Genomic DNA, 461373 nt, shown 5'->3' with positions numbered 1-461373 from the left:
GGGCCGGTCACGGAAACACCGTTTCGGAGGAAAAACAGCGACTGCCCGGACGGGATTCCCGGCGCGGTTTTGGAAGGGGATTTGTCGGTGAGCGCGTCCATATCGGCGGCCGAAATGCCCGCCGCCTTGACCTCTTCCAGATACGAAACCGTCTCGCTGGGCAGTGGCCGCCCACGCTGCAAATGCTGTTCGTAGCGCTCCGGCCCGGCGTTATAGGCTGCAAACAGGCCTGGAAATCCGAAGCGGTCATACATGGCGCGCAGATAGGCAGTGCCTGCCAGAATGTTGTCGCGAGGGTCGTGCGGGGCGGCTCCCAGGCCAAGCTCTGCGCGCAACTCCTCGTAGGTGCCTGGCATCACCTGCATGAGGCCAATGGCGCCGGCGCTCGACGTGACCGGCCGCCCATTGAGCGTCGTCTGCCCCCGGCTTTCGGCATGCATGACGGCATAAATCCAGGTCTGTGGAATGCTGAAACGCCGGCTTGCTTCGGCTACGAAGGGCTGCCATCTTGCAAGCTGCGGACTATGGGAGATGACGACCGGCTTCGTGTTGGTCGCGGCGGAACAGGCGCATGGTGCGAGAGACACCATGCCCAGCATCAGGAGGGTCACTCGGTCCATAGCGGCACGAGCCTCCCGATGATATTTTTGGTCGGCACCGGCCCGAAATAGCGGCTGTCGAACGAGCGATTTTTATCGCTGCCGAGTAGGAAAACCTCGGCATCGGCGAGCTTTCGGCAGGCATTCCACCAAGGCAGCGGACGGTGCTGCGTGTCGGTTGCAAGCCGGCGCGCGACAATCTCGCCGCCGATGATGATGGCGTCGCCGAAGGCGCAGACATGCTCGCCAGGCAGCGCGGCAAGGTGCTTGACCAGCGGCACGTTGCTGGGCAGATAGAAGCGTTCGGCGGCCAGATCGACGACCGGTTTTGGCGGGCGGACGAGTACGAGATCACCAAGAGCCGGCGATCCGGACGCGACGCGATAGAGGCCGACCGGCGCACTCGCCGAGGCGTTCCAGACCAGCCAGGGCGATGGTTTGCCGAAGGCGGCGAAGCCGATCAGGGCAAGGCCCATCGTGGCCACGGCGATCGTCTTGCGCGCCCGAATGCGCCGCAGATGGCTGCCGATCAGATGGATGGTGGGACGCCGGCTCATGAGCGGCCTCCCTCGCCGGCCGAGCCGGAATCGTGCCCGCCGTCCTCGGGCCCGGTCTCCTGCGCGTGCCCCTTCGACCAATCGTCGAGTTCGTCGATGTGATAGCGGACATAGCGGCCGTGCTTGCGGAATTGCGGGCCGCCGCCTTTGAGGCGCATCTTCTCCAGCGTGCGCTGGGACAGCCCGATATAGAAGGCCGCCTGCGCGGTATTGAGAAACGGACTGCCCTTCTTGGCGCGGGCTGCGCGTTCGTTTTCGTCGTCCATGATGATCCTCGTTTCGCTACGGACAAGCGAAGGCGAGGATCGGCGAGCGAGATCGTTTTGGGGACGGGCGAAGAGTGGGGGGCGAGTTTTCGCCGCCCCCTTCCCCTCACGGGTCCTGAGAGAGGCCCCGCGCCGGTGGCGGCGCGGGGCTTTCCGGATCGGCCGGTCAGTCGACCGGGTTCCAGATGATGGCGTAAGTGTCGTCGTCATCCTGGCCGGCGGCGCGGCCGAGATTGGCGTAGAGCTTGCGGGGGCCAAACTCGGGGGCGGCAATCGACAGGCTCACATAGTCCTTGCCGGAGGTCTCGCCGGTGCGGATCCAGCCCGCACCCACTTCGATCCCTTGCGTCAGCACCCGGAAGTCGGGATGGGTGTCGGCGCTCTTTGCCTGATTGGGCACGATATCGATGTCGGCGCGGACGCTGAGCGTCTTGAGCTGGCCCTTGTAGCCGCCGTTTTCCTGTTTGGTGACGTATCCGATCGCGGTCATTTCCAGTCTCCTCTTGGTGCTCGCAGGGGACCATTCCCCTGCGATGGCGGACCGTGATGGGCGCGTCCGGACCGCCGGAACCGGGACGGCCGCAGCGATAGCGGAGGACCCGCGCGGGCAGCTTTTTTGAAGCGAAGCGGCGCGAGGAAGCCGCCGCAGGCGGCGGGGAAAAAAGCTGCCGGCGAGGGTTTCGGGCGGGCCGGATCCGCCCATAGGTCGACAGCCAGCCGCAGGGGAATGGTCCCTGAGACACAATGGAGACAGGTGGCGCGATCGGTGACACAAGAAGCCGGCGGCAATGCAGAGCGCCGGCTGCGCGGGCTCTGTCGGCAACCGGATCGGACAATTGGCCCCATGCGCCTTTGGCGCCTCAGCAAGCAACCCGGCGCGGTGCGGGGCTGCCGAAATGGGGCGAACTGGCGTCGGAATTTCTCGCGCGCGGCACTGGCTCGACAAGACGCCCAATCGGCAGCCGGCGTGGCCCGTAGCGGCGCGCGCGACCTGAGCGGCGGTAATCGAGAGAACCGCCGCTCGGGCCCTGATCGACTATTCGCGCACGAACAGCGGCTGCACCTGTGTCCACTGATCGGCGGTGCGGAAGCCGCCGCGGCTGGTGTAGCTTTGGGCCGGGAATTTCATCCAGCGCGGCAGCCAGGTCTCGACCCTGGGGCGGCCATTCTCGCCCGCCAGGAAGTCGCGGATGATGTTCTTTTGCGTCTTGACCTTCTCGGCGACATTGCCGTCCGCGACCAGCTTGCCGCCGACGTCGGCCAGCATCGAATTGGCGATTTCCTTGTCGCGCAAGAGGTCGAAGAAGGCATCGTCCGGTTGCCACCATATGCCCATGTCGACGTTCAGGTGGTTGCCGAGCGCCTCGATGACGGCGCTGCCGGCTGCAAGCGTCTCGGCCATGACAAGGGTGAGAACGCGCATGACATCGTCGTCGCAGAGCGCCAAGAGGCGCGCGAACACGCCGGCGATAGCAACGGCGTCGCCATTGCCGCCGGCGACCAAGCTATCCTCATCCGGTGATCCGAGCAGGGCCAATACCTCGCGCCGCTTTTTGCCGAATGCGGCTTCAGCCTTGCAGCCGGCAAGGCTGGCAGTCACCGTCTCGTTGGCTGCGCGCTGCGGCTCGGGCCGCACCTGCCACAGGCCCGAACCGGTGATGGCGTGCGCCACCACGAGGCGCAGCGCCACGGCGGGATGGTCGAGCATGGCCGCGCGCACGGCGGCATGGCGATGCAGATCGATATAGTTCTGCATCGGGCCGGTGACTTCGGGGCGCGGCAGCTTGGCGGCTGTTTCTTCTTGCTCGCCGCCCTCGCGGGCGCGGCGGGCTTCCTTGCGTGACAGCCAGCCCTCGTGACACTCGACCTCGCCGCGATGCGAGACAGTGATGACGATCTTGCCGCCCTTCTTCTTCGGGGTCTTCTCGTGGTCCCATGCGTGGAAATACTGGCCCGGTTCCAGCAGCACAACCTCGCTCCAGCCCTCGTTGAGATAGGTGTCGCGTTTGGTGGCAATCGCTTCGTTCTGCTTTTGCCAGAACAGGTCGGCATCGGCGAAATAGCTGTCCTCGCCGAACAAGTCCGAGGTGATCAGGCCGGGATACTCCTCGATGGCAAACAGCGCCACCTTGGTGGAAATCGACTGGCCGCCGAACAGCCATTGCTTCAATTGATAGCCACGCGGCGCGTATTGATCGGGATCGGCACAGAGTGCCAGCCAGTCCTTCTGCTGCGCCTTGGAAGCCATGGTGAGATGGCGCACCGTCTCGGTATCGATCTCCTCGCGCCGATAGGCTTCGCGGATTTTGGGCAAGAGGTCGCCAAGCGCCAGAATGCGTTTGACCTTGAGATCAGTGATGCCGAAGGTCACAGCGATGTCGGGAACGGTGCGGCCTTGCCTGACAAGCCGCGAAAACGTCTCCCATTGCGATACTTCGTCAGGATCGAGGCGGGCGAGGTTTTCGATCAGCGAAGCTTCCAGCGCATCGGCGTCGTCACCGTCCTCCATGATGGCGCAGGGCAAGGGATCGCCTTCGCCGCGCTCGTCGGCAAGCGATTTCGCGGCGAAATAGCGCCGCCTGCCGGCGACGATCTCGAAGGTTTCCGGCTGGCCGTTCGGCCGCACAAGGAGTGGCACCAGCACGCCGCGCGCACGCACGGAGGGCAGGATGTCGGATATGTCGGGCGCGCGTTTTCCATGGCGCATGTTGAGCGCGGAAATGTTGAGCTGATCCAAGGGAATGTGGGCAAGCTGCATGGTTACTCTCCTTTTGCTTTGGTTAAGGTTGTCCCCGCCGCAGAGGCCGAAGGCCGGCACGGCGGGACGGTTTTTGCGCCTATCGGCGCTGCTGTTCCGCCGTGTCGGGCGGAAGCTCGGAATGGGGCTTTGATAGGGCGTCTGCTGCTTGCCGCAGCAGTCGCTCGGCCTCGCTGCCGTGGCCGCAAATGCGGGCGGCTTCGGCATAGACGGAGAGCGGAAAGCGCGCTTGGAAATGCAGGTCGCGCTCTATGCCGAGGCCAAGCGGACCTTTTACGGATGCAAGCTCGGCCAGACTGACGCTGCCAAGTTCGGGGAAGCCGAAGCCGAGATCGCAAAGACCGAACAGAGTGTCGCCATCGGCGTCGAGTTCGCTCAGAAGCCAGGTCGCGGCACCTGTCGGATTAAACAGTTTCACAACGGGAAAATGGTCGATGTCGGCGCCGGCGGCGCCATGGGCGAGCAGTCGTGCGCGCTGTGGATTGGTGATCAGGATCATGGAAAGACTCCTTGTCAGAACGGGTCGCGTTGATTTCTTGCGTCCGGCGGGAGAAAGGCTCCCTGGACCTTCCTCTGATCCGCCTCACCATTAAGAGGCCGACTTCGAGCAGCTTTGCGCCGCGCGCGGACACATCGGCGCGTCCATCAGGAGGGTTTGCCCGCGTGGTGATGGGCTGGACGCCAGGAATGAGCATCTGCTCCTTTGCGGCGTCGGCTCGGTCGCGGCCAGTTGAGGATCGCGCATCGTCATGCCGCAATCCCTTCTTGCGCCTCGCCTTCGGCATCGGCCTGAAGGCCAAGCAGGAAATCGGCGGCCTTCGAGGCGAGGCTGGCGGCACGGAAGATGGCGCGGTTGTCCTCGCGCAGCACCTTCAGCCATGAGCCGATGTAATCGGCGTGACGCACGATCGGCTCGATACCGAGATTGCCGCAGACGAAGGCGGCAGCGATTTCGGCGACCAATTCTTCACGCGCGTAGGCCTTGGAGCCGAACGAGCCGGAGAGGTCGCGAGCAAGTCGCGTCGGGTGGCCGGTCCAGTGGCCAAGCTCGTGAAAGCAGGTTCGGTAATAGTCGATCTGCTGATGGAACGCCGGCTGCGGCGGCACCTGAATGTGGTCGCTGCCCGGCATGTAGAAAGCGCGATCGCCGCCGACCCTGAAATCCGCACCGCTGGCGCGAATGAGCGTCTCGGCCTGCGGCACGATCTCGCTCTGAGGCAGAGGCTCGGCGGCGGCATGGAGCTCTTCCGGAAGATTATCGCACTGCGCGACATTGAAGACCGTGAAGCGCTTCAAAAAAGGCACCGCCAGTGGTGCATCGCCCTCGTGGCGAGCGCGCTCCTTCTCGTCCTTGGGGACAAAGCGGTCGGCATGCACGATGGTCGTGCCGCGCTCGCCCTTCCTGACGTTGCCGCCATGGGCAAGCGCCTGCCGGAAGGTCATCCAGTTCTGGCTGGGATAGCTGCGCTCGATGACGGCGCCCCACAGGATGAGGATATTGATGCCGGAATAGGTGCGCCCCGTGGACGCATTCCTCGGCAGGCCAAGGCCTGCTTTTGCGCTGCCCCATGGCTTGACCCATGGCACGGTACCGCGCTCCAGTTCGGCAATGATGCGGTCGGTGATCTCCTGATAGAGGCTGGCGCCCGGGCGCCTGCCCTTGCCTGCGCCAGCCTCTGTGCTGGTGGTACGCTTGCTGTTTGCACGCATGTGTTATCCTCCGCTCACCAATCGCCGCGCCTTTCCCCGGAAGCGGGGTGGGCGGCGAGTCGCGACCGGAAAGGCCCGCCGTGGTACGCGGACCGCATCCGAAGGACCGGAACGAAGAGGAGGACCCTGAGCGGCACGCGAAGGGTTGCGGGCTGCCGCGGCGGGCCTAGAAGGGAGTGCCGCCCACCCCGCGCCCACCGGGAAAGGCCAACCGACAAACCGCGCCGCCCGCAAGGGCGGCGACCGTCTCAGCCCGAAGGGCTGCCCACGCCAAGGGGCGAAGCCGAATGGCCGAGACCGCCTGAGCTTGCCGAAGAAAAGCGGGCTCGGTTCACGAGCACCTGATGCGCGTCGTCAGGCGCGCGGGCGCCCGCTAGGACCGGAGGCTGGACAGAATCTCGCACGGATCAGCGTCAAGGGCCGCAGTTATGTCGAGAAACTCGATGACGTCGAGACGCCGCTCTGCGCCCTCGTACTTGGCCACGAAGGATTGGGGACGACCAAGCTTGTCAGCCAGCTGCTTCTGGGTCAGGCCTTTGGTCTTGCGCAGCAAAACCAGCGCGGGCCAGGAACCGCTGGTGGCGGGGCGATCGAAGGGATTTGGGCATGGAGGCGAACCGGTCGGGTAAAGACCGGATCAGCGACTAATCCCGGTTTCGGATTATCCCATTTTGGGATATACTGCGTGCGCTCACAGGCGAGATCCGCAGGCATGAATGGACCAATGGGAACAGATGAGACGCGAAGCTCAACTTTGAGCGATGAAGTCCCCTGGTCGGAGAACCTCACGAGCTACGACAGGGAGCATTTCAAGATCTACCTGCGGATCCTGGATGCCTGCGCCGACAATGCCAGTGAAAAGGAGATGGCCGAGCGCATTCTCGGCATAGACCCGTCCATTGACCCGGTCCGCGCCCGCAAAGCTCTTCGCAGCCATATCGACCGTGCGAACTGGATGATGACGACCGGCTACAAGGAACTGTTCGCCGGCTGATGCACAGCGCCCACTGCCAGGTGTTTCGAGCAGGCAAGTCTCTGTAGCCAAATTCGGCAGCGCACGGCCGCGACAGCCGGCGCTGCGGGAGCGGTCACAACTGGTTCGCGTGCTGTTTGACTGCCATTTCCAGTGCTTGCATCAAAGGCACAGCCTTGGAGAAGAGGAAGCCTTGAGCGGTTCGGCAGCCAAGCTTGTGCAGGGTTTGCCGATCCGCCTCTGTTTCGACGCCCTCGGCCATGACCTCGATCCCGAGCATGTCACCGAGTTCGATGACCGATTTGACAAGCAGTCGGTCCTCTCTGGACTTGGCCAAGCCGCGAATGAAGCCCTGGTCTATTTTCACCTTGCGTATCCGGCGATCCTTGAGAGATGCCAAGGTAGAAAAGCCGGTGCCGAAGTCGTCGAGCGCGATGGAAATACCGGCATGCGAAAGCCGTCCGAGCTTTTCATCCACTCTGTCCGGGTCCACCGGCGATTCTTCGGTAATCTCGATTTCGAACATCGTTGCAGGCAGGCCTCTTGCCGCCAGACCATCCAGAACCATGTCGTCGATATCGCCGGCTTCCAGTTCGCGCGGGGAAACATTCATCGCCACACGAATGTTACGACGGTCAGCTTTCACCAAGCCGTCGATAAAAGCACAACAGTCGGCGAATACGGTTTGCGTCAGCAGCTGAAGCATTCCGGTTTCGCGTGCGGCTGTGATGATTTCGGGTGGAGAGATGGCACCATGTGTCGGATGGGACCATCTCAGCAAGGCTTCAAAACCGACCACGGCCTCGGTGTCGAGTTTCACGATCGGCTGGAACCAAGGTTGCAATCTTCCCGTCTTTATCGCCGAATGAAGGTCCCGTTCGATGGACTGGCGGCGTTGGAGTTCCCGGTCGAGTTCGGCATCGAACAGGCAAAATTCGTTCCTGCCATGGCGCTTGGCCGTATAAAGGGCGATATCGGCCCGCAACAGCATTTCAGTCAGGCTCGACGTCTGCGCCAAGTATATCCCTATCGATGCCCCGACGCGCACGGACGCGACCCCGATATAGGGGCGAGCAATTTTGGCTATGATATTGGAGGCGAGATCACTGGCAGAAAGCGAAGCTCTCGTTGAGGGAAAAACCAGCACGAATTCATCGCCGCCGATACGAGCGAGCGTTGAGCCTTCCGGTGCTTCCTGCTCTATGCGGCGGGCGATCATGACAAGCAGTTCATCACCGGTCCTGTGACCGTAGGTGTCGTTGACCGATTTAAAGCCGTCCAGATCAATCAGCATTGCCACGAAGGGGCCATCCGCGGTCTTGAACCGACCGATGGCGTGTTCAAGGCCCCGCCTGTTGAGAAGGGCGGTCAAATGGTCCTCCCTGGAGTTGCGCTCCATTTCCGACGCAAGTCGCTCTGCCTCATGTCTCAGGCGGCTTGCTTCGCGGAAGCGCGCCTGCCCAACAAACGAAGCTCGGACCAAGCCGCCCATGAAGAGCAGAACGGTGAAAGCCAGAATGTAGCGTTCAAAATTGCCTTTCGCCAAAAGGCACGCCACCGTGATGAGGAGTGGAGGTGTGATGAAGCTGGTCGCCGCAGCGGCATACGAACTGCCATATGTAACCGCACCAGCTGAAATGCCCGCCAGTATGACCAGATGCATCGGTGCTTGTGGTGATGTGTATCCAACAGTCAGCACGGCCGGGAAGGACCAGGCAAACCCTGCCAGAAGGGCAAGGACGCCAAACATGCGAAGGCGCGGCAAAACGCCAAGCAAATCCTGATGGCGCCCCGTTTCCTTTAGCTGAAAACGCGCGAGTGCAAGCCGGGCGGCATTTAGCGCATTGACGACCAGGAACCAGCTTGCAGCGGCAAAGCCGCCGCCAGAAAGGGCCTGCACCCCGCAAATCAGGCCTGACAGGATCGCGCTTATCGGCATCGACACGAAGAGCCCGGCCCTCAGGTCAGCAAGCTGATCCTGACGGATTTTGGCCTCCAGCGATTCTTCTTTCTTTAGGGGTGCCATGAATGGACCAGTTTGCTTCCGTCATTGTTCGCGAGGACCAAACCTATGCAAGCCCACTGAAGGACGGGTTAACTACCCAGTGAGGGTACCCAGTGCGCTCACCATGCTTCGGGTCACACCTTTGGCTTAGCATTGCCGAATCATCAAGGTTTCGCCCGCGCGCGTGCCTTGATCCGAATCATGCCATGATCGGCAACGTCACCAGGAAGCAGCCTTGCCCGCGACGCCGCGAGCCAGCAAGACAAAGAAGCCGTGCCGAGACAGCGCTCCAGAGCGGTAGCGCTCTGTGCGATTCACCGCCTGAGCATGGCCGAAATGCCATGGCGGACAAAGGGAAGATGTTGGGCAAAGCGGAGCCCAGCATGTCTTGCAAGCCGTGCCGCCGGGTGCTCGCTTGAGTAAAGACCGACAAGCATGTTGGTGGCATGATAGAGCGGCGCCGCCGACAGCCGCAGCCGGTTTTCGTATCTGCCGAGCATGTCGGGATCGGCAATGTCGCGGCGGGCGCGACATGCTGTCAGTATTTTATGAGCGAGTTGCTTCTGGCCGCTGAGGCCGATGTTGAAGCCATGCGCGGTCACCGGGTGCATGCCGATGGCAGCGTCTCCTATCAGTGCCGCACTCGGTGCCGAGAACTTGTGCGCCCAAGTCGTGACCAGCGGATAGGCATGGCGGGTGCTTGCCAGGGTCATCTGCCCGAGGCGTCCTCGACACCGGTTCATCAATTCCATGAGGAACAATTCGTCATCGAGAACAGACAGTCTATCGGCCTCGATTGAGCGCAAAGTCAGAAGCAGCGACGACACGCCTTCCATGAGCGGCAACATCGCTATGGTCTGATGGTGGTCGAACCATTCGACCGCGATCTGGTGATGGAAGCGCTCGTGCCTCACTCGGCAAATCAGCATGGAGTGGCCAAGCGGATGGATGTTGGCGCCAATGCCGAGCAGGTCGCGCATCGCGGACAAACGCGAATCCGCTGCGACGAGCAGCCGAGCGGCCAATTGCCTGCCATCAGAAAGCGCTATGACCGCCTCGTCGTCGCTGGTTGTTGCATTGACGACCGAGTTGCCGCACAGCAGCCGGGTATGATCCTGGAAGTAGACAATTTTGAACAGGGCATCGCGGATCCGACAATTTGGGACCAGAAATCCGAGTGGTTCCCCAGATCCGCTGGGAGTATCGAAGCACAGGGCGAAAGGGCTCGATCCGTTGAGCACGCGCGCGCCATGAAGCGGTGATTTGTCCGATGCGGGGATGGCATCCCAGGCGCCGAGCTCGCGAAGGATTCTCACTGATGCGTGGGTCAGCGCGATCTCGCGACCGTCGAAAGCCGGATTCGCCAGGCTGTCGAGCGATTGCCGTTCAACCACTGCCACCTTGAGTCGGCTCCGGGCGAGCGATGCTGCGAAGGCAAGTCCGACCGGCCCAGCTCCGACGACAATGATGTCGAATGTGTCGACAGAGCCGGCCATCAGCGTGCCGCCATAGCGTCTATCTGCGATACGAAGCGCTCTTGAAGCATCGCAATCACCCACGGTTTGCACATCTCCCCAGCGTCGATAGACATGCGTTCTCCGTTGGAAGCCTGGTCAATGAAACCACGCCGACGAAGAGATAACGCTGATCTGGATCAACCAGGCTCGATAACCCGGCAACGGCGGGTTCACGGTCGAGTGGTCGATTGCCGCGAAAACGTTGGATGTCTAGGCATTCTGAATGGTCGGCTTCCCAATCGCGTGCCCCTCCTGGCCAAAGGTTCGGCAACGTATTGTGGCTGATCCGTTCTTCGCACGCGCGCCGATATCGTCACAACGCGGGCGATCGCCAGCTAAAGATTCGGTCGATGACGACCAGCATCCGCACAGTCGTTGACGCCGCCAACCCGTTCAGCCTCGCGGCTCTTCCCGATCGATAAGGATCCGCTGGGCGGAGCCGTCGAGATCTTCGTATTGGCCGCTCTTCAAGATCCACAGGAAGCCCCGGTCCAAGCCCCACCAAAACAGGGAGCGGCCATCGCATTCCCTCAGGACGGGCGTCTTCGCTGCCGACAGCGTGCTCGCCAACCATGACGGGCGCTATCGCCGAAGCAACTCGCCGACGGCCTCATGTCAAACGATGTGGGAAGGGAGCAGAACCAAAGGGACTCTGCTTGGCGTCCCCGCTTTTTTCGCAGCTTCGAAACCGTCACCGAACGGGTCCGTACTGAGGAGGAGGCCGTCCTTGACTTGCCCGACGCCGGCAACCTTCTCAGCCGCAACGATCGCTGCCTTCCGCTGACGCTCGTCGACAATCGCCCCCTTCAGTTCGACAAGGCCGTCGCTGACCCTCACATCGATCAAGTCACCACCGCTCCAGGTTTGTGACTGCAGTTCGGCAAGTATCGCGTTGCGGATCAGGTCGTCATCGGGTGGCGTGGTGCCCTGTTTCGGCATGGCGCGGATCAGGACAAGCAGCAAATCGGTTCGCGTGATGATGCCGACGACCCTTTCCCGATCGACAATCGGAACATTGTTGATGCGATGTTGCATCATCAAGTCGACAATATCTGCAATCGAGGCGCCAGGAGGCGCCGAGATGACGGGTGTGGTCATCACCTGATGGATGATCCGTCCGTTCGAGCGCGCATAGTCTTCGGCGACTGTGCCCGGGCCAAGATCAAACTCCAGCCAGCGCGGACGCACACGCTGGGTCCCAAGTTCCTCTCGGCGCAAGAAGTCGCTTTTGCTTACAATGCCAATCAGGGTGCCGTCGCTGTCTGCTACCGGCAGGCAGCTGACCTTGTTTGAAAGCATGAGCTCGACCGCTTGCTCGATCGTCGCGTTCGCATCCGTCGTGATGACTGGCTTTGTCATTATGGATTCGGCTTGCATCCTCACCCTCCTGATCTTTCGTCGGACGACGATAGGACATCCCGACCCCGCGGCGCGTTGATCTGAGTCACTTGGAACGAGGAGGATTCTCCGCGCCGTCGTCGCTGTCGATGAGAATGCGCTCCGCCGCGCCATCGAGATCCTCGTACTGGCCGCTTCTCAACGCCCACAGGAAGCCGGACAGGCCGAGTGCACCAAGGAATAGCGCTACCGGGATAAGGTAGACGAGCGTCGTCATGAGGATTCGGTCAAGGTGCCGGCCCGCGCGCGCCTGTCTCGCCGCGCAATTGCGGACGACGCACCCGTTGCGAAGCCTTGCAGACGCATCGCATTTCCAATCACAAGCAATGACGAGGCAGACATCGCGACCGCCGCGATCAGAGGCGTAACATGACCCAGAATGGCGATCGGCACGGCCACAGCATTGTAAACGATAGCAATTGTTATGTTCTGTCGGATCAGGCTTCCCGCCTTGCGCGACACGTCCAGCGCCAGCGGGATCGCCAAGAGGCTTTCGCGCAGAAAAACGAAGTCGGCTGCATTGCGGCCAATGTCGGCGGCGGTGGCGGGTGCGATCGAGACATGCGCGGCGCTCAGCGCCGGCGTGTCGTTGAGCCCGTCGCCAACCATCAGAACCTTGTGCCCGTCTCTCGCCAGGCTCTCGATGCGTTCAACCTTGCCGGACGGCAGCAGGCAGGGAACGAAGTCATCGACACCAAGCATGTCGGCAACCTCGGCGCAGGCTTTCGCGGTATCGCCCGACAGCATTTCCACGCACATACCAGCGTTGCGCAGTTGATCGATCGCTGCCCTGGTGTCGAGGCGTAGCGCATCCTCGAAAACGAAGGATGCGACAATCATGCCGTTTTTCGTCAGGACTGTTCCGCCGTAGCCATGTTTGCCTTCGCCGCCGGTTCGAGCCTTCCAGCCAGCCCATCCGCGTCTACCCAGCCGCCAGATGCTACCGGCGGCTGTGGCTTCGATCCCGAAACCCGGGTGCTCGGTCACCGCGTCGAATTTGTGCTGGCTGCTGCTGACGGAAAAGCTGGCAATGGCCTTTGAATATGGATGACACGAATGCGCGGCCAAGTCGGCCGCGATTGCCAGCATGGCGGGATCGATCGACGACGTGTTGACGAGCCGTGGCTTCCCAAGCGTGAGCGTCCCGGTCTTGTCGAACACGGCTGTATCGATCGTCGCCAGGCGCTCCATGGCCGAGCCGTCCTTCACCATGATGCCGTTTTCGAACAGGCGCCGCGCGGCCACCACCTGAACGATTGGAACGGCGAGGCCAAGCGCGCACGGGCATGTGATGATGAGAACAGCGATTGCGATCGTCATCGCCCGGTGCCAGTCGCCAGTCACCGCCATCCAGCCCAGGAAGGTTGCCAAGGCGGTGAGATGAACCACGGGCGCGTAGAGTGCCGACACGCGGTCGGCGATACGGCGATACCGGGCGCGACCACCTTCGGCGCCCTCCATCAACCGAACCATTTCCGCCAGGAACGAATCCTTGGCGGCCGCTGTCGCCTCAATCGTCAGCGGACCGGTGAGGTTGAGGACCCCGGCCTGCACGGTGTCTTCCGGCGCCACGCTACTGGGCGTGCTCTCGCCGGAGACCAGGGAGCAGTCGACGTCCGATGTCCCGCGCGCGATCTTGCCATCGACGGGGATCCTTTCGCCGGCGGCGATCAGCAACAGCATGCCCGGTTCGATCTCGCCCACCGGCAGATAGTCCCGAGCGCCATCGCCGCGCAGCACCATGGCACCGCGTGCGGCCAATTGTGACAGGCTCTTCACAGCGGTGCGGGCGCGTTCCCGCATCACGTGATCGAGCGTGCGACCGATCAGGAGAAAGAACAGCAGGGATACCGATGCGTCGAAATAGGCGTGGTCGCCATGGGTGATCGTCTCATAGAGGCTCATGGCGTAGGCCAGCGACACGCCGACGGCTATCGGCACGTCCATGTTCATGTGGCCGTGGCGCAGCGCATTCCACGCCGACTTGAAGAAGATCCCGCCGGCGAAGGCCAGCGCAGGAATGGCGATCAGAGCCGAGACCCAGTGGAACAGGTCGCGGGTGGCGCCCTCGGCGCCGGACCAGACCGACACCGAGAGCAGCATGATGTTGCCCGCAGCAAAGCCGGCAACAGCGACGGCGCGGATAAGCTCCGAAAGCATCTTGTCCTTTGCATCAATCTCGGCTTCGAACAAATGCGCCTGATAGCCGAGCCGGCCGAGCACAGCGACCAAAGGTGGAGCCTCGTCGCCGCGCCAGCGGACTGAGACCCGCTTGGTTGACAGGTTCACGCGAGCTGCCTCGACGTGACCGAGTTTTCCCAAGGCCGTCTCGATCGTCTGGATGCAGGCGCCGCAATGAACGGTCGGCACCGAAAGGTCGGTCTGATGAAGGTCGTCGCCAAGCGATCGGCTGGCCAGCCTGACCTCCTGGCTGGACCGCAGAACTGAAGTGGCGCTGACAAGATCCAGCGCGACTTCCGCGCCCGGTGCACAGCAGCTCATTTTAGCGCTCCATTGGAAATCATGACCCTGCGCACGTCGCGATAAGGTCTTGCCAGGCCGGCATCGGCGTCTATTTCGATGATCCAGACACCATCCCTTGGCACGTGTTGTGCTGCAAACTCCTGGCCAGAGACCAGGGCGAGCGTGACGGACTCATCCTCTTTCTCGTAAGCCGGATGGCGAAACAGCACCTTCACGCCATGCAGGGAAACCGGTTTGCCCGCGGCGTCGATGATGCAATAGCGGACTTCGCCCCATGCGATGGTCAACTGGCCGGTCCAGCCAAGCGCTGCCTGCGCACGGCCTTCCTCGGCCTTCTTGTTGAATTGTTGGCTCGCCACATAGGTATTTTCGACGACAAGGCCGGTCCAGCTTGTGTTGGCAAGCGTCGCCATCGTCAGATTGACCGCGATGACCACGCCGAAAAAGGCAAGGATCGTGGCCAACATGTGCCTGCCGGTGAACTCGCGGGGGTTTCGCGTGGTGGCGTTCATCTGGCGATCTCCGGCGAGTTGAAGGTGGCGGTGTATTCGTTGGACTCGAAGCTGACCTTGTCTTCGACCCGGAATGTGAAGGTCTGCGCCTGGCCATGAATCTGGTCGGCGGGCAGGCGCACGAAAACCTTCAACATCTTCAGCCGGTCGGGTTCGACCTGGACTGCAAAGGAGCGATCGGCGGGGAGATCGACGCCAACGATGCTCATCTCCGCGCCTGGCAAACCCCCGAGGGTGACGATAATCGTTCTCGGTTCGGGGATCATGTTCAAGAGCTTGACCGTATAGCCATTGCGGATCGAGCCGTCCGAGAGCGTCACGAATTGCGGGTTGCGGTCGTGCAGGACATTGATTTCGAGCCGGTCGCGCGTCAGCAGCGAAAAGAGCAGGCCCAGCCCGATCAGAGACCACATGGCCATGTAGACATAGGTTCGTGGCCGAAAGATCTTGCTGATATGGAAATGCGCCACCCTGTCCGAAAACAGGCCGTCATCCGTCCTGACCAGTGATGGATTGACCGAGCTGGCGCCGCCGGCGGTGGCCAGGATCATGTTGGCGTTGTAGTCGGAGAGCGTCGCGTAGGAGATCAGTCCTCGCGCTTTGCCGAGCTTGTCCATGACGCCGTCACAGGCATCGATGCAGAGCGCGCAGGTGATGCATTCGAGTTGCTGACCGTCGCGTATGTCGATCCCCATCGGACAGACGGCGACACAGGCATTGCAGTCGACGCAATCGCCGACGGGATGCCCTGCGGCAAGAACCTTCTTGGCGTGAGGCGTGCGCGGTTCGCCGCGCCAATCATTGTAGGTGACGGTGAGCGAGCTCTCGTCGAGCATGGCTGCCTGGATGCGCGGCCATGGGCACATATAGGTGCAGACCTGTTCGCGCATCAGCCCGCCAAACGTGTAGGTCGTCGCCGTCAGAACCGCGACGGTGATGTAGGCGACAGGCGCTGCCGTGCCGGTGAAGAGTTCGCCGAGCAGGGTCGGCGCATCGGCGAAATAGAAGATCCATGCGCCACCAGTCGCTGCGGCTATGACCAGCCAGATGACGTGTTTCGATGCCCGCAGCACGAGCTTGCGGGTGGTCCATGGACCGGCATCGAGCCGCATGCGCGCGTTGCGGTCGCCCTCGATCGCGCGCTCGACGACCAGGAACAGATCGACCCATACGGTCTGTGGGCATGTGTAGCCACACCATGCACGGCCGACCGTTGACGTGATCAGGAAAAGACCGACGCCGGCCATGACCAGAAGACCGGCGACATAGTAGAATTCCTGCGGCCATATCTCGACGAAGAAGAAGTAGAAGCGCCGGTTGGCGACATCGAGCAGCACGGCCTGGTCGGGGGCAAACGGACCCCGATCCCAGCGCAGCCACGGCGTCAGATAGTAGATGCCCAGCGTGATCGCCATCACGATCCATTTGAATCGGCGAAAGCTGCCCGAGGCCCGCTTCGGGAAGATCTTCCTGCGCGCGGCATACATTGGCTGGCGCACTTTGGCGGAGTTGACCGTCGTGGGTTCGATCCGTTCTATTTGCGTGTTATCGAGCACGAGAAGCTCCAGTCACCAGCGACGATTTCGCCGGAGCCGACTCATCGGCACTGGATGATGCCGAGGCCCGGCTTGCGCCGGGCCTCGTCGCTTGGCGGGAGGGGGAGGACGAGAATAGGCTTCTTTCCTATTCTCCGCCGCCAAGCGAATGGATGTAGACCGTCAGTTCCTTGACCTTGATCTCGCCGAGGCGCGCGCCCCAAGCCGGCATCACGCCGTGTTTCGGTGCGGTTACCTGGGCGGCGATGGCCGCTTCGCCTGACCCGTAGAGCCAGATGGCGTCGGTCAGATCTGGAGCGCCGAGTTCCTTGTTGCCTTTTGCATTGTCGCCATGACAGGCCACGCAGTTTTCGGCAAAGACCTTTGCGCCCGGCGCGACCAATGCTTGATTGACGACGGCCCCCGACAGACTGGCGACGTAGGCGCTGACCTGTTTGATCTGGTCGGCGGTGATGATGTCGGCAAAGGCGGGCATTTCCGACAGGCGCGTATTCGGATCGGAGGCGAAGCGAATGCCATGGGTGATCGTCTGCTGAATCTGGTCCGCCTTGCCGCCCCACAGCCAGTCGTCGTCGTTGAGGTTGGGGAAGCCCTTGGAGCCCTGGGCGCCGGAACCATGGCACTGCACGCAATTGAGCTTGAACGCGGCACCGCCGGCGGCGACGGCGAATTCGCGCAGCGTGTCGTCCGCCGCGATCTCCGAAACACTTTTGGACTCTATTGCGGCGACATATTTACCCTTAGCCGCTTCAGCCCCGAACAACTCGTTCCCGACATCGTTGCGGCTAGAATAGCCGAGCACACCCTTGGTTGCCGTGTGCAGTAGAGGCCATGCCGGATAGGCGATCGTGTAGCCGATCGCCCAGACTATGGTGATGTAGAATGTGCAGATCCACCAGCGCGGAAGCGGGTTGTTGAGCTCCCGGATGCCGTCCCACTCATGACCGGTGGTTGAGATGCCGGAAACCTCGTCAATGTGATCGCTGCTCATGATCAGTCCTCCTTCAGAGGAATTTGAGCTGCTTCGCCGGCTTGCCTGCGGCTGCCGGGACGAACTGCAAAGGCAACGGATCCGATGAAGAAAAGAGCCATGGCAAGTAGGCCCCAGCTGTCGGCAAACTCCCGCATGAAATTGTACGTCATCGCCATTGTCCTCAGCGGTAGCCGGCGGTCTCATCGTAGTTCTTGAAATCGACCAGCGTGCCCAGCATCTGGAGATAAGAAACCAGCGCGTCCATTTCGGTGACTTGCTGCGGGTTGCCGTCGAAGTCGCCGATCTTGGCCTTGGGGTAGCGGGCCTCGAGGCCGGACGTGTCGGCGTTGTGATCAGCCTGCGTCATCAGATCGGCGTTAGCATGCGCGATCATGTCATCGGTGTAAGGGGCACCGACACGCCGGTTTGCGACCAGATGCGTCGAGAAGTCCTTCACCGCGATCGGCTTGTCCTTCAGGAAGGCATAGCTCGGCATGATCGATTCCGGCACCACGGACCGTGGATCTGTCAGGTGATCCACGTGCCACAGGTTGGAATAGCGGTCGCCAACGCGGGCGAGATCCGGTCCGGTGCGCTTCGATCCCCACTGGAACGGGTGGTCGTACATCGACTCGGCCGCCAGGCTGTAGTGGCCGTAGCGCTCGACCTCGTCACGGAACGGCCTGATCATCTGGCTGTGGCAGAGGTAGCAGCCCTCGCGGACGTAGATGTTGCGCCCGACCAGTTCGAGCGGCGAGTAAGGCCGCATGCCTTCCACCTTCTCGATCGTGTTATCGAGATAGAAGAGCGGCGCGATCTCGACGATGCCGCCGATTGTCACGACCAGCAGCGACCCGAGGAGGAGAAGTGTAGCGTTCTTCTCAATGACCGCGTGTCTGTTCATCAACCTCATTTTCTGTCTCATCATCGCGCAAGCTGGAGGGCGGGGGTGGAGCGCGGCATCGGATCCTGCTCGCGCCGGTAGCCGAGGATGGTCATGGCGATGTTCCAGGCCATGATCAGGGTGCCGGAGAGGTACATGGCCCCACCGATGGCGCGCATGATGTAATAAGGATGCATGGCGGCCACGGTTTCGGCGAAGGAGTAGACCAGGAAGCCCTGCTCGTCGTATTCGCGCCACATCAGGCCCTGCATGATGCCGGACACCCACATCACCGCGGCGTAGACAACGATGCCAAGCGTCGCCAGCCAGAAGTGCCAGGTCACGAGGCGCAGCGAGTAGAGCCGTTCACGGTTCCACAGCTTCGGCACCATGAAGTAGATTGCGCCAAACGAGATCATGCCAACCCAGCCGAGTGCGCCCGAATGGACGTGCCCGATGGTCCAGTCGGTATAGTGCGACAGAGAATTGACCGTCTTGATTGACATCACCGGGCCCTCGAAGGTCGACATGCCGTAGAAGGCGATGGCCATCACCATCATGCGGATGATCGGGTCAGTGCGCAGCTTGTCCCACGCGCCCGACAGCGTCATCAGGCCATTGATCATGCCGCCCCATGACGGCATCCACAGCATGATCGAGAACACCATGCCGAGTGTCTGCGCCCAGTCAGGCAAAGCGGTGTAGTGCAGGTGATGGGGCCCGGCCCAGATGTAGAGGAAGATGATTGCCCAGAAATGGACGATCGACAGGCGGTAGGAATAGACCGGCCGGTTGGCCTGCTTGGGCACGAAATAATACATCATGCCCAGGAAGCCGGCGGTCAGGAAGAACCCGACGGCATTGTGGCCGTACCACCACTGCGTCAGGGCGTCCTGGACGCCGGAAAATGCGGAATAGCTCTTGGATCCGAGGAAGGAGGCCGGCATCGAGAGGTTGTTGATCACATGCAGCATCGCGATGGTGACGATGAAGGAGAGATAGAACCAGTTGGCGACGTAGATGTGCGGTTCCTTGCGCTTCAAGATCGTGCCCAGGAAAAGGATCAGGTAGGCGACCCAGACGATGGTCAGCCAGATGTCGACATACCATTCGGGTTCCGCATATTCGCGGCTCTCGGTGATGCCGAGCAGATAACCGGTCGCGGCCATGACAATGAAGAGCTGGTAGCCCCAGAACACGAACCAGGCGAGATCGCCACCGAACAGCCGAGCGCGGCATGTGCGTTGGACGACATAGAGAGACGTGCAAAGCAACGCGTTGCCGCCGAAGGCAAAGACGACGCCCGAGGTGTGCAGAGGCCGCAAGCGGCCGAAGTTGAACCAGGGCTGTATGTTGAGATCGGGATAGGCAAGCTGCAGCGCGATTACCACGCCGACAAGCATGCCGATGACACCCCAGAACATGGTGGCGATGGCGCCATAGCGGATTGGACCATCCATGTAGGCGGACGGGTCGATCGGAGCGGCAGGCTTGAACTCAGTGTTACGCAGTAGGATCGCAGTGAAGCCAGCCAAGGCGAAGAACAAGACCCACATGTGCTGGCGAAAGGGTTCATCCACCCCAGCGCCAGCCGCCACCAAAGCCGCGAATGCGAACAGGCTTAGAAGCACGATTTCTTTGCCGAATTTCATCGCAAGCCCCGATTTCCAATTCCGGCGGATGCCAAACCGCGGTGCCTTATTGCGCAGCCGTCGCCTGCTCGCCCTGATCCATGTCAGAGCCGCACCATTTTGCTCGAGCAGCATCGAGTTCGGTGCGATCAGACTGTGGCGATCGAATGTGGAAGTGCAGCACCGGCCGCCGGTTTATGGACAGGCCCGGCGTCCCCGGTCGGGGCCCGGGTACGGAGGCGATCGCGGGCGGGTGGGGAAGCGCACCTTCTGTGACGCTGGAAAGCAGGCCGATGCCTTACCGAACGTCGATCGTTTCAATGCCTTGGAACAGCCAGCGCCAGCGTTGCGCTCCCTTCGTGACATTCATGGTTTGGGGAGACGGCGATTTTCCCCTGCGTATGAGGCGTATTGACTTCGGCCAAGTGTGGATGCTTCGCCGACGAGCCGAAACGCAACTGGCGCATACGATCGGATGGAGAACGGGCTGTCGCTACGCGATTTCTTCTGAGCCCAACGCGAGCATGCCCTGCCCCGAATGAAGTAAGTGGCGTGGGCCATGCAGCTTCTGCGTCATTCAAACGGCTGTAGCGCCTCGGCCGCCGCAGCGCCGTTCCAGCCGGCTCATGCTGTCCACGGTGACGCGGCGGTTGTTCTCGATCCGAATCACGCCGTCCATTCTCAGGCTGGTCAGCTGACGGCTCACGGTCTCGTTTGTGATTCCAAGGAAATCAGAGATGTCGGCACGCGTCATCGGCAGCTCGAAGCACGCCGACCTAGCCGCGGGGTCAACATTGGAGTCGATGTTCCGGGCAATCATGAGGAGAAAGCTCGCCACCTTCTCTGGTGCGGTCTTGCGCCCCAGAGTCACCATCCATTCGCGGGCCTCGTCAAGTTCGTTCAGCGCCTGCTTGAGCAGCCGATGCACAAATTCGGGTGACTGCTTCATCATCCGTTCGATGGCCGCTCTGGGAAACGAGCATAGCGAGACAGCTGTTGCCGCTTCGGCATTGATCGCACTTTTCATCTTGAAGGGCCGACCCAGAAAATCCGGGGCGAACTGCAGGCCGACAATCTGTTGGCGTCCATCTGACAGGCTCTTCGTGAGCTTCACCACGCCTGAAAGCACGTTCGAATAACAGTCGACCGCCTCGGCGTCGCCGATCAGTTCGACCCCCGGCTCGATATTGTGCCGCGACGACGTCTTGGCGAGGTAAGCCAAATGGTCTGGCTCTAGCGCGCCACAGACACCGCGGCGCCGTGCCTCGCAAGACAGGCAAAGAACGGGGATGCCTGAACTGTGAATATCCTGCCGTAATGTCATTCGATCGCTCTACCGGTCCGTGCGGGCAGGATAGCATCCACGGTAGAAAAATCCTTGCGGCAGTTTGTCCGTGCTGAAGGTTGATCGAAATCAGGGCTTAGGCTCATCCAAGCATCCACAGTTCGGGCGACGCAAACACGGTGGACCACGACATGCGACAAAAGCTAGTTGCCAGATTTGGCGAGAACGTCCCGCGCTATACGAGCTACCCGACCGCGCCCCATTTCCATCCAGGCGTTGATGCTGCCGTTTGTCGTGGCTGGCTGCAAGCGCTCGGCGGTGGTGACGAGATCTCGCTCTATCTGCACATCCCTTACTGCGACAAGCTTTGCTGGTTCTGTGCCTGCCATACCAAGCAGACACGCCATTACGAACCGGTGACCACATATCTGCGCTCACTGCATGCCGAGATCGCCACCGTCGCCAGTCTTGTCGCAGGCAAGGGTCGCGTCCGTGCCGTCCATTTCGGTGGCGGTTCGCCGACCATGCTCAAACCCGAAGATATGGCGGCGCTGGGAACCGCCCTGCGCAACAGCTTCGGCTTTCTTCCCGGCGCCACGATCAGCGTTGAAATCGAACCCAACGATATGGATGAAGCCCGCCTCGATGCGCTTGCCGAAATCGGCATGACTCGTGCGAGCCTCGGCGTCCAGGACTTCGATCCGAAGGTTCAGAAGGCAATCAACCGCGAGCAGAGCTTTTTGCAGACCAAAGCGGTAGTTGACGGTGTTCGTTCGCGCGGCGTCGAATCCGTCAATCTAGACCTGCTCTACGGCCTGCCGCACCAGACGAGGGAGAGCGTCTCCTCCACCTTGGCGCAGGCGCTGACCTTGGAACCCGACAGGATAGCGCTTTTTGGCTACGCCCATGTGCCGTGGTTCAAGAAACATCAGACGATGATAGACGAGGCATGGCTGCCCGGTCCGGCGGAGCGCTTTGCCCAATCGCAACTGGCGGCGCGGGCGATCGTGGACCAGGGGTACGAAGCAATCGGCCTCGACCATTTCGCCAAACCCGGCGATGCCCTGGCCCTTGCCGCCCGCGCCGGAACACTGCACCGCAACTTTCAGGGTTACACCGACGATTGCTGCGAAACCTTGATTGGGTTAGGCCCATCGTCCATCAGCCAGTTTCGGCAGGGCTATGCGCAGAACATGCCTTCGACCAGCGAATATCGATGCACGGTTGATGACGGCGGGCTGGCCGCTGTTCGGGGTATCGCACTTTCCAAGGACGACCGCGTTCGCGGCTGGATCATCGAGCGTTTGATGTGCGACTTCGCCTTCTCGGCCATCGATCTGGTGGAACGCTTCGGCGAGGCCGGCCAGAGGCTCCTCCTTCAGTCAAGTTCCATGGCCCTCCACGATCCGGTTCGATTGCTTGAACTTGATGGCGACAGATTCGTTGTGCCGGCTGAAAGTCGCCCTTTCGTCCGAAGCATCGCGGCCAGGTTCGACAAATATTTCGAAGCTGGAACGGCCAGGCACTCGGCGGCAGTCTGAGCACTCAGTCGAACGGTCATGCCTCTCAGTCGATCATGGACCGCGGTACGTTTGTTGATCGGCGACCGTCGTATCGAAACAAGATTCGGAGCGGACCAGACGCGTCTTGGCGCAGCGACGATATCGTCCGCTCGAGCCCTGCCTGTCGGATCATGGTTGTCGGCGACAGCTCCCTTCGACCTGAACCACCCGTTCACCCGAATTCTGCCGGCGCAGTTCCAGTGGAAAGGGCCTGGGCTAGACGGCTCTCTTGTTACCCCAGAGCACAACGTGCAGCTGCGGTAGCACGCGGGCCTCGAACCATCTGTCGCGGGTCACGCTGTCAACCAGCCACTCCATGCGCTTCAATATTCCGTCAAGGTCGACAGGCGCGTCATCATTTGTGGGGTGTGGCGGCGTGTGATTGCCGGGCTGCAGATAGATCGGAAGTTGCGGAAATTGCGCAGCGGCGTCTTTCGCGTAGGTGTAGTCCCTTTCGTCGAAAACAATGAGCTTGAGCACGACTTGGGGCTTGCCTTGTGCCGCCTGGAGGCACGCCTCGACAGCGGCCCAATCTGTCGTCATTTGGCTTGACGGCGGCTTTGGGCTGAGGATCAGCACGTCAAGCTGCGCAAACCAGTCCCTGGCAAGCGACCCTTGGGTTTCCAGCGCAAAACGGTAACCGTCACCATGGCCCCGGTCGATGAGCGCGCCGAGCGGCTGGATGGCCGGATTGCCGCCTGATAGCGACACCATCAGCGGGCGGCCACCGGAAAGGGCAAGCACATTTTTCCACACCGCGCCAACGGACATCATCTCCCATTCATGGCGGAATTGATTGTCCACAGCATGGAGGCTGTCGCACCAGGAACAGCGATAGTCACACCCGCCGGTTCTGACGAAGATCGTCGGCAAACCTATGAGCACGCCCTCGCCCTGGATCGTCGGCCCGAAAATCTCGCTAACGCGGATTGCGGGATGAGTATTCGTCATGGCCGGTATTCCGCCCAGGTTTTCGGCGTTTCGCTCACCCGCACGGCCGCGGTTTCGCTCAGGCGTGCCTTGCACCATTCGTAGAAATGTCTGGCCAGATATTCTGCCGTGACTTGCTCGTGTCCCAGCACGTCGTTGAGATGTCGGTGGTCGAAGCTCTCGTCGATGTAGCGTTTGAATGGCGCCAAGTCGTGGTAGTCGCGCACGAAGCCGTGATCGTCCAGTCCATCCGCTGAAAGCTCCACTTCGACGATGTAGTTATGTCCGTGCAGGCGCGCGCATTGGTGATCGGGTGGCAATGAGGTGAGCTGATGCGAGGCTGAGAAGTGGAATTCCTTGGTGATGCGGAACATTACGCGGTGGTCCTTCGCAGCGCTCCGAGCCAGAAGTCGGAGTCCTCATACTCCGTTGGGTCCGGGTGCCCAGCGATGTGAAACGCCTCACGCCGCTCGACGCAGGTCCCGCACCTCCCGCAATGACGCTCGGCGCCCTTGTAACAGGACCAGGTCTGCGCAACGGCGTACCGTATGTGGCTCCATCCGTAACAATGTCCGCCTTCGCCAGGTTCACATAGGGTGCATAAAGGCGAATCTGCGCGTAGCCGTCGAGCGCGTGGTCCTGCATCATCTGGAAAGCGTCGATGAAGGCCGGACGGCAATCGGGATAGACAACGTGATCCCCACCATGCACGGCCGTCGCCACTGCGTCAGCGTCTTGCGCTGCGGCGAGGCCGAAGGCAATGGCCAACATGATGGCGTTCCGGTTGGGCACCACGGTTATCTTCATCGTGTCTTCGGCATAGTGCCCGTCGGGCACGTCCACATTGTCGGTCAGCGCGGAGCCGGAAAGGCCGCCGCCGATCTCGTGGATATCGATGATTCGCTGCGGGACACTCAGGCGCTCCGCGCAAAGGGTGGCGAAGCCCAATTCCTTCCTATGCCGTTGGCCGTAATCGAACGATAGCAGGCCGGTAAGCTGGTGCTCCGCTGCCACCTTGTGGGCAAGAGTAACGGAATCCAATCCGCCGGAGCAGACGACGAGAGTCTTCATCGTTGGGTCCTTGTTTTAACCGGGTAGGCTGCGACCGGAGATTTCTCTGCGCTCCAGTACTTCAGGAAAACCATTTTGTGAAGTGAACGGAGACCAGTTCGTGCGCTTGCGTGCGATGCGCAAAAAGCCTTCGCAGTGAGCTGCAAGGACACGGACGAGACGTCACCCTTGAGCGGAATGCTCAGAGTCGAACGCTTCTCGGGGACAAAGTTCTCGACGAGCAGAGCCTGGCGGTCCCGAGCGCCGAGCGACGCCGGTGCAACGGTTTCGGGGTACAAAGCCGAGATGGGCTTGCCGCAAACAGCTCACTAATCAGGGATGTTCAGCGATGCCGAAATCCAGATATCGGGATGGATTATGAGGTCAATTGTCGCGACAGCTTGGCTGGCCTGCTCCTTGCGTTTCGTAGAAGCAGCGCATTCCACTTCAGGAGCATTTTGATGAGCACGCCCTCAATGGATGACCGGCGAACCCTGAATAACCGGTCGTGAGCCGACATCTGTGAACAAGCGGTGTGGTCGATTGCAATCACCCATGTCTTGCGCACAGGTACCTCATGGCAGTGGATGAACTGAACTTGATGGTTTTACAGATGGCAGTCGAAAGCGTCCGCTCGCTCTCGTTGAGCTTCGCTGAAAAAGCCGCCGAGATAGCCACCAGGAGCCGCGGCAGCCTGCTTTTCGACGTTCGGATCGACGGTGACGCGCAGGTCCAGCGGGTCGCAGCCATCCGATATCACGGCGGCCAATTCGGCGTGCTGGCGTTAGACGGACACGGCCTAGTTACCCACTATTGCATCGTTAACGGTATGTTCTCACATTACATTGCGGCCTTGGAGAGCTGGCACAGGATGCCCCTGTCGATGCAGGCCAAGATGGATGCCAACGGCAATGCCCGTCTTTTCGTAGCGGCGTTGCGGGATGCCGGACATATGCTGGGCACCTAGCATATGGCCAGAGTGCATCTCTGAATTTGCATGTGCATCACTGCGATGGCGCCGGCATGATCGTGATGCTCGAAAAGGGCTGCGGCGGCCGTGGCAAAGCGGTCGCCGCGATGATGGTGTCAACGGCGTTGCATCGATGCGAGCGTTTAGACAGAGGTCTCCTCCTGGCATCGCGCGCATGCAAGGAGCTACGCAAGCGCAAATGTATCAAGTATTTTGAAGCGACGACCCCTCATGCATATGGAGCTGCGATGCACGGGCGGCATAAGCCTCGTTGCCATCTAGCCGCCTTGATGCACGGCGATGAGCTTTCGGCGGCCTGCATCGGCGATCTGGCCGCCCTGTGCATTTTGACAAGCCTCGTCGGGTGCCGGCGATGATCCGTCGTGATGGCAGGCGGGGGTTTACAGGTTGCGGTCGGCGGGTTCGTTTCGGGCGCCTGCGCCCATCGTTATGTCGCGAGTTGGGGGATGCGATCGAGGACGATGCGCAGGATGCGCTGGTCGGGGCACGATGTCGGCAGGTGCAGGCGGATTTGCGATTTCATCTCGACCACCCGCGCAGCGATTTTGATGAGGCGCAATCGCAGCGTGTCGAATTGGGCGACGGCAAAGCTCGAGCGCCTCGGCATCGCGGCCAGCAAGCCCCACATCAACCAGTAAGCACCGGCATGCAGGAATAGCCGGAACTGGTTGGCCGTCGCTCTGGTGCAGGATGTGCGGTCGGCGGCAAGATGCGTCTTCCACGATGTGGTTCTCGGCCGCGCCGCGCCGGCAGTAGACACCCTCGTAGAGCGCCTTGGCCTTCCCACCGGCAAGGTTGGTGACGACGAAGCGGATATCGCCACCGTGGGCGCCGACCTCGACCCGCGCGATGATGCGCTCGATGCGGCTCCAACTAGCGGCGCCGTCAACGAACTCCTTGAACCTGCGGACCTTGCCTGTCTTGGCCGACGCTTCGAAGCGCGCCGTCGTGCTGGCATCCAGATCCGCGACATGCTTGCGCAGGGTCGTGGTGGGCGCGAGGCCAAAGATGAAGTCGACGTCGTTGGCGCGGCACCAGTCGATGACCTGCGGGTTGCAATAATGGCTATCGCCGCTGAGCAGGATTCGAATGTTCGGCCAGTTGATCCGGATCGCCCGCACCAGACGGCGCAGGTGGGGGCGGATCTCAGCCCCACTCGGCCGCTTGGCCGGTCGCGATCGCGCTGACGAACCGTCCCGCACCATCGAACACGACGATCGGCTGGAAGCCGTACTCGTCATGGTGGGCATTGAACAGGCGAAGCTGTTGGCCTCCGTGCACAGCGTCGAAGGTGTCGAGAGCGCGGCGCAGCCGGTTGGCGTCGTTGCCGTCCTCGTAGCCGGCGGCGATCATCTTCATGCGAAAGCCGATCATGTCCGCCAGGCTGTGGACGACCTGGTCCGGGCAGCGCGGATCGTCGATGCAACGCGCCAGACGCTCGGCCATCCGCAACCGCTTTTCCACCTCGGCCAAGGCCAGAACGCCGCTGTTGGACGACAGCATGCCGCCGTCGAAACGGGCGACGACGGACTTGCCGCCGACTGATGACAAACCGCTCAGCGGCAGCGCAAGATCGTTCATGGTGGGTGTGGTCTCGGGAAATGGTTCGGATCGGCTTAAGCAACCAAATCCTACGTCATTTCAACGGGCTTGCGCCACATCCACCAACCCCCATGAATTTGGCTAGGTTGATGCGGCGTGCCGCCGCCGTGAGGCTGCGCTCGCTCAGCAGCGCGTCGAGAACGACGAGAAGATTCAGATCGAGCCCTTTGAAACGCATGTCTTAGCTATCCATAGCGTGGATGAATTTGATTGAAACAAAGGATTTTACCAATTTTCCGGAATGTCGCATGGACCTGGCAGGATCTCAAGTGCGCCGATCACTGCCCCTATCGCGTGGCGAGTCCCTTGAGAAGAGCCCGAAAGAGGAAATCTGTCGCGTGCGGTGGAGATTGTACTGGAAATGAGAGGCAGCGCTCCGATCATGTCGAACTCTCCGACGAATGGCGGACCGGTACAATAGTTGATCGCAACTGGTCCGGAGCTATGAAACATCTCGATTACATATGAGGTGCCGAGTGAATACGCTGACAGCACCCACCGTCGCAGCGTTTAGCTGACGTTTGACGACGGTTCCTATCCATTTACACGCAGATTCTTGATGTGCTGGCGCAAAAGCGGGAGGCCGGCGACTTTTCTTCGTCATCGGGCTGACGCCGCAGAAGCCGGAACTCGTCCGGTTCCTATGGGCATTGGGCTTGGTCGGCGCACAGGGCTCCATGAGGGGCAATTTTGGCAACGCGACGCGATTCGGGTTTTGAACGACGCCGAAAACGCAAGCTGGAAAGGAACAAGATGGCAGATCAACTCGCCAACGAAATAATCGCCATGATCAAGAAGCGCGCCGCGTCGGAGGGCGGCATAGCGCCTGCCACAGGCGTCGAGATAACGGCTGCCACGAGACTGACTTCGCTCGGTATCGATTCACTGGGATTGGCGGACGTTCTCTGGGACCTGGAGCAGGCCTACGGCATCGAGATCGAGATGAATACGGCCGAGGCATGGTCGGATCTCCAGAATGTTGGGGACATGGTGGAAGCCGTGCGCAGCTTGCTCGCTACGGGGGTGTGAATGGACAGGCGCGTCGTGATTACTGGGATTGGCGGGATTTGCGGGCTTGGGACCAACACCGCCGCCATTTGGACAGAGATGCGAGAAGGCCGCTCCGCCATCGGCCCAATCGTCAACTCCGAGCTCCATGAATTGAGGGTCAGGATTGGTGCCGAGATCAAAGCGCTGCCGGAGCATGACATCGACCGCAAGCAACTCATCTCCATGGACCGCTTCAGCCTGCTCGCTGTTCTTGCGGCGCGCGAAGCCATGCGTCAGGCCGGACTTTCCTCCAAAGAGGGAAATAGCTATCGCTTCGGTGCGACGGTGGGCGTTGGCGGCTGCGGGTGGGATGCGATCGAGCAAACCTACCGCGCCATCCTGCTGGGCGGTAAGCGTGCCGCTCTCTTGACTGTACCCAAGGCGATGCCGGGTGCCGCTGCCGGCCAGGTCAGCATGAGTCTCGGCCTGCGCGGGCCGGTCTTCGGCGTCACGTCCGCCTGTTCCTCGGCAAACCATGCGATTGCCTGCGCGGTGGACCAGATCAGGCACGGCCGGGCCGACGTGATGCTTGCCGGCGGCAGCGAAGCGCCGCTCGTATGGGGTGTGCTGAAGGCATGGGAAGCGATCCGCGTGCTTTCGCCCGATGCTTGCCGGCCATTCTCGGCCGATCGCCAGGGCCTATCGCTTGGTGAAGGCGCCGGCATGGCGGTGCTGGAAAGCTACGAGCATGCCCTGGCTCGGGGCGCCACCATCCTTGCCGAAATTGCCGGTGCCGGCCTTTCCGCCGATGCGTCCGACATCGTCGCGCCGACTGTCGAGGGGCCGGAGGCAGCAATGCGGGCCTGCCTTGCCGATGCCAGGCTGGACGCCGAGGATGTCGACTATCTCAACGCGCACGGCACCGGCACAAAGGCCAACGACCAGATCGAGACGGCGGCGATCAAGCGCGTCTTCGGTCAGCACGCCTTCTCAATGTCCATTTCTTCTACCAAGTCCATGCACGCGCATTGCCTCGGCGCGTCCGGCGCGCTCGAGTTGATCGCCTGCGTGATGGCTATCCGCGAGAGCGTCGTGCCGCCGACTGCCAATTATCGTGAGCTGGACCCCGATTGCGATCTCGACGTCACGCCCAATGTGGCACGCGAGCGCAAGGTGCGCGTGGCACTGAGCAACTCCTTCGCCTTTGGCGGCACGAACGCGGTTCTGGCGTTCAGGCAGGTGTAGAGGCCATGAGAGATGCCTCCGGCAACATTATCTCTCGCATCCAGATGCTTGCCAGATAACTATTGTGAAGGGCGGGTCATTGACCGCCTCGGCGAATGCGGGAAGTGGCAGCGGAAGCTCGACGATCCGGGGGTATCGTCTTTGCGAAATTCTTAACTGTTGAAGCGGCTTGGACGTACCGCCGCCCCGTAAAAGGTAAGCGAGGCCCTGCGGGCTCGGCTTGAGGGTCTGAAGCTGTACACGATAATGTCTGGAAGCCGCAGGGTCGGCTCTGCGCCCGTTATAGCCGCCTGAGTGCTGCCGGCCCGGCCGCGCCGCGGGCGCCGTCAACGAGCTCCTTGAACCTGCGGACCTTGCCTGTCTTGGCCGACGCTTCCAAGCGTGCCGTCGTGCTGGCATCCAGATCCGCGACATGCTTGCGCAGGGTCGTGGTGGGCGCGAGGCCAAAGATGAAGTCGACGTCGTTGGCGCGGCACCAGTCGATGACCTGCGGGTTGCAATAATGGCTATCGCCGCGGAGCAGGATTCGAATGTTCGGCCAGTTGATCCGGATCGCCCGCACCAGACGGCGCAGGTGGGGGCGGATCTCAGCCCCACTCGGCCGCTTGGCCGGTCGCAGGATCGCGCTGACGAACCGTCCCGCACCATCGAACACGACGATCGGCTGGAAGCCGTACTCGTCATGGTGGGCATTGAACAGGCGAAGCTGTTGGCCTCCGTGCACAGCGTCGAAGGTGTCGTCAATGTCGGGTACGATCCGCTTCGGCACCTGCCGGAACGAGGCGCAATAGAGATCGACCATCGCCCGTCCCATCGACCAACTCCCGCACGCCGGGTAGGTTCTCCAGCCGGCACAGCGTCGATTGCGACGCCAGATCCCGACCCGACGGCAGCGCATCCTGGGCCATCTTGAAGACCGGATCGCGGCGCAGCCGGTTGGCGTCGTTGCCGTCCTCGTAGCCCGCAGCGATCATCTTCATGCGAAAGCCGATCATGTCCGCCAGGCTGTGGACGACCTGGTCCGGGCAGCGCGGATCGTCGATGCAACGCGCCAGACGCTCGGCCACCCGCAACCGCTTTTCCACCTCGGCCAAGGCCAGAACGCCGCTGTTGGACGACAGCATGCCGCCGTCGAAACGGGCGACGACGGACTTGCCGCCGACTGATGACAAACCGCTCAGCGGCAGCGCAACATCGTTCATGGTGGGTGTGGTCTCCGGGAAATTTCGGATCGGCTTAAGCAACCAAATCCTACGTCATTTCAAGGCTTGCGCCACATCCACCAACCCCCATGAATTTTTCAGGCTAGCAGAGAGGGTGCTTGCGGTGCACTCACTGAACGAGATCGCAAATGGACGCGCGTAACCACCAGAACTGGCGACACCCATGGTGGTCCGCTGGACCCGCAGGAGGAACCACAAGGTGTGAGCGGGCAGAGCGCAAGCGAGTGCCTACTTCGATCTTTCTAGAAGCGCGCCGGCAGCCTGGGCGGGGGGCTTGGGGGTCAGACTGCCGGCGCACGCCACTCACGAAGAGCGGCCCCTTTTCGTGGTTCGAACGCCCATAGTCAACCCGGAAACGTCAGGATGCCCGCCATGTTAATTTCAGAGCGGCGCGACTCGCCATGTTGGACGATTCAGCCCGTAGGCCGAGTTGATGCTCAAGCCAGCATCGCCTTGCCGAACTAGGAAGAGTTCGCCGTTAGTCCTTCGTCGCGAGCCGATGCCGTCGTGCACGTTTCGTAGCACTCCGGGCGGCTATATCGCTTTGTTGTTCGGCGAGCTGCGCCAGAAGGCATCGCATCAAATCGAATCAAGCGTCGACATCAGCCGCAAGCTTCACATCACAACAGCTAGTCCACCCATTGCAGATCATCCGACTGTTCAGGCGGCGTCCGAAATGTCCAACTCCGACTCAAGAATTCCCACAGGTATGGAAAGCGATTTCGCTATCCGATCCCGATAGCCCTTGCTGTACCTCAGACCTCGCTCGATGTTTTGGATTTCCTCAGCGGCCAGCCCGCACGCGACCGCCAGGTCGTCGATCGAATATCCAAGGTGCTCGCGATAAGCGCGGACGATGTGGGTTCCCTGGGACATAGCCGTCAAGACTGGTTCGGGAATGCGCGAATCCTTCATAAACATCTCCAAGAACTGGGAGCTCCCTCGGAGATTCCTCCCCGAGGCGCACACCTAGCAAATAAAAAAATGGTCGTCCATTCGGCCGAACCGGCCTCATGCATGGGATGGGCCGCTGAATTGGCCGGGCCGGAATATGGCGGCTCACCTCCTTCTGATCAAGTATCAAGGCTGCCCGTGCTGAGAGCCTGGTCGGCGTAGCGCATGCGACCTGCGATCCTTCGTGGACCATTCTCGCCGATGGCTTTCTTGAACAGCAACTCGAATTTTCGGCAGGACACTGCTTCCTTCGGCCAATCTCCACCGGCGAGGCAGCGAAAGACCCGCTCGTAACCGCTACCGAGTTTCGCAATTGCAGCAAACAATGGTCATCTGGTTTCATCCGGGCTTCGGATCCAGACAAGGGGTACCGCTTTCCTGGAGGCGCATCGCCACCTGTACAGGTTCACAATCATTCGACCGTGACCGATTTTGCGAGATTGCGCGGCTGGTCTACATCCGTCCCCATGAAGAGCGCCGTGTGGTAGGCTAGAAGCTGTATCGGGAGCGAGAAGATCATTGGCGCGATAATCTCGTCGACAACCGGCAGCACGAGCGTGTGCATGGTTTCGAGTTTCGATACGGCTGCCCCTTTTTCATCGGTGATGAGGATAATCCGCCCTCCACGGGCAGCCACTTCCTGCATGTTGGAAACGGTCTTGTCGAAAAGACGGTCATGGGGCGCGATGACGATCACTGGCATGTTCTCGTCTATCAAGGCGATCGGCCCGTGCTTCAATTCACCCGCTGCATAGCCTCGGCATGGATGTAGGAAATCTCCTTGAGCTTCAGCGCACCTTCCATCGCTAGCGGGAAACTGGTGCCACGGCCGAGATACAGGACGTCACGACACTTTGACAGTTCGCGCGACAAGAACTCGATTTCCGGCTGGATGCACTCGAGTACGTGGCCCATCACGCGCGGCAATTCGGCGAGGCTCCTGACGAGCGCCTGCAGCTCGTCTTCGGGGACGGTCCCGCGGGCTCTGGCCGCGCCGATGGCGAGTGCTGCTAGAACGGCAAGCTGGCAGGTAAAAGCCTTGGTAGAGGCGACGCCGATCTCCGGTCCGGCAAGGATCGGGAAAACCGTATCGGCCTCCCGAGCGATGGTCGATTCGCAGGCATTGACGATAGCGCCAATTTTCAGCCCACGCTCCTTGCAGTACCTCAATGACGCAAGCGTATCGGCGGTTTCGCCGGACTGCGAGATGAAAAGAGCCGCCGACTGCGGCGGCAACGGGATCTCGCGGTAACGGAATTCGGACGCAACGTCGATTTCAACCGTCAGGCGCGCATAGCGCTCGAACCAGTATTTTCCGATCAGTCCGGCGAAATAGGCGGTCCCGCAGGCAGAGATCGCCAAGCTCGGGACCTTGGCGAAATCAATGCCAGGAACCATGTCGCGACTGTCTATGATGTTAATGTAATGACGGAGAGCATGGGCGATGACCTCGGGCTGCTCGTAAATCTCCTTCTCCATGAAGTGGCGATGGTTGCCCTTGTTGGCCAGATCGGCCGCGGCCGTGGAGATATGGCGCGGACGCTCGACGGGACGGCCGTCGATATCGAAGATATGGGCGCCCGAATTGCCGACGACGGCCCAGTCGCCGTCGATGAGATAGGTAATTTCATTGGTGAAAGGAGCAAGGGCGATCGCGTCGGAGCCCAGGAACATCTCGCCGTCGCCGTGACCGATCGCGAGCGGTGGTCCGTTGCGCGCCGCCGTGATGGTCGTCGGTTCATCTTCGAAGAGGATGGCAAGCGCATAGGCGCCCTTGACGCGTTTCAGCATGGCACGCGTGGCCTCTTGCGGCCTCATGCCCTCTCGGCGGTATCTTGCCAAGAGATGCCCAACGACCTCTGTGTCGGTGTCGGTCTGGAACTCGGCGCCATCCGCCGCCAATTCGTCCTTCAGCTCGGTGAAATTCTCGATGATGCCGTTATGGACTACGGCGACACCGTCGCTAAAGTGCGGGTGCGCATTGCGTTCGGTCGAGGCCCCGTGGGTTGCCCAACGCGTGTGGCCGATGCCGACGTTGCCGCTCAGCGGCTCTTCCTTCAGTCGCGTCTCGAGATTGACGAGCTTGCCCTCGGCGCGCCGGCGGTGCAAGGCACCCTCGATGATCGTCGCAACGCCGGCGGAATCATAGCCGCGATATTCCAAACCCTTCAACGCGCCGATCAACCGATCCGACACCGGCTGTTGCCCAACGATGCCAACAATCCCGCACATGTTCGTCTCCGCATCTTTGCGGGCAGCACCAGCCCACGCGAGACGGATACCCGTCCGGCCGCTTTAAGTGGCGGCCTTGTAGTAGTAATCCATAATATTGGTAAAATTGATTGTTGTGATAACTACCATCCACCCGATGGATAGGTCGGCCGCTGTGGGGCCACGACCCAAACTTCTATTCGCGCCTGACGCTCTTATGAGGATCGCAAACTCACACCCGCGGCAGGATCACGGCCTCAGAAAGGCCGGGAGGCCTTGGACAGTGGACGGACGACGGGCCTGCGGGTAGGAGCATTGTGCCGCCGACTTGGGCATCGGCGATGGTCTGTCTTGGCGACAGCCTGAGTTCGCTTCAGGACCGTCGTCGTCTCGCGCGGCTGCCGGTGTCAGTTGACGATAACAAAATGTCCGCCGGGGGCGAGCGCCTCGCGCACGGCACGTGCCAGCCGCGGTCGGTCCGGGACGCCGTCGAAGGCGTTGGCCGTGAAGACGAAGTCGACGGGGCGTGACACCACCAGAGTAGCGAGTTCATAGCGCATAGCCGGCGACGAATTCGCAATTGGTCGCGCCGGCGCCGGTCAGCCGGCGCTGCGCGGCCTCCAGCTGGTCGGCGTAGTGCGACGACATGGCGGGCGATTGTGGCGATCGGCACAGCCGCCCCGCAACAGAGGTCGACCACCTCCAAGCCCGGCTTCAGCCCGGTTGTCGCAAGCGCCATCTTCGCTGCGGTCGCGCTTGTCATGCTGCTCTTTCCTAGCCTTTGCAAGAACACGAACCTCGGCTTCGGTCGGAATGGCAACGTGGCGAAGGGCGACCCGATCTGCGTCAAGCTCATCGCCACGGAAGAGGCGAATGATAGGCAGCCCCACTACCGCCTGATCACCACCGGCGGCCGCCGATGTTCCCAGCATTCGCGTTCCAAGGTCGGCATGTCGTGCTCCTCGCTGGCATAGCCGAGGCAGAAATAGCCGATCAGCGTCCATTCGGGCGGCGTGTCGAGAATTTCGGCCATCTCGGTCGCATCGAGGATCGACACCCAGCCCATGCCGATGCCCTCCGCCCGCGCCGCCACCCACAGTGTGTGCACTGCCATGACGGCCGAATAGTCGATGGTCGCCGCCATGGTCATGCGACCGAGCCCATGGCCTTGTCGGGTCGTGTGGTCGGCGAAGACCGCGAATTGACAGGGCGCCTCGTCGAGCCCGGCAAGCTTCAGCCGGGCATAGAGTGCGGCGCGCTCTCCCGAAAAGCGCGTGAGCGCCTCGGCATTGCAGCGCTCGAAGCAGTCTCTCACGGCAGTGCGCCGCTTGAGGCTCTCGACCACTACGAAGCGCCAGGGCTGGCTGAGGCCAACGGAGGGCGCAATGCTGGCGAGCTCGAGCAGGCGTTCCAGCGTACCCTCTGGCAGAGCCGTTGGCTCGAAGCGCCGCACATCCCTGCGCCAGCGCAGCAGCGTGATCAGCCCGGAGCGAAAATCGTCGGTGAAATCTGGAGGTGACGGCATGGCGGTCTCGTTAGGTATGGATTGGGCACTAGGGAGTACAGTGTGGACAGCCTCTGCCTATTGCCAAGCTGGCTTGTTGCGTCCGACAATCGCGTCATGCGACCCCAACCGCAAACGATAGAAAAATCTTTCCTGGTGGGCGGCGCTATTACGATGCAATCGACCAAGCCAGTTCGATCAGCTCGCAGGGCGGTGAATCGTGTACCAGGCCGTTGCTAAATGCGCCATTGACACTCAGGCGCACCCGTATCGCTCACCAAGCCTCGGAACGAGGAGAACGTCGGCCTGGAACGCGGAGACGGCGACAGGCGTCTCAGCTTGCATATACTCGTTCCTACAGCACCGCCTGCAACTCAGTTTGCTTCCGACCACGACCGGCCTCGACGTCCCCGAAGATTCCCAGGTCATTCGGCAGATACCATCGTCTGACGTCATAGCGCCGCAGCGGACAGCACCAGCTGCCCAATTTCATTTGGGGCATCGCTGAGCTTCCAGTCGCCACCGCAATTTCGTCTTCCAGCAGCGTCAGGCATGACCCAAATTGGAGCTCATCCCTCTCACGGTCAATTCGCGCTTGAATTACATGTTCTACTTTCGTTCACTGTTCGGACGACACATTAGAAAGAGCTGGAATGGAGTCTATCATCAGCCCTACGACAGCCGCCAAAGGCGGCCGCTGTTCAAGCCCGCCGAAAAGTTTGGATGCCGTTCACAAGGGGAAAGCATTGGTGGGACCATGCCGGAACCATCTACCTCTTTGTTCTTCTCGGAGAAACATCGCCCGGGCCAGTGGTTCTCGGAGAGTAAAAATAACTGACGCGCATCAGGGCTCGCGCATGTGGAACGCGATGAGCATCCCCAGTTACTGGCACATTCTACAATCAGCTACCAACTGACAAACGTATGGCAGGAGACGGATGAGACGTGGACGGTGTTCGACCGTCGTACCGCAGAGTCGCCACAAGTCGCATTTACGAGGTCCTAATATTTGATGCAAATGGCTGGGAACGTTGCTCACCCTCAACCCGGAGATGACCGTTACCATCAACAGCGGATGGGCTGGTGCCGTCATGAAGTTGGAGGGCGACTTGCCTCCTCTAGCCGTTTTCGCAACCTATTCCGTCGCCGTCTCGGTCAAGATCATAGATATCGGTGCCTACGACAGAGACCGGCCCGTGTACGTATGCGGGACCATTGCCCTTTCCGGAGGAACAGTCGACATCGCTGGCGATTGGAACACAGGCGCCTGTGTAGTTAGGGTCGCAGGATTCTTGGCCATGAGCGCTGCTGATGAATAACGCCAGAACCAGAGCGACCGCGCCTAGACGACCAAACCCCATCAAATACCCGCCAGCTAACACCCAAGAAATCTTAGCGGGCATTTTAGCTCCATGCAATATTAGCGCTGGCTTGGGCGCCTATATATCACCACCAAGCTCCAAAGAGATGAGTTATTGCCCGACTGCAATGATCAAGATCGCGTTGAGGGTCGCGCGCTGGCGGGCTACTTGATTTCGGTTTGGCAGATGCGTGGCCAAAGACCGACGCGTGCTGCCAGGGATATGCATCTGCGGCGGGGTTTGACTTTTGGTATTGCTAGGCAGGAAGGTCGCTTGCTGTACAGAGGAGCTTATTGCCGAGGTTGAGAATCCTAGTACCGATCGATGGTGGTGCATCCCACAGCAGTCTGATTTGCGACAGCCGTCGTCGAGCCGGAGTGCGCATCGCCCTCTTCGGTGAGGCCTCCGTAAGCGTCTGCGACGACCGACAGAGTCGACAAGCACGCGCTTCGTTCAGCGCCCCGAGGTGATCATGGCTGAAAAGCGGTCCTACAAGGGCGGGCGATGTTAGCCTTCAAGGCCGACAAGAGGCAAACGCTATGGGATCGTGTGCAGGGCGAGGTCGGCGTCCCGGTCCCGAAGGAGCATAAGAAGGACAAGGCGGAATGGCTGAAGCCGGGACCGGTCGGCCGGGTCACGAGGAGAAGGGCGACGAGAAGCTGCGCCTCGCAAGGCTACTGGAGGCTAACCAAAGAGCGCGGCCAGTCTTGGGTATATTGTACGATTGTTACCCAAGCGGCGGCCGCATGGACTCTCATCATCGTGGAACTACATTGCCACAATGGCACAGCTCTTTGAATCCGCCCCAATGAGCGCTTCATTTCAGATGATCGTCGACCACTACGAGACAGCGGTTTCACTCCAGGAGCGCATTGTAACTCGCGCTCGACAAGTCGGCTTGGCGACCAAAAGCGATGACGAATTTCTGGAGCATTTGAATGCGGCGTTAGAGCGGGTGCGCCAAACCCTGGCTGGCGCCGATCAACGCAGTTAAAATGGGACATCCGCGGTCCGCAGGCGTACAGTGTGCCATCGACGGCAACTCTAAGGGCGTCCGTCGGCTGTGAGCGATCAACATGCTTCCGCCCCAATAGGGAGAGGGAGCTATGACAGATTCCAGTTCACAAACTCACACTGCCGCGCAATGCGACACAGGCCAAAATTCCATCTATCGCAATTCGCTGCTGCTTCGAATGTGCTCGGCAGATTTGGCCTTGCTGCAACCTCATTTGGAAAGCGTCTCCCTTGGACTGAAGACGCATCTCGAAGTGGCGGGGTCTCCAATCAGAACCGTGTACTTCTTCGAGAGCGGTCTCGGGTCAGTGGTGGGCGAACTGCGGCCTGGTATTGAAGCTGAGATCGGAATCATAGGTTGTGAGGGTATGACCGGCTCAGCGCTTATCATGGGCGATGACCGGTCAACGCACGATTGTTACGTCCAATTAGAAGCCCGAGCCTTTGTTATCGACGCGGGCCTCTTCACCAAGGCGCTTTTGACAAGCCCAACCCTGCGAAGTTTTCTGCTCCGCTACGTTCACTACTTTCACCTCCAGGCAAGCTTCACCGCGCTCAGCAATGCCCGGATGAACATCGTCGATAGGCTCTCAAGATGGCTGGTGATGTGTGATGATCGCGTCGAGGGGAACAGCTTTGCGATTACGCACGAGTTCTTATCAGTTATGCTCGGTGTCAGGCGGCCCGGCGTCACCATAGCGCTGCAAACCTTGGAGGGCCAAGGTCTGATACGCTCAAGGCGAGGAGAGGTAGTCATTCTTGATCGCGCGCGTCTAATTGCGCTGGCAGATGGGTCATATGGCAGGGCTGAAGCCGAATACGCTCGGCTAGTCGGCAAACTGCATTGATCGCAGGCGCCGCGGCGTCCGTAGCGCCGCGACGGTGATCGCCAACGAATGTGCTCGAACAGGAGATGGTCGATTTCCTGCATTGGAGTCATGTCCGGGTAAGCCGCCTAGACAGAGACTTCACCGCCGACGTTGCCGAGCATCGGGATCCAAGACGAAGCTGTCATGCCGGCACCGCTGCATGCGCCACGCGAGGAACAAACCGCCCCTCGCAGTCGTTCAGGATTGCGAAGCACGATACGGCTGTGCACCACCTTCCGGTGACTCCAAAGGAGACCCGAGATGACTCGGTCCGTAGAGGAGGTTTTCGAAGAGCATCTGAGGCTTCGCGCGGCAGGCGATCTCGAGGAAGCTGGAGCAATGGCGAGACTCATTGCGCCAGCCGCATAGCCTTATCTTGCCTCACAACGGGAAGGCTGTTTCGGGACTTTTCGAAATCAGCGGATCACAGGCTCGCCATGGAAGCGGCGGCGCGATGGAGGAGAAACGCCGAAGCCAACTTCCATCATCAGCCGTGGCCTGTGCGACGGCACGGTGCCCATATGGAACCCGAACGGATCCTCGACGAAACCGAAACCGGCCTTGCCGGTCAGCGTGACCGGACTCTGCTTGCCGTAGACGTCCAGAATCTCTTGCGCTGGATGGCCGACGACAAGCGTAAATTGGTGCTTGAGGGCGCGGCGATCATGGCTGCCGCGAACATAGATATGCGGGCCGGTCCCCTCGTCGACGGGCACTAGATAGAAAAAGAACTTCAGCATCCGCCAGTCGTCCAGGTCGAAATGGTATTTGCCGAGCGAAGCCAGGTTCTTGTCGGCGTCCGACGCCTGGCCGGTCGGGAAGCTCCACCAGACGCGCGTCGTGATCAGCGTCGCCTGGCCGCCGAGATAGTGCGCGGCGATATCCATGAGCAGCGGATCGTTTTGGATGGCAACGGCCGACTTACAGCCCAGAATGCGCTCGAAATAATGGCCGCTGAGCAACGGACGGCCAAATCGCGCCTCAGCCTCCGCATGCTCCGCCGGCATGAATTCGAGTCGGCGATCGAAATTGCCGAAACAAGGTGTGCACCTTGCGAATGCGGCTACATCTTCAGCCACCATTGCAGGCAGGACAAGGCCGGGAAAAAGCCCATCCATCCGCAGCGCGTCGACAACGTCGTGGCAATTGACACCGGCAAACATCGTGTCCTGGGCTCTTTGCGGCCTTCGGACCGGCTTTGCACCACGCCAGTGCATTCTCCGTGCCGGCATGGTGCGCGCCAACATGAACATGGGCAGCCACGCCGGATTTTCGCGAATATCCGACAGGTAGGTCGGAATGCGTACGGCTATGCGACGCAGCATGCTGCCGTTTCGCGCGATTGTCTCAAGGCTTGCAGCGCCGGCTTTGTCGGAGTTCATAACGGTCATCGGGGTCCTCAGGTCATGAATGCACTTATCGACGAAGTTGGGTCCCGGTGTTTCGCCGAAACCCGATTCGCCGCGGAAGAACTAGGCGCTTGCCACGTTTTGTGCAACGCACCATTGCAGTGAGAAATGGAGGTTGCGCGTTCGGATAAGACAATCGCAACCACCCCAATTACCTCAGGAACTGTCTGTAGCCGCCGCCCATCAGGAAGCGGCCACGTTGGATGGCGCGGCGTACCTGATCGCGAAGATGGCCGCCTGGATGACGCCAATCTTCTTCGACACGGCGTCTCCCGAACAAGGCAATGGCGACCTCCTGATGAGATGCTCCCGCGAGCGAGCCATCCAAAGCCTGCAGTACAATACGCAGACGCGCTCCGCGGTGTTCCGGCGGAAAGCAAGCAGCTGACACGCGGCGGCAATCATTGACGTCGTTCAGGAACTGAAGGGCAGCGACATGGAACTTGAGGTGCTGCGGCTGAAGGATTGCGTCGACATATAGCCGCAACGGGCGGAGGACGGACGCACCGGAAACGGCGATCTGCAGACTCCGGCAGTTCTCCCTCAGCAGCACGTGCTGCATGCCCGCAGCTGTCAGCAGGATGTCCTTGCAGCATGAGAGCGATGAAAGGTGAAGCGGTTCAAAATCGTGGTCGAGCCCCAGCGGCTCCGCGGCCGCTCGTAGAATACAGGCGCAATCGCGCGGATCCCAAAAGACCCTCGCCGATGTAGCGTCCGACTGTGGCGCGTCCGCGAAAAAGGAGGCTCCATTGTCTTAGGAAAGCCGATTCTGTCGTCAACTCGATTATCTTCATGTCGGCCTGGGCTCCGACAAAGCAGGCGGAGGGTGCCATTTTGGCGTGGTCGCGCTGGAATTGTGGATTGCGCCGAAGAAACTCCCAGGCCCAGCCAGTCCGTGGCAATCGTCTGGCGTAGTGGTAAGCGTCCTGGCAACGCCAGTCCGGCCAGCATACAACGCCGACCGTCGCTTCCTTGGGCAAACCAGCATCCTTCATGGCACAGGTGTCCACAATGGCGCTATGCTGACGGGCCTAGAACCGGTTGCCACAGTACCGGTCCGCTCAGACGTCCCCTGCTGCGGATTCGCAAAAGGCTCGCGTGGGAAATCTCGAGAAGCCCAGCCACCGCCTCCGTTTTGCCGACGCACTTGGGTTCTCCGATGCGCGACAATGGCCACGTAGCAAGGCGGAGGATCCGCTCCATGCGCGTGTCCGTCACCGTTACGATCCGGGTCAGATCCTTGGCCAAGCCGAACTCGATCATGCCCGCGAAGAGCTCGTAGGTCGCCTGGGCCAGCCCGCCCGCTGCCTTGGGCGCCGACGGAGGAAGATCGAGCGCGAAACGACTGCTCTCCCATATGTCGGTGGTCGAGGGCACGACGTCAGCACCCAGCAGCACCGGGAAGGTGTCGCGCAACATTGTGGGTCCGGTGCTGGGCAGAAGACGCACGCAACCGCGAATTCGCCAGTCGGATCCTTTGAGGAGCAGATAGACAGGCTTGAGAGCATCAAACGGATCGGATTCCATCTGGTCTTCGGTATCAACTTCCCAATCGAGCCTTTCCTTGAAGACCCGAAACCTGAGCCCATGCATCTCTTTGAGTTCGCCTGCAAACTCGTTGTAAAAGTCTGGTGCTATCAGTTGCATCATGGTCGCCTCCATGTGGGATGTGTTCCCGCCATCGAAGGGCAAAGCTGACATCGATGCAGCCTGTAGAGGTTTACAGGTATCGTGGCTGAGAATCAGGATCTCGTCAGGCCGGAGGCAGCCATTCGTGCAACGGCTTGGTTGATCGTTCGAACGCCAAACTTTGCCTTGGCGTTTTCCAGATGAAAGGTCACGGTGCGCTTTGAGACGCCGAGAAGCTGGCTAGTATCCCAAGCCGACTTGCCGCGCGCCGCCCATTTCAGGCACTCGAACTCCCGCGGGGTGAGCGTTACACCATCCACCACGCGATGATCGGCGAGCCTGCGCCGGACATGGATATGAAAGTTGATGGCCACCAGCTGCAATGCTTTTTCGTAACGTGCCAGTGACCGCAACAGAGGCGGACGGGACTCGTCGGAAGCAAAGGTCAGGGCAGCAAACCGGCCGAGATGATCATGCATGGACATCGTCAGGCCGCCGCAGATGCCAAACTCAGCCGCACTCTCTAGAATTTGTTGCTGCGAATTCGGCAGACAGTGCCGAGCGCGATCCACACCCCAATCGAATGTATCCCAGCCTTGCAGCCCGCGCAGGATGACCGGATCGAGACTGTGGTACCGCTGTTGCAGATAACGTGACGTCCAGGATGAAGGATAGTTTGAAATCAATTGGGGGGCGTCGCCGGAGGCTGACGGGTAGGTGAAATAGGCGAATAGCGGGAAGTCGAAGCCGGCTGCAGCGGAGGCCATTGCCTCACAGAGATCGGCAGCATCAACACTTGCAGACAGTTGCTCGACGAAGTTCTCAAACACGCGATGCATGTGTCCTGTGCGTAACCTCCGTAACGCTCAATGCCAGGCAGAGACCTTGTTTTAGATGATCCCGGACGAATACGGCGCGTGCCGAGAACGTGGCTAATCTGTTGAACCAATCCGAAATAGTCTGACGTTGTCTATGAGCCGTGTGCCGCCGAGCCAGGCGGCGGCAAGCAACCGTGCCGGTCGATCGAGGCTTGTTATCGGCTGCAGATCTGCCTCATCGCGGAGTTCCAGGTATTCGACCTCGCGATAGCCTGCAGTCAGAATTGCTGCGCGAGATTCTGCAAGCGTTGGCATGATGGGTGAGCCGCGCTCAAGCCGCTCAGCCGTCTTGAGCAGGACCGATGATAGCTTGGGAGCAACAGCGCGTTCCGCTGGCGAGAGCCGCACATTGCGCGATGATAGCGCAAGACCGTCGGCTTCACGGACTGTCGGACAGGCAACAATGGTGATTGGAATATCGAGATCCCGGGCCATGCGCCTGACCAGGTGAATTTGCTGAAAGTCCTTTTCGCCAAAGAAGCCGAAGTCAGCGCTGGTCTGCAGGAAGAGCTTGGCGACGACGGTCGCCACGCCGTCGAAATGCCCCGGCCGGAATGTACCGCACAGGCCTTCGCTGACACCGCAAACCGAAACGGTGGTGGCGAAGCCCGCCGGATACATCTCCTCTGCATCTGGCGCATAAAGCAGGTGCGCGCCAACCGGTGCCAGTTTGGCGGCATCCTCGTTCTCGGTGCGGGGATACGCGGCAAGATCGGCCTGGCTGTTGAATTGCTTCGGGTTGACGAAGAGCGTCACTATCACACGGTCTGCCTTCTCGAGTGCAGCGCGCACCAGGCTGAGATGGCCCTCATGCAGGACGCCCATCGTTGGCACCAGGGCTATCCTCACACCTTCGCAGCGCCATGCGGCGACGCTTTCGCGAAGCTGGTCAACGCTCCTGACGATCGGCACGCTCACGCTGCTTCTCCGCTCTTGGTGGCGTCCGTGTCGGCGGGCTTGGGCGCATCGGCAAACACGTGCTCTGCGGCGGGAAACTGGCGCTCCTTCACCTCGCGCGCATAGGAAGCGATCGCAGCCGCAGCCGCCTCCCGGAGTTCAGCATAACGCTTGACGAACTTGGGCCGGAAGTCGCCGAAGAGGCCCAGCATGTCGTCGACGACGAGAATCTGGCCGTCACAGGCTGCCGAGGCACCGATGCCAATGGTCGGGGTCGCCACCTCCTTGGTGATCCGGCGGGCGAGCGCCTCAGGAACCTTCTCCAGGACGACCGCAAAGGCGCCCGCTTCGCCCACCGCAATTGCGTCGCGCCTGATGCGCTCGGCATCCCCGCCCCTGCCCTGTACGCGGTAGCCACCGATGGTGTTGATGGCCTGCGGCGTCAATCCGACATGGGCCATGACGGGCACGCCGCGTGCGGCGAGGAAGCCGATCGTCTCTGCCATCGCTTCGCCGCCTTCGAGCTTGACGGCCGTGCAGCCGGTCTCGGCCATGACGCGCGCGGCATTGCGGAAAGCCTGCTCTGGGCTTTCCTCGTAGGAACCGAACGGCAGGTCGACCACCATCAGCGCCTGCTTGATGCCACGGCGCACCGCCTGGCCGTGCGTGATCATCATCTCCAGCGTGACACCGAGCGTCGAGGGCAGGCCGTGGAGAACCATGCCGACGCTGTCGCCGACGAGCACCACATCACAATGGGGATCGACAAGCCGGGCGACTGGGGTGGTGTAGGCGGTAAGGCAGACGAGCGGCGTCCCACCTTTGCGCGAACGAATATCCGGCGGTGTGATCGCCCTGGTGTCACCATAAGCGCTCATGGGACCCTCCTTCCCCTACGTTACCAGCTGCGGCTGTCGCCTTTGGCACATTTTTGTGCAGGTGCGAAGAGCAAAAAAATGGCCATGCAGCTGCGGGGTGTTGACGTGCCAATTGGCACGCTTACATTAAATCGATTAAGGTGCCCCCGAGCTGGCCAAATAATGGACGATCAGGCAATAGGACTCAGGAAACACAGAGCCGCCGGCAAGGCCGACAACGTCAAAGTGGACTTGATCGCCTTTGTGGTCGCCGTAAACGGCAGTCAACCCTGTGTCCTCACCATCGGCCAGGCGGACACCTTGCCCTCCGGTCCCTTTGCGCTTGAGCACCGATCGCTGCAATCCGGCTTGAGGGGTGGGTCGAGCAGCAAACCGGCCATCGGCTGGGGTACATTGAGCAACTCTACACGTTCGCGGATCGGGATCGCATCGGCGCCGAGCGCCAGCAGCGCGTCATCTCCATCAGCTATCTCGCATTGACGCGCAAGGAACAGGCAGCGGGCTCGCCCAAGTGCGGATGGCAGAGTTGGTATGAATATTTTCCATGGGAGGACCACCGCTCCGGCACGCCTGCGGTCGTGCTGGACGTTCTGCGGCCGCGCCTGATCGAATGGGCAAACGGCGTTGGCGATTCGGCCACGCGACGTGAACGCTGGCAGCGGGCGACGATAGCCTTTGGCTTCGACGACCGCCTTTGGAACGAGGAACTCACGCTTCAACGCTATGAGTTAGTCTACGAAGCAGGCCTGGTCCAAGAGGCCGTAAGAGGGCGGGACGCAGGACCCCCGCCGCTGGTGCCCAGCAAGTCCATGGTCGCCGATCATCGCCGCATCGTGGCGACCGGCATTGCGCGGCTGCGCTCCAAGATCAAATACCGCCCAGTCGTCTTTGAGCTGATGCCGCCGGTCTTCACGCTTTTGCAGCTGCAGCGAACCGTGGAGGCGCTCGCCGGCAGGCTCATCCACAAGCCGAACTTTCGCCGACTGATCGAACAGCAGGAGCTGGTCGAGGAGACCGGAGAGGCCACCACTGAGACCGGCGGCCGGCCAGCGAAGCTTTTCCGTTTCCGCCACGCCGTTCTCGACGATAGGCTCATCGCCGGGACAAAATTGCCGCTGGCGCGGGGTTGACATCCCTTATACTCACAGCAAGTATATGCTGGTTATTTTCAGTTAGAGTATAAGCGGGAGGGGGTCTATGGGCGCCATGCTGCCTACGGCCGCGTTGCTCTACGAGCGCGTCCGACGAGTGATCCCGCCGATCGAATGGCCGGCTTTCGCCGAGGATATCGAGGCGATCCTTGCGCTGAAGCGCGAGCGCAACGCGATCATCCTGGCGCACAACTATCAGACGCCAGAGATCTTCCACTGCGTGGCCGACATCGTCGGCGACAGCTTGGCACTAGCCCGCACGGCTGCGACGGTCGAGGCGCAAGTCATCGTGCTGGCCGGCGTCCATTTCATGGCCGAAACGGCCAAGCTCCTTAATCCGGGCAAGACCGTGCTCATTCCGGATCTCAGCGCCGGTTGCTCGTTGGCGGACTCAATCACGGCAGAAGACGTGCGCTTGATGCGCCAGCGTTATCCCGGCGTTCCGATCATCACTTATGTAAATACGTCCGCCGAAGTGAAGGCCGAGTCGGATATCTGCTGTACATCCGGCAACGCCAAGGCGGTCGTCGAATCCCTTGGGGTTCCCCGGGTGATCATGTTGCCGGACGAATATCTGGCCCAGAATATCGCCGCCCAGACAGATGTGCAGATCATCGCCTGGAAAGGGCGTTGCGAGGTGCATGAGCGCTTTACACCGGCCGACATCCGCGAGTTGCGCGAAGGCCATCCCGGCGTGGTCGTGCTCGCCCATCCCGAATGCCCGCCCGACGTCGTGGCTGAAGCAGATTTTTCCGGCTCGACGGCTGCCATGTCCGACTATGTCGAAAGGCAAAGGCCGCCACGTGTCGTGCTGATGACGGAATGCTCAATGAGCGACAACGTCGCGTTAGCGCACCCAGAGGTCGAGTTCATCCGGCCCTGCAATTTGTGCCCGCATATGAAGCGGATCACGCTTGCCAACATCCGCACGGCGCTCGAGCAGAACCACCATGTCGTAGCCGTCGAACCCGGGATCGCCGGGCGCGCGCGGCTAGCGGTCGAACGGATGCTGGCAGTTTGAGCGCCGACCTCCGCAGCTTCTTCGGGCGGCCCATCATCATCGGCGGCGGCATCGCCGGACTGATGACCGCGCTTCAACTGTCGCCGGAGCCGGTGCTTCTTCTGTCAAGGTCGCTGCTGGGAGCTGACAACTCGAGCACCTGGGCCCAGGGGGCCTGGCTGCAAGTTTCGGCGAAGACGACGATCCGGCAATGCACCTGGCCGATACGGTTGCCGCCGGGGATGGTCTCTGCGACAGAGCCGTGGCGAGCCGCATCCTCCAAGCCGCGCCCAAGGCCATAGAGGGGCTTGCGGGCTTTGGGGTTCGCTTTGACCGCACGCCGGAAGGATCACTGTGCCTCGGATTGGAGGCCGCACACAGCCGACGTCGCATCGTTCATGCGCATGGGGACGGCACCGGGCGTGAGATCATGCGTGCGCTGATCGCGGCTGTGCGTTCCACTCCGTCGATAGTTGTCGTGGAGGGCGTGGAAGCGCGCCGGCTCGCCGTGCGAGAGAATGCGATCCGAGGCGTCTGGGCGAGCTGTTCGATCGCACCTTTCTTCTTCGGCTCACGGCGGGTCGTCCTCGCCACCGGTGGCATCGGGGGACTGTTTCTCGACACCACGAACCCTTGGGGCAGTTGCGGACAAGGCCTTGCGCTTGCGGCCCGCGCTGGAGCTGTCCTAGCCGACCTCGAATTCATCCAGTTCCACCCGACCGCCCTTGACGGCCCAGAACGCCCTATGGCGCTGGTCAGCGAGGCTGTGCGAGGCGAAGGTGCTGCCCTGATCGATGAAACCGGCCAGGCTTTTCTCCAGAGCGTGCCAGGGGCGGAACTTGCGCCTCGCGATGTCTTGGCCCGCGCCGTGTGGAACCATCTTGCGGACGGCCACCATGTTTTTCTCGATGCCCGACAACGGCCAGGCCCAGCATTCGCTCGACATTTCCCGACAATCGCATCAGCCTGCCTTGGAGCGGGCATCAATCCCGCGCGCGATCTCATCCCCATTCGTCCGGCCCAACACTACCACATGGGTGGCGTTGCCGTGGACTGCTCGGGCAGGACCTCCGTCAAGGGGCTGTGGGCCTGCGGCGAAGTCGCTTCGACAGGACTGCATGGCGCCAACAGGCTCGCCAGCAATTCCTTGACCGAGGCAATCGTGTGCGCCCGCTGGGTCGCTGAAAGCGTCGCCGGAACGCCTGCGCGCAGAACAAGGCCTGCGTTTGCGAACGTTTACCCACCGCCCGCTCCGATAGCCGTGCGCGTTTTTCTGTCGCGCGCACTCGGCATCGTCCGGGATGGTCAAGGGTTGAAAGCAGCCGCGCGTGCCTTATTGCCGCTCGCCGAAAGCAAGGATGCGGTCTCGGATCCGGCGGCTGTCGGGCTAATGATTGCTGTTGCCGCCTTGTTGCGCGAAGAAAGCCGCGGCGCTCATTACCGGACAGATTTTCCTCATCATGCGACTGCCGCCCGACGGTCCGAAATCACGCTCGAAGCCGCCTTGGCGGCTGCGCGGGAACTCGGACACTCGCCAAGCTCCGAAGGTGCAAAGCGATGATGCTCTCACCGCTCCCCACGGTCCTGCTTGAGCCGCTTGTCCGGGCATCTCTTCTTGAAGACCTTGGCAGAGCCGGCGACTTGACCACGGACGCCATCGTCCCGAAGGAATACCAAGCGGGAACCGTGTTGGTGGCGCGACAGTCCGGAGTTGTCGCCGGCATCGATCTGGCGATGCTCGCTTTCGGCATGATTGATCCTGGTGTCGAAATCTCCGTGGAGCGGGCAGACGGCTGCAATGTCGTGGATGGAGAGGTCATTGCATCAGTGGTTGGCCCGGCCCGAGCCATTCTCACAGCGGAAAGGACGGCACTCAATTTTTTGTGCCATCTGAGCGGCATCGCCACAGCAACGGCATCGATCGTCGCTGCGGTTCGTGGATATGGCGCGAAGATCGTCTGCACCCGCAAGACAACGCCCGGATTGCGGGCAGTCGAAAAGTATGCCGTGCGCGCAGGTGGCGGGTCCAATCACCGCTTCGGCCTGGACGATGCAATTTTGATCAAGGACAACCACATCGCCATCGCAGGCGGCGTCCGGCCAGCGCTCGAGCGAGCACGAAGAGCGGCCGGTCATCTCGTCAAGATCGAAGTCGAAGTCGATACTCTGGCCCAGCTGGAGGAGGTACTTGGCTTCGCTCCCGATGCGGTTCTGCTCGACAACATGTCCCTCCCCGATCTTCGCCGCGCCGTCGCAATGGTCGGTGGCCGCGCTATCACCGAGGCTTCTGGCGGGATCACGTCGCATACAGCGCGAGCGGTTGCCGCGACCGGCGTTGATCTGATTTCGGTCGGCCGACTCATCCACAGCGCGCCGATCCTGGATATCGGCCTCGACCATCGGGGCTCATGATTGTCAGAGTAACGAACAGGATTGGGTCAACTGTCCTTTCCGATCATCATAGTCAGATAGCAAAGACCCGCAAGACAGACCGGAGGAACAGCATGGAGATGCAAACGGCAAGTTCAACGCAGACATCGCCGCACGCTCAATCGCCTGACCCGCCTGACGCTGGAGCGTGGACCCTGGAAAAGGCTCAGGCACTTTACCATGCCCCCTTCAACAATCTCCTCTTCCTGGCGCAGACCGTGCACCGCCAGAATTTCGATCCAAACAAGGTCCAGCTCAGCCGGCTGCTCAGCATCAAGACCGGAGGATGCCCGGAGGATTGTGGCTATTGCAGCCAGTCGGCGCGTCACGAAACCGGGTTGGAGGCGTCCAAGCTGATGGATGTCAGGCGCGTCATCGCCGAAGCGACCAAGGCGCGTGATGCCGGCGCCACCCGTTATTGCATGGGCGCGGCCTGGCGAAACCCCAAGGCGCGCGACATGGATGCGGTGGTGGCGATGGTCGAAGGCGTCAAGGCGCTGGGCCTGGAGACCTGCATGACACTCGGCATGCTCGATCTTGAGCAAGCCGCTCGACTGAAGCAGGCGGGTCTCGACTACTACAACCACAACATCGATACGTCAGAACGCTACTATAGCGAGATCATCGGTACGCGGAGCTTTGCCGAGCGGCTCGAGACGCTCGAGCACGTTCGCAAATCCGGCATCAAGGTCTGCTGTGGAGGCATTGTCGGCATGGGCGAGGAGCCGGTGGACCGGATCGACATGCTGGTGACGCTGGCCAATCTCCCGGAACATCCGCAAAGCGTTCCGATCAACATGCTGATCCCGATCGCCGGTACGCCGCTTGCAGACGCCAAGCCCATTGAGCCGATCGAATTCGTGCGCGTGATCGCGCTGGCGCGCATCATGATGCCGAAATCGCATGTCCGTCTGTCCGCCGGCCGCACCGCGATGACCGACGAGATGCAGGCGCTGTGCTTTTTTGCCGGCGCCAACTCAATCTTCGTCGGCGACACGCTGCTGACGGCGGACAATCCAGGTGAGGACAAGGATACCCTGCTGTTCCGGCGCCTTGGCATCGATCCGATGGAACTCGAGGCGCAATGAACGGGGCGCCGCTTGCCCGTTATGATGCGACCTTGCAGGGCCTAGCGCGCAAGGACCGGCTGCGGACGCTTTCGCCCCGCGCCGGGCTGGACTTTTCGTCGAACGACTATCTCGGGCTGGCCGCGTCCAGAAGACTTGGCGATGCGGTTGTGGCGGCGATTGTGCGGGGCACGCCGGTTGGCGCCACCGGGTCGCGGCTGTTGCGCGGCAATGCACCGGAACACGAGCAGCTCGAGGCAGACGCGGCGGCATTCTTTGGAGCCGACCGCGCGCTGTTCTTCGGCAGCGGCTACATCGCCAACTTCGCTCTGCTGAGCGCCCTGCCGCAGAAGGGCGATCTTTTGGTTCTCGATGAGCTCGCCCATGCCAGCATGCATGAGGGTGCGCAGGCCGGGCGCGCACAGTTCGTGCTGGCCGCGCACAACGACGCCACCGCTGTCGAGGATGCGATTACACGTTGGCGCATCGCAGGCGGCATGGGATGCGTCTGGATCGCGGTGGAAAGCCTTTACAGCATGGATGGCGACTGCGCGCCTTTGGAGAGCCTGGTCGCGCTTGCCGATCGGCACGGCGCATTCATCGTCATTGATGAGGCGCATGCCACCGGCGTCTGGGGACCGGACGGCCGGGGGCTTGCCGCCGCTTTCGAGGGCCGCGACAACATCATAGCGCTCCACACCTGCGGCAAGGCGCTCGGCGCATCTGGTGGGCTCGTGACCGGGCCGAGGGCACTGTGCGAATATCTGATCAACCGTTGCCGGCCATTCATCTACGCGACCGCGCCATCGCCACTGATGGCGGTCGTGGCGCGCGAGGCACTCGCAATGCTCGCCGACGAGCCTATGCGGCGTGTTCAGCTGCATGAACGCGTCGCCAGCGCCGGCCGGTTGGTCAATCGCTGGGGTGTGACACCAAGTGGCTCTCAGATCCAGCCCTTAGTAATCGGCGATGTCAGGCGCACCATGGCAGTGGCGGCGCGCCTGCAGGCCCGCGGCTTCGACATACACGGCGTTCGTCCTCCGACCGTGCCCGAGGGCACGTCGCGGCTGCGCATCTCACTGACGCTCAATATTGGCGAAGCCGACATTTCCGCCATGGTCGAGGCGCTGGTCGAGGTGTTGGCCCAAACATCACCGGAGGCGATATGACCCAACGCATCGTCATCACCGGAACGGATACCGGAGTTGGCAAGACCGTGTTTGCGGCTGGGCTCGCCGGTTTGCTGGACGGCTTTTACTGGAAACCGGTGCAATCGGGCCTCGACGGCGAGACCGACAGCGAGGTTGTCGCGCGGCTTGCCGGCTTGCCCTCAGAGCGCGTGCTGCCGGAAGCCTACCGCTTGCGGAGCCCGCTGTCGCCGCATCGTTCGGCCGAGATCGACGGCGTGGCGATCAAGGCTGCCGATCTTGCTTTTCCCGTCCTACCGACGCCGCTCGTCATCGAAGGCTCCGGCGGCCTAATGGTGCCGCTCAACCGGCGCACAAGGTTAATCGACATCTTCGCTGAATGGCGGCTCCCCGTTATTCTGTGCGCCCGCACCACACTCGGCACCATCAACCACACCTTGCTATCGGTCGAGGCGCTCCGCGCCCGCTCCATCCCGTTGGCGGGCATCGCTTTCATCGGCGATGAGATGGCCGATACGCAACGGACCATCGTGGAATTCAGCGGTGCCCCGCAGCTCGGCAGGCTGCCGCACCTCGATGTGCTGACGGGCAAAACACTGAGGGACGCAATGGTTGCCGGCTTCGCCTTCGCCTCGATTACTGGAGGTGACTGATGTCGCAGTCTCATGTGTGGCATCCCTTCACCCAGCACGCACTCGAGCCTGCGATCCCAGAAATCGTCCTGACTGAGGGCGCCTATCTCCACAGGGCCGACGGCGCCCGCATCCTGGACGCCATCTCCTCCTGGTGGGTCGTCACACATGGCCACCGCCATCCCCGCATCATGAAGGCAATCGAGACAACCGCGTCGAGCCTCGACCAGATTATCTTTGCGGGCTTCACGCACGAGCCGGCAGAGCGCTTGGCCAAGGCGCTTGTCGGCCTCGCTCCCGCTGGACTCGACTGGGTGTTCTATTCCGACAGTGGCTCGACCTCAGTCGAAGTCGCGCTGAAGATGGCGCTCGGTTATTTCCGCAACATCGGCGCGCCGCGCTCGCGCATCGTCGTCATGGAGCACAGCTATCATGGTGACACGATTGGAACGATGAGCGTCGGTGCGCGTGGCGTGTTCAACGCCGCCTATGAACCCTTGCTGTTCGAGGTCGACATCATCCCCTTTCCGGCCGCGGGGCACGAGCAGGAGACGCTGGATCGTTTCGAGGCTGTGACCCGCGATCGACGAGCCGCAGCCTTGATCGTCGAGCCGCTGGTGCTGGGCGCCGGCGGCATGCTGATGTATCCAGGATCGGTTCTGGCCGAATTGAAGAAGATCACTGAGGCCTCCGGCTCGCTGCTGATCGCCGACGAGGTGATGACCGGCTGGGGACGCACCGGAACCATGTTCGCCTGCGAGCAGGCATCGATTTCTCCAGATATCCTGTGCACCTCCAAAGGCTTGACCGGCGGCACCATCCCGCTGGCCGTAACGCTTGTCACCGATGCCATCTTCCGGGCGCACTATTCCGAGGACCGGAAGAAGACGTTTTTCCATTCGAGCTCCTACACCGCCAATCCGATTGCCTGTGCGGCAGCACTCGCCGATGTCGAGATCTGGCGCGACGAGCCAGTGGCCGGGCGGATCACGGCCTTGAGCGTGATGCAGGCCGTCGGGCTGCAACGCTTTCGGGACAATCCATATTTTGCCGACTGTCGAGCCACGGGAACGATCGCGGCGCTCGACCTGCGAACCGGTTCAGCAGGTTATCTCGCCGAGATTGGTCCGAAGCTGCGCGCTTTCTTCCTCGAGCGCGGCCTACTTGTGCGCCCGCTCGGCAATGTCCTCTACCTTCTGCCACCCTATTGCATCGCAGACGACGAGCTCGAACGAGTCTATGACGCCATCGAGGAGGCCGGGGAACGCTTCGGGTCAAGGCCATGAGCAAGTCGTCGCGCATTCTCGGACTTGGCCATCACGTGCCTGGGCGCAAGGTGGCCAATGCCGAGATCGAGAGCAATCTCGGCCTCGAGCCGGGCTGGATCGAAAGGCGTACCGGAATCCGTTCGCGCTTCTGGGCAACGGACGAAGACACGCTGTCGGGTCTTGCCACCCGGGCTGGCGACATGGCGCTGGTGAACGCCGGTATTGCGCGCCACGACATCGGTCTGCTGTTGCTTGCCACCTCGACGCCCGACCATCTTCTGCCGCCAAGCGCGCCGCTGGTCGCACACAAGCTTGGCCTTGGCCGCGCAGGCGCGGTCGATCTGACCGGCGCCTGCGCCGGCTTCATCTATGCGCTCATGTTTGCGGACGGGTTCACCCGCCTGCATGGCAAACCAGCGCTGGTCATCGCCGCCAACATCCTCAGCCGCCGCATCAATCCAGCCGAGCGCGCGAGCTCAGTCTTGTTCGCCGATGCCGCCGGCGCCCTGGTGATCGGTCAGTGCGATGATGCTGATCGGGGCATTCTCGGTGCCTCGGTGGCTTCGGACGGCTCGCGCTACGGGCTGATCCAGATTCCCGCAGAGGAAGCAACACGCCGTTCCATGGCGACCTCGACCTCGGGCAGACCCGGATGACGATGACCGACGGGCCCGAAGTGTTCGCAAAAGCCGTCGAGATGATGACCGATTGCTCGACAGCCGCGCTAGCCACTGCGGGAGTGCGGCCACACAATGTCGGCCGGTTTGTGCCGCATCAGGCCAATACTCGGATTTTCGGCGCGGTCGGAAGAAACCTCGGCATTGCTGACCAAGCAATTGTCAAGACGATTGCCGAATACGGCAACTCTTCGGCCGCGACGGTCCCGCTGTCGCTCTCGCTCGCCAACCAGATGAAGCCATTCCAGCCAGGAGAGAAAATCCTTCTGGCGGCGGCCGGTGCGGGTCTCAGCGGCGGCGCTCTCGTGGTTGGAATCTAGTCGGCCGGCTCACGCGCGCAGGACTGGTCATGAATGGCAATAGGTGCAACAGAACCAATGCCAAAATGGCCTTCTGAAGCTCGACATGACCAAGCTGACGCAGCACGACCCGTGCGAGCCTCTGGATGAGTTCAAATGCAACACCCGTTGCACCAACCGTACCATCTGAATAAAACTCAATTACAAAGGGTGAGCCGCCCCATATATGTCGGATACCCGACATTGTTCACATAAAAGGCTCGATGCTTACACCCTCTTTTCTGGCTGCTCTTTGCTGTCTTCTCTTTTCTCTTTGCTCTTTGCTCTTCCGTCTTGACTAGCAGGAGCCTGCGGCTTATCTCATTGCCGCGTTAGCACTCGCTTCGGCTGAGTGCTAGGCATGCTCCAGCAACGGAGCACCGTTCAACATCCGCACCAAGGAAATCCAAAAATGGCAAAGTCGAATTTCCGGCCGCTGCATGACCGCGTGGTCGTACGCCGGGTCGAATCCGAATCCAAGACCGCCGGCGGGATCATCATCCCGGATACGGCAAAGGAAAAGCCGCAGGAAGGGGAGATCATCGCCGTCGGTTCAGGTGCGCGCGACGAAGCCGGCAAGCTGGTCCCGCTGGACGTCAAGGCCGGCGACCGCATCCTGTTCGGCAAGTGGTCGGGCACCGAAGTCAAGCTCAATGGCGAAGACCTTCTGATCATGAAGGAATCCGACATTATGGGCATCATCGGCTGATTATCGGCCTTACCGTCAACTGAATTTCGGGCTTGATCGCAAGCCCCTGCCAGGAGCTAAAAAATGGCTGCCAAAGACGTAAAATTCTCCCGCGATGCCCGTGAGCGCATGCTTCACGGCATCAACATCCTCGCCGACGCAGTGAAGGTCACGCTCGGCCCCAAGGGCCGCAACGTCGTCATCGACAAGTCGTTCGGCGCACCGCGCATCACCAAGGACGGCGTCACCGTCGCCAAGGAAATCGAACTTTCCGACAAGTTCGAAAACATGGGCGCGCAGATGATCCGCGAAGTTGCTTCGAAGACCAACGACATCGCCGGTGATGGCACCACGACCGCGACCGTCCTGGCGCAGTCGATCGTCCAGGAAGGTAACAAGGCGGTTGCCGCCGGCATGAACCCGATGGACCTGAAGCGCGGCATCGACCTGGCCGTGACCGAAGTCGTCGCGGCTCTCGGCAACGCTGCCAAGAAGATCAAGACCTCCGAGGAAGTTGCCCAGGTCGGCACGATCGCCGGCAATGGCGACGAGTCGGTCGGCAAGATGATCGCCGAAGCGATGCAGAAGGTCGGCAATGAAGGCGTCATCACGGTTGAAGAAGCCAAGACCGCCGAGACCGAGCTGGAAGTCGTCGAAGGCATGCAGTTCGACCGCGGCTATCTCTCGCCCTACTTCGTCACCAACGCCGACAAGATGGTTGCCGAGCTCGAGGACGTCTACATCCTCCTGCACGAGAAGAAGCTGTCCAACCTCCAGGCCATGCTGCCGGTTCTCGAAGCCGTCGTGCAGACCTCCAAGCCGCTGCTCATCATCTCGGAAGACGTCGAAGGCGAGGCTCTGGCCACGCTGGTCGTCAACAAGCTGCGCGGCGGCCTGAAGATCGCCGCCGTCAAGGCGCCGGGCTTCGGTGATCGCCGCAAGGCCATGCTGGAAGACATCGCCATCCTCACCGGTGGCCAGGTCATCTCGGAAGACCTCGGCATCAAGCTCGAGAATGTCGGCCTCAACATGCTCGGCCGCGCCAAGAAGGTGTCGATCTCCAAGGAGAACACCACCATCGTCGACGGCGCCGGCAAGAAGGACGAGATCCAGGGCCGCGTTGCCCAGATCAAGCAGCAGATCGAAGAGACCACGTCGGACTACGACAAGGAGAAGCTGCAGGAACGTCTGGCGAAGCTCGCCGGCGGCGTTGCGGTGATCCGTGTCGGCGGCGCGACGGAAGTCGAAGTCAAGGAAAAGAAGGACCGCGTCGATGACGCCCTCAACGCGACCCGCGCGGCCGTGGAAGAAGGCATCGTTGCAGGCGGCGGCGTCGCACTGCTGCGCGCTTCGGCCAACATCAAGGTCACCGGCGTCAATGCCGACCAGGCTGCCGGCATCAACATCGTTCGTCGTGCACTGCAGGCTCCGGCCCGTCAGATCGCTTCGAACGCAGGTGCTGAAGCTTCGATCGTCGCCGGCAAGATCCTCGACAACAAGGGCGCGACCTACGGCTACAACGCCCAGACCGGCGAGTATGGCGACATGATCGCCATGGGCATCGTCGACCCGGTCAAGGTCGTTCGTACCGCTCTCCAGGACGCGGCTTCGGTCGCCGGCCTGCTCGTCACCACCGAAGCCATGATCGCGGAGGCTCCGAAGAAGGAGTCGGCCGGCGGCGGCATGCCTGGTGGTATGCCCGGCGGCGGCATGGGCGGGATGGGCGGTATGGATTTTTAATCCAGCCCCTATCAACTTACAGCGGACAGGGCGGCAGCAATGCCGCCCTGTCCTTGTGTGCCGAGCATGATCGACAGCTTGGAGGTGCAGTCCCGAGGATCTCGTTCGAGCCTTGCGCACCAAAACCTGGTGTGCTGAATTTTGGCCGCACCGGTCCTGACGTACTGTACGAGGAGCGTGTTGACCGCGCCATTGCGGGCACATCGCGGCTGAATTGTCGCTGCTGCAGCGCTCCGTCTGTCGGCCTGTTCGATTTCTTCGTCCCTATGGACGTCGAATGGTACAAGGGGGGCAGATGCCACTCTCATCATTATCAATGGAAACCTGCTGTGTTGCGTCCATAGGTCTAATGCCGTCGCAGAGTTCCCCCGCGATGTCATAGCGGTTGTGCCAACTCATTTCGTTCGGACTTCCCGTCAAGCGCAAGCGACAGGTCCAGATTGTGGTGGCCACATCTATTCCCAGGCTTGCCGATATAGCGCTTGTGCCGCGTCATGCCGTCCTTCAATATCCAAGACAATCTCCTTCGCATTCAATGATCGCAAAGGGCGCTGCTGATCAGCTGGGGGGCGCTGTTACCTGAATGTCCGCCTCCCGCTTGCGGCAACGCTTGCGTCCCGCCTTGATGAGTCTCCTCTCGGGGCGAGCATCTGGGCATCGACCTGCTGGTTCGGGTTTCGGAGGTATGATTCATGTTTCACGACAAGCGGTACTCTACTGCGGAGATCCGACTACATCCCATGCCGAGCAGCCTGCGTCGGCTGGTGCTCCGCCTCAGCAAGCGGATGGCGTGGATGGCCGCTAAGCCTGCGGCTATCAACCGTGAGCGCACGGCTGCGCTATCCGATTGCGTTGCAGCAGGGTACGCGTTGTCATCCGGGCTCGCGAGAATGGGCGGCATCAATAGCCGCCACTTGCATCGATTGTCAGTCCCGTGTCGCCGGTCACGATTAGCGTCGATGCACGCCGGGTACCAAGGCCTACGCCGACGAGCGGGCAAGGCTCTCCGATCATGGTGACGTGCAAGGTGCGGCTCGTGCTGTTATCGAAGGCTCAAGGGCGTCTTTGACGATCCCGCGGCGCGCTTGATCTCGGCAAGCCTGGACTGGCAGGACTTCGCCAAGATGGCGGAGAGCGCTCTGACAAGATCATCGACAAGATTGAGAACGACCTTCTACACGCCATCACTGCAAGTCAACTCGGCAGGCGGCGGCGGATCTTCGGGTCGTCGCTGGGGGTTAACTGGCGGCGGTGGCGGTGGATCCCCGGTGGTGGCGCTGTGGCACGGCGGGTTCTCGCAAATCATGGGCATCCCCGGCTGCGAACGGCGCGAACAACCATCCTGGCCGCTGGGCGATCGTTGCCGAAAAGAGGCCAGAGCTTCTGCACCTGCCGCGGGGCCGCAGGTACAGGCGAGGTGGCGGTTGGTCATCTGGCTACAACGAAACCGCAAAACCACCATCATTAGCCCGCGGCGCAGCAAGGGTTTGTGAGGAAATCAAACGCCCGCTGATGGAACACGACAAACAAGCTGTGCCGGGGACCGTTGCGGCTCTGAGGCAGGCGAAGGTCAGGGATTGGCGTGACCCAGCGAGACTGCCAAGACCATCGGCGCATTTTTGCGAGCCGCATGAAAATGAGCTCGGCACAATTAGGCGCTCTCGCGGCGGCTGCCACCCAAAGCGGCGGCCGCAGCAGCAACCATCGCAAGATCAGCGTCAGGTAGAACGGCTTTTGTGTGGGTGATCACGCTAGGCGAGCCATGATGAGTCCAGCTATACCGGGCGGGACTCTCCCTTTGATCTTCTCAAATCCAAAAGCGCCCGGCGACTTGAGGATCTTCACTTCAATGATGAATGAAGCGAAATGCCCCCCAAGAGGAACCGGAGCCGAATGCTGTCATTGAAAATGGCACACACAAACACGGTCTTTGATATTGCGAGGCTATTTGGCGAATTGGGCATTGCCGTAGTTGTTTGACAGAATATTCTCAGCTACACGACTCGGATGAGCGGAACCCAACATACAGCTGTGCCGGCGCTTTCGGACCTTGATGAACGCTACGGCGCATGTCGAGTGCCAAAGGAGGTCCGCGACTGGGAAATTGACGTGAAGCCGAAATCCCTGGTTCGATTGACCGAGGATGTTGGCGCCAAATTGCGCAGCTACCGCATTTTGGCCCAAGATGGGTTGTTCTGGAACGTTTCCCAGTGCTCATCGTTGATTTGGGCCATGAACGGTATCGGTGAAGTCTTTTTGGCGTTCGAAGAACTGGTGTTCGACCTCGGTGTCGGTTCGGGGGCGTCAAAGTTGAAGTACGGCTATCCGCGGCGGCGAGGCTTCCCCAGCCATCCCGCCGACGAGAAGAAACTTGGACACCCCACGCTCGTCGGCGAAGGCAGCGCCAGGATTGCTGGCGAGCTGTTTCTTGACGTGGAGGCAGAAAAGCTGCATTGGTTCGTCAATTGCGGCTCCGGTCGATATTGCAGAGATATCCAACCGAGCGCCGAACAAGGCCGAGCCATACATCAATTGTTCATCGAATTCATCGATGATGAAGTTCGTTTCGATGATCCTTTTCAATGATCTGGCTGAGATGAATCGGGGAGAAAAATGGCTCTGAATATCGCTACTGCAGACTACCTCGACCTGATGTATTTGTTTGGCTCTTTCAAGCCGTCTGAACGCGAGACGCTTTTGGATTCGGCTACGCGCGACGCTCCAGCTTTTGTTAAAGCTCTTGAGCTGTTTCTACAAAAGTGGGCAGACGCTTCGTGGCTGGAAGAATACAATGTCGAGCGAGTTGGCGAGTGGGTCTCGGATAAGTGTCCGCCGTCCGTCAGAAAGGCAGCGCGCGAACTAGCATTGGTAAAACTATGCGGTGCCCCGAGCGAAAACCACACCAATACATATCAGGTCTTTCTTGGCGGGATAGAAAGTCGCCCTTTGAAAACCCCCTTAGTTGTACCGCTCCATGCTTAGCTTCTAAGTCGGCATTCATAGGCCCGATGGCTCAGGTCATCGGCCTTTTTGCCGTTTCAGGCGTCCTATTCCGCGGCCGGTGACTTAGCTATTCATGCCGTGTGACCTTGCCGTCGCACGCCACCATGCTGGGCAGTTTTCTCTTGCTCGTTGGCGGGCTCGCCGTCCCCGCCTTGTAAGGAGGCCGGAGCAAAAATGGCCCAAACGGCGCCAATGGACGTTAATGCAGGCAAGTTATTGATGAAAGTGTCTCTCCACCGAGAGATGAGACCAAAACAAGGATCGTGCGGGCCGGGCTGGCTTGGATCCTCTGGCGGATCGTGCCGGACGAGCTTGTCGTGCAGATGTAGCTGGTCGAGCTCGCTTCGCTAGTTTGCCGGGCCACCCTGCGCGCCTTCGGTAAAGAAGGCGACGTGCCCACGACGATTGTAGATAACACCGTCTTGAACCCAGCCAAGCCAACGAGCGCTGTAACTCCAAAGGTGTTCTTCATCAATCCAAGCGACCGGCAATCCAGAGTATAGGTATATGCCGTCGCTGACGACCACGGCGGATGTCCGGGGTCGATCAACGTCTCGCTTGCGCTTCTTTTACACAATCTGCTTCCAAGGAACGCGCGACCACGGCGCTCCCGCCTGATCGGATTTAAATAGGTCACGCCAGAAGCTACTGCCATGACTCGCCGATCCTTACCCTGGTCCGGCTAATGCATTTCGGCTTTGGCTACCCAAAGCGGTGACGGTAGGTTCGTACGTCATCTTACCCGTCCTCCTTCCGGTCCTTTCGGCCGAGCTTCGACTGGCACTCAAGCGGCGCCGCAACTCCACCGAAGCTTCCTCCAACTGTCGGTGACCGGCAGGGTGTCGATCGCGTCGATCTGCGGCGCCTGCGGCACATTGGGACCAACTGGTTTTCCTGATTTCTGTCCTATGGTTGCGCCCATTCGGGTTGTCGTTGCATGGCTCGCGGGGCAACCCGGTCGAGAAAAGCATCGAAGGCGGCAGCGACAGCGCGTATCGCAAAGCGATGCTCCCGCCGTACGCGGACAAAACCGTTTTCGAGGTCCACTATTCCGTCCTTGGCCAGCATCGCCAAACGCTCATCTGAACCGCGAAGACGGATCGGATCAGATCCGTGGGCGACACAGATTGCCGGCACGTCAGCCTCGAAATCGCACATTAATCGCTCGATGATTGCGGCTCGCACGCGGTCGTCGTCTGTGAGGCGATGGCCCTTCGATGTCGCCAGTCGGCCAGCTGCGATGTGCCGGATGTAGAAATCCCGTGTAACTTCGTTTTGCACGTATCCCTGGCCGATGCGGCCGATAGCCGACGCGCCGAAACCGATCAGGGTTCTGCAGGTATCGGCAGAGTAGCCCAACGAGTTACGTCGCAGGCGACCTGTTTCCTGTGCCAGCGCGAGCTCGTCGTGCGGCAAGGCGAAATGGTCGAGCCCAATCTCTCGGTAGCCGGCGGCAACCAGCGTCACGGCGACAGCCGCATGCTGTTCAGCGCGGGCAGCGCTGTGGGGAAGAAATTCCGCCTCGATGAAGCGCTGGTTCTTTATTTGGGATGGGATATGCGAGTAGCCGAACAAGGCAAGCCGGTCGGGGCGCATGGCGACCGCCGCCCTCACTGTTTCGACGCACGACTCCACCGTTTGACGCGGCAGGCCGTAGATGAGGTCGAAGTTGATCCGGTTTACTCCATGGCAGCGCAGCATTTCCACGGCAGCCGACGTCTGGGCCTCGCTCTGGATTCGGTTGATCGCTTTTTGAACAATGGGATCGAAGCTCTGTACGCCCAAGCTCGCGCGGTTCACGCCGGCCGCTCCCAAGCCTTCCGCCATCTCGGGCGTGAGCGTGCGTGGATCGATCTCGATGGCGACCGTAGCTGTTTTCGAGATGGCGAAGCGGCGTCGCAGGAACTCCATCAAAGCGAGGAACTCGGCGGGTCCGATGAGAGACGGCGTTCCGCCGCCGAAATGTATGTCGCTCACGGGCAGCCTCTGCGGCACTCGCTCCGAAACCAGACGGATCTCGTCACGCAGCGCCGCCAAATAGTTGAGGATGGGCGCATCATGGCGGGTGATGGTGGTGGGGAAGCCGCAATACCAGCACGCTGATCGGCAGAACGGAACGTGCACATAGAGTGACACCGGATCATCAGCCTGCAAGTTCCCGAGCCATTCCTGATAAGCCTCGGCCCCGACCCCCGCAGAGAACTCCGACACAGTGGGATAGATGGTGTACCAAGGCAGCCGGGCCTCTCGATATTTCGTGGTCTGCAAGGGCACAATCCCATACTGATAACAACTAACCCTACCCACCGCGCCCTCCTGGGTCCTTGCGCTATGTCAGTCCGTTCCGTTTGGGCTCGAATCTAGATCTTTTTAGCAATGGGCGCCGTTCAGTCTTAGGCTGGACAGCGATGGTCTGAGCACCTGGTCACCGACTGATGATGGTGATCCGTCAGACCCTCACACGCCCCTTTTGTTCGACTATCCCATCCCTTCCCTTCACCTGCGCCTCGGAAATTCTGCTGAGCGCAGCTGCCGCGATGGGCGAGACATACGGGCTTGGGACCAGATTTTGCTCGCCAGATAGTGCCGGCCCCTTAGTGAACTCTGCCATGTCGATGAGCTCGTTGTTTGAATTGCTGGCAAGATGCATTAGCTGTGGCGCGCCGCTTTAGGACGAGAACCTGCTCGACGCGACAGTCCGGTCCGCCGCAATGCCAAGGCAGGCGCCCTACTAGCTTTGGTGCAAGGCTGCAGCGCGTAGTTGTCGACCATCAGCTCGCCGACATGACGGCATCGTGGCGAGCGGTGCCGCCGCATGATGCCTCAACGTCGGGCTCACCACAAACAATGCTGTCCCCATTGAACGAAACTGTCGCAAAGCGAACAGTCGAACTGTAGCCGAAACGCTTGAAGTTCGTGCTTGGGTGGATCCGCAAGGCAAAAACAAGGAAGTGCGAACCAAGGTCCGCCCGCACAATTGAGCTTCAAGCCGCAGCTGGTCGTTAGGCTGGCACGTCATTTGCGGTCGAATGCAAGGACCCTTTGTGACGCCTACCTCTACCAGCTGAGTTGACTGTGATGATTGTACAAAATTTTGCATACGTAATTATGTTTTCGGCAGCTAAAACCAAATATTTGACAACAATGACCAGAGTACATTTTAGATCTTCCTTCAGGCTAGCTGACGGCGCAGCAAAACTGCGCGCGTTTCAAAGTTGCTCACCAAATCACTCGCGTCTATCACCTTATTATTAAAGCGGAGATCAACAATGACCATTAGGAGCCTCCTCCTCGGCTCAACTGCGGCACTGGTTGCCGTTTCCAACGCTGGCGCCGTCACCACCGCCGCCGAGCCTGACCCGACTGAGTACGTCAAGATCTGCGACGTCTACGGCTCGGGCTACGTCTACATTTCAGGCACCGAGACCTGCCTGCGAATCGGCGGCTCTGTCCGTTACAACGTCGGATTGTTTGACCACTCAAGAACCTCGGATGTGAGGACTGGTGAGCATCAGAGCGCGTGGCAAAACAACACACGCTTCACATTAAAAACCTGGACCGGCCAGGAGACCGAACGCGGGACGTTGAAGACCTACACCGAAACCCGCGTGAACTTCGGCAGCCACCAGACATCGGTTTCGGACAGTTCTCGGTCCTATGCCTTGAACGGAGGCAGCAGCCTGACTGTCGCCTGGATTCAGCTTGGTGGCCTGCGAGTTGGTAAGGACCGGTCGGCTTTCGACATGTTTATTGGCTGCGCGGGTGATGTACTGAACCAGACGCCGGCTCCGTACGGCGCTTTCGATACCAATGTGGTTCAGTACTACTTGGACGCAGGGAACGGCTTTTCGGCCGTGGTTTCGCTGGAACAAGGCTCGGACGTGGTCGGCACAATCGACAGCTACGCTCCCCACATGGTAGGCGGCTTGAAATACGCACATGGCTGGGGAGCGATCACCGGCGTTGCAGCTCATGATAGCAACTACGAATCGGTGGCCGCCAAGGTCCGTGTCGACATCAATGTCACCAACGAACTGTTGCTATCCGGAATGTTCGGCTACGGTTCCCATGGCCAGCTCAACTACGGCTCGACGAATTCGGTAGACGCTCATGGTCGCGGTTTCTATAAACCTTGGGGCGGGAACTGGGCTTTCTGGGCTGGCGCCGCTTACGAGCTCACCGAGTCAGCTTCGTTCAACCTTCAGCTCTCGGGTGATCAGCTCAAGAACTATGGTGTCGCTGCGAACGTCGCCTATGCGTTCCTTCCAGATTTCACAGTTACGGCTGAACTCGACTATGATCGCTACGGAGGCTCCGCCGTCGGAAAGGTGAAAGCTTCCGAAGTGAACTGGCCCAATGCCAACAAGAAGAGCAGTGTCGGCGGTATCCTGCGTTTCGAACGCTCATTCTAATGCGATGAAGCGTTGAGCTCCGAGGTCCAGTTGATGCACGGACATTCCCCATACATTCCGTTGATTGTGGATGCACGGCTCGGACGGCCGTCGTACGCGGCGACCGTCATGGAGCTCGGGTTTGACGCCGTGCTCCTGAACACGGCGGTCCCGAGGGCGGCCGATCCGGTCGGCGTGGCGCGTGCGTTCGGCAAAGCGGTCGATGTCGGCCGTGAGGCTTTCAGCTCGGGAATGCTCGAACCGCGCTACCCACCGACGATCGGCAGGGCCGTCTTCTCATGAAGTCGTGGACGTGCGGGCTGGATTGACCGGCTGGTGCCGCTCGGCGTCAGTCTGGTGCAGCTCCGGATAAAGGATATGGACGAGAAAGGACTGCAGACGGAAATCCGCCGCGCGAACGACGCCTGCGCGGTCCATGGTTGCCAAGTGAGCGTCAACGACATTGGCGCACGGCAATCGAGGAAGGCTGCGACTTCGTCCATCTTGGTCAAAGGGATTTGGCTGCCGCCGATGCTGACGATGAAATACGTCGGATTGAAGCTCGGCCTGTCGATCCACGATCGCACCGAACTGGAAACGGCGCCAGTGGCCGAGCCGGAGTAAGTGGCGCTCGGCCCAGGCTATCCAACTAGCCTCAAGAAGATGAATGGGCGTCGCAAGGACTCGAGCGCATCAGCGAGTGGAAGCACCAGGTCGCGCCGATCCCATTGGTCTCCATCGGCGGCATCAACCTGACCGTCTCGAAGGCGTTTTCGAGGCTGGCGCGGAAAGCGCAGCCGTGGTCACCGACTTTGCGCTGAACGACGCCCCAGAAGCGCGCACGCGAGAATGGATCGAAAGACAGAGCAGTGGCGCTGAGGCGAGAACCGCATGTGCTCGTTGCTGTCGGGTCAGACTCCAGCGGTGGGGCTGGAATTGCCCGCGAGATCGAGACGATCGCTTCCAGTGGCGTGCGCACCTGCCTTGCTGTCAGCGCGCTGACGGTGCAAACCCATGAACACGCCTGGAAATCCAAGTTACGCAACCCCGTCCGGTGGCGGATCAGATGCGCGCTACGCTTCAGCCTAACAGAGTGGCCGCCACCAAGATCGGCATGCTCGCAACGGCTGAGATCCGATCGTCGCTGTGGTTGCCGCTGTGCTGCGCGATATCCGCGCATACCGACAATCCAGATCCGGTGCTGGCTTCCACGTCAGGCCGAGCGGTTCTTGAAGCAAGCGCCATCCCGCATCATGAAGTAGCATCTGATGCCGCTTTGCCGAGTCGACACCCAATGTCATTGACCTGGGCTTCTTGCCGGCTCAGTGCTACTGGTGAATGAGGCCGGCGCGGTTCAACAAGGACCACAAGCCATCCCGTCTGCTGGACTCCTCCAAATTCGAAACACGGATGGTTCCTATCCAGACAATTGATTTTATCAATCTGCGACAATACCGCATAGCGGCGCCGGCGGAATGTTCACCGGTAGCAAGACGAGCTGCTTTCGGTGGCCTGTAGGACGCGCACCGCGACCGAGGTACAAGCCAGCCCGTCTGCGGCCATGTTCGGATCGGCTGCATCGTGCGCCGAATGAGATTGCCGGCGGAACGTTCTATTTGTGCAGCCGTGACGGCAGTCATCTCACCGGCGCCATCCTGCCGATGGATGGCCGGCAGTCGGTGCAGCATGGGCTGACACTGTTCGGAATGAAGCCGCTCGCGCTTCGGACGGTTGAAATGGAGGACATTAGCTTGGAACCGATCAGTCTCGACGAGCTTCTGGCCAGCGTCGGCAAGGAAGTCGGCGTGTCGCCGTGGCGGGTGGTCTCGCAGCGGATGATCGACCAGTTCGCCGAGGCCACCGATGACCACCAGTTCATCCACTGCGATCCGGAGCGCGCCAAGCGCGAGACGCCGTTCGGCGGCACCATCGCACATGGCTTCCTGTCGCTTTCGCTTTTGTCGGCGATGACTTTCGAGACCATGCGGCCGCTCGAAAACTGCAAGATGGGTGTCAACTATGGCTTCGAATCGCTGCGCTTCCTGACGCCGGTGAAAACCGGATCTCGCATCCGCACCCGTTTCGTACTGGCCGACGTCAAGGTCAGGCCGTCGGGCTGGGTGCAGACGGCGCTGGGCGTGACGATTGAGATCGAGGGCTCGAAAAAGCCGGCGCTGACCGCGCGCTGGTTGACGCTGACGCTGATCAAACGCCAGCCGGAGGCGGCCTGAATTGCTCAACGAGCGTCAGCAGAGACGATCTTCACGTGCCGGGGCGATGTAGGCGACCAGTGCGCCCCGATCGGCAACGCGGGGCCACGGGGGTCGGCTAAATAGAGTGGCAGGAATGCCTAATCGGGGCTCCGTCTCGGAAGAGGGGTCGATGTATCGGAAGCGCTGCGGCTTTCGACGCTGCATTCCTTCTTCACGAAGGTTCATGGAGAATTCCCAACCACGGGGTCGAAAGATCGGCTTGTGATTGGAGTGGGCAGATCCTCCCGGACTGAAACTGCCAATAGGGTGTTATCGAGTCAACCGGGTCGAACTTGAGGTCGCGGGTGTCGCTGATCGGCTGCTCGTCGAGCTCGAGAGCTGCCAGCTAACGGCAGAACACGGCTATGGCAAGAGCTCCGCAGTTGATGTGGACGCCCAGAGCTGGGAGTACAGACCGACAAGTTCCCGGCGGGCGAACTTGCCATTGGTAGCGCGCCAGACCAGCCGCGAGAAAGCCTCGATGAGAAGGCCCCCCGAGCCGCACGCGGGATCGACTACAGCGGCGTTTGGCGAGAGGCCTTCGAAGGCGAGATCGAGTGTAAGATGGACGAGCTCGACACGCGAATCGCAGTCCCTGCGATCGCGCCTTGTCCGCGGCGCTCGTGCGTGCGAACTGTTAGTAGGTTGAGCTGACTAGATGAACCGGGATGCTATTCAGCGGAACTGTAAAAGACGTCCCTGGCCGAACTAAGCAAGATCAATCCAGCCATCGCTAAAGGTAGGCGAACGAGACGTTCGGACTCCGTGCCGCTGAAATCCTCAAATTGAATCGGCCGGACCGTTGGAGCTATCATCACCCGCTTGGCTTCCAGAGCTACGGAGCGGGTTGATTACCTGAACGTCCTCGAAGTCCTTTTCATTGTCGGTCACTACGACACACTCGTTGACTTCGGCTACAGCGGCAATGATTGTGTCTAGGGCGCTCCGCGAACGGCCTCTGGCTTTGCCGTTGGCTATCAGCCGCGCCCACACGAGGCCAGCTTTCTCGTCGAACGACAGCACGCGGCCAGCGAACAGCGCTTGCGGGCCTTCGGAGCCCTCGAACCAAGTTTCAAGGCTGCTGCGCTTTTTCCCCTTCGGCTTCTCTAGGATGCCTCGGCGAATTTCGGCGACAGTAAGCGAAGCAATGAAGAGGTCTTCGTCCTTCTGCGCGCCCATCCAGGCCAGCAACGAGCCCGAAGGCTCCGGCTTTATGACATTGCTGATGATATTGGTATCAAGAAGGTAGCGCGTCACAGGTCGATCTTGCGCCCCTCTTCGCGCGGCCGGCTGAGGTCGAGATTGGAGCCAACCAGAGGCGAGCGACGCAACGCGGCGAGAATGCTGCCCGCTTTCGGTGGCTCACCCGCCACGGCTTGCTGTATGGTCCGACGAAGCTGTCGGGCATCCGGCCCGCTCTCCGTTAATTTTCGGGCAAGAGTTCGCAGTAGATCGCGGTCTGCGTCGAAGGCCAGGATCTCGAACCGCGCGATGCCGCGCTCAGCCAGGCGAGACCGATAATTCTCGATGGCTCTCTTCTGTGCAGTGTTGCCCATCGCGTGCCTCCGTTCTCTATCCGGATATATAGCCATGGCTTCTTCGGAGCACAAGGTGCCCCGTCATCGGTCGAGTACTGGCTCCTGCGCGACGCGCGTTATTGATCACAGAGAATTTCCATCTTGTCGAAGCACTGTGACAGGCATCATTGTCGCGAAACGGAGTATTTGACGTCAGGACAGGAACGCGGTCATAGCGCGATGGAAAGTGCAACAGCCAAAAAGCTTCGTGTGGTCGCCGTGCGCGGCCCGCGAATCGGCTGTGCCTGGTCGCCGAAGCCCGGCCGACGCTTCGTCAATCTGGTCCGGCTGCTGGCGCGACAGGCCGCACCGGATTTCGTTCAAGCCGAAACGGATAGCCAAACGCGAGATCGCGTCCCGGAGTAAGGGGCCGCCTCATGAAGGTCGCGCTTGGCGCTCGCTACTCAACTGATATCCCGAGACGCCTCGATCGAGGATCAGTTGCCGCTCTGCTGCTTGCGTGCTGAAAAGCAAGGCTGGACAGTCGAGCGCGATCTGCGGCGCGTCGCTGTTGCGTCCCGGCCTTCAGGAGCTGATCAGCGATGCGATGCAGGGCAAATTCCTGATCGTGCTCGCATAGGCGATGGATCGCCTGACCATGACCGCTGCAAACCAGGAGCAGGCCAGGCTGGGCAAACGTTGCAACAGATCCTTCAAGGAAATTCACAGACTCTTAGCAACTCCGGCTCGGTATGAATGGTAGGCTTATTGCAACGTCTGAGGTCAGTGGTTCCAAACCGTGGCCCCGCTTATCTTCGACTCGCCGAACTGATTGCAATTTCGGCTAAAGGCAAAAGAGCGCGCTTTGTTGTTCGACAGGGCGATATCGGCAGTCGCCACAGCCACCGAGATTTGTCCGGTCGTTGGACAACCTTCAAAAGCTGCGACTTCTGTGGAGAACGCGAATGAGAAATTCGGTAGGAGTTGGTCCTGACCCATGATGACACTGGTCAGTCGCCTACGCATGGCAGCGCATTCTGAGCGCCTTCGAATCCTGGGCCTTTGTGCGCATGCGGACCTAACTGTCTGCGAGCTAGCCGAGATTCTGGGTCTATGCCGAGAGCGGGTTGCGCGACACGTCCGGCTGCTCGCCAGAGCCGACTTCCTTTGCTGTAACGAACAGCGTCCGTGGCGCTCGTACCATCTCAAAGCAGGATCCAAGGACGGCGGGCTGGTTCAATTATTGGTCGATCTCCTGCCCCATCGCGACGGCTTTCATAAACAGGACCTGCAGCGGCTCGAAGCGGTACGAGACACGCGGCCGAAGGGGACCGCGTGCTTGATCGTGAAATAGGTCAATCCAATTGGAGCGCGACGCTACCATGGACAACTCCGCCAACGGCACGATCGCACAGCCCGACACCCACGGGCGGTCTTCCTTGGCCGCGGTTGATTGCCGCGTTCACGAGCTGCTTCTGAGACAGGAGCGGCAGGAGCGGACGACCCTCAAGCTCATCGCCTCAGAGAACTTTGCGTCCTCGGCCGTGCTGGAAGCGAACGGCTCGATTTTCACGAACAAGTACGCCGAGGGGTACCCCGGTGCGCGCTACTACGCTGGAAACGAGATCGTTGATGAGCTTGAGAAGCTAGCCATTGAGCGCCTGAAAACGCTATTTGGCAGCGAGCATGCCAACGTCCAGCCTTATTCCGGCTCGCCGGCCAACCAGGCTGTCTATCGTGCGCTTTTGAGTCCCGGTGACAAAGTCATGGGCTTGCCCCTTCCGGAAGGGGGCCATCTGACTCATGGTTGGGCCATCAACTTTTCCGGAACTGACTATCAACGCGTCCCCTATGGACTGGATGAAAAGACACAGCAGATTGACTATGACCGCTTGCGCGAGACAGCCAAGCGGGAACGGCCGCGTCTCATTTGGGTCGGCGGAACTGCTTACCCGCGTGTCTTTGACTACGCGGCAATGGCAGAAATCGCCCTGGAAGCGAACTCCTATCTCGTAGCCGACATTGCGCACATCAGCGGCCTGATTGCCGCGGGAGCGCACCCGAATCCCGTGGGCGATTGCGACGTGGTCAGCAGCACGTCCCATAAGTCGATCCGCGGTCCCCGCGGTGGCTTCATTTTGTCAAGGAACGAAGATCGCTATCAGGCCCTGTATCATACAAAGAGCAAATACAATCTCGCCAGACGAATAGACCGGGCGGTCTTCCCTCACCTGCAAGGCGGGCCTCACATGAATGCCATCGCTGCGCTAGCGGTTGCCTTGCACGAAGCCGCGAACCCGTCCTTTCGAAGCTACGGCCAACAGACGGTTACGAATGCCAAGGCTCTGGCAGTTGCACTGCTTGAGCGAGGTTATGACCTGGTTACCGGGGGGACGGACAATCACATGCTGATCCTTGATCTTCGCAATCGGCCACTTTCGGGCAAGGCCTATGCCGAGCGACTAGCAAAGGCAGGAATCATCACAAACTTTAACATGGTTCCTGGCGACCCGCGGGATCCGGCGGTCACAAGCGGGATTCGCCTGGGGGCGCCAGCAGTGACGTCAATGGGCATGCGCGATGTGGAAATGGAGCAAATTGCTGGCTTCATTGACTCCGTCCTCCAGCGGCCAGACGACGACGATCTCCATGCCTGTGTGCGAAGAGACGTTGCCGACTTGTGCGCTGCGTTCAAGGTCCCGGGCATCTCCGACAAGTAAGGTGGGCCAAGCAAAATGCCCATACCACATCCAACATCCGAAGCGAGGTATTCATGCCTAGGCAGTTCGTGTTCTCTTCCGAATCGGTTGGCGCGGGGCACCCGGATAAGTTGGCTGACAACATCTCCGATGCCATCCTCGATGCCATCCTCCGCACAGATCCCAAGGCGCGCGTCGCCTGTGAAGCGTTGGTAAAATCAGGGATAGTCGTTCTGGCTGGCGAGATTACCAGCGATGCCCAGGTGGATTATAGCCAAATTGCGCGTGATACGATTCTCGACATTGGGTACGACGACGAGGCCGTCGGCTTTGACGGCCGGCGTTGCTCCGTCGTTCATGCCCTCACCGAGCAGTCGCCCGACATCAGCCAAGGCGTTGACGAGGGAAGAGGGCAAGACCTCCAGCAGGGAGCGGGAGATCAGGGTCTCATGTTCGGCTACGCATGCCGAGAAACCGATACCCTGATGCCTTTGCCGATCCAGCTCGCTCATCGCTTGACGAAACGGCAGGCGTATGTCCGGAAGGCACAACAGCTTGGCTGGTTGCGTCCTGACATGAAATCCCAAGTTTCTGTGCGCTATGAGGGGTTGCGCCCGGTCGCCCTGGATACCATCGTCGTGTCAACGCAACATGACGAGCAGGTCTCGCAAGAGACTGTCCGCGAGGGCGTCATTGAGGAAATCATAAAGCCTGTCCTGCCGACCAACCTGGAGACGGAAGGCATCAGAATTCTGGTCAACCCGACGGGGCGATTCGTAGTCGGCGGGCCGCGCGGCGACTGCGGTCTCACTGGACGCAAGATCATCGTCGACTCCTATGGCGGGATGGGTCGTCATGGCGGCGGCGCCTTCTCGGGCAAGGACCCGTCCAAGGTTGACCGCTCAGCTGCCTATGCGGCCCGCTATGTCGCAAAGAACATCGTCGCTAGCGGACTCGCAGACGTGTGCGAGGTGCAGCTTGCTTACGCAATCGGCGTGGCCAGTCCGGTTTCCGTCATGGTCAACACGTTCGGGACAGCCAGGGTTGAGGAGAGCAGGATCGAGCGCCTCATTCCAGAGTTGTTCGATCTCAGACCGAAAGGCATTATCAAGATGCTTGATCTCTTACGCCCTATATACCGCAATACAGCGACCTATGGCCATTTCGGCCGTGAAGAGCCTGATTTCACCTGGGAGAAGACAGACAGGGCGGACGAATTGCGTCGCGAGGCAGGACTCGCCGCCCCGTGAGAGCCGCCGGCGAACGGATTGGCAAGCGGAAAGCCCATTTCCACCGGGCAGACCCGCGCCTGGCAGGCGTGGCGAGAAGCCGGCTCGGATTTTTTGGCGGAGACATTGATGCCGGATTATGACGTGCTTTGCATCGGCAATGCCATTGTCGACATCATCGCCCAGTGCGACGAGGCATTCCTCGAGATCAACGGCATCATCAAGGGCGCGATGAACCTGATCGACACGCGCCGCGCCGAACTGCTCTACAGCCGCATGGGCCCGGCGATCGAGGCCTCCGGCGGCAGTGCCGGCAACACGGCGGCCGGCGTAGCCAGCTTCGGCGGACGCGCCGCCTTCTTCGGCAAGGTCTCCAACGATGCGCTGGGCGAAATCTATGCGCACGATATCCATGCACAGGGTGTCGCCTTCGACACCAGGCCGCTCAAGGGCGAGCCGCCGACGGCGCGCTCTATGATCTTCGTCACGCCCGACGGCGAGCGCTCGATGAACACCTATCTCGGCGCCTGCGTCGAGCTTGGCCCTGAGGATGTCGAGGCCGACAAGGCATCCGGCGCCAAGGTTACCTATTTCGAGGGCTATTTGTGGGATCCGCCGCGCGCCAAGGAGGCGATCCGGCAGACGGCGAAGCTCGCACACGAGGCCGGACGCGAAGTGTCGATGACGTTGTCGGATTCGTTCTGCGTCGACCGCTACCGGGACGAGTTCCTCGAGCTGATGCGCTCGGGCACTGTCGACATCGTCTTTGCCAACAGCCACGAGATCAAGTCGCTCTACCAGACAAAATCCTTCGACGAGGCGCTGGCTCAGATCCGCAAGGACTGCAAGATTGCCGCCGTCACCCGTTCCGAAAAAGGCTCGGTGATCGTGCGCGGCGACGAGACCGTGGTCATCGAGGCGACCGCCATCAAGGAGTTGGTCGACACCACCGGCGCCGGCGACCTCTACGCCGCCGGTTTCCTGCATGGCTACACGCAGGGCCGCAACCTCAAGACCTGCGGCCACCTTGGCTCGCTGGCGGCCGGCCTGGTGATCCAGCAGATCGGCCCAAGGCCAAGGCAGAATTTGCGCCGCGAGGCGGAAGGGGCTGGGTTGCTGTAGATGCGCCGGCAACTAACCAGCCGCCCTACTGACGCGATGACCGCAGTGGCGGAACTGTGTCAAAGCTCGCTGATAGCGACAGCCATTCGCTTCGGAGAACTGACCCATGCTGCTGCCGTGAAGCTCGCTGGAGGAGCGGTGCAAGGCGTGCTTGCCATGACGGCATTCACCGTCATCCAGATCGTCACCAGCATTTTCCAGAAGCTCAGCTTGGGGAAGGCCAGTAAGGTTCCTGAGGTAACGGAGAACTCGCGGCGTCCGTCGGACTTGACTTGCGATCACGTCCCACGATGCCGAATGCGGGCAGCAGACTGAATATTTCACAATGCTAGACAAAGGCGTAAAAGCGCGATCACATAACCACATAAACATTTCGTTATGCCTCATTGACAAAAGAGCGCACTGCTGTGATTGTCTGCGTGTCGTGGTTCTCGCGTGCGGCGCTGCCGCAGCGGAGCTAAGAGGGAAGCCGGTGCGATGCCGGCGCTGCCCCCGCAACTGTTAGCGGCGAGCCAACCCCAATCACGTCACTGAGGCGAATACCCTCAGGAAGACGGGTAGAGGCTATGACCCCGCGAGCCAGGAGACCTGCCACGCGAATTACGTCCACGGGCGGGGTGTCTCGGTGGCCGCTGCAACCCGGCGTTGATGCCGGCCTGCTAGCGCCTTCCTTGTCACCGACGCCCCAATCATCGGGGTATGACATGACTGTCTCTCAGCAAATTCCTGTAGCAACGCTCGGCGTGCCGCGCTTCGGTCGTCGGCGAGAACTGAAATTCGCGCTTGAAAGCTACTGGTCCGGAACATCGTCCGCTGGCGACCTTCTCACGACGTCGAAGGCGCTCCGTGCCGCTAGCTGGGAAGAGCAGCGCGATCGCGGCGTGTCGAAAATCCCGTCGAACGACTTCTCGCTTTACGACCATGTGCTCGACACCGCAGCCATGGTCGGGGCCGTTCCATCCCGTTACGGCTGGAATAGCGGCGAGGTCCCACTTGACATCTACTTCGCAATGGCGCGCGGCAACCAGGGTCAGACGGAGGATTGTGGACACGCTGGTTACCAGGAGGAGGCTCATGGACCTGGTGTAACCGCGATGGAAATGACCAAGTGGTTTGACACCAACTACCACTACATTGTGCCGGAACTCGATGATGATCAGACGTTCGCCCTCTCGTCATCGAAGCCGGTCGATTACTTCCTCGAGGCTAAAGCTCTCGGCATTCACACACGCCCAGTCATCCTTGGACCCATCACCTTCCTCAAGCTGGCGAAATCGCCTGCCGAGGGGTTCGGTCCCATCGCGCTCCTACCGCGGCTGCTGCCGGTTTACGAGCAGCTTCTGGAGAGGCTGAAGCTGTCGGGAGCCGACTGGGTGCAGATCGATGAGCCAGCGCTTGTCCTCGATCTGAACCCGAACGAACGAGCTGCGTTCGAATTCGCCTATGGCCAGCTGTCGAAAGCCGCGCCCGAGCTGAAGATCATGCTGGCTACGTATTTCGGGTCGCTGGGAGACAATCTCGAAACCGCGATTTCTCTGCCCCTGGCCGGCCTGCATATTGATCTCGTGCGCGCTCCCGAGCAGCTGGAAACGGTGGCTCGGCTCGCTCCGAAGGATCTGGTGCTCTCGCTTGGCTTGATCGATGGCCGCAACGTCTGGCGTGCGAACCTGCCCGCCATTCTCGACCGCATCAAACCGATCGTCGCCGGCTGGCCCTTGGACCGCGTCGAGATCGCGCCTTCTTGCTCGATGCTGCATCTGCCGATTGATCTGCGCATGGAGACGGAACTCGACGCGGACATCAGGTCGTGGCTCGCCTTCGCGGCCCAGAAGACCGACGAGCTGGTCTTGCTGGCCCGGGCCCTGTCCCAAGGCAGGGATGCGGTGGCAGGCGCGTTGAAAGCGTCTGCCGAGGCTGCCGCCACGCGCGTGACATCCACGAGGATCCATGACCCGCTTGTTCAGGGGCGGATCGCTAGCATTGAGGACAGCGCGAAGCGACGAGAGAGCGCTTTTGGCGAGCGCTCCAGAGTCCAGGCCGGCTCACTCGGGCTGCCGCCGTTCCCGACGACGACCATCGGGTCCTTCCCGCAGACGCCGCAGGTACGCAAGGCGCGGGCCGCTCATGCGAAGGGCCAGCTGAGCTATGTCGACTATGAGACGTTCCTGAAGAAGGAGATCGAGGCTGCAATTCGCTGGCAGGAAGAGATCGGGCTGGACGTGCTGGTGCATGGTGAGTTCGAGCGAAACGACATGGTACAGCATTTCGGCGAGCAGTTGTCCGGCTTCTCGCTCACCCAGCATGCCTGGGTACAAAGCTATGGGTCGCGCTACGTGCGTCCCCCCATCATTTTCGGCGACGTATCGAGGCGCAATCCGATGACAGTGCGCTGGTGGCAATTCGCCCAGTCGCTTACGGAAAAGCCCGTGAAGGGAATGCTCACAGGCCCAGTCACCATTCTCAACTGGTCTTTTGTTCGCGACGACGTACCCCGCTCCGAAGCCTGCCGCCAGATCGCGCTCGCCATCCGCGACGAAGTGACGGATCTCGAAAGATCCGGCGCAAGGATGGTCCAGATCGATGAGGCCGCGTTTCGCGAAGGATTGCCACTGCGCCAATCTGACTGGAAAGTCTATCTCGACTGGGCTGTCGAATGTTTCCGGATCGCTTCAACGGGTGTAAAGGACGCGACTCAAATTCATACCCACATGTGCTATTCGGAGTTCAACGAGATCATTCACGCGATCGCTGGAATGGATGCGGATGTCATTTCGATTGAGACGTCGCGCTCGAAGATGGAACTGTTGGACGCCTTCACGAGCTCCAAATATCCGAACGAAATCGGTCCTGGCGTCTATGATATTCACTCACCACGCGTCCCGGAAGTCGGCGAGATTTCGGACCTAATCATGCTTGCCCGCGAGCGACTGTCCGACGGCCAACTGTGGGTAAACCCGGACTGTGGCCTCAAAACACGCAAATGGGAGGAGGTCCGCCCTGCCCTCATGAACATGGTCGCTGCAGCGCGCGCGCTCCGGCAGAAAGTGGCCTGAGGCTTCTCCTTCCTCACCGTGTGGTGAGCTACCGGCTGGCTCCTGTCGGCCGTGAACATGCCAAACCGGCACACTCTTGGAAATGAGCCACTCGGCGCAAATGTGCAATTTCCCTACGGCACGTGTCTTAATCCCGCAGAAATATAAATGTGGCACTACGCTATAATATCGGTTCCTTGGGGACATACAGGCCCCGCGCCTCGAACAAATCGGACACGCGTCGTTTCTCAAAGTAGACTGCTTGGCGCGTTCGCTCAGGCAGCGACAATATATGGTGCTGCGTCTGTCCGCCCCCAGTTGATCGCGCAGACTACGGGCGAGGTGGCAGGGTTCGGGTATCGCTAGCGTCCCGCCAATTCGGAGATGGACGTCGCAATTCGTGTCGCCAAGTAAAAATCGCCAATCATTTTCGATTGCGACGTCCGCAGCCAGTTGGCCCTTGTTTTCCTGAGATCTGCGTTGCAGGCCGGGGCGTTGTCGCCGTTTCTGAGGGTAAGATGGGATAGGCGACGTCGGGTGCCTCTCCGGTCAGCGAGTTGAGGAAGGCAACAAGCAGGTCAACTTCTTCGTCCGCCAGTACTACGCCGAGCTGGGTGGTCCCCATAATGGCGACGGCCTGTTTCAGATCCCAAACCTTGCCCGAATGAAAGTATGGCGCGGTGAGTGCAACGTTGCGCAGCGGCGCCACGCGGAAGACATAGGAATCGTCGGCTGCATTGGTGACCTCAAATCGGCCCTTGTCTTTGTCCGGCAGGACTTCGGCGCTGGGCCGTTCCACGAGGCCGAATGGGTAATAGGCTTGCCCACCAACGTTGATGCCGGCATGGCAGGACGAGCAGCCTTTGTCCATGAAAAGCACCAGGCCCTGTTTCTGTTCGGAAGTCATGGCAACCTCATCACCATTCAGGAAGCTGTCGAACGGGGCAGGTGTGACCAGTGTCGCCTGGAAGGCTTCGATCGCCTTGGCGAAGTTGTCGAAGGTGACCCGATCGGCTTGAGCCGGAAAGGCTGCATCGAACCACTCGACATATTGCGGCATGGACTTGAGAGTGGCGATGAGTTGGCCCGGTGTATTGGCCATTTCGATCCCGGCTTGGACCGGTCCCTTCGCCTGAGCCTTCAGGTCTTCGGCACGACCATCCCAGAACTGGGCGATGTTGAAGACAGCGTTCAGTACAGTCGGCGCGTTGCGCTGTCCCTTCTGCCAACCATGGCCAATCGAGGTTTCGTGATTGTCGTCGCCGCCGGTGGCCAGGTTGTGGCATGAATTGCACGACAAGACGCCTGACGCCGAGACGCGTGGATCGAAGAACAGTGCCTTGCCGAGAGCGATCTTTTCCGGGGTGATCGGGTTCTTGGCGACTGTCGGCGTGGTGGATGGCAAAGCCGTGAAGGTGGCCAATGCCGTATCTCTGAGGTCGGTGGGGATCGAATCCGCAGCAAAGGCGGTGGGTGCCAGCAAGGTGACAGCCATCGTACTGAATAGAATTTTCATAAATGGTCTTCCTGCGTCGTGCACGCAGCCACTATGCGATCTGCGGCTCATGAACGCCCTGAGCTAGATCAGTTGAGGGAGAGGATCGGGGTCTGGCACCTGTTTTCGCAGCTGAGCTGGGACCCTCTTGGAAGTGATCGCTCTTCTCGATTGGCTTCAGGGAGAAGGAGTATCCCTGCTCGGCAACCAGTTGTATGCCACCAAAGCACGCCCTGAGGGCGGCTTCGTAGATTCGGTCACTGCGATCTTCCAGCCAAGGTTCAGAAAGTCACAGCATGCGCAAGACTGGCAGCGAAAAGTGAGCTTCTGAAACGTCAGGGTTCATTCGTTCCTCCTGACCTGCTGATTGCGTAATCGGCCTTGTCGACACCCGCCGACTGCACATTGTGATGTCACCAGCGATGGCGGTTTCAATACCTAAGCAGCGACGGTCTATACGACAGTATGGATGTCGTATCGGAATAGCCGTTCTGCCTTTATCGATCGTCACACCGGCATATAGCTCCGCTTCTACGAACATCCCATCACGCGAGGACGGCGCGGCGCTTGAGCAGGTCCACCCGCTGTAACTGCCTCACACCTTGATTCACAGATCCTAGGCGATGACCATGTTGCCGTCATCATTTGACGGGCGCGGGGAGCCACCGCAAACTGTGCGGTTGCCAATGCGTAATGAAGTGAATTGGAATGATCTTCGGTTTGCGAAACACGCACTTCCGACGCAGCTTGCGTTGACAGAGGCGCTTTTAGGCGCAATAGCACTTCCGCTGGCCTATTTTGTGGAGTTCAACTGTGGTTCGGCCAAGGGCGCGGGGCGCCGGACCGGCCCCTTGTAAACCTAATCAAAGAGAGAGAGACCCTGCATGGAAGAAATCTTACCGCGCATCGCCACTGGTGCCGGCATCGGCCCGGCTCTCGCAGAGAAGGCCGTTGGGTTAATGCTGGGGTTCCTGCGGAGCCACGCGGCCGACGGTCCCGGCGCGCGCATGATCGAGGCCATTCCGGGAGCTTTGGAATTAGTAGCGAAGTATCATGGCGACGACCCAGAGGGTGGCGGCCTTATGGGGCTCGGGCAGCAATTGATGGGTGAGGGTCTCAGCATGGCAAAGATCGCCGCCCTTGCCAACGAGACGATCGCCTGCGCCAAGGAACATGCCGGCGACGAACTCGTGGACGAGGTCCTCAATTCCGTTCCTGGCCTTCCCCAGTTCGTCTGATCAGCGGCAGCCGGGGCGCATGACCTTGTGCGCCCGTGCCGGCCCGTCTGCGCAGCAGGCATTCTCCGCCGACCGTTCCGCACCGATCTCGCCAGACCACCAACCGCCGGGCACGCGAAGCGAGCGTTGGATTAATTCATTCGTCTGTTGCAAAATCAACTTCAGGCGATTCGATGTGTATAATTTCTGGCGGTAAGGGTTTATCCTGAACGCTTTCGATGAAGCCCGCGAGATAAGCAAACGTATTGTATTTCTCGAGAACTAGCCGCTTCGCCTCTCTTATTGCGCCGCGACGTTCCTTCCAGAGGTCTGAGTTGATGATTTCTTGAATTTTTTGGATTACGTGCTTGTCCTCTGGGTCAATCAGAACCATAGAGTCCGAAGGGAAGAACCTCGTGATTGCCGGGCTGCCGTAATAGATCGGCATTGTTTCAGCGACGAAGCAGTCCATTAGCTTCTCTGTAAAATAGTAATCAGCACGAGTATTCTCGAACGCTATACTGTAACGATAAGGTGCGAGCGCGTTCCATTTATCTCCAATCAGCCGAAAACCTCGGCCGAACAGGTCAAAATCGAGCTCCTTTCTTAGCCGTTCCAGAAACGCCAGCCGATACCGATGTCCTTTAAGCAGGGCGATGTTACTGGTAATCCATGAGAGCCGAAGTGGCTTATCCATGACTTCGCTGACCAGAAGTTGGTCATATGTCTTGTTTACAGACCAAGACCGAGTGATCGGTGGAGACAAAACGAATCGGCGAGCTGCATTCTGCCGAGCAACCAGCTCTGCGTCAGACGTCAGGACGATAGTATTTTTCCCCTGCCCTTCATGAAATGCACGATGAGCTTTCGTCGGCGGTTCGCCGATTGCAAATATTGTCCTGTTTGGGCTCGCCTCGATATCAACAGGGAGCCCAAAAAGAGAAGCAGAGTTAAAGACAATATGCCAATCGGGCACGAAGGATGTCGTGCGTACAAAAGCGACATTGTTCCAGATTCCACTGCCCTTTGGAGTGAGGTGGTGGATTGCATCATCCAAAACGCCCCAAGAATCTAGACATGTAGCAACAATGGGCGCCGGGCGTTCCGTCAACAATTTGGCCGACAAAGCAGTTCCACTCCCTTCACTCGTGAAGGTACTCAATCGCCATTCAGGATTGCGGTAACATCGGGCAGCATAAACCTTCCGGGACCTGCTGTCGAGGCAATTGTCGCTTTGCACTTGACCAGGTTCTTCCTCGCTTCGTGTGGTGATCGGGCCGGCTGAGTGGCAGCATGCGTGCCTAAGGAGTTCGCAGCCGCTCTGCCTAATGGTACGTTTGATCGTCTTCAGGCGGTTGATCAGCCCTTCCGCCTGGCCGTTTTTCCACGGCAGTTCAATGGCATCGCGAACGGCGTCAACGTTACGGCGTAGGACCAGACCGAAACGCGTGATAGCGAGGAGCCCGGAGCTGACGCCAAGTCGACCGAAGTGTCGAGCTTGCCCAACTCACAGGCCCCGCAAAATGCCGAGGAAGAGCATGGCAAGCCTGCGCATAGTGGCAAACTCCCTGCTTTAGGACGTCGACCTTTCTGGCCTGGTTGATCGTCAGCACATCCCGAGGCTTGATCCAGAGGGCCGCGGCGACTACCCGCGAGATCACGCGGCCGGTCAAGGGATTCCGTATGAGGACGCGTCGCTGGCTGGTTGATGCTTATGGTTGAAGCAGGGCGACTCACTGTCCTCGCCCGGCCTCTCGGCGCGGCGCCGGCGTGCGAGAAGCCGCTCCAGAATCGAGAAGCTGCCCGTGTCGCCGCGCTGTTTGATATCGTGGAACAGGTGTCATCCGCAGCCATCGCCGTCTCTCCAGGACAGGCTAAGAAACGCCTCGAAATACATTGATGTCCTTGGTTTATCAGCGGCGGTTCCCAGCCCCCCTTGCAGAGCGGCTCACCGGCGATGAACTTACATCTTTGGCCATTGCCAATGAACGTTTGTTCCATCGTCCCTGACGCCCACCATCAAGCGATCACTATCGCTCGATTTCACAGTCCAAAGAAGCAAAGCGAGACAAAAACAGCGCGCTTAGCCTCGAGGCTACTAGCACCTTCGGCGCTAAGTTAGAGCGGCACGCGCCACGCACCTCGGCAGGGTCGCCAACAACGAGTGGCTCAGCGGTCACGCCGCGAAATGTGGCGCATCGATGTCGCTTCTGGACGAGCATTGGCAATAACGCAGTCAGAGACATTGTTGCTTTCAGCGGCAACCGGCCCTATGAAGCGACGCTTCGCTGACTATGTTTCACCGCCTGGAGAGTTTCATGACAGAAGAAGCCGGAAAAAACGTCGACACCCTCATTGAGCTTGCCGCCGACGTCGTGTCGGCCTACGTGTCCAACAATCCGATCCCGGTGGGGGATCTCCCTGCCCTCATCGGCCAAGTGCATGCGGCTCTGAGAGCGACGGCCGGAGGTATCTCTGCACAAGAGCCGGTTGCCCTTACGCCTGCAGTCCCGATCAGGAAGTCGGTGACACCGGACTACATCATCTCCCTTGAAGACGGGAAGAAATTCAAATCTTTAAAGCGCCATCTGTCGACCCACTATGGGCTGACGCCGGGTGAATATCGGGCCAAATGGGGCCTGCCGGTGGATTATCCCATGGTGGCGCCGAACTACGCCGCGAAGCGTTCGTCATTGGCCAAAACGATGGGGCTCGGCCGCAAACCGAAAGCGCCGAAAGAGCCGGAAGCGCCGGTGCCAACGAAGCGAACCCGCAAGAAGGTCGCGGCTTGATTTCGGCAATCGAGATTCGTTCTGGAGCGTTGCATCCATCGGCTTAATCTGCGCGTCATATAAAAAGGCGGGGCGAACCCCGCCTTCCTTTTAAACAACTTTGTTTCATGAGGAATTCGCGACGCCTGCAGCAATATGCTGGCCTCAGTTTTTGCTCGGTCCCATCGAGCGGCCATGAGGACCTACGTGCCTACTCTTGCCAGGACGCAGGAGAAAATTTCAACCACCTTTGCTGAGGCTGCCAGCGGAGGACTTGCCAGTGCGGCGATCCTGCTCGATCTCATAGTTGATCTTCTGGCCGTCAGCGAGGGTCGAGAGGCCCGCGCGTTCGACAGCGGAAATGTGGACGAAAACATCCGGACCGCCATTGTCGGGCTGGATAAATCCAAACCCCTTGGTGCTGTTGAACCACTTTACCGTTCCAGTCGTCATATACTTGTTCCTTCTTCTACAATGCACGTGGGCAGGCCATTAAGCCTGTCCGAGTCATAGCCGAGAGTTGGGCGCAGCAAAAAGCGAAAAATTGTTAAGCCCCGATCAGCTGGCGCACTCCATTGTGGGCGTAGCCGCCAGCAAGCACTGTCCTACACTACCGCTCGAGCGTGGCCGGAAGCGCCCAATTTCTTCCAACGCTCCTCAGCGCCACGTCGATGGCTCGTGTTTGGAGGCGCGGGACGTAAGGCCGACCGCTGCTCGTGCCGCCAGGTCAAAGGCCGGGTAGTTCACGGAGCTGCCTTCGTGCATAACACCTTGGGAGCGCCTTAAGGAGTTTCGAGTTGGAATGTTTCAAGAGGGTCGAGGGGTTGATCGATGCGACCAGCGTGGAAGCGATCGATAGCGCGCGCGTTTTGCTGGACCAGTTCAAGGGCAAGTCAGAAACAATCGCCCAAGCGATTGACGACTTCCTGCTTGATTTCATGACCTTGCTGTTTGTGGTAGAAGCCACCCGCGAGCAGTTCCACAATCCGGCGAGGCGGTTAGCGCGCATCAGATTGAGCAAGGTCAGGCTGTTACTCACGCGATGCTCTTGACCTAAGCGACCACTCCGCCAGGCATGCATTTGCAGCCGAGCGCACCAGGCGGGCATGAAATCAATCGCGACCGCTAAATTCTGCTGTTTGGTTCCCAGGGACGACGGCAAGCGCGGACAGCTTCCGTGCTGCTTTCCTGCAGCGGCAAATGTGCTGCATGCCCCCATCCAAGGCGAGCTCGACGTTTGTTTCTTACGTTGACCAAGGTCCCGCGAAAACACTCCCCTTCCGCAGCAACTCATCACGTTCAACGGCCTCGCGGCAGGCCATCACGCCAGAAGAGAGCAACGGCATCGTTTTTCCCGCCCAGTCCTACGACCTCGTTTTCCAGCGCCTCGCGAATGTCGCCACCCGCCGTTTTTTTTCAGGTCCGTCTTCGCGCGCGAGCTGGGTCCGCGCCCACTTAGCTACGCTGCTCACGCCTCTACCCTTCAGCACCCCCGGTCTGACTGTCGAGGACATCGGTCCGCTGGAGCGACAACATTTCAATTCTGACCGTCGGTGCAGCGGCCTTCGAAGCGCATCCTGTCCCCCCTTCCCCAGCAGCGCGCCCAATCGTCTTCCAATGAAGAAGATATTCTCAGCCGTGCTCGCGTCGCCCTCAGCCCTGTTCGATGGCCCACAATGTCGGATGCACAACATGTCAGACTGACTTGTCCACATGCCTCGAATGTTTTCTGATCTGGCACGGTGCATGCATGGTCGTCCGCAAGGCGTCGCGGATCAAGGAAAGTCTCTCCAATGACCATCCCCCCAAGAACACCGCCGCCGGTCTCCTGGGCTCATCCCAAGATGAGGCTCGAGTGAGCCTTGGCCGCATGATCATCTGGCTCGGCCTGCCCGCCGATCCTCCCACGGGGATCGAAGACGCAGCCCGTTCAGGAAAATGAGGAACAAATCACTGCCTCGAAACTTGCCTTTCCAACCGGAGCCATCGATCGCCCCTGGCTGCGCAAGGCATTCACTGCCACCGCCCTGGCCCTGGCGACGACCGCTCCGGCTCTGGCCGCCACCGGCTTCGAGGCCGCTAAACGACCATGATCGAGAGCGAGCGAAACGCGATCCTGAAGGAGCGCCGTTGCCGCACAGAGACGAACTGCTGGACGGGAAGGTCAACGCGACGTTGCGGCCAATCAGCCCTACCGCATTCCGGCCAACGGCTGGAGGCAGGAGATGGAGAAGCTGAACGCCACCGACGCATTCACGATCTCCAACGGATACCGAGCAACGCCGTGCTGGTGGTGGCCGGCGACGCAGAGCCTGAGACGGTGAAGGCGCTGGCAGCGAAGACCTATGGAAAGGTTGCGCGCGGGCCGGACCTGCCACCGCGCAACCGACCGTCGAGCCCGACTAGTAGAACCGCTAGCCGTCTTGTAGCGAATTCAGATATTCTTCCTCCCACTTGGGTACCGTGGTCTGCTAGCTGTATGGCTGAGGCCCTCTAAGGAACCTTTACGTCCGGAATACACACCCCACCGACTATATACACCTGCTGCGTTGAGGAGGAATCCGGTATTGCCCCTGTGCCCGCCGATGATCCATCACCTGCGATCCCCTGACCTGTTTGGACCCATCGATCGCCTGCCGGCACTTGGCACGCGGATGGGCGAGCGGACATTTGAGGTTCTCAACCCGTCGACCGGCGAAGTGCTGGCAGAGCTACCCGATATGGGTGTCGAGGAGACATGCGCTGCGATCGACAAGGCCTATGTCGCGCAGCCTGGATGGGCAGGGTTTACCGCACGTGAGCGCAGCGACGTTCTATGGCGATGGCATCAGTTGATCATCGACCACGCCGACGATCTCGCTGCAATTCTCACTGCGGAGATGGGCAAGCCGCTTGCGGAAGCCAAATCGGAGATATCGCATGCTGCGGCGTATCTGCAATGGTATGCCGAGGAGGCAAATCGGGTCTATGGCGAGACGATCTCCGCACCATCGGCCGACCGCCGAATGTTGGTGATCAAGCAGCCCATCGGGGTCGTCGGCACGATAACGCCATGGAATTTCCCGGCCTCGATGGTGGCGCGCAAAATCTCCCCAGCCTTGGCGGCGGGCTGCACGATCGTCCTCAAGCCCGCTGAACAGACGCCGCTCGTGGCTGGAGCAATGTTCGCCCTCGCCCATCAGGCAGGCTTTCCCGAAGGCGTCGTCAACCTGATCTACGCATCCGAAGCTGACGCGGTCGGCCGCGAACTTTGCACAAATCCCAAGGTCCGCAAGATCAGCTTCACCGGGTCTACTGAGATCGGGCGCCTACTCATGCGCCAGTGCTCGGCCCAGATCAAAAAAGTCAGCCTAGAGCTCGGCGGCAATGCACCTTTCATCGTCTTCGATGACGCCGATATCGATGCCGCGGTTGACGGTGCGATCCAGGCGAAGTACCGCAATGCCGGCCAGACCTGCGTTTCAGCGAACCGCCTTTACGTCCAGTTGGGCGTTCACGACGAGTTCGTCGAGAAATTCGTTGAACGGGCTCGCCAACTTCAAGTTGGTGACGGTTTTGCGCGCGGAGTGGACATAGGACCCCTCATCGACAAGAAGGCTTTGGCCAAGATTGAATCCCATATTGCCGATGCCGTAGCTAAAGGCGGCGCGATTCGATGCGGGGGCAAACGCATCGGCACGAATGGCACGTTTTTCCAACCAACGGTCCTGACCGGTGTCACCAGCGAGATGACCGTCGCGCGCGAAGAGACATTCGGGCCGCTCGCACCGATTATTCGCTTCAAAGATGCGGATCAGGTCGTGCGTGATGCCAATGAAACGATCTACGGCCTCGCGGCCTATTTTTATGCCTCCAACCTGAAGCGTGTCTGGCGTGTCGCCGAGGCCTTGGAATACGGAATGGTGGGGGTAAATACCGGCCGGATGTCTTCGGAAGCGGCGCCGTTCGGTGGGATAAAACAGTCCGGCATCGGGCGGGAGGGATCCCGCCATGGGCTCGAGGATTACCTCGAAATGAAATATCTCTGCATGGGCGGCATCTGAAGCATCGGCTTGCACAGGCGGGGTACCTAGCGAGCGATTCCCAAACATGTGAATTGTAGAATCGCTCCTCAATTAGGGCGGTCCATACCCGAGCAAACACGCAATCCCGAGGAGTACCCTAATAATTTAGGGATCTATCTCTCCCGCGACAAGCGTCTGCATTTCGGCGGCCGAGCGGTCCTCGAAGGCGCGGGCCAGGGTTGTCGACGACGCGCTGGTTCAGGTCCGCTAATCTGGTCTCTACTGTTTGATAGCGGCTTCGGTCGCCCCAGTGACAGCATATTTGGCATGGTCGGCTTTGGTTGCCGCGCAAATCTGGTCGAGATTGGGACAGCTCACTGGTGCACCTTTGGGCTCATAGTGCTTCCTCCTCATCGAGATGAGGATTGCCGGACTTGGCGTAGAACACCAACACGGGTCTGAGATCAAAGCGCGTCCCGGGTGCAAGGCGCTGGACGGACCGGGGCCATGTTTCGGTTGAGACGCCATCGATGCCTCGCGCCAGCGTTCTGGCGAACCGGGGCATTAACGGAGCGAGTGTCGGTGCCAGGATCGCACCAGCCGTCGTCTGAAGGGCTAGCGAAGTCCGATTGCGGGCGGGATAGAAACGTCGCGCCGCCGCAAAGTCTTGCGCCCCACGGTAGATCACGCAATCGCGCACGAATTCGCAGACCTGAGTGGCCGCGCGCCGGACCGAGAAGCCTTCGTCCGAATATGCCCGCTCCATCGCAGCGCGATAGATCTCTATGCGAGCAAAGAAGGCGCGGTCGACCGGGCTCCAGTCGCCTGCATCGGGTACACGGCCGGCAAAATCGTGCTTGATTTCCTGGTTCAACGCCCCAAGCCAGTTCAGCCAGATGCTTTGGAACACCTCGTTCTCGGTGCGGCGCAGCGCGTCCAGCGTGAAATCCGTCCGCTCCCCTTCCGGGCGTGTCAGGCCCAAATGGAGGCGCACGACGTCGACTGTCTTTGGGCTCAGAACGTCCTTGCCCCAGACCGCATGGCGGCAGCTGGTTGAGAACTTCCTGCCGTCGAGCAGGTAGAACTCGTTGACGTGATAGCGAATGCGTGGGGTCCAGTGGGAGAAGACCTCGGCGTAAAGAGCGGGGTAGAGTAGCGCGTGGTAGAACGAATTGTCGAAGCCGAAGAAATGGACAATCTGCCAGTCGTTGCCGGGCATCTCCGCCTTCCAGTCGCGACCCATCGAGCGGCCGAGCGCCTGGATGTTGTACAGAAAACCGAATGCCATCTCCGGCCACACCCAGATCACTTGCCCCGGGAACCCCTCGGCCGGCAGGCCCCAGTCCGAGGGGTGGGTAATGGGTAATGAAAATTCGCCGCGTTGGCGTAGGCGCGCGAAGAGATCCAAGATGCGTAGCGGAACGCCTGATGCCCTTAGATGCCGGTCGATATTGTCGTAGCAGCGGTCCAGGACAAGTTCCGGACGGCGGAGGGAGCCGACCAGAGGCGCTTCGGCAGACTGCCGTGACCGCGCTGCACCCAGGTCGTGGCAAAGGTTTGGGGCGCCGCATTCCTCGCAGATGTTGCCGGCGGCGGAGCCGCCGCAATCGGGGCAGAGGCCTCTAACATCCGGCTCATAAAGATAGTGGCCTGTCACAGCATCGAAAAGCGCAGGGCTCTGGCGCAGATCTACCGCCGTGCTGCTCAGAAGAGTTCGGAAACACGCGGCTTGAAATTCGCGGTAACCGTCATCGCCCATTGTGGCTTGGAAACTGTGGACGTCACAATCGAGAACTGCAAGCGTGGCGCGAATCTCGTCGGAGTAGTAGCGCGCCACGTTTGCAGGCGTCCATTGATCGGTAGCGGCGCGTGTCGCGACGTAGCTCTGGTGATCGTCGCTTCCGGTCAGGTGATACGCCTCGACTCCTTTCATGCGCAGGAAGCGGGTATAGACGTCGGCGCCGAAATAGGGGCCAGAAAGATGCCCCAGATGCAGATCGCCATTTGGCGTTGGCGGCGCGGAGAAGACGAAGGTCGGCCCGCGTGGAGCCCTGGTCTTTGCAGCGGCATCAAGAGCGGCCTCGCCGTCTCGCCAGTAGACATCGACGAAATCCAGGTCTTTGTTCCCGTCGTTGCGCAGCACATGCGCTTCAAAAGGATGGAACAGAACGACGTCGCCGGCCTCGACCGAGATTTCCCCAAGGTCGGTGGTGACCTTGCCCGCACCGGACAGGACCACGAAGGCCTCGATTTCGTCGTGCCGATGGGGCTCGGATGTGACCCCGGGTCCAACCTTTCCGAACGAAAACCCCGTGCGAGCGCTGCCCGTTCCAAGCGTGGCCGTGTCGATACCGAACGCTCGCGACAGCTCCGTTCGAGAAAACGTGTATTTGCGCATGACAACGAACCTAAGCTGTTGAAGAGTGGGACGGACCTTCGGCTGCCAACGAACAGCCTCAAGTGCACTTCATGGAGAGAAACGGCAGTCTGACCGTTGGCGGCCCGGCCAGGATAGTGCAGCTCTGGGCCGGGAGGCGGGCGACCAAGCGACCACCTCCACAATCCACGTGCCAAAGCGTCCGATGCTCCGCGAGCTCGCAAATCAGACCGCCATATCGTCCGCGCATTTTTTGAGCGGTCGATCAGTTTCGTGTGCATGCCTCCGCCTGGCTGCGTGAGCTCAATCGCGATAGAAGATCCCATTTGGGGGCTTGAGATTGTCGAGATCGGCCACTTTGCCCTCGGGCGGGTTAAGGGCGCGCTTAAGCACGTTATATTCAGCGCGGGTCGGCCCACCGGTTGAGGCACGCTGGAACACCAAGTAGAGTGTCCGCCGAGAACGATTGCTTTTGTTCGGTCGTGAGTAGTGCGGTGCGTAATCGTCGAAGATGAAGATGTCGCCAGCCTTCCATACTACGGGTTCCCAGGAGAAGGTTTCGGCGAGTTGAGGATAGATCACCCCACCGGCATCCATGGGAAAGACCCCCTTTTTGTGGTTGCCGGGGCTGAAGAAAAGCCCGCCGTTTTCCGGGTCGGAGTCGTCGATGCCTATGGCAACCACGGCATGGACCATCCGGTCGGGGAGTTTGTGTGGAATGTGATAAATGTCCTGATGCGGGAGATAGCCGCCGCTGTCGGGGTAGTGGAAAATCAGCAACTCCTTGAGCCTGCGCGAATCTTCTCCAAGCAAATCATCGACTGCTGACATTATGCGCTGATCTTCTAAGAGCAAACGAAGCAATGGATCATGGAAGTCGAGAAAATTCTCGATCTTGGATATGATCTTTCGATTGTCCGTCGTCTTCTCGAACCACATGAGCCATTTATCATCGCTGACATCCCAGCGTGACACATCTTCGACAAAATTAGAGATATCTTCCTGAGCCGCTGGCGCAAAGAAGCTTTCGAGCCTGACGTATCCGTCTTTCTGCCACTTGTCTCTTTGTGTATCAGTCAACATGCGAAAAGCCTCCTGTTGGAAAGACTGGTTGGTCGGACCCCAATTAGCGCAGTCGGGCGCTGGCTAGTTGCGGTCCACGGAGACGCCCACGCATGTGGGACGGCGATGCTAAGTGCGTTCCGCTCCGACGGATTTTGTCCGGTGAAGCTCGGCGCGAGACTGCCTATGTCATGCTCGGCCGGGTCCAGGGCTTCGGTAAACTGGGCCGGATCAACCGCTTCACCCGGTCCAGCCACGACACGCATCGCTAAAGGCCGGCACCATCCGCTGACCGCCGACCCAGCCATGGCCCCCAAGACCACGGCGCTCTTTCGAGTGCGCGACCTGGTACGGCCTTGACAACGGTAGAGGAAATGCACGCCCCAGAATAATGCGATGCGCCGCTTGGTCCAAGAACTTGGTCGGTCACGATGATTTCGGAGAAGCCTCCGGCCTTCGCAGCGGAGGCGGAAATCATTCCCAGGATGCCACCGCCGATGATCAGAAGTTTACGAGTCATATCCCGCTGCCCATTTCTTCGGCTACGGGGGCGGGCCAACTCTCGATCGACGTATGGCTGATGAAGCCAGGATGCTCGGGGTTCGCGCATGGCGCGCGCCCAAGAAGGCTATCGAGGATGCGGCGCGCGCGCCAGGCCAGCAGGCTTAGGTTCGGATCGGCCAGGCCGCGCTGCCCGAGGCTCGCATTTTGTACGAAGATGCGTCTGTCACACGGTCCGTCCCAGCTCACCGAAAAATCCTCGCGAATAGCTAATTCACTGTCGATCTGCTCCAAGCGGCCCATGATCGGTTCCAGCAAGCTTGGGACCGCGTTCTCGTAACCGGTGGCCAGGATGACGATGTCAGCCGTGACTTCTTCGACCTCGTCCATGCCATGCTGCAGGGTCAGCCTGTGACCCGGTCCGGCGTTGATGCAGTGCGAGACGGTGCAGCCCGGCCGCAGTGTGATGTCGCATCGGTTTGGCTCGAAAAATGCATGGCGGTACAGCGCCTGATAGATCGCCCGCAACGTGCTTTCCGAAATGCCGTCCGAAGCAAGCACGAAACGCCGCAGGAGCAGCTTACGCTGCGACTCGCTCATCGCCGCGAAGTGATCCGAAAAGCAGGGCATGAACAACTCGTTTGTGAACGGGCTGTTGTCCAGAGGCAGATAGTTTTCGCGCTGCGAGACCCAAGTGATCGAGGCAGGCCGCCGTTCGTTCGGCAGGCCGACCAGGTGCAACATCACCTCGGCTCCCGACTGGCCTCCGCCGACCACGCAGACATGCTTTCTCCGCACCTCAGGGTGGATGTGCAGTAAAACCGATGAGTGGAACAGGTTGCGTCCAGTCCAGCCCTGAAACTGAGGCGGAATTTGCGCCTGCTTGCCAATGCCGACCACGACGTCTCTGGCGCCGAGAACCGCCTTATCCGTCCGCACCCGAAACTCGCCGTCAAAGCGGATTTCGTGCACGGTCTCGCCGCCACGGACAAGTGGGTTCCTGTGGAAGGCCCAGTTCAGGTACTGCTCAAACTCAGCTCTGAACACAGCCTCGAACTGTGCGTTCAGGAAGTGATACAGACGCCCGTTCTCGTGCAGGAAGTTTACGAAAGTGTAGGCTGACCGCGGATTCACCAGCGTGACCAGGTCCTTGAAGTGGCTGACCTGGAGCTCCGAGGAATCGAATGCGATGCCTGGATGCCAGCGGAAGTCGACCTGCCGATCCAGGAACAGTCCCCCTCGCCCAACTTGCTCGTGTATCTGACACGCAAGGCTCAAATTAGACGGCCCAGCACCGACCCCAACGCAAGATAACTCCACTTGCTTTCCTCCTATAGAGTCTTCCCAGTAGGCGGCTTGTTCGCGGCGAGTATCGCCCATAGCCATTGGGCCCCTCGCGGACGTTTTCGAGCCCCGGTCCCGACCGGGTTTGCGAGAATTTGTCCAGCGCGTTCGCGTCGTCGAATGTAGACCGGAGCATTCCAGCGCGGTGAAATCGAGGGGTCAGGCCGGCGACGTGGGGCAACGACGTATGTCTTTCCGTTCGTCTGGATGCCCGCGTCGCCGTCACGCGAGACGCTTTCCAGGTCCATTAAGGTGTTTGAAGCCGGCGCAATCGCCCGCCTCGACCATGACGCGCCGGCCTTTCGGCGGCTTGATGGCAGGCGAGAGCGCGGTTTTCACTGCGGCGACGGCATTTTCGGTGCGCATGATCATGGACGACCTCTCGCTGATGCATTCGCAGAATCCCGTGCATAGGCCGTGCCAGAGAAGGAAACCCATATCAAACAATGGGTTGGCGGATTTGCGATCCTGTCGGAAATCCGACATTGAGGGGGGACGCTTCAGGGCGGCGCCCGATTTGCACTTCGGATAAAATAGTTTTCCGAATAGCTAATCGGGCACCCTCTGCATCAGAATACTTCTATCTTATGGGGACCAGCACGGTCTTCATGAACGGACAGTGCAGAACCCTGCGTCTCTGTCGGACAGATCACGATATGCCGTGTCCATCGAGCTCAGCAGTTGCAAGAGCTGCCAGATCCTTCGCCCTATCGTGCCGTTGCACTGGCTCGATCCCGACATCCTCGGAGGCCGCGATCACGAAGAGTGACGCAAACTCATGTCCGCCGCGAGGCCTCTCTCATGGGAAGCAATTCTCTTTCCTGGTGAAGGATCGATGCTCATGCTCAGATGGTCGCGGATGGGCGGATGCCCGGCCTAAGCGCATCAATGAATCTCTGTACAGATAGCCGGAACAGAATTGGTTATTCTGCCGGTCCAAAGCACGACGCCATTCCATCCCTGCGGCTCAATCCAGGCGGAGGGATGAGGCAGCAGTCTTTTGCGCGCCTACCGGTCGGCCAGGAATGGGAGCCCTCGTAAACGCAGGCATTCGATGATCGCTGCCGCGGAGCTCCTCAGGCCGTGCCGTGCCCGACACCGGCAACGTCGTGGTCGTCAATCGCCCCGTCGCCGATGTCGGTCCGAAGCTCGGCCAGTTCGCGGTGAGCTTCACTGCTATTCCGCAGTGCCCACGAGCTCGCATAGGAGATTCTATCAGGGCGGTCACGGCTGCACTCGTTGTCGGGTCTGCGACAAAGTCGACATGAGGCACACGGCAGTCAGAGCCATGGCATTGTTGTGAAATGATTTCCTCGTTTGGCACGACACGTGCAAGACTATCCGCAAACGCGCTGCGGCAAGGACTGAGGAGAAATCATATCATGATCGAGCCCGCCGAACATGCAGTCGCAGCTGCGAAAACGGGCCTTTCCGAGCCGACAGGACGTTGCGGTTATTTTCCAGTCGACACCATACTTCACGTTATCCGGACATGACCGTATTCGATTTCCAACCAACGCTGAATGCCCCGCACGATGATCCCTATCTTTGGCTCGAAGATGTGGAAGGAGAACAGACAATTGCCTGGGCCGCCAGCCAGGCCAGGACCCTGGGGCAGTTCGGTGGAACACAGTTCAATCGTGACCAAGACGCGCTGACAGCGATCTTCGACCGTCCCGACAAGATTCCCGTGTTCATGCGGCGCGGTCAGTACCTCTACAATTCTGGCAAGACGGCCAGAAATCCGCCCTCGCTGTGGGGCCGGGACCACCATTGCCGCCTACGCAGATCCTGCTCGCCACCACGAAGCGAGCCGAACGCGCCCACCCAGGCCACGCGCGTAAGATGGTCGCAAAGCTGCAGGCCTCTGGTTATCCCGCTTACTTCTAAGTGAGTACAGGTGGATGATTGCGAGCACGGCGCAAATGTGTGTGCGCGGTCCCACGGACACTGCGCATGAGCGCTCCGCCAATATCACGCAATTCGAGCAAGACTTTTCGTAGTTCAGTGCATTATTTCTGAAGAGCAAGGAGACAATATCATGGCGAGAAACAAAATGCGGGCCGCGCGGGGAGTAACAGCGGCCGTTGTCCTCATCGTGATGGGACAGCAGGCCGTTGCGGCGGACCTTGCGCAAGCTGCTACCGTCCCGAAGGCAGGAGCTTTTGTCACGGAAGCGCCAAGCCCTTGGCAGATCCGGCTGCGTGGGTTGGGGGTCATCACTGAGGATTCGGGTCACGTCAAGGCGGTGCCCGGCTCTGGTCTTTCCTATTCGGACACGTTGACGCCGGAACTCGATATCTCCTATTTCTTCACGGACAACATCGCCGCCGAGCTTATCCTCGGCACCACCTACGCCAACATCGAGGGCCAAGGAGCGATTGGCGCGCTGGGCAATATCGGCAAGGTCTGGCTGCTGCCGCCCACGCTCACATTGCAGTATCATTTTACCGATTTCGGCGCGTTCAAGCCCTATGTAGGCGCCGGCGTGAACTACACGATCTTCTATGACCAGGATGCCGGCAGCGCCGATGCTCTCAATGTTGAGAACACCTTCGGCACGGCGCTGCAGGTCGGATTCGACTACATGGTGGATCAGCACTGGGGTGTTAACTTCGACGTGAAGAAGCTGTTCCTCAAGCCAGACTTCGACGTCACCGTCGACGGCGCGAGGCAGACCGGGAAGGCGGACCTTGATCCCTGGCTGATAGGCGCAGGTGTCACCTACCGCTTCTGATGGGCGACGCAAAGGTGCTGACAGCCGATCTGAGATGAAAGGGCGTCTCAGGCGCCCTTTCCACGCCGACTCTCCACGGGCGGAGTCGGCGTGGAACATTAGAGGGTTGGGTGTAACCCCTCGGGCGGGGACAACGTCCGAACCTGAGGAACGTTTCCTGATCAACTTTATGCAAATCTTCATCCAGCGCATAACAGCCGATTGTCGGGAGACTTGAAGAAGCCGTTATTCGGAGGTCGGCGTCACCGATAGGCTGCCCGGCGCCAGGGGCGCGAAGCCGAACGGGACAAGATGGCTGGGCCTGCGAAGAAGACCGGCGCGGTTCCGCGATGTCACGCACGCGGGCCCGTAGCAATTACTTGAAAGTCGGGTGGGTCAGGTCTGTTTGTCGGGCCGAACCAGATCCGTGTGGCTGACGCCGAGAGCCAATGCCAGTTCATAGATCGTGATGATCGTCGGATTTCTTCGGCCTTTCTCTAAGCCGCTGATGTACTGCTGGCTGAACCCGGAAATCTCGGCAAGCTGCTCCTGCGTCAGACGCTTCCTTAGCCTGATGCTCTGCACATTACGTCCGACTAACCTGCGCATATCCATGCACGACAGCCAGCGGATTACGCAGCTTGAGTTTATCAACTATAATATGTAATCCACATTGAGCATCTAAATCCGCTGGCGGAGGGCTTCGCGGAGGCCGTTTTCCGGAGGTATAACCAGCGATGTTACAGCCTAAGTCGAACACGCCAATTGCCCACGAAGTGCACTGGTCGGACAGCCTCACGGTCTACGATAAATCGCATTTCACGACTTATATGCGGCTCCTAGACGCCTCCGCCGATGATGCGAGCGAAGAAGAGATGGCCCACGTCATCCTCGGCATCGATCCAGCACGCGAACCGGAGCGCGCCAGGAAGGCTCTTCGTAGCCATCTCGACCGTGCGAACTGGATGGTCACTACTGGCTACAAGGAATTGTTCGCCGGCTGAACAATTGCACCGTGCGCTCCATGTCCTGGATGGCGCGGCGAACGCCTCCACACAGAGTCGGCAGGATGCTCACCGGCCGGCCTGAACCCGTGGCTCGCCGATCAGGGTTTCGGCATTTCCCGGTTGTGTGCGTCAAATTCTGCAAAATGGGGCGGCCATATGCTGGTCATGCGGCTTGGCGCAGAGCGAGCTTGCCGACCCGCGTCACAAGGGTGCGGCCGTAATAGCCCGAGCGATAGCCAAGCCGTTCGGGCGTGCGCTCGCTCTTCGAGGCACCCAGCGCCTCGTCCATCTCGGCCTCAAGCACCTCCTGCATCACCGCACGGAGCACTTCGTGCAATCCATCCGGGTTCGAAAGCAAAACGTCTTTGACGGCAGCGCTGGCGGTCTTAACTTCAGTCTTGGTCATGGTGGCGTTCCTTCGCGGGAATCAGGTGACGTGAACAATCACCAGCCTGCCATGACCGCCCCCCTCTCAGCGAATTTGCAGAACTCTCAGCACACTACCCATTTCCCGTTCCACCCCCGGCAGGCGAACCGCCGAGGGCCTGGAGGACGAGGCAGAGGCGACGGCCACGCGCTTGCGGTGGACACAAGGATCTGGCAGTCATCCGGGCGTAGCTAAAAAGATGATATACACTTAAAGGCCCGCAGCCGGTGTCTCAACTGCCAGGCGGGCAGATCGATAGTGTCCATATGGCGACGTACGATTGAGCACCACTCCTCGAACTCGGGGATTGGAGATGTCGGTCGGGGCGTGGACACCAGAATACAGCCCCATCGCGCCTGAGAGAGTCCGCGAGACAGAATCGGCTCAACGCGCTAGGTCGACGCGCGACGCGACGATGGTGTGGTAGCCTTCCACCGGTCCGGCCGGCCGGCGGCGCTGCCTTCTGCCCAGTTCATGGCCCGGGCCCGCCAGGATCACGACGCCCGACATCACATCGCCGGCTCATGAACCCGCCATAGCCGAACGGCATCCACCGTCTCGTTGGAGCCGTTGATATGCGGCCACGCCGCGGGTTTTTGTGTGGGTTCTCCGATCCGCGCGGCCGGCGCGGCGAAGCATGCGCTCCATGGACAGATGGGTGACGGTGACAATTGGGCCGGCACAGCGGGACGGGCCGAACTCGATCATAGCTGTGAAGAGCTCGTAAACCAACAGAACGCTACCCGCTCGCTTCGGGGGTGGATCACGTAACATCGAGCGCACGGCGGTGCTTTCCCAGACGCTCGGTTCCTTGGGCGCCGTCTTTCTTTCCAACAGCACAAACAGTATCGCAAAACATGGTCGCCCCGCCCGACATTCGTCCGCACATCCGTGGGGCCTCCCCTTGAAAACGCGGTATCGTAGAGGGTGCATGTAATTCGTTGCCAAGTCAGTACCAACCAGCCGCAATAAGTGCATCATGATGCGTCTAGAGGACCTTGCATTGGAGGCGAATGGCCAGCCGAAAACAGCCTTTGCTCATGCTCAGCTTCTCAGAGAATTGAAGATCGTGATGAGGCCAGCAGGGCTACGGCCTGATCCTTGGTGTGCACGCCGAGCTTCTTCTTCGCATTGTCGAGGTGGAAATCGACGGTACGCGGCTTGATGCCCAAGATGCAGCCGACAGCCCAAGACGACTTGCCGCGCGCGGCCCATTGAAGGCATTCATATTCACGAGGTGTCAACGGAACGCCGTCCACTGTTCGATTGCCGGACAGCTTTCGACGAGCATAAATGTGAAAACATGTCGCCATGAGTTGGAGCGCCTGTTCGTATGGCCCAGCAACGCGCAGGGAGGCGGAATTGGGCTTATCAGCGGCAAAGGTCATAGCTGCAACACAGCCTCTGCGATCGATAATCGGGATTGTCAAACCGCACCGGATGCTGAACTGGGCCGCCTCATCGAATAGCTTCTCTTGAGCCGGCAACATCTCAATGCAACGCAAATCCGCCCCCGGCCATTGAAACGGGGAGCCGCCACACCGCGCACGTATAATGACGGGATCGACTTTCTGATACTGGTTTTGCAGATAGTGCGCGGTCCAGGGAGGTGGATAATTTGAGATCAGCTTGGGCTCGCCACAAGACTGCAACGGCAAAGACAGATAGGCAAAGGTGAGTAGATCAAGTGCTGCGGCCGCCCCAGCCATGGCATCCCGGAAATCTGTTTCATCGACACTCTCCGACAACTTTTCCAGAAATGTCTCGAAGAGAGGCGGCATGTTCTTCGTCATTGTCCTAGCTCAATCGCTTTGTCCGTCTGCTGCGCGCCGTTCTGACCTGGAGACTCCGCCATAAGCCGGGCTCGCATAACTGCGGCCGGTCTTAGCAAGCAGAGCTGACGGCTTTAGAATGCTACAAGGCGCTGCGTGATCTTCGCATAGTCGTCACCAACCGCAGCTGCGCTGGACTGTTCGAACGGCCATCACGGAGAAGCTACAGCATCTTCCCAACGCAATAAGGCAATCGGAGAGATCTTCTTGCGAAATGAAATCCTCGCCACCCCTGCATGGTACAATCGTGATCGTTCTGCGCCACCATCATCGGGGCGTTATCAAAAGCCCTCAATCAAATGGTCGCCCGGTGAACTTGGGTCGACAGAGAAGAGGACAACGGCGTAGGCGCATGTCGCCGCTTTGAGGCCAAAGATCCGGGCGTATTGTTGCAACGCTTTCTGATTTTTGCTGGGCAGATCGACACCGAACATTTGCCATGGATAGAGGGGGCGCTGTTCTCCGCTAAATTCAAACACCAATTATCATCTTAAGCCGGGCCCAACCCAAGGCGGCACTATCGCTCGACACTGCTGCGGAGACATTCGATTGAAGGCTCTGAAGCACTTTGCGAAATGCGAAGCAGACGTAAACCCGCAGGCCATGGCAACGTCAATGATGGGCATTCGTGTGCCTTCGATCAGGCGCTTCGCATGGTCTGTGCGAATGCGGAGATAGTGACGCACTGGCGGAACTCCGATATGGGAAGCGAACAAGCGCTCCAGCTGGCGTCGCGATACTCCGGCCCGTTGCGCGACCTCCTCCATTGTCAGCGGGAACTCTACATTTTCCTCCATGATCCGCATTGACATCAGGAGCTTGTCGCTGACACCCGCAAAGGCTAGACCCGACGGCCCGGTCTGGCGGTTTGATCCTGAGCGCTGACCTTGGACAGTCGAGTGGCGGCAGACCTCCTGTGCAATATACCCGCCGGCATGGCTGCCGATCAGATCGACGGCCAGGTCAAAAGCTGCCAGTTCTCCTGCGCAGGTTGAAAACTGGCCGTCCTTGACAAACAGGGAATCGCTTATGCGGGGTTGGTTGAATACTTCGGTAAAAGCAGCGAGCCGCGACCAGTGTATCGTGCAGCGTGTACCTGCCAGAAGCCCCGTACGAGCGAGCAGCCATGTCGCTGTCCCTACCGCAGATATCGGCACCGCGCGACGCGCCATCGTTCGCAGAAATCCGTTGAGCTCAGGCGTCAGTTGCTGTTCTACCGGTTCGCCCGTTACGATAACGAGCTGGTTCGGTCTTCGATCGTCGGAGCCGAAAACCAGTTCGTCTATCGTGACATCAACAGCAACCGAAAGGCCGTTGGCACCCTCGATCGGCCGAGCGTCAAGCCCCGCGATGCGCCACCGGAACAGCGGCAGGCTCGACACCGTGTTTGCGATGCGAAAGGGTTCAATATAGGCGTGAAGCGCCAGGTGCGAGAACCCGGGTAAGACCAGAACCACCAGGTCAAACGGTCGATCGGCCGCCGCCGGTTTCTTCGGCGTGGCCAACGACGTGATTGCTCTAACGTTGGCGGGTGCGTTCACTAGGATCCGTACGTGGCTACTGGCGGACCGAACATGCCGGGTTCCGGTTTGATGCCGAGGCCGGGCAGTTGCGGTACGGCGATGTGACCGTTTTCGATGACAATCGGATTCTTCGCGTCGAAATGGCCTTCGATATATTCCTGCGCGATCCAGGCGCCCTCAAAACGGCGCGGCTCCACAGTGGAAGCTAAGTGTACGCAAGCCGCCGCGATTATGTCGCCACCCCATGCGTCATCACAGCTGTGCGGTAGCGAGCGGATGGCGCAAACGTCGCGGATTGTCGCCATTTTGGTGAGGCCGCCGAGACGCGTGACCTTCAAGCCGAAGCCATCCGCGATGCCGAGGGAGATCGCCCTGAGTACCGCGTTCTGATCTTCGGTGTTCTCGTCCAAATATACCGGATGTGTCACCCTGCCCTTCAGGGTGGCGATCTCATCCATAGTGTTGCAGGGTTGTTCGAAAACGAATGGGATCGCCTGGCAGAGCCGGTCAAGATGAATGGCGGCAGCGACAGTGAGGCCCCTGTTGCCATCCACTGCGATACGAGCTTTGTAGCCGACCGCCTCCCATACCTTGTGAATCGAGGCCACGTCCTGTTCGAGATTTCGCCCCGAGATTTTGACCTGCAGTCGTGGATAACCTGACTTCACCTTGTCGGCGGCTATCCTGGCCGTTTCGTCAGGCGGACCAACAATGAGCGAATAGTAGGCCGGAACACGGTCGGTAAGCGCACCGCCCAGCAGTGTCGAGACCGGCACTCCAAGCCGCTGGCCGAGAAGGTCAAGGAAGGCTATGTCAAACGCTGCCTTGGCATAGCCATGCCCGTTCAAGCGCTCGTCCATGCGTTTGGCGAGAAGCCTAATCGAGGCAATCTCGGCATCCATAAGACCTGGGGCGATTTCGGCAATGGCCGCGCGTGCGCCGAGTGCATGATGCGGCTGATAAACCGGCCCGACCGGGCAGGTTTCGCCCCAGCCAGTCAGTCCGTCATCGGTCCCAATCTCGACAATAGTGCTGTCAAGCGCGTCTACGTCGTCGCTGGCCATTCGGTAGGTGCCACCTTTAACGGGTAGCTGCACCTTATAGACGTTGATCTGGTCAATGCGCATGAGGATGCTCAGTATTCCTCGTTGAGCGCGTCGACAGCGGGGATTTCCCGCGAGCGCCGATCGATATACGCGCGCAATTCCTCGTCCTTCGCGATGTCGAGCTTTGGTTCTTCATATTCGGCCAGAAGGCGGCGCGCATGCTCCAGGGCACGCTGCTTGATGTCCTTGGAGCCATCAGCGTACCACTGCTCGACCGAGTTATTGTCGAAGAGTTTCGGAATAAAGAAGGCCTTCTCGAAGTTGGCCTGTGTATGGGGATGTCCAAAGTAATGGCCGCCCGGCCCGACATCGCGGATGGCAGCCAGGGCTTCATCGAAATCGTCCCACTGGATGCCTTGCGTCATGCGATAGCCCATGGCGCAGACTTCGGCGTCGACGACGAATTTTGCGATCGAGCAGTGCATGCCGGCTTCATTCCAGCCAGCAGAATGCCAAATGTAGTTTGCGCCTGACAGCAGCACGGCCATCATCGTCATCGCACTTTCATAGCCTGCTTGCGCATCGAAGATCTTGGCGCCGCCAAGCAAGTTCGAAGTGCGCCAGGGCACGTTATAGCGGCGAGCCATCTGGCCGATCATGAAATTCATGAGCGAAATCTCTGGCGTTCCCGCCATCGGCGCTCCCGATTGCATCGACACGGTCGATAGGTAATGCCCATAAATCGCAGGGCAGCCCTCGCGGACCACCTGCGTGTAGGCAAGTGCGGAAAGCGCTTCCGCATTGAGCTGCGCCACTGCCGCCGCGGTGGAGGCTGGCGTGTTCGCGCCGCCGAGAACGAAGGGCGAGCACAAGACGGGCTGGTTGCGCCGGCAGAAAGCACGCATGCCGCCCAGCATGACCTGGTCCCACACCAGCGGCGAATTGCCATTGCAGTTTCCGGTGGTGACTGCATGATTCTCGAGGAAGCCTTCACCGAAAAGAATCTCGCACATGTCGAGCACGTCCTCGGCATTCTTGGGTGAAGTGGTCATGCCCATGAAAATCTTGTCGGAATGCTTTATTGACGAATAGGTGATGTGCAGGTGCCGATGCGCGACAACAATGTCCATCGGCTCGACGATATGGTGAGCCGACGAATGTAGTGCCGGCATCATGTGGGCAAGCTTGTGGAAGGTCCCAAGGTCCGCGATCGTCGGGCCACGCCTCACATCATCGAGATCGCGCATGTACGGCGCGCCTGTCATCGGCACGAAGATTGATTTGTCGCCTCCGAGTTCGACATTCTTCGCCGGATCGCGCGCGAAATATTCGACGTTGGCGGGAATGGTCTTGATGAGCTCCATGACCAGGCCGCGGTCGAGATGAACGCGGTCATCGGCGCGCACGTCCGCTCCGACTCTCTTCCAGTCCTCAATCGCGATCGGATCGCGAAATACCACGCCTACTTCTTCCAGGATTGAGAGAGAAGCCTCGTGAATGCGTTCGACCTGCTCGGCATCCATCGGCTCTACCACCGGCAGGCCGCGCTTGAGCGTCGGCAACATATCGACCTTTGGCGCGGTGCGGATCGTCCGCCTCGCTTCCCGCCCGCCTCTACGAGAGAGCTGTAGTTGAGCAGTCATGCCGGCCTCCAGACAAATATGTCGCGACCGAAACCGGACCGCACTCAACTATTGCCGGAGCTTTTAGCTTTGACCTACTGCAAAAGTCTCACGCGCGTGTTGACTAAAGGGCTGCGCCGCCGGCTCGCTCACCCGGACTCGAGAGATGGTCAGGCCGAGCAGCGGCGGAGCTTTCCACGTCGCAGCTCAGCCTTACGGATACCGCGGAAACTTGGACGTAATCGGCCAAGACCGTAGGCATCCCGACAGGCAGAGACGATGATGCATTGCCGCAAGCGAGCGAAATAAAGTCAATCGGGAGGCGACTTTTTTGCGTCGACTGGCTCCCGCGGTTCCGTGGTAGCACGTTTCTTGCTTGGTGCGGGCAAGAACAGAACGGCCATTCCCGGATCAGGCGAGGTGAACAAAAACGACAATCTCGGACTCATCTAGGCATCAGATGGGTAGCGACAGGAGGGTTTGAATGGCAAGGCCAAATCTCGTCAATAATGTATTCAGCGCGAGCACGTCGCGCAGAACCTTGCTGAAGGCCGGCGGCGCCGCCACGCTTGTCATGAGCGGCCTCACGACGGGCGCCAGGGCCGACGCGTCCCGGCCGCTGGTCTATGCCTTCGCGGCATGGTCCGACGCGCTGGCCATCACCTATGTCGGCGCGAAGCTCATCGAGGACAATTTCGGCTACAAGGTCCAGCCGCTGCAGGCGGAGCCGGGCGTGATCTATGCCTCGCTTCAAACCGGGAAGGCCGACCTCTATTCGAACTCCTATATGCAGGGGATGGGGCCGCTGAAAGGCGACTATCACGGCGGCCAGGCGGACTATGTAAAGAAAGTCGCCGGTTCCATCAAAGTCGTCGGCGTTTCGGAAGGCCCGATGACCCAGGGCCTTGCCGTTCCGGACTATGTAGACATCAAGAGCATCGCCGAGCTCAACGACCACGCCGACAAGTTCCCAAGCGGCATCATCGGCATCGACGCCGGCTCCGGCCTCATGCAGGCCGCGGATGCAACGGTGAAGGCTTACGGTCTCAAGCTCAACCTGGTCCCGGGCAGCGAAGCTGCCATGGAAGCGGCCTTCCAGCGGGCTTACTCGAAGAACGAACCAATCGTGGTCACCACTTGGGAGCCGCTCCCGATGTGGAGCAAATTCAAGATGAGGTATCTCGAAGATCCCAAGAAGACGATGATGTCGGAGCCCTACTACTGTTTCCACGTCACGTCCAAGGACTTTGAATCCAACTTCCCGAAGGCCCAGGCGTTTTTGACAAGGTTCCACATCCCGAATGACGAAGAAGCCAAGATCATGGGCTGGATCGACGGCGGGATGAAGCCTCAAGACGCCGCCTCAAAGTGGATCGGCGAAGTGAAAGGCAAGGGCATTATCGAGCCGTGGCTCGCCTGATCCCGAAGCACGCATCCTCCCAAGAGTGCGGGGGCCTGCATCACCACCTGTATTATGCGCGGGAGCCTCGCATGAGCACGCGAAAGCCGGCCGTCGAGATCAAGGATCTCTACAAGATTTATGGCGGCAACCCCGAAGTGAAACTGGACAGACTGCGTTCGGGCGCCTGCGGCCCCGACGAAGGCAGCGGTTTCGTCGCGCTCAACAACATCAACATGACGATTGAGACCGGGAAAATCTTCGTCGTAATGGGTCTCTCAGGCAGCGGGAAGTCGACCCTTCTTCGCTGCATCAACCGCCTTGTCGACCCCACTGCCGGCCAGATCGTGGTCAATAGGCAGGACGTCACGAAAGCCGGCAAAAAGGAGCTCCGCCAGATCCGCTCCAGCACGATCGGAATGGTCTTTCAACATTTTGCGCTCCTGCCGCACATGTCGGTCATCGATAATGTTGCGTTTGGGCTCCGTGTCGCGGGGGTCGGACGCAAGGAGCGACGCGAGCGCGCAGGCAAGGCACTCGAACTCGTAGGGCTCAGCGGATGGGGCGACCGCAAGCCGTCCAACCTTAGCGGCGGCATGCGCCAGCGCGTTGGCCTGGCGCGTGCCCTGGTGATGGACACGCCGGTGCTGCTGATGGATGAGCCGTTCAGCGCGCTCGACCCGCTCATTCGCGAGGAGATGCAACAGGAGTTGCTTCGGCTTCAGAGCACTCTGAACAAGACGATTGTCTTTGTGACACACGACCCAAACGAAGCGGCGACGATTGGTGACCGCATCGCTATTCTCCTCAAGGGAGAGGTCGTCCAGGAAGGCCAGCCGATCGATATCGTGCTCTCCCCTGCCAGCGACTACGTCAGGGACTTCGTGCGGGGCATCGATGTCTTCAAGGTGCTGTCGGCTGGCCAAGTTATGGACGCCGTCTGCCCGCCGGTGGAACTGGCGAACAGGCCGATCTCGGAATGGACGAAACATCTGTCGAAAGACTTCGTAAAGCTCGCGCCCGACGATCTGATCGTCCCCTATCTCGATGAGCTGGCGAAAGAGCAGCGCGCTTTGATCGTGGTTCAGAACGACGGAACGCCCGTCGGGACGGTCACCGCTAAGTCCGTTCTCAGAGCGCTCGCGGCCCATTCCTCGTTAGCCGGCGCGACGCCGAAGATCGAGAAACCGAAAGCTGCCGACACGACGAGGGCAAACGCCGCGGCAGAACGCGCGACACAATAACGAACCTCAATCTCAAACGACTCTAGCTGAGGATCATGAGGATGGATTTTTCGGAGTTTGCAGGCAGGGTTGCCGCGTCAATCGACGACTTCACGACCTACCTCTCGGCGCATTTCGGATTTGTCTTCGATTCGATCTCGACGGTGATCCTGGGCATCCAACGCCCCTTGGCCACGTGTCTGACTAGCGCGCCGGTCTGGCTGATCATCGCGACCGTTATGGTCGGTGGTGTCCTACTTGGGCGGCTCTCGCTGGCTATCCTCAGTGGATGTGGGCTGGCCTTCATCTTCGTCATGAATCTCTGGGCGCCGGCGATGGTGACACTCTCCCTGGTGCTTACGGCAGCCGTCGTCGCCGTAGCCATCGGAGTACCAATCGGTATTCTCATTGCTGAATCGAAGCGCCTGAACACGATGGCTGAGCCAATACTCGACTTCATGCAGACGATGCCTCCGTTCGTGCTGCTCGTTCCAGCCGTGTTCTTCTTCGGCGTTGGAACGGTTCCGGGCATCGTTGCGACGATCTTCTTCGCCATGCCGCTGCCGATCAGGCTCACGGCCCATGGTCTCAAGATGGTCGAGCCGGAAATGGTCGAGGCGGGGGAAGCCTTTGGCGCAAGTCGCCTGGCGGTGCTGTTCCTGATCAAACTGCCGCTGGCGTTCCGCTCGATTATGGCAGGCGTCAACCAATGCGTGATGATGTCGTTGTCGATGGTCATCATTGCGTCCATGATCGGCGCCGGCGGTCTGGGTGACGAAATCATTCGGTCGATCTCTCGTCTCCAGGTTGGGAGGGGCGTCGAAGCTGGCCTTGCGGTCGTTGTTTTGGCAATCCTGATCGATCGCATCACCAGGCGGATCAGCGAGAAAGTTGATCCGACGGCCTGACAAACATGAAGCCCGGTCAATGGCGGGCTTCTCCTCTTCACGCAATCGGCAGTGGCAACTTCTTGGTGCGTCCCCCATCGATGACGTAGACCTGCCCGGTCACGAAGGAGCTTTCTTCCGAGGCAAGCCAAACGGCAAGATTTCCGACATCAGTCGGCTCACCAAGGCGTCCAACCGGATGCATTGCGAGCAGTTCCCTGCGGACACGCGAACTGTCAACCATGCTGTCGATGTAGAAATCACTGAGGTCAGAATTGATCCAGCCCGGCGCAATGGCATTGCACCGGATACCCTCGTGCCCATGGTCCACGGCGACGGCTGCTGTAAAACCGTGAATGCCAGCTTTCGAAGCGGAATATGCAGGGTGACCCGGATTAGACGCCAAGCCTTCAATCGAGCCGATGTTAACAATGCTTGCAATGCCTCGCTTGCGAAGATGCGGCATTGCCGCCTTCGTTAACAAAAATGGGGCCTTGAGGTTGATCTTCATCATCTGGTCCCAGTCCGTCTCGGTCATTTCCTCGACGGTCTTCTCGAACATGATCCCGGCGTTGTTGACGAGGATGTCAAGGCCGCCAAATCGCTCGACGACGGCCTGAACGGCCGAAACGATGTGCTCGGAGTTGGCAAGGTCCGCCTTCACGTAAAAGGTGCGATCGTTGAGGATCTCGTCGGGTGGCGGGTTCCTCTGCACAATGGCAACCTTGGCCCCTTCCTCCACAAAACGTCGCGTGATGCCGGCGCCGATGCCACGGCCGCCGCCAGTGATGATGGCAATTCTTCCTGCAAGTCTGTCAGCCATAGGGTGTCCTCAATAGACCGGCTTAGCGCCGTTCACTTCAACGGTCGTGCCGGCGATGTAGCGGGCGGCATCGGAACTCAAGAAATACACCGCATCGGCGATGTCTTCCGGCTCAGCAATGCGCCCGAGCGGAACCGTCTTGTTGAGCTCCGCTATGGCAGTGTCGGGATTGAAGCCGCGCTTGGCGAAGCCGGTGCGCAGCATCGGTGTGTTAACCTCATTCGGACACACCGCGTTGACTCGTATCCCGTCACCGGCATGGTCGCGGCCAAGGCACTTCGATAACGCCGCGACGGCCGCCTTGCTGGTGCAGTAGGCGGCATGCCCGGGTCCGGGATAAAGTCCCCAGCACGATGCGATGTTCACGATCGCGCCGCCGCCGTGGCCCTTCATATGGCCGATCGCCCTCCGGCACGTGTAGAATATCGACGTCAAGTTGATATCGAACGTCCGCTCCCAGTCCTCATCGGTCGTCTCGAGGATATTGCCCCTGGTGATAATCCCGGCATTGTTGACGAGCACGTCCAGCCTGCCTGTGATCTGGATGGAATAGTCGATCAAATCTTCGCAATAAGCCTTGCTCCTGAGGTCTCCGGCCTTGCTCCAGACCTTCTGTCCGGCTCGGTTGAGTTCGGCATCGAGCCTGTCCAGCCCAGCCTGGTCTGCGTCGCCGGCAATCACATGAAAGCCGTTCGCGACGAACTGCTTGGAGATCGCTTGCCCGATACCTCCCGCCGCGCCTGTTATCACCGCAGTTTTCTTTTCAATGCCAGTCATAGCTCAAGCCATCTTTGAGAGGGAAAGTTAGGCTCATAATCTCTCAACGGCGGATGAAGACCAGTGGGGCAGCCCTGCAAAAGTCTCACCCCCTTGTTGAGTAGTTGAGCCAAGAGATCGCCAGGGGACATTCTAGGGTGTCGCTGCGTCGGACATGGGATTGGGCAGCGTCGCAGATCGCGCAGCATCATGCGCACAGTTTTCCTATGTTGCCGAGGTGACTTGGGGGACGCCGCCATAGTCGGTCGCAACGCTGGCCATCACGTCGTATTATAAATGATTTTCCGATATCTTGGGCTTCGCTTGCCCAATCTGTCGCGCCGGCCGAGTATCGAAGTGTTTGGAGCTTGAGATGGTTCGCCGCTACTACGACCTGCCGTCCCTGACTGCTTTGGCTGTTTTCGAGGCGTCTGCCCGGCACTTGTCATTCAAATTGGCTGCTGCGGAACTGAACGTCACTCCCGGCGCCGTGAGCCGGCAGATCAAGGCGATCGAGGACGAACTCGGGGTTCCGCTGTTTACCCGACTGGGAACCGGTGTGGCGCTGACAAGCGCCGGCGAAGACCTTTATGGCGTGTTGGCTACCGGTTTTTCGCGGGCCGCAGATATCGTCCGAAATGTGAAACACGGTGACCGTTCCAAGAACGTCACGCTGGCGTGCACGGACGCCTTCGCGTCCACGTGGCTGATCCCGCGGATGCCGGATTTTTGGGCGAGGTACCCGGATATCGCGGTTGACCACCTTATCTCGGACAATCCCCGCGATTACCGCCGCGCCGAGGTCGAATTGCGCATCCGTTACGGGTTTGGATCGTGGTCGAATGAAGATGCTGAGCTCCTTTTCAATGAAACAATCTACCCGGTATGCGGGCCTGGGTTTGCAAGCAAGCACCGCGATGCAACGGCGGAATCGTTGGCCGACCTTCCCCTGCTGCATGTCGATTGGGTGGATCCCGATTGGGCTGGCTGGGACGAGGTCCTTCGGCGCGCGGGTGTCTCGCATGGTCCGACCCGCGGTCGGCGTTTCGGTAAGTTCTTCGTTGCGCTTCAGGCAGCCCAGGCCGATCAAGGGGTAGCTGTTGGGTGGCATCGCCTTGTCAAGGCGCAGATTGACGAGGGCAAACTCGTCAGGCTGACGGATCTCGAGCTCCCAGCCCCTGGCGGCTACTATCTCACCTGGTATCAAAATCGTACGCTTTCCCCTGCTGCCCAGAGCCTGCGTAGCTGGATCCGCGAAGTGGCGGCGCAAGAACGAGAAAGCTAGAGCTCTCTGCCGGCGCGCTTCTGCATCGCCCACAGCTTCAGCGGCGCGCCGATCGACATCAGCGGTTCTGGATAAAGCCGAACTGGGGCCGGTTCTTTCAGGGCGTCTGCAACCATTGGCTCGTTGCTGCCAACGGCAAGGTCGGCAGCCAGCATCCCGTAGAGGGTGCCTTGCACCGTTCCCAGGCCATTGCAGCATCCGGCTACGAAGACTCTGTCTTCAATTTCGCCAAACGCGGGCGCGGAATTGAGAGAGAGACACAAGTGGCCTCCCCAGCGAAATTCCATCGGTATTTCACCCAGCATCGGGAAGCGCGCCTGGAATGATCGATCGTGCACGGCGCCGATCCGACGGATCTGCTTCTTACTGGTGGACATGTCCGGATTATAGCTGAAGGTGTTGCGGACGACGACCCGATCGCCGATCCTGCGGATGGTTGATCCCATCGGATCGGCCGGGATCAAGCCCCAATGCGGCTCACCGCCCAGCGCTGCCTGCTCGCTCTTGGAAAGAGGCCTCGTCATGCTGGCGTAGGTGAACACATGCAGCAGGCGATTCTTGAAGTAACCAAAACTTTCGAGATGACCGTTGACTGTCAGTATCAACCGCGGCGCGGTGATCTCGCCCTCAGCCGTCTTGGCAGTATGCAGTTTGCCGGTCTGTAAAGATGTGACCGGGGAATTCTCGAATAGCTGCACACGCCTCGACAAGCCTTCGGCAAGCCCACGGATGAAGCCGGCGGGCTGGGCCATTACCGTTCCTGGCGTGAAGGTACCGCCGACGAAAAAATTGGTTCCAGTGATTTCCTTCAACTGCAGCGCGTTGAGCCGCTCGAATGGCTCGCCTAGCCCCGCCAGATGTTTTTCATATTCGCGCAGAACCGCAACACCGTGATCACTTGCAGCTCCATGGTACTTGCCGGCCCGAACGAAGAACTCCTGCAATCCGTATTCGTCCGCCGCCGAAGCAGAGAATTCAATCGCGGTCCGGTTCATGCGGATGAGTTTGTGATCGTGATCCTGGCTTCCGCCGTAATGCTCCCCACCAAGCTCGTGCGGAAGGTCGATCATGAAGCCGGAGTTGCGCCCGGCAGCACCCCAGCCGACGCGCTGAGCGTCGACCACCACTATGCGCTCGTTCGGCACCAGTTGTGCGAGGCGCCGCGCGGCCGCCAAGCCAGCAAACCCAGCTCCTACAATGAGCCAGTCCGCCTTATGACGGCCGCGCAGCACCTCAGGTGCCTTGGGAGGCGGCAGAATACCGTACCAACCGGGCATGGATGTGTCCGCAGGCGTGCGGACAGCCTCATGATCGCTCATCGGAGATGTCCGCCCAGATGGTCTTGAGTTCAGTATATTGGTCATGGGCATGCAATGACTTGTCTCGTCCCCCGAAGCCCGAAAGCTTGAAGCCGCCGAAGGGAGTCGAGACATCCCCTTCGCCGTAGCAGTTGATGGTCACCGTCCCGGCGCGAATGTCCCTTGCGATGCGATGCGCCTTGCCGAGATTGGCGGTAAAGATTGAAGCTGCAAGCCCGTATTGCGTATCGTTAGCGACCCGGAGCGCCTCGTCAGCGTTGGCTACTTTGATTACTGACAGCACTGGACCGAAAATCTCCTCTCGCGCAATCGTCATTTCGGGCGCGACATCGTCGAATACGGTCGGCTCGATGAAATAGCCTTTGCCATGCTTGTGGGCGTTGCCGCCCGTGACGATCCTGGCGCCTTCCGCCCGCCCCTTCTTGATGTAGCCCATGATGCGGTCGAACTGCTCCTTCGACACAATGGCGCCCAGCCGATTGCCCGGATCCAACGGCTCGCCCATAGGCCATTCCTTGAGCTTGTGGAGGACCGTTTCCACCAAGCGGTCCTTGATCTTCTCGTGCACGATCAGGCGGGAATTGGACGAGCAGTTCTCGCCCATGTTCCAGAAGACGGCCTGGGTGACATGCTGCGCCACAACATCAAGGTTCTCCGCGTCGTCCAGGACGATGCAAGGGTTCTTCCCGCCGCATTCGAGCACGATACGCTTGAGATTGGACTTGGCGGAATATTCCAGGAATTTCCGGCCGACGTCAGTTGACCCGGTGAAGGCGACCATGTCGATATCGGGATGCACGCCGAGTGCCTTGCCGGTCACTTCGCCCGGACCGGTGACGATTTGCAGGACGCCTGATGGCAGCCCAGCCTCATGCGCCAGTTCGGCGATCCGCAACGTCGACATGTTGGTCTGCTCGGCCGGCTTGACAATGACGGAGTTGCCCGTCGCTAGTGCCGGACCGATCTTCCAGGCAAGCATGAGGATCGGGAAATTCCAGGGCAGAACGCACGCGACCACGCCCAGCGGCTGGCGCACGATCATCGACACGACATCGTCGCCCGAAGGTGATGTCTGGCCGTAGAGCTTGTCGGTGGCTTCCGCATGCCATTCCAGGCAATGCAGAGCCTCGGGGATGTCTATGGTTTCGACGTCGTAGATCGGCTTGCCGCTTTCGAGCGTCTCAAGCACTGCAAGCTCATGGGCGTTTCGCTTCATCAGCTTCACGAGCCGCCGCAGAACGCGCTTGCGCTCGCTCGGATGCGCGCGCGACCAGGCGCCCGATTCAAACGCCAGTCGCGCCTTCTCGACAGCGAAATCGACATCGGCCTGGCCGCAGGAAGCGATCTTGGCGATGACCTGCCCTGTCGCTGGATTGATGGTCTCGAAAGTATCCCCGGATTGTGCAGCCCGCGCCTTGCCGTCAATCACTGCGCTGGTCGGCAGTGGCAGGCTGTCGGCCAGGCTCTTGTACTCATCACGCGTTAATAGCGATGACATTCTCGGAACCCCTCTTCTGGGATTTTGCAGTGATTGACGCGATGACTGCCTTAAGGGTGCGGATCGTCGACTCGAGTTCCCGCTTCTGTTCGTCGCCGAGTGCCCGCATCGGCAGGCGCACGGGCCCAGCCGGCAATCCAGCCAGTTCGCACCCGAACTTGATGCTCTGAACGAATTTGCCGCCCTGTTCGAGAAGCCTCATCAGAGGCAGAAGCGCCGACATGATCTGCCGGCCCTTGGTGAAGTCCTTCTCGATCACGCAGGCTTCGTACAGCGCGAGGTGCTCAGTCGGCAAGCAGTTGCCAGCTCCGCAGACCCACCCTTTTGCCCCCCAGGCGAAGAATTCAAGGGCCTGATCGTCCATGCCGCAGAACAGGTCGATGTGCGGATAGTCGCGAGCCAGTGCGTGCAGCTGGTTCATGCTGCCGCTGGATTCCTTGATGGCACAGAAATTCGAGCTGCGACCGACGCGGTCCAGGAACTCTAGATCCATCATCGTTCCGGTGCGCCCGGGATAGTTGTAGAGCATCACCGGTAGATTGGCGGCCTTGTCGATCGTAAGTGCATGATTGGCAAGTTCGAGCTGCGTGGGAACAGCGTAGTACGGCGAGCCGATCAGGATGCCGTCGTACTTGAGGTCCTTTGCAATTAGCGCGTATTCAATGCAGTCGTCGGTGCGAATGGCGCCGACGCCGGCGATTAGGGGCATCTTCCCCTTCACCACGCTCCTGGCAAGCTTAAGCAGACTGACACGCTCGTCGCGTGACTGGGCGTAGTACTCTCCTGTCGTGCCACCGACAATGATACCGTGGACACCAGTCGAGACCAGGTGCTCGACCATGACGCAGAAACCGTCACGGTCGATCGACCCGTCCGCGTGATAGGGCGTTGTGACGGGCGGAATAACGCCTTTGAACGACATCTGCCTCGCTCCAGTTTGGGCTACGGGTCAGTGTTATATGCAAGCTGAGGAGCCAGAGCAGCCGAAATAAAATCACCCGGCAGGCCACTTTTTTGCGGTTCTGGCTATGTTTGAGCGAACCAACTAAACGGCATATCGCCGGGCCCTGACGCGAGTAAGTCGGTTATTGGACGGGCTAATACTCGTTGCTATCCTTCGCCAATCGGGGGTCACGAATGTACATCGCCTCAACGTCGCTTTTTGAGAAACTCCAGAAGGTCTCGCTGAATGGCGAGGTTCTTAAGCTCACCGACGCTCTCGTTTGTGCCATCGCGCGCCCTGACACCCACGGACGGTTTCCTTTGGCGGCGATCGATTCCCACCGGGTGCGCGCTACTACGCGAATGCGGCGGGATCATCGGTGCGCCGCACCCGGGGCCGAATGCGAACGAGACCTGGCGACGTTGGAGCGTGACTTGGCGGCGCGGTCTTCGCCCGTGGGGCCGCCTCCGATCCCGTTCGAAAAGCTGGTGCGAGCGATGCAGGTACAGGCGTGCTACTCGAACCGCTCGGACGGGCTTTTGATAGAACGGCTGGAATACGACCTTCTGTTCCGCTGGTCGGTATCGGGATCGGTGACGCGGCCCCTTCGGTATTCTCAAAGGCGACGGCTTGCTGGAACGTGATATCGCAGCAAGAGTTCTTAGGCGCGGTGCTGGCGCAGCCCAAGGTGAAGAAGCTTCGACCAGCATGAGAGGCTCAATCGATTCCGCTGCGGTGACAGCGCGCTCCGCCGGATCAAGGGCTAATGCTGGAGACTCCTGGAACAAGGCTGGCGGTCTCACGTGAGAAACTGACTGTCCACTCTCATCACGCTTTGGCCAGGTGAGCGTAACTTGCTGCGAAACGCGCGAATTTGTGCTCGCCGCACGTCACCCGCTTGTAGCGAAGCGGGTTGTTGTCCGTGACGCATGAGGGCAATGGTTCGATGATCGCATTGAAATCAGCGTCGATAAAGAAGGGGATTGAGTATCGCTCGCGTCCCGAGGTATTCACCACACGGTGCATGTTGGCCAAGTAGACATCATTGGTGAGCCGCTGAATCAGATCGCCAATGTTGATGACGAATGTGCCGTGGATCGGACTGCCCTCGACCCAGTCGCCATCTCGGTTCATGACCTGAAGACCACCCACGTCGTCCTGCGCCAGGATCGTCAGATTGCCGTAATCCGTGTGGGCCCCAATGCCGATAATTTCTTCTCGAATAAAGCCACTCTGCGGGGGGTAGTGAAGCAGGCGCTGAATGCTGATCGGTTGCCCCATGAGGCTTTCAAAATAGCATTCGGCCAGGTCCAGGCTGAGCGCAATACCCTGCAAGAGTTTTTTCGCGAGCTCCACCATTTTTTGATGGTACCCGTATGTCAGTTCCCGAAACCCGGTCAGGTCTGAGGGCCACTGGTTGGGGCCAAAAAACGGTCCTTCCAACGTGGAGCGTTCAGGACCGATGTCAAAGCACTCCTTGAGGTCTCTCGTCTTGCCCGGATCTGTGTTCTCCCCGAACGGCTCGATATAGCCCCGGAGGGCTACATCCGATTTGCTTACATGCAATTTCATCTTGTGCGACATGGACAAATCAAAGAACCGACGGCTCACGTCGAATACCGAATTCACAAAATCCTGCGGAATCCCGTGGTTCTTCACATACATGAACCCAGTGTTGGACAATGCCCAACGTATCTCCTTGGCCACCCTCCGCTTATTGCTGCCATCGAGAAGCGGCGCAATGTCAATCACCGGGATCTTGTCGAAGCTCTCGCGTTTCGCGCGCAGCTTGTCGTGCACTTTGGTAACGATATCCTTGGGCATGGGTACACTCTTGTTTGGCAGCAGGAGCCGGAGCGACGACTGGTGCAGTTGCTTGTTAGATTGGCTGCGTGAATAACCGTTAGGAAGCGTTTGATACCTTGTCCGGTGCATTCTTTTTGGGTGCCTTGCTCAACAAAGTAGACAGCCCGAACTCCTGGCGGGGTCCACGCAGGGGCTCGCTTGTCGTGTCGCGTTGCATCGGCTGCCAGCTTTTCGTAGCGAGTTCTGCGGCAACGCTGTTATGACCGGTCGTCCGTTGGTGCACTGGCATTCCCAGGCACTTGGAAAACCCAATAGTGTGCGCCCTCCTCCGCAACGTATCTGCCGTTCTTTAGACGCTGTGTCGGCGCAAGTATGCCCTCATGGTCCAGACGGCGCACCTCCTCTTCGAAGCATGTCGTCTCGGCATAGCTCTTGCGAGTGCTTGCGATGACGAAACCGTTCGGGCGCGTGACGCGAGCCAGTTCGCGCAGTGCTTCCGGTCGGACATGCCCGAGCGTCAAGACGCCGCAGCAGACCGTAATATCATAGCTCGCGCTGGAGTAGTGGGAGAGCGGCCCGTTGAGATCGACTCCGCCCCGAACATGCCGGTAGACGCGGGTCTGCCGGGCCTTTTCGGCCATCTCCTCGGACAGATCGAGGCCTTCGATCAACCGAAACCCAAGGCGTTCCAGCTGGACTCCGAGCAGGCCCGTTCCGCAGCCAGCGTCCAGGATTGTAATGACTGCTCGTTCCTTGGCCAAGTAGGCTGTCTGCATAGCGCCCGCCAGTTCGGCCACAACCATCGGCCCGCAGTATCCGTCGCGGCCGACATCCAGATCGTAGGCACTGGCCCATTCGCTATAAAAGTGGGCCAAGCGACCGGCGTCGCCGTCCAGTGCATGGGAATCCTTGATGCGCTCTCGTGCGGCTAGCTCCAGAGCAGAATGCTGATCGAGGGTGTACATGATAGTTCCTCCGTGTATGGGCGTGCAGTTGTCATTGGAGCGAGTGGCCGCGGCTTGACCGCACTGTCGCGGCGCTTTCAGCGAAATACACCCCTACTGCGGCCGCCGGGGCCGGGCGATCTACTCTTCAGTGGGGATGTGTCGACTTGAGCGCAATCCGGCGCATACCGGCCAACGCGCCCTATTTGCCTGCTAACTTGTCGAAGACGTTGAGTGGCAGCGGCACCGTAGATGAAGACAGATCCCTAGTCGCAAGACGCATCGCGATGCGTCCCGTCGGCGGACGCGGGATTGACATCTTGTTTACCTGATAGCCGGCGTCCAAGAGGGCGGCGGCCGGGCCGCACAACGCTTCCGTTACTCCGATTTATTGTGGAAACAAGTGGGGCACACCCCTTGGCCTTCATCCTCAACAGTACACATGGAGCTTCCTTTCACATGTCAATCGGACAACGTATGTCGCATCGACAGAAATATCATCGGCCTCTCGCACCAGCAAGCCGTTCAATGTTAAGAATACATTTTATACTTAGAATATAACTTCACTTATATTTTACTTTCCTTTCGGAATATATTAACAATTAATTCGCCGACAAGGGTGATCCGGATCTTTCGCGTGGAACGATGGGCAAGGCGATCTCGCTAGCAGGCACGTCCGGGGAGGTCATTCAACAGGTTGAGGCGCCTCGCGTCGAACCGTCATGCGGCGGCCTGCGCCTGCCGCGAAGAGGAGGCTTCGACCTCAAATACCGATCAGAGGAGCCTGATCGGTGAAGGTGCGGGTTTCGGACGAGGCCCTATGCCTTCGTAAGCTTGGCCCGATACTCCTCGTCCAAGATGGAAGGCAGGGATACCTTCTTGGTTCGCGCGCCATCGACAGCGATCATTTCACCGCTAACGAAGCTGGATTCGTCGCTCGCCAGCCAAACGACCGCATTTGCTATCTCCTTAGGGGAGCCGATCCTTCCAACCGGGTGAAGTTGTGCCAATTCCCTCTCGACCAGGCTTCGGTCCGGGTGGAGCTCGACATAGGCGCGATTCAAGTCGGTGTCGATCCAACCAGGGCAAACAGTATTGCAGCGAACTCCATCGGGTCCGAGATCAACTGCCAATCCCAACGTAAGACCGTGTACGCCGGCCTTCGTGGCCGCATAGGCAGTATGCCAAGGGTTGACCATATAGCCCTCGACCGACCCGATGTTAACGATCGTGCCCGAGCCGATACGCCTCATTTCCGGGACCACATACTTGCTCATCAGAAACGGACCACGGAGATTGACCGCCATAAGTCGGTCCCAATCCTCGGCAGTTTGTTCGTCGATCGACTTATGAATAACGATACCAGCATTGTTGACCAGTACATCGATCCTGCCAAACTTCTGGAGGACCTCGTCAACGAATTTGCGAATTGAGGCCTCCTTTGTGACATCAAGAGACATAAACGTCAGCCTCTCGACGTTGCCGGAATCGGCGGAGCGATCGTCACGCAAATCGCCGACGACCACTATTGCGTCTTCATCCGCGAGCTTCTCAGCAATTGCACGCCCTATGCCTCGTTTGCCACCAGTCACGATGGCAACTTTGCCTGATAGCCGATTACCCAAGCATTCCTCCTATCCTGCCGTGAGGCCGCCATCTATTGGAATAGCTACCCCTGTGATGTGCTTGGCTTCCTCGCTCGCGAGGAATAGCGTCAAGCTCGCAATCTCCTTCGTAGTCGCCACGCGGCCCTGGGGTATCAAATCAACATTTCTTTGAAGAATCTCGGCGGCGGTAACTCGCTTGCTATGGGCTGACACAAGCATAGGCGTATCCACGGCGCCGGGGCAGACGGCATTGATGGTGATTTGCTCCTTGGCGTGATCAAGGGCCATGGCTTGCGTCAACAAAACGACGGCGCCCTTCGACGCGCAATAGGCAACCAGCCCGGGACAGCCAACCAACCCCACATTCGAGGCTATGTTGACAATGCTGCCGCCGCCGGTCCTTCGCATAGACTTCACTGCGCCGCGGCTGAAGTAGAACACACCGTTGACATTGACGTCGAATGTCTGACGCCAGTCGTCATTAGTGGTATCGACGACGCTTCCCCGCCGGATAATCCCAGCGCTGTTGACCAAAACGTCGACCTTTCCGAACCGCTCTTCCGTGAAATTAGCCACATGGTCGGCGAAGGCCGAGTCGGCCACATCGCCGAGCATCAATTCGGCCTGACAATCGAGTTCTTGAACCGACTCCAAGGCTTTTTGGCCGCGCTCCCGATCGCGGCCGACCAATACGATTGACGCCGCTGTCGCGGCGAAGGCCTCTACGACGGCCTCCCCTATCCCCGACGTTGCGCCAGTAACGATAACCACCTTCTTGGAAGGCGTCATGGTAGTGATCGCCCAATCGGACTGATGAGGTCGAGAGTATTCTCGACCGCCCGCTTACTTATCAAAGCTCGCGTACCGCCGTTTCCCTGGTTTTCACGAGCGACCAATTCATGCGACTGACAAGCTGAAGTCATGGTGGGACTTGGACAACGGTGACCACCTCGTGGTAGCTTTTGTAAATCGTGCGCAGAGACCGGAACATAATCTAGCGTCGGCGAATGTTCCTCATATTCGAGAAGAATTTTCTTTGCATCGGCATGCATCACCATGACTCCGTTCAGAAGTAAAATGTACCTAATGACTAACGCAAGTGTCCACGCTGGGTATGCATTCAATTACCACGCGCACACCTGTCATTGGTGTTAACTTATTACTAACTTTTTGTTAAATACTTGCGACGGCATGAAACGGAAATGGAGTGCCATTTGCATTCCGTTGAGCAGCGGGAAAGCTTCGGCAGGCTGTTGAAGAAGGATTCCGTTGGCTTTGGGGATGGCCTCGTCCCAGTTGTGATAGGCGAATGTGATCTCGATCGAGCCATCGTCGAGCAATTCCGCGGAGCCGCCGCCGGTGACCTCGTCCATCTCGTCGAAGCCGACCCATGTTGACCTGATGTGGTGGACGGCCTCCGCTCCCGGCATCGCAATGTGCCAAAGTGTGCTTGTCGAAAGTCACATGAGGGAGAACCGTCCATGGAGAAGGTTAGTACAATCGGTCTGGATTTCGCCAAGCACGTCTTTCAGGTGCACGGCGTGGATGCGGCGGGCGCGGTGGTTGTGCGCCGGAAGTTGCGTCGCGACGATGTCGTCGCATTCTTTGCGTCTTTGCCGGCATGCCTGATCGGCATTGAAGCCTGCGCAACGAGCCATCACTGGGCCCGCGTTCTCATGGGGCTGGGTCATAAGGTCCGGCTGATGCCAGCCTCCTATGTGAAGCCATATGTCAAACGACAGAAGAATGACGCGACGGACGCGGAGGCGATCTGCGAGGCGGTGACGCGGCCGTCGATGCGCTTCGTTCCGGCGAAGAGCGAGGAACAGCAAAGTGTGCTGATGTTGCATCGAGTTCGTGAGCTTCTGGTCCGACAGCGCACCATGCTGGTGAACGCGCTGCGCGGCCATCTGGCCGAGTTCGGGATTGTGACGCGCCAGGGCATTGCCGGCGTCGGGATGCTGATCGGGCTCGCCGAAGACGAGAATAACGAGCTTATCCCCCGCTTGCCCGGGATGCGCTTGTTCCCTTGGTCGAACAGCTACGGGCGGCGCACGAAAAGGTCCGTGAGCTCGTCATCAGATTCAAGCTTGGCACTGCTCGAATGAACTGAGCCGGCGACTGGAAACGATCCCCGGCATCGGTCCAATCACCGCCAGCGCGATCGTTGCAACCGTGACAGACGCCTCCCTGTTCAAATCCGGCCGGCAACTCGCGGCTTGCCTTGGCCTCGTGCCGCGACAGAACTCGTCCGGAGGAAAGGATAGGCTCGGCCGGATCAGCAAGCAGGGCGATCCCTATATCCGTCGACTGCTTGTCGTTGGCGCACATGCCGTCCTCAGGTTCAGCCGCAAGGGCGAAGCAGCGCCTACCCGCTGGGCTGCCGAGCTTCTGACGAAGAAGCCCTATAATGTCGTCGCCGTTGCTCTTGCGAACAAGGTGGCGCGGATCGTCTGGGGCGCTGAGGGGGATGGGTCGATGACCGCACTGAAATCAACGTCGATAAAGAAGGGGATTGAGTATCGCTCGCGTCCCGAGGTATTCACCACAAGGTGCATGTTGGCCAAGTAGACATCATTGGTGAGCCGCTGAATCAGATCGCCAATGTTGATGACGAATGTGCCGCGGATCGGACTGCCCTCGACCCAGTCGCCATCTCGGTTCATGACCTGAAGACCACCCACGTCGTCCTGCGCCAGGATCATCAGATTGCCGTAATCCGTGTGGGCACCAAGGCCGATGAGGCCCCTGCCGCGCCGAACGCCCGTGCGACGGCTCCCCCTATCCCGACGTCGCGCCCGTAATGAGTACTACCTTCTTGCGATGTGCCATCGTAGGTTCCCAGGCCAAGTGACGTTGGCCTAATCTGATCGGAGGGGTGCTGAGGCCTATGGCGCCTTCCATGCGCTCCAGGTCGGTGTAGCCCCTGAAATTTCATCCCGGCGGCAGGAGGATCCCTTTATCCGCTGCTAAGCCAGCCTCTTTACCCACAGAACAAGTTGGAGCCACCTCTGGGAGGAGATAAAATGAATCGTTGATAACGAAACCGTCGAGCCCTGTGGCTCGGGCATAAGCCAGCAAATCGCTTGCCCGGTTGATGAAGCCGGTGCCATTGAAATTCAGTGACGTATTGCAAAGAACGCCGGCCCCGCTTTTCGCTTTGAAGGAGGTGAGCAACTGAAAGAGGCGAAGGTTTTGCTTCGCAGAAACCGTCTGGGCCCGCGCTGTGCCGTCGACATGTGTGACTGCTTCCAACCGGCTATCGAGAACCCTTTGAAAAAACAGCATGTGGGGTGACGGACGTGCCAAGTCGAAGTGGAGCGCGACGTCGTCCTCCAGGCAAACCGGTGCGATGGGTCGGAAACCCTCCCGGTTCTTGATACGGTTCAGGCGCTCGTGAGTTGCCTTTGAGAAAGGCTCTGCCACAATTGACCGATTCCCGAGCGCACGCGGACCGATTTCGCAATTGCCCTGCACCCAGCCGATGACCTTGCCACTGAGCAACGCTGAGGCTACTCGGTCGTAGTCGAGTGGATGAACCTCGAGCTCGCTTCCATCGAACTCGTCATGGATGAATGGCTGGCCTGAATAGACGTTCCATTTGATCTTCGCACTGCCGGTGAAATGCCGCATGGCATCCACTGCCGTGCCGATCGCTGAGCCTGTATCGTTAGCGCACGGCGGAATAAAAACGTCGGGAAAAAGATTCGATTCGAGCCAACCGCGATTCCACTCGCAGTTCAATCCACACCCACCTGAAATCAGAAGCGGGTGGCCCTTTGTCATGTTCTTCTTCGCAAAATTGTAAAACGCACCGAAGATGCCGTCCGAAACCCGCTTGGCGAGGTTAGTGAACTTCTGGTTGGTGACCCCAATGTTGTAGTAGGGCGAATTCCGCAAATCCTTCTTGGCTATGGGGTACAGGTTGCTTGGAAGCAGGAAATCGAGCAGCGCCTGCTCGTCCTGGTCCGGGGATCTGGTCTGTCCATAGGCGCATAGCGCCATGAGCTTGCCGGCGTCCCCCATACGCGTTGGTCCTTTGGGCAAAATGAATTCCGGGTCGGCAAGCGCGTACAGGAAAGCATATTTGTCACCAGGATTCGCCATCACTCTTCCCAAATGCAGGACCTGAAGGTATTCATCTATTTCATAGAAATCTCCGCACCATCCCTCCCAGATCAACACGTAACAAGGGGTCCCCGCGGGAAATGGGGACATGCCGTAGGCGCCCCAGAGATGGGAACGCTCGTGAGTCGAGGAATAGAAATGCACCTTCTTCCCGAAGATGGTCTTCTCTTCGACAATCTCCGACGCCTGGGCTAGCCCGTAATAACCGGCTCCGACTGGAGTGACGCTGGGGAACTTCAACCACCCACTGATAGCAATCACGTCCGGAACAACGTCCAGGCGGGCGGCGGCATCGAGGACCGTCGTCGGAGAGATGGTTGAATATCTGGGAAAGCTATCCTTCTCGGATTCATATGAAAAGACGAGCTCCGCCGCTGAAGCATCGAGCGCTGCTATTGTGCCATCATGACCAGGCTTGAAGGACATTATTTTCACGTTTATTTCTCCCTAAGGGAATTGCGCCGCCATGCTTTCAATATCTCAACGCAACTGGATTTTGGTGATCGATCTGCATGGCCTATTTTCGAATACTTACTCATTTTTACCCACGTAGAAACAACTTGCTGTTACTGGGATTTTTCTCGATACGAGAACAAGTTAATAGCACTGGCCGATTAACTACACTGTTTCGAGACTTCGGAAAATGTCTTTTTATTAAGTATTTGTTAAGTTTTGTTAGCAAAAGACGCGATCTTCCCTGGGCAAACGACGGAGATCTTAGGCGCCAACCCGCTATGGAGCGCGTGAGCCCCCACATGATCCTGACACGTTGGCTGCGGTGCTGCGCGGCCGACGTGAAGAAACGTCTGTCGACCGATCACTTCCAGTCCAAGCTACGGCGGGATTGAAAGTTCGAGCTTCGACGTGCCCCGTCGGCTTAAGGTCTTCATCCATATCATGCGTCGACTTGCGTGACCCTGCCGGTGACGCGAAATTGATCGCCAAGTATCATCGCCGCTCCCGATTTCGACGCCAAGATCGTACCATGTTATGCGCGCGGCATGAGCGTGCGCGAGATCCGCAGCCAATGGAGGAACTCTATGACATCGACGTCTCGCCGGAACTGATCTTAGGCGTCACTGCGCTGTGCTCGAGGAGGTCGCCGAATGGCAGAACAGGCCGTCCTCCCGTCTAACGGCGCCCGTCCGCCCAGAGGGCGAAGCGCCCCGGCCGCTTCGGCAAAGCGCAGGAGCCACGCCGGTCGCGCCAAGCACACGCTGATCGGCAATCTCGCCCGTCCACCGGTCCAGATGCACCTCGAACGACCGCCCAGTTCTCGACCGGCGGCCGGCAATCGCATTGCGCTTGACGTAGCCGATCCCGCGTTCGTCCTTCCCCTTCGTACGCGCCCGGTAGGGCGCCCCAGCCCGCGGCATAAATCCCCAGTTGCGGCCAAAGGCGTGCAGCCGCATGTCGACCCGCACCTCTTGCGCTGTCGCATCGTGATGTTTGACCAGCGCCTTCGGGTTGTCGAAATTTCGCGTCCCGAGCGGTTATGTGCCCCGGCGCGTAAGTTTCTGTGATTAAACGACCTGACTGTCTGTGGCGTATATCTAGCGAGCGAACATCGAGCGCACCCTCCCACTGTCTCTTATTCAGAATGGAGGTTGCCATGTTGGAACGCCTTTTCGTCAAACCACAAACTACCGATCGGCTTATGGATTGCTGGCTTGGCCCGCAGCAGGCTAAGTATTTAAGGCGATCGTGAGCACAGATTCACCGCAAGGGATTTACGGGATCGGTGAGCAACGATTGCAGGCGGTAGTGAGCAGCGATTTCAGGTGATCGAGAGCACCTTTTCGTAGTGCTGGACGCTTCGGCCGACTACCCAACCGGTCTACAGGATGCCTCGTTCAAAACGAGGAGGCGTGCGCCAACCCAGAGATCGTCGATGCGCTGGATCAGATAAAAGTTTTACGTCTAAGGAAGTTGGCGAGTTCGGGACTGCGATCGGGCGAGTGGTCAGGCTTGATATTCCAACGTCGATCTGTCCAACGGGGATTCTCCTCGTTCGGAAGACGAGGTTCCACGGACCGTCTCGTTCCAGCTCACACGACGACCCAAATAGCCCTTGCTCACTACGTCCGTGAGCATTGTCGGCGAGCGGTCTGCAAAGTGCATTCGCTAAGGTCCGGAAGCTCGCTGAGCCTTGATGACGGCAAGCCTTTGAAACCCACGATCTCAGGCACCGGTTCACCGCGACCCGTCTTTGCCTCAGATACGAACAGCGCGCCAACGTTTAGGCGCATGCCTCTCCTTGCCCTTTATCTCGGCCACGCCAGCTACAGCGACACAGCCCTACTACTCACTGGCTCAGCGGATCCTCTCGCCATTGCGGCGGAGCGCGCTTTGGACGCATGCCATCGGATCGGCGCCCATCGTCTCGCGCACCAGTTCGGCCAGCCCTTCCGCGCCCTTTCGGAAGTCTACCGGCTTCGTCGCTATCACGTCCTTGACCTCACCCGTCGGCCCGATCACGCTGTCGCCTTCAGGCGCGAATTGCAGCAGCCACCGTCTTGGCATCGGCACCACGGCCAACCCGCATGGCGATGCCGTCGATCTTACGCTCGATCACGCCGGCGTCAGGTTGCCGCCTATGCCGGCCTGGCGGCGACGCCCTGGAAGAGTGGGGCGATCGATCACGAGCAGGGGGTGTCGAAATCTGGCAATCCGACGCTGCGACGACGCTGGTATGTCCAGATGGCTGGCTATGGGTGCGCCATCAACCGCAATCACCGCTCACCTTATGGTTCAGCGGCTGAAGAAGACAATGATCGTGGCGCTGGCCCGCAAGCTGCTCGTGGCGCTGTGGAAATACATTAACGCCGGCGTTGTTCATCGAGGGAGCGATCGTGACGGTTGCCTGATGCGCTACACCCAGCGAATTCTGCCATCTTCCAGGACCTGATCAGTTCTGGCGGATCCGAGGTGGACGAACCGGCACGTAGCGTGGCTTCAATCGCCGTTGTCTCAGAATGGTCTCGTCTTCCTGAGCCCCTGTCCGCCGCAAGCGGGATGTTGGTGCCGCTGTTTCGAACAGCGGCCGTGGATAAGTTGGATCTGGCTCGGGAAACGAACCGCGTCATGCAATCGGACTCAGACCATGGATACCCTAAAACCAGCGGACCCAAAAAGCGGAGCCCTAAAAGCCTTGACACTCCTCATATAAGCTACGTGGACCTCGAGGCTCGGGTGCGGCGCGATCATCCGTTGCGCCGTATTCGGGCGATTATGAACGAGGCGTTTTCGGCTTAGAGCGGGAGTTTGCGACGCTGTACTCGCCGCTCCGGCGGCCGTCGATCCCGGCTGAGAAATTGCTTCGGGCGATGCTGTTGCAGGCGTTCTATTCGATCCGCTCGGAACGGCTTTTGATGGAGCGGCTGGAATACGACCTTCTGTTCCGCTGGTTCGTCCGGATTTGCGTCGACGACGCGGCCTGGGATCATTCGGTTTTCTCCAGGAACCGTGGCTGGCTGCTGGAGGGCGACATCGCTGCAAAGTTCCTGGCGGCGGTGCTGGCGCAACCAAGGTGAAGAAGCTTCTGTCGACGGATCACTTCTCGGTCGACGGCACGCTGATCGAGGCCTGGCGATGAAGAGCGTCAGCCGAAGGACGGCCCAAGCGGTGGTCATGGCGAGCCGCCGGCAGATGGCGGTGGACGCAATGCGGAAGCGGACTTCCACGGCGAGAGGCGATCGAACGAAACGCTCGCCTCGACCACCGACCCCGAGGCCAGGCTCTACCGCAAGGGGCGGGGCAAGGAGGCGAAGCTGTGCTTCATGGGGCATGGGCTAATGGAGAACCGCCATGGCCTTCTGGTCGACACCTGCCTGACGTTGGCCGACGGGCATGCCGAGCGGGTGGCGGCCTGCACATGATCGAACCGCGTGCCGACCGTCCGCAAACAATCACACTCGGTGCCGACAAGGCCTATGACGCTTAGAGGCCGTTTTGAAAATCGGCTTGCTGGGGTTTCGTCTGAGGCTGGGTTATGATTCAAGCTGTGGATGTGGACAAAGCAGAGCCGCGGCCGGATGGCCCAGATCGCCAAGAAGACCAAGCGCTACCCGTCTGATTTGACGGATGAGGAGTGGGAGCAGTTCGCGCCGCTGATGCCCAAGCCTGGGCGGCGTGGCCGTCCGCGCGAGGTTGATTTTCGCGAGGTGATCAATGCGGTGCGCTACCTGGTCCGTTCGGGTTGCGGCTGGCGGATGCTGCCGATCCACTTTGGACCCTGGCAGACGGTCTATGGCTGGTTTCGAGAGCTGGCGCGGCGATTTTTGTTCCAGACCATCCACGACGTGGCGCTGATGCTGGATCGTGAGCGGGCCGGGCGCGAGGCGAGCCCGTCGGCGGCGGTGATTGATAGCCAGTCGGTCAAGGCTCCGCAAGCAAGAACAAGGGGTTACGACGCCGGCAAGAAGATCGTCGGACGCAAGCGCCATATCGCAGTCGATACGGATGGGCGGCTGTTGATGGTCAACTTGACGCCGGCCGATATCTCCGACAGCGCCGGCGCTCAGGCGATCTTGGATGGTATCCGCCAGCGCTGGCCCTGGGTGAAGCATCTGTTCGCCGACGGCGCCTATGATCGGCTAATGCTCATGGACAAGGCCGCCTATCTGGACTCGTGGTCGAGGTCATCCGCCGATCCGATGACCAGAAGGGCTTCGAAGTCTTGCCCCGACGCTGGGTCGTCGAGCGGACCTTCGGCTGGATGACGAGATGGCGCCGCCTCGTGCGCGACTACGAGCAGCGCATCGACGTCTCTCACGCAATGATCCTCGTCGCAATGGGCGCAAACCTCATCCGCCGAAACGCTCATCCTTGAATTTCAAAACGGACTCTGAGGACTTTATCAATGAGTTGCGCTCAATGAAGGTGACGCCGCATGTAGCGCAGAACACGAATGGCCGTAGTTCATCGATTGACGGGCGCACCACCCGGCATAGCGGCTATACGGTCAGCCAGCGCATCCGCAAACGCATTGAAGAGGCGTTCGGATGGATCAAGACGATCGCCGGACAGGCGAAGACGAAGTTGCGTGGCCGCGACCGCGTCGGATGGGCTTTCACCTTCAACGCCGCCGCCTACAATCTCGTGCGGTTGCCGAAGCTGCTGGTGGTGCCGACATGATCGCACCTGCCGGCTGTCAACTGATTGGCCGCTGGCGGGTCATCGAAGCTGAGCTGTGGGATCGCGGCTATCTCGACCTCGGCGGACCCGCCACGATCACCATTGGGGCCGACAACCACGCTGAGATCGCCTTTGGCCCCCTGCAAGCCGGCCTCGATCTCGGGTACGGCCCTCAATGGTCTTCTTCACCTGGGCCGGCTTCGATGAGATGGACGAAGTCACCGGTGACGGCCCCGCGGAATTGCTCGACGACGGCTCGATCGACATCACCTTCGCGTATCGCAACGGCGACGAGGCTATCCTCAAGGGCAAAACGTGATCCTTCTTCAACAGATGGGTGATTGGGGTGGGCCCGAGCTGAAATGAGGGCGGCTGCTCCTGTCGGGATGTGAGAACGTGGGCGATGTAGATCGCCACAAACATCAGGAAGGAGCAGCCATGAAGTATTTTGCCGGACTGGATGTGTCTTTGGAAGAGACCGCCATCTGCGTCGTCGATGAGAGCGGCCGCATTGTGAAGGGAGGGCGGGCGGCGAGTGAACCACAGGCGCTTCTTCATGCCCTTCGGAAAGTCGATCTGCCGCTGGAACGCATCGGACTGGAAGTCAAGCCTGCTCGCTATTATGATGGTATCCGCGCCGAAGGATGGCCGGCCATCTGCATTGAAACCCGACAGGCCAAAGCAGCGATGAAGACGATGCCGAACAAGACGGATCGGAATGACGCACGCGCCCTAGTACTACAGTTGCAGATGCCGATGCCGTTTGTAGTGACAGATGGTGGCCGCAGCCTGATGTCGTCGTCGCCATAACGACCAGGCGATGATGAAGGGCTTTTGTGTCGGTGGGAAGATGAGGATCCGGGCGAGGAGATAGCGGATCTCGGGGACGCTCGGGACGAGCGCAGCCATCCGGATCAGGCGGCGATTGGCTCCTTTGGACTCGTTTCGTTCGGTTTGCTCCATGCGCTGTGGCGAAGATCAGCCAATAGCTTCGAGAGGAATGCCAGGGCGGCCATGCACAGGCCCATGTGGCGATGCCATCCATGCCAGGACCGAGCCTCGCAATGATCAAGTCCGAGATCATCCTTGGCGCGCTCAAAGCACTCCTCGATCGCCCACCGCAGGCCGGCCACTGCCGCCAATTCGGCCAAGGAGGAACCGGGCGGGGCGAAGACCAGGTAGTAGGCTTTTTCTCCGGAGGTCGATCGCTTGCGGCGGACGAGAAGCCAATGCTCGAAGCCGCCTTTTGACGTCCAAGGGCGGCGGATGCGTGCCCAGTCGTAGAGCCGAGGCCCTTTGCGCCTTCACCTGCCGCATGACAGGCCCAGTCGTCGGGCTCGAACTCGCTGGCCAGTTCCTCGGGCGAGGTTTGCTCAAACAGACGATCCCCTCCACGGCGCATGAAGTGAGAGCCTCGAACCGCCAAGACATAGGGCTGCTCGCGAGCTTCCAGCATCCGGCGAAGGCTGCTGTCCGCCCCGTAGACAGCGTCGCCCAGAACGTAAGCGCATGGGACGCCGCCATCGAGCGCCGCCTCGACCATGGCGCGCGCCATCTTTGGCTTGGTTGCAAACTCGACCGTCTCCGGGATCGACGCCCTGGCACATCGCGCCCGATCCTTTGTCCATCTCTCCGGCAGATAAAGGCGACGATCAACCAGCGCTTGGCCGTAGCGGCTCGCGTAAGCCAAGAACACGCCGATCTGGCTGTTCTCGATCCGCCCCGCCGTTCCCGAGTACTGACGCGCGACACCGGCGGGACGATCGCCCTTCTTCACAAATCCCGTCTCGTCGACGATCAGGACGCCATCCTCATCGCCCAACGCCTCCACCACATAATCGCGAACCTCGTCTCGGAGCCGATCAGCGTCCCAGTGGCTGCGCCCCAACAGCGACTGCATCCGATACGGCCGCTCCGCTCCGGACTGCTCGGCCATTCAGCCAGCCTGTCTTGCGCTCAATGCCGGAAAGAAGGCCATCAAGGAAATCTGCGCCCGTCTCCCGCAACTCACGACGAGGAAGCATCCGCCCAACCCGTGCCTTCAGCGCCGTGAGCTCCTGCTCCCAAGCCAACAACGACCCTGACCACGAAGCAACAGACATGGTTCCCTCCATAACCCGTCGAGTGAATCAGAAAATCAAATAATCCGCAACTGTAGTACTAGCGCAGATCATGCGCACCGGCCGGTACCGACAGGTGCATGTGTAAAGCCAGCAGTGTCGGCTCTGGCGTTCCCTCCTCATCGCTCGACGCACGTCCTCAACGAAATGCGGACGATCGAGAACGTGGTCAGGTCGATTCTTCGGGAGGCCGGCCTCAAGCTTGGCAGGCCAAGCCGTGCAGCCTTCGCCGATCGCGTGCGCGAGCTCATTGGTGCTGACAATATCGTCATGGCGCTGGTCGAGCCGCTCCTGGCGATCGTAGCCACGATGTTGCGCGAGTTCGGGCGACTGACAAAGCAGGTTCTCGACATCGCCCGCAAGGAGCAAGTCTGTCGGCGGCTGATGAGCGCGCCCGGCGTCGGGCCGATCACCCCTTCCGTGCCACGATCGATCAGCCGGACCGCTTTCGCCGGTCAAGGGAAGTGGGCGCGCATCTGGGCTTGAGCCCGGCACGTTATCAATCCGGTAAAACGGACATTCAGGGCAAGGTCAGCCGATGCGGCGACGAACTCTCCCGCACGGCCCTCTATGAGCGGCGCATTCGCTGCTTGTGCTCAGCAAGAAATGGTCAAGCCTCAGGGCATGGGGCATGAATGTCGCCAAACCGCGCGGTATGGCGATAGCCCGGGTCGCGGTTGCCCGCAAGCTCGCCGTCATCCTGCATCGCATGTGGAGCGATGCGACCGCGTTCCGCTTTGGCAAGGAAGCCGCTGCCCCGCGTCGGCATGAAATAGGACAACAGATAACGAAGAGGAACATACACACAGTGATTTACCGAGAGGGTGATCCGGATCGTTCCCGTGGGGACGATGGGCAAGGCGATCTCGTTGGCAGGCTAGATCCTGGATAGATTCTCCCAAGGTCGCTCAATAGATTGAGACGCCTCGCTCTCCTGACCCCATCATGCGGCGGCCCGGCGCCGACGCGAAGAGAAGCGAGTGACCCACGGGGCAATATCGTCCGGAAAAGACAGGAAAAGCTTGACCTCACCGACCCCCTGCTAGTCAGTGCGCATCCATAAACGCTGTTTTTGCGAGTGTTCTGAGCCAGTTTGGCGACCCAATTCATGCTGTTCTTGCGGCGCGTTATGGCGCGAGACGTTGAGATCGCGACCGAGATTGTTTGCAACGGTCATGCGGGCATAAGGTATCGGCCGCGCTTGCCGGCATGCCCATTGAGGGCGACCCGATGAGTGGGGGGTCAGTTGGGTGTGAGGCGGGCGAAGAGGGCGAGGTTGTAAGCGACCACCGAGGACCAGACGTAAGCCTTGAAGCGGGTGAGCCCACGCCAGGTGCAGCAGGCCAGACCGTAGGCGCGTTTCAGGCAGGAGATGTCGGCCTCGATGCCGGCGCGGAAGTTCCTCAGCTTGCGGTAGACCCAGCGGCTCTTGACCATGTCTTCTATTTTGAGGCCCGCCTTCTTGTGGAAGGCCATGTCGCGCACGCCCCAGGCCTTGGCCTCGCTCAGATTGGCACGGCTGGCAAAGCCGCCATCGGCGGCCGCCTGCCGCGGCGCTTGGGCATAAAAAGCGATGTGGCGCTCCAGCATTGGCAGCAGACGCTCGCTGTCGGCCGGGTTGCCGGCCTCGATGACGAGATCCAGGATCAGGCCGCTTCTGCCGGTGGTCAGATTGAGCTTGTGGCCGTAATCGACATCGCGACGGCCCTTGACGATGATGTCGGCATGCGGCTCGAAGAGGCTACCAGCTTCTCGCCGGCGGGCACCGCCTCGCCGCCCAGGACCCGCCGCTCGGACTGGGCGATGATCTGCTCGATCAGCGGCCGGTAGTGGCAGACGGTGGCCTGCCAGAGTTCGCCGGCCGGGCCCGTCGCCAGGGGCAACTGCGCCGCCGCCTGGTCCAGGTAGGCCAGGGTTTTGTGGGTGATCCTGAGCAGCTCGCGATAGGACTTGACCCGTTGGAGACGGCTGCGGGCATACTCGATCGTACGGGCCCGCTTCTTCGCCGCGCGGCAGTGATCATGCCATGGGGTGGCGCTGCCCAAGGCATCGGCCGCGTAGAGCAGCCGCACCATCACCCGCACGGCGTCCCATAACAGGCTGTTGTCGCTTGGCGTGTGGATGAATGCTGCGGTGACGGTGCTGTCGACACGTACGACCTTGCCGTTTTCCAACCTGTCCCGCCGGGCGCTCGTCAACAGCCTCCGATTGATCTCTTCCCAGGTTTGCGCCCGGATCGCGCAGATCGTCTTGTGCAACACTGATTTCTTCGGGCTCCATCCCCACGGCAGCCGGGCAAAGGCTCGGAACGAGGCGGAGTCTTCGAGATGGAAGGCCAGCTCCTGATAGCTCAACTGGCGATGCTGCTTGAGTAGCGCGCAGCGAAGCACGGCCTCCGTCGGCAGGCCCGCGCGACCGGTTTCCCTGACCCCACGCCGGCGCAGGTCCCGCGTCACCAGCCCGAGCAGATCGCGATGTTCGTCCAGCCACTGCGATATGGCTTTCAGCTCACGGCCGATCTCGTGTTCGGCGAAAAGATCGAATACACTGGATTGGACGGTGCGTTCTTGGCGCATTGTCGGCTCCGGCGGTTGCGGGTTCCCTTTAGAATCAGTGGTATGATCTAAAGTGTACCTGAAACCGCCGGGCCTTTCCTGCGGAAATTTTGGTGATTCCTCCAGTAATTTCAGCAGCTTACCGTTTATGGACGGGCACTAGTCTAGACTAAGACTAGGCCTCCAGGCCACCCCTGATCGACGTCGCCTGCAACGACACGATTGCCGTGGGCGACGAACTGTCTGGAGATCGCCTGGCCGATGCGTCCGGCTGCGCCCATGATTACTGCAGTCTTCTATTCTAAGTCGCTCGTAGTTTCAGCCGTTCTTCGAGGGAGATACGAGCACATTCCCTGAACGGCGCCCGAAGACCAGCGGAGGCAGGCCCGCAAAAATCACTCCGTTGTTGAGTTCGCATACATGTTCCAGAAGCCTGGCCGCCGCTCGATCGTCTCAATGGGGTGTCAGACCGGAATACTTGGAAGTCCCTCTGCTGCCAACATGGCATGGCAAGAAATTCTCAGCCTGGAAGGCGGTCCAAGAGCGCTCGAAATAAAATCATCTGAGAGGCCATTTTTTGCATGCCGGACGAGCTTGACTTGAACGGACGGCCTGTCGAAAGTTAGGTTGAAGATTAGAATTTCCTTCGCCAGACTGAACCGGCAAATTAAAAGCACGAACCCGCCGTATCGGACCGTGGCTGCGGTTTCTGCTCAGAACAGAGTTCCCGACTAGATATAATGGGTTAGACTGTTTTAACGCTGATGCAGACACCTCCCTCTCCCCATTTTCATACCGTGGACTTGACACGTTATTTCAACAGCACGCGGGCGCTTCTGGCCGGAAGAATGGGAACAAAGGCCGCTGCCAGCGCGTGGAGAGATACGCCGAGATGTCTGCAATCGTTTCGAGGTATACCATTCTTGTTTTGCATGTCGGCTGGGCCGAATGTGCTGGAGCTCCAGCCTGGAGATGCTGCCACTAGCATCGAGCTTGTACCGACCAGGGCTACGTACCTGGTTTTTGTTCAGACCGCTGCCGACCTTCCAGCGGCCCTACCATCCGGCTTCGGGGACAATTCGCCGGAGGACAATCCGAGCGCCAAGTTTATCGAAAGCAATGAACTCGGTAGTTTAGTTTCTACGTACGCGATTCGATATGCTGACGGCAGTGAAATCGACGTCCCGATATTTCGGCGCTTTGCGATCCAGCAGTCGCATATCTGTTGGGGCGCGAGCCCGTTCGCGGCCACACCAGCATTAGGCCCGCACGTTCACGCAACGCATAGCGAGGATTTCGCTCTCGGAAGAGCTCCGCGGGCTGACTTTGGAACTGCGGAGTTTCGCACGGAATCAGGACGCGCCTATAGCTATGGAGAAAATCTTTGGCTTTATGCTCTTCCTAATCCTAGTCCCGACAAACAGGTCATAGGCGTCCGGCTTCGAGCCGAAAAAGAAGCTTCATTCATCTATGCCGTTAGCACGACGGAGGTTTTCGAACATCCGCTGCGTCTTCAGACCCGGCGAAAGCTGCGAATGCGCTTGCCGACTGGTGTTAATCTCAACGCTTTAGGAGAACTTGACACTGATGATCGGGGTCGTCAGATCGGCATTGATCTCGGGACGGTGATCTCGGCTCGATCCGTCCTAGAATACTCCAACTCCGATTGGCTGAGCGATCTTCCTGACGTACAGCCGGTGAAATCAAACTCGGAGATCATCGTAGAATACTCAGCTCACCCGGATGCTCGCATATATCTGTGCTCCAACGATGGTAGCTTGTTCATGCGGGAGCTCCGTTCGCTCGAAAGTCCTCATAATGCGTCCAATCATCCGCTCGAGGCTATAGCCATTGAGCCAGCCGCAAAGCCCGTGAAGTTTTCCATAATTGAGGCGGGTACAGGTCGCCGCGTCGCAGCCCGGCTGCATGTGCATGGTCCACACGGCGAGTACCTTGCGCCAAGAGGGCACCGCCGGAAAGTAAGTGTTGGTCTGTTTGAGGACCTCTTCGCGGAATTTGCCAATAACCTGAATCAATATGCCTATGTTGACGGGGCTTGCGTCATCGATCTTCCGCTCGGTTCGGTTTTCGTTGAAATAACGCGAGGCGTTGAAGTACGCCCAATCCGAAAGCTGGTCGAGATCGATGCTGGTACCGAGAGTATCATCTTCGAGCTCGAAAAAGTGCTGCGCTGGCGTGAGCAGGGTTGGGTCAGTGCGGACACCCATGTTCATTTCCTTAGCCCGCAGACTGCTTTGCTGGAGGGCCGGGCCGAAGGTGTGAACGTTGTAAATCTGCTCGCCAGTCAGTGGGGTGAAACATTTAGTAACGTGGGTGACTTCGATGGCCGCACAACTGTAGGTGCGAAGAACTTCGGTGGCGACGGAGAGTTCCTAGTTCGAGTTGGCACCGAGAACCGCATGCAGGTCCTGGGGCACATATCGCTACTTGGATATCAGGGCGACATCATCGATCCGCTATGTACGGGCGGTCCGGAAGAGGCTGCTATTGGCGATCCTCTAGAAACTACCATGGCTGCCTGGGCAGAACGTTGTCGTCAACAAGGCGGGCTCGTCATAATGCCACATGCCCCAAACCCGCAGGCGGAGCGGGCAGCAGACATTGTCCTTGGGCTCGTGGATGCGATCGAAGCTATGAGCTTCAACCCGAGGAGATGGCAGATTGGCGCATTTGCGCTTGCTGATTGGTATCGGTACCTCAACGTTGGCTATCAACTCCCATTGGTAGCTGGTTCGGACAAAATGGACGCAGCCTCTCTGCTTGGCGGATTACGAACATACGTTCATTTAGGTGCCCGCGAGTTCACGTATGAGAATTGGATGGATGCTGTGCGGGGCGGCGATACTTTCATCACCGTCGGGCCGCTCGTCAAAATGGCTGTGGAAGGTCGGCGCCCCGGCGACAAGATCCAACTACCTCCGGGAGGCGGGAGGGTCACTATCAACTGGCAAATCGAATCGGTGAGTGTTCCTACAAAGCGCCTAGAAGTGATTCGCAACGGGATGGTCATAGACGAATTCCGCTATAATAGCTTATCGTGTGAGGGACAAACCTCAGTCCAGGTTTCGGAATCGTGTTGGGTGGCAATCCGACTCCGGGGTAGCGTCGCAGGGCGAGACGCAGACATATCGGCCCATACAAGCTCAATTTTCGTTGAGATAGGAGGGAAACCTATCTTTGCAACGGCGGACGCCGTAGCGATCTTGGCTCAGATCGAAGGCTCAATTGCTTATATTGACACATTGGCTCCAAAGGCTGATGAAACTAGGCATGCACGCCTGAGGGCCACGCTGGAACTCGCCCACCATCGGCTACACCATAAAATTCACCACCTGGGCGTCAGGCATGAACATACCCCGATTCATTCGTTGCACAAGAAGCGTGAGCATTGAACCAGCCACCTTCGACACTGACCTACTCTAGAGCACCCATCCTGTGATCGATGAATCGATTGTGATGTGACGGCTGCGTCTTGTGCTTGGTCGGGATAGGGGGACGCCTCACGGCGCCGCCCCTCCCACACCACCGGGCATACGGGTCCGTACCACGGCGGTTCGATCGGATTAAGCTGGTTGAGACGTAACCGCTGTCTCAGGCCACGGCCTTGAGCGGCATAGGGCTGTAGACCCAAGGCAGCAGATCATCGATCTGGCTTTGTGGATGGCCGGCGACGATCCGGGCGATCACGTCAGCGAGGTAGGTGTGAGGCTCGACGCCGTTGAGCTTGCATGTCTCGATCAGCGAAGCGATGGTTGCCCAGTGCTCGGCGCCGCCGTCGGAGCCGGCGAAGAGTGCGTTCTTGCGGTTCAAGGCCATCGCAGGGTCATTCTGCCCATGTCGGGCAGATGGTGGAGTTTCATTACCGCTGGCATCCATATTACGGCGGGAAGACCGAGCGACTCGAAGTGGTTTTTGCGTAAGGCCTGTTGGACCGCCGGGTGTCCTGACATGCGCCAGAATCCCGTCGGCGAACCGGCGGCAACCGCGGCTCCGAACTTTTGAACGCCACAACGGCGCAGTTCCTGAAGCGGTTGTGCCCGTTTCCCATTGCCGCCAAAGATACAAACGTAGTCTTCGGCGGATCCACGCTTCCAAGTTCGTAAGCAGCCGTGGGGTCTGGCAGAAGCCGAAGTAACCGCGCCAACCGATGAGGTATGGCTTCAGCTCCGTGATCCCTGATCAGCTGCGGCAGACTGATCCCCCCAGCGTCAACGACGCAATGGCACCGTCTCCCGCGTCGCAGATGGTCCTGCATCGCGACGACAGGCGACCGCCCAAGAGCGATCGGGCGAGCTAGCTCGCTCGCTCCGGCGCCTCGGACATATTGTCGAGCCCTAAATCCCCATTAGATGTTTGATCCCAGGCTTTGATGGCGCATACTTTTCGTCCGAATCAAAGGATGCGCTATGGGCCAGGTTCTTCATGGGAGCGCCACGACGACAGAGGCGATCCGTCGAGCGATACAGCATAGTCAAGAGAGCCTGAGGGCGCTGGCGAAGCGCTACGGCATCAATCAGAAGACGGTTAGGAAGTGGAGGAACCGGACGTCGGCCGCCGATCTTCCGACTGGCCCCAGAGATCCGAAGTCGACAGTGCTATCGACTGAGGAAGAGGCGGTCATCGTCGCCTTTCGGCGTTATACGCTGCTGCCACTGGACGATTGCCTCTATGCTCTCCAACCGACGATCCCGCATCTGTCGCGGTCATCCTTGCATCGCTGCCTGCAGCGTCACGGGATAGGCAGGTTGCCGGATGTCGAGGGCGACAAGCCGGCAAGGAAGAAGTTCAAGGCCTATCCAATCGGCTACTTCCATATCGACGTCGCCGAGGTCCGAACCGAGCAGGGCAAGCTGCATATGTTCGTGGCCATAGATCGGACCTCGAAGTTCGCTTTCGTCGAGCTGCACGAGAAGGCAACGACAGCGGTCTCCGCCGATTTCCTGCGCCATCTTCTTGATGCTGTCCCTTACAAGATCCACACAGTGCTTACCGACAACGGCATTCAGTTCACGACCCCAGGTGCCGGCGGCTCGGCCGTTCCGCTGATCAAGGAAGCCATGGCGGCGGGAGAAATCATATGGGCGCACGCCTTCGAACATACTTGCGCCAAGGCCGATATCGACCACCGAACGACAAAGCCAAGGCACCCATGGACCAACGGCCAGGTCGAACGCATGAACCGCACGATCAAGGATGCGACCGTCAAACGCTTCTACTACGAGAGCCATGACCAACTGCGCCAGCATCTCGCCGATTTCGTCTTAGCCTATAATTTCGGCCGTCGACTGAAGACCCTCAAGGGCCTCACGCCCTTTGAATACATCTGCAAAATCTGGACAAAAGAGCCCGAACGATTCAGGCTCGATCCAACCCATCAAACCTTGGGACTAAACATCTAGCCCCGCCCGCCATCCCGCGGTTCAGTTCAATCAGGCTTCAATGTAGTCGCGACCCGTGCGTGCCCGCCCAATCGCGCCCGCGACTACACAGAACCCTCCAGATTCAATACCCGTCTCGATGGAGGTGCACGATGGGAAGAGCATTGAGCGGGGCTCTTCGGTCGCGAGTCGTGAAGACGTCGGACGAGAGCATGTCGGCGCGTCAAGGGGCGGCGCGGTTCGGGGTGGGAGGTGTCCAGCGATCCGCTGGATTGCGCGGGCGAAGATCGGCGAACTGATGCCACGCCCGCAGGGCCGCCGCGGCGCCTCCAGCCTCGATGCGCATGAAGCCTTATCGTAGGGCTGATCGAGGAGCGCAAGGACATCACGCCGCGCATGACGTAGAAGATCGCATCCACGACCTCGCGCAATGGCCATTTTCGCGGTCGCCCGTCGGGCAGGCCGTGGGCATGAGTGGCGCGATCAAACTCCACTCTACGTCCGTCATGTCTGTTTGGTGACGAAGGCTTTCGCGGTTATCTGGCGGCGAGTAGCAGGCGTCCACATCAGGTCTCTCCAATCAGGCTTCGACAACCGGTTGGAATCACGACAGCCAGCTGCTCAAACCCCTTCCGCGGGGTCCAATATTGGAGCACATGCTTGTGGGGGATGTAGATCCATACAAGTCCACTAACACATTGAATTAGAATAGTTGGGCAACAGCCCGTCCTCTGACTTGGCAGGATACGGAAAACGTGACACGAAATCTGAAGCGCTCTTCCAACACCACGATCGCTCGTGATCGACGACCGAATCAGGTCCAAGCGCCGTCTGTTCAAAAAGGAACTTCCGAACGCTCTGGCCCGCAGAGCCAACGCTCCAAACTTTCGAGACGGGTGGGGTGATAGGGGTCTCGACCGAGCCAGATGACGGCGGCTGCTCCTGTCGAATGCTGAAAACGTGGTCGATGTGAGTCGCAACAAACATTTGGAAGGAGCAGCCATGAAGTACTTTGCGGGACTGGACGTGTCGTTGGAAGAGACCTCTATTTGTATTGTCGACGAGACTGGCCGGATCGTGAAGGAGGCGAGAGCGTTGAGCGATCCGCAGGCATTGTGTGACGCGCTGAAGGGAACCGGCTTGCAGCTTGAGCGGATCGGCCTGGAAGCCTGCTCGCTGAGCTTCATGAGGGACTACGCCGAAGGCTTGTCGGCGACCTGCATTGAGACGCGGCAGACCAAAGCGGCGATGAAGACGATGCCAACAAAACCGACCGCAATGACGCCCGCGCGGGCGCAGATCATGCGCACTGGCTTGTATCGGCAGATGCATGTCAAGAGCAGGCAGTGCCGGCTGTGGCGTTCGCTGCTAGTTGCCCGCCGCACGGTGCTGAACGAGATGCGTTCGATCGAGAACGTACTGTGGGCGATCCTGCGCGAATCCGGCGTCAAGCTGGGCCTGCCGTCGCGCAGCGCGTTTGCCGGCCGCGTGCGTGAGTTGACGGGCGCTGACGCCGAGATGATGGCGATGCGATGGTCGAGCCGCTGCTTGCAATCCTCGGTGTGATGTTGAGAGAGTTCGTTCGCCTGACGAAGCAGGTTCTCGACATCGTCCGCCATGAAGAAGTCTGCCGGCGGCTGAAGAGCGCGCCCGGCGCCGGACCGATCACCGCGCTCGCCTTCCGCGCCACGATCGATCAGTCTGAGCGGTTCGGCTTGTCGCGGGCGGTGGGCGCATCTGGGACTGACGCCGGCGCGCTACCAGTCCGGCGAGACCGACATCCAGGGGAAGGTCAGCCGATGTGGCGACGAACTTGCACGCACCGCGCTTTATGAGGCGGCCCACACACTGCTGGTGCGATCGAAGAAGTGGTCGGGCCTCAGAGCATAGGGCGTGAACATCGCCAGGCGGCGCGGCATGGCACGAGCCCGGGTTGCGGGCGCCCGCAAAATGGCGATCATTTTCCATCGCATGTGGGCCGACGCGACCGAGTTCCGCTTCGGAAAGGAGCCTGTTCACCTGGCCGCGTGACCTCCTGAGACAGATTTAGCTAGGAGCAAGCAACACGATGAAAGCCTTCGCCCGAAAGGGCGATGCCCGGATTGCTCCCTAGGGACGATGGGCGATCTCCTAGAGAGTCCCGAACCTGCCGGCCCAAGCGCGGCAAGGTCGTGAAACAGATTTGACGCTTCGCTCTCCCTGACCCCATAATGCGGCGGCCCAAGCGCTGACCGCGAAGAGAAGCGAGCGACCCAAGGAACGGTCCAGAAAAAAGTGCGGGAGCACCTTGACCGCAACGACCCCAATCAGAGAGGCTCTTGGGAAAATCACCAACGACCTGTTTCTTCAACATTTCTTCTCGCCGACGGACGAAAGAGCTGCCGTAATTTGCCGAAGAGAAACTGTCCCAACGAAATGACCAGCCTCATCGGTGACGACGGCCGTGTCGTAGGACGTATTCGACAACTCTCTGGCGGCGAGTTCGAGTGTGGTACCACTTTTTAGCTTGGGCAGCGATGCACTTTCGGATGGCAGCGGTTTATCCATAACGGCATCGACTCTTATGAAACGTCCACGGTTGACGTCTTTCACAAACCGCTCGATATAATCGTCGGCGGGACGCAAGAGGATGTCCTGGCTGTCACCCTGCTGGATAATCGACCCGTCCCGCAGGATGACGATCCGGTCGCCAAGCCTTAAGGCTTCGTCGAGATCATGCGTGATGAACACGATTGTTTTTCTCAATTCCGACTGCAGGCCGAGAAGCATGGTCTGCATGTCAGTTCTGATCAGCGGATCGAGAGCCGAGTAGGCCTCATCCATCAGAAGGATCGAAGCATCGTTGCTGAGGGCGCGCGCAAGCCCCACCCGCTGTTGCATGCCGCCAGACAACTCGTCCGGATAGCGGGTCTCAAAACCGGCAAGCCCCACGCGGTCAATCCACCGCATGCCGATCTCACGACTCTTTGCTTTGTCGATTCCTCGAACCTCCAGTCCAAAAGTCACATTGTCGACAACGGTCCTGTGCGGCAAAAGTCCGAATCTTTGGAACACCATGGCCGTCTGATTGCGACGAAACTCTCGCAACTCTCGTTCAGACATGTCGAGTATGTCACGTCCGCCGATAATGATAGAACCGGACGTGGGCTCGATGAGTCGATTTATGTGCCGGATCAGCGTCGACTTGCCGGAGCCAGACAATCCCATGATGACCTGAATTTTCCCGGCCGGAATGGAGATATTAATACCGTTGAGCCCAAGAATGTGGCCATGCACCTTCGAAAGCTCGGATTTTGAAAGCCCATCCCTAACCTCCTTGACGAGGAGCTTCGGGTAATTTCCAAATATCTTGTAAAGATCGCGTATTTCGATCGACGCGGCGCTTCTACTCATGTGTAGCGCCCCGATGCTTCTGAAGGCGTCGCCCATAGGCCTGAGTGATACGGTCGAAAATTATTGCAATCCCCACGATGGCAAACCCGTTGAAGATGCCTTGCGTAAAATATTGGTTCGCAATTGCCTGGAGAACGTTCAAACCGAGCCCCTGCACGCCGATCATCGACGCGATGACAACCATTCCCAATGCCATCATAATAGTCTGGTTGATGCCGGCCATGATCGTCGGCATAGCGAGTGGCATTTGAACTTTCCAAAGCTTCTGCCATCGCGAGCAGCCATAAGCATCAGCCGCCTCCAAAACCTCCTTGTCGACAAGCCGAATACCGAGGTCAGTAAGCCGGATGACCGGTGGGATAGCGTAGGTCACCACCGCGATGAAGCCAGGCACGCGGCCAATGCCAAGCAGCATCACGACTGGAATGAGATAGACGAATGGCGGCATCGTTTGCATGACATCGAGTACCGTCTGGATGATCCGCCCGAAATGCTTAAAGCGGTTCATGAGGATGCCCGACGGCATGCCGATGGCGATGGAGAAAACTGTAGACGTGAATACAAGCGAGATCGTCCTCATCGCATCGGACCACAGGCCAATGAGACCAATGGTGATAAGCGTTCCGACCACGGCAGACACCATAGTCCATTTTCTTGCGGCAACCCACGCCACCCCTGCTACTGCAAGGATCACGAGAGGCCAGGGTGCGTTCGACATGCAATTTTCGCAGAAGATCAGAACAAGCTGAAGCGGGTGAAAGAAGTTTTCAATAGCCTCGCCGTAAGCGCGCGTTAGCGCCCGGAGCGAACCGTCGATGAACCGCTTGGCCGCCAGCAGTACGTCGGGATCTAATTGAGGAAACTTAAAGAGCCAATCCATTTAGCGATCCCTGCTGGGCGGGTTTGGGACTGGCCCCGCGCATGCCATCAAGCAAAAGGCGCGGCCGACACTGTATCATGAAAGGACAGTATTCTCCCCTGCCAGAGAGGCAACATCGACTGGATATCTTACTCGCAGTGGCCACAAGTAGTGGAGGCTTCGAAACGGGTTCGAAGCCTCCAAGTGGCGTCTGCACAGCAGTTATAGCGCGGCCTTGATTTTCTCTGCCACCTCAGCCGGGACCCACTTCGTCCAGACCACAGGCAGGTTCTTGAGAAACCATTTGGCGCCGTCCTCGCCATTCGCCTGGTTCTCTGTCATCCACAGCATCACCTTGCCGACCTCGGCTTGGCTCCAACTGCGTTTGCTCAGGTATTCCACGATTGGGCCGACGTCGCGCTTCATGAACTCGCTGCTCACCAGCGTCACCATGTCATTCGGCTTCCAATAATTCGGCTTCGGATCGGGGCAATCCTGAACCGTGGTGCACCGGACCCATTCGGCATCGTCGTGCGCGCCTTCAAGGCGCACCATCGGGTATTTCACCAGCAGGGACGTCGGAGCCCAGTACGCGGCTATAAAGCCTTTCTTGCGCTCGTAGGCCCTGGTAATGGCGCCATCGAGCGCCGCTGCCGAACCACTGGGGACCAGCACGAAACCTTTCTTGTCGCCTTCCAGCGCTTTAAACAGCTGCGCTGTGACGACGGTGTCCCCCAGCCCTGCGGCCCTTGTATGATGCCACCCTTAGACGGATCTTCCGGTGCAGGAAACAGTTCAGGGTGTTTTAACGCATCTTCGACGGTCTTGATCTCGGGGTGCGCATCGGCCAAATAGCGCGGAATATACCACCCTGAAACCGCTCCGTCGCTGACGGCTTTCCCGATTGCCTTAATCCGGCCCTCAGCAGCACCCTTAGTGTAGACGTCGCCCAAAAGACTCGGTGTCGACTCGGAAGAGATGTCGGGTTGTCCCTTCTCGACCATAGCAGTGATCGTCGGCACGGTGTCGCCTGCGACCGTCGTTGCGTTGCAGCCATAGCCGTTCTTGAGGATGAACTGATCGACATTGGCCAAAGCCTCAGCTGATTGCCAATTGAAGACCGACAGACTAATGTCGCCGCAAGCGGCGTGCGCTGCCCCCCGCTAAGCAGCGCTCCCGCGACAACGGCGATGAACCAAAAATTTCTCATAGGACATCTGCTCCTTGATTTGAACTTGTTCACGACTTGGACAACTAGGGTCAAACTCGCGCTCTTTGGCGGATAAGGGCCGGGGCTTAAACGCCATCCACAGCAATGCATTCTTTGCGCCAAGAGCTTGCCCGCGAACTACCCGTCGAAATCAGGGCGTTGAGCGTGGTTGCCTTTGGGAGGCCGCGAAAGAACGTTCAGCCGCATCCAGTGGACGGCTTAGCGCCTTATCCAATTCCGTCCCGCTCCTTTCTTGCAGCGTACAATGGGCACGCCGAGTATTGATCGCGGTCCGCTAGAATCGCCGACCCGGGCATCCGCTTACTGTCAGCTGATGATACTACCCTGAGGAGAAGTATGGTGGGCCCGGCGCGGTTCTCCTATCGAAAAAGATTCACTTCCGAGTTTACAAAAAAACCATGATGCTACTGCTTTCCCTGGATTAAGGGTTCGAATCAGTGACACCTACACCAAGCGCCGGCCCAGCTATGAAATGGCTGCGAAGGCGAGAATCTTTCAGGAGCAGTTGACCTGCCGCGGAACTTGCATTCAGTGGCGATGCGTGCGCACCTATTGTAGTATTTGCGCCAATCCTGCAACTATTCAACGGCGTCGGAGAGTCGGGAACCAGTGGGCCTTCAGGCACTCTGCCCTGAAGCGCACCAACCACCGATCCCTGATCCGGCTCCAGAGCGACTTCTCGCTCTCGCTTGACTCACCGTCTGCGCCTAATGGGGAAAATGGCACCTGAAGCTGTGCTCCATATTTTCGAGGCTTTCTAATTGCTCGGGGAACACGCGGCAACAAATTTCCTGCGCATAACGACAGCGCGTGTGAAACTCGCAACCGGAAGGCCGCTTAAACAGGCTCGGCACCTCTCCCTTGAGCAAAACGCGGTTCAGCACCGCGTCGGGATCAGGCTTTAGATTCGCCGAAAGCAGCGCCTCAGTGTAGGGATGGCGTGGTTGAAGAAAAATCTGCTGGGTCGAACCAATCTCGACGAAGCGGCCGAGATACATGATCGCCATGCGATCGGTCATGTGGCGCACGACATTGAGATTGTGCGAGATGATCAGGATCGCCATGCCAAGTTCGTCCTGAAGCCGCGCGAGAAGATTGAGCACCTCGCCCTGCACCGAGACATCAAGGCCTGCTGTCGGCTCATCGGCGATGATCAAATCGGGTTTGAGCGCAAGGGCTCGTGCGATACTCACACGCCTAGCCTGACCTCCGGAAAGCTGGTAGGGGTAGCGGCGAGCAAAATCCGCGGGCAAGCCGACCATCCGAAGCAGGCGCTCGGCTTCGCCTTCGGCATTGCGATCCCTTAGTCCATGGATCCGAAACGGCTCCGTCAGGAGCGATCGCACCGTCAGCCTCGGCGAGAGCGATCCGACTGGATCCTGGAACATCATCGCCATCCGTCGCAAATAGGGCTTGCGTTCGGCGCCCCTGAGCTCCACAATTTCCTGTCCATCGAAGCTGATGCTGCCGCCCACAGCCCGCTGCAAGCCAATTATCGTGCGCGCGATGGTGGATTTGCCTGAGCCGCTTTCACCGACAAGTGCGAGTGTCTCGCCCTTGCGGATTTCAAAAGACACCCCGCATACCGCGTCGATGAAAGGGGCTTTCGTCCCGGTTGCGAGCGCCTTCAGCGGACCCATGGTGCGGAAGCGGACCCGAAGGTCCTCAACACGAAGCAGCGCGCTCATGCCGAAACCAACCGCTCTTCGTCGAGGAGATGGCATCGGGCGACTTGGTCGAGGCCGATGCGGTACTCGACCGGGTTCTCTTGCAGACAGCGATTGAAAGCCTGGGGACACCGGGTGCGGAAGATGCATCCCTTGCTGTTGCCGAGGAGACTGGGCACCTCGCCGGGTATGGTCGGCAAAGTGCGTGTGCTTTTTTTGATACGCCCCGGATCGCATTCAAGCAGCGCGCGCGTGTAGGGATGAGCAGGATTGTGGAAGATGTCCCGAACGGCGCCCTGCTCCACCACTTCGCCCGCATACATGACGGCGACCCGGTCGCACAACTCAGCCACCGCACCGAGGTGGTGGGAGACGAAGAGAATCGAGCAACCAATTTCTTTTTGCAGATCCTTGAGCAAATGAATGATTTGCACTTCCAGCGTCGCATCGAGGGCAGTGGTTGGCTCGTCGGCGACGAGGAGCGCGGGTTTCACAAGCAGCGCCATGGCAATGCAAACACGCTGACGCATGCCGCCGGAGAAGTGATGCGGATAAGCGCCGATACGGATTTGGGGATCAGGAATTCCGACCCGGTGAAGCATTTCGAGGGCACGAGTGCGCTTTTCACTCCGGCTTACTTGTTCGTGGTGCTGGATATCAATCATCTGGTTCCCGATGGTCCGCACCGGATTGAGTGCGGTCATCGGATCCTGAAAGATCATGGAGAGGCGATCGCCAAGCACTTCTCGACGGGCCTGAGTGGGCATCTTGAGCAGGTCTTTACCTTCGAACAGAATGCTGCCCGATGTCACATCTGCATTTTCTGGAAGCAGGCCCATCACAGTATACGCGAGCGTCGACTTCCCGGATCCGCTTTCGCCGACTACGCCAATCACTTGTGCGGCCGGGACGTCGAGAGAAACGTCCCGCAGGGCATGCATGCGCCCACGCGGTGTGCCGAAATCGAGATTTAGGGCACGGATCTCAAGAAGCCGTCGGGCGGACGTATGCTGAATCAGATCGTCGCGTCTCATAAGTCTTTCCGCAATTTGGGATCGAACATGTCGCGCAGCGCTTCGCCCAGGAATGTGAAGCCAAGTGTTGCAAGGATGATCGGGATGCCGCTAGCGATCACTAGCCAAGGGGTTTGGTTGATGTAGTTATAACCGTCGTTGAGGATAGCTCCCCAGTCTGGTGTGGGTGGTCGCACGCCCATGCCGAGAAAGCTCAGACCCGCCTCTACGGCGATGACGGCCGGCACGTCCATGCTCACCAGGATAAGAAGGGGGCCGATCACATTGGGCAGAACATGGACGCAAAGGATGCGCGTCGTGCCTGCGCCCATGCTGCGCTCCGCAGCTATGTACTCACTGTTCAGCAGCGCCTGGGCCTGGGTGCGCACGACGCGCGCATAGATCGGCACCGACGTTACTGCGATGACAAAAATGATACTCGCCAGACTCGGGCCCAGAAGAGCGATAATTGCCAGCGCAAAGATGATACCGGGAAAGGAGCGGATGGTATCGAAGATCAGCAAGAGCAAATTGTCTAGCCAACGCGGCCCGAAGCCTGCGATGAGGCCAAGCACAACGCCGACCACCAGCGCACCGCCGAGGGAGACGAAAGCGACGAGGAGCGGGATACGACCGCCCATGATGACGCGCGAGAATGTATCGCGGCCCAGTTGGTCCGTACCCAGCAGAAAATCCAGTGAAGGTGCAGCGAGACGCGGCCCTACCATGATCCGGATAGGATCATGCGTGATTATCAGGGGAGCGAAGATCGCAATCGCTGCTATAAGTATAACAAGCACTGCTCCGAGCATGCCCAAACGGTTTTTGCGAAATTGCCCCCAAAACGTGCGAAAGGCGCCGATAGCCCTGGCATCGTTGACTCCCGGACGGATGGATCCAACGCTCACCATGTCAGAGCGTTTCCCGAATTCGCGGATCGAGGAGTGCGTTGACCACATCCGAGAGCGTCGTAGCGACGACGATAAGCAACGTGGTGACGAGAACGACGCCCATCACAATCGGATAGTTGCGCGTATTGACCGCATTCACGATCAAGGCTCCGATGCCAGGTCTTGCAAAGACCACTTCGATAAAAACGGCGGACGAAAGCAGCCAAGCTATGCCTACGCCGAGTATGGTGACGGTCGGCAGAATCGCGAGCGGCAGCGCGTAGCGCGCAACGATGTGCCATTCCGAAATCCCGAAGGAGCGGGCCATGCGCACATGGTTTTCACCCAGGACCTCAAGCATGGATGCGCGTACTAGCCGGGAAATGTAGCCCACCCAACCGATCCCTATGGCAAAAGCTGGGAGGATGAGATGGATAAGTCCATCCCAGAATCCATCGCCGGCCCCGATTGCCGGCAACCAGCGCAGAGTAACGGCAAAAATCATCAGCGAGTAGACCGCCACGACAAAAGAAGGAATAGCGATCGTGGCCACCGTCACGACGCCGGCCACCTGATCGACCAAGGAGTTGCGCCGCATCGCAGAGTAGCAGCCTAGCGGCCCGGCTATGACGACTGCCCAGAAGATCGAGACCAAAATCAATTCGATCGTATATGGCAATTGCTCGAAGACAATGTCAGCAACAGGCCTTTGGCTGAAGGCGTCGAAACCGAGATCGCCACGGAGCAGCCTGCCAAAAAAAGTGGCGACCCGCACGGCAAGAGGTTTGTCGAGCCCCATCTGCTGATAGAGCTGCGCCTTCATCTCTGGAGTCGCGCGGGGGCCGAGTAAAGCTACGGCCGGGTCGCCCGGAACGGCATTGATCATCAGGAACAGAAGTGTCACTGCGGTCACAACGATTGCAACTGCGAGGACAATGCGTTTCAGCAGGTAGAGCCACACGATTTCAGGCCGATCACATGGTTTGGGGTTAAACCGGCTGAAAATCCACGTAGAGGGGCGTCCCGTCCGGTCGGGTTGCAGCTTCCATTTGTGTCGTGCGGTACACCGTCGGAGTCGCGCCGTTGGTCAAGAACCGGTAGGCGCCCGACTCTTCCATCAGGTCCTGCATCTCATAATAGAGCTTCGCGCGGGCGTCCGGGTCATCGAGGGTGACTGCCTTTGCAACCAGCTCGTCGAACCGCGCGCTGCGGAAGCGCTCCCAATTCCAGACGCCCACTTGATCTTGGACAAACCAAGTTACATCGAAATGCGGATCTGGCAGACCGTAGAAGCCGCTTAGAATCAGCTGCAAGTCCTTCCAGCGCTCGCCCTCCGACTCCATCCCGAGCGTCCAGAATGTGCTGGTGTCCCGGGCATTGATCTCGACCGAGATGCCTATCTGGGATAATTGTGCTTGCACCGTCTGGGCTACAGTGGAAGTAACACTATCGTTTGTGCAATCGAGGGTCAGGGCTAGATCTCTTACGCTAGCCTTTTCCAGAAATTCCTTCGCCTTCCCGAGATCGCCTTCTGGCGGCACGAGCGCATTTGCACGATGCCCCACAATACCTGGAGCGATTGTGCCTGTCGCCACGTTGACTTGGCCCGCGTATGCAGCATCCAAGATCTGCGGCACGTTGATCGCCCACTGGATCGCCTTCCGAACGTTGATATCCTTCAGGTTCGGATGGTCCATATTCATGCCAATCCAGTCATACCGGAGCGAGGGCCTTTCCTCAACCTTGGTGTTGGCTGGCGGGCTGCTCTTGAATGCCGCAAGCGAATCCAAACTGATGTTAGCGAAATCAACATCGCCTGCCAGATAGGCGCGTTCGCGGGCCTTATTGTCAGAGACCGGCACGATCCGGATTTCGTCAAAGCCAGGCTTTGGCCCAGTCCAGTCCGGATTGCGCGTTAAGAGTATAAGTTGGCTGGGTTTCCAATCGGCGAGCACGTAGGGACCAGAGAACGCTGGCGGCTTCGTGCCGAAATCGCCACCGTCCTTGGTTGCCTTCATTACCGCGACCTCGCAAACGATTTGGCCCGCATCAGGAAATGGGACGAGCCAGGCAGGCACATACGGCGTCCTAAATACGATCACACCAGTATAATCGTCGTCGAGCTCGACGCGATCAAACGAACCCCAATTGGGCTTGGTAGGCGCATTGAGTTTTTGAATGCGCTCAAAAGAGAATTTGACGTCTTTTGCAGTTAGCTCACCATAGCCCCCGGTGAACTTAATACCTTTCTTCAACCGGAAGCGGATATGCGTCGGGTCCACCTGCTCCATCTTTTCTGCGGCATCCAGTTCCCAATCCCATTTAGTACCCGGCTTGTAACGCGTGAGGCGCGAATAAATGCAGTTCATCACGTCCACTTCCATGGCGCTCGAGATGAAAGCGGGATCAAGCTTGGTGAGGTCGCTACTGGAACACACCTTGAGCGCTTTTCCCTCGGCTGCCCAGATGGTCTGCGACAATGGCAAGCCGGCAGTGACAAAGCCCCCGCCAAGTGCGGCTGCCGCCTTGAGCACGCTCCGGCGGCTCACGCCACGTATAATATCTGTCATCAGATTCCCCTTCAGTTGAGAAACGTGCTTCCACAGAGCCGCCTCCTAATTGTTAGTTGACTATAGACAGGAGTCTGCGGGCCGGGCAGTTGCAAAAAACTCAACTGGCTCGTTACCTAGCCTAGTACTACAGTCGCGGCTGCGACCGTCGTTTCGAAGAAGCCGCCGAGATTGGCGCTTGTGTCAGCAGGCAGCGTGACGCCGCGTCGGTGACCGCTTGCGGCACCTGGGTGCCGGCGGGGTGGTCGAGATAGATGCGGCGGCGATCCTTGTCGGTCAAGGCAAGTGCGGGAAATTTCCGCGCACGGCCTCGATCTGAAATGTCATACTTCCTCCTCAATCAATTCGATTGGCGCGGATCACCCTTGCTCAAGGACAAGGGTGCCGAAGCGTTGGTGGATAGCGTCGACCGCTTCTGCATTTCCTCGGTCCAAACGACGTCGACCGAGGATAGGCGATTTCGAGTTGGGCAATCGTCGTCGCCCCAATGATGTTCGAGGTCTCGAACGGCCGGCTTTGCGACTCAGGTCCGGCTCGATGTCATGGTGCTGCGAACCGAACATGGAAGCGGTCCGGCCGAAACCGGAGACCACTTCGTCGGCAATCAGAATCGCGTCATACTCCTGAGAACGACCTGCACCGTCTCCCAGTAGATTCAAGCGTTAAGCGCAATTCCACCCGTCCCGAGCACCGGCTCGGATGAAGGCGCCGACATCCTTGGATAATAATCAGAGCAGGTGGCGCGGAACGGTTTCCGACCACTCCCTGGCGAACACTTCGACTCCTTCGGGACCTTCGGTAGCGCGCACCTTCCCGTACAGAAAGAAGTTCTGAACGTCGCAATGCATATTGTGTTCGGTGCTGATGTCTATCTGCCACTCGTCACGTTTTACCTTGAAATGCCACTGGCTTTCGAACCGAGCCGTCGCCGGATCGCTCGGGTGGATGCTGCAATACATCCGAACATGGCTACCTACGATCATCCCGTGATTTGGATTCACGTCTTCGCCGAAATCATCAAACGTCTTGAGTACTATCGTGCCGTCTTCAAGTGCGCGTCGTTTCGAGCTACTACTCACCGGACGCACTTTGGCCGCGTCCAGCGTGGGATACGCCACTGGCGAACCGGGGTTAAATGGAGGAGTGTCTTCTATAACTGTTCTAACCGGCAGGTGAAGTGAGCTATTATCCAAGTGTAGTGTTATAACGGCATTCTCGGGCGCCGGCCAGACAATCGGCCAGTAAGACGTCGACAGGGCCACGCGTAGCACATGTCCGATTTTCAGCCGATGGGCGCACTGGTTCAGCTCTATCTCGGCCTCATAGACTTGTCCCGGCACCAATGCTTGTGGGCTCTCGTGGCTGGCAAAATGGTTCAGATTTAGAGCACGGTAGGTAATCCGCTGTGAAACGCCCTCGGGCGAGACGTCACACAGGCGAGCTACAATCTGAGCCACTGGCCTGTCTACCGAAAATGCAAATTTTATTTTGGGACGACCAAGCAATTCCATCGCCTCAGTCAACGGAGAGCTGTCAAAGCAGGTTGACAGAGCGTCATCAACTGTCTGATCCCCTGGCAGTTCATTGTTGATGCGCATGCCCGGGCAAAGATACCCTCCTGCCTGGCCTATGTGCGCCGGGCTTGAGATCGTTGCAGTTTCCTCACTCGCATTGTCCTGCAAACCGCCCGAGCTCAAGAAAAGCACACGCTCACTGACGTTGGGAGAGGGCCACCGCCGCTCTGCGATCCATCGCCCCTTGGGCAGCTTATACTCCTTTGTAGGATTGAAATGCTCTTGCATGTACACACGGTAAGGGGGCAAATCCTCTGCCCCGTTCGGCTCCCGTTTCAGCCAGCGGCCGAACCAGCGAATCGCTTCGGAATGGAAATCCGCGGGATCGATCCGCGAAAGATGGGGATAGCTATGTTCCCAAGGACCGATAAGTGCTTTGCACGGCACTTTCACGTTCGCTGCTAGCGCTGGCGGTGCATTGACATAAGGGTCCGCCCAGCCAGTAATTGCCAGTACCGGCGCCAATATGCGGGACCAGTCCTCGCACACCGACCCATGCTTCCAATAGTCATCCCGCGTAGGATGACGCAGCCAGTCAACAGCGGAGAAGGGCGCGTTTTCCAGCCTCGCGATCCATTCGTCACGCCAATTTGCACGTATTTCAGGATCGGCCGGCCTTGTGAGACAAGTCAACAACTGGTTTGACCAATTGACATTGTCGCTGAGCAGGCAGCCTCCCATGAAATGACAATCATCGGAGTATCGATCTACGCTCGACGCCATGCTGATGACTGCCTTCAACGCGGGTGGACGGCGATAGGCCATCTGCAGACCGTTGAAGCCGCCCCAGGAAATGCCGATCATTCCGATGTTGCCATCGCACCATGCCTGTGCTGCGATCCAGGTCAGAATGGCCTCGCCATCGTTCAACTCCTGCTCGGAGTATTCGTCGTCGAACCGCCCTTCACTTTCCCCCGTTCCTGCGATGTCGACTCGCACGCAAGCGTAACCGGCCTTAGCAAAAAAACCGTGCGTCCCCTCATCGCGGCTCTCAGTGCCGCCGCGCTTGAGGTAAGGTAGGTACTCAAAAATCGCAGGAGCCGGTTCCCCAGACGCCGGAAGCCAAATCCTGGCCGCTAATCTGCGACCATCCGGCATGTGAATCCATTCGTTTTCGATTACTTTTGCCAACATGTGCGCTCCACGCAATTCACTCCTGCATCAGGCCCCGGCAAGAAGTAACATGGCTTTTAAGTTGAACCTCGCGCAAAAATGTAATCTGGCGATTGACGTAGTTCATCGTGCAGTAACAATCCCAGCAGTGTCGCTGCCCTTGCTTATGGCGTGCTGTGCGGTTCTGCTATCCCGATCCAACGCATTGCTGGGCGTAGTCAAGTCGTGACGCCGATCAATTCTGGAAGAAGTTCATGCGCGAATGCCAGCGTTCCGCAGCACGAAGTACTGCACGCCGGACCGACGATCGAGCAGGGTCATGTGTGGGCGTTGAATGCGTCCGCGCGATATGCCCCAGAGCCGGCAAGATCCCTGGGCAGCCTGAAGATCAGGAAGCGCTTCAGCTACTGCGACACGACGGGCGTTGCCGAGTGGCTCACCGTTAGCTTATCCAGGGAGCCTCGGGCAATTCGACCCGCTCAGTTGCGCGGCCAAGTCGCGGCATCTCGAAGGTATTGCGGTTGTGCGAGGAGATCGACGGGAAGGTGAGGTTTTCCCCACGCGGCTGGCACGGGTCAGCTGCTCACGGCTACCGCGTGGCATCAAAGCTGCTATTTCGAATGCGCTTTGCGGTTATTTTCTCCCACGCGTTCGCCGATGTCGGAAGACAGGCCCACGATGCTGGCTTCATGGCCTCCGCTCATTCCTAACGTAGGAAAGCCACCTTCAATGGCGGCGGTCGGGGTCAAACCGGCAAAAGGCTCGTCGCCTGCGTCGACGACGCGGCTATTCGAGAGAGCCCCGTCTGGCGGGGCCAATTCGATCGAATCCGCTGGCGAGGCGTAAACGAGGTATATTGCGTTCTCGGCAACGCTGGAGACAGTGCCCCGATGAGAGGCTCGGAGCGCCGCAGTGTTCGCTATCTGTCGCTGACCACTGGAAGCAAAAACTATCGGCTGCGATGCTCCAGACGCTCCCTGGTACACGCCAGGCTATCGGGTTCAACGGCGCTTCACACAAGTTCACAAAATTTCGCAAATTCGGACCATCAAAAGCGGTACTTTCGTCGCGGATCTGAGGCTCGGCGCGGCATGGAAGAGAACGCTCTGCCGATTAGCAGCCACTAACCGAGATCACGCAACGAGGTCGACGAGATGACAAAAAGGGCGCTCATCCTGGTTGAAGGAGGATCTAACATGAAGCCGTACATACAAGCGGCTCGACCACTTGCCCTGCAGCCTATCGTCTTATCCGCTGATCCAGCCCAGTATGATTATCTCGCTGCGGACAATTTTGAGATAATCCGTGTCGACACGGGCGATTTCGATGCTCTCATCCGTGAATGTTCTCGGTTACGCGAGACCTATGGGATTGCTGGCATAACGAGCGCAGGGGAGGATTTTTATGCGACAGCTGCCAAACTCTCTCAGCATTTCAAGCGACCGGGGCCGAACCCTGCATCTATTGAGCGATGCTGCGATAAATTCGCTCAACGCGACCTGCTCGCGCAGGCTGGCATTCCAATACCTCATTATCGCCTAGGCGCCAGTGCGGCAGACATAGAAAACTGTGCTGTCCAGATCGGCTTCCCAGTGATCCTTAAGCCGGCCGTGGGCAGCGGCAGCACGGGGGTTCGACTGTGCCGCAATCTCGACGAGTTGGCTGAACACGCCGCTTATCTGTTGGATGAGACGCACACATTGCATTCGCCGCCTCGAATACTGATCGAAGAATTTGTGACGGGGCCACATTATACCGCCGATTTAATGGGAAAAAACTTCATTGCAATTGCCGCCCTTACTTTCGACCGTCCACCGCATTTCGTTTACCTGGAGTGCGCGTATCCGGCCGTGCTGACAGATGAAGAGCATGAGCGTGTTGCTGATATCTCGTTGCGTTCTTTGGAAGCACTCGGCCTTGGGTGGGGACCAACGAACGTTGAACTCCGGTGGACGACGCGTGGCCCGGTCGTCATCGAAGTCAATCCTCGCCTTGCGGGTTGTTCCGCTCCTAAACTGGTTCGGTTGGCTTACGGTATTGATCTCGTGACCGAGCACATCAAACTCGCAATCGGTGAGGAATGGAACTTGCGCAAAATAGTTCGGAAACCGCGGCCATGCGGTTCCTGGTTGCCGATCGCGATGGCACCCTCAATTGGGTCGACGGAGAGTGCCGAGCGGCTGACGTACCTGGCGTCGCCGAAGTCGACTTGTCCATTCAACCCAAAACAGCGATCGTCAGGAAAGGCGATTATCGGGACATAATTGGCCATGTCATTGCCGCTTCACCTACCCGTGCTGGGACGGAGGCGATACTTCAACGCGCCGTGGGGCTAATTAATTGGTCTATCATACCGTTTTCGGCGCCCGGCTAGTCGAATATCTCAAAGTAAGGAGTGCATCGGCCCCAAGATCTGAAAAGAAGCTTTTGTGTCAATGACCGTGGAATCCGGACCCCGCATTTTCGGGTAAAAGGGACCCCGGTTTGGGGTGATGAAGGGCACGCCGGTGAGCGCCCGATGAGGCGAAGCTGGTCGGGGTTGCACAGCCTGATCGGGCGCGGCTAAGCGCGGTCATAGTGGGCCGCTCACCGACGATATCGTCCTGAACTGGGTGCAAGGCCAGGCCAAACGGGCCAGTCCTTTCTCATGGGCCGGCGCCTCGAGGCCCTTCGCCCGTTCGCGAGGTATCTTGACCGGCTCGATCCCGGCACCGAGTTTCCACAAACCGCGACCTTTGGTCGTTTACATCGCCGCCTCGCACCGCACATCTATTCGGAGCAGGAGATCTGCGACCTTGTGACCGCCGCTTCGCGCCTCGCCCCTGAGGGCGGGTTGCGGCCGGCAACCTACGCGACGATCTTTGGCTGATCGCCGCTACGGGTCTGCGCCGCTCAGAAGCACTTCACCTGCGCTGCAGCGATGTCAATCTCGATGGAGCGTTCCTTACGGTTCGGAACACGAAGTTCCGCAAATCCAGGCATGTGCCCATACACGCCACCGTCGTAGCCAAGCTACGGCGCTATCTGGCGGTTCGGGCGCGTCATCGTGCACTCACCGAGGACTCACCCCTGTTCCTGTCTCCGGCGGGCGGATTCATCGCGAAGCGGAGATCAATAAGGTTTTCCAGAAGCTTCGCACCAACCTTGGTTGGACCGCGCGGGGCGGCCATGGCAAGGCGCGTATTCACGAACTGCGCCACACGCCCGCGTGTCTGAAGCCATCGGCCTGCGCGTCGGCGAGGTCGCCGTCGATGGCTCGGCGGTCGCGCACCTGCATGGAAAGGGGCGCAAAGACCGCAGCATGCCGCTCTGGCGTACGACCGCCAACCTGATCCGCAACTGGAAGCGCCGGTTGGACTACGCCGGCGAGGAGAACTTCCTGTTTCCCAACCGAGGCGCAGGATGCATGGCGCGTTCGAACGTTACGCAGCGCCTCGAACTGGCGGTCTGGGCCGCAGTGGAATGTTACCCGCAACTCGCGCGTCGCGAATCAGAACTCGGTCCCTGTCCGGTTCCACCGCCGAGCCGACGAGTGCGCACTCTGCCGGAGACGATGGTAGAGCTGGGATGACTTGTGGCACACGATAGACTGCACAAGTTCGGCGATGAGCACCTCGCCACTTGCCTTCGTGCGGGGCGCGAGGGGCCTAGGTTATTCCTTCTCACCAAGGTTGGAAAATGGTGTAATCGACCACTTGATTAAGTCGACGGCCCGCTGAAGTATCGCCTCAGTCCGAGCAAGGTTGGGTGAACTGGCGATGACATGTCCGATCAAGTCTTCCCAATCGCCTTTCCTGACGATCGCCGTATTGGGTTCAAGATACAACTTGACCTTGGCGACGCCAGGTATAGCAGCCGCCTGACTGTCGCCATCTATCCAATCGAGCGTGCCATCGCGTTCAGGAATTAGGAAACGCGCGGCCGCAGTTTCTGAATAGCTTCTGCGCAAACTCCATTCGTCACCGATCACAAGCTTGATATGCTCGGTTATGAGATCAACACCGTAAGCTAGCTGAACCAGTTCAATACCGGGCGAACCCGCAAGACGTGGATTGACTTCGATGACGACCGGGCCACGCTTCGTCCACCGGAATTCAACATTGGATGGCCCCCAGCCAAGCTTGAGAGCTCGCAAACAGCTCAGCGAAACATCTGCGATACGATCGCGCTGTTCATCAGTCAGCACGGCCGGAAAGGAGCACTCACGATAGACGAAATGCGGTGCGCCGCCGAAGACAAGGGCGGCAATCCCGATGATCTCATCTCCCATTATGTCAGCCCAATAATGGGGGCCTTCTGCAAATTCTTCGACCATTATCCTTGGCGACGACGGCCATACGTGCTTGCCGCCCAGCAGATACTTGGCATGTTCGGCCAACTCATCGAGACTGCGGCACAACCTGACGCCCGTGCTGCCGCCACTGTCTACGGCCGGCTTTAGAATCACGGGCAGGCCGATTTCCGCAGCAGACCTTTCTACGTCGGTCGCATCCGTTGCCAATTGATAAGCAGGCATTGGAATGCCGGCATGAGCTAGGAGCTTGCGTTGGGTGAACTTGTCGCAGCATCGTTCAATCGATGTAGGATTCGGTCCCGGTAAATCGAAATGCCGGCAGAGCTTGCCGACCGTGGCATAGATCGATTCCTGGGCGCTGGTAATGCCAGCAATGTCGTAGGTCGTATGCAGTCGGGCACATTCGCGAATCAGTGCATCGAGATTGGCTGTATCGACACGGATTGCTTCACTGCCTTCCGCCGCGAGATACTTGTGGTGAGCTGGATCAGCCGAAAGGGTAATTGGATGAAGACCAAGACGTTGGGCCGCTTGGACGAACAGCGGTCCATTGCTCCTTGTGCCTTCAAGTAGGACGAGCGCTCTTCTTTTCATTGGCTGTCGACTCCTGGATAGGCTGCTGTACGGCGGTGCCGGCGTAGATCGACAGCTTTCTTCGTTGTGCCGGCTTAGACATTTGTCGTGAAAGTACCACTTTCATTGATTTCGTTCGCAAAGATACTGTGAGGTTATTTGAAGCCTGTGTTGCAAGCGTCATGATTGCGGAGGCGCCACGACACGCATCGCTAAAGGCCGGCACCATCCGCTGATCGCCGACCCAGCCTTGGCCGCCAAGGCCACGGCGCTCTTTCGAGTGAGCGACCTTGTAAGGTCTTGACGCCCGTAGGGGAAATGCACGCCCCCGGAATAATGCGATGCGCCGCTTGGTCCAACGGCTTGTTCGGTCACGATGATTTCGGAGAAGCCACCGGCCTTCGCCGCAGCGGAGGCGGACGTCATTCCCAGGATGCCACCGCCGATCATCAAAAGTCTACGAGTCATATCCCGCTGCCCATTTCTTCGGTTACGAGGTCGGGCCAGCTCTCGATCGAGATATGGCTGATGAAGCCAGGATGCTCGGCGTTCGCGCAGGGCGCGCGCCCAAGAAGGCTATCGAGGATGCGCGCGCGCCAGGCCAGCAGGCTTAGGTTCGGATCGGCCAGGCCGCGCTGCCCGAGGCTCGCATTTTGTACGAAGATGCGTCTGTCACACGGTCCGTCCCAGCTCACCGAAAAATCCTCGCGAATAGCTAATTCACTGTCGATCTGCTCCAAGCGGCCCATGATCGGTTCCAGCAAGCTTGGGACCGCGTTCTCGTAACCGGTGGCCAGGATGACGATGTCAGCCGTGACTTCTTCGACCTCGTCCATGCCATGCTGCAGGGTCAGCCTGTGACCCGGTCCGGCGTTGATGCAGTGCGAGACGGTGCAGCCCGGCCGCAGTGTGATGTCGCATCGGTTTGGCTCGAAAAATGCATGGCGGTACAGCGCCTGATAGATCGCCCGCAACGTGCTTTCCGAAATGCCGTCCGAAGCAAGCACGAAACGCCGCAGGAGCAGCTTACGCTGCGACTCGCTCATCGCCGCGAAGTGATCCGAAAAGCAGGGCATGAACAACTCGTTTGTGAACGGGCTGTTGTCCAGAGGCAGATAGTTTTCGCGCTGCGAGACCCAAGTGATCGAGGCAGGCCGCCGTTCGTTCGGCAGGCCGACCAGGTGCAACATCACCTCGGCTCCCGACTGGCCTCCGCCGACCACGCAGACATGCTTTCTCCGCACCTCAGGGTGGATGTGCAGTAAAACCGATGAGTGGAACAGGTTGCGTCCAGTCCAGCCCTGAAACTGAGGCGGAATTTGCGCCTGCTTGCCAATGCCGACCACGACGTCTCTGGCGCCGAGAACCGCCTTATCCGTCCGCACCCGAAACTCGCCGTCAAAGCGGATTTCGTGCACGGTCTCGCCGCCACGGACAAGTGGGTTCCTGTGGAAGGCCCAGTTCAGGTACTGCTCAAACTCAGCTCTGAACACAGCCTCGAACTGTGCGTTCAGGAAGTGATACAGACGCCCGTTCTCGTGCAGGAAGTTTACGAAAGTGTAGGCTGACCGCGGATTCACCAGCGTGACCAGGTCCTTGAAGTGGCTGACCTGGAGCTCCGAGGAATCGAATGCGATGCCTGGATGCCAGCGGAAGTCGACCTGCCGATCCAGGAACAGTCCCCCTCGCCCAACTTGCTCGTGTATCTGACACGCAAGGCTCAAATTAGACGGCCCAGCACCGACCCCAACGCAAGATAACTCCACTTGCTTTCCTCCTATAGAGTCTTCCCAGTAGGCGGCTTGTTCGCGGCGAGTATCGCCCATAGCCATTGGGCCCCTCGCGGACGTTTTCGAGCCCCGGTCCCGACCGGGTTTGCGAGAATTTGTCCAGCGCGTTCGCGTCGTCGAATGTAGACCGGAGCATTCCAGCGCGGTGAAATCGAGGGGTCAGGCCGGCGACGTGGGGCAACGACGTATGTCTTTCCGTTCGTCTGGATGCCCGCGTCGCCGTCACGCGAGACGCTTTCCAGGTCCATTAAGGTGTTTGAAGCCGGCGCAATCGCCCGCCTCGACCATGACGCGCCGGCCTTTCGGCGGCTTGATGGCAGGCGAGAGCGCGGTTTTCACTGCGGCGACGGCATTTTCGGTGCGCATGATCATGGACGACCTCTCGCTGATGCATTCGCAGAATCCCGTGCATAGGCCGTGCCAGAGAAGGAAACCCATATCAAACAATGGGTTGGCGGATTTGCGATCCTGTCGGAAATCCGACATTGTCGACCGTGAACAATCCGGCTCCTAAGCGGCGAGCGGCTTGGGCCGGAGTTGGAAGAGAGCGATCAAGAGGGGTAGTTGCGGCCCATGCGGTGCTCGGCCTTGATGTGGCCGATCACCGGTTCGACCGCCGACCGCCGCCGCATCTGGCGTTTGATGGCCGGGGTGACGCGGCGTTTCTGGCCGCTGGTGAAGACCCTGAACCTGTGGCTCTGGGGTGCGTTGTGGCCGCGATAGCCGGCGTCGGCGAGGATGCGGCCGATCTCGTTGCCGATGGTCTCTTCCATGTCGGGGATGACGCTTGCCAGCGTGTGGCCGTCGTAGGGATTGCCGGGCAGTGCTTTTGCATGCAGAGCGAACTGACCACCCTTGGAGCGCTTCAGCGTGGTGGCCACCGACACCTTGACGCCGAACTCGTAGGGCATGTGCGCCTTGCCCTTGCCGATGCATTCCACCTCGTGCGCGTGCAGGCTGTAGATCTTGCGGCCGCGCTGACGCTGACGCTGCTCGAGAACGGTGGCGGCCTGGTAGAGCGGCCATTTGAAGAGCGCGTCCAGCCTCGCATCGCCGGCGATCTGGCGACCGATGTCGCGAATGGTCCTGCCGAGATAGGTCTTGAGCCTGCGCAGTGCCCTGTTGGCCCGCTTGAACTGCTTGGCGTGGGCATAGCGCTGGTGCTTGATCAGCGCCAGCTTGCCGACCCGCACATAGGTCTGGCGCAAATTGAGCCCCGTCCTCTTGGCCAGCCGCACCAGCCGCTCGCGCGCCCGGTGGATGAGCTTGGCGTCGGTCGGGAACATCACGTTCTTCGGCTGCACGGTTGTGTCGACGATCACCTGGCGCGTGTCGGACGGCTTCATCGCCCCGGTCTTGACCGCGAGGCTGAGGCTTTCCTGCAAGAGCGCCGCTATCCGCTCCTCGCCCATGCGGCCGCGCCAGCGCGTCATCGACGAGCGATCGAACGGCAGCGCGTGGCAGAAGAATTCCTCGCCGCAAAGATACTGGAAGTAGGGGTTCTCCACCCAGCGCTCGCACAGCACCTCATCCGACAGGTTGAAAGTGTGCTTGAGGATCGCCAGCCCCGCCATCAGCCGGGTCGGCAGTGGCGGCATGCCGGGGCCGTCCGAATAGACGGCGCCGAAACGTTCCTCCAGCACCGGCCAGTCGATCGCCTGCGCCAGCCGCACCAGCTCGTGCTTCATATTGATGATCTGATCGAGCCTGGAGCGGAACAGATCCTGCTTTCCCGTCTCGCGCTTCTCGCGTGGCCTGGACATTCGCCGTCCCCTCGATTCGCCGCCGCCGAACCAAGTGAATCACGCTCCGCAGCACAAGGGAATCGCAAAACGAATTGCAGGAAAACAGCCCCCATAAACCGCTAATCCTGCAATCCAAAAGCCGCTATCCGCCTCAATCAACATGCTAGATCAAGGGCTTGCGGATAGTTCACGGTCGACGACATTGAGGGGGACGCCTCACGGCGGCGCCCGATTTGCACGTCCCTGTCGTCTTTTCCGAATAGCTAGTCGGGCAGCTTCTGCACCAGAATACTTCTCTCATGGAGACCAGCACGAAGTCTTCATGACGGACAGTGCAGAACCTTTGTCTCTGCCGGACGGATCGCGATATGCCTTGTCCTCGAGGTCGGCAGTTGCAAGAGCTGCCAGATCCTTCACCTTATCGTGCCGTTGCTGATCCCGACATCCTCGGAGGCCGTGATCATGAAGAGTGACGCAATCTTATGTCCGCCGCGAGGCCTCTCTCATGGGGAAGCAATTCTCTATGTTGGTGTCGGATCGATGCTCTTGATGAGATGGTTGCGGATGGGGGCATGCCCAGACCTAAGCACATCAATGATTGGGGGATATGGAACTGGTCGTGCACGAAATCCAGCGACCAGCGTGCATTCGGCCGAGCCTCGACCAGGATCGGCGCCCGCGTGCCGACCGGCTCGTCGTCGCGCCCGACGCTTGCGCACCGTCAGTCCTTCCTCGCGATAAAGACGCTAGATACGATTGATCCCCGATGCCTCGCCCTGGCGCCTGAGCAGAATGAACAGCGGTCGATAGCCGAAGCGCCGGCGCTCGTTCGCGAGGTCACGCAGCCGACCACGCAGCTCCGTCTCTGGCGCTCGGCGAGACTGGTAGCGGATCATCTTACGATCGGCGTCGACAAAGGAACAGGCCCGCCGCTCCGACAGGCCCATCGTGGCCTGCAGATGCGCGACGGCTTCGCGCTTGGCGGCGGGCCCTACCATTTTTTTTGAAAGAAGCTCGCGCAATGCCGAGGCTTCGAGCATCTGGTCCGCGAGCAGCTTCTTCAGCTTGGCGTTCTCGTCTTCCAAGGCCTTCAGGCGCTTGGCGTCGGAGACGTCCATCCGCCATACTTGGCCTTCCAGTTATACAGCGGCGCCTCGGAGATCCCGTGCTTGCTGGCAACATCGCCCGCCTTCGCACCCGCTTCATGCTCGCGCAGAACCGCGATGATCTGCTCTTCCGTAACGCTTTCTCTTCATCAGTCCCTCCTTCAATCAAGGCCCGGACTCTAATTCTCAGATGGAGGAAATACTCAGTGGCATGTATGGACGGCCTCCGCGTGGCAAGGGCTTTCTGAGATTGATGACAGGTAGGTCGGGTGCAGGCGTGTATTCGGCCTTTGAGTGCGGCCTGTTCATGCCGCTGGCCCTGATGAAGTCCGCGGATCGGATCCCAGACAGGTCAACGCGCTTTTTGAGCGACACCCACTGAGCGGGTTTGTCCGATCCCGGTTCGACCGTCCACCATCAAACCATCAGCACCTCACCAATCTCTGCGTATCCTCTGCGACTCCGTCACGCTGCCGGCGAAGTTGCGAAGCGCTTGCCCGTAGTCATCAGCGCCCAGACGATCCGCGCCATCTTGTTCGCAAGAGCAACGGCGACGACATTATAGGGCTTCTTCGTCAGAAGCTCGGCAGCCCAGCGGGTAGGCGCTGCTTCGCCCTTGCGGCTGAACCTGAGGACGGCATGTGCGCCAACGACAAGCAGTCGACGGATATAGGGATCGCCCTGCTTGCTGATCCGGCCGAGCCTATCCTTTCCTCCGGACGAGTTCTGTCGCGGCACGAGGCCAAGGCAAGCCGCGAGTTGCCGGCCGGATTTGAACAGGGAGGCGTCTGTCACGGTTGCAACGATCGCGCTGGCGGTGATTGGACCGATGCCGGGGATCGTTTCCAGTCGCCGGCTCAGTTCATTCGAGCAGTGCCAAGCTTGAATCTGATGACGAGCTCACGGACCTTTTCGTGCGCCGCCCGTAGCTGTTCGACCAAGGGAACAAGCGCATCCCGGGCAAGCGGGGGGATAAGCTCGTTATTCTCGTCTTCGGCGAGCCCGATCAGCATCCCGACGCCGGCAATGCCCTGGCGCGTCACAATCCCGAACTCGGCCAGATGGCCGCGCAGCGCGTTCACCAGCATGGTGCGCTGTCGGACCAGAAGCTCACGAACTCGATGCAACATCAGCACACTTTGCTGTTCCTCGCTCTTCGCCGGAACGAAGCGCATCGACGGCCGCGTCACCGCCTCGCAGATCGCCTCCGCGTCCGTCGCGTCATTCTTCTGTCGTTTGACATATGGCTTCACATAGGAGGCTGGCATCAGCCGGACCTTATGACCCAGCCCCATGAGAACGCGGGCCCAGTGATGGCTCGTTGCGCAGGCTTCAATGCCGATCAGGCATGCCGGCAAAGACGCAAAGAATGCGACGACATCGTCGCGACGCAACTTCCGGCGCACAACCACCGCGCCCGCCGCATCCACGCCGTGCACCTGAAAGACGTGCTTGGCGAAATCCAGACCGATTGTACTAACCTTCTCCATGGACGGTTCTCCCTCATGTGACTTTCGACAAGCACACTTTGGCACATTGCGATGCCGGGAGCGGAGGCCGTCCACATGGGGCAATCGCGGGAGCGCGTCGCCCAGAGAACAATCATATCCTTGGAAGGTGGCTGTTCCCCGATAAGATGGAAAGCTCACGACCTGACGCCGGGCCCAAGCATCTGATGGAGAACAGCCATGGAAGAATATATCGGTCTCGACGTGTCGATGAAAGAGACAGCGGTGTCGATCCGACGTGAAGGCAAGCGCGTCTGGCGCGGGAAGTGCGCCTCTGATCCAAAGATCATTGCCGAGCTTATCCGTAAGCGGGCGCAGGCCGCCAAACGCGTGGTGTTCGAGACTGGACCCCTTTCCGTCTGGCTCTATCACGCGCTACGCGCGGAAAGGGTGCCAGCGATCTGCATCGATGCTCGCCATGCAAAAGCTGCGCTCGATATGGCGCCGAATAAGACCGACGCGAACGACGCCGACGGTTTGGCGCATCTTGCAGAGGGTGGGGTTCTTCCGTGAGGTGCGGGTGAAAGGGTTTGACAGCATGCTGACCCGCACGCTCGTGGCGGCACGCACCCGGCTGGTCCGGATCACCACCGAACTTTCCCACCAGATTCGTGGAATCATGAAAACGTTCGGCCTGCTCGTTCCTGCAGGTAAGGGAACCACGTTCGAGAAGAACGTTCGGAGCCTTCTTATCGATCACGAGGAAATTGCTCTCATCGTGCTGCCGATGTTGGAGGCCTGGCGCGGCATTCGCATCCGTGCCGCCGAGCTCGGGCGCCAACTGGGTGCGAATGCTCGTCAAAGCCAAGCCTGCCGCACCCTCATGTCGATCCCCGGCATCGGTGTGATCACCGCGACCTCTTTCGTCACCGCCATTGAGGATCCAGACAACTTCAAGACGTCCCGCTCTGTCGCGGCCTGGATCGGCCTGACGACGCGCCGCTACCAATCCGGAGAAGTCGATTATGACGGTCATATATCTCGCCGCGGGATCGACTTCTGCGAGGGCTTCTCTACGAAGCCGCGGCGGTCATCCTGACACGCTGTTCGACCGAGAGCAGCCTGCGGACATGGGGTCTCAAGCTCCGGGAGAGGATCGGCTTCAAACGAGCCGCCGTGGCTGTGGCGCGCAAACTGGCGGTGATTATGCATTCGATGCTTAAAACCGGCGAGCTCTTTAATCCGAATGCAGGAGCCACAGCGTAAATCCAGATAGCGTTCAGAATCTGAACGCCTGAGGCGTCCCTGCCGGGACGTGAGCCGAGCCATTCCGCTGATGGGTTGCACCGCTGTCTCAGCAAAGTGCGTCGTCCACATTGAAGGCTCGTCCCGCGAAGCTCCATCATGCGGCGGCCAATGTCGACCGCGAAGACAACCATGCACCCGGCAGCGACGTATCAACGCGATAGATGCTTGACGCCCACCCGCGATTAGACACCACATCAGGTCAGGTCAATATCGCGACATCCCTCCAAGGTCGTAATCCAGCCAGTATTGTCTTGTTCACAACAAACAGCAGCAGATCGATAGCTAACACACCGAATTATCGCCTTTTTTGATTTGGCATGGCGTTTGCTGCATTAACTATGACCGCAACGCGCTTTGCGTCTATGTCCCAACCATCGGTTGTGGGCCAAAGTACTTTTCAGCCGTCGGACACAAGCATAATGAATAATCCTCGTACACGACCAATAAGAACTCTGCATCCTCCGTCATTCCAAATTGTACCGATGTCAAAAAACACGGTGGAAGCGGTCGCTGCTGCTCGTCGATCGCCGCAACCCGGAAAGGCGGGTCGCTTATCACTAAAACTCGCTGTAGCGAGGCGGGTACAACGACGCGCCGGCAAAACAGCTCGCAGAAAGGCTGGGCGCCACCTTGGCGCCAGCCCGCATGTCCCGACAGTCGAACGAATACGACTGTGGTGTCCTTATGGTGGACGGTACGCGGGCGCTGGTTCAACGATTGGTCTACGCGCAGCGGCCAGACCACGAGCCGCTGCACCTCGACAATCTCGTCCCGATCGGCAGGCGCTACAAAAGCGACTGACGAGGCGTTTGGCGCGCGAGGAGGAGCTACTGGACGACGAACCCGCCTCGCCGCCCATTATGGCATTCGAGCCAGGCGAACTCCGCATGCTGTTGGATGACCAGCCCGCCTTCTCAACTCGCGACATAACGATGGGGCACCGACGCCCCAAAACGAACCCGTCGATGGCAACCTGCAACCCTCGCCTACCATCACGACGGAGCAATCCCCGTCGCCTGATGAGGTGCCTGGAAAAGCATCGCAACGACGACCGCAGCGTCGCTTCAGGCCGTCAAAAGCTTATCGCCCGTGCATCATGGCGGCCAACTACGCGCACCCTTTAGCATTTCTTCATCAACACATCACAACGGTCTTGCGCGTAAACATACTGATGTTCCTAACATATGATACTAATTTTGAACACCCTCGGGTCATAATCACCTCGTTGACATGAGGCTCTATGCACCGACTGCCTGCGTAAAACGCTTAGTAAGATGCTACGGATCAAACAACCTTTAGACGTATCTTGACGCAATCCGCATTTCGTTTCTGCAAGAGCAGAGGTTAAGGACCAGATCGGGATCTAGAGGTGGGATAGCGGACTTTTGCTACGCAGCTCTCAAACCTGCTCAGGACATTTCTGGTTTGTCCCCGGCTCGTTGGAAGCTCTGTAGCGAAAGCTGTTGCCGCTGACCTCAACACTTTGGCGATGCGGAGGGCTTTAGCCCCCACGACTGGACAATAAGTGAGAAGCTCCCAGCCAGAACGATCGCGCTTGCGCGAAAAATACTAAAAGGAGAAACACGTGCAGCATATAATGGAGCGTTTGGTCGCCAAGCTAACGCAGTTCGATATTGATCCGCTACTGCTTCTTGATACGTCACGTATGGAACTTCCGTCTATCCCTCATCGTGATGCAATGGTTCCGCCCGGGCTCGGTCCAACAGAAATAACCACCCGGCTGCAAAAACCGAAGGATCGCCTGCTCTGGGCCGACATGCGGGATACTCAAGATAAAATGCAGATAAAGGCGTCAGATATCCACAATATGCTCGACATGTTTGGCGATTCCGTGAAGGTGCTCTCACTTGACTGTTTCGATACATTGCTATGGCGCAAAACAGCGACACCTGAAGATGTTTTCGTCGTTCTGGCCGACAATCCCGTCGCGCGAAGCTTGGGGATAACTCCACACCAACGCATTAGCGCTGCTTCGCGTGCCTCTCGAGCGAAGCGATTGGAGAACGGATCCAAGCAAATCGACATCCGTGATATTTATCGGTTCTTTACGTCGCTTTCTGGTGAGGAACGGGAGCTCCTGGCCGAGACTGAAATCCGGACCGAAATAAATGTTTGCTTTGCATTTTTGCCGTACGTAGACCTGATCAGGCGAGCGCACAGCCGCGGTCTCAAAATTATTATCGTGAGCGATACGTATTTGCGCGAAGAGGAGTTAAGGCGCCTATTGGCTCAGCATTTGCCTTCAGACGTTATGCGGGTGATCAGCAAGGTTTACTGCTCTGTCGAGTACGGGACGTCAAAGAGTGAGGCTCTTTTGAGATTGTAATAAAGGATTGTGCCGTGCCTGCATCTCAATTACTTCACATCGGCGACAATGAAGTATCCGATGCGCAAGCGCCGCGAAAATTGGGAGCACGTGCGCTGCATTTCCTACAGTTTGATCGAGAGGTCGCAGACTTCTTGCGTCTACAGCACGCAGCAACTCCGTTAATCGTACTCGAGCAGGCAGCACCCGAAACTGTCATTGTTCCATGCTATAGCCCGTTTCGCCCGATCTTTTCTGTAGCAGACTTGCAGCGGTACGCGCCTGAGACATTGATCGGCTACATGTCCTTCGGTCCGGTGCTATATGCCTACTCCCGTTTTCTTATCGACGAAGTGACTACACTAGAAAAGCAGGGCAAGCGAGTAAAGGTTTTGTTTTTGTTGCGTGATGCTTATCTTCTTTCAGCTGCCTGTGAAGCCTATACGGGCAAGCCCGTCGGCAAGCTGGTGCGAATCCGTGGATTCGTTGCCATTGCAGCCTCTTTCAGAACCCGCGCCGATGTTGATTATTACATCAGCGGGATCAATCCCGAATTTCACGATTTTTATTGCGCTGCAAAACAGCTTTTGCTGCCGCCAGAAGTCACCGAATCGTTAATACGGACTGCTCATCACTCGGCCGATCCACAGACGGCATTCTATCAACTGCTGCGCGAAGACGATGTGTTAGAATTGATTTTCAAGAACTCATCTGCCTTGCGCGCCCGGTTGACGCGGTATATGTCCAGGCAGCTGGAGTTGGAAGAAGGCGATACCGTTGTTTTGGCGGATACCGGCTATAACGGCAAAACTCTGGAGTATTTGTCTCGAACTTTCAAAGATGAATTGCAGGTTAATATACTTGGCCGCTATGTTGTCGCCTCCGATGAACCGTTCCGATCCGCAGACAGTAAGGCACTCATTACGACTCCTTGGTGGAATTACGATCTATTTGAGCAATGCTGCACTGCCAATGAGGGAGCGGTTGTTGACTATGATTTGAATGGAGACCCAGTTCTTGGGGGTGTCGAGCTTAGCGATAAGCAGTACAAGAAGGTCATCAATGTTCAAGCTGAATGCGTACGGTTCATTTGCGATGCGAGGGCTTTTTTTACAAAGGCTGGTGTGACACACGAGTATTCTAGTTTGCAGCGAGCCGCCCATGCGGCCTTATTCCGGCATGCCCACATGCCTATTGAAGCGGAGTTGGAGTATTTCAAGGACTTCCAGCACGACAACTTTATGGAACTCGATCGCAAGAAGTCGTTCTATCGTCTAGAAAGTGCTTTAAAGAATGCTAGACGCATGCCCTCACCTTATCGGCTGGGTGCATATGACACTCGCGGCCTGGGACTTGACTTCACATTCAGCGCTTTAGTACAAAAACGATTTCAACTTGATCTTTGTTCAGAAGATATGAATGTGCGTTTTTCACCTCTGAAAATCTCGATACAAAGGACACCCGAGTCCCAGGTCCTCTTGCTTAGGGCACACCATCTGCATGACGGATATTTCTCTATTATGCTGCCATATGTAGGTGGCACCAGGGTAAAAATGCTCTTGGGAGAGCACTACGAGTGGTTGCAAATTGAAGACCTGCAATTTGTGACTAACGCAGGAAGCGTGTGCGGAGACGTGTCGATCTCTCTCGATCTGGAAGAAATCAATCGTGAGGGAGAAATTTATCAGTGCCTGTCACAGGCAAGTGTCGCCACAATCCGTCCCGTTTGTTTGCAACAGTTCAAAACGCCTCATTACTTTCATATGATCTTTCGCCCATTGGTTTCAAGGGCGGCGAGGAATCCGTCGTGAAGCCAGGCCGGTAGCGAGCAGCGCCGTCAGGCCGCTTCCGGCATCACTTCGCCGATCGCAGCGACCAGGCTGGCATGGGCGTCGTAGACGACCAGTTCGACTTTGAGGCTACGCGCCTTCCGCACCACGAGGAAGTCCTTCCAGGCCAAGCGGATCTCGCTCGGCCCCAACCTTTCTGGCCGAACATTTGCGACAGTCAATCCCGGGTGAAATTTCCCACTTAGGTGGATTGATCCGGTACAGACACGACAGGACGCGCTTTGGCATGGTCCGAGATGCGACAAGTGCCCGCGCGGGCGATTGATTGCCGTCTGAAGAGGTCTTTCTTGTGGCACGCATATCGCAGCGGGTCGCGATGAAGTCTTCAGTTTCTGAAAAGCTCGCCTCAGTCCGCCAGTTCGAGCGAATGCCCCGACCGAAGCGACGCCAGCACTTGGGCCGCGCGATCCAAACTGACGCGACTCAGGAGCAGCTCTGGCGGTCTTGAGCGGGTGCACTATGTTCGGCCTGCGTTGAGAAGCGGAGGCTGTGCTCGGCCTGTTAATCGATGCCGCCTGACGTCGTTAAGGTGACGATGCGGAGAGAGCCCAGCTTGCCTCTATGGGCGCGGAGCTATTCCGTCCGGTGATTTCGCTGCTGCTGGCCATCGTGTCCGCGACGATGATGACCTCGCCTGAGTCTTCGCGAGTGGCGCCAGCTATCTGACCGACTTGAGCCCGCGATCCGCCTCTGATGACTATCTGAATGAGCTGGAAGAGCACACTCTAGACGCCGCATCCATTTCGGCGGACTTCACGAGATCGCTTGGCATTGACAAGCGTCTACTACGGCACGGCATGAAATTGGGAGCGCAGCTCAATCAAGGTGAGAACGCCTGCGGGACGAGACGTAGGGGCATAGTGCGATCGGAGTTTCCGTTCAGCGGCGGCGGCCGGTTCTTCGGGGCCGGCCTGCTGGTCGCGGGCGGCCGGTCCCATTCGGAACGTTCAAGCGCGGCATGAACGTCCGTTCGCTATTTTTTACAGCTTCAGTTCACGTACTCGTGTCACCGACCGCCAGGTGCTCACGGACGCGGCTTCGGCGTCCCAAACTTGACAGCAAAGGCCTCTTCAACTCATGCAGGAATTCGACAAAAATAGCGACAACCGCCTGGCCGTGAGCTATGAAGAATCCATAAGCGCTTGAAATTTCAGCCCTCGCTGCATTTGGCATGACTTTTGCGCTGCGCCTCCCGAGGTTCGGCGAAACAGAGTTTTCCTTGTGCACATAGAATTTAAAATTTCCTTGTGCACATAGAATCAAAAATAATGCGAGATCGACAAATCCAATGGCTGCCAACAAGGTCTTTCCATTCCGACGCCCGAGCGCATGCTGCGCGGCGTCAACCAAGGGCCAAAACGTCGTCGTCAACAAGTCGTTCGGCTCGCCGCGCATCACCAAGGACGGCATCACCGTCGCCAAGAAATCGAGCTTGAAGACAAGTTTGAGAATATGGGCGCGCAGATGGTGCGCGAAGTCACTTCGAAGACCAACGACTTCGCCGGTGACGGCACCACGACCGCGGCCCTGCTTGCCCAGGCGATCGTACGCCAAGGCGCAGTTGCTTTAGGACATGAACCCCGATGAACCTGAAGCGCTGCATCGACAAAGACATCGACGCCGTCCTGGCCGAGCTCAAGGTCAACGCCCGCAAGATTGCCAACAATGACGAGATCGCCCAGGTCGGCACCATTTCGGCCATTGGCAACGCCGAGATCGGGCGTTTCCTGACCGAGGCGATGCAAAAGGTCGGCAACGAAGGCGTCATTCCCGTCGAGGAAGGCAAGACCGCCGAGACTGAGTTGGAAGCCGTCGAAGGCATGCAGTCCGACCGCGGCGATTTCACCTTGTACTTCATCACCAACCAGGACAAGATGCGCGTCGAGCTCGAGGAGGCCTATGTGCTTCTTAACGAGAAGAAGCTCTCCGCAAGCCTTGCTCCCGTTGCTGGAGGCAGTGGGTTCAGTCCGGCAAGCTGCTGCTATCATTGCCGAGGAAATCGAACGCGAGGCGCTTGCCCCGCCGCCATCCAAGCTGCGCGGTGGTCTCGACATTGCCGCCGTCGGAGCCCCGGGCTTCGGCGACCGTCGCAAGGAAATACTAGAGGATATAGCGATCCTGACTGGCGGCGCCGCCATCAGCGAAATCTCGGCATAAAGCTGGAGAATGTCACGCTGGCGATGCGGCGCCGAGCCAGAAAGGTTTGGATCGAGGAAGAAAACACGATGATCTTCGATGGCGCCGGTGCGCGAAAGCCGGAATTCGGCTATGGCTGGAACGCCCAGACCAGCGAATTCGGCGATCTTTTCAACCAAGGTGTGATCGACCCCGCCAGGTTCCTTCAAAGCCAACGCTAGACTGATTTCTTGCAAGAATGCAATAACCTAATATTGCCAATCACCCAGGCCGTGTGATAGCAATGACTCGACTTGAGGAGGCCGCATGATTCAGCCCGGAAGAACCCCACTTCATATTCAGCTCGCGGATATCATTCGGTCTCAGATCGAGAGCGGCGTCTTCAATGCTGGCGATCAGCTCCCTACCGAGATGGAGTTGATGAAGCAGCACGAACTCAGCAGCAGCACGGTGCGACAGGCGGTGCTTGCCCTTGTCGGTGAAGGCTTGCTTTATCGACGCGCTGGCAAGGGGACGTTCGTTGCCAAGTGTCACATCGGCCGGGACCTGCTCACTTTTTCAGGGTTTTCGGAAGAAGCCGTAGCCCGTGGCTTCCGGCCGGGGACTAGGCATGTGACGGTCGCCTGGCGTTCTGCTGACGCCGCGGTTGCAGCAGCACTTAACGTGCCGACCGATGAGAGCGTCTTGACCATCGAGCGCCTGCGCACGATCGACGACGAGGTTGTAGCGGTTGAGACAGTTTCGTTCAGCGCGGCGATCGGGCGCGAAATGGAAAAGCTCAATCTTGCCGATACCTCTTTCACCGAGATTCTTGAGCAGCACCTTGGCGTGCCGCTTGCCCGGGCCAAGCAGGAGATACGGGCCGGCACCACGCGTGCCAAACTGGCAAAAGCACTCGACGTATCGAGCGGCACTGCGGTGTTGCAAATCGACCGTACCGCCTTCGATACGAGCGATCGGGCTATTTACTTTTCGTCTTCGTCCTACCGAGCCGATCGTTACATCTACACCGGCTGGATCGAGCGCAAGAGCGCCTCGATCGCTCAACCACGCCAATTAATCGGCCGAAGCCGATGATGCCCACCTGCGAAGTTTACGTCGTTGGCTCGTACGGAGTTGCGTTTTGGATTGTGGGCGACGTGCCAGCGCCCGGCGAAACTCTGCTGGGGTCGGGGTTTGCCTTCGGAAATGGCGGCAAGGGCTCTAATCAGGCTATCGGAGCTGCGCGACTCGGCGCCAGATGCAAACTGCTGGCGGGCGTTGGCGCCGACAAATTTGGTGATGAGGCACTGCAACTCTGGCGCGCCGAAGGCGTCGACTGCTCGGCGGTGAGGCAAATGGCTGAGACACCGACGATGGCCGGGATCATCATTCTCGACGCCGCAGGCGAGAACCGCATCATCACCGATCCCGGCGCTAACGCGCGACTCACGGCAACCGACGTCGAAACCTTCGCCGCCACTTGGACGAACCCGGGTATCCTAATCACACAGCTCGAGATCCCAGTCGAGACGGCGGCCCGCGCGCTTGCCATCGGCAAGGCGCAGGGTCTGACGACCATCCTTAATCCCGCACCTGGCCGTGCCCTGCCGAAGGAAATATTTGCCGACGTTGACATCCTAACACCGAACCAGTCGGAAGCGCGCATCCTGCTGGGGCTCGACGCGGACGATCGGCAGGCCGACGCCGATTTAGCGGCAAGACTGCGCAGTCTCGGCGTGGGACACGTCGTCATGACGCTGGGAACGGATGGTGCCTTGATTGCCGGACCCGACGGACTGACCAAGATCGCAAGCTACCCAGTCGACGTCGTCGACACTACCGGGGCCGGAGATGCATTCAACGGGGCACTCGCTGCAGGGCTGGCCAGTGGATTGCCCCTCGCTGACGCCGTTCGCCGAGGCACTGCGGCGGGTGCCCTCGCAGTCACGAAAAAGCTCGTGGTTCCGGCATTGCCCAATGAGAGCCAGATCGCAGATTTGATGAAAACCGGACCGCTTTTCGCATGAAGATTAAGGTTGCTCTCCTTCCCACTAGCCCTCTGGCCATTGCCGGAGATGTATGCATTGTAGTGGATGTGATCCGCGCCACGACCGCTCTCGTCGGACTTTTCGACGCTGGCAGCGAACGGGTGTTTGTCGGCGGATTTCTGTCGGACGTCGCCAATGCGCGAGCCATGGTGGGCGAGAATGGGGTCATCTGCGCGGAGCAGGATGATGGATCGTCGCCCATCGGATTCGATCATGAGCCCTCGCCGTCGCTCCTGTCCCGACTCAATCTGTCGGGCCGCTCTGCGATGCTGGCAACGGCCAATGGCACGCCAGCCATTCTCGTGGCAGATCGCGAAGGTGCGGCTTTGGTGCTGATTGGTTCGCTGCGAAACCTGGATGCGGTTGCCCGGCGTGCGCTCGCGGAGGCGTCGTCGCGCAGTGCAGATATCACCATCATCTGCTCGGGCCAGCTGCGCAACTCTTGTATAGCGATTGAAGATAGCTACTGCGCCGGAATGATCGTTTCACGGCTTCGTGAATTTACGACGGGTCGCACAGTCGAGCTCGACGACTCTGCGTCGCTTACTCACGGTTTCACAATCTCGCAAAACAGTGCAGAGGAGGTGTTATGGAGTTCTATGACCGGTCGACGCTTCATCGGCAATTGTCGGCAGAACGACGTGGAGTTCTGTGCGCGCACGAACGAATCGACAATCGTTCCGGTCGTGACCGCGCAGGGCGAAGACTCCGATCATCCGGTTTATATCCTCGATGCCTAGTAACGCAGACGCCATCAGATTGGTCGGTGGCCGACCTCGTGTCCTGGTCACAGCAGATCTTAGCTCGGAAGGCATCGCCGCGCTTCGAGAAATGAGCGAGCTCAAATTGCTTGGCTGGGCGGCCGGCGAGTGGTTCACTGATCGCAAACAGCTAATGGACGCAATTGCTGATGCCGAGATTGTGATAGCGGGATATGAGTGCTTTGACGAGGCGCTCCTGGCTGCCGCACCGCAGCTTCGCGCCATCTTGTCAGTGCGTTCGGCTCCGGAAGCGAATATCGATGTGACGGCCGCCACGGCGCGAGGGATCGCCGTATTTCACACTGTCGGGAGAACGGATCACGGCGTCGCAGAGTTCACGGTTGCGCTCGCGCTGGCGCTTACTCGACACCTTATCCCTGCCTGTGCGTGGATGAGGTCACGGTCTCCTGACTTCGAGGCCGGGGAGGACTTTTATCGGGGCACGGTGTGGGGTCGCGGCGCGGATTCTCCCCAACTCGCGTTCACGGGCATCGAGCTGCATGGTCGCACACTCGGTATCATCGGCTTTGGCGCAATCGGTCGGGTCGTCGCTGAAAAGTTTTCTGGCTTTGGCATGAGGATTATCGTTCATGATCCTTATGTAGATAACGCCGAGCTACGAACTCTGGGAGTTGAGCCGGTTTCTCTAGACGAACTGCTGGCCAGCTCGGCGATCGTTACCTTACACGCCCGGCTCAGCGCGCAAACTCGCGCCATTATCGGTGCAGAGCAGCTCGATCGGATGGGACGCGGAGCATATCTCATCAACACCGGTCGAGCAGGCCTAGTAGATACTGACGCACTCCTCAGAGCTTTAGATCGCGCACAGATAGCTGGTGCCGCGCTGGATGTGTTTGACACGGAGCCGCCTTCGGCGAGGGATCCGCTTGTTTCCCATCACCGCGTACTAGCGACGCCTCACCTCGCCGCGTGGACCGAAGAAATGCGCGTACGCCACACCGGCAACATCTTGCAAAATCTGCAGCATCTTTTGGCCGGTAAACCCGAAAATTTGTCTAATCCCGAAGTTCTCACGATGGCGGGGAGGACCACCTTTTGAGAATCATCGATGTCGCCTCGCGTCTCTACCATATACCGCCGACGGTCTCTTGGGAGGACGCCACACACTGCGTCGCAAGTCTCGAATTCATTATTACCCGCGTGACCACAGACGCCGGGCTCATTGGGGAGGGGTTCGCCTACACGACGGGTATCGGCGGAAGCGCCATCCTCGCCCTGATCGATGACTATTGCCGAACGATGCTCGTCGGACAAGATCCGCGACAGATCGAACGGCTTTGGTCGTTCCTCTATGGCCAATTGCATCGCAGCGGCACTGGGGGATTAACACCCTCGCATTGGGTGCGATCGACATCGCGCTATGGGATATTGCGGCCAAGTGGTACGAGGTTCCACTATTCCGTCTTCTCGGCGCGCGGCGCGACAGCATCCCCACCTATGGCAGTGGCATAGACCTCTTCCTCGACACCGACGCTCTACTCAACCAAGTCGAAGGATTCTTGGCAGCAGGCCACCTGGCGGTGAAGATCAAGATCGGTCGGGACAACGCGGAAGAAGATCTCGATCGTATCGCGGCCGTGAAGAAACTGATCGGCCCGACGCGACGACTGTTCGTCGATGCGAACCAGCGCTGGAATGTCGCTGACTGCATGACCCGACTGCAGAAACTAGCCGCGTTCGACCTTAGCTGGATCGAAGAGCCTCTCCATGCCGAGGATGTTCGTGGGCACGCCGATCTGCGCCGTTTCGTATCGCTGCCCATTGCGATCGGCGAGAGTCTATATACGCGGCATCAGTTTGCCGATTATCTGCAGGCCAATGCCGTCGACTTCGTCCAAGCGGACGTGTGCCGCGTCGGAGGTATTAGCGAGTGGCTGAAGATCGCCAATCTGTCAGCGTCCTTCCACCGCCCCATGGCGCCTCATTACATGTCCGAACTCTCAGTCGCAGTGATGTGTGCGATTGACAACGCGGACATCCTTGAGTGCGTCCACGGCGGGAGCTTCTCGGAGATGGGTGTGCTCCAGACGGAACTTCGCCTCGAGAACGGAGTGGCCTTCCCATTTGAGGCACCCGGACATGGCGTGGTGTTCAATGACGAAAAACTTAAACCCTTTGCTGTCGAACCTACTGAACTGCGGCTGCGGAATCTGCAGAGTGCAAAGTAAATGCGGCTTCATCACGCGTCTACGGTGTTCGATTGCCAGAACCTGCTGGGCGAAGGATGCAACTGGAACGCATCAGACCAGAGCCTATGGTGGACTGATATCGAAGCAAAGAGCGTGTTCCGCTGGGACGACAACGAGAGGGTTGCAGCAGTGCGGCAACTTCCCAATCGTGTTGCGTTCGTCTTTCCACGTGCGCGTGGCGGCTTCGTGCTCGGCTTTCCTAAGTCTGTTGTCATCACGGACCCGACCTTCACCCACTTCTCTCAAGTGGCCGAGATCGAGCCGCATCTTGCCCAAACCCGTGTCAACGACGCCGCGATCGACCCTTATGGCGGGATCGTCTTGGGCACATACAATGAACGCGGCCGTGAGCCAGTCGGAAGCGTATATCGCATCGCGCCCGATGGCGAAGTAGTCACGCTTTTCGGTGGCGTAGCGGCGGCCAATGGCTTGGCTTTTTCGCCCGACGGCCGGATCATGTACTTCACCGACACACCGAAGGGCACCATCCGGCGTTTCGCCTTGGCTCCGCAATTTGCGAGTATTGCCGAGATAAGCCCGCTGGCAGGCGCGAACATCGCTCCGGGATCGCCCGATGGCGCCACGGTGGACATTGAAGGGGGCTACTGGAGCGCTAGACTACTAGGCGGCTGCGTCGTCCGTATCGATCGAAACGGTCACCTCACAGACCGCGTGGATCTGCCAAGTATGGCGCCGACCTGTGTGGCACTTGGCGGCGAAAATATGAGGGCCCTGTTCATAACCTCACGGCGAACTAGGCAATCGTCTGACGAACTTCTCCGATTTCCCGAGTCCGGCAACCTCTTCCGCGTCGAGGTCGGTGAGGCCGGCGTACCGCCATTCAGTTGCAGAGTCTAGATGTTTGATCCCAGCGCTCACATGACGATGCTGAGGTCAAGAGGTGTGTTAGGGCGGCATCGTATTGTCCCATCGGTGGCGGAATCCAGAGCTGGGCCCGATTGCGTGACACGGCTCGGTCAATCGAGCCTAATCAAACTCACATACGGTCGCCGCTTGAGACGGCTGCACCAATATCCCGCTTGCGGCGGCAGGGCCTAGAAGGCGAGACCCGTCTTTGATACGGCATTCTAGCCAGCTGGGATCTCGGTTCGCCTCCTGGATCCGCCGAGGCTGATCAGGCCTCGAGGGATGAGTGTACCGGTGTGATCTCGTCAGACGGCCTTCATGACAGCACCTTCGATGACGGCGCCCGCGGTCACGTATTTCCAAAGCGCCACGAGCAGCTTCCTTGCAAGGGCGACGATGGTTGTCTTTTTGAGGCGCCCCTGATTGCGCATCACGCGTTCGTGGGACCAGCGGGTAAGCGCTGAACTCGGTTGATTGCGCAGCCACAGCCAGGCCAACTCGATCATCGTCGTTCGCAGTCGGCGGTTGCCGGCCTTCGAGACGCCTTGCTCGTGCTGGACCGATCCGCTCTGCCAAGGCGTCGGCGCGAGCCCGGCATAGGCGGCGACCTGCCGGCGATTATCGAAGTGCCGGAACAGCCCTTCCGAGTAGAGGATGGCGGCACACTCGGGGCCGATACCCTTGGGATCGAGTAATGTCGCTGCTGGAGTTTCGGCGACTTCGATTGCCAGCAGAGCGTCGCGCTCGGCCTGCACCTCTTTGATCTGGGCTATCAACAGTTCGAGTCGGTCGAGCTCGCGACGGATTTGCCCCTTCAGATGTTCTGGCATTGCGCGGCCGTCGCCGGTCCTCAATTCCTCAAGCCGATGTCGCCGGTCACGTCCCAGCGGCTCGTAGCCGGTGATGCCCTGAGCAAACAGCAGGCCCTTGATCCGGTTGACATGGCAGGTCCGCTCACCAACCAGAACCTTGCGCTCACGGCCGATGCGCCGATGGTCCTCCTCCTTGACGCTCGGTACCCTAACCATCGCGCACACGCGCGGCTCGCCTCGTTTGAAGGCGAGCAGCGCACGCACCAACGCCTCACCATCGATCTTGTCGGTCTTGGCACGACGCCGCCGGCGCGACGTGGCAATCGAGGCGGCGTCGACGACACGCAAAGTGCCGGCCGGCGCGCGCCTGTGCCTTGTCCTGAAGCTGGGCAAAGCGGGCGAGCAGTCCTGTGATATCGCCGCCGCGTACCGCATGTTTCGACATCTTCTCCCCACTGCCCGGCGACAGCGAAGTGATCAACCAGGTCGATTTACTGAGTTCCAAAGCGCCAAGATCGGTGCGGATAGCGGCAGGCGCCGCAGATCGATCGGCCACAACACGCATGATTTGCCTCCACAGAGTTGTTGGTCAGCAACCCCACTCTGCCAGAGCGCAGGTCGCTATCCACAACCGGTCATGGGATCTCTGATGGTGCACCATTTTCGCACGAATCAAAGCTAGGTTCTTCAAGGGAGCGGTACGCCTCCGGCGAGGGCTTCACCGGATGGGTACTGGGAGCGCCACGACGACAGAGGCGATCCGCCGAGCAATACAAAATAGTCATGTCTGGACGGCGCCCGCTGATCAAGGGTTTGTTTTCAGCGATGGGATGGTGCGCGGGAAATCGGCCGCCAGCGCCCTGATGCGCTCCTGCGCTGGCTCGTCCAGCAGCGAGCGGTCGGCCGGCGCGCTCCACGCGGTGGTTGATCTCCTGCGGCACGGCAAGCGCGACATCGATCACTGCCGGCGCCATCGCCTCCAGCAGTAGCGCGCTGACTGCCTCGTCGACCGGAGCGCCGCGCACCCATTGGCAGTGCTTGCCGGCGCGTCGCACGACGGCTTCGTTGCAGATATAGTACGGCGCAGCCGCCTCTCGAATGGCTCGTAATGGACCCGCATGCGTGCACCGCAGCGGCCGCACAGTAGCCGTCCCTGCAACAGACCGCTGCCTTGCCGGGGCATGCGTCCACGCAGGCCAGGTGAAAAGCCCGCGGCGTTCTGTTCCAGGGTTGTCTGATTCCGCTCATACTCGGCCCAGGAAATGTAGTCTTCGTGGGCTTCGGGAATAAGCACCTGCCAGTCGGATCTCGCCACGCGCAGCTGCACGGACTTGAGCTTGGCATTGTAGGTGTGTGCGTGCGTCCATAGGCGAACGCGCCGGCATATCGCGGGTTGTGCAGAATCTGGAGCACCCGGGGATGGTCGATCTCGCTCCACAGGACGTCGCCCTTGCCGATGGCGAGACGGAAACGTCGGGGAAAGAGAATCTTCTCGCCGCGCAGGCGGCGAACGACGGCGCAGGCCGTGCCGGTCTCGCGGAAGGTATCGAACAGAAGCCGCACCGTATCCTGGATCTGCCGGTCTGGATCGAGACGACCCGCGCGTCCGGAGTGTAGACCAACCCGATCGGCAACGGCATCTCGAGCTCGCCGCGGCGCGCCTTGTTGAGAATGCCGCCTTGCAGCCGCGACTTCAGGATGTGCAGTTCGGCCTCGCTCATTCTTTCCCTTCCCCCTGCTGGGCGTAGATTTCGACAACGACAGCGCCTTCATGAACGAGTTCGTCGTCTCCTGGTGCCGAAGTGAGGAACTGGAAGTGACGCGCTCTCGCGCCTACCGAAAGAATGACCAGGCACATGTGGAGCAGAAGAATGGCGCCATCGTGCGTCGCCTGATGGGGTATGGTCGGTTTGTCGGGGCGGAGGCAACAGCTGCCCTTGGTCAAATTTATGCTGTGGTGCGGCTTTACGGCAATCTGTTCCAGCCGTCATTCAAGCTTCAGGAGAAGACGCGGATCGGCGCTCGTGTGATCAAGCGCTATCATCCACCAGTTCCGCCTGCGGCCCGTGTCCTTACACATCCGGGTGTGGCCGAAGCCGACAAGCAGCAGCTACAGGCGATGATGGAAACCGCCGATCCCGTGCTGCTGTTTGCTGGTATCCGCGCCGCGCAGGAGGAGCTCGGAAAACGAGTTGATCGTCGTGGCCTGAATGCGACGATTGAGGAGCCGGCCGTTATCGAACTCCAGCGCCTTGCCGCGAATCAGAAGACGGCGTGGAAGAGTGGCGAGACGCGACCAACGCATCGGCGGCCGTATCGACGGACCAAACCCTATCCGAAGAGACCCAGCATGTACGAGCCGTTCGAGGCCGACAGCATGAAGCGCTAGCCGCGCCACGGATGAAACGGGTGCGTGACCTCGAACTCTATACGCGCTTGAGTGTCAGCACGAACCGCAGTCCTGGACTTGAAAGAAGCACCGCCGCTCTTGACCGGCACCGAAAACGGCGAAATCAATCGCAAATGACTTCAACCAGGCAGCCGAAGGCCGACCACATCCAGCAGTCCGCGACTTAGTGAAACTGCTGTCCGCGATTTAGCGGAACGACTGTCCCGTTTTTGCGAAATGCGCACCGGTTCGGCCGCCGCAGTGGAATGCAGCCGGGCTTCGTCGTGTGTGACATTAATTCGCAGCTCTCGACGAAGATGCCGTAGCAGCTTTTCGCCCGGAAGCACGACCTCATGGACCCCTCTGAACGCCGCCCCTCATGCGGAGTTTCCGCGACGACGTTCAGCCTCGCTCGACAAAGGCGAGGGTCGGCGCATCCGCGTTTCTGCGCGGCAAACAGCCCCTCCTCGCATGACAGCGTGGAGTTTAATTTAGGTTGCCACAAACGCAGTTTTTACACGAAGGTGCCGCCCTCGCCTCAACGCGAGACGCCTCCTTCCGCTCAATCACGAGCAGTGCCAGATCAGGTACTAGAAGAGGAAATTGCCGGATTTGTCGCTAGATCTTCGTTGTCTTCGTCCTGGCGGTCGTGGGACAAGGCAGCTTTCGACGGCATCTCGCATCTCGAGACTGGCAGAAGGCCGGCGGGCAACTGGGAGGTTCGCCGCCACCACCTATCTCGCGCCGCAGTGCAGCTAGGATGACACGTGGTGATAGGTGACGGCGCCGATCTTTCGTTTCGCTGCCACGGCGAGGGCCGTCTGTCAATACCGACCACGCATTCGCGACAGTGACGAGCGGCGGAACGGCTTCTGGTTGCAATGGGCCACTACCGTTTCGGCTTACGACTACTGAATATTCCCCAGTAGAGTGGTCATGGCAGCAGTCAGAGCGCTGGCATAGCTATCACGATCCTTCACCTCGAATAGGAAACGATTTGACGCGGCATCGGCGTCCGTCCACGTCGTGACCCCATTCGCATCGCATTTGATGTCAACCGGACGGAAGCCGAAAACCGTATCGCCTTCGTTGGACCCTGCGACAATCTTGCCGACCTTATCCACGGCTTGGGACACCATGTGGAAGAAGCCCGCCGTGGACCACATGTGGCGATAGTCCCGGAAAGTGTAGGAGCTCAGTACATCGCTCTGCGGTGCTAGCAGCGGTTGTAGGTAGCGCGCGTCTGTTCGCGCCTCAAGCGAGTAAGTGAAGTAGCTTTGCAGGACGGGCGACAACTTCGGTAGAACGTCGCTCTGTTTGAAACGATAGTAAGTGCCGAACCGCTTGACCTGTCCATCGAGGAAATTGTCCGACATCGCGTCCTCGAAGCACGGCATCCAGTAGATCGGGCACGGGATGTCGAACGTTGCGGCGTAAGCGGCTGCATTAAGCACAACGTTGTACTCTGTACGCCCCTGCTTCGCCACATCGGGATGGCCCGTGCCCGCGTTAAGGTAGATCCCGGCACATTTGTTATGGAAAAGATCTGGATCAAGCGCGGCCGCGATGGCGAGATCGCGGCAGGAGCCGACGATGCTGATGTAGGCCAGCCCTTCGGTGTCGCGGAGATACTTGAGAAGGAATTCGGCACCGGCGCGGTCGCGCCTGGGAAGGGCAGCAAGCGACGTCTGGTCATGCATGTAAGGCCTGGAGGAGCCGACTGCCATGTGGGTCGGCAACCCGGTGAGGTAGCTTAGCTGCGCAATGCCGGTGACGTCCGGACTGCGGCCTGGATAACGATCGGGCGGAAAGTCGACCAGCACGCCGCCCAACTCGAGTTGGCCAGATGCCGCAAGAGCATAGACGCAAGCAAGATCCCAGTGATCGTCAGGATCCAGATAGGGGCGAAACAGGTCGGTCTGGTGAAGCAGTCTTATGGTCATGCGAATCCTCGAGATTATTCTTTGACGCTCACATCGCGACCGAGTCGGTGAAGAAGCACGGATACGCTAATTAGATTCTTGCAAGAATGCAATAATCCAATATTGCTAACCATCCAAGCCCCGTGATAGCAATGCGCCAGCTTAAGGAGGCCTCATGGTTCAGCGCGGTAGAACTCCACTTCATATTCAGCTCGCCGATGACGTCTGCAAACCGATGGTGCGCGAAGCGCACATCGAACAACGTGTTCCGCTTTGTCCAAGTTTGTACCTCGCAGGTCGTGCTCTCTTTAGGTGCAGTTGACGTAAAGCCGCTAATCACGCGCACGTTCGAATTCGAAAGATGAAATCACGGCATCTGCCCCGAAGGGCGAAGTCAAGATTCAGGAAGTCAGGATTCAGACTGCTTTGCCGCAGTAGAGGAGATGCCAGTTGGCTCAGGTCACCGTCAGGAACATCGTCAAGCGCTATGGAAGCGCGCAAGTCATCCATGGCGTGAATGTCGAGATCGCCGATGGCGAGTTCGTGATTCTTGTCGGCCCATCAGGGTGTGGCAAATCCACCTTGCTTCGCATGATCGCCGGTCTCGAAGCAATATCGGGTGGTGAGATCAGCATTGGCGGCCGGGTGGTCAACGATGTTCTGCCGAAAGATCGTGACATAGCGATGGTGTTCCAGAACTATGCGCTCTATCCACACAAGAACGTCGCCGACAACATGGGCTTTTCGCTTAAGATCAAGGGCAGGCCGAAAGCCGAAATCAATGCCAAGGTGAAGAAGGCAGCCGAAATTCTCGATCTGGGCAACCTGCTCCACCGGTTTCCGAAACAGCTTTCGGGCGGACAGCGTCAGCGTGTGGCTATGGGACGCGCCATCGTGCGCGACCCGCAGGTCTTCCTGTTCGACGAGCCGCTTTCCAATCTCGACGCCAAACTGCGCGTCGCGATGCGCGTCGAGATCAAGGAACTGCATCAACGCCTCGGCACAACGATCGTGTATGTTACCCATGATCAGATCGAGGCGATGACCATGGCCGACAAGATTGTGGTTATGAAGGACGGCAAGGTGGAGCAGGTCGGCGCACCTCTCGATCTCTATGACAATCCGGGGAATGTTTTCGTCGCGGGCTTCATTGGCTCGCCTGCCATGAACTTCATCAAGGGCAGGATCCACTTCAAAGATGGCGAACAAATTTTCGTTTCTGATACTGGATCCGTGCTGCCCGCTCGTGGGGTTAAAGCACAGGGTGGCCAGCCTGTTGTCTACGGCATACGTCCCGAACATATCGATATCGCGCCTGACGGCTTGGCGGCAACTGTTTCTGTGCTGGAGCCGACCGGCTCGGAGACCCTGGTTTTCGCCAAACTCGGCGAAGACGCCATAGACGCCGTCGTCAGAGAAAGGCTTATGGTCCGGCCTGGTGATGAGGTGAGACTGAAGATCGATCCTCGCCGCGTCCACATCTTTGACAGACAAAGCGGCGCACGCCTGTGATAATGCGCACAAGAGAGATACGCAGTTGACAATTGGGAGACATCTTCCTGACAATGACCGCCTCGCTGCCGTACGCGGCGCCGGTATTCAATCTAGAGGCAAGGGCACGCTGAGCGAACAGGCTGACGGCGAGAACAAATTGTTGCCCGATCCGCTCAACCCTCGCGACCCATGCAATCCCGGCGGACCGTTCATTCCGGGAGACACTTGGCACACGCCGCCCTGGAGCCGCTGGACCTACCAGCACATCAGTGAGATGAGGTTGACGGCCCAGATATGGCGAGGACCGGGGCCAGTGCATCCATTGCTTGAGGCGCTTCGGCCGCTCGGGGACATCGTTGTCAAGTTCGATGACGGCGCGCGATCGGTCGACGATTACCTCGCGCGGAGTTTTACAGACGGGTTTCTAGTGCTACATCGCGGCCGGATCGTTTTCGAGCGTTACTTGAACGGTTTTAGGCCGCACAAGCAGCATCTTTTGATGTCGACGACGAAATCATTCATAGGAATACTTGTCGGCATTTTGGTCGACAAAGGTCTGCTCGATCTTCAGAAACTGGTCACGCACTACTTGCCCGAGCTGGAGGTGACCGCCTACAAGGGGGCAACGGTGCAGCACCTCCTGGATATGGCAAGCGGCGTCGTCTACGACGATGACTATGACCCTTTTTGGAAGGATTCCGTCCTGTCTCAGCCGAGAGGGCCCCGGACAATGTGGGAGTTGGCCCTCTCGTTGAATGAAGCAGAGCGGCCACACGGTGCCTTGTTTAAATATAAGTCCATGGATACGGACGTGGTGGGCTTCATCCTGCAGCGGGTGTCGGGGATGTATCTGGCCGACCTGATAAGCCAAGAGCTATGGGTACCGATGGGAGCCGAACAGGACGCCTATATCACTGTCGATAAGAGTGGCTTCGGCCTTGCCGAAGGCGGTTTATGCGTTACGCTTCGTGACTTCGGGCGGTTTGCGCTACTGGTGCTCGATCAAGGCGCCAGAGGAGGGCACCAGATCATACCCCCCGCCTGGATCGATGAATTGTGGAAAGGGAGAGGTGCGCCTCTAGAGAGTGCTCTACGAAGGGGGACAATCCGTTCTTATCACAATTTTTGGTGGATCGATCGCGACAATCGCGCTCTTTGGACGAGTGGTTGGGGCGGGCAGACATCGTATGTCGAACCTGAGGCTGAGTTCGCTGCGGTTAAGCTGTCCCACTGGCCCGGGGACAACGGCGAACAATACGAGTTCGACTTGCGAACGGCAGTGCTTGCAATCCGTTCTGAGTTGATACGCCAGCCGTAGTTAGTGAAGTGACTGGCCACGAAGGAACTATGTGGGGCCATTGAAGGATGCGGCGAGTGCGGCTGGGCCGATCCGGAGGCAAGCGAGGCTGCTGCGTTCCTCAGTCAATGCCGAACATGATCGCGGCGATAGCACATGAGATCCAGGAAAGCCTCAAGAGATCGGATATGTCATCGCCGTCTCGTCCAGCCTTGCCCAAACGGCGGCGATAGTTCAGCATGACGTCGACTTAGTCTATTGGGCGATCACACCACTTCCGGCCAGCGGTCAACAGGAACGACTTGGGCTCCTCACTTTGCCCATCGAGGGCAGCAAGGAGACGGGATGGTGCCTTGAGACGACGGTTGATCCAGCTCTTATCCGCGTGTTGGTTACCGCACTTTCGTAATCCGTCCTGGGCTATCCCTGTCTAGTATCGGGCGTTGGGCTGATGCCCAGCCACATAGTTAGTCGACCGTGAACTATCCGCAAGCCCTTGATCTAGCATGTTGATTGAGGCGGATAGCGGCTTTTGGATTGCAGGATTAGCGGTTTATGGGGGCTGTTTTCCTGCAATTCGTTTTGCGATTCCCTTGTGCTGCGGAGCGTGATTCACTTGGTTCGGCGGCGGCGAATCGAGGGGACGGCGAATGTCCAGGCCACGCGAGAAGCGCGAGACGGGAAAGCAGGATCTGTTCCGCTCCAGGCTCGATCAGATCATCAATATGAAGCACGAGCTGGTGCGGCTGGCGCAGGCGATCGACTGGCCGGTGCTGGAGGAACGTTTCGGCGCCGTCTATTCGGACGGCCCCGGCATGCCGCCACTGCCGACCCGGCTGATGGCGGGGCTGGCGATCCTCAAGCACACTTTCAACCTGTCGGATGAGGTGCTGTGCGAGCGCTGGGTGGAGAACCCCTACTTCCAGTATCTTTGCGGCGAGGAATTCTTCTGCCACGCGCTGCCGTTCGATCGCTCGTCGATGACGCGCTGGCGCGGCCGCATGGGCGAGGAGCGGATAGCGGCGCTCTTGCAGGAAAGCCTCAGCCTCGCGGTCAAGACCGGGGCGATGAAGCCGTCCGACACGCGCCAGGTGATCGTCGACACAACCGTGCAGCCGAAGAACGTGATGTTCCCGACCGACGCCAAGCTCATCCACCGGGCGCGCGAGCGGCTGGTGCGGCTGGCCAAGAGGACGGGGCTCAATTTGCGCCAGACCTATGTGCGGGTCGGCAAGCTGGCGCTGATCAAGCACCAGCGCTATGCCCACGCCAAGCAGTTCAAGCGGGCCAACAGGGCACTGCGCAGGCTCAAGACCTATCTCGGCAGGACCATTCGCGACATCGGTCGCCAGATCGCCGGCGATGCGAGGCTGGACGCGCTCTTCAAATGGCCGCTCTACCAGGCCGCCACCGTTCTCGAGCAGCGTCAGCGTCAGCGCGGCCGCAAGATCTACAGCCTGCACGCGCACGAGGTGGAATGCATCGGCAAGGGCAAGGCGCACATGCCCTACGAGTTCGGCGTCAAGGTGTCGGTGGCCACCACGCTGAAGCGCTCCAAGGGTGGTCAGTTCGCTCTGCATGCAAAAGCACTGCCCGGCAATCCCTACGACGGCCACACGCTGGCAAGCGTCATCCCCGACATGGAAGAGACCATCGGCAACGAGATCGGCCGCATCCTCGCCGACGCCGGCTATCGCGGCCACAACGCACCCCAGAGCCACAGGTTCAGGGTCTTCACCAGCGGCCAGAAACGCCGCGTCACCCCGGCCATCAAACGCCAGATGCGGCGGCGGTCGGCGGTCGAACCGGTGATCGGCCACATCAAGGCCGAGCACCGCATGGGCCGCAACTACCCCTCTTGATCGCTCTCTTCCAACTCCGGCCCAAGCCGCTCGCCGCTTAGGAGCCGGATTGTTCACGGTCGACTAGTTAGGACGGGAGTTCCCCACCGTGGCCACATCCCGTCACCGTGCTGCCCGGTTTTTCCGCTGGGAGATCCGGCGCCGGGCAGAGCCTTCAATCCGGCCGCGCCCGCGCCGGGGGCGCGCTTGTCAGCTGTGTGCGTCAAGTTCTGCAAAAATGGCGTGGCAGTAGCTTTGGCGTCGGGCGTGTCCGCCGCGCAGCTCCCGTGTTTGGCGGAGCGGCGGACACATGACTGTGCTCAGGCGGCAATGCCCTCAGGCTCTCCTTGTTGTGCTCACGCAGATGATCCATGTTGAGATAGCGGGTCGCCTCGAGCTAGTTCTCGTGGGCCTCGACCGCCAGCGCCCGAACCAGCCGCAGGCAACTCTGCGGGTTGGGGAAGATGCGCACGACCAGGGTGCGCCGTTTGATCTCCTGGTTCAGCCGCTCCAGCATGTTGGTCGATTTCATGTGCTTATGATGGGCAAGCGGCAGCCGATAGAAGCTCAGCGTCTCCTCGATGTTGTCCTCCACCCAGTTGACCAGCTTCGGATATTTGGCCTGCCATTTGGCAATCCACTGCGCCAGGTCGCGCTTGACCTCGGCAAGGTCGCGGCGGTCGTAGAACCATCTGAGTTCCATCAGGCAATCGTCGTCGACCTTGCGCGGCACATAGTCGAGCGCGTTTCTGAGGAAGTGCACGTAGCAGCGCTGCCAGACCGCCTCGGGCAGCACTTCGCGGATTGCCGCCCTGAGCCCCGGATGGTCATCGGAGACGACGAACTCGACGCCGACGAGCCCGCGATTCTTGAGCCCTGTCGCTGCGCGATGGGCCGAGGCCCTTGACGACCCACCTGCGCGCGGGCGGCCAGCGCAAAGAAGGTCGGGACGAGGAGATGGTCGCCAGCAGTCGGACGCGGAGATGAAACATGATCGCAGAGCCAGCGTGACAAGGATCACCCATAAGGTTCCACCTGCCGGTGGAAAAGGGGCGTCCTTCGCGGGACGATGAATGAGGTGAGTTCGCGAGGGTTGCAGTACCGGTCGCATCACAACGATCAAGGACGCTTCGGAGATTGTTCTACCTCATTCTCCTGAATCGCCCATTAAGGGTAGGGCCAGAGCGCGCCGATCCCGGAGAGAAGCAAGACCCGCGAAAGATGCGCAACGCCGGCGAAGCGGAAGGCTCGAAAAGCGCTTGACTTCAACACGCCGAACAGAGAAGCAACCCTCGTTCGCTTAACAGCTGCAAAGACTAAGGGCGGGCCGCCGCTCAGACCACGGTCATAACGTCTAATACCCCCGCTGATGAAAGCCTGACTGAAGGATTCGTCTCCTGCCAGAGCAGGCCAACCGCCACCTGGCGGATCTTCGCGACTATTCATTGACGTGAACTCCCGCCCGCTGAGGAACCTCTTCTGAGCCGCCGTCCGGTAGGCCGCGTTGCGAGCACCATAGCCGTCATAGCCCCCACGTCGTTCGATGACCTCGAAGAAAAATCCGTCGCCGAATGGATACGAATAAAGCTGCAGGTAGCTGCCACCGCGACCGTCTTCGTCATAGAAGAGGTTAGCGGCGGCCAGTTGAGCTACGAATTCTGATGCAAGGTCGAATTCCGCTTCGATTTCGGCGTAATAACCGTCCGGGACGGGCAGGCTGTCAAAGCCGTTCCCGGCTAGACGTCCGGCCGTCGCCAGAATGTCGTCGGTGGAGAATGCCAGATGCTGCACCGATGACCCGTAGCTGTCCGAAACGAAGCGACCGGCGAAAGTGCGGTGGGTGTCCACACCGTTCAAAGTGAATCGGACCGCCCCATCATCACTTTGCAGCGCACGGGAATCGACGATCCCGCCCGGGTCAGCGACGTTCACCACAGGGGCCTTCCCGAACTCGAAAACAGCCGTGTAGAGCAAGGTCCAGGTCAGAAGTTCCTCCTGCTTCATCACCTGTGCCACATGATCGATACGACGGAGGCCGACGGGGCGGGCCTGCGGATCAGGCGGAAGGGAACGGAATTCGGTCTCCCAGACTGTAGAAAGTTCGGACTTGCGATCGAGGAAGTGCAGCACGGATCCGCCGACCCCGCGTACAGCGGGGATGGCCAGTTCGCCCGCACCTCGGGCCTGGGTGAAGTCATTGGCGCCGAAGGCCCTTGCCCGCACGGCAGTAGCGGTGGCGTCCTCGACCATCAGGCCAATGTCGCAGACACTCGTGCCGTGCATGACATAAGCGGAATGCGCATAGCCCTTCTGTTCAGAATTGATGACAATGTTAATGCCCGTTTGCCGCCAGAGCGACACGGCTTTCGAGACATGCTGCGCCACGCGGGCAAACCCCAACTGTTGCAACAGCTTGCCTAAGGTTTGGGTCTCGTCCGGGCTGGCGGTGAATTCGACAAATTCGACGCCTTCCAGGCGGGAACGCGGGGGCATCGCTGTTTGGTCGAGCCAGCCCGTAGATTCCGCTCGCCAGGCTTGATCAGCAATGTAGCTCAGCGCGCGATGGGCATCGCGGGCGGTAGCCCTTTCACCGCCGCGGCTTCCGTTGTTCGGGGTTTCAATGCTGCAGGAACCGGTATAACCGGTCGCAGCGACTGCCCGCAGGAAGTCAACGAGAGGCAGGTCGCCTTCCCCGGGCAGGCAGCGGAAGTGATGCGACTTGTAGTCGAGGTCCATCGCAATCCTCGGCGCATCGGCGAGCTGAACGTGAAAGATTCGGTCACCAGGGATGGCGCGGATACTTTCCGGCGAAAGCCCGCGCGCGAGGATATGGAAACTGTCGAGGACTAACCCGACCGCCGGATGGGCGGCACGGCGCACGACCTCCCAGGCGTCGCGGTAGTCCGAGATGTGGCGCCCCCAGGCCCGTGCCTCGTATCCGATGCGCAGCTCACGAGCCGCCGCCCGCGCCGCCAGTTGGGCGAAATCCGCAGCCATCCGGTCTACCCCACCCAAGGCGTCGGGATGGATGGTGGAACCGATTAACATGAGGTTGGTGCCGAGGTCTGCCATGATGTCGAAACGACGCTCCATCCGGTCGAATGCCTTGCGGCGCAGCGGTTCGGGCATGCCCTCGAAATCCACGACGGGGACGATCAGATCGATCGTCAGGCCGTGATCGCGGACCATCCCTCCCATCTCGGCCGCGGTGCCGCCGTGGCTGAGAAAATCCTGCTCTCCGATCTCAATCCCGCTGAACCCAGCCGACGCGGCCGCGGCTAACTTGTCCGCAAAGTCACCATTGATCGACAGGGTGGAGATGCTGGTTTTCATGGCGTTGCCCCCTTTTAGATGCATAGCGGCGTTTGCCGCCGCTACACGGAAAGGATCCGTCAGGTCGAGACGTGGCCGGCGTTTCCTTCCGGCGAATAGATGTCGAGGATGTTCCAATGGCCTGACGTCGGGGTGGGATTGTTGATCATCGGAACGTCGATCACGGTGGGTCGCCCCGAGGCGATAGCCGCCTCCAGTACGGGCTTGAACTGCGCCGCCGAGGTGATGCGGACGCCCTCGCAGCCATAGGCGCGGGCAATGGCGGCATAATCCGGCATCTGCTCGTCCAAGCTCGCCGCCCGCGGGAAGGTCGTGCCGTAAGTCAAGCCATAACTGGCCATTTGCAAGCCGGCGATGGTGCCATAGGCATTGTTGTTCATGATGATCCAGATCACTGGCGCGTTCTCGGCCACCGCCGTGGCAAGCACGGACGGGTTTTGGCCAAAGCCGCCATCGCCAACGAGGCTGATAACCACCCGCTCGGGCGCGGCAATCTTGGCCCCGACCGCGGCCGGGGGGCCGAAGCCCATGGTGGCAAAGCCGCCGGGAATGAGGATCGAGCCCGGGGTGTAAATGTCGAACTGCTGCGCCACGCCGTTCTTGTTCCACCCCACGTCTGAGGTCAGGATCGCATCGCGCGGCATGGCGTCACGCAGATCGGCGAGGATACGTTCGGGCATCATCGGGAAGGCATCGGAGCACTGCATTTCGGTATTCTTCGCTACAAAGGCCGCGCGTTCGGCAGCGATGCGCTCGGCCAGTCCTGAAGCCTTGCGTCCGCCCGGCAGCATTTCGCGCGCGACGCGGTTAAGCACCTTCAGCGCGGCTCTAAGATCTGCCACTGCGCCGATCTCGGTCGGGTAGTTTCGCCCGATCTCCTGCGGTTCGATATCGATGTGGATCAGTTTCGATCCATCCGCCCCGATATTGAAGGTGTATTCGGGATACCAACTGGAACAATCCGCCTCCTTGAAGCGGGTGCCAAGCGCAAGGATCCAGTCGGCCGCGAGGGTCTGTTCGTTGGTGAACTTCATCCCCCAGAAGCCGGTCATGCCCAGAACCAGCGGGTGATCGTCGGGCAGCATGCCTTTACCCATCAGGGAATGGCTGACCGGAATTTGCATGTGATCGACAAAATCCTTTAGCTCAACATAGGCCTCTGCCAGCGCCACGCCGCCGCCGACATGGATGATGGGCGAGGCTGCATCGGTCAGCCGAGTCACGATCTCGCGCGCGGTTTCATCGTCTATCGAAGGGCGGGTCATGGTTTTCGTGCCGCTCTTCACTCGATCCCACAACGACACCTTGATCGCAGCCGAGAAGAAATCCATCGGCACATTCACCAGCACCGGCCCGGGCTGGCCACTTTCGGCCAGAAGAAACGCCTTTTCAATGATTTCGGGCAGAAGCTCAGGCGTATCCACGCGCCAGGCCCGCTTCACGAAGGGGCGGTAGATTTCATACTGGCTGGCATCTGCATGCAGGTTTACCTCCTGATGCGGATGCTTGCCGTAATAATAGCTGGGAACGTCGCCCGCGATCACGACCATGGAGATGGCATCGAGCGCAGCATTGGCCACACCGGTGGTGGCATTGGTCAGACCGGGCGACAAGTGGGTCAATAGCACCGAGGCCCGCCCCGTCACGCGCGCATAGCCATCGGCGGCATGGGCCGCGACCTGTTCGTGCCGCACGTTGACGAAACGGAGGCTGGAATTGGCCATGGCCGACAACACCGCAATATTCGTATGGCCGCACAGGCCAAAGACATGGCGGATGCCCCGGGCCTCCAGATAGCGGACCAGCTGATTGGCCACTAGGTCCTTTTCGGGGGAAAGCATATCCTTGGCCATCACATCACCTCGGTATTGTAGAATTCGCCAAACAGCTCTTCGTCAGAGGGGCGATCTTCGGGGATGGGCCGGGCGACCCAAGTCACGTTCATGTAGTGCTTCAGGCTTACGTTCTCGTTTGTGATGTTGCCGCCCCAAATGCCACAGCCAAGGCTGGAGGTCATCGGCATGCCGTTGGCGAAACTGCCCGCGTTCGCCTTGGATTGCGGCTGGCGGACCATGACCCGGCTGACGGGTGCATTCATGGCATGGCGCAGGATATGATCCTCATTGAAGGAATAGATGCCGCAGCTATGGCCCTTGCCGCCCACCTCGTAAATTGCGCGGACCTTCACCATGGCGTCTTCGAAATCCGCCGCCTTGTAGAGCGCCATCACGACGCAAAGCTTTTCGCCCGAAAAAAGATGTTCCTTCCCGATCTCTTCCTGCTCGACGATAATGAACTTGCGGTCGTCAGGAACGGTGAAGCCCGCGAATTCGGCAATCCGCTGGGCGGCTATGGCCACCGTCTCTACCCGGCGGCCGCTGTCTCCCTTCCAAAGCGCGTTTTGCAACAGCGCCTTTTCCTCGGGCGAACACAGATAGCCGCCCTCGGCGATCAGGGCCGATTTCATCTGGTCATAGACCTTGGCATGGATGACCACATTTCCATCGGCCGAGCACCCCGAGCCGAAGTCGGAGGTCTTGGAAATGCGCGAGTTCATCGCAGCTTCCGCGATATCGGCATCTTCGTCGATGACCATCGTGGCATTGCCCGCACCCACGCCATAGGCCGGCTTCCCCGAGGAATATGCCGACTGAACCATCGGCTTGCCGCCCGTGGCCATGGTCAGGTCGCATTGCGACATCAGATATTCGGTCATCGGGATCGAGGGGTTCTCGACGCACTGGAAGACGTCTGGTGGGCAACCCAGTTTCCGCAGCGTCTCGCGCATCACGCGCACCATCTCGAATGTGGTGCGTTTTGCGCGCGGATGGGGCGAGAATATCACCGCGTCCTTGCATTTGATCGCATAGATGCCGGTTACGGGCGGAGTCAACTCCGGGTTTGTGGTGGGAATCAGACTGGCGATGACGCCAGCGGGCTTGGCGATCTTGGTTAGGCCCCTTTCAGGATCTTCCTCGATCACACCGACGGACTTGCCGCGCAGCGCGTCGCGCAGGACGCCGAGGATCTTGAACCGCTTTCCCGAGCGGCCCTCGCGGTCGCCGATGCCGCTTTCATCCACGCCCATCTGAGCGATCCGGACGAAGCTTTTTTCGTTGCCGCAGTTCCAGCCAAGCGCACGGGCCAGACGGTCCACCTGCGCCTGATTGTAATCCTTGATCTCGTCCATCGCCTGGCGGGCGCGGGCGATCATCGCGTCGGCTGTCGCGATTTCCTCCGGGGTAATGTCACGAGCCATCTGGGTCTCCTTGATATGAGCGGCCGGCGTCAGGCCGGTTAGTGGGCCTTTGAAGGCCCCACGTCGAAAACCGCACGTGCGGCCTCGAGGCAGTTCTTCGCGTGCTGTTCGGGGCCCAGTTCCGCCAGGCGGCGGGCATGGGGCAGTTCGATGGAAAGGGGCAAATCTGGAAAAAGGTAGTTCACTGCCCAGAAGTCGATCGCCCCCTCGCCGGGGTAAAGGCGCGCGTCGCGGGCCGTGTGGATCATCTCCTCACGCGTGTAGGCAAGGTCTTCGGCGTCGCAGATGTGAAGGAAATTGATCCATTCCAACGGTACCCGCTCCAGCGCCAGAAGGGGCGTCTTGTTGAAATGCATGTAGAGCGTATCGACCAGCATGCCTTGGTTGCGCCGCCCCGTACGCTCGAGGATGTCGATCACCTCATCCAGATTGGTCAGGCGCGAGAAGGCGGGAAATTCAAGGTTCACCGTCAGGCCAAACGGTGCGGCCAGATCGCAGATTTCGGCGAAGGTCTCGACGATGAACTTGCGGTCGTTGCGCACATCTGTCCAGGCTGAGCAGATGATATGCCGCGCACCTAGATCCGCCCCCGCTTCGAAAGCTGGCAGAAACTCTATCGGCTCCAGCCCTCGCAGCACACGCATCAGTTCGATGTCAAAGCATCTCAGCCCGGTTTCAGCCAAAGCGCGTTTGGTTTCGTGGATCATCTGCGGGGCGGTTGGGTCGATATCCGGCTCGCCCGGTACTCCAAGGGGGAAAAGGCGATAGCTGACATAATCGTAACCCGCGCGGGCCGCGAGATGGGTCTGTTCCGCAGGAGTGGATCCGGGAACCGTCAGGTAGGAAAGGGAATAGGCGTGTGGCAAGCTTAGTCTTCCTTTGCCGTTTTCCAGGGTGGTGCAGGCAGATGGCTGATGCGGGCCGGAAGGATCCGGCCCAGCAGTTCCTCGGCCTTCGCAACAGGAGCGCGCAGGGCCTGCCAGTCGATGCCGGTCAAAAGACCCATCTCCTCGCAGGCGAACGCCGCGTCCTCGGTGGCGATGTTGCCTGTGGCCTTGGGTACGAAGGGGCAACCACCAAGACCGCCAAGCGAGGCGTCGAAGATCCGCCCCCCGGCTTCAATGCCTGCCAACATATTGGCTATCCCGAGGCCCCGCGTGTCGTGCAGATGCAAGGACAGCGCGATCTCGGGGCCGACCTCCTCGGCCAAGCGGCGGCAAAGCGTGAAGACCTGGCGCGGATTGGCCAAGCCCGCTGTATCTGCGATGTTGATCTCGTGTACGCCCAATAGGGCGAAATCCCGCGCGATGTCGATAACCCGCGCTGGATCGACCAATCCTTCGAAGCCGCAGCCGAGCGCCGACTGGATCCCCGCCCGAACCGTCACCCCTTCGGACAGCGCCGTTGCAATAACCGGTGCGATGGCCGCGCGGCCCTCGTCTACGCTTCGATTTGTATTCTTCTGCGAATGCGTCTCGGAGGCAGAAATCGAGATCGACAGATGCGTCAGCCCCACACCAAGCGCACGTTCGAGTCCTGCTTTGTTCAACACAAGGGCCGTATAGGTCACGCCTGCCTTCCGGCTGATCCGTTCGCAAAGCGCATCGGTATCTGCCATCTGCGGCACCCATTTCGGATGCACAAAAGAGCCGACCTGGATGCGCCGGACCCCTGCCGACTCCAGCGCCTCGACAAAGCGCAGCTTTTCGTCGAGCGAGAACATCCGCGCCTCGTTCTGCAAGCCGTCGCGGAGGAATTCGTCCTCGATCAGGATATCACCGGAAAAATCAAACATCGGACCCCCGCAAGTCCCTGATCGCGAACCATCTCGCCCACCTGACGCAGGCCTTCGTCGGAGATCGGAAGTCATTCTCAAATATATGCGATGCTCTGAAGCCGGTCTTGGCTACGATCTTGAGTTTTTTACTTACGTCGCTGATGGATGCGGTGGCTATCGAAGTCTTCATTTGGGCAAACCCGCCGATTTTCAGTGCCGGTTTATTTCTTCAAATCTATGCAGGTATTGGAATGCCTTAGCTGCCTTTATGCGGCGAACTGTTTGGCTGTGCCCGCGTATGCCTCGGCCCATAGCGCCAAGGCATGTTCGTCATGCCTGGCCGATACATAATGACGGCCATAGGTGCTGTGCATTGACATCACGCCATTGCGCCTGAGTTCCAGGTGGAGGTTCAATGTGAAGTCGGGGTCCGAAATCGACATGGCCTCGCGATAGTTTGTCGGCTCTTTGTCTCCGCGCCAGACTGTGAAGACCGTCCCGTAGCCGCTGGTGCAGATGGATATGCCCTCAGCGGCGAAGGCGCTTACGGCACGCTCCCTCAATTGATTGCCGGCCTGCAGAACGGACGGATAGTCCACGGTGTCGACGACGCTCATAGCCGCTTTTACCGCAGCGCAGGCTAGCGGATTGCCGTTATAGGTTCCGGCTCTGTTGACCCGCTGCTCGTCGAAAGCAGCTGCGATTTCTGGCGAAAAAAGCAACGCCGCGACGGCGACCCCGTTTCCGATTGCCTTTCCAACGGTGGCCATATCGGGTTCGACACCAAGCAAGTGGCTTGCCAATCCCGGATGCAGCCGAAACCCCATCAGGACCTCGTCCATGATGACCAGAGCCCCATACTGTCTGGCGAGAGCAGTTGCGTATTGAAGGTAGCCTGCTTCCGCGAGGATACACCCCGCGTTCGCCATCATGGGTTCGAGAATGATCGCGGCTATGTCAGTACATTCCGTGAAGAGGAGATCGGCATCTTCCTTGTCGTTGAAGCGCAGGAGCAACGTATCGCCCTTCGACGGCCTTTCGTTCGACGCCATGGTCGCCTCGCGCGATCCGGCATTGCCGAACGCTACATCGTCGAACCAGCCATCATAGCCTGCCGCCATCTTGACGATCTTGCGGCGCCCCGTGATCGCTTTTGCGGTACGGCAGGCGAGGTGCACGGCCTCACTGCCCGAGTTCAAGAACACCACCTTAGTGAGATTGCGGGTATGAGACGCCAGACTGGCCGCTGCCTCCTCCTCGAGAGCATGGGCGTAGGCCGGCATGGAGCCCCTATCGATCGCTTCGTGAATCGCTTGCGAAACCTCTGGATCCGAATGCCCCAGAAATGTCGCTCCGAATCCCAAAGCGGTGTCGACATAACGCCGGCCCTGGTCGTCCCAGACATAAGGACCCACTGCCTTTGACACGAGGAAACGCCGCCCGTTCACATCGGGTACCACTCGCCCCGCGCTTGAGATACCGCCAACCAGGTGCTGCATGACCTAAACTCCAAACAGGCGCGGAAGCCATTCGGTGAGCGAAGGAAACGCGACCAGCACCGCAACACAGACAACGCTCGCGATCCAATACGGCACCAGCCAGACCGAAACCGACCACATGTCGATTTTCGCGACCTTGCACACGACGAAGATATTTGTGCCGATCGGCGGCGTGAACAGGCCGATGCCCAGCGTCATGGTGAACACGATGCCGGTCTGGTAGGGCGTGAGCCCCGCCGCGAGCGCGATTGGCACGAGGATAGGCGCGAGGATGATCAGCGCGGGGCCGAGATCCAGCCAAAAGCCTACGACCTTCAGCAATCCCAAAACCAGGATGATGGTGATCAATGGCGACGTGTGCAGGCCGGTGATCCACGCTGCGGCGTTGGCCGGCACTTGCTCCACGGTCAAAATCCAGCCGAATGGTGTGGCGAGAGCCATGATCATCATGATCACGCCCGTCGTTGCGACGGCGCCGGCCGCAGCGGAGTAGAGCGAACGGATCGGAAGTTCCCGGTAGACCAGGATACCGACCAAGAACGAGTAGACGACTGCAAGTGCAGACGCCTCCGTGGCCGTGGCAATGCCGCCAATTATGGACCCCAACACGAGCATCGGCATCAACAGTGCCGGCAATGCACCAATGGCGTCACGGGCGATCTCTCCCCAGGACGCGGGTGTATCGTTACGCGGGAAATTGTTGCGTCGCGCGACGATGTAGGAAGTCACCATGAAAGTCGCCGCGATAAAGGCGCCCGGAACTAGCGCTGCGACAAGCAGGCCGCCGATCGACGTGCCCGTCAGAACGCCATACAGGATAAGGATGACGCTCTGCGGCCCAATGATGCCCAGCGTGCCGGACGCCGCGGTCACAGCCGCCGCGAACGCTTTGGGATAGCCTCGCTCCGCCATTGCCGGGATCATGATTGCGCCGACCGCGCCCGTATCGGCGGTGGCCGACCCACTTATCCCGCCATAGACCAGGGCGGTGGCGACGTTTACCAACCCCAGACCTCCCCTGATGCGCCCGAAAATATGCTCCGCCATCCGCATGATCCGCGCAGTCAACCCACCCCGGTTCATCAACTCGCCAGCAAAGAGAAACAGCGGAATCGCGGCGAGCGTAATGGCATCCGCACCTCGGATGGTTTGCTGGGCGAACCACTCGAACGGCAAACCAAGGTTGCCGAAATAGATTGTCAGGAGGCTGGCTATGCCCATGCACCAGGCGATCGGGACACCGATTAGGAGCAGGAACGAAAAGCTTAAGATGAGGATCGCGACCGTCATTGCGCTTCGCCTTCCCCGGCCGCCGAGAACTGCAAGCCCAGAACCCGCAGAACACGCGAGGCAGCGATGCAAATCGCGGATACGCCCAGGATAAGGACGGTGATAGTGATCACGCCGGTGGGCATCCGCAGCACGGAAGTCGGCACCGCCCATGACCGTTGCCAGACTGCCCAGCCACTAACCATGAAGGCAACACCGATTGCCAGCAGCGCGATCGTACCGAGGATGTCGAAGATTCCCTCAGACGAGCAGGAGCGCTGTGGTTCAGCGCTTCGAATGCGACGTTCTCACCCCGCAGCTCGGCATTGATTACTCCGATGAAGGTGATCCAGATGAATGCAATGCCAGCGATCTCGAAGGACCACTCGACGCCTCCAAATTCAAAATAGCGCGCGATGACGCTGAGCAGCGTCGAGCCGAACATGACGACGAACGCAGCCACGCCGACGAACTCGAATGCGAGCACCAGCCACCCCCGCCCAGCCGGAGGGGGACTCAAGGTATCGGACTCCATGGAGATCACCTTAGTTGGAGGTCGCGGCTTGCTTGACGGCGGAGACCAGATCGGCGCCCCATTCATTGGAGAACTTGTCGTAGACGGGTTTGACGAGCACGACGAAGGGCGCCGTATCCACGGTGGTGACCTTGACGCCTTTCTCCTCGAGCTTCTTCTGCGTTTCGGCGTAGGTTGCCGTCAGCTCGCTGCGATACCAGGCAACCGTATCGGAGGCGGATTTTTTCACTGAGGCCTGTTCGGCGGGGGTAAGGGAGTCGAACTTGTCCTTGTTCATGTACCACCAGTTGGCGGTCCAGATATAGTTCGAGATCGAGAGGCTCTTCACGACCTCGTACCATTTGGAATCATAGTAATCGCGCATCTCGGGTTCGACGGCTACAACGACGTGCGACTGCAGTGCCGTGTAGACCTGACCGAGAGGAATAGATTCCGCGAGTGCGCCCATGCCTTTCATCGTAGCCAGAATAACTGGGTTTGGAGGCGTCCTGATCTTGATTCCGGCCAGATCAGCCGGCGTCACAATCGCCTTGCTGGTGGCGAACTGTCGGAACCCTGAATCCAAAACGCCCAGCATAAGGTAGCCTCGGCCTTCTCCAAGGCGTTGCACCTGCTGCCCCTGGTCACTGTCAAGGAATTTGTGGACGTTATCCGCATCGCGAAATAGGAACGGCAGCGAAAGCACGTTCAAGCGCGGGTCGATTGCATCGACGGCTCCGCCAAGGCCGATGTCGATAGAACCCGCGCCGACACCATCGGCGATCGGGCCTTCGTCACCCAATTGCGCGTTTGGGAAAGTCTGAACTTTCACCGACCCATGTGTGGCGTCCGTGACTTCGGCTGCGAATTGCTCCATCGCCTTGTTGATAAGACTATCGGGAGACGAAGCATGCGCAAGCCGCAATGTCGTTTCAGCACTTGCTTGGGCCACCCACAAGCTCGAGACGCAGAAGAAGCCCCCGATGAGCGAGGCGAGAATCTGGCACGGTGTCGTGGTCTTGAACATTGGTTCCCCTTTGCGATCTTATTATCGCCGCAACTCTAAAATAGCCGCGAAAGCAGACCTGAAAACCGTAGATTTGTTATAGCAGCATAAGCGTCGGTGATACCTGACGAGCCGTTTTCGCTTCCAATCATCGGCTTCCTGTGCGCACTCAGGGGTCCAATGTGAGATTGATGTACTGTCAGGCCGCAGTGTCCGGACGTCACCGGCATTCGTCGACCGTGAACAATCCGGGCTCTAATAACAGGCTGTTGAAGAAGTCAGGCTCTTTCGCAAACGAAGCCTGAATCGTCGGCGTTGTGGATGTAGAAGTGGCCGACGAGGCGGCCTGCAGTGCCAAAGACAGCCCAGCCACGGCCAGAGGCTGGGTCGTTCTCATCATGCCCCTCCCACGAGAACTCCGCGCAGGCTAAGCCATCGCGGGTGCCATATCGGACGTCGAGGAAGCCCTTGAGTGCGCCGAAGGCGATCTCGCCATCCGCCGAGCCTTTGAATGTCAGATGCGCTTCCTCGACGAGATCGAGGAAGTCGTTATCCCAAACATCCATCTCGACGATGCGCCAGCGGCCGGCAAAGGCCTTGACGAAGCCGGGAAGCTTGGCCATCAGCCGGTCTCCGCCATGAGCTTTGGCAGTCGCACCAGATTCTAGGCAGCGGCTGCGAAGGTGAAGGCCCATCCGACACGGTCGCGGCCGCGGAACCTCGTCTTGTGCTGGCCGGCCACGACCTTGATCCAACCGAATGCCTCTTCGATGCGCTTCCTGATGCGCTGGCTGACGGCATAGCCGCCATGCCGCGTCGTGCGCCCGTCGATGGCCGAACTACGGCCGCTGGTGTTCTGCGCTACATGCGGCGTCACCCTCATCGAGCGCAGCTCATTGACGAAGTCTTCTGTGTCGTAGGCCTTGTCGGCACCGAGCGTGATCGCCTGTGGCCGTTCCGCGCGAGGTTCGATCATGTGCAGTGCGGCCACCCGCTCGGCATGCCCGTCGGCCAGTGTCAGGCAAGCATCGACCAGCAGGCCGTGGCGGTTCTCCATCAAGCCATGTCCCATAAAGCAGAGCTTGGCCTCCTTGCCTTTGCCCTTGCGGTAGAGCCGGGCATCCGGATCGGTGGTCGAGGCATGTGTGTCGTTCGAGCGCTTGTGGCCATGGAAGTCCGCTTCCGCGTTGCGCCCGCTGTCTTCAGCCGGCGGCTCGCCCGAGCCGTCCTTCGCTTTGACGCTCTTGATCGACGCCCAGGCCTCGATCAGCGTCCCATCGACCGAGAAGTGATCCGTCGACAGAAGCCTCTTCACCTTGGGCTGCGCCAGCACCGCGCTCAGGAACTTGCGGCAATGTCACCCTCCAGCAGCCGGTCGCGGTTCTTGGAGAACACAGAATGATCCCAGGCCGCATCGTCAACGCCAATCCCGACGAACCAGCGGAATAGAAGGTCGTATTCCAGCCGCTCCATCAACAGCCGCTCCGAGCGGATCGAATAGAACGCCTGTAGCAGCATCGCTCGCAGCAGCTTTTCCGGCGGGATCGAAGGCCCCCCATCGGCGAATACAGCGCCGCGAAGTCCCGCTCCAACGCCGAAAGCGCCTCGTTCACAATCGCCCGAATGCGGCGCAACGGATGATCGCGCCGCACCCGAGCCTCGAGATCAACATAACTGAACAGTTCGCCAGACCGGTCGTCTCCGCCGCGCATGCCTCGTTCTCCGAATCTCTCCAGAGACACTGAATCACGCTCACAGCCTCGCTGCGAGCCACTTTTTCAACAGCCTGCTAAGCGGCGACCGGCTTGGGCTGCAGTTGGAAGAGAGCGATCAGGAGCGACAAAAAACCACTCGTAAGGGCAGCCAAACGCCAAGTCCCCCCGAACGTGGTACAACCGCTCACAGGCTGGTCAGTCGACCAGCATCACGTGAAGGCTGAGTCCTCCCGCCTTGCGAAAGCATCAGGGAGGCAAAGCTTGTGGCTTCAAGATCTGATGGGGAAACGATTCGACCACCGCGCTTTGAAACTCCGTTCTCAAGAAAGTGGCGAGTTGTCTCACTGGCAAGCGTGGTTGTTGTGGAAGAACCATAGCTAGGCGCAATGGTGGCAGGTTCGGCATTCCATGCTCAGGCATTAACTTGCGCCACTCTACCGGCACCGCAGCTTCTGGCAGGACCGTCAAAAGGTCTCCCGAGGCAACCGCCAACTGGATACCGGCGATATCGGAGGAGGAATAAACTATTCGCCAGCGCCGATCGGTCTGTTCGAGAGCAGATAAAATCTGCGGACGTGCTCTACACCCGTCAGGGAAAAGAGCGAGTTGGATGCAGCTGGCGTCCTCTGGGTGCCTATTTGGCGCGGAACACCAGACTTGCTTTTCCAACCGAATGACCTCGCCCCTTGGATCTCCTTCGTTCTGAGTGATGATCGCTAGATCCAGTTCTCGGTTCTCCACCATATATTCGAGACGGTGGGAAAAATCGTACTGAAGGTCGAGACTCACCGTCGGGTGCTGTGGAACGAAGCGTTGCATGAGGGCGGTGCCGAACAAAGTCAGATAATCATCCGGCATGCCCAACCGCACCCGACCTTCGTTTCTGCCTCCAAGAAGCGTCGCAAGGGCCTCGTCTTCTATCGCGCGAATTCTACGTGCGTACCCTAGGAGGCGCTCAGCAATCGGAGTTAGCGTTACCCGGCGGTGGCCTCGATCGAACAATCTCAGATCGAGACGCTCTTCCCACCTGCCGATTGCCATACTGACGGCGGCTTGGGTTCGACCGAGGCGCTCAGCGGCTGCGGTAAAACTGCCTGTTTCTGCGACAGCGACGAAGGCTGCCAATGCATCGCTGTCGAGGTTGCGCATTGATCCAACTCCAAGAGCTCGCAGGGATTATCAGATGACGACACGTTGGAGAGTGATCGGACGGAAACTCGACCAGTCACGCCGAGTTCGAGTTGGCCCGATGCAACAAGAGCATAGACGCAAGCGAATCCCAGTGATCGTCAGGATCAGATAGGGGCGAAACAGCTCGGTCTGGTGAAGCAGACTTATGGTCACGCGAATCCTCAAGATTATTCTTTGACGCTCGACATCGCGACCGAGTCCGTGAAGAAGCGTTGGAAGCCCAGTAGAATGGCTGCAGGAATGAGGCTCAGGATTGTCGATGCCGCGAAGACCTGGCCGTAGTCGCTGGAGCGCTGCCCCACCATCAGGCCGAGGGTGATTGGGGCTAGGAACATGTCCTGGCGCGTCGTGACGAGAAGCGGCCAGAGATAGGCCTGCCATTGCCCATTGAAGAGGATGACCCCCGCGCCGACGAGAGCCGGACGCGAAAGCGGTAGGAAAATCTGGAAGAAAATCCTTAGCCAGCCGGCTCCATCGATTTGAGCCGCTTCAATCAGCGAACGGGGTATGGCGAGGAAAAACTGCCGCAGTAGGAAGATCACTATGCCGCTGCCCACAAAGGGCATAATCAGTGCGACGTAAGTGTTCTGCAGCCCGGCGCGTGCGAAGATGGCCGACAACGGGATAGCCACGACCTCCTCAGGGATCAGAAAGCTGAAGATGATGATGGCGAAGACGACCTCGCGGCCTCGCCACTGCATGGCGCTCAACGCGAAGGCTGCGGCTGCGCAAACCAGCAGTCCCACGACCACCGTACATCCGGCCACGATGATCGAGTTAATCAATCCCGTCCGGAATACTCCGCCAAGCGCGCTGCCATAGTTTGTCAGGGTGGGCTCTGGCGGAATGAAGCTGCCTATGGAAAGCGGATTGAGCGCGGTGAATATCTCGTTACTAGGCCGTAGGCTTCCGGCGATCAGCCAGACGATCGGCAGCAAAAAGCCGGCAGCGACGGCGATGCCGAACACGAGCTGAACTATGCGCCCCGCCCCGGCCGAGCTCTTTTCTCCGGCGCTCACAGCTGCTTCTCCCGCGAGAGCAATCGGAACTGGATGAGGATGATGCCCATCATAATGACCATCAAGGTCAATGATTCCGCAGCGGCCAGTGACACGTCGTTGAAAAAATAAGCCTGTTGATACACGTCGAACATGACGAGCTGCGTGCTGCCGCCGGGTCCGCCTCGAGTAAGTATCGCGATCGGAGAGAACAGCAGAAATGACGCTACCGTGTCAGCGACGATTACGAAGGCTAGCGGCCGACGCATCAGCGGGATAGTGATGTGCCACAGCGACGAAAGCTTTCCAGCGCCATCGATTGATGCTGCCTCGTAGAGCTCGCGAGGAATGTCCTTTAGGCCACCGATCAGAAACATCATCCAGAAGCCGACTCCGATCCACGAGCTCATGACAATAATCGACATCAGTGCCTGGTCTGCGGATGTGAGGAACGGCTGAGCGCTGAAGCCCACCGACATCAACATCGCATTTGCTAGTCCATCGGGGCGGTATGCGGCACCCCACAGGATGGCTGCGACGCTCGAAGGGATGACCACCGGAAGGAACACCAAGACACGCAGCAGCGAGACGATCCGGGAGTTCTCGGCAAATAGCAAGGCGAGGCCGAAAGCGATTGCCGTCTGCAGCGGTACAGTGATCACCACAAAGGTTAGGGTAGCCTGCACGGTCTTTGCAAAAGTAGGCGCCGCAAAAAGGAACTCGAAATTATCGAGCCCGGCGAATTCCCCATCAGGCCCGGACAAGCTCGCCTGAATGAGCCAGCCTGCGGGCAACAACCGAAAACCGATGAGGCCAACCAGAGCCGGCGTCAGGAATAGGAGCGGCGCTATGGCCGCTCTCCATTTTGAACGTCGACCAATGATGGGAGCGGCCTTTACAATCCGTCCCTCAGAAACCGCTCCCATCGCCATCGGGTGTCAGCGCTCGATCCGCTTGAAACTACGCTCGAGTTCACTTTGAAGCTGCGTCAACGTCTGAGCGGCGTCACTTCCGTTGCGGATATCGCTAAAGGCACGCGCGAACAGTTCCTCCAATTGGAGATATCCCGGGGTACGTGGTCGCCGGATAGCCGTGTTCGCGAGCTCATAGCTCATCAAAAGATCAATACCCTTTAGATTGGGACTTTGCTCAGGAAGGCTCTTCATCACCTCGGCCGTAGCCTCCATGTTCGCCGATAGATTGCTTCCGTTGGTGGCAACTACCGCCCCCTCTTTGTCCAAGCCCGCGTAGTTCAGGAAGTTCAGGGCCTGGTCGGCGTTCGTGGTATCCGCCGCCACTCCCAGATGGTATGATTCAGAAGGCGTCACCGCCTTGCCACCGGCAAAATACGGATGAGGTGCCACTCCATAGTCCAGACCGTCGGCCTTGTTGAAACTGGGGATACCCCACGGGCCGCCAATGTAGAATGCAAGCCGACCACCTATGAACAGATCGCGCACCTCTTGGTTTTGGGTCGGACCACGCGAAGCCACGCCATCGGCGAAGAGGCTTCCGTACCATTTTCCTGCCTTCAGCCAAGCATCGTTGGCCACGTCCACGGTCAGCAGGTCATCACCCTTGACGCCTGGCCCACCACCAAGCGACTCCGGAAGGATCTGCAGTTGGTAGTAGCGATCGACTTGCTCGAATGAGAGGCCGACCTCGGCTCCGGCCGCCTGGACCTTCTTGGCGAGCTCAATGAGCTTCTCCCAGGTCATGCGCGCATCGGGCGAGACATCCGGCGCTTCAACGCCAGCTTTGGCCAGAAGCTTCTTGTTGAAGAACAGGAGCTGCGTTGACTCCCACATCGGCATTGACAGCATCTTACCGTTGTAAGTAGCGCCCTGCACATCGCTGGGGAAAAGGACGCCCTTGGTCTTTTCTCCAAAGGCACTCGTCAAGTCCTTCAACATGCCCGCCTTGGCGAAGATCGGGACGTAACTCGGGTCTACGAGGAAGACATCGATCCCGGAATTTCCCGTCCGGAAACGCTGGACTAGAGTGTTCTGAAGATCGGCAAAAGGCACGCCCTCCCAGCGGTCCTTTATGCCCGAGACCTTTTCGAAGGCCGCGAGGAGCGCCTTGTATTCTGTCCCGTCCCCATCGCCGAAGAGTGTCAGCGTCTGGTCCTGCGCCATGGCGGATAACGACCCAAGTAGTGGCAGCGACCACACCCCCAACATGCCGGTCAAGAAACCGCGCCGACCCAAGCGATAGCCCATTATTGTCATTCTTATTCCCTCCCGTTTGTTCTGTGGACCCACAACAAGGGAACCACTCCTTCGACATCGAGGCGCACGTTAGTTAGTTTCTTGCAAGAATGCAATATCCTAATATTGCCCCGACGAACTCTGCAGCGGCACTCTGCGACAGCGGTGCCTGCCGTTGTCGGTGAAGGCTCGCTTTATCGACAAGGGCGAGGGGACATCGTTGCCAAGTGTAACATCGGCCGGGATCTCCTCACTTTTTCACAATTTTTCGGAAGAAGCGGTGAGATCGTCGTCAAGCAATTCCGTGACTTCGTCCATCTCATCGAAGCCGACCCCGCTCGGCATCGCGGTCTACCGAGGGCGAATGGGCCGAACGGCGACGAAGTTACGTTGACTGAAGCCGCCGGATGCTCAATCTGCGCTCCGCGACGGTCCTTCGCCAGCTTGCCGCCGGCATCATTCAGCCGAGCAATATTGCAAAAGGGGCACCATGGGTCATCCCGATCGAGGTCGACTTGCAGGGCACTGTCATACCAGCCTGACGGTGAGAAAGAACCTGCCGGGTCAAACGCGGTGATCCGTCGAGCCGGAGACGGTAGAGTTGAACCGCCCTGCGCGCGACTGACGCCCGACAGAGCCATTGCCGGACTACTCAACCGGCAGGAAAGCGGACAGGTCAATCGAATGGATGATCGCAGTCGCGTGTGCGGAGCTTCCGCAACACGCATATGACGGTCGACTGGCGTCCCGCAGATGCCGCGGCAGCCGCACTTAACGTGCCGACCGATGAAAGCGCGAGCCTGAATATCCAAGATTCGAGTCTTCGAGTGCGTCAGGTACTCTCAACGTGCCGGTCATCACCAGTTCGGAGCAAAAGACCCTTGACTTTTATATACCACGCGGGACCAGGAGCCATCACCTCGCTCGCCTTTCGTGCCACGGTCGATCAGCCGGACGCTTTCGTCGCTCGAGGATGTCCGAGCGCATCTGCGCCCGCACGGCCCTCTATGAGGCGGCTCATTCGCTGCTCGTGCTGAGCAAGAATTGGTCGAGACTCAGTGCGTGGGGCATGAACGTCGCCAAACGGCGCGGTATGGCTCGAGCCCGAGTTGCCGTTGCCGCATGCTCGCTGGCATTCTGCATGTGGAGTGGTGCAACGGAATTCCGCTTCGGCAGGGCACACGGCCGCGTATCGGCGAAATGGAGAAAGAGACAAACAAGGAGTAATTGGTTCATTGGTTTCGCCCGAAATGGCGTGATCCGGATCGTCCCCCTGGGCACAACGGGCAAGGTGATTTCGTTAGCAGGCACGATCCTGCGCGAACTCTCCTAAGGTCGCTCAACAATTGAGACGCCTCGCTCTACTGACCACTGACCCCATAATGCGGCGGCTTAACGTCGACCGCGAAGAGGAGCCGGCAGGGCGACATAGTCCGGAAGAAATCGGGAGGATCTCGACCTCGACCACCCCAATCAAAGAAGTTTGCTAGGGCAATCGCTCGAAGATGACGTTGATGTCAGTCATTGCAGCGAGCCGGTATGATCTGCATTCCATCAGATTGATGATCCGAGCCCTGATACCCTTTAGATAATGCTCACTTGGCTCGCATTGGATGACAGCAGGTCTGATGCGCTCGTAGTCAATGGCCTTAACGAGATCGTAATCCAGTCCTTCGCAATCGATCGATAGGAAGTCGACCTTATCGGCATAGGGGGTCAATAGTTCATTGATACCGATTGCACTCACCTCAATATGTTCTCGGATACCTCCTATACCGTCGAAGTCGCCGAAACTTTCAACATGTGCCTTATCGACGGAGGAAAGCTCATGGGCGTTTCCGATGAAGAGCGTGGCGGATGCTTGCGGAGCGGACAAGACAACAGACGGCACGAGAACGTCTTTCGGGCGCGCAGCCTGGATCAGCGCTCCCAATTCAGGATTGGGTTCAACCAAAACACCTCTCGCGCCTCTTTGGTACATAAGATAGGTACTTGAGGTAGAAATGGGGTGATTAGCGCCGATCTCGACATAGAAAACACTATCCCAAGATCTTTGACTCTTGGAGAGTTTTGCGGCCAAGATTCCTTCGACTATAACATCTTCTCCGGCTTGTGCGTAACTAGCCGGCGCGAAGTGCTTGATCCGAGAGCTCGGTAGATTGAGCCTAGAGACTTCTTGGTTTATGGACTGGTTTTCAAACTGGGACAACATAGCTCGCCCTCCAATGTAACCTGCGATTTTCGGACGAGCCGCCACGACCGGTTTGTTGCAGCGGCTCTTGCTCATCATCGCAGCAATCGGCGTGCCACGTGCAGAATGCGGCGCTCCCCACTTAGCAAGAATGAAACACACGCGCCCACGGAAGGGGCCGCGACACTTTGTCGGGTTCGCGACATCGGCGCCACCAACCGTCCAGCGACTTGCGCAGTGACGCAAACCGAAACCTGCTGCGGATCGTATCTCGCAGCGTGGATGCTATGGGGCGAGCGGCGAGGTGTGGCATCCTTCGGCGCTGTGTGCCACCATAAAGGAGGCACCCGATGCCGCAGACTTTTGACGCGAGCCAGTCCCTTACCGCTCTTGAGCAGGATAACACTGTCATCGCCGCAATCGAGATGAGCAAGGCGGAATGGCTGATTTCGGCGCCAGCCCCTCAAGAAGATGAACACTCCGCCCCCTGGGCAGAACGCAGCTTTCCGTTCATTCATCTGGAGGAACCCTCGGCAAGTATGCGCAAACGCGGGCTCTTTCCGTACCCATTCGGCATAGTTCGGCATAGGCCGGCATAGCCGGCAGTCGGTATTAGCGGCGAAACACAACGCGCTCCGTCGCATGGATGTATGATATGGAGATTGAGGTAGCCGCATGACCCATGACGTAACGCGCGCCACAATGAAGCTACGCCCACCTTGCGCCGCAAAGCGTTGCGGACTTCTCGAACGTGTGGTTCGCACCAATGGTGCGCAAGCAAGCGCTTTTCTTGTCCTAAGTCTAACAATGTCGGGCATACGATATAGGATTAGAGCGGCATCGGTCTGTTCCAACACGACTTTCCCCTTTGGCATGGCGGATGCATGAGAATCTGCAGCGGATGCATGAGAATCTGCAAACGTGCCGCGAACTGAGGAGAATCGAGTTGGAGGTCGGAACCAGCCTGATGCTGATTTGCCCATGCAATGGGAGTCAAGGCCAATGACAAGAAGGGCGCTCATCTTGGTCGAGGGCTCGAGGTCTAATGGTCCGCTTTACGTCCAAGCGGCCCAGCGTCTCGGTCTTCATCCAGTTACAGTGGCGGCTGATCCCGCTGAGTACGGATATCTGGCAGCGGAAGCGATTGAGTCTATCCGTGTTGATACAGATAATCTCGATGCGTTGATCCGCGAATGTTCCCATCTGCGAGGGACCTATAACATAGCCGGCATTACTGGCTTTTCGACCCCTGACGAGTCGGTCTATGCGACAGTTGGCAAGCTCTGCCGTCATTTCGATCTACCGGGACCGAACCCCGCATCGCTTGAACGATGTTGCGACAAGTTTGTTCAACGCCAGCTCCTAGCAGAGGCCGGCGTTCCAATGCCCGCTTATCGTTTGGCAACGAATGCTACTGAGGTTGAAAGCTCTGCCGCGGAGATCGGCCTGCCGGTGGTTCTCAAGCCTGCCGTGGGAGGCATTGGCAGCACCGGTGTCCGATTGTGCCGCAGCGTCGACGAGTTAGCCGAACATACGACCTATCTGTTGGAAGGAAAGTGCATATCGGGATCTTCGCCGAGGATCCTAGTCGAAGAATTCGCACAAGGCCCCACTATAGCGCTCACATAATGGGAAATGAGGTCATCGGGATTGTCGCTGCTGAGTTTGGCAACCCACCGCATTTCGTATTTCGTGAGTTCACCTTCCCGGCCCTTCTGACCGCTGAAGAGCATGCACGTATCGCCGATCTTTCGCTGAGCTGTTTGCGAGCTCTCGACCTTGGCTGGGGGCCAACCTGCATTGAATTCCGGTGGACCAAGCGTGGCCCAGTCGTCATTGAAGTCAATCCGCGTCTTGCTGGCGCCCCAGATCCCCAAATGATCCAACTGGCTTGCGGTGTCGATCTAATCGCCGAACACATCAAACTTGTCATCGGCGAGCAATGGAATTTGCGCAAAAACCGTTCGCATGCTGCGGCCGCGCGGATTCTAGTTCCGGATCATGATGGCACCCTCGATTGGATCGGTGGCGACACTCAGGCTGCTGCTGTACCAGGGATCGCCCAAGTCAAATTGTTCGTTAAACCCGAAACGTTGATCGTCATGAAAGGCGATTACCGAGACGAGATCGGACATGTCATCGCAGTTTCGTCAAACCTTGCCCAGGCAGCAGCGATAGTCCAGCGTGCCGCCGACTTAATCTGTTGGTCGATCACACCACTTCCGACCCTCGGCAAACAGTCTGGGCCTCGCTCCGCCACACCATCTCCCGGTACCACATAATGCCACCGCCCATGAAAGCCTGACTAGCTGGGCGTTCGCTGGCGTTGCTTTAGCTAGACTAGGGGGCTGGTGGGAGTGCAAAAATCCAGTCGAATCTCGTCCAGAGCGAAGCAATGCAACATAATCGCTATTCTGGAGGCCTTGACCAAATGGAGGATACGTTTCGAATTGAAAGGGTTCCTGGAAATTCTTCTGGAAGGAGTTCCGGATCCGCATGCGGTCATCTCGTGTGGGTTTTGGCATCGTCAGAACGCAAGGAAATCGATTTGAAGGAGCAAATAGCCGCTAGTTTTGCCAAGATGGATCGCGTGCTTTCCGAATTGAAAACAGACAGGCGCTATTTGCTATTGGCTTGTGTCTTTCTGTCCAATCTTGACGATGAGAAGATCTTCGACGTCGAGTGGGAAGCCTGGGTTGGCGACAATCCGAATCACTGGCCGCAACGGATCTGCATCGGAGCAATGTTATCGCCGGGCACCCTTGTGGAAATTGCTGTGGTCGCGGCTCGCCCGCTAACATCGAACTCGTTGTACTCGGTCGCCTAACGCCGGCTGATGCAAATTTGCATCCTTCTGCTGTTGTTTTCGAGCGCATCGATGGTGGCATGCGCATGGTCCTCCGCGAGTATGGGAGGAATAATGCAGATTACTTTATCCTTTGGAAATTAGAATTGGAAACTTGACAATGAAATACCTTGTCGGCGGCATCTCCAGCGCCGGGCGCGATCTTCCGCAACTCAACGGCAGAGCACTGTACATCGACAGGGCAAAAGGGCCATATCTCTGGACGGACGAAGGCGTGCGGATGATCGATATGGCGCTCGGGTTCGGCGCTGTCCTTCTCGGACATGCCGATCCGGTTGTCAATTCAGCCGTGGTCGAGGCGGTCAAAAAAGGCTCAATGCCGGCCTTCGCCCATGCTGGCGAAGAAGCGGCTGCTGAGGCGCTGAGCGTCCCCTGCAGTCCGCTGCAGAACGTGATCTTCACCAATTCCGGCAGTGAGGCCGTCCATCTTGCGTGCCGTATAGCCCGCGCCGTAACAGGCCGGCAGGTCGTTGCGAAGATTGCCGCAGGCTTCGACGGCTGGTTTGATCCAGTTGCGTTCGGCAATGCCGGTTTCAGCGAGGCCCTCCTCGGAAACGGCGAGCCTCGCCCCGTTCGGCAAAATATGACACTGACGCGCTACAACGATGTGACCGATCTCGAAAGGTTGTTTTCGGAGACCACCGACATCGCTGCCATCATTTTCGAGCCCCTATTGGCCAATGCTGGTTGCATTGAAGCCGACATATCGTATCTGAGGTCGCTTGAATCCCTTGCACGCGCTCATGGTGCCTTGCTGATCGCGGACGAAGTCCTAATGGGCTTCCGTCGCCGGTTCGGTCTGGCAAGCCACGGCCTGGAGCTAGATCCCGATCTTGCCACCGTGGGCAAGGCTATTGGCAATGGATTCGCTGTTGCAGCGGTGCTTGGTCGACCCGGTATCATGGAAGCGGCTGACGACGGCCGGGCGGTACGCGCCGGAACCTATTGCGGTAACCCAGTTGCCTCGGCGGCAGTGACGGCTACTCTCTCGCGCCTGCGAGAATGCGATTACAACGGGCTTGCAAGGCGCGGCGATCTCGTGCGCAATGCGCTGGTCGCTGCCCTTGCCGATCGCGGGGCAAAGATCACGACAACCGGCCATGGAATGGTCTTTACGCCTTGGTACACACCTACTCAGCCGAAAACCTACGAGAACGCGGTGGCAATTGCGGATCCAGGGCAATCACTGCTGTTTCATCTGGCGCTTCGCAGAGCAGGCGTAATGGTGATGCCGCAGCCGTTCGGCCGCTTGTTTCTCAGCTTCTCCCACGACGAGGAAGTCTGCGGGGAGACGGCGAAAGCGTTCAGGATTGCGGTAAGCTCCCTTCCGGTTGAGGCTACGAATTCCGACCTGAGACCGACGGCGAGCTATTAGCCCGCGAGACTGAAATCGGCGCCGGGGAAGGACTCGAACTCAGCAGTGGCAATAATAAAACCGGTTGACGCAACGCACAGTAAGGGTCGGGCAACAAGGCCATTGATGCCGCGGCGAAAGTCGACCGGCTGCGTCGCCACCACGACCTTCACGTCGCCGGCAAGCGCAATCACCGCCGCACACGCAAGGCATCCACGATGGCGGCCGCCAGGGTCGGATCGACCGAGCCCGTCAGGACGAGGCGGCTTTCACCAATCTCGAGCTCAATCCGACCGGCCGACGTGAGCACCTCCTGCTTCGCTGCGCCGGCGTACTCGACCTGCCGGTCCTCGCCCGCGATCGTAATTGGCACAAATTGTAGGGCTGGCGTCGTCTCCGCAGCCGCTTTCGCCTGCACCAGCCCCGCCTGTCGCCGCCAGACGGAAAGTGTGACTTGCGACAGCCACACTATGGCACCTCGATGCCGGAGCGGAGGCCGTCCATCCCATCAGGTCATGACCTCCCAGAAATGTGTTCGTAATGCCGACACGCTCCTCAAAAAGGTCCGCGTCAAAAGGGAGACCGCACTGGCGCGGCAGCTCAACTTCTGCACTGACGCACTTCAGAACTTCCACCGTAGTCACGTTGCTCTGCACGGCGATATCTCTCGTCTTCCGGGGAGGCGTCGATACTACGGCATTTGGTAGTTGACGCACCTCTTGTACCCGGCGAGACGCCCTGCCCATCCTATCAAGCTCAGCGCTAGCACCGGCTGATGGGCTGATGTGTGACAGGCGCTTCTGCTATGCAGCAGCATGCTAAGGTGTCGCAGGCCGCTTCGGCAGCAACACGAACCACATCGCGGTCGAGTAGCTCAGCCATTCGGCTTTCGCCCTCACAGATCCGGGCGAGCGGATTTCCCGCACCCGGCTCTTCCCGAGGGTAACCCGCGTCATATCCGTGCTTGCGCCCAAGTTCGAGTGATGCGCGGAGTTGGCAGGGGGAAGCGCGCCGTCAGGGTCTCGAACTCCGACCAGCCCATGCGCCGGCTTTTCTGGCTGCGCCGTCTCAGACACCGTAGCCATATCCGGCGCATTTGCCGATGGAATCCGTTGAGCGCTGGGTAGTTGTGCGGCCTGCCGTAGTAGCCGTAGTGTCCACGCAGAACGGCGGCGAACCACCTGTGCTGCGCAGCCATTGGCGCATGCATGAGCCGCCAGGCATCCTGGCGCAGCGCCGTCAGCTTGCGCGTCAGGCGTTTCCCTTCCGTCTTGTGCTTCACGATGAACCGGCCATCCCGGGTCCGCCCGCAGTAGTGGGTGAAGCCCAGAAAGGCGAAGGTCTCGGGTCGCCGCTCGCCACGCCGCTGTCGTGAAAGGGCCGCGAACCGCCCAAACTCGATCAACCGCGTCTTGTCCTCGTGGAGAGTCAGGCCAAAGCCGGCCAGCCGCGCCTTGAGGGCCAACAGCATCTCCTCTGCATCGGCCTTCTTCTCAAAGCCCATGACGAAGTCGTCAGCGTAACGCACGATCACAACGCGACCGTGTGCATGGCGACGACGCCATTGGTGGGCCCAGAGATCGAGGATGTAGTGCAGGAAGATATTGGCGAGGAGCGGACTGATGCCCGCCCTTGCGGGGTACCCCTGTCCGTCTCTTGCTTCTCGCCGCTCTCAAGGACGCCAGCCCGCAACCACAGCCCAATGAGCCGTAGGATACGAGGATCAGCGATCCTGTGCGCCACCATCCGCAGCAGCCACTCGTGGTCGACCGAGTCGAAGAAGCTGCGAATGTCGGCATCGAGCACCCAGTTCACACGCTGGCTCATGATCGCTGTATGCAGGGCATCAAGCGCCATGTGGGGGCTCCGCCCCGGCCGGAAGCCGTAGGAGAATCCCAGGAAGTCGACCTCGTAGACAGCACTCAGCACCTCGGCCACCGCGCTTTGGACGATCTTGTCTTCCAGCGCCGGCACCCCGAGAGGCCGTTTACCGCCATCGGCTTTGGGAATGTAAACCCGCCGCACCGGCTGTGGCCGGTAGCGATCGGTGTGGACCCGTTCGCAGAGATCACGGATGTTATCCGTCAGACCCTCTTCGTATCTCGCCACGGTCATCCCATCGACCGCAGCACTCACCTGTCGCTTCTGTCGCCGAAACGCCCGGTAAAGGCTTTCTTCGTCGACGTGATGCAGCAGGGCCGTGAACCGGGTTGGGCAGCCTGCTTGGCCGCCGCGTTCACCCGCTCGAGGTTCAGCGGCAAGGCAACCCGGCTCTGTGTCCGGACCTTGGCTTCCTCGCGCAGGCTCCCCTCAGGCTGGTCCCTTCCCTCCACTCGCCTCGTTTCCTTCGACGGCTTCACGGGTACTATGAACCAGTCCGACTCCCGACCTCAGCTCGGACAGCAGCTCTGGCAGTACCTTGCTGCTGTCCCCGCTGGAGACCAATCCAGCGGACCCGGTCGGGCCTCTCATGTTCCGATGATTACCTTCCATGCGTGATCCGGCCATCGACCCCGACGGAGCGGCAACGTCTCGCGTAACGACGATGCTCATATCGCCTTCGTGACTAGGGAACACACTCGGCCTCCGCGAACATCCACCTTTCGAGGCTCATTCCCGCACCCCGCATGGCTCCTGTCTACACTTCAGACCCCGCGTTGCCGCGACGCCCGCAAGACTCGGTCCCGGCTTGCCCGCTACGGCTTTGGCCGGATGGGACTTGCACCCACAAGCAATTATCAGCTTGGCATGACGTACTCCCAGGACGTGGTGTAGCTCGGCGGTAGCGAAGCCGCTCGCGAGCGCGCCCTCAACAGCGCTGTAGATGCTATGGGCGGCGGCGAGCGTGTGGCACCCTTGGCGCTGTTGAGCAGCTACCTAAGGAGCGCCCCCATGTCACCATTGATGCAAGCAAATCCCTTACCGCCCTTGATCAGGACAGCACGTTGGCCGCAGTGATTGAGATGAGCCAGACAAAGTGGCTCATTGCTGCGACGGTCCCTGGCTTTGAACGTAGTCCTCTCAAGAAGCTCGATGCCGACCCGGATTCGGTGCTCAGGCTGTTGCGCCGCTGGCGCAGCAAAGCCATCCAAGCCGGGCGCGAAGTCCGGCGCATCGTTGTCGCCTATGAGGCTGGACGCGACGGCTTTTGGTTGGCGCGCGGGCTCCAGGCGCGCGCTGTCGAGGCTTATGTCATACATCCATCGAGCGTCGCGTTTTCCCGCGAACATCGGCGCGCCAAGACCGATCGCCTCGATACCGAACTGCTGACGCGCGCCTTTCTTGGCTGGCTGCGGGGCGAGAAGCGCCACTGCAGCATGGCAGCCATCGCAACCATCAATGAGGAGGAGGCTCGCCGTCCGAACCGTGAACGAGACAATCTCGTCCGCGAACGTACACGGATCGTCAATCGCATCAAGACAATCCTCGCTCGCTTCGGCATTCGCGCCTTCAAACCCAATCTGCGCAAAGCTGCCGAGAAACTCGAGGTTCTGCATACGGCGGAAGGTATGCCCCTACCGGAACGAAGCCGAGCAGAGTTGCGCCGTAATCTCGGACGGCTTCACCTGTTGCGTGAACAAATCCACGAGATCGAACAGGAGCGGTTGCGGCAGCTCTCGGTGGTTCCAGACACGGAGAAGGGTCCGCTCGCAATGGTTCGCCTTCTTTCGCGGATCATCGGTGTCGGTATCGAGACTGCGGACATGCTGGTGAATGAGATTCTCTCACGCGGCCTGCGTGATCGGAGAGCCGTCGCTCGCTATGCCGGACTTACCGGGGCGCCGGATGAGAGCGGCCAACGCAGGCGCGAGAAAGGTCTTGCGCGGGCCGGCAACGCTCGCGTCCGCTACGGCATGATCCTATTGGCTTGGCGGTTCCTCCAATTCCAAAAGGACAGCGCGCTGGCGCACTGGTTTTGCGCGAGAACGGCCGATGGCCGAGGCGGTACGCGCAAGACATATGATCGTGGCTTTGGCGCGCAAGCTACTGATTGCATTCTGGCGACTTGTCACGACCGGCGAGATCCCGACGGGAGTAGCCCTGCGTCCGGTATAAAGCATGGAGGAGCGTTGCATTGAAGTTTGGCAGCTGCAATAGCGTCTGCCGATAACGATCCGAGGTGGTGGTGATCCCGGTCGCTCACATGGCCTTACGACGCCGCGCTGTAGAATGGGCCCACCGCCCGGAGCTTCGCCCGCCGATGCGTATGGCTGCATCATGGTTTTTGATCCGCGAGGATCAACCGCATACAAGCTTGCGGCGCGTTTACGGCGCCTGATGGCGAGCTCCCCTCGGTTTGCAAGTTATAGGCCTCTACAAACAGGGCCGCACCTGCCGGCTCAATGTAATGCTGCCGCCGCACCAAGGGCAAGTCGCTTCGCGATGGCCCAAAGGACCACCCTTGACGGTCACTGCGCGCGGCGCCCCAATGGACCCCTCGGAGCCAAAGCAGGAACAAATGGTCGCCACGGCTGAACAAGGAGACGGAACGACTGAAAGATCACGTTGACAAAGATCATCCCATACAAGCGAGCGACCGGCTTTGCGGCGATGATCGGCGTTCTTCGATGTCGGGGCCGCTTTCGGACGGCTTCTGAAGCGTCTCGACCAATAGTCTAAGGATCAGGGTCCCGAAAAGCCGACGGCGGAGGATATAACAGTTTGTATGTGGGACCAGACTAAGCCGGCTCTCCCCCTTTTAGGCCAACAAAGTTCGCCAGACACCTTTGTTCTGGGAGAACGACCACAGGGTCTGTCGAAGCCGCGCAAGAATAGGCGACTAGACTCGTCGACCGGGTCCACACGAGGCCCGCCTTAAGCATTCTCAAGAGGGCTCGACATTCGCTCGCGCTTTATCATGTATGCGCCATCATCGAGAACATGGACCACGAATACCGTCGAGCGCAGCGCTTGCAAGCGGTTCAGATCCCGCATCTTCATTCCTACCAGCGTCGTGAAAATCCGGATGCCATGGCCTCTGGCGTAAGCGTGCTCGACCATTTCGGTGCAATCCGGATTGAGCCAAGGCTCGGAGTATCCGGCGAAACTAATGTCGACGGCAGTTGGTACGCGCGCCAGACATCGCTTGAAATCTTCAAGACGAAGATGCTTCACCTGAGAAACCGCTCTTTGCCGATGGGCGAATTTGTCCTGCGGACAATAGGAACATCCGACGATGCAGCCGTTGGTCGTGTTTATTTCCAAAATCCCGCCGCCCGGGATGGCAGAGCCCAGTTCCTGTAAGATCATCGGATATGTTCCACTTTTCTGCCGCTCTTGGCCAATCCTGAATATTAAAGTAACAAGTTTGTTATTTGATTCAGCCGGATCGTTATTATCACGCTAGCATATATTTAGTTACGCCTCCCATTACACATGATCTATCAACTAAGTTTTCAAAATTAAATGATAATACTCTCAGCGGATTTTTAATTTCCTCAGCAAATATCCATCGGTCAAATTTTCCAAAGGAACTCAGTCAGCTTCGCGTTGGGCGGCAATCAACCCCCGGCTCCATCAGGTTTGCTGGGCGGACCCTCGCACCAATTTTGGGCGCTTCGCCGGCACGGCAGGAGGGCGAAATCGCAATCTGTCGAGCGTCAGCCGTTGCGGAAGGTGTAGCTGTACCCGTTGATGGCCGGCCCGCCGCCGAGATGCGCTAGAGCACCTTCGATCCCTCTGGAAAGAAGCTTTTCTGGACGAGGCCGATCATCGCTTGCATTGATTTGCCCTCGTAGACGGGATCGGCAATTATACCCTCGAGCCGTGCACACAGGCGGATGGCCTGCTTCGTTGCCTCGGACGGAAGGCCGTAACCGGGAGACGCGTACCCCTCGAGGAGCACCACGTCATCCTCGACGATTTCCATGCCAAACTTGACGAGCTTCGCAGTATCCCGGGCAATACTTAGCACCTGCCCCTTGGTTTGGGCGGGGGTGGCGGAGGCATCGATACCGACCACATTGCGCTGTCGACGGTCCTTGGCAAAGCCAACGAGCATGCCAGCATGCGTCGAGCCTGTGACCGTGCAAACGACGATGTAGTCGAAGGCAAACCCAAGCTGTTTTTCCTGGGCTCGCACTTCCTCCGCGAACCCCACATAACCGAGCCGCCATATTTGTGAACTGAGGCCCCGGCCGGTATCGCGTAGGGCCTGCCGCCCCTTGATTTGACTTCATCGAGCGCCTGTTCCCAACTGCGGCGGATGCCGACATCGAAGCCCTCGTCGACCAAGTGCACTTCTGCTCCCATTATGCGGCTCAAGAGGATGTTGCCGATCCGGTCGTAGACGGCATCCTCATGTGGTACCCAGCTCTCCTGAACCAGGAGACATTTCATGCCGATCTTGGCGGCGAACCGCGGCGACCATCCGCGTGTGGTTGGACTGCACGCCGCCGATGGAGACAAGCGTATCAGCATTTGACGCGATCGCGTCGGGGATGATGTATTCGAGCTTGCGGAGCTTGTTTCCGCCGAACGCCAGACCGGAGTTGCAGTTCTCGCGTTTGGCGTAGATTTCCATTGCCCCCCAGATGCTTGGAGAGGCGGTCGAGCTTCTCGATGGGCGTGGGTCCAAATGTGAGCGGATTGGAACTTTTCCAGCATTTTCTCTCCGGCAACGATGGAGCTGAACGAGCCATTCACGATTCATTCTGGAGGCGTCTTTGATTTGACTCTCTGCATTTTCGCCAGAAGAGTCTCATTATGATTTCCAGCGCTTGGTTCGTCATTGAGAGTTGCAACCGCACGCCGGCGTGGGAGAGACTACCCTAATGTGTATGGCATTCAAGAACTGCATTTCCTTGTTTAACTAAAATGAACGGATTGGGGTCGCCATCAACTTCTCGAGCGCAGTATCCATGTGTATATTTTCAATATATATTGTTGGTCCAAAGTATTTTGCAGCTTGAGCGCTTACTTTGTCATGTCGCCTCAAGGCAGCAGCAGCGATATGGCAAGCATTTGATCGCGCTGGAGCAAATCTGCGGATTCATCCGTCACCTCATAAAGATCTGGCGGCTCGGATCCGACTTCCTTGCTGTCAAAATGCTCAGGCCTTTCGCCAGCTCGGCTAACGCAGCCAGACTGCCAGATCAGAAAGAGCACGCTTGCGAAATACGCCAGCTGAAGGAGCAGCGAACAAGTCAGCGTCGTGACAACTACTGTGCCGACGGAATGAGAAGCGAAGTAGACAGTCAGTGCGGTGCCGCACAGCACCAGCCCCAGGACGCGACAAAAGATTTTTAAGGACAACGCCATTCTCCTGGTTTTGTCTTCTCAGATCATGCTGCGACCTAGTCGGCCGCAATATGGGTCTGGCAGTTCTTCGGGCAGACGCGGCCGCAGGCTCCGCAGCCAATGCAGCGGCCGGCATGGTCGACAACCATGATCATGCGATTGAGCTCGCCATCGAAGTCGTCGTCTTCGCCGTCGCAGGCGCCGAGGATTTCACCTGCGTCATCGACGCCGTAAAGATGCATGACCTCGCGCGAGCAGACCTTGAAACAGCGGCCGCAACCGATGCAGGTCGTGCCATCGATAGCGGTGAGATATTCCGGCATCCATCCGGAGCCGTCGCGGGTGGTGAATGTGCTCGTCATCGTAACTTCTTCATTGCAGCGAGCTCTCTCCTGGCACCATGCAACTCGGCAAAAACGGTGGACGTTTCCTCAGCAACTTCCTCTATCTCCCTCCATTTTCTCGGGAGATCCTCTGCAAGGCCGCGCAATCTCATCTTGGCAACTGCCGCGCGCAGCTGAAGCTTTCGGACTTTCTTCCCCATCTCATCCCAGCTTTGACATAGATCCTTCCTCGAAATCGGTTTCATCAGGCCGGCGCCACGTCGGGATAGGCTTCGACCGCCGCCCAGAACCTGTCATCGATCGGCTTCTTCAACGCTTGTTCGCGCGCCAGGGGTTCGCTTGTGGCGATCCGCTCCTGATCGGCCGCTTTCGCTTTGTTGCTGGTACGCCAGCTGCCGTTGAGCACTTTCGGCAAAACCTCACCGAGTTGGCTCGGATGACCGATAAAGGCGATACAGCTGTCTCGGTCGACTACGAACGAGGTCGGAATCTCGACGCAAAAGCTGGGTTCCCTCCAAAGCTTTTTCATTTCGCCTGTTAAGTCGAACGCAATCCGATGATTCAGATCCGGGCACTTTTCGGCCAACCACGCGTCCAACTTGGTCCGGGCCTCGACGGCCGTTGGAGCGTCTTCATCAGCCGCGATCCCGACGACCTCAAGTCCGCTGTCCTTGTATTTCTCCTGTAGCTGCATCAGCTCGAGCATCTCCGCCGCACATAGTTCGCACCAAGTTGCCCAAAATTCGTAGACTTTGCCGGGCTGGAAGTCCGCAAGGGGCTCGCCACGCAGCCAGTCCTCCACTTTGATCGAAGGAGCCGGTGACCCATCCGCAACATCGTCTTGCCCTCCAAAGCTGTAGCCAAAGGTTGCGTGACCTCATGCGCAAGCTTGTTTCCCTTTGAGACGGGGACGAGGATTCAAGGAAGGGAGAGCGTCGCTCGTCTTGCGCATCTGCGTGCAGTCAGCCTTCACTACTCAGTGTTTGCTGAATCTCAATTCGCAAAGGCCGTGCCAACGCGTTCAGCGTGCGGCAAACGCGTGATTATACTTTGAAAAACTTGTGGCGCCCAAAATAGCCGGTTGTATTGAACGCGACATCTTTTCCGCCACTGTCAGGTCTTGGACACGCATCACCCGCTTCCCGTCGGCACAGAAGCGTGGCCACGGACGTCTCGACACATAGGGACGAACAGATGGACATCGTGACTGCGTTGGCTACCGCCAGGCTGGTCATCATCGTCGGCCTCAAGCCTTGCTTGAGCTTCTTGCCATCTCGGTCGCTCAGGTGGTAGCAGAACGCCATTGCGATTGCAGGCTCCATCCGAGCATCGCCTCTGCCCTACCTCTTCCGCTTTGCGCTTGAATTCCTGGTGGCGACGCAGGAGTTCTTCACGACGACGCCGGTTATGTCCGGCTGCGGATCGCGAGTACCGTCATCGCCAGATGATGATCGTGGCGAAGAGGGCCAGGATGAGTGCCGGCCTGTGCCGGGCCGGTGAACTCTCCCGGATCCTACTTTTGTTGTTCTGTGTCCCTGTGCGCAGGCCCTACAGGGACCACCTGGTGCGAATGTGAGCGTTGTCGGAATTGACCGGCCTCAAGGCCGCTCGGTCGCCACGCGGTGGGCCGGGCAGACTGAAAACGCCGAAGATGCGGCCGCCCTCGCCGCTGACCCGGCTACCGTCCCAGGCGATGACACGTGATTGATGCCACCGTTCGCCCCGAGGGCCGGCAAGAGCCCGATCGTCGGACTCGAAGGTCGGTGCCTTGGCCGCTGCACGGTCGTCGCCGTGTTCAGTTCCCGGCCGGTGGTGAGGGAAATCGTGATAACGCTAATACGACGAGGCTACGGTCCGAACGCGGCCTGCCGCGCTGAAACGACTCTCTTTCTCGACCTGACGCCGGCTCGAGTATTGGTGTTTTGCGCATTGAGGACGTCTGGGCTTCTGCCCGGCCGTTTGTCTGCGCGTTACGGGTTGTCTCGGCGAGCAGACACCGAGCGCGTTAGAGGCGTCCGGGGAATGTGCTTCGCGACGGCGCTTCCAAGTTGCTCATGAGCTTCGCGAAACCTGCTCGTTTGCGGCGACCTTCCTCCGACTTGGTATCAGGGTAGGTGGCCAGCGGAGTAGAGCTTTGAACAGCATCGGTGCTACTTCAGAACCCGTCAGCGGGCCAAAAACAGCGGCAAAGGCGTGCCAACTATCCATCTTATCACGCTACCGGAGAGCCGCTCGCGCAACCAGCGGCTGCCATAAGCGCCCATGACGATCACGTCGGCAGACGTGTCGATTGCGTGCTGCGCTAGCACCTTGGCCACCGGTTTGCCGCGGCTCGCCAGCCGGTCGACCCAAACCCGAGCACCGTGCCGAGTGAGGTAGGCAGCGATGTCGGCTCCCGGCTCGGCGCCGTTTCCGGTGCAGGTCGCCTCCGGATCGACGACGGCGACACGAACTTCCTCAGCACCGGATAGCAGATCCAGCGCTTCCCGAACCGAACGGGACGCCTCGACTCGCGAATCCCAGCCGACCAGGACGCGCCGCGGAGACAGAGTCGCCTCAGCGCCCTCCGGTACGACAAGCACCGGCTTTCCCGTATCGAACAAGCTGCCGTTGATAACAAGGGTCCCAAACTAGTGTCATTGAGAAGTGCGGGGCCGACGATTGTCAGGTCGGTGCAGAGCGCCCGCTGTCGCACCGCGTCACCGACGCCAGCCTTGTCGCAGTGTTCGGTGTCGACATCATAGCAGCGCCACGTGGCTCTCAGCACTTTGTGAATTTCCCTCGATGTCTTTTCTAGGTTGGCCATGTCCTGTGAAAATTGTTCTCGTGCGGTAATGTGGTGTGCGCGATGTCTAGACCACTCGGGGATGCCACCGCGCAACGGCGGAGGGGACCCAATAACCGGAGGCGACACCAGGAGCGGCGGAGGCGATATAATTAGTACGGAAAGATACGCGCCGACCTCGGCGCACAAGCGAGCAGCTATTGCGACGTCCTGATCGGAATGGTCAGCTCCCGTCACACTGAGTATTTTCTTGAAGGCCATCTGACTGCTTCCCCCTGAGATGTCGCGCCCGTAGCGCGTTTCGAACCGCAAGACTTGCCTTCCAACGAAGATGGAGAGCGGCACACCGTCCGTTCGCGATTCAGTCGTCCAGCTTCTCGAGCGAGTAGCCCGCAGACCTGACAGTATGAATGACGCTACCTGGCGAGGCCGCCTTCAGCGCCTTTCTGATCCGGCTGATATGGACGTCGACAGTGCGTTCACCGACATGGATATTGTCCGGCCAGGCCGCGTCGATCAGCTCGTCTCGGCTGAAGACCTTGCCGGGAGCCTCAAGAAATTGCCGCAGCAGGTTGAATTCGAGAGGTCCGAGATGGATATCGTGGCCATTACCTCGCACCCGGTGAGCATCGAGCTTCATCTCAAGGCTGCCGCAACAGAGCCAACTGCCGCTTTTTATCCCGTTTGAACCCGGCTGTGGCAGCGCCAGCTTCGTGCGTAGACAGTCAAGCAGCTTGGTCGGCGCGAAGGGCCGCACAAAGCTCTCGTCAACACCTGCCTTCAAGAGATCGAGGTGCTGGTTCTCGGCGCCGGGCGCGATCAACGCAATGACGGGCAGGCGGCCGGTCCGGGGCTCCCCCTTGAACCGGGCGCAGATTGTGGAGCCTGCCGCGCTTGCTGGCCCGCAGTCCAGCACTACCGCCTGGAGCTCCCGTTGATCGGCCAATGCAAGTGCTTCCTTCACGCCGCCTGCCGGCTCACTCGTGAAGCCGTCCACCCCCAGAATGTGGCTGAGGAACAGATACAACTCCGCATCTTGCGAACAGATCAGTACCACTGGCTTCATCAGCGCTACCCCAAGAACCACATCCGCCTCGGCCGCCTAGATTGAGAGGGCTCGCATGTCCTCAAGGCGTGACATGATCCCCTCGATCGAAAATCGGTTCCATCACGCCCGCGCCACCTCGGGATAAGCCTCAATGGCTGCGGTGGCATCCCCGGCCAGTTGGGTACCGGCCGCGGCGAGTTTCCAGAACGTCTCGAAGCCGAACCGATGGACGTCGCGCAGGGTTTTCGACAGAACGACCAACCGCCCGGCCGTGAAAAGCACGCGCCCGAAGCCCTCATGGCTCATCTCCATGATCGGGGATGCCATCAGGCCGGAGCGTTCCTCAATCGCAAGCCCGACGGCGGTGTAGAACTTGTCGAGCCTCCACAGCACGTCCGGATCGGGATCGCCGATGATTGGAATTGCACGGCGCTGTTCTCTGGTGATGATGTAGTCGCCCAGCAGCTCGGCGTCCGATTTGCCTTCCCATGACCCGTGGGAATCATTGGCACGGATCAGCCGCACGAGGCATTTGACGAACGGGGTGGCAAGGGCCGCCTCATCCTCGGTGGTGGCAGCGCTAACAGCGGCTTCAAACATTTCGCCCACTCCTCATTTCAGCTTTCGTCCTCGAAGGAGGGTTTCTGTTCAGCGACACCTGCCTGCGCCAGCACCTTGCGCAGCCAAGGGGGAGGACACGTCCTGAGCATCATCTGCGTGCGCAACAGCACCTCTTGGATGGTTTGGGGCTGCGGCAGTTTGATCGGATGGATCTTTGCGGAAACAAGTTTGGCTGCCGAAGGTCCGCCGATCGCCAGACAAAACAGGAGATGACAGCCCTTTAGCGCCTCCACCTTCGAGGTGATGTGGTCGTCGCCCTCAGTTCGGTGCTTCCCGATCTCGTCGGAAATATCATCGAAGGCCACGGCTTCCACGAGATTCCACTCCTCGCGCATCACGTCGTAGACAGCAAAGCGCCTGGCCGATCCGAAATGGGCGTTGAGGTTCTTCATGTCCTGCGTGGCGATCGCCACGCGCAATGCGCCCGCCTGGCGTTCCGGCGTCGGTGCGTGAACCTCGTCAGTGACGAGCGAGAGGCGACGGACGGAGCTCATCTGGCATTTCTCGCTTACGGAGTGGATCAAGCGCCTCAGGCGTCGGCGCTCGCCCGTTGGCTTCGAAAATGTTGGCAACCTCGAAGATCAGGTTGCGGGTCCCCTGGTAGAGGATTGTGAGCTTGTGCTGGGCCCCGAGCCGGTCGAAGATCGGGAAGCCGACCCGCATGAGCGGAATGCCGAGGCGCTGCGCCGCCTGGCGGCCGTGGGAATGAGTAACGAGAAGATCAGCGCCGGCGCCAAGCGCTTCCAAATCGCCGAGATCGCCGATTTGAACCGACTGCGCCGGCACTTCCTCCAGAATTTTCGACATAGCGGCCGTTGTGACCGCCGCCGCGATCTCGGAGCCCATGCCGATGAAGAAGCTCGCGAGTTGGTAGAGTTGGTCTGGTTCAGCAGCGATCGCAATTTTCTTGCCTCCAAAGTGGAAATGTCCGTCGAGCAAAGCGTCCTGCAACTGCGCCCGCCGACGGCGCACCCCAGCCGGCGCCGCCTCGCCCGAAACTGCGGACAACAGCGACACGAACCGGTCGGCGTCCCTCAATCCAGTCAACGATCGGAACAGCACGTAAGAAACCCCGGTCAACCTCTGCAGCACCTCGGCCGGGCGGCGCATATGCTCACCGATGACAATGCATCGCTCGGCCGTGCCTAGCTCGCGGATATCCTCGACGCTGGTGCCGCCATAGGTGGTCGTGACCCAACGGTCGGGCACCGTACCGTCGAGCGAGCTGGAGACGTCCGGCAAAATCACCGGCTTCAGTCCAAAGCTCTCAACCATCTCACGCAAATGCTCGATGTCAGCCACAGTGAGGTTCCAGCCAGGCAGGATCACGATCTTCTTCGATTGCCGCGCTTGCTCGCCGGGCCGTGTAATCCCTTCGATCATCGCGGTGACAGCTTTGGCCCAGCCCTCTTCGATCGCACCATCGAAATCCGGTGTGTTGGCTAGCACCACCTCCGTACCCGCGAGTTCTTCCATGCGCTTCAGCCTGATATTGGCGACATCCCCTGCGCAGTCTTCGCCCCGGGTTTCCACCAGCGCGGTCGTGCAAACCCCGATCAGCGTTGGCTTTGTGCGGGCCTTGAGGTTGAGGATCGCCTCTTCCAGATGGTCTGCCCCCCCGAGGATCGTAGCCACCTCGTCCATCGCGGTTGTCTGCAAGGGAATGGCTTCCTTGAAATGTCGCACGAAGAGCACGAGCGCGAAGCTGGTGCACCCCTGGCTGCCGTGGAACAATGGCATCGCGCCGTCGACGCCAAGAAAGGCGAGGGCGGCGCCGAGCGGCTGGGATGACTTCAGCGGATTGACCGCCGCCGCTTTGGACTGGGGAAGGATGCGGACCATTGGCTTCCTCAACACTCGCCGAAATCAGCGGCCGTGGTGCCGGAGAATTCCTGGACAGCATGCAAGGTCACGGTCTCGCTTTTCGTGCACGGCCGTTCCTCCCCCACCGCAGGCTGGCAATCCCATGGTGCCGGCTCCCGTACCTGGCACCAGATGGGGTTTTGAATGGCCAGGTCGATCTGGCGTACGAGTTCCACCATGCCGTCATAGCCGGCGTAAGGGTGTTGGCGCTCCTGGTTGATGTCGAGCCAGGGTGTCTTGGCCTTCAGAGCGACGAATTGCGTGCGCCCGCCTGATATCAGGATATCGGCCTTGTGTTCGGAGAGCATGGCGTAAAGGTCGCGCGCTGCCATCTGCTCGAATATATGGTTGTCGTCCTTGAGTATCTGCTTGATCCGCTCCTTGTATTCGACGGTCGACTTCTTGACAGAGGTGCCGACGATCTCGATCCCGATCTCCATCAGCGCATGGACGACCGACCAGGACTTCACGCCGCCGGTGTTGAGCAGCACGCGCTTGCCTTCGAGCCTCGGCCGGTAGGCCGCTAGCTTCTTCCAGGCGATCGCCTCTTCCTCTGCAATCAATAGCTCGGTGCGGCCGAGGATCTCCGGATCAGCACCCTGCTTCACGAGCAGCTCAGCTATGCTCCGGAGTGCATCCGAGGTATCGGTGATGCCGTAGAAGGAGCCCTCGAAAAACGGGATGTCCCAGCGCTCGTCCATTTTGCGGGCGAGATTGATGAGCGCGGTCGAGCACACCACCATAGCCGCCCGGGCGCGGTGCGCGCAGGCAATGTCGACGTAACGGGCGTCACCCGGAATGCAGGCGCGCACCCGGATCCCGAGCCGATCCAGCAGCGGCTTCACCAGCCAGAATTCGCCCGAGAGGTTGAATTCGCCAAGAATGTTGATGTCGTAAGGGCCGGCATCGTCGGGCTCGAGCGTGCCGATGACATGCTCGAGCAACGCCTCGCCGGCAAGCTTGTTGCCGAGATTCTTGGAGCCGACGAAGCCCGGCGCATTGACCGGTACAACGGCCAAGCCGTACTTTTCCGCCGCGCGCTTGCAGACGGCCTCGATGTCGTCGCCGATCAGCGCCGTCACGCAGGTCGGATAAACGAAGATAGCCGGCGGCCCATACGCTTCCTTGATCTCGAGGATCGCTTTGAAAAGCTTCCGCTCGCCCTGCCCCATCACAACATCGAGTTCGGTGAGGTCGGTCGTGAAGCTTGTGCGCCACAGGGCTGGCCCGGACGAAGCCGCACCGCGGTTGTCCCAGGAATTGCCCTCGCAGGCGAGCGGCGCATGGATCAAATGCGCAACGTCGGTGATCGGCTGCAGCACGATCTTGGCGCCATCGAAGGCACAGCCGCCGGCCGCCGCCCCGGGGGTCAGTGGCTTCGAACAGCCCTCCTTGCGCGCCTTGGCATCCTTGTCGCGGTTCTTTTCGCAGCCAGGCTCGTTGAAGACATCCTGGATTTTGACTCTGAGCAAGGACATTGCGTCGGTCTCCAAAGTCCCTCGGGAAGACGACCGGCCAAAGCCGACCGTCACGCTTAGCGGGTGAGGTCATACGAATAGTCCGTCACGCCCGTCTCGCTTGTCTCGCGATCGAGTTTGTCGAAGATCTTGTCGAGGATCGTCGTCAGCACGCGCAACCCGCCTTGGTAGCCCATCAGCGCAAACCGATGGTGATGGTGGCGATCGAAGATCGGAAACGTCAGCCGGATCAGCGGCGTGCCGGTGTCGCGCTCCAGATACTTGCCATAGGAGTTGCCGATCAGCAGGTCCACCGGCTCGGTGAAGAGCAGCGAGCGCATCGCCCAGAGGTCCTTGCCCGCCCAGACTTGAGCATCCTTGCCGAAGGGCGATGATGCAAGCAGTTCCTTCAACTCCGCTTCCCATGTCGACGTGCCGTTGGTGGCGAGGCAATGGGTCGGCTCGCCGCCCGTCTCCATGATGAAGCGGGCCATGGCGTAGACAAAGTCCGGATCGCCGTAGATAGCGTATTTCTTACCGTGCAGCCAGGATTGGCTGTCGGCCATGGCGTCGACAAGTCGGCCGCGCTCCAGGCGGATTGCCTCGGGGATTTGCTTGCCGGAAATCGCGGAGACCTCCACGAGGAAGTCGTCGGTTGCCTGGACTCCGAGCGGGTAATGGAACGAGGACGTCGCCTGCCCCACCCCCTCGCAATACTCCAGTGTTTTTCGGGTGTTGTAATGCTGCAGCGACAGCGTCGCCTCGGCGTTGAGTGCCTTCCTCACGTCTTTGATCTTCGTGCCGCCGTCATACATGCGGTATTCGCCGTCGGACGGCGTGTCGAACTGGTCAGAGGCGTCTTGGATGAAGGTGTAGGATACGCCTATCAGGTCGAGCAGGCGCTTGAGTTCCCGGTTGTTGCCAACACAGAATCCGTCGAAGCCCGGAATGACGTTGATGGTGCCCTCGGCTTCCGTTCGCTCCTCCCCTTTCCAGAAATGCTCCAAAATGCCCTTGACCGTAACGTCATAGCCGTCGACATGGCTGCCGACGAAGGCCGGCGTATGGGCGAAAGGCACGTCGAAGTCGCGCGGGACCGAGCCTTCGTCCTTGGCGTTCTCGATGAAGCTGTGCAGATCGTCGCCAATGACCTCCGCCATACAAGTGGTCGAGACGGCGATCATCTTCGGGTCGTAGAGTTGGTACGTGTTGGCGAGCCCATCGACCAGGTTCTTCAGGCCGCCGAACACTGCCGCGTCCTCGGTCATCGAGGAGGAAACCGCCGAAGCAGGCTCCTTGAAATGGCGCGACAGGTGCGAGCGGTAATAGGCCACGCAGCCCTGGCTGCCATGGACGAAGGACATGGTTCGCTCGAAGCCTGCGGCCGCGAACACCGCGCCGAGCGGCTGGCAGGCCTTGGCGGGGTTCACGACCAGGGCTTGGCGAGCAAGGTTCTTTTCGCGGTATTCCCACGTCTTGGTGAATTCGCCTTGGTCGGTAACGATCTGGTCCGGGTGAGGACATTCGAAATTCAGCCTCTTCTCGGCGAGCATCTGCCTGTATTCCGGCTCGCGGAACAGGGGCGCGTGGTCGAGAACTTTTTCAGCCGACTGCGGCATGGGTGGTTACCTCTTTCCATCTGGCCCGCCATACGGCGGCACAGGGACGTCGAAACGTTTTCAGGTCTCCCGCGGACAAGCGGCCACAGGCGTTCGCGGCCTCCCGGCTTCCGGGAGGCCAGGGTTTCATTCGGCTGCGATCGCCGCCGACGGCTCGGCTTTTTTCTTCCAGGGGGCGTCGTAGAGGTTCCAGACCGGGTTGTTGATGGCCAGATCCATATCGCGCGCGAAGATGGCGAACCCGTCGTAGCCGTGATACGGGCCGGAATAATCCCAGGAATGCATTTGACGGAACGGTATGCCCATCTTCTGGACCGGGTATTTTTCTTTGATGCCGGAGCCAACGAGATCAGGACGGATCCCCTCGATGAACTTCTCCAGCTCGTAACCAGTCACGTCGTCGTAGATCAGAGTGCCCTTCTTCACGTAGTGGCCGGTACGCTGATAGTCGTCGTTATGGCCAAATTCGTAGCCAGTGCCGACGATCACCATGCCCAGGTCCTCATATGCCGTGACGACGTGACGGGGGCGCAGCCCGCCGACATAGAGCATCACCGTCCTGCCTTCGAGGCGCGGCCGGTACTTGGCTATGACCGCCTCGACCAGCGGCCGGTATTTGGCTATGACCGCCTCGGCCTTGGCCTCGATTTCCGGCCCGAAGTGCTTGGCTATCTTGCGCAGAGAGGCTTCGGTCTGGGAGGGGCCGAAGAAATTGTACTCCATCCAGGCGATGCCATACTTTTCCTCCATGTGCCGGCAGATGTAGTTCATCGACCTGTAGCAATGGATGAGATTGAGTTTCGCCTTTGGCGCTCGCTCTATTTCGACCAGGGTAGCGTCGCCCGACCAGTTGCCGACCACGCGCAGACCCATCTCTTCGAGCAGGATGCGCGAAGCCCAGGCGTCGCCGCCGATATTGTAGTCGCCGACCACATTGACATCGTACGGGCCGGCCTCGAACTCGAGGTCCTTCTTCTCGAACACCCAGTCGCGGATCGCGTCGTTGGCGATGTGGTGGCCGAGGGATTGCGAGACGCCGCGGAAGCCCTCGCAGCGCACCGGCACGATTGTCTTTTCGTGCTCCTTGGCCTTGTTGCGGGACACAGCTTCGGTGTCGTCGCCAATCAGGCCAATCGGGCATTCGGATTGCACAGTCATGCCCTTGTTCAGCGGAAACAGTTCCTCGATCTCGTCGATGATCCGTTCGAGCTTCTTGTCGCCGCCGAAAACAATGTCCTTCTCCTGGAAATCGGAGGTGAACTGCATGGTGACGAACGTGTCAATGCCGGTCGTGCCGATGTAGTAGTTGCGGCGCTGAGACCAGGAATATTGCCCGCAGCCTACCGGGCCGTGCGAGATATGGACCATATCCTTGACTGGACCCCACACCACGCCTTTCGAGCCGGCATAGGCGCAGCCGCGAATTGTCATCACGCCGGGGATGGACTTGATGTTCGATTTGACCTCGCATTCGGAAAGGACCTCGCTTTCCTCGCCAGCCTCGTCGCCGCTTTTTGCGACGCTGAGGTGCTTTTTGCGGCGCTTCGCCGACTTGTCAGGATATTGCGACAGCACTTCCTCGATTAGCCTCGCATGGAGGCCACCGTCATTCTCGTATTCCAGGCTCATGGGACCCCTTTCAAGGTTCAGGGTGACGCCTCACCGACGAGGCGCCGTTCTTTGAAAGACGCACCAGGTCAGGCGGCGCCTCATGTCGGCAGTGGTCGCTACTGTGCGGCCGCCTTAGCCGCTTCCTTGACCTGAAGCTCGGCAAGCATCTGCTCGTCCGTCTTCATGATGCCGAAGTCGAGCAGCATGTCCTCGAGCTCCTCCATGGTGATCGGGGTCGGGATGGTGCCCTGGCCCGAATTCCCATGGATCTTCTCGGCCAGCGCCCTGTATTCGCCGGCCTGCTTGGAGTCCGGCGCATACTGGATCACAGACATCTTCCTGAGCTCGGCGTGCTGGACGATGTTGTCGCGCGGCACGAAGTGGATAAGTTTGGAATTGAGCCTGGAAGCAAGCGCCTCGGCGAGGTCGAGTTCGCGGTCGGTTTGGCGCTCGTTGCAGATCAGGCCACCGAGCCGCACGCCGCCCGAATGGGCGTATTTCAGGATACCCTTGGCGATGTTGTTGGCGGCATAGAGCGCCATCATCTCGCCGGACATGACGATATAGATTTCCTGGGCCTTGTTCTCGCGGATCGGCATCGCGAAACCGCCACACACCACATCCCCGAGCACGTCGTAGGAGACATAGTCGACGTCGTCGTAGGCGCCGTTCTCCTCGAGGAAGTTGATTGAGGTGATCACGCCGCGGCCGGCGCAGCCGACACCCGGCTCGGGCCCGCCCGACTCCACGCATTTGATGCCTTTGTACCCGACCTTGAGCACGTCCGCGAGTTCCAGGTCTTCCACCGAACCTTCCTCTGCCGCGAGGTGCAGCACCGTATCCTGCGCCTTCGCGTTCAGGATCAGGCGGGTGGAGTCGGCTTTGGGGTCGCAGCCGACGATGAGGATTCTCTGCCCGAGGTCGACAAGGGCGGCGAGCGTATTTTGGGAGGTGGTGGACTTGCCGATGCCGCCCTTGCCGTAAAAGGCGATCTGACGCAAACCTGACATGTAGCTTTCCTTCCTTCGTTCCATTCATCGCGGCTGCCGCGACATGAATGCCGGTCGGGCAGCTGTAGCCGCCTCGCACCTAAGGATCTCAAGACTCGTGCCAGTTTGGCTGATCGAACCGAAGAATAATTTGATGGTTGCTTTTCAGGGGTTTAGCCTGAGGCCAAAGAAAGGATCGTCGCAACAGACCGTGTAGCGGACCCGACAATGGCGACACAAAGCGTCGGATCGCGATCCTCAGTCACCGAATTCGTTTGAACCGCGTCGTTATGTTGAAGTGGACGAACAGCAGCTCGATCCTGTTGGGTGAATTGCGGGATGCTGTCTGTTCCGGCGAGCTGACGTGCTTGCTCACGCGTGTCATCGTGGACACTCCGCGGAATCTTGCGCCACGCTGGCATGCCTTCGATCCAGCCATCCATAGGGCCGCGGATCGAAAGTTCCGCTATATCAGCAACCCGAGGGGACTCGGCTCACTTATCGGCGCAGGAGTTCAGTATCGGCGTCATCGCCTTCACATGTTCGTCCATCCGCTCGAGCACTATCGCTGCGACAACGTCGCGCTCAGGCAGATGCCACCAGTACTCGTTGACGAGTTTGACCGTCTCGACCACTGCCTTTAGGACTGCGGGCTCCGGAAGCCTTGCGCGGTTCGCAAATGCTTTCCATCGCGGTGCTGCTAGCGCCTTGAACGAGCGCTCTCCTCCAAGCGACAGCGCCATGGCGTCGGCGGGAATATATGGCACAGTGGACAGGACGTCGTAGATTGGTGCAAGCGCCGGCTTGTCGCCGTTTCCGGGATACATCAAAGACCAATTCTTCAGGTGCATGTCGCCATTGCCGGTGATGACGCTCAGTGCCAGGCGGCGGACGAAATCGAGAGCCGCCGTAGGCGAGACGGCCACGCCAAGAGCCAAGGCTATGTCGTGATAAGCGGCCCCCTCATATTTGCGCGAGGGGTAGACACCGAAGACCTGAGCGAAATCCTCGATGTGTATCCTCTCGCCACCGGCGCCGCGATCGAAGCGTTTGACGAGAAGGACCTTGCCCTCCGACAGCGTATTGAATTCTTCGGGAACGCCCTCAAAATCGGCCTTCTCGACCAGTTCGCATTCAGGAACCTCCATGCCGATTGCTGCTGCCAGCGCCAGGTTGGCGAATTCGTTCTCGGAAACGCCCGGAAACGCCGTCCAAGGGAACTTGGCAATGTACCGGCCCTGCTCGTCGTCCATCGGCAAGGTAAGGCCGCCGCCTTTTCCAATGTTCTTCATGACCGACAGCTTCATCTGCACGCCGGCAAGCGAGAACCGTGCCTTGGGGTGATCCTTTGAGCCATCCTTCGAAACCGTTATCGCGCCGTCACTGGGCAACGCCCGTACGGCTCCCGGCAGATCGGCGCCCAGTGCCGCTAAAAGATCGAAATCATTGCCTGGCCGTACATTGCCTTCGTGATGCCTTTCCATCGCCTCCCGCAATTTCTCCTCCGGCAGGAGGTTCGCGAAGAAAGCGGGCAAGGCGCTTGCCAGAGGCTTCGGATCTTTCCGCAATCCTCCCGTCGCTGCCCGGAACGACAGGCTGAGAACCGGAAAGCCGCCCGTCGCGCGGTAGGCGTCATCGAAGTTGAACGCATTGAAATCGCCCGGCGTCCTGACGATTGTGCCGATCTTCACTGCATTCAAGAGCACGTCCAGTGACGGGATCGTCTTAGGTGCGCGAAAGACTGGAGCCATGATCGTCATCGTCAGGTTGAGAAACAAAGGCGGGTCGATCGTCATCATCATGCGGACGCAATAGAGCCTGGACAGCCGGCACCATGGCTTGCGGAACCAGCATCATTTCCAGACCGAGCGCGCGAGCGATATTCATGAGCGTCGTCGCACGCGCGGCTGCGGCTCCCTTTTCGATGTCGCGATATCGGGGACGGGATATACCCGCCAAATCGGCGACCTGCTCCTGCGTCATCGCAGCGGCCAACCTCGCCTGCCTGAAAAACCCACCGATTTCCCGTAGAATTTCCGATTGAGAGTCCATAACCACCTATACGATCTATTCCAATGCGCGATGGTACGCAAAGGTATCCCATCCAGCGAGTAGTTTCAATGCTTTGATGATCTGTTTACGTATCATATGTGAAGAAAATGATATGGAACGAGATCAATCTTCCTCTCTCTTTAGCGCCGCGCGGCAACGTCGTCCCTCCGAGAACTGAACCGCACCGGGTTTTCCGGAGGCCGTTTCGTTGAGTCACGCGGCCATGGCTGGGTCATACAGAATGGCGTAGTAGCGTTCCTCGGCTTCGGCCGGCGGAATGTTGCCGATGGCCTCCAGCAGCCGGCGATTGTTGAACCAATCGCCCAATCGAGCTACCGAACTCGACGGCTTCGAAGTTGCGCCATGGTCCGCGTCGATGGATCACCTCGGCCTTGTAAAGGCCGTTGATCGTTTCGGCGAGAGCATTGTCGTAGCTGTCGCCGACGCTGCCTACCGAAGGCTCAACGCCGGCCTCCGCCAGGCGCTCGGTGTATCTGATAGAGTCGTATTGGGCGGCCTCTATCGCTGTGATGGATCAGCCTGCCCCCCTGCACGGGCCGCCGATCATGGAGAGCCTGTTCCAGAGCGTCCAGAACGAAGCTGGCATGCGCCGTCCGGCTAACCCGCCAGCCGACGATCCTTCGCGCATAGGTGTCGATGACAAAGGCGACATAGACGGAGCCCGTCCAGGTCGCGACGCAGGTCAAGTCGGAGACCCACAGCATGTTCGGCGCCGGGGCATGGAACTGGCGATTAACGTGATCGAGAGGGCAAGGTGCGGTCTTGTCGCTCACCGTGGTGCGGATCGGCTTGCCGCGGATGCCCTCAAGACCCATGGCCCTCATCAGTGGGGCAACCGTGCAGCGGGCGACGTCGAGCCCTCACGCTGTAACTCCCGCCAGACCTTGCGAACGCCGTAGACGCGGAAGTTGGCCTCGAACACGCGTCGGACCTCATCCTTCAAGGCCAGGGCCTCATCCCGCTTCGCCCGAGCCGACAGCCGGGAAGGATCGATGCGCTTGGCGACATGGTCGTGGTAGCTCGACGGGGCGATCGGCAGCACCTTCCAGATCGGCTCGACCCGATGCGGTTGCCACGTCCGAAGGCACGCCGGCGAGCACGGTTCATACAGCTGCTGTGGCCACCGTCCACCGGCTTTTCTTCGTAATAGGCCTAGTCCATGCGTCGCTGCAGACGGGCCAACTGAAAGAACATTCAGCCAACGGCTATTTGACCTCGGCGCCGATGCGCTCGACGGTGGTCCTATGAAGAGACGGGCTGCTTCAGATGCCGCACAGCCTTCATTTAGCTGAGTCGAGTGATTTCGGAGCGCTGATTGGGTTTGTTTCGGACGGCGTCCACCCTTTCGCCCCCGTTCGCGGGCTGCCTGTAACCGGGGCACCGTGGGCATTTTTATAATAATACCCGCTAAGGCAATTCGAAGTTGTTTGGATTGGCCGGTTAGCTCGGATCGGCCTGGAGCGTTCCCGGGTCGGTCAATCTCGTTCCAGAGATAGTCTTTGGTGAATGCGATATGAGCCAAGGAGCGGTGCGACCTGGGAGAGCAATTCGACGGAATATCGATGCCCTGGCCCGCGGACATAACCGACAGGGGCTGAGATGACGGTAAGCGCGTAGGCTAGGCCCCGTGTCAGCATCACCAAAGCTGACAACCCTTGGACGGCTCGCAGCGTCGGGGACGACTATGGGGTGGCGACAAGGCGCAGCTTGAGGTGTCCGCTTGAGAAGGCTCTAACTCAGGCTGGCTAGACCTCCGACCCGACAAGCTAACACAAACACGCAACGCACCGTTCGAGTTTATTGCTGGCAACAAGCCGGCTCCCCAATTAGAGGATTTCCCGGCTTAATTTCCAGCGTCGACTTGACTGCAAAAGACTTTCGCTGGAAGTGTCGACCTAGATTCGGGGGCTCCATAAAATGGCAAGCAAGGCAAAATCGCGGAAGCGCGTTGGAACTCTAGAAGACCGGTTTATGGACGCCGTTAGAGAATTGTCGGGGGGCGGAAAAGTGAGCGTTAAGAACGCAGCCCTTTTCAATAAACTGGGTTGGATAGAAGAACGTTACACGACAACTAAGGACCGCCTGAGGAAGAATGGACTGATAAGAGGAGGTCCCGGTGGGACTATGTCCCTCCCCCAAAATGCGGCTAGCCCCAGTCCCAAGCCTCTCAAGGCGTTTATCTCCTACTCGCATGCAGATGCGGCTATCAAGGTTGACCTTCTAAAGCACCTTACGCCGCTGAGCCGACTTGGTCTTGTCGAGGCTTGGCACGATGGCGAAATCGAGACTGGCGACAAATGGGCGGACGCCATCAAGGGCAATCTAGAGAGCGCCGACATTATCATCCTCCTGATAAGCGTTGACTTTATCAACTCGCGTTATTGCAACCAGATTGAGCTAACTCACGCGATGGAGAGAGAGGCCAATAACACGACGGTTGTTATTCCAGTGATCGCGAGAAATTGCCTGTGGCAGGAAGAGCTCTTCGGGTCTTTTCAGGCGACCCTCAAGGGTACATCGATCGCAAGTTTCAAGGATCGCGACGAAGCTCTGACTTTGGTCGCGGCAGATATCAAGGAAAAAGCCCTTTCCATGCTTGCCAAAAAGAACGGGGTTGCTCCTTCCTAGATGTGCAATCTGCACAACATCACCACGTCGCAAGAAGCCATACGCCAGTGCACCAGGGCTCTGCGCGACCATCTCAGGCAACCTGAACCGTCCATCGACATCTACCCCAACCAGCCCCCAACCAGCCCGGTCCGGTGGTCCGCAATGCGGCAGACGGGCAACGTGAAGTCGCCAACCTGCTTTGGGGAATGCCGACACCGCTCGAACGGGTCAAGGGCAAGGCCGACTACGGCACGACCAATATCCGCAACCCACAATACGGCCATTGGCAGCAGTATGTTGGGGTTGAGCATCGCTGTGTGGTGCCTGTGACGAGTTTCTCGGAGCCCAGCCCAACACCCGGCATAAGGACCCTGAGACAGGTATTCAGCGGATTGGTTCGCGCTCAATGAGGACCGGCCGCTTTTCTTCTTCGCTGGCCTCTGGACGCCATGGCATGGGGTGCGCAAGGTCAAGGACGGCGCCGGCGATTTCGAGCTTTACGGCTTCATGACGACCGCGCCCAACGCCCTGATCAAGCCGATCCATGCGCCTCTAATGGGCGTTGGGCACCTTGCCGGGGGGTGCTGTGGATAGCCGGAGGCACCTCACGACCGACCGCGCATGACTCGGGGGCAATTGTTGTGTGCGTCAAGTTCTGCAAAATGGGGCAGCCATGATGCTGGTCATGCGGCTTGGCGCAGAGCGAGCTTCTTGTGCTCGCGCAGGTCGTCCATGTTGATGTATCGGTTGGCCTCCATCCAGTTTTCATTGGTCTCGACGGCCAACGCCCTGACCAGGCGCAGGCAGCTTTCGGTATTGGGGAAGATGCGCACGACATAGGTGCGCCGGCGGATTTCCTCGTTGAGCCGCTCCAGCATGTTGGTGGATTTGAGATGCTTGTGGTGCTGTCTCGGCAGCCTGAAGAAGGTCAGGGTTTGTTCGATGGCATCCTCGGCCCAGCCTGTCAGGCGCGGATAGCGTGCCGACCATTTGGCAAGCCATGCGGCAAGATCAGCCCTGGCCTCTGCGAGATCGCGCCGGTCGTAGAGCCAGCGCAATTCCTGCAGGCAGTCGTCGCCGTGCTTCCTCGGCAGATGATCGAGCGCGTTCCTGAGGAAGTGCACGTAGCAGCGTTGCCAGGCGGCTTCGGGGATCACCTCGCCGATCGCTGCCACCAGGCCGGCGTGATCGTCGGACACAACCAACTCGACGCCCTTGAGGCCGACGAGGAAGTCCCTCCAGGCCGAGCGGCTCTCGCGATTGGCCATCTCCACGGCCAGGATCTGGCGCCTTCCGTCCCAGTCGATACCGACCGCGATCAGCACCGCCTGGCTCATGACAACACCGGCTTCACGCACCTTCTCGTAGCGCGCATCGAGGATGAGGTAAGGAAACGGCTCTTGAAGGGGGCGCCTGGCAAAGGCAGCGAGGCTCTCGTCCAGCCGCTTGTTGATGGCCGAGATCGACGAGGCCGAGAAGGCATGGCCGCACAGTTCTTCCGTGATCGCCTTCACCTTGCGGGTCGACACGCCCTGGACATACATCTCGGCCAGTGTCGCCACCAAGGCCCGCTCGGAACGCTGGTAGCGCTCGAACAGCTCGGTGGAGAAGCGCCCGGCCCGGTCCTGCGGAACCCGCAGCTCGAGCTTGCCGACCCGCGTCACAAGGGTACGGCCGTAATAGCCCGAGCGATAGCCAAGCCGTTCGGGCGTGCGCTCGCTCTTCGAGGCACCCAGCGCCTCGTCCATCTCGGCCTCAAGCACCTCCTGCATCACCGCACGGAGCACTTCGTGCAATCCATCCGGGTTCGAAAGCAGAATGTCTTTGACGGCAGCGCTGGCGGTCTTAACTTCAGTCTTGGTCATGGTGGCGTTCCTTCGCGGGAAATCAGGTGACGTGAACAATCACCAGCCTGCCATGACCGCCCCCTCTCAGCGAATTTGCAGAACTCTCAGCACACTACCGGGGCAATGTGGATCGGTGCCTAATTTGCATAACACCAAGCAAACACAAGGGATTGAGGCTGGCTTACCTTCTCCGTTGCTTGCAAGAATACTCCTTTCATTGCAATGGATTTGCACCATCTGCTCCTGCCGGTCTCCCGCCGCACCTGGTGTTCCGGCCCTTTCAGGGGCTCGGCTCGATCGGCGTGACCACCCTGATCAAGCATCGACATAGCCGTCGAATACCGCTTTACTCTCGGCTGTCCGTTCGGGGCATGGCGGGGTGCCTCCCCGATCACGAAGCAGCACCCGAACAAGCCCGTGACCAGCGCGTCCCCGCTTCCGAGACTTTCTCACTCAGTAAGGCTATGCGCCCGCCGCCACCTGCGGGCTACGCCGGCATCAACCGGCGGGCAGATGGGCCGAGGGCAATAAGCGGGCCTGGCGCAACGCCGCCAGATCAGCCGAGCCGGTGCAGAAGCAGGCGACGGCCAACTGGCGGATGACGATCTCGAAATGCGCGACAACGGCCTCGGTGGATACCGTAGCCGCGCGCAGCACGCCGGCTGCCTGCCCGGCGATGTCCGCGCCCAGGCGGATAGCCTTGGCCACGTCGACGCCGTCGCTGACCCCGCCCGACGCGATCAGCTTCACCGCTGGCAGCGCCCGACGTACCGCCTGCACGCTGGCCGGGGTCGGGATCCCCCAATCGGCGAACGCCATCGCAACTGTACGGTCGGCGGCATCGGGGGCCCGCTCGCCCTCCACCGCGGCCCAACTGGTGCCGCCGGCGCCGGCGACATCGATCACCGCCACGCCCGCCTGAACGAGCGCACAAGCCACCGAGGCAGAGAGGCCCGACCCCACTTCCTTGGCCACGATCGGCACCCCCATGCTGCGCGCGGCGCGAGCGATCTGGGCCAGGACGCCGCGCCAGTCGCGGTCGCCCTCCGGCTGTACCGCTTCCTGCAGCGGATTGAGATGGACGATGAGCCCATCGGCCTCCAGTGCATCCACCGCCCGGCGCGCGAGGTCCAGGCCGTCGGCCTCGCGCAGTTGCGCGGCGCCGATATTGGCCAGCAAGGGAACGTCTGGAGCCAGGCGGCGCAGCGCGCGCGTTAGCCCCTGGGAGTTGCGGGATTGCAGGCTTACGCGCTGCGAACCGACGCACATGGCGATCCCCAAGGCTTGCGCTGCCTCGCTCAGATGGCGGTTAATGGCCTCGGCGCGTGGCATGCCGCCGGTCATGGAGCTGATCAGCAGAGGCGCGCGCATGGTCTTGCCCAGCAGCGAGGCGCTGAGGTCGATCTGCGTCAGGTCCAACTCGGGCAATGCACAGTGTTCGAAACGAATGTACTCCCAGCCAGCGGCCTTGGCCCGTGCCGTTCGCCGATCCAGCACGATGTCCAGGTGGTCGTCCTTGCGCCGGCTCAGGTTGGTGTCGCTGATGCTCGCTCCTTCCGCGTCATCGGGCGACGGCGTTGCGTCGGATCGGACCGACGGCAGCGCGCGGACGCCGCCGTCTCCCGCGCGTTCAGGCCGGCGCACGCTCGCCTCCGCCCGCAGCGTCGCTGCGGTAGCGACTGGTCGAGGTCTCGTAGTACTGCGCGCGGATGGCCGCCATGGCCTCGATCAACGGTCCCCACGGCGCGGGAAAACGTTCTTCCGCCATCACCCGGTGCAGCATGCGTGTGTGGCCGGCCAACTCGTCCTTGAGGAACTCCACCACAGGCATGGCCGGATAGCGCTGCAGCAGCAGGATCGCCGCGTTGTCGGCCTCGCCGGCCGATCTATCCTTTTCGCGTCCATGCAGATCGTTCTGCAAACGCCCTATTGCGGATATGAGCCGCAGGGCCTGGCGAAACGCCGGACGCGGGCGCAAGGTCGCCATGTCCAGCCCCCACAGCAACGACAGGCAACAGAACACGTTCGTGTAGGCGATCGAATCCACGCCGTTCTGCAAGTACTCGGCGTAGGACCAGCGCTCCTCCCCTGCCGCCTGCGCGTGTCCGGCGCGCAGCGCCGCGCAGTAGCACCGGGTATCCTCCAGAAGCTGGGCATAGTCGCGACGATCGTAGGCGAGCGCGGCGAGCGAAGCGCGCAGCACAGCACAGCCCTCGAATCCGGGGAGCACACACCGCACGCCCCGCCCCAGCGCCTGCTCCACCGCGGCGAGCTGCTCCGGCGCGATCAGGTCAAGGTCGTTGCAATCGTCGAGCCAGAACAGCAGCGCCAGTTCGCGATAGAAGGCAACGATCAGCGTTTCGTCCAGCGGATCGCGGCCGGTGCGGGCGCTGGTGTCGCGCAGGCTCGGATGGATGCGCTGCAGGATGTACTGGCCGCCCCGGACTGCTTCCACGCCATGCTCGTCGGCGAACCCGGTCAGGGAACGCCCCCACTCCAGCACCTGCTGCAGCGCGCGATCGGTCGGGATCATGGCCCCCTCCTGCTCCCTCGGCCGAGACGCGCCGCCCCAAACGAAGCGCCAGCCACAACCCGGCGAGTTCGGCCACGCGCACCACCCGAGTGGGGCAATACAGTTCCTTTCCGATCCACAGCGGCGTCTGGGGCAATACATGCGCCGCGTGGCGGGCGAGCATCCACTTCAGCGCACGCGCCACCGCCTGCGCGATGCGCCGGCGCCCTGCCCGCTCTTCGCTCCCGTCCATCACGTGCAACGCGAACAGCGCATAGGCGGTTTCCTCGAGTGTGGACGCGGAACCGGCGCCCCAGGCGCCGTCGTCGCGCTGCGTCCGCAGCAGCCCCGCCAGCGCGCGCTCGTCGCGCCACTGGGGGTTGCCTTGCGCGAGCGCAGCGACCGCATGCGCGGTTGGATACAGCCAGGAAACGTGCCATTTCTCGTTGTCCCATAGACCATGCGGGTTGCGACTGGCCTCGACGTAGGCGCTGGTGCCGGCGGCGGGCTTTCCCAACATTCGCAACGCATGCAGGGCATGGATGTTGGTCGACACCGAGGCATTGCGCTCGCCCGGGAAGGTGACGAAGAGCTCGCCGGTTTCGAACTGGCGCAACGCGTCGGCCGCCGGGTCGCGGCCTGCAAGGCGAAGGACGCACAACGCAACGGCGGTGTCGTCCGCATCGGCCGCGAAGTGCAAGGCAGGGCCCAGACCGCGGACTCCGAGACGGGCGTCGAGTTGCGCGATGGTCACTTGCACCGCCTCGGCGAGCGCGGGATGCGCGAACAGACCGGCCAGATGCAGGGTGTACAGCGACCAGCATGGCTCGAACACATTAATTGGCCAGACGTTGGGAACGACACCTTCGATGCCGGTGCGCGTCGCCCGCGATGCCGCCTGCAGATACCCGTCGGTGCGCCAGACTTGCGCCGTTCTTCCCTGTGTCACGGCGTGCGCACGCCACGCGGCGGTGGCCGCTGGACTGATGCCGATGCTGCCGTCGTCGTCCGGGCATGCGGTGGCCGGCGACGTCCCCCAGGCTTCCCAGGAGTGCAGCAACGGATGGCCGCTCGGCAACGTCGCCACAGCCCCCAACTTGACCAGGCGTGCTTGCCGCAACGGCAACAGCGCCGGGTGGCGCGAAAACGCCAAGCCGCCCAGCAAGGATGCGGCCTCGTCGCACAACTGCGGCAGGATCAGCTCCGCGCCGATGGGCGCGTCTTCCGGCACCGCATGCGCGTAGGGATCGGGCTGGCGCTCGAGGAACCGGATTGCAGCCTGGGCTGCGTCGGCAGCGCCGGGAAGAGGATCGGCACGCTGCAATGCCAGCAACGCCGCCCAGGTAGGCGCATGGCGAAACAGCGGGAAGTCCGCACTTCCCCATCCGCCATCGGCCTGTTGCTGCGCGATGAGCCACGCGTATGCGTCGTGCCGACCGGTGACGTTGCCGTCGAATTGCAGAGCTCGCGCCGTGTCGTATACGGACGGACCGACGCTACCGCCGTCGCTCATCTCGCTCAGCAGATGACGCAATTCGGAAAGGATCTGTTCGGACAGCGCGTTCACGCGGTATGTTCCTTCTGCAGAGGGCTAACGAGAACAGAAACGTGCAGACGCCGCGCACGTCGCCGCCGACACGGACACTGTGCAGCATGCAGCGCCCGCCGGCCGATCGCACCAGCACAGGGGCGAGTCCTTACGGATGGGCGCGCTCATGCGTGTGGCGCGGACAGATAGACGTTGGCCCGCTGCAGCATCTGCGCCAACCCTTCCGCACGCGGCCCCAGAGGGGCGATGGCCTCCCCGGCCTCGTGCAACAAGTACAGCGCGAACTGGCGCGCTGCCTGCAGCCCCATGATCGACGCGCAGGTCGGCTTCTGCGCGGCCGCGTCCTTGCCGGGGGTCTTGCCAAGAGTCGCGGTATCCGCCGTCGCGTCGAGAATGTCGTCGGCCACCTGCAACGCCAGGCCATAACAGGCGGTGTAGCGATCGAGCGCACAGTACAGTGCAGCGTGCGCGGCATCCTCCGCGATGGAGTATAGCGCGCCCATGCGAACCGACGCGCGCACTAGCGCTCCGGTTTTCATCCGGTGCATCGCCAGGATCCTGTCCAGCCCGGCGTGCTTTCCGACCAGCGACAGATCCATGGCCTGCCCGCCTGCGGCACCCTCGGCGGACACCGCCTGCGCCAGTTCGCGCACGAGCGCAATACGATTGTCGCCCGGCGCATCCAGGCTCGCCAGCGTCAGGAAGGCGTGGGCCTGCAGCGCATCGCCGACCAGGATCGCAGTGGCTTCGCCGAACTTTACGTGCACGGTCGGAAGGCCGCGGCGAAGCACGTCGTCGTCCATCGCGGGCAGGTCGTCGTGGACCAGGGTACAGGCGTGCATCATCTCGATGGCGGCACCGACGTCGTCGAGCATGTGCGCCGGCGTGCCCGCCAGTGCGCCGGCAGCCAGACAGAGCAAGGCTCTGGTGCGCTTCCCGCCATGCAAGGTGGCGTAGCGCATGGCTGCCATCAGCTCTGTCTTACCGTCGTCTTCGGCGCAGAGCAGACGCGCCAGCGCCTGTTCGACCCGCTTTGCGCCGTCCTGCATCCAGATCTCCGGGAGCAGCCCGCCAGATGCGCCGCGCGCCTGCGCGCCCAATCCGCCGAATGCGGAAACGCCAGTTCGGTCGCGTGGAGTGGAACCGGTCTGCATGTTGTTGATGTCCTTGTAGCTGAGACGGCCACGGCGAGCGCAAGTCGTCACGGTGTTGCCGGCGTCACACGAGTGCGTGCGCTGAGTGCAGCAATGCCGCGCCCCGCCAGCGCCGCTGCCTTGCCACACAAGGCATGCGATGCCAGCTCATGAGAAGCCTATGCGGATTGCCATGGACGGATGTGCGGTCGGGTAATAGCGCCGGCCTTTTTCGACGTCGCTCAGCAACTGCGGCCGCAACCGGTCCTTGTGCATGGTCAGCGCCAAGGCGATGCAGAACTGCACCATTTCCAGCCATACCAGGTGGTAGCCGATGCAGACGTGTGGGCCGGTACCGAACTGCAGCATGTCCACGGGCCGGATCGGTTCTGTGCGTAGCAGCCACCGCGCCAGGCGGAACTGATCAGGCGCCTCGTGCAGCAGCGCCGAGGTCGAGAAATGCAGCAGCGGGATGCATAGGTGGGTGCCCGCGGGAATGCGCCGTTGGCCGAGTTGCAATTCCTGCAGCGCGCGACGCGGCAGGAGCGTGGTCGCCGGATGCAGGCGCAGTGTCTCGCGGAACAGCGCCTCGGCGACCGGACACTGCGCCAGGTCCGCGTGCCGGGTCGGCACCGCGCCCACGCGTTGCGCCTCCTCTACCAGGGCGTCCCACAGCACAGGCTGCCGCGCCAGCTCGATCACAATCCAGGCCATCGTCGAGGCAGTGGTGTCGTGACCGGCAAGCAGCAGCAAGCGAATATTGGCGATCAGGACGTCATCGGAGAGCGGACCGTCGCTGCGGTCGAAGGCGCTCACCATGTCGTTGATCAGCCCGGTGCGCGCGGCATGCGCGCGCGCATCGCGGACGAACTGGCGCAACTGCGCGTCGATCCAGTCGCGAGCGGCACGGCCGCGCCGCAAGGGCAGTCCGGGCAGGTCGACTGGTGGCGCGACGATCAACTGCAGCAATTGCCGGTACTTGCGATGCCATCCCGGCAGATCCTGCGCGGGGATTCCCATGAGGCTGAAGATGAGCTTCAGCATCAGGTCGCCGGTCTCGCGCAGGATAGTTACCTCGCCGCGGGCGCGCCACGCCTGCACCCGCGCCTGGATGACCGGCGCGAACAGGTCGCCGATCCCGGCCTGGGTCAGCCCCTTTGGCAAGAACGCTGCCTTGATGGCATCGCGCGCCTGCCGGTGCGCGCCGCCGTCCAGGGCAACCAACGTTCCGCCAAGCAATTCGGGCGCGATCTCTTCGATCAGCGCCGAGGACACGTCCTTGTGCTTGAGCAGAGAGAATGCGTCCGGATCCACACAGGTCATCAGATGTCCGGCAGGGCCGAAATCCAGCCAGAAGTGGCTGCCCAGCGTCCGTTCTGCGCGTTGCAGCAGGCGCGGCAGGTCGCAGACAATGGCGGGAAGATGCCCGACCAGCGGGAAAGCGCCGGGCATGACCGGGATGTCGGATCGCAGCCGGTGCCGACGGTTGAGTGGGTTGAGCAGTATGTCCATCAGCAGCGCGCCGCCGTCGCCGATTCGGTGTCGTCGGCAGGGCGCGCGGCGCAGCTGTTGCCACCGTTCGCGTATGTCGGCACATGCGCCAGCATGCCGCCATCGATGCACACGACCTGGCCGGTGATGAACCCAGCATCGGCGGAGAGCAGGAACGCCACGAGCGCGGCCACGTCCTCGGGGCGGCCGACGCGCTGCAGGAGCTGGTGCCGGCGCAGATGCCGTTGCATGCACTCGTCCAGCTTGGCGAGGAGACGCTCGGTCATGATAAGACCCGGCGCAACCGCGTTGCAGCGAATCTGCGCATGACCGTACTGGGTGGCGAGCGAAGCCGAGAGCATGTTCATCGCCGCCTTCGACGCGCCATAGGACGTCTGCGCCGTGTCACCGCTGAGCCCTTGGCACGACGACATGTTGACGATCGCGCCACCGCCGCGGGCGATCATCCGTGGGATGGCCTGCCGGCAGCAGAGCAGCGTGCCGCGCAGATTGGTCGCCATGGTCTGGTCCCAGACTGCCAGGTCCAGGTCGAGGATCGCGCAGTCGCGCGGGGTCAGATGCATGGCGCTCGCATTGTTAACCAGCAGGTCGACCCCACCGAAGTGCCGCTCCGCCGTCTCGAACAGCGCTGCCACCGCCTGCTCATCGGCGATATCCATGGCTATGGGCAGCGCGTGGCCTGCTTCGGCCGCGATCTGCGCGGTGCAGGCGATGGCCGCCGAGCCATCAATGTCGGCCACCACCACTCTGCCGCCCCCGCGCGCGATGGCGAGAGCGCATGCCTTGCCGATGCCGGCGCCGGCGCCGGTCACCACGGCCACCTTGCCTTCAAACCTTGCCATCGTGTCTCCTGAATTGCATTGGTCTTTCGCAGCATGCCGCTCGGCCTGCGCCGGAGAAGGCGCAGGGTCGGCACTGGCGCTCTCGTCATGGCTAGCGCCGCTTTCGATGACCCGAATGGCGGCGACCGGGCACTGGTTGGCCGCAAGCCGCACGGCGGCGTGCAGCGCCTGCGGGACCGTCGCCACGCACACTTCGGCCACCCCGTCCGGTTCGCGCTGGCGAAAGGCGCCCGGCAGCGTCAGCACGCACTGCCCGGTAGTTCCGCACAGATCCTGATCGACCACGACCCGCATCTCAGCCCTCCTGCCGATGCAGCCGCACCGGCAGCGCGCGGAACGTCCTAAGGAACGCGGAGGGCTCCCGGGTCGGCTGCTCGGCCAATGCCAGCGTGGGGAAGCGCGCCTGGATCCGCGGCAGGCTCTCGGCCAACTGCACCCGGGCCAGTTGCGCGCCAAGGCAGAAGTGGATGCCGTGGCCGAAGGCCAGCATGATCTTCCCGTCGATCGAAATGCCAGAACTAGTGCCGTAGAACCGCACGGGATCGAAGCGGTCCGGATCGGCGAAGGCGTCCGGGTCGCGATTGCCGGCCGCGATCAGAACGCGCACGTCCGCGTTCTTCGGGATCACCACGCCGCCCAGTTCGATGTCGCGCTGGGCGATACGCGGAATGGAGCTGAACATGGCGGGCGCGTCGTAGCGCAGGGCTTCTTCGACGAATGCCTTTACTCCCATGGCATCACCTTTCAGCCAGTGCCGCTGTTCGGGATACGCCAGCATCGCCAGGACAGCATGGCCGATGGCCGCGGCAGTGGTGGCGAAGCCGCCCAGCAACATGCCCCAGAGCATGCTGATCAATTCCGTATCCGACAGCATCTCGGCATCGCCGTCGTGTGCGCCGACCAGCATTGACACGATGTCGTGGCTGGAATCGGAGCGCTTGCGCTGTATGAGGTCGCCGAAGTAGGCCTGCACCCTGGCGCTGGCCTCGTCCCCCGCGGCGAGCTGCGGATCGCTGGCGTGCGGGCTCAGGCCTTCCAGAATGGCGCTGATGCCGGTGACGAGCCCGAGAATGTCGTCCGGGGGCATGCCGAACAGTTCGCCGAAAACCAGCATGGGCAAGGCCAGCGCGAATTCCTGATGCAGGTCCACTGCCTCCCCGCGCTCCAGTGCGGGCGCCATGCCGTCCAGGCGCGCTGCGACAATGCGAGCGATGGCCGGCCTCAGCTTGTCGATCTGGCCGATGGTGAAATCGCGCGAGATCAGCCGGCGCAGACGCGTATGCGTTGGAGGTTCCTTCATCGCCAAAGTGGACGCCAGCAGACTTAGCGACAGGCTGGTCGCCGCACGCGGGAAATAGCGCGCCAGTTCGCCTGGCGCCGGCCCCCGAAAAGCATCGCCCGTGGCCTTGAGCGCCCAGTAGATGTCGGCGTGGCGGCTCAACAGAAAGAGGCCCGACGCCGCGCGATGTACCGGATCGTGCTCGCGCAACCACCGCATGAATGGATACGGGTCCTGAATGCACGCTGGCGACGCCAGTTCGGCGAAGGCGTCCCGGCATGCTGCCATCGTTTCTTGCACGTCCATCTTGGTCACCTGTTGGTTGGCTGATCTGATCGGCGCGCGGCAGTCGCGCGGGCAATTCGAGGACATCGCGATTCCTCGTGGCGTCCGCGGATCACCAGAGCACCGGGAACTCCTCGAACCCGCCAGTGATGATCTCCTTGCGCAACTTCAGTTCTTCGGGCGCCACGGCCAGGCGCAGCGCGGGAAAGCGCTGGAAGATCGAACCGAACACCGCCTTGAGTTCCAGCCTGGCCAGCGCCAAGCCGACGCAGTTGTGGGGCCCGTAGGAGAACGCCAGGTGCGGGTTTTCGTCACGTCCGATGTCGAAGATTTCCGGGTCGTCGAAATGGCGCGGATCGAATGACGTCGCCGGCAGGCCGACCAGCACCTTGCTCTCCGCGGGAACATGCACGCCCGCGATGGTCACGTCGGTCCTCGGATAGCGCATGATGCCGTCCCAGCCGGCGCCCGGCGGGTACATGCGCAGGATTTCCTCTACCGCCTTGTCCACCAGGGATGGATCGCCGACCAGGCGTTCGCGCTGTTGCGGATGGCGGAACATGGCCAGCAGGCCGAATTCGATCTGCGCCACGGTGCTCTCGTGCCCCGCCACCAGCATGCCCGCCGCCAGGCCGATCGCCTCTTCCTCGGTCGCCTTGCCCTGGTCGACCGCCGCGAGCAGATCCGTCAGCACGTTGTCGCCCGGATCCTGGCGCTTGTCCCGCATCTTGCCGCGAATGTAGGCGCGGAGTTCTTCCCAGGCCAAGCGCGACGCGCTTCGCGGGCCGCTTTCATGCTGGTGCGTCATCACCTCGTCGGACAGCCCGGCGAAAAAGGCGTGATCCTCGTAGAGCACGCCCATCAGCGCGCCAATGACCATGGCGGGAAGCGGAAAGGAGAGGTGGCGCCGCAGATCGGCGGGCTGGGGCTGGGCCGCCAGCGTCTCGAACAACTGCGCGGCGATCGCCTCGACCTGCTGCGCGAGCAGCTTCACCCTGCCGTTGCTGAAGGCCGACGCCACGATCGTGCGTAACCGCGTATGCTCGCCCCCCTCGTGCGAGACCAGCCATCCTGGCGAACCGAGAATCACCGAATCCGGGGTGAATGCCGCCGGCGGCATTCCCGCGGGCCGGAACGCCGCGTCGGACAACACCGCCCGGGCCTCGTCATAGCCTGTCACCCACCAGCCTTCGTGCCCGGACGGGAAGCGCACGCGGTGGATCGGACCGTTGGCCCGTAGCGCCAACATCTCAGGCGAGGGCTCAATGTGATCGACGCGCCACATCGGCAGCATCGGCAAAGGTTGTTCGGACATGCTGGCACTTCACTCTATAGCGATGGAAGGGCGGAAGGTGACCGGCGGGCGCTGCGGTAGAGAAGACCTAAGACGGCATGTAGACGACGTCGTCGGAAGGCAGACCGATTATCAGGATCGGCTAACGCTTAACTGCCTAGGCAAACGCGCGGCGAGATGCAGAACGTTATCCTGTACCTTCGAGGTCAGGATAAAGTCGGTGTGGTGGGCCTTTGACTCGCCGCCGGCCAAGATTTCCTGCGCAAGGGTCGACAAGAGCGGCGAGCTGTTGGGTAAGGGCGGTTTCGCCGAGGACCCCATGCCCATAGACGCTATCCGACGCGGATTTGACATTTTGCTTTTCTTTCTTCGTTCCATTCGTGCCATCCACGAAATGAAAGTCGGTCGGCGGCTCCCGGCCCGCAACGAAGCGGCTTCAAAACTCGTGCCAATTTGGCCAACCGAAGAAAAAAATCTGTGATGCTTTTAGGGGCTTAGCCTGAGGCCAGAGAAGAGCTAGGCGAAATAGGCCGGTGTCGCGGGCCAACAAAGGCGACGGAAAAGTGTCGGACAGAACGCCTCGGCGACCTTTAGGTCGGGCTTGCGACATTCTGGTCCAGTTTCGAACATAAGAGGCGGCGAACAGACACGATTGGGGAATTCGATCCTCACGGGGCCAAGGCGCTTGCCCAAGAGCGCCCGCTCATGGTCGCTGCGACAGGCGCATGTTCGCGATAGCCGTGCCGGCGCACCAATGAACGCTAGCGCCACACGTTACGCAATGACTGGAGTGCCCTCCAGGCTCAGGTAATGCATCGGCTCGGCTTCCGGTTCGTCTTTGCCCAGCCGGGGCTGAAGCGCCGAATATCCGCACCATACAGCATCGTTGTTGCCTGTGTGACGAGGCGGTTATAGCGCGCGCCCGATCTTCTAAGACACGGCCTCCGAGAAGGAGGGGCGGTCCAACAGCCCCTCTATTCCAAATGGCACGCCGCTTGCTGCTCCTGGTTAGAGCACCATCAAATCACGATGAAAGCGACTTGCACCATGCCCGACACGCGAAGCTCCAGACCGTGGCCTGAGGAGACGGTGCCCCTTGCAGCTGAACATCGGGGCATCGTCTCCTCCGGAAGTCCGTTCTGGATGGCCGCTTTGCGCATGGCTGGTCCGATGCCGGCACGCCAACACGGGCAGCGCACGCAAATGCGGTTTGCCGGTTCTGTTCAGCATCTGAGTGCCGAAAAGCCTTGTCAAAGGGTCGTCACCCAAGCCAAAGCCGGCGGGTCACTGCCACATATCGACAACATGCTGAACCAGTCCAGTGACGCGGAATCCAGTGAAGCGGGTCTGTTGCGTGAAGTGACATTTCAGGCCCCCACATGCTTTGCGATATTGGCTCCTTCCGGCCGCTATCCCTTTTCCAAACGCACTATCGCTAGTGACCGATCCCGCTTCCGGCGCCATAGCCGTGGAAAGCAACCGGCTCGACGGTGTCCAGCTCGCTCAGATCGATTGCGTTCGGGTGGCCAAGACCAACCGCCAAGACGTTCCCATACGTCGGGAGGGAAAAAAGGAGGTTGCGAGCCGCGAGGCCCTCATTCCGTGCCGGGGATACGAGCCTTTGCCCGGTATTGCGCCAGCCTCTGCCAGAATTCAGCGCAGTCTTCTTCAGGAGCAACTTGATGACAGTTCGAAAGAAAGTTCCCTTCGTCACCTTTCTCACGCGTGTTCACGATAAGTCAGTCCAGGGGCCAAATCCATATCGCTGGCAAGAAAAAACATCTGACGACTACTTTGCCGGCAAGCGGGTCATCCTGTTCTCGCTGCCTGGCGCCTTCACCCCGACCTGCTCGACCTACCAATTGCCCAAGTTCGAAGAGCTCTATGATCAGTTTGCGAAGCAGGGAATTGACGCGATTTACTGCCTCTCGGTCAACGATGCCTTCGTCATGAATGCGTGGGGAAAGTCCTTGGGCCTGAAGCAGGTCCAGCTCATCCCCGATGGCTCAGGCGAGTTCACACGCAAGATGGGCATGCTGGTTGCCAAGGACAATCTCGGATTCGGGATGCGCTCATGGCGCTACGCCGCCCTGATCAACAATGGCGTGGTGGAGCACTGGTTCGAGGAGGAAGGTTTCTCCGACAACTGCGAGGCCGACCCGTATGGCGTTTCATCCCCGCAAAACGTTCTCGAAACGCTGAAAGCCGCCGCATGACCTAGAAAACGTCTCACTGGCGCCATTGCAGGCCCCAAGAGGCTCCTCGACAGGATTATCGCACTCACCATGCAATCTTCAGCAAGCCTGTTTCAGCGCCAGAAGCAATCCATCGTCGCATCGCCTCAACTCATTGAGTCGATTCGCTTGCTGCAACTGGCGCATACCGAACTGCATCAGTTCGTGGAGGGGGAAATCGAGAAGAACCCGCTCTTGGAATCTGCGTCAAACGATGGCGGGCCTTTTGACGATGCTTCGATTTCGGGAGCGGATCAGCCTGTCGGCTTTGGGGCAAACGCCGTTGAAGGTCCGACCGGGGCAGGGTCGCCTGAACGGCTCGGGCAATGGAAATCACTTCGCAACACGACCAACAACCCGCCGGGCAATGGCCCTTCCCTCGACGAGTTTGCCACCCTTGCCGAAACATTGCACGACCATGTCGCTCGTCAGATCGCCCTCACTGCGTTCACACCACAGGAGCGGCTGATCGCTGGCCAGCTTGCCGCCGATCTGGAAGACACTGGCTATCTTCGGGCAAGCCTTTTGGAGCTGGCCGAGAGCCTAAATGTCCATGAGGCTGTTGTGGAACGGGTTCTCGGAACCTTGCAGCAATTTGATCCACCGGGAGTTTTTGCGCGAAGTCTCAGAGAATGCCTCGAGATTCAGTTGCGCCAGCGAAACCGGCTCGACCCAGCAATGGCAGCTTTGGTTGCCCATCTTGAAATGCTTGCGCGACGCGATTTTGAGGCGCTGAAGCAGCATTGCGGCGTCGATGAAGAAGACCTTCTCGACATGATGCATGAGGTTCGTGCGCTCGATCCAAAGCCTGGGAACAGATTCGAATCCGGTGCGTCTGAATCAATCATACCCGACGTCTGGGTCACGCCCTCGCCGCAAGGCGGGTGGCAGATCGAACTTGATCCCGCCACGCTGCCGAAGCTGCTGATCAACCAAACCTACTATGCCGAAGTCACGCGTCAGACTGCCCAAAATTCGAAAGATCAAGCATTTCTCGACGAATGCTTGCAAAACGCGAACTGGCTAATCCGCAGCCTCGATCAGCGCGCCAAGACGATTGTTAAGGTTGCGGCTGAAATCGTGCGTCAGCAGGATGCCTTTTTGGAACATGGCGTCGCCCACCTGCGGCCTCTCAATCTTAGAACCGTCGCTGACGCGATCGGCGTGCACGAGTCGACGGTAAGCCGGGTGACCTCGAACAAGTACATGCTTACCCCGCGCGGAGTTTTTGAACTGAAGTATTTTTTCACCGTCGCGATCGCGTCCTGCCAAGGCGGCGATGCGCACTCCGCCGAAGCTGTCCGGCATCGGATCAAAGCGATCATTGCCGCAGAATCTCCCGGCGACGTGCTTTCCGACGAGGACATCGCTGTCCGGCTGAAGGAAACTGGCATTGATGTTGCGCGCCGCACCGTCACAAAGTATCGCGAAGCAATGAACATCCCCTCCTCAGTGCAACGCCGCCGGGAAATGCGCTTGTGTTTTTAGATTTGGGTCAAGGCAGCCTACATCACGTTGCATTGCATCAAAGTGGAGACTTCGTTCATGACCCGATCCGCAGCAGGCGTCATGAACGCTGTTCTGCACGACCCAGAAAAGCCTGTCCCACCGTCTGGTCCCGCATGGGGTGCCATCATTTCGCTTTCCTTGGGCACCTTCGGGCTGGTCACGGCAGAGTTTCTGCCTGTCAGCCTGCTCACGCCCCTCGCGCATGATCTCGCTATCAGCGAGGGAGCGGCTGGACAGGCGATGACGGCGACAGCTATCGTCGGGGCGATCTCGGCGCCGACGGTGGCCATCATCACAAAGCGCCTGGACCGCAGGACCGTCATGTGGACCATGACGCTGCTGCTGATCCTGTCGGACGTTCTGGCGGCCGGCGCGTGGTCGCTGGCGGTTCTCCTGACTGCACGCGTCGTGCTCGGCATAGCGCTCGGAGGCTTCTGGTCGATGTCGGCAGCACTGGCGATGCGGCTCGTTCCAAGCCACCTCCTGCCTCGCGCTATGTCGATCATCCTCACCGGCGTTTCCGTAGCTACCGTCTGCGCAGCTCCAATCGGCGCTTATGTCAGCGATATCTGGGGATGGCGAAGCGCCTTCATGCTCGCCGCAGCCGGCGGTGTCGCTACACTGCTCGTGCAGCTCATAACCATTCCGAGACTGCCTCCGATTGGAGTGACTAGCGTCCGCAGCCTGCTGGATGTGGCAAAGATTCCGATGGTCAAGGTTGCGCTTTTTGTCATCCTGCTGGTCGCTTCCGGCCACTTCGCCGGAATCACCTATATCCGCGCCTTCCTCGAAAAGATTCCCGCGCTTGACGTCGAGACGATCTCGCTTGTGTTGCTTGCTTTTGGCATCGGCGGATTCTTCGGCAATTTGGCCGGCGGGGTTCTGGCCGAGTACAGTCTCAAGGCAGTCGCGGCCCTTGCACCGCTGCTCATAGGGATAGCGGCTGTTTCGCTACTGACGGCGGGAGCATCGGCCTTCGCCTCGGGGATTGCGGTTGGCGCGTGGGGCTTTGCCTTCGGCGCGGTGCCGGTAGGATTACAGACGTGGATGGTGCGGCGGGCCGTTCCCGAGCAGGCCGAAAGCGCCGGTGTGCTGATGGTCGTAGCATTCCAAGTGGCAATCGCAGCCGGCGCGATTTTCGGCGGGCTATTGGTGGAGAATGCGGGGATCGCCAGCGCCATTGCCTACAGCGCTGTTGCCACGTTCGTCGCTGCCCTCATAGTTTTCCTGCTCGGCCCGAAGCGCGGAACCTAGATCGCCTGACAGGAGAGATCTCAGCAGCGCAGCGGGACGAGAGGTCCAATCGCATGCACGGCGCGGCGCGATCCTCCGCTTGCGGGCGATGCCCCGACGGGAGCGACTGGCTCGCCTTCGATAATGCCTTTACTCTCTTGACGAATGCTCTGGCGGATCGATCTGTCGTATCGTTCGCATACCATCAGCTTGCCTGGCCACTCACCCTTTGACACGGTGCCTATCCGTCCGGGGCAGCACGAATGCATTTCGGCGAGCGTCCTAGCCCTGAACGACCTGATCTTATCCTTGTAGTGCTGGGCGGGTTACGCCCCTTGAACTGAACCCGTATTGTGGGCGCACCTGCCGATCCAATTCGCCCTTAATCGTCTCGAAGCGCTGTAAACGTACCCGTCATTGGCTGCAACAAAGTTGCATTCTTCGGCGCAATAACCCTGCTTACTCGAAATGCCCCGCCACCGAGAGGCGGGTCATCCGCGCTCCGCCCGGAGTAGTCGTTCATCCACGCAACATTGCAGAACAAAATAGGCATTTCTCAGCCTCTATGGGACGTCATGATGGATTTGATCGAAGGTTCCTATGTCAGCCGAGTTGGTTAGTTGAACCGTTTTGACGCGAATTCTAATCGAGCCTAATCCAGCTGGTGAATGGTAGATTGTGGCACAACAGCCTTGGCGATTTCACATAGGTGCTTGTGGTGCGTGAGATAGATGACCTGACCTGTGTTCGCCATCTCCCCAAACAATCTAAAAACTTCCTCCGAGCGAATATGGTCAAAGGTTTCCATGATGTCGTCGGCGATGAAGGGAACCGAGGGCCGGAATTGGGCGAACTCGTAATAACCGGCGAGCCTCAGTGCTAGGTAGAGCTGAAAGCGCGCGCCCTTCGAAAGCGCTTCAGCGAGCTTGGATTGCCCGTCGCGCTGCACCGCGATGAGAACCTCCTCGCCTTTGACGGGCTGGGTTGTAAGGCCTGAATACTGCCCACGGGTCATTAGCTTGAATGCGTCTGATGCACGCGCCATCATCCCCGAACGGTGGTTCTCACGGTAGATCCGCAAAGCATTTCCAGCCGACATGATACCAAGTTTCAGCTCAATGTAGCGAACGGCCTTCTCCTCGATTTCCAACAGGGTTGTGCGCCGTTCGGCATCCAGGCGGGCAACCGCGCTGTCACCGCCGATGGCGTCCAACTTGTCTGCCGCGCGGGTCTGTCGGATCAGCTGTTGCTGGATGATTTCAACGAACTGGCGAAGCCGCTGCTCGCCCTCAGCCTTCTCGACCGCGAGGCTGTCGAAATCGATCGCTTCCAGGATCGAGCGTGCCTGGTCGAATCCATCGACTGCGAGTTCCGCCACTACCCGTTCCTCAAGTTCGGCGACGGTAGTGCGCAAGCCGTCGCGCTCACGCAGCAGCTCGTCGCGTTCGACTACCTCGGACAGAGTGGCGACGCCAAAGACGCCCAGCACTTCATTCTTGCGGCGTTCGTGTGCCGAAATCTCGGTGTCGAGGATTTCGCGCGCCTCCTTGAGGCGCTTCAGCTCGTTGCCGAGGCTTGCCTTCGTTTCACGTGTCCGCTCGGCACGCTCCAGGCGCTCGGCAAGGCGGGTGGCCAACTGCTCCGGCTCGCCATCCTTCGTCGGCTCGTCGGCTTCGACCGCAACGGCGATGACCTCGACCAGAAAATTGGCCCTGTCGGCCTCCATCTTGTCGATACGCAGCTGCAGATCCTCCCGCTCCTGCAGGCTTCTTGACAGTTCGGCCAATTGATCGAGCACAGCGCCAACGCCTGACGCGGACAGACCGCTTTCGAGCCACGTTCCCTTGAGCGCTTCGGTAATGCCGGCCAGCCATTCCTCCTCGCGACGCTCCGCCACCCCTACCGCAACCCGTCGGGCAGCTAGATCCTCTTCTTTGGAACTCACCATCCTGAGCGCCTCGGCATACTCGGCGTCCACCTTGCGCTGCCGGTCCAGAAACAGCTCCGCGGTGGCCATGATTGCTTCGAGGGTGTCGCCGGGCTCTGATACTATGCCGACACTTTCCAGCGCCGCTCTCATTTCCAAGTGTATCTGCTGGCCGGCGTCAGCGGCTCGCTCGGCTTTCAAGCGAGCAAGTTCGATCTGCTCCCAGGCAGCGAGCGCATCGCTGCGCGCCTCGATCTGATCCTCGATCCTTTCGATCAGGCGCTCAGACGAAGGTTCCAGGGCTTCTCCGAGGAGGTCGCTGGCGGCCACACGGATTTCCAACAATTGGGTATCCGCATCCTTGACGAGCTGTTGGCTTTGGATGCCGTTTCGTGACAGGTTGGCCGTGGCCTCGGCCAGGGCACGCGTCATTGCCCGGATCTCGGCCAGATCCGCCGCGCCGGCCAGCCGGCCTGCGCTGGCAACGTCATCGCGCGTCAGTGCCACGGCGAAATCGTCAGCGGTGTCACCAGTCAACACTGCGCGGTGCGTTGCCCACGCATCATCGCGGAGACGGCGGATGGCGGCAGCCGCTTCATCGTCGACAACGTCGACCGAGGCTCGAAGGGCATCCAATCGTGCGGCGAGCATTGCATGGTGGCCCTCGTATTCGGCGAGGCGTTCGGCAAGTACCGCGGTGTTCCTTGCCAGTACTGACGCTACTGTCTTCCAGGCGGCAATCTGCCCGGCGCTCGGAACCGCAACGTTGACGAGAGCGAGGGCATCTCCGTTCCATGGACGCAAGCGAGCCAGCGATGCCTTCCATCGGATTGTTCCCGCATCTCCCGCCTCGCGAGCCGTCTTGATCTCTGCCTTGTGTCCGCTTGCTCGCGCTTTCGACAAAGCCGAGCCCAGCCTTGCCCTGGCGGGTTCGGGCACCGCCCTTTCCTCGCCGACCCGCTGCCTTGCCACCTGCAACGCATCGAGTGCTGCCGCCGCCTCGTCGCGGGCGGCGCGCGCGCCCGTAGCAATACCGGACCTCTGCTCGACCATAGCGCGAACGACGCCAACTGTGACGGTAGGCAGAAGCAGTGCGGCAGGATCCGGCTCGGAAGACCGGCCCAAGGCGGCAAGGCAGCTTGCCACGGTGTTGTTGAGGATTTGCAGCCCCATCCTGCGAGTGGGCAAGTCAAAGCCAGCCGCGGTATGGCGCACCTTGCCCTCCGCCAGGCTGCGAATGCGTTCGGAAATCGACAGGATCCGTTCGTCCTCGTCGACCGCAGTGACTTTTGCCGACAGCCGCTCGACCTCATCGATGTTTGCGGACAGTCGCGTTCTGAGGCTGGCATCGTCATCGATTAGTTCGGTGACACTTCCCGTCCATGTCCGGGCTGGGGAGGTGATGTCCGGCAGCTGATCCAGCCGGGCAATCTTGCGGCGCATATCCGCCAGCATCGGCGCAGCACGTACGTAACGAGCAATGGTATCCAGCCTGGCCACCAGCACGGCCCGATCGCTGATGGTTCGGCCGTACTGCTGCGATGCATCGAGACGTTCGGCCTCCAGTCCCTCATAGGTCGATGCAAGTGTGTCGATCGCATCCCTGCGCGACTTCACGTCAACAAGGCGCTTCTTCAGCAGCGCCAGTTCGGTGCCATGCGCCTGCTTCCGATACAGCGCGTCTGCTTCGGCCTCGAGGGCGTTCAACGTATCGCTTGCGTTCCCAAGACCGGCGCTGGCCGTGAAGAGGAGCTTGCCGAGGTCGCCCCGCGATTCCAGGATCGATTTTCCGCCGGCTTCCAGCGTCTCGTCATCGAGTGAAAACATAGTCGTGTAAGCGTCACGCGACAGTCCGGCGAGATGCGCCGTGATCGCCACCTCGCTCATCGATTGGCCCGTCGCGTTCAATAGCGAATTAGTACGCTGTTTCGTACGCGTGAACGTGTGCTCGGAGCCGGCCAGTTCCAGAACCCCACCGATGCGCATGGCGCTGTACTCATGCAGGAAGTTGTAGCGGCTCCGTTCCTCGATGCCGAACAGCAAATCTAGATAGGCGGAAAGCGCTGTCGATTTGCCGGCCTCATTCAGGCCAAACACGATATGCAGATCAGGTCCGGATTCCGGTTTGGGTCCGAAGTCGATCGTACCATCGGTGAACTTTCCATAGCGAATGAGGTCAAGGCGCTGCAGCCTCATGACGCTCCACCGGACTTAAGGCGGGAAGTCACCAAGTCTGCGCCCTTGGAAAGCACCTGATCGAGGAACCGTTCCAGCCCGGCTTCGTCCTTCCCAGCAAAATCCCGTCCGTCGGCCGGAAGGTCGGCGACCATCCTTTGGACGAACGCCCTCGCCTCGGCGCGGAAGGCATCCGAGGTGGCATCGGCGCGCATGGATTGCTCGAGTTCGAAAATCGGATCAGCAATATCCTCGGCCGTCTCCGCCCGAGGTGGCGCGAGGTCAAGCTCGAGCTTCTCCACCCACGTATGGCCTAGCTGTTCCGCAGCCTGTTCGGCTTCGGCAAGAAGGAGATCTCTGTCGCGGATCAGCGCCCATAACAATGGTGATGTTCCTGTTAGGCCAACGCGGGCCACAGCATGACGCGACCGGACGGCGGCCCGCATCTCTTCGAGTGCGTTTCGAACACGCGCGACGGCCTCGGACCACTCCACTGCTCCCGTAAGGTCGACGCTGACCCTTTCGAACTGCGCAACGCAGGTCAGCCTTTCCTCGATCTCCACCGAACGGTCGTCTCGCACCGTCACAAGGGTGACTGATTTCTCGCCGGCCTCGTTGATATCCCTCCCCTGCGGTATTCCCGGCATCACCACCGTGCTTGCGCCGGAATGGACTTGGCGAAGATGAATGTGGCCAAGCCCCCAATAGTCGAAACCGTGGGCGTGCAGGTCAGCGATGCTGCAGGGCGCGTAAACGTCGTGACCGGGCGATCCGGCCAGACTGGTATGCATGATGCCAATATTGACGGCTCCTTCGCGAGCAGCCGGATATTTGGGCAGCAGGCTGTCCGGCGCCTTAGGGTTCGCAAAGCTCAAACCATGGAAAACGACGTCCACACCGCCGGCTGTCTGCAATACCGACTGAGCACGACCGCCAAAAATGGTCACGGTGTCAGGAAACACCAGCTGTTTGGAAATCCGCGACAGGGCGTCATGATTGCCGCGGATCTTGAAAACCCTGATGCCGGCCTGGTGCAGGCGTGTCATCTGCGCTGCCAGGAACCGCGCCGTCTTCATCGAGGTTTGATCACCATCGTATAGGTCGCCGGCTATTACCAACGCATCCACGCGTTCCTCTAGGCAGAGATCCACTATCGAAACGAATGCCTGGCGGCTGGCGTCGCCCACGAGCCCGGCAAGATCGGGATTACGCATCGCGAGCGAACGCAGCGGCGAGTCGAGATGTACGAATCGAAATGCCATTCGGCCTCCGCCAGCAAAAGAGGTGTTCCGAGCTTCAACAGAGATTGCAACGAGGGCTCTACAATGCCCGGTCACACTTCAGCTAATGCCTCGCTCGCGGACTCGCCGGCCACCAACAAACCGTCTTGGGGCCGCAGCAAGCCCTTGGCAATCAAATCGGCGACCCCAGCTGAAATCAACTGCCGCAATTGGGCACTTGTGGCTTTGAAGCCCAGCATTCTCGCAACGGTTATTGCGATTTCTTCCTCCGTCGCACCGAGGTTGGATTTCACGACTTCCATGGCGCCTTGGGCGACTTCGTCCTGCGCAATCATTTCGGGCTTGCGCAATCCAGCGGACACGACGCCGCTGCGATCCCTGAGACGAACAGGAGCACCTGGCTTGAAGCAGAAGCTGCCTCGACGGGCTACTGCACCACCTCTCTGCGCTAGGCCTACCCCTCGCTCGATTGCATCCTGAATCCTGCCACCGGCCCGCTGCAGACCCCACGCGCCCCGAATACGCGAAACTATTTCGTCGACATGGATTGGTGTTTCTATAGCCACCACCTGCTCGACCAGTCCGGCCATGATTCCGCTGGGGGTCTCGTGGAGTTCGAACGATCCCGGTCGGTTTAGTTCGGCCTCTTCGTAGGCTCGATTGGGTATCTCGGATCCCTTTGTGCTTTCGAGACCGATTTCCGTCACGTTGCCTCTGTCGACCGTAACAACCTGCACGGCTACAGCACGATTTCTCTGGACCCCCAATTCGGCCCGCTCATCGAGCTCTTTTCTCGCAGCCTCAATCGCTAATATGGTTCGCTCCAGCTGCTCGCGTGGCCTCTGAAACCAGTCAGCGTTCCAGATGCGATGGATTATCCAACCATGGTCTTCCAGAACAGACTGCCGTAGCCGGTCTCGATCTCGGGCCGAGCGCGATGAATGATATTCTGCGCCATCACATTCGATGCCAAGAATATAGCGGCCTGGCCTCTCCGGATCAGCAACCGCGAGATCGATGAAGAAGCCTGCAATGCCAACCTGAGCATGAACCTGGTAACCCTTTCCGATCAGCGCGTTGGCTACCTGCTCTTCAAAGATTGAATCCATTTCGCGAACCGTGGCCTGGGCAAGCGAAATTCGCCCTGTTCTCGCGTAGTGCAAGAAGAGCTTGAAGGCGAAGATGCCTTTCCCTTTGCCACGCTCCAGGTCGATGTCCTCGTCTGTGATGGACGCGAATACTTCGCAGCTGCGCTTGGCGCGGCTTATGAGGACGTTGAGCCGACGCTCGCCGCCTTCCGCACCAAGAGGGCCGAAACGCATGGCCATGTACCCCTGCGCATTCTTGGCATACCCCACTGAGATCATGATCACGTCGCGCTCATCGCCTTGAACATTTTCAAGGCTCTTGACGAAGAATGGCTCGCTGGGGTGCGCGTGAAAGAACTCCTCCGTATCGGGATTTAGTCGCCGCAGCCCTTCGAGTTCATCCTGGATCGCGCGGCGTTGGCTAACCGAAAATGTTGCAACGCCTAGAGTCTCTCGCGGGTTCACCTTCGCATGACGGATGATCGCTTCGGCTACTGCTCTCGCCTCTACCGGATTGGTTCCTGTGCCACCGGAATCGAAGACCCCCTCTGGCACATGCTGAAACCGCAACCCCATGCCTGCCTCTTGGGTATAGGGGCTTGGCACGATGAAAAGCCGGTTCTCGTAGAACTGGCTGTTCGATACGGCGATCAGAGATTGGTGACGGCTACGGTAGTGCCAGCGGAGCATACGCTGCGGCAAGCCGCGGGCCGTGAACAGGCCGAGGATGCTTTCTATGTCGGCGACCTGCGCGCCCTCACCCTCGTCATCTTCAGACTGCGAGCCTGTCACCTTCGCGAAGAATGTCGTGGGTGGCAGTTGGCGTTCGTCGCCAACAACGACCACCTGATTGGCCCTGGCGATCGAGCCAAGCGCGTCCACAGGCTGTATCTGAGACGCCTCGTCCATCACAAGAAGATCGAAGGACATCCTGCCGGGCGACAGGAATTGGGCCACCGAAAGCGGGCTCATCATGAACACTGGCTTGAGTGCCTGGATGGCAGGCCCTGCCTTCTGCATCAACTGCCGGATAGGCATGTGGCCCCGTCTGCGCGCCATCTCAGAACGAAGCAGTCCGACTGGTCCAGCTCCGCCGTCTCTTGAAGGAATTTTTCGGTGATGAGCCGTCACAACTTCGATGGCACCGGCCTTGATCCTCTGTCGGTCCAGATCGGCGAAGTCACGTACAGCCCTGGAATGCAGTTCCCCGTCGAACCTTGCCAGCTCCGGCTCATCGGTCGCCATCGCTAGAAACATCCGTTCGTAGTAGGCCATATCGAAGACTGATCGCGCCGATCCTGTTGTAATCTGGCCGTCGGCCAGGCCGTCTATCAACTGTCCCAGTCCAGCCTTTCGGGCTGTTTCGGATCGCTCTCCATAGGCAACCCATTTCGAGAGCTGTTCCTGATGATCGAGCCACCCCTCCAGTCGAGAAACAACCTCGACTATCGCGACGTCTGGAAAATCGTCTACTCCAAACAAGGAGGGAGCATCGGCTTTCAAATCCCCTGCAAGCGCCTTCAATTCCCGCGCTGCCGCTTGGACCGCTTCACGCGCTGAACGCGCCAAGTTTGCGATCTCTTTTCTTTCAGGCAACCGCGCAGCCAAATGCCGGATTGAGCCATTTTCTCTCAGCCAAAGTTCGGCTTGCGCGAGCGCGGCCCAATCGGATCCTCGACCGAGCCACGACGAGCCGAATGCGAACTTGCCAAGGCTTTCCCCGTCCTCGATCTCTTGATCAAGCGCTTGTAGTCTGCCTAGTCGGCGCAGTATCTCCACCCGCTCACTGATCAGATCTGGAACGTGAGTCAGCACCTGTCGTGACGCGTCATCGGCTTGAGCTACAGTGCTTGCCTTCGCTTCCATCAGTTGCAGCGAGGCCCGCTCGGGGGAAGCCACGTCACCTTGCATGGATGACGCAAGGTGACCTAAATCGTTCCAAAACCCCTCGATAATCGGCTGACCGATGTCGATCACCTTACGAACTCGCACCGCACGCGCGCCCGCTTCAGAGCGCTCCGCCATCCGCCCGGCGATAATTCGCGGTTCCGAGCCAAGTCCCCTCAGCGTGCGCATCCACTCCACTAACGCCTGGAGTGGTGCCGAAGACGATCTCTCACCGCGCCAATCGGCTCCGAAGGCGGAACCGCCAAAGGCGTCGCCTTCGCGCACTTTTGCTGCGGCCGCTTGGCCCTTCATTAGAATGTCGAGGAGACCCACTATCTCCGCCGCAGGCGCGCTAGGGGCCACCAAAATAGTCCGCACAAGTGCAGTGGCACGACGGTAGTCACCATTCAATGCTTTCAATATTCCCGTGTGCTCGGCGAGCGCTTGCCGCGCCGCGGCCACGTTGGTACTCCACGCGGCATCAACAACTTTGCCCTGAAGCTCGGCTCTAGCAGTCTCTAGCGTTGCTACGCTGTCGGCAAGGTCACCAGCCTGTTCCAGCCCGGAGTCCCAAACTGTGGCTGCGAATGCCTCAGGGCTCGCATCGGGGGCTGCCGCAACTCTCTCGCCGGTCATCACTAACCTGAGGAGTCCTCCAAGCGTGTCCGGTAAAACGGTAGACCCCAGTTCTTGATTTAGCCGCTCAGCTTCTTCTCTTAAGCGTGGGAGCAACACGGTTAGCTGGCGCGCACGAACGAAACCATCTTTCGGAAAGTCTGAAGGAAGCTTAGCAAGCTCTGTCTCGAGACCTTCAATTGGCGTATCGATAGCCGTCGCCACCAACTGCTCCGACAGTTCCTCGGATTTGCGGTTGAAATCTGTTCCTGTCCAGAGAAGCGATGCAATGTCCTTTGGACGCTCATCCCAAACCGGCGAGACTAGCGCCTCGGCAGGAAGTCCAGGTGCGGACGCGAGAAGCTCAGCGCGATCTTCTACCTCGCCGCTGTCGCTGAGGATTTGCGGAGGCTTCGCCTCGATCCGCTCAGCAATATCGGCCAGTTTGGCGTGCAGAGCCTTTGCTTGATCCAGCGACGACGCAATGCGTGGGACGAGCCTCTCAATGGTCGTTGGTAGAACGACATCCAGGCCAACTCCCCGCCATGGGTGGTGGATCGGCAAGCCGATCTCGTTGATCCGCTGAGACACGTCATCGAGAAGTTTGCGACGTTGCGAGACACCGTCATTCGTCCAAGCGGTGGCATCCTCAAGTTCAATGTCAACTGGCTTTTGCCCGTTCTGCCTTAGTCGGGTTAGCTGGCCAAGAACCTGGTATGGAGTGAGTTCGGACGTTCCAAATGGAACATGCATCCTTGTAGCATGTGCATTGAGTTTGTCCCTAGCCTCCAGCAGGCGTTCAGTAAGGGAAGAAGCAAGCTGTCCGCGAGGCGATCCGAGTTGCCAGGTGCGCCGCAACTCCTCCAGCATCATGCGCTTGTTTGCCTTGTTGCTATGGAGCTCAAGGCAGGCGTCCCCCACCCCCGCAGTGTCAAGCCGTCGCTTCACGACCTCAAGTGCGGCCATTTTTTCCGCAACGAACAGCACGGTCTTTCCATCGGCAACGGCCGACCCGATAATGTTTGCGATCGTCTGCGATTTTCCTGTCCCGGGAGGACCTTGGATAACGAGGTCGCGACCCTTTCTTGCATCATGGATCGCCAGCGTCTGAGAACTGTCACTGTCGACGATATGCAACATTTCGGCAGGCGCGATATGCGGATCAATCGCAATGTCGTCCGACATCAGCGGTTCGCGTGTTTCGAAACCATCTGAAAGAAGCGAGCGGATCTTCGGTTGTTCGATAATCTTTGCGCCATCCGGCCAGAGATCCGGATCCAGGTCACGGTACATCAAGAACTTAGCGAACGAGAAGAAGCCGAGCACCATATCATCGGCAAGCACCTGCCAACCCTCTTTGGTCGACACTGCTTCGGCAACGGCATCGAGATAGGCCGAGACGTCGAAGTCGTCTCCTACTTCAAAACGCGGCAGGGCGAGCTTGTGAATGCGGTCGAGATAGAGTTCCAAGGAGAGGTTTGCGGTAAGATCTTCCGTACGAGCTCGCAGCCGAAACTTTTCTCCAGCGGCCCCTCGCTCCAGCCGTACCGGGACCAAAATGAGAGGAGCCTGACGGATGTTTTCTTTGTTGCTCGGGTCAATCCACTTCAGCATGCCAAGGGCCAGAAAGAGGATATTGACGCCCTGCTCTTCCTCAAGTGTGCGGGCATCGTGGTAGAGATCAAGGAGCCGGCGCTGCAGCCCCGTTGGGGTCATCCTCGTCTGAAGCTTGGTGTCAGAATGTCGCGCAGATACCCCTCTATCGTCGAATCCTTCGTCCTCAGGCTGAGCAAGAGCAACGGGGGAATAGTCGATTTCCTCGTCTGGAGGGCTGCTTTCAACCTGGCCTGCCTTCGGCCGATCCGGCTTGCCGGCCAGGAAGGTAAAAGCCTTTCCTTCGCTCACCAGCAATCGATAGATCTCAGACGACCTCTCGTCGACAATATCGATCGTCTTCGCGCTCTTTGAAAACCGTGGCACATTCAAAAGTCGGTTGCGAGCAGAAAGGTCGAGCAATTCCATCCTGGCTCGCTCGAGCTTTTCCTTTAAAGGCAGATTGCTTTGGAAGACCGATTTTTCAACTTCCGACACTCACACCCCCCTGATAGGCTGGACACATAGAGCCTAGACAAGGGCTGTCCGCAACATAAAATGCTGGTTTTTCAACCTCGAATGGCTGCCACCAACACTTCAATCGTTTAGTATTGTGAGCGCTGCGGCTTGGTGGAAAAATTGCGGATGTTTGTTTAATGTTCCGGACACTTCGCATCCCCACCTTGATCTCTAGGTTCCCTTTCGGACAAAATGCCATCATACGTGTGGACGAGGTGTTGGCAGCTCTGGCATCCGCCTCGCCGGCCACGACCAACTGGCGCACAAGCCGACTTCTTTTTGAATCGGCCTCCTAATTTCATTCCGAGAAAACTTGTAGGCTCCAGCGCGGAAAGATGGTCGTGTTTACGGAAAAGGTAACTACAAAGTCGTGACTTCGGGCTGATCTGCGAAGGCACCATTGTTCAAAGCGCCGAACTACAAGGCAAACCAGCGCAGCGAAAAAGGCGCCTATGAAAGGTGCAGAGGCACGTTACAAATCATGCAGCTTGCGTTTCGCAAAGGATCGGAAATTGAATAACAATCGCTATTCTCATCGTCGCCGCGCGCGACCAAGGCGCGGCGCGGAACCAATCGTCCGCAGACGTTTCTCTCCAGATGTGCGCTTGCCTCTGATCCTGGTGATCGTGGTGGCCTTGGCTGCTTACGCGACCCACTATTTTACAGGCTCCGGTGACCAGTTACGTGGTCTCGATATAGCAAACTCGGCCGGGTCGAGACGGGCGCCGATTGTAGGCATAGCATCGGTGATTGATGGAGACACGATAGAGATCCACGGGCAGCGCGTCCGCTTCAACGGCATCGATGCACCCGAAAGCCGCCAATACTGCAATGACGCTAGCGCACATCAATACCCCTGCGGGCGCCGGGCGGCCGAAGCATTGGCGAATTTCCTTGCGGCTTCTCAGCCTGTCCAATGCACATTTGTTTCATGGGATCGGTACCGTCGCTTCGTCGGTGATTGTCGGCGCGCGGACGGTGTCAGCGTCGCGTCCTGGATGGTCGAACATGGCCAAGCCTTGGACTGGCCCCGCTATAGCCACGGCGCCTATGCGCAACAGCAAACTAATGCTGAAACCGCAAAGGTTGGAATCTGGATTGGGACGTTTGACAACCCTTGGGATTGGCGCGAACAACATGCCGAATCTGCGAGCCCAGCCAAAAGCCCCCTTGGGCTTGTCAGCCGTCGCCAAATAGCACAGAGCTACTCATGCCAACCTCGCCGCTTGTGCACGCAGATTTCATCTTGCGAAGAAGCACGTTGGTATCTCGCCAACTGCTCATGGGGGAGCAAGTTGGATCGAGATAGCGACGGGATTCCGTGCGAAGGCGTTTGCTGACCTGGGCTCACGCTTTGAGCCCATCCCCAACCATCACTCCCTAGTGTGCGCATTTAGCGTTATGAATTGGCGGTCGGAGCTTCGATGCAATTGCGCGAGTGCCGATAGAGCCTGGCAAAAGGGCTGGCTGACGTTTGTCTTGGAAAATTCCACCAGCTCGTTAAGTCCGGACGGGCTAGAAAACCGCAACGCTTCGTAGCGGCATACAGGGATCTGCCGATTGTCTTTGAAGCGCTTGTCAGGCCCGCCGTTTTTGTTTGGGTGAGCCCAGGTGTAGCTCACGATCTCCGCATCAGATGGAACTTTGCCGGTCTCGATAAAATTACTCGGGGCGAATTGGGTCTGCAGATCGGCATATCCGACTGCGCCGTATCGGTTTCCGTCCTTCACCAGCACTAGGTCAGGCATGAAGAAGAGCACCTGCCGACCCATATGGATTGAAGGAGGAGTAACGTTGCTGCGTACAACCTTCGGCAAGGAGCTTTCAAGTGTCGTGGGCTTTTTGTCGACCAGCATGCTGGCCCCGGCATTTCGCTTCCAAGCAGTCAGATCCTCTATCTTGCCGTCGGCAGCGACATGCCATCTCCCTGCGCAGCCGGTGAGAGTTTCGAACGCGCCGACAAGTCGCCCGTGGGCGGCCTCCGCGTCTTTTTCCAGATCGTAATAGAGCACGCTCACCCGGCGGTAACTGTCAAACCATTTGCCAATGAGCATACCCGGCACAAAGGGCACCGATGCCCAGCACCGGTGCGGCACCTCCGAGCTTGGTCCCCGCAAGGAAACCTGCGATCCCGAACAAAACCGCGAGTGCTACGGACAGCCGCGTCTGCGATTGCCTGGCATTGATTTCATCGAGCACATTGGCAATGTCTCGTGACGCATTTCCACCACATCGCGGGACTCGATTTCTCTCATCACGACGCCATCAGAGACGTATTCCGGGCGCGAGGATTGTGGACGGGGTTGCGGCGCAGATGGGGTCTGAGAGAGCTGGACTACCTTCTTCGCGCTGGCCTTGCCTAAAGTGCCACGATAGTAGAGCCCACCCACGCCGGCGTGGATGTAGTGACCTCTTGGCCCAGTGCCGATGCGGAGGCCCTTCACGCCAACGGAAGCGCCAACCCCACCGGACGAAAAGTTAAAGCGGAATGGTCCCGCACTGATCGATTTTCGAACGTAAAACCCCATAGCCCAATCCCCCCAACTCAACTGCCGTACCGGCTAAGGCGCCAGTCTCTCGTCCCCATTCATGGCTTGGCGCCACCAACCGGCGCCAATTTTGATCGCTGCCTCACCCTAATCTCGATGCGCCTTCGAGCCCGTACATCGCCAATCTGCGCTCCGTCGGTGAGATGATCGCCGGGCAGGATGAGCTGACCACCAGACATCGGCAAAATCGTAAACCCCTTTAATGCGGGCATGTCACTGAGCACACTTGTAACTGAAATCGCGCGGGCCAGCCCAAGACCGGCATTGTCGGCGGGATGGAGTGAGCCGATTTCCACTTTCCCTGACAGGACCGGTTGGAGCCCCTTGTCCATGTTGGAGGATTCGCCCGCCATTGCCTGTTCGTCCGTGTGTCCAATTACCTCAATCACGTCGACACCGTACGAGGTCGCAGTCCCGGCGATGGTCTTCGCAAGATCGCGCAACTTTGTTTTGAAGGCATTCGAAAGCTCTGCGCTTCCGGTATCGAAATTATAGCCATCCAATTCGCTGAGACTGATGATCGGCGGCCAATCGTGAGGTTTTGCTGCTTGCGTCGGCTCTGCAGCCTCCTTGAGCACATCAGCCAGATCCTGCAGCCCTTTGTCGGTGCCGGCGTAACCAAATTCTCTCAAGACCTTCGCCGCATCTATCATGGCCTTGGTCTGATCAACGCTTATGTCGTTGTCCGCAAGGACTTTCGCGACAGGGGCATTTCGCACGACCTCCTCCAGAGAAATACCTGCTTCCTTGACCGACTTAACAGCATCCTTGGCCAGGACCAGCTCGCGCCATTGTTCGTCGGGAACGGTTCCTCCCCTCGTGGGCTGAAACACCGCTTTTATCTGAGCCAGAAGCCGCTTGTTCTCGGCTTCGAGCCTCTGCACGTTTTCCTTGTTTGATTGAGTGGCTCGCAGTGCCTCATCGGTCTCTTTCTGCTTTTTCGTGATGATAGCACCGGCTGCTAGCAACAGGCAGAACACCAAAAGCAGCATCGTCTCGGCCATGGTCAGGCCCAGTATCAAACCGCGGCCAAAACCCTTGCGCTCGAAGGCGACCGAAGTCCCGCCAGCGTCACTCACCTGCCCCACCAACTGGTTCGCTTAGGCGGTTCCGTTCGTTCGGCGGGAGGCTCGCTTCCCAGAGTTTGGAAAGCGTCTGGTTGGGGCTCACGCTCGACCCGAATTGGTGCGCTCTCGACGGTGTCATTTGCGGCCAGATCTGCCAGTGGCTGTTCAATCGCGATAGGAGCGTTGAGAGGGGGAACAGGCCTCGGCGCGTGAAGGGTTCTTCCTGCCAAGGTTGCGACAAGGTCTCCGGTGTCCTTGCTTTGCTTTTGCACCACTGCGGCAAGCGCCTGGGTCAAGCGTTGTTGCGCTTGGACGCTCTCCGCTGTTTGCTCTGCGGCTGCCACAGCCTTTTCCACACCTGCGGCCACTTTAGCCACAGCATCAACGATGCCCGCCATGCGGGCTTGCTGTTCCTGCGAAGCCGTCTCTGTTTTGACAGCATACTGAGCGACCGCGCTGCCAAGAAGTTTCACCATCGGCGCCAGATCGTTCTTAAGGACCTCATCAGGGACGACAACCTTCTCCAACTTGGTGGCTACGCTTTCGGCCTGTTCACCCAGTCTGCCAACTGAAGAGGACATTGAGCTGTTGGCTTTGTCGAGCAGATCGGCTGCCGCCTCGACGCGCTGTGCGATCGACGAGAACTGACTTTCGATCTGCCCAAAATTGTGGCTCAAAGCATTGCTGAGCTTTCCCGAGGCCTCTTGAACTGGTCTGATCGATTCCATCGCGATTTTATCCAGGGCCGATCTTATGTGCTCTCCGTTCCGCTCCGCTTGAACGGCGATTTCGGCAAAACCCTCCTCCAACATCTGATTGCTTACGCGGCGAAAGTCAGCGAATTCCCTGGTTACACTTTCCATCTCGGCTCTTACACGCCGCGTCATATCCGCGAGTTCGTGCCTGACCGTCCGTTCGATGTCGGCAGGATCGCGGCGCATCTGATTGTAAAAGATCCGCAAAGCAATGCCCGTGATCGTCGACGTCACCGCGATACCAAAGTTCCTCACGATTGTGTCGGTGGATCCTTCGGAACCAAACTGAAACAGCGATACGCCGAGACTCGTCAACGTAAACAGGAAACCCATGTAGTAGAGATTGTCGCCTGTTTGCTCATCGTGGAGCCGTAGCTTGCCGGTGAAGACGGACGCGGCAAGATAGATGAGCATCAGGCACACCGGTGCGCTCGCCGCCATTATAGGGTCTACGCCCGACAGCTTGGCTATTGCGATGAACACGCAGCCACCCAGGGTTAGCGTCGCAAAGACGAAAAGGGGCAGGCTCGGATGTCCTAAGAACGACTCCCCTCGCTTCTTGGCCATTAGTTTAACCCCTCCAACCCTACCAGCTTCTCAAAATCACCATGATGGCTTTGAACCCACCGGGTCCAGAACTCTGCATGTTCGAAAGAGCCAAATGGCTTCTTCGCCCTATCGACGTAGAGTATCGTAAACCCGACGCCATCGAGCGATGTCCCGTAAGTCCTGTCAGCCGCGCTATCAAGGTACTTCTGATAATCGAGACCCGAACGATATTGTGAGTACAGCGCCGTATGTTCGATCATATCTGACGCGACTATTATTCGCTTAGCGGTCTTCTCTTTCGCCAAACTGCTATCGAATAGCGACAGTTTGATTTTCTGAATTCCGGCCATGATCGGAGATTGGCTCGCGGATTCTCCATTGGGAATCTGGTCGGGAAGGTTCGTCAAAGGGTCCTCGAACGCATCTTCCCATTTCTTCTGCCGCCGAGACGGATTGTTCGTCCAGCTGTCGACCGTCGAGCCGTCGCCCGGATTGCATCCATCAAACATCACAGTCAGGTCGCCGGGCCTCGCGCCCAGCGTCAATATCTTGAGATAGCCGCCAGACTCGACGCGCCCAATGGTCTTGCGGAATTCATTCTTCAGATCCGCCATGGTTATCGGCGAAATCGGGTCGGTGGCGTCGATCAAGACCGCTGTCAGGCTCACAGGTCCGTTCAGTGGGCAATTCGTGCTGATGTCGATTTGGTCCTTCCCGGATCTCGACCACATCCAAACAAAACCGGCCAGCATCACAGCCGACAGCATGGCCAATCCGGCTGCTGCGACAATTGTGCCGCCACTGCCTTTCTTTCTTCTGCGACCCCGCCTAGCCATTCACGCTATCCGGATGAAGCTTGTCGAGATCTCGGTACTGTTCGATCCCGCGCTCGCATTCCAGCCCGATGAGCCGCACTTGAGCGTTGAGTTCTTCCTGCGCGTCACGAATTGAGGCGCCCAGGTCCTTCTCGCTCCATTCATCGTCGGACGATATCAGGGGTTTTATGCGCTCAAGTTTGTAGGGTGTGGCAAAATGTTTTGGCGCTGGCTCTGTGCGGGCCTGGAAATTGGCCTCCCTGTACTTTGAGAGAAGCTGGTTGCAGGCTCGCTCCAGCTGGTCTTGATGCTGCACAAAGAGCGTCAGCAGCCTCGACCGATGGTCGATGATCGCTCGATGCTCCCTGCGTCTGCTCCCCAGCCGCTTGACGATGTCCTCCACCTTCTCGTTGTGCTCATCGCGCACCTCTTGCAGAGCCTCGATGAGCTCGCTCTTGCGCTCGATGTAGTCTTCCCGGCGAGCCACCAATCTGTTTTCGACACCCGCATAGCCCGGGTATGGGTCGAGAACGAACCAGCCGTCGATAAACGCAAAGATCGAAAACATGACACCAATGCCGAACAGAAGCCAGGATTTCACGTCCATAAGGCCAGCCGGATTGGCGAGCATGCTGCGCACGACCTCGACGCCGGCTCCGTCCACAAAGGACCCGCTAACCTCGCGGTAATGCGCAAGCGCTAGGTTTATGGTCAATGCCAAGCCGATATAGGCCACTATCGACAGCGCGCCGATCAACTTCACAAAAAGCGATCTGTGAGTCACCAGGCGTGCACAGAATATTGCGAACAGCAGAGCGGCGCCGATGTTCAAAAACGAGAAAGCGGCGGCTTCGAGGAGCCCGCCAAAGAATCCCTGTTCATTTCCCTTTGCGAGGAAATTTCCGTTCATCGCCGTTTCAATGAGGAACAGGAAGATTAGCAGGGACACTCGGAAAACATGGGCCGCTCCGTGTTGAACCCTCACAGCCCGGACAAGCCCGTGCTTCTGTTTGAACCAGTCGTGTTCTTTCTCCGCATCGTTGAGCGATTTGCGCAATCCGTGAAGTTCGTCCAGGCCCACCGCGATCGAGGCCTTGAAATCGGAAACACTGGCGGCGTTCGCCTGACGGATCAGACCAAACTGCTCTTCAAAGTCGAGGCCAGCCAATCGGCCGGAGAGTAGCTGTAGGCTGTCTTCGAGTGTGTGATGTGCGGCCTTCTTTTCGTCCTCGACCCTCTCGATAACTGTGTGCTCTATATCGTCGAAATTCTTGGCCGTTTTCGGGGGCTGGTTAGCCTCGCCTCGCTGCGTTCCACGACCTTCAAGATCCATTTCGCGATCAATTTTTGCGACATCCAAGCTATTGAACAATTGGGTGCTGGCGCGGAAATCGTGATTTGCCTCTAGTAGAGACTCCCGCAGTTTATTTAGCTTTTCGAATTTTATTCCCACAGCACCGCACCCATTTTTGTACCCCTGCCCGCACAAATGGCTTCTATGCACAGTAGAAGCAAAGGGCAACTGCGTCTTCGCAACTTTGCGGTCCACTGCTCACGAGACGATCGTCTGATGTAAAAATGACAACGATAGCTGCCGTGGCAAGCGGACTTGGGCCAATGAATAGGCCAGGCAGCATACTCTTCTCCGCCGGGCTTTGTGGCGAAGGAACTGAAGATCACGCCAATGAGCTGCTAAAAATCGACTCCAGAGGCGTTCGCGCAGTAGCAGAAGCGCGCGCCCTCGGCGCGCACCACGCCACCAAAGTAAGCGCCGTCAATCTCGACCTCGCCTTCAAGGGTTTCGTTCTTGGTTTCAGCCGACAGGCTTCGCGCAGCTTGTGAGCCAGCACAAAGGCGGTCTTGTACTGCACGTCCAGATCGCGAGAGAACTGGACCGCCGACATGCCCTTCGCGCCGTTAACAAACAGGCAGATCGCGGCGAGCAGATCGACAAACGACAGCTTGCGCCAAGGCGAAGATCGTGCCGCTCGTAACCGAGAACTGCGCCCCCGCAAGCGGCGCACTTGAACTTGCGACGGGTCGGAATGTCGTAATGATCCAGGCACCCGCATTTCCGGCAAACAGGCTCGCCTTGAGTCGAAGCCTTGAACGCGTCGTAAGCCTTTTCCTCGCCACCCTTGTAAATCTCTTTCAGAGAAAGGGAGCGGCTTTCGGCGGAAAGGAGGAAGTGTTGGGCCATTGTCATCATATCCGGTTATATGCGGGGCTTGTATCGCCAAATACAGGGGCCTGTACCACCGACTGTGATGATATTTTTTGAGGCGAGGCTATGGCAGGCAAGGACGACCCGCAGACCGTCGAATACGAGACGAAAGCCAAGAACCTTTTGAAGTCAGAGTTGAAGCGGAAGGGCGTTACCTATGCCCAACTCGCCGAAAAATTGGCGACTATGGACATTCACGAAACCGAGCGTAATTTGAACAACAAAATAAGCCGGGGGGGCTTTAGCGCTGCGTTCTTACTGCAATGCTGAGACGCTATCGGGGCATCCTCATTGCGGCTTTCGGAGTAGTTTTACTCGGGGCGGCTTTACCGCCAGACGAGCGCAAGAGCACTCCAGCCCCAACATTCCGAACAGCATCAAGAGACCATAGGCAACCCTGTTGCGGCGAGTCCTCCGCCAGTCCAACAGGCAAATGAACCCCCAAGTTACACTAACCCATGCCAAGCAGGTCACGATGATCGCAGTTCCGATGTGTGTGCCCAGTGGAAGGCTGCCGACGCTGCCCAACAGTCGGCGAACTGGACCACCATTGGCGCTATCGTGGGTGCTTTCACGCTCGCCGCTGCTATGGCCGCTGCTTACTACGCCAAAGAGGCTGCTAGGCACACCCAGCGCAGCGCCGACATTGCCGAAAAGGCGTTTGCTCGATATCGAGCGCCCGTATTTGTTCGTCACCGCCACCAAACCGTTGGTGGGGGTGACGCACGATTGGGCTGACAAGCCCGACAACAAAAGACCAATTCCGGAAGCGGCATACTCGATCAAGAATTTCGGACGCACTCCTGCCATCATAAACGAGATTCGGGCGAGCCTCCGGCTTTGCAACTTGCCGCCAACTCCGCATTACCATCCCGGAGAAATCAATGACGTTGAACGGGTGCTCGGGGCAGACGATGCTCTTAGCCCTGCAGCTTTTGATCGCGGCGGCCCTATCACAAACAATGTGCTGAATGAGCTTTTCCTGTCCGATACTCACATAGGGGCGGGTTCCCTTCCATATGTATCTGTATGGCGAGATCACTTATACGAGCGTCAACGGGATCACCGACCAATTCGGATTTATCTACCGCTACTCGCCTCCCGGCAATACGTTCCATTTGCAGGACATTCCCGGCTACACCTACCGCCGCCGTGACGTGAAGAAACATAAGCAAAACGATGACTTATCGGCCTTAGACTTGCTCCGAACGCGTAAAAGCGGCCTCGGGCGGTTGCAAGATCGCTACAATGTTTATTTTTGATATCCGCTCGGTAAGGCGCTTTTCGCTTAAGCAACTAGGCGTTCTCACATTTTTTGTTCAAGAACAAGGCGTTACACAACTTGCCTACGAGGCGAAAGCGCCTTAACTGTCAACGTTTACATACGCGAAAGTGCCTAAACATCCTGGCTGCTGCGGATGGAAAAACGCTGACTGTGAAAGCCCGCCAACCTTTCGGCGGGCGGGCTTCCACTGCCGGAACTGGAGAGTGTCATGTCGACAGCCCCGACAGGTCGGAAAGGGGTCGCTGGTTAGCGGCGCGAGATCAGCAGGCAGAGCCGGCGCAGGTCACGATCATAGGTGTCTTCGTTGCTAAGCACTTCGACGCAGCGCTTCTTCATCCGAGTGACCTGGGCGTTCGACATATCGCCGACAACGCTAGCCAGATTCGGGTTGCTCGAAGCGGTCGGGTTGCTGGGGTTGGCGGCTGGATTGGTTCCAACGCCGACATTTACGTCGGTACCAACCCCGGTGACGACACCGACATTGGCGCTGCCAGTGCCGATGGAAGCAGTCGCTCCGCCAGTGTCGCCGACGGAGGCTGCGGCATTTGCCCCAGAACCGCCTAGGGATACGCTAGCCGTAGCGCCGCTGTTGCCGCCCACATTAGCGCTGGCGCCTCCGCTGCCGACGGATACCCCGCCGACGCCTCCGACATTAATTCCAGCTGCAGTCGCTGGCATGCAAAGAATTGCGAGAACAGATCCGGCAGTCAGACTGCCCATAAGAATTTCAAAAATTCTTGCCATAGTACGCCTCCTTGTTGCCCTGCAAAGGATGGGACATTTTTGGGATCTACGGACCCGATATTGACGCACTAGAGTTTAAAAACAAGCTAACGGCCCGCGAAAGATGCGTTCTTGGATCATTACTTGGCAATTCTCAGGAGTCAGATATAATAAAATTTTACTTTGGCTCCTACGTGATTTTTCCATTTGTCAGATAATATCATTCCCTAAGCACCCCAGGTGCGGGTGCAACAAGGTTCAGGGATCGACCGTCCGGCGATCAGTAAGCGGCTACTACCGCCGATCGGACATACAACGCTATATTAGCACCTTTTGACGAACCCGACCGGCGGGCAGAGCCAGAATCCCGTCTGCGCAAAACCTGCAAAATCGCTTCCGATGCTCGCCATTGACTAGCACGGAGGAAGTCCTGAGCGCCAAACACGGTGACCATCAACCTACGGCCGCTGGTAACTGTCGACGTCGAGCATTTCGCCTGGTTGAAAGCTATGTGGCGCCGAAGCGGAAGAAACACTGCAGACCCCGTTTCCTAAAATCGTATCAGGGCATTAGCAGTGACGCCGAGCGGCCGCCGACCTATCGATTAACTCGGTCCGGAGCCAGAGCGTTATAAAGGAGCAAACACGCCAGAAGTGAGATGACGCTGCCTAGCAGTTGGTCTGCCGTCAGGCCGGAAAAATAAACGAGATCGAACGCCAGTACAGCCATCGCTCTAGCCACTCATGAATTGGAAAACCTAACGAGCTGGTCACCAAGTCCGGCCTGCTCAAGATCGCGCAACGTGTCCTTCAACTCCTTGCGCTTGTAGCGATTGATGATGCCGGCTTAGGTTGTGGCGGCATCTAACAAACATTCGACTCGCGCCTGCCATGACGACGACCCGCCGAAGCGAGCATCGCGAGCGCACAGTATTCAAATCCCCCAAGGCCTCCGTCGAGATTTGACAACAGACATATGGCGTGGCGCGAGCTCTGACGCTGTACGACTGACGCAAGCGGCTCTCAATCCTGGGCGTTGTCCTTGGTCCGTGTGAGCCGGCTTTCGCCTTCCTCCGGGCCGAAGCAGCTTTCGAAATCATTACAGTCCCGGCAACTGGGGGAGCTGCACAGCGAAAAACCTTCGGCCTCGCAGAGCTTTCGGTAAAAGTATTTTTTCCATTTCATGTTTTGGGTGTTGCCGGCCGCCAGCGTCGGAAAATGCGAGGCGAGCAGGCGGCCGAGGTCGCTTCGACTAAAGAGGCCAAGGTCTTGCCAGAGGTGGTCATTGCGCATGGCACGCCGGGCGATGATCTTGGCGAAGCGGGCGCCTGCCTTGTCGTCGGGCCGGGCATGCGCCAGCAGCAGTCCGCGCAGAAGTTCTTCTTCCAGATCCGGCTCGGGCTCGCTCCCCTCTTCCAAGGCAAACGCGTTGATCGGAAAAGCAGGGAAACAGCGGACCAGGACATCGCGCAACTCGGCGCGCGAAAGTCCGGTTGCCTCCGTCGCCGTCGCCTCGCCGGCCTCGATCTCCTCGAGCGCACGTGAAAGCACACAGGCAAGCACATGCTGGTCGAACCTCCTCTCCAGCTGCGGCCATTGGCCGGTGCTGAGCCGGGCATAATGTTGGGCAAATATGGTGCGTTCTCCTGCTATGGTCCTATCAAATCATGCACAGACCCGGCCTGCCGCAACATGGGTCGGGCAGTTCTTCGGTGTGGCACTCCGGTCGCCTCGCGTCGAGTAGTCCGGCAATTCTCGTCTGGTCCATCGGCTCTGACGCAAATTGTGTGATTGGAAGAGTTGTTCGCGAACCCCTGCCCTGCCGTTTGCGCCTCACGGGGAACACTGGCGCCGGAAATGCCCCTGCAGAGTTGGACGTGAACCGTGCGGGACAGAGGTCGCGTGCTGAGTGCGGCCACATGGTTCAAGCCGCCAGACTCACGGTTGAATGAGGCCGATTCAAAACGCGCAGCGGGTGAGTTCCAGCGCACGTTCAGGACAGGATCGCGCGCCTCGTGATGCAGGCAGTTCCTCCCCTTCCGCAACTTCAATGTCACCAGGCAGGATGTAACCGTCATTATCGAGTTTGAAGATGTCCGGCGCTTGCGCCGCGCATCGCGCGTGGCCCTGGCATTTGGCCCTTTGGACGATGATGCGCATGGCGCTGCCTCCATTGTCTGTGCCCGGCTCGGGGCGGGCCTAAGACCAGTCCAGGATCAAATTTTCGATCCCGAACACATGGCCGCCAGAAGTTATCGGCGCCGTACCCTGCTTGATCCTGAAAGCCGGGATGCGCGCCAGCCACTCCTCCAGGCCAATGACAATCTCCCGCCGGGCAAGGTGTGAGCCAAGGCAACGGTGGGGACCATAGCCAAACGCTGCGTGGCGGTTGTCCTCCCGCTCCAAATCAATCGTGTTGGGGCATTCGAATTCCGCCGGGTCACGATTGGCAATCATCGTGGCGCAGGAAACATAGTCCCCCTTCCGGATCGGCGCGCCTTCGAAGTCGATATCTTTCGTGGCCACGCGGATCAACTGAATGGGCGGATAGGCCCGCAGCAATTCTTCGGTTGCGAGCGGGATGCGGTCCGGTTCGCTCCGCAGCAATTGCTGATCTTTGCGGTTGCGTGCGAGGTACGCCAAGTCAAAGCCTATAGCTGCTGCGACCGTGTCAAGCCCAGCGACGAAGACAAGCACGCCGATGCCGCGGACTTGGGTGTCCGTCAGCCGGCGGCCCTCGACCTGTGCCTGCACGATAAAGGTCATGAAATCGTCAACCGCCTCGTCGCGGCGCATGGCTGCAAGTTCGTCGATGAATGCCACGATCGTCCGGGCAGCCACAGGTCGTTCCCTATCGTCGCCGTGGAGCAGATCTTTCCCCCAGCCAACGAATGTATCGAGTCGGTCATCAGGCAACCCCAGAAAGCGAAGAAAGGTGCTCACCGCGAAAGGAAAGGCAAAATCCTTCATCACCTCGCAGCTTGTTCCCGACGCGGCGATCCTTTCGATCAGCTCGACCGCCCGGTCGCGGACAGCCGGTTCCAAAGCCAACACCCGCTTTGGCGAAAGCAGCGGATTGAGCAGTGAGCGAAACAGGCCATGGGCCGGTGGATCGAGCTCAAGCGGGATCGTCGGCCAGTTTTCACCCAGAATCGAGGAGAAGATGCTGCGATGGCTGGAAAAAGTCTCTGCGTCCTGCAGCACCTTCCGCTGGTCCGCGGCACGGGTGATGACCCAGGTACCCCGGCCATCTTGCGTGTTGTAGCGGGAGTAAAAGATCGGAGGCCCGTCATGTACGCAAGCGACAGCTGCGTGTGGATCCCCGTTGGGTGTTGGTGGCATCCCTGGCGATGTAAACAGGCTGAAATCCCTCACCATTTCGGGCGGGACATGATCTGGAACGGGGTTGGTCGCCATTTTGTTTCTCTACATTGGCGTTCATGGCTCGATTGAGATTGCACCGCAGTTCATAAAGTCGATTTCCAGCATGGGCACGTCTCTTGTCGGGCGCCTTCTAGATTCTGTCGCCTGATACAGCCCACCTGCACCCGCGGATGAGATGGGTTGCGAAGTCGATCAGAGGGGCATCACCGCCGCGCTCCGGTCATGAAGCAAAGCGGCCGCTTATCCCCGTTAGGGTTGAGAGACTGGTCAATCACCTCTGCCCTGCTGATCAAATTGTCGAAGCAAGTCGCGTGCCGGATAGGGGTAGCCATGGCGCTGCACCAAGCAATGCCAGCCTGCGCTGGGCCCGCCGCTGATGATCACCTGTCCATCATTCTTGTGACAACGTCCGACAACCGACATCCGTGGTCGGTTTTGTCGAGCCCGCGACATCGGGCTGTTCGGCTTGGCTGTTGCTGCACAGCCTGCCGGTCGACGAGCGAGTAGATCGCCCGCACGGCCCGGATTGAGCAACGACGCGATCCAGCGCAAGGATCGGGTGCGGTCCGAGAAGACCCGACGGCGCTTGCGCGAGTATCAAAAAGGTCAAGCCGCGCTTCGGTTCGGCGCTGATGGCGTATGCGTTTTATCGGAGGCGCTGCAAGGCTTTTCGGTCAGACGGCGATGCACTCGTGCGCACCGGTCCGGCCGGCCACCAGCTTGACTGTATAGATGCGGTCCATTCCGGCGTGCATCACCTGACCATGCGCATGCGCTACGACGGCAGTCCTTTCCGCTCATGGACCTAAATTTGCTCGCGAGCCGCTGTCGGAACGTGGTGCTGAGTCCTATCGCGGTCGGTTCAATCCGAGGACCTGTCGGCAGTCAACACACCCCTGGAGGTCGGACCGGGAACGCGTGGCAGACTCTCGGCCAGAAACCGCCAGTCGCTGCCCTCGCGTTCGCCTTCCTTGCGCGTGCCGAAGAACTGGATGATCATCTTGCCGTCCGCGCCATAAGCTTCAATGGACGTGACGTGACCATCCCTCGTCGGCTTGCGCACGGCCCAGACCTCGCGGATGAGATGGGTCCTAAGATGCAGATGGAAGGTCTCTTCGAGCACATTGATCCGCGGCCCGATCTGCTTGACTGACCTGATCGGGCCGGAATGGATCTGAATGCAACCACGATTGCCGACAAAGCACATGATCGGCATCTCGTCTTCGGCCGCCTGTTGGAACAGGGCGCCAATGGCATCATTGTCGAGTGCCCAGGCGTCATCCTCGTCGGCCATACGCATCGCCTGGCAGCGGCTGAGCTTCAGTGTCTTCAACATATGGTAGAACTGATGCACGTCGCTTAGCCGGCCCCAGTGCTCGCGTAGGTCGTCGACCGTGGTGGCGTGGTCTGGACTCACTGCGTTATCGCGCGCCCCGCTCGCCTCGAGCGATATGATCGGCTCCTGGTCGGAGGATACAAGCTCTGCCGTCAGATCCTGATAGGCCTGCAGGTTCGAGGCGGGCGTGAGATGAGCTTTGTGCATCGCCTCGCCGGTGGCATCAAAGAATTGAAGGCTGCGGCGGATCTCGGCTCCCTCGCGCTTCTCGACGGCGAAGCCATACGCCCACGCTTTCGGGAAGATGCGCAGGTCGATCTCGTCGCCGAGCAGTATGGCATGCATGTTGCCGGTGACCACTTTGCCGTAAACGCCAATCTTTTGGTGCACGGCACTTTCGTTGCTGGTGACCGCCATCACCTCGCCGACCGCTTCGAGGCCGGTCAGCAGATCATCGACGCGCGGCTCGATGCGCACCGCGCCGTGACCACAATGCGCCGCGACCAACTCGGCTTCCGAAATGCCCAATCGAGCGGCGAGATCATGCTCCCGGATCTTCGGATTGTCTTTGCACGCCCGCCGGATTTCGTCGGGCGACGGTTTCTCGCGTTGGTCCATGCTTACCCCTGTTTCTACGACGTGTGAGGATCATCTGCCCTGCCCGGGAATCTTCAGCCGATAAGGCGCGCCGAAATGCTCGATCCTGATCTGCTGCTGGCCCATGAACAAGGTGTCGCTGGACAGCGTGCGCACGGCGTCGCACCCGTGCGAAAATCAGAGAGCAGCCACATGCCGATGGCATGCCATCGAGCCGGTCGGCGGCTACTGGGCGGTGGTGAGCCAGTGTGGATGTTGTCGCAATCGGCCAAGCGGGCATTCGGATGCCATGGGCGGCGCTGCTTTGCCAAACAACGCGTATCTGACCACGGTCCTGACATGTTGGTCCCCTGCTTCGCCCCATCCATCGCGATGGCACCTATCGCATGATTGTGGATCGGCATGCTCTTGCCGTCTCGCCAAACGGAGCTTCAAAAACCGTGCCAATTGCGCCGAGCAAGCTCAGAAGAAGTTCTGTATTTGGAGATGTGAGTTCAACCAAGAACTCAGGCCCAACATCCCTCGTGGCTGACCCGACAAACCCGACAGCACGTGTCGATTGACCGACACCTTCTCAGCAATGCACTCACAAGAAGCACCAGTGTGAGAGATGCGGCGCTGTGTTGAAACGTTTTTTGGCTTTGGCACGGTGCATGCGACGTGATGGGCAAGCAGGTCCCGGACTGAGGAGAATGGAGCCATGATTACGCTCACCGACAACGCTGTTGCCGCCTTCAAGACTGCTCTTTCCCGCGCCAGCGAGCCGGCGGACGGCTTTCGCATTATGGTCGAGGCCGGCGGCTGCGCCGGCTTCAAATACTTAATGGGCCTGGAGAGCGTGTCGCGCGAGGGCGACGCGATCACTGACACAGATGGGGTCAAGCTGTTCGTGGACGCGGGCTCCCAACCCCATGTAGCCGGCATGACCGTCGACTTCCTCACCGGGCTCCAATCTTCCGGTTTTGTCTTCGATAACCCCAATGCGCGCGAAAAGTGCGGCTGCGGTAAGTCCTTCAGTTAAACGCCCGAAGCGCCTGTGCGGCCGAAAGAGTGATTTTGCGGCAGAGGAGACTTATATGGCCGGCACAACAGATGTCCCCGTCCTAAAAAACAAGACAAGGTCAAAGCCGATCTCGGGACCGCCATTCGCTCCCAGTAGGATTCAAAGAACGTCGCCTCCCGAAGCAGCTCGGTTCCTGGTGGCACCCGAGCTGCTTGCGGACAAATCGCGCCGCTGCGCCAAATTCGGCTCATCGGTAGCGTTATCGCGTTCGGGCGTCCTTACCTGCGGGCTGACCTACGGCCACTGCGAACATGTCCATATCGACGGAGATCCGGTTTACGTCAAACACTCCGGGCGCCTGCGCGCGCTGCCAGTTCAAATGATCATCAACGGCATGCGCCAGAGGCTCAACGAGTCGGTCTAGCGCTCGCGTCATTCTGTTTAACTGAGGATCGCACCTATGAAGCCTGTCTACCTCGACAACAACGCAACCACACGGGTCGATCCTGAGGTCGTGCAAGCGATGTTGCCGTTCTTTAGGGATCAATTCGGCAACCCTTCGTCGGCACACGCTCTTGGCGCCTCAGTCAGTGCGGCGGTGAGAAAGGCGCGGAGGCAGTTGCAAGCGCTGATCGGCGCGGAGTTCGAGGATGAGATCACTTTCACCTCGGGTGGGACAGAAAGCGACAATGCAGCGCTTCTTTCAGCGCTCGAGGCGGCGCCCAACCGAACCGAGATCGTGACGTCCGCGGTCGAGCATCCCGCCGTGCTGACGCTCTGCGCGCATCTTGAGAAGACCCGCCGCCTCAAGGTGCACAGGATCCCGGTGGATTGCCGTGGTCGGCTCGATCTCGACGCCTATATGGCCGCCCTCACCCACAGGTTGCAATCGTATCAATAATGTGGGCGAACAACGAGACTGGTGTGATCTTCCCCGTGGCAAGGCTTTCCGAGCTGGCCAAGGAAGTGGGCGCCCTATTCCATACCGATGCTGTGCAGGCGGTCGGCAAGCTTCCGATGGACCTGAAGTCGACCGCAATCGACATGCTGTCGCTCTCCGGCCACAAGCTGCACGGGCCGAAAGGGATCGGTGCGCTTTTCGTAAAACGTGGCGTCGATTTCCATTCGCTGATCAAGGGGGGTCACCAAGAACACAACCGGCGTGCTGGCACCGAGAATACGCCCGGCATAGCCGGGCTCGGCACGGCGGCCGAACTCGCCTTGAAATTCATGGACGACGAGACCACACGGGTAAAGTCGCTCCGCGATCGCCTGGAGGGCGGGATCCTCCAGCGCATCCCAAGCACCTGTGTCACTGGTGATCCCTTGCAACGGTTGCCCAACACCGCAAACATCTCCTTCGAACATGTCGAAAGTGATGGAATTCCACTTCTCCTCAGCCGCATTGGCATCGCGTGTTCCTCTGGCTCGGCCTGCACCTCCGGCTCTCTGGAACCAAGCCATGTCCTAAGCGCGATGAAAACGCCACACGCGGCAGTCCGCTTCTCCTTGGCGCGGGACAACAGCGAAGAGGATATCGACCGGGTGCTCGAGGTCATGCCGGGAATCGTGGGGAAGCTGCGCAGCTTTTCCGGTTCTGGGCCGGGTAATCCGGTCTATGCGTGAGCGGCAGAAGAACAGGCTACCGGTCATGCCCCGTCATGTCTCCCTCAACGATACGACCTTGCGCGATGGCGAGCAGGCACCGGGCGTCGCCTTTACCACGACGGAAAAGCTGGAGATCGCTGAGTCTCTTGCGGCGGCCGGCGTGACAGAGATCGAGATCGGCACGCCGGTCATGGGCGTCGACGAGATCGAAACAATTCGCGCCGTGGTAGCGCGGCGTCTTCCGGTTCGGCTCATGGCCTGGTGCCGGATGACGTCGTTGGATCTCGATGCAGCGATCGAGAGCGGCGTTCACGCCGTCAATTTGTCGCTGCCTGCGTCGGACATCCAACTTGCCGCCAAGCTCGGCCTCGACAAGGCGGGAGCGCTCCAGGTCATCGATCATATGGTCAGGCGCGCCGCCGCCGCCGGCTTCTTCGTCGCGGTGGGCTGCGAGGATGCCTCGCGGGCCAATCGGGATCATCTCGCCCGCGTCATCGAGACGGCCGCACGCGCCGGCGCAAGCCGCGTGAGGCTGGCCGACACAGTCGGTGTTCTCGACCCGTTTTCGACCTTCGAACTTGTCGCCCAGCTCGTGGTGCAGTCTCCAATCGACCTTGAATTTCATGCGCACAACGATCTCGGACTTGCTGGCGCCAACACGCTGGCGGCGATCCGCGCAGGCGCGCGCCATGCCTCCGTCACCGTCCTGGGGCTCGGCGAGCGTGCGGGCAATGCCGCGCTGGAGGAGGTGGCCGCCGCAATGGCAGTCTTCGACGGCGCAGACACCGGCATTGAGCTGACCGCATTGCCCGGCCTCGCCGCCCAGGTGGCTTGGGCCGCCCGCCGGCAGACCGCAGCCACTAAGCCGGTCGTCGGCGCCGATGTTTTCACCCACGAATCCGGCATTCACGTCGCAGGGCTGCTGAAGGACTCGCGTACTTATCAGGGGCTCGATCCGACTCTCGTGGGCCGCTGCCGGCGGATCGTCATCGGCAAGCATTCCGGCGCCACTGCGATTGCCCATGTGCTGAGCGAAAGCGGTCGCGATCTAGACCCGGATCTGGCAGCCGCGATGGTGGCCCGCGTCCGACGCGAGGCGGCCGAGACCAAATCGACCGTCACTGCAACTCGACTGGTCGAGCTCTACGATGGAATGTGCAGCGAGGCATCCCTCATCGAGCTGTGCGGGTCCAAGTCAGCCGTGCGCGAGCGCACAGAGGCCACAGTTTTGCGACCAGGAAGAATGCAATGAATTGTTCCGCTGACAGCCGCCCCATGGATGTCACCGACATCCTCGCACGACTGAAGCGCTTGTCGGCTGCAGAGGAATTCTTTTCAGTCCTAGGCGTCGCCTATGACCCGAAGGTACTGAATGTCTCGCGGCTCCATATCCTGAAGCGTGTGGGCCAATACCTCGCCGAAGAAGATTTCTCCGGTCTGCCCGACCAGGTGATTGCCGCGAGGGTGCGCGCAACGCTCGAACGAGCTTACGAGGACTTTGCGATTTCCTCGCCGCTCACGCATCGGATTTTCAAGGTGCTCAAGGACCACGATCCGAACAAACCTGCCGCGCCGGGTCACACCTTTGTTCCGTTCGACTCGGTACTGAAGCGGTTCGGACGGGAATGATCGGCGACAAGGGTGCGACGCGACAATGTCGAGCAGCCGCCAAATCCGGTCATCACCACAGCGCCGTCAGAAGCAACCAGCCGAAGTTGTAGGAAAGGGGGAGCGCAAGAGACTTGGCACGAATAATGCGGACAAAGGAGATAACCGCAATGCCGGACCCGGACACGAGCCTAGAGAAACCGCCAATGCACATCGTAATCTGCATCAAGCAGGTGCCGGACTCGGCACAGATAAGGGTCCATCCGGTCACGAACACGATCATGCGCCAGGGTGTTCCGACCATCATCAACCCTTACGACCTGTTCGCCCTCGAAGAAGCGCTCAGACTGCGCGACGCACATGGCGGCGAAGTCACTGTGCTCACCATGGGTCCGCCCATGGCAGAGGACGCGCTGCGCAAGGCGCTCGGTTACGGCGCCGACCGAGCGGTGCTCTTGACCGACCGCTATTTTGCCGGCTCCGACACGCTGGCAACCTCGTTCGCCCTTTCCCAGGCAATCGCGAAGATTGGCGAGACGTTCGGCACGCCAGACCTCGTCTTCACCGGCAAGCAGACGATCGATGGCGACACCGCCCAGGTCGGGCCCGGCATCGCCAAGCGCCTCGGACTCCTGCAACTGACCTATGTCGCGAAGATCCCTTCTGTCGACCTTGCTGCACGCGAGATCAAGGTCGAGCGCCGTTCCGAAGGCGGCACACAGATGCTGAAGAGCAGGCTCCCTTGCCTCATCACCATGCTGGAAGGCACAAACGAGATCCGCCGGGGCTCGATCCAGGACGCCTTGTGCGCCGCGCGCAGCCAGGTCTTGAAATGGAGCGCGGCCGACGCCGGCATTGAGGATCTCACCAAATGCGGCCTGCGCGGTTCACCGACCGTCGTCAAACGTGTTTTCGCCCCTCCTGCTCGAGCTGAAAAGGCGGCACAAATCGACACCGCCGAGAAGGCCTTGCGCGATGTCGCTGACGAACTCATCACCGCAATCTTCACCCGCCAGCCGGCGCTGGAACAAGAGCTCGCCTTTAACGGCGGCGCGTGACGGCAAGGAGCAAAACGATGTCGACCGCGAACGGAGAAACCCCTCGCCCTGCCGCCGGCCGCGCCGGCATAAAGAAGGAGTTGCCCGCCCATTTCAAGGACTATCGGCACGTTTGGGTTTTCATCGAGCTCGAACGTGGCGAGGTCCATCCGGTATCATTCGAACTGCTCGGCGAAGGCCGCAACTTAGCAGACAAGCTTCAGGTCCAGCTTGCAGGCGTCGTGCTTGGACCGCCGGGAGAGGCCGTCGGGAACGCCGTTGCCGAAGCATTCGCGTATGGCGCTGACCTTGTCTACATCGCCGAGGCGCCCCTGCTCGCCGACTATCGGAATGAACCTTTCACCAAGGCGCTGACGGATCTGGTCGATACCCACAAACCCGAAATCCTTCTTCTCGGTGCCACCACACTGGGCAGGGATCTTGCCGGCTCCGTGGCGACGACCTTGCAGACGGGGCTCACGGCCGACTGCACCGAACTCGATGTGGATACCGACAGTTCGCTCGCCGCCACGCGTCCGACTTTCGGCGGTTCCTTGTTGTGCACGATCTATACGCTCAATTTCCGCCCGCAGATGGCGACCGTGCGGCCGAGGGTCATGCCCATGCCGCAGCGGACGGATAAACCGGTCGGGCGTGTCATCCGGCACAAGCTTTCGCTTGCCGAGGACGAGATCGCTACCAAAGTCCTCGGCTTCCTGCCGGACAATCAGTCGGCGAAGGCAAACCTTGCCTATGCCGACGTCGTGGTTGCGGGAGGCCTTGGTCTTGGCGCGGCGGAGAACCTGCAGCTTGTGAAGAACCTCGCACGAGCAATCGGCGCCGAGCACGGCTGTTCGCGTCCGTTGGTCCAGAAGAGCTGGATGCCAGCTGATCGGCAGATCGGCCAAACTGGCAAGACGATCCGGCCGAAGCTTTACATAGCGGCCGGGATTTCCGGCGCCGTCCAGCATCGGGTTGGCGTGGAGGGGGCGGATCTCATCGTGGCCATCAACACCGACCCGAACGCGCCGATTTTCGATTTCGCTCACCTCGGAATCGTCACCGACGCGATCCGCTTCCTGCCCGCACTGACGGAAGCCTTCACCCGGCGGCTGTCGCCCCACAGTCGCGATAAGCTTTCGAGCTAAGGGGATGGACATGATCGAGGAAAACTTCGACGCCATTGTTGTTGGGGCAGGCATGTCCGGAAACGCAGCTGCTTACACCATGGCCAGCCATGGCCTGAAGGTGCTGCAGTTGGAGCGGGGTGAATATCCGGGCTCCAAGAATGTCCAGGGTGCCATCATGTACGCGAACATGCTGGAGAAGATCATCCCGGATTTCCGGGATGATGCGCCTCTCGAGCGGCATTTGGTTGAACAGCGGCTTTGGGTGATGGACGACACATCCCATACAGGGATTCACTATAGGTCGGACGACTTCAATGAGGCGAAGCCCAACCGATACACGATCATCCGTGCCCAGTTCGATAAATGGTTTTCGCGTAAGGTGCGCGCGGCCGGCGCGACCGTTCTGTGCGAGACGACCGTGACGGAACTCATCCGTGATGCCAATGACAGGGTGATCGGCGTCCGCACAGACCGGGCGGGCGGAGCCATCTACGCGGACGTGGTCGTTCTCGCAGAAGGTGTCTGCGGACTGCTTGGCACTCGAGCCGGCCTGCGCGAGATGCCAAAGCCGCAAACCGTGGCCCTCGCCGTCAAGGAAATGCATTTCTTGCCCGAAGAGGTCATTGAGCAGCGGTTCGGCGTAAAGGGCGATGAGGGCTGCGTGATCGAGGCGGTGGGCACGACCTCCCGCAGCATGGCCGGGCTCGGCTTCCTCTATACCAACAAGGAGTCCATCTCACTGGGCATTGGCTGCCTCGTCTCCGATTTTGCCGCGATGGTCGAGAGCCCCTACGTTCTCCTTGATGCCTTGAAGAGCCATCCTTCGATCCGGCCGCTGATCGCCGGCTCGGAAGTGAAAGAATATTCCGCACACCTCATTCCCGAAGGCGGCTACAAGGCTATTCCGCAGCTCTTTGGCGATGGTTGGGTCGTGGTCGGCGATGCCGCGCAACTGAACAACGCCATTCACCGCGAGGGTTCGAACCTCGCCATGACCTCCGGCCGCATTGCGGCTGAGGCAATCGTCGAGGTCAAGAGCCGCAACGGTCCGATGAACAAACGGAATCTCGCCCTTTACAAAGCCATGCTGGACAAGTCCTTCGTGGTCAAGGACCTGAGGAAATACAAAGACATGCCGGCCTTGCTCCACACCAATTCATGCAATTATTTCACGACTTATCCGCGGTTGATGTCGCAAGCTGCGCAGAACTTCATGCGTGTCGACGGCACGCCGAAGATCGAGAAGGAAAAGGCGACCACGGCGGCCTTCATCAAGGCGCGCTCGCGCTGGGGGCTGGTCAGCGACGCGGTCCGCCTTGCATTGGCGTGGCGCTGAGGGGAGACGAAATGACCAGCGCAGCGACGAAGTCACGTGTCGAGGACAAGCTTTACCAGAACCGCTACTTGGTGGATTCCGGCCGCCCGCACATCAAAGTGCGACCGCACCAGAAGCCGAGCGCGAATTTGCTCGCGCTGACCCACGTCTGCCCGGCGAAATGTTATGAGTTGAACGACAAGGGTCAAGTGGAGATCACTGCCGACGGCTGCATGGAGTGCGGCACCTGCCGGATTTTGTGCGGGACGACTGGTGAGATCGAGTGGAACTATCCACGCGGCGGTTTCGGAATCCTCTTTAAATTCGGATGACCGGCGCACGCATGCCCTAAGCAGATACCGCGCTCAGGGACGATATGTGAAGGTGCTGACCGCGCCAAGCGAGCTGGAGATTCCGCTCGCCATACGCTGGCTAATTGTCGTGAACGTCCTGCCCACGTTTTTACAGACGGGTGATGGAGAAGTCGTCGTCTGGACGCTGAAGGAGAGCCGGAGATTGCCGCCACTGCCGGCAATACCCACGCACCTCAATCAGGCACTCGCCGCCTCATACCACAGGCTGTAACAGATCGAGCGGATTGCGGCTGCCGGCCAGTCGCATCGGCGCCTCCGCAGCAAGGTATCTCCCCTTACGGCCGGCGTCCGAACCATGCCGCTTGTCGCCCGCATCTGACGGAACGCTAGTGGCTGATCGACGCGATTGACAAGCCGGTTGGGTTTTGCCAGGGCGGCTCGTATCCTTGGCCTCACGCCCTGGAAATCGGCTACGCCCTGCGCCGGCATGGTATCGAGGTTAAGAAATTCCAGACGTCGCGATGACGAGCGTAAGCAGCCCGGAGTGGTCTCGCTCACACTCTGCGCGCCCGAGGCTGCTAGCCTCGCGACCCTATTTGCTTGTCCACTGTCGTAAGCCCGACAAAGGTGTGTCGGAGCAATCCGAAGGAATCTGACACGAGAAGCCTATTCGTGAACCGAAACAGCTCTTTGAACTGGCATAGCTCTTGCGCTTTGAACTGCGACATCACGCAGCAACGGAGCCGTTCATGTCTGCACCGGCAATTTCGCTTGAGAGCCTCAGCACGACATTCGGTGACCAGTTGCTTGGCACCATGAAACCCGGTGGCTGCGCGTCTTCGTCCTGCGGCTCGTCGACAAAGCCCGACGACACGGATCCGGCTGTCTGGGAGAAGATCAAGGATCACCCCTGCTTTTCAGAAGAGGCGCATCACTATTTCGCGCGTATGCACGTCGCGGTCGCGCCGGGCTGCAACATCCAGTGCAACTACTGCAATCGCAAATATGACTGCGCCAACGAAAGCCGGCCTGGGGTAGCCTCTGAAAAGCTGACGCCCGATCAGGCGCTACGCAAGGTGATCGCGGTCGCCAATGAGGTGCCGCAGCTTTCCGTGCTCGGCATCGCCGGACCGGGCGACGCCTGCTACGACTGGAAGAAGACGAAGGCGACCTTCGCCAGGGTCGCCAGGGAAATCCCAGACATCAAGTTTTGCATATCCACGAATGGGCTGGCGCTGCCCGACCATGTCGATGAGCTTGCTGACATGAATGTCGATCACGTGACGATCACGATCAACATGGTCGACCCTGAGGTCGGTGCAAAGATCTATCCTTGGATCTTTCACGATCATCGCCGCTACGTCGGCATTGAAGCCACCCGGATCCTGCACCAGCGGCAGATGTTGGGCCTGGAGATGCTGACCGCGCGGGGCATCCTCACCAAAATCAACTCGGTGGTGATCCCGGGCGTGAATGATGAGCATCTGATCGAGGTGAATAGATGGATTAAGGAGCGAGGCGCGTTCCTGCACAACCTTATGCCGCTGATTTCGGACCCGGCCCACGGCACGCACTACGGTCTGAGCGGGCAGCGCGGCCCAAACGCAATGGAGATGAAGGCTCTTCAGGATCGTGTCGAAAACGGCGCCCAGTTGATGCGCCACTGCCGGCAGTGCCGGGCAGATGCCGTGGGCCTGCTCGGAGAAGATCGTGGCCAGGAATTCACAGTCGACCGGATTCCCGGCGAGGTCACCTACGATGCCAGCAAACGCAAGGCCTATCGGGAGCTGGTCGCGGAGGAGCGCCGTGATCACGTCGAGGCTAGGAGAGAAGCGATCGGATTGGTCAAGGCAGCGAGCCCCGGCAAGTCCCTTCTCTTCGCGGTGGCGACCAAGGGCGGCGGCCGCGTCAATGAGCATTTCGGCCATGCGAAGGAATTCCAGGTTTATCAAGCCTCGCTGAAAGGGATCAGCTTCGTCGGGCATCGGAAGGTGGACAAGTATTGCCTTGGCGGCTGGGGCGCAGAAGCCGCCCTCGATGGCGTCATCGCAGCGCTTCAAGGCATAGATATCGTGCTGTGCGCCAAGATTGGAAATTGCCCGCAGGATCAGCTCGCGGAGGCTGGAATCAGAGCCACCGACGCCTGTGCCCATGACTATATCGAGACAGCAATCAGCGCGATCTACATCGCCGCATCTGGGACCCCCACACTCGCGGCGACGGCCTGAGCTGTCTCATTCATTCGGACCAGGAGTTAAAATGGCTTTCAAGATCATCGCATCCCAATGCACCCAATGCGGCGCCTGCGAATTCGAATGTCCTTCCGGCGCGATCAAGTTCAAAGGCGAGAGCTACGTGATCGAGTCACAGAAGTGCACCGAATGCGAGGGGGTCTTCGATGCGCAGCAATGTGCCTCGGTATGTCCGGTGCCGAAGACCTGCGTTCCTGCGTAACGGACATTGGACTGCCGACATGGTTGGGGGCTGCCTACGCAGGACGCCTGGAACGCCTTGTTCGCAATCTCAGCCGCAAGAGAAATCAGGGAACGGACATGTCGCTCGGACGCGAAGAGGAGATCGAAATCCGCAGGCCTCCACGATTCATGCCGGGAGAGCGGGTACGTGCCACTCGCCACATAAAGAATGACGGCACCTATCCTGGCAGGGAGATCGGCGAAAATCTCGTGCGGAAGGGGGACGAGGGATATGTGCGCGACATTGGCACCTTTCTCCAGCAGTTCTTCATCTATGCGGTCGAGTGGATCGACCGTGGCACCGTCGTCGGTATGCGAGCGCGTGAACTGATGAGCCTCGACGAGGCCGAGGCGCCCTGCAGTGCTGAAAGCAATACCAATGAAGGGACGGCCAGATGAAAGTCATGATCCGCAGGACCGATGCTGGTTTGTCGGCGTATGTCCCCAAAAAGGACCTCGAAGAGCCGATCATCAAACTGGAGAAGGAAGAGTTGTGGGGCGGAACGGTCACGCTCAGGAACGGGTGGCGGCTCCTCCTACCCGATCTCCCACATGATACGCGTCTGCCGATCACCGTCGAGGCAAGGAAGATTTCCGAAGAGGGCTGATGCTGCCCCTAGGTGCGTCGCGAGGAAACGAGATGAACACGATCCTGACATCGGGCCACCTCGTCATTGTGCGGGACAGTTTTGCTGAAAAGCTGCTTGACCTGGCGAAGGAAGCGCTCGCCGCCGATGAGGTGATCCCCTATCTCGGTCCGGGTCTTCTTGAGTTGAACTGTGTGGAACCGCCTGTGCCGCATACCCCGGAGGTTGTTGCCGCGGCACTCAATGCACGGGCTCCAGCCCCTTCCAGGATCCGCACCAATATGTGGTCGGTTGCACAGTTCATCGAACAGCGCCGGCATCGCCGGACGCTTCAAGCTTGGATGACCGACATATTCGCAGCGCCGGTGGGGCCGACCCCCTTCCACGCCTGGCTCGCAAGGCTGCCACTCTCCCTCATCATCGACAGCTGGTATGACAGCGCGATGCGCACGGCTCTGGTAGAGACCGGCCGAACGGACGTCGTTGAGATACAAGGCGTCACGCGCTCGAATGAAATCGGCAACATTTGGACGAAAACCTACGATTTGTCCGGGAGGGAGCTCGACCCCCGATTGGGGGCCAAGACGGTTCTCTATTCACCTCACGGGAGTATTACGCCCGCGCAAAACTTTCTCGTCGCAGATTCCGACTACGTCGAAGTCCTGTCCGAAATTGATATCCAGACACCGATCCCAGACGCTGTGAAGGAACGGCGCATCACCCGTGGATTTTTCTTCGTTGGCTGCCGCTTCAACGATCAGATGCTGCGCACCTACGCCAGACAGATCATGAAGCGCTCCCGCGGTCCCTATTGCACCGTAATGGACGCCGAAACCCTGACCAGAAACGAAGCGCGTTTCCTTGCGGCAAGCGGAATCACGGTGATCGACATGCCACTAAGTCAAGCGGCGGCTCGGCTTGTGGGAACGGGCACGGCTGCAGGTTGAGGACGGGATTAACAATGGCGGATGCCTTTGATGATGTCTGCTTCGGCTTTCCTCGAAGGCGCAAAATGCAGTCGGGAATACACCCGTGAACAGTGATGCTGTCAGCAGCGCAACGAACGCACTGAATTCGTTGACCCATGTTGAAGCGGCGCGCTGGGGCCGGGATTTGAATACGCTGTTGCGCATCACGCGTATGAATCTGCGCCATCCGTGGCAGGTTGCCCTCGCTATGGGCTCGACGATCATGGCGGCAATCCTCCAGTTGCTCATTCCCCAGCTTCTCGGCCGGGCTGTCGACCAGACCCAGACAGCTATCGGGGGCGGTGCCGCGGGGGCCGCGGCAGGACAAGCGCTCTGGGCCCCGGCTCTCCTGCTGCTCGCCGTCAGCGCGCTACGCGGCGTTTTCACGATGGCGCAGAACTATTTTGCCGAAGCCGTCGGGCATCATGTCGCGTACGAATTGCGGCTCGCCTACTACGACAAGATCCAGCGTCTCAGCTTTTCCTTTCACGACCGGGTCCATTCAGGCGATCTGATAACCGCCGGAATGCTCGATCTCGAAGGCGTGCGGATGTATTTTTCCACCGGGCTCATGCGGGTGCTCCTGCTGGCGATGCTGATCGGGATTGGCGCTTACATTATGATCTCGACCGATCCCGTGCTCGGCTTGGCCGCGCTCAGCTTCGTGCCTTTTGTCGCTTGGCGCTCATCGACCACACAGCTTAGGCTGCGCGCCACCTGGCTCGACCTCTATGAGCGCCTTTCGGTACTAAGCCGCGTGATGAAGGAAAATCTCGCAGGTATCCGTGTGGTCCGCGCTTTTGCGGCTCAATCCTATGAGATGCTGAAGTTCGACGGCGCTTCCAAGAACGCGCTCGACCTCGCCAACGATCTCGTTGACATCTACGTACCAAACACGTCGGCGATGACCTTGTCCTACTTTTTCGCAATGGGATTGGTGCTTGGGATCGGTGGCAACAAGCTCGTCGCTGGCGAGATCAGCGTCGGAACCATGGCGACCTTCCTGACCTTCATGACCATGCTGCAAATGCCAGTCCGCCAGATCGGTCTCATGGTCAATGCGTTTGCCCGCGCTTCTAGCTGCGGTTCGCGGCTTTTCGGTCTCCTCGATCAGGAGATCACAATCAGGGATGCTCTCGAGGCCAGACCGCTTGAGATAAGTGACGGCACTCTGCGCTTCCACAATGTCTCATTTGCCTACCCCAACGCCGAAAACCGCGCCATTCTGAAGAACCTCAGCTTTGAGGCTCGGAGAGGCGAGACGATCGCGATCGTCGGTCCGCCGGGTTCCGGCAAATCGACGATGGCTCATCTGGTCCCCCGCTTTTACGACGTGACCGGTGGCGCCATCACGTTGGACGGCCAGGACGTACGCAATGTCACCCTCGAGAGCCTTCGCAAGGCGGTCGCGGTTGTACAGCAGGATGCGTTCCTATTCACCACAACGATCGAGAACAACATCGCTTATGGCGATCCCTGGGCGAAGAGACAGCGAATTGAACGCGCTGGAGAATCCGCCCAGCTCCACGACTACATCCTCGGGCTCCCGGCAGGGTATGAGACGGTCGTGGGCGAACGCGGCGTTTCTCTCTCTGGCGGCCAGCGCCAGCGTCTCACGATTGCTCGCACCATGATGCTGCGCCCCTCCGTCATCATTTTCGACGACTCGATGGCCGCGATCGATGCCGGCACCGAGCTGCGCATTCGCGCGGCGATGCGGCGCTTCGCAAAGGATCGGGTGACGATCATCATCGCGCACCGGCTGAGTGCGCTTAAGCATGCCGATCAAATCCTTTTTGTCGATAAAGGCGAAATCGTAGAACGCGGCACGCATGAAGAGCTTCTGGCGAAGCGGGGACGCTACAGGGCCCTTTACGATCTCCAGACGCGCCCGGGTGATAGCATTATTAGCCAGGATGGGGGCGCCCGCTGATGGACCAGGGCCGCGGCGAACTCGAAGCCGAACGTGACGACGGGAGACGCCCTCCGCGCGCGGTCGTCGGCTCGCACCGGATCGAGGAGGAGATGTTCGGCCGGGCTTTCGACAAGAGCATCCTCCGTCGCATCTGGGGCTTCGTCCATCCCTACCGGGCAAAGGTAGTTGTCACGATTGTCGCGATGCTGATCTTCACCGGGACGCAGCTTCTCATCCCCTTGATCATCCGCTACGCGATCGACCTCGGCATGAACCCGGCAAGGCCCGATCGCTCAGCCCAGCTTGCGGCCGTCGGCGCGTTCCTTTCGGCGATTTTGGTCAATTTCGCCGCCGGCTACATGCAGGAAGCCTTGGATGGGAAAATGGCCGAAACTGTCCTGTTCGACATCCGCCGCGCCATGTTTGGCCATCTGCAAAAGGTTTCGCTCTCTTTCATGGACAAGACCGAGGTCGGACGCCTGATGTCGCGCCTGCAAGGCGACGTTAACTCCATACAGGAGTTCCTGGAAACCTCGGTATATTCCCTAGGCGATGTTGCGCTTCTCTTCGGCATCGTTTTCGTAATGCTGTGGCTCGACTTTCGCCTCGGCCTCCTGACGCTATCGGTTCTGCCGATCCTGGTGATCGTCCGCATTGTCTGGTTGCCGCGTGCCCGCGACGCCTTCATGGCTGCACACGAAACCAATTCCGTCGTCAATGGCGCGCTGGCCGAAGCCATTCACGGCGTGCGGACCATACAGTCAATGGACCGCCAGCAGGTGAATTTCAGTCTTTTTGACGATCGGGCCCATGCCAACCTCAGGACCCACCTGATCGCTGCCAGATATGCACTGGTCATGGTGCCCATCGTCGATGGCATCACCGGCCTCGCCTTGGCCGCCGTTATTGTGGTCGGCGGCTCGATGGTCATGAATAGCCGTATAGATGTGGGCGTGTTGGTAGCCTACCTATTTTACATCCAGCGCTTCTTTGACCCGATCCGCTCACTCACCCTGCAATATTCGGTCATGCAGCGCGCCATGGCCTCAGGCAAGCGCCTGACCGATGTGCTCGACGTCAAGATCGATGTTAAGGACAAACCCAATGCCGAGGTGCTTTCGCCCGAAATGGACGGCTCGGTCGAGTTTAGGGACGTCACCTTCGGCTACGATCCGAACCGTTCGGTTCTGAAAAATGTCTCGTTCAAGGTCAATCCGGGCGAGACGGTCGCAATAGTCGGACCGAGCGGTTCTGGCAAATCGAGTTCGATGGCCCTGGTCCACCGCTTCTATGATGTTCAGCAGGGTCAGGTGCTGGTCGGCGGACATGATGTACGCGACCTCACCCAGGAATCGCTCGGCCGCCAGGTCGCCATGGTGCTGCAGGAGCCATTCCTGTTCACCGGGACGGTCTTCGAGAACATTCGATACCAGAAGACGGAAGCCACGCGCGACAAGGTGATCGAGGCGGCCAAGGCCGTCGGCGCGCATGACTTCGTCATGAGCCTCGCCGACGGGTATGAGACCCAACTTGGCGAACGCGGCGACAACTTATCTCTCGGCCAGCGCCAGCTTATCAGTTTCGCCCGCGCCCTCGTCGCTGACGCCAAGATCCTCGTGCTCGACGAAGCTACCGCCAACATCGACAGCTACACGGAATTGCAGATTCAGAAGGCTCTGATCAAGCTGCTTGAAGGGCGGACTGGCCTCGTCATCGCCCACCGTCTCGCCACGGTCCGGGGGGCCGACCGCATCATCGTGCTTCAGAATGGCCAAGTTGTTGCGACTGGCAACCACGATGAGCTAATAGCCATGGGCGGCCTGTATTCCAGACTCTACTATCTCAACTACGCCTCCTTCGACGACCTTCCCGAACACGATACCACCGTCCAAGCTGGCTCTCAGACCTGACATCTTGGCGGCCTTGTGGTAGTGGCGTTGGCTTTCGGGCGTGTCGGCAGACCACTCAGGCCACCGCGTCCGGCCAGCAGCCAGCATTCAAGAACGAGCACTCCTCGCAGTTCGTGAAGACCGGCTGCGAACGATTTCCTCCAGCATCGTATCCGACCGCGGTGCACCACCATCATCGGGCGAGCTCGCTCGAGGTGTTGGCTGGGCGTCGCAAAGCCGCTCGCGAGCGCGCCCTCAATAGCGCCGTAGCGAGTGACGGCTTTGCTACCGACGGGCCGCTGATGAAGCTGGATTAGTGGGCGCCGCACCGACGCCGCCCTGGGCGAGAAGAACCTCCTGCGGCTGGCTATGGGCAACGACTAGCGCCAGCGCGACGAGCAGGCGCGTGCCGGCATCGCGACGCGCTCGGCTACCCTCTCCTTAGGATCGTGCATGTTCACACGATGGCCCAGACGCCAGCCAACGCACAAAGCTGGTATTCTGTGCCGCCTGCTCGTCGTCAGTTTGGCCTCCTCCCGATTGCCCGCCCCACCACGTGCACGCTCGAGCACGTGGGTGTGAGGAGCGCTGCACAAGGATGTAACCTCAGGCCGCGAATTTCATGGTCAGCCAAGTCGAGCCATGATTTCGGACTGAATGGTCGTCGCGGTGTAAAGGGAAGCATCTAGCGGCAGATTTCCAAATGCCATTTGACAAAGCAGGTAGTTGGCACCTGCCTCTTCCAACTGATCTAGCAGAGCTTTTCGCACAGACTCTGCTGATCCTACCACGCACAATTCACTCTCGACTGCCGCATCGAAGGTCAGCGGCAAGTTTGGTGGAGTGGGGATAGCGTTAAGCTCGTAAAGGAATTGGAAGCTCTTGAGCCAGCGTGCGTAAGCAGGTGCCGCGAGCGAATAGGCATGTGTGTCACAACGCCCAATCACGACCATGCGGAGCAATCCGACAAATCTCCCTTGATCCCCCCCGCCTGCGTTGTCCTCTCGATAGGCGCGGAACGCATCAGTAGTTTTGCGAACAGAAGAGGAAGGTCCTACACACGCGATATTTGTTCCATTCGCACCGGCCCAAGCTGCGGACTCGGGTCGATTGGCAGCGACCCATGTGGGCGGATGTGGACGCTGATGAGGTCTTAGCGTCAAAGGAACGTCATTGAGATCAAAATGGCGGCCTTGATAGCATAGCGTGCCGACCTCCCTCGAATTAACAAGTATTTCCATAAGAATTTCGCTGGCTTCGGCATAACGGCCCGGCACCGCGTCCGCACCAATCCCGAAGTAGCCCAATTCGGTCGGGAGAGCACCGCGCCCTATGCCCAGTTCGAGCCTGCCACCGCTCAACTGGTCCAGCATACAGATCTCTTCGAACGCACGCAGCGGATGATAAAGCGCAAGCAGCATCACCAAGGGTCCGAGACGCAAGCGCCGGGTGCGCTGGGCGACGCTCGATAAGAACAGATTCGGCGATGGACCTCTCCCATGGGGAGTACAGTGGTGTTCTGCGAGATGATAGGCATAGAACCCTAGCTGATCGCACGCCTCTGCTAATATGAGGCGATCTTCGTACTGCCGGCCTATATCGCGGCCATCCTCATCCAAATGATCGAAGATGCCGAAAGCCAGGTTTGAAGGAAAGACGTTTGTCACTCTTTAAGTCCCCGATTTTAAAAGAAGGCTGTTTTCTTGCTGGGATCACCAAGCAAGTCGGAAGAGATGTGTTTGATCGCCGATTAGCGTCAGCGTAACGAAGAAGCAGAGCCTGACGCTTCCCTGCCCCTGGAGCTTGGCACCGTTAAGCTTCCAGCAATGCCGCCAGCGGCAGCAAGAAATTCATCCATCTGCTCTTTTGTGCCGATGCTGACGCGGATACAGTGTTCCAAGCCTTTGTCTGGAAAAAACGCGACAAGTATCTTTTGCCTCTCCAATGCTGCTTGCCACCATGAGCCGTCCTGTCCCGCGGGCACACGGGCCAGCAAGAAATTTGCGCGGGAGGGTGTTACGGAAAATCCGAGTTGCGATAGTGCAACTGTCACTCGCTCTCGTTCATCCTTGATGTGCTTGTGGTTGTCTGCGTAGGCGCTGCGATGCGCAAGCACGCTGATACCAACGGCATGCCCGATCACGTTCATGTTGAAGACGTTCTGGATGTTTCGCAGCCTTCCAATAATTTCAGGGTGACCGAAACCGAAACCGACGCGAATGCCAGCGGCGGCATAGCTTTTCGAGAATGACCTCAAGATCAGAAGGTTCGAATACCGGCTGATGAGGCGCAGTCCGTGATCGGGTGCAAAGTCGACGTAGGCCTCATCGAGGACAATCAAGCGGTCCGATTGTGCTACGAGGCATTCGATATCGCTTATCGGGAGGAATGTTCCGGTCGGATTGTTTGGATTGGCCAACATAATAAACTTGGCATCTTTTGCCGCACCGGAAAGCAATTGCTCCATTGGCAGGGAATGAGCTTGACATCCGATTTCGAGGAACTCAGCGCCCTGAAGCATGGCAAGTTTGCGGTTGAACGAAAACCCTGGCGACATCATCGCAACCTTGTCGCCGGGTGCGAGGAAAGCTCTGTAGATCAGTCCGAGCAGTTCAGACGACCCGTTGCCAGCGATGACCTGATCCCTGGAAACGCCATAGGTGCTGGACGCTGCTTCCCTCAATCTGAAGTTATCGTCATCCGGATATAGATACTGGCGCTTGAGGGCCGCCACTGCACTTTGCATTATGATTGGCGGCAACGGAAACGGGTTCTCATTCGTATTCAGCTTGATAAAATTTGCGTCCGGCGCTGGTCCGTTGGACGGCAGAGCATCCAACTGTCGTGTCACTTGCGAAAGAGCCGAAAGCACAGTTTGCAGTTTTGCGTCGGACATATTTAACTCCGTTTCAGTCACACAGGGGGCATCCGTATGAGCTCGCAACGAGAGCAACATGGCGGACGGGATTGACGATGGCAGGGTTGCCTTTCACACAATGGTCGCAGCGCCGGCTGAGATGGGAATTCAGCCAGGCTGTCCTCGGTCGAATCGAGTTGACGCGGACGCGGATCTGCATCGCTGCGCGGCGCTAAGCGGCTCAGCTCATGCCCAGGGTCATGCTTTCAAAGACGCTTGATCTCGACGCCGTATTTCCTCAGCACGTAGCCAATCTGGCGCGGGGTCAGCCCAAGCAAGCGCGCTGCCTTTGCCTGCACCCAGCCACATCTTTCCATGGCAGCAATGACGCGCTCTATATCGGGCGTCCTCGCGCCAATTGGGTGGGTTGCGCCGGCAAGCGGGTTAGTCGCGGCCGAACTGGCGGCCTCGTCCGGGGGCGTGGCCAAATTCGCTGACTCCGGCAGGATCGGCGGTGGTTGCAGCGCGGCCTTGCCCGATCTGCACTTCCACAGCGCCTCGGCAAAGCATTGGCCTTGGGAGCAGGCAAAGTCGTTTCTCCCGATTGACAGTCCCTCGGCCAGGATCGCTGTCCGGTGCACGCAATTTTCAAGCTCGCGAATGTTGCCGGGAAACTCACATTTCATCAGCACTTCAATCGCACGCGGATCGAAGGTGAGCGTACAGCCGTTCTCGTCGTTGAACTTCTTGAGAAACTCAGCTGCGAGGAGCGGAATATCGCTGCGCCTTTGGCGCAATGCTGGTACCAGCAAGGGAACCACGTTGATGCGGTAGTATAGGTCGGCGCGGAACTCATTCCTTGCAACCGCCTCTTCCAGGTTCCTGTTCGTGGCGGCAATCACGCGAACATCGACCTTGATGGTCTGATTGCTGCCGACGCGCTCAAACTCCTGCTCCTGCAGCACGCGCAGTAGCTTTGCCTGGAACGAGGCCGAGATCTCGCCAATCTCGTCCAGAAACAACGTCCCCTTGTCAGCGAGCTCAAAGCGCCCCCTGCGGGAATTGAATGCGCTTGTGAAGGCACCCTTCTCATGACCGAACAATTCGGATTCCAGGACTGTCTCTGGGAGCGCTGCACAATTGAGTTTAACGAAGGGCCGCTTGGCGCGCGGCGACAACTCGTGAATTGCCTTGGCAGCCAGCTCCTTCCCGGTACCGGACTCACCTCGCAGCAGAACTGTGGTTTTTGCCTTGGCTACGACCGCGATCTTCTCCAGCAGGGCGCTTATCGCCGGACTGTCACCAATCATCCCCTCGACGTGGACCTTTTTGCGCCGGGGTGCAGGGTGCTTAACATCAGAAAATTTCGTTTGCAGCCGATGTTCCAGCTCCGGCGTTCGCTCGCGGTCGGCCGCGGAGAAGCGATGCAACTTGACTGTCTGTCCCACCATGTTGGCAATCATGGTAAGCAGCCGGACATCATCGTCGAGCCGATAGCTTGACCTGCTTTCCAAAACCCGGTCCAAAGTCAGCGCGCCTATGGCGTTCCCATCAACACGAATGGGAACGCCGATGAACGACACGGTGTCGGAGGCCCCAAGCACCTCGATATCAGCGGCAGTGAAGGTCGGATGCATCGCTATGTCCTCGGCGAGGAGCGGCGTGTCGGTCGTCACAATCTGGTCGATGGCGTTGCGCGGCAGGCGCGACCGGGAGGGCTCATTGCCGTTCGTGCCGCAGCCGCTGGCCACTGTGATGTCCAGTCCGCCCTCGGCATCGCAGAGAGCGATGATGCCGTGCCGCATCTGCACAAACGAGTGCAGGAGATCGACTACCTTGGCCAACTTGAGTTCGAGCCGGGCGGCATCGGCGAGTACTTTCGATATTTCGAAGATGCCGGTTAGCGCGCGCTCGTGCAATGCCACACTCGCAGGATTCGTGTCGGACTTTGGACAACCCTTTATCGCATTCGGCAGCGATATGCCGCAGTCGCGGGCATTCTGTTCTGACTTGCTAATGTTGTGGTGCATGTGATCCTCGATCTCGCGCCATCAAATCTAGGCTGGCGGCATGTGCGCCCGCGACATCGCGGGCACGCGCGAAAATGCTCCGACGTGAACTCGTGCCGCCGCCGTGTGGTCGAGTGCAAAGCGGGTCTAGCCCTGACGCATCGCTTGGCTACTCCCTCCACGAGGCTTGGCCATGTTATTGGCTTGCCCCGGGCAAACACACGTTGTTTTCAAAAGACTGGAGCGAGGCGGCATAGTCAATCGAGCTTTCTTTCATCTGTGAAAGGAAACCTCGCGGCCTATGATAGGATTCATCAGTTCTATCTTTGCGTTGAAGCAGAAATACCTGGGCCGGCCATGCCTTGCCCGAGCCGCTGACCGCGCGGAGTGTAAATGCGGGGCCGTGCCATTCACCAGCGCCCGCGAAGGAGGGGCGGGAGCGATAATAACAGCCAACGGCACTGGTCGGTCGCGGCAGACGCCATCTTTCTCGAGTTGATCAGGCGGCGGCGATGTCGCGTGTGAAGGCGCGAAGCTGGCATCGAGTACGACTTCGTAGGCGGTGCCCGCAACTTCTGAATCGCATCGTCTTGGTCAGCACCATCACCAGCCTGGGGCCGAAATCGGCACACTCAATGAGCGTATCGAAAAGTCTGAACAGATTACGATGCGACCGCTTGGAAACGGCTGCCCCTGCTGCGGGCGTTGATTTGCAAAATTGGTCGTCCAAAAGGCCGTCCGAATATCTGATTGCAGTGGCTGCATGGTCGTAGGCTGTCTAGAAACGAGCGCTTCCGAACAGGGGTAAGTTAGCCTGTCATCTGGACGGCCTTGAACAGGCGACCTATTGGTACGCGCTGGCGCCAACGATGGGGCCCGGTCCAAAGCCGGCTAATGAGGAACCCACCACGCTTTTTGCAGCAAAGCCGCTAGCCAGAGGGATCGACCCGCAAGCACTCTGCCAGAGACCATCAAGGGCGTTCGGACCGCGGCCTTGCCCGCTGGTCTGACACCGCATTCCTCCATCATTGGCGAGCCCACGTCAGTTCAGGTGATGCGGATTCATCTGGCATGGGTATTGCGGCGGCGGTGGTGCAGCGTTCGACCGGAGCGCCGCGATAGGGAGAAGCCCGGGAGAAGTCACGCCACCTCGATCCGGTCAGGGAGAGAGAAACAGTGTCAGCTGCACAAGTCCGCGGCGCGAGTCCCGCGCCCCGCAAACCCTTCTACACCAAGCTCTACGCCCAGGTGCTTGCCGCCATCGCGCTCGGCGTCGCAATTGGCTATTTTTATCCGGAGACCGGCGAGAGCCTGAAGCCGCTGGGTGATGCCTTCATCAAGCTGGTCAAGATGATCATCGCGCCTGTCATCTTCCTGACAATTGCGACCGGCATTGCCGGCATGAACGATCTTCATAAGGTCGGCCGGGTCGCCGGCAAGGCAATGGTTTATTTCCTCACCTTCTCAACGCTCGCGCTGATCGTCGGCCTCATCGTCGCCAATGTCGTCCAGCCTGGCGACGGCCTGAACATCGATCCGGCCTCGCTCGATGTCCAGGCCGTGAATACCTATGCGGCAAAAGCCAAAGCGCAGTCGGTCACCGGCTTCCTGATGAACATCATCCCGCCAACGATCGTCGGTGCCTTCGCGGAAGGCGACATCCTGCAGGTGCTGTTCTTCTCGGTTCTGTTCGGCATGGCGCTTGCGATGGCCGGAGAGACGGGCAAGCCTGTCGTTTCCTTCCTCCAGGCGCTCATTGTGCCTGTCTTCAAGCTCGTCGGAATTCTGATGAAGGCCGCGCCGATCGGCGCTTTTGGCGCGATGGCCTTCACCATCGGCAGATATGGCATCGGTTCGGTAGTCAACCTCGCGATGCTGGTCGCGACGTTCTATTTCACCGCCTTCCTCTTCGTGTTCGGGGTTCTCGGCGCAGTCTGCCGCTACAACGGCTTTTCGATTTGTTCTCTCATTCGTTACATCAAGGAAGAGCTGCTGCTTGTCCTCGCAACGTCCTCCTCGGAGGCGGCGCTCCCGTCGCTGATGGAGAAAATGGAGAAGGCGGGCGCCAGGCGTTCGGTTGTGGGTCTCGTCATCCCGGCCGGATATTCGTTCAATCTGGACGGCACGAATATCTACATGACGCTAGCGGCTCTCTTCATCGCACAGGCGACGAACACGGATCTGTCCATCGGCGATCAGGTGCTGCTGCTGCTCGTAGCAATGCTTTCCTCCAAGGGCGCTGCAGGTGTGACAGGTGCGGGCTTCATCACCCTGGCGGCTACGCTCGCGGTAGTTCCGAGTGTTCCCGTTGCTGGGATGGCACTGATACTCGGCATCGACCGATTCATGTCCGAATGCCGGGCGCTGACGAATTGCGTCGGCAACGCAGTGGCATCCCTCGTCGTCGCACGCTGGGAAGGAGAGTTGGACCGAGCACAGATGAAAGCTGCCTTCAGCGGTCATCAGCTTACCGAGGCATCAAACCGGCTACCCTCCTGCAAGTAAGGTGGGCGGCCCACGACCTGTCAAGTCGCTTAGCTGGTCACATAACTGAACGACCGACCCGCAGCCTCTAAACGGCTCCTCACGGACCATGTATCAGAAGCGCTAAATGTGTGAGTGCAAATCGTCACCGCCCTTTAAGCGAATGAGCCTTTCAGTATACCCGGCCGGTTTACGTCTGCAATGATGTTCGTCCAACACGTTGTGCCCATTCGTATGGGGACGTCTTCACTTCGCCACCCGAAACGGAAACGCGCTAGGCGGACAGAGAGCCGGCCCGCGTCAAAAACCAATCAGAATAGGACCTATGACCAAGCGCCCCACGATTGCCGATCTCGCCCGCGAAGCCCGAGTCAGCGTAGCAACGATCGATCGGGTTCTGAACGCCCGCCATCCGGTGCGCGAGGAGACCGCGCGGCGGGTCCACGACGCCGCCCAGGCGATCGGCTATCATGCTGCCGGGCTAATCAAGCAGCGGTTGCGGCGAGACCTACCGCACTACCGTCTGGGCTTCATCTTGAGAAAACCGGCCCAGCATTTCTACCAAGATTTTGCGCGCGAGGTCGAAGCATCGGTCAATTTGGCCCAGTCCTTCCACGGCATTCCGCTCGTCGAATTCGCCCCGTCACATATGCCGAGCGACCTGATCGCGCCGCTCAAGGAGTTGGGCGCACGCTGCCATGCAATCGCGATGGTGGCACCGGACCACCCGAAAATCACAGCAGCGGTTGAGGACCTCAAGGCCAAGGGCATTCCGGTTTTCTCGCTGCTTTCCGACTTCGCCGCCGGCGTGCGACAGGGGTATATCGGCCTCAACAACCGCAAGGTGGGGCGCACGGCCGCTTGGATGGTGTCCAAGGTCGCAAAACGGCCCGGCAAAGTGGCGGTGTTTGTCGGCAGCCATCGTTTCCAGGGGCACGAGCTCCGTGACGTCGGCTTTCGCTCCTATTGCCGTGAGAACGCGCCCACGTTCGAGGTGCTGGATCCGGTCATGAACCTCGAGAAACGGCAGATCACCTACGAGGCAACGCTTGATCTCATGCAGCGGGAGCCCGAGCTCGTCGGCTTCTATGTCGCCGGCGGCGGCATGGAGGGCGCCATCTCCGCGCTCCGAGAAGAGGGCAAAAGTCGGGATCTCGTCGCGATCGTGAATGAAATCACACCTGAGTCTCGGGCAGCGCTCGCAGATAACATCGTCACGATGGCGGTCGCCACGCCAATGCGCCGGCTTTGCCAGGAGCTGATAACGCTGATGACACGGGCTATCGAGACCGGCACCGCTGAAACACCCGGCCAGACATTTCTGCCGTTCGACATCCATCTGCCGGAAAATATATGAAGGTTCATAAGCGGGAGTTTCCTTTCATAACGAGAGAAAGTTGAATGATGGTCCCTCCACACGGGTGGGCGCACCCCCGGGCCCTAGCCGCGGCCCAGGACGAAGAGCCAATTGGGTATCGGCGGCGCCTTAAGGCGGAAGCGCGAGGTAGATTGCCTAGATCCGCAGCGTCAACCTCCACCGGCTTTACTGCCAACATGCCCGACGTTCTCGTGAAGGGGGTGTGGTCAATGATCCCGCACGGCAATAGCCGAGCGAGGCCAGCACAGTCCATTTGGGGGTCGACCTCGTCGACCGCCATCTCCTCGCCTGGCTGCACGTGAAAAGCCGCGGCACAGCCGGCAAGGCAGGAATTTAACCGGGCTAACCATCTTCTGGGACTTCGCACGCAAATCGAGGCGGCAGTCAATTCAGTAGCAGCCCGGGCGTGTGTTCTGCTCGTTCCGGCCCCTCGCACTTAGCAAGGAACTGCGCCGCTCTGCCGGGCCAAAGGCCCGACGCCCGAAGGGCAACCGCTCCGACGCGATCGCGTCCGCCTCCAGAAGCCGCCATCGAAAGAATGCTCGCGTCGTCACCACCTACGGCCAAGGCGGGCAATCAAGGCAGCTGGCATCACTCTGCCACACATCCTCGACGAGCAACTCGCCTGAGATCAGCCCCAGAACGTAGGCAACACGCGCCGCGCCGGCGCTTGTCGAGATGCTGATCGGCCCGTCTACAGGGGGCGATTAGGTGGGGCTTAACATCTTCCGGGACTTCGCACGCGATTTCGAGGTGGCAGTCGGTACCAAGAAACGAAAGGTCGGATCGGCGTGCCCGAGACGCTCAATGATTTCAGGCAAAGGCGCCAGGCGAGATGCCTCCTGCAACATCATTTCCCGCATCCACATGCTTGCCGGATCACTATTGTGAAGCTCAGGCCATTGGACGGCTTCCGTGAATGCAGGAGGAGGAAGTGGCGGCGGAAGTTGGACAATCCGCAGGGGTGTTGCTTTTGCGAAATGCTGCGCCAGCCGTAAGGGCATGGTCCCGATGCGGTTGGTGCCTGACAGGACGGGCGGGATCAGGCTAAAGCCCTGTACGACAACTTCGATACGTCTCTCGAAACCGTGCTCGAGCAAATACCATTCCTCCATGGTGGGCTGCCGGGTGTGCCTGAATTTGAGCACAACATGTCCCATGCACAAGTATCGCTCGAATGTAAGTGGCTCCGACAGCTGCTTGTTCGTGCCGCAGCCTACGCCTACGAGCTTATCTTCGAACAGGGCTGCGCGAGGATGTTTCGACATGAACACTTCCGGCATGATCAGAAAATCAACGTCGCCGCGCCGGAGAAGCTCCTCGGGGTCGTCGCAAATAGGCAGACATTCAAAGCGAACGGCGGGAGCTTCCTGCGCAGCGCGCTCTACTATCTTCCTAAAAAATACGAGCGTGATGTAATCGGAAAGCATGATTCGGAAGAGACGATCCGATTGGGCCGGGTTGAAGGCGTCGGGGGAAATAATCGATAGCTGGATGTGCAGCAATGCGTCCCGGACTGCTGGGGCGAGCCCGTCGGCGCGCGGCGTCAAAATGAGCTCGCGGCCGCTCATCGTAAATAGCTCATCGCTGAAATAGGCGCGTAGCCGAGCAACGGCGGCGCTCATGGCCGGCTGGCTCAGGTTGATACTGCGAGCCGCGGCAGTGACTTTACGCTCCCTCATCAGAGCGTCCAGCACAACGAGGAGATTTAGATCCAGCCCTTTAAAACGCATGTCATGTTCTATCCAACGTGTGGATGCGTATCATTCAAACAATCAATTTTACGAATTTACGAGCCATGCATTAGAGGAACGGAAAGTGAGCGACGTCAAGCTCAAATCGACGACACGGGCCGGAACTCGAGAGAGCGTCTGGCTCACCTTCGCCAACGACAACGGCTGAGTGCAGCCACCAACGCCGCTTTGGTCGAGTAATGCGGCCGCAAAAACCAATATGAAGAGAGGTCCTGAATGCGCCATCAGGTGCAGTGGAAGTTGTGCTGGGAAAACGAGTTGCAGCTCTCCGATCACGTTAAGCTCGCCGAGTTCTTTCGTGATACGTACGGGCCGACTGGGGCGTCCAACGCAGAACCGTTCGAAGGTAGTCGAAGCTGGGCCGGAGCCAGGCCTGAACTCCGCGTAATCGCCTATGATTCAAGCGGTGTAGCGGCTCACATGGGCATACTGCGCCGTTTCATCAAGGTCGACGCGGTCGACCTGTTGGTGGCTGAGCTGGGCCTGTACGGGGTACGTCCGGACCTTGAGGGTCTGGGAATCGCCCATTCAATCCATGTCATGCTTCCAATACTGCAGGAGCTTGGCGTTCCATTCGCTTTCGGAACGGTCAGGGACGCGCTGCGGAATCATGTTGAGAGGTTCGGACGGCGATACAGCCCTATGGCCGTTTTGTCGGGAATTCGCGTGCGCTCCACCCGACCAGAGGCCCGCCTCGACCTGCCGCCCACACGCATCGATGACGCACTCACCATTGTTCTGCCAGTTGGACGGCCGATCAGCGAATGGCCCACGGGCACGATGATAGATCGGAACGGACCAGAGCTATGAGCTGGTCCGATTGCTTGTACGAAGTGCGCCGTGAGTGCTCTGACGGCACCGGCCGTCGAAGCGTTTATCTGACGTTTGACGACGGTCCCAATCCACTTTTCACACCGGAGATTCTCGACGTGCTGGCAGAGCAGCGGGTGCCGGCGACTTTCTTCGTCATCGGCGCCTACGCCTTAGAGCACCCAGATCTAATCCAACGGATGATCGCAGAAGGGCACGAGGTAGGCAACCACACGATGTCTCATCCGGACCTGTACCAATGCGGTTTCGGCGAAGTGCAACGTGAGGTCTTTGAAGCGAACGACGCCATCATGAGAGCGTGCCCGCAGGCCTCGGTCCGCTTTGTTCGCGCGCCCTACGGCGCCTGGAGCGAAGAAGTCTGCACAGCATCACAGATCGCCGGGCTGGCGGCCCTTCATTGGTCCGTCGACCCTCGAGATTGGTCTCGCCCTGGAGTCGAGGCGATTATTGATAGAGTGCTCGCCTCTGTCCGGCCGGGCGCAATTGTACTCTTGCACGACGGATGCCCTCCCGGCGAGTTGAGCCAGGGCGCTCACGCCGGCATGCGCGACCAGACGGTCACGGCGCTGTCCCGGCTGATTCCAGCACTGCGTGAGCGCGGATTTGTAATCCGCTCACTTCCTCAACATCACTGAACAAACGAGATCCCATGACACTTCTTGGTACAACCAGCACTGTGGCCATTTCGCTTTATGCACTGCTCTCGACTGCCTATAAGAGCATGCAAGGGCTTTATGCTATGCCGACAAAGGATTCGTCGGCGTTGGAGGTTCTCGTCGGCTCCGACAAACTGCCCAGCGTGGATGTCATCGTCCCCTGCTTCAACGAGGATCCGCGCACGCTTTCAGAGTGCCTGGCTTCCATTGCAGACCAAGAATACGCCGGAAGACTTCGGGTCTATTTGGTTGATGACGGTTCTGGAAATCGCGAAGCCTTAGGAACTGTCCACGAAGACTACGCGCGCGACCCCAGGTTCGACATCATTTTGCTTCCCGAGAATGTTGGAAAGCGCAAGGCGCAGATCGCCGCGATACGCCGCTCATCAGGGGATCTGGTGCTTAACGTTGATTCAGACACGGTACTCGCACCCGACGTCATTTCCAAGCTTGTACCGAAGATGCGAGATTCAGCGGTCGGCGCAGTCATGGGTCAGTTGACGGCCAGTAACCGAACCGAGAGCTGGCTGACCAGGCTGATAGACATGGAGTACTGGCTGGCTTGCAACGAGGAGCGCGCGGCACAGGCTCGCTTCGGTGCCGTTATGTGCTGTTGCGGCCCATGTGCCATGTACCGCCGGTCTGCGCTCCTTTTGTTACTGGACCAGTACGAGTCGCAATTTTTTCGGGGCAAGCCAAGCGACTTCGGTGAGGATCGCCATCTCACTATCCTGATGCTGAAAGCAGGCTTTCGAACCGAATACGTTCCGAGCGCCATCGCGGCCACAGTCGTTCCGAACAGACTCGGACCGTATCTGCGCCAACAACTCCGTTGGGCACGAAGCACATTCCGGGACACGCTGCTTGGGCTGCGCTTGCTGCCTAGCCTAAATAGCTATCTCACGTTGGACGTGGTCGGACAGAATCTCGGCGCGCTACTCCTCGCCCTATCGGTATTAACGGGCCTCGCACATTTCGCACTGACAGGCACTGTGCCTTGGTGGACAGGACTGATGATTGTGTCCATGACCATGCTCCGATGCAGCGTGGTAGCATTTCGTGCTCGACAATTTCGATTTCTTGGCTTTTCGCTGCACACGTTCATCAACGTCTTTCTCTTGCTTCCGTTGAAGGCCTACGCGCTGTGTACCTTGAGCAATAGCGATTGGCTGTCACGAAGCTCTGCTGTCGCTACATCGAACACTGGGGGAAAACAGGCCCCCACCCAAACTCCGATCACTGGTTCCAGCAGGGCAGAATTCTCGCCCCATTCGGCTCCGCTTCGCAGGCTCAATCTTGCGCGGGATTCTTCGGAATTAGTCCTGTCGGACAACATTTGCGGCGACGAGTGATCGCTACTTACCTGATGGACGAGAGGTGCACGAGTTTGACCCAGAACGCGAATCATCAGTTGCTTGATCGGGAATTGGCCGCAGACGATCCGTGGCGCCTCGACGGCAATCCGTTCGAGCAGAAGCGCCACACGCAAATGCTCCAGCTGGCGCTTGCCCAAGGCTCCATTACAAATGCCCTCGAAGTCGGGTGCGCTGCCGGCGCATTCACGGAAAAACTAGCCCCCTACTGCCAAGGGCTCACCGTCATCGATGTCGTGGCGCAAGCGATTGCTCGAGCACGTCAACGGATAAAGGAGCCGTCGCGCATCAACTGGATAGTCTCCGATGTTCAACAGTTTTCGACCAACGAGTTGTTTGACCTGATCGTTGTGGCGGAGGTCCTCTACTACCTCGGAGACATAGCCGAGATGCGCGCGGCCGTCAAAAACCTGGTGCGGGTGCTTGCGCCAGGCGGGCATCTGATCTTCGGATCGGCAAGGGATGCTAATTGCCGTCGCTGGGGTCACGCCGCTGGTGCTGAGCCGGTCATCGCCATGCTGAACGAAACGTTGATCGAGGTAGAGCGTCTTGAGTGTCGGGGCGAGTCGGTCAACGAAGACTGCTTGCTCGTCCGTTTCCGGAACCCGATTTCCGCTTCCTGATGAATCGAATCTATCGCCGTTAACGTGGAGACACTATGCGCATCTGTGGTACCAAGCTGACCCATGATGGGGCGATCGCCCTGGTCGAGGATGGACGGCTCGTCTTCTGCGTTGACCAGGAAAAGCGGCACAACGATCCGCGTTACCAATCCATCGATAATCTCGACGCAATTGTTGCCGCTTTAGCGGAGCAGCGGCTAGATCCTTGTGATGTCGATCAGTTCGTTATCGACGGCGGGGATGGCGAAGACGAGTCACAGTTTCAGGTCGGCAGGCAACCAAGCAACCGCCAGTTTTGTCGTCCCTCTCGGTAAAATGAACCCATGTCCATGGTAGCGATCGACCTTACTGACGTAAGCAAAACTTATGACAAGCTCGTTGTCGACAGGCTGTCGTTCCGCGTTGCGGCGGGGGAATGCTTCGGGCTCTTGGGACCGAACGGCGCGGGCAAAAGCACGATTGCGCGTATGGTCCTCGGCATGACATCGCCTGATGCGGGGAAGATTACTGTGCTCGGCGCTCCAGTGCCGGCGCGCGCGCGTTTGGCACGTATGCGCATCGGCGTGGTCCCGCAGTTCGACAATCTTGATGCCGCGTTCACTGTACGCGAGAACCTGTTGGTGTTCGGGCGCTACTTCCGGATGAGCAGACGCCAGATCGATGCGGTCATACCATCGCTGCTTGAGTTCGCCCGCCTCGAGAACAAAGCGGATGCGCGCGTCGCCGAACTGTCCGGCGGCATGAAGCGGCGCCTGACGCTCGCGCGTGCGCTGATCAATGACCCGCACTTGCTGGTGATGGACGAGCCGACCACCGGCCTCGATCCGCAGGCCCGCCACCTGATCTGGGATCGGCTGCGATCGCTGCTGGCGCGGGGCAAGACTATTCTTTTGACTACCCATTTCATGGAAGAGGCCGAGCGGCTGTGCGATCGGCTGTGCGTTATGGAGGAGGGGCGCAAGATCGCCGAAGGTCGCCCGTCCGAACTCATTGACGAGCAGATCGGCTGTGACGTGGTCGAGGTCTACGGCGGCAATCCGCATGAACTGGGTGCGCTGATCCGGCCGTACGCACAGCGCATCGAGGTGAGCGGTGAGACGCTTTTTTGCTATGCACCCGATCCGGAGCAGGTGCTGGCGCAGCTACGCGGGCGCACGGGTCTACGCCTTCTGCAGCGTCCCCCAATCTCGAGGATGTGTTTTTGCGGTTAACCGGGCGCGAGATGGAGGACTGAACAATGGGCGAACGTTATGCGGCGGGCATGCCCGCCAATGCGTGGAATTGGGTCGCGGTTTGGCGCCGCAACTATCTTGGATGGAAGAAAATCGGGCTTGCATCGGTTCTCGGCAACCTCGCCGATCCGATGATCTATCTGTTCGGTCTCGGCTTTGGCATCGGAACAATGATAGGTCCTGTTGAGGGCACTTCGTACATTGCGTTTCTCGCGGCTGGCATGGTTGCCACAAGCGTGATGGCATCGGCGACCGCTGAAACGGTCTACGGGAGTTTCGGCCGCATGGGCGACCAGCGCACCTGGGAAGGAATGCTATGCACTCAGCTGACGCTCGGCGATATCTTACTCGGCGAATTGGCGTGGGCAGCCACGAAGGCCCTCATGGCGGGCACAGCAATCACTATTGTTGCCACCACGCTCGGATACGCATCGTGGCCATCCATCCTCTGCTTGCTGCCAGTCATCGCTCTCAATGGCCTCGCCTTCGCGAGTCTAGCGATGGTCGTCACGGCGCTTGCGCCCAGCTATGAATATTTCATATTTTATAATACGCTTGTTATTACACCCATGCTGTTCCTTTGCGGCGCGATGTTTCCGGTCAACCAATTGCCCGGCGCTTTTCAGTATGCTGCCTCCTTATTGCCGCTCGCACATGCAGTCGACCTCATTCGTCCAGCGATGCTTGGCCGTCCGATTGACAAAATGGGCCTGCATATCGGCGCGCTTTGCATATACACGGTTTTGCCCTTCTTCTTTTCGATTGCTCTTTTTCGTCGAAGGCTGATGCGTTGACGCTACTCACCATTCGAATTGGATGTTTGGGCGCAACCCATTCACACGCCGCCTAGATCAAGACATGCGTTTTAAAGGACTCGATCTGAACCTCCTCGTTGTGTTGGACGCTCTGGTCAGGGAACGTAAAGTCACCGCGGCGGCCCGCAGTATTAACCTGAGCCAGCCGGCAATGAGCGCCGCCGTTGCTCGGTTACGCGCCTATTTCAGCGATGAGCTATTTACGATGAGCGGCCGCGAGCTCATTTTGACACCGCGCGCTGAGGGGCTCGCCCCAGCAGTCAGGGAGGCATTGCTGCACATCCAGCTATCGATTATTTCCTGGGACGCCTTCAACCCAGCCCAATCGGATCGTCGCTTCCGGATCATCCTTTCCGATTACATCACGCTCGTATTTTTTAAGAAGATCGTAGAACGTGCTGCGCGGGAAGCTCCCGCCGTCCGCTTTGAATGTCTCCCTATTTCCGACGACCCCGAGGAGCTTCTCCGGCGCGGCGACGTTGATTTTCTGATCATGCCGGAAGTATTCATGTCGAAACATCCTCGCGCAGCCCTGTTCGAAGATAAGCTCGTATGCGTAGGCTGCCGCACGAACAAGCAGCTGTCAGAGCCACTTACATTGGAGCGATACTTATCGATGGGGCAGGTTGTCCTCAAATTCGGGGACACCCGGCAGCTCTCCGTCGAGGAATGGTATCTGCTTGAGCACGGTTTCGAGAGACGTATCGAAGTTGTCGTACACGGCTTTAGCCTGATCCCGCCCGTTGTATCCGGCACCAGCCGCATCGGGACCATGCCCTTACGGCTGGCGCAGCATTTCGCAAAAACAACACCCCTGCGGATTGTCCAACTTCCGCCACCACTTCCTCCCGCATTCACGGAGGCCATCCAATGGCCTGCGCTCCACAATAGTGATCCGGCAAGCTTGTGGATGCGTGAAATGATGTTGCAGGAGGGATCTCGTATGATTCCTCTGCCTAAGAGCACCGGACGTCTCAGTTGTCCGCAAATTGAGAAACTGCTCCCCCCTCGACTATGAGAGGAGGCATGGATGGCGATTGGAATTGGGAGATTCCTGCATTGTCGAGAACGATGTGGAGAGAGCCGATGCTTCAGCCTAAGAGGTAGCAGCGATGCTGCGGCTGCATGAACTTGGCTGGTGGAGCGAACCGATGGGCGAAGGAATTCGGGTGCGCGCGCAACACGGTGCGTCGGTATCTCCGCCACGGCGGGACCGTTCCGTTTGGTAAACCTGTTCGGCCGACCGCGTTGACGGGCTGGACGATTGGCTGCGAGAGCGCTTGTTTCCGGTCCCCGCCGCCTGCGAGCCCGCAACTGCTCAGCAGAAGGGCGAAGCGAACGAGAGTGCATCCATTTCGTAAATGTGTGCCTATCCAAGCAATCGATTTCTCCAATTGTCCGATGACGAATATGAACGACTCAGGCAGGGACATCATTAGGAGTATTTTTCGATGGCAAACATTATCGAGGGTGGCGCGGGTGCCGAAACACTCATCGGCACCGAGCGTGAAGATTGGATGGAGGGTTTCCAGGGCGGTGACTGGATTGACGGTCGTGGCGGCAACGACGAGATCTCGGGTGGCCCGGGCAGTGACCGAGCCATCGGCGGCGAGGGTAACGACCGCATCTTCGGCGGAGATGGCTGGGACGATCTCTCCGGCGACAACGGCCGCTTCAACGCGCGCGTCTCCGGTGAGGACAATGACAGGCTCAGCGGCGGTCCCGGCCAGGATGTCCTCTACGTGGGTGACGGCCAGGACACGTTGACCGGGGGCACCGACAGTGACACGTTCGTGTTCCAGTTCCACAATCCGGTGCCTGGGGTTGTCGGGTCGACGTCGGACATTACCACTATCACCGATTTCAACCCGGCGGAGGACAAGTTCGCCTTCGATGCGGTAGGCCTCTACAACGACGGTTTTGGCGCGAACTTCGTCAACAACGCCAGCATACAGTCCGGCTACCCGGTGAGCAGCTTCTACAGCGGTGCGGCCTCGGGTGCGAACGGCGAACACGTCGTGGTGATCACTGGCGAATCTTTCAACTCTGCTAATGAGGCGGCGAGTGCGATCTCCGGCGAGCACGCCGGCGACATCATTGTCTACCAAAGCAGCTACACCGACAGACTCGCAACTCTGGCCTATGTCACCGCCGACGGCAGCGCGCACGAGTTCGCCCACCTGGGCGGTGTAGTCACCGTGGCCGACCTAGGCCTGACCGCGTCGGACTTCACCTTCGTTTGATCCAGAAACCCATACGGAACCGCGCCCGCCCCGCCCCCTGGGCGGGCGCTTTCCCGTTCCGCTACTTGCCTGGGCCGGGGCGCCCGAGGGGCGCCCGGGAGCAGTCGCAGCGTGGATAGCTTGACCAAGCCCTGCGCGTCGCGCTGGTCGTGCACCGAAATCTCCTGAAGGTGTGGAGGCGGATTCGCCTGTTCGGGCCCTTGCGGCCGACCACGATGAATCCCTTCCAAACCTTCAGCCGGACGGTGTTGTTGACCCGCTCCATTAAATGCCGGGACCAAACATATTCGGCGGGAGCACTGATCCTGAACCAGCGAGCGGATGCAGTCGGTTGCCGGTCGGGGAGCAATATAGGGAGCCGGGTCGCCAGCCTCCGGAGACTTACGTGACAACCATTCCAAAGGATTCAGCTTTGAGACCCTTCCCTCTGACATCCGCGATTTGGGGCATTATGTTGATCAGCGGCGTGGTCAACGTGCTTGCGCTGATCTCGCCGCTGTTCATGCTTCAGGTCTATGACCGCGTTCTGGCAAGTGGCAGCGTATCCACGCTAGTGGGGCTCGTCGTGCTTGCTGCGGGGCTTTATGCGTTCCAATGCCTGCTCGACATTTTGCGCGCCCGCGTGCTGCTGCGGATTGGCGAGCGTTTCGATGGTCAGTTTTCCGGACGCGTTCACGATGCGATCGTTCGCCTTCCGCTTTCAACGCGCATGCCGGGCGACGGCTTGCAGCCGCTTCGCGATCTCGACAATGTTCGCGGCTTCTTAGGTGGAAACGGTCCGACAGCGTTCTTCGATCTGCCATGGATGCTGTTTTATCTCGGCATTTGCTTCCTCCTTCATTTCTGGATCGGCATGACGGCACTTATCGGGGCGGTCGGTCTCACATCTCTGACACTCCTTGCCAACACTCTCTCGCAAGGGCCGATAAGCGATACCGTTGCCCACAACATGGCACGCAATGGTCTGCTGCAAGCAGCGCGTTGCAATGCCGACTTGCGCCTGCAGGTGCAATCGGCCATTCTTGCCGTCGGTGCGTACCTTGTCGTCAGGCAGGAGGCTACGGCCGGGGTCATGATTGTCAGTTCGATAATGATGGGGCGTGCACTGGCTCCGGTCGATCTGGCCATTTCAAGCTGGAAACCCTTCCTCATTGCGCGCCAGAGTTGGGCGCGGCTTGAGGACCTCTTGGAAAAGGTTCCTGAAACCGCTCCTGTTGTGCCTATGCCTGCACCTGAACGCGAACTGCGCTTGGAAAGCGTGACAATCGTTCCGCCCGGCGAAAGCAAGCTGACCGTGACCGGCCTTGCGTTTGTCATTCAGGCGGGAAGCGCACTCGGGGTCATCGGTCCATCGGGCTCGGGCAAGTCGACACTCTCGCGCGCCATCGTCGGCGCATGGACGCCGGTCGCCGGGAAGGTTCGCATTGACAGCGCAAGCCTCGATCAATGGGACCGGGAAGCACTAGGCCGTCATATCGGCTATCTGCCACAAGGTGTTGAGCTGTTCGACGGCACCATTGCCGAAAACATTGCTCGTTTTGAAGATGATCCTGACCCTGAGGCTATTGTCGCCGCGGCGAAAGCAGCGGGCACGCACGAACTGATCCTCCGATTTGAGCACGGATACGAAACTCCGGTCGGTGAGGTCGGATCGGCACTTTCCGCCGGGCAGCGCCAGCTTATCGGTCTTGCCCGTGCCCTTTATCGAGACCCTTTCCTTGTTGTGCTGGATGAACCCAATACCCATCTCGATGCGGAAGGCGAAGCTGCAGTCGCTAAGGCGATCGCCTCCGTGCGCGAGCGCAAGGGCATTGCGGTTGTCGTCTGCCATCAGCCGAGCGTCATCCGCGCCGTCGATTTGGTGTTGGTGATGGAAGGTGGACGGCAGCGAGCATTCGGTGCGCGTTCCAAAGTCCTGAAGGCCATCGAGTCTACACAGGATCACGTGGCAGAGCGCGCTGACATGGAGGATACCGGTGTCCGGCATTGATCAGAACAATGACGTTTCAAGCTCCATTCGCCGGCACCTGGTGGCGGGCCTTCTGGCGAGCGTGATCTTTGTGGGAGGAGCCGGAGCCTGGGCGACCTTCACGAATCTCTCCGGTGCGGTTGTAGCGTCCGGACACTTTGTCGTCGTTTCCTATGTCAAGAAGGTGCAGCACCCGACTGGCGGGGTGGTCGGAGAAATCCTGGTGCGCGAAGGGGATAAAGTAAAAGCCGGCGACATCCTCATGCGGCTCGATGCCACCCAGACGCGCGCCAATCTCGCCATAGTCACCAAGCGGCTCGATGAGCTGGCCGCCTACCTGGCACGACTCGATGCTGAGCGTGACGATCTCGCGGAAATCGCCTTCCCGGACTGGCTACTCGCCCGAAGAGATGTTCCGGACGTAGCTTCGGCAATAGATAGCGAGACGCTGCTGTTCGAATTCCGCAGGCAATCCCGCAACGGGAAGCAGGCGCAATTGGCGGAACGCATTACTCAATATCACCACGAGATCGAAGGACTCAAGGCGCAGGAAATTGCCTATGAAAAAATGATCGAGGTTCTCCAAAAGGAAATTGCTGTTCTAAGTGGGCTGCGCAAGCAAGGCATTGTCTCGGACCAACGGTTGAACAGCCTGAAGATCCAGGTTGCCACTTTCGGCGGCGAACGCGGTGAGAAGATCGCAGATCAGGCACAGACGGCAGCCCGCATAGCCGAAACGCGCCTGCAGATCCCGCAGATCGATCAGGATTTCAAGTCGGAAGTCGGCCAGGAGCTCAGAGAGGTTCAGGCGCAGATCGGGGAGTATGTTGAGCGCAAGGTGGCGGTTGAACAGGAACTGCGGCGGATCGATATCGTCGCGCCGCAGTCAGGCGCCATTCAACAACTCGCAGTTCATACGGTCGGCGGAGTGATTACGCCCGCCGATCCGATCATGCTAATCGTGCCGGAAGGCGACGATCTTGCGCTTGAAGTACGAATCACCCCGAAGGACATCGACCAAATCCAGCTTGGTCACAAGGCCGTGCTGCGGATGTCAGCCTTCAATCTGAGAACCACGCCGATATTGAACGGATATGTCAGCCGGATCGCAGCCGATCTGGCGACGGATGAAAAAAACGGCATTTCGTACTACCTGGTGCGCCTGTCGGTTCCGCAGGCGGAACTGACGAAGCTCAAGGGGCTGACACTCGTGCCCGGTATGCCGGCCGAAGCGATGGTCGAGACGGGCGAGCGTACGGCGCTTTCCTATTTCGTGAAGCCGCTGTCGGACCAAATCAGTCGGACATTCCGGGAGGAATGAAATAACCCACAGAATATATCGTTGTATTTCTGTTGGTTTCTTTGAGCGTGGTGAGACCTGAAGGCACACATATTTTCTCAATTGCCTCTGGGCACAACTTCTTTCTGCAGTGAATTCAACATCTTAACGTACCCTCAAAAGCAGAAATGTCAGCGTTTCATGTTGCAACTGAGACAACGGTTTTTACTGGTGCGCGGCTGGTGAAACGCGACATGAAAAACCCGCCACCAGCGGCAGCGGGCTGTTCGTTTCTCTTCTGCGGAATGAAAGTCAGTCAGTGCCGCGTGGCTGACATCGCCTCGAACATATCCCAAGCCCCATCTCGGTTTCGGTGCTTACCGGGAATGCGGACCCAGCACTGCTTCGCAAAGATCCGAGCTTCTAGATCGTCGTCAGGATGCGTATCGGTCATAAGCGCCGTCCAGTCCCACTTCCGGGTTTCGCGGCGCATAACGTCGACCACAAACCAGCCGGAAGGCGGTCGATCACCTTCGGTCGTTCGCATGGCAGTTTCCTTCTGAACGAAAGATCATTGCCGTTCACTCAGCGGCCTGAAGTCAACGCCGACGGTCTGCAAGACGAGCAGCGCACGCGTGGCTTGCGAGGGCACCGTTTCCCATGTGGGGCTACAACTCTCGGTCATCGTAGCGGGAAATGGTAATGCGCCGCAAGAGTGTTGCAGGGCACGAGGGCTGTTAGGCGGTAGGGTTGCGCTCGCCAGGGTAGATGTCGCGCATAAGCAGCAGACGTTCGAAGAACAGCCATCTCACTGTAGGCTTGCAGCAGTTCCTCCTGGGAGGGCAGAGGCGCCGGTTGCGGCGAGACATGCGCCCCGGCAGCGCCTCTTATGGCCGGAATAGAGGCGATGGCACCGAGCAGGGCGCCGCGGGAAAATCTTCCAAGGGAAAGCAGCGGCCATAGCTTCGCCGGCGTTAGGCATTTGGGTCTGCATTTGCGATAACGTTGCACTAATGGTATAAGGCTGCACGTATCGTACAGTCGGCACTTTTAATGTAAGGTTTAATTAAAATGACAATTTCACCATCTCAATGCCGGGCAGCCCGGGCGCTTGTTGGATGGTCGCAGGATCAGCTGGCAGCGGCCTCCCAGGTGGCCAAGACGACCATTGCCAATTTCGAAGCTGGCAAGCGGACGCCATACGACCGCACGCTGGTCGACCTGCAGGCCGCTCTGGAGGCTGCCGGGGTTGAGCTCATTCCGCAGAATGGAGGAGGCGCCGGCGTGAGGCTCGCAAAGCCGTAGCCGGGCCGGCGCTTGCGTTCGCGCTAAACCGGCGCGAAGCTGCCTTTTGGGGAACGGGAGGGCATACGTATGGCAATCAGATATCGGGCGACGACAACGATCCGGCTCAACACGGATGGCATATGGGGTGCTTGGATGTTGATCGTGTCTCCGCTGGTGCAGGCGATTATCTGGTACTACTATTTTGCGAAGCCGGACTATGGATGGCTCGGCCTTATTGCCCTCACCAGCGTGACAGTGCCCTGCGGCTTCGTGCTGCTACTGATCGGCCGCGACTATGACAGTATCGTCGACGAGACGAACTGACGCCTCGGTCCTCTGCGATCCTGATGATGCGACCGACAGATACATTGCCGCCAGCTGGACGGCGGAAGTGACCCCTTGCACGGTCTATGAAAGTGGATAACTCTTCCGGCATGTCGGTACGCCAGAACATTCAAGACGCAGAATTCTTCGGGGTAGGCTCCTACAGCGTCGGAGAGGCCGCGCGCCTGATAGGGACGTCTGCGCTCAATATTTCGAGGTGGATGAAGGGCTACACCTTCCGCCGCGAAGAAGTTGAGCATCGAATCGCGCCGCTATGGTCATCGCAGTGGCCGATCATCAACAATCATCTCGAGATCGGATTCCGTGACCTGATCGAGCTCCGCTTTGTCAAAGCATTCACAGGGGCCGGCGTCGGCCTTTTGGCGGTTAGAAATTGCATCGAGTACGCACGTGAGTGCGTCAATGACGAGCGCCCGTTCTCAACCAGGCGCTTCCAGACTGACGGCAGAACGATCTTCCTCGAAGGAATAGAGCGTTCCGGTGAAACCAAGCTACTCGACCTGAAGAGGCGGCAGTATGTTTTCCGCCAGGTCATAGAGCGGACGTTCAAAGATCTGGATATCGAGAATGACGCGGTGGCGCGCTGGCGGCCCTTCAATGGCAAGCAGTCCATCGTGATCGACCCCCATCGTTCGTTCGGTCAGCCGATCGCCTCCAAATATGGCGTCCCGACCGTGGCGCTTGCGCAAGCGGTAGAAGCCGAAGGATCCGTGGAAAAGGTGGCGCGCCTTTTCGATGTCTCAGCTACCTCTGTTAGAGACGCCATGAAATTCGAAGAGAGCCTTCAGAGCGCCGCGTGAAAGCCCTGGTCGACGAAAACCTGTCGCCCGCTCTCGCCCGTTCGCTAAATGCCCTGTTCGCCGGGGAGCATGAGATCGTCCATATCAGAGAGAAGTTCGGCCCCGGCGTGAAAGATGTGGCCTGGATCGGCCAGCTGAGCACGGAGGGGCGTTGGATCGTCATTTCTGGCGATCGACGCATTACCCGGAACAAGGTCGAATATGCTGCATTTCGAAGCTCTCGGCTCGTCGGGTTTTTTCTTTCGAAGGGCCTCTACAAGGCTCCGGTCGTCAAGCAGATGGAGCGGCTACTCGCCCTTTGGAGCACGATCGAAAAGCAATCGGAAATTGTCGCGGGCGGCGCGATGTTCGAACTTCCAATAAAGAGCACGCGCATCGAGCAACTGAAGGTGTAGTCTAAAGGCATTCGCTACACTTTCGCTTTCCGCCAGCCCGCCCACCACGCTTCCCATTGTGAGCAGAACCAGCGCTCTCCTCGAGCTGGGTTGACGCGCGTAGCAGAGTAATATTCCTGCCCCGGCATATGGTAGATATGCTCGCCGCGCTCGTTAATGTTGCCCTTGATACCGCAGCCCGCCTCGCGGACAGCCGCGTTGCTGGCCGACGAATCGCCGCCATGGTGAACGCGCGGCAGCTCGTGCCGATCGTCGCAGACTGCAAGATAGCCCGCGGAAGTCGCCCCGAGCATCACCAGAACGTCGACGAGACGATAGCGGAAAAGCGAGCGTACCACACTAGCCATTCAAGCCATGCTAGTCATGGGTCTCACTGCTCTGGGTACAGTTATTGCTGATGTCGGACACCTCTCGCGATAGCGAGCTCGTCCAGACTGCCCAAGTCAAGTTTGATCTGTCAGTCTTCAGCCTCGACTGTGTAAAGCGCGCCGCGTATCGGGTAACCGGCAACGCTGCGGTTGAGATCACGATCGAGGGCGGCTTCGCAGTATGCACGATCAACTTCAGCAAGGCGGCCGCGCGAACTTCGGCCGACGCAGCGGTAGAAAGACTGCGGCTAGAGGTCTTGGATCAGGACCTGCGTAGCAGCATCGCCGCCGAAACCGCCACTGTTAGAAAAGCGATACTGGCGCTTGCGTTTTCCAGATCGGGCCTACAGTCCGATGACTAAGTTTGCTCCGGCAACTGAGTTCCAACGACCGTTGGACGACACATATCAGCTCGCGTACTTCCGTTTTTCCCAGTTGGACGACGAGCGGTATGTGCTGACCAACCAAGCGGGCGAATATCTGGTATTGCCGCGCGCCGTGCTGGCTTCATTTATCAGGCACGAGCTTCCCAGCACACACCCCGCCTACGAATCCAAAGCGGCCCGCGCCCACCATCGATGCTCAATTGCCTAGCCGGTTGCCATTGCCCGCTAACGAGCGCACACTGTTGCGGTCGCCTCGAAAAACCAAAAACAAACAGGCACGAGGCGCTTGGGAGCGATCATCAGGCTTTCGCCCGACCAGGGAGAAGGCCATGCCGACACCGGCAGAGATCCGGCTCATTTTTTGACGGGGCAACTCGCTCACAACCAGAGCATCGTTTCCAAGCAAGATATAGTCGTCGGTTTGCTGAATCACGAAGGCAGTCCAACGACCGACGCCATTAGCCTTTTGGCGAGCATGCACCACACCCTGCAAGGGACCCGCCAGATCTTACACGAGGCGGAAGCGGCATATCGAGTCAGAAATGCGGAGTAGTGAAAAAGCCCAACGCGCGTACACAGCCGCAGAGTTCGCCGAGAAACACGGTTTGACAGTGAAGGCAGCCGGAATCATCTTGTCCGTGAACGGCTCCTCACGTGTCGCTTGCGATGCAGCAGCACGTGCATTCAAAGAAGCGGTAGCGCACCGACAACACAGCAATGAGAGTATAACGATAAAAGCCCGCTGACATCTGGGGACGCCGTGCTTGTGCAGGGATGGCCCGCGCTTGCTTCCGAGCGCGGGCCGACCACGATGAGTGAGGGGCCATCTTGGTCACCGGCACGGGACCGCTGAAGAAAGAGCCGGGTGCGACCGAACAGCCTCAGAGCGAGGATGTTCCCGACTGCCGCAAAAAAGCCCGCCAGCGTGAGCCGGCGGCAATGGCCTGGAGTATGCTTGAACGAGCCAGCATAGGTCAACGAGCGGCGGAAGGTTCGGTTGCAACTCGCTCGTTGCTCCCGAGTTGTTGCCTGGGAGCCCCGACACAGAAAACTTCGCCGCCATGAAAGGACTGGCGCCCAGCGCGCAAGCTACGTATCCGGCCTCGTGACCGTTGCAATCGAATTCCACCAGTAGTCCGGCGACGCCGGCGAAGCGCAACCATTGAAGTTCATCTCGTGGGCGGCGAACTGCGGATCGGTATCGACGATCGTCTCGGCTGCCAGGTCTTGCGCCTCGATAGAGGGCAAGGTCACGAAACCGAAAACAGAAGGCGCGGCGATCCCAATCCGTTGCTTTTCCTCATTCTTCATTGCGAAGATCGACGCTTCCAGTCGATCAAAGACGTCAGAGCAAGTTGTACGTTTCGCAGGAGTTCCAAGGCTTCCTGCAAGGGAACGATGCGGTTGGCTGATCTCTTGAAGAGTGTGATGCGAGCGTGGTCTCGAGCTGCTTCACATGTTGACTGACGGCTGGCTTGCTTGTCCCGAGCGCAGCCGCCGCTCGCCTCGTCGAACCTTCCCACAACACTTCTCGGAAAACCTTCGGTTGACGGAGCTTCAGAGCGACCCCACGATGGACTCGATTGAGTGAACCTGATGGTGGTGAGCATCGCAGAGGATCGGCGACCGGGCTGTCATAATCCCAGCCCGCATCCGGTCCCGCGGGCGGGTTCGATCCCTGATGCATGATGCGGACCCCGCGGACGGGGACAGTCGGTCCCGCGTCCCGTCATGCGGCCGGCGCTATGCTGACATGGGGTAATTGCGGGCGATGCTAGATTCTTCGCCGTCAGTGATTCTCATGGAGGCCAACATGGACCAATTTGTTGGGTTAGACGTCTCGCAGGAGATGACCCACCTGTGCGTTATCGGCAATGACGGTAAGCTTGTCTGGCAAGGAAAGTGCCTATCGACGCCAGAAGACATAGCCGGAAACATCAGATCCAAAGCACCAGATGTTGTACGCATAGGGCTCGAAAGCGGTCCCTTGTCGACCTGGCACTGGCACGCCTTGAAGGCTATGGGGCTGCCGGTGCTGTGCCTTGATTCCCGCCATGCGCAGGCGACCATGAGTGGCCAGGTAAACAAGACCGACAAGAATGATGCCTATGGATTGGCTCAGATCGTCAAGGCGGGCTGGTATAGGGAGGTCGGGGTAAAGAGTCTCGACAGCCACGCCGTCCGCTCGATGCTTGGAGCACGAGCTCAACTCGTCGGAATGCGGGTAGAGGTCACCAACCAGATCAGGGGCATTCTCAAAACTTTTGGCGTCATTCTGTCAAGACGAACGGGCGAGCCGTTCGAACGGCTCGTGGATGAGGCGTGCGACAATAGCGACCCAATGCTCAATCAAACCGTCCGGTCGATGCTGTGCGTCCATTCCTGCCTGAAGGAGCAGATTCGGCAGCTTGACCGCCAACTGATGAGCCGTGCTCGAGGGAGTGCTGTGTGCCGGCAGCTTATGGCCATTCCTGGCGTGGGCGTCCTCACGGCCCTCGCGTTCGTGACAGCGGTCGATGATCCGTCCAAGTTTGCGAAATCCAGAAGCGTTGGCGCGTACTTCGGCCTGACACCGCGATGTTATCAGTCGGGTGAAATCGATCGCAAGAGGGGCATCTCAAAATGCGGAGACAGTCTTGTCCGTACCTATTTATTTGAGGCCGCCGGCACGCTCCTGACGAGGGTCGAGAAGTGGTCGGGGCTCAAAGCCTGGGGCCTCCGGATCGCCAAGCGCAGCGGCTTGAAGAAGGCAAAGATCGCCGTCGCACGAAAGCTAGCAGTAGTCATGCACCGCATGTGGGTGGATGGCGTATCCTTCCGATGGTCGGCCGCAGAAGCGGGGGCCGTCGCATGAAGATAGAGGTGAACCCGAAGAAATCCGTCGCTCGACGGTAATCTTGTCCCTTGCCGGGACGAGCAGCGGCAAACCCGCCAGGAGCTATGCAGCCCTTCCACCGAAGCGGACTGCGTTGCTGACATTGGGAGCCGCAGCGTCCGATGCCATGCTGTGGCGAGCACTGTTCGACCACGAAGAGAACGCTGAAACCGGCAGGAGGCAGGTCATTAGTCCAAGGCCGCGTGGTTGAGGAGGGGAAAGAGAGCAACCGATCATTCGAACTGGAATCCTACGCCGTAGCCTTCGCGGAAGGCCAGCGTATTCGCCGGCATCTCGATAAGGTCGTGCGGTTGTAGACCGCTCCCGCAAGGCGCATAGTCGCGCCATGAAGATGCCAGTGAAGGCCGATCTCGCAAACGACAACGGCAAGCCAGAAGATCACCAAGCAGCCGCGACCACTGCGCTGCACAAGGCAGTGGCAGGTCTGGACGCGTCGGCTGAATTGCTGGCCGCGATCCTCGCGGCGCCGAACCCAGCCAAGCCGACAATTTCAAACTGAGACACCACCCGCTACCGGACATCGGATCGGTTAGAAAACGGTTGACCCCAGGCCCGCAATTAGAGAACATTGGGAGCCGCAGCGTCCGATGCCATGCTGTGGCGAGCACTGTTCGACCACGAAGAGAACGCTGAAACCGGCAGGAGGCAGGTCATTAGTCCAAGGCCGCGTGGTTGAGGAGGGGAAAGAGAGCAACCGATCATTCGAACTGGAATCCTACGCCGTAGCCTTCGCGGAAGGCCAGCGTATTCGCCGGCATCTCGATAAGGTCGTGCGGTTGTAGACCGCTCCCGCAAGGCGCATAGTCGCGCCATGAAGATGCCAGTGAAGGCCGATCTCGCAAACGACAACGGCAAGCCAGAAGATCACCAAGCAGCCGCGACCACTGCGCTGCACAAGGCAGTGGCAGGTCTGGACGCGTCGGCTGAATTGCTGGCCGCGATCCTCGCGGCGCCGAACCCAGCCCATGGACCAACGGCCAGGTCGAACGCATGAACCGCACGATCAAGGATGCGACCGTCAAACGCTTCTACTACGAGAGCCATGACCAACTGCGCCAGCATCTCGCCGATTTCGTCTTAGCCTATAATTTCGGCCGTCGACTGAAGACCCTCAAGGGCCTCACGCCCTTTGAATACATCTGCAAAATCTGGACAAAAGAGCCCGAACGATTCAGGCTCGATCCAACCCATCAAACCTTAAACATTATTAATTGGATCCGCCAAGTCGCTGGCGGCGATAGGATCGCCCCGCGCCACAATGGGCAGTTGCTCGGCCACCCACCTGTCCAGAAACTTAAGGCCGCGAACGCTCATTCGGTTAAGCCAGCATCAAAGTGGACCCCAGCATCGACCAGCGTCCGATATATGCCGTCAACTTCTTCGTCGATCTCTTCGCGTTTGATACCCAAGGCTTTAGCGTCGGCATACAATTTGTGTGTGTACTCACTTATCGAGACGGCGTCGACCTTAGCCGTTTCGGGGAGATTGTTGCCGATCCAGCGATCGAGGAAGTTGACGCCGCGTGTGCTCATGAATGCATAAGCGAATGCCGCCAGCTAAGTTCCTCGTATAGCACTTTCATACAAGTGCGCGGTCCCGCCATCGCAGGGTATCGTCCATCACTGCGTAGAATTTCGGCCGGGGTGGCTATGAGCTCATATCGGGTGGAAGAGATCGAAGACGACGTGTTGCAGGCGACCCACCAAGTTGAGCGTTGACGCCGTTCGAAGCCGCCGCAAGGGCGGTTAACCGAGTGGTGACTTTGCGAAATAGCCAAGCCAAATGGCTCAGAGGGACCTTCGTAGACGTCCCGAAGGGACGCAACAAAGGTCCACCTGCGGTCTATGACTATCGAGGGATCGGCCCAGTGCGGCGATAGCGCGAGCAGTACTAAGGCGCGATGATGTAGCCGATCATGTCATCGTTGGGGTCTTCATCGGTTAGCTGTTGGAAGAGCCGCTTCGCATGATCGGGCCATCGACCCTCTGCGATCCCTTGTTCGCTTGCCGACTGCCGAAAGGCCTGGCGCACCATGGCGAAATCGAAGGCCGAAATCTGACCGCATTCACGGTCCTTGCCCATGATGGTAAACCTCCCGAGGATGAGCAAGAGCTGGCGAACTCTCAAACGCCAGCAGCGCATAAATCACCTAGCTCCCTTGCAACCATAGGCCGATGGAGAACTTTTGATGTACGTTTTTTACCAAGGTTAGCCGCGCGGTTGTCGGCTTTGTCACCGGCGCTTGTCGGCTGAGCGGATATCACATAGCCGCAGCGGCGCGGGTTCACGTCGGGCCATTTTGAACAGGTTTGAGGGGCGGTAATGCTTAAGGCGCAAAGAGTGCTCGATCCGGGTTCAGATTGGCGATCCATATGCAGTGGCGATCTTTGCCGACAAGCATGGACTCTCGTTTCCAATGGCCCATCGCATAATGCGTGCCATGCCGCGGCGCGCGCGTTTCTGGCGGCGCTTGATTTGCGTGGACGCTGTCAGACGTGAGAATCGGGAGAACTGCCACCGCCGTAACGGCGCTCTGCCTCAACCTCAAAGTTCAGCGAGACCTGCAAGACCACGCCGCCTCCGTCATCGCGGACCTTGATCGTCAACCTGTGGTGATCGCCATCTGGCAGGCTCTCCTTGATCATTTCAACGAGAGTGCGAACGGCTTCCTCCTTGACTTGATCGAAGGCCGAACAATGGGTGCCCTGGTCGTCATGGTAGACTAAGCCATTGTCATCGAGGTCGAAATAATAGAGGGTCATTTGCCCAAACCTGGGTCAACGTCGGTTCCCGTCAAGGGACAATCTGCGGCTGGATCTCGATTTCGCCGACGAGCCGCCTGTATTCCGCTTCCGGTTCCCCATAGCTACCGTTTGCGAGATCGATCAGACCTTTTCGGTCGCGAATGACCACTTCACCACGCCGGGATTGTATGAGCCCGCGCCCCTCAATCATCTGCAGTGCGACCGTGACTCCAGGGCGCCTCACACCGAGCATCACGGACAGGTATTCATGGGTGATGAAAAGTCTATTGCCAACAACACGGTCGTCACACATCAGAAGCCATCGAGCCAAACGATCCTCGATTTTGCATCGCGCATTGATCAGAGCGGTGTAGGTGGATTGTATATGAAAAGCGTGGACGTAGCGCATCAGAAACGGCCGAAGTGTGTTGCTCGCCTTTAAAGCCGCTTTGAACTGCGAGGCGTCGATCACCAACACCTCGCCGGTCATCTGAATAAAGCAATCATGCGTGGCCTGGTCGTCGCCCATCACAAGAGCCGAGCCGGTCATGCCTTCGAACCCGATGATGCCGACTTCTGCGTCGGCTCCCCTGTTCTTCCTAGCCACCACCGAAGCTAGGCCGCTGCAAGGGAAATAAACATATTCGATTTTTTGCCCGGCGTTTTCGAGCGGCGTGCGTAGATCGAGGAAGGTGTTGCGCAGATGCGGCTTGAGGTGATCCAGATCGGCAGGATCGAAGCGCCGCAGAAGCGCATTTTTGTTTGTATCAAGATGCAGGTCCATAGCGCTCGCTCCTCTCGGGCGAGAGCACGCGTCCCTCAGTCGTGGGCGCCCAAGGCAATTTGCAGACGATTCAGCTGGAATAGCGTCGGCAGCAGAGCCTGTCCGCCTTGGTACAAAACCGACAATTACGTGCTCACTTACGTCTTCTTAAGCAGGCGAGCTTCCCGCAATATCGAGGAACGATCGAAGCCGACCAACGAAATTATCTCGGTGATCTGCTGCTCCGTGGCCCCGGCTTCCAGCGCAAGCGCGCTGACGATCTCGGGTTTAAGGCCGGGGCGACGTTCTTCTGTCATCGCGTTTGCTCTCGCTTCAGGGCAAGAGTGCGATGGTCGCTCCCAAGCGTCAGCGCCCATTACTGTTCAGCTGACGACCTGGCCCTTGTACGCTTTCGGACGGACAGTAGCGAGTCAAATACTAAGTAGGGCATTATTTCCATCCTCACGGAAATCCTGCAGCGAAGCATGCCGGGAGGTCTTCCTTGCCGCCAGGATGCCCCCTCAAGCTGGCTTAAAAAGCGAGAATTGCTCCGGAATCCGCATGGCGGCAACAAAACTGCGTGTTTCGCGTTGTGGGTGATCGGAACGGAGCTGAACCATCATGCCAGACGACAAGAGTAAAACAGATAATCGGGATCGCAGCCGGGTGTCTGGTGACGAAGAGTATGAGGTCGGCTATCTCGCCAGCAAATTCGGTCTCAGCATCCCCGATGTGCGCCAGCTCATCGTGAAGCATGGCAATGACCGCGATACGCTGGAGCGTGAGGCTAAGGCTCTTGGAAACAGGTAGCAGAACGAACATGCCAGGATATCAGATCGAAGAATGAAGAGGACTGTGTCTCATCTCACGCCACGAACGCGGATGATCCGCTATCGGACGTTGAGAAGTCACAGTGTCGCCTAGAAGCGGCGCCCTTCAACCTCATGTTCAGCGGCTTCCAGGTTTGCAAGGTCGGTGCCTTCGGTTTCCAAATGGGTGGCGTCCGGGTATGGGTAGGGGTTCCGTTTCGATTAAATTCCCGAGTTGCCGCAACTGCGGCCAAGACAAACTGGTCCCGGTTTTTACCTCAGCTGCGCCGTGGCCCTTCCCTCGATGATCTCTCGTTTTGGGAGAAAGCGAACCTACCGCAATGGCATCGTTCATCGAATAGCGGACCGCTTATAACGCGGCTAAGCGACACCTGCCTTGCGATAGTGGCCGACCGCAATCCACCAGGATTGCCGCACCAACTTGAAGTCTGAGCACGTGGCCAAGCTATCTGCGGTGGCGCGCTTACCGGCGATGAGATAGAAATCAGGCAAACGCCCCTACCCGCGAAATAGGATTTCAGTCCAATATGTCGCTCGTTAAGACGTCAAGGATCGCGAAACGCACTGGGCCAGACAAGGGTTTGCATCCCGAAAAAGCAGATTTGCCGGCCAGATCACGCCAAAGCATCAAATCAGACCTACCTCACGGACAAATAGCCGAACGGTTTGCCGCCGCCACTGAGGAGCTGGCCAGCGGCATCACCGAGGCATCGGCCGCCGGTGAAGAATTACGGCGATCGATGGAACAGATCGCCGCGGGTGCGGAGGAAGCATCAGGCGCGGCTGAAGAACAACTGCGCACAATCAGCGACTCCACGCAAACGCTGGCCGTGGGACGACGCTTAGCCGAGGATTCGCAAAGGCGATCGGAATCGGTGCAGGGCTTGCTTGCCGATGTGACGAATCAGGTGATGAATGCGGTCAGTGCGATTGAACGAAATGCCGCTCGCCAGGAAAGCTCGGCACAATTGATTGCCGTTATCGAAGAACGCGCTGAAGAAGTCGGAGCTATAGGCCGCACGGTCAGCCGCATCTCGGACCAGACGAATCTGTTTGCCCTAAACGCCGCCATCGAAGCCGCTCGCGCCGGCGATCATGGCCGCGGATTTGCCGTAGTCGCTGAAGAAGTAAGGTCGCTGGCGCAGATATCCGACACCAGCGCACGTGAAGTTCAGGCGCTATCCACCAGCATCCAAAAAGATGTCAGCGCGGTTGCAGCCGGAGTCGCTGCTGCCGCTCACGCTGCGGCATCCGAAGCAAAGGCCTCAAACGTCGTGCTGCGAAACCTTCGCGCCATGCGGGAAACCGCGGGCGAGATCGCGCTCGGCAGCCGCGCCATCTCGCTGGCTTCGGTTGAAGCCGAAAAAGCTGCGACCGAGGCGCAAAAAGGTGCCGAGCAAGTTGCCAGTGCCGCGGAGCAGCAGTCGGCTGCAGCTGCGGAATCGCAGGCAGCGATCCAACAGCAGACGCAGGCGCTTGTTGAAGGCCAAACGGCAGCGCACGCGCTGGCACGCTTGGCTAATCTATTGCGCGGCGGAGACGCGGGAAAAGCCGCCGAGCAGGCGTCCTCGGCAGCCGAACAGCTGTCGGCGAATATTCAGGAGCTCTCGGGGGCCGCCGGTCAGATTCTGGCTGCGGTCGAGCAGATCAACCGTGGCGCCCAGCAGCAGGCGGCGGCCACCCACGAAAGTTCGGCCTCACTGAGCCAGATCGAGCAAAGTGCTGCCCTTGCAAAAGAAAATGCAGTTGCAGCCGAGGAGCGTGTTGCAGCGATGGAACAGTCGCTGAGGGAAACTTACGCGGCGGTCGAAAACCTTATTAACGGATTGACGGGTTCCCTCCAGGACACGACAGCGAGCGTATCTGCGTTGCTTAGTTTGGAGGTAACTGGCCGCAAGATCGAGAAGATCGTCGATGCGATCACATTAGTCGCGGTTCAGACCAGCATGCTTGCCGTCAGTGGAGCGGTCGAAGCAGCCAGGGCGGGCGACTATGGCAGCGGCTTCTCCTTGGTGTCCAAAGACATTCGCGGGCTGGCGCGCGAAGCATCGCAATCCTTGGATAAAGTGAAGGATACGGTTCGCGGAATTATCGAGCAGATATCTTCGCTGCGTGGCGATCTCGAGCGGATCTGCGGCCTGTCGGAAGTCGAGATTCAGAATAGTCGCGCCACCTTAGCGGTATTTGAGAAGACCAAAGAAGAGCTGACGCAGCTCGTCGAGGCGAGCAAAGCGATCAATTCTGGCGCTACCGACATACTCGCTGCGGCGAGCCAGGCTTCAGCTGGCGCGAAGCAGATTGCAACAGCCGCAGAGGAAGCCGGCGCAGCGTCTAGAGAGGCATCGACCGCTTCCCAAGAGCAAGCGCGAGGAGCTGAGGACCTGGCTGCGGCGATTGAGGAGATTGCCTCCCTCGCTGAAGAGCTCAAGTCACAAAATGTCTGAGCAAGGCGCGCCAGCGGCGCTATCCAAACGCTTCCTGGCGGTTCGCTGCTCCGAGCATACTTACGCGGTTCCGGTCGATCGGGTAGCCGAGATCGTCAGGGTACCCGAAATGGCAAAGGTGCCGCAAGCCCCAGCGGCTTTGTGCGGGTTAGCGAACTTGCGTGGGTCAATTGTGCCAATTGCGGACTTGAGCCGGTTGCTGCGACTTGCTTCTGAACCTCTGTCGGATTCGGCGCGAGCCGTGGTCATCGACGCACCCGCGCCGTATGCGCTGCTTGTCAACACGGTCGAAGGGATCGTCAACGTACAGGCAAGCCGCATCGAGCAGCGTCATTCACTCAAGGGCGCCGCGGTGAGCAGCGGCGATGACAGTGTCTTCTCAAATGATGGCGAGGCGGTGCGGATTCTCAACGTTGATACCCTGCTCGAAGGGGCGTTTACCCCCAAGCCCGGGACCGTGTAACCGGCCGCAGCCGTACGTTGGTTCCTGATATGAGCGCCATAGGCGCTGTAGGTCGAGAAATGCTCGCAACGTTCGTAGTGGATGGGCAGGATTACGCATTTCCATTTGCCGTGGTGCAGGAGGTCTTCAATATCCCCGAGGCCTGACTTCTCTGCCGGGCGCGGATGCGCAGGTCCCTGGTTTGATATCTTTCCGTGACGGACTGCTGCCAATTTTGTCCCTAAGAGCACTGTTTGGCCTCGCTAACGAGCTTCAGGGAAATGAGAAGGTCATCGTCGCGTATGTCCGCGGCACCGCGGTCGGCGTCGTTGTCGACGCTGTCAAGCAGAGCATCGCCATCGATCCTCTGAGGCTGGAACCCGTGCCGCCGATTATGGCAGCCAGAATTGGCGGCGAGGCCAAGGTCAAGGCAATCTATCGGAGCGAGGCGGATAGCCGGCTGCTTTCGGTCTTGCACCCGGATTTGTTGCTCAGCGAGGAAACCATGCGTGGTCTGGGTCATGTGCAAGCTCCGGCGCGAGACGGCTCCGCATCGACAGAAGGTTCAAAGCGCGACGAGATCAAGCTGCTCGCCTTCCAACTTGGCGCCGGCGAATTCGCCTTGCCCATTGAGGCCGTCGAGGAAGTTGCACTGGTGCCGGAGAGTGTGACGCGGGTTCCAAAGACACCCAAATTTCTTGAAGGGGTCATCAATCTGCGCGGCGAGGTGCTGCCTGTCATCGATCAGCGGAAGCGCTTCGACATGCCTCCGCTTGAGAATGGTGGCCGGACGCGTCTGATTGTGGTCAAATCCGGTTCCCACCGCGCCGGCATCATCGTCGACAGCGTCTCGGAAGTCTTGGGCGTCGATGCATCAGCGCTCGCTCGGGCGCCGGATCTGGCGGGAGAAACTACGCGCCTGATCCAGTCGATCGTCAGCCTGGATGAAGGCGTTCGCATCCTCATGCTGCTTGATCCAACCGAACTGCTCACGCGTGCCGAGCGCACCTTTTTGGACTCTTTTCAAACCAAGCTGCAGACTTGATCAAGGTTCTGATCATCGACGACTCTGCCCTCGTTCGAAAGCTGCTTGCCGGAATGCTGTCGGACGCATCCGAATTCCAAGTTGAAACCGCTCGAAATGGCGCCGAAGGACTGGAGCGCCTGCACGCCTTCCGCCCCAATGTGGTCACGCTCGATGTCCACATGCCGCAGATGAACGGCTTTATGTGCCTTGATCGTATCATGCTGGAAAGGCCGACCCCGGTCGTCATGGTATCGTCGGTGACATCACAGAGCGCCGATGAGACCCTGCAAGCGCTTCGCCTCGGCGCATTCGATTTCGTTGCTAAGCCCTCGGGAACATTGTCCTTACGCGTTGATCAGATGAAAGACGATCTGCTCGACAAGATTCGAACCGCCGCCGTCACCGGCATCAAACCCACGCTGCGATTGCAGGAACGTATACGCCACCGTATAGGGCAGACGCTGCCGACAAGTCCCCATCCCGCCCCAATAGCGTCAAAAGAACCCATTGTAAAAACTGGGGTAAATGGGCTGGTGCTCATCGGCGTTTCGACCGGAGGGCCGCCAGCACTGGAGGCTGTTGTCGGAGCGCTGCCAGCATCGTTCTCCTGGCCAATTTTGGTTGCTCAGCACATGCCAGAATCCTTCACGGGCGCACTGGCCAAACGTTTGAACAGCCTGAGCGCCATCGAGATCGTGGAGGTTACCCGCCCTACGGAAGTCGTGCCTGGTGTCGCTTACATTGCGCGGGGTGGGGCGGACATGATTGTATCGCGCCGAGGAGGCGTCGTCTTTGCCATGAATGTCCCGTCCCAGGTCGACTATCCCTGGCATCCAAGCGCCGACCGGCTTGTTCGAAGTGCCATGGAACAAATACCTCCCAGCGACCTTATCGGTATTCTCATGACCGGAATGGGCAATGACGGCGCCAGTGCTATGAAACTCCTGCACGAGCGAGGCGGAACGACGATCGCCGAAGCGGAAGAAACCGCAGTGGTTTGGGGGATGCCCGGGGAATTGGTCAAGGGCGGTGGTGCAGATTGGATTCTGCCGCTACCCGAGATAGCCCGGCAATTGATGAAGGTTGTGCCTTGCCTCTGATCCGCAAAGAGCTTCCCAACCAAGCCGGGATCCGCGACGCATCGCCCACGGATGCATTTTCTTCGTTGCTGAGTCGGAACAGTGAGGAAAGGCGAGCGGCGGCTCGCGAGTTTATTGTCACCTCTGACAACGCCGCTGTGATCTCCAGCGCGATTCAGAGTGAAGCGGTTGATGGCGTGCTGCAGGCTTTGTTTACAGCCCTTATGCGATCAGCCAATGCGGCAAGCGTCGACGTTGCTCTGCAATACCTACGATCCGACGATGCCCGCTTGCGCACCGGGGCACTAGACGCCTTGCGCGCATTGCAAGATCAGCTCCTGCCGCGGTTGACCGGACTGCTCAGTGACCCGGAGCCCGACGTTCGCATCCTCGCCTGCGAACTCGTTCGCGCGCAGCAGCCTTCAACGGTCATTGATTTGCTGGTTCCCCTCCTGGCTAATGATTGCAATGGCAGCGTTTGCGGTGCCGCGATCGACGTCGTGGCGGAGGTGGCGGCGCTTGACCACGTTGCCTTGTTGCTTCACTGCGCCGCGCGTTTTCCCTCGGATCCCTTTTTGGATTTCGCCGCCAAAACCGCGGCCCTCCGGATCGGGGCGCGGAACGCCCCTCAGTGATCAAGATCACGGACGAAGAGATCCGTCGACTGGGAGACTTCCTCTATCGACGCACCGGCATGGTCTATTCGGTATCCAAGCGCTATTACATAGAGCGCCGGATTGCTGATCGTGCAAACGCAACCGCCTCTCCTTCTTTCGAAAGGTATTTCGCCAAACTTCGTATTGATGCCGAGGGTGAGATCGAGAAGTTCGTCAACGCCTTTACCGTCAATGAGACTTATTTCAACCGGGAAGATCATCAATTTCGGTGTCTCACGAAGGATTTGCTGCGTGAAAGAATCGCAGCCGGCTATGGGAAGGACCAGTTGCGTTTGTGGTCGGTACCTTGCGCGACTGGGGAAGAACCCTATTCGATTGCGATGTGGCTTTTGGACAAGTGGCCGCTGGTCGACGCCTACAGCATCGAGATTTGCGGCTCAGATATCGATACCGAAGCGCTTGCCGCTGCCAAGCGCGGCTTTTATGGCAAGCGCGCACTGATGCGCTTGCCGGCCCAAGTCATCGACCGTTACTTTCACCAAGAAGCCGACGATCGGTGGCGGCTTATCGACGAGTTGAGAGAGTCGGTGCAATTTTCCAGTGTCAATCTAATAGAATCTAACGAGACCAGGCACCACGGCCAATTCGATGTCATTTTTTGCCGAAACGTCCTCATCTACTTCGACGACGCTTCGCGTCGCATTGCTGCAGACAACCTCTATGAAAGCCTTTTGCCCGGCGGCTACATTTGCCTTGGCCACACGGAGTCGATGAGCCGTATTTCTCCGCTGTTCGAAATCCGTCGGTTCGAAGATGGTATTGTCTATCAGAAACCAGAGGTCGGGCGGTGAGCAAACCTACCCTCCATCGCGTCCTGGTGGTCGATGACGCAGCTCTCGTGCGCCTGTATTATCGAAGCGTGCTGGAGCCAGCGGGCTATGAGGTGTTCGAGGCTTTGAACGGGGTGGAAGCCTTGGAGCAGCTGCTTGGGTTCGAGATCGTCGACCTTCTGATCGTGGACATCAACATGCCGGTCATGGATGGCCTCAGCTTTGTAAGGGTGCTTCGGCAACGCGGCGAACCGTTTGCGTCCACCCCCGTGCTCATCATCAGTACGGAAGCCGGGCTCCATGACCTGCGAGCTGCCCAAATTGCCGGAGCGAACTTCTACGCCGCCAAGCCCGTCGCTGGGCAGGACCTGTTGGAGCTCGTTGCCTTGCTTGCCGGATCAACCCATGACTGAACTTCTTGAGCAGTTCCTGGTGGAGTGCCGCGAGTCTGTGCAGCAGGCTACACTGGATCTTCTGGCGCTCGAAGGTGAATCAGGCGATCACACTAGGCTGGACAGTGCTTTTCGGTCGTTTCACACCCTCAAGGGCGGGGCCGGCATCGTCGATTTTCCAGATATGGCGAGGGGTCTGCACGCGGCTGAGGAACTGCTCGCTTCCGCCCGGACCGGTACGAGGACGTTAAGCACTGCGGATATCGGCAACTGTCTCTGGGCATTGGATCAAGTCACCGGCTGGCTCGATGGCATTGAGGTAAAGGGAATTGTCCCGGAGGATGCAGGGTCGACCGCGGATGAGATGGTCCGCCGCTTGCAAGCGGCACTATGTGAAGAACCTCCGGGGAAGAGCCCGGCCGCTTTATTGGCGACGGGGTGGCTGACATCTCTTTTGAACGCCAACCATGATGTCGCAGCCCGAGCCTCAACCGGGTTGTTGTTCCAGCCCGATCCACAGTGCTTCTTTCGCGGCGAAGATCCCCTTGCGTTGGTTGCCGGCCTGCCTGGCCTGTTAGCTCTTCATGTGGAACAGGTTCATGTCTGGCCTTCGTTGAGGGAAGGTGATCCCTTCGAGTGCAACCTGCTCTTCACAGCGTTGTCCTCTGCCCCGAAGGACGCTTTGCTGCGCCATACCCAAGCGATAAGCTCGGACTCTTCGAGCCTCCTCGAGATCCGCGAGCTTTCTTCTGCCGTCCCCGATCAGCGCGCAGGACTTAGCCGGATGGCGCGGCTGGTGCTCGAAGCGCAGTCCCAACTCCTTTCCCAGGTCGCGACCACAGGTCTGGCCGGCCGCGTAGGCGCCGCGCGGCGCGTGGTGATGAACATCCTGGCTCGCAGCGTCCGGCACAAGGATGCGCTGGAACGCTACGATAGTAGTGTGCCGGACGCGGACGATCCAGAGGGACGACAAGCTCTCGTCCTCCTGATCGACCGGGTTTTGGGAGACGATGCCCAAGTCCTCGAATTCTCCGTGAACCGGGATTCCCGCCTCGCCATCCCGAACTCAAATGCGGCCCGTTCACTGCGGGTGAGCGTCGAACGCATTGATGCCTTAGTGAATTTGGCCGGCGAACTGTCGGTTGCCAAGAATGCCATAACGCATGCCGCAACCCTAGCCCGGAGTGGAACTCCTTCGGCGGATTTGGCGGCCGTGTTGGAGGAACAACAATCCCGACTGGAGAGGTTGGTCGGTGAGTTGCAGCGTTCTGTCTTGAGCATCCGTGTCTTGCCCATGCGACAGGTGTTCCAGAGGTTTCAGCGCTTAGTGCGAGACCTTGCGACCGAAACAGGTAAGTCAGTGGTTCTCGTGACAGAAGGGGAGAACACCGAAGCCGACAAGACCATCGTCGAGGCTCTTGGAGAGCCGATTATGCATGTTGTTCGCAATGCAATCGACCATGGTGTGGAACCGGCGGACGAGCGCATCAGGACGGGGAAGCCACCGCATGCCACGATCTGCCTGCGTGCAGCGAAAGTCGGCGACAGCATTGTCGTTGAGGTGGAAGACGATGGTCGAGGTGTGGATTTCGCGAGAGTTCGAAGGGTTGCCGCAGAACGCGGCCTGACGACCGGGTTCGCCTCGCTTTCCGATGACGATGCGTTGGAATTGCTGTTCAATCCGGGGTTCTCGACAGCCGCAACTGTCAACACGGTCTCCGGCCGTGGTGTTGGGATGGACGCGGTGCGATCGGCGATCGAGGCGCTCGGCGGATCGGTTGGCATTGAGACGAAGCCCGGAAGCGGGACGATCGCAAAATTCACCCTGCCCTACTCCATCCTGATGACGCCCCTCGTCACCGTGGAAGTGGTCAAACAAGCTTTTGGCGTTCCGCTTGAGAAAGTCATCGAAACCCGTCGACTTTCGCGCGGTGATGTCTCGATGGTTGGCGCCGCGCGCGTGTTCGGGCATCGCGGCCATACCATCCCGCTCGTTAGTCTTGCGGCGACGCTTGGCGAAACGCCGTCGGAAACGATCGCCGACGATTTCCAAGTCCTAGTCGTCCTGGTCGGGAACGACATGTGCGGGATAGAGGTCGATGATGTCGGGGAGACAATGGATATACTGATGAGGCCCATCGAGGGGTGCTCGCGGGTGTAGAAGGCGTTGCAGGCGTCACAATTTTGGGTGATGGCCGCGTCATGCTTGTTCTCGATGTGGAGGCTTTGCTGAAATGACCGTCATTTCCGACCCCAGCGACGGATCGATCCGGCTTGAGGGTGACTGCACTTTAGAAGACAGCGAAACCCTGCTGGCAATGCTGGTTGAGTCAGGCAACACCTTGGTTGACTGGCGGAAGTGCACCAAGATCCATGCTGCCGTTCTGCAAGTCCTGATGGCGGCCCGCGTGAGGGTCATTGGGCCGGCGGGCTCGCCATTTCTCGAAAGCTTTTTTCATCGGGGCTTCACGGCAGTGCATGGCCGCTAGTTCACAATTATTGCCTTTTATGCGATATCCCTAACCCCAGCTGAAATGAAGGTCGTAATGAACGTTTTGATCGTCGACGACAGCAAGCTTGCGAGAATGGCCTTGGTCAAGATTCTCGCCAAGAACTATCCGACATGGGTGCGCAAAGAGGCCGGCAACGCTGATGAGGCGCTTCAACTGGCGAGTGAGTTCGCGGCTGATATCGTGTTGATGGATTACAATATGCCCGGCCGCGATGGGCTTGCCTTGGCGGCGGACTTTCGTGCCCAGGATCCGTCAATGCGATTGGCACTGATTTCCGCTAATCAGCAGCACGAAATCGTCGAGGGTGCAAAGGCGCTGGGCGCTTCCTTCCTGACCAAGCCAGTGAATGGCCCGGACCTGGTTGCGTTTCTCGGCAAACCAGACACTCCCGTTGATCAGGACGATCAATGATAACTCCGGCCGACCTTGTCTTGGAGGAACTGGAGAGGGATGCCCTCACTGAACTGGTGAACATCGCCGTCAGCCGAGCCGCCAAGAATCTCCGCGAGATGGTTGGACGACAGGTGTTCCTGTCGGTCCCAAGAATCAACCTCGTCGGCAGGCAGCAAGCCATCGATATCTTGGACGAACGCGAGATGGACCGTCTGGTTGCCGTTCACCAGGTTTTCGAAGGTGATATCACTGGTCGCGCGCTGCTTATTTTCCCGGAGGAGCGAAGTCTCGAACTTGTGCGTGCTGTAGCCGGTCCGGACCATTCATTGGAAGACATCATCGACCTTGAACAGGAAGCACTCGCAGAGACGGGCAACATCATTCTCAACAGTTGCCTTGCCACCATCGCCAACCTGTTGCGCCGTAGTCTTCGCGTCTCCTTGCCTGAGGTCATTCGAGGCACTGGAACCGACTTCTTCAATCTGGCGCCGCCGCCCCTACCCGGCGAGGTCGTGCTGTTTCTCTACATAAACTTCACCGTCAAGGACAATGACATCACGGGCTACATTGCTATGCTGATGGACATGCCTTCCCTAGCGGTTTTGAAGGGCCTCTTGTGCGAGTTTATTGAGCGGATCGGTGGGACCGATAAATAGTGCCATGTTGAACACTTCTCACGATAATTCGACGCCGATATTAGATGCACTCGATTGCGGTATAATCGTGCTCGGTTATCAAAGGCAAGTGACCGCCTGGAATGCCTGGATCGCCGCAGCCAGCAATATACGGACGACCGAGGCGACCGGAAAATCAATGGAGGAGCTTTTTCCCGGCCGGCCGCTCGGCCCAATCCTCGTCGCGGTAAACGAGGCTTTGGAAGCCGGGGCCTCCAGCCTGCTGACCCCTACACTCCACCCAGCCCTGCTAGGGTTGCGGACGCGAGCGGGCCAGCCGCTGATCCATAGCATTTCCATCCGACCAATCGGGGCGATAGGTGCGTATGAATGCCTTATTCAGATTTCGGATGTGACGGGGGCGATGCGGCGGGAAGCGGTGCTGCGCCAACGGCAGAATGCCCGTTATGATGCGGTCATGGAAAGCGCCGCGGAAGCCATTCTTACCCTGGATGACACCGGGGCAATCCAGGGAGCCAATTCGGCGGCCGAGGTGCTCTTCGAAATCGACAAGGCATCGCTTGCCGGTCAGCCGAGCGCCCGTCTGTTCGTGGAAGGCGACCGGTGGTCGCAATTGCACGACGCCAGTCGCTCAGGGCAGCAAATAGTTCATCGAGAAGTTTCCGTGAAGCGGCGCAACGGGTCGACGCGCCATCTCGAAGCTTCGATTAGCCGTTGGTCAGGTGGCGCCAAGCAATTCACCACCGCCTTTTTGCGCGATGTAACAGATCGCCTGTCCTCACAACTGAAGCTGAAGACCCTGAATGAGACATTGGAGCAACGGGTAGCTGACGCAACCGGTGAGCGCGATATGATCTGGCGCGTCAGCCAGGATCTTTTCGTCGTAACGGATTTCGGCCTCAAGTGCCAAAGTGTGAATCCGGCCTGGACCGAGCATCTCGGCTTGGACGAAAGCGAGGTCGAGGGTAAGGCTTTCGAGGATTTCGTTCATCCTGAAGATGTTGCGGCTGTGACACGGCTCTCACTATCGGATAGCCGGGTTGTGGTTCGCGACCTCGACTTACGCATGCGTGCCAATGATGGCAGGTTCATCTGGTACAGTTGGCAATTTATGCCGCGAAACAACCAATATTACGCCGCCGGGCGCGACATCAACGTCCGCAGGAATTTGGAGGATCAGCTGCGCCAAAGCCAGAAAATGGAGGCGGTGGGGCAACTCACGGGCGGTATCGCGCACGACTTCAACAACATGCTGGGAGTTGTCATCTCAGGACTCAACTTGATCCAGCGGCGCGTCGACCGCGGCGAGCCTGGCGTGCACCAACTGATCGCAGCCGCGACCGAGGGTGCCCACAAAGCTGCCATGCTGACGCAAAGGCTACTGGCTTTTTCCCGGCAGCAGCCGCTTTCCCCTGAATCCCTCGACGTCGGCCGGATGGTGCAGGATATGTCGGAGCTTTTGCGCCGGACGCTGGGCGAGCACGTAACACTTAATACGGTCGTGCAATCCGATGACGGTGCAGTGCTCGCTGATCCCAGTCAACTCGAAAATGTCCTCGTCAATCTGGCGGTCAACGCTCGCGATGCCATGCCGCAGGGCGGAACCCTGACCATCGAAACCTCTGCACTCCTGGTCGACCAGTCGGTTGCTGCAGATCATGGCATTTCCCCCGGCCCCTACGTCCTTATTGCGGTGAGGGACACGGGCTCGGGTATGAGCGCGGAGGTTCTGGAAAGAGCCTTCGAGCCGTTTTTTACCACCAAAGGTGTCGGCAAGGGAACCGGCCTTGGGCTGAGTCAGGTGTTTGGCTTCGTCAAGCAGTCCGGTGGCTATGTCAACATCGATTCAAAACTGGGGGTGGGGACTACCATCAGCATCTGGTTGCCAAGGCACAATGGTCCCGCCGATGGAGCACGGCGGGCGAACAGCCAAGACGTTGCCAATGGCAAGCCAGAGGAATTGATCCTCGTCGTCGAGGACGAGGCGAGTGTAAGACAACTGACAATGCAAATGCTCGAGGATCTCGACTATTCGGTGATTTCTGCTGAGAATGGGGTGGAAGGCCTGCGCATTCTTGAGGATCGAGGAGACGTTTCCTTGCTGCTGACGGATGTTGTCATGCCCGGAATGAACGGTCGGGAATTTGCGGATGCTGCCGTTGAATTGCGGCCTGACTTGAGGGTGCTCTTTACGTCCGGTTACGCACGTGATGCCATAGTTCGCAATGGGATCATCGATTCAAACGTTCAACTCCTGCAGAAACCCGCTACCCTCCAAGCTCTCGCCCAGAAAGTCAGATTGGTTCTGGATAACTAGCCATTCGGTAACCGGCCGTTCCGGTTTTCAGGCAAGGGGTAGCGCGCTCGAGATGTCTTATTTGCCGAGCAGCCGAAGATACTGCCTTAGAGTCGGTGGGGCGCCGCAAATCAGGCCCTCGCCGTCGCGAAAGGTCCCTTCACCGCGGCCTGACATTGAGCACCTCTCCTTCGAGCTCGGGATCAAACAGCTAGCTACCAGCCGCAGCTATTCTGAGGCTGGGAGTTGGTCCACTCCTTGTTGATTGAGGAGAGTTGCCAGCCCGGTAATGATCTGCGGCATAACAAACGGCTTGGTGATCATCAGGCTGTTGGGTACGCCAAGCGACGGCCAGTCGTCCGCGCCATCGCCACTCATGTATATCACTGGCATGGTAGGATTGGCGGCTCGGAGGTGCCGGGCCACATCCCACCCGGTAGGGCCGTCTCCAAGTCTGATATCTGTCAGCAGAGCCGCAACTCGCTCAGGCTCACGATCAAAAGTCGCAATGGCTTCAAGGCCCTTTAAGACGGCGATCACCTCGAACCCGGCCTCGCGGAGGGAGTTCTCGATGTCTAAGAGGATCATGCTCTCATCCTCTACGATCAGGACGGAACCCGACGGCATTGAAAGCCCTGCCCCGTGAGTAATTGCTCAGTAATTCAACGGCCGCAGGCCTCGAATGTTCCTCGCATAATAACATATGTTATTCTGGGGATAGCAGGCTGTGATCCGGAGTCTGCGGCTTCGAACGCAATGGCCCCTCACAAAAACAGCCACTTAGGTGGGAACTTGTATCAAATGTTATAGTTAGGAAGGGGTCTGCGAGCGGTTGGGAAGGATCCTAGGCAGCATGATGTCTGAGCCCGAGCGTCGCCTTGTCCAAAGGCTTATCGAAGAAACCGACACCACGGAGCCGCAAGCCTGGAGTTAATAGGGCTGCTAGGAGCAAGTTGGTCCGCCCTCGTGCGGGAAGCCAAAGGCATCAAGCACAATCTAACGTCGCCAGCCCTACCGCCATCGAGAACGTTAGCGCCTTACCCGAACGGGGTCTTGATGGCACAGGCTCCTACTTCAAACAACGGTGTGCCTGAGTGTCAATGGCGCGATTTGACCTAGGCCCTGGTAGCGGCTATGGTCTGCTCAAGGCCGACGTTGGGCGCGAACCCGCGTCCGCCACGTGAGCGGCAGCTTTCCGCCTAACGTCGGCCCTAGAAGTCGGCCGTGGCCGGCCAGCACAAAACCAGGTCTCGCGGCCGCGACCGCGTCGGATGGGCCTTCATATTCAGCGCCGCCGCCTACAATCTCGTGCGACTGCCAAGAAGCGGATCTGACACTCAAAGGCTTGGCGGATGGCGAGATCGCCTTCAAGGCGCCCGTTACCGGAGGGGTGCCCAGCGCGGCCCGGCCGCCCACTGAGCCATGCATGTCGATGAAGAAGGCCGCCCGTTGCAAGGAAACGGTGCCGTCGAAGCGCGAATATCGCTCCCTTCCTCGGCTGGTGTGATCGATCGACCTGACCCAACGACCTCCTGCAGAAGGAACCGAAGCGGCGCGGCATCGTTGATCCTTAAGTTCAGTCGCAGACGGGGCTTCAAGTCTGGTTGATGATCTTGATGCTTTCGAGGGACCGGTTTTATGGCTGGCATCAGCGCCATCGAGCAGGCGAACCCAGGCTCGCCATCGCAGAGTGTGGCCGCCTCACCTGTGGAGACAGAACTGGCGCTTGGAGACTTGGCCCACGCAAACACTGGCGGTCGCCTTTGGGTCATCGCCGCTTCGGTTCCGCTCCTGTTCATGATCAGCGGGCTTGTCATTCGGTATGCTGCATTCCATTCAGTCTCGGCAGTACCAGGCTTCGAAGCTTATGCGCGTGGGCTCTGCAGGTGGGACTGCGCGTGGTATGTGGACATTTCCGAACACGGCTACGAGCGTTTTCCTATTCCAGGCCAAAGCAACGTCGGACGCTGGGGCTTCTTTCCATTGTATCCCATGCTCGTGACGACCCTTCGGTTTGCTTTCCCTTTTTCCACGATTCTGATCGCGACGATCACCTCGATGGCATGCAGCTACGCCGCCTGCCTTGTGGCATGGCCACTTCTGGAGAAGAACGTGCGCGCTTACATACTGTATTGCGCTTTTCTGCTTAGCGGCCCGTTCTCCTTCCACTTCACCACGTTCCTTACCGAACCGCTTTTCGTGCTCCTGACGTCGTGCGTCTTTTTGGCACTCAAGCGCTCCAACTACCTGGCGGCTGGCGTTACATGCGCTTTGTTGTCGGCAACGAGGCTGGTCGGGGTCCTTGCTGTGTTTGCAATGGTCATCCAAATGTTCGAGCAGCACCGCCAGCAGGGCGGGTCGGCGGTATCTTTCCCGCGATGGGTGCTTGGTCGTCCGGATATGCTCGTAGCTATCTTCATCTCGCCCGCCGGCTTGTTTGCTTACATGCTCTTTTGTATCTCACTGTCGGGGATGGGTTTGCGTTCTTGCACGTCCAGCGCGCGTTTGGGCGGGTTGCTGGCGATCCGCTCCTTTTTCTATGGGACGGTCTCGCTGCTGTTCCGACAAAAGGCTGGCTGCCCACGGCGCCGCAATGGAGCGCGCTCGCAGCGATGATAGGGCTGACCCTATCGGTCGTTCTGGCGTCCCGGAGGCGATATGGCGCTGCGCTCTTCTGTGCGAGCAGCATCATCCTGCCGTTGATCACCAACCTGGCTTCCATGGTTAGATACGTCATTGGGCTCGCGCCGCTGCTGATGTTGATTGCCGAGCTGCTGTCGGTATCGAAACTGACCTATCTGGTGATTTTGGCTCTTTTCCTGAGCGCATCTTATTTCATGACTTTGGCGTGGATTGGAGGCTATCTTGCCCTGGTCTGACAGCCTGTCACTCTATGGCCGTGCTGGCTCGACTCGCGGCTACGCGCTGGCGTTGGTTCTGGCCGTGTCCGAGATCATCATCCTCGCACTCGCCCTCGATCCAGATGTCAACGCCGATTATCGGGCCTATTACATCGATCGCACGACGACGTGCCTCAATCGCGATGCGGTTGGCAGCTACACTCCTGGCCAGACGGTATCGTTTCGATCCGACGGCGCCAAACAAGCAGCCGGCATGATGGTCTGCGGTTGGTCAGGCCCGGTAGCCGACGGAACGCATTCGCTGGGCGAGACCTCTCGGTTGAGACTGGAAATACCTTCGCTTAGCGACGAGCTTACGGCAACGCTACAAATGTCCGCCGTTATTCGTCCACCACAGACCACCCAAAGGGTAATCATCTCGGTGAACGGAGTTCGCGTACACGAGGTAACACTGTCGAGCAAAGACCCGACGACGATCTCGTTCGCGATCCCGCACACAGCTTTTGCTAGCGCAAAGGTACTCGAAGTGACTTTCGATTATCGCGACGGGATTCCGCCAAGCCCAGCCGCCAGCAAGATCTATAAACGCGCCATTAAATTGGTATCGTTTCGGCTCGACGCCGGCTAGAGAGCACTTCATCGTTTTGTGCAAACGGTGAAGTGCTCTAACTCTTTATTTAACGCAATTCCGGACGGAAACACCGCTTCACAACTTTCTGGAGTTGCCCTATTTCAGCAGCACAACAGTTCCGTGATCATCTCATGTGCCTGCACCTCCCGGATGGAGGACAGCCGTCGCGTGCCTCCTCGCCGCTGGCCGGCAGCCAATCGCGATAGGGTAGAGCGCCGCGGGCTCGAGATCATTAGTCGCCGGGATGGCGGCACTGCGCAGCGTCCGCCGGGGTCACGTTTTCTTTTGCGCGTCGTTCGCCTCGAACGGCTGATCGGTACGGACGCAGGGCTCCCTTCGGAACGGAAGATTAATGAAATTAGGGCTTGTCTGCGGCGACAAACCATTCGGTGATCACCACCCTGCGTAGAGGGCACATCACTGATCGTCACGTCGTCCTGGTCAAAATTATCTGCATGAGATCGTTCCTTGCGTTGGCCGTGATTCAGCAAGCGGCTTTGGAGCAGTTCACGTTACCGTGAAACGGTGTTTTTAGAACGAATCTTTCTGGCGGATTGCGTATCAGCCATCGCCGGTCTGATCGGGAATGTGTTCCGCAAAGACCCATCGGTCGAGCACGACGAAATTGATCCCGGGTACAAGCAAGCAGGTAATCATGATGGGAAAGATGAGGGGCAGGCCCAGCTTCGTCGTCAAAAGCGCCGGCGCGCCATAGGCGATCGCCAAGCCGGTCGCCGCCAGCAAGAGAAAACGCGGAGCCTCTGATCTGTGCGACCCCCGCGACATGAAGGTTACTGACCTGTGCGCGAGATAGGAAAACAACGCCGCGGCTGCGTAAGCTGCAAGGGACGCCCGGACGGGGCTGAAGCCGAACCGTTCCGATTTGACAAAGGCGGTTGCCAAGGCGGCGTACAGGATTGTGGCGGCGATGCCGACCAGGCCGAAGCGGGCCAGAAGCTTTAGGGTGCCGCCGCCGGCAGATCGATGCTCAGACACGCCCGCTACACGCATACTGGGCTCCAAGCGGCAGCAGCGCCAGGGCACGCTCAACCTGTCTGGCGAACCCGCCGGTCGACGGGAGCAGCAGGAAGTGCTCGGATCGAACCTCCCTAAAGCCTGCTTGTCGAAAGAGGGCCGCTGCTCTGACCGCGTTGAGCAGGACCGCGTCTTGGTCGAACGGACACCGGAGCACCGCCAGACGCGTCAGCGGATTATAGGGATTGTGCTCGATGATGCAGGCGACGCCGCCTTGCCGCACGACCCGTCGCATCTCGCGAAAAAAATCGACCCAGGATGCGGGCGAAACATGATGAACAACACAACTGGCAAAAGCCAAGTCGAACACGCAGTCGTCATAAGGCAGGCCCGTCGTGGTGCATGTCCTATAGACGACGCCCGGATTGTCCTCGCTGGCGCGCTGGATCGACCCTTGCGAGACGTCGCAGCCATCCAGGCAATCGAAAGCGCCGTCTAGATAAGGATGGAGCGAACCGACACCGCAGCCCACATCAAGCGCCCGCATCATGGCTCCCGGGCGACGAAGTCCTCGCTCGGAGACTAGGCGCCGCAGCAGGTCGGCCTTTGCAGCCAAAAAGAAATCGTGCTTGAGTCCGGAAAAGCGGATCGACCCATCGATCGTCTCTGCATAACTGCATCTATAGCTGTCGAAGAGTTCGGCCACCGGGAGCGACTCCGTTCTTGGGCTTGCGAAATGATCTCCGGCGCCCACCAGCGAAGGCAGGCATCGGCTCGTCGAAGCCGGTAAGCCGATTGATCACGTAAAGAGGGCGGCGTTTCACCTCGGCGTGGATACTACCGACATAGAGGCCGACCACGCCGGTCATGAAAAGATTGATGCCACACAGAAACGATACGATCACCACGGTCGACGTCCAGCCGGCAATGACGCCGGTTTCAAAAATCCAGGCGAACACGGCGTAAGCGCCAAAGGTCAGGGCAAGTGCGGAAATCGCCGATCCGCCCCAAAGCGCAAAGTGGAGCGGCTTTTCCGAGAAGCTGACAACGGCGTGAACGGCAAGGTGCATCATCTTCCAGAAAGGGTATTTGGTCTGGCCGATGGTCCTCGGAGGGCGTTCGAATGGCACCGCCGCTTGCTTGAAGCCCATCCAGCCGAACATGCCTCTGACGAAGCGATCATGTTCAGGCATGTGTCTGAAGACATCCAGCGCATGGCGGCCGACCAGGCGGAAGTCCCCGACGTTGCGCGGGATGTTGACCGCCGTCATCTTCTCCAGGACACGGTAGAAAAGATCGGCGCTAAGCCGCTTGAACCACGATTCGCCCTCGCGCTTGACACGGCGGGCGTACACGATCTCGAAACCTTCCTTCCACTTTGCCACGAGATCAAGAACGACCTCCGGTGGATCTTGCAGGTCGGCATCCATGACGATGACGGCATCCCCCGCAGCAGCATCCATGCCTGCCGTGATCGCAATCTGGTGTCCGAAATTACGGGAAAGCTCGATAAGCCGGAAGCGAGGTTCGGCGGTGACCACCCGCCGAAGGTATTTGACGCTGCCGTCATGACTACCGTCATCGACAAAAATCGCCTCGGTCTCTCCGTCCAGCCGACTGATTAGTGATCTGATCCGTTCGATCAGTCGGGGCAGCACTTGTTCTTCATTATATATCGGCAGGACCAGCGAGTAGCGCGGCGACGCGTTCACTCCCGTCCCGACGCTTTGGATCACAGAGGCTCGCATGCGGATGAAAATGAAAAGCCCGCACCAAAGTTCCATAAGGCGCAGCTAATTTAGAAATTTCAGACACTGGCGAATCGGTTGGAAAGACAGGCGCGTTGCCGGCGCCTGCCCAAAACTCAATAGTCCATATCTGCAGCCCTGTCGCGACCGCGAACCGCCTTCGGCACCCACAACATCTTTAATCCGCGAGACCGCCGTCGCGATGTTCAACGGCGTGGATGATCGCTTCATAAACGCTACCGATCTCTTCATCGATCTCCTGAATTGGGATGCCTTCGACGGCGGCGGCCCGCAGGGCCTGGTCTGCCATATCGGTCACAAGCCGGCCCGGGTCGTCGGTTGGTCCTTCCGGCATATGTTCGGAAATCCATTTGTATATAAAGTCGGCACCGCGGCTGCTCATGGTGGTTTCTGGATAACGACCTCTGTACCCATCCTAGGTTTGTCTCGGCAGATGTCAGGCCTTTCGAAATAGTCTCGGGCGAGGTGATGTCTCACCCTCTTCAGGTTGCATGTCCACCCTGTGTTCGTTGACGGGGTTCTGCGCTTCCAGCCGGTCTAGAGCAGAGCAGGCGGCAGCGAAGGAAAGTGGCGAGGGTTCGCAGCTTGCCGCGCATTCCCGTTCAGCGGCACCGCGATGGAATAATTGCGGTGCCGCGCACAGCTAGCAGTTCGCGTCACTCTGCGGATCGCACGCCTTGTTTTTTTGCTTCTGTGGCTTGGGCTTGGCCGCCTGCTCGGGCTCGGCTTGCTGCTGCTCGGCGGCGGGCTGCTCCTTGGCCTTCGGCTTCTGAGGCTTGGCCGCCTGTTCCGGCTCGGCCTGCTGCTGCTCGGCCGCGGGCTGCTCCTTGGCCTTAGGCTTCTGAGGCTTGGCCGCCTGTTCCGGCTCGGCCTGCTGCTGCTCGGCCGCGGGTTGCTCCTTGGCCTTCGGCTTCTGAGGCTTGGCCGCTTGCTCCGGCTCGGCCTGCTGCTGCTCGGCGGCGGGCTGCTCACTGACCTTCGGCTCCTCAGGCTTAGTCGTTTCTTCGGGCTTAGCCTGCTCGGTCGTTGAAGCGCCTTCGGTCGGCTTGGATTTCCGGCCAGCCTGAACCTGCTTCACCTCGTCGATGTCTTTGAGCTTGGCGGGTTTGGCCTTGGTGTCGGCTTTCACCTCCCCCTCAAAGACAGCGACCGTATTGTTTTCCAGTTTGCCGGACTGCTCTAGCGCGTCGGTCTTGCTGACCTTGACGGTAGTCACCTTCTGGCTCGTCTCTTTTTCGATCACATCGACATCAATGATTTTGTTGATAACCACGTTGTTCTGGAACGTCACGTCGCCGGCCGGCTCGGCCGCCTCCACGATGCGCACAAACTCCGGCTCATCACGGACAACGACGGTAGAAATGTCGGCAGCAAGGAATTCGCGGGTGGGGACCACAACCCAGTAATAATCAGGCGTCGTGTCGAAAGTCACCTCAATTGAAATCAAATCCGGATCGCGGCGCGGCGGCAGCGGAGCCCAAATCATGTGCTCCCTGTCACGACGCCAACTCACCCATGCTGGCGCCCAACGGGTGCCCGGAACCCAGTACCAGCCGATGTCGTCGGCATAGCCCCACCGGCCGTAATGGTAGGTCGCCCAGCCGAATGGTTCGTCGGATACCCACAGCCAGCCATACTGCTCGGTATAGGCCCAGTGTCCAACGGTATATGGACGCCAATCGTCAGGTACATCAACTGGCACGAAAACGGACGCGCCGTGGTACGAAACCCAATCACCATGGGAAGACAATTCTTCGTAGAATATGCTGATCGAAACCTGGGTGGCAGCCCTCGCGTTGGCCACAAGCGACAACGGGGTAATCGGGTTGGGAATCTCGGCGACGGTGAGCAGAAAGGCGGCCACGCCCCCCAACATCAGTCGCACCCCATTTTGGGCAAGGACGCGTTTCATCCTGTCTTCCTCCGAAACAGATCGCCCTTCATCTTAGAAACTCGCCGGCTGTCGGATTGTTCCACGTTGCGAACGTTGCCCCGCATCACAACGGCTGGGCGTCGCACAATGATACTGGCCATCAATTGAGGCGGTTTGTCATCACCGCCGTCACAAATGCTTGCCGAAGACGCAATGCAACGGGAAGAGAAACCCAGCGTCGCGCTGTACCTCTGGTGCACTGCGCAGGGAGTTCCATCTGGCTAGGTATCCTTGTGCTAGGTCGGATGAACGAATGGCTTGTTTTGAGGAGTGCGCTCGCGAGTGGCTTAGAAGAGGCGCGTTGCAGACTGGCGGCTTTTGGGCCGTTTCCAAACCGTCCGGTTTCGGTAGTACGTTGCGAGAAGCTGCCGTTCTTCAGCCGACCCTTAGCGGACATGGGGAGCTATTTAGAACAAAGATGCAGGATGCCCTTCCCCATCCCGATCCAATGGCAGTCCTTCGGGCCTACCATTGCAGTTTAGTGTACCTTTGCTTCTATAGGCACTAAGCGATTCCAAGAGGGGGTTTCTTGCCTTTCCAGCTGCAGAAGGAACATCGTCAGAGCAAGGCTCCCATAGTGGCGCATGACCAGCGCGATACGCGACCGAAACACACGAACGGGACAGGAATGTTGGACTTGTTTACACCGCGATTCCGGGAAGAAAAGCTCCACAATTACTTTCGTCGCATCTCGGCCGACCCTCACTACGCAAAGGTCCAGCCTATCATTCAAAACTGGGCGACAGGCCTGCTGGATCGAAGGGGAGAGAGCCAGAAATTCATCAACGAATTTCAAACGACATTCAATTCCTCGATGTGGGAACTCTATCTGAACAGAGCGCTGACCGATTTGGGGTGCGGTGTCGACTTTTCAAAGTCAGCGCCGGATTTCTTCGTCCGAGGACCCGGAAACCACGAGTTCAACATAGAGGCTGTCGTCTCTGACCAGCCTCCGACCGAGAAGCAGAAGAAGACCTTCAACGAGCAAGATTTCAAAACCCGTGGTGCACTGAAACTTGCTGGGAAGATCAGGGACAAGCTGGATCTTTACCGCGGAAGCAATGGAAAGAAGCACCCGTATTCCTCGATGAGCCACGTGCGCAGTCGGCCTTTTGTCATTGCAATCGCCCCCTTCGATAGCGACCTCTCACTCACCCAAAACAACGAACTCATCAACATGGTCCTTTTTGGCTTGGCGCCGCCTTTGCTCGAAGGGCCAGACCTAGGAAAGCAAGACAAGATAACCTCTCTCCTGAAGCCTTCGGGTGCGCGAGTTGAGATGGGAATTTTCACGAACGATTCGTTCAAAGAGATCAGCGCCGTTTTCTTTTCTACGGTCGGTACCTTTGGAAAGGCGGTCGTTGAAAGTAAGATTGATAGGCTCATCCGGTCGACCCGTTACAGGGTGATCGACAAGGACAGGCTTGCGCCCGGTTCGGAGCTCTGGCAAGTCGGGACGCACCGGTCTCAGCTCGCCGCGCTGAACTACCTCCTCACGCAACGACGAGAGAGCCAGCATCAGATCGGCGGTTCAGATGTGCTTATTCAGCACTCATCGTTTCATCGTGAAACCCATCTCGATGGGTTTCAGGTCTATTTCAATCCGTTTGCAGAGGTACCGTTTGAGCCAGAATTCCCATGGCCCGCAGAAATCGCTCTCAACTATTACGACGTCGAAAGCGGTGAGCACATCCAAGCGCATCCTGACGGCGCGCTCATTTCAAGGCAGGTTTATGAAATAGCCCCCGAATACATTCGGCTTCTGCTCGGCAATTACGGCTTTCTGCTATGATTGTTAGCCGGATTGGAGAGGCTTCAAGATCGATTCCTAAGTCCGCATCCTGAGTTCTGCGCTCAAAAGCGGACTAACAGCAACCTGAGGTGCCTTTTTTGCGACTGTGTGACGACTGCTTTTAACTCCGGTCATCAACATCTGGTACCATTCTTGAATTAGCAGCAGCAGGTAGGGGCGTCGAACGATCAAGTCTGTCGCCCGAAGCCGAATTGGGTCCCCTTTATGAAACAGGAAGCAACTACTGTGGCAGCGGGAACCGCCGAGAGCATCGAACTTGCGAATCTGATCCGACGAAACGTGGAGTCTATGGCCTTCCCGCCATCGAAAATAGAGGCGGCCACCTATGAGGAGGTGAGCGCGCTGCCGCGCGTAGTTGTTTCTCGGCCGCCCGCGGAAGAGCTTTTGGCGACTGGCTTCGTGCCTTATGACTGTCACCGAAATTGCGGTGAGCAAGCTGCCAATGACCCGGATGGCAAAAGCAGGCAGGTCACTGGATGGTTGCCTCATGGTGAAGACCTGATCCTCCACTCGGTCGCCATTATTGAAAATCAATGGATCTGTCTGACGCCTCAGTTAGTGCCTGCGCCGAACAGGTTTGAGTTCATTCCTGACCCTCATCTTGAGTGGCGCAATGCAGATGGCGGCGCCACCCGGGCAGCATTCCGTCATGGGAATGAGGTACCGAAGGCACTTCGCAGGGACCCAGGCCGTCATATCCGTATGTGGGACGAATTCCGGGCTCTCGTCGCAAGGGGACATTCGGTGATCGACGCCAGAGATCTCATGGCAACGTCCGCTTTTTAGGAAATCGAACGTCGGTTCGGAATGTCCGGCACGCGGCGCATTCCGGTCCGGCAGCTTTGGCAGGGAGCGACAGTCCGTTCGTGCTGCTTAAACCGGCAAACTGCCATTCGAAGCAACCCCATTGGAGGAACAGACAGCCGGGGTGAGCACGACAAGCCTTTCAACCCGTCCGACGCTGGCGACCTGCTCGTTAGTCTTCCGGTCGGTACATCAAGCCGTTCAATGCAAAGCCGCTTAGGCAGCAGCCGGCAGTGCTGCCCCTTGATCCCGGCGCATTGTTGGTCGGGGCAAAAGTAGTCGCAAATCGTCGGTTGCGCTACTGAACTCGAGTCAGATCGGCAGACCACTCACGGATACTGTTCTCGAAAGAGATTTCGATCACGTCCGCTTCCCTGTCCAACTTGGGGCTCTTGGTGTATTCGTATTAGATAAAGCTCGTCGGGGGGACGTCATCATGCGCAAGCTTTTTTGGATCAATATTGGCTTGTCAGTCGCTTTTCTTAGTTCAGTCTGCCACGCTACATCGGCAATTCTTCCCTTTGAACCTAGGGCGGGGCTTTCCTTTGAGGCTCGGGCAGTGGCCGGGCTTGACGGACCCACTCGCGAGCTCATCGCAACGATGCCCGAGGCAATCAGAATTCAAATTCTGGAATTGATCAAACAAGCGAAGCCGCTGATCGACGACAGCATCGCCAAGGCTACGGAAGGCGTTGAGACCGCCCTGCGGAACACCATAGATGAAGCGCGGTGTCAAGCCGAGGGTCTGCGCGAAACCACCAAAGACTCGGTCGACTCGTTCCTCTCATCCTTGAACCCCTTTGGCTCGACAGATCAGCCCAAGACCTTCGAGAAATTGGAGGAGGAGTGGAACACGATGCGGGCCGGTATCACGTACGACAGGAAGGCTAGGCAGATCGCCATCGCCACAGCCGACTATTTGCATGATCTAAGCCTGGTGCAATGCAAGACCAAGATCGGTTTCCAGCCGGCAATTGAGGGGTTGACGACCCAGATGTCCAACCGTGGCGGCACATCAGGGCTGCTTTGGGTTTCACTCGCCAACCTCTGCGGAACTGCCGACAACTGTCTTGTCTTGCGCCACGAGCAAGTCGGTAAGATCATCGAGACGAGCGACAAACGCGATGTGGACGAGGCGAATGCAGCAGCGCTCTACGCCACCATTGCGAAACCCGAACTCCTGCGATGGTACTACCGCTATCAATTCTCAATCGACGATTACGAGCCCGACCTGCTGAAGCTTCAAAATATTGAGCGGGCCTTGGCTCTGGCGACCTTTCGCCGAAATGAACGGGCTCGAAGCCAATTGGATAAAATCGTCGGCCTGGTGAATGCGGCGCAAAAGAAGGTCAAAGATGCCAAAAACGCCCGCCTACACCTGAATTTGGGAAATGTCGTTAGAGTCCTTGAGATGCAAAAAACCACGAAGGCCTCCGTCCTTAAGACGGCAAAGCTAGTTCGCACAGCTTGTGATACCGCGATCAAGGAGTCCGAGGTAGTTCAAGCTGAGGTAGAGGCGCAAAGAGTGCGAATGGCCAAAATTGAAAACAGGCCAAAGCGCTGAATTGAGCCGAAAAGAAACCGAAACGGAGTAGCATCCCGGGCCGGGCCCTTCGCTTCACCTGGGGCTGATGGCACTGCTCATCTTCGGCATGCAACTCGTTCAGTTCATCCTAGGATGAGCGCCCCGTTTACTGTGGCTGGGAATCCGTCGGTGCCGATGCGAGCGTGCATCTGCGGCTGTTTCTACGGGCGGCCTTTGGCTGTATGTTCGCCCTCTGGCGCAACCACGACATCCGGAAATGGGGCGCATTGCTGACCGGCAGATTTTGGGCCGAAAGCGGTCATTCTGCTCTCAGGGTCATCGGCAGGCAAACCAGACATACCGCCTGCCGATCAAAATGGGCCCAGGCGGCCCGGGAAGAGCCATTGAGCGATGAACAGTATTTGGCGATAACAGAGGGCGCGGATTAGCAAGTACCGAAAGATGGGCTGCCGACACCACGGCGGCCGCGCCAAGGGAAACTCCAGACAAATAGGATGTCTGGCTAGATCGACTCCACTGTCACTCTCGCATTTAGTTATGCGGCGTGCTTGTGGCAACTCACATCGCGAGCCTTGTTGTTGGTCTATTCAGATCAAAGTCGCTCGGCAGAACGCGTCCCTAGTCGACGATTCCGAAGGAGCGATACTGCCGGCCTCCGAGAGATTTGGGCGCGGGCGGTCCGGTCCGGGCTTGCCAATGCCAGTCCTTCGCGTCATTCTTGCCATCTAAAGCGCCGCTCATCCTGCAGATGTTGCGCGAAATAGATTGAGGGTTTGCTGAACGTAAGTTGGAGAACGCCCTAATGAGGTTCTCGTACCTACTCGCGACGTTCGTGGTTGTGTTGCTCTGTTTGCCCGCGCAAGCGCAGATGCAATGTGCGGCGCCGTCCCAACACGTCGTCGTAACCAACGAGGCTAGCGGAATCGTTAACCAGGAACAGCCGATAAAACAGACAGTCACCGACCTGATACAGCGATATCCGCAGGCTGACAGGCTGCTATTGCAACGAGATTTGATATCAGCAGTCTGCGAATTAATAAAGGCGTCACCAAATACAGAATTTGCCGAGAAGGCGAAGCTACTTATCGATCTGACCAAAGAAATACAAAGTGCATTTGGTTCGGCGTCCACCTCGATCGATGTCATCGGTGACTACTTTGCAATTTCCACCCGGCTCCCAACAGGCAATATCGGCTACGCGTTACTCATGGGAACTGAATACCATGTTTATGCTAAGTGCAAAGTAGATGAACCGCATCATGAGCTTGAGTATGGTAATCCTGTTATTTTTGATGGACTTTTTTATACCTATGATAAAAGTGAAATTCGTCGCACACGACCTGACGTAGAACGCTCAGTGAAAGGGAACCTTTTATTTAGCATACCAAAGGGTTTTCTATTTGAACCGGGAGACTCGGCCAGAGAAGGGTTAGATTACTTTCGAGACATCCCCAACGCGAACTGCTTTGTAGGTGACGTCAATATTCATGTCGCTATTTGGGATAAGACCACGGGCACCTACATCCTAAACAGGAAGATTTTCTCTGTGACGTCTCATTGGCGCTGCGCCATCGTAATGGAGAATGAAGCTACTACAGACTACGAGAATGTCGTTAACGAGTATAAAGCCTACATTCGCACTCTCGCAGATAAAACCTCAAGATCGTACCTAACAGCTCCAAAGTCGGACGCTTTTTGGGCAGTTGACGAAGCGAAAAAAGAGAACGCCGCAGATGCTTCGAACTCCCTCGCTGTCGTATTTTCGGGCAATTTAACATGGACAAAATGCATGACTGTTTCTCTAAGTGATGCGTTAAACACTATCAAATAGAAATTTTCTACTTTTCTTCGTTTCCACTGGCGATATTTCCTCTTACATCCGACACCGCTTTGTCGCTTGGAAGTAGCGCATCTTTTACGAATGAAGCAAATTGACCAAAGAAGAATCCTATTATTACTCCACCGAAATTGCCAAGAATTTGCGGTATTTGCTTACCTTGAAACGACAACGCGATTATGGATATTATTACTGCCAGCGCTATAGTCCCCGAGAGAACCCAGCCGCTTAGTATAACTATTCTAAGAAGATTTCGATTGTCCATCATCGTCCCCGAGAAGAGGCAGACAGGCACATTAGCGCGATGAGCGGCCATTGGAAAGGAGAGCCGTGACAAGCACCCGTATCTCCGGCACTAATAGTTTCCGTCCTAGCGGATGGCCGAAGTCTACACGCTTTCTCGTCGGGTGTCAGCTACCTTAGCGATAATCACAAGAACTCGGAGCAGTTCTCAACTTGCACCAAGCGGAAGCCGTCACAAAGACGACTCGGGCGCTGCCGCGATCTACTGAACGTCCGCTTTGCGGTGACGAACCTAGCTGGTTGGGCGACTGCAATCAGGCGCGAAGCTGCCGTTTGTTGGGGCACGGCCCACTCTAGTCCGCTCTGACGTGCCAAGCAGCTCGTTTCACTCCACCGAATTTTCTGCTTGAATACCTCTGAAACCTGGCCGTGGAGCGCCTCCCATTTTGGAAGATCCCTTCGCCCCCCTACGGCAACGTTTCCTGGCCCGGTGCGCCGCTCAACTAGCGGAGTTGAAGGCGGCGCGTCACACAGTCCTTTTGAAGGGCTCCAACGACCCGCTGATTGGGACGGCGCACTCGCTCGCTGGAGCCGCGGGAACCTTCGGGTTTGCGGAGGTCAGCCTGCAGGCATCGGCACTGGAAACATCGCTGATCGAGCAGGCGGATGACGGAGCCGTGCATGCCGCGATCGATGCGCTTATAACTGAAATCGAGCGGACGCTGCGGTGATTCAACTGGCTGGACTCACTTCTTGGGGCCAGTCAGGCCGGTCCTGGTCATCTCGCCCCAGCTTTGGTCGGCGCGCAGATATTGCCACCATCCCTTCACGCGCCAGAGATTGTTGAGCTGGCGGTAACCGAAATTCTCGATCACAGCCACGGCCGTGAGCAAGGCGAGATCCCGCGCGCGCGGAAAACGTTGAAGCTCGGCCTCTTCGAGGACCAGCGAACACACGCTCACGCAAACCCCGTAGGTGAAAACCAGCGACGTGAATGCCAAGAGATATTCGGTCGAAAGGATGCCGAGCAGCCAGAAGGTCGGGATCAGCACATAGCCCAGCACCTCCGATATCGGCCCTAGCACATCGACAATCAGTATGTGGCCAAACCCGAGGAAGCCAACGCGCCCATAGCGGGGGTTGAAGAGCATGGAGCGGTAACGGAAGAAGCATTCGAGCGCACCGCGCTGCCAGCGCGTACGCTGCCTTGCCAGAACGCGAAGTGACTCCGGCGCTTCGGTCCAGCACACCGGCTCAGGAATGAACTGGATGCTGTATCTTCGCTTGGTGTCCATCATGTGGCGATGCAGCTTGATCACGAGGTCCAAATCTTCACCCATCGACCCACTGGTGAAGCCGCCAACTGCCACAACTTCCGTGCGGCGAAACAGACCAAAGGCGCCGGACACCAGCATCAGCGAGTTGATGCGGCTCCATGCAAGCCGCGCCATGAGAAAGGCCCGCAAATATTCGACCACCTGCAGCAGCGGCAATAGCCGGCGCGGCAGCCGGACCTCGCGCACCCTGCCACCTTCGATCCTGGAGCCGTTGGCAATCCGAATCGTGCCGCCCACGGCAATGGTGCGCTCTGGATCGTCGATGAAGGGCTGCGCGGCACGCATCAGCGCATCGGGCTCGAGGATGGAATCGCCGTCGATCACGCAAAACAGCGGCGCGCGGCAGACATTGATACCGGCATTCTGGGCATCTGCCTTGCCGCCATTTTCCTTGTCGACCACGAACAGCCGTTCGGTAATCAACGAGGAATAGAGCCCGCGAATCGGCTTGTGCGCCAGGGCGTCCTCATAAGGCCGGTGGAATTTCACCAGCTTGAAGCCTTCGATAAGGCGCTGCAGAGTCTGATCCTTCGAGCCGTCATTGATGACGAGCACCTCGAAATTCGGATATTCGAGCGCCAGCATCGAGTGCACGCTCTCGACTACGTTAACTTCCTCATTGTAGGCGGGCACCAGCAGCGCGATCGGCGGCGCGACGTCGCCATAACGGTGCCACAGCAGCGCCGATCGCGCGACTGGCGGGCGCTTGGACAGCGCGTAGGCGGCAATGATGAGTTGCAGGAGGTATACCGCCGTCTGCGCCAGCCCTGCCCCAATGATGAACCAAGACAGGATGGAGGCACCCAGGATGATCTCTTGGCTCCAGTCGAACATCACGCGGCCGGCCCCTCGGCAAGGATCAGTGAGGCCGTGCGCTGGCGGCGCGAGACCTCGCTGGCGGCGATCTCGCGCAGCACCTGTTCTCCCTGCTGGCCGAGCGAGCGCAATGCGTTAGCGGCGGCATAACGCACGGTCCATGCCTCGTCGTCCATCAGCTGAGCGAGCGGCGCGGCGAGTTCAAACAGGCCGAGGCGGCCCGCTGCATCGGCAGCGTCGGCACGCACATCCCAGCCGCCATTTTCCATCGCCTTGGCCAGGATGGCCGGCGCATTGGCATGTCCCGTCAGGCCGAGTGCCCGCAATGCGGCTGCGGCGACCTCCGGTGACGGATCGCCAGCCGCGCGAGCAAAGAACTCACCAAACCGGAAGCCGCCGTTGCGAGCAAGCGCATCGATTGCCGCCGCCCTGATAAAAGGCACCGCGTCCTCACGGCTGCCGTAATCCTCAAGCTCGTCGAACCGCTTTGACGGAAAGCGCCTGAAAAGCTCGATCACGCGCCGTGAGCGCTGCCCCGCCACGCCGATCTTGCGTAGCGTTATGACCAGCGGCGGCAGGGCGCCGATATCGCACAGCGCAATCGCGACGGCGATCCTGACCTCGCGCGACCGGTCGCGATCGAGCGCCGAAAGCAGGTTTGCCACCGCGTCCTCCGAACGCAGCGCGGCCAGCATCTCGGCCGCGTGGATGCGTTCGGCGCCGTTGCCTTTTTCAAGCTGGGTGCCCACAAGGGTCGGCAGGCCACATTCGTTGAAGGCTGAAAGCAGCTCGTCGTGCTCCTCGCCGCGCAGCAGCGAGATAAACTCGAAGCCGGCATCGATCGCCACCCTTGCCGGCACCGCAAGCAGCGCTGTCTTCAATGCCTCGCGATCGCGATTTTCGGTGAAGGCGATCAGCGCCGTTAGAAGAAGGCGCCGCTGATCGGCGCCCTCCGTCCCCCGGCGCTCGTGCAGCACCCGGCGCCCGATCAGCAGAAGCATGATCACCAGGGAAAGGGCACTGAGCAGGATGGACAGGTACCAGACGTACAACATGATCAGAACCGCGCAGTCAGGCCGAGCCCGAATGTGGTTAGGTCGAATGTCGGGCGCTGCTCATGGGCGAGGCTACTGCGCAGCGTCAGCGGGTCGGAAACGTCCCAGGAGATGCCCCCAAAGACGGTACGCGTAGGCACCAGCGTGCCGTCGGAGATCTCGGGGGCATCCCCAAAACCACCAAAAACATTGACGCTAGGGGTAACTGCAAGATCGACTCGCAGGACATAACCATCGGCGCGCGTGCCAATGTCGTCGGCTGCGTGGACCCAACGTGCCGAAAGCCCGAGCCGGCCATCCAGGACATAGGCCTGCACCCAGGGCGAGATGGTGGTGATCTCGGTGTTGGCAAAATGGTCATAACGGGTATCGACGTTAAGCGAGAACGGGCCAAACGCTTTGGCGGGCGCGAGGATCTGCCATGAAGCGCCGGCTCCGATCGAGTAGCGCGCGAGGAAATCGGCATCCGGCGTCGCAGCCACCAGCGCATGCGCTGAAACAGTGGGCGAGAAAGCCTGGTCGATGCGGCCCTCGATCTGGAAGTCGGTGTGGCCGAAGCGGGTCGCCACCCGGGTGCGGCCCGAAATTGTCGTTTGCGCGCTGAGCCGATATGCTAGGCCAGCCGAACTGTCGGTCCAGCCACCAAGCCCCTCGGTGAGATCGCTCACTTCGCTGCCCAGATCGAGCCGCCATTTGCGTGGCGGCGGCGCGGCGAGCCTCTGCTCGACATCGCGCGAGCCGGGTTCGAGGGCAAGCGCCTGGCGGTAGGCGGCTCGCGCGCCAGCATCGTCGCCACGCGCTCGGCGCAGATCGCCGATCCCCACAAGCGCCTCAGCGTTGCGCGGATCGACCGCCAACACCCGCAGAAACGATTGCTCGGCCCGCGTGTCATCCTGCTCCAGCATGGAAATCCGCGCATCGAGAGCGATCAGTTCGGTATTGTCACGTTCAGCGCCAAGCACATCACCGATCATTGTGCGGGCTCGCGGCACGTCGTTCTGCCAGATCGCCAGACGGACCTTGCCTAAACGGGCGTCGAGAAGTCCGGGCCTGATGGCCAGCGCCCGGTCGAAAAAATTCCCGGCTTCGTCAAATTTCTGTTGGGATCCAGCCACGAGACCCATGGCGACCAGGATGTCGGTGTTTTTCGGCGCCAGCCGCAGCGCTCGGCGGTAGGCGTTCTGCGCCTCGGGCAATTGTCCCGCCGCCCGCAATCTCTGGCCCTTCTCCATCAGGCCGGCGACGGGATCCGGCCGCGGCGGACGCAGCCTCTTTCTCACGGTCGCAGGCTTCGCTTTGCTGCTGCCGGCTTGCTGGGCCTTGTGGATGCTGGCGACAAGCGTACTCGCATCGGCATTGTCGGGCTGGGCACGCGAGACTTTTTCGGCCAGCGGCAGGGCAGTGTCCAGATTGCCCGACCGGAACTCGACCTGAGCCATGCCGAAGCTGGCATCCAGATATTCCGGCGCAATCGCAAGCGCCTTGGAAAACGCTTCACGCGCCGCCGGCAGATTGTTGCGGCCAAGTTCGGTGAAGCCAAGTTGCACCACGGCGTCGGCATTGTCCGGCTTGAGCGCCAGCGCACGCCTAAGCAGCTGCGCCGCCTCGTCGAAATGCTGGGCCTGCCTGGCCTTCACGCCGGAGGCGTACAGTTCCTCGACCGTCTGGGCCAGCGTCGCGGCGGGCACTGCCGCAACCGCCAGGAAGACGCATGCTGCAACCGTGGCGCACCGGCCGCGCCTCATCAGCGCTTCCCGCTCTTCCGCGCCAAGAGACGCGCAAGCCGGGCCAGGAGTTCCTCGGGAATGAAGGGTTTCACAAGGTAGTCGTCGGCCCCCTTCTCAAGAGCGGAGACGATGTCTTTTTCGCCCTTGCGGGCGGTCAGCATGACCACCGGGATTTCCGACAAAGCCGGTTCGCTCTTTATGCGGGCAAGAACCTCTAGGCCGTCGGCCTTGGGCATCATCGCGTCGAGCACGATGATATCGGGCGCCTCATGCTCCGCCTTCAAGAGCGCTTCCGCCCCGTCTACTGCTTTGATGACCTCGTATCCCTTTGCCATGAGCCTGAATTCCATCAGTTCGATCAAAAGGGGATCGTCATCGCAAATCAGAACTCTTGCCTTCGCTCCGTTCAACAGCCTTGCTCCGGTTCCGTCGCCCCCCGGAGTGATCAATCCATGAACCACATCCGCCAACGCGGCTCATGCAGAGAAACATTGTTCTCAACTCTCATCGACATCCGCCGATCCTAGGCAATTATAGACCACCTGATTCGCTACGCCTGCATCTCGGCACAATCAGTAGATGAATAAGGAGACATGGTATAGGAGCCGTGAACGACGTCGCTCAGTCTGCAGCCAGACTGCGCTCGGTGCTCAAGCCAAACGTCGACTCAGGCGCGCCGTCGAAGCAATCTTTTGACTTCACCGGCAAGCGCAAGCGGGTCGAACGGCTTCGCGATGACCCCTACCGCCCCCATCGCCAGATAGCGTTCGACCTCATGGGTCTGGGTGCGCGCGGTGATGAACACCACGGGTATCGAAGCCGTCGCCCCAGACCCGGCCAGGCGCCGCAGCGTCTCTGGTCCGTCCATGTCCGGCATCATTACGTCGAGCAGAATAAGGTCGGGTCGCCATTCGGCGGCATCGGCGAGCGCCTGCAAGCCGGACGGGCAGGACAGCACCTCGAACTCCGGCTCGAGTTCCAGCGACATCTGGGCGATTTCGCGGATATCGTCCTCGTCATCCACATAGAGAATCCTTGCGGGCATGAGCGTCACTCCTTGGCGTGCGCGGCAGGTTGGGTGCGGGACGAAACCAACATGCTCCTGACCAGCTTTGCCACATCGATTTCCGACGCCCTGGTCTTGGTCAGGATGGCCTGCACGCGATCACCTAGTTTCTGGTCTAGCTCCGCCGCCGAAAACACGATGACCCCAGTCTCGAGCGGCAGATCGGCCAGCAGGTCCAACCCCGATCCGTCGGGGAGTGCAATATCCAGGATCACCAGATCGAAGCGATGCCGGCCGATCGCCTCCCGGGCGTCCTTGAGGGTCTTCGCAGAAGTGATCGAGACCCCCGAACCCAACCCCTCCGACATCACCGCAAGCACGCCCTCGTCGTCCTCGAGATGCAGAATCTTCGGCCTCTGCTCGGTCCTGCCAGCAAGGATCTTGGCAAGGGCGGCGTGAAGCCGCTTTGAATCCACCGGCTTCTCCAGCCAGTCGACAATACCGACGGCGCTGCCGTTCAGCGACCCCCTGGCCTCATCGGCAACGGCGGAGATGACGATGACCGCAATGTCGGAATTGACCGGCGATGCCCTAATGTCGTGGAAGAGCTTGATACCGGATTCCCCCGCCAGCTTGATGTCGAGGGTCAAGGCCACGTATTCGCGGGACCTCAGAAGCGCCGTTGCCGTGGCGATATCGGGTGCGATGTCGCTGGAAAAGCCCTCCGCATCCAAGAGTGCCGCAATCACGGCGGCGACGTCGGATTCGTCTTCACAGATCAGAACCCGTAGGCGGCCATCGGGCTTCCGCGTCAGGTGCGGTGGCGGATACGGCCTTGGGTGGTGCCTGCGTGCTTCTGCAAGGTCGAGGTGGAACGAGGTTCCCTTGCCTTCCTCGGTTTCGAAGGAAATGGCTCCGCCAAGTTTTTCGGTAATGGCCTTGACGATGCTCAACCCCAGGCCGGTGCCGCCTATCTTACGCGTGCTGGAAGCGTCCGCCTGCTCGAATTTTCCGAATATACGGCCGCGGAAAGCCTCCGGGATGCCAGTGCCCTGGTCCATGACGGAAATACGCAGCATGTCGCCGTCACGACGCTGGAATTTCACCGTGACGGTGCCATCAGCATGCGAGAACTTGATCGCGTTCGACAGAAGGTTCGCCATCACCTGATGCAGGCGATCCGGATCGATGTTGGCCTCAGCGCGCGGGGCATCGTCGATCAGAACGATCTTGATCCGGCTGTCAGCCATGTAGTTGGAGCTGGCGGCAATGGCCTGCTCTAGCACCTGACGGACAGGCATCTGCTTGATCTTGAAGGTGATCACGCCCGATTCGATCTTCTCGATATCCAGAATGTCGTTGATGAGGAGAACCAGCCTTTCGCTATTGGTGTGGGCGATGTTGACGAGATTGGCGGCCTTCGGCGGCAGTTCGCCGGCAACACCGGCCGCGATCAGGCCAAGCGAGCCGCGGATGGAGGTCAACGGGGTGCGCAATTCGTGGCTGACCGTGGAAATGAAATCGTTCTTGAGCTGGGCGGTGCGCTTCTGCTCGGTGATGTCGCGATTGTAGGTGATGACGCCAACGATGTTGCCCGACTCGTCGCGGAAGGGGGCCTTGAGCGTGTAAAGCCAACCTTGCCGGCCGTCCGGGAAAAGCGCCGGCTGGTCGATCCGCAACGTCTGCCCGGCCTCCAGTGCGCCCATCTCATCTTGCCGGAAGCGCTCGGCTACATCCCTGGGGTAGAAATCGAAATCCGTCTTGCCGATCAGATCGTCGACCGAAGCGGCGCGAACCATTTCGGCGGTGGCGGGGTTGGCGGCGATGAAACGGCCGTCGACATCCTTTATGTTCAGGCAATCCGGCAGTTCTCGAACCATGGCCCGGTAGGTCATGTTGGACATCAAGAGCTCCCGCCGGCGCTGCTGCCGGTCGAGCAGGACGCCGATGATGATTGTGCTTAGGAAGCGGAATACGAGGGACGGGAACGTGCTCTGCTGCACAAGACCGGTAAGGGCTTGCGCTGGGATGACCAGGAGCGTGATAAGCCCGGCGAGAGCGACCGTTACGCTAAGACCGAATATGTCGTACATGGTGCGCGATCGGGCCGCGACGAAGTGGTGCCACGCGATGCCGACAATTGCGGTAATGAGGATACCCATGACACCAGCACCTGCACCCTGCCCGCCCAGATGGGCGCGATAGGCAATGGAGCCGGCCGTGGCGATGAGCATTGCCGGCCATCCGCCGAAGAACGCGGCCGCAGCAATGAAGGCGGCGCGCAGATCGACGACGAAGCCGGAGACGGACAGGGCCGTCGCCATGGAGATGACCGCGCCAACGCACATGACCAAGCCGAGAAGCAGCGACTGCATCCGCCGCGAGAAGCGCCCGGTGAAATCCGCCACAAGGTCCCAGGCGACCACGAGAATGGAGACCAAGGCAAGGTTGGCGAGGAGTGAATGCCAGATGTCGGTCATCACTTCGGCTCCTTTTCCCGACAAATACCGGCAAAACCTATCCGAGATCTAAAGAAAATACAGACGGTCGGTGGCACGGTGGTAGCGCCTTGATTGCTCGCGCTTCTCAAGCAGTCAGTCAGAAGGCGTTAAGGGCGATGACCTGCGCAGACGCCCCTGCTGCATTGTTCTGCTCTAACTGCTCCCGGACAGAGGCGAAGTTTCCATTGCTAGATCACCAGCAAGCGCGCTTACCTGCAGCGGAACCTGATGGCCACTACGACCGTTGTTCGAAAGGACAACGAAAGGAGATCGCCATCATGGACTGGAACCGCGTCGAAGGAAATTGGAAGCAATTCAAAGGCAAGGTCAAGGAGCAGTGGGGCAAGCTCACTGATGATGATCTCGACCGCATAGCCGGCAACCGCGATCAGCTCGAAGGTACGATCCAGGAGCGCTACGGCATTGAGAAGGATCGCGTGCGGCGAGACGTCGACGACTGGTATGGTCGACAAGACTCGTAGGCAGGACAGTTGAACCTAGTCAAATAAGGGCGCGGTCACAAACCGCGCCCTTTTCGTGTTTTTGGCATCCGTGTGCCGTTCGGCTCGGCCTTGAACAAGCGATTTATGGGAACGTGTCGGCTTCCAGCCGCGTTGATTTCTACAATGGAGATCGTAGCAATGTCCATCCACAAAGAAGACTATCGAACGAACAAGGCTGACTACCTGATAGCGAAAAGGCCAGATCTGGTTGAGAAGACCAAGCCGAAAAAGAAGACATTGCGGCGTGCAGATCAGCGTTCCGCAAAGTTATTGGAAAACCCCGCCGCGTTATCCGAGAAGCCGGCCTCACGCCGTTAGAGAAATCGCAGAAGGTCAGGAGGAACATTTTAGCGATACTGAATGTTCGACTGTCTATGGACAGCCGAACCGTACCCTCCGCAGATCAATCCAGAGCAGCACGAGCCCTACTGAACTGGTCGCGTGTGCGACTTGCCGCAAAGGCCAATCTTAGCGAAATGGTGATCAGCGATCTTGAGAACGAATTCAGGAAACCGCGTCCCCACAACCTCGCCGCCATCCGCAAAGCGTTTGAGGATGCCGGAATCGTCTTCACCGTCGAAGGCACTCCATCGCTAGCCCGCTCAGAAGGCGATAGCGGCCTCGCCGCCGATAATAGACAGTGGCGCCGCCGGGAGAAAAAAGGATAAGGGGAAAAGCCTGTGTACCCTCCTCTGCAACCCGATCTCTAAAGCGGCCGCTGACAAGGGCGGTTGTTCACTGACTTTGTTCCGACTTCAGTCAGGCGAACCCTCCGGGGAACCTCCCTTGAGATAGCCTCTGCTTCAGGTCGTTGGCATTCAGGATGGCGGCCAGCTCTTCGGCATACTCCATGTCGGGAAGGTCGACAGATGGGTGGCCCGCTACAATAGCCGGCAGCCCGGTGAACACGTCGAACACCGCCACGTCCCATCCGGTTCCCGCCTTACGCCGTACCGCAGAGTTGCCATGAGGGGATAATGGAAGTCGGGAATATGTTGTACAAAAATGCGAGCGGGCGATCGGACAACGGGCACGCCTTTCCGGAACTTTTGCCGCTGCGACGGGTTAGGCCGGGCATAACCAGAATAGCCGACCTCGGACCGCCCATGCCCGGCAAGCCACATGACCCTGACTGGGAATTCTATGCGCGCCCCATCTGCGGCCAGCGGGTCGACCGGCGTGACTTCCGCCAGGTCATGGGGCACGAGCAACCGGACCATGAGCCGCTCGAACTGGATCAGTGAGGCAGGAAAAACTGGGCAGCCTTCATTTTTCAGTATCGAACCAGCGTTTGCGCGCCACCGCTTCTAGGCGCATGGTGCATGGATGAGCTCTATCGATCGGAAGCTGTCGGAATTGAATCACATTCAGGAGGCCTTGACTGAAGAGGCCATAATCCTGCGCTATCTCTCCGAGATTTCGCGCCAAGACGCGAGAGAGATATGCGAAGAGCTCCGCCAAATGGTAGGTGTGGCTCGCAGCAGCAACAAATTCGCGTCCATCATCACCGGCTCGTGCAAAGGCTAGGCGACGGCGGCCCGCGCCACCCCAGGAAGGAAAGCACGGGCCCGACTGTTGCTGTCTTCCATCTTCCGGAGGGCGAAGACGATGGGCAAAAACTTGGCACCACTCCACGCATGACTTGATACTCTTGGGATTATCATTGGATAATCAGGTCCAACAGAGGCGGCTGATCCGACGGGGGCGAGTTCCCCCCAACGAGCGCCATGTGGGATCGGATGGCGCCACGATTTATAGCGAAACCACTGTCCTGGCCGACCGAACCGGCGGCTGGCTGGTCCGGGCCGGAATGAACCGGGGCAATGCCCGGCTCAACGGCTACGCTCTCGATCATTTGCAACTGGTAACGGCAGATCGTGCCGTGGAGGTCGGTTTCGGCGGCGCAGTTTTACTGCCGCAACTTAACCGTGAGGCAGCATTCGTTTGCGGTGTTGATCGCTCGCAGATGTCGTGAACGCTGCCTCCCACCGGTTCGCCGATGCAGTGCGCGCCGGACGAGCCGAGTTCCGAACCGGGCTAGTCGAGGACTTGCCCTTGCCGGATAGCACATTCGACAAGGCTCTCAGCGTCCACACAGTGTACTTCTGGCAAAGCCTTAGAGCTGGATCCGCAGAGCTCCATCGCGTCCTCAAACCAGGCGGTCGCGTCGTGCTGGGCTTCCTCCCGAAGGCACATATGGACCGGATGAACATGCCGGCCGATGTTTTTACACCTCGCGAGCCGGATGAGGTCATTGCTGCCTTGCGAGAGGCAGGGTTCAGCGACCCTGAAGTGCGGAGACCGAGCACGGAAACCGCCTGGCTCGTTGTGACAGGCATACGAAGATAGGTTTCGGCGCCTGGAAGCGGAGAAGCCCGCTGCCGAAGCCAACTGGCTTTGTTGCAGGGCCGTGGTTTGCCTAGGCTCCTCTGGGTTCAACACTGGGTGCCAATTGCGCCGTCACTGCGCTGAGACGCCCACGTTTGGTCAGTACTGGCTTGCTGTATTCTTTCTTCACTGCAGTCCCTCTCTAGCGAATTTCGGCAAAGCGCCTTGGGGCCTAAAGGTTCTCACTCATCGGTGCAGGTTGATGGCGTGCACACAGCCGTTACGGCCGAGAGCTTCTCACGCTTCTTTAATTCAGGCTTCTGATAAGTCTTCTTCATGCAGGATCCCAGGTTTGTCCCTCAACGCGAAAATGCGGTGCGCCGGCCACGATTGTCAACCAGAAACACTGAAGTAGCGGCCGAGCGACGCCAGGGGGCCGGCACGCGCGGTCAGGGCGGCGTGCGCAGCGTGGATGCTGCAATTGCCTGGCCGGTTCCCATTGCCTGCTAACGAGCGCACACTGCTGCGTCGCCTCGAAAAATCAAAAACAAACAGGCACGAGGCGCTTGGGAGCGATCATCAGGCTTTCGCCCGACCAGGGAGAAGGCCCATGCCCACACCGGCACAGAGCCGGCTCATGTATTTTATGGGCCAATTCGTTCACAACGAGAGCATCGTTTCCAAGCAGGATATTATCGTTGGCTTACTGGATCACGAAGGCAGTCCGACGGCCGACGCCGACGAATTGCTGGCGAACTTGCATCAATCACTGCAACAGCCCGGCAGAGCTTGCACGAGGCGCAAGAGATATAGAGATATATCGAGTCAGAAATGCGGAGTAGCGAAAAAACCGCTTCATTGTCAGGTTTGAGCAGCCAAATCGCACCGGTTGCGAAAGAGCTTGTGCCTGCGGCAAATCCAAAAAAGTCTGTGTTCGCGGATCACATCATCAGCCTGGAGCAACATGAGGAACGGCTGGCGGCGCTTTTCGCTGCGCCGCGTCCACCCTATAAAGCGGTGGTATGGGCCAAGGTCTCAGGACCCGCAAATAGCCACCTGTTCTTCGCACGATGTCGGCTTTCAGAAACCGCCTAAAGCGATCCCGATATTGGGCGCAATGGCCATCCGTTCTGATTAAGTCGTCTTGGCCAGCCGTGGTCTTCACTCGACCCCGCATGATGAGGTATGACCAAGAAGGATGTAGACTAAACCGGAAGAGACAAGGTGCAGGTGCAAGGCATTGAGAGAAATAGCAGGAACCGAACCAATCCACAGGAATATTTTGTTGGTATTTATGTTGGTAGCAGATGCGGCTAACATTCCCCTAAGTATCTGAAAGCAAAACGGGATTTTCTTCACTTGAATTCCGCCTCTGGGCACCATCACCCTAGGGTCCATTCCGGACACATAGCTGAGCAATGCCTCCGCGCTGCACATCGCGGTGTCAGCGCCGCCAGTGAGTTGAACTCCGCCTGCAGCCATCCGAAACGCCGCGCCGATTAGCGCCGGTTATTTCAGTCCGAACTCGACCGGCGTCGGCTGACCGCCGGCCGGCCCATCGAACAGCAGAAGCGCGCGCAGCCTGCCATCGGCCTCGCCGAGCGGCAGCAGCGCTTCCGGCTTGATCTCGGCGCCATAGCCTTCGAGATCGAGAAGCTTATCGGCCTGATCGCCATCGGAGAACACTGAGTAGTCGCCGAGCTTGATGGGCTGGCCTTCGGGCGGGTCGTTGACGGGACCGGCGAGCACGAGCAGCTTTCCCTGATAGGCGAGAAGATCGCGCACGCCGCGCGCATGTCCCTCGCCGTCGACTCCGAGTTCCAGCTTCAGCAGGGTCGCGCCGCCCGGCCCGTGATCGAACAGCATGCCGAGCGGCACCGACAGGATGACGGCCCGGTTGCCCTCCAGAACCGGCCCGCGCAGCCCCGCCAAAAGGGCGCCGTCGCGCACCGCCACGCCCTCTATGGTGAGGCCGTTTTCCTCAAGCGGGCTTTGGGCGAAGGGCGCGAGCTCGGGCTGGGCGCGCACGATTGCCGGCAGTTCCGTCGATCGCCTCTTTTCCGGCTCGGCCATGAGCTTGCCGGTCGTCATATCGATCGAATCGGGCGCAAAGCGAATGCGGAAAATCTCACTGCTCGCCATGACCCTCGCCTCGACCTCGGCGGCGGCGTCGACGCCGGATTCATGGCGCGGCCGGCCATGTGAACCTATGACATAGAAGGCTCCGCCGGCGAAGGCCACGCCCTCGGCGTCCAGTTCGAGAGGCTTGCCGACGAAACTGTCGTCGATCAGCCGCACGAAATCCCCGGCGATCAGCTTACCGTCCTGCAGGATGATGATCTGTGCCCCTTGCGTCTCGTCATCGGCAATGAGGCAAAGCCGCGGGAAGCCACTTTCCGTCGCGCAGGCAATGCCGCTCACATCCTTGGAATTCTTGCTCTCCGATCCCTCGAGATTCTTCGGCTTGCCTGTCAGCTTGCCCTGGATCGTCCAAGGTTGCGGAGCCTGCGCAAGCGCCGCTCCGCTCCAGCCAACCGCCAGGCACGCAGCCACAAGCGAGGCGCTTAGTTTGCGAGAGTCAATCGACCATGTCATGGCGCTCAATCCATCCGCCGGCCCGTCAAGAACATGCCAAACGCGCGATGCGGCACAGCCGTCGGGAACGGGTGGAGCAGACGATTGACTTGCTTTGTCCGCTTTGAACAGCTTCTTCCGAGCGCGTCGTATTTAAACGGGATCCTGCGACGCACTTCAAGTCTTTGTCTCGATACACGCTCAATTCCTTCCATGGCATTCAGGTATTTTCGAAGACGCTGAAATAGCCACTGGATTTTACAATAGATCAAAGTAACCTTCTCCTGTCGGCTTCTCACTTTTGAATGATCGTTGTCTATTTTCGTGCGGCGCAGTAGCACTGTGCTGGGCAAATTCTGATATTTATGGAGGCACTGGCATGTCAGGCATTGTGCGCGTGTGGATTTTTGGAATGTCGGTGCTTTTCCCGATCGCCATGAATTCGCCGAGTGCCGCGAAATCGCTCGAATGTACCTATGAGGGGCAGACTGGCGTCGATGGCAGCCGGCTTATCGAAATCAACACAGAGCATTCGAACTATTCTTACCAGATGGTCGCATCAAACCCCGAAGATCTTGAGGCAGAGGGCAGCACTTCCTCTGACGCCACATTCGTTGAACTGGACGGCGCCCTCGCCGCTCTCGTTCATGTGAAAGGTTTGATGCAAGCGGGCGAAATCACCACCGAGACGCCGGCCCTCACAATTTTTTACGCCGGAGCGGACGGTAAGTTCGTGGAGGTGACGGACGGGGCCATCGCCAAGGGTACCTGCGTGGCCGGCAATGGCGAGGAGGCTGCACGGCAAGAGGCGCCTTCCGATACTTCTGATCCTTTTTCAGCGCCTTGGGAAAATTCGCAGAACGCAATCGTGCTCGATCGGTTCAAGGGCAACGGCATCGTCTGGCACAAAGTAAAGACGGACCGGCGCGTCGCCGCGGTTATTCACAAGGCGACGCAGGGGCTCGGCAGAGATTCCGCATATGCCACCCGCAAAGGCGAGGCAAAGGCGCTCGGTCTCAAATGGGGCTCATACCACCTCCTGACAAAAAGCGACGTTGACCGGCAGATCAGCAACTACCTCCAGGTGGTCGGAAACGATACGACAGAGACCCATGCCGTTGATGTGGAATGCCTTTCCACGTCCTCAGACTGCCAGGATGGAACGTTCAAGGTCACTTTCGTGCAGATCGAGAGCGCGCTTCGCAGGATGAAGTCGGAGACTGGACGGTTTCCGCTGCTCTATGTGAACCATTCCGTCGCCAAAGAGCTCTCCCGCCACTGGCACGGCTCGACCGAGTTCGGCGGCGTCCCGCTCTGGTATGCACGCTTCAAGCGGCACGTAACCGACTTCCCCGAAGGGCCTTGGCACGGCTACACGCTCTGGCAATTCTCCAGCGAGATAAACTGCTCTGCTGCTTCCTGCCCATACCGAGTACCGGGGACCGACCCTGACATGGACCTAAATGTCTACGGGGGACCGTTGCGGCACTTCAGGCAGCGTGGCCTCTCGATCATTGAGTAGGCCGGGAAGCCACGGCCTGTGCCCCACAGCACGATTTGAACTGACTTGAGCGGTGGCCGCTCAAGCCTAGGCGTCGCGTTCAACGAGGATATCGGCCTCGATCGCCGCATTGACGAAGGCAGCGCGGGCATAGTGCGCCTCTTTCAGGCTTCGAGAACGCCGAGGCAGGCCTTGCGGGCGGCGACGTGATAGCGGCCCGTCTTCGCGGGCCAGCGGTTCATCAGGATGTCGGCGGCCTGCGCCACGCGCTCCACCTTGTAGATGGTGTTTCCGGACCTGCCGAGCGCCACGCGAACCGGCTCATCGACATGCTGGTCTTGCATGCTTCCCCTCCCGAACGCGATCGCGAGTCAATTCGGCATGCACTGAAATGGTTCCAGAAACGAAAGAAGCCCGCCAGCCTGAGCCAGCGGGCTTTCTGTTGATCAGCAAGTCTCGCGCTCAGTGGAGGTCTATATCAAGTCTCGTCAGTGGATGGCGGAACGTCAATGGTTCCGCCGCCACCTGACGTAGGCGAAGCAACATGCGCCGCAAGTTTGCCCTTCCGGTGCAGGACCGGCTTTTCGTATACTTCTTTCATTGAAATATGCCCCAAGGCCCAAACGCCCGGCGCAACCCGCGCCTCCATCAGCCCAATGTCAAGCAAATACGAAAACCGGCGCAACGCGAATGACAGGCTTGCCGCGATAGGAGATGGCGGCGTCCAACATTTGCCGCCCAATGAAATCACTTTGCGCCCATCGGCCAAATGGCGGATTCGCTTTGCTTGGTGATCCCCTCCACCTAGGGCAAACTGCCTGCCGGGGCTGCAGGAGGAGAAATGCGAGCACGCGCAGCTACGATCGGCGATCTCGAAAGTGTCTTCCGTGATCTGTCCACGCGGATGTCGGACGAGTATGTGGCCGCCGGCAAGGACAGCAAGGTCGCCTACGACAATCTGATGATGAATTTGAAGGAAGGCCGAGCGCACGCGCTGGTCGAGGGCGACAAGACGGTGGCGATCGTCGCCTGGCACGAGAACAGCGACGCCGCCGACACGCTGTTTGCCGCGCAGGAGGGTTTCTTCAGCGCCGCGACGGTCCGCTTCTGCAGGCGCCACATCCGCCACATTCAGGCGCTGGCCGGCAACCTTCCCATCCACTCGCGCAGCTGGCTGCAGCGGGCCGACGTCGGCAAATGGTTCCGTGTCATCGGTTATGTCGAACGCGGCCGGGAGAACGGCGCCACTGTGTTCGAATTGCCGCCGGCACGGGGAGCGTCAGCTGCGCGGGCTGCCTAGGGCTGCGCACCCACGGATGCCATCACGGAAAAGCCCCCGCCAGGATGGCGATGGGCCAATATCGCCTGCAATGGGCTCATATCGGGGGCTCAGATATCGGGCTGATCCAGCGCCTCGAAAATCACCCGTTCCAGCGGACCGAGATCCTCTTCGATCTCGCTGACCTCAAGGCCTAAATGCCGAGCATCCAGGGCAGCTCGCGTGGTTAGGGTTCGAGCCGTTGCCTTGTCGGCAGGCAGTTCGCCCGGCAGGTGCTCGTGGATCCAGCCCTGCAGGAAATCAACGCCGCGCTCGCTCATCGATTTATCCCTTCCGTTATCTGGGGGATCATTCCCCCAGAATGACCCCAGAAGCGACGATCTGAGCCGTCAGGCTGGTGAGCCTGCCTCGCTTCACGAGCGTCGGCTTTTGGTAGATTTTCTTCATGGCGGTGCCTTTCGCGACAAATCGCTCGTCGGCAACAACGTCCGTCGCGGGGCAGCGTTCCATGGCGGGCTGTTGAGCCCGACCCCCCTGACACATCGTATTTGAGAACAGCCCCGCTCCCGCGACCCGTGATGTTGATGCCGCGGCAGGTTGCGAAGCCAATGCGGGGCGTGGCATTTGTCGATGCCGATCATTGGGATGGCAAGCAGGACATGGCACGGCCACCAGACATCGCCCAACACCAGGCCCCGAGCGCAGGCGTCAGCCTGAACCGGGCGCTTTCCAAACTCGGCCTGTGTTCGCGCAAGCAGGCCGAGCTGCTGATCGCCGAAGGGCGCGTGCAGGTTGGCGGCAAGGTGGTGCGCGATCCGTCGCTGCGTGTCGATCTCGGCCGCGACCGCATCGCTGTCGACGGCGAGCAGATCGTCGGCGAGGCAAAAGTCTACCTGATGATCAATAAGCCGCGCGGACAGGTCACCACGCGCGATGACCCGCAGGATCGTGGCACCGTCTATGACTGCCTGGTGGAACTGGAGTTGCCTTTCGTGTCGCCGGTCGGCCGCCTCGACAAGGCCAGCGAAGGCCTGTTGCTGATGACCAACGACACGCGCTGGGCCAACCGCCTGCTCGATCCGGCCTCGCATGTCGCCAAGACCTATCATGTCCAGATCGGCACCGCGCCCGACGAAGCGATGCTGGCGCGCTTTCGCGACGGAGCGATCGTCGACGGCGAACTGCTGACCGCTAGTTCGATCGAACTGCTGCGCAGCGGCGGCCGCACTGCCTGGCTGGAAATCGTGCTCGACGAGGGCCGCAACCGCCAGATCCGCCGCCTGCTCGGGGCATTCGATATCGAGGTGCTGAGGCTGGTTCGGGTGGCGATCGGCGGTTTGCAGCTCGGCGAACTCGCCAAGGGCAAGGCGCGGCATCTGACATCGGAGGAATTGGCGGTGCTCGCGCGTTAAGAGGCAGGCTTGCCGCGAAATCCTACTTCTGGTTCCACCTGCGTATCACCGGCTCGCTCAGATCGTGCTCATAGCCGAGGATGCTGAGGCTCGCGGTATCAAGTACGAAGTGCGCACCGCCTTCGGGTGGCAGACCGAGCCAGCGCGCGGCCAGCACGCGCAGGAAATGCGAGCTTGAAAACACCAGCACATTGCCCTCGATTGCCCGCAGCCCGGCGATGATCCTGTCGGCCCTGGCGCCAACATCCGCTACCGACTCGCCGTCGGGACAGCCGTCACGGAACAATTGCCAGCCGGGGCGCTGCACAAGAATCTCCTTGGTCTTAACGCCCTCATAGGCGCCATAGTCCCATTCCTGCAGGTCGTCCTTCTTGACGGCAGCAGCGCCGAAGCCGGCAAGCGTGCAGGTGCTGAAGGCGCGCTGCGACGGGCTCGACCACACCGCCTGGAAGGACAGATCCTTGAGCCGGTCCGCCACGCCGCGAGCCGCCGCCTCGCCCTTTGCCGTCAACGGTATGTCGGTGCGGCCGGTGTGTTTTCCCGAAGCGCTCCACTCCGTCTCGCCGTGACGGACCAGATAGATCTCGGGGTATGCACTGCTCATTCGCCGGCCTTTCGGTTGAAAACCGCCGACATCCTAGCCGGGAAGCTTTGGCCAACACCAGCCGCCATGCGCGCCAAAACAAAAGGCCGCAACGGGCGAACCGGCTGCGGCCTTGTGGCGAACGTCTGCGTTCAGTAATCAGGCGGGCTGCAGATCGCCCGACAGCGCCAGGTCGGCTTCCTCGGACAATGTGCCGGCCATGGCGGCGGCGAACTTGGTCTGGTCGAGTTCGCCTTCCCAGCGCGCCACAACGATCGTCGCCACTGCATTGCCGACGAAGTTGGTCAGCGCCCGGCATTCCGACATGAAGCGGTCGACCCCTAGGATCAGCGCCATGCCGGCAACGGGTACCGTAGGCACGACAGAGAGCGTGGCGGCCAGCGTGATAAAGCCGGCGCCGGTGATGCCGGCGGCACCCTTGGAGCTCAGCATGGCAACCAGCAGCAGCAGAATCTGGTCGCCATAGGTGAGCGGCGTATCGGTCGCCTGGGCGATGAACAGCGCCGCCAGCGTCATGTAGATGTTGGTGCCGTCGAGGTTGAAGGAATAGCCGGTCGGGATGACCAGGCCGACCACCGAGCGGTTGCAGCCGGCGCGCTCCATCTTGGCCATCAGGCCGGGAAGAGCGGCTTCCGAGGACGAGGTGCCGAGCACCAGCAGCAGCTCTTCCTTGATGTAGCGGATCAAGGCGAGGATCGAGAAGCCGTTGTACCAAGCGACAGCGCCGAGCACGACCAGCACGAAGAGCAGCGACGTCAGGTAGAAGGTGCCGATCAGAAAGGCGAGGTTGGCAATCGCGCCGATGCCGTATTTGCCGACGGTGAAGGCCATGGCGCCGAAGGCGCCGATGGGGGCGGCCTTCATCAGGATGGCGACCAGGCGGAAGATAGGCGAGGTCAGCGCCTGCAGGAAATCGACGACCGGGCGGCCGCGCTCGCCGACCAGAGCGAGAGAGATGCCGAACAGCACCGAGAAGAACAGCACTTGCAGAATGTCGCCTTGCGCGAAGGCGCCGGTGATGGTGTCGGGGATGATGTTGAGCAGGAAGCCGACGATGGTCGTGTCATGCGCCTTCTCGGTGAAGGTGGCGACCTTCGAGGGATCGAGCGTCGCCGCATTGATGTGCATGCCGGCGCCCGGTTGGACGACGTTGGAGACGACCATGCCGACGACCAGCGCTAGGGTCGAAAAGACCAGGAAATAGATCATCGCCTTGCCGGCGACGCGGCCTACCTTTTTCAGGTCGGAAACGCCGGCAATGCCGGTCGTCACCGTCAGGAAGATGACCGGCGCGATCACCATCTTGACCAGCTTGATGAAGGCGTCTCCGAGCGGCTTCAGCGAAGCACCGAGTTCGGGATAGAAATGACCGAGCAGCACGCCGGCGGCGATCGCCGTCAGGACCTGCACGTAGAGATGACGGTAAAAGGGTAGCTTGCCGCGCGGTTCGGCGGCAGCGAATGCTGGCTGCATGACGTCCTCCATGGCGCCCCGATCGAAAGCTCGACCTCCCGGGGCAGTTGTTTTCCGCAGCCTTGCGACTGCTGTATTGGCCACTGCAACTGCCGTGCCAGACTGTGCGGCATACCGCAGCCATTGATTTTGTTGGAGATTTTTGTCGACCGAGCTGGTGCGCCGCAACCGCAAGTGCGGACATCCGCATGATCGAATTGTGCTTTGTGCGAAATCATGCACAAATAGGGAATGCTGCAACGCCCTGCCGCGGTCCTGTCGCAGACGCCCGAGCAACTCGGCAAACGCGCGCGTCGCGCCTGGCTGCTGTTTGCGGCGATCGCGCTGGTGATCGTTGCCACGGCGCTCACCGGCGCCGGCCTCTACGCGCGCCGCGCCGAGGTCGCGGCACTGGCGGCGCAAGGCCGCACCGATGCCAATCTGAAGGTTGCGTTGCTGCGCGCCGTGCTGGAAAGCCCGCGGGCGCTGCCGCTGCTCTTGTCCGAGGACCAGCAGGTGCATGACGCCCTGCAGAACAAGGGCGCTGTCACGATCGACGTGCTCAACCGCAAGCTCGAAGGGCTGGTCTCCGGCACCAAGGCTTCGGTGCTTTACGTCACCGGCGTCGACGGGTTTGCGATCGCCTCCAGCAACTGGCGCGAAACAACCAGCTTCGTCGGCAACGACTATGGCTTCCGCGCCTATTTCTCCGGCGCCATGCAATCGGGAACGGCCGAATATTTTGCGCTGGGCAACACCAGCAAGCGCCCCGGCCTCTACATTTCGCGTCGCGTCGGCAATGCGGCGGCGCCGCTCGGCGTCGTCGTCGTCAAGATGGAATTCGACCAGCTTGAAGCCGACTGGCATGAGGCCAACCGGCCGGCCTATGTCAGCGACGACCACGGCGTCGTGCTGATCACCAGCGTGCCGTCCTGGCGCTTCATGACCACCGCGCCGCTGGCCGGCCCGGTGGCTGCCGCCATCCGGAGCAGCCAGCAATTCGGCAACGCGCCGCTGATTCCCTTGCCGATCACACGCCCCGAGGCATTGAGCCCTGACGTGTCGATGGTGCATGCGATAACACCGGGCGGCAGCGATGCCGAATATCTCAGGCTTTCGACACTGGTCCAATCGACGCCATGGCGGCTCGATTATCTCGTGCCGGTCGAAGCGCCGATCGCGGCTGCGGTGCGTGAGATGCGGCTGCTGGCGCTGGGCGTCGTGGTGCCGTTGCTGGCGCTGGCCGGCTATCTCCTGTGGCGCCGTCAGTCGGCGCAGATGCGCATCGCTGCCGAACAGGCAGCGCGCATCGAGCTCGAGCGCCGCGTCGTCGAGCGTACGCATGACCTCAGCCTGGCGCGCGACCGGCTGCAGGCCGAGATCACCGATCACCGCAGCACCGAAGCCAAACTGCAGGTCATGCAGCAGGAATTGGTGCAGGCCAACCGTCTTGCTACCCTCGGCCAGGTTGCCGCCGGGGTCGCGCATGAGATCAACCAGCCGGTGGCGACGATCCGCGCCTATGCCGACAATGCGCGTGTGTTCCTGGAGCGCAAGCAGACCGCCTCGGCCGAGGAGAACCTTGGCGCGATTGCCGCGCTGACCGAGCGCATCGGCGGCATCACCGAAGAGTTGAAGGTCTTTGCCCGCAAGGGGCGCACGGCAGCCGAACCAGTCGAACTGCGCGGCGTCATCGAGGGCGCCGTGGTGCTGCTCAGAAGCCGCTTTGCCGGCCGGCTGGACGCGCTCGATATCACACTGCCGCCGGTAACGCTCAAGGTGATGGGCAACCGTCTGCGGCTCGAACAGGTGCTGATCAACCTGTTCCAGAATGCGCTGGAAGCGCTGGACGGTCGCGACGGCGCCAGGGTGCAGGTGTCGGCCCAGGAGACGGCCGACGGCGTGGCGCTTGCCGTCGCCGACAATGGGCCGGGCATTTCGCCTGCCATCCTCAAGTCATTGTTCACGCCGTTCAACACCTCGAAGGAAAAAGGCCTCGGGCTCGGCCTCGTCATCTCGCAGGACATCGTCGCCGACTATGGCGGACGCATCGAGGTGGCGAGCGACCAGGCCGGCACGCGCTTTACCATTCACCTCGCCAGGGCAGCATGATGGACACCGCACCGGTCGTATTGATCGACGACGATAGCGAATTGCGGAGGGCCACGCGGCAGACGCTGGAACTCGCTGGTTTTTCCGTCTCGGCCTTTGCGGTGGCGAACGAGGCGCTGGCCGGGCTCGACGCCAATTTTCCCGGCGTGGTGGTGTCCGACATCCGCATGCCCGGCATTGACGGCCTGCAGCTCTTCGACCGCGTCTTGCAGCTTGATGCCGACATTCCGGTAATCCTGGTCACCGGGCATGGCGACATCGCGGTTGCGGTCAAGGCGATCAAGGATGGCGCCTACGACTTCATCACCAAGCCTTTCGCCGCCGACCGGCTGGCGCAAAGTGTGGCACGGGCGGCGGAAAAGCGCCGGCTGGTGATGGAGAACCGCGCCTTGCGCGAAAGCGCCGAACAGGCGCAGGACGGCCTGCCGCTGATCGGGCAGACGCTGGCGATGGAGCGATTGCGCCGGACGCTGCGGCAAATCGCCGATACCGATGTCGACGTTCTGGTGACCGGCGAGACCGGCTCCGGCAAGGAGGTGGTGGCGAGCCTGCTGCATCGCTGGAGCCGCCGCGCCAGGGGCAATTTCGTGGCGCTGAATTGCGGCGCGCTGCCGGACACGGTCATCGAAAGCGAGCTGTTCGGCCATGAGGCCGGCGCCTTCACCGGCGCACAGAAGAAGCGCATCGGCCGGATCGAGCATTCGAGCGGCGGCACGCTGTTCCTCGACGAGATCGAAAGCATGCCGGCCTCGACCCAGGTGCAGATGCTGCGGGTGCTGGAAATGCGCGAGGTGACGCCGCTCGGCACCAATGAAATCCGGCCGGTCGACCTGCGCGTCGTCGCCGCCGCCAAGGTCGATCTCGGCGACGCCAGCCGGCGCGGCGCCTTCCGCGAGGATCTCTACTACCGGCTCAATGTGGTGACGATCTCGATCCCGCCGCTGCGCGAACGCCGCGACGACGTCGCCCTGCTGTTCTTCTACTTCGCCGAGCGTGCAGCCGGCCGCTTCCGCCGGCAAATGCCAGCCGTGCCTGCCTCAGTGCACCGCCATCTGAGCCAGCACGACTGGCCGGGCAATGTGCGTGAACTCGCGCATTTCGCCGAGCGTTTCGTGCTGGGACTCGAGGAAGCGGCGCAAGCGCCACCTTCCGCCCCGGCGGAGCCGGATGACGCCAGCTCACTGCCGGAACGGCTGGAACGCTATGAAGCCAATGTCATCCGCGAGGCGCTTGGCCGCAATGACGGCGATGTCCGGCGCACGATTGAAGCGCTCGGCATTCCGCGCAAGACCTTCTACGACAAGCTGCAGCGGCACCGCATCGTGCGCAGCGATTTTTCCAGGTAATTCATTTTCCAGGTATTCAGGCGTGTGGACCCGAAAGCAGGGTAGATTTTGTGAACCGGCGCAAAAAAACCGTGGCAAGTCGGCATCAGAAAGTGTTGAAGACCGCATCGGCGGCCTTCGGCACGGCGCGATCCGGTTGCGCTCGGCAGATGTTGATGATTTGTTGCCGGTCAGCGGAGAATGAATGATGCGAGAACCTGTCGGTCAAGATGAATATGGATCGACCAACCCGTTCGATCCGGACGATCTGACGAATTTGAACGCGATCGGCCCGGCCATGGGCGGCGGCAACGACTTCGAGAAATACGCCGTTGCCGTGATCATCGTCTTCGGCGCGCTGATCATTGGCGGGCTGATGGCCGCTTCCATGACCTTTGGTCACCGGAACGGCTTCCTGTTTGCGCTTGGCGGCGCAACCGCGGCCTGGATATCGGGCAATGCGCTGCTCCTCGACCGTCCCCGCATCTACGCGGCGTTCGTCGTGATCGCGGCGCTGATGCTCGTCGGGTCGACGCTTACGCTCGTCCTCTGATCAATCTCTTGTTTTGATCAGTAGCCAATCGCCTCGCCGGATGCGGCGCGGCTGTCGATGGCGCCGTTGTAGCGGGCGCCGCCGCCCTTCTCGATTTCCGCCAGGCTCTTGCCGCCGACAAGAATGCCGGCCGCCTGACCCCAGGTAGAATCCGCGAGATCGAGGTGGTAGCCCATGCCGGCCAGCAGTTTTTCAGTGTCGGGCGACAGGCCGAACGGTTCGACATAGATCGTGTCGGGCAGCCATTGATGGTGGATGCGCGATGCGTCGATCGCCTCCTGGATGTTCATGCCGTGGTCGATGACGTTGACGATGGCTTCCAGCGTGATGGTGATGATGCGCGAGCCGCCGGGGCTGCCGATAACCATGAACGGCTTGCCGTCCTTGGCGACGATGGTCGGGCTCATCGATGACAGCGGCGTCTTCTTCGGCTGGATGGCATTGGCCTCTCCCTGCACGAGACCGTAGAGGTTGGGCACGCCAGGCTTCTGGGTGAAATCATCCATCTCGTTGTTGAGCAGGATGCCGGTGCCGTCGGCGACCACGCCGGCGCCGAACGAACCGTTCAGCGTATAGGTGACCGCGACCGCATTGCCGTCATCGTCGATGATTGAATAGTGCGTCGTTTCCTTCGACTCGCCGAAGCCCTTCGGCATCAAATCCTGCGAGACGCCGGCGCGGAACGGGTCGATCTTGTCGCGGATCTCCTTGGCGTAACCCTTGTCGAGCAGTTTCGAGACCGGATTGTCGACGAAATCGGGATCGCCGAGCGCCGAGTTGCGGTCCACATAGGCGTAGCGCATCGCCTCGACCATGACATGCACGGTCTCGGCCGAGCGGGCGCCGAGATAAGACAGCGGGTAGCCCTCCAGCACGTTGAGGATTTCGCAGATGATGACGCCGCCGGAGCTTGGCGGCGGCGAGGACGTGATCTCATAGCCCCGATAGGTGCAGCTCACCGGTTGCAGCTCGCGTACCTTATATTGCTCGAAGTCTGAGTTGGCCAGAATGCCGCCCTTGGCGCCGCTCGCCTTGACGATGGCGTCGGCGATGGCGCCTTTGTAGAAGGCGTCGGCGCCTTTTTCGGAGATGGCGGCGAGCGAGGCTGCAAGATCGGGCTGGAGGAGACGCTCGCCGGCGCCATAGGGTTTGCCGTCCGGCTTCAGGAAGATGGCGGCGGCGGCAGGGTCCTTCGCCAGCCGTGCGGCATTGCTCGCGAATGAAGCAGCGTCGCCCTGGTCGAGGATGAAGCCATCCTTGGCATAGGCAATTGCCGGCGCCATCAAATCCTGGCGTGGCAGCGTGCCATATTTTTCACGAGCCATCTCGAACCCTGCCACGGAACCCGGTACGCCGACCGCAAGGTAGCCATCAAGGCTGGCGCCCTTCACCGGATTGCCGTCCTTGTCGAGATACATGGTCTTGGTTGCCGCCAGCGGCGCGCGCTCGCGGAAATCGAGGAAGGTCGATTTGCCGTCCTTGAAGCGGATGGTCATGAACCCGCCACCGCCGATATTGCCGGCATTAGGGTAGACGACGGCGAGCGCATAGCCGACGGCGACCGCCGCATCGACGGCATTGCCGCCCTTCTTCAGCACCTCGACGCCGGCTTCCGACGCCAGATGCTGGGCGGTGACGACCATGCCGTGCTCGCCCTTCGCCGGTTGTGGCGAGGCGGCATGGAGCGCGCCGGATGGCGCGAGCGCAATTGCGAGCGAAAGGGTGACGCCAATCAGCGTCCGGCGGGTCAAGGGCATGGCGGTGCTCCAAGTGCGGTGCCTAGAAGAGCTACATGGAGCGGCCGAGTCCATCATCAATATGAGCGAACACATATTGATGTTCGCCTGCCGGCAGAGGCAAGCTGATCTCCCCCCTGTGGTGGAGATTAGCCAATCTCAAACAATCCCGCCTGAACCGCCCACAACCGCCGGCCGTTCCGCCGCGACCTTCGCCCGGTAGCCCGCCGCGCGATATGCGGCGACTGGATCGATGGCGCCGCCTGTGTTCAGCCGCGCCATGGCAAGGATCGGCTCGACATCGGTGCGGTAGGCAGCTTTCAGCGTCTGCGTCGCCATCAGCGCATCATTGCCGTCTTGGAAACCCTCGAGCGCCTTGCGGTCGACCAGCAGCGCCTGCGCATAGGCGCGCTGCACCTCGACCGCCGACAGCATCAGGCTTTCGATCGGATCGGTGACGTTGTGGCTCTGGTCGAGCATGTGGGCGGGATCGAAACCCTCGGCGCCGGACAGCTCGGCATCGACCAGTTCGTTGAAGACCAGGAACAGCCGATAGGGATCGATCGAGCCGGCATCGAGATCGTCGTCGCCATATTTGGAATCGTTGAAGTGGAAGCCGCCGAGTTTCTTGAACTGGATCAGCCGCGACACGATCATCTCGATGTTGACGTTGGGCGCATGGTGGCCGAGGTCGACCAGGCAGTAGGCCTTGTCGCCCAGCTCCTTGGATATGAGGTAGTTGGTGCCCCAGTCCTGCACGACCGTGGAGTAGAAAGCCGGCTCGTACATTTTGTGTTCGGTGAACAGTTTCCAGTCGGCGGGCAGTCCGGCATAGATCTCCTTCATCGCGTCGAGATAGCGCTCGAAGGCTTTGGCGAAATTGACCTGGCCGGGGAAATTCGAGCCGTCGCCGATCCACACTGTTAGCGCCCTGGACCCCAGCGTCTTGCCGATCTCGATGCATTCCAGATTGTGCTCGACCGCCTGGCGGCGCGTGCCGGCATCGGCATGCGACAGCGACCCGAACTTGTAGGACAGTTTTTGGTCCCTGGCATCCGAGAAGGTGTTGGAATTCATGGCGTCGAAGCCGAGGCCGAAGCGCGAGGCCGCCTGCTTCAGCCGGTTCGGATCGGCCTTGTCCCACGGTATATGCAGCGAGACGGTCGGCGTCGCCTGTGTCAGTTGGCTGATGACGGCGCAGTCCTCGATCTTGTCGAAAATGTCGCGCGGCTCGCCGGCGCCGGGAAAGCGGGCAAACCGCGTGCCGCCTGTGCCGACGCCCCAGGACGGAATGGCGACGGCGAATTTCTCGATCTTGTCGCGGATGGCATCGATGGCGATGCCGCGGCGGTCGAGGCGTTCGCCGAGCGACGCGTAGTCGCGCTCGAGGTCGGGTTTGCGCTGGGCGTTGTGGCTGGAGACGAGATCGGCGGCGATGATGGTTTCGGACAAGTGCTATTCCTCCCAATGCGTTCAGTCAGCGCTGCCCTTCATCCGGCCCTTCGGGCCACCTTCTCCCCGTATAGTGACGGGGAGAAGAGAAGCGCTCCGCTCTTAACTCAGCGCGTAAAGCTCTGCGCGTTGCCGGCGTCGACGTTGATGATGTTGCCGGTGGATTTGGCCGACATGTCGGAGGCGAAGAAATAAATCGCTTCGGCAATGTCTTCCGGAAACACCGAGCGCTTCAGCATCGAGCGCGAGCGGTAGTGTTCTTCCAGATCGTCGGTCGACATCTTGTAGGCGGCGGCGCGCTGTTCCTTCCACTCGCCGGTCCAGATTTTCGAGCCGCGCAGCACGGCGTCCGGATTGACGACATTGACCCGGATCTGGGCTTCGGCGCCTTCCAGCGCCAGGCAGCGAGCGAGATGGATTTCGGCGGCCTTGGCGGTGCAATAGGCGGCGGCGTTGGGCGACGCCGCAAGACCGTTCTTGGAGGCGACGAAGACGACATTGCCGCCGATCTTCTGGGCGCGGAACAGCCGGAAGGCTTCGCGCGAGACCAGGAAATAGCCGGTCGACAATATGTCCAAGTTCTTGTTCCACAGCGCCAGCGTCGTCTCCTCGATCGGCGCCGAGGAGGCGAGGCCTGCGTTGGAGACGAGAATATCAATGCCGCCGAACTCGACGGCTGTCTGGGCGAAGCCGGAAATCACCTGCTCCTCCGCGGTGACGTCGATCAGCACCGGCCGGACGAAGTCCTTGCCATAGGCTTTCGCCAGTTCGTCATTGGCGCTGGCAAGTGCGGCCTCGTCGATATCGGCCAGCACGACGCAGGCGCCTTCGCGCAGCAGTCGGCTGGCGGTGGCGCGGCCGATGCCGCCGGCGCCGCCGGTGACCAGCGCGATCTGGCCCGCGAGCGACTTCGGCTTCGGCATGCGCTGCAGCTTCAGATCCTCGAGCAGCCAGTATTCGATGTCGAAGGCCTCCTGCGCCGGCAGGCCGACATAGGACGAGACGGTCGAGGCGCCGCGCATGACGTTGATGGCGTTGACGTAGAATTCGCCAGAGATGCGGGCGGTGGCCTTGTCGCCGGCGAAGGTGAACATGCCGACGCCGGGCATCAGGTAGACCACGGCGTTGGGGTCACGGATCGGGGGCGAGTCCGGATGCTTGCAGCTGTCGTAATAGGCCTGGTAGCCGACACGGTACTCAGCAATATCGTCGGCGAGGCGCGCAATCACGGCTTCGACGTCGGGCTTCGCTGGGTCGAACTCGATAACCAGCGGGCGGATTTTTGTGCGCAGGAAATGATCCGGGCATGAGGTACCGAGTGCCGCCAGCGGGCGCAAATCCCTGGAGTTGACGAATTCGAGCACAGCGGCGGAATCGTCGAAATGGCCGAGCTTGTGGCTCTTCTCCGAAATCAGGCCGCGGATCCTCGGCATCAGTCTCGCCGCGATGGCGCGGCGCTCAGCGGCGTCTAGCGATTTGACGACTTCGCCGCCGAAGATGGCGAGACCCTCGGAGCGGCGCTCGAACCATTCGATCGCCTGGTTGATGACCGAGATCGTCGTCTCATAGCACTCCTTGGGTGTGTCGCCCCAGGTGAACAAGCCGTGGCTTTCGAGGATGACGCCCTTGGCCTCGGGGTGTTCGACGCAGAATTTCTCCAGCCAGAGGCCAAGTTCGAAGCCCGGCCGCTTCCACGGCAGCCAGCCGATGGCGTCACCGAATATCTCCTTGGTCAACGCCTTGGAATCCTTGGCCGCGGCAATCGCGATAATGGCATCGGGATGCATGTGATCGACGAACGGCTTCGGCACATAGGCGTGCAGCGGCGTGTCGATCGAGGCCGCGCGCGGGTTGAGATTGAAGGTGCAGTGGGGAAGATAGCCCACCATGTCGTCCTCATGCGCGACGCCGCGATAAAGGCCTTTCAGCGCCTGCAGTTTGTCCATGTAAAGCGTGGCGAAACCGTCCAGCTTGATCGAGGCGCTGTCGCCGCCCGAGCCCTTGACCCATAGCACTTCGACTTCGGCGCCAGAGAGCGGGTCCTTCTGCCGGATCTTGGACGAGGTGTTGCCGCCGCCATAATTGGTGACACGCTTGTCGGAGCCGAGCGTGTTGGAGCGATAGACCAGAAGCTCAGGCTCGCTCAGCCCCTTGGCTTTAGCATCGTCCCAAAGGTTGGCAAGGCGCGAGCCGGAGCGCTTGTCGAGCATGATTATCCTCCCTGGGACGCAAAAGGCGCGGTCCATTTTGCCGGAAATGTCTACGCAAGCATCTCGGTTGTCAATCATAAACGATCAAGATCGATCATATTGCACTGCACAATGAAATTATATGAGCGGAAATGATTGACACTGGTGGTTTTCTAGTGCCTCATGACCATGCAGGGAGGAACCATGCACGAAAAAGAGCGCCACAGGATCATTCTGTCCGCCGTCCAGGAAAAGCCTGTGGTGACGGTGCAGGAGATGGTCGACCTGACGGACTCCTCCGAGGCGACGATCCGGCGCGATATCGCGGCTCTTCATGTGCAAAAGCGCCTGCGTCGCGTGCGTGGCGGCGCCGAGGCGATCTCGCCACCGCAGTTCATCGGCCTCGCCGGCCGGCCCTTTTCCGTCAACGAAACGCTTAACGCTTCGCAGAAGCGCGCGATTGCGCGCGAAGCGGTGGAGCTGTGCAAGGACGGCGAACCGATCATCATCAATGGCGGCACCACCACCTTCCAGATGGTGCATTTCCTGACCGGACGCCGCATGCCGATCTTCACCAATTCGTTCCCCATCGCCGAGCACCTGCTCAAGCATTCGAAGAACACCGTCATGCTGTCGGGCGGCACCATCTACCGCGAGCAGAACATCATCCTCTCGCCCTTCGACAATGACGTGACGCGTAATTTCTACGCGCGCCGCATGTTCATGGGCGCTCAAGGGCTCGGGCCGCTTGGCCTGATGGAAGGCGACCCGCTGCTGATCCAGGCGGAGCAGAAACTGATCGACCAGGCCGACGAACTGGTGGTGCTGGTCGACTCATCGAAATTCCGCCAGCGCTCGAGCCTGATCCTGTGCGGGCTCAAGCGCATCGCCACCGTCATCACCGATGACGGCATCGAGGATCGCGAAGCCAACATGCTGGAGGCCGCGGGTGTGACGCTGATCGTCGCCCGCAAGTCGGCAAAGGAAGAATCCTCGCTGCAGGCCTGAGGCCAACCGCAGCGACGATGGAATGCAACGCTCAAGGGAGGAAATACGATGAGCTTTCTGAAGAAATTGATGGTGACGGCCGCGTTCTCGGCCGCCATGTTCGTGAATGCCGCCTATGCCGAGAACGTCAAGATCGCGCTGGTGGTGAAGTCGCTCGGCAACGGCTTCTTCGACGCCGCCAACAAGGGCGCCGAAGAGGCGGCCAAGGAACTCGGCGATGTCGACATCATCTACACCGGCCCGACCAAGGCGACCGCCGAAGCGCAGATCGAAGTGGTCAATTCGCTGATCGCGCAGAAGGTCAACGCCATTGCGATTTCGGCCAATGACGCCGACGCGCTGGTGCCGGTGCTGAAGAAGGCCATGGAGCGCGGCATCACCGTCATCTCGTGGGATTCGGGCGTCGCCAAGGAAGGCCGCCAGCTGCATCTCAACCCGTCCGACACCGGCCTGATCGGCGAGACCATCATCAAGCTGGCCGCCGACTATCTGCCGGAAGGCGGCGAAGTCGCCATTCTGTCGGCTTCGTCGACCGCGACCAACCAGAACGCCTGGATCGACGCGGCCAAGAAGATCCTGCCGGAGAAATTCCCCAAGATCAAACTCGTCGCCACCGTCTACGGCGATGACGATTCGGCCAAGAGCACCGACGAAGCCAAGGGCCTGCTGAAATCCTATCCGAACCTCAAGGCGATCATCGCGCCGACCACCGTCGGCGTCGTTGCCGCTGCCCAGGTCGTCACCGACGCGAACCTGATCGGCAAGGTCAATGTCACGGGTCTGGCGCTGCCGTCGGAGTTCAAGAAGTTCATCGACAACGGTTCCAGCCAGGCGGTTGCCCTCTGGAATCCGATCGACCTCGGCTATTCCGCCGTCTACCTCGCTCATGATCTGGCGGTGAAGAAGGAAGAGGCAAAGCCGGGCGCAACGCTGTCGATCGGCCGCGTCGGCAAGGTCACGCTCGATGACAGCAACTCGGCTGCGATGGCTCCGCCCTTCCAGTTCGACAAGTCCAACATCGAAAAGTTCTCCAAGATCTATTGATCTCGGACGTCTCGGACCAAGCGCGGCGGGACCAAAATCCCGCCGCGACTTTAAACGGACCTTGTTTCAGGGCTTGATACGGATATGGACACGACAGCCCAGCACGGCATTGCGAAGGAGGAGCCCACGGGTCCTGCCCCGCGCCTGACGCTGTCCGGCGTCTCCAAAAGCTTTCCCGGCGTGCGCGCGCTGCACAATGTCAGCCTGTCGCTTTACCCCGGCCAGGTTACGGCGCTGATCGGTGAAAACGGTGCCGGCAAGTCGACGCTGGTCAAGATCATGACCGGCATCTACCAGCCCGACGCCGGCACGATCAGCATTGACGGCCAGGCCGTCACCCTGCCCAGCGCGCATGCCGCCTTCGGCCACGGCGTCACCGCCATTCATCAGGAAACCGTGCTGTTCGACGATCTGAGCGTCGCCGAAAACATTTTTCTCGGCCATGCGCCGCGCACGCGGCTAGGCACCATCGACTGGCGCACCATGCGAAAACACGCGCGCGAAGTGCTCGACACCATGCATGCCGGCCATATCAACGCCGATGCGCGGCTGAAAGACCTCGGCATCGCCAACAAGCATCTGGTAGCGGTTGCTCGCGCGATGTCGATCGATGCGCAGATCGTCATCATGGATGAGCCGACCGCAGCCCTTTCGATGAAGGAGATCGAGGAGCTTTTCCTGCTGATCGAATTCCTCAAGGAGGAAGGCAAGGCGATCCTGTTCATCAGCCACAAGTTCGACGAGATCTATCGGATCGCCGATCGCTACACCGTGTTCCGCGACGGCGAGATGGTTGGCGAGGGCCTTATCAAGGATACCGGCCAGAGCCAGATCGTGCGCATGATGGTCGGCCGCTCGGTCGATCACATCTTTCCGCAACGCAAGGCCGAGATCGGCGCGCCGGTGCTGTCGGTCGCTGGCCTTTCGCACCCGACCGAATTCAACGACATCGGCTTCGAACTGCACAAGGGCGAGATCCTCGGTTTCTACGGCCTTGTCGGCGCCGGGCGGTCAGAGGTGATGCAGGCGATATCGGGCATCACCCGCATATCGGGTGGAACGATCACGCTGGAAGGCAAGACGATCACGCCGAAATCGGCGGCGGATTCCATCGAAGCCGGCATCGTCTATGTGCCGGAAGAGCGCGGCAAGCAGGGCGTGGTGATCGGCCTGCCGATCTTCCAGAATGTCTCGCTGCCTTCGCTGAAGCGCACCTCCAAATCCGGCCTGCTGCGATTGTCGGAAGAATTCGCGCTCGCCCGCTCCTACACCGAGCGGCTTGACCTCAGGGCCTCCTCGCTCAGCCAGGATGTCGGCACGCTGTCGGGCGGCAACCAACAGAAGATCGTCATCGCCAAATGGCTGGCGACGGCGCCCAAGGTGATCATCCTGGATGAGCCGACCAAGGGCATCGACATCGGCTCCAAGGCCGCCGTCCACGGCTTCATGGCCGAGCTCGTCGCGCAGGGCCTGTCGGTGATCATGGTGTCGTCGGAACTGCCGGAGATTCTGGGCATGTCCGACCGCGTCGTCGTCATGCGCGAAGGGCTGGTTGCGGCGGTCTACGATAATAAGGGGCTGGACGCCGAAACGCTGGTCCGGACGGCAGCGGGGATCGCGGCATGAAGGCTCTCCTGAAATTCCGCGAGATCTGGCTGGCAGCGGCGATCGTCGCTTTGATTGCTCTGATCTCGACGCGCTTCCCGGCCTTTGCCGACCCCGGCAATCTCGCCCAGGTGTTCAACGACACCTCGATCCTGATGATCCTGGCGCTGGGACAGATGGTCGTCATCCTGACCCGCTCGATCGACCTGTCGATGGCCTCCAACCTGTGCTTCACCGGCATGGTGGTGGCGATGCTGAACGCCGCGCATCCGGCGATCCCGATCCCGCTGCTGATCGTCATTGCGCTGGCCGTCGGACTGGTGCTCGGCGCCATCAACGGCCTGCTGGTGTGGCGGCTGAACATCCCTTCGATCGTGGTGACATTGGGCACGCTCACCATCTATCGCGGCGCCACCTTCGTCCTGTCCGGCGGCGCATGGGTCAATGCCGACAAGATGAGCCCTGAGTTCATCGGCTTCCAGCGCGCAGCTTTCCTGGGCATTCCGGTTCTGTCCTGGATCGCCATACTGGTCATCGCGCTGTTCTTCGTGGTGATGACGCGAACCGCGCTTGGCCGTTCGATCTATGCCATCGGCGTCAACCCGACGGCGTCGGTCTATGCCGGCATCGATGTCGGCCGAACCAAATTCATCGTCTTCTGCATTTCCGGCATGATCGGCGGGCTCGCCGGTTATCTCTGGATTTCTCGTTATGTCATCGCCTCGGTCGAGGTCGCCAACGGCTATGAACTCAACATCATCGCCGCCTGCGTCATCGGCGGCATTTCGATTGCCGGCGGCATCGGCTCGGTCGGGGGCGCGGTGTTAGGGGCGCTGTTCCTCGGCATCATTTCCAACGCGCTGCCCGTCATCAACATCTCGCCCTTCTGGCAGATGGCGATTTCAGGCAGCGCCATCATCCTGGCCGTCGTGCTCAACGCGCGTGGCGAACGTCAGCAGGGGCGGATTATCCTGAGGAAAGCGGAAGCGGCATGACCGACACCCCCGCCCCGCGCCACATTCCCGACCGGCTCGACAAGCCGCTCTCCTCGGCGATCTTTTCCTGGGAGGCGCTGCTGGTCGTCGTGGCGGTCGCCATCTTCGCCATCAACAGTTTCGCCTCGCCCTATTTCCTCGACGCCTACTCCCTGTCGGATCTGACTTTCAATTTCACCGAGAAAGGCCTGATCGCCTTCGCGATGGCGCTGCTGATCATTTCGGGCGAGATCGACCTGTCGGTCGCCGCCATCATAGCGCTCGCCTCGACCATGATGGGCATGGCTGTGCAGGCCGGCGCCGACACGCCGGTGCTGGTGGCTATCGGCATCGTCGTCGGGCTCGGTTGCGGCGCCTTCAACGGGCTCCTGGTGACAAGGCTCGGCCTGCCCTCCATCGTCGTCACCATCGGCACGATGAGCCTGTTTCGCGGCATCGCCTTCATCATCCTGGGCGATCAGGCCTACAAAGGCTATCCCGAGAGTTTTGCTTTCTTGGGCCAGGGTTACGTCTGGTGGGTGGTGTCGTTCGAACTGGTGCTCTTCCTCCTCGCGGCCGTCGCCTACTGGTTCCTGCTGCATCGCACCAGCTTCGGCCGCCGTGTCTTTGCCATCGGCAACAATCCGGTCGCGGCACAGTTTTCCGGCGTTCGCGTCGGCCGCATCAAATTCATCCTGTTTTGCATGACCGGACTGATGGCGGGCATCGCCTCGGTGCTGATCACCTCGCGGCTCGGCTCGACGCGGCCGTCCATCGCGCAGGGCTACGAGCTTGAGGTCATCACCATGGTGGTGCTGGGCGGCGTCAGCATTCTGGGCGGCTCCGGCAGCATTGTTGGCGTCGTGCTCGCCGCCTTTATCATGGGGCTGGTGACCTTCGGCCTCGGCCTGCTCAACGTGCCCGGCATCGTAATGTCGATCTTCATCGGCCTGCTCTTGATCTTCGTCATCGCGCTGCCGATCGTCTGGCGACAGCTGCGTGGTAACAGCTGATGCCTGAGAAATACGCCTTCAAGATGCAGCTCAAACCCGGCATGAAAGCCGAGTACAAAAAGCGCCACGATGAGATCTGGCCGTCGCTGGTGGCGCTGCTGAGAGAGGCCGGCGTCGCCGATTATTCGATCCATCTCGATGAAGACACCAACATCCTGTTCGGCGTGCTGTGGCGGCGGGACGACCATGGCATGGCCGACCTGCCGAAGCATCCGGTGATGCAGCGCTGGTGGGCGCACATGGCCGACATCATGGAGACCAGGCCGGACAACCAACCGGTGGCCATCCCCCTGGAAACAATGTTCCATATGGCATGAGTGCGCTGCGCCACATCGCCGTCATCGACATCGGCAAGACCAACGCCAAGGTGGCGCTGGTCGATCTCGTCACGCTGAGCGAGGTGGGGTTGCGCCGCATGGCGAACGCGCCGCTGCGACAAGCGCCCTATCCGCATCACGATGTCGAGGCGCTGTGGACGTTTATCCTCAACAGCCTTGCCAGCCTCGACCGCGAACAGCGTATCGACGCGATTTCGATCACCACGCATGGTGCGACCGGCGTGCTGGTCGACGCCGCGGGCGAACTGGTGCTGCCTGTCCTCGACTATGAGTTCGACGGCCCCGACAGGCTGGCTACAGAGTATAGTGCGATCCGTCCGCCCTTCATTGAGACCGGGACGCCGCGCCTGCCGCTCGGCCTCAATCTCGGTGCGCAATTCTTCTGGCTTGAGAAGCGTTTTCCCACCGAATTCGCCAGGGCCGCCGCGATGCTGATGTATCCGCAATACTGGGCGCTGCGCCTGACCGGCGTTGCCGCCAACGAGGTGACCTCGCTCGGCTGCCACACCGATCTGTGGAGCCCTTGGGAGGCGGACTTTTCCTCGATGGTCGACAGGCTGGATTGGCGCAGGCTGATGGCATCGGTGCGGCCGGCCAGGGACCAGCTCGGCCCGATCCTGCCGGCGCTTGCCGCGCGCACCGGGCTCGATCCGCAGACCCCGGTTTTCTGCGGACTGCACGATTCCAACGCCTCCCTATTGCCGCATCTTCTGTCCGACGAGCCGCCCTTCTCGGTCGTCTCGACCGGCACCTGGGTGGTATCGATGGCGGTCGGCGGCAGAGAGATTGCGCTCGATGCTGCGCGCGACACGCTGGTCAATGTCAGCGCGCTTGGCGCTCCCGTCCCCTCGGCGCGGTTCATGGGTGGCCGCGAGTTTTCCCAGCTGACCAAGGACAAGCCGCAGGACTGCAGCGGCAGCGAGGTGCTGGCCGTTCTGACAAAAAAGATGCTGCTTTTGCCTTCTACCCAGCAGGGATCAGGTCCGTTCCCGCACCATGCCGCGGCATGGCTTGGTGCCGAGGGCATCAGCAAAGGCGAGCGGTTCGCCGCCATTTCCTTCTATCTGGCACTGATGACGGCGACCTGCCTCGAGCTGATCGGCGCCGACGGCCCGACCACCGTGGAAGGACCGTTTGCTCGCAACCGGCTCTTTGTCGGCATGCTGGCGGCAGCGACCGCGCGCATCGTCATCGCCTCCGAGGCGGCCACCGGCACCAGCATCGGCGCGGCACTGCTCGCATCCGATCAGCCAGTGACGCACGGCAAGGGCGAAAGAATTGAGCCGCAGACCGACCCGGTCTGGGCGGCCTATGTCACCGCGTGGCGCGCGGCAGTCGACGCGCAAGGCTGATCACAAAATCCGCTTCCCAAAGGCCGACATGACGAAGTTGACGGCGTCGGCGCCGATCCGCGGCTCCAGACCGGCGGTCAGCCCGGAAACATCCATCGACAGCAGACCGCCGGACAGCGAGATCGCCTCCATTGCCTGATGCGTCTCGCGCACCGTCAGCCCGCCCGAGCCCGCAGCCCAGCCGGTAAATTCGGTCGCCGTCGGCGAATAGCTGACGTGAAAGCCCTGCGTGCCCGACGTCGCGATGCGGATCGCCTCATGCATGAGGTCGCGCATGCCCATGGCGTCGATGTCGGTCATGGTGAAGGCCGAGACACGCGAATCCTTGAGCACCCTTGCCTCCGCCGGATCGGCATGGCGCAGGCCCACGATGACGATATTTTCCGGCGACAGCTGCGGCTGCAGCGCGCCGGGCTTGTGATCGAGACCGAGCGCGCGGGCCAGCACCGAGACTTCAGGCATGTCTTCGGCCTCCTCGTCCTCGGGCATCAGGGCGGCGAGGGAATCGATCCAGATCAGGCCGAAGGAATGCGTGGCGCGCGCCGTTGCGGTCAGCGCCTTGTGGGCGATACGGCGATCGGCGCCGGCAGCGAGCCGGATCAAGCCCGAGGGCGGCCGCTCGACGTCGGCGAGTTCGACCACGTCGAAATTCATCGCCTCCAGACGCGCGCCGGTTCCCTCGCGGGCGATAATCCCGCCGGCTTCCGGTTCGGCCGAGATCGACACCATCTTGCGGCCGGAGAAATCCGCGACGTCGTGCATCGGCGCCTTCTCGACATATTCCGAGGTCATCGCCAGAAGCATGGCGCCATAATTCATGCGGAAGGCGACACGGTCGCCGACGGTAGGTCGCGGATCGGCATCCTGCACATCGAGCAGCAGATGGTCGCTGGAAGCGCCGAGCACCCTCACCCCCTTGGCGATCGGCGTCAGCCCTTCGACCAGCACGTCCTCGCGGCCTATATTGGCGATGGCGCGCAGCCGGTCGCCCTCGTCGGCGAAGACCGGCTGGTTGCCGAAGGCGTCGTAGCCGGATGTGCCGATCGGCCGCGAAGGCTTGAGTTTGACCTCGATGATGTCGCTGGTCAGCCGGCAGGCATCGGGTTCGAGTTCGGGCCACGGCACGTCGCGAAAGGTTTCGACACCGCCTTGCAGGATCGCCTCGCCCACGCGCAGATTGTTGATGCCGGGCGGCAGCTTGCCTTCGAGCAGCAGCGTCAGCGATGACGAGGCGCCGCCGGAAATGAAGTCGAGGCTTTTGCCGGACAGGCGCTCGGTTTTGTAGGCATGGGCGACGAGTTGGCCAAGGTTCTCCGGCGTCGGCATTATGGCGCCGAAGCAGCCGAGATTGGTGCCGATGCCGGCGATGCGCACGCCCTTGAATTGTAGGATCTGCTCGACGGTGGGGATCAGGTCGCTTGGCCAGATGCCTTCGCGGAGATCGCCGAGATCGATCATCAGCATGATATCGTGGACGCGGCCCATGCGCTCGGCAATGCGCGATATCTCGCGGATGGTGGTTAGTTCCGACTGCAGGCTGATGTCGACGGTGCGCACGACCTCCTCTACGCGCGCCATGGGCGGGCTGCGCAGCAGCATGACCGGCGCATTGATGCCGCTGTCGCGCAGCCGGCGGATGTTTTCGAAGCGCGATTCCGCGATGCCGGCAACACCGCCGCGCAGCATGGCCCGCGCCACTTGCGGCATGCCGCATGTGCCCTTCGTAACTCCGAACACCTTGATGCCGGACAGCGCGCAGCGCTCGACGATGGTGCGGGCGTTGCGCTCGATGCGGCCAAGGTCGATAGCGACTTGCGGTCCCGACATCGCTCAGCTCCCGTAGACCAGCCCTTGCGGGTCGATCTCCGGCTTGCGGCCGGCGACGAGGTCGGCCAGGAACTTGCCCGAGCCGCAGGCCATGGTCCAGCCGACATGGCCGTGGCCGGTGTCGAGGTAAAGGTTCTTGTATTTCGCCTTGCCGATGACCGGCACCGAGTTGGGCATCATCGGCCGCAGACCTGCCCACAACAGCGCCTTCTTCTCGTCGAAAGCGCCAGGGAAAAGGTCTTTGCCGGTGCTCAGCATAGACTTGAAGTCGCTGGGCTTGAAGCTGCGGTCGAAGCCGGTGAACTCGGCTGTCGAGGACATGCGCAGGCGGTTTCCGAGCCTGGAGTAACCAACCAGCCGGTCCTCGTCGGCGCCGCCCATGGTCGGTCCCTTGCTCTCGTCCTCCAGCGGGATGGTCGCGCTATAGCCTTTAACCGGATAGACGGGCAGGTCGATACCGTAGCGGCGGCCGATCAGGCCGCTCTCGGGCCCATGGCGATGACGACGGCGTCGCCCGTCACCGGGCCGGCCGACGTCATGACCGCACGCACCCAGTCGCCCTCTATGTCGAGCCCCTCGACCGTGGTGTCGAACAGGAATCTGACGCCGAGCTTTTCGGCGGCATAGGCGGCCAGCCCATCGACGAATATCCTGGAATCGCCGGTCTGGTCGATTGGCGAATAAACGCCGCCGGCGATCTTTTCCTTCACTCCGGCGAGCCCGGGCTCAAGTTCGACCAGCCGGTCGCGGCCGACGATCTCGATCGGCAGGCCATGCTTCGCCAGAAACTGGTAGTTGTCGGTGCCGGTGTCGAGACTGTGCTGCGAGCGGAAGAAATAAAGAATGCCCTTCTTGCGCTCGTCATAGTGGATGCCGGTGGCGTCGGAGAGCGCGTTGATGCAGTCGCGCGAATAGAGCGCCAGGCGCAGTTTGACCTGGCTGTTGGCGCGCAGGCGCTCCACCGTGCACTGGCGCAGGAAGCGCAGGCTCCAGGCGAGGAAATAGGGGTCGAAGCGCAGCCTGACCTTGATGCCGAGATCATGGTTCCAGAGAGCGCGCAGGAAGGTCTTCAGCGCCGCCGGCGAGGCCCAGGCGGTGGCGTCGCCCGGCGACACCAGACCGGCATTGGACTGGCTGGTGCCGCGCGCCGGCGCCGGATGGCGCTCGATCACGGTGACCTCATGGCCGTCGGCGGCCAGATAATAGGCGGCCGCGGTACCGACAACGCCGGCTCCAAGCACCGTTATCTTCATGCCACCCCCTCTTCGCGGCACAGCGCCTCCACGCCGCACCGCCATTGCTTCAATAGCGCTTCGCCGCGCGCCTTGCGAGCCCTCGGAAGTGCCCGGCTCAGCCCCGCGCGGAGTTCTTGCCGGTGAGGATACGCTCCCAGGCGAGTGCATCGGCGACGATCTGGTCGAGGTCGTCGCGTTGCGGGGTCCAGCCGAGTTCGGCGCGTGCAAGGTCCGAATTGGCAACCACGGCGGCGGCGTCACCGGGGCGCCGGTCGCCCATCTTGACCTCGAAATCCCGGCCGAAGGCGCGCCGCACGCTGTCGATGACCTCGAGCACCGAATAGCCGTGGCTGTAGCCGCAATTGGCGACGAGGCTGCCGCCGCCGGCGCGCAGCCGCTGCAGCGCCAGCCGGTGCGCCGCAGCCAGGTCGCTGACATGGATATAATCGCGCATGCAGGTGCCGTCCGGCGTCGGATAATCGGTGCCGAACACCTGCATGAAGGGGCGTTTGCCGAGCGCGGTCTCGCAGGCGACCTTGATCAGATGCGTGGCGCCAGGCGTCGACTGCCCCGTCCGGCCCCTGGGATCGGCGCCGGCGACGTTGAAGTAGCGCAGCGCCGTGTACCGCAAGGGATGCGCAAGCGCTGCATCGCGCAGCATCCATTCGCTCATCAGCTTGGACAGGCCGTAGGGCGATTCCGGCGCCAGGCGGGCATCCTCGCGCACCGGCTCCAGGCCGGCGCCGCCATAGACGGCGGCGGTCGAGGAGAAGATGAAATGCGGCACGCCCTCGCGCACGGCGGTTTCGATCAGCGTGCGGGTCTTGGAGGTGTTGTTCTCGTAATAGGCGAGCGGATCGGCAACCGATTCCGGCACCACGATGGAACCGGCGAAGTGGATGATCGCGTCGACCTTGTTATCCCGGATGATCTGGCCGACCAATTCCCTATCGGCGACATCGCCGACGACAAGCTTGGCTTCCGGCGCTACCGCCCATTCGAAGCCCGTGGAAAGGCGGTCGAGAACGACGACGCTCTCGCCGGCATCCAGCAGTTCCCAGACCATGTGGCTGCCGATATAGCCGGCGCCGCCCGTTACCAAAACCGTCATCCGCGTCCTCTTTTACTCATGATTTATCGGAAACTGTCTCAATCACCGACTTACTGGAAAGCCTGCGGCAAGGCCATTAGAAACGCCTGAATGTTAAATCCGTAACAGTCTCACCGGCCTGTGGCATCGTACGGAAACAAAATTGATCCACATCAAGGGAATAGGCCACGATCTGGCATCGTTAGGAACAGGCTTGGGGCGTGGCATTTTGACCAAAACGGCCCGGTGGACGACGAATGGCCCAACGATTATGATCCCGCGCAAAACTGGGAAGGCGACATGAACTATCAGCGGTTCTTCGAGGAAGCGATCGACCAGCTCCACGCCGAGCGGCGCTACCGGGTTTTCGCCGATCTCGAGCGCATTGTCGGCAAGTTTCCGCGCGCCATCTGGCGTTCAAACGGCCGCGCCGAGGAAATCACCGTCTGGTGCTCCAACGACTATCTCGGCATGGGCCAGAACCCCGATGTCATTGCCGCGTTCCAGAATGCAGCCGGCAAGATGGGTTCGGGCGCCGGCGGCACCCGCAACATTTCCGGCACCTCGAACCCGCTCGTCGAGCTCGAGCTGGAACTGGCCGACCTGCACGACAAGGAAGCGGCGCTGGTCTTCACCTCCGGCTTCGTCTCCAACGAGGCCTCGATCTCGACCATTGCGCGGCTTTTGCCCAATTGCCTGATCATTTCGGACGAGTTGAACCATGCCTCGATGATCGAAGGCGTACGGCGCTCGGGCGCCGAAAAGAAGATTTTCCGCCACAACGACGTCGCGCATCTCGAAAGCCTGCTGCAGGTGGCGGGCCGCGAACGCGCCAAGCTGATCGTGTTCGAGAGCGTCTATTCGATGGATGGCGACATCGCGCCGATCAAGCAGATCGTCGAACTGGCCGAACGCTACAACGCGATGACCTATATTGACGAGGTCCATGCCGTCGGCATGTACGGACCGCGCGGCGGCGGCATCACCGAGCGCGAGGGGCTGGCCGACCGTATCGACATCATCGAAGGCACGCTGGCCAAGGCGTTCGGCACGCTGGGCGGCTATATCGCCGGCAACAGCGCCGTCATCGACGCGGTGCGCTCCTATGCTCCGGGCTTCATCTTCACCACGGCGCTGCCGCCGGCGATCGCCGCCGCCGCCACCACGTCCATCCGTCACCTCAAGCGCTCGCAAGCCGAGCGCGATGCGCAGCAACAGCAGGCATCGCGGACCAAGGAGGTTCTTTCTGCAGCCGGCCTGCCGGTGATGGAATCACCGACGCATATCGTGCCGGTGCTGGTCGGTGACCCCGAACTCTGCAAGATGGCCAGCGACCGTCTGCTCGGCGTGCACGGCATCTACATCCAGCCGATCAACTATCCGACCGTGCCGCGCGGCACCGAGCGGCTGCGCATCACGCCGACGCCGTTCCATACCGATGCGCTGATTGCGGGACTTCAGGACGCGCTGGTCGAGACATGGGATGCGCTCGGCATTCCCTATGGCTCCGCAGGGCGGCCCACTGTCGCCAAGAGCGACCGGATTGTGCCGCTGCTTGTGCCGAAGTCGGGCGGCTGAAGCCGCCGCCCATTTATCTCAAACCGTCCTCATCCATCCCGCCAAGCGATGTGCCGCTTCCTCGAGCTGGTCGAGGCGGCGGTGGAAGCACAGGCGCAAAAACGCCTCTCCGCCAGGGCCGAAGGCGGTGCCCGGCGCCAGGCCGACATTGGCCTTGTCGACGATGTCGAAAGCAGCCCGGCGCGGATCGGTGATGCCGTCGACCGTGAAAAACAAATAGAACGCGCCTTGCGGCACGGTGAAGCGCGCTTTGCCGGTTGCGCCTAGAATATCGCAGACCAGGTCGCGCGCCTTTCGCGCCCGCTCAACCTGTTCGACGATGAACGCATCACCGTGGTCCAGCGCCGCGACGGCGCCGCGCTGCATGAACTGGGCGACGCCTGAGGTCGAATACTGGATCAGGTTCTCGAACACCTGCTGCAGCTCGGGATGGGTCTTGATCCAGCCGACGCGCCAGCCGGTCATCGCCCAGTTCTTGGAAAAGGAGTTGACGAACAGGATGCGGTCTTCCGCGGTCGAAATGTCGAGGAAGGACGGCGCACGGCCGTGGCCGTAGTGGAACAGCGAATAGATCTCGTCGGCGATGATCCACAGGCCCTTTTGGCGGGCGAGATTCAGGATCGCCTGCAGCGTTTCCTTATCGGCCGTCCAGCCGGTGGGGTTCGATGGCGTGTTGACGAACAGCGCCTTGGTGCGCGGCGTCACCGCAGCTGCAATCTTGTCGACATCGCAGGACCAGCCATTGCCCGACTGGTCGAGCGTGACCGCAACCGGGGTAGCGCCGGAAATACCGGCGGCGGCGGCGAAATTCGGCCAGGCCGGGGAGAGATAGACCACCTCGTCGCCGCTGCCGGCGACCGCGGCTAATGCCAACTGAATGGCATGCATGCCGGAACCGGTGGCGATGAATTCCTCTTCGGCGAAGCTCTTGCCGAAATGCCTGGCATAGTAGCGAGAAAGCGCTTGCCTCAGCTCCGGAATGCCTTTCTGCCAAGTATAGAAGGTCTCGCCATTGGCGAGCCCCTTGGCGGCGGCTTCCGAAATGAAGGCAGGCGTCGGCAAATCGCCTTCACCGGCCCAGAGCGGGATCATGCCCTCGCGCGTACGGCCGTAATTGACGACGGCGACAATGCCGCTTTCGGGGGCGGCCACCGCTTCGCCGCGCAAGCTATCGATCAGGGTCATGGACAGATCCGTTTTGATGTCTGCTTTGATGCATGTCGTTATCCCAGAACCGCTGCACACTTCTGGGCGACATGCATTGGCGGATGCTCTTAGCAGATGCGGCAACAGAAAACCCCGGCCGCGAACGACCGGGGTTTTGGTCCAGAAATCTGGCCTTGTCTATTTCCTGGCGAGGAGATCGCGAATTTCGGTGAGCAGTGCGACGTCAGCCGGCGGCGGAGCCGCAGGTGCGGCCGGCTTCTCCCGCTCGAGCCGCTTGCGCATGTTGTTCACGGCCTTGACCATCAGGAAGATGATGAAAGCCAGGATGACGAAATTCAGCGCCACGGTGATAAAATTGCCGTAGGCGAACACCGCGCCTTCCTTACGCGCGTCGGCAAGATTGGTCGAATGCACTGTTGATGAGAGGCCTATGAAGTAGTTGGAAAAGTCGACGCCACCAAGTGCGCCGATGAAAGGCATGATGATGTCGTTGACAAGAGAATCGACGATCTTGCTGAAGGCCGCGCCGATGATGACGCCGACCGCAAGGTCCATCACATTTCCTTTGGAAATGAATTCCTGGAATTCTTTCAGCATTCGACCCTCCTTGTCATGACGGACCGCGCTGCCGCCGTCCCTCCGGCGTCGGCCCGTGCGCACCATAACAAAAACCTGCGGTTGCAACAGAAGCAAAAGTTGGAAAACACCGCTTTCTCCTTACCTTGGTTCACGGTTCGACAGGGCAGCGTCGCGACCATGCGCCGAAAGCCGCGATGGACTTGACCTTAGAGCTGTGATTGCCTCTGGGCAGGCCGGGGTGAAAGCTGGCCGAGGAGGATTTTCGGGCCGTGCAGGGCTGGTTCATCGTCATCATTGCCGTCGCCTATGTGACGCTGCTGTTCGCCATCGCTAGCCTTGGCGACCGGCGGTCGACGGCGTCGGGACCCGGCCACGCCCGGCCCTTCATCTATGCACTCAGCCTCGCCATCTACTGCACCTCCTGGACCTTTTTCGGCTCGGTCGGCCTGTCCTCCGAGCGCGGCCTCGAATTTCTCGGCATCTATACCGGCCCGGTGCTGGTGTTCGTGTTCGGCTTTCCGCTGCTCAATCGCATCGTGCGGCTGGCCAAGAGCGAGAAGATCACCTCGATCGCCGACTTCCTGGGCGCCCGCTATGGCAAGAGCTTTGCCGTCTCGGCGATCGCCACGCTGATCGCCACCATCGGCGCGGTGCCCTATATCGCACTGCAATTGAAGGCGATCTCCGGTTCGGTCGGCCTGATGGTCGAGCATTATACGGGATCGCCGCCCTCCTTCGATCCCTTCGTCAGCGACATCTCGCTGGTGGTGGCCATGCTCTTGGCGCTGTTTGCGGTGCTGTTCGGCACCCGCCATGCCGACGCCACCGAGCACCAGGACGGGCTGGTGCTGGCGGTGGCGGTCGAAACCGTGGTCAAGCTCGCCGCCTTCCTGGCGATCGGCCTGATGGTCACCTTCCTGATCTTCGGTGGCCCGGGCGACATGATCGACAAGCTGGCCGAAAACAGCCAGGTGCGGCAAGCCATGGGCTACAACACCTCGCTCGCCACCTGGCTGGTGCTGACTTGCCTGAGCGGCTTTGCCATTATCATGCTGCCGCGCCAGTTCTACGTCACCATCGTCGAGAACCGCGGCGAGGCCGAACTGCGCACCGCGACCTGGGTGTTTCCGCTCTATCTCGTGGCGATAAACCTGTTCGTGCTGCCGATCGCCTTCGCCGGCCTGGCGCTGGTCGGCGCCAAAACCACCAGTGACCTCTATGTGCTGGCGCTGCCCTTGTTCGGCGGCCATGACTTCCTCGCCATGGCCGCCTTCATCGGTGGGCTGTCGGCGGCGACCGCCATGGTGATCGTCGAAAGCGTGGCGCTGTCGATCATGATCTCCAACGACCTCGTCATCCCGCTGTTCGTGCGCCGCCTGCTCAAGACCACGACCTCTGAGAATGAGGATTGGTCGACGCTGATCCTCAACGTGCGGCGCGGCGCCATCTTCATCCTGTTGTTCATCGCCTTCCTCTACTACCGCGAAAGCACCAACTCGGCGCGGCTGTCGTCGATCGGCCTGATGTCGTTCGCGGCAATCGCCCAATTCGCGCCGGCGCTGATCGGCGGGCTGATCTGGCGCGGCGCCAATGGCCGCGGCGCGGCCCTTGGCATGGTCGCCGGCATCCTCGTCTGGGGCTATACGCTGCTTTTGCCGTCGCTCTCGGCAGCCGACGCGGACATCGTCGTGCAGGGGTTGTTCGGTTTCGAGGCGCTGCGGCCGCAGGCTCTGTTCGGCACCGTCGCCGAACCGTTGAACCACGGCGTGCTCTGGAGCCTGTCGGTCAACACGCTGTTCTTCGTGCTCGGCTCGCTGTCGCGCGCGTCAGTGCCGCTGGAGCGGATCCAGGCGTCGATCTTCGTGCCGCGCGAATCCGGCCCGATGCCCAGCCTGCGCCGCTTCCGCACCGCCATCACCGTCAACGTGCTGAAGGACACCATCTCGCGCTACCTCGGCGTCGAGCGCACCGAGCGCTCCTTCCAATCCTTCGAGAAAAGCAATGGCGTCTCGCTGCACGGCAATGAGCAGGCCAGCATGGATGTCATCCGCTTTTCCGAGCAGCTGCTGGCGAGCGCGGTCGGCTCGTCTTCGGCGCGGCTGATCCTGTCGCTGCTGTTTCGCCGCAACGACCGCGAGTCCAAGGACGCCTTTCGCCTGCTCGACGACGCCACCGAAGCGCTGCAGCACAATCGCGACCTGCTGCAGATCGCGCTCGACCAGATGGAGCAGGGCATCACCGTATTCGACCGCGATTTTCGTCTGATCTGCTGGAACAGACAATATCGCGCGCTGTTCGACCTGCCCGACGAGATGGGCCAGGTCGGCGTGTCGCTCGACCGCATCCTGCGCCACCTCGCCGAGCGCGGCGATATTCCGGCCGACCAGCGCGTGGCGATGCTCAACCGGCTGACCAGCTTCGTCAGCCCATGGCAGATGGAGTTGAAGACCAGTGGCCGTATCCTCGAACTGCGCTCCAACCCGATGCCGGACGGCGGAATCGTCGCCACCTATGCCGACATATCAGGACGCGTCGAACAGGATTTGGCGCTGAAGCGGGCCAATGAATCGCTGGAGCAGCGGGTCAAGACGCGGACCATCGAACTGACTAGGGTTAACGAGGAGTTGACCCGGGTCAATGAGGAGCTGGCGCAGGCGCAGATGCTGGCCGAGGAGGCCAATCTGGGCAAGACGCGCTTCCTCGCCGCCGCCGGCCACGACATCCTGCAGCCGCTGAACGCCGCCCGTCTCTACTGCTCGTCGCTGATCGAAAAGGCCGGCAAGGGCCCGGCCGGGAAGGCTGCTATCAACATCGAATCCTCGCTGGAATCGGTCGAAACGATCCTGGGCGCCGTGCTCGACATTTCCCGCCTCGACGCCGGCGCGATGAAACCCGATGACAGCGCCTTCCGCCTGGACGGGCTGCTGCGCCAGATCGGCAATGATTTTCAGCCGCTCGCCGCCGAAAAGAAACTCGATCTGACGATCATAGCCTCGTCGCTCAGCGTGTTGACGGACCGCAACCTGCTGCGCCGGCTGATCCAGAACCTGGTCTCCAACGCCATCAAATACACCCCCCATGGCCGCATCCTGGTCGGCGTGCGACGGCGCGGCGAACTCGCCGAAATCCAGGTGATCGACACTGGCATCGGCATTGCCGGCGACAAGCTGAACACGGTCTTCAACGAGTTCACCCGGCTGGACGAAGGCGCGCGCGAGGCCGAAGGTCTCGGCCTTGGCCTGTCCATCGTCGACCGCATCGCGCGGGTGCTGCGGCTCGAGATCCAGATCTTTTCCAACCCGGGCAAGGGTACGCGCTTTTCCGTTATCCTGCCGGTTGCGGCGGTTGAGGCGCCGCGGCGCGAGGTCGAGCCGAAGGCGCCTGCCCGCACCGCGAATTCGCTGGCCGGCCTGCGCGTCATGTGCATCGACAACGACGCCCGCATCCTCGACGGCATGCGGCTTCTGCTCGAGGGCTGGGGCTGCAGCATCGGCACGTTTTCGGGTTCGGAGGATTTTGGCAGGGCCGATCGTCCCGACATCGTGCTTGCCGACTATCATCTCGATGGCAGAAGCGGCCTCGACATCATCGCCCGCCTGCGTGACATCCATGGTTCGGACCTGCCGGCCGTGCTGGTCACCGCCGACCGCTCCACCGAGGTCCGTGCCGCTGCCGCCGCCCTGGACGTGCCGGTGATCAACAAGCCGCTGAAGCCGGCCGTGCTGCGTTCCATGATGGCAAGGGTCAGGCCGCTGGCATCGGCGGCCGAGTAGGGTTCAATGCATGCCGCCCAGAAGTGTGCCCCGGTTCTGGGACCACGACATGCATCGAACAAGAGCTAAAGCGGGTCGCATGAATCCGTTCAGCGCGATGCGCTTTAGCCTGCTGGCTGCAACGGATCGCTGCCGATCTTGGACAGCTGGATCACCGCCTGGGTGCGGCTGTCGACGCCGAGCTTTTGCAGGATGGCCGAGACATGCGCCTTGACCGTCGCTTCGGAGACGCTGAGTTCGTACGCGATCTGCTTGTTGAGCAGGCCTTCGGCCAGCATGCCGAGGACACGCGTCTGCTGCGGCGTCAGCGCCTGCAGCCGCTTGATCAGGTCGGATATTTCGGGGTCGCGCTCGACGCCGAGGTCGATGCCGACGGGTGCTGCGATGTCGCCGGCCAGCACCGTCTGCACGGCGCTGCGGATTTCCTCCATGCTGGCCGATTTGGAGATGAAACCGGACGCGCCGAGATCGAGCGCGCGCCGGATGGTCACCGGGTCGTCGTGCGCCGACACCACCACCAGCGGCACCGCCGGGTGGATGCCGCGCAACGCGATCAGACCGGACAGGCCGCTGGCGCCCGGCATCGACAGGTCGAGCAGCACCAGGTCGACATCCTCATTGGCCACGACCAGGGCCTTGGCGCTTTCGAAATCGCCGGCCTCGTGAATGGCGGCGACATCGCCGACGCCGGCAAGCGCCTCTTTCAAGGCGCCGCGGAACAGCGGATGGTCGTCGGCAATGACGAAGGTGTAGCCCGACGGCAAATGTTCCTCCCCAAATCCCGTTGTTGCCCAAACTTCGTTATCGATTGACGGCTTTTACGGGATCGGACGATTATGCGGCGAAGCGCTTTGTTTTCAAGCGGCAATGGCCGGACGGCACTTTGCGCCGGGCAGCTCAGGTCTTTTGCGAGTTGAGCTTGGCGCCGTCGCCATTGTCCTTGTCCATCTCCTTGACGATGCCCATGAAGCCACGCAGCATGCGCTCCATATAGCTCATCGTCTTGTCGAAATCCTCTTCGCTCGGCAATTTCGACTCGAGACGGGCCGACAGCGAATTCTCCAACCTGGCGACGCGTTCGTCCATTGCCTTCATCGAGGCCTGCAAACGCTCGACCTCGTCCTGGAAGGCGGCGCGTTCGTCGGCGGCCATCTTGCAGACGAGCTGGCCGGAGCGCTCCTCGCAGATCGACATGGCGCCGGTCCGGGTATCCATGCGGACATAGCCGTTGGCCGTTTTCTCCAGCCGGTAGCGGTCGGTCTCTTCGGACCAGGCCGACGCCGCGACCAGCGAGACCAGTGCGGCGGGGATCAGTATGTGCTGCAGACGCATGTTCCATCCTCCACGAGCCAGTATGCGCAACCTATCACAGCTTTGCGCCGTAAATGCGGACGAGTTGCCCTTCCCCGCATGATCGGTTCGGATTATAGCGCAACCATGTCTCAGATTATCTACAAGATCGCGCCCGAAGCGCTTTGGCGCGAGGCCGAGAAAAACGGCCGTTTCACCGGCGCTCCGATCGATATCGCCGACGGCTTCATCCATTTCTCCACCGCTGATCAGGTCAGGGAGACGGCGGCGAAGCATTTCGCCGGCCAGATGGATTTGCTGCTGATCGCCATCGACGGGGCGCTGCTCGGTGACGCGCTGAAATACGAGGTCTCGCGGGGCGGCGCGCTGTTCCCGCATCTCTATGGCGTGCTCGATATGAGCGCCGTGCTGTGGGTGCGGCCACTGCCGCTCGGGGCCGACGGCGCCCATCAATTCCCGGCGCTGGAGGCCGAATGATCGTGTTCGATCGCATCGGCCAGAAACTGCTGTTCACCTTCGATCCGGAAACGGCGCATGGCATGTCGATCGCGGCGCTGCGATGCGGTCTGCCGGTCGGCGCGCGGACGGTGCGCGACGACAGGTTGAAGCTCAGCCTCTGTGGCATCGCCTTCCCCAATCCGCTCGGCATGGCCGCAGGCTACGACAAGAACGCCGAGGTGCCCGACGCGCTGCTTGGCCTCGGCTTCGGCTTTGCCGAAGTCGGCACCGTGACGCCGCTGCCGCAGGCCGGCAATCCGAAGCCGCGCATTTTCCGGCTGACGGAGGATGATGCGGTGATCAACCGCCTGGGCTTCAACAATGAGGGCCACGAGGCGGCGGAAAAACGCCTTGCCGCGCGCCAGGGACGCGGCGGCATTGTCGGCGTCAACATCGGCGCCAACAAGGACAGCGCCGATCGTGTCCGTGACTATGAGTTGGGCGTTTCCCGTTTTGCGAAATACGCCAGCTATCTCACCGTCAACATCTCGTCGCCCAACACGCCCGGCCTGCGCACCATGCAGGCGCGCGAACAGCTCGGCGAACTGTTGTCTCGGGTCATGTCGGTGCGTGCAGCAGCTTCGGCGCAGCCGCCCCTCTTCCTCAAGATCGCGCCCGATCTGGTCGAGGCCGAGCTTGAAGACATCGCCGCCGAAGTCAGCGAGAAGCAGATTGACGGCGTCATCGTCTCCAACACGACGCTGGCGCGAACCGGATTGCGTAGCACAAGCGGCGAGACCGGCGGTCTCTCGGGAAAACCGCTGTTCGAGCGCTCGACCATCGTGCTGGCCAAGATGCGTCGGCTGCTCGGGCCGGAGCGCGCCGTCATCGGCGTCGGCGGCGTCGATTCCACTGATGCCGCGCTGGAGAAAATCCGCGCCGGCGCCGACCTCGTGCAGCTCTATACCGGCATGGTCTATGCCGGGCCGGCGCTGCCGGGGCGCATCCTTGCCGGGATGGTGCGATTTGCCGACAAGGAGCGGCTGAAATCATTGCGCGAACTGCGCGACAGCCGGCTCGATCAGTGGGCTGCCAGGCCGCTCTAAAACGCCGTGCGCAACCGGAGCCGCAGGATGGCCAGCAGGCTGAAGCCGCGCACCAGCAGGAAGACGTGCAGCGCCGCCCACAGGCCGTGATTGCCGAGAGACGGCGCCAAGCTGAACAATGCGGCGCTGAAGGCCAGGAACGACACCAGCATCATGTTGCGCATCTCGCGCGACCAGGTAGCGCCGATGAAGACGCCGTCCATCTGGAAGGCCAGCACGCCGCTCAGCGGTGTCAGTGCCGCCCACGGCAGATAGATGTCGGCAACAGCACGAACATCCGGCGACGTGGTGATCAACGAAATCAGGCCGGCGCCGCCGAGCCAGAAGATCAGCGTGGCGGTTCCGGCGAGGCCGAACCCCCAGAATAAGGTCAGACGTACCGCCCGGCGGAACGCCGTCTCGGCACGTGCGCCGATCGCGCGTCCCGCCAACTGTTCGGCCGCGGTGGCGAAACCGTCGAGAAAATAGCCGGCGACGAGGAAGAAGTTCATCAGCACGGCATTGGCGGCCAGCGTCAGCGTGCCGAACTGCGCGCCCTGGCGGGTGAACAGCGCGAAAGCGGCGAGCAGCGAGAACGAGCGGATCATGATATCGCGGTTGAGCGACAGCATGCGCAGGAAAGCGGGCATGTCGAGCAGGCGATGCCGCGGCAGGCGGGGTGCGGCCCGGAAGCGCCAGACAACGATGGCGAGACCCAGCAGCATGGCCAGACATTCGCCGGTGACGGTCGCCCAGGCCACGCCGGCGACGCCCCAGCCAAGCTTCAGGCCGAGCAGGATGCAAAGCACGATGTTGATGCCGTTGAGCACCGCCTGCAGCATCAGCCCAAGCCCGCCCTCGCCGCGTCCAAGGACATAGCCGAGGATGGCGTAGTTGATCAGCGTGAAGGGGGCGGCGAGCATTCTGATGTGGATATAGACGCCCATCGCCTCGCCGACGCGCGCTTCGCCGCCGATGAATTTCTGGCCGGCGATGGCAATCAGCGGCGCAAGGACGACAAGCACGATGCCGGCGGCGACCGCGATCAGCACGGCGCGCCAGAACACCGCCTGCTCCTCGGTTTCGTCGCCGCGCCCAAACGCCTGGGCGACGAGGCCGGTGGTGCCGGAGCGCAGGAAATTGAAGGTGCTGAAGACGACGTCGAAGACCAGGGCCCCGGCCGCCAGGCCGCCGAGCAGGGCGGCATCGCCGAACTGCCCGACCACCGCCGTGTCGACGATGCCGAGCAGCGGCGTCGTCAGATAGGCGAGCGTCATCGGCACGGCGATGGCGAGCACCGAACGGTTGGTGACGGCGAAGGGTCTCGCGTCGGCTGGGGTTGCACCCGTGTCCAGGGGATTGCTGCCTTGCTGGTTGCGGCTTGATCGAACAGCCGATGTGCCCCATTTTCCCGCCACCGCGCAATCACTCTTGCCGTGACGGCCAACCGAAATGTTCTTCTGGCGCGAGCCCGCCGGACCCGAGTATTGGTTTTAAGCAATTCCCAAGGGGAAGCGCTACGCGCTCTCCTGCGAAAACCGCTGCACACTTTGCTGGAATTGCTTTAGCCATGCCCCTGCAGATCGTCCATCACCCCGACTACGATGCCGGCTTCGCCGTCAATCATCGCTTTCCGATGAGCAAATATCCGCTGCTGATGCAGGCCTTGCATATCAGTGGTCTGATCCACGCCGATGCGCTGTCGATGCCGGAGCCGGCGCCGGCCTCCTGGCTGAAGCTCGCCCATGCGGCTGATTATGTCGACCAAGTCATCACGTGTTCGGTGCCTGAAAAGATCGAGCGCGAGATCGGCTTTCCCGTGGGTCCGCGCGTTTCGCTCAGGGCGCAACTCGCCGCCGGTGGTACGGTGCTGGCCGCACGGCTGGCGCTTATCAACGGCATTGCCTGTAACACTGCCGGCGGCAGCCACCATGCGCGGCATGCGCAAGGCGCGGGCTTCTGCACTTTCAACGATGTCGCCGTCGCTTCGCTGGTGCTGCTAGCCGAAGGTTCCGCCCAAAAAATCCTGATCGTCGATCTCGATGTGCATCAGGGCGACGGCACGGCGGATATACTGAGTGACGAACCACGCGCCTTCACCTTCTCCATGCATGGCGAGCGCAATTATCCGGTGCGCAAGATTGCCTCCGATCTCGACGTTGCGCTGCCGGACGGCACCGGCGATGGCGCCTATCTCGAGCGGCTGGGCGCCCTCCTGCCGGAGCTCTCGGCCAAGGCGCACTGGGACATCGTCTTCTACAATGCCGGCGTCGACGTGCATGCCGAGGACCGGCTCGGCCGGCTATCGCTCAGCGATGACGGCGTGCGTGCCCGCGACGCCATGGTGATCGGTCATTTCCGCGCGCTGGGCATCCCGGTCTGCGGTGTCATCGGCGGCGGCTATTCGACCGATGTCGCAGCGCTGGCCGCGCGCCACGCCATCCTGTTCGAGGTGGCGTCGGACTTTGCCTGAGTGGCCTTCGGTTTGAGCACAATCTTTTCCGAAAACCGGTTGCCACTTTTCGGGATCATGCCTCCGCTTCACTTCCGGTAGTTCGCGAGCCTGAGCAGGATGAACACCGGCACGACGATCGCGGCGCCGAGCAGGATATAGCCCAAGAAGCGATAGACCGCGTTGAAGCCGAGGTTCCACAGATCGATGAAGAAACCCTGGATGCGGTAGAAGACGTCCATCGGCGTCCAGCCGAACGCATTCATGACCAGGCCGACGAGGAACGACACGACCAGCAGCTTGACGATCACCCTGACGGGCGAGTCACCGAGAAAGCGCGTCACTGTGGACAAGGGGCTGCCTCCAGATTGGTGTGCCCGGATTCGGGGTACAAACCCACGAATACGCACTTGCTGCGCCCGCATCAAGGCAGGCGGACCGGCGCAATCGGTCGGGTTTCCAACAGCCGTTTCCGAAGAGCTGTCCAAGGGCGATTGCCCGAAGCATGCCCATCATGATATCGAGAGGCCGACGCGGGTATGATGTAATGGTAGCTTGTCAGCTTCCCAAGCTGAACGCGAGGGTTCGATTCCCTCTACCCGCTCCAGCTTATGCCACAAGGAGTTGCCCTTTATCGGAGTGTAATCCTCAAGGGCGGGTTTTACAGTGTGTTTTACACTTTCGTTCTCAGTTCGTCCGCATCCGAGCTACGCGATGCTGAGACCCTGTCGTTGCCATTCTTTGCTGAGCCATCTTGGCTAAGGAGGCCAACGCTGATGTCAAACGCGTTGCAGACTGGCGGCTTTCGGGCCGGAAGCGGAAAGTCCACTTTCCGCATGACTGGCACAAAGGCCGACGTTGCCATCCTTCCGGCCAAGCCAGTCGAATAGGGCCAATGATACGGATGTCTGCCTAAAGGCGGGAGTTGGCCCGACAGCTGCGACGTCATAAATCCACCCGGGAACAGAGCAGCTACTCCGGTAATCCAGCCTTGGAGAGTCCTTCGAGTAAAAGCTGCTCGTCCGTCGGGCTCTGGAAACCTTCTTTGGCAACAAACCGAATGGATGAAAAATTTGGGGCTTTGCGTAGCACATTTGATGCGCACTCTCGGGCGAGTTCAGGCTTGCCCATAAGGGCGTAGCAAGCAGATCGATAGGCTTCCACCCAATATGGCATTTGGGGTGATCTGCTGAGATTTGCGATGGCTTCATCGAACTTATGATCGGAGAAGTAAAAACATCCGAGCTGTGGCCAATACCATGTCGGTTCAAAGTTCGGATCCACCACTCGTGCTTCAATGAAGAAACCAATCGCTTCTGCCGGCCTCCCTAGCGCGTGGTGCAAAAACCCAAGGCCGGTCAAGGCAACGGGCCTATTTGGGGCTAGTTCGTGCGCCTTTCGGAAGTGATGTCCTGACAAATCGAAAGACTGGCGATACAGTTGTGCCGGGCGTAACGATCCATGAGCTGGGATGAGAATCGAAGCCGGCTCGTTTCTGCCACGACGAAACGACAGCTTTGCGCCTGATATCGGCCGTTGATATCCGACCCCATCGTTCGGTCGTCGCCTTGTTGCGACGGGGAAGCTGTGTTGGATCGCCAACTCAGATTGAAGGTGAGATGAGAGAGATCCGCAAATAGCAGCCATCCTGGTCTCCGATGTGGCCGGCTACAACCGGTTAACCGGCGCAGATGAAGAATCAGGTCGCGAACCTATGATACAGAGGCCGTAGCAGCCACTCTCTTCGCCTGAGTGCGGCTCATGGATCAAGGGCGGATAACCCTGCCGACGGGAGATGGCTACCGCCACCGACCCCTCCATCCGCCTCCGAAACGCCCTCCACCAGCAACCAAGCGGATGATAAGGAGAAGTACAATGGCGCCGACGGTTGCATTGATGATCAGGCTGATCGTTCCGGTTCCCAGATGGACGTCTGCGCGGGGCAGCAGCCAATCCCCTATGAAGGCGCCGATGATCCCGATTGCGATGTCTCCGATCACACCAAAACCGGCGCCCCGCACAATTTTTCCGGCCAACCATCCGGCAATAAGTCCCACTACCAATATAACTATTATGCTCTCGTTCGACAGATGCATGTGGTCCTCCAGGCTTCGTTTTCCGCAGCGCAATTCGTGCCCGCAACCGGCGACTAGTCCATAGCCGATCCGCTATCCAAAAGCCAAAGCGCGTTAGAGGTGTGCTTTCCGTCCCACCCCGCGGAACGAGCCCACCTCAACACTCCATACGGAGTTTGGTTCCAGCTTGCGACGGATGCTGACCGGAAGATTGCTGATGAACCTGTCATCAGTGCAGGCGAGATCGTCAACTAGTATTCCATTGTCGTCCCTATGCACCGAGCGTTGGGAAAAGAGGACGCCGAGATGCGAACTGATGCAGACGTTGAGGGCCGCCCAAAGGGCTATTGACGACGTAACACGTCAAAGCAGGCGGCGGCCGGTAACGCTAAAGCGGCTGACACCCTGCTTGGTCGTGCATGGAATTGCCAACGCGATGCGTCGCCATGTGCATCTCGCCATACCCCTGATCGCCGTCCCAGCACGTGCGTCGGGAAAACGCGCCGTCCCAGAGGGCTGGGTAATGGTGGAGATCTATGGTACCTAAGGTTGCCCTCCTAACGTGGAGGGTCCGAAACCATCCCAGCGATCCAGCCTCAGCGACCGTAGCAGTGCCGAAAACAGCACGCCCTATCTCTCAGCTGTTGAACGTCGCGCTTCATGCCCCGCGTCCAGGGCGTGCCGGCAGCGAAGAAGGTACCCATGGACGAAATATACACCAATGCGCGCGAACAGTTTTTCGCGGCTATACGTATCCTTGCATCGTCGCCTGACAGCATCCAAACCCGTTTGATCGATGCTACACCAAGGATTCTTCAGGTCACGATCGACGAATTCGAAGGCGCCCATGAACTCAAAATCAGATTTGCCCGAATTCTTGATCTTTTGGCGGTCGATCAGGACGATCTCGCAACGGCTGCCGTGGAAACAGCCGCCCACATGACGGATTTTGAGGCAACCAAACTTGCCGATCTGATCTGCGACTTTTTCTCAGACCTGGAATAACTGGATCTGAGATCCCTTTTGGCCATTCGTCAAAACCTCCCTTGCGATCTTGCGAGCGTCCATGAAAACCACAGCAGAACATCTGAAACCACTCCTATGGGAGCCCAGGAACCTGATCCGGGCCATCGAAGCCGCAGGCGTCACCCTATGGTCGTGGAACGTGGACAGCGATGCGTTAGCCATGGATGATCGGGCCTATGATCTGTGGGGCATATCGCGTGCCACGGACGTCAAATTTGAAGATCTATCCGCGCACATCCATCCTGCCGACCGCGACCGTGTGCGAGCCGCGTTCAACGCGACGCGGGCAATTGTAGGCCCCTACGAGATCGATTTCCGGATCATGATCGGCGAGGAGCTCAAATGGATCTCGGCCCGAGGGCAAGGCGACGATGAAGGCATGGTCCAGCGGCTGATGTTCGGCATTTTCATTGACGTCACGGGGAGAAAACAGGCGGAGGAAGGTCGGGAGCTTCTGGCCGGCGAAATGAGCCACCGTGTCAAGAACCTGCTGACCATCGCCTCCGGCCTTACCGCTATAACTTCCCGTTCGACGACCACGACCAACGACATGGCGCGCGAGTTGACACAGAGGCTGACTGCCTTGGGCCGCGCCCACGATCTCGTCAGGCCCGTGCCGGGTCAAACCGAGGCCGCTTCGGCGCTGCTAGGCGATCTTTTGACAGTACTTCTGGCGCCTTATGATGATCTGGGCGCTTTCAGCGGTCGAATTCGGGTTGCGGTGCCCAGGATGAGCGTTGGCGAGTCTTCAACAACGATTCTCGCGCTTATCATCCATGAACTTGCAACCAATTCCCTCAAATACGGCGCTCTGTCGACCGAGACTGGGACGCTGGATGTTTCTTGCTCGGCGCAAAGTGAGGCCGTCTCGATCGTCTGGACGGAAAGTGGCGGGCCTCCAGTCAAGGCGCCGACCGCTGCTCCAGGATATGGAAGCAAATTGGTCGAACGCAGCGTAACTGGTCATCTGCGCGGCTCGATTGTCTACGACTGGGCAAAGGATGGTCTTGTTGTCACGCTGAAAGTCCAGCCTGATCGCCTTGCGCAATAGATCCTTCAGTGTCCTCGTTGGCCTAACCGTTCACTAAGGGTTGGCCAGCCTCCGTCATTGCGATCAGAGCGACAGGACACCTCGCAGGCAGGCTGCTACGGCCGCGTGGTCATATGGCTTGCCGAAGAACGCGCTCCCTTCCGGGAGATCCGCTGCCCCCACGACGCGATGGCCTGATGTCGCTACGATCTTGATGGGCGGCCATCTATCGCGAACAGCGGCCGAAAGTTTAAGGCCATCCATACTGCCCGGCATGTCGATGTCGGTGAACATCGCTTCGATCATTACACCTGTTTCGAGTATGGCGATGGCTTCGTCGGCATTGGAAGCCTCGAAAACCAGAAATCCTTCGCTTCGAAGAAAATCCGCGATGTCAATGCGGATTAGAGGTTCGTCTTCGACAACCAAAACACCCCTAGCGACATCGGTTTCTACCTACAATTGATAATCACGATCCTCAACTCCTGTGCGCCGAAATCGCTCCATTGAAATACTTAGCAAAGCCGATTTGGCGCAGAATGGCAGCGAATGGCCGCGTCCATGATCGTCGTCGGCAAAATTTGCGCAGTTTCCAAGGCGCTGCTGCTTGCGGAACGAGCTGCGCCAGGCGCAGTTCGGCGGCTTTGCCGACTCGACCGCAGTTCCGGTAATCTGCGACCTGGACAGGATGTTTCCTTAGGTCACTTTTGGAAAGCTCAGGCCGGAAACAGGAACGCCGCCGCCGGATCGAAAAACACCTGCCGGCGAGGCTGCGCCGGTTCATGCGACTGCATGGCGGCAGAGGTCGGCCTGATGTCGATTTCCTGTCCGTTGGCGGTGCGCGCGACGATGCGCCGGCGTTCGCCATAGAATGCGACATCGACGATCTCGACAGCGAGCTCCGCGCTCGTCGGCTTTCGCTCCATGCCAAACGCTTCCGGCCGGATCATCAGCCTGGTTTTTTGACCCTTGTCGAAAGCGCCGTTGACGCTGACGCCGGATACGACCGAACCGTCCGCCAGCCGGATCGTTGCCGCGCCATTGGCGGTTTCGAGATGTTCGGCTGCGAGGAAATTCGAATTGCCGATGAAGCCGGCGACGAAGTCGGTCGCCGGCCGCAGATAAAGATCTTCGCCGCTGCCGGTCTGCTCGATGCGGCCGTCCCGGAACAGGGCGATGCGGTCGGAGAGATGCAGCGCTTCTTCCTGGTCGTGGGTGACGTAAAGGATGGTGACGCCGGTCTCGCGATGGATGCGGCGGATCTCGGCCTGGATTTCCTCGCGCAGCTTCTTGTCGAGCGCCGACAATGGTTCGTCCATGAGCAGGATCGGCGGGTCGTAGGCCAGCGCCCGGGCCAGCGCGACACGCTGCTGCTGGCCGCCCGACAGTGCGCCGGGCAAGCGCCCTGCGAAGCTTTCCAGCCGCACCAGCCCCAGCATGTCGGCAACCTTCTTCTTCACCTCGGCTTCGGACCGGCGGCGAACCCGAAGCGGAAAGGCGACGTTCTCGGCCACCGTCAGATGCGGAAACAGCGTGTAGCGCTGGAAGACCATGCCGATGTTGCGCTTGTGCGACGGGACGGCGAGCAGCGATTTGCCAGCCAGCTGCACGTCGCCGGAGCTCGGGTCCTGGAAACCGGCAATGGCATAGAGGGTCGTCGATTTTCCCGAGCCCGATGGCCCGAGAAAGGTCAGAAATTCCCCCTTGGGGATCTCAAGGGTGACGTCATGCACCGCAGTGAATGCGCCGAACGCCTTGCGCAGCTTGCGGATGGAAAGGAAGGGCTGGGTCATGTCTGGATCTTTCGGCGCAGCAGTGCCGTCACCGCCATCAGGGCAAGGGTGAGGCCCACAAGCAGGCTGGAGGCGGCGGCGATGACCGGGCTCAAATCCGAGCGCAGACTGCCCCAGATCTTGACGGGCAAGGTCTGCAAGATCGGGCTGGCCATGAAGATCGCCACCACGACCTCGTCCCAGGAGGCGAGGAAGGAAAAGATGACGGCGGAAAAGATGCCAATCCTGATCGACGGCAAGGTGATGCGCAGCTTCGCCTCGAGCGGGCTCGCGCCGCAGACGATCGCCGCGTCCTCGATCGACTTGTCGAAGCCTTCGAGCGCCGTGGCAGTCGGGATGATGGCGAAGGGCAGCGCCAGAATAGTGTGGGCGATGACGAAGCCGATGGTGGTGCCGCCGAGACCGAGGCGCAGGAAGAAGGCGTAGATGGCGATGGCGAAGACCACCACCGGCAGAACCATCGGCGTCAGCAGCAGACCGCGCAGGATCTCGCGGCCGCGGAACTGTCCGCGAACCAGCGCAAAGGAGGCAAGCAGGCCGATTACCACGGCAAGGATCGCCGTCATGGTGGCGATCCGGGCGCTGGTCAGTGCCGCCTCCAGCCAGGCTGGATCGGCAAACAGCTCCTGGTACCATTTGAGTGTCCAGCCAGGCGGCGGAAAGGCCAGCCAACGCGACGAGCCGAAGGAGAGCAGGACGATGAAGACCACCGGCAGCAGAAGAAAGCCGGTAACCAGCGCGGTGAAGCCGAGCAGGGCAATTTTCAGCCATCCCATGCGGTCATAGTCGAGCAGCATCTCAGATGCCTCCGCTCATGCGCCTGGCCCCGACAAGGCGCAGCTGCAGTGCGTAGAGAGCCATGGTCACGACCAGCAGGATAAAGGCGGCCGCACTGCCCAGCCCCCAGTTGAGCAGCGACTGGATCATCTGCGCAATCATTTCGGCCAGCATCATGTTGGACGTACCGCCGAGCAGCGCCGGCGTGACGAAATACCCAAGCGACATGACGAACACCATCAGGGCGCCGGCCGCGATGCCAGGCAGGGACAGCGGCAAAAGGATACGACGGAAAGCCTGGAGAGGACTGGCGCCACATAGGGCTGCGGCACGCAGCGTCATCGGATCGATCGCGCGCAGCGTGCCGACCAGCGGCAGGATCATGAAAGGCAGCATGATGTAGACCATGCCGATGGTAACGCCGGTCAGGTTGTTGATGAGCGGCAGCGGCTGGTCGATGACGCCAGCTGCCATCAGCGTCCGGTTGATGACGCCGGTGCGCTGGAGCAGCACCATCCAGGCATAGGTGCGGGTCAAGAGATTGGTCCACATCGACAGGATGATGACGCCGAAGATGATCGATGCCAGCGCCGAGGGCATGATCGCCAGCATCCAGGCGACCGGAAAGGCGACCAGCACCGTGACGGCGGTCACTACCCCCGCGACGAGGAAGGTGTTGAAGAACACCCTGGCATAGGTGCTGTCGCCCAGCAGGGTCGCGTAGTTCTGCAGGCCGGGCGCCGGCTCGGTGACGCTGCGCAAGAGCAGGGCCACGACGGGGACGACGAAGAACAGAACGATCAGGACCAGCGCGGGCAGCAGGCCGTTGAAGCCTGCCGGCATGCGAAATGTTGATGGGCTCTGGCGTGTTTCGACCGACATGGCAGCGATCCGGCTGTGGGACGAGACAGTGCTGACCGTCCCGCCCCCGGCAGTTCAAGGGACAGGCTTATTTCGCCTGCCAGGCATACCAGCGCGTGGCGATCTCGTCGCGGTGCTCGGCCCAATAGTTCATGTCGAGATTGATCTGGCCGTCGACATGGGCGTCCGGCAGCGACTTCACGACGTCGGCCGCCATCTCGGCCTTGGCCTTGGTGTTGATGGGCGCATAACCGCTGGCTTCGGCAAACTTCGCCTGGCCGCCGGGGCTGCTTGCCGCCGCGAGGAACTTCATCGCCGCGTCCTTGTTCTTGGCGCCCTTCGGAACCACCAGGACATCGGCCGCCGTCAGGTTCTGGGCCCAGGACACACCGACATCGGCTTCGTCATGCTGAAGTGCGAAGACGCGTCCGTTCCAGAGCTGGCCGAACGCCGCTTCACCCGAAGCGATCAGTTGCTGCGATTCCGCGCCGCCGCTCCACCAGACGATGTCAGACTTGATGGTGTCGAGCTTCCTGAAGGCGCGGTCGAGGTCGAGCGGATAGAGCTTGTCGGCGGGAACACCATCGGCGAGCAGCGCGATCTCGATGACGCCGGGCGCCGACCATTTGTAGAAGGCGCGTTTGCCCGGGAATTTCTTGGTGTCGAACATGTCGGCCCAGCCGGCCGGCTCGCCGGAGACGGCGCCCTTGTTCCAGGCCAGCACGAAGGAATAGTAAAAGCTGCCGACGGCGTGGTCAGTGGTGAAGCGCGGATCGAGATCGGCCTTCGGCACCGCCTTGAAGTCGATCGGTTCCAGCAGGCCGTCCTTGGCCGCCTTGATGGCGAAATCCATCTCAACATCGACGACATCCCAGTTGACGCTGCCGGCGTCGACCATGGCCTTCAGCTTGCCGTAGTCGGTTGGACCGTCCTGCAGGACTTTTATGCCGGATGCGGCCGTGAAGGGGTCGGCCCATGATTTGGTCTGCGCTTCCTGGGTCGTCCCGCCCCAACTGGTGAAGACCATTTCGTCGGCCTTGGCGGTGGTCGTTGCCAGAAGTGCGGCAAGGATGCCGGTAATGATCAGTTTCATGTCGTTCTCCTCTGTTTGTTTTCGTTGTTGGCTGTTTGCGACCGGCGTTTTCGCCTTGATCGCGTTTCCCTGGCTAGCGGCGGCTACCGCATGACAAAAGGATCGGGAATCGGGTCGTCCGAGGTGCGTATCCAGACCGATTTCGAGCGCGTGTAATCGCGGACAGCGTCCATGCCGCCTTCGCGGCCGAGGCCGGACTGGCCGTAGCCGCCGAACGGAACCAGCGGCGAGACGGCCCGGTAGGTGTTGATCCAGACCACGCCGGCACGGATGCCGCGCGCCATGCGGTGCGCTTTCGCGAGATTGGTGGTGAAGACGCCGGACGCCAGGCCGAACTTGGTGTCGTTGGCAAGCGCCAGCGCTTCGGCTTCCGTGTCGAACGCGATCACGCTGAGCACCGGACCGAAAAGTTCTTCGCGCACGCAGGCGAGGCTTTGATCGAGCGCTTCGATGATCGTCGGCGCGTAGTAGAAGCCGTCCGGCTTGCTCTCGGGGCGCGCGCCGCCGGTGACCAGCCGGCCGCCCGTGGCCAGGCTTTCGGTGATGATCTTCTCGATCCAGTCGCGCTGGCGCGCGGTGGCGAGCGGTCCCATTTCGGTTTCGGTATCTTGAGGGTCGCCGATCCGGATCGCCTCGGCCTTGCGCTTGAGCCGGACGAGAAACTCGTCCTTCACCGAGCGCTCGACCAAGAGCCGCGAGCCGGCGACGCAGCTTTGGCCGGTGGCGGCAAAAATGCCGGCGACGACGGCGTTGGCGGCACTGTCGAGATCGGCATCGGCAAACACCACGACCGGGCTTTTACCGCCGAGCTCGAGTGTCGTGTAAGCAAGGTTTTCAGCCGTGTTCCTGACGATCTGGCGGGCGGTCGCGGGACCGCCGGTGAAGGCGACGCGGGCGACCAGCGGATGGCTGGTCAGGCGGTGGCCGCAATCATGGCCGAAGCCGGTCAGGATGCTGACGCTGCCTGCGGGAAATCCGGCTTCGTGGACGAGTTCGGCGAAGGCGAGCAGCGGAGCAGGGCCATCCTCGGACGCCTTGAGGACGACGGTGCAGCCTGCGGCGAGCGCCGGCCCGAGCTTGACGGCGGAAAGGAAGAGCTGCGAATTCCACGGCACGACAGCGGCAACGACGCCGATCGGTTCGGGCCGGATCGTCACCTCCATATCCGCCTTGTCGATGGGAACAAACGAGCCTTCGTGCTTGTCGGCGAGACCGCCATAGTAGCGGTAGTAGTCACCGACATAGGCGATCTGGGCGCGGGTCTCGCGGATGATCTTGCCGGTATCGCGCGTCTCCAATTGCGCCAGCCGATCGACACTGGCGACGACGAGATCGCCGAGCCGCACCAAAAGCTTGCCACGGGCGCTCGCCGTCATCGCTGCCCACGGACCGGATCGCAGTGCCCGGTGGGCGGCTTCGACAGCGCGGTGGACGTCGGCGGCTGATGCAGCTGGCATTTTTGCCCATGTTGCGCCGGTCGACGGGTCGATGCTGTCGAAGGTCGCTGCCCCTTCGACGAAGTTGCCGTCTATGTAGTTCCTGAATTCGCCGGTGCCCATCACGTGCGCGGTCCCCGGAAGGCCGGCATCACTTTGTCGATGAACAGCTGCAGCGATTTCTTCTTGCGCTCGTGCGAAAGGCCGCTGTCGATCCAGATCGAATACTGGTCGTAGCCGAGCGCCTCATAGGCCTTGAGCCTGGCGATCACCTCGTCGGCTTCGCCGATCACTAGATTTTGCCGGATCTTGTCTGGCGCATATTGCGGCATGGCCGCGACCTCGGCCTCGGTCAGCGCCTCCAGCACGCCCTGGCGCACTGGCTTCTTGTTCTGGAACCAGGCGCCGAACTGGCAGTAGAATTGCGACAGGTCCCGTGTCAGGCGATCGGCGTCGGCTGCGTCCTCGGCCACGAATGTGTGCATCAAGAGCATGATTTCCGGCCGTGCTATCTCCGGGTGGGAAGCACAGGCGGTGTTGAAGCGCTCCATGAGGCTAGTCACTTCGCCATCGCCGGAGGCGAGCGGCGTCACCTGCACGTTGCATTTGTTGGCAACCGCGAAATCGTGCGAGTTGGGATCGCGCGCCGCCACCCAGATCGGCGGATAAGGTTCTTGCAGCGGCTTGGGCGACGCGGTGGTCGAGGGAAACGACCAGAACTCGCCAGAGAGCTCGAAATCGCCGTCCCACAGGCCACGGATCGCCGGCACCATCTCGCGCATGCGCTGGCCCGCGCCCCACGCTTCGAGCCCGGGGAAAAGCCGCTGGTACTCATAAGCATAGGCGCCGCGCGCAATGCCGATGTCGAGCCGGCCGCCCGTGATGACGTCGGCCATCGCCGCTTCCCCGGCAAGCTTGATCGGGTGCCAGAACGGCGCGACGATCGTACCGGTGCCGAGCCGGATCGTGCTGGTCTTGGCGCCGAGATAGGCGATGTTGATGAACGGGTTGGGCGAGATGGTGAATTCCATCCCGTGATGCTCGCCGATCCAGGCGGTCTCGAAGCCGGCCTGTTCCGCCAGCAGGACCAGATCCTCCAGCTCGGCAACAAGCTCGGAATGCGGCTTTGCCAGATCCGAGCGCTCCATATGGACGAACAGCGAGAATTTCATCGGCGTCACCTGCGACCAGTAAGAGCTTGGGAAGACGCAGCCCTGGCGAGCGGCCGGACCTCGCCTTCGACCTCGTTGCCGACATAGACGCCGAATGCATCTTCCGTGCGTTCGCTGATATAGCGGGTCAGCATGGAGCGAACCGCCGGATCGGCGATCTTCAGATCGGCGACATGGTCTATATCGACAAGCCTGACCTGGCTGTCGCCGGGGGCGGGGGCGGTGACCGTCCCCGGTAGTAGACGTGCGAGCGCGACGGATCGGCCGCGTCGTCCCATACCGCAAACAGGAAGCCGAGTTGAGCGTCGACGCCCTTGGCCGCAAGGCATCCCTTGAGGCTGCGGGCATCCCTGGGCGAGCCCAGCCCTCGACCCGCCGGCAATTCGTGGAAGCCGTTCGCCGTTTCGAAGAACAGCACGCGGCCTTCATTTTCGAGAATGGCGCCGACTTCGGTGCCGTGAGGTGCAGCCGCGAGGGCTTCCTGGCTGAGGCGGGGCGTGACGTAGGTGCCGCGGAAATAGCCGAGCGGCTGCGCGCCATTGTGGGTGAAATCTCGGACGCGACCGATCAGGATCGAGTGGTCGCCGGCGTCGACCAATTGCTCCATGCCGCAATCGAACACCGCGACTGAACCGTCGATCAGCGGATTTCCGGTTTGCCCGGACTGCCAGGCAACGGAAGTGAACTTGTCCGCGGCCTTGGAGGCGAAGATGCCGGATTCGGTCTTCTGGCTCTCCGAGAGAATGTTGATCGCGAAACCTCTGGATGTCGAAAAGGCGCTGTGTCCGAGCGCCTTTTTGGCGATGCAGACAAGGACGAGCGGCGGATCGAGCGAGACCGAGGTGAAGGAGTTTGCAGTGAAGCCGCGCGGCTCGCCTTCCGCACTAACGGTGGTGACGATGGTGACGCCGGTCAGGAACGAGCCGAGTGCCCGCCTGAATTCGCCGTTGTCGAACGCGGCATCGGTTTGCGCCTTCGTGCCGGAGTCCGCCGCCGTGTCCAGGAAGGCGATGATGTGTTGAGTCACTTTTTCTGGAGAGGCTATTGCCATCATGTGCCTTTCTCCGCTGAGCACGAGGCATTGACCGTGGGGCGCGAGCCTCGCCATCGCCGCAGACATGGCCGGGGTCGAATTGCTGTCCTGCGACCCTGTCATGAACAGGGCCGGTGCGCTGAGCCCGGCCAGGGCATCGGCATGCTCGGCATCGGCGCGGGCAAAAAGGCGATAGGTGCGCGCGTAGCCTTCCGGGTCGACGCCTTCAAGAGCCGCGCGTGCGGTTGCGGCGGCGCTGGCCAAGTTCTCCGGCAGCGGGTCGCCGAACCACCGGGCAAGCGTTGCCGCGACGGCAGAAGCATCGCCATGCGTGCCGAGTGCCGCCGCTCGCTCGCGCACGGCCCGCGCCAGTGCCTCGGGGCGGCGGAAGACCGCGTTGAGGCAGACGATGGAGCGAACGCGCGACGGTGCGCGAAGTGCGATTTCCAAAGCGACCAGCGCACCCATCGAATGGCCGACGATCGATACGGCGGCGAGGCCGAGATGATCGAGCAGGCGAAGCGCCTGATCGGCGAAGTCGGAGAGCTCGGCATTTTCCGGCGGCAGCGGCGAGTTGCCGTGGCCGAGCATGTCGATGGCGATCAGGTCGTAGCGGTCTTGCATCAATGCGATCTGATCGCGCCAGATCGCCGCGTTCATGCCGACGCCGTGGATGAGCAGTACAGGTGTGCCGGAGCCGGCTCGGATGAAGCCGGTGCCATCGGGAGCCGTGTCCCGGATCCATGCGGGGGCGGCGACATCAGCCATGCAGGTCTCCCACCTCCTTGATGTCCTGATAGCGGTCGCCGATGCGGTGGTGTGGGCGCCCGCCAATCGAGGCGCCAAGCGCCACCACCAGTTCGTCCGGCGCAGGCGCATCGCCAATCTGGAAATGCACCGTCAGATAATGGGAGCGGCGGCCCTCGTCATTCTTGTCCATCAGCGGGATCATGATAGGCGTGTTTGGCCCGCCGCGCAGATTGGTGAAGGCGAGATAGGTCTTGGCGCCAACCGCGCGACGGTAATGATTGCCGAAATGCAGCGTATGGATCAGCGCCGATGCGTGCTCGATCTCGCCCGCCGTGCCGCAGATGGCGGCCTTGCCGTAGCCTTCGATCGCTTCGCCCGAACCTGCGGCGGCGATGATCTCGCGCGTCAGCAGCTCACCGAGGACGGGAGCGATAGCGCGGATCTCCGGCGACAGATCCTCGGTGAAACCGCGACCGGCCCAAGGGTTGGTCAGCACCGCGGCGACGCCGATCAGGCGCAGCGGCTGCGGTACTACCTTGCCGCCTTCAATGAGCGTGTTCTCACTGTAGGTGACGATCTTCCGAATGGCTGGTTTCATCAAAATCCTCGGTCGCATGGCGCGTTTCGCGCCACCATCTCGCGTATTATGGTATACCATGCTATGGAGCGCCAAGAACCTTGTCAACTGGCCAAAGAATCTGTTTTGTGGCAGCACGAGGAAGCGGAGAGGAAATGTCAGACGATACGCTGCGGATCGACCGCTCTGCCAAGACGTTGCGAACGCTGGCGCTGGAGCGCATGCGCGAGGCGATCATGGATTTTCATTTCCAGCCCGGCGAAAGGCTGGTCGAACGGCCGCTTTGCGATCAGCTCGGCGTCAGCCGCTCGGTCGTGCGCGAGGTTTTGCGGCAATTGGAGGCGGAGGGGTTGGTGCAGATGATACCTGGCCATGGGCCTGCCGTGGCCAAGCCGGATCTCGGCCGCACCGACGAGATCTACGAGTTAAGGGCGCTGCTGGAGGGCATCGCGGCGCGGGCTTGCGCCATGTCGGCAACAGATGAGCAGATTGCCTTGCTCGACGGTGCTTTGGCCAACCTTTTCGAAGCCTGGGCGTCAGGGGTGCCGGTCGCGGTGATGCGAGCGACCACCAAATTTTACGAGACGCTGTTCGAAACGGCCGATAAGCGCATCGCCTGGGAAATCGTCACCGGCTTGAATGTACGCATCAATCAACTGCGGTCTATGACTATAACTTCAACCAATCGCCGGGAACCGGCGATAGGCGAAATGACCGCGATCATGAATGCGATCAAGTCGCGCGACCCTGACAAAGCTGAGGCGGCCGCCCGACATCATGTCGAACAAGCCTGGTCTATCGCGCAACAGTTGTTGCGCTCGCGGTGAAGATCCCATCACACCGTCATTCCCGGCAAGCGACTGAACCTGCTTGACTGCGCGCAGCCACTTCAACAATACAGTTGGCCGGATCTAAATGTGATCGTCTCGGGAAGCATCCGCCATGCGACCTCGGACACGTTCCGCACATCCGGACGGACTCAAAATCTGGTCGCAACACTATCTACAAGCGCTGCATACCCTTCTTATCCCTTATGCCTATCGAGATATCGTGAACGGCACGGAGCAGCATAGTTCCGAGCCGGATTCCGCGTCTTTAAAAGCAAAAATCCCGCAACAGCTGAGGCAGACCGCATATGTGTCCGATTAGCCCAATCTGTGCGGATGCGGGGCAGCGCCCCCGTGGTGGCTGGGCGCCTGTCGGCCAAGCAGAGCCGCTTTTAAATCAAATGCCTCCAAGCGGCGCAAACGGCCATTCTTGTTCGCTGTGGACATTGAAGCTCACAATCTCGGCATCCTCACTAGGGGCGGCTTGAGGTGGCGCCTTGCGGAAATCCAACAACCGTGATCGGCCGTGGCAACCAAAAGCCGAGTCCTGCATTGTAGTAGATGCTGTTATACCAACTCCCCATGTGCTGTTCTCGATGCGGTGCGCGCGGCCATGATTATGAGCACTGCACGCATCTGAACCATGGCAGCCTCTCCGAGGCGCCTGCGCCTTCCACCCAGGGCGATGAACGGCACAACCAACAGGCTACGGTTAGCAATCCAACCCAGATCGCTGGGCCGGGCCGGATATTTTGACACTGATTGAAGTCGTGCGCCTGCAGCGTCAGTTCGCGGCACCGAAGCCATTTGCCCGCTGGGTCACTCCAGACGGTCAGAAGGGTCCAGAAGGCCCATCCGCTAGCTCCCGGCCAGCGGGCGTTCTCATACCGCAGATTACCCCGGAACAGGCCGCGGCGTCCTCCGGCGGACTGTATCTGCGGCTCGGCTCGCAGCGTCGCCACCCAAAGCAATCTGCCCGTCGGCTGTTAGCAAGCGCGGCATTCCAGATCGAACCGGAACGAATGTAGCAGTTGCCCAGTTCAGTAACGACGGGACACGTCAAGGAGAATTCAAATGACACGCCGACCAAAAATTTTGGCCAGCACTGCACTCGGTTTGCTGATCGCGTCCGCGCCGTTCGGGCCCTTCGCGCCCCTTAGCAGCGCCGCCTCCGGTCCCGCACGGTTCGTGGCATCGCCACCGCCGATCTTTATCAAGTTAAAATGCAAGGAGGGCGAATCCGCCGAAGCCTGCGCGCTGAGGCAGCAGGCTCCGACCGAAAACGCTGCTCCACTTCCAGCGACCGAACCACAGCCTGCTCAGAAACCGCAGGGGCAGCCAAAAGAGGCAGCACCTGCGTCCGAGGCAGCTCCCGTTCAAGAATCCACCCACCGGCTGAACCATCCGCGAAGGAACAGCCTGCTCAACCGGCCGCGCCGACGCCGGCGCCCGAGGCCGCGCCAGCGCAGCCGGCCCCCGACAAATCGGCTCCAGTTAAGCAAGTCCAGCCACCTGCAGATGAGGCACCTTTACCCACCACGGCTCCCCAGGCGCCTGCTAAGACCGATCAGCCTGCGCCTGTCCAGGGCGAACAGCCGGCGGAAAAGAAACCTGCCGCCGAGCAGCCTGCCGCCGAGGCGCCTGCACCACCGCAGCCCGGGACTGGCGAACAACCTTCGACCGATCAGCAGCCTGCAACCGCCCCAGCTAATGGTGAGCCGGCGGCGCCCGCCCAAAGCGAAAAGCCAGTACAGGGCGAGGCGCCAGCAGATCCGAACGCGGCACCAGTCCTCGATAGCGAAAAGGATGCCAAACGTCCTGGCAAGGACGGCAACCCGCCCGCTCAGCAGAGCGATGGCGGTCAGGCCCGCGCGCCTGCGTCTGCCCCCGTAGCCTCCGGACCGCCTCCTGCGGACGACAAGGCAGCGCAGCAGGAAATCAAGCCTGAGAAGATTGTTCCGGTGACGGATGAAAAGGGTACCCGCCGCGACAAGGCCCCGGATAGCCAGGCGCCGCAGCGTCCAAAGGGCGCCGATGTTCTCACCGAAATTGGCGGCCGGATCATCATCCAGTTCAACGACCAGACGATCGTCCAGAGCAACGAAGCTCCGCGAATGAACCGTGGTGCCAAGGATGTATACTACGAGGATCTGCCGGGCGACCGCACGCGCGAGACAATCGTTCGGGACAACGGCATCCAAATCGTCACCATCCGCAACCGCTATGGCGATGTCATCCAGCGATCGCGCATCACGCCCGACGGCCGCGAGTATGTGCTGAGCTATGTCGACGAGAGGTATTACCAGGACGTACAGGATTGGCGCGATCCTGGTGATGACTTGCCACCGATGCGGCTGAACATCCCGCGCAAACAATATATCCTGGAGTCCGATTTGGTCGAGAATGCCGACGACTACTATACTTTCCTGGAGCAACCGCCGGTGGAAAAGGTCCAGCGGCTCTACTCGGTCGACGAGGTCAAGCGCTCGGCGCGTGTGCGCGATATCGCCCGGCGGGTTGATCTCGACACGTTGAATTTCGAGTCCGGTTCGGCGGCGATCTCGGACAGCGAAGTCCAAAAGCTGCAAGGCGTTGCGGACGCAATGGAGCGGCTGCTGAAGAAGAACCCGGCCGAAACATTCTTGATCGAAGGCCATACCGACGCCGTCGGTAGCGACAATGCAAACCTGGCCTTGTCCGACCAGCGAGCAGAGGCCGTTGCCGAGGCCCTCACCACCTCCTTCGGCATCGCGCCAGAGAACCTGACGACCCAAGGCTATGGCGAGCGCTATCTTAAGGTAAACACGACAGGGTCCGAACGGCAGAACCGCCGCGTCGCAATTCGCCGCATCACACCGCTGGTGGCGCCGGTCGCCAGCGCCAACTGACAACAGGTCTCGCGACGCGGAAAAGAGTGACGAGCCGCGAGACCCTTGCCAGCCAAGCTGATCAATGCTCCGGCCTCCTCTGCTGGCCGAAGATGCTCGTCTTTCGACCCCAACGCGGCCTGTCAGCCTTCCGTGCGGTTTTACCATTCCACTTGCGGCTAAGTTACATTCCCGCATGTTCAGGCAAGGCTGGGGAAAGCACCATCGTTTGTCATCGAGGCCACTCGGTTGCGCTCGATGATGCGGGGCAAATCGCGCCTTCTGCTGATGGTCCAAGACCAGCCAAGGAAATCTGCCTGGCCCATGAATTTTCGCGGCCATGCTTGCGCGCGGCGCGACGAAGCCGTCTGTCCGTTTTCACCCCAAGAGCCTCCCGACCGGCGGTCACGCCATCGCCGACTTCTGCCAAATCCGAAATCCTAGTTTAGTCTAGGCCTTTGCTGCAGGATTGGCTCACACGCTAAGCCGCCTCGTAAAGGAGCGGCGGCCGATCAGGTGTTGCCACCAATCGCCCACAGGCACCACGCGGCGGCATCTGCAGCGACACCAACTGCATTCCTTCGCCAATGTTCCAGCGGGATGAAAAAACTGTGCGGCCGGCCGACCCGACGGACCCGGCTGGCGCACGCAGGATCCTGAACTGCTGGACGATGATGACGCAGGCTTGGAAAGGCGGCTAGGTTGGACCTTGCTTTTCAGGCTTGACCATGATGTTTCACTACCCGCTCGGTCATCGCGGGAAAGCCAGGAGCAGAGCCGCTGGCGGCAACGATGAGTTGCGGACGAGGTCGGGCCGTGGAGGATGACGCCCTTGGGCCGCCAGGTCACTGAAGGACCAACCGAAGCGGCGCTTCGGGCGTAAAAGCGACGTCCTTGTAGGTCTGCAATGTCTGCTTATGGAGGAACGGCGGCAAGGCCTCTTTGACCGGCATTGGGCGCGAAGCTGCCGTTTGTTGGTCACGGCCCAGTCTAGTCCGCTCTGACGTGCCAAGCAGTTCGTTTCACTCCACCGAATTTTCTGCTTGAATACCTCTGAAACTTGGCCGTGGAGCGCCATCCCATTTTGGAAGATCCCTTCGCCCCCCTTCGTCAACGTTTCCTGGCCCGGTGCGCCGCTCAACTAGCGGAGTTGAAGGCGGCGCGTCACACAGCCCCTTTGAAGCGCTCCAACGAGTCGCTGATTGCGACAGCGCACTCGCTCGCCGGAGCCGCGGGCACCTTCGGGTTTGCGGAAATCAGCGTGCGGGCATCGGCGCTGGAAACATTGCTGATCGAGCCGGCGGATGACACGGCCACGCATGCCGCACTCGACGCGCTTATCACGGAAATCGAGCGGACGCTGAGGTGACTCACCTGGCTGGACTCACTTCTTGGGGCCAGTCAGGCCGGTCCTGGTCATCTCGCCCCAGCTTTGGTCGGCGCGCAGATATTGCCACCATCCCTTCACGCGCCAGAGATTGTTGAGCTGGCGGTAACCGAAATTCTCGATCACAGCCACGGCCGTGAGCAAGGCGAGATCCCGCGCGCGTGGAAAACGTTGAAGCTCGGCCTCTTCGAGGACCAGCGAACAGACGCTCACGCAAACCCCGTAGGTGAAAACCAGCGACGTGAATGCCAGGAGATATTCGGTCGAAAGGATGCCGAGCAGCCAGAAGGTCGGGATCAGCACATAGCCCAGCACCTCCGATATCGGCCCCAGCACATCGACAATCAGTATGTGGCCAAACCCAAGGAAGCCAACGCGCCCATAGCGGGGGTTGAAGAGCATGGAGCGGTAACGGAAGAAGCATTCGAGCGCACCGCGCTGCCAGCGCGTACGCTGCCTTGCCAGAACGCGAAGTGACTCCGGCGCTTCGGTCCAGCACACCGGCTCAGGAATGAACTGGATTCTGTATCTTCGCTTGGTGTCCATCATGTGGCGATGCAGCTTGATCACGAGGTCCAAATCTTCACCCATCGACCCACTGGTGAAACCGCCAACCGCCACAACTTCCGTGCGGCGAAACAGACCAAAGGCGCCGGACACCAGCATCAGCGAGTTGATGCGGCTCCACGCAAGCCGCGCCATGAGAAAGGCCCGCAAATATTCGACCACCTGCAGCAGCGGCAATAGCCGGCGCGGCAGCCGGACCTCGCGCACCCTGCCACCTTCGATCCTGGAGCCGTTGGCAATCCGAATCGTGCCGCCCACGGCGATGGTGCGCTCTGGATCGTCGATGAAGGGCTGCGCGGCACGCATCAACGCATCGGGCTCGAGGATGGAATCGCCGTCGATCACGCAAAACAGCGGCGCGCGGCAGACATTGATACCGGCATTCTGGGCATCGGCCTTGCCGCCATTTTCCTTGTCGACCACGAACAGCCGTTCGGTAATCAACGAGGAATAGAGCCCGCGAATCGGCTTGTGCGCCAGGGCGTCCTCATAAGGCCGGTGGAATTTCACCAGCTTGAAGCCTTCGATAAGGCGCTGCAGAGTCTGATCCTTCGAGCCGTCATTGATGACGATCACCTCGAAATTCGGATATTCGAGCGCCAGCATCGAGTGCACGCTCTCGACTACGTTAACTTCCTCATTGTAGGCAGGCACCAGCAGCGCGATCGGCGGCGCGACGTCGCCGTAACGGTGCCACAGCAGCGCCGATCGCGCGACCGGCGGGCGCTTGGACAGCGCGTAGGCGGCAATAATGAGTTGCAGGAGGTATACCGCCGTCTGCGCCAGCCCTGCCCCAATGATGAACCAGGACAGGATGGAGGCACCCAGGACGATCTCTTGGCTCCAGTCGAACATCACACGGCCGGCCCCTCGGCAAGGATCAGTGAGGCCGTGCGCTGGCGGCGCGAGACCTCGCTGGCGGCGATCTCGCGCAGCACCTGTTCTCCCTGCTGGCCGAGCGAGCGCAATGCGTTAGCGGCGGCATAGCGCACGGTCCATGTCTCGTCGTCCATCAGCTGAGCGAGCGGCGCGGCGAGTTCAAACAGGCCGAGGCGGCCCGCTGCATCGGCAGCGTCGGCACGCACATCCCAGCCGCCATCTTCCATCGCCTTGGCCAGGATGGCCGGCGCATTGGCATGTCCCGTCAGGCCGAGTGCCCGCAATGCGGCTGCGGCGACCTCCGGTGACGGATCGCCAGCCGCGCGAGCAAAGAACTCACCAAACCGGAGGCCTCCGTTGCGAGCAAGCGCATCGATTGCCGCCGCCCTGATAAAAGGCACTGCGTCCTCACGGCTGCCGTAATCCTCAAGCTCGTCGAACCGCTTTGACGGAAAGCGCCTGAAAAGCTCGATCACGCGCCGCGAGCGCTGCCCCGCCACGCCGATCTTGCGTAGCGTTATGACCAGCGGCGGCAGGGCGCCGATATCGCACAGCGCAATGGCGACGGCGATCCTGACCTCGCGCGACCGGTCGCGATCCAGCGCCGAAAGCAGGTCTGCCACCGCGTCCTCCGAACGCAGCGCCCCCAGCATCTCGGCCGCGTGGATGCGTTCGGCGCCGTTGCCCTTTTCAAGCTGGGTGCCGACAAGGGTCGGCAGGCCACATTCGTTGAAGGCTGAAAGCAGCTCGTCGTGCTCCTCGCCGCGCAGCAGCGAGATAAACTCGAAGCCGGCATCGATCGCCACCCTTGCCGGCACCGCAAGCAACGCCGTCTTCAATGCCTCGCGATCGCGATTTTCGGTGAAGGCGATCAGCGCCGTTAGAAGAAGGCGCCGCTGATCGGCGCCCGCCGTCCCCCGGCGCTCGTGCAGCACCCGGCGCCCAATCAGCAGAAGCATGATCACCAGGGAAAGGGCACTGAGCAGGATGGACAGGTACCAGACGTACAACATGATCAGAACCGCGCAGTCAGGCCGAGCCCGAATGTGGTTAGATCGAATGTCGGGCGCTGCTCATGGGCGAGGCTACTGCGCAGCGTCAGCGGGTCGGAAACGTCCCAGGAGATGCCCCCAAAGACGGTACGCGTAGGCACCAGCGTGCCGTCGGAGATCTCGGGGGCATCCCCAAACCACCAAAAACATTGACGCTAGGGGTAACTGCAAGATCGACTCGCAGGGCATAACCATCGGCGCGCGTGCCAATGTTGTCGGCTGCGTGGACCCAACGTGCCGAAAGCCCGAGCTGGCCGCCCAGGACATAGGCCTGCACCCAGGGCGAGAAGGTGGTGATCTCGGTGTTGGCAAAATTGTCATAACGGGTATCGACGTTAAGCGAGAACGGGCCAAACGCTTTGGCGGGCGCGAGGATCTGCCATGAAGCGCCGGCTCCGATCGAGTAGCGCGCAAGGAAATCGGCATCTGGCGTCGCAGCCACCAGCGCATGCGCTGAAACAGTGGGCGAGAAAGCCTGGTCGATGCGGCCCTCGATCTGGAAGTCGGTGTGGCCGAAGCGGGTCGCCACCCGGGTGCGGCCCGAAATGGTCGTTTGCGCGCTGAGCCGATATGCTAGGCCAGCCGAACTGTCGGTCCAGCCACCAAGCCCCTCGGTGAGATCGCTCACTTCGCTGCCTAGATCGAACCGCCATTTGCGTGGCGGCGGCGCGGCGAGCCTCTGCTCGACATCGCGCGAGCCGGGTTCGAGGGCGAGCGCCTGGCGGTAGGCGTGTCGCGCGCCAGCATCGTCGCCACGCGCTCGGCGCAGATCGCCGATCCCCACAAGCGCCTCAGCGTTGCGCGGATCGACCGCCAATACCCGCAGAAACGATTGCTCGGCCCGCGTGTAATCCTGCTCCAGCATGGAAATCCGCGCATCGAGAGCGATCAGTTCGGTGTTGTCACTTTCAGCGCCAAGCACATCATCGATCATTGTGCGGGCGCGCGGCACGTCGCCCTGCCAGATCGCCAGACGGACCTTGCCTAATCGGGCGTCGAGAAGTCCGGGCCTGATGGCCAGCGCCCGGTCGAAGAAATTCCCGGCTTCGTCAAATTTCTGTTGGGATCCAGCCACGAGACCCATGGCGACCAGGATGTCGGTGCTTTTCGGCGCCAGCCGCAGCGCTCGGCGATAGGCGTTCTGCGCCTCGGGCAATTGTCCCGCCGCCCGCAATCTCTGGCCCTTCTCCATCAGGCCGGCGACGGGATCCGGCCGCGGCGGACGCAGCCTCTTCCTCGCGGTCGCAGGCTTCGCTTTGCTGCTGCCGGCTTGCTGGGCCTTGTGGATGCTGGCGACAAGCGTACTCGCATCGGCATTGTCGGGCTGGGCACGCGAGACCTTTTCGGCCAGCGTCAGGGCAGCGTCCAGATTGCCCGACCGGAACTCGACCTGAGCCATGCCGAAGCTGGCATCCAGATATTCCGGCGCAAGCGCAAGCGCCTTGGAAAACGCTTCACGCGCCGCCGGCAGATTGTTGCGGCCAAGTTCGGTGAAGCCAAGTTGCACCAGGGCGTCGGCATTGTCCGGCTTGAGCGCCAGCGCACGCCTAAGCAGCTGCGCCGCCTCGTCGAAATGCTGGGCCTGCCTGGCCTTCACGCCGGAGGCGTACAGTTCCTCGACCGTCTGGGCCAGCGACGCGGCGGGCACTGCCGCAACCGCCAGGAAGACGCATGCTGCAACCATGGCGCACCGGCCGCGCCTCATCAGCGCTTCCCGCTCTTCCGCGCCAATAGACGCGCAAGCCGGGCCAGGAGTTCCTCGGGAATGAAGGGTTTCACAAGGTAGTCGTCGGCCCCCTTCTCAAGGGCCGAGACGATGTCTTTTTCGCCCTTGCGGGCGGTCAGCATAACCACCGGGATTTCCGACAAAGCCGGGTCGCTCTTTATGCGGGCAAGAACCTCCAGTCCGTCGGCCTTGGGCATCATCGCGTCGAGCACGATGATATCGGGCGCCTCATGCTCCGCTTTCAAGAGCGCTTCCGCCCCGTCTACTGCTTTAATGACCTCGTATCCCTTTGCCCTGAGCCTGAATTCCATCAGTTCGATCAAGAGAGGATCGTCATCGCAAATCAGAACTCTTGCCTTCGCTCCGTTCAACCGCCTTGCTCCGGTTCCGTCGCCCCCCGGAGTGATCAATCCATGAACCACATCCGCCAACGTGGCTCATGCAGAGAAACAGTTCTCAACTCTCATCGACGTCCGCCGATGCCAGGCGATTATAGACCACCTGATTCGCTACGCCTGCACCTCGGCACAATCAGTAGATGAATAAGGAGACATGGTATAGGAGCCGTGAACGGCGTCGCTCAGTCTGCTGCCACGCTGCGCTCGGTGCCCGAGCCAAAGGTCGGCTCAGGCGCGCGGTCGAAGCAATCTTTTGACTTCACCGGCAAGCGCCAGCGGGTCGAACGGCTTGGCGATAACCCCTACCGCCCCCATCGCCAGATAGCGTTCGACCTCATGCGTCTGGGTGCGCGCGGTGATGAACACCACGGGTATCGAAGCCGTCGCCCCAGACTCGGCCAGGCGCCGCAGCGTCTCTGGTCCGTCCATGTCCGGCATCATTACGTCGAGCAGAATAAGGTCGGGTCGCCATTCGGCGGCATCGGCGAGCGCCTGCACGCCGGACGGGCAGGACAGCACCTCGAACTCCGGCTCGAGTTCCAGCGACATCTGGGCGATTTCGCGGATATCGTCCTCGTCGTCCACATAGAGAATCCTTGTGGGCATGAGCGTCACTCCTTGGCGTGCGCGACAGGTAGGGTGCGGGACGAAACCAACATGCTCCTGACCAGCTTTGCCACATCGATTTCCGACGCCCTGGTCTTGGTCATGATGGCCTGCACGCGATCGCCCAGTTTCTGGTCTAGCTCCGCCGCCGAAAACACGATGACTCCAGTCTCGAGAGGCAGATCGGCCAGCAGGTCCAACCCCGACCCGTCGGGGAGTGCAATATCCAGGATCACCAGATCGAAGCCATGCTGCGCGATCGCCTCCCGGGCGTCCTTGAGCGTCTTCGCAGAAGTGATCGAGACACCCGAACCCAACCCCTCCGACATCACTGCAAGCACGCCCTCGTCGTCCTCGACATGCAGAATCTTGGGCCTCTGCTCGGTCCTGCCTGCAAGGATCTTGGCAAGGGCGGCATGAAGCCGCTTCGAATCCACCGGCTTTTCCAGCCAGTCAACAATACCAACGGCGCTGCCGTTCAGCGATCCCCTGGCCTCATCGGCAACGGCGGAGATGACGATGACCGCAATGTCGGAGTTGACGGGCGATGCCCTAATGTCGTGGAAGAGCTTGATGCCGGATTCCCCCGCCAGCTTGATGTCGAGGGTCAAGGCCACGTATTCACGGGACCTCAGAAGCGCCGTTGCCGTGGCGATATCGGGTGCGATGTCGCTGGAAAAGCCCTCCGCATCCAAGAGTGCCGCAATCACGGCGGCGACGTCGGATTCGTCTTCACAGATCAGAACCCGTAGGCGGCCATCGGGCTTCCGCGTCAGGTGCGGTGGCGGATACGGCCTTGGGTGGTGCCTGCGTCCTTCTGCAAGGTCGACGTGGAACGAGGTTCCCTTGCCTTCCTCGGTTTCGAAGGAAACGGCTCCGCCTAGTTTTTCGGTAATGGCCTTGACGATGCTCAACCCCAGGCCGGTGCCGCCTATCTTACGGGTGCTGGAAGCGTCCGCCTGCTCGAATTTTCCGAATATACGGCCGCGGAAAGCCTCCGGAATGCCAGTGCCCTGGTCTATGACGGAAATACGCAGCATGTCGCCGTCACGACGCTGGAATTTCACCGTGACGGTGCCATCAGCATGCGAGAACTTGATCGCGTTCGACAGAAGGTTCGCCATCACCTGATGCAGGCGATCCGGATCGATGTTGGCCTCAGCGCGCGGGGCATCGTCGATGAGAACGATCTTGGTCCGGCTGTCAGCCATGTAGTTGGAGCTGGCGGCAATGGCCTGCTCTAGCACCTGACGGACAGGCATCTGCTTGATCTTAAAGGTGATCACGCCCGATTCGATCTTCTCGATATCCAGAATGTCGTTGATGAGGAGAACCAGCCTTTCGCTATTGGTGTGGGCGATGTTGACGAGATTGGCGGCCTTCGGCGGCAGTTCGCCGGCAACACCGGCCGCGATCAGGCCAAGCGAGCCGCGGATGGAGGTCAACGGGGTGCGCAATTCGTGGCTGACCGTGGAAATGAAATCGTTCTTGAGCTGGGCGGTGCGCTTCTGCTCGGTGATGTCGCGATTGTAGGTGATGACGCCAACGATGTTGCCCGACTCGTCGCGGAAGGGGGCCTTGAGCGTGTAAAGCCAACCTTCCCGGCCGTCCGGGAAAAGCGCTGGCTGGTCGATCCGCAACGTCTGCCCGGCCTCCAGCGCGCCCATCTCATCCTGCCGGAAGCGCTCGGCTACATCCTTGGGGTAGAAATCGAAATCCGTCTTGCCGATCAGATCGTCGACCGAAGCGGCGCGAACCATTTCGGCGGTGGCGGGTTGGCGGCGATGAAGCGGCCGTCGACATCCTTTATATTCAGGCAATCCGGCAGTTCGCGAACCATGGCCCGGTAGGTCATGTTGGACATCAAGAGCTCCCGCCGGCGCTGCTGTCGGTCGAGCAGGACGCCGATGATGATTGTGCTTAGGAAGCGGAACACGAGGGCCGGGAACGTGCTCTGCTGCACAAGACCGGTAAGGGCTTGCGCTGGGATGACCAAGAGCGTGATAAGCCCGGCGAGAGCGACCGTTACGCTAAGACCGAATATGTCGTACATGGTGCGCGATCGGGCCGCGACGATGTGGTGCCACGCGATGCCGACACTTGCGGTAATGAGGATACCCATGACACCAGCACCTGCACCCTGCCCGCCCAGATGGGCGCGATAGGCAATGGAGCCGGCCGTGGCGATGAGCATTGCCGGCCATCCGCCGAAGAACGCGGCCGCAGCAATGAAGGCGGCGCGCAGATCGACGACGAAGCCGGAGACGGACAGGGCCGTCGCCATGGAGATGACCGCGCCAACGCACATGACCAAGCCGAGAAGCAGCGACTGCATCCGCCGCGAGAAACGCCCGGTGAAATCCGCCACAAGGTCCCAGGCGACCACGAGAATGGAGACCAGGGCAAGGTTGGCGAGGAGTGAATGCCAGATGTCGGTCATCACTTCGGCTCCTTTTCCCGACAAATACCGGCAAAACCTATCCGAGATCTAAAGAAAATACAGACGGTCGGTGGCACGGTGGTAGCGCCTTGATTGCTCGCGCTTCTCAACCAGTCAGTCAGAAGCCGTTAAGGGCGATGACCTGCGCAGACGCCCCTACTGCATTGTTCTGCTCTAACTGCTCCCGGACAGAGGCGAAGTTCCATTATGGCCGACATGACGCGCGCATAGCGGACGTTCGCGTAAGGCCGAACATAGGTATCAGCTTATCGCCATTGTACACCGAGGTTTAGGCTTGGCCCCATCATGTCACAACGGGCGGTGTCGTGCCCAAATGTTACGCTGGACCGCGCCGGATAAGTTACGTCGCCTGGGGGCGCGAAGCGGAATCGCGAAAAGGGCAAAATCCGCGGCGTCTGGCGCCGCAGCGTCGAGTATAGGAGAATTCTCGACCTTGGCCCGCTCAGCGTGCCTGAACTCCTGCGCAACTGAGGCAGAGCCATGTGCGGACGCTACACCAAATATCTGTCGTGGTCGGAAATTCACCGGCTCTACAGACTGACGGCGCCTGCGGAGACAGGCCGCAACGACGAGCCGCGCTACAACATTGCGCCGACACAGGATGTGCCGTTCGTCACTGCCGGTGAGGATGGCAATCATAAGCTCCGCGAAGGGCGCTGGTGGCTGGTTCCTTTCTGGGCGAAGGAGATGCCCAAGGCGGCGATGTTCAATGCGAGGATTGAGGGCATCGATACGGCGCCCGCCTTCCGCGATGCCTTCAGGTCAAAGCGATGTCTGATCCCTGCCGATGGCTTCTATGAGTGGACGATATCGCCAGCCGACGGCAAGAAGGATCCTTGGCAAATCTACCAGCCAGGCCACGCGCCTTTCTCGTTCGCCGGCCTTTGGGCTTACAATTCCAATCTCGACATAACCAGTTGCACCATCATCACGGAGCCTGCCGCAGACCCGATGAAGCAATTGCATGATCGACAGCCTCTCATTCTCGACCAGGCATACTATGACGCCTGGCTGGACCCGGCGACGCCCAAGGACAGCCTCAAGGACATAAGCCACGACATCGATGGTCAGCTGCAGTTCAATCGCGTTGGGCGTGAGGTGAACACGAGCGCCGTCAACAAGTTGCCCAACGACCATCCCGGCCTGGTCGGGCCGATCAACCCGTTATGAGCGACGAACCGAGCCGACTTGCCGAAGGGATGACGGCGATTGCGCGCGATCGACGACGCGTTGACAATCATGCGTGCGAGCATCTCGGCTGCGGCAAGGATGGAGGCTTCGGCTTTGCCCGACCGAGGCAGCTATCGCACTGGTTCTGCCTGAAGCACCGCGACGAGGGCGAGCGATACCTATAAGCGCATCAATATCGCTATTTCATACGGTTCCAAGCGTGGAATGTGGCAACTTCACCGCAGGCACATGTGAGCTTGCGCACGTACAGTTGGTTCATTAGAGAGGTCTCAAAGACAAGGGGCCATCATATGACTGACGAAGACAACCATGCTGTCAAACTGGCGGAACTTACAGCGGACGTCGTTTCCGCATACGTAGCCAAGAACCCACTACCGGTTGCCAACTTGCCCGACCTGATTGCATCTGTGCATGCTTCACTGTCAGCTTTGAGCAGCCAGATCGCACCGGCTGCGAAAGAGCTTGTGCCTGCAGCAAATCCAAAAAAGTCTGTATTCCCGGATTACATCATCAGCCTGGAAGACGGCCGGAAATTCCAGTCTATGAAACGCCACCTTGGCCTACTTGGCATGACACCCGACGAATACCGTGAGAAGTGGGGCTTGTCTCGCGATTACCCCATGGTCGCGCCGAACTACGCCGCGAAGCGATCGGCCCTTGCGAAGGCGTCTGGTCTAGGTCGGAAGGCTGAGGTTAAGGCGCCGGTGAAACGGGCGAAGAAGGCGTAGTCCGAACCCCACCTGACGCAACGTCAAGAATCAGCTATCGATTGAGTTGCGGCGGACCTGATTTTTCCGCCCGGCCGGCGCTGATCAGGCAATGCTCCCATTGCGGCGCCGGCCGCTTCATAATGCACTTGTGCGCCGTGGCCGTCACCTGGCCGCTGTGATTCGGGATCGAGGAAACCTTTTCAAAGCTTCGCTGTTAGGGCACCATGGCCCGCTTCTTCTTCGATCTAACCGACAACGGAACCCCTTACCCGGACACCGAAGGCACCGAGCTTGCAAGTCTGGACGCGGCTGAAGATGAGGCGGCAAGGGCACTGTTTGAAATCGTGAAAGACCAGGTGCCGGGCGGCACATTCCGCCAAGTCGCCTTCCAAGTTCATGACGGCACCAGCATTTCGCTGTTTGAGGTGAAAGTCACGTGTGAGGTGACGCGGGCTGCACATTCCGATGACAGACCGTTGGAAGCCTGACGATTCATACCTCGATAGCGCTCGCCGGAACCAACGCCGGGCGGTCGGCGAACTCAACTCCCTACGTACGACCATCGACGAGACACGCCGCGTCCTGGCTGCGTCAAGGAAGCTCTTGGAACAGATGGCCGAACGCGAAGACCCCCAGCCGCCAGGTTAAGGCGCCTTCTATTGGAATCCGCTCATCTTGACGCGAGAGCTGGCAGGTCGGTCAACCGGCTACCCGCAGAAGCAGTGCGACACCGATCGCATAAGGGATCAGCAATGCCGCCAACGCGACCCAGATGCCCGGATCGGCGAGCACCTGCATTTCCTTGCGAAGCTGTTCCATTGCACCCAACGGCGACAGGCCCGCTGTGTTCCCAAAACGGAAAAGGCCGGCGCACACAAGCGGTCGATGGGCATCAGGTTCCATTGCTAAATCACCAGCAGGCGCGCTTACCTGCAGCGGAACCTGACGGCCACTACGACCGTTATTCGAGGGGACAACGAAAGGAGATCCGCCATCATGGACTGGAACCGCGTCGAAGGAAATTGGAAGCAATTCAAGGGTAAGGTCAAAGAGCAATGGGGCAAGCTCACCGATGATGATCTCGACCGCATAGCCGGCAACCGCGATCAGCTCGAAGGTACGATCCAGGAACGCTACGGCATTGAGAAGGATCGCGTGCGGCGAGACGTCGACGACTGGTATGGTCGGCAAGACTCGTAGGATACCACAGTTGAACCTTTTCAAATAAAGGGCGCCGTCATGAACCGCGCCCTTTTCGCGTTTTTGGCATCCGTGCACCGTTCGGCTCGGCCTTGAACAAGCGATTTTTGGGAACGTGTCGGCTTCCAGCCGCGTTGATCTCCACAATGGAGATCGTAGCAATGTCCATCCACAAAGAAGACTATCGAACGAACAGAGCTGACTACTTGATAGCGAAAAGGCCAGATCTGGTTGAGAAGACCAAGCCGCAAAAGAAGACGTTGCGGCGTGCAGATCAGCGTTCCGCAAAGTTATTGGAAAACCCCTCCGCATTACCCGAGAGGCCGGCCTCACGCCGTTAGAGAAATCGCAGGAGGTCTAGAGGAACATTTTAGCGATACTTAATGTTCGACTGGTATGGACAGCCGAACCGTACCCTCCGCAGATCAATCTAAAGCAGCACGAGCCCTACTGAACTGGTCGCGTGTGCGACTTGCCGCCAAGGCCAATCTTAGCGAGATGGTGATCAGCGATCTTGAGAACGAATTCAGGAAACCGCGTCCCCACAACCTCGCCGCCATCCGCAAAGCCTTTGAGGATGCCGGAATCGTCTTCACCGTCGAAGGCACTCCATCGCTAGCCCGCTCAGAAGGTGGTAGCGGCCTCGCCGCCGATAATAGACAGTGGCGCCGCCGGGAGAAAAAGGATAAAGGGGAAAGGCCCGTGTACCCTCTGCACCCGATCTCTAAAGCGGCCGCTAACAAGGGCGGTTGTTCACTGACTTTGTGCTGGCGCTCACCTTTCTAAGGTGCCGGTCGAATATGGCCAGCTTCTCTTCGTAGCCGAGCCGCACTCTGGACCTGCAGCTATCGCATTTGAAACCGGCAATCGTTTTCAGCCAGGATCCCCTTCTCACCATTGGGCACGAACAGCAGGGGCATTGGAATTCTATAGGTACGTCGCGCAGTTCATTTGATAGAGGCACTGTGCATGTTCTCCTCAGCGGCACGGCCAATGCAACAAAGTAGAAGGAGAAATGTTTCGCGGCTTGGCCATTTACGCGAAGGAATCAGACCTAAGTCCAAATGGTCTTAGGCACGGCCATCTGTGTCGTCCTCTCGAAAATCCTGCAGAGAAGCATGCCGCAAATCTTCCTCACCACGCAAGTGCTTCACGCGGCCGATGATGCCGGACTTAACCCACTGTGTCGCCGGCCGCTTCATGCCCTTCGGCGCCGGCCCAGCGTGCTCCTGGACGCGCTTCCATAGCCGTTCGCGGATTGCCCGGCTGGAGTTGATGAACGCTGAGCCGACATACTGCCCCGTTTTCCGATCTGCCATCAGCGCAAAGGCTGCCTTGCCGGGTTCCCGCTCGACGCCGAGCAGTTCGTATTCCTCCACCATGTAGCTCTTGATCTTCAGCCAGGCTGTCGACCGGCCGCTGCGGTATTTGCTGTCACGGCGCTTCGATACCATGCCCTCAAGGCCCGGCTTCATCGATCAGGTGGAATATGGCTTTTGCATCACCGGGCAGCGCCTGGCTGAATTGGATGCGGATGTCGGCAGGGATCATGCTTTCAAGGATCTCACGCCGTTCCTCCAGGGCCATGTCGCGCAGATCGTGGCCGTTTAGGTGAAGGAGATCAAAGGCAACGAAATAGAGGTCGTGCTGCCGCCGCGTGATCGCCTTGCGCAGCGCAGCGAAGTCGGAAAGGCCGGCTTCGTTCAGGACGATGATTTCTCCGTCTATGATTGCGCTCTCGGCGCCGAGCTCTGCGCTTGCGGCCACTATGTCGCGGTATTTGGTTGTCCAGTCGAGCCCGCGACGGGTGTAGATCCGCGTGCCGTCCTCATCGATGACCATCTGGGAACGGTAGCCGTCAAACTTCACCTCGTGAGTCCATCCATCGCCCTCGGGAGGCTTCTCCACCAAGGTCGGCATCAAAGGCTCGATGAACTTCAAACGCATGCACTGACCCACACCCGGAGATTCAAGCCGCGAGCCCGAACTCGGTTCCGGAACATTTTAGCTCAAATGCATGTTTCAATGATTATGAAGATCGAAGCCGACGAATGCCGGGCAGCGCTGACGCTCATCCGGCGCACAATCGAGGATCACTGCCCGCCCGGCGTGCTGCCCAGCGAGGAAGCGGTGAACGGTCTCTATGGGCCGGGGCTCATGGATGAGGCGGAAGCACTGGCGGCTGCAATCGTCGCAACAATTGACCAGATGCAATTGCGCGTGATGATGAAACCGCCGTCCCCCTAGTAATAGAGCCGCCACTCGGTGCCCTTCTGGTTTGTTCAGTTTTAAATGGAGGGCGCCGGCCCCAGACCTTTTCCAGAAAGGCCATCAACCTGCGGGGTGATCTCGTCGACCCTCACCTTGTCGCCGATCTCTCTCGCCCAAGCCAGGGCCTTGGCCTTGTCTTTCGTGGTCAGCACAGTGCGCCAGTGCTCCGCTTCAACGACGCTCACAACGTAGGTTCTCACCGGCTCGTCGACCATGCTCCACCTTTGCTTAAGTTCATTAAGGTGTGGGGCCTTCATATTAGCATGAACGTATATAACTTGGTAGTCGGCCGCATGTGCCTATTTCCCAGCCGGCCAGGCCCGGCGCGTTCTTGGCGGAGCCCCGCTACGGTGCCGGGCCACTTAAAACGGCTACCAAACCACGCAGCTCGGAACTTCTGCTTGGTAGTTCCGTACCGCCAAGGCTTTGAACCTAGCGCCAATCTGCTCCCGCGATCCGCTGCGTGAATGCCCGCGAACAGCGCGAAGGCGAAGTTTTCAATATTTAGCGGAACCTAATGTGGCGTTCAAAGTTTGGGCGGCCGTTGCTGAGGATCCCACCGTGAAAATGAAATACCGACGGTTGCAAAATGGGCGGAGGCAAGCCTAGTGGACCATCCTCTGCTTGCCACCGATACCGCAGAACCGCGCCGGCGCCAGGTGGCTCCAGATAATGATAACACGTTGGAGCCTAGATGCTTCTGGCCGATCGTTGAGATGCCCGAAACCGAGAACATGGTTGCACCTCGTCACCTTGGTGATCCGGGCATGATCATCCTGTCGATTTATCTATCGTTTTGTCTCGTCGCGCAGGCTCTGCTGATCCTGCTGCTGCTTTTCCCAAACCCCTAAGGCTGCTGGGCCGCTGGGGGCTGCGGCTACTTGCCGACGATCCAATCCACCAACGCAGCCTCGATCCGTTCGCACCCGGTGAAATCGCGCACCAAGCTCGTAGCCAGTTCCCGCCATTGACACTGAGGCGCTCCGGTTTCCCTGACTAGACATCGGAATGCTGAGCGGAGAACGTCGGCTTGGAGCGTGGAGACGGCAACGGTAGCCGGATTGGCATCTTCCCAACTTTGCGCCATGTCGTTGCGATGACGTTGACGGAGGCGCTCCAGCAGTTCGCGAGAGGCTCGGATGGCCCGGCGCGACTGATCCATTTCACGGCGAAATGTAGCGGGTTCCGCCATGGACATCTGCCACATCAGCAAGGTGGCCGCAGTCGCAGTGGACGCTTGAGCGATATCTTTAGGCGTTGCAACCATCGCATCCTCCCAATAAGGCAATGGTAAACGCCATCTTTATAGGCCCGCCGAACCCTTTCTCCAATCAAAAACGACCGTACGGATTCATACGGCTAAATGGCTATTTGTCAGGGCGCTCGACGGCGGCTTGGTCGACCTCGGCTCCATCTCGTCGTTGACGGTCTGAGTGAATCCCCTACTGCCTGGTAGTGTCCGGTTCCCGGCGGGGTTCCCTTCGTTCTTCAAGGAACAGCTTGGTGTGCTCGTCCCACTCAAGAGGCGTCGTCCCGTGCTCTTGAGCGAACTTTCCAAACTCCTTGCGCAGGTCGGCAAGGTCCAAAGCCCAAAGATGCTCACGGTTACCAAGGTTCGACATCGCGTTCACCAATTCCGTCCGTTCTCCGGAATTAAGTTGGCTTCGCGGTTGAGCCTTCAAGATGGCATTGCGAGATAATTTGCTCGGTTGCTAACACGCCTATATCTTAGGCAGCGCGGGGGGCCTCATATCTTCCCGCAGTGGCCGGTGCGGTTAAGCCCCACAAGCAAGCCCAACTGCACCGGCCATTCCCTACGGCTGACTGGGTAGGGTCTACAGACGAACAATCTTGTCGAGATGCAGGCGTATCCGCTGGCCCTCCGCAAAGGACAGCGCGAACGATTCAAGCTCGAATGAGCGGGTAATTTCCTGGTCATTCTCAACCACGCGAACGAACCATTCGCCGCAGGTTTCTGTCACTTCGACGCAAGGCACGGCCTTGCGTCGGAAAGGCACCACGTTATCCATCACAGCCTCCCTACAAAAAGCGATGGCAACGTCGAGCTTTATAGCGCCGGCAAAAGCGGGCTTTCAATAAAGAAAAGCTGGTCGGAATCATACAGTTTTGGAGCCAGGAAGTGGTCAGCGGGTTGTATTTGAAGCCTGTCAACAATCGCCCTATCTGCCTATCGCGTAGCAGCGGGAGGTGGCATGGCCGGAATAACTACCGCCGCAGAGATGGCGAACGCTGTCGGGATTGACCCGGAGACGTTTCGCGAGGCTTTGCGCGATTCAGACTTCCCGTGGCACAATCCCCCTGACGACTGGACGGTGGAAAATGACAGCCGCCAGCATGAGGCAATGCGCACCGTGCTGCTGATAGTTCTCCTGAAGCGAAAAAGATCCACCGGATGAGTTTCCCTCAGCCGACCATGCGATAGCAGTTTCGGAACCATTTTAGCCAATTCTGATTGAATCGCGGTCCCGTGAGTCAGTTCATGCGTTTAGCGTTCATCTCGCCGATGAAACCAAAGCTTGTCGATAGTCCGCCGCTCGGCGATGGCTGGACCCATGAGACCAAGCTAGACGGCTACCGAACCCAAATCATCATCGAAGCCAGCGAGGTCCGCGCCTACTGCGGCGCCGATTACAAGTGACGAGGCCACATGGAAACCAAGGTACCTTCCAGCTCCGGCGGCGTTCTCCAAGGCTTTCGCAGGGATGGTATGTGGCCCATCCTAGCGCTGCTTGTGGCCGGGGGCCTTGTCTTCGCCTTTGGCGTCCTTGCGGAGGAAGTCATTGAGGGCGACACAACGGGTTTCGATCGGGCGGTGCTTATGGCTTTCCGCAGCGCCGGTGACCCACAAACCCGATCGGCCCACCTTGGCTGGAGGAAATGGGGCGCGACGTTACATCTCTTGGCAGCTTCGCTTTCCTGTGCTTCGTGTCGGTCGCCGCAGTAGGCTATTTACTGATTGCGGGAAAGCGGAGCTACGCTGTGCTTGTTGCGGCCGCCGTGGCTGGCGGAGAGGCCATCAGCACCCTCCTGAAGATCGCATTCGATCGCCCAAGGCCCGACCTCATACACGCCACAAGGGTCTTTACAGCAAGCTTTCCTAGCGGACACGCCATGCTTTCCGCCGTCACTTTCCTGACCCTTGGAGCATTGCTGGCCAAGGCGAACCCCGATCCCCGCGTCAAAGCGTATTTCGTCTCGCTCGCGGTGTTTCTGACGGTCATAGTCGGGTTGAGCCGGGTCTATCTCGGCGTCCACTACCCCACCGACATTCTTGCAGGTTGGTGCGTCGGTTCCGCCTGGGCCATTCTGTGCTGGTCTGCGGTCCAGCGGATTGAACGGAGCCGAGGCGGGTAATTCGGTCGCTATGCGGGCTTGTGCTGCCGCATCACGCTCCATTCGTGCCAGATCAGAACCATGACGACCGCATCGAAGACGGTCAGGACGAGCAGGCCCGGAGAGTGGGTATAGGAATAGCGGTAGACTTGGTAGACCATGAATGCGCCCAGTGCGACGAGCGAGGCCGGATATGACCACAACTTGCCCCGCAAAAGGCCGACGACCAAGAGCAGCTTTATCAGGCCGTGGGAGAGCAGGTAGAAGGCGTAGAACTCCTTACTGGCGACGGAAAAATGGCTTGCCATCTGCGACAGATAGCCAGCTATGAAATCCTTCGGATCTTCGCTCAATTCCTCTTGTGTGAAGGCATTGACCCAAGAGGCAATTGTGTCTGTGGTAACGAGATAAAGCAGGATCCCGCCAAGGCATTCAATCAGGGCGTGCGCACCCTTGAGCCAGACGCTGACTTCAAAAATCTCATGGATGCGCCGTTCGTCGTCTGCTTTCACAAATTCCACCCTCGCGATCGACAGCAACGGAAGCAAGCAAGAATGGATGCAACTCTCACCCACTGGATCAACGCGGCAGCCGGGCTTCACCCGGTTCTTGATAGGGCAATGATCGGCGTCTCACAGATCGGCGTTCCGCTGATGGTGCTGGCCGTGGTTCTGCAATGGTGGGCCAAAGTCGGCCGCTACCACGTCCGTCACGCGGCCCTGTCGGCCGGTCTGGCGTTCTTGCTCGGTCTGGCGATCAACCAGTTCATTCTTTTGTTCGTACATCGCATCCGCCCTACGACGCCGGCGTGACGCACCTGTTGATTGCGCCTAGCGCCGATTGGTCGTTCCCGTCCGACCACGCAACCGCCACCATAGCGATCGTTGCGGCCTTCGCGATGCAAGCTCTGCCACGCCGAACTGCAGCATTTGCCGTTCTGGCATTTCTGGTTTGCTGGTCGAGAGTTTACATTGGCACCCACTACCTTACCGACGTCATTGGCGGTGCCATCACCGGCGTCATAGGTGCCGTTGTGGTGCGCTTGGCCTACCGCGAGAACTCCCGGTTGGATAATATGGTGACCAAAATCCTGTAGGCCGATACCCCTCCGACATCCACACGAACCAGGATTGACGGAAGAGGGCGGCGGTTAGGCACGGCGGCCCGCTGACCGGAGCCAGCAGACTTCTGGTGCAGGGCGCTCGTTGTGTTAGAGCGGCTCAGGCGGCAAGACAACAACACTAGGCGACCCTCCCGCCGTCACCGCGCTGAGACGCCCCCGTTTGGTCAGTACTGGCTTCGTGTATTCTTTTTTCACAGCAGTCCTCTCTAGTGTGAATTTGGGCAAAGCGCATTACATCCAAAAGGTTGTCAATCAGCCCGCCTCTTGTCAATTCAAAAGGCGCCCGCTGCCCTAGCGGCGCCGGCAGCCTACAGAGACGGTCACCGCAAGCCTCAGCTGCCATGGAACAATCAGACTCAGAGCGAGTTTGGCGTGACGATGAACAGCAATTACGCTTTGGAATCATCCGTTTGTATCGAAATGGCACGGTCGCTCCGCTCATGTCTGGCGGAAGAGCGGGCATACATGCATCATCTCCGGGAGGAACTCGCCTCCGTACGGAGTGAGAGTGCTCACTCCCGCCAGGAACGCATCAGATCCGAGCGCGTCAGGCCAGCGGGCTTTGTGATGGGATGGCCCGCGCCTGCTTCCGAGCGCGGGCCGACCATGATGAGTGAGGGACGCATCTTGGTCACCGGCGCGGACCACCGATGAAGAACGGGCCGGTGTGACCGAACAACGTCGGAGCGAGGATGTTCCTGGGTCGCTGATGTGGCACGAGCAACCGGATCACGAGCCGTTGGAGTTAGACCAGTGAAGTGGGCAAAGCCTCACGAAAAGACGAGCAGCGATCCGGCATCGGGCCTACGCCCCTACGAACTCGAATTCTTCATGGAAAAGCATGGCCTGTCGAAGGGAAACGGCGGAAGTAATCCTGCACACCAATGGACGATCTCGCGCGGACTGCGACTATGCGGACGAAGCCTTTCTGCGCTTCAAGCGGCTGCGCGAGAACAGGCAGAAGCCGCCGGCGCCGAGCATCAGAGGATAGCAGGAGCAAAGCTGTGCCGAAATATCACGTTGAAGAAATGGAGGGTGATACCGTGACGGCTACTCACATCGTCCACGCGACAACGCCGATCAGGGCGGCGCGGGAAGCGACAGAGCGCGACGTCACTCTGCGCACCAGCGAGCCATCTGGATCAGGGTTGCCGACGAAAAGCGCGGCCACATATTCGAATACAGTTTCAGCCTGTAGCTGGCGATCCACCCCGGCTAGCTGAGTTTTTGGATGGCATACCATGCCGTCGACCGCGATACGCAAGTTCGACTATGACCCGAACACCAGGGTTCTCTCGGTCTGGTTTGTAGCGAGCGGGAAGCATTACGAATTTTGGACGTACCTGCTGAGGCGTTTGCCGCGTTCAGATCTGCCTTTGCCAAGGGCGTCTATTTTAACAGCCACATTCCGCAATCGTTATGCATTCCGGCTCGCGGCAGGCTCGTCGGACGACTTACAGAGTTCGAGAACGGCAGCTGTTTATCGAAAGGGAGCGCGGGCAGTCAAAGTCGAAACGCCGGCGAGCGGGCTCCCTGAAGCATTCCGGCTTCTAGCCCGGCACGTAGATTCCGCCTTCCCCTATTGGTTACTGCCTTAGTCCCACAGCCGGTGGGAAAAGATCCGAAAAATACGGAAACGAACGACCAACATCAGGACAAAACTGTCGCTCGCGCTATCGGCAACTGGTCGAGAACAGCGCGGACCTCTGGTATCTGGTCAGGCTCAGACCGCGCGCCCCTATGATCTGCTTTGAACCTCATCCAGCCTTCGGATCCGATCCTTAATTGCCGCTGACCGACCTACGTAGCGGCGGATGATGCGCGAAACGTTATCCTCTTCCCATGCCATGATCTCAGCAATTTCGCGCTCCGTCAGTCCGTTAACATAGAACTTGGTTGCTGCTGTGCCGCGAAGATCATGGAAGTGCAGATTACAGCCCTCAGGCCAGGCCGCCTTTTTCGCTTGTATGAAAGAACCGCCGAGGCCGTCCTTATTCCAAGGACGTCCCTTGCTTGATGTAAGGATCACAGGCGAGACGCGGGGTATACGTGCCAACACTTCTCGCAATTCTTGATAGAGCGGAATTATAGCCTCGCGCCGGTGGCTGCTCTTCCCCGTCGTCACGACGATCGCGTCGTCCCCGACATGCGACCATGACAATCTCACAAGATCGCCAGCACGCAGGCCGGTGCATGCTGCCAAGTCAATGGCATGTTGCACTTCGATTGAGGCGTGCTCCCGGATGCGGGCGATATCCCCTCGGTCCATACAATTTCAGACCGCGAAGAGCTGTAAAGGTGCTTGATACCTTCACAAGGGTTCGAGCCAATCCTACCGAGCGGGTCAACCGCGTACGAGAGCAGGCGCGACAGCACCTGCATTCCGTAGTCGGCCGCCCTCGGTTTCTCGGCAAACGTTGCTCGCCATTGGCGTATTATCGGTCTTATCTTTTCAGGCCGATCAAACTGAGCGATACGCAGTTCCCCAAAATGATCGGCGATGCGGTCCAGCCAAGGACCCCAATTGCGCCGCGTCGAGTCAGCAAGTTTTTTGTAGTCTGCACTCGCTTTGTAATGTGCCACCAATGAACGAAACCGGCCACTGTCCGAGAATTGGCGATTGGCGATAGCCTCGTTGTAGGAGGCAAAGAACTCGGGTGATCCGGGACTTCCCTGAAGCCGTGGGCCTCCTCTCCAGGCGTACCAGTAGATACGACCTTTGGCCTTGACCCTGTGTAATCCTTTTAGCTCAAGCGTGACCATGCTTAGCCCCAAAGGCTGCCAATTCGGCGTCAAGATCGTCCGCGAGTGTCAAATCTGATCGAAAAGAGGGGTCGGAGCCTAACTGCAAATCTAAAACGCGATCCAGCGCCCGGCGGTCCCATACTTTTCGACCGAGAAGGACGACCGGTTTCGGCATTTTCCCGATGCGCACGAGTTTGTCAAAATGCGTAGGACTGACACCAACATAGGATGCAGCTTCCTTGCGGTCGTACCCCCGCCGGAGATCAGGTGAAAGGGATGTATTAGGCCTACAGCGAACATTAATGAACCTCCTCCAACAGTGCTTTGATTCGAAGCCTCGGCTTCCTTCGCGATAGTTGATCGCGCACGAGACGGGCTCCCTGTGCGTAAGTGTGAATCGGTTCGTCACCAACCTGGGCCATGATTGTAACGTTGGATCGAAGCTGATCTGGCATCACGTCGGTGCAATTCCAGAGCATGCCTGACAAGCAGTGGATTAATCCAACCAATGTCCATACCGTATCAAAATTCGCATCATCTTGAAGTTTCGAAAAGCGCTCGACGGCCTCGTCAAAAGCAACACGGAGATGGCGGGGAGCGTGCTGCCCTGCTGCGGCGATATTGTAGGTCATTCATGCTCCCCTTCCGCGGCAATTAGTGTGTGAAGCTCTTCGTCCAGAATCGTTCGTTTTTCTTTCAACAATTCTGCAACCGCGCATATCGCCTGCCAATTTCCTCTACGAGACTCGTGGTAGACTTAAAAATGACTCGCCAGATCCTGTTTCGCTCAAAAGTTCTGGGTTCCAACATGCACAAGGCGTGGCTAAGCTGTTCGAAATCCTCCTCAGATGTTTGAATATTATAGCTGGACGGCTGGTACATCTCTTCAGCGAACGGTCCGGCCATCAGAGTGATGCCATACTCAACAACATCTTTCTTGTCCTCTTTTGAAAGAAGGCGCCCGCGCTCCAGAACCGGCGCAATACGTTCAGCCGAGATGGCGCATGCGCCAATACCGAAGCTGCCTTTCCAATCAGAAACTCTTTGCTTTATGAAGAATGGATCGATAGAAACCCAATCAACAGGGATGCGCAATTTAATTGCGCTAAAGGCGTGTCCGACTTCATGTATACAGGTTTTTAGTTCTTCAAATCGTTCGGAAGCAGCGTTTCGCACGCCCGCGCTGAGCGCGTCGGCTGGTGAATTCTCGGAAAACATGGTAATAACTTTCTGCCCTTCGGGCATTGGAAGGAAGGATTTGACCGTCTGGAATTTCAATCAAGGCATGGCCAGGTTGGCGCCTGGTCATGCCGCACACTTTTGGTAGATGTCCGACATCTGCCTAACCTCCTTTCACTTTCCATTCCGGCAGCGTCCAGCGAACCTGCTTGTCGAGCCGATCAAGGATTTTTTTTATCCGGAACATGTCGGTGTCAGCCTGCGGCCTATGAGGCTCTATCTGCTCGAGTTCGAGCAGAGTGTCGTTCAACTCCTTCCGCTTGTAGCGATTGATGATACCGGCCAATGTCGTGGCAGCCTCCAACAGGCACTCGACAGTCAGTTCCGCACGGCCGATCGAGTCGGTCAGGTGCGTTGGCAGTTCCAGGCCCTCCAAGTCGGACGGAAATTCAGGACCTCTGTCATCATCAAATTCAGGGGGTTCGATGCCAGCCATGCCCAAAGCAATCTTGGCGTCGTCCCAGTTTGAATCGAAATCCAAGAAGGCAAAGAACGGCTGCGTCAAAAAGGGACGTGTCATTTCCGCGGCTTCACTCTTGGCTCTGGCGGCTGCCTTTCGACGCTCGTAATGCCGTCGTTGCCGTTCGGCGTTTGATAGTGCCACTTTCGTTGCTCCTGATTTCAAAACGTTAGTATCAAAACCTAACGCTCGTGTCAATTAGATTCTAACGGAACGTTGTCGAATTCTATCCCGGCCGGCCAGACGGATGGCGTCGATCAGCGCCGCGACGCCTGCCGGAGCGCCAGAGGCCATCTTGTCAGCGTGACCCTCTGCGATCGCATCTGGCCAGACGCCCGCGTGTGCGAGCGCTGGGTAATCTCCTCCCGCCTCGTCAATTCGGGGTCATTCGGATCGGGGAGGGCCAATTATAGTTAGTCTCCAGTTGCTTACATGCGGCTCTATAAAAAAGCCCGGTGCGCCGGACGATGATGATGTGAGTTATAGCAATCGGGTCGCCGGCTATCGCACGGTGCGACAGCCTGCCGCAGCCCCTTCGACATTGTCAGGGCCACGACGTCGAGAGCTACGTCGGTGAGCTTCACCAGGTCGACACCCGACACCAAGCTTGCTCGCTTCGCTCGCCCGCGCTCCGCGCGGTCTTTTTGTCTGCCCGTCTTTGTCGTCCTGATCAGTTCGTCGCACAAGACATAGACACATGCGGAATAGAGCTATCCCCCCTGTCAGAAAGCTGAATAAGAACGAAGAGCTGAAGCCCTTCGCCGCTCTCTGACAGGAGGGAACTCTTAGAAACATGCGTCTAAAGAGAGTTTGGAGCTACTAGGCGTTTATCAGACGCCGGATGGCGGTTAGCTGGACCATCCGTAAAGCCGTATCCCGGCTCCTCTCGGAGCCCTAACGGTCGGCACCTCGCGGTGCCACACTTCCGGCGAGCACATACTCAACAGGCCGGAAGCATCAGGCCGTCCCTTCCCCATCCTGTGGGGCTTTCGACGGAGCCTGAATCTTTTAACAGGCTGCTGCAAAAGTCTGATCGTTGCTGATCTCGATATTTTTGACGGAAGTTTTCTGTTGTCTGCGCGATTTTCGCGGCGGGTTACAGCTGAGCTTGCTGCGCGAGTTGCGGTCCTTTCTGCTGACGGTTATGCGATCTGCCCTTTCAGGAGCTTTGGGATGCGAACCAGATTGTAGGCGATGACCGCAAAGGTGAAGACGGCCTCCACTCTTGGCTGCCCTCGCAATTTGGTTTTGGCCAATCCGCCCGGCTTCTTCACCCAGCCGAATATCTCCTCGATGCGTTTGCGGATGCGCTGGCTGATCACATAGCCGGCATGGCGCGTGGTGCGCCCGTCGATAGCGGTCTTGCGCACCGTGCCCGCGCTTGAGACCGTGCCTTGTATGGCGATGTGCGGAGTGACTTGGCGCTGGCGCAGGTCGCCAACGAAATCCATGACGTCATAGGCCTTGTCGGCGCCCAGCGTGATGCGATGTTTGCCTTGCCGCCGGTCGAGCATGACAAGCGTGGCTTCCCGCTCGGCCTTGCCGGTGGCGTGCGTCAACGTTGCATCGACCGCCAGCCCGTTGCGGTTCTCCATCAGCACATGGCCCATGAAGCACAGGCGGCTCGGATGGCCGTCCGCCTTGCGGTAGAGCCGGGCGTCGGGATCGGTCGTGGAGGCATGTGTCTGATTCGAGCGCTTCTCCTTGCGGAAGTTGCGCTCGCCATTGCGCCCTGGCCCTGGCGGATCGCCCGAACCATCCTTCGGGCGGAAGCTCTTCATCGAAGCCCAGGCATCGATCAGCGTGCCGTCCACCGAAAAATGCTCGCTCGACAGAAGCTTGCTCACCCGCTTGAGGCCCATCAGTTCACCCAAAAACTCTCGCGCCACATCGGCTTCAAGCAGCCGGTCGCGATTGTGGGTGAAAACCGTCGCATGCCACGCCGGCGCGTCAAGCGGCAGGCCAACGAACCAGCGGAACAGCAGATTGTAATCAATCTGCTCCATCAGTTGCCGTTCCGAACGAACCGAGAAGAACGCTTGCAGCAGTGTCGCCCGCAGCAACATCTCCGGTGGGATCGACGGCCGGCCCATGCCCGAATAGAGCGCCTCGAAGCGACCATCCAGACGACCAAGCACTTCATCGCACAACTGCCGGATCGCCCGCAGAGGATGATCCAACGGGATGCGCTTCTCTAACGGAACATAGCTGAAAAGGCTTCCCGGTCCTTCACTACGACCCCGCATCGCAAATCACTCCCGTTGTCAGACGAAAGTGAATCATAAAACAAAGCCAAATGCGACTTTTGCAGCAGCCTGTTAAGGCGAAATTCGTCTCGGAAGAGAACTGGATTCAACCGGGTCAAGGTATCTCCGCGAAGGCCGATGACCGATATACCATTTGTGGCTTTGGGCACTCTGAGGATGGTCCTGTATTCCATCGCCCATTTGAAAAGACGCGGTCGCGTTTGCGACCCCAAAGCTATGTAACCCACCCGGTGATAGCCGGGCGGGTTTTGGGTCTCTTCTGTGGGATGACACCAGTATAGCATAATCTTGCCGGGGTGAATGAAAAAAGTTCTGTTTTTGTTTCGGCTCGTGATGTTAAATCAAACATTCTCCCCCTCGTCCTGACATAGGTGACCTAGCCGAATTCTGCGCCCTCAGCGCGAGTGCGCCGGATCAGACACAGCGCTGCCCAATCTAGTTAAGGGACTTCGTGCAGGATGGGCATGCCAGGTTTTTGAGGGCGGAGTTTTCAAAGTCAGGTCGTGGAACCCTACAACCACGACAGACTTGTCGCGGTATCCGCACCCAACCATCTTTCCGGTGCTTGCGAGGAGGCGATAGCTCAACTTCGCTCGCCCCTACCTTCTGGATTTGTCAGCTTTTCGCACGGCGACGCGTCGCTGAGTCAGTCGTCAGGTAAGACGCGTCTCACGGCCGAATACATATTTGCCCTTGAGGGGCTTGGGTTCTGAAGAAGCCAGGTCGCTTGGCGTGCTTGGTTGCAGGAAGCTCTGTGGGCTTGTTTCGATAGTTGTTCGCAGGTTGTGGTCGTGCGAGAGCGATGGCTGCGTCTAGTGAACTTGCCTTTCTGATTTTGGGTGTGTCGCTGATGTTTCCCTGGTGCCGATTTTTGTCGGACTGTTTGAGAGGGAACGTTTGGGAACCTTAGCGGAAACATACTAGCTTTGGTTGAAAGCTGACTTTACGGAATATGTTTCCCTCGGCGTGAATAAAGGACGAGCCGATGTGGACATGGACTTGACCTTTCGTTGCGGAAGTTGGGGGCAAATGCCCGCGTGGAAATGGTGCTTCCAGAGACGTCCCGCTAGGATGGGTGCTTCCGAAATTTTCGGATGTGGTGGCGCCAAACGGCATCCGGATGAATGGACCGAGGTACTCCTAGGACTTCATGTCTGGTTTTGCACATCCAGGAATGTCCATTGGTTCCCCGGATTTTGGCATCGAACATCCATGAGGCCTGAATCCACGAGGGGATGGTAAATTTGACCGCGATGACGAAGTAGCAACAGATGTCCTTTTCACCATGAAACGCCATACCGTCGTCGTTGAGGGCAACTTAGCCTTTCGTATGCAGCGAGTCGTTGCGGCGCAAGCCGGCGACCATGGTCTCGACGTCACCACAGTTCCGCTGCTTGCGGCTCGCCTCGCAGGCGGCTTTAGTCGACCAGCTGATCACGCAACCCTTGTGCCAATCGTTGCTCGAGCACTTGCGGAGGTTACTTTTGCAGAGATCGAAAAGGTCAAGGCAAGGCCCGGCATGGCGCGCGCTGTCCTTTCGAGCCTAGAGCGTGTGTGGGCAGCTGACATTCCCTTCGACATCCCGCCCTACCCGAGCGCGCGGCTGAGCGACCTTGGTCGCATCGAAGCCTATCTGCGTGAGCATCTTCCAACCGGCATACTATTGCCCCGGGATCTCCGCGATCGAGCGTTGGAGCGCATCGCTCATGCGCGCGTTGTCGTCGGACCTCTTCATCTTCACCGGCTTGTTTCCGTTGATCCGCTCTGGCGGCCTCTCATCGAAGCCCTCGCCTCGCTCGTCGAACTCACATGGGACGCGCCGGGCACACGCGACCGGAAGTGGTTTCCCGGTACGGTTCTCGGAGCCGCCTTGCACCCCCCGAGCATCTGACCTGTGAGGTTTGCGCCGACCCACGCGCGGAGGTGGTTGAAGCGCTTCGCTGGACCCGCGCGCTGTTGAGCGATGGCGTAACACAAGCCTGCGACATCGCGATCGCAAGTACTGACTTGAGCGTGTGGGATGACCACATGCTGGTCCTGGCGGCTGACGCTGGTCTCCCGATCCATTTCGCCGGCGGCGTTTCTGCTCTGAGCACCCGTGCCGGCCAGACATGCGCCGCGCTCGCCGATACTATGATCAACGGCCTGTCGCAGGATCGCATTCGCCGTCTGTCCTTGCTCTCGCCTTACCTGGCGGAGGCGCTTCCCCCTGACTGGATGAAAGGCATTCCCACCGAGGCGGGCCTTTTTGAGCCGGGGCATTGGGCGCGAAGTCTGGAGACACTCTCCCGGACCGATGGTTCCCCGATCGCAACGGTCGTCATGCCGGTGCTTTATGACCTTGTGGACGGCCCCAAAGCAGCGGTCAAACTTGGAAAGTTGCTTCTGAGCGGCAGCAGCCTTGGGCTCTGGCAGGAGGCCCTTCGTTTGGCGCCGGCGGCGGCAATGGAGATGACCCTGACCTCGTTGCGCATCGCCGACGACAGAGACCCTGCCAACAATGTGGTCTGGGCACGGGCGTCGGATCTGGTCGGCGCGCCACGCAAGCACATGCGTCTGCTCGGGCTTTCGAGCAGAAGCTGGCCGCGTGGCGACAACGCGGATCCGCTCCTACCCGACCATGTGCTCAACGCACGCGAGTTGGTGGACCTGCCTCGGCTTGAGCGGGATCGGTTGGCCTTCGAGATTCTGACCGGTCACCAGGCTTCGAAGGTGACGCTGTCGCGCAGCAGGCGATCGGCCGAAGGCGCGTTCCTCGCCAAGAGTGGGTTGCTGCAGCGTCAGGTTGCCGAGCGTCCCCTTTCCCGGACGAGGACGCCGGACCATGCCTTCAGCGAGGGTGATCGCCTGCTGGCTCGCGCCGAGGATGCGCTCGCTTTGCCGCGCATACAGAGCGTCATTTCCTGCTGGACCAACTGGACGCGCAGGCTTGAGACAACGCCACATGACGGCGGGTTCAGGAAGAACCATCCGGCTGTTCTGCGCGCTCTGAGCTTGCCGCAATCCGCGACGTCGCTGCGGCGGCTGTTGCGTGATCCCTTGGGATATGTGTGGCTAAGAGTGTTGGGGATGACCGCGCCTGAGCTGGCGGTTCAGCCGCTGCAGCTTGACGCGATGACCTTCGGTGAGCTCGTGCATGAATTGCTGCGCTACGCCGTCGAGCGCATGCCCAGCCTTGTCAGCGCAACGCCAGCAGAAATCGATAGCGCGCTTGAGGCAGCCGCCAACAGCATCGGGGAGCATTGGCCGCTGACCCGGGCAGTGCCGCCGCGATTGCTCTGGCTGGATACGATCGAAGAGGCAAGACGACGGGCCCACCGCGGACTGACGGTCGATGACCGCTTCGGTCCTGGTACGCGCAGCTTCAGTGAGGTGCCGTTCGGCACGCCAGAATCGCAGGCAAAGCGTTCCGATCCCTGGCGCGAAGACCAAGAGGTCCTGATCGGCCGTTTCGGCATCCTCTTGAAGGGCCGCATTGACCGCGTTGACGTGAAGCCCGACCGCCGTGGCGTCCGGATGTCCGACTACAAGACCGGCAAGACGCCGCGCGATGTGCGCGACGTCATCGTCGGCGGCGGAGCGGAAGTCCAGCGCGCACTCTACGCCGTCGCGATCAAACAGCTTATCCCCGAGGCAAGCACGATCATATCCCGCCTAGTCTATCTCGACAGCATTGAGCCTCCGGCGCGTCTTGAAGGGGACGTGCTCGAGCAAGCGGAAGAGATGCTGTTGCGCTTCATCGATATCGCGGTCGAAGGACTCAAAGCTGGGATCGCCTATGCGGGACCAGACGCGTTCGCGGGCTACAACCAACTCAGGATCGCGCTGCCCGCGGCGCTCGACCGCTATCAGCGGCGCAAGGATGAAGGTCTCAACGCCGCGCAACACAAGCTCGCGCCCCTTTGGAGGGAGCGGTGATGCTGAGCGATGCCCTCGAGCGCAGTCGCGTTCTCACGGAACTCGACAAGACATTGCTGGTCGAAGCGGCCGCAGGCACCGGCAAGACGTCGTTGATTGCCGGCCGTGTCGTCATGCTGATGTTGTACGGTGCGCCGCCCCGCAGCATCGCCGCGATTACGTTCACCGAACTGGCCGCCAGCGAGTTGTCGCTGCGCATTCGCGAATACACAACCCAGCTGCTGGCAGGACAAATCCCGAAGGTTTTGCGCGGCGCTGTAACTGTTGATCTGCTCAACCAAAGGAAGGCTGTCCTCAGGTCGGCAATCGATGCCTTCGACGAGATAACCGCGTGCACGATTCACGCGTTCTGCCAGCAGATTATCATGGCCTATGCCGTCGAAACGGGACTCGACCCCGGATCGCGAATGATGGATGGGCTTGCCGCCGATGCGATGTTCGAGAGCGTCATCTCTAAATGGCTGTTCGACCGTCTATCCCTGCAAACCAGAGAAGGCGAGGATCCGGTCGCGACCCTTTCCAAGTTCGAACCCTTGAAGGTCATCAAGGACAGCGTCGACCTTGCCAAGCTCAAGCTTGAACACCCAGGGGCCGGCACGGTTTCGGTCGACTTCTCGTTGCGCAAGGATATCGATTTTGTCGAGAGCGTCCGAGCGTTCCGACGCTGGCAAGCGGACTATCCCAAGGAGAGCCGCACCGGAACCCTGGTTGGTGAGTTCGAAATCCTCGCCGCATTCTACCAGAATTGCTTTGAGACGCCGCCGAGCTTTGCTCGGTTGTGGGAACTTGCCGACCCGCCGCGCACTGCCTCGATGAAATGGAACGAGTTGGCTTTTAAGAAGCAGCGCAATCTCGGCTATTGGAAATCGGCCTACGGTAAGGACGAAGGACCAGAACTCAACCGGCAGGCCGAGACGCATTGCCAAAATTGTGAGACGCAGTTTGCAGAGCTTCTCGGCCAGATCGGCGATGCCATGGTCGATAGGATGTCACGTGCCCTCGACCCCGTGACCGACCTCTATGTTGAGCGCAAGGGCGACGCGGCAGTCCTCGATTTCGACGACCTTCTGCAGCGCGCCCATGCCCTTGTGACCAAGAATGATGTCGTGCGCGAGGCTGTTGGTCGACGCTTTGCCCATATTCTGGTCGATGAATTTCAGGACACCGACCCCATCCAGGCCAGCATCCTGTTTTCGATCGCGGCGCGCGCGATGCCCGATCGCTGGCAGGATGCAGACCTACGCGACGGGGTGCTGTTTGTGGTCGGCGATCCCAAGCAATCCATCTATGCCTTTCGTGGCGCCGATATCGACAGCTACAATCAGGCGAAGCGGACGATTGCACGCCTGGGGACGACCGCATCGTCCATATCGGGGCCAACTTCCGCTGCCAGCCAGGCATCATTGACTACGTGAACGCCGTGTTCCAACCGGTTCTTGATGCCAGCGGTCAGCCAAGCTATGGCGCACTCACCGCCACACGCGAGGGCGCCTTCCATGGCCTGCCTTCCGCGTCCCACGTGACCATTGGCGACGGTCGAAAGGCGAGCATGTCTGAACAGCGCGACGATGAGGCGGCCGTCGTTGCGCGGATATGTTCCAAACTCGTTGGCGCAATCGAGATCGAAGACGAGCACGATGGCAGGCGCCGCCTCCTTGAAGCGGGCGACATTGCCCTGCTCGCTCCAACCGGCACTGACCTCTGGCGCTACGAACGGGCATTCGAGGCGCTCGGGCTTGCCGTCGCGTCGCAGGCCGGCAAGACGCTGTTGCTCCAGCAGGAGACGCAGGACGTTCTGGCGCTGCTGCGTTTGCTGGCGGATTCGCGCGACAGGCTTGCCTTCGGCGCCTTCATGCGTGGGCCCATGGTGGGTCTAACCGATGAAGAGTTGCTCGACATCGCCCAAGAAGTGCATCAGGTCGGACCGGATGCGTCACCGACTGGCCTTTTTGACATCACGACACCGCCGGCTCTGGTGTCCCATCACATCGCCCGCCCCATCCTAGAGGCCCTGCAAAAACTCCGAGCGCGGGTGAACATCACGACGCCGCGCATTTTGTTGGCCGGGGCCATAGAGCAGCTTCAGCTGCGTGTCGCACTGTCTGCGCGCAGCGGCAACAACCGGGCCGCGCGCTCGCTTGCCAATCTTGACCGCATCGTTGAACTGGCGCGGCCATTTGACGTCCGGGGGCTGCGGTCTTTTGTCCGTCATCTCCAGTTCGATTGGGACCGGCGAGCCTCGCGACAGGAGGGCCGTATCGACGCGTCGAAGGACGCGGTCGAGATCGTGACCATTCACAGCGCCAAAGGCCTCGAGTGGCCGGTGGTGATCCCCATCAATATGGGCACGCGCGCAAGACCCTCCGAGCGCTTCGTCCATCGTCAATCCGACAACACGTTGCATTGGATCATCGGCGGCGTATGTTCCTCTGCCCTCAAGCGTGCTCGCGAGGAGCAAGCGCAGCGTCAGGCCCTGGAACATCAACGCATGTGGTATGTCGCTTCCACACGCGCCCGTGACCTGCTGGTCGTTCCCAATCTTTCGTCGGCCGAACCAGGCGCATGGTCTAAACTTCTCAACCTGCGATTCGACCTGCTTGAGGAATTGCAGTTCAACCAGCTCGAGCCACGCGCGACCCACGATCTCGATGCAGCGGCACTACCTCAGGACGCAAAAGCGTTCGCACGGCAAACCGCGATCGTTCAGGCAGCCTCACCACCACTGCGCTGGGTCAATCCCAGTGGCCACGATGCGGATCGTGCTGAAATCCTAACACCGTCCGTGGCGGTCGAACCGAGTGGCGCGTTCGAATACATCGAGCCCATTGGCGCCGGTAGGACTCGGGGGCTGGTTCTTCACAAGCTTATGGAGGAACTACTGACGGGCGAACTCTCACCGCAGGGTGATGTTGTCGCACGCGCTGTACGTCTCCTCAATGAGCTTCTTGCCATCGACCCCGCGGAGGGACCTCTGCCAGACCCAGGCGAACTCGCAGCGACCGCGTTGCAGACTTACCGGCTGCCGTATGTGCAGCGTCTTTTGCCCGTGCTTGTGCCCGAACTGTCTATCTGGAGCGAGATGGCGCCTGGCACTCTTCTGGCCGGCCGCGTTGATGCAATCGCGGTCGATGGCGGCAAAGTGCTTGAAGTTCTGGACTGGAAGAGCGATTGCGACACAAGCTTGCACCGCGCTAAGCATGTCCAGCAGTTGCTGGGCTACCTTCGAGCGAGCTCGGCGCCCTTCGGCTCGATCGTTTACATGACCACCGGCGAGATCGTACCCGTGCTTCCTGCGTCTTAAGATCGCCACGCACAGTGTATCGGCGTATCGGCTGCCGAATGGCGCGCTTTTCGCTGGCGCCTCAAAAAGAGGGGGAACCGCCTTTAATCGATGCGAATGGACCGATGATTTTGAATGAGGCAAGTTTGCCGCCCCACTGCTCGAAGAAATTTCTCTGGGCTCTGTAGTGGAGCGTGACGTGCGCTAGGTATTGAGGCAGGGCGGTTGATCAGCGTTCTGACGGAATGGATGCCGTCTTCCGGACGAACTCTGCATCAATGAGGTCCATCCCTGGCCCACAGAGCATTCGTTGAGCTAGCACGGGACTCGGATTAAAAAGCCGAACACGGCTGTATAAGCGCCGTTCGGCTTTGCGCCTAATCTCGCCGTTCAGTTCCAAACTGCGTGAACTCGGAGCAGACGTTAGACTGAGCGCAGCCAAGTGACGTTGAGGCCATACGCCGCGCTGGCGATTTCGAGAACTGAGTGCCGCTGCGTTATCCAACCCGCCGCCGACGGAGCTCTGACAGGCGTGGGTCGCCTTGGGTTTCAGGCGCATTCGCGAGCACGTCCAAAACCTCTTCGATCTTAAACGGCCACAGCGTCGCGTCTTCAGCTAGGGTTGCCCAAAGAACGTCGAGGACGGCGACGGGATAGATCAGCGCCGGATGATTCCCGGCCTCGGAGCGGAGCATGAAACCACGGAGCATGCCGCCGCGCACCGGGACCAAACGCGGCAGGATTGCTTGCACGACTTGAGGGAACAGGTCTCCGCTCGCTAAGGCAAGGTCGACGAGGCGGGCCGACATCTCAGGCGTTCGCACCGCACGGTGGTTCGGCCAGACATCTGTAAGGAATGGGACTTGGCGCGGTCGCCACTTGCCTTCGAGATCCTCCGACCAATGTTCGAGATGCCACAAGATCTGGCCACGCAGGTCGTCGTCGCATTCGACAAGGATCTGGCGTAGCTCGGCGCTTGAGACCAACTGCTCGGGTGGATCAGCATCGGGGTTGCCGCCCCACCCGATCAGTAGGAACCCGCCGATGACGTTTGCCTCGGCCCGACGACGCATCGGCGACATGGCTCGGGAGAGAAGCCCCGGCTTCAGGTGCTCGTAAAGAGCCCGGCTCGGCGCCCGCGCCGCCCACAATATCCCGTCCCACAGCGCGTCGCCGTCGTCGCCTTCCTCGTTTATCACAGGCAGCAAATGGGCCGTGGTCCACTCGGGTGCGATCGCGAACAGCCAGGTTATTTGAAATCCCAGCATGACCAAGGCATGGCGTCGCATGTCACCGGGCAGTGCGAGCAGTTGCTCGTGCCTATTCGTCCATGCCTCCGGAAAGCCTTGACCGAGCTCGCGACCCTTGCTTGCGGGGTCATTCATGAGCAGGCTGGAAAGCTTACCGACTGGTGCGTTCAACGCATCGTTCGCCCAACTGCTGTCGACGCGGTGCTTGCGATCATCGTCGCGCAGCGGAAGTGCGGCAATTAACGGGTCCCAAAGCCTATCAAGTACCGGCGCGAGTTCGCCGAATAGACGCTCGTCCAGCCGCTGCAGCCACTCGGCAACTGGATACGCGATGCTACTGAGCGCGACGGGCGGCAAGGACGCGAGCCGCCCGCCTATCGCTCGAACGAGGCGCGCAGGATCCGTCTTGCGTTTTTCGGCGTGGAGGAAGGTGGACCAAAAGGAGACCGGGACGTCACCCTTGCGTGCTGCATCGCGGAGGGCGGCCAGCGCACGCGCGGGCTTCTCCTCGGCAAGACCGTCGAAAGGCCGATGCTCGACGAAATCGAAGAAGTCGGATTGGCCGGCCTGGCGTGCGCGTTCAAGAATTTCGCCGATTGGCACTTGGTCGAGCACGCGCGGATCAGCCACTCTGTCGATGCTTCGCACCACGGGTGCGTGCGATGCCGCCGCTTCCGCGCCCGAGCGTTCGGACCAGTCCTTTGCGACGGAGCGAAGCGCCGACATTTCCGACTCGACGTCGAACGAGAACACGAGGCCCTGGCTTGTCAGCCAGTGCAAACGATCGAGGCGGTAATGCGCTTCCTTGCGTGCCTTGCCGCCTGGCGCGCTATCGGACCAAGGGTAGGTGGTGGTGCGGAGCCGCAACTCAACGCGGGCCTTGTCCTCGGCCGAGAAGTCGTCCCAGCGATCGCGGAGCGCATAGAGAAGGTCGCGCTGGTGCTCCGAACCCCAGAAGATTTCGTCGGGGAAGCCGAGCAGAATATTCGCCGACTCGGCGGACGTCACGATCGGCTCTCCCGCTGCCCAAATGCGCAGTCGACCGAAAATATGGTGGTCGTCGGTCGGCCAGTTTGCAATCTCTGTCCGCGCAAGATCGGGCGCGACTTTGACGAGCCTGTCCATCAATTGGAGGAAAAGCGCAATCGGACCGGTGAGCCCGAAACTGTCATAGGCAATCGGAGCGCCGCCATCCTCGGGCCGCGTCGTTTCCATGTAGACATACTCGTAGCCGGATATTTCGGTTTCCAGCGAGCGGGCGAGGTCGAGATTTTCGCGAAAACGCGTGACGGCGTACGGTAGGTGCTTATCCGGCAGGTTCAGCAACGCATGCGGATGCGGATACTCGATGTCGTAGGAAACGAGAGGATTGGGACGGGCGGTTTCGGTCCACGATAGCGGATGCGGCGCGCCGAATTTCCGATCTACCTTGAGCCGTGGCCGAAACAGATTCGTATAGTCGCGCACGCGCGATTCCGACCAGCCCTCGAGCCTGACCCGGTTGCTGAGTTCGTAATAGCCTCGGTTTGGCTCCTCACGGCGGTCGGACCAGCTAGCGATCAGAAATCGCCATCCGCCGCGCATGTCATCCGGCCAGCGGCTCGGGTCCTGGCGAAGCCAAGCTTCGATCATATCAATGATGCGCGGATGGAGAGGGCCGCGTGCCGCAGCCCACCACAACGCGATTGGCTGATGTGCGACACGCTGGAACCAGACCCCAAGATGGCCGAGGCGCGTGCAAAGTGGCCCGGTCAGGTTCGCCCGGTCGCCGCAGAAATCGCCAAAGCTCGTCTCCTGCGCATCTTCCTGGTCATAACGCGTCGGCTCAAAAGCGTTCCAGGAGCCTTCGGGGATCACGCGTTCACGGAGATAATTTTCGTCTTCCAAAGGCTGCGGCGGAGTGTCGAAGTCGAGCGCTAAGCTCTCATAGGGATCGATTCGCTCGCTGGATTCGCCATAGGGATTGAGTGGACCCGGCACCTCGAAACGCTGACGCGGGTCGAGTGCCAGCAACCACGACGCTTGGAGCGGTTTTTCGGCGACGCTAACTCGCCGAGCGCCCTCCCGCGTCGATAGCACATGCGCGACTTGCCCGCGCACATGCGGATCGAGCGCGGCTGGTCCAGCGGATGCGGTGTCAAGTAGCTTGGCGTACCAGCCATCGACATCGCGGGCCCGTTCAGCCCAAGCCGCAAGGCTATCCCATAACGGATCGAAACCCCGGCTGTTGTCGAATGGGATCGCTCGCACGCCGCGATGTTCCCACAGCGCTGCATCGTCGGCGTTGCTGCCAGGCTGGAATGCGAACAGGCGGCTGCGATTGCCGGCGTTCAGGTTCAGCGCCTCAAGCAGATACTGAATCGGCGGATCGTCTGCGCCGTAGCCTATAAACACGATCTGGAAGCGCGCCATAAGCGATTGCATAAAGCGCGTCGCCCAGCCGTCCGACAGATAGGCTCGGCCGAAGTCGGCGCTGGAGACGATAAACTCGTCATCGCCGGGACCTGAATAGTCGCTATTTACTCGACCATGGAGGTGAATTATCCCGTTGAAGCCGGCGCTCCGGGGATCAGGCAGCAAAGGCGGTCCGGAGCAGGCGATTCCGGGAGCACCGGCCTCGAACAGAAGGTCGAAGTTGGTTGTGACCAGCCGGACTGTGCCGTCTCGGCCCCGCGAAAGTTCAACGAGGATCTTGTGCGCGATCAGGTCTGCATCGTCGGCCGGCTTGATGGCGCGCGCCACCGCGGTATGGACATCGTGTTGTTCGAATTCGCGCTCGAGCAGGCTGAAGATGCGATCCGTGGCGATGAGGCCGCCAACGCCCTCGATCGGCTCGAGCTCCTTGATCCGACGGAACAGTTTGCGAGCGAGGCTCTTCTCGCCGGCGCCAAGAAGATTGATCACGTCGCCGCCGAGCTTGAGGAAATCGGGCAGGCCGGCGCGGTGGCGAGAGACGCCAGCGCCGCAGAAGAAAATGACGTCGCCTGAATCGCGCGCGATCAGAAGATCATCTGGGATTGACGGGCCGTTCGCGAGAAAGCGCATGCGCGCACTATTAGCTTGGATCAGGCGCTCATGCATCAGCCACAGGCCATCGATCGCTTGCGGCCGTGGGACACGCAGTCTTCGCCCACATGGGCGCCGGACCCGCGCAGAGCGTCGCTCGAACGATCATTGCTGTAGAGGCTGGCGGGGCACCGACGATGAATTATGACCGCTTTGGTCTTACGTTTCCCGAAAGCGGTCAGGCAGCTTCCGGCCCAAAGCTGTCGTTCAGCGATGCGCCCTATTTCAGTCGTTCAGACAGCCCCGGCAAATTCCTGAAAGCTGCCGTTAATCCTAGTCCGCCTGAAAGCCTGCAGCCGCCATGTACGCAGCCTGGACAACGAGAGTGAGGCTAATCGAATGCCCAACGCCTTTCCTAAATATCTAGCCCTTATCTCTGCGCGGAGGTGCGAGGTGAGCGCTCAATGCAATTCGATCCACGTCATGTTCGCCGACTTCGTGGGCGTTCCTCACAACAAGCTCTCGCTTTAGAATGCGAAGATCCTTCAGCATGTCAGGCGGACCGGACCCGGCTAAGATAGCGGGCATTAGAAAGTATGCCTGGAGCCGTCCGAACGATTTCAGAAATCGCTCTAGGTTCACATCGTTGTTCGGCTGCATTGTCATCATGCGGGCCGCTAGGATCACGGTGTCCTGAAGTTGGAAGTCCTGCTTTTCGGATTTTGCCGTAATCATAACCGTGTAGTGCGGTGGTGGCTGCCCAGGCAGGTTCCTGATGATCGAAATCCGCACCAATTCATCTTTGTCCTCGTCACCAACACGTTCAATCCAGCGTGCAAAAATGCTCCTCGCAGCCTCGCGGTCTTCGAACATCAAAGCCATGGCAGGCGGAACGCTCGGATCGAATTCCGCATAGGCCGCTCCTCTCCACCCGGCGGCATCCCAGGAGTGTACATCTATAATGGATTTGATCCCCAACTTGCGGTGATCTTTGATTTCCGGACGCTGCGGTGCGCCGCCAGTTTTCCCATGCTCCTTTTCATCTAGCGGCTCCGGCGGGTCATCGTCAGGAAACTCGATACGTGTAAGCTGAGGTCTTTTGCGGACCTGATACGTTTGATGACCTTCTCTGTCCCAGCTCTTTAGCGATCCGATGTATTCACTAAGTACACGATGATAACTATTCGGACTTATAGCTATCATCGTTGCACGGTTCATCACGGCTTCGCCAACGAATAGCTGCTCGACGAATTCCTTTGGCCTCCGGATTAAGAACGCCACAGCGAGAATTCGTGACGCGACATCCACAAGAAGGTCCTGAACCGCGCGCTGGCTGTCGAAACTTGTCAGCGAAAACTGATACGGCCACAGAAGTTTGCCCTTCATCGTCGAAGGGTCGATCGTAAAGGCAGGGAGGTTTGCGTTCTCAACAAACTGGAGGGAGATATCCAATCTCTCGGTATGTGGTACGAGGTCAGCATCAAGTGCAGTTGCAAAGAATGCCTCCAGCGACCCGACAAGCGTCTGGGCAATCAGCGAACTCGTTTCGCTGCCGAGAGTCTCGACTTCGATGCGCATGCCCATGATGGAGGTCGATATGACTTCTGATGAATCGTCGTTTAGGATCAGAGGGCCAGCGATTGATCGCGCAACCGGCTGACTCATCAAGATCGACAACATCCGGTCGACACCTTCGTCGGGCTCTTCGGGAGGAAGGCTGGCGTCAGTGCGTAATAGGTCGCGATGTCCCAGCGAGTCTAGCAAAGCTGTCCTCGCCATCATAAGCCCCAATCCTTCCAACGCGTCCGGAAGTACGTTGAGTCTAGCCAATTGCCGATCGTCCAAATTCAGAATTTGGCAGGCGAACGCATACTCCAGTTCACGGATTTCATTGTAGAGTTTCTCTTTTGAGTCATCCGCAAGTGGCATCGCCCGTAGCGCGCCCTTCAACATAAGAATGGCGTTTAGAAAATCTGGAATGCACCTGAGTTCCAGTGCGATCCATGCGAACACGTTCATCGTAGGAATGAAGGTGATGGGAAGCTCGCTTTCTTGCTCGCCCTCTATCGCAAGAGACGAAGCTACGAAGATACAACTGGCGCGAGCCGCCCACAGCAAGCCCGCACTTCGATAGGCGATCGTCAGGAGATGAAGACCTTCGATCAAGCTGTCGACGTACTCTCGCTTGGTAAGTTGAACTACGGCCTTGCCGACCATCCGAATGATTTCAAAGTGTTTGGATGGATCCAGACGTCGTGCGCGAGACAGGAGAATGAGAGCGCCTTCGCCTTCGCTCTTGCGTTCGGACACGAATGCAGCCAGGTCTTCAACCAACTGGCCGTACGAAGGGTCAGTGCCAGCAACCATGCCTGTGACATCGACTAGCTTGATGAAACGTTCGGCATCAAACTCGCCCAAACCCC

General features: G+C 59.8%; 382 protein-coding genes, 1 tRNA gene, 62 pseudogenes and 1 riboswitch (2 of these 446 only partly in view). Of the genes and pseudogenes, 201 read left to right on the top strand and 244 right to left on the bottom strand.

Going from position 1 to position 461373, the window contains the following annotated elements; genetic code table 11:
* The 7 genes from NLY44_RS28870 to NLY44_RS28840 form a co-directional block, all read right to left on the bottom strand.
* A protein-coding gene (locus tag NLY44_RS28870) for a lytic transglycosylase domain-containing protein (RefSeq protein ID WP_023806669.1) crosses the window boundary here: on the bottom strand, positions 1-620 show its 5' portion. It extends 67 nt beyond the left edge of the window; only the first 620 of its 687 coding nucleotides appear in the window; it begins with the start codon at positions 618-620; its stop codon lies off the left edge, out of view.
* On the bottom strand, positions 608-1156 hold the full coding sequence (locus NLY44_RS28865) for a S26 family signal peptidase (protein WP_023806668.1): 549 nt from the start codon (positions 1154-1156) through the stop codon (positions 608-610). Before NLY44_RS28865 ends, NLY44_RS28870 begins: the two co-directional genes overlap by 13 nt.
* Entirely contained in the window at positions 1153-1422 is a 270-nt protein-coding gene (locus tag NLY44_RS28860; protein WP_023672373.1) for a helix-turn-helix transcriptional regulator, read from the bottom strand. Before NLY44_RS28860 ends, NLY44_RS28865 begins: the two co-directional genes overlap by 4 nt.
* A gap of 166 nt (positions 1423-1588) precedes the next feature.
* Positions 1589-1912: a DUF736 domain-containing protein gene (locus NLY44_RS28855; RefSeq protein ID WP_023747246.1), complete on the bottom strand. Its 324-nt coding sequence runs from the start codon at positions 1910-1912 to the stop codon at positions 1589-1591.
* A 546-nt stretch (positions 1913-2458) separates the two neighbouring features.
* Positions 2459-4180, bottom strand: coding sequence for a ParB/RepB/Spo0J family partition protein (locus NLY44_RS28850; protein ID WP_286456154.1), 1722 nt, complete (start codon positions 4178-4180; stop codon positions 2459-2461).
* Between the two features lie 79 nt (positions 4181-4259).
* The gene (locus tag NLY44_RS28845; protein WP_023806665.1) at positions 4260-4679 is read right to left on the bottom strand and encodes a DUF2958 domain-containing protein; all 420 of its coding nucleotides are present in this window, start codon (positions 4677-4679) and stop codon (positions 4260-4262) included.
* A gap of 248 nt (positions 4680-4927) precedes the next feature.
* Positions 4928-5890, bottom strand: coding sequence for an ArdC family protein (locus tag NLY44_RS28840; protein ID WP_023806664.1), 963 nt, complete (start codon positions 5888-5890; stop codon positions 4928-4930).
* 712 nt (positions 5891-6602) lie between these two features.
* On the opposite strand from NLY44_RS28840, the gene NLY44_RS28830 reads away from it, so the two are divergent.
* Positions 6603-6884 carry a DNA -binding domain-containing protein gene (locus NLY44_RS28830; protein WP_081725593.1) on the top strand — a complete coding sequence of 94 codons (282 nt, stop codon included), beginning with the start codon at positions 6603-6605 and terminating at the stop codon, positions 6882-6884.
* A gap of 94 nt (positions 6885-6978) precedes the next feature.
* On the opposite strand, the gene NLY44_RS28825 is transcribed toward NLY44_RS28830, so the two are convergent.
* From NLY44_RS28825 to NLY44_RS28765, 13 genes are all read right to left on the bottom strand, one after another.
* Positions 6979-8889, bottom strand: coding sequence for a putative bifunctional diguanylate cyclase/phosphodiesterase (locus tag NLY44_RS28825; protein ID WP_023806661.1), 1911 nt, complete (start codon positions 8887-8889; stop codon positions 6979-6981).
* A 293-nt stretch (positions 8890-9182) separates the two neighbouring features.
* Positions 9183-10364, bottom strand: coding sequence for a 5-demethoxyubiquinol-8 5-hydroxylase UbiM (gene ubiM, locus NLY44_RS28820; protein ID WP_023806660.1), 1182 nt, complete (start codon positions 10362-10364; stop codon positions 9183-9185).
* A gap of 414 nt (positions 10365-10778) precedes the next feature.
* Positions 10779-10895: a cbb3-type cytochrome oxidase assembly protein CcoS gene (gene ccoS / locus NLY44_RS28815; protein ID WP_373420163.1), complete on the bottom strand. Its 117-nt coding sequence runs from the start codon at positions 10893-10895 to the stop codon at positions 10779-10781.
* Between the two features lie 105 nt (positions 10896-11000).
* Entirely contained in the window at positions 11001-11762 is a 762-nt protein-coding gene (locus tag NLY44_RS28810; protein ID WP_286456148.1) for a CBS domain-containing protein, read from the bottom strand.
* 67 nt (positions 11763-11829) lie between these two features.
* Positions 11830-12000: a cbb3-type cytochrome oxidase assembly protein CcoS gene (ccoS, locus tag NLY44_RS28805; protein ID WP_023806655.1), complete on the bottom strand. Its 171-nt coding sequence runs from the start codon at positions 11998-12000 to the stop codon at positions 11830-11832.
* Positions 11997-14285: a cation-translocating P-type ATPase gene (locus NLY44_RS28800; RefSeq protein WP_286456147.1), complete on the bottom strand. Its 2289-nt coding sequence runs from the start codon at positions 14283-14285 to the stop codon at positions 11997-11999. The genes ccoS (NLY44_RS28805) and NLY44_RS28800 overlap by 4 nt, the downstream gene beginning before the upstream one ends.
* Entirely contained in the window at positions 14282-14779 is a 498-nt protein-coding gene (locus tag NLY44_RS28795; protein ID WP_023750568.1) for a FixH family protein, read from the bottom strand. Before NLY44_RS28795 ends, NLY44_RS28800 begins: the two co-directional genes overlap by 4 nt.
* Positions 14776-16335 carry a cytochrome c oxidase accessory protein CcoG gene (gene ccoG, locus NLY44_RS28790; RefSeq protein WP_286456146.1) on the bottom strand — a complete coding sequence of 520 codons (1560 nt, stop codon included), beginning with the start codon at positions 16333-16335 and terminating at the stop codon, positions 14776-14778. Before ccoG ends, NLY44_RS28795 begins: the two co-directional genes overlap by 4 nt.
* Before the next feature lie 127 nt (positions 16336-16462).
* Positions 16463-17326, bottom strand: coding sequence for a cytochrome-c oxidase, cbb3-type subunit III (ccoP, locus tag NLY44_RS28785; protein WP_023822528.1), 864 nt, complete (start codon positions 17324-17326; stop codon positions 16463-16465).
* Between the two features lie 2 nt (positions 17327-17328).
* The gene (locus tag NLY44_RS28780) at positions 17329-17478 is read right to left on the bottom strand and encodes a CcoQ/FixQ family Cbb3-type cytochrome c oxidase assembly chaperone (RefSeq protein ID WP_023690689.1); all 150 of its coding nucleotides are present in this window, start codon (positions 17476-17478) and stop codon (positions 17329-17331) included.
* Positions 17479-17489: 11 nt separating this feature from the next.
* A complete protein-coding gene (ccoO, locus tag NLY44_RS28775; RefSeq protein ID WP_031198745.1) occupies positions 17490-18221 on the bottom strand; it encodes a cytochrome-c oxidase, cbb3-type subunit II in 732 nt (243 codons plus the stop codon).
* Positions 18222-18232: 11 nt separating this feature from the next.
* Positions 18233-19843, bottom strand: coding sequence for a cytochrome-c oxidase, cbb3-type subunit I (gene ccoN / locus NLY44_RS28770; protein WP_031198744.1), 1611 nt, complete (start codon positions 19841-19843; stop codon positions 18233-18235).
* A 556-nt stretch (positions 19844-20399) separates the two neighbouring features.
* Positions 20400-21146 (bottom strand): Crp/Fnr family transcriptional regulator, encoded by a 747-nt coding sequence (locus NLY44_RS28765; protein ID WP_031356309.1) that lies wholly within the window; start codon positions 21144-21146, stop codon positions 20400-20402.
* 152 nt (positions 21147-21298) lie between these two features.
* On the opposite strand from NLY44_RS28765, the gene hemN (NLY44_RS28760) reads away from it, so the two are divergent.
* Positions 21299-22648, top strand: coding sequence for an oxygen-independent coproporphyrinogen III oxidase (gene hemN, locus NLY44_RS28760; protein WP_023807033.1), 1350 nt, complete (start codon positions 21299-21301; stop codon positions 22646-22648).
* Positions 22649-22885: 237 nt separating this feature from the next.
* On the opposite strand, the gene queE is transcribed toward hemN (NLY44_RS28760), so the two are convergent.
* From queE to queC, 3 genes and pseudogenes are all read right to left on the bottom strand, one after another.
* Entirely contained in the window at positions 22886-23620 is a 735-nt protein-coding gene (gene queE / locus NLY44_RS28755) for a 7-carboxy-7-deazaguanine synthase QueE (protein WP_023713158.1), read from the bottom strand.
* Positions 23617-23973, bottom strand: a complete 357-nt coding sequence (gene queD / locus NLY44_RS28750) for a 6-carboxytetrahydropterin synthase QueD (RefSeq protein ID WP_023807034.1) — start codon at positions 23971-23973, stop codon at positions 23617-23619. The genes queE and queD overlap by 4 nt, the downstream gene beginning before the upstream one ends.
* Positions 23973-24670 (bottom strand): annotated as a pseudogene (gene queC / locus NLY44_RS28745) (7-cyano-7-deazaguanine synthase QueC). Before queC ends, queD begins: the two are co-directional and overlap by 1 nt.
* 556 nt (positions 24671-25226) lie before the next feature.
* On the opposite strand from queC, the gene NLY44_RS28740 reads away from it, so the two are divergent.
* Together NLY44_RS28740 and NLY44_RS28735 are read left to right on the top strand one after the other, a co-directional pair.
* Entirely contained in the window at positions 25227-25616 is a 390-nt protein-coding gene (locus NLY44_RS28740) for a hypothetical protein (RefSeq protein WP_023747260.1), read from the top strand.
* 56 nt (positions 25617-25672) lie between these two features.
* A complete protein-coding gene (locus NLY44_RS28735; protein WP_023807036.1) occupies positions 25673-25996 on the top strand; it encodes a hypothetical protein in 324 nt (107 codons plus the stop codon).
* A 71-nt stretch (positions 25997-26067) separates the two neighbouring features.
* Here NLY44_RS28735 and NLY44_RS28730 read toward each other — a convergent pair.
* Together NLY44_RS28730 and NLY44_RS28725 are read right to left on the bottom strand one after the other, a co-directional pair.
* Positions 26068-27221: pseudogene (locus NLY44_RS28730) on the bottom strand (IS1380 family transposase).
* Between the two features lie 97 nt (positions 27222-27318).
* Positions 27319-27420: pseudogene (locus NLY44_RS28725) on the bottom strand (LysR family transcriptional regulator); the annotation flags it as partial.
* 575 nt (positions 27421-27995) lie between these two features.
* Between NLY44_RS28725 and NLY44_RS28720 the strand changes: the two are divergent.
* Positions 27996-28271 (top strand): acyl carrier protein, encoded by a 276-nt coding sequence (locus NLY44_RS28720; protein ID WP_023807039.1) that lies wholly within the window; start codon positions 27996-27998, stop codon positions 28269-28271.
* A complete protein-coding gene (locus NLY44_RS28715) occupies positions 28272-29477 on the top strand; it encodes a beta-ketoacyl-[acyl-carrier-protein] synthase family protein (protein WP_031356310.1) in 1206 nt (401 codons plus the stop codon).
* Here the strand turns inward: NLY44_RS28715 and NLY44_RS28710 are convergent.
* The 6 genes and pseudogenes from NLY44_RS28710 to bluB form a co-directional block, all read right to left on the bottom strand.
* Positions 29464-29628: pseudogene (locus NLY44_RS28710) on the bottom strand (LysR family transcriptional regulator); the annotation flags it as partial. The gene NLY44_RS28715 and the pseudogene NLY44_RS28710 overlap by 14 nt on opposite strands.
* Positions 29629-29796: 168 nt before the next feature.
* Positions 29797-30679: pseudogene (locus NLY44_RS28705) on the bottom strand (IS1380 family transposase); the annotation flags it as partial.
* 681 nt (positions 30680-31360) lie between these two features.
* The gene (locus tag NLY44_RS28700; RefSeq protein WP_031197535.1) at positions 31361-31615 is read right to left on the bottom strand and encodes a helix-turn-helix domain-containing protein; all 255 of its coding nucleotides are present in this window, start codon (positions 31613-31615) and stop codon (positions 31361-31363) included.
* A gap of 451 nt (positions 31616-32066) precedes the next feature.
* Positions 32067-33886: pseudogene (glmS, locus tag NLY44_RS28695) on the bottom strand (glutamine--fructose-6-phosphate transaminase (isomerizing)).
* Between the two features lie 386 nt (positions 33887-34272).
* Positions 34273-34425: a class I SAM-dependent methyltransferase gene (locus tag NLY44_RS28690; protein ID WP_023807044.1), complete on the bottom strand. Its 153-nt coding sequence runs from the start codon at positions 34423-34425 to the stop codon at positions 34273-34275.
* Positions 34426-34754: 329 nt separating this feature from the next.
* Positions 34755-35390 (bottom strand): 5,6-dimethylbenzimidazole synthase, encoded by a 636-nt coding sequence (gene bluB / locus NLY44_RS28685; RefSeq protein WP_023807046.1) that lies wholly within the window; start codon positions 35388-35390, stop codon positions 34755-34757.
* Between the two features lie 1010 nt (positions 35391-36400).
* On the opposite strand from bluB, the gene NLY44_RS28680 reads away from it, so the two are divergent.
* From NLY44_RS28680 to NLY44_RS28670, 3 genes are all read left to right on the top strand, one after another.
* Positions 36401-36688 carry a hypothetical protein gene (locus NLY44_RS28680; RefSeq protein ID WP_023807047.1) on the top strand — a complete coding sequence of 96 codons (288 nt, stop codon included), beginning with the start codon at positions 36401-36403 and terminating at the stop codon, positions 36686-36688.
* Between the two features lie 823 nt (positions 36689-37511).
* Entirely contained in the window at positions 37512-37724 is a 213-nt protein-coding gene (locus tag NLY44_RS28675; RefSeq protein ID WP_155921670.1) for a hypothetical protein, read from the top strand.
* A gap of 112 nt (positions 37725-37836) precedes the next feature.
* On the top strand, positions 37837-38592 hold the full coding sequence (locus tag NLY44_RS28670) for a Crp/Fnr family transcriptional regulator (RefSeq protein ID WP_286456141.1): 756 nt from the start codon (positions 37837-37839) through the stop codon (positions 38590-38592).
* 437 nt (positions 38593-39029) lie between these two features.
* On the opposite strand, the gene NLY44_RS28665 is transcribed toward NLY44_RS28670, so the two are convergent.
* The 7 genes from NLY44_RS28665 to panB all read right to left on the bottom strand — a co-directional run bounded on the left by NLY44_RS28665 (position 39030) and on the right by panB (position 44304).
* Complete coding sequence (locus tag NLY44_RS28665) at positions 39030-40004, bottom strand: hypothetical protein (RefSeq protein ID WP_023708080.1); 975 nt, start codon at positions 40002-40004, stop codon at positions 39030-39032.
* Positions 40005-40173: 169 nt separating this feature from the next.
* Entirely contained in the window at positions 40174-40584 is a 411-nt protein-coding gene (locus tag NLY44_RS28660; RefSeq protein WP_023807050.1) for a DUF2285 domain-containing protein, read from the bottom strand.
* A gap of 58 nt (positions 40585-40642) precedes the next feature.
* Entirely contained in the window at positions 40643-41017 is a 375-nt protein-coding gene (locus NLY44_RS33095; RefSeq protein WP_352627105.1) for a transcriptional regulator domain-containing protein, read from the bottom strand.
* A gap of 22 nt (positions 41018-41039) precedes the next feature.
* On the bottom strand, positions 41040-41672 hold the full coding sequence (locus NLY44_RS28655) for an acyl-homoserine-lactone synthase (RefSeq protein WP_031356311.1): 633 nt from the start codon (positions 41670-41672) through the stop codon (positions 41040-41042).
* Positions 41673-41764: 92 nt separating this feature from the next.
* Positions 41765-42490: a LuxR family transcriptional regulator gene (locus NLY44_RS28650; RefSeq protein ID WP_286456140.1), complete on the bottom strand. Its 726-nt coding sequence runs from the start codon at positions 42488-42490 to the stop codon at positions 41765-41767.
* A 93-nt stretch (positions 42491-42583) separates the two neighbouring features.
* Positions 42584-43447, bottom strand: a complete 864-nt coding sequence (gene panC, locus NLY44_RS28645; RefSeq protein WP_023808077.1) for a pantoate--beta-alanine ligase — start codon at positions 43445-43447, stop codon at positions 42584-42586.
* Positions 43444-44304 (bottom strand): 3-methyl-2-oxobutanoate hydroxymethyltransferase, encoded by an 861-nt coding sequence (gene panB / locus NLY44_RS28640; protein ID WP_023707031.1) that lies wholly within the window; start codon positions 44302-44304, stop codon positions 43444-43446. Before panB ends, panC begins: the two co-directional genes overlap by 4 nt.
* Positions 44305-44466: 162 nt before the next feature.
* Between panB and NLY44_RS28635 the strand changes: the two are divergent.
* From NLY44_RS28635 to NLY44_RS28575, 13 genes and pseudogenes are all read left to right on the top strand, one after another.
* Positions 44467-45434: pseudogene (locus NLY44_RS28635) on the top strand (NUDIX hydrolase).
* A 67-nt stretch (positions 45435-45501) separates the two neighbouring features.
* Positions 45502-46476, top strand: coding sequence for a quinolinate synthase NadA (nadA, locus tag NLY44_RS28630; RefSeq protein ID WP_023807055.1), 975 nt, complete (start codon positions 45502-45504; stop codon positions 46474-46476).
* A pseudogene (locus tag NLY44_RS28625) lies at positions 46473-48016 on the top strand (L-aspartate oxidase). Before nadA ends, NLY44_RS28625 begins: the two are co-directional and overlap by 4 nt.
* On the top strand, positions 48013-48867 hold the full coding sequence (gene nadC / locus NLY44_RS28620) for a carboxylating nicotinate-nucleotide diphosphorylase (protein ID WP_023807057.1): 855 nt from the start codon (positions 48013-48015) through the stop codon (positions 48865-48867). Before NLY44_RS28625 ends, nadC begins: the two are co-directional and overlap by 4 nt.
* A 92-nt stretch (positions 48868-48959) precedes the next feature.
* Positions 48960-49973 carry a biotin synthase BioB gene (gene bioB, locus NLY44_RS28615; protein WP_031198738.1) on the top strand — a complete coding sequence of 338 codons (1014 nt, stop codon included), beginning with the start codon at positions 48960-48962 and terminating at the stop codon, positions 49971-49973.
* A complete protein-coding gene (locus tag NLY44_RS28610) occupies positions 49970-51121 on the top strand; it encodes an 8-amino-7-oxononanoate synthase (RefSeq protein WP_023807059.1) in 1152 nt (383 codons plus the stop codon). The genes bioB and NLY44_RS28610 overlap by 4 nt, the downstream gene beginning before the upstream one ends.
* The gene (gene bioD / locus NLY44_RS28605) at positions 51118-51753 is read left to right on the top strand and encodes a dethiobiotin synthase (RefSeq protein ID WP_023673640.1); all 636 of its coding nucleotides are present in this window, start codon (positions 51118-51120) and stop codon (positions 51751-51753) included. The genes NLY44_RS28610 and bioD overlap by 4 nt, the downstream gene beginning before the upstream one ends.
* On the top strand, positions 51753-53018 hold the full coding sequence (locus tag NLY44_RS28600) for an adenosylmethionine--8-amino-7-oxononanoate transaminase (protein WP_023807060.1): 1266 nt from the start codon (positions 51753-51755) through the stop codon (positions 53016-53018). Before bioD ends, NLY44_RS28600 begins: the two co-directional genes overlap by 1 nt.
* Positions 53015-53997 (top strand): annotated as a pseudogene (gene bioZ / locus NLY44_RS28595) (3-oxopimeloyl-[acyl-carrier-protein] synthase BioZ). The gene NLY44_RS28600 and the pseudogene bioZ overlap by 4 nt, the downstream one beginning before the upstream one ends.
* 430 nt (positions 53998-54427) lie before the next feature.
* Positions 54428-54724 (top strand): co-chaperone GroES, encoded by a 297-nt coding sequence (gene groES / locus NLY44_RS28590; RefSeq protein WP_019863563.1) that lies wholly within the window; start codon positions 54428-54430, stop codon positions 54722-54724.
* 63 nt (positions 54725-54787) lie between these two features.
* Positions 54788-56443 (top strand): chaperonin GroEL, encoded by a 1656-nt coding sequence (groL, locus tag NLY44_RS28585; RefSeq protein ID WP_286456137.1) that lies wholly within the window; start codon positions 54788-54790, stop codon positions 56441-56443.
* Positions 56444-58450: 2007 nt separating this feature from the next.
* Complete coding sequence (locus NLY44_RS28580; protein WP_155921725.1) at positions 58451-59029, top strand: hypothetical protein; 579 nt, start codon at positions 58451-58453, stop codon at positions 59027-59029.
* A gap of 27 nt (positions 59030-59056) precedes the next feature.
* Positions 59057-59425: a hypothetical protein gene (locus tag NLY44_RS28575; protein WP_023807007.1), complete on the top strand. Its 369-nt coding sequence runs from the start codon at positions 59057-59059 to the stop codon at positions 59423-59425.
* 368 nt (positions 59426-59793) lie between these two features.
* Here NLY44_RS28575 and NLY44_RS33270 read toward each other — a convergent pair whose 3' ends face one another.
* Positions 59794-59973 (bottom strand): 4-fold beta flower protein, encoded by a 180-nt coding sequence (locus NLY44_RS33270; RefSeq protein WP_460221680.1) that lies wholly within the window; start codon positions 59971-59973, stop codon positions 59794-59796.
* Positions 59974-60352: 379 nt separating this feature from the next.
* Positions 60353-61714: an oxygen-independent coproporphyrinogen III oxidase gene (gene hemN / locus NLY44_RS28570; RefSeq protein ID WP_023807006.1), complete on the bottom strand. Its 1362-nt coding sequence runs from the start codon at positions 61712-61714 to the stop codon at positions 60353-60355.
* Positions 61715-62715: 1001 nt separating this feature from the next.
* Between hemN (NLY44_RS28570) and NLY44_RS28565 the strand changes: the two genes are divergently transcribed.
* The 3 genes and pseudogenes from NLY44_RS28565 (at position 62716) to NLY44_RS33265 (ending at position 64461) form a co-directional block, all read left to right on the top strand.
* Positions 62716-63858 (top strand): porin, encoded by a 1143-nt coding sequence (locus NLY44_RS28565; protein ID WP_023807005.1) that lies wholly within the window; start codon positions 62716-62718, stop codon positions 63856-63858.
* Positions 63859-63876: 18 nt separating this feature from the next.
* A pseudogene (locus tag NLY44_RS28560) lies at positions 63877-64140 on the top strand (thiazole synthase); the annotation flags it as partial.
* Positions 64141-64173: 33 nt separating this feature from the next.
* On the top strand, positions 64174-64461 hold the full coding sequence (locus NLY44_RS33265) for a beta/alpha barrel domain-containing protein (protein WP_023822887.1): 288 nt from the start codon (positions 64174-64176) through the stop codon (positions 64459-64461).
* A 31-nt stretch (positions 64462-64492) separates the two neighbouring features.
* On the opposite strand, the gene NLY44_RS33260 is transcribed toward NLY44_RS33265, so the two are convergent.
* Positions 64493-65017, bottom strand: a complete 525-nt coding sequence (locus NLY44_RS33260; protein WP_280791082.1) for a hypothetical protein — start codon at positions 65015-65017, stop codon at positions 64493-64495.
* Between NLY44_RS33260 and NLY44_RS28545 the strand changes: the two genes are divergently transcribed.
* The gene (locus NLY44_RS28545) at positions 64904-65179 is read left to right on the top strand and encodes a hypothetical protein (RefSeq protein ID WP_280791081.1); all 276 of its coding nucleotides are present in this window, start codon (positions 64904-64906) and stop codon (positions 65177-65179) included. The genes NLY44_RS33260 and NLY44_RS28545 overlap by 114 nt on opposite strands.
* A gap of 394 nt (positions 65180-65573) precedes the next feature.
* Entirely contained in the window at positions 65574-66068 is a 495-nt protein-coding gene (locus NLY44_RS28540; protein ID WP_031356301.1) for a MaoC family dehydratase, read from the top strand.
* A gap of 801 nt (positions 66069-66869) precedes the next feature.
* Here the strand turns inward: NLY44_RS28540 and NLY44_RS28535 are convergent.
* Positions 66870-67346, bottom strand: a complete 477-nt coding sequence (locus tag NLY44_RS28535) for a type II toxin-antitoxin system VapC family toxin (protein ID WP_023807002.1) — start codon at positions 67344-67346, stop codon at positions 66870-66872.
* Positions 67343-67645 (bottom strand): hypothetical protein, encoded by a 303-nt coding sequence (locus tag NLY44_RS28530; protein ID WP_023778360.1) that lies wholly within the window; start codon positions 67643-67645, stop codon positions 67343-67345. The genes NLY44_RS28535 and NLY44_RS28530 overlap by 4 nt, the downstream gene beginning before the upstream one ends.
* A 1343-nt stretch (positions 67646-68988) precedes the next feature.
* Here NLY44_RS28530 and glyA point away from each other — a divergent pair.
* From glyA to metE, 4 genes are all read left to right on the top strand, one after another.
* Positions 68989-70326 carry a serine hydroxymethyltransferase gene (gene glyA / locus NLY44_RS28520; protein ID WP_023806998.1) on the top strand — a complete coding sequence of 446 codons (1338 nt, stop codon included), beginning with the start codon at positions 68989-68991 and terminating at the stop codon, positions 70324-70326.
* A 53-nt stretch (positions 70327-70379) separates the two neighbouring features.
* Positions 70380-71555: a methionine adenosyltransferase gene (gene metK / locus NLY44_RS28515; RefSeq protein ID WP_023806997.1), complete on the top strand. Its 1176-nt coding sequence runs from the start codon at positions 70380-70382 to the stop codon at positions 71553-71555.
* A gap of 108 nt (positions 71556-71663) precedes the next feature.
* Complete coding sequence (locus NLY44_RS28510) at positions 71664-72656, top strand: adenosine kinase (protein ID WP_286456133.1); 993 nt, start codon at positions 71664-71666, stop codon at positions 72654-72656.
* 408 nt (positions 72657-73064) lie between these two features.
* Positions 73065-73266, top strand: a riboswitch (cobalamin riboswitch).
* A gap of 94 nt (positions 73267-73360) precedes the next feature.
* Positions 73361-75709, top strand: a complete 2349-nt coding sequence (metE, locus tag NLY44_RS28505) for a 5-methyltetrahydropteroyltriglutamate--homocysteine S-methyltransferase (RefSeq protein ID WP_031356299.1) — start codon at positions 73361-73363, stop codon at positions 75707-75709.
* A 403-nt stretch (positions 75710-76112) separates the two neighbouring features.
* Here metE and NLY44_RS28500 read toward each other — a convergent pair whose 3' ends face one another.
* Entirely contained in the window at positions 76113-77204 is a 1092-nt protein-coding gene (locus tag NLY44_RS28500) for a cytochrome-c peroxidase (protein WP_023806994.1), read from the bottom strand.
* An 863-nt stretch (positions 77205-78067) separates the two neighbouring features.
* Between NLY44_RS28500 and NLY44_RS28495 the strand changes: the two genes are divergently transcribed.
* Positions 78068-78421 (top strand): hypothetical protein, encoded by a 354-nt coding sequence (locus NLY44_RS28495; protein ID WP_023806992.1) that lies wholly within the window; start codon positions 78068-78070, stop codon positions 78419-78421.
* Between the two features lie 136 nt (positions 78422-78557).
* On the opposite strand, the gene NLY44_RS28490 is transcribed toward NLY44_RS28495, so the two are convergent.
* Positions 78558-79562: a glycosyltransferase family 10 domain-containing protein gene (locus NLY44_RS28490; RefSeq protein ID WP_156941088.1), complete on the bottom strand. Its 1005-nt coding sequence runs from the start codon at positions 79560-79562 to the stop codon at positions 78558-78560.
* Positions 79563-80718: 1156 nt separating this feature from the next.
* On the opposite strand from NLY44_RS28490, the gene NLY44_RS28480 reads away from it, so the two are divergent.
* A complete protein-coding gene (locus NLY44_RS28480; RefSeq protein ID WP_023702968.1) occupies positions 80719-81192 on the top strand; it encodes a Ros/MucR family transcriptional regulator in 474 nt (157 codons plus the stop codon).
* A gap of 219 nt (positions 81193-81411) precedes the next feature.
* Here the strand turns inward: NLY44_RS28480 and NLY44_RS28475 are convergent, their stop codons facing one another.
* On the bottom strand, positions 81412-81624 hold the full coding sequence (locus NLY44_RS28475) for a cold-shock protein (RefSeq protein WP_023806989.1): 213 nt from the start codon (positions 81622-81624) through the stop codon (positions 81412-81414).
* Between the two features lie 371 nt (positions 81625-81995).
* Between NLY44_RS28475 and NLY44_RS28470 the strand changes: the two genes are divergently transcribed.
* The 4 genes from NLY44_RS28470 (at position 81996) to NLY44_RS28460 (ending at position 85214) form a co-directional block, all read left to right on the top strand.
* Complete coding sequence (locus tag NLY44_RS28470) at positions 81996-82223, top strand: hypothetical protein (protein ID WP_245260682.1); 228 nt, start codon at positions 81996-81998, stop codon at positions 82221-82223.
* A gap of 698 nt (positions 82224-82921) precedes the next feature.
* Positions 82922-83113 carry a hypothetical protein gene (locus tag NLY44_RS28465; RefSeq protein WP_023806987.1) on the top strand — a complete coding sequence of 64 codons (192 nt, stop codon included), beginning with the start codon at positions 82922-82924 and terminating at the stop codon, positions 83111-83113.
* Positions 83114-83260: 147 nt separating this feature from the next.
* Positions 83261-83668 carry an insulinase family protein gene (locus tag NLY44_RS33085; protein WP_348524407.1) on the top strand — a complete coding sequence of 136 codons (408 nt, stop codon included), beginning with the start codon at positions 83261-83263 and terminating at the stop codon, positions 83666-83668.
* Between the two features lie 88 nt (positions 83669-83756).
* The gene (locus tag NLY44_RS28460; protein WP_198029030.1) at positions 83757-85214 is read left to right on the top strand and encodes an NAD-dependent succinate-semialdehyde dehydrogenase; all 1458 of its coding nucleotides are present in this window, start codon (positions 83757-83759) and stop codon (positions 85212-85214) included.
* Positions 85215-85569: 355 nt separating this feature from the next.
* On the opposite strand, the gene NLY44_RS28455 is transcribed toward NLY44_RS28460, so the two are convergent.
* The 4 genes from NLY44_RS28455 to NLY44_RS28440 form a co-directional block, all read right to left on the bottom strand.
* Positions 85570-87573, bottom strand: a complete 2004-nt coding sequence (locus NLY44_RS28455; RefSeq protein WP_023806985.1) for a class I tRNA ligase family protein — start codon at positions 87571-87573, stop codon at positions 85570-85572.
* Between the two features lie 282 nt (positions 87574-87855).
* Complete coding sequence (locus NLY44_RS28450; RefSeq protein WP_023806984.1) at positions 87856-88635, bottom strand: phytanoyl-CoA dioxygenase family protein; 780 nt, start codon at positions 88633-88635, stop codon at positions 87856-87858.
* 495 nt (positions 88636-89130) lie between these two features.
* Positions 89131-90501, bottom strand: a complete 1371-nt coding sequence (locus NLY44_RS28445; protein ID WP_286456129.1) for a lysine N(6)-hydroxylase/L-ornithine N(5)-oxygenase family protein — start codon at positions 90499-90501, stop codon at positions 89131-89133.
* Between the two features lie 180 nt (positions 90502-90681).
* The gene (locus NLY44_RS28440) at positions 90682-90831 is read right to left on the bottom strand and encodes an iron-sulfur cluster assembly accessory protein (protein WP_156941084.1); all 150 of its coding nucleotides are present in this window, start codon (positions 90829-90831) and stop codon (positions 90682-90684) included.
* A gap of 1120 nt (positions 90832-91951) precedes the next feature.
* On the opposite strand from NLY44_RS28440, the gene NLY44_RS28435 reads away from it, so the two are divergent.
* Entirely contained in the window at positions 91952-92353 is a 402-nt protein-coding gene (locus tag NLY44_RS28435) for a hypothetical protein (protein ID WP_245263902.1), read from the top strand.
* Positions 92354-92500: 147 nt separating this feature from the next.
* Entirely contained in the window at positions 92501-93196 is a 696-nt protein-coding gene (locus NLY44_RS28430; protein ID WP_286456126.1) for an OmpW/AlkL family protein, read from the top strand.
* A 375-nt stretch (positions 93197-93571) separates the two neighbouring features.
* Here the strand turns inward: NLY44_RS28430 and NLY44_RS28425 are convergent, their stop codons facing one another.
* Positions 93572-93790 (bottom strand): helix-turn-helix transcriptional regulator, encoded by a 219-nt coding sequence (locus NLY44_RS28425; protein WP_023690571.1) that lies wholly within the window; start codon positions 93788-93790, stop codon positions 93572-93574.
* A gap of 122 nt (positions 93791-93912) precedes the next feature.
* On the opposite strand from NLY44_RS28425, the gene NLY44_RS28420 reads away from it, so the two are divergent.
* Entirely contained in the window at positions 93913-94179 is a 267-nt protein-coding gene (locus NLY44_RS28420; RefSeq protein WP_023806927.1) for a DNA -binding domain-containing protein, read from the top strand.
* Positions 94180-94357: 178 nt separating this feature from the next.
* Here the strand turns inward: NLY44_RS28420 and NLY44_RS28415 are convergent.
* The 7 genes and pseudogenes from NLY44_RS28415 to NLY44_RS28390 all read right to left on the bottom strand — a co-directional run.
* A pseudogene (locus tag NLY44_RS28415) lies at positions 94358-94588 on the bottom strand (transposase); the annotation flags it as partial.
* 543 nt (positions 94589-95131) lie between these two features.
* On the bottom strand, positions 95132-95542 hold the full coding sequence (locus tag NLY44_RS33080) for an acyl-homoserine-lactone synthase (protein WP_353654470.1): 411 nt from the start codon (positions 95540-95542) through the stop codon (positions 95132-95134).
* Positions 95543-95661: 119 nt separating this feature from the next.
* Positions 95662-96390: a helix-turn-helix transcriptional regulator gene (locus NLY44_RS28410; protein WP_031356282.1), complete on the bottom strand. Its 729-nt coding sequence runs from the start codon at positions 96388-96390 to the stop codon at positions 95662-95664.
* Positions 96391-96722: 332 nt separating this feature from the next.
* Entirely contained in the window at positions 96723-96920 is a 198-nt protein-coding gene (locus NLY44_RS28405) for a hypothetical protein (protein ID WP_156941082.1), read from the bottom strand.
* A 6-nt stretch (positions 96921-96926) separates the two neighbouring features.
* On the bottom strand, positions 96927-97946 hold the full coding sequence (locus NLY44_RS28400; RefSeq protein WP_156941081.1) for a GlxA family transcriptional regulator: 1020 nt from the start codon (positions 97944-97946) through the stop codon (positions 96927-96929).
* A gap of 35 nt (positions 97947-97981) precedes the next feature.
* Positions 97982-99091: a mandelate racemase/muconate lactonizing enzyme family protein gene (locus NLY44_RS28395; protein WP_023806921.1), complete on the bottom strand. Its 1110-nt coding sequence runs from the start codon at positions 99089-99091 to the stop codon at positions 97982-97984.
* 8 nt (positions 99092-99099) lie between these two features.
* Complete coding sequence (locus tag NLY44_RS28390) at positions 99100-100653, bottom strand: trimethylamine methyltransferase family protein (RefSeq protein ID WP_023812659.1); 1554 nt, start codon at positions 100651-100653, stop codon at positions 99100-99102.
* A 463-nt stretch (positions 100654-101116) separates the two neighbouring features.
* Between NLY44_RS28390 and NLY44_RS28385 the strand changes: the two genes are divergently transcribed.
* The 3 genes from NLY44_RS28385 to NLY44_RS28375 are packed head-to-tail and all read left to right on the top strand — an operon-like array spanning position 101117 to position 104162.
* Positions 101117-102052 (top strand): glycine betaine ABC transporter substrate-binding protein, encoded by a 936-nt coding sequence (locus tag NLY44_RS28385; RefSeq protein WP_023806919.1) that lies wholly within the window; start codon positions 101117-101119, stop codon positions 102050-102052.
* The gene (locus tag NLY44_RS28380; RefSeq protein ID WP_245263901.1) at positions 102040-103275 is read left to right on the top strand and encodes a quaternary amine ABC transporter ATP-binding protein; all 1236 of its coding nucleotides are present in this window, start codon (positions 102040-102042) and stop codon (positions 103273-103275) included. Before NLY44_RS28385 ends, NLY44_RS28380 begins: the two co-directional genes overlap by 13 nt.
* A gap of 41 nt (positions 103276-103316) precedes the next feature.
* Positions 103317-104162, top strand: coding sequence for an ABC transporter permease (locus tag NLY44_RS28375; protein WP_023806917.1), 846 nt, complete (start codon positions 103317-103319; stop codon positions 104160-104162).
* A gap of 37 nt (positions 104163-104199) precedes the next feature.
* On the opposite strand, the gene NLY44_RS28370 is transcribed toward NLY44_RS28375, so the two are convergent.
* Both NLY44_RS28370 and NLY44_RS28365 read right to left on the bottom strand, forming a co-directional pair.
* The gene (locus tag NLY44_RS28370) at positions 104200-104964 is read right to left on the bottom strand and encodes an SDR family NAD(P)-dependent oxidoreductase (RefSeq protein ID WP_023806916.1); all 765 of its coding nucleotides are present in this window, start codon (positions 104962-104964) and stop codon (positions 104200-104202) included.
* A 9-nt stretch (positions 104965-104973) separates the two neighbouring features.
* Positions 104974-105741 carry an SDR family NAD(P)-dependent oxidoreductase gene (locus NLY44_RS28365; RefSeq protein WP_023806915.1) on the bottom strand — a complete coding sequence of 256 codons (768 nt, stop codon included), beginning with the start codon at positions 105739-105741 and terminating at the stop codon, positions 104974-104976.
* A gap of 352 nt (positions 105742-106093) precedes the next feature.
* Between NLY44_RS28365 and NLY44_RS28360 the strand changes: the two genes are divergently transcribed.
* Positions 106094-107005, top strand: coding sequence for a LysR substrate-binding domain-containing protein (locus NLY44_RS28360; RefSeq protein ID WP_031356278.1), 912 nt, complete (start codon positions 106094-106096; stop codon positions 107003-107005).
* Here NLY44_RS28360 and NLY44_RS28355 read toward each other — a convergent pair.
* Genes NLY44_RS28355 through NLY44_RS28345 form a run of 3 tightly spaced genes read right to left on the bottom strand, consistent with a single transcriptional unit; the run spans position 107002 to position 110744 of the window.
* On the bottom strand, positions 107002-108324 hold the full coding sequence (locus NLY44_RS28355; protein ID WP_031356277.1) for an NAD(P)/FAD-dependent oxidoreductase: 1323 nt from the start codon (positions 108322-108324) through the stop codon (positions 107002-107004). The genes NLY44_RS28360 and NLY44_RS28355 overlap by 4 nt on opposite strands.
* Positions 108311-109822, bottom strand: coding sequence for an aldehyde dehydrogenase (locus NLY44_RS28350; RefSeq protein ID WP_031356276.1), 1512 nt, complete (start codon positions 109820-109822; stop codon positions 108311-108313). Before NLY44_RS28350 ends, NLY44_RS28355 begins: the two co-directional genes overlap by 14 nt.
* Positions 109800-110744, bottom strand: a complete 945-nt coding sequence (locus NLY44_RS28345; RefSeq protein WP_023806911.1) for a dihydrodipicolinate synthase family protein — start codon at positions 110742-110744, stop codon at positions 109800-109802. The genes NLY44_RS28350 and NLY44_RS28345 overlap by 23 nt, the downstream gene beginning before the upstream one ends.
* Before the next feature lie 215 nt (positions 110745-110959).
* Between NLY44_RS28345 and NLY44_RS33255 the strand changes: the two genes are divergently transcribed.
* On the top strand, positions 110960-111409 hold the full coding sequence (locus tag NLY44_RS33255) for a transposase (protein ID WP_023806910.1): 450 nt from the start codon (positions 110960-110962) through the stop codon (positions 111407-111409).
* Between the two features lie 184 nt (positions 111410-111593).
* Here NLY44_RS33255 and NLY44_RS28335 read toward each other — a convergent pair whose 3' ends face one another.
* The 5 genes from NLY44_RS28335 to NLY44_RS28315 form a co-directional block, all read right to left on the bottom strand.
* Positions 111594-112589, bottom strand: a complete 996-nt coding sequence (locus NLY44_RS28335; RefSeq protein ID WP_286456113.1) for an isopenicillin N synthase family dioxygenase — start codon at positions 112587-112589, stop codon at positions 111594-111596.
* Between the two features lie 239 nt (positions 112590-112828).
* Positions 112829-113536 (bottom strand): class I SAM-dependent DNA methyltransferase, encoded by a 708-nt coding sequence (locus tag NLY44_RS28330; protein ID WP_023806907.1) that lies wholly within the window; start codon positions 113534-113536, stop codon positions 112829-112831.
* 797 nt (positions 113537-114333) lie between these two features.
* The gene (locus tag NLY44_RS28325; protein ID WP_084013095.1) at positions 114334-115140 is read right to left on the bottom strand and encodes an SDR family NAD(P)-dependent oxidoreductase; all 807 of its coding nucleotides are present in this window, start codon (positions 115138-115140) and stop codon (positions 114334-114336) included.
* 9 nt (positions 115141-115149) lie between these two features.
* On the bottom strand, positions 115150-115911 hold the full coding sequence (locus NLY44_RS28320; protein WP_023806905.1) for an SDR family NAD(P)-dependent oxidoreductase: 762 nt from the start codon (positions 115909-115911) through the stop codon (positions 115150-115152).
* A gap of 362 nt (positions 115912-116273) precedes the next feature.
* A complete protein-coding gene (locus tag NLY44_RS28315) occupies positions 116274-116495 on the bottom strand; it encodes a hypothetical protein (protein ID WP_156941079.1) in 222 nt (73 codons plus the stop codon).
* A 108-nt stretch (positions 116496-116603) separates the two neighbouring features.
* On the opposite strand from NLY44_RS28315, the pseudogene NLY44_RS28310 reads away from it, so the two are divergent.
* A pseudogene (locus NLY44_RS28310) lies at positions 116604-117579 on the top strand (IS110 family RNA-guided transposase); the annotation flags it as partial.
* On the opposite strand, the gene NLY44_RS28305 reads toward NLY44_RS28310, so the two are convergent.
* Both NLY44_RS28305 and NLY44_RS28300 read right to left on the bottom strand, forming a co-directional pair.
* A complete protein-coding gene (locus NLY44_RS28305; RefSeq protein WP_460221678.1) occupies positions 117528-117827 on the bottom strand; it encodes a 2OG-Fe(II) oxygenase family protein in 300 nt (99 codons plus the stop codon). The pseudogene NLY44_RS28310 and the gene NLY44_RS28305 sit on opposite strands and share 52 nt — an antisense overlap.
* A 229-nt stretch (positions 117828-118056) precedes the next feature.
* The gene (locus NLY44_RS28300) at positions 118057-119676 is read right to left on the bottom strand and encodes a carbamoyltransferase C-terminal domain-containing protein (protein ID WP_023807066.1); all 1620 of its coding nucleotides are present in this window, start codon (positions 119674-119676) and stop codon (positions 118057-118059) included.
* A gap of 484 nt (positions 119677-120160) precedes the next feature.
* On the opposite strand from NLY44_RS28300, the pseudogene NLY44_RS28295 reads away from it, so the two are divergent.
* Positions 120161-120372: pseudogene (locus NLY44_RS28295) on the top strand (transposase); the annotation flags it as partial.
* Between the two features lie 13 nt (positions 120373-120385).
* Here NLY44_RS28295 and NLY44_RS33250 read toward each other — a convergent pair.
* Positions 120386-120722 (bottom strand): annotated as a pseudogene (locus tag NLY44_RS33250) (IS21 family transposase); the annotation flags it as partial.
* A gap of 841 nt (positions 120723-121563) precedes the next feature.
* Positions 121564-121773 (bottom strand): IS66 family insertion sequence element accessory protein TnpB, encoded by a 210-nt coding sequence (gene tnpB / locus NLY44_RS28285; RefSeq protein ID WP_198029043.1) that lies wholly within the window; start codon positions 121771-121773, stop codon positions 121564-121566.
* A 54-nt stretch (positions 121774-121827) separates the two neighbouring features.
* Here tnpB and NLY44_RS28280 point away from each other — a divergent pair.
* From NLY44_RS28280 to NLY44_RS28255, 6 genes and pseudogenes are all read left to right on the top strand, one after another.
* Positions 121828-122117 (top strand): annotated as a pseudogene (locus NLY44_RS28280) (transposase); the annotation flags it as partial.
* Between the two features lie 298 nt (positions 122118-122415).
* Positions 122416-123187 (top strand): annotated as a pseudogene (locus NLY44_RS28275) (IS5 family transposase); the annotation flags it as partial.
* 70 nt (positions 123188-123257) lie between these two features.
* Positions 123258-124081, top strand: a pseudogene (locus NLY44_RS28270) (IS5 family transposase).
* Positions 124082-124092: 11 nt separating this feature from the next.
* Positions 124093-124386, top strand: a pseudogene (locus tag NLY44_RS28265) (transposase); the annotation flags it as partial.
* 175 nt (positions 124387-124561) lie between these two features.
* Entirely contained in the window at positions 124562-124705 is a 144-nt protein-coding gene (locus NLY44_RS28260) for a hypothetical protein (RefSeq protein ID WP_023807074.1), read from the top strand.
* 119 nt (positions 124706-124824) lie between these two features.
* Positions 124825-125121 (top strand): annotated as a pseudogene (locus NLY44_RS28255) (IS110 family transposase); the annotation flags it as partial.
* A gap of 179 nt (positions 125122-125300) precedes the next feature.
* On the opposite strand, the pseudogene NLY44_RS33245 reads toward NLY44_RS28255, so the two are convergent.
* Positions 125301-126488 (bottom strand): annotated as a pseudogene (locus NLY44_RS33245) (IS701 family transposase).
* Between the two features lie 58 nt (positions 126489-126546).
* Between NLY44_RS33245 and NLY44_RS28235 the strand changes: the two are divergent.
* A pseudogene (locus NLY44_RS28235) lies at positions 126547-127260 on the top strand (IS110 family RNA-guided transposase); the annotation flags it as partial.
* Between the two features lie 488 nt (positions 127261-127748).
* Here the strand turns inward: NLY44_RS28235 and NLY44_RS28230 are convergent.
* A pseudogene (locus tag NLY44_RS28230) lies at positions 127749-129082 on the bottom strand (ISNCY family transposase).
* A gap of 929 nt (positions 129083-130011) precedes the next feature.
* Here NLY44_RS28230 and NLY44_RS28225 point away from each other — a divergent pair.
* Positions 130012-132474 carry a CehA/McbA family metallohydrolase gene (locus NLY44_RS28225; RefSeq protein ID WP_245263908.1) on the top strand — a complete coding sequence of 821 codons (2463 nt, stop codon included), beginning with the start codon at positions 130012-130014 and terminating at the stop codon, positions 132472-132474.
* Positions 132475-132673: 199 nt separating this feature from the next.
* On the opposite strand, the pseudogene NLY44_RS28220 reads toward NLY44_RS28225, so the two are convergent.
* Positions 132674-132898 (bottom strand): annotated as a pseudogene (locus NLY44_RS28220) (transposase domain-containing protein); the annotation flags it as partial.
* A gap of 276 nt (positions 132899-133174) precedes the next feature.
* Positions 133175-133231 (bottom strand): annotated as a pseudogene (locus NLY44_RS33075) (hypothetical protein); the annotation flags it as partial.
* A gap of 257 nt (positions 133232-133488) precedes the next feature.
* Between NLY44_RS33075 and NLY44_RS28215 the strand changes: the two are divergent.
* Positions 133489-134481, top strand: coding sequence for an IS481 family transposase (locus NLY44_RS28215; RefSeq protein WP_286454927.1), 993 nt, complete (start codon positions 133489-133491; stop codon positions 134479-134481).
* Positions 134482-134612: 131 nt separating this feature from the next.
* A pseudogene (locus tag NLY44_RS28210) lies at positions 134613-134850 on the top strand (IS630 family transposase); the annotation flags it as partial.
* Here NLY44_RS28210 and NLY44_RS28205 read toward each other — a convergent pair.
* Positions 134835-135027 (bottom strand): annotated as a pseudogene (locus NLY44_RS28205) (transposase); the annotation flags it as partial. The pseudogenes NLY44_RS28210 and NLY44_RS28205 sit on opposite strands and share 16 nt — an antisense overlap.
* Before the next feature lie 435 nt (positions 135028-135462).
* On the opposite strand from NLY44_RS28205, the pseudogene NLY44_RS28200 reads away from it, so the two are divergent.
* A pseudogene (locus tag NLY44_RS28200) lies at positions 135463-136491 on the top strand (IS110 family RNA-guided transposase).
* A 315-nt stretch (positions 136492-136806) separates the two neighbouring features.
* Here the strand turns inward: NLY44_RS28200 and NLY44_RS28195 are convergent.
* The 11 genes and pseudogenes from NLY44_RS28195 to NLY44_RS28145 all read right to left on the bottom strand — a co-directional run bounded on the left by NLY44_RS28195 (position 136807) and on the right by NLY44_RS28145 (position 148791).
* Complete coding sequence (locus tag NLY44_RS28195) at positions 136807-137853, bottom strand: quaternary amine ABC transporter ATP-binding protein (RefSeq protein ID WP_023806948.1); 1047 nt, start codon at positions 137851-137853, stop codon at positions 136807-136809.
* Positions 137846-138733, bottom strand: a complete 888-nt coding sequence (locus NLY44_RS28190; protein ID WP_023806947.1) for an ABC transporter permease — start codon at positions 138731-138733, stop codon at positions 137846-137848. Before NLY44_RS28190 ends, NLY44_RS28195 begins: the two co-directional genes overlap by 8 nt.
* A 201-nt stretch (positions 138734-138934) precedes the next feature.
* Positions 138935-139806, bottom strand: a pseudogene (locus NLY44_RS28185) (glycine betaine ABC transporter substrate-binding protein).
* A gap of 844 nt (positions 139807-140650) precedes the next feature.
* Positions 140651-141631 carry an ABC transporter ATP-binding protein gene (locus tag NLY44_RS28180; protein ID WP_023806945.1) on the bottom strand — a complete coding sequence of 327 codons (981 nt, stop codon included), beginning with the start codon at positions 141629-141631 and terminating at the stop codon, positions 140651-140653.
* Positions 141628-142644: an ABC transporter ATP-binding protein gene (locus tag NLY44_RS28175; protein ID WP_023806944.1), complete on the bottom strand. Its 1017-nt coding sequence runs from the start codon at positions 142642-142644 to the stop codon at positions 141628-141630. Before NLY44_RS28175 ends, NLY44_RS28180 begins: the two co-directional genes overlap by 4 nt.
* Complete coding sequence (locus tag NLY44_RS28170) at positions 142641-143534, bottom strand: ABC transporter permease (RefSeq protein WP_031356286.1); 894 nt, start codon at positions 143532-143534, stop codon at positions 142641-142643. Before NLY44_RS28170 ends, NLY44_RS28175 begins: the two co-directional genes overlap by 4 nt.
* A gap of 1 nt (position 143535) precedes the next feature.
* Positions 143536-144474, bottom strand: a complete 939-nt coding sequence (locus NLY44_RS28165) for an ABC transporter permease (RefSeq protein WP_023806942.1) — start codon at positions 144472-144474, stop codon at positions 143536-143538.
* Between the two features lie 28 nt (positions 144475-144502).
* Positions 144503-146083 carry an ABC transporter substrate-binding protein gene (locus NLY44_RS28160; RefSeq protein ID WP_023806941.1) on the bottom strand — a complete coding sequence of 527 codons (1581 nt, stop codon included), beginning with the start codon at positions 146081-146083 and terminating at the stop codon, positions 144503-144505.
* A gap of 125 nt (positions 146084-146208) precedes the next feature.
* Positions 146209-146410 (bottom strand): annotated as a pseudogene (locus NLY44_RS28155) (cysteine desulfurase-like protein); the annotation flags it as partial.
* Between the two features lie 197 nt (positions 146411-146607).
* Positions 146608-146780 (bottom strand): annotated as a pseudogene (locus tag NLY44_RS28150) (aminotransferase class III-fold pyridoxal phosphate-dependent enzyme); the annotation flags it as partial.
* A 31-nt stretch (positions 146781-146811) separates the two neighbouring features.
* On the bottom strand, positions 146812-148791 hold the full coding sequence (locus NLY44_RS28145; RefSeq protein WP_023806938.1) for a CocE/NonD family hydrolase: 1980 nt from the start codon (positions 148789-148791) through the stop codon (positions 146812-146814).
* A gap of 1133 nt (positions 148792-149924) precedes the next feature.
* Here NLY44_RS28145 and NLY44_RS28140 point away from each other — a divergent pair.
* The 4 genes and pseudogenes from NLY44_RS28140 (at position 149925) to NLY44_RS28130 (ending at position 152341) form a co-directional block, all read left to right on the top strand.
* A pseudogene (locus tag NLY44_RS28140) lies at positions 149925-151144 on the top strand (ATP-grasp domain-containing protein).
* Between the two features lie 273 nt (positions 151145-151417).
* The gene (locus NLY44_RS28135; protein ID WP_023806935.1) at positions 151418-151639 is read left to right on the top strand and encodes a hypothetical protein; all 222 of its coding nucleotides are present in this window, start codon (positions 151418-151420) and stop codon (positions 151637-151639) included.
* The gene (locus NLY44_RS33070; protein WP_084013097.1) at positions 151636-151986 is read left to right on the top strand and encodes a tyrosine-type recombinase/integrase; all 351 of its coding nucleotides are present in this window, start codon (positions 151636-151638) and stop codon (positions 151984-151986) included. Before NLY44_RS28135 ends, NLY44_RS33070 begins: the two co-directional genes overlap by 4 nt.
* The gene (locus NLY44_RS28130; RefSeq protein ID WP_023806934.1) at positions 151979-152341 is read left to right on the top strand and encodes a site-specific integrase; all 363 of its coding nucleotides are present in this window, start codon (positions 151979-151981) and stop codon (positions 152339-152341) included. Before NLY44_RS33070 ends, NLY44_RS28130 begins: the two co-directional genes overlap by 8 nt.
* Positions 152342-152422: 81 nt before the next feature.
* On the opposite strand, the gene NLY44_RS28125 is transcribed toward NLY44_RS28130, so the two are convergent.
* The 6 genes and pseudogenes from NLY44_RS28125 to NLY44_RS28100 form a co-directional block, all read right to left on the bottom strand.
* Positions 152423-153658 (bottom strand): ATP-grasp domain-containing protein, encoded by a 1236-nt coding sequence (locus tag NLY44_RS28125; protein WP_031356284.1) that lies wholly within the window; start codon positions 153656-153658, stop codon positions 152423-152425.
* A 443-nt stretch (positions 153659-154101) separates the two neighbouring features.
* Positions 154102-155469: a lysine N(6)-hydroxylase/L-ornithine N(5)-oxygenase family protein gene (locus tag NLY44_RS28120; protein ID WP_245263903.1), complete on the bottom strand. Its 1368-nt coding sequence runs from the start codon at positions 155467-155469 to the stop codon at positions 154102-154104.
* Between the two features lie 180 nt (positions 155470-155649).
* Positions 155650-155799, bottom strand: coding sequence for an iron-sulfur cluster assembly accessory protein (locus NLY44_RS28115; RefSeq protein WP_156941084.1), 150 nt, complete (start codon positions 155797-155799; stop codon positions 155650-155652).
* A gap of 188 nt (positions 155800-155987) precedes the next feature.
* Positions 155988-157190: pseudogene (locus tag NLY44_RS28110) on the bottom strand (IS5 family transposase); the annotation flags it as partial.
* Positions 157191-157782: 592 nt separating this feature from the next.
* Positions 157783-158400, bottom strand: a pseudogene (locus NLY44_RS28105) (transposase); the annotation flags it as partial.
* A 343-nt stretch (positions 158401-158743) separates the two neighbouring features.
* Positions 158744-159768, bottom strand: a pseudogene (locus NLY44_RS28100) (IS110 family RNA-guided transposase).
* A 198-nt stretch (positions 159769-159966) separates the two neighbouring features.
* Between NLY44_RS28100 and NLY44_RS28095 the strand changes: the two are divergent.
* The 4 genes and pseudogenes from NLY44_RS28095 (at position 159967) to NLY44_RS28080 (ending at position 165171) form a co-directional block, all read left to right on the top strand.
* Positions 159967-160992: pseudogene (locus NLY44_RS28095) on the top strand (IS110 family RNA-guided transposase).
* A gap of 687 nt (positions 160993-161679) precedes the next feature.
* On the top strand, positions 161680-161835 hold the full coding sequence (locus tag NLY44_RS28090) for a hypothetical protein (protein ID WP_156941073.1): 156 nt from the start codon (positions 161680-161682) through the stop codon (positions 161833-161835).
* 784 nt (positions 161836-162619) lie between these two features.
* The gene (locus NLY44_RS28085) at positions 162620-163381 is read left to right on the top strand and encodes a hypothetical protein (protein ID WP_286456103.1); all 762 of its coding nucleotides are present in this window, start codon (positions 162620-162622) and stop codon (positions 163379-163381) included.
* 14 nt (positions 163382-163395) lie between these two features.
* Positions 163396-165171, top strand: coding sequence for a hypothetical protein (locus NLY44_RS28080; RefSeq protein ID WP_286456101.1), 1776 nt, complete (start codon positions 163396-163398; stop codon positions 165169-165171).
* A gap of 29 nt (positions 165172-165200) precedes the next feature.
* On the opposite strand, the pseudogene NLY44_RS28075 reads toward NLY44_RS28080, so the two are convergent.
* Both NLY44_RS28075 and NLY44_RS28070 read right to left on the bottom strand, forming a co-directional pair.
* Positions 165201-165329 (bottom strand): annotated as a pseudogene (locus tag NLY44_RS28075) (transposase); the annotation flags it as partial.
* An 874-nt stretch (positions 165330-166203) separates the two neighbouring features.
* Positions 166204-166509, bottom strand: coding sequence for a hypothetical protein (locus NLY44_RS28070; protein WP_156941072.1), 306 nt, complete (start codon positions 166507-166509; stop codon positions 166204-166206).
* Here NLY44_RS28070 and groEL point away from each other — a divergent pair.
* The 8 genes and pseudogenes from groEL to NLY44_RS28035 all read left to right on the top strand — a co-directional run.
* Positions 166499-167462: pseudogene (groEL, locus tag NLY44_RS28065) on the top strand (chaperonin GroEL); the annotation flags it as partial. The gene NLY44_RS28070 and the pseudogene groEL sit on opposite strands and share 11 nt — an antisense overlap.
* Positions 167463-167652: 190 nt before the next feature.
* Positions 167653-168423: a GntR family transcriptional regulator gene (locus NLY44_RS28060; protein WP_023806834.1), complete on the top strand. Its 771-nt coding sequence runs from the start codon at positions 167653-167655 to the stop codon at positions 168421-168423.
* 62 nt (positions 168424-168485) lie between these two features.
* Complete coding sequence (locus NLY44_RS28055) at positions 168486-169355, top strand: ribokinase (protein ID WP_198029020.1); 870 nt, start codon at positions 168486-168488, stop codon at positions 169353-169355.
* On the top strand, positions 169352-170116 hold the full coding sequence (locus NLY44_RS28050; protein ID WP_084013086.1) for a 2-phosphosulfolactate phosphatase: 765 nt from the start codon (positions 169352-169354) through the stop codon (positions 170114-170116). The genes NLY44_RS28055 and NLY44_RS28050 overlap by 4 nt, the downstream gene beginning before the upstream one ends.
* Positions 170109-171197, top strand: coding sequence for an NAD(P)-dependent oxidoreductase (locus NLY44_RS28045; protein WP_084013085.1), 1089 nt, complete (start codon positions 170109-170111; stop codon positions 171195-171197). The genes NLY44_RS28050 and NLY44_RS28045 overlap by 8 nt, the downstream gene beginning before the upstream one ends.
* A pseudogene (locus tag NLY44_RS33065) lies at positions 171194-171439 on the top strand (hypothetical protein); the annotation flags it as partial. The gene NLY44_RS28045 and the pseudogene NLY44_RS33065, both read left to right, overlap by 4 nt.
* On the top strand, positions 171388-172326 hold the full coding sequence (locus tag NLY44_RS28040) for a mandelate racemase/muconate lactonizing enzyme family protein (RefSeq protein WP_353654452.1): 939 nt from the start codon (positions 171388-171390) through the stop codon (positions 172324-172326). The pseudogene NLY44_RS33065 and the gene NLY44_RS28040, both read left to right, overlap by 52 nt.
* Positions 172327-173205 carry an SMP-30/gluconolactonase/LRE family protein gene (locus NLY44_RS28035; protein WP_023806829.1) on the top strand — a complete coding sequence of 293 codons (879 nt, stop codon included), beginning with the start codon at positions 172327-172329 and terminating at the stop codon, positions 173203-173205.
* A gap of 314 nt (positions 173206-173519) precedes the next feature.
* Here the strand turns inward: NLY44_RS28035 and NLY44_RS28030 are convergent.
* The 3 genes and pseudogenes from NLY44_RS28030 to NLY44_RS28020 all read right to left on the bottom strand — a co-directional run.
* Positions 173520-174591 (bottom strand): annotated as a pseudogene (locus NLY44_RS28030) (IS110 family RNA-guided transposase).
* Positions 174592-174831: 240 nt separating this feature from the next.
* Entirely contained in the window at positions 174832-174981 is a 150-nt protein-coding gene (locus NLY44_RS28025; protein WP_286457919.1) for a hypothetical protein, read from the bottom strand.
* 458 nt (positions 174982-175439) lie between these two features.
* A pseudogene (locus NLY44_RS28020) lies at positions 175440-175799 on the bottom strand (hypothetical protein); the annotation flags it as partial.
* On the opposite strand from NLY44_RS28020, the gene NLY44_RS28015 reads away from it, so the two are divergent.
* Positions 175798-176415, top strand: coding sequence for a hypothetical protein (locus NLY44_RS28015; protein WP_023806825.1), 618 nt, complete (start codon positions 175798-175800; stop codon positions 176413-176415). The pseudogene NLY44_RS28020 and the gene NLY44_RS28015 overlap by 2 nt on opposite strands.
* A 908-nt stretch (positions 176416-177323) precedes the next feature.
* Here NLY44_RS28015 and NLY44_RS28010 read toward each other — a convergent pair.
* Positions 177324-178358, bottom strand: coding sequence for a hypothetical protein (locus tag NLY44_RS28010; protein WP_023806824.1), 1035 nt, complete (start codon positions 178356-178358; stop codon positions 177324-177326).
* Positions 178359-178787: 429 nt separating this feature from the next.
* Between NLY44_RS28010 and NLY44_RS28005 the strand changes: the two genes are divergently transcribed.
* From NLY44_RS28005 to NLY44_RS27995, 3 genes and pseudogenes are all read left to right on the top strand, one after another.
* Complete coding sequence (locus NLY44_RS28005; protein WP_023806822.1) at positions 178788-179849, top strand: ABC transporter ATP-binding protein; 1062 nt, start codon at positions 178788-178790, stop codon at positions 179847-179849.
* Positions 179821-181149 (top strand): serine hydrolase domain-containing protein, encoded by a 1329-nt coding sequence (locus NLY44_RS28000; RefSeq protein ID WP_023806821.1) that lies wholly within the window; start codon positions 179821-179823, stop codon positions 181147-181149. Before NLY44_RS28005 ends, NLY44_RS28000 begins: the two co-directional genes overlap by 29 nt.
* Positions 181150-181778: 629 nt before the next feature.
* Positions 181779-182981 (top strand): annotated as a pseudogene (locus tag NLY44_RS27995) (IS5 family transposase); the annotation flags it as partial.
* Positions 182982-183303: 322 nt separating this feature from the next.
* Here NLY44_RS27995 and NLY44_RS27990 read toward each other — a convergent pair.
* The 16 genes and pseudogenes from NLY44_RS27990 to NLY44_RS27915 form a co-directional block, all read right to left on the bottom strand.
* Positions 183304-183888: pseudogene (locus NLY44_RS27990) on the bottom strand (IS256 family transposase); the annotation flags it as partial.
* Between the two features lie 248 nt (positions 183889-184136).
* Positions 184137-186302, bottom strand: coding sequence for a bifunctional sugar phosphate isomerase/epimerase/4-hydroxyphenylpyruvate dioxygenase family protein (locus NLY44_RS27985; protein WP_084013087.1), 2166 nt, complete (start codon positions 186300-186302; stop codon positions 184137-184139).
* Positions 186303-186361: 59 nt separating this feature from the next.
* A complete protein-coding gene (locus tag NLY44_RS27980) occupies positions 186362-188155 on the bottom strand; it encodes a thiamine pyrophosphate-binding protein (RefSeq protein ID WP_023806816.1) in 1794 nt (597 codons plus the stop codon).
* On the bottom strand, positions 188155-189561 hold the full coding sequence (locus NLY44_RS27975) for an aldehyde dehydrogenase family protein (RefSeq protein ID WP_031356258.1): 1407 nt from the start codon (positions 189559-189561) through the stop codon (positions 188155-188157). The genes NLY44_RS27980 and NLY44_RS27975 overlap by 1 nt, the downstream gene beginning before the upstream one ends.
* A 38-nt stretch (positions 189562-189599) precedes the next feature.
* A complete protein-coding gene (locus NLY44_RS27970) occupies positions 189600-190427 on the bottom strand; it encodes a sugar phosphate isomerase/epimerase family protein (RefSeq protein WP_032905282.1) in 828 nt (275 codons plus the stop codon).
* A gap of 2 nt (positions 190428-190429) precedes the next feature.
* Positions 190430-191356, bottom strand: a complete 927-nt coding sequence (locus tag NLY44_RS27965; RefSeq protein WP_023806813.1) for a hydroxymethylglutaryl-CoA lyase — start codon at positions 191354-191356, stop codon at positions 190430-190432.
* A 248-nt stretch (positions 191357-191604) separates the two neighbouring features.
* Positions 191605-192837 (bottom strand): aminotransferase class III-fold pyridoxal phosphate-dependent enzyme, encoded by a 1233-nt coding sequence (locus NLY44_RS27960; protein ID WP_023806811.1) that lies wholly within the window; start codon positions 192835-192837, stop codon positions 191605-191607.
* 3 nt (positions 192838-192840) lie between these two features.
* Positions 192841-194127 (bottom strand): TRAP transporter large permease, encoded by a 1287-nt coding sequence (locus tag NLY44_RS27955; protein WP_023806810.1) that lies wholly within the window; start codon positions 194125-194127, stop codon positions 192841-192843.
* Between the two features lie 109 nt (positions 194128-194236).
* Positions 194237-194641: a TRAP transporter small permease gene (locus NLY44_RS27950; RefSeq protein ID WP_286456091.1), complete on the bottom strand. Its 405-nt coding sequence runs from the start codon at positions 194639-194641 to the stop codon at positions 194237-194239.
* 10 nt (positions 194642-194651) lie between these two features.
* Positions 194652-195647 (bottom strand): TRAP transporter substrate-binding protein, encoded by a 996-nt coding sequence (locus tag NLY44_RS27945; RefSeq protein ID WP_023806808.1) that lies wholly within the window; start codon positions 195645-195647, stop codon positions 194652-194654.
* 257 nt (positions 195648-195904) lie between these two features.
* Positions 195905-196249: a hypothetical protein gene (locus NLY44_RS27940; RefSeq protein WP_023806807.1), complete on the bottom strand. Its 345-nt coding sequence runs from the start codon at positions 196247-196249 to the stop codon at positions 195905-195907.
* 41 nt (positions 196250-196290) lie between these two features.
* A pseudogene (locus NLY44_RS27935) lies at positions 196291-197338 on the bottom strand (IS5 family transposase).
* Between the two features lie 249 nt (positions 197339-197587).
* Positions 197588-198490, bottom strand: coding sequence for a LysR family transcriptional regulator (locus NLY44_RS27930; RefSeq protein WP_023806804.1), 903 nt, complete (start codon positions 198488-198490; stop codon positions 197588-197590).
* A 209-nt stretch (positions 198491-198699) separates the two neighbouring features.
* Positions 198700-199551, bottom strand: a complete 852-nt coding sequence (locus tag NLY44_RS27925) for a carbohydrate ABC transporter permease (RefSeq protein ID WP_023806803.1) — start codon at positions 199549-199551, stop codon at positions 198700-198702.
* Positions 199548-200462, bottom strand: a complete 915-nt coding sequence (locus NLY44_RS27920; protein ID WP_023806802.1) for a carbohydrate ABC transporter permease — start codon at positions 200460-200462, stop codon at positions 199548-199550. The genes NLY44_RS27925 and NLY44_RS27920 overlap by 4 nt, the downstream gene beginning before the upstream one ends.
* Positions 200463-200468: 6 nt before the next feature.
* Entirely contained in the window at positions 200469-201761 is a 1293-nt protein-coding gene (locus tag NLY44_RS27915) for a sugar ABC transporter substrate-binding protein (RefSeq protein ID WP_023806801.1), read from the bottom strand.
* A gap of 386 nt (positions 201762-202147) precedes the next feature.
* Between NLY44_RS27915 and NLY44_RS27910 the strand changes: the two genes are divergently transcribed.
* Complete coding sequence (locus NLY44_RS27910) at positions 202148-202282, top strand: hypothetical protein (protein ID WP_023806800.1); 135 nt, start codon at positions 202148-202150, stop codon at positions 202280-202282.
* Between the two features lie 360 nt (positions 202283-202642).
* A pseudogene (locus tag NLY44_RS27905) lies at positions 202643-202967 on the top strand (IS110 family transposase); the annotation flags it as partial.
* 259 nt (positions 202968-203226) lie between these two features.
* On the opposite strand, the gene NLY44_RS27900 reads toward NLY44_RS27905, so the two are convergent.
* Positions 203227-204030: an FkbM family methyltransferase gene (locus NLY44_RS27900; protein ID WP_023806798.1), complete on the bottom strand. Its 804-nt coding sequence runs from the start codon at positions 204028-204030 to the stop codon at positions 203227-203229.
* Between the two features lie 251 nt (positions 204031-204281).
* Here NLY44_RS27900 and NLY44_RS27895 point away from each other — a divergent pair, with 251 nt between their 5' ends.
* From NLY44_RS27895 to NLY44_RS27880, 4 genes and pseudogenes are all read left to right on the top strand, one after another.
* Positions 204282-204530, top strand: coding sequence for a hypothetical protein (locus NLY44_RS27895; RefSeq protein ID WP_023806797.1), 249 nt, complete (start codon positions 204282-204284; stop codon positions 204528-204530).
* A gap of 403 nt (positions 204531-204933) precedes the next feature.
* A pseudogene (locus NLY44_RS27890) lies at positions 204934-206213 on the top strand (ATP-grasp domain-containing protein).
* A 149-nt stretch (positions 206214-206362) separates the two neighbouring features.
* On the top strand, positions 206363-206758 hold the full coding sequence (locus NLY44_RS27885) for a Rid family hydrolase (protein ID WP_031356251.1): 396 nt from the start codon (positions 206363-206365) through the stop codon (positions 206756-206758).
* A 139-nt stretch (positions 206759-206897) separates the two neighbouring features.
* On the top strand, positions 206898-208172 hold the full coding sequence (locus NLY44_RS27880) for an aminotransferase class III-fold pyridoxal phosphate-dependent enzyme (RefSeq protein WP_023806792.1): 1275 nt from the start codon (positions 206898-206900) through the stop codon (positions 208170-208172).
* Here the strand turns inward: NLY44_RS27880 and NLY44_RS27875 are convergent.
* From NLY44_RS27875 to NLY44_RS27860, 4 genes are all read right to left on the bottom strand, one after another.
* The gene (locus tag NLY44_RS27875; RefSeq protein WP_023806791.1) at positions 208169-208345 is read right to left on the bottom strand and encodes a hypothetical protein; all 177 of its coding nucleotides are present in this window, start codon (positions 208343-208345) and stop codon (positions 208169-208171) included. The two genes, NLY44_RS27880 and NLY44_RS27875, sit on opposite strands and share 4 nt — an antisense overlap.
* Positions 208342-208620: a hypothetical protein gene (locus NLY44_RS27870; protein WP_156941070.1), complete on the bottom strand. Its 279-nt coding sequence runs from the start codon at positions 208618-208620 to the stop codon at positions 208342-208344. The genes NLY44_RS27875 and NLY44_RS27870 overlap by 4 nt, the downstream gene beginning before the upstream one ends.
* A 483-nt stretch (positions 208621-209103) precedes the next feature.
* Positions 209104-209739, bottom strand: coding sequence for a reverse transcriptase domain-containing protein (locus tag NLY44_RS27865; RefSeq protein ID WP_286457855.1), 636 nt, complete (start codon positions 209737-209739; stop codon positions 209104-209106).
* Positions 209682-210287: a reverse transcriptase domain-containing protein gene (locus NLY44_RS27860; protein WP_286456087.1), complete on the bottom strand. Its 606-nt coding sequence runs from the start codon at positions 210285-210287 to the stop codon at positions 209682-209684. The genes NLY44_RS27865 and NLY44_RS27860 overlap by 58 nt, the downstream gene beginning before the upstream one ends.
* 818 nt (positions 210288-211105) lie before the next feature.
* On the opposite strand from NLY44_RS27860, the gene NLY44_RS27855 reads away from it, so the two are divergent.
* Positions 211106-212230 (top strand): IS110 family RNA-guided transposase, encoded by a 1125-nt coding sequence (locus NLY44_RS27855; protein WP_245263886.1) that lies wholly within the window; start codon positions 211106-211108, stop codon positions 212228-212230.
* 736 nt (positions 212231-212966) lie between these two features.
* Here the strand turns inward: NLY44_RS27855 and NLY44_RS27850 are convergent.
* The 18 genes and pseudogenes from NLY44_RS27850 to NLY44_RS27765 all read right to left on the bottom strand — a co-directional run.
* Entirely contained in the window at positions 212967-213401 is a 435-nt protein-coding gene (locus NLY44_RS27850; protein ID WP_023806786.1) for a radical SAM family protein, read from the bottom strand.
* A gap of 350 nt (positions 213402-213751) precedes the next feature.
* Positions 213752-214792 (bottom strand): annotated as a pseudogene (locus tag NLY44_RS27845) (1-aminocyclopropane-1-carboxylate deaminase).
* Positions 214793-215084: 292 nt separating this feature from the next.
* Positions 215085-215411 carry an exopolysaccharide production repressor protein gene (locus tag NLY44_RS27840; protein ID WP_084013083.1) on the bottom strand — a complete coding sequence of 109 codons (327 nt, stop codon included), beginning with the start codon at positions 215409-215411 and terminating at the stop codon, positions 215085-215087.
* A 35-nt stretch (positions 215412-215446) separates the two neighbouring features.
* Entirely contained in the window at positions 215447-215752 is a 306-nt protein-coding gene (gene fdxB / locus NLY44_RS27835; protein WP_023806782.1) for a ferredoxin III, nif-specific, read from the bottom strand.
* Positions 215749-215979 carry a CCE_0567 family metalloprotein gene (locus NLY44_RS27830; protein ID WP_050588950.1) on the bottom strand — a complete coding sequence of 77 codons (231 nt, stop codon included), beginning with the start codon at positions 215977-215979 and terminating at the stop codon, positions 215749-215751. Before NLY44_RS27830 ends, fdxB begins: the two co-directional genes overlap by 4 nt.
* Before the next feature lie 26 nt (positions 215980-216005).
* Positions 216006-216542 (bottom strand): annotated as a pseudogene (locus tag NLY44_RS27825) (TlpA disulfide reductase family protein); the annotation flags it as partial.
* A gap of 1357 nt (positions 216543-217899) precedes the next feature.
* Entirely contained in the window at positions 217900-218316 is a 417-nt protein-coding gene (locus NLY44_RS27820; RefSeq protein WP_286456085.1) for a universal stress protein, read from the bottom strand.
* 564 nt (positions 218317-218880) lie between these two features.
* Positions 218881-219585, bottom strand: coding sequence for a winged helix-turn-helix transcriptional regulator (locus NLY44_RS27815; RefSeq protein WP_023806776.1), 705 nt, complete (start codon positions 219583-219585; stop codon positions 218881-218883).
* A 102-nt stretch (positions 219586-219687) separates the two neighbouring features.
* On the bottom strand, positions 219688-220167 hold the full coding sequence (locus tag NLY44_RS27810) for a NifX-associated nitrogen fixation protein (RefSeq protein ID WP_023806775.1): 480 nt from the start codon (positions 220165-220167) through the stop codon (positions 219688-219690).
* A gap of 17 nt (positions 220168-220184) precedes the next feature.
* Positions 220185-220682, bottom strand: coding sequence for a nitrogen fixation protein NifX (gene nifX, locus NLY44_RS27805; protein ID WP_023806774.1), 498 nt, complete (start codon positions 220680-220682; stop codon positions 220185-220187).
* Positions 220648-222030: a nitrogenase iron-molybdenum cofactor biosynthesis protein NifN gene (nifN, locus tag NLY44_RS27800; RefSeq protein ID WP_023806773.1), complete on the bottom strand. Its 1383-nt coding sequence runs from the start codon at positions 222028-222030 to the stop codon at positions 220648-220650. Before nifN ends, nifX begins: the two co-directional genes overlap by 35 nt.
* An 8-nt stretch (positions 222031-222038) precedes the next feature.
* The gene (gene nifE / locus NLY44_RS27795; protein WP_023806772.1) at positions 222039-223529 is read right to left on the bottom strand and encodes a nitrogenase iron-molybdenum cofactor biosynthesis protein NifE; all 1491 of its coding nucleotides are present in this window, start codon (positions 223527-223529) and stop codon (positions 222039-222041) included.
* A gap of 56 nt (positions 223530-223585) precedes the next feature.
* Positions 223586-225127, bottom strand: coding sequence for a nitrogenase molybdenum-iron protein subunit beta (nifK, locus tag NLY44_RS27790; protein WP_023806771.1), 1542 nt, complete (start codon positions 225125-225127; stop codon positions 223586-223588).
* Between the two features lie 126 nt (positions 225128-225253).
* Positions 225254-226756, bottom strand: a complete 1503-nt coding sequence (gene nifD, locus NLY44_RS27785; protein ID WP_023708855.1) for a nitrogenase molybdenum-iron protein alpha chain — start codon at positions 226754-226756, stop codon at positions 225254-225256.
* Positions 226757-226854: 98 nt separating this feature from the next.
* The gene (nifH, locus tag NLY44_RS27780; RefSeq protein ID WP_023706403.1) at positions 226855-227748 is read right to left on the bottom strand and encodes a nitrogenase iron protein; all 894 of its coding nucleotides are present in this window, start codon (positions 227746-227748) and stop codon (positions 226855-226857) included.
* A 473-nt stretch (positions 227749-228221) separates the two neighbouring features.
* A complete protein-coding gene (locus NLY44_RS27775; RefSeq protein WP_031239752.1) occupies positions 228222-229478 on the bottom strand; it encodes a type II toxin-antitoxin system HipA family toxin in 1257 nt (418 codons plus the stop codon).
* Complete coding sequence (locus NLY44_RS27770; protein WP_023690557.1) at positions 229453-229779, bottom strand: helix-turn-helix domain-containing protein; 327 nt, start codon at positions 229777-229779, stop codon at positions 229453-229455. Before NLY44_RS27770 ends, NLY44_RS27775 begins: the two co-directional genes overlap by 26 nt.
* Before the next feature lie 213 nt (positions 229780-229992).
* Positions 229993-230860 (bottom strand): annotated as a pseudogene (locus NLY44_RS27765) (IS3 family transposase); the annotation flags it as partial.
* Positions 230861-231717: 857 nt separating this feature from the next.
* On the opposite strand from NLY44_RS27765, the gene NLY44_RS27760 reads away from it, so the two are divergent.
* On the top strand, positions 231718-232428 hold the full coding sequence (locus NLY44_RS27760) for a toll/interleukin-1 receptor domain-containing protein (RefSeq protein WP_023727169.1): 711 nt from the start codon (positions 231718-231720) through the stop codon (positions 232426-232428).
* A 665-nt stretch (positions 232429-233093) separates the two neighbouring features.
* Here the strand turns inward: NLY44_RS27760 and NLY44_RS27755 are convergent.
* From NLY44_RS27755 to NLY44_RS27715, 10 genes and pseudogenes are all read right to left on the bottom strand, one after another.
* Positions 233094-234275: an IS256 family transposase gene (locus NLY44_RS27755; RefSeq protein WP_286456084.1), complete on the bottom strand. Its 1182-nt coding sequence runs from the start codon at positions 234273-234275 to the stop codon at positions 233094-233096.
* Positions 234276-234755: 480 nt separating this feature from the next.
* Positions 234756-235859 (bottom strand): type 2 isopentenyl-diphosphate Delta-isomerase, encoded by a 1104-nt coding sequence (fni, locus tag NLY44_RS27750; RefSeq protein WP_460221784.1) that lies wholly within the window; start codon positions 235857-235859, stop codon positions 234756-234758.
* Positions 235860-235887: 28 nt separating this feature from the next.
* Positions 235888-236790 (bottom strand): terpene synthase family protein, encoded by a 903-nt coding sequence (locus NLY44_RS27745; protein WP_023731263.1) that lies wholly within the window; start codon positions 236788-236790, stop codon positions 235888-235890.
* A 7-nt stretch (positions 236791-236797) separates the two neighbouring features.
* Positions 236798-238336, bottom strand: a pseudogene (locus NLY44_RS27740) (hypothetical protein); the annotation flags it as partial.
* A gap of 146 nt (positions 238337-238482) precedes the next feature.
* The gene (locus tag NLY44_RS27735; protein WP_023806316.1) at positions 238483-239472 is read right to left on the bottom strand and encodes a polyprenyl synthetase family protein; all 990 of its coding nucleotides are present in this window, start codon (positions 239470-239472) and stop codon (positions 238483-238485) included.
* A 147-nt stretch (positions 239473-239619) separates the two neighbouring features.
* Positions 239620-240963 carry a cytochrome P450 gene (locus tag NLY44_RS27730; protein ID WP_023806317.1) on the bottom strand — a complete coding sequence of 448 codons (1344 nt, stop codon included), beginning with the start codon at positions 240961-240963 and terminating at the stop codon, positions 239620-239622.
* Complete coding sequence (locus tag NLY44_RS27725; protein ID WP_023806318.1) at positions 240963-241805, bottom strand: SDR family oxidoreductase; 843 nt, start codon at positions 241803-241805, stop codon at positions 240963-240965. Before NLY44_RS27725 ends, NLY44_RS27730 begins: the two co-directional genes overlap by 1 nt.
* Before the next feature lie 168 nt (positions 241806-241973).
* Positions 241974-242099, bottom strand: a pseudogene (locus NLY44_RS33060) (ferredoxin); the annotation flags it as partial.
* Position 242100: 1 nt separating this feature from the next.
* The gene (locus NLY44_RS27720) at positions 242101-243390 is read right to left on the bottom strand and encodes a cytochrome P450 (RefSeq protein WP_023806319.1); all 1290 of its coding nucleotides are present in this window, start codon (positions 243388-243390) and stop codon (positions 242101-242103) included.
* Between the two features lie 91 nt (positions 243391-243481).
* The gene (locus tag NLY44_RS27715) at positions 243482-244684 is read right to left on the bottom strand and encodes a cytochrome P450 (protein ID WP_023806320.1); all 1203 of its coding nucleotides are present in this window, start codon (positions 244682-244684) and stop codon (positions 243482-243484) included.
* Between the two features lie 199 nt (positions 244685-244883).
* On the opposite strand from NLY44_RS27715, the gene NLY44_RS27710 reads away from it, so the two are divergent.
* The 4 genes from NLY44_RS27710 to NLY44_RS27695 all read left to right on the top strand — a co-directional run bounded on the left by NLY44_RS27710 (position 244884) and on the right by NLY44_RS27695 (position 249660).
* On the top strand, positions 244884-245144 hold the full coding sequence (locus NLY44_RS27710; protein WP_155922504.1) for a hypothetical protein: 261 nt from the start codon (positions 244884-244886) through the stop codon (positions 245142-245144).
* Positions 245145-246345: 1201 nt separating this feature from the next.
* On the top strand, positions 246346-246879 hold the full coding sequence (locus tag NLY44_RS27705; RefSeq protein WP_023724551.1) for a peroxiredoxin: 534 nt from the start codon (positions 246346-246348) through the stop codon (positions 246877-246879).
* 69 nt (positions 246880-246948) lie between these two features.
* Complete coding sequence (rpoN, locus tag NLY44_RS27700) at positions 246949-248385, top strand: RNA polymerase factor sigma-54 (protein ID WP_023806321.1); 1437 nt, start codon at positions 246949-246951, stop codon at positions 248383-248385.
* 57 nt (positions 248386-248442) lie between these two features.
* Entirely contained in the window at positions 248443-249660 is a 1218-nt protein-coding gene (locus NLY44_RS27695) for an MFS transporter (RefSeq protein ID WP_286456083.1), read from the top strand.
* A gap of 631 nt (positions 249661-250291) precedes the next feature.
* Here the strand turns inward: NLY44_RS27695 and NLY44_RS27690 are convergent.
* The 3 genes from NLY44_RS27690 to NLY44_RS27680 form a co-directional block, all read right to left on the bottom strand.
* Entirely contained in the window at positions 250292-253762 is a 3471-nt protein-coding gene (locus NLY44_RS27690; RefSeq protein ID WP_023806322.1) for an AAA family ATPase, read from the bottom strand.
* Complete coding sequence (locus NLY44_RS27685) at positions 253759-255003, bottom strand: metallophosphoesterase family protein (RefSeq protein WP_023806323.1); 1245 nt, start codon at positions 255001-255003, stop codon at positions 253759-253761. Before NLY44_RS27685 ends, NLY44_RS27690 begins: the two co-directional genes overlap by 4 nt.
* A 71-nt stretch (positions 255004-255074) precedes the next feature.
* Positions 255075-260663, bottom strand: coding sequence for a DUF3320 domain-containing protein (locus tag NLY44_RS27680; RefSeq protein WP_031356182.1), 5589 nt, complete (start codon positions 260661-260663; stop codon positions 255075-255077).
* A gap of 473 nt (positions 260664-261136) precedes the next feature.
* On the opposite strand from NLY44_RS27680, the gene NLY44_RS27675 reads away from it, so the two are divergent.
* Entirely contained in the window at positions 261137-262024 is an 888-nt protein-coding gene (locus NLY44_RS27675) for a thermonuclease family protein (protein ID WP_084013054.1), read from the top strand.
* 33 nt (positions 262025-262057) lie between these two features.
* Here NLY44_RS27675 and NLY44_RS27670 read toward each other — a convergent pair whose 3' ends face one another.
* The 7 genes and pseudogenes from NLY44_RS27670 to NLY44_RS27645 form a co-directional block, all read right to left on the bottom strand.
* Positions 262058-262747 (bottom strand): nucleotide-binding protein, encoded by a 690-nt coding sequence (locus NLY44_RS27670; RefSeq protein WP_156941047.1) that lies wholly within the window; start codon positions 262745-262747, stop codon positions 262058-262060.
* An 87-nt stretch (positions 262748-262834) separates the two neighbouring features.
* Entirely contained in the window at positions 262835-263212 is a 378-nt protein-coding gene (locus NLY44_RS33055; RefSeq protein WP_084013055.1) for a DUF4236 domain-containing protein, read from the bottom strand.
* Between the two features lie 59 nt (positions 263213-263271).
* Positions 263272-264312 (bottom strand): OmpA family protein, encoded by a 1041-nt coding sequence (locus tag NLY44_RS27665; RefSeq protein WP_031198812.1) that lies wholly within the window; start codon positions 264310-264312, stop codon positions 263272-263274.
* Complete coding sequence (locus tag NLY44_RS27660) at positions 264309-265622, bottom strand: methyl-accepting chemotaxis protein (protein ID WP_023806328.1); 1314 nt, start codon at positions 265620-265622, stop codon at positions 264309-264311. The genes NLY44_RS27665 and NLY44_RS27660 overlap by 4 nt, the downstream gene beginning before the upstream one ends.
* Positions 265622-266440, bottom strand: a complete 819-nt coding sequence (locus NLY44_RS27655; protein WP_023806329.1) for a hypothetical protein — start codon at positions 266438-266440, stop codon at positions 265622-265624. The genes NLY44_RS27660 and NLY44_RS27655 overlap by 1 nt, the downstream gene beginning before the upstream one ends.
* Positions 266433-267866 (bottom strand): hypothetical protein, encoded by a 1434-nt coding sequence (locus NLY44_RS27650; protein ID WP_023806330.1) that lies wholly within the window; start codon positions 267864-267866, stop codon positions 266433-266435. Before NLY44_RS27650 ends, NLY44_RS27655 begins: the two co-directional genes overlap by 8 nt.
* Positions 267867-268150: 284 nt before the next feature.
* Positions 268151-268619 (bottom strand): annotated as a pseudogene (locus NLY44_RS27645) (IS1595 family transposase); the annotation flags it as partial.
* A 90-nt stretch (positions 268620-268709) separates the two neighbouring features.
* Here NLY44_RS27645 and NLY44_RS27640 point away from each other — a divergent pair.
* Together NLY44_RS27640 and NLY44_RS27635 are read left to right on the top strand one after the other, a co-directional pair.
* A complete protein-coding gene (locus NLY44_RS27640) occupies positions 268710-268913 on the top strand; it encodes a DUF6471 domain-containing protein (protein WP_023822625.1) in 204 nt (67 codons plus the stop codon).
* Between the two features lie 749 nt (positions 268914-269662).
* Positions 269663-269905, top strand: a complete 243-nt coding sequence (locus NLY44_RS27635; protein ID WP_023806332.1) for a hypothetical protein — start codon at positions 269663-269665, stop codon at positions 269903-269905.
* A 269-nt stretch (positions 269906-270174) separates the two neighbouring features.
* Here NLY44_RS27635 and NLY44_RS27630 read toward each other — a convergent pair whose 3' ends face one another.
* The 6 genes from NLY44_RS27630 to hemP all read right to left on the bottom strand — a co-directional run bounded on the left by NLY44_RS27630 (position 270175) and on the right by hemP (position 276123).
* Positions 270175-270672, bottom strand: a complete 498-nt coding sequence (locus NLY44_RS27630) for a hypothetical protein (RefSeq protein WP_031356183.1) — start codon at positions 270670-270672, stop codon at positions 270175-270177.
* Between the two features lie 1001 nt (positions 270673-271673).
* On the bottom strand, positions 271674-272285 hold the full coding sequence (locus tag NLY44_RS27625; RefSeq protein WP_023806333.1) for a nitrogen fixation protein NifQ: 612 nt from the start codon (positions 272283-272285) through the stop codon (positions 271674-271676).
* 324 nt (positions 272286-272609) lie between these two features.
* A complete protein-coding gene (locus tag NLY44_RS27620) occupies positions 272610-272810 on the bottom strand; it encodes a ferredoxin (protein ID WP_081727483.1) in 201 nt (66 codons plus the stop codon).
* Between the two features lie 39 nt (positions 272811-272849).
* Positions 272850-274067, bottom strand: a complete 1218-nt coding sequence (locus NLY44_RS27615; protein ID WP_023806334.1) for a cytochrome P450 — start codon at positions 274065-274067, stop codon at positions 272850-272852.
* Positions 274068-274896: 829 nt separating this feature from the next.
* Positions 274897-275988 (bottom strand): hemin-degrading factor, encoded by a 1092-nt coding sequence (locus NLY44_RS27605; protein ID WP_023806335.1) that lies wholly within the window; start codon positions 275986-275988, stop codon positions 274897-274899.
* A gap of 30 nt (positions 275989-276018) precedes the next feature.
* Positions 276019-276123 carry a hemin uptake protein HemP gene (gene hemP / locus NLY44_RS27600; RefSeq protein ID WP_023685012.1) on the bottom strand — a complete coding sequence of 35 codons (105 nt, stop codon included), beginning with the start codon at positions 276121-276123 and terminating at the stop codon, positions 276019-276021.
* A gap of 544 nt (positions 276124-276667) precedes the next feature.
* Between hemP and NLY44_RS27595 the strand changes: the two genes are divergently transcribed.
* From NLY44_RS27595 to nifW, 5 genes and pseudogenes are all read left to right on the top strand, one after another.
* Positions 276668-276988: a HesB/IscA family protein gene (locus tag NLY44_RS27595; RefSeq protein ID WP_023698282.1), complete on the top strand. Its 321-nt coding sequence runs from the start codon at positions 276668-276670 to the stop codon at positions 276986-276988.
* 55 nt (positions 276989-277043) lie between these two features.
* Positions 277044-277394: a hypothetical protein gene (locus NLY44_RS27590; RefSeq protein ID WP_155921674.1), complete on the top strand. Its 351-nt coding sequence runs from the start codon at positions 277044-277046 to the stop codon at positions 277392-277394.
* Between the two features lie 36 nt (positions 277395-277430).
* A pseudogene (nifS, locus tag NLY44_RS27585) lies at positions 277431-278596 on the top strand (cysteine desulfurase NifS).
* Between the two features lie 25 nt (positions 278597-278621).
* Positions 278622-279830: a homocitrate synthase gene (gene nifV, locus NLY44_RS27580; RefSeq protein WP_023806337.1), complete on the top strand. Its 1209-nt coding sequence runs from the start codon at positions 278622-278624 to the stop codon at positions 279828-279830.
* Complete coding sequence (nifW, locus tag NLY44_RS27575) at positions 279827-280207, top strand: nitrogenase stabilizing/protective protein NifW (RefSeq protein WP_023806338.1); 381 nt, start codon at positions 279827-279829, stop codon at positions 280205-280207. The genes nifV and nifW overlap by 4 nt, the downstream gene beginning before the upstream one ends.
* A gap of 52 nt (positions 280208-280259) precedes the next feature.
* Here nifW and NLY44_RS27570 read toward each other — a convergent pair whose 3' ends face one another.
* Positions 280260-280469, bottom strand: a complete 210-nt coding sequence (locus NLY44_RS27570; RefSeq protein WP_198029010.1) for a hypothetical protein — start codon at positions 280467-280469, stop codon at positions 280260-280262.
* Between NLY44_RS27570 and NLY44_RS27565 the strand changes: the two genes are divergently transcribed.
* From NLY44_RS27565 to NLY44_RS27510, 12 genes are all read left to right on the top strand, one after another.
* Positions 280393-281244, top strand: coding sequence for an electron transfer flavoprotein subunit beta/FixA family protein (locus NLY44_RS27565; RefSeq protein WP_023806339.1), 852 nt, complete (start codon positions 280393-280395; stop codon positions 281242-281244). The two genes, NLY44_RS27570 and NLY44_RS27565, sit on opposite strands and share 77 nt — an antisense overlap.
* 17 nt (positions 281245-281261) lie before the next feature.
* On the top strand, positions 281262-282371 hold the full coding sequence (locus tag NLY44_RS27560; RefSeq protein ID WP_023685019.1) for an electron transfer flavoprotein subunit alpha/FixB family protein: 1110 nt from the start codon (positions 281262-281264) through the stop codon (positions 282369-282371).
* A 10-nt stretch (positions 282372-282381) separates the two neighbouring features.
* Positions 282382-283689, top strand: a complete 1308-nt coding sequence (locus tag NLY44_RS27555; protein WP_023712672.1) for an FAD-binding protein — start codon at positions 282382-282384, stop codon at positions 283687-283689.
* An 11-nt stretch (positions 283690-283700) separates the two neighbouring features.
* Positions 283701-284000 carry a ferredoxin family protein gene (locus tag NLY44_RS27550; RefSeq protein ID WP_023806340.1) on the top strand — a complete coding sequence of 100 codons (300 nt, stop codon included), beginning with the start codon at positions 283701-283703 and terminating at the stop codon, positions 283998-284000.
* A gap of 46 nt (positions 284001-284046) precedes the next feature.
* The gene (locus tag NLY44_RS27545; RefSeq protein ID WP_023806341.1) at positions 284047-284253 is read left to right on the top strand and encodes a hypothetical protein; all 207 of its coding nucleotides are present in this window, start codon (positions 284047-284049) and stop codon (positions 284251-284253) included.
* A gap of 478 nt (positions 284254-284731) precedes the next feature.
* Positions 284732-286210: a nitrogenase cofactor biosynthesis protein NifB gene (nifB, locus tag NLY44_RS27540; protein ID WP_023806343.1), complete on the top strand. Its 1479-nt coding sequence runs from the start codon at positions 284732-284734 to the stop codon at positions 286208-286210.
* Between the two features lie 31 nt (positions 286211-286241).
* On the top strand, positions 286242-286436 hold the full coding sequence (locus tag NLY44_RS27535; protein WP_023672218.1) for a 4Fe-4S dicluster domain-containing protein: 195 nt from the start codon (positions 286242-286244) through the stop codon (positions 286434-286436).
* Between the two features lie 98 nt (positions 286437-286534).
* On the top strand, positions 286535-286855 hold the full coding sequence (locus NLY44_RS27530) for a nitrogen fixation protein NifZ (protein ID WP_023672219.1): 321 nt from the start codon (positions 286535-286537) through the stop codon (positions 286853-286855).
* Complete coding sequence (gene nifT / locus NLY44_RS27525; protein ID WP_023672220.1) at positions 286852-287064, top strand: putative nitrogen fixation protein NifT; 213 nt, start codon at positions 286852-286854, stop codon at positions 287062-287064. The genes NLY44_RS27530 and nifT overlap by 4 nt, the downstream gene beginning before the upstream one ends.
* Positions 287065-287096: 32 nt before the next feature.
* Entirely contained in the window at positions 287097-287990 is an 894-nt protein-coding gene (locus tag NLY44_RS27520) for an SIR2 family NAD-dependent protein deacylase (RefSeq protein WP_023806344.1), read from the top strand.
* Between the two features lie 85 nt (positions 287991-288075).
* Positions 288076-289944 carry an ABC transporter ATP-binding protein gene (locus NLY44_RS27515; protein ID WP_023806345.1) on the top strand — a complete coding sequence of 623 codons (1869 nt, stop codon included), beginning with the start codon at positions 288076-288078 and terminating at the stop codon, positions 289942-289944.
* The gene (locus NLY44_RS27510) at positions 289944-291836 is read left to right on the top strand and encodes an ABC transporter ATP-binding protein (protein ID WP_023806346.1); all 1893 of its coding nucleotides are present in this window, start codon (positions 289944-289946) and stop codon (positions 291834-291836) included. Before NLY44_RS27515 ends, NLY44_RS27510 begins: the two co-directional genes overlap by 1 nt.
* Positions 291837-292441: 605 nt before the next feature.
* Here the strand turns inward: NLY44_RS27510 and NLY44_RS27505 are convergent.
* The 3 genes from NLY44_RS27505 to nifA all read right to left on the bottom strand — a co-directional run bounded on the left by NLY44_RS27505 (position 292442) and on the right by nifA (position 296702).
* On the bottom strand, positions 292442-293482 hold the full coding sequence (locus NLY44_RS27505; protein WP_023806347.1) for an LLM class flavin-dependent oxidoreductase: 1041 nt from the start codon (positions 293480-293482) through the stop codon (positions 292442-292444).
* A gap of 89 nt (positions 293483-293571) precedes the next feature.
* On the bottom strand, positions 293572-294711 hold the full coding sequence (hisC, locus tag NLY44_RS27500; protein WP_023806348.1) for a histidinol-phosphate transaminase: 1140 nt from the start codon (positions 294709-294711) through the stop codon (positions 293572-293574).
* Positions 294712-294938: 227 nt separating this feature from the next.
* Positions 294939-296702, bottom strand: coding sequence for a nif-specific transcriptional activator NifA (gene nifA / locus NLY44_RS27495; protein WP_023816886.1), 1764 nt, complete (start codon positions 296700-296702; stop codon positions 294939-294941).
* A gap of 1155 nt (positions 296703-297857) precedes the next feature.
* Between nifA and NLY44_RS27490 the strand changes: the two genes are divergently transcribed.
* Together NLY44_RS27490 and NLY44_RS27485 are read left to right on the top strand one after the other, a co-directional pair.
* Entirely contained in the window at positions 297858-299186 is a 1329-nt protein-coding gene (locus NLY44_RS27490) for a dicarboxylate/amino acid:cation symporter (protein WP_023706359.1), read from the top strand.
* Between the two features lie 304 nt (positions 299187-299490).
* Positions 299491-300522 (top strand): LacI family DNA-binding transcriptional regulator, encoded by a 1032-nt coding sequence (locus tag NLY44_RS27485; protein ID WP_023672231.1) that lies wholly within the window; start codon positions 299491-299493, stop codon positions 300520-300522.
* A 728-nt stretch (positions 300523-301250) separates the two neighbouring features.
* Here the strand turns inward: NLY44_RS27485 and NLY44_RS27480 are convergent.
* A complete protein-coding gene (locus NLY44_RS27480) occupies positions 301251-302276 on the bottom strand; it encodes a LysR family transcriptional regulator (protein WP_023806350.1) in 1026 nt (341 codons plus the stop codon).
* 237 nt (positions 302277-302513) lie between these two features.
* On the opposite strand from NLY44_RS27480, the gene NLY44_RS27475 reads away from it, so the two are divergent.
* The 12 genes and pseudogenes from NLY44_RS27475 to NLY44_RS27420 all read left to right on the top strand — a co-directional run bounded on the left by NLY44_RS27475 (position 302514) and on the right by NLY44_RS27420 (position 313360).
* On the top strand, positions 302514-303107 hold the full coding sequence (locus NLY44_RS27475; protein WP_023694280.1) for a NodA family N-acyltransferase: 594 nt from the start codon (positions 302514-302516) through the stop codon (positions 303105-303107).
* Positions 303104-303763, top strand: a complete 660-nt coding sequence (nodB, locus tag NLY44_RS27470) for a chitooligosaccharide deacetylase NodB (RefSeq protein WP_023806351.1) — start codon at positions 303104-303106, stop codon at positions 303761-303763. Before NLY44_RS27475 ends, nodB begins: the two co-directional genes overlap by 4 nt.
* Before the next feature lie 14 nt (positions 303764-303777).
* Positions 303778-305136, top strand: a complete 1359-nt coding sequence (gene nodC, locus NLY44_RS27465) for a chitooligosaccharide synthase NodC (protein ID WP_023806352.1) — start codon at positions 303778-303780, stop codon at positions 305134-305136.
* Positions 305137-305171: 35 nt separating this feature from the next.
* Positions 305172-305780: a nodulation methyltransferase NodS gene (nodS, locus tag NLY44_RS27460; protein WP_023806353.1), complete on the top strand. Its 609-nt coding sequence runs from the start codon at positions 305172-305174 to the stop codon at positions 305778-305780.
* Positions 305781-305815: 35 nt separating this feature from the next.
* Positions 305816-306049 (top strand): annotated as a pseudogene (locus NLY44_RS27455) (carbamoyltransferase N-terminal domain-containing protein); the annotation flags it as partial.
* Between the two features lie 54 nt (positions 306050-306103).
* Positions 306104-307014, top strand: a pseudogene (gene nodI / locus NLY44_RS27450) (nodulation factor ABC transporter ATP-binding protein NodI).
* A 3-nt stretch (positions 307015-307017) separates the two neighbouring features.
* The gene (locus NLY44_RS27445; protein ID WP_023806355.1) at positions 307018-307806 is read left to right on the top strand and encodes an ABC transporter permease; all 789 of its coding nucleotides are present in this window, start codon (positions 307018-307020) and stop codon (positions 307804-307806) included.
* Positions 307807-307870: 64 nt separating this feature from the next.
* Positions 307871-308845, top strand: a complete 975-nt coding sequence (locus NLY44_RS27440; protein ID WP_023806356.1) for a LysR family transcriptional regulator — start codon at positions 307871-307873, stop codon at positions 308843-308845.
* Positions 308846-308853: 8 nt separating this feature from the next.
* Positions 308854-309113 (top strand): annotated as a pseudogene (locus NLY44_RS27435) (helix-turn-helix domain-containing protein); the annotation flags it as partial.
* Positions 309114-309278: 165 nt separating this feature from the next.
* Positions 309279-310070 carry a calcium-binding protein gene (locus tag NLY44_RS27430; RefSeq protein WP_023806358.1) on the top strand — a complete coding sequence of 264 codons (792 nt, stop codon included), beginning with the start codon at positions 309279-309281 and terminating at the stop codon, positions 310068-310070.
* Positions 310071-310521: 451 nt separating this feature from the next.
* The gene (locus NLY44_RS27425) at positions 310522-312060 is read left to right on the top strand and encodes a type I secretion system permease/ATPase (RefSeq protein ID WP_286457853.1); all 1539 of its coding nucleotides are present in this window, start codon (positions 310522-310524) and stop codon (positions 312058-312060) included.
* Positions 312047-313360 (top strand): HlyD family type I secretion periplasmic adaptor subunit, encoded by a 1314-nt coding sequence (locus NLY44_RS27420; RefSeq protein ID WP_023806359.1) that lies wholly within the window; start codon positions 312047-312049, stop codon positions 313358-313360. The genes NLY44_RS27425 and NLY44_RS27420 overlap by 14 nt, the downstream gene beginning before the upstream one ends.
* A 274-nt stretch (positions 313361-313634) precedes the next feature.
* Here NLY44_RS27420 and NLY44_RS27415 read toward each other — a convergent pair whose 3' ends face one another.
* A complete protein-coding gene (locus NLY44_RS27415) occupies positions 313635-313865 on the bottom strand; it encodes a hypothetical protein (RefSeq protein ID WP_023806360.1) in 231 nt (76 codons plus the stop codon).
* A 524-nt stretch (positions 313866-314389) separates the two neighbouring features.
* On the opposite strand from NLY44_RS27415, the pseudogene NLY44_RS27410 reads away from it, so the two are divergent.
* From NLY44_RS27410 to NLY44_RS27395, 4 genes and pseudogenes are all read left to right on the top strand, one after another.
* Positions 314390-314617 (top strand): annotated as a pseudogene (locus tag NLY44_RS27410) (helix-turn-helix domain-containing protein); the annotation flags it as partial.
* Between the two features lie 75 nt (positions 314618-314692).
* Entirely contained in the window at positions 314693-314929 is a 237-nt protein-coding gene (locus NLY44_RS27405) for a hypothetical protein (protein ID WP_023806361.1), read from the top strand.
* Positions 314930-315039: 110 nt separating this feature from the next.
* A complete protein-coding gene (locus NLY44_RS27400) occupies positions 315040-315750 on the top strand; it encodes a hypothetical protein (RefSeq protein WP_023806362.1) in 711 nt (236 codons plus the stop codon).
* Positions 315747-316145, top strand: a complete 399-nt coding sequence (locus tag NLY44_RS27395; RefSeq protein ID WP_023806363.1) for a PIN-like domain-containing protein — start codon at positions 315747-315749, stop codon at positions 316143-316145. Before NLY44_RS27400 ends, NLY44_RS27395 begins: the two co-directional genes overlap by 4 nt.
* Positions 316146-316159: 14 nt before the next feature.
* Here the strand turns inward: NLY44_RS27395 and NLY44_RS27390 are convergent, their stop codons facing one another.
* A complete protein-coding gene (locus tag NLY44_RS27390; RefSeq protein ID WP_031356186.1) occupies positions 316160-316492 on the bottom strand; it encodes a sunset domain-containing protein in 333 nt (110 codons plus the stop codon).
* A gap of 50 nt (positions 316493-316542) precedes the next feature.
* Between NLY44_RS27390 and hxsD the strand changes: the two genes are divergently transcribed.
* Entirely contained in the window at positions 316543-316875 is a 333-nt protein-coding gene (hxsD, locus tag NLY44_RS27385; protein WP_023806365.1) for a His-Xaa-Ser system protein HxsD, read from the top strand.
* Between the two features lie 220 nt (positions 316876-317095).
* Here the strand turns inward: hxsD and NLY44_RS27380 are convergent, their stop codons facing one another.
* From NLY44_RS27380 to NLY44_RS33050, 3 genes are all read right to left on the bottom strand, one after another.
* Positions 317096-317392, bottom strand: coding sequence for a hypothetical protein (locus NLY44_RS27380; RefSeq protein ID WP_286456080.1), 297 nt, complete (start codon positions 317390-317392; stop codon positions 317096-317098).
* A 596-nt stretch (positions 317393-317988) separates the two neighbouring features.
* Positions 317989-318210, bottom strand: a complete 222-nt coding sequence (locus tag NLY44_RS27375) for a hypothetical protein (RefSeq protein ID WP_023806368.1) — start codon at positions 318208-318210, stop codon at positions 317989-317991.
* Positions 318211-318244: 34 nt separating this feature from the next.
* Positions 318245-318586, bottom strand: coding sequence for a helix-turn-helix domain-containing protein (locus tag NLY44_RS33050; RefSeq protein ID WP_081727491.1), 342 nt, complete (start codon positions 318584-318586; stop codon positions 318245-318247).
* 126 nt (positions 318587-318712) lie between these two features.
* Here NLY44_RS33050 and NLY44_RS27370 point away from each other — a divergent pair, with 126 nt between their 5' ends.
* From NLY44_RS27370 to NLY44_RS27355, 4 genes and pseudogenes are all read left to right on the top strand, one after another.
* Entirely contained in the window at positions 318713-319753 is a 1041-nt protein-coding gene (locus NLY44_RS27370) for an IS110 family RNA-guided transposase (RefSeq protein WP_023806369.1), read from the top strand.
* A 379-nt stretch (positions 319754-320132) separates the two neighbouring features.
* Positions 320133-320294, top strand: a complete 162-nt coding sequence (locus NLY44_RS27365) for a hypothetical protein (RefSeq protein ID WP_286456078.1) — start codon at positions 320133-320135, stop codon at positions 320292-320294.
* 324 nt (positions 320295-320618) lie between these two features.
* Positions 320619-320789 (top strand): hypothetical protein, encoded by a 171-nt coding sequence (locus NLY44_RS27360; RefSeq protein WP_286456077.1) that lies wholly within the window; start codon positions 320619-320621, stop codon positions 320787-320789.
* A pseudogene (locus NLY44_RS27355) lies at positions 320759-320989 on the top strand (integrase core domain-containing protein); the annotation flags it as partial. The gene NLY44_RS27360 and the pseudogene NLY44_RS27355, both read left to right, overlap by 31 nt.
* Positions 320990-321685: 696 nt before the next feature.
* On the opposite strand, the gene NLY44_RS27345 reads toward NLY44_RS27355, so the two are convergent.
* The 4 genes from NLY44_RS27345 to NLY44_RS27330 all read right to left on the bottom strand — a co-directional run bounded on the left by NLY44_RS27345 (position 321686) and on the right by NLY44_RS27330 (position 323619).
* Complete coding sequence (locus NLY44_RS27345; protein WP_023807135.1) at positions 321686-321877, bottom strand: hypothetical protein; 192 nt, start codon at positions 321875-321877, stop codon at positions 321686-321688.
* A 407-nt stretch (positions 321878-322284) separates the two neighbouring features.
* Positions 322285-322557 (bottom strand): DUF6894 family protein, encoded by a 273-nt coding sequence (locus NLY44_RS27340; RefSeq protein WP_023807134.1) that lies wholly within the window; start codon positions 322555-322557, stop codon positions 322285-322287.
* Between the two features lie 31 nt (positions 322558-322588).
* Positions 322589-323323 (bottom strand): Crp/Fnr family transcriptional regulator, encoded by a 735-nt coding sequence (locus NLY44_RS27335; protein ID WP_023807133.1) that lies wholly within the window; start codon positions 323321-323323, stop codon positions 322589-322591.
* Between the two features lie 137 nt (positions 323324-323460).
* Complete coding sequence (locus NLY44_RS27330; RefSeq protein ID WP_023807132.1) at positions 323461-323619, bottom strand: hypothetical protein; 159 nt, start codon at positions 323617-323619, stop codon at positions 323461-323463.
* Positions 323620-323923: 304 nt separating this feature from the next.
* Here NLY44_RS27330 and NLY44_RS27325 point away from each other — a divergent pair, with 304 nt between their 5' ends.
* From NLY44_RS27325 to NLY44_RS27265, 14 genes are all read left to right on the top strand, one after another.
* Entirely contained in the window at positions 323924-324112 is a 189-nt protein-coding gene (locus NLY44_RS27325) for a DUF3606 domain-containing protein (RefSeq protein WP_023807131.1), read from the top strand.
* 547 nt (positions 324113-324659) lie between these two features.
* Positions 324660-326576, top strand: coding sequence for a methyl-accepting chemotaxis protein (locus NLY44_RS27320; protein WP_023807130.1), 1917 nt, complete (start codon positions 324660-324662; stop codon positions 326574-326576).
* Complete coding sequence (locus NLY44_RS27315) at positions 326569-327039, top strand: chemotaxis protein CheW (RefSeq protein WP_286456044.1); 471 nt, start codon at positions 326569-326571, stop codon at positions 327037-327039. The genes NLY44_RS27320 and NLY44_RS27315 overlap by 8 nt, the downstream gene beginning before the upstream one ends.
* A gap of 97 nt (positions 327040-327136) precedes the next feature.
* Entirely contained in the window at positions 327137-328063 is a 927-nt protein-coding gene (locus tag NLY44_RS27310) for a chemotaxis protein CheW (protein WP_353654469.1), read from the top strand.
* Complete coding sequence (gene cheB, locus NLY44_RS27305; RefSeq protein ID WP_023807128.1) at positions 328060-329145, top strand: chemotaxis-specific protein-glutamate methyltransferase CheB; 1086 nt, start codon at positions 328060-328062, stop codon at positions 329143-329145. Before NLY44_RS27310 ends, cheB begins: the two co-directional genes overlap by 4 nt.
* Entirely contained in the window at positions 329136-329759 is a 624-nt protein-coding gene (locus NLY44_RS27300) for a HEAT repeat domain-containing protein (protein ID WP_023807127.1), read from the top strand. The genes cheB and NLY44_RS27300 overlap by 10 nt, the downstream gene beginning before the upstream one ends.
* Entirely contained in the window at positions 329756-330592 is an 837-nt protein-coding gene (locus NLY44_RS27295) for a CheR family methyltransferase (RefSeq protein WP_023807126.1), read from the top strand. The genes NLY44_RS27300 and NLY44_RS27295 overlap by 4 nt, the downstream gene beginning before the upstream one ends.
* Positions 330589-330984 carry a response regulator gene (locus tag NLY44_RS27290; RefSeq protein WP_023807125.1) on the top strand — a complete coding sequence of 132 codons (396 nt, stop codon included), beginning with the start codon at positions 330589-330591 and terminating at the stop codon, positions 330982-330984. The genes NLY44_RS27295 and NLY44_RS27290 overlap by 4 nt, the downstream gene beginning before the upstream one ends.
* The gene (locus NLY44_RS27285; protein ID WP_286456033.1) at positions 330977-333124 is read left to right on the top strand and encodes a chemotaxis protein CheA; all 2148 of its coding nucleotides are present in this window, start codon (positions 330977-330979) and stop codon (positions 333122-333124) included. Before NLY44_RS27290 ends, NLY44_RS27285 begins: the two co-directional genes overlap by 8 nt.
* Positions 333109-333201 carry a chemotaxis protein CheW gene (locus tag NLY44_RS33045; RefSeq protein ID WP_353654450.1) on the top strand — a complete coding sequence of 31 codons (93 nt, stop codon included), beginning with the start codon at positions 333109-333111 and terminating at the stop codon, positions 333199-333201. The genes NLY44_RS27285 and NLY44_RS33045 overlap by 16 nt, the downstream gene beginning before the upstream one ends.
* Entirely contained in the window at positions 333198-333452 is a 255-nt protein-coding gene (locus NLY44_RS27280) for a hypothetical protein (RefSeq protein WP_023807123.1), read from the top strand. Before NLY44_RS33045 ends, NLY44_RS27280 begins: the two co-directional genes overlap by 4 nt.
* Before the next feature lie 57 nt (positions 333453-333509).
* A complete protein-coding gene (locus NLY44_RS27275; protein WP_050588969.1) occupies positions 333510-333887 on the top strand; it encodes a response regulator transcription factor in 378 nt (125 codons plus the stop codon).
* The gene (locus tag NLY44_RS27270) at positions 333884-334525 is read left to right on the top strand and encodes a chemotaxis protein CheX (protein WP_023807121.1); all 642 of its coding nucleotides are present in this window, start codon (positions 333884-333886) and stop codon (positions 334523-334525) included. The genes NLY44_RS27275 and NLY44_RS27270 overlap by 4 nt, the downstream gene beginning before the upstream one ends.
* A 4-nt stretch (positions 334526-334529) precedes the next feature.
* Positions 334530-336821 (top strand): PAS domain-containing hybrid sensor histidine kinase/response regulator family protein, encoded by a 2292-nt coding sequence (locus tag NLY44_RS27265; RefSeq protein WP_286456022.1) that lies wholly within the window; start codon positions 334530-334532, stop codon positions 336819-336821.
* Between the two features lie 207 nt (positions 336822-337028).
* On the opposite strand, the gene NLY44_RS27260 is transcribed toward NLY44_RS27265, so the two are convergent.
* A complete protein-coding gene (locus tag NLY44_RS27260; protein ID WP_023806847.1) occupies positions 337029-337427 on the bottom strand; it encodes a response regulator in 399 nt (132 codons plus the stop codon).
* A gap of 1011 nt (positions 337428-338438) precedes the next feature.
* Between NLY44_RS27260 and NLY44_RS27250 the strand changes: the two genes are divergently transcribed.
* Genes NLY44_RS27250 through NLY44_RS27240 form a run of 3 tightly spaced genes read left to right on the top strand, consistent with a single transcriptional unit; the run spans position 338439 to position 340289 of the window.
* Positions 338439-339416: a putative hexosyltransferase gene (locus tag NLY44_RS27250; protein WP_286456012.1), complete on the top strand. Its 978-nt coding sequence runs from the start codon at positions 338439-338441 to the stop codon at positions 339414-339416.
* Entirely contained in the window at positions 339413-339679 is a 267-nt protein-coding gene (locus NLY44_RS27245; protein ID WP_286456007.1) for a hypothetical protein, read from the top strand. Before NLY44_RS27250 ends, NLY44_RS27245 begins: the two co-directional genes overlap by 4 nt.
* Positions 339666-340289 carry a hypothetical protein gene (locus tag NLY44_RS27240; protein WP_023817035.1) on the top strand — a complete coding sequence of 208 codons (624 nt, stop codon included), beginning with the start codon at positions 339666-339668 and terminating at the stop codon, positions 340287-340289. Before NLY44_RS27245 ends, NLY44_RS27240 begins: the two co-directional genes overlap by 14 nt.
* A gap of 564 nt (positions 340290-340853) precedes the next feature.
* On the opposite strand, the gene NLY44_RS27235 is transcribed toward NLY44_RS27240, so the two are convergent.
* The 5 genes from NLY44_RS27235 to NLY44_RS27215 form a co-directional block, all read right to left on the bottom strand.
* Positions 340854-341303, bottom strand: coding sequence for a GtrA family protein (locus tag NLY44_RS27235; protein ID WP_023806850.1), 450 nt, complete (start codon positions 341301-341303; stop codon positions 340854-340856).
* A complete protein-coding gene (locus tag NLY44_RS27230; protein ID WP_023806851.1) occupies positions 341281-341973 on the bottom strand; it encodes a class I SAM-dependent methyltransferase in 693 nt (230 codons plus the stop codon). Before NLY44_RS27230 ends, NLY44_RS27235 begins: the two co-directional genes overlap by 23 nt.
* Complete coding sequence (locus tag NLY44_RS27225) at positions 341948-343015, bottom strand: glycosyltransferase family 2 protein (protein WP_196814948.1); 1068 nt, start codon at positions 343013-343015, stop codon at positions 341948-341950. The genes NLY44_RS27230 and NLY44_RS27225 overlap by 26 nt, the downstream gene beginning before the upstream one ends.
* Before the next feature lie 178 nt (positions 343016-343193).
* A complete protein-coding gene (locus NLY44_RS27220) occupies positions 343194-343418 on the bottom strand; it encodes a DUF768 domain-containing protein (RefSeq protein WP_023806853.1) in 225 nt (74 codons plus the stop codon).
* Between the two features lie 261 nt (positions 343419-343679).
* Positions 343680-344948 (bottom strand): DUF6600 domain-containing protein, encoded by a 1269-nt coding sequence (locus tag NLY44_RS27215; protein ID WP_156941074.1) that lies wholly within the window; start codon positions 344946-344948, stop codon positions 343680-343682.
* 550 nt (positions 344949-345498) lie between these two features.
* On the opposite strand from NLY44_RS27215, the gene NLY44_RS27210 reads away from it, so the two are divergent.
* The 4 genes from NLY44_RS27210 to NLY44_RS27195 all read left to right on the top strand — a co-directional run bounded on the left by NLY44_RS27210 (position 345499) and on the right by NLY44_RS27195 (position 350963).
* Positions 345499-346761, top strand: a complete 1263-nt coding sequence (locus NLY44_RS27210) for a hypothetical protein (RefSeq protein ID WP_023817031.1) — start codon at positions 345499-345501, stop codon at positions 346759-346761.
* Between the two features lie 225 nt (positions 346762-346986).
* A complete protein-coding gene (locus NLY44_RS27205; RefSeq protein ID WP_023817030.1) occupies positions 346987-347568 on the top strand; it encodes a hypothetical protein in 582 nt (193 codons plus the stop codon).
* A gap of 454 nt (positions 347569-348022) precedes the next feature.
* Positions 348023-349150, top strand: a complete 1128-nt coding sequence (locus NLY44_RS27200) for a hypothetical protein (protein ID WP_286455986.1) — start codon at positions 348023-348025, stop codon at positions 349148-349150.
* An 814-nt stretch (positions 349151-349964) separates the two neighbouring features.
* Positions 349965-350963 carry a hypothetical protein gene (locus NLY44_RS27195; protein WP_156941075.1) on the top strand — a complete coding sequence of 333 codons (999 nt, stop codon included), beginning with the start codon at positions 349965-349967 and terminating at the stop codon, positions 350961-350963.
* A 7-nt stretch (positions 350964-350970) separates the two neighbouring features.
* Here the strand turns inward: NLY44_RS27195 and NLY44_RS27190 are convergent, their stop codons facing one another.
* Complete coding sequence (locus NLY44_RS27190) at positions 350971-351234, bottom strand: hypothetical protein (protein ID WP_155921680.1); 264 nt, start codon at positions 351232-351234, stop codon at positions 350971-350973.
* Between the two features lie 424 nt (positions 351235-351658).
* Here NLY44_RS27190 and NLY44_RS27185 point away from each other — a divergent pair, with 424 nt between their 5' ends.
* Positions 351659-351943, top strand: a complete 285-nt coding sequence (locus tag NLY44_RS27185; protein WP_023806859.1) for an Hpt domain-containing protein — start codon at positions 351659-351661, stop codon at positions 351941-351943.
* Between the two features lie 15 nt (positions 351944-351958).
* Here NLY44_RS27185 and NLY44_RS27180 read toward each other — a convergent pair whose 3' ends face one another.
* The 6 genes from NLY44_RS27180 to NLY44_RS27155 form a co-directional block, all read right to left on the bottom strand.
* Positions 351959-353383: a glycosyltransferase family 2 protein gene (locus NLY44_RS27180; protein WP_023817028.1), complete on the bottom strand. Its 1425-nt coding sequence runs from the start codon at positions 353381-353383 to the stop codon at positions 351959-351961.
* Positions 353383-354420, bottom strand: coding sequence for a HEAT repeat domain-containing protein (locus NLY44_RS27175; RefSeq protein WP_023817027.1), 1038 nt, complete (start codon positions 354418-354420; stop codon positions 353383-353385). The genes NLY44_RS27180 and NLY44_RS27175 overlap by 1 nt, the downstream gene beginning before the upstream one ends.
* A gap of 2 nt (positions 354421-354422) precedes the next feature.
* Positions 354423-356165 carry a YaiO family outer membrane beta-barrel protein gene (locus tag NLY44_RS27170; RefSeq protein ID WP_023817026.1) on the bottom strand — a complete coding sequence of 581 codons (1743 nt, stop codon included), beginning with the start codon at positions 356163-356165 and terminating at the stop codon, positions 354423-354425.
* On the bottom strand, positions 356165-356557 hold the full coding sequence (locus NLY44_RS27165) for a response regulator transcription factor (RefSeq protein WP_023822643.1): 393 nt from the start codon (positions 356555-356557) through the stop codon (positions 356165-356167). Before NLY44_RS27165 ends, NLY44_RS27170 begins: the two co-directional genes overlap by 1 nt.
* Before the next feature lie 257 nt (positions 356558-356814).
* Entirely contained in the window at positions 356815-357192 is a 378-nt protein-coding gene (locus tag NLY44_RS27160) for a response regulator (RefSeq protein WP_031198823.1), read from the bottom strand.
* A 5-nt stretch (positions 357193-357197) separates the two neighbouring features.
* On the bottom strand, positions 357198-359633 hold the full coding sequence (locus NLY44_RS27155; RefSeq protein WP_023822644.1) for a hybrid sensor histidine kinase/response regulator: 2436 nt from the start codon (positions 359631-359633) through the stop codon (positions 357198-357200).
* A gap of 299 nt (positions 359634-359932) precedes the next feature.
* Here NLY44_RS27155 and NLY44_RS27150 point away from each other — a divergent pair, with 299 nt between their 5' ends.
* The 3 genes from NLY44_RS27150 (at position 359933) to NLY44_RS27140 (ending at position 360825) form a co-directional block, all read left to right on the top strand.
* Positions 359933-360136 (top strand): CsbD family protein, encoded by a 204-nt coding sequence (locus tag NLY44_RS27150; RefSeq protein ID WP_023673385.1) that lies wholly within the window; start codon positions 359933-359935, stop codon positions 360134-360136.
* A gap of 159 nt (positions 360137-360295) precedes the next feature.
* Positions 360296-360475, top strand: coding sequence for a hypothetical protein (locus tag NLY44_RS27145; RefSeq protein WP_023806874.1), 180 nt, complete (start codon positions 360296-360298; stop codon positions 360473-360475).
* Between the two features lie 56 nt (positions 360476-360531).
* A complete protein-coding gene (locus NLY44_RS27140; RefSeq protein ID WP_031198824.1) occupies positions 360532-360825 on the top strand; it encodes a helix-turn-helix domain-containing protein in 294 nt (97 codons plus the stop codon).
* A gap of 91 nt (positions 360826-360916) precedes the next feature.
* On the opposite strand, the gene NLY44_RS27135 is transcribed toward NLY44_RS27140, so the two are convergent.
* The gene (locus NLY44_RS27135) at positions 360917-361081 is read right to left on the bottom strand and encodes a hypothetical protein (RefSeq protein ID WP_023807146.1); all 165 of its coding nucleotides are present in this window, start codon (positions 361079-361081) and stop codon (positions 360917-360919) included.
* 739 nt (positions 361082-361820) lie between these two features.
* On the opposite strand from NLY44_RS27135, the gene NLY44_RS27130 reads away from it, so the two are divergent.
* The 3 genes from NLY44_RS27130 to NLY44_RS27125 all read left to right on the top strand — a co-directional run bounded on the left by NLY44_RS27130 (position 361821) and on the right by NLY44_RS27125 (position 363580).
* A complete protein-coding gene (locus NLY44_RS27130; RefSeq protein WP_156941094.1) occupies positions 361821-362132 on the top strand; it encodes a hypothetical protein in 312 nt (103 codons plus the stop codon).
* The gene (locus tag NLY44_RS33040) at positions 362129-362506 is read left to right on the top strand and encodes a class I SAM-dependent methyltransferase (protein ID WP_353654449.1); all 378 of its coding nucleotides are present in this window, start codon (positions 362129-362131) and stop codon (positions 362504-362506) included. Before NLY44_RS27130 ends, NLY44_RS33040 begins: the two co-directional genes overlap by 4 nt.
* Before the next feature lie 810 nt (positions 362507-363316).
* A complete protein-coding gene (locus tag NLY44_RS27125; RefSeq protein WP_155929721.1) occupies positions 363317-363580 on the top strand; it encodes a Ros/MucR family transcriptional regulator in 264 nt (87 codons plus the stop codon).
* Between the two features lie 66 nt (positions 363581-363646).
* On the opposite strand, the gene NLY44_RS27120 is transcribed toward NLY44_RS27125, so the two are convergent.
* Positions 363647-363967 carry a hypothetical protein gene (locus NLY44_RS27120; protein WP_156941077.1) on the bottom strand — a complete coding sequence of 107 codons (321 nt, stop codon included), beginning with the start codon at positions 363965-363967 and terminating at the stop codon, positions 363647-363649.
* A gap of 27 nt (positions 363968-363994) precedes the next feature.
* Positions 363995-365080: a DUF3616 domain-containing protein gene (locus tag NLY44_RS27115; protein ID WP_084013093.1), complete on the bottom strand. Its 1086-nt coding sequence runs from the start codon at positions 365078-365080 to the stop codon at positions 363995-363997.
* A 358-nt stretch (positions 365081-365438) separates the two neighbouring features.
* On the opposite strand from NLY44_RS27115, the gene NLY44_RS27110 reads away from it, so the two are divergent.
* Positions 365439-366581, top strand: a complete 1143-nt coding sequence (locus NLY44_RS27110; protein WP_286455981.1) for a glycoside hydrolase family 25 protein — start codon at positions 365439-365441, stop codon at positions 366579-366581.
* A 143-nt stretch (positions 366582-366724) separates the two neighbouring features.
* Here the strand turns inward: NLY44_RS27110 and NLY44_RS27105 are convergent, their stop codons facing one another.
* Positions 366725-366904 carry a DUF982 domain-containing protein gene (locus NLY44_RS27105; RefSeq protein ID WP_245263895.1) on the bottom strand — a complete coding sequence of 60 codons (180 nt, stop codon included), beginning with the start codon at positions 366902-366904 and terminating at the stop codon, positions 366725-366727.
* Between the two features lie 497 nt (positions 366905-367401).
* Here NLY44_RS27105 and NLY44_RS27100 point away from each other — a divergent pair, with 497 nt between their 5' ends.
* Entirely contained in the window at positions 367402-367860 is a 459-nt protein-coding gene (locus tag NLY44_RS27100; protein ID WP_023669674.1) for a hypothetical protein, read from the top strand.
* Between the two features lie 89 nt (positions 367861-367949).
* Here the strand turns inward: NLY44_RS27100 and NLY44_RS27095 are convergent, their stop codons facing one another.
* Positions 367950-368159 (bottom strand): DUF768 domain-containing protein, encoded by a 210-nt coding sequence (locus NLY44_RS27095; protein ID WP_023669673.1) that lies wholly within the window; start codon positions 368157-368159, stop codon positions 367950-367952.
* Positions 368160-368187: 28 nt separating this feature from the next.
* Complete coding sequence (locus NLY44_RS27090; protein WP_023669672.1) at positions 368188-368349, bottom strand: hypothetical protein; 162 nt, start codon at positions 368347-368349, stop codon at positions 368188-368190.
* 149 nt (positions 368350-368498) lie between these two features.
* Between NLY44_RS27090 and NLY44_RS27085 the strand changes: the two genes are divergently transcribed.
* Positions 368499-369251, top strand: a complete 753-nt coding sequence (locus NLY44_RS27085) for a pseudouridine synthase (protein ID WP_023696665.1) — start codon at positions 368499-368501, stop codon at positions 369249-369251.
* Positions 369252-369273: 22 nt separating this feature from the next.
* On the opposite strand, the gene NLY44_RS27080 is transcribed toward NLY44_RS27085, so the two are convergent.
* Together NLY44_RS27080 and NLY44_RS27075 are read right to left on the bottom strand one after the other, a co-directional pair.
* Positions 369274-369855 (bottom strand): histidine phosphatase family protein, encoded by a 582-nt coding sequence (locus tag NLY44_RS27080; RefSeq protein ID WP_023687390.1) that lies wholly within the window; start codon positions 369853-369855, stop codon positions 369274-369276.
* Between the two features lie 138 nt (positions 369856-369993).
* On the bottom strand, positions 369994-371328 hold the full coding sequence (locus NLY44_RS27075; RefSeq protein ID WP_023681916.1) for a dicarboxylate/amino acid:cation symporter: 1335 nt from the start codon (positions 371326-371328) through the stop codon (positions 369994-369996).
* A gap of 231 nt (positions 371329-371559) precedes the next feature.
* On the opposite strand from NLY44_RS27075, the gene NLY44_RS27070 reads away from it, so the two are divergent.
* The 3 genes from NLY44_RS27070 (at position 371560) to NLY44_RS27060 (ending at position 375297) form a co-directional block, all read left to right on the top strand.
* On the top strand, positions 371560-373419 hold the full coding sequence (locus NLY44_RS27070) for a sensor histidine kinase (RefSeq protein ID WP_023699532.1): 1860 nt from the start codon (positions 371560-371562) through the stop codon (positions 373417-373419).
* Positions 373416-374765 (top strand): sigma-54-dependent transcriptional regulator, encoded by a 1350-nt coding sequence (locus tag NLY44_RS27065; RefSeq protein WP_023669667.1) that lies wholly within the window; start codon positions 373416-373418, stop codon positions 374763-374765. The genes NLY44_RS27070 and NLY44_RS27065 overlap by 4 nt, the downstream gene beginning before the upstream one ends.
* Before the next feature lie 184 nt (positions 374766-374949).
* Entirely contained in the window at positions 374950-375297 is a 348-nt protein-coding gene (locus NLY44_RS27060; protein ID WP_032885862.1) for a hypothetical protein, read from the top strand.
* Positions 375298-375314: 17 nt separating this feature from the next.
* On the opposite strand, the gene ggt is transcribed toward NLY44_RS27060, so the two are convergent.
* The 3 genes from ggt to NLY44_RS27045 all read right to left on the bottom strand — a co-directional run bounded on the left by ggt (position 375315) and on the right by NLY44_RS27045 (position 380695).
* Positions 375315-377054: a gamma-glutamyltransferase gene (ggt, locus tag NLY44_RS27055; protein WP_023669665.1), complete on the bottom strand. Its 1740-nt coding sequence runs from the start codon at positions 377052-377054 to the stop codon at positions 375315-375317.
* 138 nt (positions 377055-377192) lie between these two features.
* The gene (gene rhaI / locus NLY44_RS27050) at positions 377193-378485 is read right to left on the bottom strand and encodes an L-rhamnose catabolism isomerase (protein WP_023751966.1); all 1293 of its coding nucleotides are present in this window, start codon (positions 378483-378485) and stop codon (positions 377193-377195) included.
* Between the two features lie 107 nt (positions 378486-378592).
* Positions 378593-380695, bottom strand: coding sequence for a bifunctional rhamnulose-1-phosphate aldolase/short-chain dehydrogenase (locus NLY44_RS27045; protein WP_023806881.1), 2103 nt, complete (start codon positions 380693-380695; stop codon positions 378593-378595).
* 183 nt (positions 380696-380878) lie between these two features.
* Between NLY44_RS27045 and NLY44_RS27040 the strand changes: the two genes are divergently transcribed.
* The 7 genes from NLY44_RS27040 (at position 380879) to NLY44_RS27010 (ending at position 388008) form a co-directional block, all read left to right on the top strand.
* Positions 380879-381682 (top strand): DeoR/GlpR family DNA-binding transcription regulator, encoded by an 804-nt coding sequence (locus NLY44_RS27040; protein ID WP_023669662.1) that lies wholly within the window; start codon positions 380879-380881, stop codon positions 381680-381682.
* Between the two features lie 48 nt (positions 381683-381730).
* Positions 381731-382726: a rhamnose ABC transporter substrate-binding protein gene (rhaS, locus tag NLY44_RS27035; protein WP_023669661.1), complete on the top strand. Its 996-nt coding sequence runs from the start codon at positions 381731-381733 to the stop codon at positions 382724-382726.
* 84 nt (positions 382727-382810) lie between these two features.
* On the top strand, positions 382811-384352 hold the full coding sequence (locus tag NLY44_RS27030; protein WP_023708171.1) for a sugar ABC transporter ATP-binding protein: 1542 nt from the start codon (positions 382811-382813) through the stop codon (positions 384350-384352).
* Positions 384349-385326, top strand: a complete 978-nt coding sequence (locus NLY44_RS27025; RefSeq protein ID WP_023699531.1) for an ABC transporter permease — start codon at positions 384349-384351, stop codon at positions 385324-385326. Before NLY44_RS27030 ends, NLY44_RS27025 begins: the two co-directional genes overlap by 4 nt.
* Complete coding sequence (locus NLY44_RS27020) at positions 385323-386318, top strand: ABC transporter permease (protein WP_023699530.1); 996 nt, start codon at positions 385323-385325, stop codon at positions 386316-386318. The genes NLY44_RS27025 and NLY44_RS27020 overlap by 4 nt, the downstream gene beginning before the upstream one ends.
* Complete coding sequence (rhaM, locus tag NLY44_RS27015; RefSeq protein WP_023681927.1) at positions 386318-386635, top strand: L-rhamnose mutarotase; 318 nt, start codon at positions 386318-386320, stop codon at positions 386633-386635. Before NLY44_RS27020 ends, rhaM begins: the two co-directional genes overlap by 1 nt.
* Complete coding sequence (locus NLY44_RS27010; protein ID WP_023740724.1) at positions 386632-388008, top strand: FGGY-family carbohydrate kinase; 1377 nt, start codon at positions 386632-386634, stop codon at positions 388006-388008. Before rhaM ends, NLY44_RS27010 begins: the two co-directional genes overlap by 4 nt.
* Here the strand turns inward: NLY44_RS27010 and NLY44_RS27005 are convergent, their stop codons facing one another.
* The 3 genes and pseudogenes from NLY44_RS27005 to galE all read right to left on the bottom strand — a co-directional run bounded on the left by NLY44_RS27005 (position 388009) and on the right by galE (position 392181).
* Positions 388009-389835 carry an alanine racemase gene (locus NLY44_RS27005; RefSeq protein WP_023806882.1) on the bottom strand — a complete coding sequence of 609 codons (1827 nt, stop codon included), beginning with the start codon at positions 389833-389835 and terminating at the stop codon, positions 388009-388011.
* A 3-nt stretch (positions 389836-389838) separates the two neighbouring features.
* A pseudogene (locus NLY44_RS27000) lies at positions 389839-391088 on the bottom strand (D-amino acid dehydrogenase).
* 97 nt (positions 391089-391185) lie between these two features.
* Positions 391186-392181, bottom strand: a complete 996-nt coding sequence (galE, locus tag NLY44_RS26995) for a UDP-glucose 4-epimerase GalE (RefSeq protein ID WP_023669652.1) — start codon at positions 392179-392181, stop codon at positions 391186-391188.
* 279 nt (positions 392182-392460) lie between these two features.
* Here galE and hemA point away from each other — a divergent pair, with 279 nt between their 5' ends.
* Entirely contained in the window at positions 392461-393738 is a 1278-nt protein-coding gene (hemA, locus tag NLY44_RS26990; RefSeq protein WP_023699526.1) for a 5-aminolevulinate synthase, read from the top strand.
* Between the two features lie 18 nt (positions 393739-393756).
* Here the strand turns inward: hemA and NLY44_RS26985 are convergent, their stop codons facing one another.
* Entirely contained in the window at positions 393757-394923 is a 1167-nt protein-coding gene (locus NLY44_RS26985; RefSeq protein ID WP_023806884.1) for a pyridoxal phosphate-dependent aminotransferase, read from the bottom strand.
* A 159-nt stretch (positions 394924-395082) separates the two neighbouring features.
* Entirely contained in the window at positions 395083-395502 is a 420-nt protein-coding gene (gene mscL, locus NLY44_RS26980; RefSeq protein WP_023681933.1) for a large conductance mechanosensitive channel protein MscL, read from the bottom strand.
* Positions 395503-395753: 251 nt separating this feature from the next.
* Here mscL and NLY44_RS26975 point away from each other — a divergent pair, with 251 nt between their 5' ends.
* A complete protein-coding gene (locus tag NLY44_RS26975; protein WP_023806885.1) occupies positions 395754-399257 on the top strand; it encodes a PAS domain-containing hybrid sensor histidine kinase/response regulator in 3504 nt (1167 codons plus the stop codon).
* 104 nt (positions 399258-399361) lie between these two features.
* On the opposite strand, the gene NLY44_RS26970 is transcribed toward NLY44_RS26975, so the two are convergent.
* Both NLY44_RS26970 and NLY44_RS26965 read right to left on the bottom strand, forming a co-directional pair.
* Positions 399362-400021, bottom strand: coding sequence for a response regulator transcription factor (locus NLY44_RS26970; protein ID WP_023806886.1), 660 nt, complete (start codon positions 400019-400021; stop codon positions 399362-399364).
* Positions 400022-400154: 133 nt separating this feature from the next.
* On the bottom strand, positions 400155-400589 hold the full coding sequence (locus NLY44_RS26965) for a hypothetical protein (RefSeq protein ID WP_023806887.1): 435 nt from the start codon (positions 400587-400589) through the stop codon (positions 400155-400157).
* Between the two features lie 105 nt (positions 400590-400694).
* Here NLY44_RS26965 and NLY44_RS26960 point away from each other — a divergent pair, with 105 nt between their 5' ends.
* Together NLY44_RS26960 and NLY44_RS26955 are read left to right on the top strand one after the other, a co-directional pair.
* Positions 400695-401045 carry a DUF952 domain-containing protein gene (locus tag NLY44_RS26960; RefSeq protein WP_023669645.1) on the top strand — a complete coding sequence of 117 codons (351 nt, stop codon included), beginning with the start codon at positions 400695-400697 and terminating at the stop codon, positions 401043-401045.
* Complete coding sequence (locus tag NLY44_RS26955; protein ID WP_023740731.1) at positions 401042-402112, top strand: quinone-dependent dihydroorotate dehydrogenase; 1071 nt, start codon at positions 401042-401044, stop codon at positions 402110-402112. Before NLY44_RS26960 ends, NLY44_RS26955 begins: the two co-directional genes overlap by 4 nt.
* Here the strand turns inward: NLY44_RS26955 and NLY44_RS26950 are convergent.
* Positions 402109-403446, bottom strand: a complete 1338-nt coding sequence (locus NLY44_RS26950; RefSeq protein WP_023746699.1) for an MATE family efflux transporter — start codon at positions 403444-403446, stop codon at positions 402109-402111. The genes NLY44_RS26955 and NLY44_RS26950 overlap by 4 nt on opposite strands.
* 215 nt (positions 403447-403661) lie before the next feature.
* On the opposite strand from NLY44_RS26950, the gene NLY44_RS26945 reads away from it, so the two are divergent.
* A complete protein-coding gene (locus NLY44_RS26945; protein ID WP_023732406.1) occupies positions 403662-404564 on the top strand; it encodes a histone deacetylase family protein in 903 nt (300 codons plus the stop codon).
* A 68-nt stretch (positions 404565-404632) separates the two neighbouring features.
* On the opposite strand, the gene NLY44_RS26940 is transcribed toward NLY44_RS26945, so the two are convergent.
* Positions 404633-404896 (bottom strand): DUF6460 domain-containing protein, encoded by a 264-nt coding sequence (locus NLY44_RS26940; protein ID WP_023696688.1) that lies wholly within the window; start codon positions 404894-404896, stop codon positions 404633-404635.
* 180 nt (positions 404897-405076) lie between these two features.
* Between NLY44_RS26940 and NLY44_RS26935 the strand changes: the two genes are divergently transcribed.
* Positions 405077-405150, top strand: a tRNA-Gly gene (locus tag NLY44_RS26935).
* A gap of 365 nt (positions 405151-405515) precedes the next feature.
* Here the strand turns inward: NLY44_RS26935 and NLY44_RS26930 are convergent.
* A complete protein-coding gene (locus tag NLY44_RS26930; protein ID WP_156941078.1) occupies positions 405516-405905 on the bottom strand; it encodes a tetratricopeptide repeat protein in 390 nt (129 codons plus the stop codon).
* A 437-nt stretch (positions 405906-406342) separates the two neighbouring features.
* A complete protein-coding gene (locus tag NLY44_RS26925) occupies positions 406343-406639 on the bottom strand; it encodes a GlsB/YeaQ/YmgE family stress response membrane protein (protein ID WP_023806889.1) in 297 nt (98 codons plus the stop codon).
* Between the two features lie 681 nt (positions 406640-407320).
* Between NLY44_RS26925 and NLY44_RS26920 the strand changes: the two genes are divergently transcribed.
* Positions 407321-407623, top strand: coding sequence for a hypothetical protein (locus NLY44_RS26920; RefSeq protein WP_023806890.1), 303 nt, complete (start codon positions 407321-407323; stop codon positions 407621-407623).
* Positions 407624-407684: 61 nt separating this feature from the next.
* A complete protein-coding gene (locus tag NLY44_RS26915; RefSeq protein WP_023806891.1) occupies positions 407685-408695 on the top strand; it encodes a sensor histidine kinase in 1011 nt (336 codons plus the stop codon).
* A 63-nt stretch (positions 408696-408758) separates the two neighbouring features.
* Here NLY44_RS26915 and NLY44_RS26910 read toward each other — a convergent pair whose 3' ends face one another.
* The 9 genes and pseudogenes from NLY44_RS26910 to NLY44_RS26870 all read right to left on the bottom strand — a co-directional run bounded on the left by NLY44_RS26910 (position 408759) and on the right by NLY44_RS26870 (position 418187).
* Positions 408759-409103: a response regulator gene (locus NLY44_RS26910; RefSeq protein ID WP_023806892.1), complete on the bottom strand. Its 345-nt coding sequence runs from the start codon at positions 409101-409103 to the stop codon at positions 408759-408761.
* Between the two features lie 287 nt (positions 409104-409390).
* Complete coding sequence (locus NLY44_RS26905; RefSeq protein WP_023806894.1) at positions 409391-410467, bottom strand: ABC transporter ATP-binding protein; 1077 nt, start codon at positions 410465-410467, stop codon at positions 409391-409393.
* Positions 410464-411264: an ABC transporter permease gene (locus tag NLY44_RS26900; RefSeq protein WP_023806895.1), complete on the bottom strand. Its 801-nt coding sequence runs from the start codon at positions 411262-411264 to the stop codon at positions 410464-410466. The genes NLY44_RS26905 and NLY44_RS26900 overlap by 4 nt, the downstream gene beginning before the upstream one ends.
* 1 nt (position 411265) lies before the next feature.
* Positions 411266-412126, bottom strand: a complete 861-nt coding sequence (locus NLY44_RS26895) for an ABC transporter permease (protein WP_023806896.1) — start codon at positions 412124-412126, stop codon at positions 411266-411268.
* Positions 412127-412193: 67 nt separating this feature from the next.
* A complete protein-coding gene (locus NLY44_RS26890; RefSeq protein WP_023806897.1) occupies positions 412194-413198 on the bottom strand; it encodes an ABC transporter substrate-binding protein in 1005 nt (334 codons plus the stop codon).
* Positions 413199-413281: 83 nt separating this feature from the next.
* Entirely contained in the window at positions 413282-414757 is a 1476-nt protein-coding gene (locus NLY44_RS26885) for an aldehyde dehydrogenase (RefSeq protein ID WP_023806898.1), read from the bottom strand.
* Entirely contained in the window at positions 414757-415806 is a 1050-nt protein-coding gene (locus NLY44_RS26880) for an LLM class flavin-dependent oxidoreductase (protein ID WP_023806899.1), read from the bottom strand. The genes NLY44_RS26885 and NLY44_RS26880 overlap by 1 nt, the downstream gene beginning before the upstream one ends.
* A 5-nt stretch (positions 415807-415811) precedes the next feature.
* Positions 415812-417607 (bottom strand): annotated as a pseudogene (locus NLY44_RS26875) (alpha/beta fold hydrolase).
* Positions 417600-418187, bottom strand: coding sequence for an amino acid synthesis family protein (locus NLY44_RS26870; protein ID WP_023806901.1), 588 nt, complete (start codon positions 418185-418187; stop codon positions 417600-417602). Before NLY44_RS26870 ends, NLY44_RS26875 begins: the two are co-directional and overlap by 8 nt.
* 134 nt (positions 418188-418321) lie before the next feature.
* Here NLY44_RS26870 and NLY44_RS26865 point away from each other — a divergent pair, with 134 nt between their 5' ends.
* The 3 genes from NLY44_RS26865 (at position 418322) to NLY44_RS26855 (ending at position 423229) form a co-directional block, all read left to right on the top strand.
* Positions 418322-418993 (top strand): GntR family transcriptional regulator, encoded by a 672-nt coding sequence (locus tag NLY44_RS26865; RefSeq protein WP_023806902.1) that lies wholly within the window; start codon positions 418322-418324, stop codon positions 418991-418993.
* A gap of 1223 nt (positions 418994-420216) precedes the next feature.
* Complete coding sequence (locus tag NLY44_RS26860) at positions 420217-421881, top strand: OmpA family protein (RefSeq protein ID WP_245263896.1); 1665 nt, start codon at positions 420217-420219, stop codon at positions 421879-421881.
* A gap of 1045 nt (positions 421882-422926) precedes the next feature.
* On the top strand, positions 422927-423229 hold the full coding sequence (locus tag NLY44_RS26855; protein ID WP_245263897.1) for an Hpt domain-containing protein: 303 nt from the start codon (positions 422927-422929) through the stop codon (positions 423227-423229).
* Between the two features lie 15 nt (positions 423230-423244).
* On the opposite strand, the gene NLY44_RS26850 is transcribed toward NLY44_RS26855, so the two are convergent.
* From NLY44_RS26850 to NLY44_RS26820, 7 genes and pseudogenes are all read right to left on the bottom strand, one after another.
* Positions 423245-424669, bottom strand: coding sequence for a glycosyltransferase family 2 protein (locus NLY44_RS26850; protein ID WP_286455901.1), 1425 nt, complete (start codon positions 424667-424669; stop codon positions 423245-423247).
* On the bottom strand, positions 424669-425706 hold the full coding sequence (locus NLY44_RS26845) for a HEAT repeat domain-containing protein (protein ID WP_286455899.1): 1038 nt from the start codon (positions 425704-425706) through the stop codon (positions 424669-424671). The genes NLY44_RS26850 and NLY44_RS26845 overlap by 1 nt, the downstream gene beginning before the upstream one ends.
* Before the next feature lie 2 nt (positions 425707-425708).
* Positions 425709-427429: pseudogene (locus NLY44_RS26840) on the bottom strand (YaiO family outer membrane beta-barrel protein).
* A 20-nt stretch (positions 427430-427449) separates the two neighbouring features.
* On the bottom strand, positions 427450-427842 hold the full coding sequence (locus NLY44_RS26835; protein WP_023713663.1) for a response regulator transcription factor: 393 nt from the start codon (positions 427840-427842) through the stop codon (positions 427450-427452).
* Positions 427843-428097: 255 nt separating this feature from the next.
* Positions 428098-428475: a response regulator gene (locus NLY44_RS26830; protein WP_286455898.1), complete on the bottom strand. Its 378-nt coding sequence runs from the start codon at positions 428473-428475 to the stop codon at positions 428098-428100.
* A gap of 5 nt (positions 428476-428480) precedes the next feature.
* Positions 428481-430235, bottom strand: coding sequence for an ATP-binding protein (locus NLY44_RS26825; RefSeq protein WP_286455897.1), 1755 nt, complete (start codon positions 430233-430235; stop codon positions 428481-428483).
* Positions 430205-430915 carry a LytS/YhcK type 5TM receptor domain-containing protein gene (locus tag NLY44_RS26820; protein ID WP_286455895.1) on the bottom strand — a complete coding sequence of 237 codons (711 nt, stop codon included), beginning with the start codon at positions 430913-430915 and terminating at the stop codon, positions 430205-430207. The genes NLY44_RS26825 and NLY44_RS26820 overlap by 31 nt, the downstream gene beginning before the upstream one ends.
* 501 nt (positions 430916-431416) lie before the next feature.
* On the opposite strand from NLY44_RS26820, the gene NLY44_RS26815 reads away from it, so the two are divergent.
* The 3 genes from NLY44_RS26815 to NLY44_RS26805 all read left to right on the top strand — a co-directional run bounded on the left by NLY44_RS26815 (position 431417) and on the right by NLY44_RS26805 (position 433325).
* Complete coding sequence (locus NLY44_RS26815) at positions 431417-432106, top strand: SOS response-associated peptidase (RefSeq protein WP_023807088.1); 690 nt, start codon at positions 431417-431419, stop codon at positions 432104-432106.
* Positions 432107-432417: 311 nt separating this feature from the next.
* Positions 432418-432855 carry a Ros/MucR family transcriptional regulator gene (locus NLY44_RS26810; protein WP_023807089.1) on the top strand — a complete coding sequence of 146 codons (438 nt, stop codon included), beginning with the start codon at positions 432418-432420 and terminating at the stop codon, positions 432853-432855.
* Between the two features lie 206 nt (positions 432856-433061).
* Positions 433062-433325 carry a DUF6894 family protein gene (locus tag NLY44_RS26805; protein WP_023807090.1) on the top strand — a complete coding sequence of 88 codons (264 nt, stop codon included), beginning with the start codon at positions 433062-433064 and terminating at the stop codon, positions 433323-433325.
* 211 nt (positions 433326-433536) lie between these two features.
* Here the strand turns inward: NLY44_RS26805 and NLY44_RS26800 are convergent, their stop codons facing one another.
* Positions 433537-433740, bottom strand: coding sequence for a hypothetical protein (locus NLY44_RS26800; protein ID WP_155922487.1), 204 nt, complete (start codon positions 433738-433740; stop codon positions 433537-433539).
* Between the two features lie 93 nt (positions 433741-433833).
* Between NLY44_RS26800 and NLY44_RS26795 the strand changes: the two genes are divergently transcribed.
* Both NLY44_RS26795 and NLY44_RS26790 read left to right on the top strand, forming a co-directional pair.
* On the top strand, positions 433834-434037 hold the full coding sequence (locus NLY44_RS26795; RefSeq protein WP_023673385.1) for a CsbD family protein: 204 nt from the start codon (positions 433834-433836) through the stop codon (positions 434035-434037).
* 396 nt (positions 434038-434433) lie between these two features.
* The gene (locus tag NLY44_RS26790) at positions 434434-434823 is read left to right on the top strand and encodes a helix-turn-helix domain-containing protein (RefSeq protein WP_286455890.1); all 390 of its coding nucleotides are present in this window, start codon (positions 434434-434436) and stop codon (positions 434821-434823) included.
* A 284-nt stretch (positions 434824-435107) separates the two neighbouring features.
* Here NLY44_RS26790 and NLY44_RS26785 read toward each other — a convergent pair.
* Positions 435108-435984 (bottom strand): annotated as a pseudogene (locus tag NLY44_RS26785) (ATP-dependent DNA ligase).
* Positions 435985-436068: 84 nt separating this feature from the next.
* Here NLY44_RS26785 and NLY44_RS26780 point away from each other — a divergent pair.
* On the top strand, positions 436069-436284 hold the full coding sequence (locus NLY44_RS26780; RefSeq protein ID WP_023807095.1) for a hypothetical protein: 216 nt from the start codon (positions 436069-436071) through the stop codon (positions 436282-436284).
* Between the two features lie 41 nt (positions 436285-436325).
* Here the strand turns inward: NLY44_RS26780 and NLY44_RS26775 are convergent, their stop codons facing one another.
* The gene (locus tag NLY44_RS26775; RefSeq protein ID WP_023716349.1) at positions 436326-436523 is read right to left on the bottom strand and encodes a hypothetical protein; all 198 of its coding nucleotides are present in this window, start codon (positions 436521-436523) and stop codon (positions 436326-436328) included.
* Positions 436524-436916: 393 nt separating this feature from the next.
* On the opposite strand from NLY44_RS26775, the gene NLY44_RS26770 reads away from it, so the two are divergent.
* Positions 436917-437159: a hypothetical protein gene (locus tag NLY44_RS26770; RefSeq protein ID WP_286455886.1), complete on the top strand. Its 243-nt coding sequence runs from the start codon at positions 436917-436919 to the stop codon at positions 437157-437159.
* A gap of 26 nt (positions 437160-437185) precedes the next feature.
* Here NLY44_RS26770 and NLY44_RS26765 read toward each other — a convergent pair whose 3' ends face one another.
* Entirely contained in the window at positions 437186-437575 is a 390-nt protein-coding gene (locus NLY44_RS26765) for a nucleoside/nucleotide kinase family protein (RefSeq protein ID WP_023807098.1), read from the bottom strand.
* Positions 437576-438143: 568 nt separating this feature from the next.
* Positions 438144-438338, bottom strand: coding sequence for a hypothetical protein (locus tag NLY44_RS26760; RefSeq protein ID WP_023807100.1), 195 nt, complete (start codon positions 438336-438338; stop codon positions 438144-438146).
* A gap of 183 nt (positions 438339-438521) precedes the next feature.
* Here NLY44_RS26760 and NLY44_RS26755 point away from each other — a divergent pair, with 183 nt between their 5' ends.
* From NLY44_RS26755 to NLY44_RS26745, 3 genes are all read left to right on the top strand, one after another.
* Complete coding sequence (locus NLY44_RS26755) at positions 438522-438725, top strand: hypothetical protein (RefSeq protein ID WP_023807101.1); 204 nt, start codon at positions 438522-438524, stop codon at positions 438723-438725.
* Positions 438726-438808: 83 nt separating this feature from the next.
* Positions 438809-438967: a DNA ligase-like domain-containing protein gene (locus NLY44_RS26750; protein ID WP_023807102.1), complete on the top strand. Its 159-nt coding sequence runs from the start codon at positions 438809-438811 to the stop codon at positions 438965-438967.
* A 239-nt stretch (positions 438968-439206) separates the two neighbouring features.
* Positions 439207-439683: a phosphatase PAP2 family protein gene (locus NLY44_RS26745; RefSeq protein WP_353654448.1), complete on the top strand. Its 477-nt coding sequence runs from the start codon at positions 439207-439209 to the stop codon at positions 439681-439683.
* A gap of 8 nt (positions 439684-439691) precedes the next feature.
* On the opposite strand, the gene NLY44_RS26740 is transcribed toward NLY44_RS26745, so the two are convergent.
* Entirely contained in the window at positions 439692-440174 is a 483-nt protein-coding gene (locus NLY44_RS26740) for a DUF2127 domain-containing protein (protein ID WP_031356324.1), read from the bottom strand.
* A 42-nt stretch (positions 440175-440216) separates the two neighbouring features.
* On the opposite strand from NLY44_RS26740, the gene NLY44_RS33035 reads away from it, so the two are divergent.
* On the top strand, positions 440217-440474 hold the full coding sequence (locus NLY44_RS33035) for a phosphatase PAP2 family protein (RefSeq protein ID WP_353654447.1): 258 nt from the start codon (positions 440217-440219) through the stop codon (positions 440472-440474).
* The gene (locus NLY44_RS33030; protein ID WP_353654446.1) at positions 440471-440758 is read left to right on the top strand and encodes a phosphatase PAP2 family protein; all 288 of its coding nucleotides are present in this window, start codon (positions 440471-440473) and stop codon (positions 440756-440758) included. Before NLY44_RS33035 ends, NLY44_RS33030 begins: the two co-directional genes overlap by 4 nt.
* 1081 nt (positions 440759-441839) lie before the next feature.
* Here NLY44_RS33030 and NLY44_RS26730 read toward each other — a convergent pair.
* The 6 genes and pseudogenes from NLY44_RS26730 to NLY44_RS26695 form a co-directional block, all read right to left on the bottom strand.
* Positions 441840-442049, bottom strand: coding sequence for a hypothetical protein (locus tag NLY44_RS26730; RefSeq protein ID WP_286457916.1), 210 nt, complete (start codon positions 442047-442049; stop codon positions 441840-441842).
* Between the two features lie 474 nt (positions 442050-442523).
* A pseudogene (locus NLY44_RS33025) lies at positions 442524-443548 on the bottom strand (tyrosine-type recombinase/integrase).
* Positions 443549-443829: 281 nt separating this feature from the next.
* Positions 443830-444162, bottom strand: coding sequence for a hypothetical protein (locus NLY44_RS26710; protein ID WP_023807109.1), 333 nt, complete (start codon positions 444160-444162; stop codon positions 443830-443832).
* Between the two features lie 64 nt (positions 444163-444226).
* On the bottom strand, positions 444227-444808 hold the full coding sequence (locus NLY44_RS26705) for a zinc metalloprotease (RefSeq protein ID WP_286455864.1): 582 nt from the start codon (positions 444806-444808) through the stop codon (positions 444227-444229).
* A gap of 64 nt (positions 444809-444872) precedes the next feature.
* Positions 444873-445373 (bottom strand): hypothetical protein, encoded by a 501-nt coding sequence (locus NLY44_RS26700; RefSeq protein ID WP_156941092.1) that lies wholly within the window; start codon positions 445371-445373, stop codon positions 444873-444875.
* Between the two features lie 998 nt (positions 445374-446371).
* Positions 446372-447475, bottom strand: a complete 1104-nt coding sequence (locus tag NLY44_RS26695) for an IS5 family transposase (RefSeq protein ID WP_286455856.1) — start codon at positions 447473-447475, stop codon at positions 446372-446374.
* Between the two features lie 1306 nt (positions 447476-448781).
* Between NLY44_RS26695 and NLY44_RS26690 the strand changes: the two genes are divergently transcribed.
* From NLY44_RS26690 to NLY44_RS26675, 4 genes are read left to right on the top strand one after another with little or no spacing between them, the layout of a single operon-like run.
* Complete coding sequence (locus NLY44_RS26690; protein ID WP_286455855.1) at positions 448782-449387, top strand: hypothetical protein; 606 nt, start codon at positions 448782-448784, stop codon at positions 449385-449387.
* Between the two features lie 32 nt (positions 449388-449419).
* The gene (locus tag NLY44_RS26685) at positions 449420-451414 is read left to right on the top strand and encodes a PD-(D/E)XK nuclease family protein (RefSeq protein ID WP_286455849.1); all 1995 of its coding nucleotides are present in this window, start codon (positions 449420-449422) and stop codon (positions 451412-451414) included.
* On the top strand, positions 451414-452829 hold the full coding sequence (locus tag NLY44_RS26680; protein ID WP_286455844.1) for a UvrD-helicase domain-containing protein: 1416 nt from the start codon (positions 451414-451416) through the stop codon (positions 452827-452829). The genes NLY44_RS26685 and NLY44_RS26680 overlap by 1 nt, the downstream gene beginning before the upstream one ends.
* On the top strand, positions 452826-454715 hold the full coding sequence (locus NLY44_RS26675) for a 3'-5' exonuclease (RefSeq protein WP_286455843.1): 1890 nt from the start codon (positions 452826-452828) through the stop codon (positions 454713-454715). Before NLY44_RS26680 ends, NLY44_RS26675 begins: the two co-directional genes overlap by 4 nt.
* A 476-nt stretch (positions 454716-455191) precedes the next feature.
* Here NLY44_RS26675 and NLY44_RS26670 read toward each other — a convergent pair whose 3' ends face one another.
* Both NLY44_RS26670 and NLY44_RS26665 read right to left on the bottom strand, forming a co-directional pair.
* Positions 455192-459025, bottom strand: coding sequence for an SIR2 family protein (locus NLY44_RS26670; RefSeq protein ID WP_084013052.1), 3834 nt, complete (start codon positions 459023-459025; stop codon positions 455192-455194).
* A gap of 348 nt (positions 459026-459373) precedes the next feature.
* Positions 459374-461373: the 3' portion of a hypothetical protein gene (locus NLY44_RS26665; protein ID WP_050588933.1), read on the bottom strand. It continues 1255 nt past the right edge of the window; the window shows 2000 of its 3255 coding nt (coding positions 1256-3255); the start codon falls outside the window, past its right edge; its stop codon occupies positions 459374-459376.

The sequence above is a fragment of the Mesorhizobium sp. C089B genome (assembly GCF_030323125.1).
In the GTDB taxonomy this organism is placed as follows: domain Bacteria; phylum Pseudomonadota; class Alphaproteobacteria; order Rhizobiales; family Rhizobiaceae; genus Mesorhizobium.
This window is presented reverse-complemented; position numbering and strand designations above follow the sequence as displayed.

Excerpts from the sequence above, each read along its gene's own strand:
- NLY44_RS27775 (WP_031239752.1), bottom strand. The coding sequence starts at position 229,478 with ATGGCTCCAGTCTTTCGCGCACCTAAGACGATCCCGTCACTGGACGTG.
- NLY44_RS27445 (WP_023806355.1), top strand. The coding sequence starts at position 307,018 with ATGGGCGAACGTTATGCGGCGGGCATGCCCGCCAATGCGTGGAATTGG.
- NLY44_RS28810 (WP_286456148.1), bottom strand. The coding sequence starts at position 11,762 with ATGCAAGCCGAATCCATAATGACAAAGCCAGTCATCACGACGGATGCG.
- NLY44_RS27075 (WP_023681916.1), bottom strand. The coding sequence starts at position 371,328 with ATGCAGCCAGCATTCGCTGCCGCCGAACCGCGCGGCAAGCTACCCTTT.
- NLY44_RS28175 (WP_023806944.1), bottom strand. The coding sequence starts at position 142,644 with ATGAGACGCGACGATCTGATTCAGCATACGTCCGCCCGACGGCTTCTT.
- NLY44_RS28115 (WP_156941084.1), bottom strand. The coding sequence starts at position 155,799 with ATGATCATGCGCACCGAAAATGCCGTCGCCGCAGTGAAAACCGCGCTC.
- NLY44_RS27640 (WP_023822625.1), top strand. The coding sequence starts at position 268,710 with ATGGCAGGCAAGGACGACCCGCAGACCGTCGAATACGAGACGAAAGCC.
- NLY44_RS26985 (WP_023806884.1), bottom strand. The coding sequence starts at position 394,923 with ATGACCCTGATCGATAGCTTGCGCGGCGAAGCGGTGGCCGCCCCCGAA.
- mscL (WP_023681933.1), bottom strand. The coding sequence starts at position 395,502 with ATGCTGAAAGAATTCCAGGAATTCATTTCCAAAGGAAATGTGATGGAC.
- NLY44_RS26895 (WP_023806896.1), bottom strand. The coding sequence starts at position 412,126 with ATGTCGGTCGAAACACGCCAGAGCCCATCAACATTTCGCATGCCGGCA.
- NLY44_RS27140 (WP_031198824.1), top strand. The coding sequence starts at position 360,532 with ATGGACAGCCGAACCGTACCCTCCGCAGATCAATCCAGAGCAGCACGA.
- NLY44_RS28655 (WP_031356311.1), bottom strand. The coding sequence starts at position 41,672 with ATGATGCAACTGATAGCACCAGACTTTTACAACGAGTTTGCAGGCGAA.
- NLY44_RS28315 (WP_156941079.1), bottom strand. The coding sequence starts at position 116,495 with ATGGACGAGGTCACCGGCGGCGGCTCCGCGGAATTGCTCGACGATGGC.
- NLY44_RS27030 (WP_023708171.1), top strand. The coding sequence starts at position 382,811 with ATGGACACGACAGCCCAGCACGGCATTGCGAAGGAGGAGCCCACGGGT.
- NLY44_RS28360 (WP_031356278.1), top strand. The coding sequence starts at position 106,094 with ATGGTTCGCCGCTACTACGACCTGCCGTCCCTGACTGCTTTGGCTGTT.
- NLY44_RS28715 (WP_031356310.1), top strand. The coding sequence starts at position 28,272 with ATGGACAGGCGCGTCGTGATTACTGGGATTGGCGGGATTTGCGGGCTT.
- NLY44_RS27020 (WP_023699530.1), top strand. The coding sequence starts at position 385,323 with ATGACCGACACCCCCGCCCCGCGCCACATTCCCGACCGGCTCGACAAG.
- NLY44_RS28865 (WP_023806668.1), bottom strand. The coding sequence starts at position 1,156 with ATGAGCCGGCGTCCCACCATCCATCTGATCGGCAGCCATCTGCGGCGC.
- NLY44_RS27330 (WP_023807132.1), bottom strand. The coding sequence starts at position 323,619 with ATGACAGAAGAACGTCGCCCCGGCCTTAAACCCGAGATCGTCAGCGCG.
- NLY44_RS27910 (WP_023806800.1), top strand. The coding sequence starts at position 202,148 with ATGCTCAATCTGCGCTCCGCGACGGTCCTTCGCCAGCTTGCCGCCGGC.
- NLY44_RS28825 (WP_023806661.1), bottom strand. The coding sequence starts at position 8,889 with ATGGCACCCCTAAAGAAAGAAGAATCGCTGGAGGCCAAAATCCGTCAG.
- NLY44_RS27735 (WP_023806316.1), bottom strand. The coding sequence starts at position 239,472 with ATGCAGACCGGTTCCACTCCACGCGACCGAACTGGCGTTTCCGCATTC.
- NLY44_RS27105 (WP_245263895.1), bottom strand. The coding sequence starts at position 366,904 with ATGCAAGACCAGCATGTCGATGAGCCGGTTCGCGTGGCGCTCGGCAGG.
- NLY44_RS27430 (WP_023806358.1), top strand. The coding sequence starts at position 309,279 with ATGGCAAACATTATCGAGGGTGGCGCGGGTGCCGAAACACTCATCGGC.
- bluB (WP_023807046.1), bottom strand. The coding sequence starts at position 35,390 with ATGCCGTCACCTCCAGATTTCACCGACGATTTTCGCTCCGGGCTGATC.
- NLY44_RS27695 (WP_286456083.1), top strand. The coding sequence starts at position 248,443 with ATGACCCGATCCGCAGCAGGCGTCATGAACGCTGTTCTGCACGACCCA.
- hemA (WP_023699526.1), top strand. The coding sequence starts at position 392,461 with ATGAACTATCAGCGGTTCTTCGAGGAAGCGATCGACCAGCTCCACGCC.
- NLY44_RS26680 (WP_286455844.1), top strand. The coding sequence starts at position 451,414 with ATGCTGAGCGATGCCCTCGAGCGCAGTCGCGTTCTCACGGAACTCGAC.
- NLY44_RS27275 (WP_050588969.1), top strand. The coding sequence starts at position 333,510 with ATGAACGTTTTGATCGTCGACGACAGCAAGCTTGCGAGAATGGCCTTG.
- NLY44_RS26825 (WP_286455897.1), bottom strand. The coding sequence starts at position 430,235 with ATGGTTCGCGCCGCTTCGGTCGACGATCTGATCGGCAAGACGGATTTC.
- nodB (WP_023806351.1), top strand. The coding sequence starts at position 303,104 with ATGAGCTGGTCCGATTGCTTGTACGAAGTGCGCCGTGAGTGCTCTGAC.
- NLY44_RS27690 (WP_023806322.1), bottom strand. The coding sequence starts at position 253,762 with ATGAGGCTGCAGCGCCTTGACCTCATTCGCTATGGAAAGTTCACCGAT.
- nifN (WP_023806773.1), bottom strand. The coding sequence starts at position 222,030 with ATGGTCCGCATCCTTCCCCAGTCCAAAGCGGCGGCGGTCAATCCGCTG.
- NLY44_RS28445 (WP_286456129.1), bottom strand. The coding sequence starts at position 90,501 with ATGGCTATGGGCGATACTCGCCGCGAACAAGCCGCCTACTGGGAAGAC.
- NLY44_RS28145 (WP_023806938.1), bottom strand. The coding sequence starts at position 148,791 with ATGTTGGCAAAAGTAATCGAAAACGAATGGATTCACATGCCGGATGGT.
- NLY44_RS26760 (WP_023807100.1), bottom strand. The coding sequence starts at position 438,338 with ATGGATAACGTGGTGCCTTTCCGACGCAAGGCCGTGCCTTGCGTCGAA.
- NLY44_RS28345 (WP_023806911.1), bottom strand. The coding sequence starts at position 110,744 with ATGTCGTTCAAAGGCGTTATTCCGCCCGTCACAACGCCCTATCACGCG.
- NLY44_RS33260 (WP_280791082.1), bottom strand. The coding sequence starts at position 65,017 with ATGCGCGGATATCGCGCAGCACAGCGGCAACCACAGCGACGATCGGAT.
- NLY44_RS27850 (WP_023806786.1), bottom strand. The coding sequence starts at position 213,401 with ATGATCTTACAGGAACTGGGCTCTGCCATCCCGGGCGGCGGGATTTTG.
- NLY44_RS28840 (WP_023806664.1), bottom strand. The coding sequence starts at position 5,890 with ATGCGTGCAAACAGCAAGCGTACCACCAGCACAGAGGCTGGCGCAGGC.
- NLY44_RS28060 (WP_023806834.1), top strand. The coding sequence starts at position 167,653 with ATGATTCAGCCCGGAAGAACCCCACTTCATATTCAGCTCGCGGATATC.
- NLY44_RS27660 (WP_023806328.1), bottom strand. The coding sequence starts at position 265,622 with ATGGCCAAGAAGCGAGGGGAGTCGTTCTTAGGACATCCGAGCCTGCCC.
- NLY44_RS33055 (WP_084013055.1), bottom strand. The coding sequence starts at position 263,212 with ATGGGGTTTTACGTTCGAAAATCGATCAGTGCGGGACCATTCCGCTTT.
- NLY44_RS26690 (WP_286455855.1), top strand. The coding sequence starts at position 448,782 with ATGAAACGCCATACCGTCGTCGTTGAGGGCAACTTAGCCTTTCGTATG.
- NLY44_RS27815 (WP_023806776.1), bottom strand. The coding sequence starts at position 219,585 with ATGAAGCCAGTGGTACTGATCTGTTCGCAAGATGCGGAGTTGTATCTG.
- NLY44_RS27705 (WP_023724551.1), top strand. The coding sequence starts at position 246,346 with ATGACAGTTCGAAAGAAAGTTCCCTTCGTCACCTTTCTCACGCGTGTT.
- NLY44_RS28170 (WP_031356286.1), bottom strand. The coding sequence starts at position 143,534 with ATGGTGAGCGTTGGATCCATCCGTCCGGGAGTCAACGATGCCAGGGCT.
- NLY44_RS27070 (WP_023699532.1), top strand. The coding sequence starts at position 371,560 with ATGCTGCAACGCCCTGCCGCGGTCCTGTCGCAGACGCCCGAGCAACTC.
- NLY44_RS27160 (WP_031198823.1), bottom strand. The coding sequence starts at position 357,192 with ATGCCCGCAAGGATTCTCTATGTGGATGACGAGGACGATATCCGCGAA.
- NLY44_RS27655 (WP_023806329.1), bottom strand. The coding sequence starts at position 266,440 with ATGGCTAGGCGGGGTCGCAGAAGAAAGAAAGGCAGTGGCGGCACAATT.
- NLY44_RS27405 (WP_023806361.1), top strand. The coding sequence starts at position 314,693 with ATGGCAATCAGATATCGGGCGACGACAACGATCCGGCTCAACACGGAT.
- NLY44_RS28190 (WP_023806947.1), bottom strand. The coding sequence starts at position 138,733 with ATGGATTGGCTCTTTAAGTTTCCTCAATTAGATCCCGACGTACTGCTG.
- NLY44_RS27730 (WP_023806317.1), bottom strand. The coding sequence starts at position 240,963 with ATGGACATACTGCTCAACCCACTCAACCGTCGGCACCGGCTGCGATCC.
- NLY44_RS27950 (WP_286456091.1), bottom strand. The coding sequence starts at position 194,641 with ATGGAGTCCGATACCTTGAGTCCCCCTCCGGCTGGGCGGGGGTGGCTG.
- nifE (WP_023806772.1), bottom strand. The coding sequence starts at position 223,529 with ATGTCCTTGCTCAGAGTCAAAATCCAGGATGTCTTCAACGAGCCTGGC.
- NLY44_RS26755 (WP_023807101.1), top strand. The coding sequence starts at position 438,522 with ATGGCCGGAATAACTACCGCCGCAGAGATGGCGAACGCTGTCGGGATT.
- NLY44_RS27320 (WP_023807130.1), top strand. The coding sequence starts at position 324,660 with ATGTCGCTCGTTAAGACGTCAAGGATCGCGAAACGCACTGGGCCAGAC.
- rpoN (WP_023806321.1), top strand. The coding sequence starts at position 246,949 with ATGCAATCTTCAGCAAGCCTGTTTCAGCGCCAGAAGCAATCCATCGTC.
- NLY44_RS26965 (WP_023806887.1), bottom strand. The coding sequence starts at position 400,589 with ATGCGTCTGCAGCACATACTGATCCCCGCCGCACTGGTCTCGCTGGTC.
- NLY44_RS27955 (WP_023806810.1), bottom strand. The coding sequence starts at position 194,127 with ATGACGGTCGCGATCCTCATCTTAAGCTTTTCGTTCCTGCTCCTAATC.
- metE (WP_031356299.1), top strand. The coding sequence starts at position 73,361 with ATGACTGTCTCTCAGCAAATTCCTGTAGCAACGCTCGGCGTGCCGCGC.
- NLY44_RS27510 (WP_023806346.1), top strand. The coding sequence starts at position 289,944 with ATGGACCAGGGCCGCGGCGAACTCGAAGCCGAACGTGACGACGGGAGA.
- NLY44_RS27040 (WP_023669662.1), top strand. The coding sequence starts at position 380,879 with ATGCACGAAAAAGAGCGCCACAGGATCATTCTGTCCGCCGTCCAGGAA.
- NLY44_RS26915 (WP_023806891.1), top strand. The coding sequence starts at position 407,685 with ATGAAAACCACAGCAGAACATCTGAAACCACTCCTATGGGAGCCCAGG.
- NLY44_RS27345 (WP_023807135.1), bottom strand. The coding sequence starts at position 321,877 with ATGGGCAAGGACCGTGAATGCGGTCAGATTTCGGCCTTCGATTTCGCC.
- NLY44_RS27335 (WP_023807133.1), bottom strand. The coding sequence starts at position 323,323 with ATGGACCTGCATCTTGATACAAACAAAAATGCGCTTCTGCGGCGCTTC.
- NLY44_RS27095 (WP_023669673.1), bottom strand. The coding sequence starts at position 368,159 with ATGAGCGAGCGCGGCGTTGATTTCCTGCAGGGCTGGATCCACGAGCAC.
- NLY44_RS28480 (WP_023702968.1), top strand. The coding sequence starts at position 80,719 with ATGACAGAAGAAGCCGGAAAAAACGTCGACACCCTCATTGAGCTTGCC.
- NLY44_RS27280 (WP_023807123.1), top strand. The coding sequence starts at position 333,198 with ATGACCGTCATTTCCGACCCCAGCGACGGATCGATCCGGCTTGAGGGT.
- NLY44_RS27060 (WP_032885862.1), top strand. The coding sequence starts at position 374,950 with ATGATGCGAGAACCTGTCGGTCAAGATGAATATGGATCGACCAACCCG.
- NLY44_RS27400 (WP_023806362.1), top strand. The coding sequence starts at position 315,040 with ATGTCGGTACGCCAGAACATTCAAGACGCAGAATTCTTCGGGGTAGGC.
- NLY44_RS26805 (WP_023807090.1), top strand. The coding sequence starts at position 433,062 with ATGGCCCGCTTCTTCTTCGATCTAACCGACAACGGAACCCCTTACCCG.
- NLY44_RS26960 (WP_023669645.1), top strand. The coding sequence starts at position 400,695 with ATGTCTCAGATTATCTACAAGATCGCGCCCGAAGCGCTTTGGCGCGAG.
- queE (WP_023713158.1), bottom strand. The coding sequence starts at position 23,620 with ATGACGAATACTCATCCCGCAATCCGCGTTAGCGAGATTTTCGGGCCG.
- NLY44_RS27100 (WP_023669674.1), top strand. The coding sequence starts at position 367,402 with ATGCGAGCACGCGCAGCTACGATCGGCGATCTCGAAAGTGTCTTCCGT.
- NLY44_RS27155 (WP_023822644.1), bottom strand. The coding sequence starts at position 359,633 with ATGACCGACATCTGGCATTCACTCCTCGCCAACCTTGCCTTGGTCTCC.
- NLY44_RS28855 (WP_023747246.1), bottom strand. The coding sequence starts at position 1,912 with ATGACCGCGATCGGATACGTCACCAAACAGGAAAACGGCGGCTACAAG.
- NLY44_RS28440 (WP_156941084.1), bottom strand. The coding sequence starts at position 90,831 with ATGATCATGCGCACCGAAAATGCCGTCGCCGCAGTGAAAACCGCGCTC.
- NLY44_RS27770 (WP_023690557.1), bottom strand. The coding sequence starts at position 229,779 with ATGGACTCTCAATCGGAAATTCTACGGGAAATCGGTGGGTTTTTCAGG.
- NLY44_RS28015 (WP_023806825.1), top strand. The coding sequence starts at position 175,798 with ATGAACGAGTTCGTCGTCTCCTGGTGCCGAAGTGAGGAACTGGAAGTG.
- NLY44_RS28465 (WP_023806987.1), top strand. The coding sequence starts at position 82,922 with ATGGTCGTCCGCAAGGCGTCGCGGATCAAGGAAAGTCTCTCCAATGAC.
- NLY44_RS27635 (WP_023806332.1), top strand. The coding sequence starts at position 269,663 with ATGTATCTGTATGGCGAGATCACTTATACGAGCGTCAACGGGATCACC.
- NLY44_RS27975 (WP_031356258.1), bottom strand. The coding sequence starts at position 189,561 with ATGGCTCGTGACATTACCCCGGAGGAAATCGCGACAGCCGACGCGATG.
- NLY44_RS27810 (WP_023806775.1), bottom strand. The coding sequence starts at position 220,167 with ATGTTTGAAGCCGCTGTTAGCGCTGCCACCACCGAGGATGAGGCGGCC.
- NLY44_RS26795 (WP_023673385.1), top strand. The coding sequence starts at position 433,834 with ATGGACTGGAACCGCGTCGAAGGAAATTGGAAGCAATTCAAGGGTAAG.
- NLY44_RS28180 (WP_023806945.1), bottom strand. The coding sequence starts at position 141,631 with ATGAGCGCGCTGCTTCGTGTTGAGGACCTTCGGGTCCGCTTCCGCACC.
- NLY44_RS26710 (WP_023807109.1), bottom strand. The coding sequence starts at position 444,162 with ATGACCTACAATATCGCCGCAGCAGGGCAGCACGCTCCCCGCCATCTC.
- NLY44_RS28215 (WP_286454927.1), top strand. The coding sequence starts at position 133,489 with ATGGGCCAGGTTCTTCATGGGAGCGCCACGACGACAGAGGCGATCCGT.
- nadA (WP_023807055.1), top strand. The coding sequence starts at position 45,502 with ATGGGCGCCATGCTGCCTACGGCCGCGTTGCTCTACGAGCGCGTCCGA.
- nifX (WP_023806774.1), bottom strand. The coding sequence starts at position 220,682 with ATGAGCTCCGTCCGTCGCCTCTCGCTCGTCACTGACGAGGTTCACGCA.
- NLY44_RS28305 (WP_460221678.1), bottom strand. The coding sequence starts at position 117,827 with ATGATCCTGGCGCAGGACGACGTGGGTGGTCTTCAGGTCATGAACCGA.
- NLY44_RS27010 (WP_023740724.1), top strand. The coding sequence starts at position 386,632 with ATGAGTGCGCTGCGCCACATCGCCGTCATCGACATCGGCAAGACCAAC.
- NLY44_RS28650 (WP_286456140.1), bottom strand. The coding sequence starts at position 42,490 with ATGCATCGCGTGTTTGAGAACTTCGTCGAGCAACTGTCTGCAAGTGTT.
- NLY44_RS27145 (WP_023806874.1), top strand. The coding sequence starts at position 360,296 with ATGTCCATCCACAAAGAAGACTATCGAACGAACAAGGCTGACTACCTG.
- NLY44_RS27915 (WP_023806801.1), bottom strand. The coding sequence starts at position 201,761 with ATGACAATAATGGGCTATCGCTTGGGTCGGCGCGGTTTCTTGACCGGC.
- nifW (WP_023806338.1), top strand. The coding sequence starts at position 279,827 with ATGAATTGTTCCGCTGACAGCCGCCCCATGGATGTCACCGACATCCTC.
- NLY44_RS28600 (WP_023807060.1), top strand. The coding sequence starts at position 51,753 with ATGTCGCAGTCTCATGTGTGGCATCCCTTCACCCAGCACGCACTCGAG.
- NLY44_RS27390 (WP_031356186.1), bottom strand. The coding sequence starts at position 316,492 with ATGGCTAGTGTGGTACGCTCGCTTTTCCGCTATCGTCTCGTCGACGTT.
- NLY44_RS26880 (WP_023806899.1), bottom strand. The coding sequence starts at position 415,806 with ATGAAATTCTCGCTGTTCGTCCATATGGAGCGCTCGGATCTGGCAAAG.
- NLY44_RS27830 (WP_050588950.1), bottom strand. The coding sequence starts at position 215,979 with ATGAAACCGATTTCGAGGAAGGATCTATGTCAAAGCTGGGATGAGATG.
- NLY44_RS26775 (WP_023716349.1), bottom strand. The coding sequence starts at position 436,523 with ATGGTCGACGAGCCGGTGAGAACCTACGTTGTGAGCGTCGTTGAAGCG.
- NLY44_RS28010 (WP_023806824.1), bottom strand. The coding sequence starts at position 178,358 with ATGACCATAAGACTGCTTCACCAGACCGACCTGTTTCGCCCCTATCTG.
- NLY44_RS28320 (WP_023806905.1), bottom strand. The coding sequence starts at position 115,911 with ATGACGCCTTCCAAGAAGGTGGTTATCGTTACTGGCGCAACGTCGGGG.
- hemN (WP_023807033.1), top strand. The coding sequence starts at position 21,299 with ATGCGACAAAAGCTAGTTGCCAGATTTGGCGAGAACGTCCCGCGCTAT.
- NLY44_RS27325 (WP_023807131.1), top strand. The coding sequence starts at position 323,924 with ATGCCAGACGACAAGAGTAAAACAGATAATCGGGATCGCAGCCGGGTG.
- NLY44_RS27090 (WP_023669672.1), bottom strand. The coding sequence starts at position 368,349 with ATGGAACGCTGCCCCGCGACGGACGTTGTTGCCGACGAGCGATTTGTC.
- NLY44_RS28575 (WP_023807007.1), top strand. The coding sequence starts at position 59,057 with ATGGCTCTGAATATCGCTACTGCAGACTACCTCGACCTGATGTATTTG.
- NLY44_RS28355 (WP_031356277.1), bottom strand. The coding sequence starts at position 108,324 with ATGAGCGATCATGAGGCTGTCCGCACGCCTGCGGACACATCCATGCCC.
- NLY44_RS28460 (WP_198029030.1), top strand. The coding sequence starts at position 83,757 with ATGATCCATCACCTGCGATCCCCTGACCTGTTTGGACCCATCGATCGC.
- NLY44_RS28135 (WP_023806935.1), top strand. The coding sequence starts at position 151,418 with ATGGGCCGGCGCCTCGAGGCCCTTCGCCCGTTCGCGAGGTATCTTGAC.
- NLY44_RS27535 (WP_023672218.1), top strand. The coding sequence starts at position 286,242 with ATGGCTTTCAAGATCATCGCATCCCAATGCACCCAATGCGGCGCCTGC.
- NLY44_RS28660 (WP_023807050.1), bottom strand. The coding sequence starts at position 40,584 with ATGCAGCACGTGCTGCTGAGGGAGAACTGCCGGAGTCTGCAGATCGCC.
- NLY44_RS28455 (WP_023806985.1), bottom strand. The coding sequence starts at position 87,573 with ATGCGCAAATACACGTTTTCTCGAACGGAGCTGTCGCGAGCGTTCGGT.
- metK (WP_023806997.1), top strand. The coding sequence starts at position 70,380 with ATGCCTAGGCAGTTCGTGTTCTCTTCCGAATCGGTTGGCGCGGGGCAC.
- NLY44_RS26790 (WP_286455890.1), top strand. The coding sequence starts at position 434,434 with ATGGACAGCCGAACCGTACCCTCCGCAGATCAATCTAAAGCAGCACGA.
- rhaM (WP_023681927.1), top strand. The coding sequence starts at position 386,318 with ATGCCTGAGAAATACGCCTTCAAGATGCAGCTCAAACCCGGCATGAAA.
- NLY44_RS27340 (WP_023807134.1), bottom strand. The coding sequence starts at position 322,557 with ATGACCCTCTATTATTTCGACCTCGATGACAATGGCTTAGTCTACCAT.
- NLY44_RS28365 (WP_023806915.1), bottom strand. The coding sequence starts at position 105,741 with ATGACTGGCATTGAAAAGAAAACTGCGGTGATAACAGGCGCGGCGGGA.
- NLY44_RS33080 (WP_353654470.1), bottom strand. The coding sequence starts at position 95,542 with ATGCACCCTCTACGATACCGCGTTTTCAAGGGGAGGCCCCACGGATGT.
- fdxB (WP_023806782.1), bottom strand. The coding sequence starts at position 215,752 with ATGACGAGCACATTCACCACCCGCGACGGCTCCGGATGGATGCCGGAA.
- tnpB (WP_198029043.1), bottom strand. The coding sequence starts at position 121,773 with ATGCCAAGACGGTGGCTGCTGCAATTCGCGCCTGAAGGCGACAGCGTG.
- NLY44_RS26780 (WP_023807095.1), top strand. The coding sequence starts at position 436,069 with ATGAAGATCGAAGCCGACGAATGCCGGGCAGCGCTGACGCTCATCCGG.
- NLY44_RS28700 (WP_031197535.1), bottom strand. The coding sequence starts at position 31,615 with ATGAAGGATTCGCGCATTCCCGAACCAGTCTTGACGGCTATGTCCCAG.
- NLY44_RS27840 (WP_084013083.1), bottom strand. The coding sequence starts at position 215,411 with ATGGCGTTGTCCTTAAAAATCTTTTGTCGCGTCCTGGGGCTGGTGCTG.
- NLY44_RS27480 (WP_023806350.1), bottom strand. The coding sequence starts at position 302,276 with ATGCGTTTTAAAGGGCTGGATCTAAATCTCCTCGTTGTGCTGGACGCT.
- NLY44_RS27175 (WP_023817027.1), bottom strand. The coding sequence starts at position 354,420 with ATGTTGTACGTCTGGTACCTGTCCATCCTGCTCAGTGCCCTTTCCCTG.
- NLY44_RS28530 (WP_023778360.1), bottom strand. The coding sequence starts at position 67,645 with ATGGGCAACACTGCACAGAAGAGAGCCATCGAGAATTATCGGTCTCGC.
- groES (WP_019863563.1), top strand. The coding sequence starts at position 54,428 with ATGGCAAAGTCGAATTTCCGGCCGCTGCATGACCGCGTGGTCGTACGC.
- nifK (WP_023806771.1), bottom strand. The coding sequence starts at position 225,127 with ATGCCGCAGTCGGCTGAAAAAGTTCTCGACCACGCGCCCCTGTTCCGC.
- NLY44_RS28090 (WP_156941073.1), top strand. The coding sequence starts at position 161,680 with ATGTCCCGACAGTCGAACGAATACGACTGTGGTGTCCTTATGGTGGAC.
- NLY44_RS27250 (WP_286456012.1), top strand. The coding sequence starts at position 338,439 with ATGGCTGGCATCAGCGCCATCGAGCAGGCGAACCCAGGCTCGCCATCG.
- NLY44_RS33085 (WP_348524407.1), top strand. The coding sequence starts at position 83,261 with ATGATCGAGAGCGAGCGAAACGCGATCCTGAAGGAGCGCCGTTGCCGC.
- NLY44_RS33255 (WP_023806910.1), top strand. The coding sequence starts at position 110,960 with ATGTACATCGCCTCAACGTCGCTTTTTGAGAAACTCCAGAAGGTCTCG.
- NLY44_RS28160 (WP_023806941.1), bottom strand. The coding sequence starts at position 146,083 with ATGACAGATATTATACGTGGCGTGAGCCGCCGGAGCGTGCTCAAGGCG.
- NLY44_RS27920 (WP_023806802.1), bottom strand. The coding sequence starts at position 200,462 with ATGGCGATGGGAGCGGTTTCTGAGGGACGGATTGTAAAGGCCGCTCCC.
- NLY44_RS27550 (WP_023806340.1), top strand. The coding sequence starts at position 283,701 with ATGACCAGCGCAGCGACGAAGTCACGTGTCGAGGACAAGCTTTACCAG.
- bioB (WP_031198738.1), top strand. The coding sequence starts at position 48,960 with ATGGAGATGCAAACGGCAAGTTCAACGCAGACATCGCCGCACGCTCAA.
- NLY44_RS27725 (WP_023806318.1), bottom strand. The coding sequence starts at position 241,805 with ATGGCAAGGTTTGAAGGCAAGGTGGCCGTGGTGACCGGCGCCGGCGCC.
- NLY44_RS27150 (WP_023673385.1), top strand. The coding sequence starts at position 359,933 with ATGGACTGGAACCGCGTCGAAGGAAATTGGAAGCAATTCAAAGGCAAG.
- NLY44_RS28260 (WP_023807074.1), top strand. The coding sequence starts at position 124,562 with ATGGTCTTCTTCACCTGGGCCGGCTTCGATGAGATGGACGAAGTCACC.
- NLY44_RS26820 (WP_286455895.1), bottom strand. The coding sequence starts at position 430,915 with ATGACCGACATCTGGCATTCACTCCTCGCCAACCTTGCCCTGGTCTCC.
- nifV (WP_023806337.1), top strand. The coding sequence starts at position 278,622 with ATGCCCCGTCATGTCTCCCTCAACGATACGACCTTGCGCGATGGCGAG.
- rhaS (WP_023669661.1), top strand. The coding sequence starts at position 381,731 with ATGAGCTTTCTGAAGAAATTGATGGTGACGGCCGCGTTCTCGGCCGCC.
- nifD (WP_023708855.1), bottom strand. The coding sequence starts at position 226,756 with ATGAGCCTGGAATACGAGAATGACGGTGGCCTCCATGCGAGGCTAATC.
- NLY44_RS33095 (WP_352627105.1), bottom strand. The coding sequence starts at position 41,017 with ATGAAGGATGCTGGTTTGCCCAAGGAAGCGACGGTCGGCGTTGTATGC.
- ggt (WP_023669665.1), bottom strand. The coding sequence starts at position 377,054 with ATGCCCTTGACCCGCCGGACGCTGATTGGCGTCACCCTTTCGCTCGCA.
- NLY44_RS28495 (WP_023806992.1), top strand. The coding sequence starts at position 78,068 with ATGGAAGAAATCTTACCGCGCATCGCCACTGGTGCCGGCATCGGCCCG.
- NLY44_RS28845 (WP_023806665.1), bottom strand. The coding sequence starts at position 4,679 with ATGATCCTGATCACCAATCCACAGCGCGCACGACTGCTCGCCCATGGC.
- NLY44_RS28565 (WP_023807005.1), top strand. The coding sequence starts at position 62,716 with ATGACCATTAGGAGCCTCCTCCTCGGCTCAACTGCGGCACTGGTTGCC.
- NLY44_RS28120 (WP_245263903.1), bottom strand. The coding sequence starts at position 155,469 with ATGGCTATGGGCGATACTCGCCGCGAACAAGCCGCCTACTGGGAAGAC.
- ccoP (WP_023822528.1), bottom strand. The coding sequence starts at position 17,326 with ATGAGCAGCGATCACATTGACGAGGTTTCCGGCATCTCAACCACCGGT.
- NLY44_RS27080 (WP_023687390.1), bottom strand. The coding sequence starts at position 369,855 with ATGAGCAGTGCATACCCCGAGATCTATCTGGTCCGTCACGGCGAGACG.
- nifB (WP_023806343.1), top strand. The coding sequence starts at position 284,732 with ATGTCTGCACCGGCAATTTCGCTTGAGAGCCTCAGCACGACATTCGGT.
- NLY44_RS27900 (WP_023806798.1), bottom strand. The coding sequence starts at position 204,030 with ATGATGAGCAAGAGCCGCTGCAACAAACCGGTCGTGGCGGCTCGTCCG.
- NLY44_RS27595 (WP_023698282.1), top strand. The coding sequence starts at position 276,668 with ATGATTACGCTCACCGACAACGCTGTTGCCGCCTTCAAGACTGCTCTT.
- NLY44_RS26745 (WP_353654448.1), top strand. The coding sequence starts at position 439,207 with ATGGGGCGCGACGTTACATCTCTTGGCAGCTTCGCTTTCCTGTGCTTC.
- NLY44_RS28780 (WP_023690689.1), bottom strand. The coding sequence starts at position 17,478 with ATGACGTACAATTTCATGCGGGAGTTTGCCGACAGCTGGGGCCTACTT.
- NLY44_RS28475 (WP_023806989.1), bottom strand. The coding sequence starts at position 81,624 with ATGACGACTGGAACGGTAAAGTGGTTCAACAGCACCAAGGGGTTTGGA.
- groL (WP_286456137.1), top strand. The coding sequence starts at position 54,788 with ATGGCTGCCAAAGACGTAAAATTCTCCCGCGATGCCCGTGAGCGCATG.
- queD (WP_023807034.1), bottom strand. The coding sequence starts at position 23,973 with ATGTTCCGCATCACCAAGGAATTCCACTTCTCAGCCTCGCATCAGCTC.
- NLY44_RS28450 (WP_023806984.1), bottom strand. The coding sequence starts at position 88,635 with ATGTTGACTGATACACAAAGAGACAAGTGGCAGAAAGACGGATACGTC.
- NLY44_RS27190 (WP_155921680.1), bottom strand. The coding sequence starts at position 351,234 with ATGGACAATCGAAATCTTCTTAGAATAGTTATACTAAGCGGCTGGGTT.
- NLY44_RS27530 (WP_023672219.1), top strand. The coding sequence starts at position 286,535 with ATGTCGCTCGGACGCGAAGAGGAGATCGAAATCCGCAGGCCTCCACGA.
- NLY44_RS28850 (WP_286456154.1), bottom strand. The coding sequence starts at position 4,180 with ATGCAGCTTGCCCACATTCCCTTGGATCAGCTCAACATTTCCGCGCTC.
- NLY44_RS26865 (WP_023806902.1), top strand. The coding sequence starts at position 418,322 with ATGTCAGACGATACGCTGCGGATCGACCGCTCTGCCAAGACGTTGCGA.
- nadC (WP_023807057.1), top strand. The coding sequence starts at position 48,013 with ATGATGCTCTCACCGCTCCCCACGGTCCTGCTTGAGCCGCTTGTCCGG.
- NLY44_RS27475 (WP_023694280.1), top strand. The coding sequence starts at position 302,514 with ATGCGCCATCAGGTGCAGTGGAAGTTGTGCTGGGAAAACGAGTTGCAG.
- NLY44_RS27885 (WP_031356251.1), top strand. The coding sequence starts at position 206,363 with ATGGAGGATACGTTTCGAATTGAAAGGGTTCCTGGAAATTCTTCTGGA.
- NLY44_RS27415 (WP_023806360.1), bottom strand. The coding sequence starts at position 313,865 with ATGCGAACGACCGAAGGTGATCGACCGCCTTCCGGCTGGTTTGTGGTC.
- NLY44_RS27120 (WP_156941077.1), bottom strand. The coding sequence starts at position 363,967 with ATGGCTGCAGGCGGAGTTCAACTCACTGGCGGCGCTGACACCGCGATG.
- NLY44_RS26870 (WP_023806901.1), bottom strand. The coding sequence starts at position 418,187 with ATGAAACCAGCCATTCGGAAGATCGTCACCTACAGTGAGAACACGCTC.
- NLY44_RS26860 (WP_245263896.1), top strand. The coding sequence starts at position 420,217 with ATGCAAGGAGGGCGAATCCGCCGAAGCCTGCGCGCTGAGGCAGCAGGC.
- NLY44_RS27180 (WP_023817028.1), bottom strand. The coding sequence starts at position 353,383 with ATGTTCGACTGGAGCCAAGAGATCATCCTGGGTGCCTCCATCCTGTCT.
- NLY44_RS26890 (WP_023806897.1), bottom strand. The coding sequence starts at position 413,198 with ATGAAACTGATCATTACCGGCATCCTTGCCGCACTTCTGGCAACGACC.
- NLY44_RS28335 (WP_286456113.1), bottom strand. The coding sequence starts at position 112,589 with ATGCCCAAGGATATCGTTACCAAAGTGCACGACAAGCTGCGCGCGAAA.
- NLY44_RS28370 (WP_023806916.1), bottom strand. The coding sequence starts at position 104,964 with ATGGCTGACAGACTTGCAGGAAGAATTGCCATCATCACTGGCGGCGGC.
- NLY44_RS27555 (WP_023712672.1), top strand. The coding sequence starts at position 282,382 with ATGATCGAGGAAAACTTCGACGCCATTGTTGTTGGGGCAGGCATGTCC.
- NLY44_RS26830 (WP_286455898.1), bottom strand. The coding sequence starts at position 428,475 with ATGCCCACAAGGATTCTCTATGTGGACGACGAGGACGATATCCGCGAA.
- NLY44_RS28035 (WP_023806829.1), top strand. The coding sequence starts at position 172,327 with ATGCGGCTTCATCACGCGTCTACGGTGTTCGATTGCCAGAACCTGCTG.
- NLY44_RS27315 (WP_286456044.1), top strand. The coding sequence starts at position 326,569 with ATGTCTGAGCAAGGCGCGCCAGCGGCGCTATCCAAACGCTTCCTGGCG.
- NLY44_RS28765 (WP_031356309.1), bottom strand. The coding sequence starts at position 21,146 with ATGACATTACGGCAGGATATTCACAGTTCAGGCATCCCCGTTCTTTGC.
- NLY44_RS27005 (WP_023806882.1), bottom strand. The coding sequence starts at position 389,835 with ATGTCGGGACCGCAAGTCGCTATCGACCTTGGCCGCATCGAGCGCAAC.
- NLY44_RS26750 (WP_023807102.1), top strand. The coding sequence starts at position 438,809 with ATGCGTTTAGCGTTCATCTCGCCGATGAAACCAAAGCTTGTCGATAGT.
- NLY44_RS26810 (WP_023807089.1), top strand. The coding sequence starts at position 432,418 with ATGACTGACGAAGACAACCATGCTGTCAAACTGGCGGAACTTACAGCG.
- nifT (WP_023672220.1), top strand. The coding sequence starts at position 286,852 with ATGAAAGTCATGATCCGCAGGACCGATGCTGGTTTGTCGGCGTATGTC.
- NLY44_RS28545 (WP_280791081.1), top strand. The coding sequence starts at position 64,904 with ATGCGCGCTACGCTTCAGCCTAACAGAGTGGCCGCCACCAAGATCGGC.
- NLY44_RS28675 (WP_155921670.1), top strand. The coding sequence starts at position 37,512 with ATGGCACAGCTCTTTGAATCCGCCCCAATGAGCGCTTCATTTCAGATG.
- NLY44_RS26920 (WP_023806890.1), top strand. The coding sequence starts at position 407,321 with ATGGACGAAATATACACCAATGCGCGCGAACAGTTTTTCGCGGCTATA.
- NLY44_RS27085 (WP_023696665.1), top strand. The coding sequence starts at position 368,499 with ATGGCACGGCCACCAGACATCGCCCAACACCAGGCCCCGAGCGCAGGC.
- NLY44_RS28390 (WP_023812659.1), bottom strand. The coding sequence starts at position 100,653 with ATGACTGCTCAACTACAGCTCTCTCGTAGAGGCGGGCGGGAAGCGAGG.
- NLY44_RS26885 (WP_023806898.1), bottom strand. The coding sequence starts at position 414,757 with ATGGGCACCGGCGAATTCAGGAACTACATAGACGGCAACTTCGTCGAA.
- NLY44_RS27220 (WP_023806853.1), bottom strand. The coding sequence starts at position 343,418 with ATGAGCAGCCGCGGTGCCGACTTTATATACAAATGGATTTCCGAACAT.
- NLY44_RS27520 (WP_023806344.1), top strand. The coding sequence starts at position 287,097 with ATGAACACGATCCTGACATCGGGCCACCTCGTCATTGTGCGGGACAGT.
- NLY44_RS27630 (WP_031356183.1), bottom strand. The coding sequence starts at position 270,672 with ATGGCAAGAATTTTTGAAATTCTTATGGGCAGTCTGACTGCCGGATCT.
- NLY44_RS27590 (WP_155921674.1), top strand. The coding sequence starts at position 277,044 with ATGGCCGGCACAACAGATGTCCCCGTCCTAAAAAACAAGACAAGGTCA.
- ccoN (WP_031198744.1), bottom strand. The coding sequence starts at position 19,843 with ATGAAATTCGGCAAAGAAATCGTGCTTCTAAGCCTGTTCGCATTCGCG.
- NLY44_RS27675 (WP_084013054.1), top strand. The coding sequence starts at position 261,137 with ATGAAAGGTGCAGAGGCACGTTACAAATCATGCAGCTTGCGTTTCGCA.
- NLY44_RS27025 (WP_023699531.1), top strand. The coding sequence starts at position 384,349 with ATGAAGGCTCTCCTGAAATTCCGCGAGATCTGGCTGGCAGCGGCGATC.
- NLY44_RS26925 (WP_023806889.1), bottom strand. The coding sequence starts at position 406,639 with ATGCATCTGTCGAACGAGAGCATAATAGTTATATTGGTAGTGGGACTT.
- NLY44_RS28860 (WP_023672373.1), bottom strand. The coding sequence starts at position 1,422 with ATGGACGACGAAAACGAACGCGCAGCCCGCGCCAAGAAGGGCAGTCCG.
- NLY44_RS28795 (WP_023750568.1), bottom strand. The coding sequence starts at position 14,779 with ATGAACGCCACCACGCGAAACCCCCGCGAGTTCACCGGCAGGCACATG.
- NLY44_RS27605 (WP_023806335.1), bottom strand. The coding sequence starts at position 275,988 with ATGGACCAACGCGAGAAACCGTCGCCCGACGAAATCCGGCGGGCGTGC.
- NLY44_RS28430 (WP_286456126.1), top strand. The coding sequence starts at position 92,501 with ATGGCGAGAAACAAAATGCGGGCCGCGCGGGGAGTAACAGCGGCCGTT.
- NLY44_RS27565 (WP_023806339.1), top strand. The coding sequence starts at position 280,393 with ATGCACATCGTAATCTGCATCAAGCAGGTGCCGGACTCGGCACAGATA.
- NLY44_RS26945 (WP_023732406.1), top strand. The coding sequence starts at position 403,662 with ATGCCCCTGCAGATCGTCCATCACCCCGACTACGATGCCGGCTTCGCC.
- NLY44_RS27045 (WP_023806881.1), bottom strand. The coding sequence starts at position 380,695 with ATGCTCGACAAGCGCTCCGGCTCGCGCCTTGCCAACCTTTGGGACGAT.
- NLY44_RS27755 (WP_286456084.1), bottom strand. The coding sequence starts at position 234,275 with ATGACCAAGACTGAAGTTAAGACCGCCAGCGCTGCCGTCAAAGACATT.
- NLY44_RS27270 (WP_023807121.1), top strand. The coding sequence starts at position 333,884 with ATGATAACTCCGGCCGACCTTGTCTTGGAGGAACTGGAGAGGGATGCC.
- NLY44_RS27720 (WP_023806319.1), bottom strand. The coding sequence starts at position 243,390 with ATGGACGTGCAAGAAACGATGGCAGCATGCCGGGACGCCTTCGCCGAA.
- NLY44_RS26670 (WP_084013052.1), bottom strand. The coding sequence starts at position 459,025 with ATGCATGAGCGCCTGATCCAAGCTAATAGTGCGCGCATGCGCTTTCTC.
- NLY44_RS28665 (WP_023708080.1), bottom strand. The coding sequence starts at position 40,004 with ATGACCGTTATGAACTCCGACAAAGCCGGCGCTGCAAGCCTTGAGACA.
- NLY44_RS28350 (WP_031356276.1), bottom strand. The coding sequence starts at position 109,822 with ATGTCATCGCTATTAACGCGTGATGAGTACAAGAGCCTGGCCGACAGC.
- NLY44_RS27685 (WP_023806323.1), bottom strand. The coding sequence starts at position 255,003 with ATGGCATTTCGATTCGTACATCTCGACTCGCCGCTGCGTTCGCTCGCG.
- NLY44_RS28580 (WP_155921725.1), top strand. The coding sequence starts at position 58,451 with ATGAGCGGAACCCAACATACAGCTGTGCCGGCGCTTTCGGACCTTGAT.
- ccoS (WP_023806655.1), bottom strand. The coding sequence starts at position 12,000 with ATGACGACGCTCGTCTACCTTATCCCGGTAGCGCTATTCCTTGGTGCA.
- NLY44_RS27945 (WP_023806808.1), bottom strand. The coding sequence starts at position 195,647 with ATGTTCAAGACCACGACACCGTGCCAGATTCTCGCCTCGCTCATCGGG.
- NLY44_RS27115 (WP_084013093.1), bottom strand. The coding sequence starts at position 365,080 with ATGACATGGTCGATTGACTCTCGCAAACTAAGCGCCTCGCTTGTGGCT.
- hxsD (WP_023806365.1), top strand. The coding sequence starts at position 316,543 with ATGTCGGACACCTCTCGCGATAGCGAGCTCGTCCAGACTGCCCAAGTC.
- nifA (WP_023816886.1), bottom strand. The coding sequence starts at position 296,702 with ATGCACCACAACATTAGCAAGTCAGAACAGAATGCCCGCGACTGCGGC.
- NLY44_RS28395 (WP_023806921.1), bottom strand. The coding sequence starts at position 99,091 with ATGCGCATTGACCAGATCAACGTCTATAAGGTGCAGCTACCCGTTAAA.
- NLY44_RS26900 (WP_023806895.1), bottom strand. The coding sequence starts at position 411,264 with ATGCTGCTCGACTATGACCGCATGGGATGGCTGAAAATTGCCCTGCTC.
- NLY44_RS27205 (WP_023817030.1), top strand. The coding sequence starts at position 346,987 with ATGAAACAGGAAGCAACTACTGTGGCAGCGGGAACCGCCGAGAGCATC.
- NLY44_RS27930 (WP_023806804.1), bottom strand. The coding sequence starts at position 198,490 with ATGCGCAACCTCGACAGCGATGCATTGGCAGCCTTCGTCGCTGTCGCA.
- NLY44_RS26905 (WP_023806894.1), bottom strand. The coding sequence starts at position 410,467 with ATGACCCAGCCCTTCCTTTCCATCCGCAAGCTGCGCAAGGCGTTCGGC.
- NLY44_RS28735 (WP_023807036.1), top strand. The coding sequence starts at position 25,673 with ATGATCGTGATGCTCGAAAAGGGCTGCGGCGGCCGTGGCAAAGCGGTC.
- NLY44_RS27260 (WP_023806847.1), bottom strand. The coding sequence starts at position 337,427 with ATGCCGTCGGGTTCCGTCCTGATCGTAGAGGATGAGAGCATGATCCTC.
- galE (WP_023669652.1), bottom strand. The coding sequence starts at position 392,181 with ATGACGGTTTTGGTAACGGGCGGCGCCGGCTATATCGGCAGCCACATG.
- NLY44_RS27265 (WP_286456022.1), top strand. The coding sequence starts at position 334,530 with ATGTTGAACACTTCTCACGATAATTCGACGCCGATATTAGATGCACTC.
- NLY44_RS27745 (WP_023731263.1), bottom strand. The coding sequence starts at position 236,790 with ATGATCCCGACCGATCGCGCGCTGCAGCAGGTGCTGGAGTGGGGGCGT.
- NLY44_RS27760 (WP_023727169.1), top strand. The coding sequence starts at position 231,718 with ATGGCAAGCAAGGCAAAATCGCGGAAGCGCGTTGGAACTCTAGAAGAC.
- nodC (WP_023806352.1), top strand. The coding sequence starts at position 303,778 with ATGACACTTCTTGGTACAACCAGCACTGTGGCCATTTCGCTTTATGCA.
- NLY44_RS28045 (WP_084013085.1), top strand. The coding sequence starts at position 170,109 with ATGCCTAGTAACGCAGACGCCATCAGATTGGTCGGTGGCCGACCTCGT.
- NLY44_RS27215 (WP_156941074.1), bottom strand. The coding sequence starts at position 344,948 with ATGAAACGCGTCCTTGCCCAAAATGGGGTGCGACTGATGTTGGGGGGC.
- NLY44_RS28540 (WP_031356301.1), top strand. The coding sequence starts at position 65,574 with ATGGAGGACATTAGCTTGGAACCGATCAGTCTCGACGAGCTTCTGGCC.
- NLY44_RS27980 (WP_023806816.1), bottom strand. The coding sequence starts at position 188,155 with ATGGCCAAGGATATGCTTTCCCCCGAAAAGGACCTAGTGGCCAATCAG.
- NLY44_RS27880 (WP_023806792.1), top strand. The coding sequence starts at position 206,898 with ATGAAATACCTTGTCGGCGGCATCTCCAGCGCCGGGCGCGATCTTCCG.
- NLY44_RS27170 (WP_023817026.1), bottom strand. The coding sequence starts at position 356,165 with ATGAGGCGCGGCCGGTGCGCCACGGTTGCAGCATGCGTCTTCCTGGCG.
- NLY44_RS27440 (WP_023806356.1), top strand. The coding sequence starts at position 307,871 with ATGCGTTTTAAAGGACTCGATCTGAACCTCCTCGTTGTGTTGGACGCT.
- ubiM (WP_023806660.1), bottom strand. The coding sequence starts at position 10,364 with ATGGCCGGCTCTGTCGACACATTCGACATCATTGTCGTCGGAGCTGGG.
- NLY44_RS27485 (WP_023672231.1), top strand. The coding sequence starts at position 299,491 with ATGACCAAGCGCCCCACGATTGCCGATCTCGCCCGCGAAGCCCGAGTC.
- NLY44_RS26850 (WP_286455901.1), bottom strand. The coding sequence starts at position 424,669 with ATGTTCGACTGGAGCCAAGAGATCGTCCTGGGTGCCTCCATCCTGTCC.
- NLY44_RS27285 (WP_286456033.1), top strand. The coding sequence starts at position 330,977 with ATGACTGAACTTCTTGAGCAGTTCCTGGTGGAGTGCCGCGAGTCTGTG.
- nifH (WP_023706403.1), bottom strand. The coding sequence starts at position 227,748 with ATGTCAGGTTTGCGTCAGATCGCCTTTTACGGCAAGGGCGGCATCGGC.
- NLY44_RS27065 (WP_023669667.1), top strand. The coding sequence starts at position 373,416 with ATGATGGACACCGCACCGGTCGTATTGATCGACGACGATAGCGAATTG.
- NLY44_RS27960 (WP_023806811.1), bottom strand. The coding sequence starts at position 192,837 with ATGCAGCACCTGGTTGGCGGTATCTCAAGCGCGGGGCGAGTGGTACCC.
- NLY44_RS26845 (WP_286455899.1), bottom strand. The coding sequence starts at position 425,706 with ATGTTGTACGTCTGGTACCTGTCCATCCTGCTCAGTGCCCTTTCCCTG.
- ccoO (WP_031198745.1), bottom strand. The coding sequence starts at position 18,221 with ATGAGGTTGATGAACAGACACGCGGTCATTGAGAAGAACGCTACACTT.
- NLY44_RS28300 (WP_023807066.1), bottom strand. The coding sequence starts at position 119,676 with ATGTCCTTCAAGCCTGGTCATGATGGCACAATAGCAGCGCTCGATGCT.
- NLY44_RS27370 (WP_023806369.1), top strand. The coding sequence starts at position 318,713 with ATGGACCAATTTGTTGGGTTAGACGTCTCGCAGGAGATGACCCACCTG.
- NLY44_RS28330 (WP_023806907.1), bottom strand. The coding sequence starts at position 113,536 with ATGTACACCCTCGATCAGCATTCTGCTCTGGAGCTAGCCGCACGAGAG.
- NLY44_RS27985 (WP_084013087.1), bottom strand. The coding sequence starts at position 186,302 with ATGAAAACCAGCATCTCCACCCTGTCGATCAATGGTGACTTTGCGGAC.
- NLY44_RS28410 (WP_031356282.1), bottom strand. The coding sequence starts at position 96,390 with ATGCCGCCTCTCTTCGAGACATTTCTGGAAAAGTTGTCGGAGAGTGTC.
- NLY44_RS27425 (WP_286457853.1), top strand. The coding sequence starts at position 310,522 with ATGTTGATCAGCGGCGTGGTCAACGTGCTTGCGCTGATCTCGCCGCTG.
- NLY44_RS27125 (WP_155929721.1), top strand. The coding sequence starts at position 363,317 with ATGCGGAGTAGCGAAAAAACCGCTTCATTGTCAGGTTTGAGCAGCCAA.
- panB (WP_023707031.1), bottom strand. The coding sequence starts at position 44,304 with ATGAGCGCTTATGGTGACACCAGGGCGATCACACCGCCGGATATTCGT.
- NLY44_RS28500 (WP_023806994.1), bottom strand. The coding sequence starts at position 77,204 with ATGAAAATTCTATTCAGTACGATGGCTGTCACCTTGCTGGCACCCACC.
- NLY44_RS26800 (WP_155922487.1), bottom strand. The coding sequence starts at position 433,740 with ATGGAACCTGATGCCCATCGACCGCTTGTGTGCGCCGGCCTTTTCCGT.
- NLY44_RS27200 (WP_286455986.1), top strand. The coding sequence starts at position 348,023 with ATGCGCAAGCTTTTTTGGATCAATATTGGCTTGTCAGTCGCTTTTCTT.
- NLY44_RS28195 (WP_023806948.1), bottom strand. The coding sequence starts at position 137,853 with ATGAGTAGAAGCGCCGCGTCGATCGAAATACGCGATCTTTACAAGATA.
- NLY44_RS28830 (WP_081725593.1), top strand. The coding sequence starts at position 6,603 with ATGAATGGACCAATGGGAACAGATGAGACGCGAAGCTCAACTTTGAGC.
- NLY44_RS28800 (WP_286456147.1), bottom strand. The coding sequence starts at position 14,285 with ATGAGCTGCTGTGCACCGGGCGCGGAAGTCGCGCTGGATCTTGTCAGC.
- NLY44_RS33050 (WP_081727491.1), bottom strand. The coding sequence starts at position 318,586 with ATGCATCAGGGATCGAACCCGCCCGCGGGACCGGATGCGGGCTGGGAT.
- NLY44_RS27110 (WP_286455981.1), top strand. The coding sequence starts at position 365,439 with ATGTCAGGCATTGTGCGCGTGTGGATTTTTGGAATGTCGGTGCTTTTC.
- NLY44_RS28125 (WP_031356284.1), bottom strand. The coding sequence starts at position 153,658 with ATGAAAAGAAGAGCGCTCGTCCTACTTGAAGGCACAAGGAGCAATGGA.
- NLY44_RS27620 (WP_081727483.1), bottom strand. The coding sequence starts at position 272,810 with ATGCGCATCATCGTCCAAAGGGCCAAATGCCAGGGCCACGCGCGATGC.
- NLY44_RS28670 (WP_286456141.1), top strand. The coding sequence starts at position 37,837 with ATGACAGATTCCAGTTCACAAACTCACACTGCCGCGCAATGCGACACA.
- NLY44_RS27570 (WP_198029010.1), bottom strand. The coding sequence starts at position 280,469 with ATGATCGTGTTCGTGACCGGATGGACCCTTATCTGTGCCGAGTCCGGC.
- NLY44_RS27560 (WP_023685019.1), top strand. The coding sequence starts at position 281,262 with ATGTCGACCGCGAACGGAGAAACCCCTCGCCCTGCCGCCGGCCGCGCC.
- NLY44_RS28025 (WP_286457919.1), bottom strand. The coding sequence starts at position 174,981 with ATGTCGCGCTTGCCGTGCCGCAGGAGATCAACCACCGCGTGGAGCGCG.
- glyA (WP_023806998.1), top strand. The coding sequence starts at position 68,989 with ATGGACAACTCCGCCAACGGCACGATCGCACAGCCCGACACCCACGGG.
- NLY44_RS27895 (WP_023806797.1), top strand. The coding sequence starts at position 204,282 with ATGCCGCAGACTTTTGACGCGAGCCAGTCCCTTACCGCTCTTGAGCAG.
- NLY44_RS28425 (WP_023690571.1), bottom strand. The coding sequence starts at position 93,790 with ATGGATATGCGCAGGTTAGTCGGACGTAATGTGCAGAGCATCAGGCTA.
- NLY44_RS28510 (WP_286456133.1), top strand. The coding sequence starts at position 71,664 with ATGCCGGATTATGACGTGCTTTGCATCGGCAATGCCATTGTCGACATC.
- NLY44_RS28720 (WP_023807039.1), top strand. The coding sequence starts at position 27,996 with ATGGCAGATCAACTCGCCAACGAAATAATCGCCATGATCAAGAAGCGC.
- NLY44_RS33035 (WP_353654447.1), top strand. The coding sequence starts at position 440,217 with ATGGATGCAACTCTCACCCACTGGATCAACGCGGCAGCCGGGCTTCAC.
- NLY44_RS27615 (WP_023806334.1), bottom strand. The coding sequence starts at position 274,067 with ATGGCGACCAACCCCGTTCCAGATCATGTCCCGCCCGAAATGGTGAGG.
- NLY44_RS28690 (WP_023807044.1), bottom strand. The coding sequence starts at position 34,425 with ATGCGCTATGAACTCGCTACTCTGGTGGTGTCACGCCCCGTCGACTTC.
- hisC (WP_023806348.1), bottom strand. The coding sequence starts at position 294,711 with ATGTCCGACGCAAAACTGCAAACTGTGCTTTCGGCTCTTTCGCAAGTG.
- NLY44_RS27715 (WP_023806320.1), bottom strand. The coding sequence starts at position 244,684 with ATGTCCGAACAACCTTTGCCGATGCTGCCGATGTGGCGCGTCGATCAC.
- NLY44_RS28385 (WP_023806919.1), top strand. The coding sequence starts at position 101,117 with ATGGCAAGGCCAAATCTCGTCAATAATGTATTCAGCGCGAGCACGTCG.
- NLY44_RS26695 (WP_286455856.1), bottom strand. The coding sequence starts at position 447,475 with ATGCGGGGTCGTAGTGAAGGACCGGGAAGCCTTTTCAGCTATGTTCCG.
- NLY44_RS28050 (WP_084013086.1), top strand. The coding sequence starts at position 169,352 with ATGAAGATTAAGGTTGCTCTCCTTCCCACTAGCCCTCTGGCCATTGCC.
- bioD (WP_023673640.1), top strand. The coding sequence starts at position 51,118 with ATGACCCAACGCATCGTCATCACCGGAACGGATACCGGAGTTGGCAAG.
- NLY44_RS26765 (WP_023807098.1), bottom strand. The coding sequence starts at position 437,575 with ATGGTTGCAACGCCTAAAGATATCGCTCAAGCGTCCACTGCGACTGCG.
- NLY44_RS28610 (WP_023807059.1), top strand. The coding sequence starts at position 49,970 with ATGAACGGGGCGCCGCTTGCCCGTTATGATGCGACCTTGCAGGGCCTA.
- NLY44_RS28740 (WP_023747260.1), top strand. The coding sequence starts at position 25,227 with ATGGCAGTGGATGAACTGAACTTGATGGTTTTACAGATGGCAGTCGAA.
- NLY44_RS27235 (WP_023806850.1), bottom strand. The coding sequence starts at position 341,303 with ATGCGTGTAGCGGGCGTGTCTGAGCATCGATCTGCCGGCGGCGGCACC.
- NLY44_RS27225 (WP_196814948.1), bottom strand. The coding sequence starts at position 343,015 with ATGCGAGCCTCTGTGATCCAAAGCGTCGGGACGGGAGTGAACGCGTCG.
- NLY44_RS26955 (WP_023740731.1), top strand. The coding sequence starts at position 401,042 with ATGATCGTGTTCGATCGCATCGGCCAGAAACTGCTGTTCACCTTCGAT.
- NLY44_RS28375 (WP_023806917.1), top strand. The coding sequence starts at position 103,317 with ATGGATTTTTCGGAGTTTGCAGGCAGGGTTGCCGCGTCAATCGACGAC.
- NLY44_RS26815 (WP_023807088.1), top strand. The coding sequence starts at position 431,417 with ATGTGCGGACGCTACACCAAATATCTGTCGTGGTCGGAAATTCACCGG.
- NLY44_RS27245 (WP_286456007.1), top strand. The coding sequence starts at position 339,413 with ATGATAGGGCTGACCCTATCGGTCGTTCTGGCGTCCCGGAGGCGATAT.
- NLY44_RS27965 (WP_023806813.1), bottom strand. The coding sequence starts at position 191,356 with ATGTTTGATTTTTCCGGTGATATCCTGATCGAGGACGAATTCCTCCGC.
- NLY44_RS27940 (WP_023806807.1), bottom strand. The coding sequence starts at position 196,249 with ATGGCCAAGCTTCCCGGCTTCGTCAAGGCCTTTGCCGGCCGCTGGCGC.
- NLY44_RS28435 (WP_245263902.1), top strand. The coding sequence starts at position 91,952 with ATGACCGTATTCGATTTCCAACCAACGCTGAATGCCCCGCACGATGAT.
- NLY44_RS27375 (WP_023806368.1), bottom strand. The coding sequence starts at position 318,210 with ATGAAGAATGAGGAAAAGCAACGGATTGGGATCGCCGCGCCTTCTGTT.
- NLY44_RS28420 (WP_023806927.1), top strand. The coding sequence starts at position 93,913 with ATGTTACAGCCTAAGTCGAACACGCCAATTGCCCACGAAGTGCACTGG.